Genomic DNA, 461373 nt, shown 5'->3' on the forward strand with positions numbered 1-461373 from the left:
TCGGAACCGCCTCGTCCGTGCCGCGATCCAAGGGTCCGCGCCCGACACCCCGGCGCAGCGGCATCCCACCCGGCGTGTCGGAAACGATCGCTTGCATCCCGACCCGCCCCGCGCGCCGCCGCACCGGGCCGGATCAGGTACCCGCGGCCACGGCGACGAGCATCACCGCCGCCGACGCGAGCATGAGGCCCGCATGCACCCGATGGCGGCGATGCGGCAGCCGACGCATGTGGCGAGCCGTCACGACGGCCCATCCGGCGACGAGGCCGCCCAGGACGACGAGCAGCCCCATCGGCGACGTGTGGTCGTGACCTCGGACACCGATGACGCCGTCCATAGCGCCGCCGACGACACCGGCCCCGCCGCCCGCGCCGCCCATCGTCGCCGCGCAGGCGGCCATGACCACGAGACCGAGCGCCGTGTGCACCGCGAGAGGGCAGACCGCGCCGCGAGCCGCGCGTCCGTCGGCGGCCGGCCGCGCGCCGGCGCACCGAGCGACGACCGCCAGCACGACGGCGAGGGCCAGCTGCGCGGCGACCCACCACACCGCGGGCACGGCACGCCAGAAGGTCAGGTCGGCCATCGCCGCGGCCATGACGACCGACGCCGCGACGGCCGCCGCCTGCGTCCCGCGGGGACGGACGAGCAGCACCGCCGTGCCGACGATCGCGGCCGCGAGCGCGCTCAGGTGCAGCGCAGCCGACACCGTGTCACACCGCCGTGAAGCGACGCCACGACAGGGATGCGATGTCAGCGGGCGCCCCGGCCGCGAACTCGAGTGCCCCGGATGCGACGTCGAGCGCGACGGTGAGCTTGGTCTCCCAGCGCAGGTGGTCGGGCTGCTCGGGGCGCGGCCGCACCGAGATGCCGTCGCCCGCCACCGCGCCGAACGCGAGGGCGCGCTCCTGGGCATCCGGGATGCCGGCGAGCTCGGCGTTGTCGACGAGGCAGGTGTAGCGCGGCACGCTCGTCGTCTCGTACGGCGAGTACTCCCCCGCGGCGAGGCCGGGGTCGAGGAAGTGGTTCGTGTGCGCGAACGTCTCGCCGCGCGACACGGGCAGCACGGCCACGCCCGCGGGGGCGACCTCGATCGCCGCCGCGGAGTCCCGGTCGACGACCGTGATCACGCTGGATGCTGCGAGCGGCACCGACCGCGCGATCGCGGTGGCCTCGTCGACGCTCGCGGCACGGTCGAGGATCATCCGCGACAGCACGTGCACCGGCACCCCGGCCTGCGAACCGTCGGAACGGTGGTGGAGGATGTTGAAGTGCACGCCGACCCCACGGTCGTTGACGCCGATCTTGGCGGGCTGCCCGAATTCCGCGAAGGCTGCGACGCGCGCCCCGGAGGCGCTCTGCCACCGGCGCACGAGGGTCTCGTTCGAGAGCGTCTGGTGCCAGTCCCAGGTCTGCAGTGTGCGAGGCGCACCGGCTTCGGGCACGTGGACGATCGTCGAGCATTCCATGGACGGGATCGAGGGGGTCATCCGGGCGAGGATCTCGGTGCGGGCCGTGAGCATCAGCACCTCGGCGACCTCGAGGCCGCTGCCGGCGGCGATGCCCCGGAACTCCGCGGCCACCTCCGGCGCATGCACGGCGACCGCTGCATCGCACGCGAGCGCGACGTCGACGGCATCCGCCGCCAGCACACCGGACTGGGCGAACAGCTCGAGGTACGACGCGTGCGCCGCGCGCAGCTGCGGCGCCCAAGCCTCCCCCAGGCGGCGCCCTTCTGCCTCGGGGTCCGTGGACTCGGCCGACCACTCGTGAACGATCATGACCCGGCTCCGATGCGCTCGATGAGGCCGCCCACGTCGCCGTGCGGGCACCCGCGAGCACGCGCGGCGGCGACGACCCGCTCGCGCACATCCGCCGGCTTGTCCTGGCTCAGCTTGAACACCGCGCGCTGGTCGGTCACGGTGAAGCGGAACGAGACGACGCCCCCGACGATGCGCTCGAACGTCGGCAGCGACCCGGTCGGATCCCAGGCGGAGGCCTCGAGGGCCTCGAGCTCGTGCACCGTGCGGGTGACGACGTGCATGCTCTCGGTCGGGTCGTCCAGCACCGTCACGCGGGCCGTCAGATGCACCGCTGCGTAGTCCCAGGTCGGGACGTTCGGATCGTCGGCATACGCCGTCGGCGAGACGTAGCCGTGCGGCCCCGAGAACACCAGCAGCACCGGCTGCCCGTCGCGCAACGAGCGCCACTGCGGGTTCTTTCGCGCGATGTGTCCGAGCATCTCGCCGCCGACGAGGCCGTCGTCGGCGGCGAGGTGCTCGATGATGACGGGCGTGTGGGTCGCGACCGGCGCCTCTTCGGCCGATCCGCCCGAGACGATCAGCGCGAAGGGGTTCGCACGCACGAGGTCGGTGACCTCGCGCTGCGACGGGGCGCGGTAGGCGGGGAACTCGTGCACGGCTCAGCCCGCCGCGCAGAGGATGGCGTCCCACGCGGTCTCGCCCGCGAGGGTCGCGACGGCGGTGGGGTTGAGCGACAGGCGTCCGTGCGCCGTGGCCGGGTCGACGGGCAGCTCGATCTCGTCGGTCGTCAGCGCGAACAACGTGTCACCGTCCATCGAGGTGTGGAACGGCTGGATGCCGCGATGCATCGAGCTGTGCACCTGCAGGGCGAACTGCTGCAGGTCCGTGTCGCTGAGGCGGACGTTCGTCACGACAGCGGTGATCGTGGTGTTGCCCGAGACGCCGGCCGTGAGCCGAGCGTCGGCGATCGCGGCCTCGTAGTCCTCGGCCGGATGCCGCCGTGCACCGCTCGTCTCGTCGTAGTTGCCACGGACGATACCGCCCGACCGGTCGAGGATGACCCCGTAGGGATTCAGGACCGTCACCACGAGCACCTTCACGTCGCCGACCTGGCGGAACGCCGCGCCCTGCCCCGTGAACTCCACGCGGGCGGGATCGACCTTGCCCGCCGACGCGGATGCGCCCCCGCCGACGCGCCCCACCTCGATGACGCCGTCACGCGCCGCGTCGTACGCCGCGCGCCCGAGGGCGGCATCCGGGAACACGCCGTTGTCGCGCACGGAGTAGTCGTAGATGATCGCGCCCGAGACGAGCTGCAGCTCGTCGAAGCCCGCCCGGTGCTCGACCGTGTCGAACAGAGCCTCCGAGACGCCGGCGACGGCGGACAGCCCGTAGACGGATCCGCCGGCGAGGCAGATCGCGTGGTTGAAGCTGTAGAGGCCGCTCGCCCCCACCGCTCCGCCGCGGCGGTCGACGTATGTGCGCGCACCCTGGGGAATCGACAGCACGGTGGCGCCGGTGGGCCCCTCGGCGTACTCCGCGGTGCCGACACGCACGCCCGGGAAGTCGTAGGCGACCTGTCCGCGATCGGTGCCGTGCGCGGGGAGCAGGGCGAAGTCGCCATTGGAGAGCCGGGGCCCCTGCGTGCGGACGGGGGCGAGACGGGGCGAAGGGGTCACGATGAGAGCTCCTGGAACAGTTGACGCGAGTAGGGGTGGGCGGGCGATTCGTAGAAGACGTCGGTGGAGGCGAGCTCGACGATCTCGCCCCGGCGCATGACGGCGACACGATGAGAGATGTAGCGGACGGCGGCGAGGTCGTGCGAGATGAACAGCGCCGCGAAGGCGTGCTCTCGCTGCAGATCCTGGATGAGGTTGAGGATCTGCGCCTGCACCGAGACGTCCAGCGCACTGACCGCCTCGTCGAACACGACGAACGCCGGGTGGGTCACGAGCGCGCGGGCGACGCTCACCCGTTGCAGCTGTCCGCCGGAGAGCTGATGCGGGCGCCGCTGCTCGAACGACACCGGAAGGCCGACGGAATCGAGCATCGCCCGCGCCCGCGCCTCGGCCGCGGCGCTGCGGCGCTCGTGCACGAGCAGCGGCTCGAGCACGGCGTCGAGCACGCTCGATCGCGGGTCGATCGCCCACCGCGGGTGCTGCAGCACGGCCTGGATGCGGCCGGCCCGCGACCGCAGACTCCGGGCGAGCGGGGCGCCCTCGAACCGGACGACGCCACTGTCGGGTCGTTGCAGCCCGAGCACGACGGCCCCGGTCGTCGATTTCCCCGATCCGGATTCGCCCACGAGTCCGAGCGTCTCGCCGGGTGCGATGTCGAACGAAATGCCCGCCATCGCCTGCACGGAACGCCGCGCGGGACCAAACCCCGACGTGAAGCGCACCGAGACGTCGTCGAGCTCGACGACGGGTCGCCGGTCATCGGTCATGCCGTCACCTCCTGGTCCTGGTCTCGCTGATCGCTGTCGCGGCGCAGCAGCTCGTCGGTGCGGATGCACAGACTCGAACGCGCGGAGGTCGGCTGCGGCCGGGTCGTCGCGCACGCCGCGACGCTGACGGGACAGCGCGCGCTGAAGGCGCATCCAGCCGACTCGCCGTGCAGCACCGGCGGCGAGCCGGGGATGCTGGCGAGCCGATCGCCTCGTCGCACGCGCGAGGGATCGGTCGCGGCGAGCGCTCGCGAGTATGGGTGCACGGGTGCGCCGAGCACGTCGCCGGCACGGCCGCGCTCGACCACCCGGCCGGCGTACATCACGGCGACCTCGTCGCACCATCGTGCGACGGCGGGCAGGTCGTGACTGAGCCACAGGATCGTCGTACCCAGCGCGCGCGCCTGCTCGAACATGAGTCGCACGACCTCCTCGCGCACCTGCGAGTCGAGGGCCGCGGTCGGCTCGTCGGCGATGAGGAGGCGGGGTTTGCGGCACATCGCGAGCGCGATCGCGACGCGCTGCGCCATCCCGCCCGAGACCTGGTGGGGGTACAGCTTCAGCACACGGTCGGGGTTCTCGATCTGCATGGCCTCGAGCAGTTCGAGCAGGCGCGGTGTCGACGCGTCCCGTCCCGTCGAGCGCAGCACGAGCTGCAGCTGACGTCCGATGCGCATCGTGGGGTCGAGCGATCCGATCGGGTCCTGTGCGATGTACGCGAGCTGGTCGCGACGGTACCGGCGCAACGCGCTGGTACCGAGCGCCAGCACGTCGATGCCGGCGACGCGGATGTCGCCGCGCACGACGGTCGCCGACCTCGGCTGCATCCGCCCGAGGACGGACGCGAGGGTCGATTTCCCCGACCCCGACTCGCCGACGAGGGCGAGCGACGAGCCGACGCCGATCTCGAGGTCGACGCCGTCGAGGGCGCGCACGGTGGTCGCGCCGACGAAGTCGAGGGCGAGGTCGCGGATGATGACGGCGCTCATGTCAGCGACCTCGTCTCTCGGGGTTCGAGTCGGTCTCGCAGGCTGTCGCCCACGATGTTGATGCAGAGGATCGACAACACCAGCACCGCTCCGGGGACGATGAGCAGGTGCGGGGCGAGGGTCATGTAGAGGGTGCCCTGCTGGATGAGCAGACCGAGCGAGGCCTCGGGTACCTGCACGCCGAAGCCGAGGAAGCTCAGCCCGCCCTCGACGAGGATGGCGACGGACAGGGCGTAGCTCGCTTGCACGATCACGGTGCCCGCGATGTTCGGAAGAAGGCGCCGCAGGAAGATGACCGGGGTGCGGACGCCGCTGATGCGCGCCGAGACGATGAAGTCGCGTTCGGCGACCGAACGCGTCGCCAGGCGCACGACACGGGTCATCAGCGGAATGGTGATCGCCACGATGCTGATGATGGCCGCGGGGCGCCCGGGGCCGATCAGTGCCGAGACGAGGATCGCGAGCACGAGGGCCGGGAACGCGTAGAGGATGTCGACGACGCGCATGACGACCTCGTTCGCGGCCCCACCGAGGTAGCCCGCCACCATGCCGAGGAGCACGCTCACCGCGGCCGAGCAGAGGACCGCGACGATCGAGACGACGAGCGTCGTGCCGATCCCCTCGAACAGCCGAGGCAGGAACGAACGCCCGAGGTTGTCGGTGCCGAGGGGTGCGTCGAACGCGGGCGGCTGGAAGCGTCCGCCGATCGTGGCGCTGGTCGACCCGGCGACGCCCGTGAGGGTCGCGACGACCGTGACGACGACGATCGCCGCGAGCACGAGCATCGCGGTACGCGTGAGCACGTCGATCTCGCTCCATGCGACGCGCGTGCGCCGACGCGCGCTCGACAGCCGCTGGGTGGTGGTCGGTGTGACGGTCATCGCCGGCTCCCTCCGGTCAGGCGCAGCCGTGGATCGAGCGCGTTCGAGACGAGGTCGACGACGAGGGCCGCGAGGATGAACACGGTCGCCGCGAGCAGCACCGCGGCCTGGATGATGGCGTAGTCGCGGCGCCCGAGAGCGGTCTGCAGGTACGACCCCATCCCCGGCACGTTGAACACGAACTCGACGATGACGGTGCCGCCGAGCAGCACGGCGACGAGGGCCCCGACGATCGTCAGGACGGGGGCGGCGACGTTGCGCACGACGTGATGACGGATGATGAACAGGGGCGTCTCTCCCCGGGCGACGGCCGCCTGGATGTGCGGCTCGACGAGGACGTTGAGGACGGCGTCGCGTGTGTTGCGCGCGACCACGGCGACGCACCCCACCGCCAGGACCGCGACGGGCAGCACGAGCGAGCCGAAGAAGCGAGCGGGATCGTCCGCGAAGGCGGCGTACTGGCCGACCGAGACACCGAGCCCGAGCGTCGAGACGGCGAACACCAGCAGGCCGGCGAGCAGGAACTCGGGGATGCTGATGCCGAGGGCGCTCAGCAGCTTGCCCGCCGCTCCCGCCGAGCCGTCCGCCCGGAGCGCGGCGACGAAGCCGAGGGGGATGCCGATGAGCAGCGTGACGATGATGGTGATGGCCGCGATCGTCGCGGTCACCGGAAGCCGGGCGGCGAACTCGTCCGTCACCGACACGTTCGAGACGAAGGAGTAGCCGAGGTCGCCGGTGAGCACGCCCCCCACCCAGCGGAAGTACTGCTCGACGACGGGCGCGTCGAGGCCGGACTCGCCCACGGCCTGGGCCCGCTGCGCCTCGGTGGCAAGCGGACCCAGGACGAGGTCGGTGTAGTCGCCGGGCATCAGTCGCACCGAGGCGAAGATGAGCACCGAGACTCCGGCGAGTGTGAGAAGGGCAGCCAGCACGCGCCGGATCGACCACAGGATGACGGTCATGTCAGCCGGCGCGGAACTCGGTGATGCGGCGGAGGAAGTCGCCGTAGCCCTCGTCGGCGCTCAGCGTGGGGCTGAGCGACGCGGTGTTCCACCCGATCGTCGACGGCCGCAGCACGAGCGGGACCATCTCGCTCTGCTCGTCGGCCAGCGAGCACAGATCGGTGAAGGTCGAGGCGCGTTCGCTGCCGGGCTCGGTCGAGGCACCGGCGGCGATCATCTCGCTGAGCTCGGGCGATCCCGACATGAAGACTGCCGAGAAGCCGGCGAGCTGTGGGTTCCACCAGGTCGTGACCATCGCCGGGTCGGCGTAACCCGCGAACCAGCTCAGCGCCAGGTCGAAGTCGGACGGGGCACCGTAGACGCGTCCCGAGTAGGTCGCGTAGTCGAGTTGCTCGATCGAGACGTCGACGCCGATCTCGGCCAGGTTCTGCTGGATGATCTGTGCGATCTGTGCCAGGACCGGCTCGTCGGTGTAGACGAGCAGATTCAGGTCGAGGCCGCCGGCGGCGTCGACGGCTGCCTTCGCCGCCGCGAGGTCGCGGGCTGCCGACGGCAGCGAGGCCGGATCGCACGAGTCGGGCAGCCCGACGGGCGTGACCCCCGTCGCCGCGGTCGCTCCGCCGAACACGAGCTCGTTGATCGCGTCGCGGTCGATCGCCGAGTTGATGGCGAACCGCACATCCTCGTCGGCCAGCGCAGGATCGCCCCCGAGCGAGTTGATCATCAGGTAGTGGAAGTCGGTGTTGCGCTGCGTGGCGACGCGGGCGTCGGCGGTTCCCGAGAGCAGCGAGGCCGAGTCGGTGGAGTTCAGGATGGCGAGGTCGGCCGATCCGTCTCGCAACGCAGCGGCGCGCGTCGCCTCGTCGCCGACGATGTCGATCGTCAGCGTCGAGAAGCCGAGGTCGGCGGCATCCGGGTGATTCTCGTTCGGCGCGAAGGTCCACTGCTCGTCCTGACGGTGCGCCGTCGCGACGAGCGGTCCGGTGCCGAGCATCTCCTGGGTGATGTCGACCTCCCCCGCCTCGATCTCGGCGATCGGCAGCACGGCGGCCGGGGTGTTCGCGAGCGCCGCGAGGAACGCGGTGTACGGCTCGGCGAGTGTGACGGTGACCTCGAGATCGCCGGTCGCCTCGATCGATGCGACGGGACCGAGCTGACCGGTCCACGTCACCGGGTTGTCGATCAGGCGCTGGAGGCTGCCGACGACATCCGCCGCCGTCATGGGACGGCCGTTGGAGAAGACGGCGTCGTCAGCCAGGGTGAAGACGTACTCGGTGTCGCTCGGGGTCTCCCACGAGGTGGCGAGACCGGGCGCGACGGCGAGGTTCTCGTCGATCGTGGTGAGGGTCTCGTAGACGAGCCCTTCGAGCATCCACGACCGTGCGGTCGCGGCGCCCTGCGGATCGAGGCCGCTGGCCTCGGCGGTGTCGTAGTCGACCTGGACGACGAGCTCGCCGCCCGCGGGGGCGTCGGCGTCGGCGACGGCGATGAAGCCGGGCGCGACCTCGTCGGACGTCGCGGCCGGATCGGGGGCGGATGCGGCGCTGCATCCGGTGAGGGTGAGGAGGGCGATGGTGCTGATCGCCACTCCCGTTCGGGTGCGTGTTCTCATGGCGGTTCCTCTCGAGGTGCCGGCCCGCGGGTCAGTGTGCGGGGCTCGACGGCGAAACGGGGAGGTGGTGCGAGTGGGGCATGTGGTGCGGGTCGCCTCCGTGCCCGGGCGCCTCGTGGGCGCACGAGCAGGAGGATGCGGACGCCGGGACGTCCAGGGTCGGGTTCCGGTCGAAGAAGTCGTGGGGTGTGAGGACGAACCCGCAGGTGTCGACCGGCATGATGGGCCAGTCCTCGAGTCGCGGGAAGTGCGTCAGGCCGAAGGTGTGCCAGAGCACGAGATCGGCCGACTCGAGCGACGCGTCGTCGGCGATGAACACGGGAAGGCCCTGCTCGCCGACGCTCTGGTTGACGATGGTGCCGGCGGGGTAGCGCTCCTCGGGGTCGTACTCGGTGACCCAGAGATCCGCCGTCGCGAAGCGGGCGCGCGAGGCGATGACCGATTCGGGATGGGCCTGGAGCACGGGCGTCCCCTCGGGGGTCAGCACGTACGAGACCGGGCGGCCGAAGCGATTCGTCGCGGTCGCGCTGCTCACCCGCCAGGTGCGTCCGATGGATGCGTTCGCGCGGCGCACCGCGCCGGACTCGCTGGTCAGGCGCGTGGCGGTGAACCCGATCGCGGTGCCATGCGGGTTGCCGTCATCGATCGGAACGGTCGTCACGTCGATCTCGTCGATGACGGCGGGGCCGTCGTCGACGGCCATGTCGAGCCGCGCGCAGAAGAGATGCTGGTGGTACGGTGCGGCCAGTCCGGGCGCGAGCTCGCTGGCGAAGCGGCTGGTGCGCTCGTCGTACGCGGCGGTGAAGACCAGGCCGGTCGCCTTCGCCTCGAACTCGATCTTGCCGTCGAGATAGAGGTACCAGTAGAAGCCGTAGTCGTAGTTGCCGACCGTGACGAAGAACGACACCACGAGGCGCCGCTGGCGTCGCACGTCGCTCGTCCCGGTGAACTGCTCGGTGTGCTTCCAGAGCACGCCGGCATCCTCCTCGTGGATGCAGATGGCGTTGGGCAGCACCTTGACGCCGCCGCGGGCGTCGGCGATCGGCACGTCGAGATAGGTGATGTCGCCCACGCAGTCGCAGCCGAGCTCGAGGCTGTTCACGAGCCGGCCCAGCAGGTATTCGCCGGTGTCGAAGTAGTTCTGCCAGAAACGCACGGGGCCCGGATCGCCGTACGGCACGAGCATCTCGGCGATGGAGGCGCGATGGACGATGGGCCGGACGCGGCCGGCATCCTCGAACCCGATCCCGTGCAGGACGAGCCCTTCGCGCATGTCGTATCCGATGCGCAGCGACCACTTCTCCCACGTCAGCACGTCGCCCTCGAACGAGAAGCTCGGCCCCTCGGGCTGCTGGATGACGATCGGCTTCTGCGTCGTGCGCTCGGGGCCGAAGGTTCCGGGCACGTGGTAGTCGGCCGTCTCCTGCGGGATGGGCATGACCCCGGTGTCGACGACCTGCGCGACGCTGCGCGAACCGAGGTCGACATAGGCCACGAGCCCGTCGATCGGATGCGCCCACGGCATCGTCTGGGGGGTCGGCTGGTGGTGGGCCAGCACCCGGGCGAGCCGGCGGCCCGCCTCACCCTCGATGGGGTAGCGCCCGGCTGAGAGCCCGGCGAGCGCGACGGTCGCGGGGTCGGTGATGCCTCGCAGACGCAACGCCGCGAGCCAGTCGTCGTCGACGGCCAGCAGGTCGCGGATGAGCGCGTGCTCCTCCTGCAGAAGCGGCACCTGGCCGCTGACGTCGTGCTCGATCGGCACGTCGAGCACGAGTTCGCCCTCGGTGAGGTCGACGGAGATGTCGCGGGCGAGCCCCGTGCCGACGTCGAGCAGCTGCACCCGGGCGCGCCGCGGAACGACCCGGCCCGCGGCGACCTCGCGGCGGTCGGGCTCGTCGAGCCCGATGTAGGCGATGCGGTGGTCGTCGTCGAGCGCACCGTGGGCCCGAAGGATCTCGGCGGCGCGCAGCAGCTCGGCCTCGGACAGCGTGGCGTAGGGCGCCCCGGACTCGTCGCCGAGGCGTCGCGAGCGCTGGGTGTGCGTGTTGGGGGTGCAGGAGCAGTTCATCGCATCTCCGATTCGGGGCACTGTCTTGTTCGGGCATTATCGGGTTCGATGCCGGAACGTTCCGGCAAAAGTATGCGAGAGCCCCATTACGGCGCAAGACCCGAATTGTTGCGAGCGCGTTACGGTCCGATCGGTGTGGTTAGACTCGCCGCATGCACGGGTCCGGCAGAGCACGCCTCATCGATGTCGCCCGTCGAGCGGGCGTGGCGAAGACCACGGCATCCGACGCGCTCAGCGGCAGCGGCCGGGTGTCGCCCGCCACGCGCGAGGCGGTCCTGGCCGCCGCGGCGGAGCTCGGCTACACCGTCAACGCGGCGGCACGCCACCTGCGGACGGGGTCGGTCGGCACGATCGGCATCGTGCTGCCCGAGGTGGTCTCGCGCTCGTCGTACTACATGGCGTTCACCTTCGGCATCGTCACCCACGCGGCCGCGCACGACGTCGACGTGACGATCGTCAGCCCCTCGGTGTCGTCCGGACGGTCACGTCCGCTGCGCGCCGACGGGCTGGTCATCGGCGACCCGCTCGCCGGCGACCCCGCCCTGCCTGCGCTGTTCGCCTCGGGCATCCCGATCGTGACGCAAGAGCACCTGCCGTCCGACGTCGACGGCGAGCCGGTGGGTGTCGTGTGGTCGTCGCACGCGTCGGGGATGCTGCGCCTGTTCGACGAGATCGACCGCACCGGCGCTCGCCATCCGGCCCTCATCGTCGCACCCGACTCGTCGGACTGGGGCCGTCAGCTCGTCTCGGGATACCGCCGGGCGTGCGACGCCCGCGGCTTGGAGCCGATCGTCGCACCCGTGTCGTTCGAGGCGCCCTGGGTCGAGGTGCGCAACCGCACCGAGCAGCTGCTCGCCGAGCGACCAGAGACCGATGTCATCATCTGCGGCCCCGATTCCAGCGCGATCGAGGTGACCGCGACACTCGAGCGTCTGGGACGCGTCATCGGCGACGACATCACGGTCGTGTCGTGCGTCGACCATCCCTCACTGCCGTACCTGCGCCCGTCCATCACCTCGATCGATCTGCGAGCGCGCGAATCGGGTGTTGCCTGCGCCACCCTGCTGCTCGATGTGCTCGAGGGTCGCAGCCCCCGCGGCACCGACGTCGAGTTCCCCATCGCGGTCGTCGCGCGCGACTCGACCGCTCATGCCCTCGAAGGGGTGCGGGCATGAGCGCGCCGCTCGCCGGGGTCGTCGTCGCCGATTTCTCGCGTGTGCTCGCCGGTCCCCTCGCCACGATGATGCTCGCCGACCTCGGCGCACGGGTCATCAAGATCGAGCGTCCCGGAGCGGGCGACGACACCCGCGCATGGGGCCCGCCCTATGCGCCGTCCGGCATGACGACGTATTTCGAGGCGGCGAACCGCGGCAAGTCCTCGATCGCGCTCGATCTCACCGACCCGACCGACCGCGAGCACGCCGAGGCGATCATCGCTCGCAGCGACGTCGTCATCGAGAACTTCCGCCCCGGGCAGTTCGCCCGGCTCGGCTTCGACTGGGAGACCCTGGCACAGCGACATCCCGGCCTGATCTACGCGTCGGTCAGTGGCTTCGGCAGTGCCGGCGGCGCCGACCTGCCGGGCTACGACTTCGTCGCTCAGGCCGTCGGCGGGCTCATGCACATCACCGGCGATCGCGACGGCGAGGCGATGAAGGCCGGCGTCGCCCTCGTCGACGTCCTCACCGGCAAGGACGCCGTCATCGCGATCCTCGCGGCGCTGCGGCGGCGCGAGCTCACGGGGCGCGGATCGCGCGTCGAGGTCAATCTGCTGTCGAGCCTGCAGGCGGGACTCGTGAACCAGATGTCCGCGCACCTCGGTGCCGCCACCGAACCGGGCCGCCTGGGCAACCGGCATCCCTCCATCGCCCCCTACGAGGTGCTGCGCTGCAGCGACGGCCCGCTCGCGGTCGCCTGCGGGAACGACGTGCAGTTCGCCCGCATGACCACCGCGCTCGGGGTACCCGAGCTCGCCGCCGATGAGCGTTTCGCGACGAACACGATGCGCGTGAGCAACCGAGACGAACTCGCGGCCTCGCTCGAGGCCGCCCTCGCCGCCGCCCCGGCCGCGACATGGGCGGAACGGCTCAACACCTTCGGCGTCGCCGCGGGCGTCGTCGCGACGATCGGCGAGGGCATCGCGCTAGCCGATCGTCTCGGACTCGATCCGGTCTACGACGCCGTCGGCGCCGACGGCCGGACCTCGCGCCAGGTGCGGTCTCCCATCACCTGGGCGCCGCCCGTCGAGAGCGCGCTCACCGCGCCGCCCCGGCTGGGCGAGCACACCGACGAGGTGCTGCGCTGGCTCGCGGCCCCGACCGGCGGCGTCAGCGACTGACGCGCAGCGCGAGCCACAGCTCCGCGCCCACGTCCGGATCGGTCAACGACACCCCCATGGCCCGCTCCGCGGCGGCGATGCGCTGACGCACGGTGTTGCGATGCACGCCGAGCATCCGAGCGGTCTGCTCCATGCGCTGGCTCGCCGCGAGGTGCGCCCGCACAGCATCCCGCAGCCCCGGTGTCTCGTCGAGCGCACCCAGCCATGACTCGACGCGGCGCGGCCGCTCGGTCACCGCGCCCGCGCCGTCCACCGACCGCCACAGCGCGATCGCCCGGGATGCTGCGGCCGGGGCCTCGTCGACCGGCACCGGGGCGCTGACCGCGCCGGCCTCGGAGATGTCGTCGACATCGAGCAGGGCCAGCCGCATCCCGTCCTCGACCGCCGACAGCGGATGGGGCTCGCCGTCGACGCCCGTGACCGCCACCCGCACCAAGCGGGGCAACGCGACCCCGCCCGCGCGCGCGAGCGAGCGGGCGGCCGCGGTCTCGCCGTCGAGCGCGAGGCGCGCGACCCACTCCCCCGGCGACGCCGCGCCCGCGGGAGCCGTGACCATCCGAAGCAGCGCCACCGCCGTGAGCGCGAGCTGACGGTCGGCACGGGAGAGCGGTCGCCCCGAGCCGATCACGAGGGCGCCGCCCATGCGTCCGCCCGTCGTCACCGGGAAGGCGACGGCGACCGAGCCGTGCGACGCGAAGGATGCCGCGGCGGCGCCCGAGCGTCGTAGCGAGGCCTCGACGTCGGCGATGACGGCGGGCAGCATCCCGGCAAGCGCCGGCGGATGCAGCAGCGCCGCGCCGTCGTGTCGCGACGCCGGCACCCAGGCCGCCCAGCCGCCGACGGCCTCCGCGATCGCCCGCGCGATGGCGGGGCGGGGCTCGTCGCCCGCAGCGGCTTCGGCCAGCCGGGTGTGCGCCGAGGCCGCGCGCAGGCCCGCGTCACGCTCGAGGCGGCGCTCGAGGGCCAGCAGCGCGCGCGAGACCGCGAGGAACGGCACGCCGTCGGGCACCACGAACAGCGCGACACCGGCCGCCGCGCAGCGTGCCGCGAACCCGGGCGGGGGTGCGTCCCACCCCTCGCCGAGCCCGAGCCCGAGCGCCCCGACGTCGTGCGCGGCCAACGACGCGACGTAGGCGGCATCACCGTCGTGCCCCGTCAGCGGGATGCCTGTGGTCAGCAGCAGCTCTCCGCCCGCGAGGTAACGTCCGGGCTCGGAGAGCTCCGAGACGTGCACGCCGCTGATGACCCGCGCGGGAGGGAAGGCCGTCACGGGAGCGAGGGCACCGTCGGCGGCATCGACCAGGGCGGCGAGAGTCGTCACGCCTCCATTGTGCAGCACGCCCAATTCCGCGACGCAGATGTGCGATGCGCCTCCTTTGTGAAGCGGATGAGCCCCTACAGTCGCCTCATGACCGTCCCCCACCTCGTGACCGAGATCCCCGGCCCGCGCTCCCGACGCCTCCACGACGAACGCGGTCAAGCCGTATCGGCGGGGTTCGGCGTGACCCTGCCCGTCTTCATCGCCGAAGCGACGGACTCGACCCTCATCGACGTCGACGGCAACGAGCTCATCGATCTCGCGTCCGGGATCGCCGTCACGAGCGTGGGTGCCGCCAACCCGCGAGTGCGGGAGCGGGTTGCGGCGCAGGTCGAGCGCTTCACCCACACCTGCTTCATGGTGACGGAGTACGAGGGATTCGTCCGGGTGGCCCAGTGGCTCAACGACCACACGCCCGGCATCCACGAGAAGCGCACGGGCCTGTTCACGACGGGCGCCGAAGCCGTCGAGAACGCCGTCAAGATCGCTCGCGCCCACACCGGTCGGGCGGGCGTCCTGGTCGTCGACGAGGCGTACCACGGCCGGTCGCTGCTGACGATGGCGATGACGGCGAAAGAGCACCCGTACAAGACCTCGTTCGGCCCGTTCCCCGCCGACGTCGTGCGCGTCCCGAATGCCAACCCCCTTCGCGGACGTCCGGTGGCCGACGTTCTGGCCGAGATCGAACAGACGATCCGCGAGCACGGCGCCGACGCCTTCTCGGCGCTCGTCGTCGAGCCGATCCAGGGCGAGGGCGGCTTCGTCGTCCCCGCCCCCGGCTTCCTGCCCGGGCTGCGCGAGATCGCCGACCGATGCGGCATCGTGCTGGTCATCGACGAGATCCAGAGCGGTCTCGGCCGCACCGGACAGCTCTTCGCGAGCGAGCACGAGGGGGTGGTGGCCGACCTCATCCTCACGGCGAAGGCGCTCGGCGGCGGACTCCCCCTCAGCGCCGTCACGGGTCGCGCCGAGATAATGGACGCCGTGCACCCGGGCGGTCTCGGCGGCACCTACGCCGGCAACCCGCTCGCCTGCGAGGCCGCCCTCGGCGTGTTCGAGGTGCTCGAAGACCCCGGTCTGCTCGCCCGCGTGGCGCGCATCGAGGGTGCGATCCGCGGCCGGCTCGAACCGCTCCTCGCCGAGTTCGACGTCGTCGCCGAGATCCGCGGACGGGGCGCGATGATGGCGGTCGAGTTCGCCGACCCCGGCACTCTTGCTCCCCGCAGCGACCTCGCCCAGGGGGTGTCGGCCGCGTGTCACGCCGCGGGGGTGCTGACGCTCACGTGCGGCACCTACGGCAACGTCATCCGACTCCTGCCACCGCTCGTGATCGACGAGGCGGTGCTCGCAGCCGGACTCGACATCCTCGTCGACGCCATCCGCTCCACCGTCGCAGGCGGGCCGGACAGCACCGTCGCCGACGCCACCGAGGAGGACGCCGCATGAGCGCCACGACAGATCTGCTCGACTTCGACGGCCAGCTGAGCGAGGCCGAGCGCGACGTGCGCGACCGCGTCCGCGCGTTCGTCAACACCCGGGTGAAGCCCGCGATCGCCGGCTGGTACGACGCCGCACGGTTCCCCGCGGAACTGATCCCCGAGCTCGCCGACCTGGGCGTGCTCGGCATGCACCTGACGGGCTACGGCTGCCCCGGTCGCAGCGCCGTCGAGTACGGTCTCGCCGCGATGGAGCTCGAAGCGGGCGATTCGGGCCTGCGCACCTTCGTCTCGGTGCAGGGCTCGCTCGCGATGAGCGCGATCCACAAGCACGGCAGCGAGGCGCAGAAGCAGAAGTGGCTGCCGCCGATGGCGCGCGGCGAGGTCATCGGCTGCTTCGGGCTGACCGAGCCCGATTCGGGCTCCGATCCCGGCAGCATGACGACGTTCGCGCGCCGCGACGGCGACGAGTGGGTCATCAACGGCGCCAAGCGCTGGATCGGCCTCGCCTCGATCGCGCATATCGCCGTGATCTGGGCCCAGACCGACGAGGGCGTCCGCGGGTTCGTCGTCCCCACCGACACCCCCGGGTTCACGGCGACGCCCATCGCACCCAAGATGTCGATGCGCGCCTCGATCCAGTGCGACATCGCCCTCGCCGACGTACGGCTGCCGCTCGATGCCCAGCTGCCCGAGGCGCGCGGACTGCGCGCTCCGTTCTCGTGCCTCAACGAGGCCCGCTACGGCATCGGCTGGGGCGTCATCGGCGCGGCACGCGACAGCTACGAGACCGCCCTCGACTATGCCGGCCGCCGGATGCAGTTCAATCAGCCGATCGCCTCGTTCCAGCTCACCCAGAGCAAACTCGTCGACATGGCGCTCGAGATCGAGAAGGCGCAGCTGGTGGCCCTGCGACTGGGCCGACTGAAGGACGCGGGGCGGCTCCAGCCCCACCAGATCTCCGTGGCGAAGCTCGCCAACACCCGTGCCGCCATCGCGGTGGCCCGCGAGGCGCGCACGATCCTCGGCGGCAACGGCGTCACCGCGGATTACTCGCCGATGCGTCACGCCGCGAACCTCGAGTCGGTGCGCACCTACGAGGGCACGGATGAGATCCACACCCTCGTGCTCGGAGCCCACCTCACCGGCATCCCCGCGTTCCGCACCGCCGCTGCCCAGGAGGACCGATGAGCACGCCCATCGAACTGCGACACCTCATCGACGGCCGATGGGTGACCGGCAGCGGCGACGAGCTCGTCGACCTCAACCCGAGCCGCCCGTCCGACATCGTCGCCTCGGGGCGGGGCGCGTCGGATACCGACGTCGCCCGCGCGTTCGTCGCAGCCCGGGCGGCCGCCGAGGGGTGGCGGCGGACGCCGGCCCGGTCGCGGGCGGCCGTGCTGCTGCGCGCGGCGGACTTCGTCGCGGCGCGCAGCGAGGAGTGGGGCACCGAGCTCGCCCGCGAGGAGGGGAAGACACGGGCCGAAGGCACCGCCGAGGTCGCCCACGGCGCCAACATCCTGCGGTACCACGCGCACGACGTCGAGCGGGCGTCGGGCGAGGTCTACGAGTCACCCAACCCAGGCGAGCGCATCCTCGTGGTGCGCCGACCGGTCGGGGTCATCGGCGCGATCACGCCGTTCAACTTCCCCTTCTCCATCCCGGCATGGAAGCTCGCCCCCGCCCTGGCGTGGGGCAACACGATCGTGTGGAAACCGGCGACCTTCGTGCCCGTCCTGGCGATGCGCTTCGCCGAGGCGCTGATGGAGGCCGGGCTACCCGACGGGGTGCTCAACCTCGTCAACGGAACCGCCGCGGTCGGCGAGGCGATCGTCGCTCATCCCGACGTCGACGCCGTGACCTTCACCGGCTCGACCCGGGTCGGACGCCAGATCGCGTCCCGACTCGCCGGCCGCGGCATCCCCTTCCAGGGCGAGCTGGGCGGCAAGAACGCCTCGCTGGTGCTCGAGGACGCCGACCTCGACCTCGCCGTCGAGCAGGTCGCGATCGGCGCGTTCCGCGCCGCGGGGCAGAAGTGCACCGCGACCTCGCGCGTCGTCGTGCACGAGGCGGTCGCCGACCGCTTCCTCGCGGCTCTGGCCGAACGCACGCGAGCCGCTGTCGTGGGCGACGCGCTCGGTGACGGCGTCGAGGTCGGCCCCGTGGTCGATGCGGGCGCCCGCGACCGCATCAACGCCGCGCTCGATCGCGCGAGCCGCTACGCGACGCCCGTCGTCGCGCCCGGACCCTACCGCGACGGCCCACTCGCCGAGGGGTTCTTCATCCCACCGTCGGTCTTCGAGTTGCCCGCGGCCGAACCCGGCGAGCTGTGGCACGACGAGCTGTTCGGCCCCGTCGTCGGCGTCCGGCGGACGCGCTCCGCGGCCGAGGGCTTCGCGCTCGTCAACGACAGCGAGTACGGGCTGTCGACCGCGGTCTTCACGACCGACCTCGGGCGCGCTCTCGCCGCGATCGACGACATCCGGGTCGGGGTCGTGCACATCAACTCCGCCTCGGCCGGAGCCGACCTGCACGTGCCCTTCGGCGGCACGCGCGGCAGCGCCCTCGGCCCGAAGGAGCAGGGAGCAGTCGCCCGCGACTTCTTCACCGAGACGGCGACCGTCTACCTCCGCGGCTGACCCTCCCGCCGTCCCGGGCGGGCGGGTCAGCCGGTTCCGCGATGCAAGAGATCCGCGGCGACACCCCGGGTTGCGGCATCCGCTCACGGGGTGTCGGCCACGATCCCTCGCATCCGGGCGCCGGCCAACGGGTGCCGCATCCGGGCACCGACAATCGGATGCCGCGGTGCGGCGTCACTCCTGCTCGGCGGCGACCCGTTCGTGCGTGCGCTGGGTGGCCGTGGCCATGTCGTGCGCGACGCCCAGCGACTCGAGGTAATCCGCAACGGCCGCCATCTCGTGCGCACGGCGCACCGCATGGGTGCGCGTGCCCCGCTCGAGGCGTTCCACCACCGCGTGCCCGTCGCCGGCGAGTTGGCGGGCGATCTGGTCGCGGATCCACTGCTCCGACCCCGCGGCTCGGCCGGCTGCGAGCGCCTCCGTGATGATCGCCCCCAACCCCTTCATCAGGATGCTGCGCAGGAGCTTGCGCGCCGACGCATCTCCCGCGATCTCGCCCCCATCCTCCACGGAGGCGCCGAACGAGCGCAGCGTCTCGATCGCGACGGCACGCCCCGATCCGGACACGATCGCGTCGGTCGCAGCTCCCCGGATGGGGACGGGCCCGAGGATCGCGACATCCGCGAACGCCACCCCCGGCCCCTCGACGACCTCGGCGACCCGCAGCAGCGCCTCCGGCGACGCGGTCGTGCAGTCGACGTAGGTCGCATCGGCCCGCAGGTGCGGTGCGGCCTCGGCTGCGATCTGCTCCGACAATGACGCGGTGGTGAGGGTGAGCACGATCTCGGCTGAGGCGACGGCCTCCGCGAGCGTCGCCGCACGCGTGACCCCTTCCGGCGTCTCGGGGGCGAACGGGTCGTACCCCGTCACGGCATATCCCGCGGCGACAGCACCCTGGGCGTAGAGACGCCCGGCCTCGCCGAGCCCGACGACGGTCAGAGGGGTCGCATTTCCGGCCTGCACCCGCGCGGCGTTCACAGCGGCCATCAGCTTTCCACCGGCTTCTCGCCGCGGATGTTGAACAGCACGTAGCCGAGCAGCGAGACGGTGACCGCGCCGACGATCGCCGGCCCCTTGAAGAGCGTCTCGGCGGTGACGACGAGGTCGGGCAGCACGAACACGATCCCGACGATCTGGGTGAGCACGAGCGCGCAGGCGAGCGCGAGGAACGCCATCATGGCGAGCGCGAAGACTCCCGTGACGGTTCGATCGAGCGTTTTCCGCATGAGGATGCCTCTCAGGTGATGGGGACGGGGACGATGCCGACGGCGATCAGCACGCCGAGGACGAAGAACGGCAGCACGTAGTACATGACGAGCGGGATGAAGGTCTGCTCGGGGCGCGCGCCGGTGATGCCGCTCGCGACGAAGATCGCACCCGATGCCGGCGGCGATGCGCCCTCGGTCGAGGCGAACACGAGGATCGCGATGACGGCGAGCAGGGGGTCGACCCCCGCGGCGACCAGGGTCACGAGCGAGACCTGACCGACGGCGCTGAGCGTCGCGGTCGACGACAGCGGGCCGGCGACGAGCACGACGAAGAATCCGACGAGAGCCACGAGCAGCCACACGGGGATGTCGAGGTTGCCGAGCAGCGCGTCGACGTCGTCGGCGAGGCCGAGCGAGGCGAGGACCTCGCTCGCCGCGATCGCGAAGAAGAGCAGGGCACCGATCGCGTAGTACTTCGACGCCGCGCCCCCGAAGAACTCCCACCACTCTCGCGCGGTGCGCGGGAGCTGACGCCAGCCGACGGCCGCGCTGATGAGGATGATGAGGACGGGGATCCAGGTGATCAACGACACCGAGCCCATCGCGTCCGACAGCGGTGAGGCGGCCAGGAAGTCGGCGAGCGGACCGATCGTGATCGAGACGGGGATGACCGCGCCGAGGAAGATCAGCATCGAGGTCCAGTTGCGGCGCACCGCCGGACCGACGGCGGGACGCTCTTCGCCGGCGACTTTGTGGATGCCGTCGCGGTGGACGAACCAGGCGATGAGCACCATCCGGATGAGGAACTGGTAGATGCCGGCGACGAACAGGGCGAGGTAGACGGAGCTCGTGGTGACGAGGCTGCCGGCGAATCCGATCATGATGACCATCGACGCGCTCGGCGGCAGCGCTGCGCCGAGCCCCGCGTTGCCGGCGATGACCGTCGCGGCCCGCGCCTTGCTCCACCCGGTGCGCGTCATCCACGGGCCGGTGATGACGCCGCTCGTGGCGGCGTTGCCGGTGTTCGAGCCGCCGGCGACGGCGCCCATGGCACCGGAGGCGACGGTGTCGACGATCGCCGGCCCGCCGCGGAGGCCGCCGAGCAGGCTCGTGAGGATCTCGATCAAGCGGGCGATGGTTCCTGTCCGCTCGACGAGGTAGGTCATGAAGATGAACGCGATCGCCGCGTACATGACCTCGTTCGAACTGGCGTCGACGATCGCGTCGCGCGCCACCTGGGGCGCTTGGAGGCCGGCGAACAGCACGGTCGCGACGAAGCCCAGGAGCATCGCCTCGGCCATGCTCCGCTTCACCACGACGTTCCACACCACGATGATCGCGAGGAAGACGAACAGGGCGATGACGGCTACGGGCACGAGGGCACCTCCGTCGAAGGGGTCGGATCGTCGTTGATCACTCGCAGCTCCTTTGCTTGCGATGGCTGCCACATGACGTGGCGGTATTTCGTCAGACACAGCTTGTTTGCGTCAAGTGAAACGTCATTTCACAGGATGCGCGATGTGCTTGTCAAGCCGACAGGCTGGATCGAAGACCTCGCAAGCCGACCCGGCACGACAACCGTCAGGGCGAGTCAGGGCGCGTGAGGGCGCGTCGGGGCGCCTCACGCAGCGCCGTGCCGACAACCGGAGGCAGAGCGCCGACAGCCGAGGCGTCAGAGGGAGAGAGCGATGGCGTGCGCCGCCCGGCGCAGCTCCGGCGCCCACCCGCGGAGCATCTCCGTGGTCGTGCTCTCGTCGGGGCCCAGGACCGAGACCGCGGCCACGACGCCGCGCTCGCGGTCGAGCACGGGCACGCTGACGGCCGCGACGCCGACGTCACGTTCGGACACCGAGATGTGGAAGCCCGCAGCTCGGATGCCGTCGACCGACGCGCGGAGCAATTCAGGGGTCACGACCTCTCCGCCGGCGGTGCGGAACTCGCTCGCGTGCTCGAGCACCCGTTCGCGCTCATCGTCCGGCAGGAAGGCCAGCATCGTCCGCCCCGCGCCGACCAGCAACGGCAGCCGCCGCCCGAGGGGCAGCTGATACCGCAGCGGGTCGCGCCCATCGACGCGTGCCGCGAGCACCCGCGACTCTCCCGATCGGGCATACAGCGAGGCGGTGAGGCCCGTGGTGCGGGCCAGTTCCTGCAGGTGCGGGCGCGACCGCACGACGAGCGGGTCGGACTGCAGGTAGCGGTGAGCCATGCCGAGCCCCGCGACGCCCAGGCGATACTCCCCGGTGTCGTCGTGCTGGACGAAGCCGCGGCGCTGCAGCACGCCGACGAGCCGGAGGACGGTCGCCGCGTGCAGCTCGGTGCCTCGGCTCAGATCGACCAGACGCAGCGGGCCGTCGGAGCGTTCGAGCATCTCGAGGATGTCCAACGCGCGTTCGACGCTGCGAACGGTCGGCTGATTCGCGGCATCCGGGGTATCGGGCATGACCTCATTCTCGCAAGGTCGGCACGATTCCCGGGGACCGGCTCAGCCCGCGACGATCGACGCCCTGATCTGCGTCTCGTCGGCATGTTTGGCCTCCGCCCGCGCGAGAACCTCCTCGGCCTCTGCGGCGGGCACGATCACCACGCCGTCCGCATCGCCGAGGACGATGTCGCCGGGGGCGACGACGACACCGCCGACGGCCACGGCGCGGTGATGGCGCCACGGGCCGTTCTTGTACGGCCCCGCCGGCGTGACCGATCGCGCGAAGGTCGGAAAGCCGAGCTCACCGAGCTCGTCGGCGTCGCGCACCGCGCCGTCGATGACGATCCCGACGCACCCGCGCACCCGCAGCCGCTCGGCGATGAGCTCGCCGATCAGCGCGCGGTTGCGGGCGCCATGACCGTTCACGACGAGGACGTCACCGGGGCCGATGTCGGGGAGCGTGCGATGGATACCGAGGTTGTCACCCTCGGCGACCTCGACGGTGACCGCGCGGCCGGCGACGCGGGCCCCGCGCCATACCGGGCGGATCTCGGCGTCGACGACACCCAACCGCTCCATCGCGTCTCCGACGTTGGCTGTGGGCAGTGCGCCCAGGCGCTCGATCAGGCTCGTGTCCTCGGTCATGTTCTCCTCCTTCGGCGCCGGGGTCCCAGCGCGCATCGTGGTGGTGGGCGGGTGGTCAGCGAGCGGGAGCGGCGAGCCCGAAACGGTCGGCGAGCGCGCCGAGGCGGTCGTGATCGACGTCGGTGAGCCGGATGCCGTCGCGCTCCGCGCGCTCACGCTGCTCGTGCTCGATGAGGCCCGGGTAGTAGACGCGCTCACCGTCGGCGGCATCCATATCCGCGACATCAGCGAGCGACTGCTCGACCAATCGGTCGAAGAGATCGGCCCCGCCGAAGGCCTCGGGATCGAGCGCGATGACCAGGTGGCCGGTGCCCGACACCGCCGATGAGTCGGGCAGGCCGACGACGGAGCCCACCGGCCCGGTACCCGACAGGCTCCCGGCGAGCAGGTCGATCACGAGCGAGAGACCCGCGCCTTTCGGCCCACCGAGGGGAGCGAGGTTGCCGGCGAGCGCAGCGGCAGGGTCGGTCGTGGGCGCGCCGGTCGCGTCGGTGGCCCAGCCGGCGGGGATCTCGGTCGCGCCATTGTCGAACGCGCGCCGGATCTTGCCGCGCGCGACCGTCGTCGACGACATGTCGAGGACCGCCAGGGGGCGGTGCCGCGAGGGGATCCCGATCGCGATGGGGTTGGTGCCGAGCAGCCGGCGCGTGCCGTTGAAGGGCGGCATGGCCGGCGAGGCGTTGGTCAGCGCTATGCCGACGAGCCCGCTCTCGGCGGCAGCGCGGACGTAGTGCCCCGCGATGCCGAAATGATTGGAGCGGGCGACCGACACGACGCCGGCGCCGTACGCGCGCGCCCGCTCGATCGCATCCACCATCGCGCGACTCGCGGCGAGCTGCCCGAAGCCGTTCGCCGCATCGAGCAGCGCAGTCGCACCGTGGTCGCGGACCAGCACCATCTCGGGATCGAGGGCCATCACTCCGGCGTCGACGCGGTCGAGGTAGGTCGCGAGACGCGTGGCGCCATGAGAGTGGACGCCGAGCAGATCGGCTCCCACCATGACACCGGCGACGACGTCGGCGTTGTGCCGCCGCATCCCGGCAGCCGCCAGCACATCGGTCGCGAACCGTCGCAGTTCGATGCCGGTCGTCGTCATAGCCGTCTCCCCGTCGAGATGGTCATTGTTTCACTAGTTGCAACGCAGGTGCGTCTAGTGAAACTAGCACGACGGGTGCCGTGGCTGCCAGGGCGGGGTTGGCAGCCCCGCGACACAAGGGTCCGAACGAGACACCCCGAGCCCGAGGCATCCTGACCGGGGTGTCGGATCAGATCCCTTGCATCCCGATCCAGGCGGGCGGATGCCGGCTCGCCGGCTCAGCGCTCGATGATGACCTGGTCACCCACCCGCACGACACCGCCGCCGTCGGCGGGGAGGAGCAGGATGCCGAGGGTCGGCTCGGCCTGATCGAACTCGGTCGTCAGCACGCGCAGAAGGCGCGCGTCGCGCTCGCCCGTGTCGGGATCGGCCATGATCGCGGCGCACCGGCCGATGGGGCGCTGCACCTCGAACGCGACCTCGCCGATGCGGATGCGGCCGCTCCAGCCGAGCTCGTCCCATGCCCCGGCACCCGAAACCACGATGTTCGAGCGGAACCGCCGACTGTCGACGGGCGCGGCCACGGCGGCGTCCACGTCCTCGACCGAGGCGGCACCGTGCAGCGAGACGTAGCCGCGCGCCCGGTCCTGGAAGCGCGAGGTCGCGCCGTCGCCGACGAGTCGCAGCGGCAGCACCCCCTCGCGGTCGAGTCGTCGCGCGTCGCCCGACGCCTGCACGAACGCGGTCACGGCTTCCTCGAGCTCGCGCCGGCCGGCGTCGTCGAGCCCCGCCTCGGCGAGCACCGCGCCATCGACGCTCAGCCGCAGCCGCCGCGCGTCGGCGTCGAAGTCCAGCGCCACGCGCGCGAGCGCCGGGAAGTCCATGAGCGCGAGGCCGCGGCTCTTCGGCCACGACTCGAGGCCGTCGGCATCCTCCGGCTCCACCGCGTCGGCGAAGCGGAACGCGAGCACCCGGTCACCGGCGATCCGGCCGTCGGGCTGGACGACGAGCTCGTCGCGCGCTTCGGGCGTGAACCCCTTGACGGGATAGCGGTACAGGGCGGAGACGACGGGCACACCGCTACTCTGCACCACCCCGCCCGAATCGCCACCAGAGCCGGCGATCTCACAACCGCCGACGGCCCGAAGAGAGAAAGAGGTAACGGAACGGACGATCAGCGAGACCGCCGGGGAAACACCCCGCCTCTAGCGTCGAGCACCATACCCACCGGCTCTCGACCGAAGGAGGACGCGATGTCCTACGTCAAGCCCACCGAGCTCGTTCAGACCGTCATCGACGCGGGCGCGTCGAAGGTCATGCTGTCGACCCGCGACACGCTCATCCGCTCCATCATGGGCGGCGCCGTCCTCACGATCGCCGCCGCCTTCGCCGTGACGATCACCGTGACGACGGGGATGCCGCTGCTCGGCGCCATGCTCTTCCCGATCGGCTTCATCATGCTGTACCTGCTCGGCTACGACCTGCTGACCGGCGTCTTCGTGCTCGCACCGCTCGCCTGGCTCGACCGGCGGCCGGGGGTGACGCTCGGCGGCATCCTGCGCAACTGGGGGCTGGTGTTCCTCGGCAACTTCATCGGCGCCTTCACCGTGGCCGTGCTGATGGCGATCGTCGTAACGTACGGGTTCTCGACCCCGCCGAACGAGGTGGGCCAGGCGATCGGCCACATCGGCGAGGGTCGCACCGTCGGCTACGCCGAGCACGGCGCGGCGGGCATGCTCACGCTCTTCGTCCGCGGCGTCCTGTGCAACTGGATGGTCGCGACGGGCGTCGTGCTGGCGATGATCTCGAAGGATGTCATCGGCAAGATCTTCGCGATGTGGATGCCGATCATGCTCTTCTTCTTCATGGGATTCGAGCACTCGATCGTGAACATGTTCCTGTTCCCCTCGGGGCTCCTCCTCGGCGGCGACTTCACGATCATGGACTACCTGATCTGGAACGAGATCCCCACCGTGCTCGGCAACCTCGTCGGCGGCCTCGTCTTCGTCGCGATCCCGCTCTACTTCACCTACGGCCGGCCGACCTCGCCGCGCCGCGTGCGCGCGCCGAAGCGAACCCGAGCGACCGGGGCCACCGAGCCGGCAGCCGTCGAGCCCGCGACCGCCCGGGTGTGACGCATGGTCCGCACCGTAAACAGCCGGAAACACGCCGCTGACGGCGCCGCAACCTCGCCCGCGTACGGTCACGACATGAGCTCCACCGGCCCCACCCGACACGTCGTCGTGGTGGGTGCCGGGATGGTCGCCCACCGTTTCGTCGAGAGCCTGCTGAGCCGTGCCGACGACACCTGGCGGGTGACGGTCGTCGGCGACGAGCCGCGACACCCCTACGACCGGGTCGGGCTGACGTCGTTCTTCGCCGGCGCGTCCACCGAAGACCTCGAGCTCGACCGGTCGCCGTTCGACGACGAGCGCGTGCGGTTCCTCCGCGGGCGCACCGTCACCGGCATCGATCGCGACGCCGGCGAGGTGCTCCTCGATTCCGGCGAGCGCATCGGCTACGACCGGCTCGTGCTCGCGACGGGCTCGTACGCGGCCCGGCTGGCGGTGGACGGATACGACCACGAGGGCTGCTTCGTCTACCGCACCCTCGACGACGTCGAAGCGCTCGAGGCGTTCGTGCAGCGTCGGTCGGCCGAGCTCGGCCGACCGCTCACCGGAACCGTCATCGGCGGCGGCCTGCTCGGCCTCGAGGCGGCGGGCGCCCTGCAGGGACTCGACGTCGACTGCACCGTCTTGCAGTCCTCCGACAGGCTGATGTCGGCTCAGCTCGACCTTCCGGCCGGAGATGCCCTGCGCCGCCTGATCACGGCACGGGGAATCGGGGTGCGCACCTCGGCGCTTACCACCCGGCTCGACGCCGATCGCACCGGCCAGGTGGTCGGGCTCGAGTTCCGCGACGGCACGTGGGAACGCACCGACGTCGTGGTCTTCACCGTCGGCGTCCGGCCCCGCGACGAGCTCGCGCGCGCCGCGGGCCTCGCCGTCGACCCGCGCGGCGGCGTCGTGATCGACGAGGGGTGCGACACCTCGGATGCCCGCATCCTGGCGATCGGCGAGGTCGCCAGCTTCGGCGGGCAGTGCGTCGGGCTCGTTGCTCCCGGCTACGCGATGGCCGAGGTGGCCGCGACGCGCCTGCTCGGGCTCGAGGCCAGCTTCGGCGGCTTCGACGTGTCGACGAAGCTGAAGCTGTCGGGCGTGGATGTCGCGAGCTTCGGCGACGCGTTCGCCGAGACGCCCGGAGCGCTCGACGTCGTGTACGCCGACCCGGTGGCCGGGGTCTACAAGAAGCTCGTGCTCTCCGACGACGCGAAGACACTGCTCGGCGGCATCCTCGTCGGAGACGCGTCGGCCTACGGGTCGCTGCGTCCGCTCGTGGGCGGCGCGCTCGGCGGCGACCCGGTCGCCTACCTGATGCCGGACGGCGGTGTCGCGGCCCCGACCGGCGAACTGCCCGATGCGGCCCTCGTCTGCTCGTGCAACAGCGTGACGGCGGGCGGCATCCGTTCGGCCGTCCACGACGAGGGATGCACGGATGTCGCCGCCGTCAAGGCCTGCACGAAGGCCGGAGCCGCGTGCGGCTCGTGCGTCCCGATGATCAAGAAGCTGGTCGGCGCCGAGCTCGCGAAGTCGGGGGCGACCGTCAGCAACGCCCTCTGCGAGCACTTCGACCTGTCGCGCCGGCAGCTCTTCGACGCCGTGCGGGTGTCGGGCCTGACGACGTTCAGCGGCGTGATCGAGCGCTTCGGCACCGGCCGCGGGTGCGACATCTGCAAGCCCGCGCTCGCCAGCATCCTGTCGACCCTCACCGGGCGCCATGTGCTCGACGGCGAGAACGCGACACTGCAGGACACGAACGACCACGTCATGGCGAACATGCAGAAGGACGGCAGCTACTCCGTCGTCCCGCGCATCCCGGGGGGCGAGATCACCCCGGCGAAACTGCTCGTGATCGCGCAGGTCGCCCAGGACTTCAACCTGTACACCAAGATCACCGGCGGCCAGCGGATCGACCTCTTCGGGGCCCGGCTCGAACAGCTGCCGGCGATCTGGGGGCGGCTCGTCGAGGCCGGCTTCGAGTCGGGCCACGCGTACGGCAAGTCGCTGCGCACCGTGAAGTCGTGCGTCGGGTCGACCTGGTGCCGGTACGGCGTGCAGGACTCCGTGGGCATGGCGGTGCGCCTCGAGCTGCGGTATCGCGGACTGCGCGCTCCCCACAAGTTCAAGCTCGGGGTCTCGGGATGCGCCCGCGAATGCGCCGAGGCCCGCGGCAAAGACGTGGGGGTCATCGCGACCGAGACCGGGTGGAACGTCTACGTCGGCGGAAACGGCGGGTTCACTCCGCGTCACGCGGTGCTGCTGGCCGAGAACCTCGACGACGACGCCCTCCTGAGGGCGATCGACCGCTTCCTGATGTACTACATCTCGACGGCCGACCGGCTGCAGCGGACGGCTCCGTGGTTCGAAGACCTCGAGGGCGGGATCGACGGTCTGCGCGCCGTCATCTTCGACGACGCGCTCGGGATCTGCGCCGATCTGGATGCCGCGATGGCGCGCCACATCGACGCGTACGAGGACGAGTGGGCGGCGACGCTCGCCGACCCCGAGAAGCTGCGGCGGTTCGCGTCGTTCGTCAACGCGCCGACGACTCCCGACCCGTCGCTGGCGTACACCGTCGAGCGAGGTCAGCCGCGGCCCGCGACCGCCGAGGAACGCACGGACGACCGCGTGCTCATCGCCGGCACGACCCTGGAGGTGCGGCGATGACCCTGGTGGACGACATGGCGACCGAGACCGGCAGCGCGCCCCGCGCGCGGAGCCGCAGCTCGGCGTGGACGGCGGTGTGCCGGCTCGACGACCTCGAGGTCGAGCGTGGCCGTGCGGCGCTGCTCGGAGACCGGCAGATCGCCCTGTTCCTCCTGCACGACGGTCGTGTCCACGCGACGGCCAACCTCGACCCGTACAGCGGCGCGAACGTCATGTCGCGCGGGATCGTCGGCACCCGCGGCGACGCCCCCACGGTCGCGTCGCCGATGTACAAGCAGGTCTTCGATCTGCGGACGGGCGCGTGCCTCGACACCCAGGGCAAGGAGCAGCGGATGCTGCCGGTCTGGCCGGTCACCGTCGACGGCGAAGGCACCGTCTTCATCCGCGACGGAGGTTCGGCATGACCACGATGCTCGGGCTCTCGCTCACCGGCCGCCGCGTCGTCTTCGTCGGCGGCGGCGCCGTCGCCGCGCGGCGGATCGGCCGTTTCCTCGACGAAGGAGCGGACGTCCGGGTCGTGTCCCCCGCCCTCGGCGACGCCATGCGGGGTGTCGTGACCGCGCACGGCGTCACCTGGCTGCCGCGCGACGTGCGGCGGGACGATATCGCCGACGCGTGGCTCGTGCACACGGCTACCGGCATCCCCCGGGTGGATGCCGCGGTCGCGGCGTGGTGCGAATCGGACCGCGTCTTCTGCGTGAACACCTCCGACGGGGCTCACGGCTCGGCGCGGCTGGCGGCCGAGACCCGCAGCGGCGACGTCATCGTGGGGGTCGCCTCGGACGCGGGCATCGACCCGCGGCGCGCCGTGCGCCTGCGCGACGCGATCGCCGCCGCGCTGCGTGCGGGGATGCTGCCGCTGCGCCGACGCCGCCGCGGCGGTGGCCGGGTCGATCTCGTCGGCGGCGGCCCGGGTCCGGCCGACCTCATGACCGTGCGGGGCCGGCGCCTCCTCGCCGAAGCGGATGTCGTCGTGGCCGACCGGCTCGGCCCCGTCGACGTTCTTCAGGAGCTCGAGCCCGGGGTCGAGGTCATCGACGTCGGCAAGCAGCCCGGCCACCACCCGGTGACGCAGGACGAGATCAACGCACTGCTGGTCGCTCACGCCCGCGCCGGCAAGCGCGTCGTTCGACTCAAGGGCGGCGACCCGTTCGTGTTCGGGCGGGGCGGCGAGGAGGTCGCCGCCTGCCACGCGGCCGGCATCCCGGTCGAAGTCGTGCCGGGGCTGACGAGCATCGTGTCGGTGCCGCAAGCCGCCGGCATCCCCGTCACGCACCGCGGCGTGTCGGGCGGGCTCCACGTCGCCAACGGCCAGGGGCCGATCACGACGTCGACACGGGCGGCGCTCGGCGACGACGCGATCACGACCGTCTTCCTGATGGGCGTCGCCGCACTGCCACGCATCGTCGAGGCCGCGCGGGCCGCGGGCGCTCCTCTCAAGCGCCCGGTCGCCATCGTCGAGCGGGGGCACACGCCGCAGCAGCGCACGACCCGATCGACGCTCGCGACGGTACTCGCGGATGCCGCAGCCGCCGGCGTCGCGAATCCCGCCGTCATCGTGATCGGCGAGGTCGCCCGAGCGGGCCTGCTGCTCGCGCCGGCCGAGGAGCGGGAGCGCGCCATCCGGTGAACCAGTCCGTCCGTCCCGCGCTCTCGGCCGCCCTCGGCGGCTGCACGATCGTCATCGCCGTCGATCGTCGATCGAACGAGCTCGCGACGGCGCTCGAGCGGCACGGAGCGACCGTGCGCCATGCCCCGGCGCTGAGCATCGTGCCGCACATCGATGACGAGGCTCTCATCTCGGCGACGCGCTCGCTGATCGCCGATCCGCCGGATGTCGTCGTCGTGACGACGGGCGTGGGATTCCGGGGCTGGATGGAGGCAGCCGACGAAGCCGGGCTCCTCGACGATCTGCACGACGCCTTCGCGGGCGCCCAGATCGTCGCCCGCGGGCCCAAGGCGCGCGGTGCGATCCAGCAAGCGGGCCTGCTGGCCGACTGGGTCGCCGAGTCGGAGACCTCTGGCGAGCTCGGCGAGTTCCTGCTCGCCGAAGGCGTGCGCGGTCGCCGCGTCGCGGTGCAGCATCACGGTTCCGGAGCCGACGGCCTCGACGAACTGTTCACGGGGGCGGGCGCGGATGTCGTCAGCCTCACGGTGTACCGGTGGGGGCCGCCGCCGGATCCGGCCGCCGTCGCGCGCTCGGTCGTCGCGACCGCGCAGGGTGAGGTCGACGCGGTCCTGTTCACGTCCGCTCCGGGCGCAGCGGAATGGATCGCGACGGCCCGGCGGGAGGGTGTCATCGACGAGATCGTCCGGCGGGCGCGGGGCCGGCGGCTGCTTCTCGCGGCCGTCGGGCCGATCACCGCGGCTCCCCTCCGCGGCGCCGGAGCGGAACCTCTCATCGCCGAGCGCGGGCGGCTGGGCTCGCTCGTCCGTGCCGTGGTCACCCACTTCGGCGGGGGGCACGCGCCTTCGCTCCCGACGCCGGCGGGACGGCTGGAGCTGCGCAGCGCGGCCGCCGTTCTCGATGGCCGCGTCATCCCGCTCTCACCGACCTCCACCCTCATCCTCGAAGCGCTGTTCACCGCGGCGGGCGGCGTCGTCAGCCGCGCCGACCTGCAGCGGTCGCTTCCGCGTTCGAGCGCCGGCGACCACGCCCTCGACGTCGCGATCGCCCGCACGCGCGAAGCGCTCGGGTGCTCCGGCCTCATCCGGACGGTCGTCAAGCGCGGCTACCGCCTCGACCTCACGACGACGGGAGCGACACCATGACGCCGGTCCTCATCGCCTGCTCCCACGGGACGAGCTCCCTCGAGGGGCGCGCCGCGATCGCCGGGGTGGTGTCCCGGGTCCGAGACATGCTCCCGGGGGTGCTGGTCGAGGAGGCGTTCGTCGACGTGCAGCAGCCCGAGATCGACGCCGTCGTGGCGGGCGTGCCCGCGGGGGCGGCATCCGTCGTGGTGCCTCTGCTGCTCTCCACCGGCTTCCACACGCGGGTCGACATCGCGCGCGCGGTCGCGGCGGCCCCCGGCCCGTGCGTCGCGACTCCCGCACTGGGACCGCACGACCTGCTGGCCGGTCTGCTCGCCGAGCGACTGCGCGCCGCCGGCCTGGGCGCGGGCGGCGCGCAGCCGGGCGCCGAGGCCGTCGTGCTCGCAGCGGCGGGATCGTCCGACCCGGCGGCCGAGGTCGACGTCGCGGCGATGGCCGAGCTGCTGGCCGCGCACCTGGGGATGCCGGTGTCGGTGGGCTTCGCCGCCGGAGCCGGCATCCGCATCGGCGCCGCGGTCGCGGCCGCGCGCTCCGCCGGGGCGAGGCGAATCTTCGCCGCGAGCTACGTCCTCGCGCCCGGGCACTTCGCGGGCGTGATCGCGGGCGCCGGCGCCGACGTCGTGACCGACCCTCTCGCCCCCGACGACGCGGTGGCGGCCGTCGTCGTCGAGCGGTACCGCGCTGCGCTGCGCTGACGCCTCAGAACGTCTCACGCGGGGGGCTCAGCTTCCCGCGACCGCCCAAGCCGCGAGAGCGGCGACGAGCGTGCGGTGGCCGGAGGCCTCGAAGGCGCGTGCGTCGTGCCCGAGCACGTCGACCGCGATGCGGCCGCCGCCGTACTCCCGCACCCACGCCGCGGCCTCCTTCGCACCGTCTCCCTCGTGCCATGCCACGACGGTGCGCTGCCCGAGCCGCTGCAGCGCGCAGTAGCGCTCGTCGTGGGTGTGGAAGGTCGTGGGAACCTCGACGGGCACGGCATCCGGTTCGACCTGGACCGTCATCTCGCCCGCCTCGGGGTGGAACGAGAGCTCGGGCAGCCAGATGGCGCCCAGCGCGGGCGCCCACTCCGGGTAATCGCGCAGCGACGAGACCGCCGAGTGCACCGCGAGCACGCCGATGCCGCGCTCGAGCGCAGCGGCGAAGCCCGCGACCGACGACGGCGGAGCGCCGCGCGTCAGGCTGCTGCCGCCGCGCCAGGGATCGCCCGCGCAGACCGCGACGAGGTCGTACCCGTCGAGGTTCGCCATGCCCTGATCGACGTCGTCCGACACGGCGACATCCCAGTCGCGGTGACGGAGGATGTCGGCGACCTCGGCCCCGACTTCCGCGAAGGGGTGCCACGGGTCGGCGTACCGCCCCGATCCGGTCAGGACGAGTGCTCGATGTGCCATGGCGGTGTCCCCCTCGCGTCTGTGCTCCCACCGTAGGGGCCCCGCGCCCCTCCCGCCGACGGGTTGAGAATCGACGCCGCCTGTGACACCGCGCGGTCAGGGCGCCGTGAGCTCACCCGGCCGGAGCCCGAGGAGAGCCTCGACGGCGGTGGACATGAGGCGGATGCGGGCATCGGCGTCACGCCACGACACGAGAGCGTGGGCGTTGAGCCCATCGATCATCCCGAGCACCTGGGCCGCGACGGCGACGGGGTCGTCGACCCGGAACGTGCCTGCGTTCACGCCGTCGCGGATGATGCCTTCGAGGAAGGCCGTCCAGGCATCCATCTGCGCGCGCACGCGCTCGGCGAGCGCTTCGTTGCGACGACCGAGCGCCCACGACTGCACCCACACGAGGGTGACATCGGAACGAGTGCCGTCGAGGAGCGTGCGCAGCAGCTCGCGCACCAGCAGCACGCTGTCGGGACTCCTCTCTCGCAGGCGCTCGAGGTCGCTCAGCTCGGCCGCGACGATCGTGTCGAACGCGCCGGCCACGACGTCGTCCATGCTCGGGGCATGATGCGCGACGAGCGCCGACCCGACGCCGACCGACGCCGCGACGGCACGCAGGGTCACCGCGCTCAGTCCCTGTTCGCGGGCGATGCGCTCGGCGGCGGCGGCGATCTGCGCGCGGCGCTGTTCTCCGCTCAGCCGCGCTCGCCCCGCGGAATCCTTTGACGCCATGCCCGCCAGTCTGTACGCTTCCCAGAAATTGATCAACTGATCAACTGGATCCGGAGGAACGCGATGCCCTGGAGGATGCCGGCCGAGACCGCGCCGCACGAGCGCACCTGGATGGCCTTCCCGCGCGTCGGGTTCACCCTCGGCGACACCGAGGCGGATCGCGCCGAGGGGTACGCCGCCTGGACGGCCGTCGCCCGCGCCGTGGCCGAGTTCGAGCCGGTCTCGATGCTCGTCGACCCGACCGAGACCGCGCGGGCGCGCGACCTTCTCGGCAGCGGGATCGACCAGCACGAGACGCCGGTCGACGAGTTCTGGATGCGCGACCACGGCCCGACCTTCGTCGTCGACGACGAGCGGCCCGGCGTCCTCGGGGCCGTCGACTGGATCTTCAACGGGTGGGGCGCCCCCGACTGGGCGGACTGGCGCCTCTCCGCCGAGCACGCCCGCATCATCGCGGCCCACGTCGGGGCGGAGCTCGTCAGCTCGATGCTGGTCAACGAGGGCGGCGGCATCCACGTCGACGGTGCGGGCACCGTGCTGCTGACCCAGACCGTCCAGCTCGACCCCCGCCGCAATCCCTTCGCCGATCGGACGCGCGTCGAGGCCGAGATGCTCCGCACGATCGGCGCCGACACGGCCATCTGGCTGCCGCGCGGACTCACGCGCGACTACGACGAGTTCGGCACGAACGGCCACGTCGACATCGTCGCGACCTTCGCCGCGCCCGGACGGGTGCTCCTGCACGCGCAGCCCGACCCCGCGCACCCCGACCACGCCGTCATGCCCGAGATCCGCGCCGCCCTCGAGGCGGCGACGGATGCCGCGGGCCGGCGCCTCGAGATCGTCGACCTGCCGGGCCCCGCGCAGCTGCGCGACGACGAGGGCTTCGTCGACTTCAGCTACGTCAACCACCTCGTCGTCAACGGCGGGGTCATCGCCTGCGGCTTCGGCGACCCCGCGGCCGACGACCGCGCCCGCGGCATCCTCGCCGACGCCTACCCCGGCCGCCGCGTCGTGACGGTCGACGCGCGCCCGCTCTTCGCCCGCGGCGGCGGCATCCACTGCATCACCCAGCAACAGCCCGCCCCCGCCCCCTCCCCCGTCGACTCGCCACACTCTGCGGATGCCGCCCCCGCCGCATCCGCACTTCCTGACGACTCGACGGTGGGCGCGACGGGGACAGACCGGTGATCGAGGTCTGGGAGGCCTCCATCAGCGAGCTGGGGGCGGCGCTCGCGCGCGGCGAGACCACCGCGGTCGGGCTCGTCGAGGCGTACCTCGCGCGCATCGACGCTTACGACGGCCCGGACACCGCCACCGCGCTCAACGCGATCGTGGTCCGAAACCCCGATGCCCTCGCCGAAGCCCGCGCATCCGATGAGCGTCGCGCGCGCGGTGAGAGCCACGGCCCGCTCGACGGCATCCCCTACACCGCGAAGGACAGCTACCTCGTGCGCGGCCTGACCGCGGCCGCCGGAAGCCCCGCGTTCGCCGACCTCGTCGCCCAGCGCGACGCCTTCACGATCGAGCGGCTGCGGGATGCCGGCGCCATCTGCCTCGGGCTGACCAACATGCCCCCGATGGCCAACGGCGGCATGCAGCGCGGTCTCTACGGGCGGGCGGAGAGCCCGTACAACGCCGACTATCTGACCGCCCCGTTCGCGTCGGGATCGTCGAACGGCTCGGGGACGGCCACCGCAGCGAGCTTCGCCGCGTTCGGGCTCGGCGAGGAGACGTGGTCGAGTGGGCGCGGACCGGCCTCGCACAACGCCCTCTGCGCCTACACCCCGTCGCGCGGCGTGATCTCGGTGCGCGGCAACTGGCCGCTCGTCCCGACGATGGATGTCGTCGTCCCCCACACCCGGACGATGGCCGATCTGCTCGCCGTGCTCGATGTCGTCGTCGCCGACGATCCCGACCCTCACGGCGACTTCTGGCGGGTGCAGCCCTGGGTCGAGATCCCGGCCGCCTCGGCCGTCCGCCCGCAGACCTACCGCGACCTCGCGGTCACGGGCCCCGCCGACGCCCGCGCGGTGCTGGCCGGCCGACGCATCGGCATTCCGCGCATGTACATCGGCACCGATCCGGATGCCGGCACCGCCGACTCCCCCGGCATCGGCGGGCCGACCGGGCGACGCATCGAGACGCGGCCGAGCGTGATCGCGCTGTGGCGGTCGCTTCGCGCTGAGCTCGAGGCAGCCGGAGCCGAGGTCGTCGAGACCGACTTCCCCGTCGTGTCGCGCTACGAGAACGACCGGCCCGGCGCGGGGTCCATCGCGACGAACGGTCGCGTGAGCCCCGAGTACCTGCGCCGCGAGATCGTCGATCTGTCGGCCTGGGCCTGGGACGACTTCCTCCGGGCCAACGGCGACCCCGCCTTCCCCGGCCTCGCGCGCGTCGACGGAGCACGGATCTTCCCGCATCCCGACGGCGCCCTGCCCGACCGCTACGACGGATTCGACGACGACATCGCCGGGTATCCCGACTGGGTCCGCGCGCACCCGCGCGTCGCGCTCACCGACATCCCGCATCTCGAGGCCGGGCTCCGCGGGCTCGAAGAGACCCGGGCGGTCGACTTCGAGGAGTGGATGGATGTCGCGGGCCTCGACGCCGTCGCCTTCCCCGCCGTCGCCGATGTCGCACCCGCCGACATGGACGTCAACTCCGCGTCGGCCGATCTCGGCTGGCGCAACGGCACGTGGATCGCCAACGGCAATCTCGCCATCCGCCACCTGGGCATCCCGACGGTGACGGTTCCGATGGGACTCCTCCCCGACATCGGGATGCCGGTCGGCCTGACGATCGCCGGGCGCGCGTACGACGACAGCGCGCTGCTGCGGCTCGGGGCGGCCGTCGAGGCGATCGCTCCGCGGCGGGTCGCACCGCCGCGGACTCCGCCGCTGACCTGATCCATCCGCCGGGCACCGACCTGTCCCGCACCGCCCCGACGGAACTACCCTCGACGCAAGGAGGACCCATGACCGAGCGCTTCCCCGCCCGCATGCACGACGTCACCGACGAGACCCGCGCGATCGTCGACCTCGTGCTGGAGTATTCGCGCGGCCGGCTCCTCGCCGAGGACACCCCGCTCGACAAGCCCCTGCCACCGTCCGAACTGCGGCGCCTGGCCGGCCGGACGATCGACGCGGACGGCATCGGCGCCCGCAAGGCCATCGGCGTCTTCGAGCACATCCTCGCGCCGTCGTGCATCTCGACCGACGACCCCCGCTACCTCTCCTTCATCCCGAGTGCGCCGTCGAAGGCCGCCGCGGCGTTCGATCTCGTCGTCTCGGCGAGCGCGCTCTACGGCGGGTCGTGGCTCGAGGGCGCCGGAGCGGTGCACGCCGAGAACGAGGTGCTGCGCTGGCTCGCCGACGAGTTCGGACTGCCCGCCGGCGCCGGTGGCGTGTTCGTGCAGGGCGGCACGCTCGGCAACCTCTCGGCGCTCGTCGCCGCACGCGAGACCGCCCGCGGGCGCGGCATCCGTCCCGACCGCTGGCGTGTGGTCTGCAGCGCCGAGGCGCATTCCTCGATCGCGTCGGCGGCCCGCGTCATGGACGTCGACGTCGTCGCGGTACCCGTGGCCGATGACGGCGTGCTGCGCGGCGACGCTGTGCGCGCCGCACTCGCGGAGCACGGCGAGAGCGTCTTCGCCGTCGTCGCGACCGCCGGGTCGACGAACTTCGGCATCGTCGACGACATCGCCTCCGTATCGGCTGTCACGCGCGAGCACGGCGTGTGGCTGCACGTCGACGGCGCCTACGGCCTCGCGGCGATGCTCTCCCCGATCGCGCGCCACCGCTTCGCCGGTGTGGAGAACGCCGACTCGGTCATCGTCGACCCCCACAAGTGGCTGTTCGCGCCGTTCGACGCGTGCGCGCTGATCTACCGCGACCCCGAGCTCGGGCGACGGGCGCACACGCAGCACGCCGAGTACCTCGACACGCTGACCGAGACCTCCGACTGGAGCCCGTCCGACTACGCCGTGCACCTCACGCGCCGGCCGCGCGGCCTTCCGCTGTGGTTCTCGCTCGCGACCTATGGCACCGACGTGTACCGCGACGCGATCACGCGGTCGATCGAGCTCGCCGAGCGCATCGCCGCCGAGATCGAACGCCGCCCGGAGCTCACACTGGTGCGCCGACCTCAGCTCGGTGTCGTCGTCTTCGAGCGGGTCGGGTGGGAGCGGTCCGACTATGCGCGCTGGTCGTCGGATCTGCTGGAGCGTCAGCACGCGTTCGTCACCCCGAGCAGTCACACGGGGCGGACGAACGCCCGGTTCGCGATCCTCAACCCCCGCACGACGTACGACGACCTGACCGGCATCCTCGACACGATGGCTTGATCGACGCGATGGGGCCTCATCACGTCGCGCAGGACGACGTGAGGCCGAGCGCGACGGAGAGGAAGCCGATCGTCGCGGTGTTGGTGGCGGCACGCTCCCACCCGCCGGGGCCAACGGCGTACAGGGTGAAGACCGACGAGCCGAGCTCGACGAGGCTCGGCGCGAGCGATACCGACGTGGCCGTGGCCGGAAGCGTGCCGGAGCGGTTGGAAGAGCCCACGAGCGTCCACCGGTACCCGGTGATATGGCCGCCCACCGGTGCCGTGTTCCACCCGACGACCGCGGGAACGAGCAGCCCGGATTGCACGCACCGCACCGCACCGGGCGATGTCACGGTCACGGCCGAGAGGCTCGTCGAGGCGGCGACCTCGGCGTCGACCCAGGCCGCATCCGTCTCCACCGGTGCGATCAGCCCGACGGCGACGCACCCGGCGAGCGCGAGCCCCGCGGCGACGAACCAGGCACGGCTCCGAGGCCGCGGGGAGCTCACGCGCGCCCCCTCGGCCCACGCCGCCGCGACCGGTCTCCCCGGTCTCGCCGCGGCCAGAAGATCGCCACGACGAGCACCGTCGCAGCCCCGGTCACCCCGGCCATGACGGGCGGCGTCCCCACGCCGGCGATGAGCGGCGCGATGCCCGGAACCGAGAACATCACGATCCGAACGCGCTCCACGTCGTAGGGGAACGGATCCTCGACGACATTCGCGTCGCCGCGCATCGTGATCCGACGCGCCTCGGGGTCACCGTCCGGAACCGCGACGACACTTGTCACCCGGTGCGTGATCGGCAGCTTGCCCGCGCGCTCGACGGTCACGACGTCACCCACGCGGACCTCGGACGCCGGGATGCCGCGAGCGACGGCCGCCGCACCGGCGGGGATCGTCGGCGACATCGAGCCGGTGCTGAACAGCGTCACCCGGACGTCGAACACGGCCGCCGCGATCGTCAGCGCGATGCAGAGCGCTCCTGTTGCCGCAGCGAGCACGAGCATCGCGTCACCGACGCGCGAGAGGGGCCGCCGTCGTGGGGTCACGACCCGCGACGTCCGGGCTTCGGCGCGGGTCGTCGGCTTCGTCGGCTTCGTCACCGTGGTCGGCGAGGTCATACGGATCTCAGCTCGCCGATGTTCCCGTGAACGTCCACGTCACCGTTCCGGAGGTTCCCTGGAAGGAGTTGGCCGCACCGGGCTGGATGCGCACTTCGACGCAGAAACCGAGCTGCGCCCCCGCGGCGTCGATCGGGTTCGCGACGATGGTGCCGGGAACCGTGGTCACCGGGATGTAGGTCGAGGCGCTGCCCGCGACGAAGACGGGGGTGCCCGACGTGAACGCTGCGGCATTGCAGGTCGCGGTGGGGACTGCGGCACTCAGCCGGACTGCGCGGTACTCGAGTGCCGGCGCCAGCCCGCCGGTCGCGGTCGCGGATGTCAGCGAGATCGTGCCCCCGACGGTCGAGGCGGGCGACGTGCGCACGTTGATCCAGGCCTGAGCGAGGGCACCCGGTGAGAGCGCACCACCCGAGAAGGTCAGGGTCGCCGCATTCGGCGCCGTCGCGTGACTCGCATAGGTCGGAGAGCCAGCCGTCTGCGACTGCGTGTCGAAGACGCTCGCGACAAACGACCCGGTGGCCACCTCGCTGTCGGTCCAGGCGGCGATCGTCGATGCCGTGCCCACCCCGAGCACGCTTCCCGCCGCGAGGACCGCCAGGACGCGTCGGCGCCGCCACCGGCGTCGCGCATCCCCTCTCGTCTGCATCCGCGGAATCAGGGCAGCGTGTCGCCCGAGGTACCCGCGAACTCCCACGTGATCGTCCCGGCTTCGCCCTGCTCGATCGCACCGGCAGTGACCACGAAGCAGAGGTTCACCGGGGTCCCGGCGGCGGTGAGGTCGAAGACGTCGACGGTTCCGGTCGCGTCGGCGGCACGGTCTGCGACGACCTCCGTGCCCGTGGGCGGGGTGGCTGCCGAACACGTCACGCCGAAGTCGTCCTCGACGAAAAGCGAGTACGTGAGGTCGTCGCCGATGGCTCCGCCGATGACGTTCTCGACAGAGACGGCGGCCTCGTTCGTCGAGGTGCCCGACAGCTGCACGGCGAACGGCGCGTAGACCACGTCATCGGGGGCGAGGGCGTCGGCGTCGGCGTCGAGCGTGAAGGTGAGGGTCTTACCCGGTGCGGCGGCATCGCTCGTGAACGTCGTCCCGTCGGTGCTGCCCTGGAGGTCGAACGACCCGGCGCCGAACGTTCCCGTGGCGAACTCCGAGTCGTTCCAGACAGCGAGCGTGACGATCGCACCGACCCCGAGGACCAGGCCGCCCGCGGCGAGCGCCAGCGCCATCCGCCGGCGGCGCTGCGGGTCGGGGGACGCATCCGCCCGGGATGGTTCTGCTGATGCGGGTGCGGATGTCATGGGCGGGGCTCCTCGGGCGCGACGCGGACGGTTCAGATCCTGAGGACTGTAGCCGCGGAATGTGCAGGTCCGAGAGGCTTCCGTGCCGAGACCAGTACACCGCGATTCATCCTCGGCATCCCTCAGTAGCCGGGTTCGCCGACTACTGAGACCCGCGCCCCGAACTCAGCGTCAGCCGATGACGGCGATGCGCTGCTCGTCGCCCGCGGGCGACACCAGCACGATCTCGCCCGGACGAGCGTCGTCCGAGACGCCGTCGACCCCGAGCACGCTCAGCCGGGGGGCGTAGTCCATCGTGCAGACCTGATCGGCCGCTCCGGCGGCCTCGGTGGCGCGCACCGCGTCACCGTCGAGCGCCACGGTCTCGAACACGGGCGGGCAGCTCGACGAACCCCAGGTGAGCAGCACGAGTCCCGCGTCATCGAACCAGCCGGCGCTCGGCACCATGTCGCCGGTCACCTCGCCCGTCGGCCCCTCGAGCCCGGCGACTCCGTCCAGATCGGCGTCGCCGGTGTATCCGCCGGTCACGACGATGTCGACGTCCTGGGTGGGGTCGACGCCCGCCGGCAGCCCGACGTACGACGCGCGCGGAACGTAGTCGCGCGTGCAGGCCGCGCCCTCGGGGTCGGTGAGCGCGACGGTGACCGTCTGTCCCGACGCCGTCACCTCGCCGACGACGGGCTGACACGAGGAGCTGCCGTACGTCACGAGGCCGACAGCACGGCCGCCGTCGAGCCACGCCGCCTCGACATCGGCGTCCTGCGACGGCGCCGCCGAGCCGGTATCCGATCCGCTGGCACCCGTGTCGCCGGGCGCGGCCCCGCCGGGGGTCGTGGCGCAGCCGGCGAGCGCGAGCGCCGAGAGGAGCAGCAGAGCGGATGCCGCGGTCGTGCGTGTCGTCGTCATGGTCTCATCCTTCCGTCATCCCGAAAGTGTCGCGTCACCGCGCATCGTCTCAGAACCCGATCACTGCAGCGCGGAGGTCAAGCGCGCGAGGTTGTCGAGCACCGTCGATCGGAGCGGCTGCTTCATCCACTCCTCGAGGGTGAGCTCACGTGAGAGCGACCGGTACTGGTCTTCAACCTGACGCAGCTGGGCGATGAACTCCTCGCCGCGCACGAGCATGGAGATCTCGAGGTTCAGACCGAACGACCGCATGTCCATGTTGCTCGAGCCGATGATGGCCACATCGTCGTCGATCGTCAGGCTCTTCGTATGCAGGATGTAGGGCTTGCGATACATCCAGATCTTCACACCCGCCCGCAGCAGCGCCTCGTAGTAGCTGCGCTGAGCGTGGTAGACCATCGCCTGGTCGCCCTCTTCCGAGACGAACAGCTCGACCTGCAGGCCGCGCTGGCAGGCCGTCTGCACCGCCAGCAGCAGCCCCTCGTCGGGCACGAAGTACGGGCTCACGATGATGACGCGCTTCTGCGCCGCGAACAGCAGGGCGGTGAACAGCTTGAGGTTGTTCTGGAACTCGAACCCGGGCCCGGACGGGACGATCTGGCAGTCCAGGTCGCCCGGCCCGCTCTCGAGCTCGAACAGACCCACGTCTTCGGAGGGCGCCGAGCCGGTCTCGCTGTACCAGTCCGAGAGGAACACCGCGTCGATGCTCGCCACCACGGGACCCTGCACCCGCACCATCAGGTCGACCCAGTGCAGGCCGCGCTTGATGTTCTTCTTCAGGTTGTAGGTCGAGTCGGTCATGTTCTGCGACCCGGTGAACGCCACCCGCCCGTCCACGACGATGAGCTTGCGGTGGTTGCGCAGGTCGGGCCGCTGGTATTTGCCGCGCAGCGGCTGCACCGGGAGCATGTGGTGCCAGTCCGCGCCCATCGCCGTGAGGCGCTTCACCGTGGCGCGATAGTTCGGCTTGCCGCGGTTGGCCCAGTAGTCCAGGAGCACGCGCACGGTCACACCGCGCGCGGCGACCTCTTCGAGCGCGGCGAAGAAGACGTCGGTCGTCTCGTCGGACTGGAGGATGTAGAACTCCACGTGCACGTATCGCTCGGCTTTGCGGACCTCCTCCGCCATGCGGCGGATGCTCTCCTCGTAGTCGGAGATGATCTCGGCGCCGTTGTCGCCCGCGAGCGGCATCGCGCCGAGGTTGCGGTTGAGCGTGACGACCGAGGTGAACCACGCGGGGGCGTCGGGACGCAGAGTGCCGAAGTCGAGCCCCTCACTGGTCTCGCGGATGTACTGGTTGATCTCGCGCTGCATCCGGCGCCGCTTTCGCGGCAGACGGGGATTGCCGATCAGAAGGAACAGCAGCACGCCGACGAACGGGATGAAGTAGATCGCGAGCAGCCACGCCATCGCGGCCGTGGGGCGCCGGTTGCGGGGCACGACGATGATCGCCGTGATGCGGATGACGAGGTCGGCGATGAAGACCAGGACGAGCCACCAACCGGGGAACTCGAACGCGGTGAACTCGATCGTCACGCCGCCCCTCCGATCTCCTCGGAATCAGCGTATCGGGCGCGACCGCTCATCCCACGGGTTCAGGGGGCCGGGCTGTCGGGCGCGGGAGCGGCGAGCCCACGGGCCGCACGCTCCTCCGCCTCGATCTTCGCGTACGCCCGGCGCTCGGTGCGATCCATGCGCAAGATGCCGCGGAGGACGAAGACGAAGAGAACCGAGACCACGAGGGTCGGCAGCAGCGACCAGATGACCGCGCTCACGTACTCGTCCATGCTCCCTATCGTACGTGTCCCCGCTGATGAAAGGCCCAGTCGGGCAGGTGGCCGATCTGCGCGAACGACATCAGGATCTCGGCGAGCCCGTGGTCGGGGTCGATCTCGAGCGCCCGCTCGGCGTACGACGCGGCGTGCGTGGATCGCCCCAGCGCCCAGGCGAGCCATGCGCACAGCGCGAGCGGTCCCGGCCGCAATCGACGCGGGGCCAGTGCGGCGACCTCTCGCACCACCGCGAGCGCGGCGAGCAGGCGGTCGGGGTCGGGTCTGTCGCTGTCGCCCCACATGATGCGCCCGAGCCGTTCCGGATACTCCTCACCTCGCTCCCACCGTCGCTGGGCTTCGAGGGCGTCCTCGCCGCGGTCGGCATCCGTCGCCCACTGCACGAGGGCGACATCGCGCAGCGACGGTCGTGACAGGCACCAGACCAGCAGCGCCACGACGAGAGGGTCGAGCTCGGTGGGATCGCCCCCGAGCACCCGCTCGAACAGTCGCGGCGGGGCGTCGAGCTCGCACGCCGCCTCGAGTGCGGCGGGGTCGACACCGCCGCCCTCCGCCCCCGACTCGCGCGTATGCCGGCGGCCACCGCCGACCCGCGGGATGCCGCACACCACCGCGAGCGCCGTCTCGAGCGAGCGGAGCGCGCCGCCCACCGCGCGTCGTTCTGCGGCGCTGCGACGCGGCAGAACGGCGCCCGATGCGTGATCGCTGTCGATCGCGGGATCGGGGCCCGGACCGGGGTGCCGCGCAGCGGCCCGCTCGATCTCGTCGAGAGACCGGCCGCCCGTCGGGCACGACGAATCGAGGTGTGACCCCCAGCCGTCGGTCGCGACGGTCAGCAGGTCGACGACCCGCACACCGCAGACGTCGGCCGCCCGGCTGACCGCCGCCAGGACGGGCACCCCCGGCAGCCCGTCAGCCGCCGACTCCGGGACGTACGCGATCGCTGTCAGGGCATCGGCGTCCGGAATGCGGCACACCATCCCGACGATCGTCGCAGCGGCACTGTCGAGGTCGCCGAGCGCGCCGGTCGGCAGGTCGACGCGCATCGCGCCGAGGCTCCGCGACCCCGCGAAAGGCACCACGATGAGGCTTCGGCTCGGGACGAAGCCGAGCAGATGAGGAACGAGGGAGAGGAAGTGCGCGGCATCCGCGGCGCGAACAGTCGTGGTCATGCAGACCAGGCTGGCGCCGGGCGAGGCGGTGCAGAGCGCAAGCGGGACGGGATGTGGAAACCCGGACGGACCTCGCGGCCTCGCAGGAATCGGCGGTTACTTGACCAGCGGGAAGAGGATCGTCTCGCGGATGCCGAGGCCCGTGATCGCCATGAGCAGGCGGTCGATGCCCATGCCCATGCCGCCGGTGGGCGGCATCCCGTGCTCGAGCGCCCGCAAGAACTCCTCGTCGACGCGCATCGCCTCGTCGTCGCCGCGAGCGGCGAGCTTGGCCTGCTCGACGAAACGCTCGCGCTGGATGACCGGGTCGACGAGCTCGGAGTAGCCGGTCGCCAGCTCGAAGCCGCGGACGTAGAGGTCCCACTTCTCCACGACGCCCGCGATCGTGCGGTGCTCGCGGACGAGCGGCGACGTGTCGACAGGGAAGTCCATCACGAAGGTGGGGCGCTCGAGCCCGCCCTTGACGAAGTGCTCCCAGAGCTCCTCGACGAGCTTGCCGTGCGTCGCGACCTTCTCGGGCACGACGACGCCCACCTCGGCGGCGAGCGTCTGGAGCTCCTCGAGTGAGGTGGCGGGCGTGATCTCGCGCCCCGCGGCGGCCGAGAGCGAGTCGTACATCGAGATGCGGTCCCATTCGCCGCCGAGATCGAACTCGGTGCCGTCGGCCCATGTGACGGTCGTCGATCCCGCGACGGCGATCGCCGCGTTCTGGATGAGCTCCTGCGTCAGATCGGCGATGCCGTTGTAGTCGCTGTACGCCTGGTAGGCCTCGAGCATCGCGAACTCGGGGCTGTGGGTCGAGTCGGCGCCCTCGTTGCGGAAGTTCCGGTTGATCTCGAACACGCGGTCGATCCCGCCCACGACGGCGCGCTTGAGGAACAGCTCGGGCGCGATGCGCAGGTACAGCTCCGTGTCGAAGGCGTTCGAGTGCGTGATGAACGGGCGCGCGGCGGCACCACCGTGCTGCACCTGCAGCATCGGGGTCTCGACTTCGAGGAAGCCGTGCTCGTCGAACGTGCGACGCAGCGAAGCGTTGACCTTCGCTCGGGCCACGACCGTCTCGCGCGCGGTGTCGCGCACGATGAGGTCGAGGAAGCGCGAGCGCACGCGGCTCTCCTCGCTCAGCTCGGAGTGCAGGTTCGGCAGCGGCAGCAGCGCCTTCGACGCGATCTGCCACGCGGACACCATGATCGACAGCTCGCCGCGGCGGCTGGAGATGACCTGGCCCGTGACCGAGACGTGGTCGCCCAGGTCGACGAGCTCCTTCCACGCCTGCAGCGACTCGTCGCCGACCTCGGCGAGCGAGACCATGGCCTGGATGCGGCTGCCGTCGCCCGACTGCAGCGACGCGAAGCAGAGCTTGCCGGTGTTGCGGCTGAACACGACGCGTCCCGCGACCGACGCGGTCACGCCGGTCTCGGCGCCCGCCTCGAGGTCGGCGAAGCGCTCGCGCAGCGCCGGGATGGTGTCGGTGACGGCCACGGCGACGGGATAGGCGCCGCCCGCGGCGTCCGCTCGTTCGCTCAGCAGCCGCTCGCGCTTGGCGAGGCGCACGGCCTTCTGCTCGATGACGTCGTCGGCGTCGTCGACGGGGGGCACGGGCGCGTCGCTCATGGCAGAAAAACTCCTCGGGATTCGACGTGCCAGTCTACCGAGCGCGCCACGGCTGCTCGGCGATACACCGGTGCTCGGCGATACACCCGTCGGACCACTGGTGCTGATGTCGCCTCGGCGGCGCCGCGGCACGACTCCAGCACCGCCGGTCCGACGAATGTGCACCCAGCACGCCGCCGGCAGCGCCGAGCCGGCCGGCTACGCGACGGGACCGCGGGCGACGCGCAGGCCGATGTCGTCGTGCGCGCTGTCGGGGCGGGCCCCGCGGCGCGTGCCCGCCCGCACGGATGTCGCGGCGTCGGCGAACCCACCGCCCCGGAACACCCGGTCGCGCGACCCGGTGTCGGGGGCGAAGAGGTCCCAGCACCACTCCGAGACGTTTCCGAGCATGTCGAACAGGCCGAAGAGGTTCGGATGCCGCCCGCCCACGTTCTGCGGCGACGAGAGGTTGTCGGCCGCGGTCCAGGCGATCTCGGCGAGCGGGCCGTAGTGCGCCGCCGCCGAACCCGCGCGGCAGGCGTACTCCCACTCGCGCTCCGTCGGCAGCCGGTACCCGTCGGCGTCGTCGTACCAGTGCACCTCGTCGCCGTCGACGGCGTAGGCGGAATCGAGCCCCTCCCACTCCGACAGCGCGTTGCAGAAGCGCACGGCCCGAAGCCACGACACCGCGACGGCCGGGCGACGGGGATGCGCGGCGGTGATCCCGAGCACCTCCCCGAGCTGCTCTTCGGTCACGGGATAGACGCCGATCTCGAAGGAGGCGACCCGCGGCCCCCGCCCTGCGCCGGCGACGGGCAGCTCTCCGGCCGGGATGCGGGCGAGCTCGACGTCGCTCACAGCAGTTCGTCGTCGGGGTCCGCGCCCCGGCCCGCGGCGGTGAGCGCACGGTCGACCGTCGAGTGCACGAGCGTCGAGAGGAAGCGCCCCGGGGCGTCGACTCCGGCGTCCTCGAGCAACGCGGCCGACTGCTGGACGATCGAGGCGGCGAACTGCGTCGCGGTCGCGATCGCCTCGCCGTAGGCCGGACGGTCGGCGTCGGCGACGACGACGGGCTCGCAGCCCAGCTCGACGGCGAGCGCCTGCCCGATCGGCAGGACGGCTGCCGGCGCGGTCACCGCGGCGTAGGCGCCCGTGAGCTGGCGGAGGTCGAGGGTCGACCCGGTGAACGCGATCGCCGGGTGCACCGCGAGCGGGATGGCGCCTCGCGCGGCCGCGGGCGCCAGCACGTCGAGCCCGTGCCCGGGATCGGTGTGCAGCACGAGCTGCCCGACCTGCCAGGCACCGAGCTCGGCGAGGCCGCTGACCAGCGGGCCGAGCTCGTCGTGCGGCACCGCGATGACGACGAGCTCGCTGCGGCGCACGACCTCGTCGGCGTCGAGCACCGGCACCCCCGGGATGACCGCGTCGACGCGTTCCCGATCGGAACCCGCGGTGACGCCGGTCAGCGCATGACCGGCACCCGCGAGCGCCGCGCCGATCACGGGCCCCACCCGGCCGGCGCCGATAATGCCGACCCCCAGGCGCGAGTTCGCGGTCATCGCCCACCCTCCGGAGGCGTCTGCCCCGCCGGCGGCGTCTGCCCCGCCGGCGGCGTCTGCTCCGCGGGAGGCGTCTGCTCCACGGGAGGCACGAACGGAGGCGCATAGGGCGGGGGCGGCACAGCGCCCGGCGGAAGCTCCGTCGCGCTCGGCGGGGGCGGCACGGGGCTCGGGCCGGCACTCGGGCTCTGCGCCGGAACGGGCGGCACCGGCTCGACGGCATCCATCAGCGCGACGGCATCCGACAGCGCGTCGGCATCCGTCGGTCCGTCGGCATCCGTCATCTCCGCCCAGCGGTGCGAGCGGTCGGATGCCGCCGCGGCGACGGCCACCCGGGCGACGCGCTCGAACGCCGCGATCGCGTCGTCGCGATCGATGCCCGCGACCGCGGTGAGCACCGGCCCCGAGACCGTGTGTGCGCGCAGCGTCGCGACCCGCAGCGCGCGTGAGACCGGCCCCTGGTGCAGCGCGACCGACTGCAGCCGCGCGAGCGGCAGCACCGCGAGCATGCGCCAGATGAGCCCGCGTCGCAGCATCAGCAGGTCGCCGTTGATCGCAAGACCGTTTCGGCGCCACGACAGCAGACGCACGATGCGTGCGCGCCGCGGCGTCGTGACGTATCCCCCGGCGGACGAACCGCCGAGCACACCGTCGCGGATGATCGCCGCGCGCTCCTCCTCGCCGACCGACGGCAGGATGAGGCCGAGCACCCGCTCGACGTCGGCGAGCGTGCCGACGGGAAGGACCGTGGTGAACTGATCGGTCGTCGTGTCGGAGGCGCTTCGGCCGGTCATGCGGTTGATCCGAACCGTCCACCAGCCGAACCCGCGCCAGAGGATGGACTGCGTGATCTCCACGGCGTGGATGCGTCCGGGAGGCAGGATCTCCGACACGGTCGTGAGCAGGCCGAACGTCACGCGCACGCCGTCACGCGTCGGCGCGATGGAGTAGCGCAACGACTTCACGATCGTCCGCACCCAGTACGCCCCGAAACCGAGCAGTGCCGGGAAGTAGGCGAAGAGCACCCAGAACACGCCCTGCGACAGGGCGATCGCGAGCGCGGTTGCGCCCGCGAGGATCACGACGGTGCCCCAGCTGGCGAGCTGCGACCCGATGAGTCGCCCGGGCGGGATGCGCACGACGGACTCGGGCTCGGCGGCATCCGCATCGTCGCCTTCGATGAGACCGGTGATGCCGCGTGCGACGGTGTCGGCGACGGCGACGCGTCCTCCCCCGGCGGCTGCCGCGGCCGCGCGCTGCTCGGCGAGGCGCTGCCCCGAGGCCAGCCGCAGGATGTCGGCGCGGATCGTCTCGGCATTACCGGTCGAGAGGTACTCGAGCTTGACGTTCGCGTCGGCGCCCGCACCCACGATCTCGAGCTTCGCCGCCCCCAGAAGCCGCGCGACCGCGGGGCGGGTGAGGTTGACGCCCTGCACCCGGTCGAGCGGTGCGCGGCGCTGCGTGCGCGAGAGGATGCCGCTGCGCACCTCGACGTCGTCGTCGGTGATGCGGAACGTGTGGAAGCGCCACGACAGATAGAACGCCCCGATGATGAGCGCGAGCACGCCGACGGTGACGAGCAGGGCGATCAGCAGGAGGTTGTTCGCCAGCACCCACCCGATGGGGTCGCCGGCGGCCTCGTACTCCTCCCACTCGTCGATGGGCGCATCGGGCGCGAGCGCCGGCACGAAGATGCTGATGAGCCGGTCGCGCATGTTCGCGACGACGATGCCGAGCACCACGAGCAGCGCCAGGCCGCCGCGCAGCAGCGGCGTCAGCGGATGCAGCCGATGCCACTCGCCGTCGCTCAGCGGCGAGCGGACGAGCTCGGACGGCGGCGCGGAGACGGTCGCGTCGGCCGGGGGCGGGCTCGGAACGGAGTCGCTCACAGCCCGGTCCGCCGCGATTCCGCCACCGACATGAGGTGGTCGCGCAGCGCCTCGGCGGCCTGCTGCGTGAGGCCCGGGATCACGACGCCCGTCGCTGCAGCGGCGGTGACGAACTTCAGCTGCGCGATGCCGAATCCGCGATCGAGGGGCCCGTGCGTGATGTCGACGAGCTGCATCCGCCCGTACGGCACGGCCACCATGCGCTGCCACAGGATGCCGCGACGGAAGACGAGGTCGTCCTCGCGGAGCTGGTAGCCGATCGAGCGCACCTGGCGCGGCAGGATCGCCATGCCCGCGACGGTGAGCACGATGAGGATGACGCCCGGGATGAGCGCCCACGACTGATCGGCCACCAGGAGCAGCACGAGCATCACGGCGACGATGATCGCCAGGATGAACCCGTTGCTGATGAGCTGGACGGCGAGGTACTTGCGCGAGATCTGGTGCCAGACGCCGTGCTCGAGGGCGAGCCTCCCGGCACCGCGCGGCTCGCGGATGCGGTCGTACGTGCCGGCGTCGAGGGTGGCGTCGATCGCACCCGGCTCCGCAGCGTCAGTGGTGGGAGGGAGTGGCGTCGGGCTCGGGTGGTCCGGGCTGGTCGTCATCGTCGTCCTTCCGAATGGTGCAGAGCTGTTCTGCGATCACACCGGCCGCCACGAGCACGACGGCTCCGACGATCGCGGCGACGACCGCTCCCGTCGAGCCTACTGACGGCGGCACCGGCCGTGTGAGAAGGAAGAGCAGGAGGCCGACGCCGACACCGCCGACGAGCGCCCCGACGATGCTCGACGCCTTCGCGAGCATCGCCACGCGCACCGCCCGGAACGGGTCGACCCGCGGAGCCTGGCCCCGGGTCGCCCGGCGGATCGGCAGCGCGAGGGCGATGACCGAGACTCCCAGCAGCACGAACAGGACGGGGAGCATGACCGACGGGGTGAAGGTCGCGCGGCCCGCGCCCGTGAGCACCTGGTCGATGACGAACCCCGCGGCGATGCCGAGCACCGCCGACACGATCAGGGTCGCGGGAGACGTGCGTCTCACGGCGTGCTCCCGGGCAGCGCCGCCAGCAGCGCGTCGACGCGCCCGCGTCCGGGGAGCACGGCGTCGGGGTCGACCGCGAGCCACGGCCGGAGCACGAAATCGCGCTCGTGCGCACGCGGATGCGGCAGGACGAGCGTCGGGGTCTCGCACACGACCTCGCCGTGCGCGATGAGGTCGAGATCGAGCGTGCGATCCTGCCACCGGGCCTGATCGGCCGAGCGCGGGGCCCGGCCGTGACGCTCCTCGATCGCGTGCAGGTAGCCGAGCAGCACGCTGGGGGCGAGCCTGGTCTCGACGAGGGCCACGGAGTTGAGATAGGCGGGGGCCGCGGCATCCGGGCCGTCGAGGGTCAGCGCGACCGTCTCGATCGGCTCGGCGGCGCGCACCACCTGCGTCAGCGGCAGCCGGTCGAGGTCCGCGATCGCGCGTGCGACGGTCTCGGCCCGGTCGCCGAGGTTCGCACCGATCGCGACGACGGCTCGTCGCGCGGCGGGGTTCTCGGCCGGACGGGGCTCGGGCGATTCCTGGGCGAGGCGGCGGCTCATCGGTTCTCCCGTCGTCGGGTGAGGGTCACGCTGACATCGCCGAACGCCACCGCGATGGGCGCCTGCGGCTTGTGCACGGTCACGGCGACGGCATCCACGCGGTCGAACGCGAGAGCCGCACGCGCGATGCGATCGGCGACCGTCTCGACGAGGTTCGCCGGCTCTCCCGACAGGATCGCGGCGACCTGCTCGGCCAGCTCCCCGTAGTGGACGGTGTCGGCGACGTCGTCGCTCGCCGCGGCGTCGCCGAGCGACAGGTCGAGCTCGACGTCGGCGATGAACTCCTGACCCTCGCGCCGTTCGTGCTCGTAGACGCCGTGATACCCGACGGCCCGGATGCCGCGCAGCGTGATCCGATCGCTCATGAGCCCTCCCGCCACCTCGAGCGCACCGCCAGCGCGTCTCGGGTCGTCGCGACGTCGTGCACCCGCACGCCCCACGCTCCCGCGTCGGCGGCCAGCGCGCTCGTCACGGCGGTCGCGAGGTCGCGACGGTCGATGTCGGTGCCGTCCGCGCCGGGGGTGTCCGCGCCGGGGGCGTCTCCGATCGCCTCGCGCAGGAAGCCCTTGCGGCTCGTGCCGACGAGCACACGCCTCCCGAGTCCGACGATGCGGTCGAGGCGGTGCAGCACCGCCCAGTTCTGTTCGCCGCGTTTACCGAAGCCGATGCCCGGGTCGAGGATGATGCGCGAGGGGGCGATACCGGCCGCGGCTGCCGCGCTCACGCGCTCCTGGAGCTCGGCGACCACTTCCGCGACGACGTCGTCGTAGCGGGCGGTGGCGTACATATCGGTCGAGTGTCCGCGCCAGTGTCCGATGACGACGTCCGCGTCGGATGCCGCGACCGCGGCGAACATGTCGGGATCGGCCAGGCCTCCCGAGACGTCGTTGACGATCCGGGCTCCGGCGGAGACGCCGGCTGCAGCGGTGCCGGCGTTCATGGTGTCGACGCTCGCGACGATCCCCCGCGCAGCGAGCGCCTCGATCACCGGGACGACACGACCGCGCTCGAGGTCGGGGTCGACGCGCTCGGCACCCGGGCGGGTCGACTCACCACCGACGTCGACGATGTGCGCGCCGGCTCGGCGCAGCGTCTCAGCGTGGCCGATCGCGGCGTCGAGATCGAGGTACCGCCCGCCGTCGCTGAACGAGTCGGGCGTGATGTTGAGGATGCCCATGATCGTCGTCATGCCGCGCCGCCCGAGATCAGGGCGATCAGCTCGGCCCGCTCGGCCGGCTCGGTGTAGACGCCGCGGGCGGCGACGGTCACGGTCGAGGCATCCGTCTGACGTCCGCCGCGCATCGTGACGCACTCGTGGGCGGCATCGAGCACGACCAGCACGCCGCGCGCGTCGAGCGCACCAGCGATCGTGTCGGCGATCTGCTCGCCCAGACGCTCCTGCACCTGCGGCCGCGCCGCGAGGGTGTCGACCACGCGCGGCAGCGCGCCGAGCCCGACGACCTGCTCGCCCGGCAGGTACGCGATGTGGGCGTGCCCCGCGAAGGGCAGCAGATGGTGCTCGCAGAACGAACGGAACCGGATGCCGCGCACCATGACCGCGCCCGACGGCAGCGTGTCGGGCGCCGGACCCCGCGCCACCGAGATCGTGTGCGCGAGCGGTTCGGCGGCGTCGGCACCGACTCCCGAGAAGAACTCGGCGTACGCGTCGGCGACCCGCTGCGGGGTCTGCTTCAGCCCGGGACGGTCGGGGTCCTCCCCGATCGCCTCGAGCAGGTCGCGCACGAGGGCGGCGACGCGTTCGCGATCGACGGCCACGCCCCGAGCCTACGCGGTCGCGGGTCGCGCCTGCCCCGAGGGGCGACGGTGCGGAGCCCGCTCGGCGGCGGTCTCGGCTTCGGTCTCGGCGACGGTGGATGCCGCCAGCCCGGCCTCTTCGCGACGCTTGGGGACGTCGATCGGGGGCAGGGACGACACCGGGCGGTCCTGGCTCGAGAGCCACTGCGGGCGCGGCGGGAGCTTCTTGATGTCCTTGAAGATCTCGGCGAGCTGCAGGTGGTCGAGGGTCTCCTCTTCGAGCAGCGCGAGCGCGAGCTTGTCGAGGATGTCGCGGTTGGCGTTGATGACCTCGTACGCCTCGTTGTGGGCCTGCTCGATCAGCAGCCGGACCTCGGCGTCGACGCGCTCGGCGATGCGCTCGGAGAAGTCGCGGCCGTGACCCATGTCGCGGCCCATGAACACCTCGCCCGACGACGACCCGAGCTTCACGGGGCCAACCTCGGTCGTCATCCCGTACTCGGTGACCATCTTGCGGGCGATGCCCGTCGCCTTCTCGATGTCGTTGGAGGCACCGGTCGTCGGGTCGTGGAACACGACCTCCTCGGCGACGCGTCCGCCCATCGCGTAGGTGAGCTGGTCCTGGAGCTCGTTGCGCGTGACGGAGTACTTGTCTTCGAGCGGCAGCACCATCGTGTACCCGAGCGCCTTGCCGCGCGGAAGGATCGTGACCTTCGTGACCGGGTCGGAGTGGTTCATCGCCGCAGCGGCGAGGGCGTGGCCGCCCTCGTGGTACGCCGTGATGAGCTTCTCCTTGTCCTTCATGACGCGGGTGCGGCGCTGCGGACCGGCGATCACGCGGTCGATCGCCTCGTCGAGCGCGCGCATGTCGATCAGCTGCGCGTTGGAGCGCGCGGTCAGCAGCGCGGCCTCGTTCAGTACGTTCGCCAGGTCGGCACCGGTGAAGCCCGGGGTCTTGCGAGCGATGACGGCGAGGTCGACCGAGGGCGAGAGCGGCTTGCCGCGTCCGTGCACTTCGAGGATCTTCTGACGGCCCTTCAGATCGGGGGCGTCGACGCCGATCTGCCGGTCGAAGCGGCCCGGACGCAGCAGCGCCGGGTCGAGGATGTCGGGACGGTTGGTCGCCGCGATGACGAGCACCGAGACCTTCGGATCGAAGCCGTCCATCTCCACCAGCATCTGGTTGAGCGTCTGCTCGCGCTCGTCGTGACCGCCGCCCATGCCGGCGCCGCGGTGGCGGCCGACGGCGTCGATCTCGTCGATGAAGATGATGGCGGGCGAGTTCTCCTTCGCCTCCTTGAAGAGGTCGCGAACGCGGCTCGCGCCGACGCCGACGAACATCTCGACGAAGTCCGAGCCCGAGATCGAGTAGAACGGGACGCCGGCCTCGCCCGCGACAGCGCGTGCGAGGAGCGTCTTACCGGTTCCCGGAGGGCCGTACAGCAGCACGCCCTTCGGGATGCGGGCGCCGACGGCCTGGAACTTGGTCGGGTCCTTCAGGAAGTCCTTGATCTCCTGCATCTCCTCGATGGCCTCGTCAGAGCCGGCCACGTCGCCGAAGGTGACCGTCGGGGTCTCCTTCGTGACGAGCTTGGCCTTCGACTTGCCGAACTGCATGACGCGGCTGCCGCCGCCCTGCGCGCTCGACATCAGGAACCAGAAGAGCAGGCCCAGCAGCACGAGCGGCAGCATGAGCGAGAGGAAGCCGTCGAACCACGTGGCCCGCGGCACGACGTCGTTGTACCCGTCGGCGGGGTTCGCCGCGTCGACGGCCGCGACGACCTCGTCGGCACGCGCGGAGGTGTAGTAGAACTGCACCTGCTTCGAGCCCTCGAAATCCTCCGAGAGCGTCAGATCCACGCGCTGATCGCCGTCCGTGGTCTGCACCTTCGTGACGGTGTCGCCCTTGAGCAGCTCGAAGCCCTGCTGGGTCGTGATCTGCTTCGCACCGGTGAGGCTGGAGATCAGCATGAAGCCGATCAGCAGCAGCGCGCCGATGAGCAACACGTACATCAGCGGGTTGCGCGTGACTTTCTTGACGTCCATGGTGCGATCAGGCTACCCCGCGCCGACTATGCGGGCTCTGTGCGTTCGTTTTGGGCGTACCGGGAGCCGGCTCGCCCGACGAGGGATCGACGCCCGCTCAGCTGTAGACGTGGGGCGCGAGGATCGCGACATCCCGGAGGTTGCGGTACTTCTCCGCGTAGTCGAGGCCGTAGCCCACGACGAAGTCGTTCGGGATGTCGAAGCCGACGTACCGGCAGTCGATCTCGACCTTCGCCGCCTCGGGCTTGCGCAGGAGCGCGAGCACTTCGAGCGACTCGGCACCACGCGACTGGAAGTTCTCGAGCAGCCAGCTGAGGGTGAGGCCCGAGTCGATGATGTCCTCGACGATCAGGACGTGCTTTCCGTGCAGGTCGGCGTCGAGGTCCTTGCGGATCTGGACGACACCGCTCGACTTCGTGCTCGCGCCGTAGGACGACACCGCCATCCAGTCCATCGTGATGTCGCGCTTGAGCGCGCGGGCGAAGTCGGCCATGACCATCACCGCGCCCTTGAGGACGCCGACGAGGATGAGCTCCTTGCCCTCGTAATCGGCCTCGACCCGGGCGGCGAGCTCGGCCAGCTTGGCCTGGATCTCCTCCTCCGTGACGAGGACGTCGGTGAGCTGGTCGGCGATCTCGGCGGCACGCATGCGACGAGTTTAGGCGCCGCTCCCGCCCGCCGAGAACTCGACGAGTCGGCCGACGCGGCGGGCGCGGCATCCGGGAAGGTCGATCGGTCCCTGGCCGGAGTAGTCGGTCACGAGCCGGGCGACCTCGAGGGTCTGGCTGCGCGACAGGCTCTCGTGGAACTCGCTCTGCACGACGTGACGGATGATGCGGTGGCGCAGCGCCGGCGGGTTCGCCGCGAGCGCCGCGACAGAGATCGCGATGCCCGCCTCGGCCGGCTCGACGATGTCTTCGATCGTCTCGGCGATCATGTCGTCGAAGGCCTGCGCATCCTCGCGCAGCTGCTCGGCGGTGCGGGCCAGCGCCTCGGCCACGCCCGGACCGAGCTCGGACTCGAGGAGGGGCAGCACACGCTCGCGGACCCGCACCCGCCGGAAGCGGTCGTCGCGGTTGTGCGGGTCGAGCCAGGGGTCGAGTCCGGCCGCCGCGCACGCCGCGACCGTGGTCTCTCGGCGGACCGCGAGCAGCGGGCGAAGCCAGCGCACGCCCGAATCGTCATCGGTGCGGTCGGGGGCCATGCCCGCGAGGCTCGTCGCGCCGGCCCCTCGAGCGAGCCCGAGCAGCACCGTCTCGGCCTGGTCGTCGAGCGTGTGGCCCAGCAGCACGGCGGCGGCGTTCGCGTCGCGCGCGGCATCCCTCAGCACGCCGTAGCGCGCCTCACGGGCCGCGGCCTCGGGCCCGCCCGCGGTGCCGACCTCGACGCTCACGACCAGCGGGTCGAGACCGAGCTCCGCGGCGGTGCGGGCGGCCGCGAGCGCGGCCTCGTCGGAGCCCGGCTGCAATCCGTGGTCGACCGTCACCGACGCGGCGCGCAGGCCGAGCTTCGGGGCCTCGAAGGCGGTCGCGGCGGCGAGGGCCAGCGAGTCGGGGCCGCCCGAGAGCGCGACGATCACGGTGCTGCCCGCGGGCAGTGCCGACAGCGACGCGCGCACGGCGCGACGGACCTCGGCGAGGGCGGGGTTCAGCGACGGCACGCCCCTACGGTAACCGGGCCCGTGCCGTCGGCGGGCTGAGAGCCTCGGCAGGCGCAGCCTCGGGCGGGAAACTCGGGCTGAGCCTGTATGCGGCACGGCGAGCGGCGCGAAGTAGGCTGGACGGCGGCATCCCACCGTCTTATCGAAGGAGCACACGTATGGGCGCGTACGACGCCGTCATCGAGATCCCCCGCGGCAGCCGCGTGAAGTACGAAGTCGACCACGGCACCGGCCGGGTCTTCCTCGACCGCGTGCTGTTCACGCCGATGGGATACCCCAGCAACTACGGCTTCTTCGAGAACACCCTCGGCGAAGACGGCGACCCGCTCGACGTGCTCGTGCTGCTCGACCGCGACATCTACCCCGGCGTGCTGGCGAAGGTCCGCCCCGTCGCCGTGCTGAAGATGAGCGACGAGGCCGGCGGCGACGACAAGGTCGTGGCCGTGCTGGCGAAGGACCCGCGCTGGGCCCACATCCAGGATGTCGACGACATCGACGACTGGACCAAGAGCGAGATCGGCCACTTCTTCGAGCACTACAAGGACCTCGAGCCCAACAAGTGGGTCAAGGTCGACGAGTGGGCCAACGCCGCCGAGGCCGAGCGTCTCGTCGCCGAGGCGTTCGAGCGCTTCGAGGAGCACGAGGGCCAGACCAAGACGCAGGGTGAGGGCGAAGCGCCCAACTCGCTCTGAGTCTCACCCGGACGCGAAGGAGGGGCGGATGCTGCGGCATCCGCCCCTCCTTCGTCGTTCCGGGCTCGTGAGCGTTGAGGCTCAGACCGAGATTCCGCGGTTGCGCAGGAACGGCGCCGGGTCGATGCGGACGCCGCCCTGGTAGATCTCGAAGTGCAGGTGGCAGCCCTGCGAGATGCCGGTGTTGCCGGCGTAGGCGATGACCTGTCCGGCTGAGACGCGCTGTCCGTATCCGACGTTGTAGCCGCCGTTCTGGATGTGCGCGTACCCCGAGATGATGCCGCCGCCGTGGTCGATCTTGATGTAGTTGCCCCAGTCGCCGGTGTAGGAGGCGTGGACGACCGTCCCGGATGCGGCGGCGTAGATCGGCGCGCCGCAACCGCCGGCGAAGTCGATGCCGCGGTGACCCGTGGTGCAGTACCCGTTCGAGCAGATCGTGCCGCGGTTGCCGAACCACGAGCTGATGTAACCGGGGCCGGGGCGCACCCATCCGGAGGGCTGGACCTGACCGGCACCACCGCCGCCGCCACCACCACTGTTACCGCCGCCTCCGCCGCCGCCACCACCACCGCTGTTGCCTGCCGCAGCGGCCGCCGCTGCAGCTTCCTGACGACGACGCTCTTCTTCCGCGGCACGGCGGGCTGCTTCTTCGCGCTCGCGCTGCTTGCGGGCCTCTTCGCGGCGACGCTCCTCCTCGACGCCCGCCTGGTAGCCGGCGACCGTGGCCGCCGTCTCGTCCTTGAGCGCCGCGAGCTGAGCCTGGAGGGTCGCCATGTTGGCGGTCTGCTCTTCGAGGGCGGCCTGGGCGACCGCTGCTGCTTCCTGGGCGGCGGCGAGCTTCTGCTCGGCCTCCTTCTGCAGGCGGTCGCGCTCGTCGCGGGCCACGCCGGCCTGGTCGCTCAGGCTCTGCGCGGTCTCGCGGGCGGCGACGGCATCCGTGTAGATGCCGCGGTTCGCCTGCAGCAGCTTGTCCATCGTGCCGAGTCGGGCGAGCAGGTCATCGGCGCTCGCAGCGGAGTCGGAGAAGAAGAGCTTGAGGCTCGTGTCGTCGCCGCCGTTGCGGTAGAGCTGCGCCGCGAGCTTTCCGGCTCGGCGGGCCGCCTCGAGGGCGGCTGCCGACTGGGCGTCGGCCTGCTCCTGAAGCGAGGTCGCGCGGTACGCGGCATCCTCGAAGTCGGCCTGCGCCTTGGCGTATTCGGCCCCCAGCCGTTCGGCCTCGGCCTGCTTGTAGGCGACGTCGGCGGTGAGGTCGGCGATCAGCTTCTCGATGCGCGCGATCTCGGCGGCTTTCGCGGACTCGTTGCCCTTGGCGCGCTGCACGTCATCCCACGACGGGTAGCCCTCGATACCGAAGGCGGACGGGATGCCGGGGGCGAGGAACGCCGTCGCTGCGACGAACCCGACGGCGCCGAGGCCGAGGGCGCCGCGGCGCGAGATCAGCTGCGAGAGCTTCTTGCTCTCTGCGGGCGTCGGGGCGCAGCCGCAGTCTTCCGGGGAGTCGAGGCTCTCGTATCGCACGCGGGTGATCCTCCATATCGCGTGGGCAACTTCGTTCACAGTAGCAACACACGTCACATCGCCGAAAGCGTCGGGGGCTGCGTCCGGCGCGCGCGAACCGGGCCATTGTGCCCCGCAGACACGCCCGGGCGGCGGACGCCACGCCCCCGATTCGCACATCGGCGCCGGATCGCATATGCTTGTCCCTCGGTAAGCGTGAACGTTTGACTCCCGGGTCTGGGTTCGCTCGGCCCCATCGTTTAGCGGCCTAGGACGCCGCCCTTTCACGGCGGTAGCACGGGTTCGAATCCCGTTGGGGTCACTCCCACAACTTAATAAGCATGGCCCTGTAGCGCAGTTGGTTAGCGTGCCGCCCTGTCACGGCGGAGGTCGCGGGTTCAAGTCCCGTCAGGGTCGCTCTAAAGCGACGGGCCCTTTGGTTTCCAGAGGGCCTTTCGTCTAGGACATGGCATCTCTGACGCCATGCGGCTCTGTAGCTCAGTTGGTAGAGCGCACGACTGAAAATCGTGAGGTCACGGGATCGACGCCCGTCGGAGCCACACGGACCGTCATTACAACGGCCCCAGAAACCCTCGCCTAGCTTCTACATGGCGGGGGTTTTGCTTTGCCCCGGCACCGCCGCGCGTCGCACCGGCCGCCCGGGCGAGGACCTATCGTCGAGGCATGAAGGCGTCGCTCCAGCCGCAGAGTCCCCGCACGCAGCGCCTGCGCCGGTGGGCGGTGGTGCTGGCCGCATTCAGTGGCGCCGCGTTCATCGCGTCGATCGTCTTCGCGGGCGTGCTTCCGGATGTCCCGGCACTGGTCTACCCGGCACTGCACTTCATCGGCCTCGCGACGGGGCTCAACGGGTATCTCCTGTGGCAGCGGTCGGACCCCGCGTACGACTACCGTCAGGAGCCAGCGGGAGACGGTGATCAGTCACACCCGCGAAGACACGACTGAGGCTGACCGGCGCGCGGTCACCGGCGCAACGGCGGCGCGGCCACCACGGCTTCGAGTGACAACGACTGCTCCGCCGACACTGATGCGAACCGCTGGATGCCTGCCGCGAGGAGCAACCCGGCCGCCGCGAGTGTCGACACCCCGATTCCGAGCTGCAACGTCGTGCCGAGGACCATGAGACAGGCTCCGACCGTGACCGCTACGAGCGACATCGCCGCCCGACCGCGACCCCGGCAGCGCCGACCACCAAACCGATGGCACAAAGACTCAGGCCCGGGACCAGCACCTCGGCCCATGATCCGAGTCCCGTCTCGCCGGCAGGGCGAGCCCCGGTGTAGACCGTGGCGGAATGAAACCCGCACCAGCTGATCCAGGCGACCGACCCCGACGCGAACACGATGAGCGTGACCGCGCGACGTCGCGACGGCCCTCCTGCCGCGACGACGAGGCCGACGAGCAGCAGCAATGCCGACATGCCGCCGAGCCCCACCGCGACACCGAAGTACCCGAGGCCGTCGCCGCAGACCCATTCGCCACTGTCTGCCAATGCCCCGCCGGCGCCCCACGAGCAGTTGTAGTGGAGGGTGTCGCGAAACAGAGGGAGCGTCGCACCAGAACTGAAGAACGCCGACAGTCCACCGACGATGACAGCGAGCGCTGCAAAGGTGCGAGGCGAGGTACCCACGATGAAGATCCAGGCGCCTATCGCTACGCCACCGGGTCGAGCAGCGTCGGGTCGGCGGGATCGACCGTGCGGGAGTTGCTGACCTTGCGGTCGACAACGTGCTCGTGGATCGTCGAGGCGACCTGACCGGACGTGTGCTCGAGCATCGCGAGGGTCTCCGCCTTGCGGTCGCCGGTGAGCTTCTCGGGCGTCAGCCAGGCATCCCACGTGTCCGGCGTCAGGAACGCCGGCATCCGGTCGTGCACCTGTCCGCTCGCATCGCGCGCCTCGCGGGTGATGACGACGAAGCAGCGCGTCTTCTCGCCGGTCGGGAGTTCCATCGACCAGGTGAGCCCGGCAGCCGAGAGCAAGCCGTCGCCGTGGAGGAAGTGCGGGGTCTTCGGGGTCTTGTCGCCGGTCCACTCGAAGTAGCCCCGCATCGGAACGATGCACCGAGCCGCGCTGAACGCCGGCGCCCAGAATCCCTGGCCGAGCTTCTCCATCCGCGCGTTGATGAGCGGACCGCCCCGCGGCCGATTCGCCGGCTTCTGCCAGTCCCAGCGGACGAGCTCCAGCACCCGCCCTTCGCCCCGGTCGCGGACGATCGGAGCATCCTCGGTCGGCGCGATCGAGTAGGCGCCAGCCCACGACTTCACCCAGTCCTCGGGGTCGCCGCCCTCGGCGACGTACTCCCGGATCAGCTCGTCCGTCTTGGCGTCGTTCGCGAATCGCCCGCACATGTCAGCGACCCTACGACCCGGGGCCGACGGCGTCGAGCAGATACCTCTGCACCTTGGCCGAGGTACGGAGGCACCCCGGGCTCACGCCGGCTCGGTAACCCGGACGAGTCCGCAGTTCAGGCACGACCACGCCACGAGGAACGCCTCGTCGTCGAGGATCTCGAAGCGCAGCGGATCGCCGCAGGTCGGGCAGACCCACGGTGCCGGCTGCGCGCTCACGCGCGATCCCGATCGGTCACCCGTCGAGCGTAAACGCCGTATCGCACCGTCGGGCGAGAGCGACGGCGTCGTGCGGCGCCCTCCCCCGCGCGTCGTTGTCGAAGTACACCCACACGTCGCGCGGACGACCGTCGGATGCCGCCGATCCGTCGGCCCATCCTCGGATGCGGTCCGCCCACTCGTCGAGCTCGGCATCGGTGTACCCGCTGGCGTACAAATCGGTCGCGCCGTGCAGCCGGACGTACACGTGCCCCGCTGTCGTGACCTCCTCGAACCGCGGGAAGCGTCCGGCGGTGTCGGCCACCACGAGAGCGGTGTCGTGCGAACGCAGCAGCGCGAGCGCGGCATCCGACCCGAACCCGGCCGACCGAGGCTCGAGAGCGTGTCGGATCGGACGGTCGTCCTCGATCTCGAGCCAGGCACGCCCGTCGAGGCGCTCGTCGTGCCGCTCGGCGAGCGCAAGCGCCTCGCCGGTCGTCCGCGGCAAGAGGGCGAGGAACTCTGCGAGCACGTCGGCGTCGAACTCCTCGCGTTCGGGCAGCTGCCAGAGCACGGGGCCGAGCTGCCGCCCGAGCGCGAGCACTCCCGAGGCGAGGAAGTTCGCCAGCGCCGTCTCGACACCCCGCAGGCGCAGCATGTGCGTGACATAGCGCGAGCCCTTCACCGCGAAGACGAACGACTCGGGCACCTCGCTCCGCCACCGTTGATAGCTCGACGGGCGCTGCAGCGAATAGAACGACCCGTTCAGCTCGGCCGTCGACATCCGCTCGCCCACGTATTCGAGCTCGCGCCGCTGAGCGAGGCCCGTGGGGTAGAAGTCACCCCGCCACCCGGCGTACCGCCACCCGGAGATGCCGACGCGCACCCGGCCCGAATCCGCGAGAGCTGCGTACGAGGTCATGCATCAGGCTTACCGGCCGCGCGGCAGCGGCATGAAGGGGGTTGCGAAGGGTCAGCCGTTCTTCGCATCGAGCGCGAGCCGGACGATATGCAGGGTGAGCAGAAGCACCTCTTCCTCGTCGATGTCCGGCTCGCCTGCCCGCGAGATCTCGGCCGCGACCTTCCGCGCACACGCGTACTCGCGGGGATGCTCAGCGGCGAAGGGGACGAGGAACGGCGCCAGTTCGTCGACGGGCCGCTTGCCCGCGCGCTGGCGTGCCAGCAGGTGGATCAGATGGCTGGCGAACCGCGCCGTGGCGTGATCGGATGCCGCGCCGTCGAGTCCCAGCTCACCGCGCACGAGCGCGATGCACGACGCGATCGTGCCGGTCATGTCCATGGTGTCCATGACCGAATCGGTTCCGAGCTCCGCGTTGACGACGTGCAGGGCGATGGGGACGGCCTCGATGTCGGGCAGACGCTCCCCCGTCTGCTCCTCGACGATGTCCACCGCCCGCCGTCCGAACTCGACCTGCCGGGGGTGGAACGCTCGCGTCTCCCATTGCAGCGGGTAGTCGATCCCGATGCCGGCCCGCTGTCGCTGCAACGCGGCGCCGAGATGGTCGGCGAGCGGGACGACGAGCCGGTCGACGATGTGCGCCCCGAACTCGCCGCCCGCGGCCTCGGCCACGACGATGGCGAGTTCGACGTCTGCCGGCGGAAGCGCGGCGATGCGCGACGCCAGACGCACACCGTGCTCGCTGTCGGTGCTGACGAAGAGGCGGTGGACCTTCGAGGGATCCACCACCCCTCCGACCGGCAGCAGGAACGCGATTCCGCGCCCCGTGGCGACGTACTCCTGACCGTGCTCATCCGCGCACAGGATGACGTTGTTGTTCAGCACCTTGTGAACAGTGAGCATGTCGGGTCTCGCTCGTCGTGGTGATCAGTCGTCGGAATCGAGTGCGGCGCCGTTGGTGGCGATCACCCGCTGGTACCAGGCGAAGGAGTCCTTCTTCGTCCGGGCGAGCGTACCGCGCCCGTAGTCGTCCTGGTCGACGTGGATGAAGCCGTACCGCTTGGTCATCTGCGAGGTGGAGCAGCTGACGAGATCGATGGGCCCCCACCAGGTGTAACCGCGCACATCGACGCCGTCGGCGATCGCCTCGCGCACCTGCAAGAGGTGCTTGCGCAGGTAGTCGATGCGGTAGTCGTCGTGGATCGCGCCGTCCTCGGCGACCGTGTCGACGGCACCCAGGCCGTTCTCTACGACGTACAGCGGCTTGCCGTACCGACCCCACAGCTTGTTCAGCGCGATGCGGAGCCCCACGGGGTCGACGGGCCAGCCCCAGGCGCTGAGCTCGAGGTACGGGTTCTTCAGCTTGCTCACGAGACTGCCCGAGATGTCATCGGCATCCGGGCGGTCCTCGGCGAGGTACGTCATGTAGTAGCTGATCGAGATGAAGTCCGCGGTGCCGGCACGCAGGATGTCGTCGTCACCGGGGTCGGTGTCGATCTCGATGCCCTTCTCGGCGAAGTAGCGGTTCATGTAGGTCGGGTACTCGCCGCGCACCTGCACGTCCGGGTAGAAGAGGTTGAGGTTGTCCTCGTGCGTCGCCCGCATGACGTCTTCGGGCTTGCAGGTGGCCGCGTACGTCTCGAGGCGGCAGATCATGCATCCGATCTGGGCGTCGGGCATCATCTCGTGTCCCATCGCGACGACCTTCGCCGCGGCGAGGAACTGGTGGTGGGTGGCCTGGTAGGCCGCCTGCAGTTCGCGCCCGGCGACGCGGTCGGGGAAGACGCCCGCTCCCGTGTAGACGCTCGTGAGGTTCATGTTCATCTCGTTGAACGTGATCCACATCTTCACCTTGTCGGCGTAGCGCTCGAACACCGTACGGGCGAAGCGCTCGAACAGCCCGATCGTCTCGCGGCTCAGCCAGCCGTCGAGCCGTCGCGAGATCTCGATGGGCATCTCGTAGTGCGACAGGGTGACCAGGGGCCGGATGCCGCGGGCGAGCAGCTCGTCGAACACCTGGTCGTAGAAGGCGAGGCCTTCCTCGTTCGGCTCCTCCTCGAAGCCGGTCGGGAAGATCCGCGCCCAGGAGATCGACATCCGGAACACTCCGAAGCCCAGCTCGCCGAACAGCGCGATGTCGTCGCGGAAGCGGTGGTAGAAGTCGATGCCGTGACGCTTCGGGTAGAGCGTCTGGGGGTCGTCCTCGCCGACGAGCGCGGCTTCGACCTGGTGCGAGGTCGCGTCGAACGTGAAGTCGATGACGCTGCCGTCCGCCATCGGCGGGACGAAGCGGGCGAAGTCGGAGGTCGACAGACCCTTGCCCCCTTCTTGAGCAGCGCCCTCGATCTGGTTCGCGGCGGTCGCGCCGCCCCAGAGGAAGTCGGCGGGGAATGCGGCTGAGGTTGTCATCTCAGTTCTCTCCTTGTTCTCGGGAATGGGTCTGGGTGGCCGGAAGATCACGCCGCGCGGGCGTGACGGCGAAGAGGGGCTCACCGGCGTCGACGTCGGTTCCGTTCGGCTCGACGAGGGGCGACATGTCGCCGGCCGATCCCGCGTTCGTCACGACGACGGGCGTGATGGGACTCAGCCCCGCGGCCTCGATGACGGCGGTGTCGAACGACAGGAGGCGATCACCGGCGAGCACGCGCTGCCCCTGCTCCACATGGACCGTGAAGGCTCCCTCGGGGAGCGTCACGGTGTCGATGCCGACATGGATGAGGATCTCGGTGCCGCGCTCGTCGCGCAGGCCGATGGCGTGCCGTGTCGCGGCGATCGCTTCGACCGTCCCGTCGAAGGGCGCGACGACCTCGGTGCCGCGGGGCGCGATGGCGACCCCGGGGCCCATCAGCCCGTCGGCGAACGTCGGATCGGGGACGGCCGACAGCGGCATGACGCGTCCGGCGAGCGGGGCGACCGCGATCGTGGCATCCCACGCTCCCCCGGATCGCGGCGACGAGTTCGGCGCGCGGCGAGACGACGCGGCACCGGCCTCCGCCCCGTCGGTGCGCGGGGTCCGGCGGCGCGGCTCGACGAAGAGAAGGGTGAGGACGAAGGCGACGGTGAACGACAGCGCGATCGCGATGCCGGCGTGCATCAGGTTGGCCGAGCCGTCGGGCGCGACGTACAGCGGCAGCGACGCGAGTCCGGGCACCGCGAAGCCGTACGTCTTCAGTGCGAACAGGCCAGCGTAGGCACCGCCCGCCGCGCCGCCGGCGAGGGTGAAGAAGAAGGGGCGCTTGAGGCGCAGCGTCACGCCGTAGATCGCGGGCTCGGTGATGCCGAGGAAGGCGGTGAGCCCCGTCGACAGCGCCAGAGCGCGCATCCTGCGCACCCGGATCGCGACGGCGATCGTCGCACCGGCCGTCGCCAAGTTGGCCACGAGGTTGAACGGCAGCAGGATGACGTCGTATCCGCGTGTCGCGAGCGACTGGAAGGTGGTCGGGAAGAAGGCGTAGTGCATCCCGGTGATCACGATGAGCGGCATGAGACCGCCGAGCAGCATCCCGGCGAAGACGCCGCCGTTCTGCATGAGCCACACCGCGGCGTCGCTGACGTACACGCCCGCGTAGTGCCCGAGCGGCGCGAGCGCGATGAGCGTGAGCGGGATGACGATGAGGAGCGTGAGCACGGGGGTGACGACGATCTTGAGCACCGCCGGCACGACCCGGTCGATCAGGCGGTGCACCGTCGACAGGGCGTAGACGCCGAGGATGGCAGGGATCACCGAGTTCGCGTAGTCGACGAACGGAATGGCGAGGCCGTAGAGGTCGAGTCCCGCGGGGCCCCCGTCCGCGATCGCGCCGGCGCCCGCGACGATCGTCGGATACATCAGCGCGGCGGGCACCGAGAGCGCGAGCGACAGGTCGGTGTCGAACCGGCGGGCGGCGGATGCCGCGACGAGGAAGGGCAGGAAGACGAAGGCGCCATCGGCGATGAGCGTGAACAGCTGGTGCGGATCGCTGCCCGCCGAGAGCCAGCCCGCCTGGGTGGCAATGGCGACGAGCCCCTTCAGCAGACCGGCACCGACGATCGCGGGAAGGATCGGGGTGAAGATCCCCGACAGCGTCTCGAAAAGCAGATTGACGAGGCGGCGCGGCGAGAATCGGGATGCGGCCGCGGCGGGCGCCTCGGCCGGGGCGGGTGCCGCGGCTGCGGACGCGCCCTCGAGCAGGCGCGACAGCGACGCGTACTGCGCCGCGACGTCGGTGCCGACGATCACCTGCAGCTGCTCCCCGCTGAACTGCGCACCGGCGACACCGGAACGGCGGATGGCGTCGAGGTCGGCGCGACCGTTGTCGACGAGGTCGAAGCGGAGCCGGGTGATGCAGTGCCAGGCGCGTCGCACATTGCCGGCGCCCCCGATCGCCTCGAGGATCTCGCTCGAGATCGCGTCGCGGTCGTGCGGCGGCGCGGGTGGTGTCGATGCGGTCATCAGTGACCTCCTGCTCGTTTTCGGGCAACAAAAAAACCTGAGGTCGTCGTCGGACTCACGAAGAATCCGGTGACGATCTCAGGTTCCGCCCGACTAGTCGGTTACGCCCTGTGGTCGTAGTGAGGTCACTGTAGCACCAGCCTGGAGCGCCCGCGCACCCGACTTCTCGGGCAGCGGGAGCGGGTGTCGCATCGGCCGCGCGTCCTCAGCCGCGCACCCTAGGATTCGACGGACGCACCGGGCACCACAGGGGGAGTAACGATGGCCGCAACGCGACGCTCGAACGCGCGGGGACGCCGCAAGCGCCGGGCGATCGGCATCGGCGCTGCGGTCGCCGGAGTCCTTCTCGCCGCCGCGGTCGGCGGGTGGTTCGCCGTCGATGCGATGCAGCGCGCGAGCACGACGCCCGACCCGGCGGCATCCGCGGGCAGCCCCACGCCCGATGCCGAGACGCCGACGCCCGAACCTCTGTCACCGGCGGAACAGCTCGTCGCCGACGCGAACGACCCGAACGCGTGCGCCGTGTCGTTCACGGGCGACGCGATCGACATCGCCCCCGTCCTCGAGACGCAGGGGAAGCCCTACGCCTCGCTTCCGATCCCCTCGCGCGAGGGCATGGTGTTCGCCGGCTGGTACGACACCGCCGAGGATGCCGCTGCGCTGTCCATCCCCGGCCGGCTCAACGGTGCGGATGCCGTCGCCTGCGACGCCCAGCAGCGCACGGTGCACGCCGCGTGGATGAGCGCCGCCGACAACACCGCCGCGAAGACGCGCATCCCGATCCTGATGTACCACCAGTTCACGACCAAGCCGGAAGGCGAGTCGGGGTGGCTGCGCGGCAACTACGCCTACGTCGGGGACTGGGAAGCCCACCTGCGGTACATCTCCGAGCAGCAGTTCTACCTGCCGACGTGGCCGGAGCTGAGCGCTTTCATCGACGGCAGGCTCTTCCTGCCCGACCACTCGGTGATCGTCACCGACGACGACGCCGATCCGTCGTGGCTCGAGCTCGCCGTGCCGCTGGTGGAGAAGTACCGCGTGATGACGACATCCTTCGTGATCACCGTCAACGGGTCCGGCCCCGAGCTCACGTCGTACGTGCTCAAGCGCTCGCACACCCACGACATGCACGCCGCAGGCGCCGACGGCAAGGGCCGCATCGTCACCTGGACGCATGACGAGATCGTCGCCGACCTCGACACCTCGGCGAGCGTGCTCGGCGGAACGAAGGAAGTCGTCGCCTACCCGTTCGGCCACTACAACGACGCCGCCAAGCAAGCGGTCGCCGACGCGGGCTTCGAGATGGCTCGCACCATCGAGCCCGGCTACGTCTCGATCGGAACCGACAAGCTGGCCCTGCCGGTGGTGCGGGTCAACTACGGGATGACCGTGGATGACATCAAGAAGGCCATCGGGTGAATCTCAGGCGATATCCAAAGAGTCAACCGCTTGTACGCATATGAATCCTCAGTACTGTGTGAATTCCCCCGTCCGTTTCGACTTGCGAGCGCTCCATGGATCTGACGATCGTCGTCCCGACCTTCAACGAGGGTCCGAACGTCGTGGAGCTGCTGCGGCGGATCGGTGACGCGGTCGATGACCGGATGATCGAGGTCGTCTTCGTCGACGACTCGACCGACGACACCCCCGCGATCATCGAGCGGGCGGCGAAGACCGCCGACTTCCCGGTGCGCCTGGTCCACCGCGACGAGCCGGTCGCGGGACTCGGCGGGGCCGTGGTCGAAGGCATCCGCACCGCGAACTCGTCGTGGTGTCTCGTGATGGACGGCGACCTGCAGCATCCGCCCGAGGACATCCCGCGGCTGCTCGCACGAGCCGACCGCGGCGACGTGGACATCGTCGTGGCCTCGCGCTACATCGCCGGCGGTGACTCCAAGGGGCTCGCCGACGCCACGCGAACGACCGTCTCGCGCGCGTCGACGCTGCTGACCAAGGCGATGTTCCCGCGGAAGCTCGGTGAGTGCAGCGACCCGATGACCGGGTTCTTCCTCGTCGACCGCGACACGATCGACATCGACGCGCTGCGTCCGCGAGGCTTCAAGATCCTGCTCGAGATCCTCGCGCGCCGCCACATGCGCGTCGCCGAAGTGCCGTTCGCCTTCGCGCCGCGATACGCCGGCTCGTCCAAGGCGACCTTCACGCAGGGCATCCGGTTCCTCACGCAGCTGCTCATGCTCCGCTTCGGACGGATGTCGGCGTTCGCCCTCGTCGGCGGTGTCGGCGCGATCGCGAACCTCGTGATCATGTGGGGTCTCATCCGACTGGGGATGGACTACCTGCCGGCATCCATCATCGCCAGTGAGATCACGATCATCGGCAACTTCCTGCTGCTGGAATACCTCGTCTTCTCCGACATGCGCTCGGAATCGGGCAGTATGACGCAGCGGTTCGTGAAATCGTTCGCGTTCAACAACGCCGAGGCGATCATCCGGATCCCGGTGCTGTGGGTGCTCGTCGAGAACGCGCACATCCCGAGCGTCATCGCCGCCGGACTGACCCTGATCGCGGCGTTCGTCGTGCGCTTCGTGTTCCATGCGCTCGTCGTCTACGCGCCCAAGAGCCAGCGGGTGCCGGCAGTGCTCGAGGCCGCCCCCGAGCGCGCCCGCGCCGCCGAGTACTGAGCGGACGTACCCTGGAGGCATGACCGCTTCCACCGACACGATCACGATGTTCGGCGCCGACTGGTGCCGCGACTGCCGCCGCACGAAGGCTCAGCTCGACGAGCTCGGTGTCGACTACACCTACATCGACCTCGAGGCGGAGCCCGCCGCAGCCGATGTCGCGCGTGAGATCTCGGGCCGCACGCAGATCCCCGTGGTGGTCTACCCCGACGCGACGCACCACGTCGAGCCGAGCAACGACGACGTCGCAGCCAAGCTGCGCGAGCTCTCGCTCATCTGACCCGCGCGCGGCGCTCTCTGCGCCGGGCGCGGATGCAAGACATCCGGGCCGACACCCCGCGGCGGATGCCGTTCGGCCGGGGTGTCGGGCCGAATCCCTTGCATCGCGGCACGCGGGCCTCAGCCCGGGGCCGGGGCCGGGCGGGGCCGGGCCGACGGACAGGCGAGCACTGATAGGCTGAGGGTTCTTGTGGCGCGCTCGCGCCGCACGCGTCGTAGAACGCCTTCCGCCCCACCGGGTCACGACCGGCATCCCGCGGACTCTTTCGTACGGCGACCCCGCATGCGCACCCGCATCCGGGCCACCGATCAGGGCGCCGACGTGCGCCCGGAGAAACGCTCCCTCATGACTGACACCACTTTCCGCACGCTCGGCGTGCCCGCTCCCCTCGTCGAAGCCCTCGCGAAGGACGGCAAGACCACCGCCTTCCCGATCCAGGTCGACACCCTGCCCGACACGCTCGCCGGACGCGACGTGCTCGGTCGCGGCAAGACCGGCTCGGGCAAGACGCTCGCCTTCTCGATCCCGATGGCCGCGCGCCTCGGCGGCGAGCTGGCCGGCGGCAGCCGCCGGGCGACCCGCATCCTGGGCCTCGTCCTCGCCCCCACCCGCGAGCTCGCGACGCAGATCAACGCGACCCTCGAGCCCCTCGCGGCGGCCTACGGCATGAAGACGACCACCATCTTCGGCGGCGTCAACCAGAACCGTCAGGTGCAGGCGCTCAACGCCGGCGTCGACATCGTCGTCGCCTGCCCGGGCCGCCTCGAAGACCTGCTGCAGCAGCGCCACCTGACCCTCGACTCGGTCGAGATCACGGTGATCGACGAGGCCGACCACATGGCCGACCTCGGCTTCCTCCCCGCCGTCACCCGCATCCTCGACAAGACGCCGCGCGACGGGCAGCGGATGCTGTTCAGCGCGACGCTGGACAACGGCGTGGACAAGCTCGTCAAGCGATTCCTGCAGAACGAGGTGCTGCACTCCGTCGACGAGGCGCACTCGCCCGTCGCGGCGATGACCCACCACGTGTTCCACCTCGCCGGGGCCGAGGAGAAGAAGGATGTCGTCAAGGCGCTCGCCTCGGGCATGGGCCGCCGCATCCTCTTCACCCGCACCAAGCACGCGGCGAAGAAGCTCGCCAAGCAGCTGACCTCGCAGGGAATCCCCTCGGTCGACCTGCACGGCAACCTCTCGCAGCCGCAGCGCGACCGCAACCTCGCGGCGTTCTCGTCGGGCACCGCGAAGGTGCTCGTCGCGACGGATGTCGCCGCGCGCGGTGTGCACGTCGACGACGTCGAGCTGGTCGTCCACGTCGACCCGCCCATGGAGCACAAGGCGTACCTGCATCGCTCGGGTCGCACCGCCCGCGCGGGCGCCGAGGGCGCCGTCGTCACCCTCGTGATGCCGGGCCAGGAGCGCGACGTCAAGGATCTGCTCCGCAAGGCCGCCATCGCCGTCACCCCGGTCACGGTCACGGCCGAGTCGCCCGAGGTCGTCGCCCTCGTCGGAAAGGTCGCGCCGTACGTGGCTCCGGCCCCCGTCGAGGTCGCACCCCGCGGCACGAGCCAGGGCGCCAACGCCCAGCGCAAGCGCGCCGCACGCGATGCTCGCGAGGGCGGTTCGTCGAACGGCGGTGGTCGCTCCGGCGGTGGCCGCGGTCGCGGCGGACGCGGTCAGGGTCAGGGCGCTGGTCAGGGCGCTGCCGGTGGTCGCGACGGCCAGGGCGCACGCTCGGGGGGTCAGCGCGACGCGCAGCAGAGCCGTGGTGGACAGCAGTCCGCGCGCGGCGGCCAGACCGCCGACCGAGCACCCCGCGAGACGCGCGATGCCGCTCCCGCGGGCAACCCGCGCCGCACCGGCCGTCGCGCCTCGTCGAACGGCGGCGCCGCGGGCGGCAAGCTCATGGTCGGCTCGGTCGTGCGCCAGAACAGCGCCGGCCGCCGCGGCGGTCGCTGACCCGCAGCATCCGGCTCACCCCGGCATCCGGCGCTGACCCGGCCCGGTCCGGCCGCCGAGAACGCACGCTCGCCGCGAGAACGCACCCTTGACCATGCTTTCTCGCGGCGACGGTGCGTTCTCGGCGGGCACAGAGCCCGAACTCAGCGTCGTGCGCGTCGATCTCGGCGGTGACCTCGGCGACGCGACGGTGCACACCGCCCGGCGCGGGCCACCCCGCCGAGAGCGCACGCTCGCCGCGAGAACGCACCCTTGACCATGCTTTCTCGCGGCGACGGTGCGTTCTCGGCGGGCTCGGCGGGCGCCGCGGCGCCGCGCGCGGGCTCAGACCGAGAGCGCGAACTCGGCGTCGAGGGCGTCGATCTCGCGGGTGATCTCGGCGACGCGACGGGCGCGCTGCTCGGCGGGGAGCCAGGATGCCTCGAACGACGAGATCGCCATGCGGCGGACCTGCTCGTGGGTGGCGCCGATCTGGTCCGCGACGATCCCGTACTCGGCGGCGAGAGTCGTGGGGAACATGCCCGGGTCGTCGGAGCACGGGATGACGTTGAGTCCGGCCTCCAGCATCGCGGCGATCGACGCGCGACGCCAGGGCCGCCACGAGCGACGCGACGTGGTCGAGGCCACGGTGAACGCGACCTGGTCCTCGCGCATCCGCTCGACGACGGCGTCGTCTTCGAGCACGTAGTAGCCGTGGTCGATACGGTCGCAGCCGAGCAGGTCGAGGCACGTGATCGTGTTGACGGCGGTCGGGGCGTGCTCCGACGAGTGCGCGGTACGGCCGAGCCCGGCCTCGCCGGCGAGGCGATAGGCGTCGACGAAACGCTCGGGCGGACCGGCGGTCTCGAGGTTGTCGAGGCCGATGCCCGCGACGTACGGATGCGGGTTGTCGACGACGCGCCGGACGACCGCGAGCGCCTCCTCGCCGCTGCGGCTGCGGTCGATGCCCTGGATCATCAGCCCGGTCATGCCGAAGTCGCGCTCGGCCATCCGGATGCCCTCGGCGTACGCCTCGACGGCCCCGAGATATCCGAGCGACTCGAGGTGCGGCGGCAGCGCGTCGAAGAAGAGCTCGAGGTGACGGGTGCCGCTGCGACGGTGGGCGTCCTCGAAGGCCTCGTACACGATGCGGGTCAGGTCGCCGGCATCCCGAAGCACCTCGACCACCCAGTTCGACACCTGGAAGAGCGAGTACGACACCTCGGGCTCGTCGGCGGCGCGCTGCTGCGGAACCGGGATGCGCGTGTCGCGGTACAGCGCCGGGTCGGGCGGCAGCGAGTTGATGTCGGCGAAGATGCGCTCGGGGTCGGCGGGCAGCTCGAGCGACTCCCGGCGGGCGAGCTCCGCGAACGTCGACGCGCGCACGGTGCCGATGAGGTGGCAGTGCAGGTCGGCCTTCGGCAGGCGCTGAAGGTACTCGGCGGGGAGGGATGCTGCGGAGGTCATGGTGCCGTTCGTGCGTCGTGAAGCGATGCGGTCGGAGAACCGCGGGAAGAAGCCCGGCCGCCGAGGATGGGGGGTGCTCGACGGCCGGGCGGTCTGGATCAGCGCGAGGCGACCTCGCGCGCGAACCGCTCGACCCACTGCGCACGGTTCGGGACGATCTCGGCCGGGTCGAGCGTGGCGTAGCCCGCCGCGATCGGGTCGGCGGCGATGTCGCCGACGACGGCGGTGATCTCGGCGGGGATCGTCGCGTCGAGGGCGACGGGCAGGTCGCCGACGATCTCGGCCGATGCCGTCTGCGCCTCGACCGAGAGCAGGTAGTCGATGAAGGCGTACGCGCCCTCGAGGTTCTTCGCGCCGCTGGGGATCATGGCGCGGTTGGTCGCCATGTAACGGCCCTCGGCGGGCGCGGTCCACGCGACGGGCTCGCCGGATGCGATGAGCGTCGTGGCGAAGCCGCTGAGGGCGTCGGCCGCGACGATCTCGCCCTGCGTGAGGAGGTTGGTGACCTCGGTCGACGACGAGTAGAACTGCAGGATGTTCGGAGCCCATCCGCCGATCGTCGTGTAGGCGCTGTCGATGTCGTAGGGGCCGTCGCCGAAGGTCGACGCGACGCCCGAGACCGCGAGCTGTCCGGCCGTCACCGCGATGTCGGGGAAGGCGAGGCGGCCGCTGTAGGCGGAGTCGGCGTAGAGCGACCAGTCCGCCGCCTGCGCGGCATCCAGTTCATCGGTGTTGTAGAGCGTGCCGTTGAGCTGGTAGCTGTAGGCCGGCCCGTCGTAGCCCTCCTCGACGGCGAAGTCGGCGATCTTCGCGAGGTTGGGGACGTCGGATTCGTCGAAGTCCTGGAACAGGTCCTGCTCCTGACCGGATGCCGCGAACGTGTCGGAGATCAGCATGACGTCGATACCGGCGTCACCACCGGCGAGCTGCAGCTGCGACAGGCGGTCGGCGTTCGAGCCGGTCTCGATCTCGACCGTGATGCCCGTCTTCTCGGTGAAGGGGTCGACGATCGCCTCCTGGAACTGCTCGACCCCGAACGGGAACGCGCTGACGACGATCGAGTCGCTCGAGGCGTCGTCACCGGAGTCTCCCGAGCCGCCGGAGCAGCCGGTGACGACGAGGGCCGTGGCGGCGACGGCGGCGGATGCCGCGAGGACGCGGCTGGTGCGGGTGCGGATCATGCGGGTTCCTCTCGGAGCTCTGCGGGCGGGCCGCAGGGGCGCGGGTGCTGGTGCTGGTGCGGGTGCGGGTGGAACGTGTGGAGCGGGATGTCTGCGGAGGTCAGGCCGCGAGACGGATGAGACGGGCGGTGGGAGCGGTGACGGTGACCCGGTCGCCCGGGCGGGCGGCAACGGCCTCGTCGCGAACGTCGGCGATGAGACGCACGGCCGCGCCGGTGGCGTCGGCGGTCTCGACCGTGACGAGACGGTCGACCCCGCGGTAGGCGACGTCGAGCACGACTCCGTCGAGCGCGAGCCCGGTGCCGTCGGCGGGGAGTCCGAGAGCGAGATGCTCGGGGCGCACGGTCGTGAGCGTCCCGTCCGCCGCGGCGAGGAAGTTCTCGTAGCCGAGGAACTCCGCGACGAAACGGTTCGCGGGGGCGGTGAACACCTCCGACGGTGCGCCCTCCTGCATGATGCGGCCGTCGCGCATGAGGACCATGCGGTCCGACATCTCCAGAGCCTCGTCCTGGTCGTGCGTGACGAGCACGACGGTCAGGCCGGTCTCGGACTGGATGCGGCGGATCTCGGCGCGCATCTGCACGCGCAGGCGCGCGTCGAGGTTCGACAGCGGCTCGTCGAGCAGCAGCAGGGTCGGGCGGATGGCGATGGCGCGGGCGAGAGCCACGCGCTGCTGCTGCCCGCCCGAGAGCTTCTTGGGCCGGCTGGCCGCGAGGTGGCCGAGGCCGACGAGGTCGAGCGACTCCTCGACCCGGCGGCGGCGCTCCGCTGCCGGGACCTTGCGCAGCTTCAGACCGTATCCGACGTTCTCGGCCACGCTCATGTGCGGGAACAGGGCGTACGACTGGAACACCATGCCGAGCCCGCGCCGCTCGGGCGGGGTGCGGGTCGCATCGGCGCCCGCGATCATGATGCGGCCCGAGGTGGGCTGCGTGTAGCCCGCGAGCATCCGCAACGAGGTGGTCTTGCCGCATCCGCTCGGCCCGAGCAGCGTCGTGAGCTGCCCCGAGGGGATGGCGAGGTCGATGTCGTCGACGGCGGTGAAGTCGCCGAAGCGCTGGGTCACCCCGACGAACTCTGCTGCGGTGGTCATCGGTTGATCCCTCCGAAGATGCGGGCGAAGCCGACAGTGCGCTCGGCGATGACGGCGATGACGACGGTGCCCGCGAGGATGATGGTGCTCGTGGCCGCGACCATCGGGTCGTAGCTCTGCTGGACGTAGTCGAGCATGGTGACGGGGAGCGTGCGGAAGTCACGGCTCTGCAGCAGCAGCGACAGCGGCACGTTGTTGAACGAGGTGACGAAGCTCAGCAGCCCCGCCGAGAAGATGCCGGGTCGCAGCAGCGGCAGGGTCACGGAGAAGAAGGCGCGAAGCGGCGAGGCGCCGAGGCCGCGGGCAGCCTCCTCGATGCCCGGGTCGGCGAGCGCGAGCGACGCCCCGGTGACGCGCACCGCATAGGGCAGCATCAGCACGGTGTGGCCGATGAGCAGCACCGGGAAGTTGTCGAGCCGCAGGCCGATCATCAGCTGCTGGTAGAGGGCGAGTCCGACGACGAGCTCGGGGACGATGAGCGGCGAGAGGAACAGGCCCTCGACGAGTCCCTTGCCGGGCAGCCGGCCGCGGTGGATCGCCAGCGTCACCGGAACGCCGATGAGCAGCGCGAGCACCGTCGCGATGAGGGCGAGCTGGAGGCTCGACAGCAGCGCGCTGATGAACGGGTCGTAGTTCAGCGCCGCCTCGAACCACTGCAGCGAGAAGCCCTCGGGCGGGAAGCGCAGGGTGCGTCCGCCCGTGAACGCCGTGGCGACCACGAACAGGATCGGCACGATCATGATGATGTAGCCGGCGACGGCGAGGGATGCCGCGACGGGACGACTCGTCTTCACGCGGTGGCCCCCCGTCGTCCGGCGACGGCCGACAAGCCCGACACGGCGAAGACGAGGACCGTCATGATGATGGCCGTCGCGCTGGCCGCCGCCCAGTCGATCGTCACGCTCGAGTACGAGTAGAGCTGGGTCGACAGCATCCGCTGGCTCGATCCGCCGAGCAGGTAGGGGGTCGTGTAGGCGGTGACGCTGCCCGCGAAGACGAGGGTCGACGCGACGACCATGCCCGGCGCCGAGAGCGGCACGACGATGCCCCAGAACGTGCGGGTGCGGCTCGCGCCGAGACCGCGCGCTGCGTCGTCGAGTCCGGGATCGACCTGCGCGACGGCGGAGTAGCAGGAGATGATGGCGAGCGGCAGGAAGAGCTGGGTGAGGCCCAGTACGATCGCGAGCTCGGTGTAGAGCAGCTGCGGCGCCCGGTCGACGAGCCCGAGTCCGGTGAGGAGCTGCCCGATCGCCCCGTTGGAGCCCAGCAGCACGAGCCAGCCGAAGGTGCGGACGACGTTGCTCAGCAGCAGCGGGAAGATCGCGAGGGCGAGCAGCACACCCGACCAGCGCGAGGTCGAGCGGGCGAGCAGATAGGCGATCGGGAACCCCAGCACGATGCAGATCACCGTGACGATGAGGCCGAGCCCGACGGTGCGCCCGATGATCGCGAGATCGAACGGGTCGGTCAGCATCCTGCCGAGACGCTCGAGGATGTCGACGGGGCTGACGCCGGGCGGGGCGAACAGCATCGCGATCGACGGGATGAGGAACCCCGCCAGCAGGAGCGCCAGCCCGGGGAGGGCCAGCAGTCCGGTGCGGCGTGAAACCACGAGCGAACTCCGTTCGTGCGAAGGGTGCGGGCGCAACCGGTTGCGCAACCGGTTGCTCCTACCGTAGAGCCCGAGCGGGGCGCGTCGCGACCATTCGTGTTAACACCGTGTAAAACCGCGGTTCGGCGGCGACGCAACCGGTTGCTTCCGCTCAGTAGGATGAGCGGACCGTCGCTCCCTGCGGCGGCGGGACGAAGGGGGCGCGGTGACGACACTCGCCGATGTCGCCGCGCATGCGGGTGTGTCGAAGTCGACGGCATCCCGGGCGCTCAGTCGCCCCGACCTCGTCGCGCCCGAGACGGTCGCGCGGGTGCGCGCCGCGGCCCAGACGCTCGGCTTCATCCCCAATCGAGCGGCGAGCCACCTCGCCCGAGGACGCAGCGGCATCGTCGCGCTCGTCGTCCCGACCCTCGACAACGCCTTCTTCACGCCGATCATCGCCGGGGCCCAGGAGCGCGCCCGCGAGTCGGACCTGCAGCTCACGGTCGCGGTGCACCGGCTCGACGACGTCGACGGGCTCGACGGATTCGAACGCCTCGCCCGGCAGGTCGACGGCTGCATCCTCGTCGCCCCGCGCGGTCCCGACGACATCGTCCGCGCCGCCGGCGCCTTCGGACCGACGGTCCTCGTCGACCGCGAGATCGAGGGCATGACCTCGATCGTGGCCGACACCGCGAGCGCCTTCGCCGAGCTCGCGACGCGCCTGGCCGGCGCCGGTCACCGCGGGATCGTGTACCTCGGCGGTCCGGACGGCTCGTGGCAGGACCGGCAGCGCTCGGCCGCGATCGAGGCGGCGGTCGGCGAGCGCGTCGAGCTGACTGCGCTCGGCCCCTTCCCGGCGACGTTCGCGGCGGGTGTCGCGACCGCCGACGCGGTCATCGACTCGGGCGCGACCGCTGTGGTGCCTTATGCGACATCCATCGGCCTCGGTCTCGTCTTCGCGCTTCGCGCCCGCGGCGTCGCCTCGCCCGGCGAGATCGTCGTCAGCGCGGAACGCCTGGTGGCCGAGGCGATCGGGGCCGACGACGTGCCCGCGATCGACGTCGACGGTGACGAGCTGGGCCGCGAGGCGATGGCCGCGCTCATCCCGATGCTCGCCGCGCCACCGACCGCCCCCGCCCGCCGACGCCTCGGCGTGTCGGTGCACTGGCCCCCGGCCCACCCCGCCGAGAACGCACTCTCGTCGCGATAACGCACCCTTCTCGGTACGTTCTCGCGGCGGCGGTGCGTTCTCGGCGCCGGCGCCGCCGGCGGGCGGCGCGTCAGCGGGCGAAGCGGTCGGTCGCGGCGACGAGGGCCGCGGCGATGCCGGGCTCGCCCGCCGAGTGGCCCGCGTCGTCGACCAGGACGAACTCGGCCTCGGGCCAGGCCCGGTGCAGGTCCCATGCGGTCATCGGGGGCGTGCACGCGTCGTAGCGACCCTGCACGATGACGCCCGGGATGCCGCGGAGGCGGCCCGACGCGGCATCCTCGATCAACTGCCCCTCGCGCAGCCATCCGCCGTGGAGGAAGTAGTGGTTCTCGATCCGCGCGAACGCGGTCGCCGACTCCGCCTCGGTCATCCCGGCCACCAGCTCCGGGTCGGGACGAAGGGTCACGGTCGAGGCCTCCCAGCGCGTCCAGGCCTGGGCGGCGGGAACGTGCACCGCCGGATCGGGGTCGGTCAGCAGCCGGTGGTACGCCTCGATCAGTCGGCTCCGCTCGATGACGGGCACCGGGGCGAGGTAGTCCTCCCACAGGTCGGGGAACAGCGCCGCCGCCCCGCCCTCGTAGAACCACTCGAGCTCGTGGCGCCGCAGCGTGAAGATCCCGCGCAGCACCAGCTCGGAGACGGCATCCGGGTGCGACTGCGCGTAGGCGAGCGCGAGCGTCGAGCCCCACGAGCCGCCGAAGACCTGCCACCGATCGATGCCGAGGTTGCGCCGCAGCAGCTCGATGTCGGCGACGAGGTGCCACGTGGTGTTGTAGCGCAGGTCGGCGGCCGGGTCGCTCGCGTGCGGCGTCGACTTCCCGCAGCCGCGCTGGTCGAACAGGATGATGCGGTAGGCCTCGGGGTCGAAGAAGCGGCGGTGCCACGGCGAGGTTCCGCCGCCGGGGCCGCCGTGCAGGAACACGACCGGCTTGCCCTCGGGATTGCCCGACTGCTCCCAATAGACGCGCTGGCCGTCGCCGGCGAGCAGGAAGCCCCTCTCGTAGGGCTCGATCTCGGGATACAGGATACCGGCCAGGGCGGCCGACACACTCACCGTGCGGCTCCGCGGTCGCGTTCGTTCATGCGCTTTACCGTACCTGCGGCGCGTCGCCCACCGCGTCGCCGCACGGAGACGAGCCGGGATGCGCCGCCTCAGGCCCTCCGCCCGAGACGCCGCTCGCGTCGACCAGCTCGCGGGGATCGCGGATCGACCGCAGCGGCGACAGCACGACCCAGACGACCGTGAGCATGACGCCCGCACCCGCGATGGCCATCCCGGCGCGGGTGCCCACCAGCTCGCCGAGCCCGCCGCCGAGCGCCGCGCCGATCGCGACCACCCCGTACGAGACCCAGCGCATCGTCGCGTTCACGCGCCCGAGGACCTCGTCCGGCGTCCGCAGCTGACGCAACGTCACGGCGACGACGCTCGACAGCGACGTGCCGGCTCCGTTCAGCGCGAACGCCGCGGCCAGCACCGCCACCAGCACCGCGGAGGACCACGATGCGGGCACGAGCGGCAGCATCGACAGCGCGATGCTCTCCGCGACTGCGCACGCGATCAAGACCACCCCCGCCCCGAAGCGGCGCACCGCCACCGGGGCACTCGCCGCGGCGGCCACGGCACCGACGGCACCGAGCCCGAAGATCAACCCGAGCTGCCCCGCATCCAGCCCGAGCTCGCGGACGGCGTGCACCGTGAACAGCACCGTGATCGCCTGGGCGAACAGGTTGTAGATGGCGGCGAACCCGACGAGGGCGACCAGGAAGCGATCTCGCCGCACGAAACGCAAGCCCTCGCGCAGCTCCGGCAGTGCACCGCGGCCGCTGGGGACGGGGCGGTGTTCCCGGGTGGAGATGCTCGTCAGGGCGAGTGCCGAGACAAGGTACGTGGCCGCGGGAGCGATGAGGGCCCAGGCGGCGGTCAGCGTCTGGACGAGCAGCCCCGCCATCCCGGGCCCGCCGATCTGAGCTACGGCGGCCGTCGCCTGCAGGCGGCCGTTCGCCCGCTCGAGGTGAGACCGGCCCGCGACGGTGGGCAGATAGGACTGGTAGCTCACGTCGAACGCCACGGTGAAGGCGCCCAAGAGCAGGACCAGCCCGACGAGGGCGGGCAACGTCAGCGCCCCGGCGACGGCGAGGCCGACGATCACGACCGTCAGGAGAGCTCGGGCGAGGTCCGCGACGATCAGGATGCGGCGGCGACGGGACCGATCGACGAGCACGCCGAGCGGCAGCGCGAGGAGCAGGAACGGCACCCATTTCGCCGCACCCAGCAGCCCCACCTCGCCGGCGCTCGCCCCGAGCACCACGACGGCGAGCAGCGGGAGAGCGAGGTCGCCGACCTGCGCCCCGACGGATGAGGCCCCCTGCGCGACCCAGAGACGACGGAAGTCCGCGCCGAGTCCACTCGAGGAGCGCCTAATGGGTGCACGCGCTTTCATGCGTTACACCCTGTCAGCCCCGAACTAATGGCACAAGCGGACGACGAGCGTTAGCATTCATTCGTGGCGCAGTCCGACGCAGTGGCGTTCCCCCGGGTCGCGGGGCACCCCGCTCTCGATCTGGTCGACACGGTGCACTGGCGGCTCGACCCGCAACGCGCGATCGACACCCTCCGCGACTTCGACGACGTCGTGTCGTGGTGCCACCAGATGGATGTCGGCGCCACACCCCCGTCGACGAGGGCTGCGCTCTCTGCCGCGGATGCGGTCACCGCAGCTCGGGAGCACCGCGCCGTCGTCGCACTGCGCGAGGCGGTCTACGAGGCGGTGTTCCAGCAATCCTCCGCAGCAGCCGATCTCATCGCCCGCGAGCACGTCGACGCCCTCGCCCGCTCGTCGCTGGGCTTCGACGAGACCGCCTCGGCGTGGGTGTGGGTGCCGCCTGCCGATCTCTCCGGACCGCGTGCGGCGATCGCCATGAGCGCCCACGACCTGCTGACATCCGATCTCACCACCGCGCGGCAGTGCGCCGACGACGCCTGCGGGTGGGTCTACCTCGACCGCTCGCCGCGACGCAATCGCATCTGGTGCACCGCCGCCGGGTGCGGCAACCGCAACCGCGTGGCGCGGCACCAGGCGAAGCGGAAGGCCTGACCAGGGCCGGACGCCCGCCCGGGTCACCACCCCGACCGGCACGCCGCCCGGCACGCCGCGATGCAAGGGATCGGACCCGACACCCCGGCCCTGCGGCATCCATCACGGGGTGTCGGCCCGAATCCCTTGCATCGGCGACCGCGCGCTCCACCACGCGCACCCCGCGACGGCAGGAATAGGCTCGGCACATGGACGCCACCACCGTCACCGTCACCGGCGCGGCCGGTCAGATCGGCTACGCCCTGCTGTTCCGCATCGCCGCCGGCGAGATGCTCGGCCCCGACCGGCCCGTGAACCTCCGCCTGCTCGAGATCCCCGACGGCGTCCGAGCCGCGGAAGGGACGGCGCTCGAGCTGCAGGACTGCGCCTTCCCGCTGCTGCGCTCGGTCGAGGTCACGGATGATGCGCGCACCGGATTCGCGGGCGCCAACATCGCGATGCTCGTGGGCGCCCGTCCCCGGACGGCCGGCATGGAGCGCGGCGACCTGCTCGCCGCCAACGCGGGCATCTTCGGTCCGCAGGGCGCGGCCATCGCCGCATCCGCGGCATCCGACGTCCGCGTGCTGGTGGTGGGCAATCCCGCCAACACGAACGCGCTGATCGCGGCATCGGCTGCCGAGGGCGTTCCGGCCGAGCGCTTCAGCGCCATGACCCGGCTCGACCACGAACGCGCCGTCGCTCAGCTCGCCGCGCGGCTCGAGGTGCCCGTCCACGACATCGAGGGCGTCGTGATCTGGGGCAACCACTCCGCCACGCAGTTCCCCGACATCGCCTCCGCGACCGTCGCCGGGCGCCCCGCGATCGACGCGCTCGCCGACCGGCTGGGCGGAACGGATGCCGCGCGGGCGTGGCTCGACGACGAGTTCGTGCCCCGCGTCGCGAAGCGCGGCGCCGAGATCATCTCGGTGCGCGGGGCGTCTTCGGCCGCATCGGCCGCCAACGCAGCGCTGCGCCACGTCCGCGACGACGTGCTCGGCACGGACGGCCGGCGCACCTCGGCCGCCGTCGTCTCGCGCGGCGAGTACGGCGTGCCCGAGGGCCTGGTGTGCTCCTTCCCCGTCACGAGCGACGGCTCGGGTTATCGCGTGGTCACCGGGCTCGAGCTCGACGAACGCGGCCGGACGCGGCTCGACGCCTCGGTCGCCGAACTCATCGACGAGCGCGACGCCGTCCGGGCTCTCGGCATCCTCTGACGGGCACCCGGACGCGTGGAACTGCTGCCCGGACTCATCCTCGGTGTCGTCGCGATCGCGCTCTCGACATCCCTGTCGAAGCGCCTCGGGGTCGCGGGTCCGCTCATCCTCGTCGCGGTCGGCCTCGCCGCGTCGTGGCTGCCGATCCTCGACGACTTCGAGGTCGACCCCGAGCTGATCCTGGTCGGCGTGCTGCCTCCCCTCCTCTACGCGGCGGCGGTGCGCCTGCCCGCCGTCGAGTTCCGGCGCGACCTGCCGTCGATCTCGGGCCTCGCCGTCGCGCTGGTCGTCATCAGCGCGCTCGCGATCGGCGGCTTCCTCACCCTCGTCCTGCCCCAGCTCGGGTTTCCGCTGGCCGTGGCGCTCGGAGCGGTGCTGAGCCCGAGCGACGCCGTCGCGACCTCGATCGTCAAGAGGCTCGGCATATCGCCGCGGGTCGTGACGATCCTCGAGGGCGAGAGCCTCATCAACGACGCCACCGCCCTCGTTCTGCTGCGCAGCGCGATCGCGGCGGTCGCGGGCGGGTTCGCCTTCGCCGACACGGTCGGAACCTTCGTCTGGGGAATCGTCGCCGCCGTGATCGTGGGGGTCGTCGTCGGCGGACTGAACCTGCGCGTCCGCGCGCGCATGAACACGGTCGCCGCGACCGCCCTCGGGTTCATCGTGCCCTTCGTGGCGTACCTGCCGACCGAGCACCTCGGCGGCTCGGGGCTCGTCGCCGCCGTCGCGGCGGGCATCACCACGGGTCAGGGTGCCGCACGGCGCTTCACCGCCGAGCAGCGGGTCTCGGACGAGATCAACTGGCGCACGGTCGAGCTCGTCCTCGAGGGCGGGGTGTTCCTCGTGATGGGGCTCGAGCTGCGCGGCATCCTCGACGACAACTTCCGGCAGCAGAGCGGTCCCGGAAAGGCGATCCTGCTCGCCCTCGGCTCGCTCGCGATCCTGCTCGCCATCCGCGCCGTCTACGTCGCGGGACTCATCTTCTTCCAGGGGCGTCGCGCGCGCCTGCGCCAGCGCGACCGCCTCGAGCAGATCTCGGAGCGCCTCGACAGCCTGCCGCCCGATTTCGCCGGGCGCGGCCGCAATCCCGGGGCCACGCGCCGGCGTCTGGAGAGCATGCGCAGCCGGGTGACCCGGGCGTTCAATGACCTCGACTACTACGAGGCGTCGCCGCTGGGCTGGAAGCACGGCACGATCATCGTGTGGGCCGGGATGCGCGGGGTCGTGACCCTCGCTGCGGCGCAGACCCTCCCCCGTGAGACGCCGGAACGCGAGCTGCTCATCCTCACGGCGTTCCTGGTCGCCGTCATCAGCCTGCTCCTCCAGGGCCTCACGCTGCCGGCACTGGTTCGGGCGCTGCGCATCCCGAGCACGGCCGCCGACACGTCACTGCTGCGCGAAGAGGAGGAAGCGCTCGACGCCGAACTGCGCACGGCGGCGATCGACCGCCTGGCCGACCCGACGCTCGCCGTCGAGGAGGGCGGCAGATGGGATGCCCGCACCCTGACGATCGCGCGTCGCCGACTCGAGCACGCCGCTGACGAGGATGCCGGTGCCCTCGCCCGCGAGCTGCAGCTGCTGCTCATCGGCGCGATGCGCTCGCGATTGCTCGAGCTGTCGCGAGAGGGTGCGTTCTCGTCCGAGGTGCTGCGCGAGTCGCAGCGGCGGCTCGACGCGCAGCAGGTGAGCCTCGAGATGCGTCAGAACGACGTCTGACGCGAACTCGTGGTGAAAACCGTTCTCGCGTCAGCGACAATGAGAGGGTGAGCACCCCGACCGACGACGACCGGACCACGCGCCCGGCGGCGGACTACGCCGAGACGCGTACGATCGCGCTGCCCGATTCCCCCGTCGACGAGCTGCCCGACAGCTTCGCGGCCCTGCAGCCGAGTCCGGAGTGGTGGGCCGCCCGCCCCGCGGGAGCTCGCCTCGTCGGCCTCGTCGTCTCGCGCGACGACATGCCGAGCATCGTGGCTCAGCGCGATGCGCTCGCCCAGTTCGGCGTCCCTATCGAGGGCTTCCGGCATCCGGCCCCCGAGACGGGCGAGAGCTGGCAGGAGCGCCTGTCGCGACTGTTCGGTCACCTGACGGCGGGTGACGTCGTCGTGGTCTCGGACGTGCACGCGCTCGGCCGCGACGCCGACGAGGAGACCCGGACGATCGCCGAGCTGCGCCGCCGCTCCGTCATCGTGAAGGTGCTCGGCTCGCGCCAGGCCTGAGGCCGGTCAGACGCTCGGCGCCGCCGTCGACTCGCCCGCGACGAGGTCGCCGGCGATCCGGTGCAGGCCCGGCTCGTACGGCTGACCGTCGATGACGTCGGCCAGATGCGCGGCCGCCCGGGCGCCCAGGTCGGCGAGGCGGAAGTCGATCGTCGTCAGGCTCTCGTCGTCCTGGCCCGTGAGGCCCGAGATGTTGTCCATCCCGGTGATGGCGACATCCTCCGGCACGCGGACACCGGCCTCGGCGAACGCGGCGATCACGGCGCGGGCGATCGTGTCGTTGCCGCAGCAGACGGCGTCGAACCTCTCACCCGACGCGATCAGTCGCTCGGCGGCCTCGCGACCCCAGCCCCGCGACCAGTCGCCGCGCAGCACGAGCTCGGGTGCGAGGTCGGTGCCGGCGGCCGCGAGGGCGGCGGCGAGGCCGTCCGCGCGCTCGCGCGCCGAGTGGTCGTCGGCCGACGCGGTGATGTGCGCGATGCGGCGGCGCCCCGACGCCAGGAGGTGCTCGCCGGCGCGCTTCCCGGCGGCGTAGCCGTCGTGGACGAACGAGGCGTCGGCGGCGTCGTCGGAGATGCCGTAGACGTAGACCACCGGCGCCGGGAACCCCGCGGTGACCGAGCGGATCTCCGACCCGGATCCGTCGCCGACGACGAGCAGCCCGTCGATGCTGCGGGCGCGGAGCTTGCGGACCGTCGCCGCCAGCACCGTGCGGTCGAGGTGCGAGTCGGTCACGAGGACCGACAGGTCGCGCGTGCCGAGGGTCGTCGTCGCGCCGGTGAGAACGGGCATCGTGAAGGCGCCCGGGGCGTTCATGGTGAGCACGCCCACGGTGGCGCTGCGCCCCTGGACGAGGAACTGACCCAGCGCGTTGGGCTGGAAGTCGAGTCGCTCGGCGGCCTCGAAGATGCGCTCGCGCGTGGCATCCGACGCCTTGCCCTGGCCCCGCAGGACCTTCGACACGGTCGACACCGAGACGCCGGCGACAGCCGCAACGTCACGGAGGGAAATCGCTTTTCTCGCCATCTCGCTCCGAGTCTATGACGTCGCCTCCGACGCCACATCGCTCAATTGATCGACGCGCACCGAGATGACGGACTCCCGGGTCTCGCCGGGAGCGAGACTCAGGGAGCCGAGCGCGTCGAGAGGCGTGCCGTAGGGGTCGGCGGCCGGCTCGAGCCCGACGGCGTCCATCGCACCCCACCACGGGAAACCGGCGCTCCCCCGCTGCTCCTGCCAGACGTAGAGCCGCGGCAGCAGCGACGCGTCCCAGCTCAGCGCGACCTCGACCCCGGCCTCGGGCGCGGTGATCGTCACGTCGCCGGTGGGCGCGGCGAGGTCGGCGAAGGATGCCGCGGGAGCCGGGTCGAGCCGCACGACGCGATCACCCGTGCGCACCGTGGAGGCCGGGCCGAACAGGTCGCCCGCGAACGCCGGGTGCTCGGCCCACCCGTGGTTCACCGGCTCGCTCCCCACGTTGCGGACCGCGGTCTCGATCACGAGCATGTTCGCGCGGACCGACATCCAGCGGTCGATCGCGAGCGGGAGGGTCCGCAGGACGACCGAAGCACGACAGGCGTTCCGGCTGCCCGTGAGCCGCCAGGTGCGCCACGCGGCCTCGCCGTGGAACGGCTGCGGCGGGGAAGCCGTGGCGGGGCTGTCGCCCGCGCGCGGCAGCAGCAGGTGCCACCCGCCGCGGTAGGCGCGATGCCACTGCGCGCTGGAGTCGGCCATGACGAAGGCATCGGCGGGGTCGTCGGCCCAGGGCGTCGAGGCCAGCAGCTCACGGCCGGTGGGCAGGTGGCGCAGTGACGAGATGCGGGCCCCGTCCGACTCGACGACCGCGACGAGGTCGTCCGACCCCATGCGCACGCGGGTCATGGCGTCCGCCGGAGCGATGCGACCAGCCCGCGCACGCGATCGACCGGCTCGCGGAAGAGCCCGCCGCCGATGCCCACGGCGATCGCGCCCGCAGCGATCCAGTCGGCGGCGTCGTCGATGCCGATGCCGCCGGTCGGCATGATGGCGACGTCGGGGAGGACGTCGCGTACGGCGCGCAGGTGCGCGAGACCCCCGCTCGCGGCGGGGAACAGCTTCGCCAGGCCGCTCGTCCCGGCTGCGGCACGCAGCTCGGTCGGGGTGAATCCGCCGGCGATGAAGGCCGCCTCGCCGGCCGCCGTGCGCACGGCATCCCCGACGACCGTGGGCGACACGAGGAAGCGTGCTCCGGCGTCCCGCGCCGCCTCGGCCTGGGCCGCCGTCGTGACGGTTCCCGCACCGAGCAGGATGCGATCGAACACGGTGTCGCCGGCGATCTCCGCCAGCACGCGGTCCCACCCCGGGGTCGTGGCCGTGATCTCGAGCACCGGCAGCTCCGCCTCGACGGCGAAGTCGATCTGCCGACGCAGCTCAGCCTCCGACGGAGCCCGCAGCACGGCGACGACGGCAGCGGCGGCGAGAGCAGCGCGCACGTTCGCGGTCATCGTCCCGCCTCCGCCACCTCGCGCTGCGCCGCTTCGAACGCGTCGAGCTCGGCGCGACGCGGGAAACCGTCATGATCTCCGGGATCGGCGACCACCCGGGCCGCGCACCACGCCGCGACCGGCAGCGCCGCGTCGACGGTGTAGCCCCGCAGGGTGCACGAGATCCACGCTGCCGCGAAGGCGTCGCCCGCTCCCACGGGATGCGTCGGCGCAGCGACCGCCGAGGCGGGCGTGAAGCGGCGGCCCTCGGCGTCTCCGGCCATCGCACCGCGACCGCCGAGCTTGACCACGACGACGCGGGGACCGCGCCGAGCGAGCGCGTCGACCGCGGCATCCGTCGACGTCGTCCCGGTGAGGATGCGCGCCTCGTCCTCGTTGCAGAAGAAGGTGTCGACGACGTCGAGCCAATCGTCGACGACCGCTCGGAGCTCGTCCTCCGTCATCAGCTGCCGCCGGTGGTTGGCGTCGAGCGAGATCGGGATGCCGCGCATCGACGCCTCGTGCAGGACGTTCTCGAACAGCCCTTTCGGGCCGGTGCCGAGGGCGGGGGTGATGCAGGTCGCGTGCAGCCAGTCGGCTCCGTCGAGCGCAGCCGCCGGCAGATCGTCCGAGCGCAGCCGGCTCGCGGCGCTCGTCGCGCGATAGTGCTCCGAACGGATGTCGCCGTCGCCCAGGCGCTGCTTGACGATCAGCCCCGTCTGCTCCCCCGGAGCCGCCACGACGAACCGATCTTCGATGCCCTCGGCGCGCAGGGTCTCGCGCACGAGCCCGGCGAAGACGTCGTCGCCGAGCCGTGAGGCCCACGCGACATCGTGCCCGAGACGGGCGAGGCCGACCGCGGTGTTCAGCTCTGCGCCCGCGACGGTCGCCGGCGTCAGGGTTCCCGCCTCGTCGACGGTGGCGGTGGCGAGCGCTTCGCCGAACGTCACGATCCGGCCGCTCATCGTTCGGCCCCGCTGCGAGCGGGGCGCAGCACGAACAGTGCGTCGCCGGTGAACTCGGGCTGCTCGAGCCGGATGCCGCCGTCCACCGCCGTCCACCGCGCGGCGTCCGGCCGCCGTGCGGCCAGATCATGGACGGTGACCTCGAGGCCGGCAGCCTCGGCGTCGTCGAGCGCGAGGGTGAGCACGAAGGGCGTGGGCGCGTAGACGGCGATCGTGCCGCCGGGAGTGCGTCCGGCGACGGCCCCGGAGGGCTCGGCGACGAGCAGATCGGGGGCCGCGTCGAGGCCCCGCAGCTGTTCCGCGTCGACGACCCGGCGGAGGTAGGCGACGTCGTCGGCGCCCGGGAACGCGGCGGCGACGGAGAACGGGAAGGGCGCGCCGTGCACGTCTTCGGCCGAGAAGCCCTCGCCGCGACGATGCCACGACCACACGCCGTGCGCGCCGTACCCGAGGCCTGCGGCCGCGCCGGAGACGACGCCCGTCCAGCTCGCACGACGGACGTCGGCGGCCGAATGCCGCGCGGCGCCGCGGAAGCGTCCGAGTCCCTCATAGCAGGGCTCGAGGTTGATGATCGGTCGTGCGACGTCGAGCGCCCGGTAGTAGTGGGTGAGGTCGGCGGGCAGGGTCTCCCACGCCTCGTTGTGCCCCGACTGCAGGGCGTGGAAGTCGACCAGTCCGCTGTCGGCCAGCGGCTGCGGCATCCGCGCCGTGGGGGTGTCGTGCCACGTGACGAGCTGGCCGGGTGCCACCTCGCGCAGCAGCGCCGCGACCGAGCTGTACCGCTTCAGCGCGACATCGTCGTCGAGGTCGTCGTCGCCCGACACGATCCAGATCGGATCGAAGCGGCGGAACCGCGCGACCATCTCGCGGACGTAGGTGTCGGTCTGCTCGGCGCTCAGGACGTGATCCGGAGTGAGGCGCGAGCCCCACGTGCCCGGCACGAAGTTGTTCCACAGCAGGACGAGCATCGGCGTGAAGCCGCTCTCGCGAGCCTGCTCGAGCATGCGCTCCGCGACAGTCCAGTAGTCGGGATCGCCGGCCGCGAAGTCGACGGCGCCGTCGCGCAGGGCGTACGGCGAACGCGTTCCCGTCGACCGGTCGTGCTCGATGGGCAGGACGCTGATCAGCAGCGCGTTGAAACCCTGGCGCCGCCGGAGCTCGAGATGGTCGAGCCATTCGTTCTCGGTGGGCCCGCCGAAGGCCGCCCAGACGGTGTCGGCCAGGAGGAACGTCGGTTCGCCGCGGTGCAGCAGCCAGCGCCCCGAGGGCGCGATCGACCACGTGGTCATGGATCTCTTTCGGGTTGGAGGAATGCGGAGTTCGGGATTCGGGAGTGCGAGCAGCGGCGATCAGGGCGCGATGAGGGCGCCGTCGGGGGCGCGAACGCCCGCCGCCCACGCGTCGTGGCCCGAGAGGCCGGCGGGGAAGCGTGCGGCGGCGGCCTCGTCCATCTCGATGCCCCAGCCGGGGGCGTCGTTGGGCGTCAGCCAGCCGTCGACGATGTCGATCATGCCGGGGAAGACCTCGTGGGTCTCGTCGTTGTAGACGTGCCCCTCCTGGATGCCGAACGCCGGCGAGGTCACGTCGAGTGCGACCGCCGCGGCGACGGCGAACGGCGAGGCGTCGCCGGGCGAGTGCCAGGCCGTCCTCACCCCCTCGATGTCGGCGAGGACGGCGAGCCGGCGCGCGGCGCTGACGCCCCCGACATCCGAGAGGTGACTGCGGATGTAGTCCACGTGATGCTCGCGGATGAGACGGGCGGCGTCGGTGAAGGATGTCGCGAGCTCGCCGACCGCGATCGGCACCGGTGACGCGGCCCGCACCTCGGCGAGGCGGTGCCAGTGCTCGGGGGCGAGCACGTCTTCGAGGAAGAAGGGCCGGTACGGCTCGAGCGAACGGGCGAGGGCGATCGCGGTCGCGGGAGTGAGCCGCGAGTGGACGTCGTGCAGCAGCTCGACGCCGTCGCCGAGGGCCTCGCGCACGTGGGCGAAGAGCTCCGGCGTGCGGACGAGATAGTCCTCGACCCGCCAGCCCGCGGGGTTCTTCGCCCACGCGAAGGACCCCGCGACGGGCGGGGCGCCGTAATGTCCGACGCCCTGCTGGCCGGTCTGGATGCGCACGTGGCGCTGGCCGGCGGCCATGAGCTCGCGCGCGTGCGCCGTGGTCTCGTCGAGATCGGCGCCCTCGGCGTGCAGGTAGGTGTCGGCCGCAGCGCGAACCCGCCCGCCGAACAGCTCGTACACCGGCATCCCGGCGCGCTTGCCGGCGATGTCCCACAACGCCATGTCGATGCCCGAGAGCGCGTTGTTGCCGACCGGCCCCTCGCGCCAGTAGCCGGTGAACCGCACCAGGCGCAGCAGGTCTTCGATGTCGCCGGGGTAGCGCCCGACGAGCAGGGGACGCAGGTGGTCGAGGAAGGCCACGACGGCCTGCCAGCGCTGCGTGAAGGTCGCGCAGCCGTATCCCCACAGTCCGTCCTGGTCGGTGTCGATGCGCACGACCACCAGCGGGATGCCCTCGGGCGCCGTCACGATCGCCCGCACATCCGTGATGCGGACGTTCTCGCGCGGCATCCAGGGCTGATCGAACGTCGTGGGCTCTGTCGTCATCGGTCGCTCCTCACGAGTGCCGGGTAGGGGGTGGCGGTGCCGTCGTGGATCGACTCGCGGGGCTCGAAGCCGAGCACCGTCCGCGCCGTCGTCAGGTCGACGAGCGCCTCGCGACCCGAGATGCGCGCGGGCGGCCGGGCACCCGGTGCGTAACGACGCAGCAGCTCGGCGGTCGGGACGTCGAGCAGGGTGTCGCGAGCGCTGAGCGGCACGACCACGGCGCCCGCGACATCAGCCCGCAGCGCCCGCTCGATCGCGCGCACGGCGTCGGACATCGTCAGGTACGCCCAGCCCTCGCGGGCCATGCGCGCGGGGTCGGCCCGCACCTCGTCGGCGACCTCGTGCAGGACGTGCGGCCACTTCACCAGCGGGAACCGCAGCGCGACGACGTCGATGCCGTAGCGCCGGTGCGCGTACCGGGCCGTGGCCTCGTCGGCGAGCTTCGACAGCGAGTAGGCGTCGGCGATGTCGGGCGGCGTCTCGGCATCCAGCGGAAACGCCGGCGGGAACGTGTCGTGCGGATTGTTCGGGTATCCGATGGCGTTGATGCTGCTGGCGATGACCGCCCGGCGCACACCCGCCTCGGCGGAGCGCGTGAGCACGTTGAACGTCGCCGACGTGTTGACGCGGAAGACGTCGTACGGGGTGCCGAGGCTCGGATGCGGGATGGCGGCGAAGTGCGCCACCGCGTCGGCGTCGCGCATCGCCTCCTCGACGTCGGCCCGCGAGGTCGCGTCGCCGGTGATCCGGCGGTCGGCGGGGTGGTCTCCGCTGAACGCGAGCGACAACGCGGTGACCTGGTGGCCGCTCGCGACGAGGTGGTCGCTGACCGCGCGACCGATCTCGCCGTCGGCGCCGGTGACGAGGATGCGGCTCATCCCTTCACCCCGCCCGCCATGCTCGCACCGCGCAGGAACTGCCGCTGGAAGATCAGGAACAGCGCCACCGGGATGATCAGCGAGAGGAACAGGGCGGCCATCTGCACGCTCAGCTCGGTCTGGTCGGCGAGGCGGGGCAGCGCCACCGACACGGGCTGCTTGTCGGGGTCGGGCAGCACGAGGAGGGGCCACAGGTAGTCCTTCCACGACGCCACGACCGTCAGGAGGCCCACGACCCCGAGGATCGGTCGCGACAGCGGAAGCACGATGCTCCACAGGATGCGGAGCGGGCCGGCGCCGTCGATGCGGGCCGCCTCGTAGAGGTCGGCGGGGATCGCCTCGAGGAACCGGGCGATGATGAGCACGTTGAACGCGGCGGCTCCCGCGGGCAGCCACACCGCCCACCAGGTGTTGATGAGCGAGACGCCCAGCACCGGCAGCTCGCGCACCGTGAGGTACAGCGGCACGAGCGAGACGATCGAGGGGATGAACAGGGTCGCGAGGATCGCTCCGGAGAGCAGCTTGCCCCAGCGCGGGCGGAGCACGGTGATGACGAAGGCGGCCGTCGTCGAGACGACGAGCGTGACAACGACCGAGCCCGCAGCGAGGATCGCGGTGTTGGTGAGGTAATGGCCGATGCGGCCGCGCTCCCACGCGATCGCGAGGTTCTCCCACTGCACGGTGCCGCTGGAGAAGAACGAGAACGGACCGCGGATGAGGTCCTGCGTCGGCGAGACCGCGGCGAGCGCGAGCCAGATGAGCGGGCCGAGTCCGGCGATCAGCAGCCCCGCCAGCACGACGGCCTGCCCGATGCCGAGCCACACGCGCACCGAGGGTCGCCGGCGGTCGCTGTCGGAGATGTTCGTGCGCGACAGCGGGTCCGGTGCGACGTCGCGACGCCGGGCGAGCCGCCGCGCGGGAAGAAGGGCGCTCATGCTCGGCTCCAGCGTCGGGTCAGTCGGAAGTAGAGGAGCGACAGCAGGCCGAGCGATGCGGCGAGCAGCACGCTCAGCGCGGTCGCTGCGCCGTAGTCGACGCGCACGAAGGCGTAGTCGTAGATCGTCATGAGCAGCGTCTTGGTGGCGCCCTGCGGCCCGCCGCCGGTGAAGAGGAACGGCTCGGTGAAGATCTGCATCGTGCCGATGACCTGCAGCAGCAGCATCGTCGCGATGATGCCGCGCATCTGCGGCAGAGTGACGTGCCAGACGCGGCGCCAGATGCCGGCGCCGTCGAGCTCGGCGGCTTCGTAGAGCTCGGAGGGGATGCTCGTGAGGGCCGCGATGTAGATGATGATCGCCGTGCCCGCGCCGGCCCACGTCGTCTCGAGGACGATCGAGGGCATCGCGGTCGCCGTCGAGTTGAGCCAGGGAAGGGGGCCGATGCCGACCCAGCCGAGCACGGTGTTGAAGAGGCCGTCGGCGTCGGGGGCGTAGAAGAACTTCCACAGCAGGATCGCGACGACCGGCGGCACCATCACCGGCAGGTACGCCAGCGCGCTGAAGTACCAGCTGCGCGAGCGCATCTCGGAGATGAAGACCGCGAGGGCCAGCGGCACCGGGAAGCCGAACAGCACGGCGAGGACCGTGTAGTAGATCGTGTTCAGGGTCGCCTGCGGAAGTCCGGGGTCGGACAGCACGTAGGCGAAGTTCTCCCACCCGACGAAGCTGCTCTCGCCGCCGATGACGACGCGCTGCACGCTCATGGCGAGCGAGCTGACGATCGGTCCCCACGAGAAGTACAGGAAGACGAGGATCGCGGGCGCCGCGATGGCGAGCGCCGTCAGGCTGGGACGCCACCGCCGGCGGCGCCGCGACGGCGCGGGCTCAGGGGATGCGGACGAGGGTGTCGCCATCCGGGTCCGCGGTCTCACGTCGGTCATGGGGGTCCTCCGGTCGGGGGCGGGCCGAGGTCATCGGCCCGCCCCGTCGGGTCAGCGGCTCAGGCGGGACTGGACGTCGCTCTGAGCGGTGGAGAGAAGAGCGGGGATGTCGGCGCCCTTGTCGGTGAGCACCGTCTGGACGACGGTGTCGAGTGCGCCGTACACCTCCTGCGCGTTGTTCACGGGCTCGGGCACGATCGGGATGTCGGCCGACGCCTCGAGGTAGGGGGTGAAGTTCGCGCTCGGGACGTTGATGTAGTCGGCGATCCAGGTGAAGTACTCGGAGTACTGATCGGCGTTGACGACCGGCAGACCCGGGAGACCCGTGACCGACCCGGCCTCGCTCGACGCGCGAGCGTCTTCGACGGCCGTGTCCTCGTCGAGGAAGCGCTGCAGGTAGAAGAACTCCACCCACTTCACGGCCGCGGTCTTCTCGGCGTCGCTCGCGTTCGGGTTGACGATCTGCACCGTGCCGCCGCTCAGCGTCCCCTGCGTGCCGCCGGACTGCGGCATGCCGCCGATGCCGAACTGCTCGGCGGGCAGCTTCAGGTTCTGCACGACGTTGTAGTACGAGTCGCTGGCGCCGAGGATCATGCCGATCTTGCCGGCGGCGAAGTCCTGCCCCTGCGACTGCACGTCGTAGAGGGTGTTCTCCGGCAGCGTGCCGTCGTCCCAGCGCATCGTCTGGAGCAGCTCGAGGGCGTCGCTCGACGGGGCGTCGTCGAAGGTGGCCTTCGAGCCGTCCTCGTTCTCGACCGTCCCCCCGAACGAGTAGGTCATGCCGGTGAACTGCCACCCGCCCGTGTTGGCGGTCGTCAGCACGGAGAAGCCGGCGGCGTCGGTGGCGTCGCTGATCTTCTTCGCCGCCTCGCGCACCTCGTCCCAGGTCTTCGGCGGGTTCTCGGGGTCGAGGCCCGCCTGGGCGAAGAGATCACGGTTGTAGACGAGCCCGAAGGAGTACGCGTTCGTCGGGATCGCGAAGACACGGTCGTCGCTGTTCTTCGTGAGGGCGAGGATGGTCGGGTTCAGCGAGTCGAGCAGCCCCTCGCTCTCGAGCGCGTCGGTGATGTCGGCTGCCTGGTTGCGCTTGATGAGCCCCTGCGGCTCGGTGAGCGGCACGCTCATGACGTCGGGCAGGCTGCCGCCGGCGGCGAGCGCCTGGAACGTCGAGGCGTCGTAGCCCGTCTCGACCGGCTGCAGGTCGATGTCGGGGTTCGCCTTCTCGAACGCGGCGACGCGTTCGTCGAAGTAGGCGCGGTCCTCCGGCCGGTCGGCGGTCGGGCGGTCGCCGATCTCGATCGTGACGGTGCCGTCGGCGGGCGCGGCCGCGTCGCTGCTGCAGCCGGCGAGGGCGGCGACGGACAGTCCGCCGATGGCGATCGCGGCCGCGACGGAACGGAAACGTTTCGTCATTGAAACTCCTAGGTGTGAGTGGCAAGCAGGAAAAACGATTGCTCTCCGATGTCTAGCACCTCTGGCCCCGACACGTCAAAACAAAAATCTCCCAGCGCGTGCTCGCCCTAAGAATCGGGCTTCGTGTCGAGCAGAGTGTTGACAGAGTGCACGCCTCCCGGCCAAACTGCCCGCTGGACAAACGATTTTCCTACGGGTCCACCATCCGCGAACACTCGATGAGGAGCACCGCGTGCCGAAGCATCCTTCCCCCCATCCCGTCCCGCGGCTCGTCGCCGCAACCGCCGCACTCGCGCTCGCCGCCACCGCGGGCGTCGCGTTCGCCGCGCCGGCCTCCGCAGACGCGCCCGCGGTGTCGATCCGGCCCGATGCCTGGGGCAATCTCTTCCACGCCGGCGACGCCGTGTCGTTCGGATACGACACGACCGCTCCGACGATCGCCTGGCGCGTCGTGGACGGCTGGGGCGAGGTCATCGACGACGGCACGGAGCCCGCCGACGGCGTCCTGGCCCCCGCTGTCACCGAGCGCGGCTGGTACCGCCTCGAGGTGACCGCGGCCGGCGACGGATCGACGAGCGCCGCGACGACGTTCGCGATCCTCCCCGACACCGATGCCGCCGCCTCGGCGACCGACCGGTTCGGCGCCGCCACCCATTACGGGCAGTCCTGGGACCCGGCGTCGATGCAGGCGCTGACCGCGGGCGGCTTCGCCCAGCTGCGCGACGAGGTCTACTGGAGCGAGGTCGAGACGCAGCCGGGCGTGTACGACTGGTCGCGCGCCCGCGCCGTGTTCCTCGACCCCGCCCGCGAGCAGGGGATCCGCCCGCTGCTGCTCGCCGGGTACGGAAATCCGCTCTACGACGCGGGAAACGGCCCTGTCAGCCCCGACGCGGTCGCCGCCTACGCCGCCTATGCCGCGGCGATGGCCGCGGAGTTCGGCGACATGTCCACCGGCATCGAGGTGTGGAACGAGTGGGATCTCGGGCTCGGCGGCAACACCAACGTCTCACCCGAGGACTACGTCGCCCTGCTCTCCGCCGCGGCTCCCGCGATCAAGACGGCGGCCCCCGATCTGCCGGTCATCGGCCCCGCCGTGGCCAACCTCAACACCGACTGGCTCGAGCGGACGTTCCAGCTCGGCGCGCTCGATCACCTCGACGGCATCGTCCTGCACCCCTACAGCTACCCCGTCGGAGCCGACGCCCTCGATGAGACCCTGACGCGCATCGACGCCCTGGTGCGCCGCTACAACGGCGGCGAGTCGAAGCCGCTGTGGATCACCGAGCACGGCTGGCCCACCGGAACCAACGCGCGGGCCGTGTCCGAGCGTCAGCAGGCGGCCGACATCGCGAAGTCGGCTGTGATCGCGGCAGCCCATGATGCCGCCCGGTACTACGTGTACGACCTCGTCAACGACGGTGTCGACGACGCCGAGACGGAAGAGAACTTCGGGCTCCTGCACCACCCCGACGACGCTCTGGGCGCTTTCACGCCGAAGCCCTCGTTCGCCGCCTACTCCGTGGCCGCCGACGCCCTCGCGACGGCGACGTTCGCCGAGCGCGACGAACCGCTGCCGGGCCTGCGCCACGTGCGATTCGACACCGCCGACGGGCCCCTGCACGTGCTGTGGTCCGACGCGCCGCAGACGGTGTCGCTCGAGGTCGCCGGGTCCGCCGACCTGACGACGATGTTCGGCGACACCGAGACCGTCACCGGCGGCGCCGGCGCCCCGGTGCTGGCACCGACCGGCACCGAACCGCTGTACGTCCGCGGTGACGTCACCGCCATCGCGCAGACCGATGCCGGCCTGACGCTCGATGCGGGTGTCGTCGGAGCCCCCGTGACGGGCTCGTGGACCGTGGCGGGCCGTGCGGATGCCGCATCGTCCTGGCGTCTCGTGCTGCCGGACGGGACCGAGGCGACGCAGACCACCGCCCCCGGCGCGACCGTGAGCACGACGGTCTCGTTCCCGGCTCCCGCGACCGTGGGGACGTACGAGACGAGCGCGCGCGTCTACGAGGGCGACCGCTACGCCGGCACGCTCCGCGCCGCCGCGGCGGTGAGCGAACCCGTGTCGCTGCAGGCCGCGCAGGCCGTCACGGCGGAGGGCGCCTCGGTGCTCCGCATCCGTGTCATCAACGCGTCCGCCACCGCCCGTGCCCTCGACGCGGTGTCGTACACGCTCGGCGATGCCGGTGGACAGCCGGAGGCTCCGGCGATCGTCGATGCCGGCTCGGATGTCGTCGTCGACATCCCGCTCGACACGCTGGCCGGACCCGCCGCCTTCACGGCGACGGCGGTCGTCGACGGGGTGACGCTGACGGCCTCGGGGCGCGTCGCCCCCGTCGATGCGGCATCCGCTCTGCCGGCCGCTCATCGCACGATCACCGTCGACGGCACGCTCGACGACCTCGACGGCGTCACGCCGATCGCCTTCACCGCCAACCCGGAGGCCGACGACGATTTCGACCAGTCCGCCGTCGCCTGGCTCACGTGGGACGAGGAGTATCTGTACTTCTCGGCCGATGTCACGGACGACGTGCACGACCAGCCCGCGCAGGGCGCGAACATCTGGCAGGGCGATTCCATCCAGTTCACCGTCGCCGGCGGCGCTCCGGGTGCCGCGACGACCTGGCACGAGTTCGGCATGGCGCTCACGAGCGCCGGCCCGCAGCTGTACCGCTGGCTCTCCGTCGACGCGGGCGCCGGTCCCGTCCCGGGGGCTCCCGTGGCCATCTCGCGCGATGACGCCGCCGGGCGCACCGTGTACGAGACCGCGATCCCGTGGCGTCTGCTGCGCGGCGTCGACAGGGCGACATCCCTGCTGAGCAGCGCCGCGATCGTCAACGAGGCAGACCGAGCCGGGCGCGCCGGCTTCCTCTCCTGGGGCGGCGGCATCGCGGGCGAGAAGGACTCGGGCGAGTTCACCGCCGTGCGGCTGCTCGCGCCGGCCCCGGTGGTCGAACCGCCCGTCGAACCGGGGCAGCCAGCGGCACCGGGCGACGGCGGCTCGGCGGCGCCCGGTGCCACCGGCGGGAACGCAACCACCGCCGGGGCCAACGGAGCCCGCGCGCTGGCGAGCACGGGCGGGGCGGCACCGCTCGCGTGGCTCGGCGCCGCAGTGGCCGCCGGGGCGGGCGGGATCGCGCTCCTGCTGACACGTCGCCGGGCTCCCCGGTCGTGAGCGTCGCGCGCGAGCCGCGCGTCGTCGCCCTGCGCGTGGGACGGCGACGGGACATCTCCGTCGCCGCCTCGCCGCGACCGCCCGTGTCGTGGCTGGTCGAAGCACCCGCCGAGTGGGTGGCGGTCCGTGCCGAGCTCCGGCTCGACGGCGCCGCCGTCGCGGTCGCGTCGCCCTACGGCATCCTCGAGGACTGGCCCTTCGCCCCGCTCCGCGCCGGTGGCACGCACGCCCTCGAGGCGCGCGTCGTCGGTGCCGATGGCATGGCGAGCCCGTGGTCGGAACCCTGCGAGGTCCGTGCCGGGTTTCCCGCCGGAGCCTGGTCCGCCCCCTTCCTGCGCCTCGCCGACCCCGGCCGTGCCGCCCAGCCGTTCCTCGCCCGGCGCGAGTTCACGGTCGCCGAGACGGTCGTCGCCGCCGAGCTCCAGGTGGCGGCGCACGGCGTGTACCACGCGCGCCTCAACGGCGCCGACGTCGACGACGCCGTGCTGAGCCCCGGCTGGACGGCGTACCAGCACCGCCTCCCCCTGCACCTGACCGATGTCACCTCCCTCGTCCGCCCCGGCGTGGCGAACGTCCTCGCGATGGAGGTCGCGGGCGGCTGGTACACCGAGTCGTACGGGTTCGGCGAGACGGCGGAGCGCTTCTACGGCGATCAGGCCGCCGTCGCACCCCTGCTGCGGCTCCGCCACCGCGACGGCCGGGTCGAGGAGATCCGGGCCGACGCGCGCTGGCGGCTGACCGGCGACGGCGACCTCGTCTCGAGCGGCATCTACGCCGGCGACGAGATCGACCTGCGGCGGCATCCGCGCGGGTGGGATGCCGCCGCATTCGACGATGCCACGTGGGCGACACCCGCACTGTCCGAACCCGACCGGCAGCCCGAGGTGATCGACGTCGAGCCCGTGCGCCGCATCCGCTCCCTGCCCGTCGTCGCGATGCCCGAGAGCGCCGATGCGGATCGCATCCTGCTCGATTTCGGCCAGAACATCGTCGGACGCGTGCGGCTGCGCGTCTCGGGCCCGGCCGGCACCCGGATCACACTGCGGCACGCCGAGGTGCTCGAGGGCGGGCGGCTGAGCACCCGGCCGCTCCGCGCCGCCGCGGCGACCGACACGTTCATCCTCGACGGCGCCGCCGACACCGTCTGCGAGCCGCGCTTCACCTTCCACGGGTTCCGCTACGTCGAAGTCACCGGCTACCCGGGCGCGCTCGACCCGGCAGACGTCACCGCCGTCGTGCTCCACACCGACATGACGCGGACGGGATGGTTCTCGTGCTCCGACGAGCGCCTCACCCGCCTGCACGAGAACATCGTGCGGAGCTTCGCGGGAAACGCCCTCTCGCTGCCGACCGACTGCCCGCAGCGCGACGAGCGACTCGGCTGGACGGGCGACGCCCAGGTGTTCGCCCCGACCGCGGCATCCCTCTTCGACGCGGACGCGTTCTTCGCGTCGTGGCTCGACGACGTCGCGGCCGAGCAGCGCGCGCGGGACGGGCGGGTGCCGACGGTCGTCCCGCAGACGCTCGGGCGGCTCGGCGAGACGATGGCCGCCGGCTGGGGCGACGCCGTCACTGTCATCCCGACCGTGCTGCACGAGCGGTTCGGCGACCGGTCTCTGCTCGAACGCATGACGGGTCCGATGCGGGCGTGGGTCGACACCGTCGCGGATGCCGCCGGGCCGGGCCGGCTGTGGGAGCGCGGGTTCCAGTACGGCGACTGGCTTGATCCCACCTCCGCCCGCCCCGACAAGGCGAAGACCGACCCCGGGCTCGTCGCCACGGCCTACCTCGCACGTTCTGTGCGGCTGACCGCCGACGCATTGACCCTCTCGGGCGAAGCGGAGACGTCTGCCCGCTACGCCGCCCTCGCCGACGACGTGCGCAATGCGTTCGTCGCGGCGTATGTCACGCCGCGCGGCCGCCTCGCCTCCGACGCCCCGACGGCGTACGCCCTCGCGCTCGAGTTCGAGCTGCTCCCGGCCGCGTTGCGCCGCGCGGCGGCGGAGCGTCTCGCCTTCCTTCTCCGCGCCGGCGGCTACCGCACGGCGACGGGATTCCTCGGGACGCCGCTGGTCCTCGACGCCCTGCTGTCGGAGGGGCAGGCCTGGGCCGCCGAACGGCTGCTGCTCCAGACCATGTGCCCCTCCTGGCTCTATCCGCTGTCGCAGGATGCGACGACGGTGTGGGAGCGATGGGATGCCGTCCGCCCCGACGGCTCGCTGCATCCCTCCGGCATGACCTCGCTCAACCACTACGCACTCGGTTCCGTCGGCGATGTGCTGCACCGACGCATCGGGGGGCTCGCGTGCGCCGAACCCGGCTGGGGGCGGCTGCGAATCCAGCCGTGGTTCGTCTCGTCACTGGAGCACGCGAGCGTCACGCACGACACCCCGCGGGGGCGCGCCTCGGTGGCGTGGGAGCGGGATGCCGCCCACCGCGAGCGGGTGCGCGTCCACGCGCGCGTCCCGCACGGGGTCACGGCACTCGTCGACCTCGGCGACCGCGCGCCCTTCGAGGCGGGCGCCGGGATCCACACCTGGAACGCGACCGCGGGCGTCCGGGCCCCCGCCGCGATCGGCGTCGACTCCGACCTCACCGCGATCGCGGACACCCCGGATGCCTGTGCCCTGGTGTCCCGGTCGATCGCCGAGCACTCCCCCGAGATGGCGACGGAGTTCGACGCCTACATCCGGTGGGTCCCGGGCAGCCGGTTGCGCGACGAGCTCGCCGCCGTCTCAGCACCGGACGCGGTCGTCACCCGCATCGATCGGGCGCTCACGACGCTCGTGCGCTGAGACGCGGCATCCGCCCCGCTCCGCCGTCCGGTGTCAAGACCCTGGCATGCGGCCGGACGGACTCTACCGTTGAGCGTGGCCGATCCGACCCGGGGATGCGGTCGCAGGGAGACGCCATGGTCACGAACGAACCTCCGCCCACGGAGGCGATGCTCGACGGTCGATACCTGCTGGGCGAATGCGTCGGCCACGGCGGCATGGCCCGGGTCCACCGGGCCGAGGACGTCCTCCTCGGACGCACCGTGGCGATCAAGCTGCTGCGACCCGAGATGGAGGGAGCGAGCACCTCGTCCCGCGCGCGCGGCGAGATGACCGTGCTCGCCTCGCTCAACCACCCCGCTCTCGTGACGCTCTACGACGCGCAGCTGGCGCCGGGCCGGGCCGAGTACCTCGTCATGGAGTTCGTCGAGGGCCCGACCCTCGCGGCGCGCATCGCCGAGGGGCCTCTCCCGGCCGGTGACGCGGCGGCTCTCGCGGCTGACCTCGCCGAGGCGCTCCACGTCGTGCACGACGCGGGCATCGTGCACCGCGACATCAAGCCGTCGAACGTCCTCTTGGCGCCGGTGCCGCCCCTCGGCAGCCGATCGGGCGCGAAGCTCGCCGACTTCGGGATCTCGGTTCTCGTGGATGCCGCTCGGCTCACCCAGCCGGGAACGGTCATCGGAACGGCCGCATACCTCTCCCCGGAACAGCTCACCGGGGCGCCGCCCGCTCCGCCCGCCGACATCTACGCGCTCGGCCTGGTCATGCTCGAAGCGCTGACCGGCCAGCGCGCTTTTCCGCGCGCCGAGGGATTCGGCGAAGCACTCGCACGGCTCACCGTCGCACCCGAGATTCCCGACACGCTCGACCCCGCGTGGGTCGCCCTGCTGCGCCGCATGACCGCTATGCGGCCGGAGGACCGCCCCAGCGCGGCCGAGGTCTTCGCGGCGGCATCCGATCTGGCCCGCGCACCCGCGACGCCGGCGCGTCCCGTCGTCCCTGCCGCGGTCGCGGCGGCTACGGTCCCGGCGACGGCTGTCACGGCTGGGACCAGCCCGACGCGGATCCTTCCCGACGCTGCAGCCGATCCGGCCCCGTCAGCGCGTCGTCGCCCCTCGCGAGCGCGGCTCGGCCTCATCGGCGGGCTCGCCGCAGCCGCTCTCGCGGCGGCCGCGATCACGGGCCTCGGGCTCGCGGGCGCGGCGCCCGAGACCCCGCCGACCACTCCCGCCGACACCGAGGAGTCTCCCGTCCCGGAGCCGGCGCCCACCGACGAGACCGAGCCCGCCACCGTCGTGACCGATCAATCGGACCAGTCCGGTGAGCAGCCCGCCGCGCCGGTGGAGGACACCACCGGCCCAGGACCGGGGTCGGAGGCAGACCGGAAGGCCGCCGAGGAAGCGGCGAAGAAGGCCGAGCAGGAGGCGAAGAAGGCCGAGCAGGAGGCGAAGAAGGACGCCGACGAGCAGAAGAAGGCCGAGGAGCGGGAGAGCAAGCGCGATCAGGACAAGCCCGGCCGCGGCTGACGCGGCGTCAGGGCGTGCATCCCCGCACGGCATCGCCCGCTCCGCCGTTCGCGCGCACGAGCTGCACCTCGATGCAGGTCCGGCCCGACGGGTCGGCCGGCACGGTGACGGTCTCGTCCTCGACGCGCTGCGGTGCGCTCGCGCCGTCGAGCGTGACCGGGTACCAGAGGTACGAGTCGCCCTCGGCGGGGTTCGGGTTGGTCCACGTGAACGTGACGTCGGCACCCGCCGCAGCACCCGCGAGGTCGCCCACACGCGGCACGAAACCGGCGAGCGGGTCCTGCGGGGCGCTGGAGGGCGACTCGCTCGCCTGCGGCTCGGCAGGGGCAGACGGCTGGAGCATGCTCGCCACCACGACGAGGGCGACGACCAGCGCCGCGGCGACGCCGCCGAGGGCGATCCACAGCCAGGAGCGCGAGCGCCCCGGTGCAACATCCTCGGCCGTCCCGGCGGGGGTTCCCTCCCCCGGCGCGACGGCGTCCGGGCTCGTCACGCTCGCGGCCGCCGCGGACGCCGTCGCCCCGCGCTGCACCGTGTGATCGGCGGCCGGCTCGACCGTGCGGGGACGGCGGACGGTGGCGTCCTGCCCGGCACGCGCAGAGGGGCGCAGCACGGTCTCGTCGGGGGCCGCCGGCGCGAACGGCGATCCCGAGGCGGCCGGCGCGAACGGCGACGTCGCGGCCGCCCCGTCCTTGCGTCGCGTGGACCCGGCGGGAGGCGCCGTCGTCGGCTCGATGCTCACGATGCCGCGAACGCGAGTCAGCTCGCCGTCGGCATCCTCTTCTTCCTCGGCGTCGGGGGAATCGTCGAGGATGTCGATCGGCGTCACCGAATGGGCGAGCTCGATCTGAACGCGCTGCAGCGCACGGGCGAACGCCACCGCGCTGTCGAAGCGCGCCGCGGGACTCTTCGCCATCGCACGAGCGAGCGCCTGCTGCAGCGACGGCGGCACGTCGGCGCGGTCGAGCGGTTCGAGCGGTGCGGTCTCGATGCGCTGGATGAGATCGGCGGCGCCGTTGCGTCCGCCGGGCTGCTCGAAGGGCGAACGGCCCGCCAGCAGCGTGTAGATCGTGGCGCCGAGTGCGTAGACGTCCGAGCGCACGCCCGAGTCCATGCCCTCGCCGAACGCCTCGGGCGGCGACCAGGGGATCGACATGCCCGCGGTCTCATCGGCGCTGTCGGTCGTCGTCGCGATGCCGAAGTCGGTCAGCGCGGGGCGGTTGTACTCCGTCACGAGGATGTTGGCCGGCTTGATGTCGCGATGCAGGATGCCGGCACGGTGCGCCGTCTCGACCGCCGCCGCGACCTGGATGCCCACGCGCAGCGCCTCGGCCACCGAGAACGCCGCGGTGCGGTAGCGCACCTGCAGGTTCGGCCGCGGGCAGTTCTCCATCACGAGATACGGCCGCTGGTCGTCGGCGAGACCGGCCTGGTAGATCGTCACGATCGCGGGATGCGTCGACAGCATCGCCATGACGTTCGCCTCGGCGGTGAACTGCTCGACCGAGCCGCCCGCCATCCGCTCCGGCAGCAGCACCTTCACCGCGACCTTGCGCCGAGGCAGGTGCTGCTCGTACAGGTAGACGTCGGCGAAGCCGCCCGAACCGAGCAGCTCGAGGTAGGTGAACCCGGGCAGCTCGGGCGGCGGCGCCGGGGGCCGCTTTGCGCTCACGGCAGATCCTCGAAGGCGATCGTGACGCCGTCACCGATGTCGAGCACGTCACCCGAGACGACCATCGTCGGCTCGTTCGGATGCAGCCGCACCGGGTCGTTGCCGCCGCGCAGCAGCACCGAGCCGTTCGTCGTGTCGAGGTCGACCACGAGAACGTGCTCGCCCTCCGCCCGGATCTCCACGTGATTGCGCGAGATGTCCTGCTCGGGGCTCTCGACGGCGACGAGCGTGGGGAGCATGTCGCCCGTGGATCGCGACGACCGCGGGCGCCGTCCGACGATGACGGTGTTGTCGAGCTCGACGACCTGCCCGTCCGAGACACGGATGCGGCCCCGCGCGAGGCGACGAGCCGGGACGATCTCGGTCGACTCGTAGACCGCCGGCTCGCCCCGTCGCGCGCCGCGGATGTCGGCGACGGCGACGGTCTCGCCGTCGTGGTCGCCGGCCGGGCCGGCGGGAGAGGACACGACGGTGGCGTCATCGGCGGGAAGGGGCGCGTCGGCCGCGTCGGGCTGCTCGGAGGGCAGCGTCGGCCGGACCACCGTCTCTCCCCAGATCATCGCGTGCTCGTCGGCGGCGGCCGTGTCGCCGAGCGGGACGAACGTCTGCGCGCCGGGCGACTCGTCGAACGGGATGTCATCGTCCACCGGCCCTGCCTCGGCCTCTGGCTCGGGCTCGGGCTCGGCGACGATAGGCGGCTCGGGCTGCGGCTCGGCGGCGGATGCCGGCGCAGCGACCGGTACCGGCGTGGACACCGGAGGCGACGCGGACGCGGGGGGCTCTGCCGCGGGCGGCGCCGGCGCGGTCGGCGCTGCGACGAAGGGGCTCGCGGAGCGGACGCCCGGCCGGGCATCCGTCAGGTCGACGGTGACGGAGTCTGCCGCGACGACGCCCTCGACGAAGGGCAGCGACGCGGCCTCGTCGGCCGCCTCGGCGAAGAGAGCCGACGCGCGCCGGACACCCGGGATGTGACGTTCGACCCACGTCGAGACTCCCTGGCCCGAGACGGACAGCGGCCCGGACTCGGTCTCGACGACGAGCTCGACCGGCCCGCGCACCGCGACGCGGAGCCCGTCGCCCTCGACGATGGCCAGGATGAAGTCGGGGATAGCCGCCAGCGAGGTGCCGAACGCGCCGGTGAGGGCCTCGATGACGGCGCCGATGCCGCGTTCCGCGAGTCGGCGCCACACGGCCTCGACCGTCGGGATCGACACGTTCGCGGGCAGGGCGACGGCCGCTGCGGGCGCGAGTGCGACGCGCCAGTGCTCCGCGCCCGTCGCCGGAACGTAGCGGACCTCGACCATCAGGCTCTCCCCCCTGCGGCCGCTGCGCGCGGCCGGGTGTCTATGTCTGCGTCATCCGGCTGAGCGGACGGCACGGTGTCGTACACATCGTCACCGCCGTCGCCCAGCGCGTCGATGACGATGACCGTGACGTTGTCGCGACCACCGTGCAGCAACGCTTCGTGGACCAGTCGCTGCGCGGCATCCTGCGGTTCCGTCTCCTCGTCGAGGATACGGGCGATCCGCTCGTCGTCCAGCTCGGTCGACAGACCGTCCGAACAGACGAGGATGCGGTCGCCGCTCTCCGCGGGCAGCATCCAGAAATCCGCCTGCCCGACGCTGCCGGCCCCGAGCGCTCGGGTGATCTCGTTGCGCCGTGCGTGGCGCGCGGCGGTTTCGGCGTCCATCTGCCCCGAGTCGACCAGTTCCTGGACGACGGAGTGGTCGACGCTGATCTGCTCGAGGCGGCCGCGCGCCCACCGGTACGTGCGCGAGTCGCCGATGTTCAGCGTCAGCCAGTAGCCGGCGTCTCCGACACGGGTCAGCACGACCCCGGTCAAGGTCGTCCCGGCCGCGCGCTGGCCGGTGGCGAGGGCGTCGATGTTCGCCCGCGCCCGCTCGATGGCCGCCCGCACGTCCTGGTTCGTCACCACGGCGACGCCCACCAGAGGCTCGAACTCGGCCACCGCGGCCGCGCTCGCGCGCGCACCGGCCTCGTGCCCGCCCATGCCGTCGGCGACGACGAAGACGGGCGCTGCCGCGAGGTAGGAGTCCTCGTTCGCGCGCCCCCGCAGCCCGGCGTGCGTCGCGGCACCGTGTCCGACCCGTACCGACATGGGAGTCACCGCACGACCTGGACGACGAGCCACCGATCACCGAGGTCGAGCCGGTCACCGCTGCGGAGCACCGTCTGCGTGCCCGGCACCACGGGAACGCCGTCGCTTCCGCGGGTGACGACCACCCCGTTCGTCGACGCGCGATCGATGACGGCGAGACCGCCGGGCTCGAGGGGAACGAGTTCGAAGTGGGTTCGGGACAACGTCAGCGTCTCGTCGCGGAGCACGATCGCATCGGCCCCGGTGCCGCGATGAGGGTCGCGGCCGAAGACCGTTCGGCCGTACACGGCGGTGCGGGTGCCGTCATCCCACGTCAGCAGCGCACGCGCGCCGCTCCGGATGTCGGGAACCCCCGCGAGCGGCTCGGTGTCGAAGATCATCGCGCTCATGCGCTGCCTCCCCGGGCGCGCCGCGTCCGGCCCCGCAGCAACGACCGCAGGCTGAGGCGAGCGCGCAGCCGGCGCCACACCGACGCGCGACCGCTCATGCCGACGACGATCGCGTCGACCTCGCGCCAGAAGGCGTCGACGTCTTCGGCGGAGGGCTCGCCCGGTCCGAACACGCGCGCATCGGCCGACGTCGCGAGGGCGGTCACGTCGGGCTGGTCCATGGTGGCGGCGACGACCCGTGCGCTCTCGGTGCGCGTCGCACCCGAGGCGACCGGCGCATTGAGGTCGACCGCACGGTCGATCAGCTCGTCCCAGCCGCCGGAGATGCGGTCGGCGGGCTTGTCGGCGTTTCGCCGCTTCGTGCGTCGGGCGGTCTTGACGGCGCCCATGATCACGAACGGCGCGAAGATGATCGCCAGGACGCCGATGCCGATGCCGACCGGGGCGAGGATCGCGCCGATCCAGTCGAAGCCGGGGTCGTCCTCCTCCTCCTGGTCACGATCGTTGGCGATCGCGGGCGGCAGCTCGGCCGGCTCCTGGGCGGGAGGCGGCGGCTGCAGCACCTGCGGCTTGGGGTTGGCCCGCGGAGTCGTCGTCTGCTCGTTCGGCTCGTTGTCCTCGTCGGGCGTCGGGTCGAAGGGGATCCACCCGTACCCCTCGAACGCGACCTCGACCCACGCGTGAACGTTGTCGCCGGTCGCGGTGAACTCCCCGGCGGTGTCGCCCTCGTCGGGGTGCCACCCCATGACGACGCGCGCCGGAATGCCCAGCTGAGCCGACAGCAGGGCCATCGCGACGGCGTACTGCTCGTCGTCGCCGATGATCTCATCGCCGCCGAAGAAGCTGGTGATGCGCGCTGCGCCGTGACCGGAGGGCGAGTACGGGTCGTCTTCGAGCCCGTGACTGAAGTAGCCGTCGGTCGAGAGCCAGTCCGTCAGCGCGCGGACCTGCTTGATCGGCGTATCCGCGTCGCCGACGGCATCCGTGGCGATCTGCGACAGCCCGTCGGGGATGCCCTCCTGCTTCGGCATCTTCACGGGCGCGAACGCGACGTCGGCGAGCGCCTCGTCCGTCGGCAGCACGGGGAACACCGTGTCGACCGTGTAGGTCGTGCCCGGAGCGAGCCCCGCGGTGACGGCCGCCGTCCCCGTGGCGTCGTTGTAGTGGGCGGTGCGGCGCAGTTCGTCGGCGCGTTCGCCCTCGAACTCGATCGACCGCACGGCACCGGCGTCGGGCAGCCACACGCCGCGCAGCTCGTCGATCTCGAACTGCAGCTGACCGGGCACGCCCTCGGCGTCGGGCGACATGTTCGAGCGGAGCGGCGTGAACGAGCTCGACGATCCGGCGCCCTCGTCCGAGACGTTGAAGACGATGCCGTTGTAGGCGTCCATCGTCGCCAGGCGGATACGGCCGTCGTCGGGGAGACCCTGCACCGTGAACAGCGGCGTGTCCGCGTCATCGCGCACGAGACCGCGGAAGCCCTGCAACGGGCTCGGGTACTGCTTGACGTCGAAGGGCGGGATGACGATGTCGCGCAGCACGTACCGCGTCGACGGCGGACTCGCCACGGCGGCGGTCGCGACGCCGGCACCCACGGCGACGGCGACGACGGCGGTTCCCGAGATCAGGCGACGCAGGCGCGTGTGCCGGAGGGTCGCGGCATCCGAGGTCGCCGTCGGCTCGATGCGGACGGCGGCGTTGTCGGGGTCCCAGGCCTGCCGCAGCGCGAGCCACACCGAGGCGACCACGGCGAAGACGACGCCCTGGAGGACCGGGACGGCGGGTTCGGTCATCCCGAGCAGGATCTGCGCGACCAGGAACGCGGTCACGGGGATCAGGGCCCACGCCGCCTGGCGCAGGCGCAGCGCGAGAGAGGCCGTGAGGACGGTCGCGACGAGAGTGAGCAGGAACGGAACGATCAGGTGCCCGTCGTACGGCGCCACGGGAGCCACCGTCGTGAGCAGGCGCTTCCACGACTGCACCGAGCCGAGGGCGAGCTGCGTCCACGTATCGAGGGTCGGGATGACGCCGAACAGCGCGGTGTGCGGCAGCGCGAGAGCCCCGCCGAAGATGAAGTAGGCCGCGACGGTCAGGCCCGCCGTGGGCAGCACGCCCCAGCGGCGTCGCGCACACAGCCAGGCGATGCCGACGCCGATGACCAGCGCGCCGAATCCCGCGACGAGGTACGCGCCCCCGTCGAACGTCGGCCCGAAGCCGACGATCGCCACGGACAGCAGCAGCGCGACGGCGACGAGGTCGAGCACGAGCCGGCGGCGGACGGGCGACATCACGAGAGCACCTTCCGCATCGCGGGCGCGAGCTGGTCGAGCGCGCTGATGGAGATGACATCGGCGTCGCCGACGCGACGCAGCAGCGGCACGTCGGCCGAGCGGTCGGCGACGACGGCGAGAACCCGGACGCCCTGGGGCAGTCGCGAGCAGGCGAGCTTGAGCTCGGCGGGGTCGGCACCCGAGCCGCAGAAGAGGACGACGATGGCGATGCCGTGGGAGTTCATCGCGATCGTCCCGGCGAGGGCCACGATGCCCCCGTCGCGCTGACGCGAATGCTCGAGAGCCGACAGGTTGTCGAGCAGGCGACGGGGCCCCTCCGTGCGAAGCGGACCGCGCTGCGTGCGCGCCTCGAGCATGCGGGAATCGCGCAGCGCGCGCAGTCCGATCGAGCCGGCCGCGGAGATCGCGAGCTCGAACTCGTCGGGGTCGGCGTAGTCGCCCGCGTACGTCGAGAGGCCCAGCACGAAGTGCGACCGGCGCGTCTCTTCGTACTGACGCATCATCAGATTGCCGACGCGTGCGGTGGACTTCCAGTGCACGTGACGCAGGTCGTCACCGGGCTGGTACTCGCGCAAGGCGTGGAACGACACGTCGTCGGGAGCCAGCTGCGTCGAGGGCAGCCCTTCGAGGTCGCGCAGGCGCCCGAGCGAGAGCCCCTCGAGGGGGACGGTGCGCGGGTGCACGTAGAGGTCGACGGCTTGGCGGCGGTCGCTGCTGCGCTCGAAGAGTCCGAGCGGGTCGCCGCGGAGCACGCTGACCGGGCCGACCGCGAGCACCCCGCGGGCGGTGGTGGGGATCGCGAACAGCTCTTCGTGGGCGGCCTGGGGCGCGAGCCGCGGCACGTCGAACTCGCCGCGCCCCGACCCGACGGGCAGGACGACCCGCGACGGCAGGATCGAGCGCGACGTGCCGTTGACGAGGGTCAGTCCACCGATCGCGCGCTCGCCCACGACCACGTGGGTGCGCGTGAGATCGAGGTCGACGTCGTACGCCGTGCCGCCGAAGAGGAACGGCACGCTGATGACGACGATGGCGGTGAGGATGACGGCGGCGATGACCATCTCCTGCCAGCCGAAGCTGAGTGCGACGACCCACAGCAGCACGGTCGCGAACAGCAGCACCCAGCCCAGCGGGCGGACGGTGCGGGTGACCAGACGGATACCGCGCCGCGCGACCGCCCACCACGACTCGAGACGCTCCAGCCAGAGGACCAGCCGCGACGGCGTCTCCGCGTTGACGGGGGCGGCGTCGGCCGACAGGGTCGTCGTGCCCACCCGCAGGGTCGCGTCGGCGTCTCGGGTCGTGTCGCCGACGGTGCGGGAGTCCGCGGCGCCACCCGACGTGAGGTCGGCCGCGCTCTCACCGCTGCCAGCGCCTCGGCCCCGGCGCGGTCGGCGCGTCGGGGTCGAGGCGGCAGGGGGTGTGGCCATCAAGCGTCCGCCCGCGCGAGGGGGGCCTCGACGTCGGCGAGGGCGTTGTTCATGACGGTCTCGGCGGTCGTGCCGGTGAACTCCGCCTCGGGGTCGAGCACGAGACGGTGGGCCCACACCGGCAGCGCGAGCAGCTTGATGTCGTCGGGCACGACGTAGTGGCGCCCCTGCGCGGCCGCGTACACCTTGGCGATACGGATCATCGCGATGGCGCCGCGCACCGAGACGCCGAGGCGCGTCGCCGACGCTTCGCGCGTGGCCTCGACGATCTGCGCGGCGTACCGTGCGACGACCGGGTCGATGTGGACGGTCGCGGCGAGGTCGGCCATCTCGCCCACTGCGCGCGTGGTGATGACAGGCTTGAGGCTGGCCGACGGGTTGCGGTCGACGGCGCCGACGAGGATGCGCTCCGAGACCGCCAGGGTCGGGTAGCCGATCGACGTCTTGATCATGAAGCGGTCGAGCTGGGCCTCCGGCAGCTTGTACGTACCCGCCTGCTCGATCGGGTTCTGCGTCGCGATGACGAGGAACGGGCGCCCGACCTCGTGCGCGACGCCGTCGACGGTCACCCGCGACTCCTCCATCACCTCGAGCAGCGCCGACTGCGTCTTCGGCGAGGCACGGTTGATCTCGTCGGCCAGGACGATCGAGGCGAAGACGGGTCCGCGGTGGAACTCGAAGCGCTTGTTCGCCTGGTCGTAGATCGTCACACCGGTGACGTCGGAGGGCAGCAGGTCGGGCGTGAACTGGATGCGCGTCGAGGTGCCCTGCACACTCGCCGCGATCGCCTTGGCCAGACTCGTCTTGCCCGTACCCGGTGCATCCTCCAGCAGCACGTGCCCCTCGGCGATCATCGCCGACAGCACGAGGGCGACGACCTCGCGCTTGCCGAGGAGGGCGGCGTCGACGTTGTCGATCAGGCGCGCGAAGGTGTCGCGGAACCACGCTGCCTGCTCGGGTGTCATGCTCATTCGTTCGTTCTCGTTCCTCGTGATGAGTGGATGCCGGGGGCGGATGCGGGCGCTACCAGCGCGTCGTACTGGTTCGACCCCAGCCGATGATCTCGGCGGAGATGTCGCGGCCGTCGGCGCCGATCCAGCAGTCGAGCTGGATCGAGCCGTTGGCCGGTACGTCGTACGACGACGGGTAGGTGTTGAACTTCCGGTTGCCGTCGTAGCAGTCGATGCGGTAGTTGCCCGCGGGGAAGTCCTGCGTGTTCACCTTCAGGTGGAAGCAGCCGTTGACGCAGCCGCCGACCGGTGAGCCCTTCTCGACCGACGCGCGTGGCTGCGGCGGGGGCGGCGGGTTGGGTGTCGTCACGCTCGCCGAGGCCTCGCGTGCCTCGCTGCCGGCGGCGCTCACGCGCACCCGGATGGTCTGCGTGCTGCTGTAGCCCGCATCCCGGCTGTTCGATCCGCTCGCGTCCACACGCTGCCAGCCGCCGCCGTTGATGCTGATCTCCGTGGTGATGTCGCGCCCGTTGCGTGCCGGCGAAGACCACGACAGCGTGACGCGGTTGCCGTCGCGGGTGGCGTTCGCCGACGGGTTGCCGATCTGGCCGTAGGGTGCGACCTGGTTGGATGCGGCCGAGGGCTCGCCCTCGTACCGCGATCCGTCGGCTGTGGCCACGGCACGGACGCGCACGGTGTAGGTGCCGTTGTTGTTGACCTGGCCGTTGCCGATCGTGCCCGATCCGCCGTTGCCGCCGCCGATCCAGTCGCTGCGCCAGCCGCCGTTGTTGACGGAGTACTGGTAGCTGACCTCACCCGGGTTCGCGCCGTTGAGCGGCCCGGCCGTCCACGACACGGTGACGCGGTTGTCGCCTTCGCTCGCGCTGATTCCGGTCGGGGCACCGGGAGGTGTGAAGGCGCGTCGAGGTGCGGATGCCGCGCTCCATTCGCCCCAGCCCGCCTTGTTCTGGGCGCGGACGACGAACGTGTAGTCGGTCGTCGAGGTGTCGACGGTCACGGCCTGGCTCGTCTGGCCGGCGGGCACGCTGATGGTGTCGACGGTCGCGCCGCCGCGGCGGACTTGCAGCTGGTACCCCGCGATCGCGTCGCCGTTGTTCGCCGGCTGGTTCCAGCTCACCTGCATCTGCGAGCGGTTGCCCACCGGGTTGAGGCGCTGGGTCGACGGCGCGCCGGGAGCATCCGGCTTGCCGGCGGGCACCATCGCCTGCGACCAGACGCTCCAGCTCGACGGCTCGGGCGCGCGGTTGTGGGCACGGACGCGCACCTGGTACTGCACACCGTTCTGCAGGCCGTCCCACGTGATCCGGGTTCCGGTCACGCCGGTCTTCTCGGCGACACCCGACGGCGGCGCCGGCGAGATCTGCAGGCTGTAGCTCTCGACGGGCGAGCCCTCCGTGCGAGGAACCGTCCACGACACGTCCAGACTGCGGTCGCCGAAGGCGAGACTCGGCGGGTTCGGGGTGTCGGGCCGCTGGTCGGGACGCGCGGTCTCGGACGGCAGCGACGGGTCGGACTCGCCGACGCGGTTGGTCGCGGTGACGACGAAGTTGTATTCGACGTTGTTGGTCAGCCCGTCGAGCGTGCACGTCGTCGAACGGCATTCGCGGGTGTACGAGCCGGCGGTCGAGCGTACGGTGTAGCCCGTGATCGAGGCGCCGTTGTCGACGGGCGGCGACCACGACATCACGACCGTGCGGCTCTCGACGCTCGTCACTGTCGGCTTGCCCGGGGCATCCGGTCGCCCCTGCACCGTGATGCGGATCTGGCCCTCGACCTCGCGGTCGGGGTCGCCGGTCGCATCCTGAATCCGGTAGCGCACGACGAGGGTTCCCACGAAGTCGGCGCGGCTGGTGACCTCGACGCGGTCGCCGGCGACGGTCGCCGAGGCTCCCGAGGTCTCGGTGAACGCGCCCACGATCTTCAGCGGCGTGCCGGGGAAGGGGTTCACGTCGTTGTCGAGCACGGCAACCGAGATGGTCTCGCCCTGGTCGGCCTGCTCGATGACGTCGGCGTTCGCCGTAGCGAGGGGGCGGGTCGAGGCGGTGACGGTGACCGTGATCGTCGCCGTCACCGGGTCGGACTCGCCGTCGGTGACGCTCACCTGCACGGGGAGGGACGTTCCCTTGGCGACGTCGGTGCTCGCCTCGACCGACAGCACGGACCCGTCGACGCGCGCCGTGAGCCCGTCGGGCGCACTGCCGACGACCGCGAATCGCAGCTTCTCGGCATCGCCCGGATCGGGGTCGGTCGCCAGCGCGGCCAGATCGAGGGTCCGGGCGTCCTCGCCCTGCGCGACCTCCATCTGCGCGCCGATCATGCTCGGCGGCCGGTTGTCGGGAGGCGTGACGGTGATGGGGATCATCAGGGTCGCCTTGCGGCCCTCGGGATCGTCGGGCCCCGAGCCGTCGGTGACCTCGAAGGTCAGGGCGTCCTGACCGAAGTAGTCGGCGGCGGAGGTGTACTGGAGAGTCCGCTCGTCCTTGACGAGGGATGCACCGTTCGAATGGGCCGCCGTGACCTTCTCGGCCTCGGTGATGACGACGTCGCGCCCGCCCGAGGCGCGCACGTACTCCGACAGCGGCAGGTCGACGGTCTCACCGCTCTGGACGACGAGCGCCTCGGTCGAGATCAGGCTCGGCGGAAGCTCGGCGAGCGAGGGCACGTGGATGAAGGCGGCCGCGGTGAGCTCGTCCTCGTCGGTGATGAAGTAGGTGATGAGCTGGCGCTCGTCGGTCAGCGGCACCGACACCGTGCCGTTCGGGCGCACGGTGGCGTTCTCGCCGCCGGCGCCGAGCGTCACGCGCAAGGCGCTGCGCGTGCCGTCGGGGTCGTCGTCGTTGTCGAGCACCGCGACCTCGGCCACGCCGTTCTCGTCGACGTCCTCGGCGCGCACGCGGTCGTCGCGGGCGATGGGGCGCTGCAGCGGCACGTCGGGGTCGACGGTGATCTGCACGGGGGCCGTCGCGGTCAGCCCGCGAGCGTCCTCGATCGTGTACTGGATGCTGGTGTTCATCGGCGCGTCGGGCGCGGTGATGACGATCTGCTCGCCCGACACCTCGGCCGAGAGACCGTCGACGTCCGGCACCTCGAGAGCGTCGGCGGCGAAGCCGAACTGGTCGCCGTCGGGATCGGAGTCGTTCTCGAGGACCGAGACCGCCACCTGACGCCCGGGCCGCATGATCACGGCATCCTTCACGGCGTACGGCGCCTGGTTGGTCGTCTCGGGAGGGGCGATGCCGACCTGGATGCGGGCGGTGCCCTCCTTGCCGAGGCGGTCACGCACTCGGTAGGTGAACGAGTCCGAGCCGACGCTCGTGTCGAACGCCTCGTAGACGAACGTGTTGGAGCCGGTCTCGACGATGCGGCCCTTGCTCGGCGAGCTCGCGATGCCGAGCAATTCGACCGAGTCGCCGTCCTCGTCGATGCCGTCGAGCGGCACCGGGATCGTGACCTCCGATCCGCTGAGCGTGCGTGCGGTGAGGTCGCGGGGACGCGGGGCGGCGTTAGCGTCATCCTGCCGCGGCAGGATCTGGATCGTCACGTACGCGCCGGCACGCTGACCCGAGCTGTCGACCGCCTCGTACGTGGCGTTGACGGTCTTGGGCTCGTCGCCGGCGCGGAACCGGAGCTTGTCCTCCGAGACGAACACCTGGCCGTCGGCCTCGTCGACGAGCGGCGGCACGAGCTCGGGAGACACGTGCAGAGTGTCGCCGTTGGGGTGGGTGTCGTTGGCGAGCACGTCGATCGTGACGACGTCGCCGACACGAACGACCGCCGTGTCGTTGTTCGCGACCGGTGGCCGCAGCCGGTCGGGTGCGGGGATCGGGATGACGACGATCTCACCCGTGGCGGACTGATCGCCGTTGGAGATCGTGTACGACACCCGGGTCTGCTCGCTGAGCGAGCCCTGATCGGTGATGCGGACGGTCTCGTGGCCGAGCACCGCTGCCGTGACGCCGCCGTCGGGGTCGGCCGTCACCGACTGGACGACGAGGATGCCGCCGGCCGGGTCGGTGTCGTTGCCCAGGACGTTGACGAGCACGTCGCCGCCGGTCGGCAGCAGCGCGACGTCTCGCACCGCGACGGGCGGGAGATTGGTGTCCGCCGCCGGCAGAACATCGACCCGCACGAGCCCTGGGACGCTGTTCGGGCCTGCCGACACGAGGTAGTCGACGTAGTAGGTGTTGACGGCGTCGGAGGTGAAGGTGAAGGTCTGCTCGGCGAAGTCAGGCTGGATCGTCGCACCCTCGACCTCGTCGACGCGCGTCAGACGCAGCGGCTCGCGGCCGGCGCTCGTGTCGTTCGAGAGAGGCGAAACGGTGACGGACTGGCCGACGCGGGTCACGACGTGATCGGCGTTGGTCACGGGGACCGTCGTCCCGGGAGGACGGACGTCGATGCGGAGCACCCCGGCGCCGTCGTCCGTTCCGTCGGACACGATGATGGGCACGTCCTTGCGGCCCTGCACCGCGCCGATGGCGCGGTAGGTGATCTGACCGTCGGACGTGAAGTCGGCCTCGTCGCCGCCGTCGGGCTGGACCGACTTGAGGAAGATGTCGTCGCCGTCCGGGTCGATCCACTCGCTCAGCACGTTGTACGACGTGGTGCCGCCGGCCTCGACGGTGACCGGCGTGACGCGCTGCTGGACCGGCGGTGAGTTCTCGTCGTCACCGCGCACCGAGAGCCGGACGGTGGCCGAGGCCTCGCCGCCCCGGCCGTCATCGGCGGTGTAGGTGAACGACGTCGACCCCGACGCGTCGTCGGGCACGGCGATCTGTAGGGCGCCGCCGTTCTGAATCTGCGAGATCTCACCGAACGCGGGATCGCTCGTGGCCTCGGCGACGAGCACGTCGCCGTCGGCATCGGTGTCGTTGAAGAGGACGGGGAGAACGGTCGTGCGACCGGGGCGCACACCGAACGAGTCGTCGACGGCGATCGGCGGCGTGTTCTCGTCGGTGCGCTCGGGCAGGGCGGTCTCGACCGTCTCCTCGGTCGTCTCCTGCTCCTCGTCACCGGTGCCTTCGGGCGGGGTGATGTCGGTCCAGTTGTCGACGCGCTGCATGTTCTCGCTCGCCAGCCAGGCCGCGCCGCCGAACACGTCGTTGAGCACGACGACATCGCGGTTCACGCGGAACTCCAGTTTCGCGGCGGGATCGATGCCCTCGATCTCCTGCACCACATCGTCGGCGTCGTTCGCGCAGTCGCGCACGAACACTCCCGATCCCGACCACGCCCCGTAGGCGCAGCCGCCGACGTACACGGGATCGGCGGGGGTGCCCTCGGCGCCGGCCTCGATCGTCGTCGTCTGTCCGCCGGGCTGCACGCGCAACAGCGCGCTGCGCGTGCTGACGGTGAGGGTCTCGGCGGAGTTGGACGGACGCTGCAGCAGCGCATCGGCGGGAAGATCGGTCTGCGATCCGTCGCCGCCATAGAGCACGTTCGTCTCCCGGTCGAGGACGAACGGGGTCTGCCCGAGCGACGTGATCGCGAGTTCGTGATCCTCGGCGATGCCCTCGAGGCTCCGCTCGGCGGTCTGCGCGACAGTGCCGTCGCCGATCGGCGCGTACGCGTAGAGCGAGGCGCCCGCCGCGGACGCCGCGTAGATCGTGCCATCGGTGCCGACGGTCGCCGTGGCGTTCTCACCGAGCTCGGCGATCGGCTCGTTGCCCTCGAAGCTGAAGCCGTTCACACCCGCGAACTGCACGGTGCGCAGGTCTCCGGCCGCGTCGAGCACCGAGACGGTGTCGGAGCCGAGCGCGATCTGCGCTCCCGGCTGCACCTCGGCGGTGCCCGACAGCACGACCTTCGCGGGATCCACGGCCGACATCGCCGACCCGTCGGCGTCGACCACGACGACGCGGGGGCCCGACTGGAGCACGTCGTACTCGGCGGAGGTCGTGCGCAGGCTGCCGTCGAGCACGCGGGACTCATTGTTGTAGTGCCCCACGAGCAGGCTCGACTGCTTGGTCACCCACACGCCGCCGTCGTGGAGGTCGACCTCGGTCGTGGGCTCGCCCTCGTACGCGACGGCGAGGGTTCCGATCGTCAGCGCCGCGACGGTGACGATACCGGCGGAGAGGAACGTCCGCGGGCGTGCGCGCAGCCACGAGGTCGACGTCATTGGGCTCGGCTCCCCCCGGGGCGACGGTGATGGGCCCGGCTTCCGGGCTCGCACTGGTTGAACTGCGGAACCACCCTATGTCAGGAGGGATGCGGGATTTGTCGGTTGACATGGGGAGTTCTCCCCATGTCGACCGTCTCTAAGGTGTGCATCATCGGTCCGACCCCGCGCTCGTCCCGACGTACCGGCGCAGATGCTCGGCCGTGAGGGTGTCGCCACCGGCGACGAGGTCGGCGGGCGACCCCTCGAACACGATCCGCCCGCCGTCGCGCCCGGCGCCGGGACCGATGTCGATGATGTGATCGGCGTGCGCCATGAGCGCCTGGTGGTGCTCGATGACGATGACGGAGTTCCCGGCGTCGACGAGGCGGTCAAGCAGCGCGAGAAGGTTGTCGACGTCTGCCAGGTGCAGGCCCGTCGTGGGCTCGTCGAGGATGTAGACCGAGCCGGACGTCGCCATCGAGATGGCGAGCTTCAACCGCTGCCGCTCGCCGCCGGAGAGCGTGCTGAGCGCCTGCCCCAGCGTGATGTACCCGAGGCCCACGTCAATGAGACGCGAGAGGATGCCGCCCGCCACGCGCGCCGGCAACGCCTCCGCGGCCTCCGCCGCGCTCAGCGCGAGCACGTCCGCGATGGTGCGCCCGTCGAGGGTGTACCGAAGCACCTCGGGGCTGAACCCCGATCCCCGGCAGACGTCGCACTCCGTCTCGACGGACGCGGTGATCCCGAGCTTCGTCACGATGACGCCGAGTCCCTTGCAGGCCGGGCACGCACCCTGCGAGTTGGCGCTGAAGAGAGCCGGCTTGACCCCGTTCGCCTTCGCGAACGCCGAGCGGATCGGATCGAGCAGTCCCGTGTAGGTCGCCGGGCTGCTGCGGCGATTGCCGCGAATGGGCGACTGATCGACGACGACGACCCCCTCCCGCCCCGCGAGGCTGCCGTGGATGAGCGACGACTTGCCCGAGCCGGCCACCCCGGTGACGACGGTGAGGGCCCCGAGGGGGATGTCGACGTCGACCGACCTGAGGTTGTTGGCGGTCGCGCCTCGGATCTCGAGGACGCCGGAGACCGAGCGCACCGCTGGCTTCAGCTGCGCCCGGTGATCGAGGTGCCGGCCGGTCAGCGTGTCGGAGGCCCGCAGCTCGGCGACCGTTCCCGTGAACTGGACCCGCCCGCCGTGGCGACCCGCGCCCGGCCCGAGGTCGATGACGTGATCGGCGATCTCGATGACCTCCGGCTTGTGCTCGACGACGAGCACCGTGTTGCCTTTGTCGCGCAGGCCGCGAAGCAGGTCGTTCATCCGCTGGATGTCGTGCGGGTGCAGTCCTGCCGTGGGCTCGTCGAACACGTAGGTGACGTCGGTCAGGCTCGATCCGAGATGCCGGATCATCTTCGTCCGTTGAGCCTCGCCGCCCGACAGGGTGCCCGACGACCGATCGAGCGAGAGGTATCCCAGCCCGATGTCGATGAAGGACTGCACGGTGCCGCGCAACCCCGCGAGCAGCGGCTCGACACCCGGCGCGTCGATCGATGCGAGCCACGCGGCGAGGTCGGTGATCTGCATGGCCGCGGCGTCGGCGATGCTCGCCCCGGCGATCTTCGCCGACCGCGCGCCGGCGTTGAGCCTCGTTCCATCGCATGCCGGACAGGGCATGAACTTCACCGCGCGCTCGACGAAGGCCCGCACATGCGGCTGCAACGCGTCGCGATCCTTCTGCAGCATCGACTTCGTGACGCGGGGCACGAGCCCCTCGTAGGTCATGTTGATGCTCTGGATCTTGATCTTGGTCGGCTCTTTGTAGAGGAAGTCCGCGAGTTCGGCATCCGTGTAGTCGGCGACGGGCTTGTCGGGGTCGAGCAGCCCCGACTCGCTGTACCCGCGCACCATCCAGCCGTCGGCGCTGTATCCGGGAACGCGGATGGCCCCTTCGTTGAGCGACTTCGACCGGTCGACCAGTTCGTCGATGTCGATGTCGCTGACCTCGCCGAGGCCCTCGCAGTCGGGACACATGCCGCCCGTCACCTGAAAGGAGCGTCGTTCCGCCCGGCCCGCGTCGCCTCCGACCGCGACCGTGATCTCGCCCGCCCCCGACACCGACGGGACATTGAACGAGAAGGCCTGCGGTGAGCCGACGAACGGTTCGCCGATGCGGCTGAACAGCACGCGCAGCATGGCGTGCACGTCGGTCGCCGTGCCCACGGTCGAGCGGGCGTTCGCTCCCATCCGCTCCTGGTCGACGATGATCGCGGGGCTGATGTTCTCGAGCGCGTCGACCTCGGGCCGTGCGATCTGCGCCATGAACTGCTGGACGAACGTCGGATAGGTCTCGTTGATCAGCCGCCGGGACTCGGCGGCGATCGTGCCGAACACGAGCGACGACTTGCCCGAGCCGCTCACCCCGGTGAAGACGGTGAGGCGTCGCTTCGGGACGTCGAGATCGACGCCGTCCAGGTTGTTCTCGCGGGCGCCGCGCACGCGGATGACCTCGTGCGAATCGGCGGCGTTCTCAGCGGATGCGGCGGCCATCGGACATCCTCTCGGTGCGGACCTCCCCATTGTGGGGCTCGACGGCGTGCGAGGCGAGAGCTCGATGGCATCCGACGACGTGGTCGTCGACCATGCCGGCCGACTGCATGAGCGCGTACATCGTCGTCGGCCCGACGAATCGGAAGCCGCGGCGGCGCAGGGCCTTGCTCATCGCCTCCGACTCGGCCGTCACCGCCGGCACCTCGGCGAGTGTCGCCGGACGGGGCCGCGGCACGGCGGGCGCGAAAGACCACATCAGCTCGTCGAACTCGCCGTCGGCGACGTCGAGCAGCAGCCTCGCGTTCGAGATGGTGGCCTCGATCTTCGCCCTATTGCGGATGATGCCGGCATCCGCCATCAGGGCTGCGATCTCGGTCGATCCGAATGCGGCGACCCGCGCCGGCTCGAACCCCGCGAACACCTCGCGGAAACGGGGGCGTTTGCGGAGGATCGTGATCCAGCTCAGTCCCGCTTGGAACCCCTCGAGGCTCAGCTTCTCGAACAGTGCGCGATCGCCGTGGAGCGGGCGCCCCCACTCCTCGTCGTGGTAGCGCCGGTACTCGGCGTCATCCCCCACCCAGCCGCAGCGAGCGAGGCCGTCGGGTCCGGTGATGAGGTCGTGCACCATCCCGTCAGGCTAGCGAGCCCCGCCGACATCCCTCGGGCGATCGGCGGGGCGGCATCCGATCAGGACCCTCGCTTGGCCGACTTCGCGAGCGTCTTCTCCGAGACCGGGGCGCTGCCCGACGCGGCGAGCTCTGCGAAGTACTCGCGCGCCTCACGCTGCCGCTCGGCCTCGGCGCCCGATGCGATGGGCGCCCGGACGTGCTCGGGGGCGAACCCGAAGGCGTCGACGAGGTCTTGGGCGTGCGGGCGGAGCCGAGCGCACAGCCGGTCGATGTAGCTCGTCACGGCGGCCGCGCGCTGGGTCGAGAGGCGACCGTGGATGAGGTACCAGGCGAGGTGCCGCTCGATCAGGGTCAGGCCGAAGAGGTCGCGCAGCCACACGAGCACCTGGCGCGTGCCCTCGTCGTCGACCCGCTCGACACCCTGCGCGAAGGCCTCCCACTGCAGCAGCTCGCCGTGGGCACGAGCCGCCTCGATCAGCTCCGACTGGTGCTGGTTGAAGACGGCGGCGGCATCCTGCTGCGACATCTTCGACGCGGGCCGGAGGGCGGCCGCGATATCGGCGATCATCTGCTCGACGCGGCCCGTCAGCAGCTCGTGCTGCTGTTCGGCCCGCAGCCCGAGCTCGACCGATCGCGCCGTCTGACCGAAGTCGGCGACCGACTGACCGAGCCGCCGGAGGCCGGCGCCGTGGAAGACGCGCTCGGCGGTCGAGACCGCGGCGAACTTCGCGAGGGCCTTCGCGTCGGCTCCCTTGAACTGCTTCGCGTAGTCGCTGAGCAGGCGCTTGCCCACCAGCTGGAGGAGCACGTTGTTGTCGCCCTCGAAGGTGGCGAAGACATCGAGGTCGTGGTGCAGGTCGACCATGCGGTTCTCGGCGAGAAAGCCTTGACCGCCGCATGCCTCGCGGCATTCCTGGATCGTGTCCAGAGCGTTCCACGTCGACAGCGGCTTGAGCGCCGCGGCGAGGGTCTCGAGGTTCTCGCGCCCCTCCGGGGTGTCGGTGCGGCCCGAGAACACGCCGTCGAATGCCTGCAGCAGCTCGTCGTGCGAGAAGTACTGCGCGTAGGTCTGCGCGATCCGCGGCAGCAGGCGCCGCTGGTGCCGGCCGTAATCGAGCAGGGTGACCTCTTCGGTGCCGGCACCCGAGTCGAACTGCCGGCGCTGGTTCGCGTACGTCACGGCGATGTACTCCGCCAGTGCCGAGGCCGTCGTGGCGGAGCCGTCGAGCGACACGCGACCCTGCACGAGTGCCCCGAGCATCGTGAAGAACCGGCGGCCGGGGCTGGGGATGTCGGAGCTGTAGGTGCCGTCGGGCGCGACGTCGCCGTAGCGATTGAGCAGGTTCGTGCGCGGGATGCGCACGTGGTCGAAGTGCAGCCGGCCGTTGTCGATGCCGTTGAGCCCGCCCTTGACGCCGTCGTCCTCACCACCGACCCCCGGCAGGAAGTTGCCCTCGTCGTCGCGGAGCGGCACGAAGAAGCAGTGGACGCCGTAGTTCACGCCACCCGTGATGAGCTGAGCGAACAGGGTCGCCGCCTTGCCGTGGACGGCGGCGTTGCCCAGGTAGTCCTTCCACGCGCCGCGGAACGGCGTGTGGATCACGAACTCCTCGGTCTCGGGGTCGTACGTGGCGGTCGTGCCGATGGCCGCGACATCCGATCCGTGCCCGGTCTCGGTCATCGCGAACGCGCCCGGCAGGCGCATCTCCATCGCATCGCGCAGCCACGCGTCGTGATGCGGCTTCGTGCCCAGCTGGTGGATGGCGGAGCCGAAGAGACCCCACTGGACACCCGACTTGATCTGCAGGCTGGGGTCGGCCAGGACGAGCTCCTGGAAACCGGCGAGGTTCGCGCCGTTGTCGCCGTCGCCGCCGTACTCCTTCGGGTAGCCACGGCCTGAGGCGCCGCGCTCGACGAGCAGGTGGAGCTGCTTGAGCACGCGTTCACGGTGCTCGGCCATCGGCTCGCCCGGGATCTGCCAGAACACCGGGTCCTTGATCATCTCGCGCGCCTCGCGACGCGTCGCCGCCCACGTTCCGAGCAGCATGTCGGTGACCGCGTCGATGTCGATGCGGGGCTCATGCGCCTCCGCCGCGGTGTGGGGCGCGGTCGGGGCGCCCCCGGCCGGGGTGCGGTCGGCGGTTGCGGGCTTGTGGGGACGAACAGCGGCGTCGGTCATCGCGTGCCTTTCGACGTCGGAAGGATCGGAGTCGATACTCACGGTAGGACTTCCACAACACCTCACCAAGCGGGTTGGTCGATCAGCACAACGGGATGCCGGTACGTCGGCGACCCGCATTGTGCGACCGCGACATCCGGTCGGTCGGTGGGATGTGCGTCAGTGGGATGCCACGACCGCGAGCACCGCGTCGCCGTAGGCCTCGCGCTTCTTCGCCCCGATGCCGGTGATGCCCTCGAGGTCGGCCGACGTGCGGGGGCGGCGATCGGCGAGAGCGCGCAACGTCGCGTCGCCGAAGACGATGTATGCCGGTACGCCCTGCTCGCGAGCCTGCTCGGCCCGCCACGCGCGCAGGGCCTCGAAGAGGTCGCGGTCGCCCTCGGCGACCTGCTCGGCCGCGGCCGCCTTGCGGACGCGAGAGCCGCCGCTGTTCTGCCCCCGTCCGAGCACGTCGCGCCGAAGGGGAACGCCGACCTCGCCCTTGAGCACCGGCGCGCCGGCGTCGCCGACCGCGAGCACGCCGTACTCACCGCGGGCGACGAGGATCCCGCGGGCGAGCAGCTGCCGGATGACACTGCGCCAGTCCTGGTCGGACAGGTCGGCCCCGAGGCCGTACGTCGCCAGCTCGTCATGACGCTGCTGGCGGATGCGCTCGGTGGAGGCCCCGCGCAGGATGTCGACGAGGTGGCCGGCGCCGAACGACTGGTTGCGCTCGCGCTGCAGCCGCACGATCGTCGAGAGCAGTTTCTGCGCCGGGATCAGTCCGTCCCAGGTGTCGGGCGGGGTGAGGCAGGTGTCGCAGTTGCCGCACGGCTCGGAGTCCTGGCCGAAGTAGCCGAGCAGGTTCTGGCGGCGGCAGGCGACCGTCTCGCACAGGGCGAGCATCGCGTCGAGGTGCTGCCCCATGCGCATCTTGAACGTGCGGTCGCCGGGGCTCTGATCGATGAGGCGCCGCTGCTGCACGACATCCCCCAGGCCGTAGGCCATCCAGGCGATCGACGCTTCGCCGTCGCGTCCCGCGCGTCCGGTCTCCTGGTAGTAGCCCTCGACGGACTTCGGCAGATCGATATGGGCGACGAATCGCACGTCGGGCTTGTCGATGCCCATCCCGAACGCGATCGTCGCGACCATGACGACACCGTCTTCGCGGAGGAACCGCGACTGGTGCTTCGCCCGCATCTCGGCCGGCAGCCCGGCGTGATACGGCAGCGCGTCGAGCCCCTGCGCGGCGAGGTAATCGGCGGTCTGCTCGACCGACTTGCGGCTGAGCGCGTACACGATGCCGGCCGACCCCTCGGGCATCGAGCGGATGAACGTGACGAGCTGCCGCCGCGGGTCGACCTTCGGCTCGATGCGGTACTGGATGTTGGGCCGGTCGAAGCTCGCGACGAAGTGACGCGCCTGCGGCAGGCGCAGCCGCTCGGTGAGTTCCTGGTGGGTCGCGCGGGTCGCGGTGGCGGTGAGCGCCATCCGCGGCACCCCGGGGAACCGCTCGTCGAGGTCGCCGAGGGCGAGGTAGTCGGGGCGGAAGTCATGGCCCCACTGCGAGACGCAGTGCGCTTCGTCGATCGCGATGACGCTCAGGGCGCCTCGCTGGAGCAGCTGCGTCGTCTGCGGCACGCTCAGCCGCTCGGGTGCGACGTAGAGCAGGTCGAGCTCGCCGGCGAGATAGGCCTGCTCGACGCCCGCGCGCTCGCCCGGAGACTGCGTGGAGTTCAGATAGGCCGCCCGCACGCCGTTGGCGATCAGGGCATCGACCTGATCGTGCATGAGCGCGATGAGCGGACTGACGACGAGTCCGGTTCCGGGACGCACGAGCGCGGGAACCTGGTAGGTGATCGACTTGCCGCCGCCGGTGGGCATGAGCACGACGGCATCCCCGCCGCCGATGACGTGCGAGACGATATCGCCCTGGTCGCCGCGGAAGTCGTCGTAGCCGAAGACCTCCTTGAGCACGGCGCGGGGGTCGGCGCCGGTGAAGTCGCGGCGCGCGAGGGAGAGGACCGCGGCGGGGGCCGCCGTCGGAGGCGCGGCTGCGGTGCGGGCCGGGCTCACGGTGCTGCGGGCCGAGGTCGCGAAGGCGCTCGACGCCGGGGCGGCGGCGCGGTCGCGGGTGGCGCGGGCGACGGCAGCGCCGTAACCGTCGAACTCGGGCGGCGGCGGTGCGTCGAAATCCTCGGGCGGAGCGAACTCGTCGGGGTTCCAGTCGAGGTCGGCGTAGGGATCGGCATCCCAGGACTGCTGCTCTCGACTCACCCGATTCACGATAGCCGCGGCATCCGACATCCTGCTCCGTGCGTTCACAGGCGCGGAGTCGTCGCGTCTGTCGTCAGCACCATCGTTCGGCGAGTGTCGCGACGACGTTGAGGTTGCGGTTGGTCGCGACGCCGAGGAGTTTCGCCGCGCCGAGCGGATCGACGGTGCCGTCCTGGTATCCGGGCTCGAGCAGCGCGTGGACGGCGCGGCCGCGCACGAGCATGCGCCCGGCGGCAGTCGCGAGGGACGCGACCCGGGCGGCGGTGTCGGGGTCGAGCTCGTCCTTGAGCAGGTACACGTAATGGCGGGCCAGGCCCGGGTTCGCCTCGCTCACGGCGAGCGCCTCGGCGGCGAGCGCGGCGAACTCGTCGGCTCGGAACGTGATCGTCGGGACGTCGAAGCCCCGATCGGCCGCGTAAGCCCGCTCGAGGGTCTGCTCGAGCTTCACGCGGGATCGCATGCGCGTGTCGAAGCGGATGTTGCCGGTGTTGATGTGCGTGACGACGTTCTCGAAGCCGGCGGCCTCGGTGACCCGGCGGATGTCGTCCTTCGGGAAGACGCGCGTCGCGCCGAGGTTGATCGCCCGCAGGAACCCGAGATGTGTGGCCACGCCCTCATCATGCCCGGGGCCCGCGACATCCGGTCACGGCGCGGCCGGGCCGAGGTCAGAGGCGGATGACCTCGGCCACGCGCACGACGGCCGTGCCGGCTTCGACGGACTGCTCGAGGTCGACCTCGGCCCGGATGCGCCAGTCGTGGTCTCCGGCGGGGTCGTCGATGATCTGCTCGACGCGCCAGATGCCGTCGCGGGCCGCGGACTCGTCGATGACGCAGAGCGACGGCGAGCGCGCGGCACCACCGGTGAGGATCTCCTCGTGCTCGTCGTAGTACCGGTCGAGCACCTCCGGCCAGTCGACTTCGGCGTCGAGGGCTTCGAGCGCTTCATCGTCCTGCAGCGCGGCGAGCTGAACCCGGCGGAACATCTCGTTGCGCACCAGCACCGTGAACGCGCGCCGGTTCGTCAGCACCGAGGGCGGCGCGGGCGGCACGACGGGAGCGTCGGGGTCGTCGGTCGGGTGCGCGAGCGACTCCCACTCGTCGACGAGGCTGGAGTCGACCTGCCGCACGAGCTCCCCCAGCCACTCGATGAGGTCCATCAGGTCGTCGGTCCGCGCCTCGGCCGGCACGGTCTGGCGGATCGCGCGGTACGCGTCGCTGAGGTAGCGCAGCACGAGGCCCTCGCTGCGCCCCAGTTGGTAGAACGACACGAACTCGCCGAACGACATCGCCCGCTCGAACATGTCGCGCACGACCGACTTCGGCGACAGCTCGAAGTCGCGCACCCACGGCTGGCTCGACGCAAAGGTCTCGAACGCCTGGGCGAGCAGGTCGGCGAGGGGCCTGGGCCAGGCGATCTCCTCGAGCAGCGCCATCCGCTCGTCGTACTCGATGCCGTCGCGCTTCATCGCGCCGACCGCCTCGCCGCGCGCCTTGTACTCCTGCTGCGACAGGATCGCGCGCGGGTCGTCGAGCGTCGCCTCGATCACGCTCACGACGTCGAGCGCATAGTGGCCGGTGCCGGTCTCGGCGTCATCCGGGGACAGCAGCTCGATCGCCGCGAGCGCGAATGGCGACAGCGGCTGGTTGAGCGCGAAGTTGGGCTGCAGATCGACGGTGAGTCTGATCGTCGACTCGCCAGAAACCGCGGATGCCGCACCCCTCGCATCCGCATTCTGTGGCGAGTCGACGGCAAGAGCCACCGACGCGGGGCGCACGACCTCGACGATGCCGGCGGCCACCAGGGTGCGGAAGATCGCCAGGGCCCGGCGGGCCAGGGCGTACTGCCGGGCGCGGGGTTCGTGGTTGTCGAAGACGAGCGAGCGGACGTTGCCGAACACGTCGCCCCCGCGACCGATGACGTTGAGCAGCATCGCGGCGGACAGCTGCAGCTGCGGCGTGAGCGGCTCGGGCTGCGCCTCGACGAGCCGCTCGAACGAGCCCTCGCCCCAGTTGACGACGCCGGTCGGAGCCTTCTTGCGCACGATCTTCTTGCGCTTGGCGGGGTCGTCTCCGGCCTTCGCGAGGGCGACGGCGTTCTCGATCTCCCACTCCGGCGCCATGACGACGACGTTCCCGTGCGGGTCGAAGCCGGCGCGTCCCGCACGCCCCGCGACCTGATGGAACTCGCGGGCGGTGAGCTGCCGCATCCGGGTCCCGTCGTACTTCGACAGCGCCGTGATCACGACGGTGCGGATCGGGACGTTGATGCCCACCCCGAGCGTGTCGGTGCCGCAGATGACCTTGAGCAGCCCGCGCTGGGCGAGCGTCTCGACGAGACGCCGGTACCGCGGCAGCATCCCGGCGTGGTGCACGCCGATTCCCGCCCGCACGAGGCGCGACAGGGTCTTGCCGAAGCCGGTCGTGAAGCGGAATCCGCCGATCGCCTCGGCGATGGCATCCCGCTGCTCGCGCGTCGTGATCTTCACGCTCGACAGCGCCTGCGCGCGCTCGAGCGCGGCGGCCTGCGAGAAGTGCACGATGTAGACCGGGGTCTCGCGCTCCTCCAGCAGCCGCTCGAGCACGTCGTGCACGGGGCGCCGCTCGTACGAGAAGTGCAGCGGCACCGGACGCTCGACACCGGTGACCAGGGCCGTCCGCCGGCCCGTGCGACGCGAGAGGTCGTCGGCGAGGTCGGTGACGTCGCCGAGCGTGGCCGACATGAGCAGGAACTGCGCGCGCGGCAGCGTGAGCAGCGGCACCTGCCACGCCCAGCCGCGATCGGGGTCGCCGTAGAAGTGGAACTCGTCCATGACGACCTGGTCGACGTCGGCGTCGGCACCCTCGCGCAGCGCGAGGTTGGCGAGGATCTCGGCCGTGCAGCAGATGATCGGCGCCTCGGGGTTGACCGACGAGTCGCCCGTCACCATGCCGACTCGCTCGGCCCCGAAGATCTCGACGAGGGCGAAGAACTTCTCGCTCACGAGCGCCTTGATCGGAGCCGTGTAGTACGTGCGCCCGCCGCGGGAGACGGATGCCGCGTGCGCGGCCACCGCGACGAGCGACTTGCCCGTGCCGGTGGGCGTGGCCAGCACCACGTTGGCCCCCGAGACGAGCTCGATGACCGCCTCGTCCTGTGCCGGATAGAGCGTGAGCCCACGTCCCTCCGCCCAGGAGGTGAAGGCGTCGTAGATCGCGTCGTCGGAGGGATCCGGGCCGATGAGGTCGAGCAGCGGCGCGGAGGTCATCCCTCGAGTCTGCCCTACACCCGCGGAACGGCGGCCGCCGCGTCGACCTCTCGCACGGATGCCCGGACACGCAGCGGCATCGGCAGAAGCGACGGCGCGACCGCCGCGTCGCCCGCACCGGTGTCATCCTTCGCCGCCTCGACCCGGTCGATGAGAAGCTCGACGGCTCGCTTGCCCATCGCACGGTGGGGCAGCGCGAAGGTCGTGAGCCCCGGACGCAGCCACTGGGCGAACGAGACGTCGTCGAACGAGACGACCGACACGTCGTCGGGCACCGCAAGGCCTCGCTCGCCGAGCGCCTGATACGCGCCCATCGCCAGGCGGTCGTTGAAGCAGATCAGCGCCTGCGGCACGACTCCCCCGTCGAGCAGCTGCGAGGTCAGCCGGAAGCCCTCGGGCGGCAGCCACTGGATGACGGGACTTCCGGATGCCGGCTCGAGTCCGGCATCCCGCAGCGCGTCGAGGATGCCGTGCAGTCGCTGCTGCGCGCCGAGTGAGAACGGCGGCGCGTCGTCTTCTGTCGGCCCGGCACCGATCAGGTGGATGTCGCGGAGCCCGCGCTCGAGCAGGTGACCGACCGCCTCGCGACCGGCGGCATACTCGTCGGGAAGCACCCGCGGAACATCCGTCGCGCCGTCGACCTCGAGGTTGAGCAGAACGGCGGGAGTGCGTGTCGCCTCGGGAGGCAGCGCCCGGCGGTGGGTGATCATCGAAGCCAGGACCAGGCCGTCGACCTGCCGGTCGAACATGGCGTTGAGCAGCTGCCGCTCGAGCTGGACATCGCCGCCGGTCTCGCCGACGAACACGAGGAAACCGCGCGCACGGGCGGCGTCGATGGCGCCCTTGATCATCTCTCCGGCCAGTCGCGACGAGGCGACCGAGTCGGAGATGAAGGCGAGGGTTCGGGTGCTGCCCGTGCGGAGCCCGACCGAGACGGCGTTGGGACGGTACCCCAGCCGCTCGGCGGCCGCGCGCACCCGCTCCTGGAGCGCCTGCGAGAGGCGCAGCTCGCTGCCGCGTCCGGCGAGGACGAGGGATGCCGTCGATGCCGCGACCCCGGCCTCCGCGGCGACCTGTGCCAGCGTGACGCGCTTGCGGTTCATCTCTCCCCCTCTCGCTCCGGTGCAGCTTCAGTATGCCGCGATTGCGAAGAACCGCCACTGGCTAGTACGTTTTAGCCCGGGTGCTATTTCGTGTTAGCAGCACCTGCCCCTCCACCACCCACAGAAGGTAGACGATGATGTCGACACGAATGCGACGACGTGTTCTCACCACCGCGGCGACCGGCTTCGCCGTCGCGGTCACCCTTTCGGCCTGTGCTCCGCCGAGCGCCGCCCCCGCCGGCGAAGGCGCGGCATCCGGCGGTCCGATCCAGACGACCTGCGGAACGGAGGACGTCACCCTCGACGCTTACGTCGAGACGGGCTTCCCGGTCTTCAGCGACCTCGCCACCGAGTTCGAGAAGCAGTTCCCGAACGTCACGGTGAACCTGCGCGAAGACCAGTTCGCCGTCATCACCCAGAACGCGCCCCGTGTGCTGGTCGACTCCCCGCCGGACATCATGCGTCTCCCCACGATCGTCGACCTGGTCGACAGCGACCTGCTCTACGACCTCGATCCCTACGCCGAGGCCTACGGCTGGGACCAGTGGCCCTCCTCGCAGCTCGAGCAGCTGCGCGTCGACGAGAACGGACAGCGCGGCGACGGGCCGCTGTACGGCATGGGCATCAACTACTCGGTGACGGGTGTCTTCTACAACAAGACCCTCGCTGCGCAGGCCGGCATGACCGAGCCGCCCGCGACCCTCGCCGAGCTCGACGGCTACCTGCAGGCGGCCAAGGACGCCGGGCTCACGCCCGTCGCGCAGTTCAACGGCGGCGCGACCGGCGGCCTCGCCTTCCCGCTGCAGGCGCTCATGGCCTCGTACGGTGAGCCCAGCAAGATCAACGACTGGATCTTCCTCAAGGACGACGCCACGATCGACACCCCCGAGAACCTCGAGGCGGCCGAGCACCTGAAGGGCTGGATCGACGCCGGCTACTTCGCTCCCGACATCAACTCGATGGACTACTCGCAGATGATGAGCCGCTTCATCGGCGGCGAGAGCGTCTTCATCTTCAACGGCGACTGGGAGTCGGGCAACCTCGACGCGCAGATGCCCGACAACGTCGGCTTCTTCCTCATGCCCCCGGTCGAGGCCGGCGGCCAGGTCGGCGCGATGTCGGCGCCGACGACGTACGGCGTCTCGGCCTACGCCGACGAGCCCGACTGCGCGGCCTTCTTCTTCGACTGGGTCGCGACCAACGAGACGGCACGCACCATCGCCGTCGAGTCCGGCGGTTCGCACCCCATGGGCCCGGCCGACGCCTTCATGCCCGAGATCGCCGAGGGCAGCGTCACCGCCGAGACCCTCGCCGCCGGCGCCGACCTCTCGGCGAACAACGGCTCGATGGACTTCATCGCCAACGCGACCGGGTCGATCTACGCCAAGACGCTGACGCCGAACCTCCAGGAGCTGTTCGCCGGAAAGCAGACCGCCGACGGCCTGCTGACCAAGGTGCAGTCCGACTACCTCAGCCAGAAGAAGGAGTAGGCCGTCCCGATGACCGTCACCGGACAGCTCGGCGATCGCCGGGCAAACCGGGACTCGTCGGCCTCTCGGCCGCGCAGGCGCCGCGTCACCACGCGGCGCCTGCGCGAGAGGTCGATCGGTCTCGCTCTGATCGCCCCCGCGCTCATCGCCTACGCGATGTTCGTGCTCATCCCCCTCGGCTCGACCGTCCAGTACTCGTTCTACGACTGGGACGGCATCACCACCGCGACGTGGGCGGGCTTCGACAACTACATCCGGATCTTCACCGATTCGACGCTGCTCGTCCCGATCGTCAACGCGCTGAAGCTCATCCTGTACTTCTCGATCGTGCCGGTCATTCTCGGACTCGTCTCGGCCGCTCTGATCCGCAAGCTCGGCGGCAGCCGTCTGGCCGGCATCTCGCGCACCGTCCTGTTCCTGCCGCAGGTGATCCCCCTCGTCGCGGCCGGCATCATGTGGACGTGGCTGCTCGCCGCCGACGGCCTGGTCAACCAAGCCCTGCGCCTGGTGGGACTGGGCGGCGTCACGCGCGCGTGGCTCGGCGACTTCGACACCGCTCTCCCCGCCGTCGGCGTCATCGGAGCGTGGGTCTCGCTCGGGCTCTGCATGCTTCTCATGCTGTCGGGCATGACCAAGATCGACCCGGCGCTCTACGAAGCCGTCCGCATCGACGGTGCGGGCCCGATCCGCGAGTTCTTCACCGTGACGCTGCCCGCGGTGCGCCAGGAGCTCGGCGTCGCCATCCTCATCACGGTGATCAACGCCCTCCGCAGCTTCGACATCATCTACATCTCCACGCAGGGCGGTCCCGGCGGCTCGACCACCGTGCCCGGTCTCGAGATCTACTACCTCGCGTTCTTCCAGCGCGAGGTCGGACAGGCGTCGGCCCTCGCCGTGGTGCTGACGGTGCTCGTCCTGGTGATCGTCCTGCCCCTGAACCGCATCACGCGCGGAAGCGAGAAAGACGCATGAGAACCTCCGCCGTCGAGGCCTGGACGGGCCGCGTCGTCCTCATCGTGGTGATGGCGTTCACGATCATCCCGTTCATCACGCTCTTCGTCACCGCGCTCCACGAGCCCGGCACCTACCCCAAGGGCCTGTCGTGGCCCGAGACCCCGCACTGGGACAACTTCGCGCTCGCGTTCCAGTCGGCCGACATGCTCAAGATGCTCGGGTCGAGCGCCCTCATCGAGCTCGGCGTCGTGCCGATCTCGCTCGTCATCGCGACGCTCGCCGGTTTCGCCCTCGGGCACCTGCGCGTGCCGTTCGCCCGTGCGATCTTCGTGCTGTTCGTCCTCGGCCTGACGCTGCCCTTCGAGGGCATCATCGTGCCGATCTACTACCAGATGAAGGGATACGGCCTCCTCAACACCCAGCTGGCGATCGTGCTGCCGCTCATCGGCCTGTTCATGCCGTTCGCCGTGATGTGGATGCGGGCTCACTTCGTGAACATGCCGCACGAGCTCACCGAGGCGGCGCGCATCGACGGCGCCACGACGTGGCAGCTGTTCTGGCGCATCCACGTCCCCCTGTCGGGACCGGCGATCTCATCGCTGGCGATCCTGCTGTTCTTGTGGACCTGGAACCAGTTCCTGCTCGCGATCGTCCTCGTCGACGACCCGACCAAGCGCACGATGGCCGGCGCGCTCGGCGCGTTCCAGGGTCAGTGGGGCACCGACATCCCGCTGCTGTGCGCCGGGTCGATCCTGATCCTGCTGCCGACGCTCCTGGTGTTCCTCATCTTCCAGCGCCAGTTCGTGGCGGCGCTGCTGCAGGGGGCGGTGAAGGGATGACGGATGTCGCACGGCCGCCCTTCGACGACGCCGTCGCCCGCGCTCTCGCCGAGTTCGACGACCTCGTGGTCGTGTCGATGAGCAGCGACGAGATCCCGCGCGTGCGCGCGTCCGGGGTCGCGGCTCCGCTCGCCGAGCTCACCGCGCACGGCGCCTTCGAGCGCGACGAGCTGCTCGTCCCCGGGTGGCGTGAGGACGACCCGCCGGTGGGCGTCGTCGTCTACACGCCCGCCGTCGTGCGCCGTCCGGCGCCCGTCATCCTGCACCTGCACGGAGGCGGGCTGATCGCGGGGAACGCCGACTCGGACATGCCGGCCACGGCCGAGCTCGCCGAGCGCACCGGCTGCGCGATCGTCTCGGTGGAGTACCGGCTCGCCCCCGAGCACCCGTACCCCGCAGCGCTCGAGGATGCCGCTGCCGCTCTCCGCTGGCTGGCCGGGCCAGACGCCCCCGCCGCCCTGGACGGCGACCGCATCATCGTCGCGGGGGTCAGCGCGGGGGGCGGCCTCGCCGCGGCGACGGCCCTGTTCGCTCGCGATCACGGCGGTCCGCGCATCGCGGGGCTCGTGCTGCTGTGCCCCATGCTCGACCACCGCTCCGACTCGGAATCGGCACGGCAGATGGCGGGCCACGGTTCGTGGGACCGCGACGCCAACGCGACCGCCTGGGCCGCCTATCTGGCCGATGTCGAGGGCGGCGTCCCGCCGTACGCGTCGCCGGCCGTGGCCGACTCGCTCGCGGGGCTGCCGCCGACCTTCATCGACGTCGGCTCGGCAGAGACGTTCCGCGACGAGTGCGTCGCCTTCGCGCGACGGATGTGGGCCGACGGCGGCGACGCCGAGCTGCACGTCTGGCCCGGCGGAGCGCACGCGTTCGACTTCCTCGCGCCGTGGACCGTCCTCGCGCGCGACGCGCGACGTGCCCGCGAAGAGTGGCTGCGCCGCCTGCTCCACCGCATCTGACCCCTCGGAAGAACCCCCAGAACCCATGAACCCCGATTCCCCCCAGCTCATCACCTACGTCGACCGTCTCGGCGGCACCGTCACCGGCATCCGCGATCTGCTCGCGACCCGGCTGTCCGGCGCCTTCGGCGGCGTGCACCTGCTGCCCTACTTCACCCCGTTCGACGGTGCGGACGCCGGCTTTGATCCGGTCGACCACGCCTCCATCGATCCGCGTCTGGGCACGTGGGACGACGTCCGCGCGCTGAGCGAGACCCACACGGTCATGAGCGACCTCATCGTCAACCACGTCTCGGCCGACTCGGCGGCCTTCGCCGACGTCCGCCGACGCGGCGACGCATCGCCGTTCGCGCCGATGTTCCTCACGCTCGACTCCGTCTTCCCGGACGGCGTCACCGAGGCCGACCTCACCCGCATCTACCGCCCCCGCCCGGGGCTCCCCTTCACCGCCATCGTCCTCGGCGACCGCTTGCGGCTGGTGTGGACGACGTTCACGTCGGAGCAGATCGACATCGATCTCCGCACCGACGCCGCCTGGGAGTACCTGACGGCGGTCATCGACGCGCTCGTCGCGGGCGGCACCTCGATGCTCCGGCTCGACGCCGTCGGCTACACGGGCAAGGAGGCCGGCACCAGCTGCTTCATGACGGCGGCGACCGAGCGCTACACGCAGCGCATCCTCGAGCTCGCCCACGATCGGGGCGCCCAGGTGCTGCTCGAGATCCACGGCCACCACACGCAGCAGATCGCGATCGCGCGGACGGTCGACTACGTCTACGACTTCGCGCTGCCGCCCCTCGTGCTGCACGCGCTCCACGCGCACGACGCGCGCCCGCTCGCGCGCTGGCTCGAGATCCGTCCCGCGAACTCGATCACGGTCCTCGACACCCACGACGGCATCGGCATCATCGACGTCGGTGTGAGCGACCTCGCCCCCGGCGAACCCGGCCTGCTCGAGCCCGAGCAGATCGACGCCCTCGTCGAGGCGATCCACGACGCGAGCGGCGGCACCAGTCGGCAGGCGACCGGGGCGGCGGCATCGAACCTGGATCTGTACCAGGTCAACTGCACGTTCTACGATGCTCTCGGGCGCGACGACCGGCGCTACGCGCTCGCGCGGCTGCTGCAGATCATGACCCCGGGCATCCCGCAGGTGTATTACGTCGGGCTCCTCGCCGGCGAGAACGACATGGATCTGCTGAAGGCGACCGGCGTCGGCCGCGACGTCAACCGGCACCACTACACCCCCGACGAGATCGATGCCGCGCTCGCGCGACCGGTCGTCGGACTCCAGCTCGACGCGCTTCGCCTGCGCGCGACCCACCCCGCCTTCGCCGGGACGTTCTCGCACGACCTGCGAGACACGCGCGGTGAGCTGCGGTGGGATGCCGCCGACGCGTCGGTCACGCTCGGCTTCGACCTGGGCGACGCGTCGTTCCAGCTGACGGCGACCGACGGCTCGGCGACGAGCACCTGGTCGCACGCGCGTCTCACCGGGAACTGAGCCGAGGCGGGTGGGGCGGGCGACCGCCTCACCCGCAGCATCAGCCGGCCGTGCCGGCATCCTTCGCGGCCAGCACTCGGCCGCACGACTCGTCGACGCGCTCGGCGAAGGCCGCGTCGGACTCGGCCCGCGAGAGCACCGCGTCGTACATCGCGGGGAGCACCGTCGGATCGGCCGACGCGAGCACGATGTCGACCCCCGCCGACAGCGCCTCGACGGCCCGATCGCCGGGGGCGACGATCTCCGCGGCGGCCGCGGCCGACAGATCGTCGGTGATGACGACACCGTCGAAGCCGACCCGATCGCGCAGCAGGTCGAGCACCGCCGAAGAGAACGCGGCCGGGTGGTCGGGATCGATGTTCTGGTACCGCGCGGTGCCGACCATCACGAGCGACGGACCGGATGCCGTGAGCGCCCGGTACACGTCGACATCCGGCGATTCCGCCGAGACCACCGTGTCGAGAACCTCGGCGGTGTAATCGGTGTTGGCATCCACCCGCCCGAGCCCCGGGAAGTGCTTGAAGGTCGGCAGCACGCCCGATGCGCGCATCCCGTCGGCGAATGCCCCGGCGCCCGCGGCGACGGTCTGCTCGTCGTAGCCGTACTGCCGTCCGAGCGCTCCGATGGGCGGGTTGTTCGATCGGGTGTCGGCGCTCGTGACGATGTCGGCGACGGGGGCGAGATTGACGTCGATGCCCGCTGCCGCCAGCTGAGCGCCCCACGTGGTGGCCGCGGCGCGGAGCGCGTCGGGGCCGAGATCGGCCTGCCGGATGGCGTAGGGCATCTCGTCGAATCCGGGTCCGCTCAGCACCTGCACCTCGCCGCCCTCCTGATCGGTCGCGACCCAGAGCTTCGGCGAGCCCTCCGGCGCAAGGTCGCGGAACTGCGCGACGAGAGCCGCCGTGGCCTCGACGCCCGAGCTCGAGCGGCCATGGAGGAACAGTCCGCCGACGCCGCGGTCGCGGATCGCCGCCGCGGCATCCGGCGAGACCGTGTCGACCGGCGTCCCGACCATGAGCACCTGCCCGACGCAGCCCTCCAGCCCGAGGGCCGCCGCCCGGCCAGGCGAGGCTGTGGGTGTCGGGGGTGCCGGACCCGTTGCGGTCGGGCTCGGGGCGGACGCCGTCGGGTCGGCCGGTCCGGGCTCGGGGGCGCAGCCGGCGGCGAACGCCAGCACCCCGACCAGGGCGGCGGCGAACGCAGAACGGGCGGCGCGCGAGGAGGAGGGAGTGCGGGTCACCCTTCCATGGTCACCCGGTCAGCAGCAGCGCGCACCGGGGTTGCGGTCCTGGTCGTCCATGCGCTGGCGCCAGAACTGCCGCTCGGTGAGGGGTTGGGTGTCGGGGTGCGTCCGGCGCTGGTGCGCCAGGTACGTCGCGTAGGCGTTGTCGCCCATGAGCGAGGTGACGTACCAGTGCACCGCGCGGGCGACGCGGAGGACGGCCCGACCGGCGCTCTGCACCATCGGTCAGTGCCCCCGGCGCGCCGTCTCGGCCCGCTCCTCGGCGAGCAGCGGCTCCCACTCCTTCTCGAGCTCGCGCTCGGGGCCGGTGGGGATGAAGCCGGCAGGCGCGAAGCGGCGGGACGGGACGGCGGGGTCCTCGGTCTCGTCTCCCCCACCCCGCACGATCGCCCGGACGGCGACGACGACGGCCGAGACGATCACGATGATCGCGAGGACCACGAAGATGATCGACAGCGTGCCCTGCACACCGGTGTTGCGGATGACCGCCTCCACCGTCGCCACCGGCCCCAGGCTCTCGTCTCCCGAGGCGAGGGCGTCGCGGTAGCGGAAGTGGTTCGCCCAGTAGCCGATCGCGGGCACCGGCGAGAAGATCTTGTACGCCGAAGCGGTGATCGTCACGACCGCGGTGAAGGCGAGCGGCACGGCGATGATCCAGATCCACTTCACGTACGAGCGTCCGCGCTTCGCGACGATCGCGAGCACGACGGCGAGCGCGATCGCCGCGAGCAGCTGGTTGGCGATGCCGAACAGCGGGAAGAAGGTGTTGATGCCGCCGAGCGGGTCGGTGACGCCGAGGATCAGGATGGCGCCCCACCCGGCGACCATGATCGCCGTCGTGATCCACACGCCCGGACGCCACGACACGTCGCGGAATCGCGGGATCCAGGCGCCGATGGAGTCCTGCAGCATGAAGCGGGCGACGCGGGTTCCGGCATCCACCGCGGTGAGGATGAACAGCGCTTCGAACATGATCGCGAAGTGGTACCAGAACGACATCATGGCCTGGCCGCCGAGGGCCTGCTGCATGATGTGCGCGAGCCCGAGGGCGAGGGTCGGCGCGCCGCCGGTGCGCGAGACGATCGACTCCTCGCCGACGTCGGCCGCGGTCGAGATCAGCAGATCGGGCGTGATCTCGACCCCGGTGAGACCGAGCGAGTTGACGAAGGCGACCGCGCCCTCGACGGTGCCCCCGGTCGCCGCCGAGGGCGCGTTCATCGCGAAGTAGATGCCCTGGTCGATCGAGATCGCGGCAACGAGCGCCATGATCGCGACGAACGACTCCATGAGCATGCCGCCGTATCCGATGAAGCGCGTCTGGCGCTCCTTCTCGACGAGCTTCGGTGTCGTACCCGAAGCGATGAGCGCGTGGAAGCCCGAGAGCGCGCCGCAGGCGATCGTGACGAACAGGAACGGGAAGAGCGGGCCGGCGAACACCGGGCCGAGTCCGTTCTCACCGAAGATCGTGACCGCCGGCACCGAGATCTCGGGGCGGACGAGCACGATCGCCCCGGCGAGCATGACGATGACGCCGATCTTCATGAAGGTCGAGAGGTAGTCGCGAGGAGCGAGCAGCAGCCACACCGGCAGCACCGCGGCGATGAAGCCGTAGATGATGATGCCCCACGCGATGACGGTGCGGTCGAGGTGGAAGATCTCCTGACCCCAGGCCGTGTCGGCGACCCAGCCTCCGGCGATGATCGCGCCCATCAGCAGCACGAACCCGATGATCGAGACCTCGGTGACCTTGCCGGGCCGGAGGTAGCGCAGATAGACGCCCATGAAGAGGGCGATCGGGATCGTCATCGACACCGAGAAGACGCCCCACGGGCTCTCGCCGAGCGCGTTCACGACGACGAGCGCGAGGATCGCGACGATGATCAGCATGATGAGCAGGGATGCCACGATCGCGGCGGTGCCGCCGATGCGCCCGAGCTCCTGCCGGGCCATCTGACCGATCGTCCGGCCACCGCGGCGCATCGAGAAGAAGAGCACGGTGTAGTCCTGCACGGCGCCCGCGACGACGACGCCGACGATGATCCAGATCGTCCCGGGGAGGAACCCCATCTGTGCTGCGAGCACCGGGCCGACGAGCGGACCGGCCCCGGCGATGGCCGCGAAGTGGTGGCCGTAGAGCACACGGCGGTCGGTGGGGACGTAGTCCTTGCCGTCCTGCTTGACCTCGGCCGGGGTCGCGCGCCGGTCGTCGGGGCGCAGCAGGTAGCGCTCGATCACCTTGGAGTAGAAGCGGTACCCGATGAGGTAGGTGCAGACGGCGGCGAACACGAACCAGATCGCATTGACCGTCTCGCCGCGGACGACGGCGAGCATGACCCAGGCGAGTCCGCCGAGCAGGGCGATCGCGATCCAGATCACGACCTTCAACGGCGTCCAGCGCGCGGCGGCGCGGTGCTGCTCGTCGGAGACGGCGACCGGCGGCAGTTTCGGATCGGTGACGATGTCGGACGAGGATCGAGGCATCGGTTCTCCTGGGGGAAGGCGCTTCATTGCGTTTTCCCAGCTTAGGCGGATGCTCCGAGGCATTCCCGGTATTCGGTCGTAATGGTCTCGACCGGCCTTACCGTGGAGGTGATCGAGAGGAGATCACCATGACCGACGAGACCCCCACCGTGATCCGCAACGACGAGCAGGACCGCTACGACCTCCACGTCGGCGACGTGGCCGCCGGTTTCGCCGCTTTCCGGCGCGACGACGAGGGACGCCTGGTGTTCGATCACACCGAGGTCGACAAGGCCTTCGGCGGGCGCGGCCTCGGCAAGGCGCTGGCCGCCGATGCGCTCGCCGACGTCGCGCGACGTGGCGAGACCGTCGTTCCCGAGTGCCCGTTCATCGTGAAGTTCCTTCGTGAGAACGAGGTTCCCGGCCTGAAGATCGCGTGGCGCGACGAGGATGCCGTCGACGCCGCTGCCCCGGCGGAACCGTCGGCGTGACCCGCTTCGACGCCGAGACGGCGCCCGTCGACGAAGACCCGGGGGCGGGATCGCCGGGTCCCCGGCGCGCGCTGCTCGAGGCGCGCGAGGTTCCGCTCGGAGGCGTGCGCGCGATGTCGGTGCACCGCTTCCTGCCGCAGCGCGATCTGCCGCTCGTCGGCGCCTGGTGCTTTCTCGACCGGTTCGGCCCGCAGCGCACGCGCATGCGCGTCGAGCCGCATCCGCACATCGGACTGCAGACCGTCACCTGGCCGCTCGCCGGTGAGGTGCACCACCGCGACACCCTCGGCAGCGACGTCGTCATCGAGCGCGGCGCGCTGAACATCATGACCAGCGGTGCCGGCATCGCCCACTCCGAGTACTCGGTCGGCGACGAGCCGATCCCGCTCGACGCGCTGCAGCTGTGGGTGGCCCTCCCCGAGGAGCGCCGCCACGGCGCTCCCGACTTCGAGCGTCACGACGACCTGCCCGAGCTCGACCTCGGCGGCGGGGCCACGGCGACCGTCGTCGTGGGTGAGCTCGCCGGCGCCGTCTCGCCCGCGACGATGCATACGCCGATCGTCGGCGCGGAGCTCCGACTGCCCGCCGGGGCGATCGTCGACCTGCCCCTCGAGACCGCGTGGGAGTACGCCGTCGTGCCGGTCTTCGGATCGGTTCGTGTGGAGGGGACGGATGAGGCGGCCGAGGCAGGCGCGGACGCCGAGACGCAGGATGCCGTCGCACCCGGCGCCCTGCTCTACCTCGGTGACGGTCGTCGCGGCACCCGCCTGACCGCCGGCGACGAGGATGCGACGGTCTTCCTCCTGGGCGGCGAGCCCTTCGGCGACGAGATCGTCATGTGGTGGAACTTCGTCGGCCGCAGCCACGACGAGATCGAGGCCGCCCGCGAGGAGTGGGAAGCGGCATCCGATCGATTCGGCCACGTCGTCGGTCACGGCGACGAGCGCATCCCCGCGCCGCCGCTCCCGCACGTGCGGCTGACGCCCCGCCGCCGCCGGCTCTGACCCATCCGCTGATGGAGGCGTGGCCCGGTTCGAGCCACGCCCCCGACCCGACGTGGCCCGTCAGACGCGTTCGGTGTGAAGGAGCGTCTGCAGCAGCGACCTCGCTCTCGCGTGTCGACTGCGAACCGTGGCGGCATTCATTCCCAGGTGCCGCGCGGCCTCCACCAGCGTGAATCCATCCCAGTAGACGAGGCGGATGATCTCCTGATCGATCACCTGGAGCTGGGTGATCGCAGCGCGCACATCGGCGGCATGATCCTGCTCCTCGGTCCGGGGCAACTCCGCGAGGTGTCGTGCGAGCTTGTTCGCGAGCGCATGCCGACGTGCATGCGACCGCCGGCCTTGAGAAAGAACGCGGCGAGCGATACCGAACATCCACATCCGGGCTTCGACGGCCTCGGAGGGGACCGACCGCGCCTTACGCCACACGACGACGAGGGTTTCTCCCAAGAGGTCTGCGGCATCTTCGCGATCGGGCACACGCCGGACGAAGTAGTCCAGGAGCGCACCGGCGTGATCCTTCACGAGCTGGGCGACGCGCTGGTCGTTCGTCGGCGCGGGCTCAGATGCGCCCGTCAATGCAGCTGTCCCGTGCAGTCGGTGTCTCGGCCGAGCCCGCCGTCGCCCGGAAGGATGTAGTCGTCAACCCCGGCGAAGATCACATCGTCCGCCGCTCCGAACCACGGCGAGAAAAGACCAGCGGCCTCGCGCTCCAAAGCCCTCTCGTAGATCTTCTGTCCGACACCATCCCAGTTCTGAGCCGCGATGTACTCGACGGCCTCGGTGTTCGTTTCGACGTAGTCGAGTTCGCCGTTGAAGAGCTCGATCGAGCAAGAGATCTCACGACCGGTGTCGGTGACGTACGAGACGGGAATCTCGAAGTCGGGAATCATTCGCGGATCGGTGCCGGCTGTGGACGCGAGTGCGATTCCCGGCAAGGCGAGCACCGGCAAAGCGACCCACGACAGCCGGCGGACACGCCGCCGGCGCGCCGCATGAACGCGCGCTGCGATCCCGACGCGATCTACTTCAGCTGCAACCATTCCGTCCGTTGATACGCGGCGCGGGGCACTTGCCCGCAACAGGTCATCAATCGATGTGTCCATGGAGTCCTCCTCGGTGCTCACCACGTACATGGCCGGACCTCGGCCGAACGTTGCACGACAGCGAGAGGTCGTGAAGGAGCCGCGTGGTCAGCCTCGCTCATCACCCCGTCCGCGGAACATCGCGATAGGCGCGACCTGAGACCATCCGAGGCTCTCGTAAAGCTTGCGTCCGTCGGCGCTCGCCACGAGGATTCCCGTCGTCGCCCGCTGCTCGGCCGCCCAGGCGGCGAGGCCGGTCATGATCAGGCGCCCGAGCCCTCGGCGTTGGAATGCCGACATCGTCCTGATGCGATCGAACACCGCGTCGCTGGCAGCCACGGCGACCTGCCCGTGAGCGGCCAGCTCGCCGTCCATATGGATCCGGGCGTAAGCCACCGGCCCGTCCTGCTCGATTTCGACCTCGGTCGGCACGATGCCCGGCTGGATACGCGCGCTCATCATGCATTCGCTCGTGTTCGCGGGATCGAGAACAGCGACAGCGTCATGCATCGACGCGTCGACTTCGCCGATGAGAGTCAACCTCACATCGGGCTCGCTCGTCACGGCGACCAGGCGGTCGATTTCTGTCAGCGACGCCGTCGACGCGACGCGTTCCTGGGAACGGCCGTCTGCCCCGACCTCCACGAGCCAGCTGTCGCCATCGCGGCATCGTTGCATCTGCCGCGAATTGCACCACCCCGTGACCCATCGGTCTACCCAGGCACTCGTCATGATCGTCCTCACTGGCCGCCGTACCCGCCGGCCGCTCACCCTCGAGACACTGACACGAATCCGCCTCTCGTCGCAGGCTACCGATGTCGATGCTCCAGCCCGGGCTCATTCCTCGGGCGACCGACGGACGGAGGCGAGGACCGACCAGCCTCGGTGGGAGGATGAAGAGCATGACGCACCCGCCGAGCACCGATGTCGATTCCACAGCGCCCGCCAACCGCTATGCGTCCGCCCCGGCCTGGCGGGCCGTAGACGATTACTTCACCGACGCGCTCGTCCGCGAGGACGACGCACTGGCATCCGCGCGCGAGTCCGGCGAACGCACGACGATGCCGAACGCCGAGGTCGCCGCCAACCAGGGCGCGCTCCTCGGGCTCATCACCCAGCTCTCCGGCGCTCGACGAGTCCTCGAATTCGGCACCCTCGCCGGCTACTCGACGATCTGGTTCGCCCGTGCTGTCGGCCCGGAAGGGAAGGTCGTCACCTTCGAGCTCGAGCCGGCCAACGCGGAGGTTGCACGAGAGAACTTCGAGCGAGCGGGCCTCGCCGACCGGATCGAGCTCGTCGAGGGCTCGGCCGCGGATTCCGCCGAACGACTCATCAGTGAAGGCACCGAACCATTCGACCTGGTGTTCATCGATGCGGATAAGCCCAGCAACCCTCTGTACTTGCAGGCTGCTCTCGAGCTCACGGGTCCCGGCGCGGTCATCATCATCGACAACGTCGTGCGCGACGGTGCCGTCGCTGACGCGGGCTCGGACGATCCCCGCGTGATCGGTGTGCGAGACGTCGTCGACGCCATCGCCGCACGAGACGATCTGACAGCCACGGCGCTGCAAACCGTCGGCGTGAAAGGCTGGGACGGGCTGATCATCGCCCGTCGGACCTGATCCCTGTCCCGCAGCCGCGGAGCTGGGCGACTAGCGGACCGCGGCGAGGACCTCCTGCTCCTCGTCCCTTGTCAGCCCGGAGCGCCGGGGCCGGTCGAAGCCGCGCGAGATCTCGTCCGTGAGCACACGGGTCAGGGTGTCAGCGAGCGGTCGCGACCGACCTCCTGTGGCAACGAAGGCGCTTCCCGCTCGCTGGGCAAAGCCCGCGGCCTCGATCGGCAGCCATAACGGGAGAGACCGGGGGCCGGCCCAATAATGCACGTCGAGAGCGAGGAGCTCTTCGTCGTCAACCGTGATGAGTTCGCCGTCGAACCCGGCGACCGACCGGGCGGCACGAAAGAAGTCCGCCATGGTGTGAGCCTCACCGACGGCATTGACGACGCCGGCGATCCCGGCCGCACCCGCTCTGACGATCCAGTCCGCGAGGTCATCGACGTCGATGAACTGGACGAATCGCTGGCTCATCGTCGGAGCAAGCACGTTGCCGCCGCGATGCAGCCGAGCCGGCCAGTAGCCGAGGCGGTCGCTCGGATCACCCGGACCCGCGATCAAACCGGGTCGGGCGATGAGCAGGCGATCACCGAGCGCTGCCGCGGAGGCTCGTTCGGCGGCCACTTTCGCGTCGGGATACTCGGCGAGGTTCTGCGGTTCGACCAGCTGCGCCGTTTCGTCGGCGCCGGGCGTGCTGTTGTCCGCGTATACCGACACAGTCGAGACGAGAGTCCAGTGCGCCGCTCGGGCCGCGAGCGCCTTCAGAGCGGACTCGACGAGCTGCGGCTCGGAGGCGAGCTCGACAACGTCATCCCATTCACCCCCGAGACCCTCGTAAGCCCCGGCGAGCGATCGGTCGGCGCGCACGAGTCGCACACCATCCGGCGCCGGTCCCGACTCGCCGCGCGCCAGGCAGACCACCTCGGCTCCGCTCTCGTGCGCCCGTCGCGCAACCTCGCACCCCAGCCATCCGGTTCCGCCCAGCACGAGGATCCGTCTCATGCCCGCCAGTCAACAGGCACCGACTGACGCGGAGGAGTCACCTTCGCTGCGGGCGCAAACTGCGCCCACAGCGAAGCGCGGTTGTTGAATGGTGCGATGAGCGCTCTCACCGACTACATCGCAGCCTGGAAGACGAACGACACGAAGCGGATCGTCGAGACCGTCGCCGAGGATGTCGTGATCACCGAGAGCTTCGGGCCTGTCTATCACGGCCGGGAACGCGTGCGGCAGTGGTGCGAGAAGTGGAACGAACAGGGGTCGCGCGTGCTCGACTGGACGATCACGAACGAGTTCCGGGCCGGAGATCTCCTCGTGGCCGAGTGGCGGTTCGAGTACCACCAGGACGGCGAGGACCGGACGCTCCTGGGAGCGACGATCGCGACCCAGCGCGACGGCAAGATCGCCGCGCTTCGGGAGTACGCCGTCACCGACGATCTCTACACCTGGGAAGGCGAGTGGAAATGACCGCCGCCGCGACCGGAGGCCTCGCCCGGATTCGTCGCGCAGGCCGACGTGGTCGACGGCTTGCCGGCAAGGCCCGGGGCGGGGCACGACGCCGCGATGACCGCAGCCGGCGTGCCCCGCATCCGCTGCACAGCACGAGCGAGCAGAGGCACTGCCCAGAACACGGCGAGCGGCACGACGACCGTGATCACCAGAGCTGTCCTCGCGACATCGGGCCAGCCAGCGGTCATCGGAGCGGTGAGAGCCGCTACTCCGAGTGAGAGCGGCAGGATCACCGCCCACGTCACGAGTGCCTGAAGGGGGCGCGGAAGCGGTCGCATGAAAACTCCAAACGTTCGGTTGGATTAACGCTAGCAGAATCCAACTGAACGGTTGGCATCTGTCGACATCGGCGGGGACGGCTGCGACATCATCCGCGAGGCTGATGTCGCTCATCCACGCGAGCGACGACGCAGACAGCGGGTCTTCGTAGCGTCGATGGCATGACGAAGCCCCGCCTCCCCCGCGACATCCCACCCGGCGCCGCCGCCCTCGGCATGGCAGCCATCCTGCTGACGTTGTCGGGCTGCGCCGCCATCGACTCGGTCGCCTACGGTCGAGCGGAGAGCTCTTACGCGACGGCCCAGGAGTTCGCGCAGGCGCGCGGCGAAGCACCCGCGTGGCTGCCGCCCGACGCGCGTGAGATCACGCGGGTCGTGTCGACCCGGGCCGAGGCCGAGTCACTCCTGTTCTCGAGCGAGGACGGACTTGCAGCGTGCGAGGACGTCGAGCGGGTCTCGGCGCCGACCATGGAGATCGCCTCGGCTCCCGATGTCTACGCGATCGACCGTGTCGCCGTCTGCGGCGAGTGGGCAGTGGCGGAGAGCGACGGGACGTTCTACGCATGGACGCCAGCGCAGGAGGCCCAGTGATCCGGATCCGGCCGGTCTTTAGACTCGGTGGGATGGACGTCACTCTGCGCCCCGCGGTCCGAGCCGACATCGAGTGGCTCGTCGACCTGCGCGCCGACGTGCTGCGCGTCGACCTCGAGCGCCTCGGCCGCTTCGACGAGCACCGCGTGCGCGAGCGGATGCGCGCGGGCTTCCGACCCGAGTGGACCCGCATCATCGTCGTCGAGGGAACGGATGCCGGCTGCATCACGACCCGCCCAGACGGCGCCACCCGCTGGATCGAGCACTTCTACCTACCCGTCTCCGTGCAGGGGCGAGGCATCGGCAGCACCGTTCTACGGTCGGTGATCTCCCAGCCGCACGACGGACCGACGCGCCTGAACGTCCTGCAGGGCAGCGCCGCGCGGCGCTTGTACGAGCGGCACGGCTTCACCCTCGACAGCGAGGACGACGTCGACGTGTGGCTGACCCTGCGGGCAGAGGCCTGATCCCGAACGCCGATATCGTCGCCGTGTGCAGCGATTCGTCCGATTCCAGAGCGCGGTTCCCAACCGGAACGGACGCTTTCCCGGCGTCTTCGCCCTAGCGAACGGCCTGGCGCACGACGGCATGCTCCAACCCGAGGACGAAGTCTGGTGGCGGGCGGCGAACGATCGCGCCAACAGCCTCTACGACGCACCGGCTGAGGCCTATGGCCCGTATGCGCCTCCCGGCGGGCGCTCGTGGTTCAAGACTGAAGCGCACGACATTCTCGCGCTGACGGCGGGATACCTCGACCTGCTCGACCGCTACGACGTTCCCTGGCACGAGGTCCGGACGACTTATCCGGGAACGATCCTCTACGAGGACCCCGTGCAGGTGGTCGCTCTCCCCTTCACGCACGCACAGAGTTGGCCGTTCACCAGACAGAGCTCGTGACGAATCTCCGTCATCGGGCGCTGGTCGTTGCCGAGGGCACGGCGTACTTGAACCCGACGTGCGAGTCGGCGAACCCGAGCCTGCGGTAGAAGCGGTGCGCGTCGACGCGCGCGGCATCCGATGTGAGCTGCACGAGAGAGGCGCCGAGCTCGACCGCCGCGGCATCCATCACCCACCGCATGAGCGCCGTGCCGATGCCGGATGAGCGTTCGGTGCTCGCGACGCGTACGGCCTCGACGAGGAGACGGGTGCTCCCCCGCCGCGCCATCCCGGGGATGAGGGTCAGCTGCAGGGTCGCCACGACCTGCCCCGTCTCGTCGACCGCGACCAGCAGCTCGTTGGCGGGGTTCGCGACGATCCGTTCGAGCGCGTCTGCGTACGCGCCGCGGTCCTCGTCGCGGGCAAGGTCGCCACGCCCCGCGCTGATCGGGTCGTCCGACAGCAGTAGCACGATCGCATCGAGATCATCCGACGTCGCGCGACGGATGACGACATCCGCCGAGCGGGCGCGGACGGTTGCTGGGAGGTTCAAGCCGTTGATCACGGTCTCTATTCTCGGGCTGTCTCCGGTACGCGCTCAGCGCCGCGTGAGGTTGCCGTCGGCCCATTCGCCCAGCTGACTGAGGATCGGCACCAGGCGCGAGCCGGCCTCGGTCAGCGCGTAGGTGACCGCGACGGGCGGTCCCGACTCGACCCGCCGGACGACGAGTCCGACATCCGAGAGCTCGGTGAGCCGGTCGGAGAGCACCGCGTCGCTGATACCGGCGACGGCGCGACGCAGGCCGACGAACGAGAGCTCGCCCTGCCCGAGCACGTCGACGATCATGCCGTTCCACCGCTTGCCGAGCACCGAGAACGCATGCGACACCGCGGCGTCGCACTGTCGCGCGTCGTGGGGCTCGGTCATCCCTCCATCGTACGTGTGCTAGCGTTCCCGAAGTCGCTTTATTTTTCATAGCCCCTCTGATCGGAGAAGCGCATGACCCTCTTCCGCCTGGATGCCAGCATCCTGCCCGCCACCTCTGCCAGCCGCGAGCTGGGCGACCTCGTCGAGGCCGAATGGCTCGCCGCCCACCCCTCGAGCGATGTCATGCGCCGCGACATCGCCGCCGACCCGGTCCCCGCGACCGCATGGCGGGATGCCGTGACGGCCGGATTCACGCCCGCCGAGCAGCAGACCGATGGCCAGCGCGACGCGATCGCCCTGCGCGAGCAGCTGGCCGACGAGCTGATCGGTGCCGACGCCCTGCTGTTCACCGTGCCGCTGTACAACTACGGCGTCTCGCAGCACGTGAAGACGTGGTTCGACCTGGCCTACACCGACCCGCGCATCGACCCGCAGGGAACCGCTCTGCGCGGCAAGCCGGCGACGCTCGTCACCGTGCTGGGCGGCAACTACGAGCCCGGCAGCCCGAAGGAGGGTTGGGACCACTCCACCGGGTGGCTCCGGCGCGTGTTCGCAGACGTGTGGGGCCTCGACCTCACGGTCGTCCACCGTCCCTTCACGCTCGTCGGCGTGAACCCTGCGCTCGACGCCTTCACCGAAGCCGCGGCCGAGCTGCGCGCCAACGCCGAACGGGATGCCGTCAGCGCCGGGCGTGCGCTCGCAGCATCCCGCACCGCCTGAAACACGACGACGGGGCGCCCGGACCGAAGTCCGAGCGCCCCGCGCATCCGCACAGAAGTGCGTCAGCCGGTCATCACCACAGCACGAGGAAACCGCTGAGCCCCAGCGATCCCTCGACCGTGTCGCTGCCGTTGTAGGTGGCGACGACGACCTTCAGCCCGCGCGACTGCCGGGGCAGTTCGAACCGCGCCGTGCCGTCGACGACATCCGCGCTGTACCGGGTCGAGTTCACCCAGATGTCGACGGTGCCCGTCGCGGGGGCGCCACCGGTCGGAGTGACCTTCACCGAGACGACGTAGGGCTGCGAGGCCGTTCCGACGTAACGGTTGAGAGACACGGTCGTCGCCGAGGCGAATTTGACGAACACCTCGTTCGACACCGCGGTTCCGGTCTGGGGGTTGCCCTCCGCCGTCGCGGTGACCCGCACCGACAGCGCCGTGCCGACATCGGCGCGCGTCACCTTGTACGACGCCGAGGTGGCACCCTCGATGGGCTCGCCGCCGCGAAGCCATTGGTACGCGACGCTGACCTCTGCGGGGTCCCACTCGCCAGCGGTCGCCTTCAGCGTGCCGCCGACCTTCGCCGACCCCGACACCTCGGGAGCGACGACCGCGACCGGCGCACCCTGGCCCGACTCGACCTCGACGATCGTCCGGATCGAGGAGTCGCCGTAGCGAACGACGCCGAGGTACGACGTCTCGGGCTCGAGGCCCGCCCACGACAGGGTGTAGGTCGCCTTCTCGCCCTGCACCGTCGGCAGCGGGTCGGGGGTCGCGGTGAACTCGCCGCCCGTCGCTCCCGCCGCCACGACCGCAGTGGTGAGGTCGTAGGTGAAGGGCTCGCTGAACGAGTACCGGTTGACCTTGACCAGGTAGGTGCCCGCGGTGGGGGCCGTGAGCGAGACGGCCTCGTTGGCCGATGCCGTCGCCGACGACCACTGCTCGTAGTAGCGCAGGTCGTCGGGACTGACCACGCGGTACACCGTCATGTCGAGGTCGGTCGTCTCCGTCGCCTCGGTCTCGACGGCGAAGCGCGCGAACTCGGTGCCCTCGGGGACGTCGACGATCTCGTAGGTGTTGAAGCCGGCCTCGCCCTCGTCGTAGAACGAGTCCTGGTCACCGGAGTGGCCGGGCACCTCGGGGAAGTCCGGGTTCACGCGCAGCTCCTGCGGCACGAGACCCGACAGGCCGAGGTCGATCTCACCCGTCAGCGACGGCGCGACCGTGACGTCGACCGAGCCGGTCGTGCCGGCGCCCGACACCGACTCGGGAGCGTCGACCGGCACCGGGAACACCGCGATCGGCGAGCGCACGTCGTTCGCCCCGCCCGTCCAGGTGAGGAAGCCGGTGGCCCACTCGCCCATCGCAGCATCGACGCGCGACAGCGTGATCTCGACCGTGGCCGACTCGCCGGCGCCGAGGGTCACCGACGACGGCGAGACCTGCACGTCGATGCCGGGAACGGATGCCTGCGCCTCGTACGTCCCGGCCTCGGTGGCCGTGATCGTACGGGTCACCGTCTGCGGCGCGCCGAGCGCGCCGACGCCGATGGAGGGCAGGTTGAGGTCGCTCGGGTCGATCGGGTCGACACCGAAGTCTCGCAGCCCCAGGCCCTGCAGGTAGGCGGCCCAGTCGGCCGGACCGTTCAGGTAGAGCAGGCCCGGCTCGAAGTACTTCGTCGGGTCGGTCTGACCGGCACCCTGCGTGAACGGGTCGGTGACGGCGTCGCCGGCCGCGTCCACGGTGTCGTAGGCGGTCGTCATCATCGCCGACTTCACCTCGGCGGGCGTCGCCTGCGGGTGCTCGCCGAAGTAGAGCGCGGCGAGTCCGGCGACGTGCGGCGACGACATCGAGGTGCCGGAGAGGATGCCGAAGGTCGGGTCCTCGCCGATGCCGTTCTCGGTGGCCGCGAGGATCGCGACGCCGGGAGCGGTGATGTCGGGCTTGATGACGTCGCTGCCGTCGGCGAGCATCGGTCCGCGGCTCGAGAAGCCCGCCACCTGGGGAACCGGGGTCTCGGTGCCGGTGACGTTCTCGCCGATCAGGGTGACGACGCGGTCGGCGCCTCCCTGGACGTACTCGAGCACAGCCGGGCGGGCGGTGTCGGCGACGTGCACGGTGGGAACCGAGTGGAAGTCGTTGTCGAGCGAGGCGGGCGTGACGTTGGTCAGGATCATGCCGATTCCGCCGGCCTCTTCGACCGCCTGCGACTTCTCGACACGAGCGTTCGATCCGCGGTCGCAGACGACGATCTTGCCGGTGACCTTCGCCGGGTCGAGCGAGCCGAGCAGGCAGAGCTCGGGCGTCGTGGCGCCGGCCAGGCCGGCATCGCCGGCGAACACGGACGGGCCCGAGATCGTGTCGCCGAATCCGACCGACACCGACGCGCCGGGGAACTGCGCGGCGGACGTGTCGCCCTCCTCGCCGAGGCGGACGGTGCCCTCCCAGGTCGGAATCGTGGATGCCGCGACCGTGGCGTACCACGGCGACGCGTGGTCGGCCGTGACCGGGTCGGGTCCGGAGTTGCCGGCGCTCGTCGCGACGAAGACACCGGCCGCTGCCGCGTTGAAGAACGAGATGTCTTCCGGCGCGAGCACGGTCGTGGCCGAGCCGCCGCCGATCGAGTAGTTGATCACGTCGACGCCGTCGGCGACGGCCTGGTCGATCGCGGCCAGCAGGTCGCTCAGGGCGCAGATGTCGTCGGTCGTCACGAGCGGGTCGGGACCGACGTAGCAGGCCTTGTACGACGCGACCTTAGCCGCCGGTGCGACGCCGGAGATCGAGCCGAAGTCGATTCCCTCGACGGTGGCCTCGACGCCGTTGTTGCCCGCGGCGGTGCTCGCCGTGTGCGATCCGTGCCCGTCGCCGTCGCGCGGCGACAGGTGGTCGTCGGCGAACGAGAACCCGTTGGCCGCGGCGCCGTCGCCGAAGTAGTGCGCAGCGATGAGCTTGGTGTTCAGGAGCGACGGGTCCCAGGCATCCTTCGTGCCGGCATCCTGATCGACGATCGTGCTGCGGAACTCGCCGCCGTCGGCCTTCGTGAACACGACCTCGTCACCGTCGCGGTAGGGCTGATCGCCCGGCGAGGTGCCGAGCGCGTCGCCGGCGAACGCGGGGTTCTCGGGCGCAATGCCCGTGTCGACGACGCCGACGACGACGCCCTCGCCCGCCGCATCGATGCCGCCGACCTTCTCCCAGACACCGCCGGTGCCTTCGAGCCCGAGGAACTCGGTCGACGGCACGGCGTCGACGTGGCGGATCTCGTCGGGGAAGACGCCGAGCACGCCCTTCTTGGCAGCCAGCTTGCCCGCCTGGTCGGCCGTCAACTGAGCCGCGAACCCGTTGAGGGTGGTCTGGTAGGTCGCGTCGGGAGTCGCGCCGACTTCGCTCGCGACCTCTTCTTGACGCTGCTCGAGGAAGCCCGAGTAGTCGGTCACGGCGCGGGACTGGGCGTCGAGACGCTCGCCCTCGTCAGGCTTGGTCGGCGCGAGGCCGGCCTCGCCGCCCTCGTAGGTCGCGACAGGAGCCTCATCGAGCAGGACGATGTATCGCCCGCTCTCGCTCTCGATCGGAACCGGGATGTTCACCCCCTCTCCCGTTGCAGCGAAGGATGCCGTTGCGGCAGAGCTCGTGAACAGTGCAGCCAGGGATACAGCCGCGACTGTTCGCAGGGTGGTGCGAACCATGTGCGCTCCAGTGGGGGGATGGATGAGCAGTCCGCGCGGCGTCGGCGGCGCGCGGTGAAGTCAACCTAGCTCACAGTTCCGACACAAGGAACCCTCGGCTTTCATTCAGGTCACGGAAGCGCCACCCCGACCGAGGCATTTCTCACGGCCCACGAGGGAACCGCCCTGCGCGCGTCCCATAGGCTGGGCGGGTGGCCCCGGCATCCCGCCTTTCGACGCGCGTTCTGCTCGTCTGCGCTGCCATCGGCGTCGCCACAGGTCTGCTCGGCGGCATCGAGGGATGGCTCGCCGTCCCCGTCATCACGGGTCTGCCGATCGTCTACGGCTTCCTCCTCGGCATCCACGTGCTGCCCGGAATCGTCGCGCAGGAGACCCTGCGGCTGCCCTGGGTCGCGCTCATCACGCACCTGATCGCGGCGCTCGCATCGTCGGCCGTCGCGCCGCCCTACACGTTCCAGTTCCTGGGGACCGCCGTGCTTTTCGGCGGCCTGCAGGAGGGCGTCGCCGCTCTCGTCCGCTATCGCTCGTGGGCGCCCTGGCGGTTCTTCGTCTCGGGTCTCGTCATCGGCGTCGTCGTCGCCCTCGCGGTGTTCTTCGCCGCTCATCTCAGCGCCCTCCCGCTGTGGGCTCAGATCACCTACCTGATCCTGGCCGTGCTCGGCCCCGTCGTCTGGACGGCGATCGGCCTGTGGATCGGCGTCGGCCTCCGCCGCGCCGGCGTCGCCCGGCGCTGAGCCCCTGCCGGCCTTCCGAGCCCAAGTTAGGGTCGGCTAAGCTAAGCGCAACCGATCCGATCCGAGGACGCCCGTGACATCCGCCGCATCCGGTGCCGCCACGGCGGGGACGCCGGTCGCCGCGACCGCATCCGCGCCGCTGCTCGCCGTGCGCGATCTCGCCGTGACCTACGAGGGATCGGATGCCGCGGCGACGCGCGGCGCGTCGTTCACCGTCACTCCCGGCGAGGTCGTGCTGCTGCTGGGGCCGAGCGGTTCGGGCAAGTCGACGGTCGCGCTGACGCTCAACGGGCTCATCCCCCAGTCGATCCCGGCGACGACCGAGGGCACGGTGCTCGTGTCGGGCGAGGATGCCGCGACCACCCCGATTCCGCGCCTGAGCACCCGTGTCGGCATGGTGTTCCAGGACCCCGACGCGCAGCTCGTCACCGGCACCCTGCTCGACGAGGTCGCCTTCGGCCCCGAGAACCTGCGGCTTCCCGTCGACGACGTCCTCGACCGCAGCGAGCGGGCGCTGCGCCGGATGGGTCTCTGGGAGCGGCGGCACGAGAACCCCGACCGCCTCTCCGGCGGGGGACGCCAGCGCCTTGCGATCGCGTGCGCGCTGGCGATGGACTCCCCCCTGCTCGTGCTCGACGAGCCCACCGCGAACCTCGACCCCGAGGGCATCGAAGACGTCTACGCCGCTCTGGGCGAGATCGCCGCCGCCGGCGACCGGGCGATCCTGCTCGTCGAGCACAATCTCGACGCGGCGATCGGCTTCACCGACCGCGTCGTCGTCCTCGATCACGGCGGCCGTACGATCGCCGACGGCCCGATCGACGCGGTGCTGCGCGAACGGGCGGCCGAGCTGCACGAGATCGGCGTGTGGCTGCCGATCTCGACCCTCGCGGCCCTGCACCTCCGCGAGGCCGGCTACCCGCTCGACCCGCTCCCCCTGACGCCCGAAGAGCTGCGCGCGGGGCTCGAGGCCGCGGCATCCGGGCGCGAGAATCGGACGATTGCACCGTCGTCGGAGACATCCCCCGGTCCGCTCCGAGTTTCGCGCGACTCTCCGAGGCTCGCGACCGCACCCGCCGTCTCGGCGCGCGGTCTGACGCTGCGTCGAGGCCGGACGACGGTGCTGCACGACGTGGACCTCGAGGTCGCGACCGGCGAGTTCGTCGCGATCGTCGGCGCGAACGGGGCGGGGAAGACGAGCCTCGTCCAGGCGATCGCGGGCGTCGTCCGGGGACCGCGCGGGCGCATCGACGTCGGCGGTATCGACCCGAGCCGGGCGGACCCGCGCGCGGTGGCAGAGCGCATCGGGTTCGTCTTCCAGAACCCCGAGCACCAGTTCGTCGCGCACACCGTGTTCGACGAGCTCGCCCACGGCCTGCGGCGCCAGCGGGTGCCCGCCGAGGAGATCCGCGAGCGCGTCGATCGGATGCTGCGCCGCTTCGGCCTCGAGGCGCACGCCGACCGGCATCCGTTCCTGCTGTCCGGCGGTCAGAAGCGTCGGCTCTCGGTCGGCACAGCGCTCATCGCCGGCGCTCCCGTGCTGGCGCTCGACGAGCCGACGTTCGGCCAGGACCGCGCGCGCGCCGATGAGCTGCTGCACCTGCTGCGCGACCTCAACCGCGATGGCACGACGATCCTCGTCGTCACGCACGACATGCAGCTGGTGAGCGAGTACGCCGAGCGCTGCGTCGTCGTCGGAGACGGCCGCATCGTCGCCGACGGTCCGACCGCAGACATCCTCGGCGACGACGAGCTGCTGCGTTCCGCGGCGCTTCGGATGCCGCCGCTGCGGCGCGCCCTGCACGGACTCGACGTGTTCCCGGAGCTGGCGGGCGTCGCGCGTCTCCGCGATCTGCCGCGAGGCCCTCGAGACCCGCGAGGCCGGCGATGAGCGCGACGGCGACCACCGCGATCGATCCCTACGCGGCCGCGCCGGCATCGCGTCGGCTGCTGTTCCGGCTCAACCCGCTGGCCAAGCTCGCTGCGCCCGTCCCCGCGATGGTCGCGCTGATCTTCACGCGCGATCTCGTCACGCCGCTCGCGATCCTCGCGCTCGCTTACGCGGTGCTGATCGTCGGCGCGCGCTGGACGCTCCGCACCGTTCTGCTGATCGCGGTCGCCGTGCCGGTCGGCATCCTGCTCGTGGGCGCGGGGATGTCGCTGTGGGTCGACGCTGCGCGGGTGGCCGACACCCCCGTGCTGCTCCAGCTCGGCACGTGGAGCCTGCACGCCGGGGCGCTGCAGATCGGGATGGCGACCGGGTTGCGGCTCGGAGCGATCGCCGCGCTGGCGTTCATCGCCGGACTCACCACGACGGGGCCGGACCTCGTGCGGGCGACCGTCCAGCAGCTGCGGGTGCCCTACCGCGTCGGCTACACGGCGCTCGCGGCGTTCCGGTTCGTGCCGCGCTTCGGCTACGAGCTGGACCTCATCAGGCAGGCGCACCGGGTGCGCGGTGCCCACGGTGGGCGGGGGCCGTTTGCGGCGATCGCACGGTGGGGAGGTTACGTCGTCCCCCTGCTCGCAGGAGCCATCCGCCACGCCGAACGCGTCGCGCTCGCGATGGACTCGCGCGCTTTCGGCGCACACCGCGATCGCACCGAGCGCCACCTCGTACCGTTCCGGCGGCGTGACGTCGTCTTCATCGTGGTCTTCTGGATGGCCTCGGCCGCGATCCTCATTCCCCTTTTCCCCTGGACCCCCTGATGCCGGCCACACCCCATCGAGTCGCCACGTATCGCGGATGCGGGGGCACCCGCATCCGCATTTGCTGGCGAGTCGACGGGTTGTGGCGAGCCCGGAAAGGATGCTGCGCATGACCCGCAACCTCGTCAAGCCCACGACGCCCGGCCTGGTGCGTCTGGAGGTGCTACGCGCCGAGCGGCTCGCTCCGCACTGGATGCGGGTGACGTTCGGCCGCGGCGACATCGACCGGTTCGTGCCGCTCGGCTACGACCAGTGGTTCCGCCTCTTCCTGCCGCTCGGCGGCGATGAGGCCCTCGATCGCATCCCCGCGAAGGCCAACAAGCTGTTCGGGTACCTCAAGTACCTCCGCATCCCCGAGGGCGAGCGGCCGGTCATGCGCAACTACTCGGTGCGTGCGTACCGGCCGTCGGGACCGTCGGGCGGCGCCGAGATCGACGTCGACTTCGTGCTGCACGGCTCGGGACCGACCGCCGGCCCCGCCTCGCGCTGGGCCTCGCAGGCCCACGCGGGAGAGAGCGTCGTCATCATCGACGAGGGACTGCGCTTCAACCCCGAGCGAGGTGTCGACCGGGTGCTGCTCGTCGCAGACGAGACGGGTGCACCGGCCGTGGCCTCCATCTGCGCATCGTTGCCGGGAACGGCATCCGGGATGGCGCTCATCGAGGCTCCGTCGAGCGACGACGTGCTCGAGATCGAAGCGCCTCCGGAGGTCGATGTCCGGTGGCTCGTCCGGGCGCCCGACGCGAAGCCGGGGTCAGCCGCCCTCGCAGCGCTGAGCGCGTTGGCGCCGGGCGCCGTGCCTGCGCAGCCGCTCCATGCCTTCGTCGTCGGTGAGCAGTCGCTGCCGACCACCGCTCGACGGATGCTCATCGCCGACCACGGCATCCCGAAGGAGCAGATCAGTTTCGTCGGCTACTGGCGCGAGGGCGCGGGATCGCCGGCTCCGAGGTCGCGGGCGAGGGAACAGCACGCGCCCTCCGACGCGGCTCCGAGGTCGGCGGAATCGGAGGCAACGGCATGAGCACCTCGGCCCGATCTCGCGCCGCACGCGTCTCGACGGCGTACCTGCTGACCTGCGCAGCGATCGGCGTCGCGGCGAGCGCGTTGCTCGCGCCTGCGTGGGTCGCATCGACGACCCTGTTCCTCACGGTGCCGTTCGCGACGGTGGCGATCGCCGGGCTGTGGGTTCTCCCCGCCGTCATCGCTCTCAGGCTGCTGCAACGCCCGGGAGCGGGGCTGCTCGTGGGGCTGATCTCGGGGCTCGTGCTCGCGCCGTTCTTCACGATCGGATCGGTCGCGACCATGTTGTACTGGTCGTTCTTCCCCGAGCTGCCGTTCCTCGCGACGCTTTACCGGCGCTGGAACACGTGGCTGCACTACGCGGGTGCCGCGATCATCGGTGCGACCTACCCGGTCTTCGCGGCGCAGTCGTTCGACCTGTGGAGCATGGCCACGCCCGTGCTCGTCGGGTTCATCGCCCTGTGCATCGGGAGCTGCCTCGTGGCCACGTGGCTCGGCATCCTGATCGGCGACCGCCTGCGCGCCGCCGGCGTCGCGACCCTCGCCCGCCGCCGGACGCCCGCCTGACCCCCTCTTCCCCTTCCCCTTCCCTCCTCCGTCGACTCGCCGAAAAAGGCGGATGCGGGGGGTGCAGCATCCGCAGAACCTGGCGAGTCGACGGCCCGGCGAGCGCCGCGGCAGGTCAGTCGGCGTAGGTCGGGGCCGGGGGCATCCCGAAGAAGTCTTCGAGGGTGCGGTAGCCGCCGTCGGCGTAGAGCGCCGCCAGCTCGGGGCCGATGTAGCGCAGGTGCCAGGGCTCGTACTCGTAGCCGGTCGTGTCAGTGCGGCCGTCGGGGTAACGGATGATGAAGCCGAAGCGATGCGCGTTGGCGGCCACCCAGTCGGACTGCGCCGTGCCGCCGAACTGCTCGATGGCTCCGCATCCCCCGTCGCACGCGACGACATCGACGGCGAGGCCGGTCTGATGCTCGCTGTGGCCGGGGCGGGCGCTGGTGAGGTCGGCGTTGCTCTGTCCGAGCTGACCGACGTAGTTGCGGTACGTCGACACCTGGAAGTCGTACGAGCGGAACCCGCTGTTGACCCCGATCGTGCCCGCACCCTCGTCTCTCGCGGCTGCCGCGAGCTGCGAGAGGGCTGCTGCGACGTCCGCACGCATGTGCCCCCCGCTGGTCCGCTCGACGCCCTCGGCGCGCGCTTGCGGCTCGGGCCAGTAGTCGATCGGATCGAGCGCGTTGAGCTTGTTGACCACGACCCAGGTGCGCCCGGCCTCGTGCAGGTCGATGCACGGGGCCGCCCCGGTGGTGATCGCGGCGCGGAAGGGCTCGGCTCCCCCTGCCGCGGCGATGACGTCGGCGTCCGAGCCGGACGAGAGCGCCTCCGCGAAGCCCGGAGCTGAGCAGATGTCGCCCGCGGCGGCGGCATCCGTCGCGGCATCGTCGACCGGCTGCGCAGCGGAGTCCGCGTCACCGGACTGCGCGGGCGCGGGGAGGCTCGACGCGGTGGGCGCGTTGCCCGCCGTGTCGCCGAGGAGCGCGGCGACGGGGTCGGCGGCAGCGGCATCCGATCCGCTCAGCGCCGACGTGGTGCCGATGGCACCCGCGACGACGAGCCCGACGAGCGCGAGGGCCGCAGCGCCGGCGACGGCGCGGCGGCGGACATAGACGGATGCCGGCAAACGGACGGACGCCGTCAGGACGCCGGGCTCGGACGAGCCACCACCCTCGCGCGCCGGCGCGGATGCGGCATCCTCCGGCGGACGCGACACGGCAGACCCGGAACCGGCGGCGCGCTCGCGCAGCTCACGGCGCGTCGGAAGGGGTCGCGTCTCCGGCGACCGCTCGCGTCGCGAGCGACGCGTCTCCGGCTCGGTCGGGTGCGCCACGACCCCCATTCTGCCCTGCGAGCCCGCCGGCCGCCGGTTACGCCTCCTTCGTGATTGACATCGCTTCGAATTTCTGTTCGAATCTTCTCATGCGATGGCAGGGGCAGCAGGTGGGCGTGGCGGATGCCGCTGCTCTGCCCGGCCTCGAAACGCTCAATGGCCTCGTGCGCTCGGTGACGACGCCCGAGTTCGCGGGAGTGACCTTCCACGAGGTCATGTCACGCTCGGCGCTCAACCGGGTTCCGGGCCCGTCGGCGATGCCGTTCGACTGGACGGTCAATCCGTACCGGGGATGCACGCATGCCTGCGTCTACTGCTTCGCCCGTGGCACGCACGAGTATCTCGACATGGACGCGGGGGCCGACTTCGACTCGCAGATCGTCGTCAAGCTGAACGTCGCCGACGTGCTGCGTCGGGAGCTCTCAAAGCCGAGCTGGGCACGCGAGCAGGTCGCCCTCGGCACGAACACCGATCCCTACCAGCGCGCCGAGGGCCGCTACCGGTTGATGCCCGGCATCATCACGGCACTCGTCGACAGCGGCACGCCGTTCTCGGTGCTGACGAAAGGCACGCTGCTGCGACGCGATCTGCCGCTGTTGGCCGAGGCGGCGCGTTCCGTGCCGGTCGATCTCGCGATGTCGATCGCGGTGCTCGACGAGCCGTTGCGCCAATTGCTCGAACCCGGCGCGCCGACGTTCGCCGCGCGCCTCGACACGGTGCGAGCGGCCAGCGCCGCGGGGTTTCGGGTGACGGTGTTCCTCATGCCGATCGTGCCGCACCTCACCGATTCGACCGAGGTACTCGACGATGCCCTGAGCCGGATCGCAGATGCCGGCGCCGCCCGCGTCGTCTACGGCGCGATGCACCTGCGACCGGGCGTCAAACCATGGTTCCAGCAGTGGCTCGCGCGTGAACGCCCCGACCTCTTGCCGGTGTACCGCGGCCTGTACCCCGGGGCCGCGGTGCAGGCACCTCAGGGCTACCGGCGCATGCTCGCAGCGCGCGTTCGACCCCTGCTCGCGCGGCATCGACTGCGCGGCGGTCTCGAAGAGGAAGAGGCGCAGCCGAGCACCCGACGGTTCCGTCCGGGACCGGTCGTCACGACCTCGCGCGGCCGCGCCGCTGCAACGGCATCCGTTCCCACCCTGTTCTGAGCCGGCGGGAGGGCGGCGATGCCGTCAGCGCGGGAGCGCGGAGTGGACCGCAAGGGCGACGTCGCGGGTCGTGTCGGGCGTCGCGAGCTCTCCACCGCCGACGGTGATCCATGCGGCACCGTCGAACACGTAGGTCACGGCCGTGCTCACATCGCCCGCCTCGATGGCGTCGCCGGTGAAGACGGTCGCGGTGCCCGAGCGTTCCTCCGTGAAGGTGTCGGACGCGTCGCGGAGTGTCGCGATCAGGCGGGGAGCCGCCTCCGAGGCACTGACGACCGCTATCGACACCGCTCGTCCTGATCTGGGCACACCCCACAGGCAGGCCGTCGCATCATCGGACGCGGCGAGCGCGTCTTGGGCCGCGGGTCCGACCGGCTTCCACGTGTCCGTCGTGTCGGCGATCAGCACGACGTCGGCGCCAAAGGCGGCCTGGACGATCGCATCATCGACCTGAGCCGCGCACTCCGGGATGGCGAAGTGCGCCGGTATGCCGGTCCGCTGCGGCTCAGCTGTCGCGGTCGGCGTCGGGGACGAGTGCGCGGCCGACGAGGGCGGAGACGCCGCCGACGAGCCCGGCTCGGTCGCAGCGGGCGCGATCTCCGAGCCGGGAACTGTGCATCCCGACAGCAATAGAACCGCGGCGGCGCAGGCGGTCCCGATCGAGAGTGCTCGTGTGCGATGCATGCTCCTCAGCTCAGCGGCATCCGCCGTGCAGGGGAACCCGGTCGCGCCTTCATGAGAATGTCGCTAATGCGCACCCGCCCCCGCGCACGCGCGCGAGGGCAGGGCGTCGGGTCAGGCGTCGACGTTCGCGAGCTGTCGGCCCGAGACCTCCTCGAGGATGTCGTCGCCGGGGCGCACATCGTCGAAGGGGGCGTCGATCTCGGCACGCTCGAGCATCTCGGTCATGCGGCGGCGGCGCTGACGCGTGATGAGGGTGACGACCGCGCCCGAGCGACCGGCACGGCCGGTGCGGCCCGCACGGTGCAGGTACGTCTTGTACTCATCGGGGGCGTCGGCCTGGATCACCAGATCGATGTCGTCGACGTGGATGCCGCGGGCAGCGACATCCGTTGCGACGAGCACCCGCACCTTGCCGTCGGTCAGACGCTGCAGGTTGCGCGTGCGCTTGCCCTGGTTGAGGTCGCCGTGGAGCGCGACCGCCGCGATCCCGGCATCCTCGAACTGCTCGGCGAGCATCTCGGTGTAGGCACGGGTGCGGGCGAAGACGAGGGTCTTACCGTCGCGATCGACGAGGGAGTTGAGGATCTCGGCCTTGTCGCGGTGGTCGAGGACGAGCACGCGGTGGTCGATGGTCGAGGTGTCCTGGCTCTCGCCCGCGACCTCGTAGACGGCGGGCTCGACGAGGAACTCGTCGACCAGCGCCGCGACCTCGCGGTCGAGCGTCGCGGAGAAGAGCAGTTTCTGCGCGCCGTCCTGCACGAGGCGGAGGATGCGCTGCATCGGCTCGAGGAAGCCGAGCTCGCTCATGTGGTCGGCCTCGTCGAGCACGACGATTGCTACCTCGGAGAGGTCGAGCTTGCCCTGGTTCTGCAGGTCCTCGATGCGCCCCGGGGTGCCGATGATGATGTCGACGCCCTTCTTGAGCGCACCGACCTGACGCGCCTGCGGCACTCCGCCGTAGATCTGCGTCGTGAACAGGCCGACGCTGCGCGCGATCGCCTGCACGGTGCGGTCGATCTGCAGCGCGAGCTCGCGTGTCGGTGCGAGGATCAGGGCCTTCGGCGAACGCCCGAACTCGCGGCGCTTGCCGGCCTGGCTGCGCAGGATCGACTCGACGAGCGGAGCGCCGAACGCGATGGTCTTGCCCGAGCCGGTGCGGCCGCGGGCGAGCACATCCTTGCCCTCGAGGATCGGCGGGATGGTGGCCGCCTGGATCGGGAACGGGGATGCTGCGCCGAGAGCCTCGAGCTGACGGACGATGTTGTCGCCGAGGCCGAGGTCGGCGAACGACGACTGGGCGACGGATGCCGCATCCACGGCCTCCGCCTGCAGGCGCTCGTGGACGGTGTCGACGTGGTCCTGGTGGGCCTTCGACTTGGTCTCGGCGTTCCAGTCCGAACGGTTCGGGCGGTCGCCGAAGTCGCGGCGGGGACGGTCGTCGAACGAACGCGCGGGGCGGTCGTCGCGGCGCGGGCGGTCCGAGAAGTCACGACGCGGACGGTCGTCGAACGAACGCGCCGGTCGGTCGTCGCGACGCGGACGGTCGGCGAAGTCACGACGGGGACGGTCATCCCGGTTCGGGCGGTCACCAACGTCACGACGCGGACGGTCGTCGAACGAACGCGCAGGGCGGTCGTCGCGGCGCGGGCGGTCGCCGAAGTCACGACGCGGACGGTCATCCCGGTTCGGGCGGTCGCCGAAATCACGACGGGGGCGATCATCGAACGAACGCGCGGGACGGTCGTCGCGGCGTGGGCGGTCACCGAAGTCACGACGCGGACGGTCATCGCGATTCGGACGGTCCGAGAAGTCGCGACGGGGGCGGTCATCGAACGAACGCGCAGGGCGGTCACCGAAGTCACGACGCGGACGGTCGTCGCGGAACGAGGGACGCGCGTCGCCGAAGGTCCGGCGGTCGTCGCGAGGCTGCGCTTCGTAGGGGCGTCGGCCACCGGCATCCGATCGGCGGTCGTTTCCGTAGCCGCGCTGCTCGCGAGGCGCTCGGTCATCGCGACCACCCCGGTCGTCACGGAAGGAGCGATCGCCACGTCCGCCGCGGTCGTCGCGGGCCTGCGAACGGATGCCGCGGGCTTCGTCACGACCCGCACGGTCCTGTGAAGACCAGCGGTTCTTGCGGCCGGTGTCTTCGCTCTCGGCACGGTAGCCGCGGTGACCGGGGCTCTTGCTGCCGGGGGTTCCGGCCGACGACTGGCCGGGGCGACGCTTCGCGTCCTGGTACGAGGTCTTCTTGCCGTAGCGGGGCTCGAAGTTCTGCGCGCGGCCGCCGGCCGGCTTCTTGTTCTTGGGCATGGGTGTGTCCTTCTGGGTTCTCTGCACGAGAACAGCGCCCGCGCGCACGCGGGCAAACCCGGACATCCGTCGGCCGGGGGCCATTCACATGATGGTCATGCGCGCCGATCGGCGCTCACCATCGGCCCCATGGACTCACAAAACCTGTCGCGATCACGCGCTGCCCAGAGCCGACCCGCCCACCATACGGCATCCGCCTGGGAATCCGCCCGCCGCGGCGTCGGGGCCGACAGCAAGGGCCGGGGTCGGGGGCCGGGGCAATGGATGCTGCGATGCAAGGGTTTCGGCGCAACACCCCGGCGCTCGCTCCCGGCCACGGCGCGCCGCGGGCGATTTCTTGCATCGCGGCAAGCCGGCAAGCCGACGGCCCGGTGCGAGCCCGGAGCGTGCCGCGATCAGACCAGGCGGCGGCGACGGGGTCCGCGAGACGGTCCGGGGATGCGCTGAGCCTGCCGACGGGACGACCCAGCACCCGGCTCGCCGGAATCCGCCGGCCGTCCACCAGCACCAGCACCAGCACCACCGGCACCGGCACCAGCACCACCGGCACCAGCGTGGTCGTGGTCATCCGGCGCGACGGGGATGACGAGATGCGTGGGCGCATCCGGCGAACCGTCGACCGGAACGACGAGGTGGGTCGGCTCGGCCGTCGCCGCCTCCGCGAGGCGCCGCTCGCGCCGGGTCATCGGCGCCGCAGACGCCCCGTCCCCCGCCGAACCAGCACCCGAAACAGAACCAGCACCCGCACCGACGTCACCCCGGCGCCGCGCCGCCCGGCGCTCGCGCGCCCCCTCGACGAGGTTGTAGAGGGTCGGCAGCACGAGCAGGGTCAGCAGGGTCGACGAGATGAGCCCGCCGATGACGACGATCGCCAGCGGCTGCGAGATGAAGCCGCCGTGGCCGGTGATCCCGAGGCCCATGGGCGTCAGCGCGAAGATGGTCGCGAGCGCGGTCATGAGGATCGGTCGCAGACGCCGCGACCCTCCCGCGATCGTCGCGTCGTGGGCCGACAGCCCCTTCTCGCGGTACTGGTTCACGAGGTCGATCAGCACGATCGCGTTCGTCACGACGATGCCGATGAGCATCAGCACACCGATGAGCGAGGCGACGCCGAGCGGCACGCCCGTCGCGATCTGCAGCAGGATCGCTCCCGTCGCCGCGAACGGCACCGAGATGAGGAGCAGCAGGGGCTGCCGCAGCGACTTGAAGGTCGCGACCATCACGATGTAGACGATGAGGATGGCGGCGAGCGCGGCGAGCCCGAGCTGTCCGAAGGCGTCCTGCTGCTGCGTGAGCACGCCGCCGATCTCGGCGTCCGCGCCCTGCGGCAGCTCGACGGTGTCGAGCGCGTCCGAGACGATGACGGATGCCGCGTTGAGATCGTCGCCCGAGGGGGTCACGGTGACCGTCGCGGTGCGCTGACCGCGCTGCGTCGTGATCGAGGTCGGTCCCTCGCTCTGCTCGACGGTCGCGACGTCCTGCAGCGGAATGGGACCGCCGGCCGTCGGGATCGTCAGCTGACGCAGCTCGTCGATCGACGCGGGCGCCTGCGACGCCGCGAGGTAGACGGTGAGCGAGGTGTCGTCGATCTCGACGGTGCCGATCGACTGCGGCTGCATCGTGCCCGAGACGATGCCGCCGACCGCGACCTCCGACAGGCCACGGGATGCCGCCGCGTCGCGGTCGACGGTCACGGCGATGTACGGCAGCGAGGCCGAGAGGTTCGATGTGACCTGGCTGACGCCGTCGGCATCCTGCAGCGAGGCGACGACCGCGTCGGTCGCTTCGCGCAGCGCCGTCTGGTCAGGCGCGGTGACGTCGATCTCGATGTCGCTCGAGCCGAATCCGCCGCCGCCCGCGGCGATCTGGATGTCGCCGACGCCTTCGAGGTCGGCGACGGCGCGCTGCACGCGGTCGCGGACGTCGAGCTGGTCGGCCGAGCTGTCGGTCGTGATGGAGTAGGTGACTCCGCCGCCTCCACCCGAGAAGGCGTCGCGCAGCTGAGATCCGGACGAGCCGATCGACACCTGCACGGCGTCGATCCCCTCGAGGCCGGTGATCGCGTCCTCGACGCGCTGGGCGGCGGCATCCTCCGCTTCGAGGGATGCCGCGGGCCCGAGCGTCTGCGTCATCGTGAAGGTGTTCTGACCGGAGTCGCCGAGGAAGTTCGTCTTCATCAGCGGCACGGCGGCGAGCGTGCCACCAAGCACGAGAACCGCGAGCACGAGGGTGACGGCCGAGTGACGCAGGGTCCAGCGGAGGATCGGCAGGTACGCCTTCTGCAGTCGCGACGGCGGCGCTTCGGGGTCTTCGGGGTCGATGCGCCGGCCGTCGGGGGTGACGACGGGCTTGCCGGGGCGCAGGAACCAGTACGCCAGCACCGGCACGATCGTCAGCGAGACGAACAGCGACGCCGACATCGCGATGGTGACGGTCAGCGCGAAGGGCCGGAACAGCTCGCCGGTCAGGTCGCCGACGAAGGCGATCGGCAGGAACACCGCGACGGTCGTGATCGTCGACGCCGTGATGGCGGCGGCCACCTCGCGAACGGCCAGGGTGATGGCCGCGAGCTTGTCGGCTCCCTCGACGTAGTGCCGCTTGATGTTCTCGATGACGACGATCGAGTCGTCGACGACGCGGCCGATCGCGATCGTGAGGGCGCCGAGGGTCAGGATGTTCAGCGAGTAGCCGAATGCCTGGATGCCGACGAAGGTGATGAGCACGCTCGTGGGGATCGAGATCGCGGTGACGATCGTCGAGCGCACCGACAGCAGGAACACGAGGATCACGAGCACCGCGAACACGAGCCCCAGCAGGCCCTCCTGCGCGAGGGCCTCGATCGACTGCTCGATGAACGGCGCCTGATCGAATACGACGGTGAACTGCGCGTCGCCGCCGAGGTCGTCCTCGAGCGCGGGCAGCGCGTCGAGGACGCCGCGGGAGACGTCGACGGTGTTCGCGGCGGGCAGCTTCGTGACCGCGATGGTGAGGGCGGGCTCGCCGTCGACGCGCGAGATCGAGGTGATCGGCGACGGCTCCTGCGCGACGGTCGCGACATCGCCGATCGTCGTCGTGCCGCCGGCGAGCTGCGCGGCATCCGTCGGCACGAGCGGCAGCGCCGACAGCTCGTCGACCGAGGCGATCTTCGCGCCGGTCTGCACGGTCAGCGACTGGTCGCCCTCGGTGATCTCGCCGCCGGGGAACAGCACGCCGTTCTGGTCGAGGGCGTCGCGGATGGCCTGCTGCGTGAAGCCGGCCTCGGCGAGCGCCGCCTGGTCGGGGGTGATCGTGATGCGCTCGACGCGGCCGCCGACGACCTGGGCCGCGTTGACGCCGTCGACGTCTTCGAGATCGGGGATGACGGTGCTCTCGAGCCGGGCCTGCACCGATTCGGCGTCGTCGTAGCCGGTGACGGCCAACTGGATCACGGGCAGGTCATCCAGCGAGAAGCTCAGCACGCTCGGGGTGACCCCGTCGGGCAGCTGGCTGTCGATCCGGTTGATGGCCTGCAGGATCTTCTGCTCGGCCGTCGCCAGGTCGGTGCCGTAGGTGAACGAGGCCTGGATGATCGAGGCGTTCGTCGAGCTGGTCGCCGTCGTCGATTCGAGCCCGGGAACACCCTGGATCGCGGTCTCGATGGGGGTCGAGACATCCGTGTTGACGACTTCGGGCGAGGCGCCGGGGTAGGTCGTGACCACGGAGAGCTGGGGCAGCTCGATCGAGGGGATGAGCTCCTGCTTGAGGTTGGTGAGCGCTAGGCCTCCGAACACCGCGGCGACGATCGTGATGAGTGCGATGAGCGCGCGATTCTTCAGGCTCAGGACGGCGAGTTTCGACACAGGTTTCCTCGGGCGCACCGGACCGGCGCTGTAGGTGTGATGCAGGCGAGCGCGATGCGCTCGTCGATACATGGATGTATCGACTTCAGTATCCCACGCGGTCGCCGACGCAGCGTGGGCTCAGCCTGGGAGCAATCCCCCGATGACGATGCCGATCGCCGCGGCGACGACGGCCACGGCGAAGGTGCCGACCAGGTTCACGATCGCCCAATCGCGCCGGCCGCGCCGCGCGAGCTGGATCGTCTCGACCGACACCGTGCTGAACGTCGTGTATCCGCCGAGCAGCCCGACCCCGAGCACGGCCAGCCAGTCGGGCGCGACGAGCGCGCCGAGTCCCGTCAGCAGCCCCAGGAGTCCCGAGCCGGTGACGTTGACGATCAGGATGCCGACGGGAAAGGCGTCGCGCCGCCCCCGCGTGACCACGACGTCGAGCACGTAGCGGATGCCGGCTCCCGCACCGCCCGCGACGACGAGGGCCACGAGCATCCCGCCGCTGACGCCGTTCATGCGGCATCCCTCTCGCGACGGGTGCCGAGGGCCAGCCCGAGTGCCGCGGCGACGAGTCCTCCCACGAGGCTCACCACGACGAGGGCCAGGCCGACGACGGGGGCGGCGGTGGCGACCTGTATCGACTGCACGGCGAAGGCACTGTAGGTCGTGAAGCCGCCGAGCACGCCGGTGCCGGCGAACGCCCGGAGCCGCGGCCGGCTCACCGCCCACCGCCCGACGACGACGCCGAGCAGGAACGATCCGAGCAGATTGCAGCCGAGCGTGAGCGCGGGCACCGCGAGCGGGTGAGCCCATCCCGTGAAGGGCAGGGTGATCGCGGCGCGCACGGCGACTCCGGCCGCACCGCCGATCACGACGAGGACCAGCGTGAGCGGCGAGATGCGCGCCCGCTCGATCACGTCGCCACCGTAGACCCCGGCATGCGCCGACGGATGCCGCCACTCCGGGTCACACCTCGACTCATTTCCTATAGGATCGACGAAAGGTTCGCTCCCCCATCGCAGAGGAGAACGCAATGACGCGTCTGTTCAACGACCCCGACGAGTTCGTCGAGGATTCCGTCGCCGGCTTCGTCGCGGCATCCGCCCGATGGGTCCGCCCCGTCACGGGAGGCGTCGTCCGCTCGACCCGCGGCGCGGAGCCGACGGTCGCTGTCGTCGTGGGGGGCGGCAGCGGCCACTACCCCGCGTTCGCGGGCCTCGTCGGCCCCGGTCTGGCGCACGGCGCGGTCATGGGCAACGTGTTCGCGTCGCCGTCGGCCCACCAGGTGCGCTCGGTCGCGAAGGCCGCTCATGAGGGCCGCGGCGTGCTGCTCAGCTACGGCAACTACGCCGGCGACGTCCTGCACTTCACCCAGGCCCAAGACCGCCTTCGCGAGGCGGGGGTCGACTGCCGCACCGTGACGGTCACCGACGACATCTCCAGCGCACCCGCGCACGAGCGCGAGAAGCGCCGGGGCATCGCGGGCGATCTCGTCGTCTTCAAGATCGCCGGCGCGGCCGCGGAGGAGGGCCTCGATCTCGACGACGTCGAGCGCCTCGCCCGGCACGCCAACGACCGCACCCGCTCACTGGGGGTCGCCTTCGGCGGCTGCACCCTTCCGGGCGCGACCGAGCCGCTCTTCACGGTGCCCGAGGGACGCATGGCGGTCGGTCTCGGCATCCACGGCGAACCCGGCATCGACGAGGTCGACATCCCCACCGCCGCCGAGCTCGCGAAGCTGCTCGTCGAGCGCCTGCTCGAAGAACGACCGGACGGCGCCGCCCCGACCGGTCGCGTCGTGCCGATCCTCAACGGTCTCGGCTCGGTGAAGTACGAGGAGCTCTACGTCGTGTACGCGGCGGTCGACCGCCTGCTGACCGAAGCCGGGGTCGAGGTCACCTCGCCCGAGGTCGGCGAGTTCTGCACGAGCTTCGACATGGCCGGCGTCTCGCTCACCCTCCTCTGGCTCGACGACGAGCTCCATCGGCTGTGGCATGCCTCATGCGACACCCCCGCGTTCCGCCGCGGTTCGGTCGCGGGCCGCGTCGCGGTGGCCGCTGCCGCCGATGACGACGACGATGAGACCGAGGCGATCGGGCCCGCATCCGAGGCGTCGCGCCGCGCGTCCGCCGTCGCCGCCCGCGCCCTCGACGCCGTCGCCGCGATGCTCGACGAGCAGGCCGAGGAGCTCGGGCGCATCGACCGCATCGCGGGCGACGGCGACCACGGCATCGGCATGCAGCGCGGCAGTCGCGCGGCCGCGGCCGCCGCCTCGCGCGCCGTCGCGGCCGGCGCGGGCGCACGGACGGCGCTGCAGCACGCCGGCGACGCCTGGGCCGACAAGGGCGGGGGCACCTCGGGTGCGATCTGGGGAGAGATGCTCCTCGACCTCGGTGCGGCCCTCGGCGACGACGATGCGGTCGACGCCGCCCTGCTGTCCGCGGGCGTCGGGCGCATGAAGGATGCCGTGATGTCGTTCGGCAAGGCCACGGTCGGCGACAAGACGATGATCGACGCGATCGTGCCGTTCGCCGACACGCTCCGCGACCGGCTCGCCCAGGGAGATGACCTGCTCGACGCGTGGGCCACCGCCGCCGACGCCGCACAGGCCGCCGCCGAGGCGACCGCCCAGCTCACCGCCCGGCTCGGTCGTGCCCGTACGCACGGCGACCGCAGCCTCGGCACCCCCGACCCCGGCGCGGTCTCGTTCGCGCTGGTGACCCGCACGGTTCTCGATGTCCTGAAGGAGGACGCCTGACATGGCACTGCGACTGATCGTCGGCTCGGATGACGCCGGCTACGAGTACAAGGAACGCATCAAGGCCGACCTGGAGGCGAACCCCCTGGTCGCCGAGGTCATCGACGTCGGCGTCGACGCCGACAGCCACACCAACTACCCCGCGGTCGCGACGGCCGCCGCCGAGCGCGTGCGCGACGGCGAGGCCGACCGCGCGATCCTCATCTGCGGCACGGGGCTCGGCGTCGCGATCGCGGCGAACAAGGTCACCGGCATCCGCGCCGTCACGGCGCACGACTCGTACTCGGTCGAGCGGTCGATCCTGTCGAACGACGCCCAGGTGCTCTGCATGGGCCAGCGCGTCGTGGGGATCGAGCTGGCACGGCGCCTCGCGGCGGAATGGCTCACCTACACCTTCGACACCTCGAGCGCCTCGGCCGAGAAGGTGCGCGAGATCTGCGCGTACGAAGAGGGGTGAGGTCCGCCCGATGATCATCGGCGCGAGCCTGAAGACCTACTTCTCGCACGCCCGCACGCTGAGCTGGGTATCGGAGGTGGCGGCGATCCTCGACGAGCACCCCGCACGCGACCGGGTCACGGCGTTCGTGGCGCCCCAGTTCCCCTCGATCCCCGGCGCGCTCGAGCGCGCGGGGCGGCTCGCGGTCGGGGCACAGGACCTCGCCGTGCACGACACCGGCGCCTACACCGGCGAGGTCTCGGGCGCGGTCCTGGCCGAGGTCGGATGCCGCTACGCCGAGGTCGGCCATGCCGAGCGGCGCCGCCTGTTCGGCGAGACCGAGAGCGTGGTGTCGGCGAAGACCCACGCCGCGCTGCGGAACGGCCTCGTCCCGGTCATCTGCGTCGGCGAGGAGGACGAGGCGGGGCTCGACGCCGCGATCGCGACCTGCGCGCAGCAGGTGCGCAGCGCCCTCGCCGATGCCGACGAGGCGGCCGCGACCGGCGCGGTGGTCATCGCCTACGAACCGCTGTGGGCGATCGGTGCGCCGGCACCCGCGACATCCGATCACATCCGCTCGATCTGCTCGGGATTGCGATCCCGGATCGGCGCCGTCGATCGCGAGATCTCGATCATCTACGGCGGCAGTGCGGGGCCGGGGCTGCTGTCGACGATCTCAGACGCCGTCGACGGCCTGTTCCTCGGCCGGTTCGCGCACGACCCGCGCGCAGTTCGTGACATCCTCGATGAGGTGGACGCCCTCTCGGGGTGAGGTGCGCTCCGTGCGAACCGGAAGAGGGACGATGACCGCATCACGGGACGGCAACCTGCGGGGACTCGACGCCACGATCGAGCGGCGCGGCCTGCGCGATCACGTCTACGAGCGGATCCTCCAGCTGCTTCTCAGCGGCGAGGCGGTTCCCGGCCGCCGCTTGTCGATCGACACGATCGCGCGTCAGCTGGACGTGTCGCAGACCCCGGTGCGCGAAGCGCTCGTGCAGCTCGAACGCACCGGGCTCGTCACGCGCGAGGCGCTGCGCGGCTACCGCGTCGCCCCGCCCCTCGGACTCGATCAGCTGCGCGAGCTCTTCGACGCCCGCATCATGCTCGAGACGCATGCCACGCGCCTCGCGACGCCCGCCTCGCCCGAGATGATCGACGAGCTCCGCGCGGCGGAGGAGGAGCACCGCGGCATCGGCAAGCGCGTCATCGAGGCCCTCAACGCGGGGGCCGCCGACCTGGAGCTGACCGCCGCATACTTCGTCGCGGACGCCGCGTTCCACCGCGTCGTGTTCGATCACTGCGGCAACCGGTATCTCACCGAGATGTCCGAGACCCTCGGCGCGCAGCTGCACCGGATGCGGCAGTCGGTGCGGCACGGCGTGACCGACGTGCGCGAGGCGATCGCCGAGCACGAGGCCCTCGTCGACGCGTTCGCCACGGGCGACCCCGACGCTCCCGAGCGCTCGATGCTCCATCACCTCGAGCAGGTGCGCCAGCGATCGCTCGGGCTCGAGCAGGCCTGAGCCCGTCGCCGCGAACTCCCTCTTGCAGCGTTCTCTATTTCCTATAGGATCTACGGGAGTCCTCAGCCGGACCCGCTCGCCAATGGAGTCGCCATGAATGCACCGTCGCACCCGTCCGCCCCCACGCCCGGCCCGATCGCGGTCTGCATGCACGGCTTCGCCCCGGTCGCCGCAGACGGAACGCGTCTGCACGACGCACCCGCCGAGACCTGGGACGACGTGTTCGCGCAGGTCGAGCGGCTCGGCTTCACCGCGATCGAGATCGCGGACAGCCACATCCGTCCGTCCGAGCTGACCGCGTCCCGTCGCGCCGAGCTGAAGTCCGTCGCGACGAGTCACGGGATCGAGCTCGTCTCGGTGCACGTGCAGCGCCAGAGCGTCATCCAGCCCGGCAAGGGCGAAGAGAACCTCGCGTACGCGCACCGCGCCATCGACGCGGCGGCCGAGCTCGGCATGCGCGTCTTCTCGACCGGCCTCCACCAGCCCTTCAGCGAGGCGCAGCGCGCGGCCCTGTGGTTCTGGACCGCGCCGGGCCCGGTCGACCCCGATGACACCGACACCCGCGCGCTCGCGGTCCGCCGCCTGCGCGAACTCGGCGAGCACGCGGCATCCGTCGGCTTGCCGATGTCGCTCGAGATGTACGAGGACACCTACCTCGGCACCGCCGACAGCGCGGTGCGCCTCATCGAGGAGATCGGGCTCGACAACGTCGGCCTCAACCCCGACATCGGCAACCTCGTGCGCCTGCACCGCCCCATCGAGGACTGGCGCGAGATGCACGAGAAGACCCTCCCCTACGCCAACTACTGGCACATGAAGAACTACGCGCGCGACGAGGCGGCCGACGGCAGCTGGCAGACCTCGACGCCGACGAGCATGGAGCTCGGCCTCATCAACTACCGGGCGATGGTCGCCCGCGCGCTCGAGCTCGGATTCCGCGGCCCGTTCCTCATGGAGCAGTACGGCGGCGACAGCCTCGGCGTCTGCGCCCGCAACCGCGACTACCTGACCTCCCTGCTTCCGGCGACCGCCGGAGCCTGACCGACACCGACGAGGAGAACGTCATGACCGAGAACGAACGCCCCGTGTACGCGGTGGTGGGCAGCGGCTACATGGGCGGCGGCATCACGCAGTCGCTCGCCCTGTCCGGCGCCGACGTGCGCATCGCCGATGTCGACATCGAAGTCGCCCGCGGCAACCGCGACCGCCTCATCGCCGAGGCAGCGCAGTTCACCGCCGACGGCCTGTTCCCCGCCGACGCCAGCGCCGTCATCGCGGAGCGCATCACGGCGATGACGATCGAGGATGCCGTCGCCGGCGCCTCCTTCATCGAGGAGGCGGTGCCCGAGAAGATCGATATCAAGCACGCGACCCTCCGCCGCATCTCGGCTGCGGCCGCGCCCGACGCGATCATCGGCAGCAACACCTCGACGATCCTCATCGGCCGCCTCGCCGAAGCCGTGACGAACCCCGGCCGGTTTCTCGGCGTGCACTTCTCCAACCCCGCTCCCTTCATCCCCGGCGTCGAGCTGATCCCGCACGCCGGCACCGACGAGGCGGTCCTCCCCGTCGTCGAGGCCATCGTCGCCGCGACGGGCAAGGAGACCGCCCGGGTGAAGGATGCGACCGGGTTCGTGCTCAATCGCCTGCAGTACGCGCTCTTCCACGAGGCGACGCAGCTGGTGGAGGAGGGCGTCGCCACGCCGGAGGACATCGACACCATCGTGCGCACGACCTTCGGCTTCCGGCTGCCGTTCTTCGGGCCGTTCGCGATCGCCGACATGGCCGGCCTCGACGTGTACGCGTTCTGCTACGCCTCACTGCAGACCGAGTTCCCCGAGCGGTTCGCGACGCCGCCCATCCTCGACCAGCTCGTCTCGGCCGGGAAGCTCGGCACGAAGTCCGGCGCCGGGTTCCTCGACGTCCCCGCCGAGCGCACGCCCGAGCTCATCGCCTACCGCAACAAGGCGTACGTCGCGATGAAGAAGCTCATCGACGAGCTCGGCCCCGCCCCCATCCACCCCGCACAGGACTGAGAGAACACGCCATGGCATCCGTCTTCCCCGCTGAGCGCACCGTCATCCTGACCGGCGCCGCGAGCCCCCGGGGCATCGGCCGCACGACCGCCTTCCACCTGGCAGAGCGCGGCTGGCATGTCGGCATCGTCGACGTCGACGCCGCGGCCGCCGAGCGCACCGCCGCCGAGGTCGCCGAGGCTCACGGTGTGCGGGCCGTCGGCGTCGGCGCGAACGTGGCCGACCGCCAGCAGGCCGTCGCCGCGATCGACACGCTCGAGGCGTCGCTGCCGCAGATCGTCGCCCTCGTGAATTTCGCCGGGGTCTCGTCCCCGATCCCCTACCTCGAGGTCACCCCCGAGGAATGGCACCGCGTCGAGTCGATCAACCTCGACGGCGTGCACTGGGTCACCCAGCGCGTCGCCCGGACGCTCGTCGCGAACGGCGTGGGGCGCCTCGTGGGCATCTCGTCGGTGTCGGCGCAGCGCGGCGGCGGCACCTTCTCGAAGACGCCCTACTCGGCGGCGAAGGCGGGTGTGATCGGCCTGATGCGCTCGGTCGCGCGAGAGCTCGGTCCGCTCGGCATCACGGCGAACGTCATCTCGCCAGGCCCGATCGACACCGACATCATGGGCGGGACGCTGACGGAGGAGCGCAAGGAGGCGATGGCCGCCGACGGCGTGCTGCCGCGCATCGGCACTCCCACCGACATCGCCGCGGCGGTGGCCTACCTGATCAGCGAGGACGCCGGATTCGTGACGGGCCAGACCCTGAACGTCGACGGTGGCCTCTACATGCACTGAGGCTCCCGTGAACCGCAACTGGTCCCGCGGACGCCTCGGGTTCCTGGCCATCGGGGTGATCTGCGTGGTCGTCGGCCTCGTCCTGATCATCCCCTCACTCGGCGGCTGAACCGCCGCCTCGTCACTCCGTCACACCCACACGAACTCGAAGGAGAGTCACTGTGTCCTCATCGGACTACGGTCCCGCCACGCGGGCCAACGTCACGGTCGCGAATGAGCTGCTGAGCAGCCCGCACCTGGCGAGCGGCATCAAGAAGGCCACCTACCGGCTCATGCCGATGCTCATCATCCTGTACTTCGTCGCGTTCCTCGATCGCACGAATGTCGGGTTCGCCGAGTCCGCTCTCGAAGTCGACCGGGGCATCTCGGCCGGGGCCTATGCCCTCGGTGCCGGCATCTTCTTCATCGGCTACGCCCTCTTCGAGATACCCTCGAACCTGCTGCTCGACAAGTTCGGCGCGCGCTTCTGGCTCGCCCGCATCGCGGTCACCTGGGGAATCGTCGCGTCGCTCTTCGCCTTCGTCAACGGCGAGACGATGTTCATCGTGCTGCGCTTCCTCCTGGGCGTCACGGAGGCCGGCCTCTTCCCCGGCGTCATCATGTTCCTCGCGCAGTGGTTCCCCAACAAGCGCCGCGTGCAGATGTTCGCGCTGTTCTACCTCGCGCAGCCCTTCTCGCAGATGCTGGGAGCCCCGCTGTCGGGCGGCCTGATCAGCATCGGCGACCAGGTCACCCCGTGGGCCGGCTGGCAGGTGATGTTCTTCGTCGAGGGCATGATGGCGGTCGTCGCCGGCATCGCAGCCCTGTTCTTCCTCGTCGACTCGCCGCAGAAGGCGAAGTTCCTCGATGACGACGAGAAGGCCGCGCTGAAGGCGGTGATGGAGCACGAAGACACCGTGAAGGAATCCGATGGGCCCCGCGGCATCGGCGCGGCGCTCATCAGCTGGAAGGTCTGGTACTTCACCGTCATCTACTTCTGCCTGCAGATCGCCGTCTACGGCACGACGTTCTACCTGCCGCAGCAGGTGTCGAACCTCATCGGAGAGTCGGTCGGCTGGCAGGTCGGCCTCGTGTCCGCCATCCCGTGGGCCGTCGGCCTGTTCGCCTGCTACTACGTCGGCAAGCACGCCGACACCGTGCGCCGGCGCCGCGTGTGGGGTGCCCTGTTCTTCCTCGTGACGGGTTCGGCCATCCTCGTGTCGGCGTGGGCCGGAGCCAACGGGCAGGGCCTGCTCGGCATCATCGCGATCACCGTCGCGGTCGCGGCGTTCCTCTCGACGGGCCCCATCACCTGGTCGTTCCCGACCTCGTTCCTCACGGGGGCCGCGGCCGCGGCCGGCATCGGCCTCATCAACTCCCTCGGCAACCTGGGCGGCTTCGTCGCCCCGATCATGCGCACGGGGATCAACGAGGCCGTCCCGACCGAGAGCGGAGCCTGGGGCGTGGTGTCGCTGGGTCTGTTCGCGTTCCTCGCCGCCGTCATGATGTGGGCGACCCGGTTCTTCAGCTCGAAGGCCGACGCCCTCCTGACCTCGGGAGAGCCCCAGCGCCGCTGACGCGTCGCGCGTTTCGAACGGCCCGGTGTCGCCTCGTGCGGCCCGGGCCGTTTCGGCGTCGCGCCGAAGCTGCCCGGTGAGTGCTCGGGCGCTGCGCCGTCGGCGTCAACCGAGGACGAGGGAACGGATGGCGGACTCGGGCGAGACGGTCGTGTCGAGCAGCATCCCCGAGCGATAACGCTCGAACACGCGCGGATCGATGTACGAGCTGCGCGCGACCGCCGGGGTGTTGCCCAGCGCCGTCGCCGCGGCGCGCACCGCTTCGACCTCGGCCTGATGCACGGCCCGGGCGGTCTCGGCGATGCCGATGCGGGCGAGGGCATCCGCCGCGACGACGGTGCCTCGGAGCGTGCGGAAGTCCTTCGCGGTGAACGGGCCGCCGGTCAGCGCACGGACGTACGCGTTGACGTCGTTCGGGGTGAGCGGCACCCGCCGGCGCTGCCGCTGCCACGCGAGCAACGGCGACGAGGGCCGCCCCTCGATCAGCAGCATGATCGCCGTCGCGAGATCGGGGTCGGGGATCTCGAGCGCCTGCCGCTGCCCGCTCTTGCCCGAGAAAGCCAGGCTCACGACGGCGTCGGCCACCGAGGCGTCGCGCCGCCGGAGCGTCGTCAGCCCCCGGCTGCCGTGCTGCAGCAGGTAGCGCTGCGACCCGATGCGCAGCGCCGAGCGGTCGAGCAGCCGGAATGCCGCCGCGAGGACGCGTTCGCGGTCGAGGTCGGCGCGACGCAACGACGCGGTCGCCCGGGACCGGGCGCGCGGCAGGGACTCGGCGAGCTGCAGCGCCCTCGCGTACTTGCCCTTGTCGCGGCTGCGCGTCCAGTCGGGATGGTAGATGTACTGTCGGCGGCCCGCATCGTCGGTTCCGACGACCTGGATGTGCCCCTGGGGATCCGCGCAGATCCAGACGTCCTGCCACGCCGGCGGGATGACGATCGTGCGGATGCGGGCGAGATCGCGCCGCCCGACCACGCCGCCGTCGGCGTCCGTGTACCGGAAGCCCTTGCCCGAGCGGATGCGCCGGATGCCGGCATCCACATCGGGTCGGACCCGGACGAGTCGGGCCACCTCAGTGGTTGCGCAGCATCGAGATGATCTGCGCCTTCTTCTTGCCGGAGTACCCGGAGATGCCGAGTTCCTTGGCGCGCTTCTTCAGCTCGTCGACGGTCCAGTCCTCGTAGTCGCCGGACTGCCCGCCCCGGCTGCCGACCTTCTTGCGGCCGTCACGGGCGGCGGCGTTCGAGATGCGAGCGGCCTTCTCCTTCGAGGCGCCGTCCTCGCGCAGCTCCTCGTAGAGCTCGGGGTCTTTGAGACTGTTCGATCCGCGTCCCTGTGGCATGGCGGTCTCCCCTCTTCGTCAGGCCGAGATTACGACCGCCACGACGGCCGTCGCAGGTGCTTGACAGGCATTCGCGCAAGGGCGTAACCCCACCCGCCGCCCGCCGCCCGCCGGCCGCCGCCCGCCCGCGACCCGACACAAAGGGCGCCATCCTCGCCGCCGACACGACCATGCGCGTCGGGTCGGCGCGTGATGGGTTACCACCACGGGGAATCGATCGTCAAGGCCTCGGCACTTACGCTCGGCATTCTCTAACGTTGCGGTCAGCCCTTTACGGGGTCGGAACGTCTCGCAGTGGGACGGACATTGGGAGACAGACAAGGAGCCCCCATGAACATCTTCCTCATCATCATCATCGTCGTTGCGATCGTGCTCGCGATCGTCAGTGGCCTGAACAGCGCCCTGAGCTGGCTGCTCTGGGTTGCTCTGATCGTCGGTGTGATCGCGCTCATCGCGTTCCTCTTCCGAGTGATCAGCGGCAACAAGCGCGTCTGACCGCCGCGCTGCGCGAACGCCTCCGCCTCCGGGCGGGGGCGTTCTGCATTTCCGGAGCCGCGAGGCGACCTGCTCCGAGGACCTCTGGACGAGTCGCGATATATCGTGTTACCGTCAGCACACGCGATATATCGCGAATAGTTCGCGGCAACCGTCGCCTGAGAGAGGGAAGCGCCATGACACTGCAGAAATGGATCGTCCACCCCGACGAGACGCGGGTGATCGACGTCGATGACATCCGCAAGCTCAAGGTGAGCATGGTCGGGGGTCAGATCGACATCGTCGCCCACGACGAACCGGGCGTCCGCATCGAGGTGCACGCCGTCACGGGCAAGGATCTTCGTATCGAAGCGACCGGCGACGTCGTCGAGATCGACCACCCGCAGCTGCGCTGGGACAACTTCACGCAGGTCTTCCGCAACTTCGGGTCGTCCGGGCCGAAGGCCGAGATCAGCGTCGCCGTCCCGCGAGGCACCGACCTCACGCTCGGCGTCGTCAGCGCGAGCGCGCTCGTGTCGGGTCTCACGGCCGATGCGCGGGTCAATACCGTCTCGGGCGACATCATCATCGACGGGATCACGGGCGACGTGAACGCCAACGCCGTCTCGGGCGACGTACAGGCTCGCGAGCTGACCGGAGCGCTCACTGCGAAGTCCGTGTCGGGCGACGTGTCGGCGATCGGCACCCTGCGCGCGGCCGACATCGACACCGTGTCGGGCGCCATGCTCGTCGACTCGTCCGGTCCGATCCAGTCGATCACGCTCCACACCGTGGGCGGCGACGCGACGGTGCGCCTCGACGAGAGCCTGCCCGCGAACTATCAGGTGCGAAGCGTCAGCGGACGCGTGCTCATCGACGGGGTCGTGCGATCCGGTCAGGGTGCCGGGCCGCTGACGAGCTTCGCCGGCTCGACCGGTGAACTCAGCGGATCGTTCGTCGATGTCCGCACCAACTCGGTCTCGGGCGACCTGACCGTTCTGCGGCGCTCCGCCCCCGCGGCCACCGACGTCGCCGGCACGAGCACTCCCGAGGTCGCCGGCGAGGCAGCACCCGACGCCGCCCCGGGCGAAGCGGCGCCCACCACCCCGGCCGAGGACACCGCCGACCGTCGCGAGGAGCACTGACGATGCCGCCCGTCTTCTCCCACGGTGATCTGCGGCTCTACCTGCTGTCGCTGCTCGACGAGTCGCCGCGTCATGGGTACGACCTCATGCAGGCCCTGACGGAGCGCACCGGCGGCACGTACTCACCGAGCGCCGGCACCATCTATCCGCGGTTGGCCAAGCTCGAGGACGAAGGACTCGTGACCAAGACCGTCGACGGTCGCAAGACGATCTACGAGATCACGGATGCCGGCCGTGACGAGCTCTCGGCCCGCCGCCATGACCTCGACGGCATCCAGGCCGGCCTGGCCGACAGCATCCGCCTCATCGCCGACGAGGTCCGGGGCAGCGTGCGCGCCGCGATGAAGAGCCTCCAGGCCGATCTCGCAGCGGCCGCGAACCTCGATCACGAGACGGCCACGCGTCCGACACCACCCGAGAACCCGCGCGCCGAAGCCCGCGCGCAGGCGCAGCGAGCGGATGCCGCGATCGCCGAGTTCCGGGCGAACGTGAAGGCCGACCTGCGGTCGCACATCGCGCGCGACGGCGACGTCACGGCTTCCACCGTCGACGACCTCGTCGCTGCACTCACCCGGGCCCGCGATGAGGTGCTGCGGGCCCTACGGGGCTGACGACGCGCGGTGCCACGCCGCACCGATGACCTCTGCTCCGGGCCGCTCAGGGCTCGGGCCAGAGGTCTTCGTCGTCCGCGGCGGTCTCACCCTGCGGTACGACGAGGATGGGTCGCCGCTGCCGATGCGCCAGCCGCGCCGCCACCGAGCCCGTGAAGAACTCGCGGATCGACTCGCCGATGCCGCGCCGGCGCGTACCGACCACGAGCAGCTTGGCGTCGAGCCGGTCGGCGAGGTGCTTGATCGCGAGCGCCGGATCTCCGACGAGCTGATGCACGGTCCACTCCACGGGGGACGACCGGAGCGCCTCCGCCGCGGCCGCTCGGATCTGCTCGAGCTGCGCCGCGCTCGAGACCGCCCCGAGGTCGATGGGAGCCGTGTGGACGTAGCCGTCGGGGTCTTCGTAGGTCACGAACCGGGTGACGTCGACGTGCACGATGATGAGCCCGACGCCGAGCATCGACGCGTATCGGGCCGCTTCGACGACGACGCGAGGCGACTGCCCGGGGATGACTCCCGCGATGACGGGCGTCGACGGGAGGCGGCTCTCGTCGCCTGCGGAGTGCTGATCGGCCATGGTCGCCCCCTGTCTCAGCGGCGGCACCGGCGATGGCTCGGGGCCCCCGTGTTATTCTTGATGCTACTCTTCCCCGGCGCAGCGCCGGATCGTGAAATGCTCCGGGCACCGCTGAACAGCCCGTGACTCAGAAATGAGGGGGTCTCGCATGGGGCGTGGCCGTCAAAAGGCGAAGCACACCAAGATCGCGCGTGAGCTGAAGTACGACACCTACAATGTCAACTTCTCCTCGCTCGAGAAGGAGCTCGCTCATTCCGACGACGATCAGTACGTCGACAAGTGGGCTGACCAGTACTCCGACGAGTACGAGGACGAGAAGGCCTGACCGGGCTCATCACCATGCGCCGTGGCGCTGCTCCCACTCGTCCTCGATCGTGTGGGGACGCGTGACGACGATCCCCGCGGGGATCGCAGCGAGCATCAGCACACCGACCATGATGAGCGGGGCCGTCCAGTCGCCCGTCACTTCGTGCAGGAGCGCGAACGAGATGGGGAACACCGCGGCCACGGCATAGCCGATGCTCTGCGCGAATCCGCTCAGAGCGACAGTGCCCTCGTGCGTCCTCGTCTTGCGCTGGATGAACACCAGCGCAGCCGGGAACAGCATCTGCGGCGTGCCCAGCAGCACGACCCACAGCACGACCGCTGATCCCGGCGCGATGAGCAGCCCCGCGACGGCGACGAGCCCGGCCGACGCAGCGACGGCGTAGATCGGGCCGAGCCGCTGCCACCGCGTGATGACCAGCGGCACGAGGATCGACCACGGCAGCCCCATCGCACCGAACAGCGCGAGGAGCGACCCCGCGGCGGCGTGCGATACGCCCGCGAGGTCGACGAGGATGATCGGCAGCCACGCGAAAGACGCGTAGACGCTGGATGCCGACACCGCGAAGGTGACCGCGACGGCCCACGCCATCGGCAGGCGCACGAGCCGGCTGAGCACGTTCGGCGACGGAGTCGGGGCGATCACGGCATCCGCCGACGCTGCCGCGATGCGCGACCGGCGCAGCGTCACGAGCCAGGGGATCACCGCGAGCACGGCGAACACCGACCATAGCCCGAGGGAGAACCGCCAACCCGCCGTGTCGGCGATCGGCACCGCCACCAGCGGCGGCACGAAGGCCGCGACGGCGAGCATCGTCGAGTAGACCGCGGTCATCGTCCCGACCCGGTCGGGGAAGTACGTCTTGATCAGCGGCGGCAGCACGACGTTGCCGATGCTGATCGCGGCGAACAGCACGGTCGTGGCAATGAGCAGGATGCCGGCATCCGGCGCGAGCGCTCGACCCAGCAGCGCGGCCCCGGCGACGACCATCGCGGCGACCGCGAGGCGCTGTAGCCCGAACCGTCGCTCCAGGATCGGAGTGATGACGCCGAAGACGGCGAAGCACACCGGCGGCGCCGCGCCGATGAGGCCGGCCACCCACGACGGCACGCCGAGGTCCGCGTCGATCTCGGTGAGGATCGGCGACAGCGACGCGACGGCCGAACGCAGCGAGAAGGCGACGAGGATGACGCCGAGGAACGCGAGGACGCGTCCCCGCCAGAGCGAAGTCACGACTGCTGGGTGCCCTCGACCCAGCTCAGATACTCCTCGCTGACCGTTCCGGTGACGTAGCGCCCGTCGAAGCAGCTCATGTCAAGGTCGACGATGTCGGTGCCCTCGACGATCGCCGCTTTCAGGTCGTCGATCTCCTGATAGACGAGGTAGTCGCAGCCGAGCTCCTCGGCGATCTCGGGGATGGTCCGGTCGTGGGCGATGAGCTCGTGACGCGAGGGCATGTTGATGCCGTACACGTGCGGGTAGCGCACCGGCGGCGCGGCCGACGCGAACGTGACGCTCTTGGCACCGGCATCCCGGGCCATCTGGATGATCTCCTTCGACGTCGTGCCGCGCACGATCGAGTCGTCGATGAGCAGGACGTTCTTGCCCTTGAACTCGCTCGACATCGCGTTGAGCTTCTGGCGCACGCTCTTCTTGCGCACGGCCTGGCCCGGCATGATGAAGGTCCGGCCGACGTAGCGGTTCTTGTAGAAGCCCTCGCGGTACTCGATGCCGAGCTTGCGCGCGACCTGCATCGCCGCCGGACGCGATGAATCGGGGATCGGCATGACGACGTCGATCGCACCCTGAGGGGTGTACTTGGCGATCGTGTCGGCGAGACGCTCGCCCATGCGCAGGCGAGCCTCGTAGACCGAGATGCCGTTCATGATCGAGTCGGGGCGGGCGAGGTAGACGTACTCGAACGAGCACGGCGCGAGCTGCGTCTGCTGCGCACACTGACGCGTGTGCAGCGTGCCCTCGGCGTCGATGAACACCGCTTCGCCGGGCTCGACGTCGCGCACGACCTCGAAGCCGCCGTTCTCGAGCACGAGCGACTCCGATGCGACGGTCCACTCGTCGCGGCCGTTCTCGGCCCGGCGGGTGCCGAGGATGAGCGGACGGATGCCGAACGGATCGCGGAAGGCCAGCAGGCCGTGGCCGGCGATCAGGGCGATCGCGGCGTACGAGCCCTCGACACGCTCGTGAACGCGCTCGACAGCCTGGAAGACCTGGTCGGGGTCGAGGTCGAGGCCCGAGATGGTGGCCTGCAGCTCGTTGGCGAGCACGTTGACCAGAAGCTCGGTGTCGGAGCTGGTGTTGAGGTGACGGCGATCCTTGCGGAACAGCTCGTCGGTCAGCTCGCGGGTGTTGGTCAGGTTGCCGTTGTGCACCAGCACGATGCCGTACGGCGCGTTGACGTAGAAGGGCTGCGCCTCTTCTTCGCTCGACGCGGTGCCCTTGGTGGCGTAGCGGACGTGGCCGAGCCCGATGTTGCCGAGCAGCGACCGCATGTCACGCGTGCGGACCGCCTCGCGCACCTGCCCGTTGGCCTTGAAAATGTGGAAGACGCCGCTGTTCTCAGCGGTCGCGATGCCCGTCGAGTCCTGGCCGCGGTGCTGCAGCAGCAGCAGGGCGTCGTAGATCTCCTGGTTCGCCGGGGACTGCCCGACGATTCCGACGATTCCGCACATAGGGGGTCAGTTAACTCCTGCTTCGCGGTACCCGCCGACGAGGCGCACGGCCCCGCCGTCGACGCCCTTGGCGCCCTGCTCGTAGTCGCCCGCGGGACGCGGGCCCGTCGAGACGACACCGACCTGCCAGGTGTCGATGCCGTCCGCGCGAAGCGCCGCGATCGCGGCATCCGCTGCGGCCGGCGACACGACGGCGAAGAAGCCGATGCCGAGGTTCCAGGTGCCCTCGGTGCGCTCGAGCTCGAGGCCCCCGAGGTCGGCGAGCACGCGGAAGACCGGCGACGGCGACCAGGTCGCACGATCGACGTCGACCCAGGTGTCCTTCGGCAGGACGCGCGCGAGGTTCGCCGCGATACCGCCGCCCGTGACGTGGCTGAGGGAGTGGATGCCGTCGCCGAGCTCGGCGATCAGGCGCAGCAGCGGCGAGGTGTAGAGGCGCGTGGGCTCGAGCAGCTGCTCACCCCAGGTGCGGCCGAAGTCCGCCGCCTGGTCGCCGTAGCCGATGCCCGCACCCGTGATGATGTGGCGGATCAGCGAGTAGCCGTTGGAATGCGGGCCGCTCGAAGCGAGCGCGAGCACGACGTCGCCGTCCCGCACCCGGTCGGCGCCCAGCACCTGCTCGGACTCCACGACACCCGTCGCCGCACCCGCGACGTCGTAGTCGTTCACGCCCAGAAGACCGGGGTGCTCGGCCGTCTCGCCGCCGACGAGCGCGGTGCCCGTCGCAGAGCAGCCGTCGGCGATGCCGCGGACGATGTCGGCGATGCGCTCGGGCACGACCTTGCCGCACGCGATGTAGTCGGTCATGAAGAGCGGCTTCGCGCCGACCACGACGATGTCGTCGACGACCATGCCGACCAGGTCCTGCCCGATCGTGTCGTGCTTGTCGATGGCCTGCGCGATCGCGACCTTCGTGCCGACGCCGTCGGTCGAGGTCGCCAGCAGCGGCTTCGTGTAGCCGAGCAGCGCGCTCGCATCGAAGAGGCCGGCGAAGCCGCCGACACCCCCGAGGACTTCGTCGCCGTGGGTTCGCCGGACCGCCGACTTCATCAGTTCGACGGCGAGGTCTCCCGCCGCGGTGTCGACGCCGGCTTGGGTATAGGGATCAGTGGGACTCGAGGCCACGGCATCCAGAGTACCGGCCCGTGGAGCGGCCGAGCGCCGGGCGTGTCTCGGCGGCCCGAATCGGTGGTGATTCCATCGCGACACGGACCGGGGTCAGATGCCCTGCCAGGCGGGCTTGTTCGCCCACGCGTGCCGGTAGTACGGCGTCTGGTTCAGGGCGCTTGCGGCGGCCTCGTCGACGACGACGGTGACATGCGGATGCAGCTGCACGGCCGAGCCGGGCGCCGAGGTGCTGACCGGGCCCTCGACGGCCGCGGCGACGGCATCCGCCTTAGCTTCGCCGAACGCCAGCAGCACGAGGTGGCGGGCGCGCAGGATGGTGCCGATGCCCTGGGTGATGCAGTGCATCGGCACATCGTCGGGCGAGTCGAAGAAGCGGGCGTTGTCGGCCCGCGTCTCCTCCGTGAGCGTCTTGACCCGCGTCAGCGAGGCGAGCGAGCTGCCCGGCTCGTTGAAGCCGATGTGCCCGGTGCGGCCGATGCCGAGGATCTGCAGGTCGACCCCACCGGCGGCGCGGATCGCGGCCTCGTACTGCTCCCCCGCGGTCTCGATTCCGTCGAGGTCGCCGTGCGGCACCTCGATGCGGGCCGGGTCGAACCCGACGGGCTCGACGACCTCGCGCTCGATGACGCTGCGGTAGCTCTCCGGGTGGCCGGCGGGCAGCCCGACGTACTCGTCGAGCGCGAAGCCGCGCACGCGCGACACGTCGATGTCCTCGCCGCGCACGCGCTCGGCGAGGTGCTGGTAGACCGCGAGCGGGGTCGACCCGGTCGCCAGTCCGAGCACGGCATCGGGGCGCCGCTGGATGAGGTCGACGATCGCGTCGCCGACGAGACGGCCCGCCTCCTGCTCGCTGGGGACGATGACGACTTCGGCCATGACTCTTCCTTCTTTCGGTTCGGTCGGGAGGGCGGATGCCGGGGCTCGGCTCAGGCGAGCCCGAGGGTCTCCGACAGCACGAGGGCTGCGGCTCCCCGCAGTCGGAGGTCGCCGTGGGTCTCGGCGAGGCGCACGGTCAGGTCGTCGAAGAGGATCGGCAGCACGCGAGCTGCGATGGCTTCGCTCGCGGCGTCGATGAGCGCCCCCTCGATCAGCTCGGCCGGTCCGCTCAGCACGACATCCGTCAGCCCGAGCGTCGCGACGAGCGGTGACAGCGCGATGCCGAGGCACCGCCCCGCCTCGCGGCGAACGTGCAGAGCGGCCTCGGCGTCGGGCGCCGCTGCGAGCCGAGCCTCGAGCTTCGGCACCGACAGCCAGGCCTCGAGGCATCCGGTGCGGCCGCACGCGCAGACGGGCCCCTCGCCCTCCGTCACGACGACGTGGCCGATCTCGCCCGCGGCCCAGTTGCGTCCGTGGACGACCGCGCCGTTCACGATCGCGGCGGCTCCGACGCCGGCGCCGATCCGGACGAGCAACAGGTCGTGGTCGACCTTGCCGAAGCTCAGCTCGCCCATGCCCGCGGCGTTGAGCCCGTTGGTGACCGAGACCGGCAGACCGGTGCGGTCGAACAGGATGCCGCGGAGCGCGACGTCGTGCCAGTCCAGATGCGACGACTCGCGGACGACGCCCGCGCCGTCGACGACGCCCGGTGTCGAGACGCCGATCCCGAGGATCGGGGCCTCAGCCGTGCGGACCAGCCGGTCGATGAGGTCACCGAGCACGGCGAGCGCCTCGGCGCCGGTCGACCCGCCGCGCTCGACGACCTCGCGCGCGATGACGGTTCCCCCGAGGTCGACGACGGCGCCCTCGATCGTGTCGCCGCTCGAGATCGACACGGCGACCACGTCGCGCGACGACCTCGCCAGCGCGAGGGCCCGGGAGGGCGCGCCAGGCCCCGACCGGTGTCCGCGGCCGCTCTCGACGACGAGCTGCTCGTCGACGAGCTCACCGACCAGATCGGAGATCGTCACGCGCGAGAGTCCGGTCGCACGCGCGATGTCGGCGCGCGACAGCCCTTCCTCGCGGTGGAGCGCCTGCAGGACGAGGCGACGGTTGTTGCTGCGCGCGTCCTCGGGACGGATGCGGCGGCCGCGCGCCCTCGGCGAAGCAGCGCCTTCCGCTGACGTCGTAGTCATACGTTCCCCGATCGAGTACAGTTCCCGAGAAATAATTCGGAAACGTTCTTAACCAATACTGCCAGAACCCCGTTCCCCCGCGCACATCGGAGTGACCCGTGAAATTCTTCCAACGACTCGGCCGGTCGATCATGCTGCCGGTCGCCGTGCTACCCGTCGCCGCCATCCTCGTCGGGATCAGCTACTGGATCGCCTCTGCCGCAGGCCCCAACATCATCGCGACGTTCCTCGCCGCCGCAGGCGGTGCACTGATCGACAACATGGCCCTGCTGTTCGCGATCGGCATCTCGATCGGCATGGCCAACAAGTCTGACGGGACCTCAGCGCTGGCCGGGCTCGTGTCGTGGCTCACGATCACGACCCTCCTGAGCCCCGCAACCGTCGCCGGCTTCCTCGGCATCGAGGATGTCGCCGAGGTCGACCCCGCCTTCGGCAAGGTGCAGAACGTCTTCATCGGCATCATCTGCGGCCTCATCGGCGCCTGGGCCTACAACCGGTTCAAGGACGTCAGGCTACCGGACGCGCTGTCCTTCTTCTCGGGCAAGCGCTCCGTGGCGATCGTCACGGCCGGGATCTCGCTCGTCGTCGCCGCGGTGCTGTTCTTCGTCTGGCCCATCGTCTACGCGGGCCTGGTCATCTTTGGCGAGTGGATCTCGACCCTCGGCCCCGTCGGCGCAGGGCTCTACGGCTTCTTCAACCGCCTCCTGATCCCACTCGGGCTGCACCACGCTCTGAACTCGGTCTTCTGGTTCGACGTCGCCGGCATCAACGACCTCAACAACTTCCTCGCCGGCTCCAACGGCGAAGGCGTCTTCGGGGTGACGGGTCAGTACATGACCGGTTTCTTCCCGATCATGATGTTCGGCCTGCCCGGCGCCGCCCTGGCGATGTACGTCACCGCCAAGACCAAGCGCAAGAAGATGGTGTCGGGCATCCTCCTCTCGGCCGCCGTCGCCTCGTTCTTCGTCGGCGTCACCGAACCGCTCGAGTTCACCTTCATGTTCCTCGCGCCGTGGCTGTACCTCGTCCACGCCGTCTTCACGGGCATCTCGGTCTTCATCGCCGCGCTGCTCCCGACCCGCATGGGCTTCGGTTTCTCGGCGGGCTTCATCGACCTGGTGCTCGGCTGGATGAACCCGCTGGCTCAGAACCCCTGGATGATCCCGATCATGGGCGTGTTCTGGTTCGCGGTCTACTTCGTGGTGTTCCGGTTCCTCATCCTGAAGTTCCGACTGAAGACGCCGGGCCGTGAAGACGACGACGAGCTCGCAGCCGACATCGGCCCGGCGATCAACCGCGACGCGGGCTACGGCCCCACCGCGGAGAAGATGATCGCGGGCCTCGGCGGCAAGGACAACATCGTTCAGCTCGACAACTGCGCCACCCGCCTGCGGCTCGAGGTCGCCGACACGTCGCGTGTCGACAGCGACGCGCTCAAGCGCGCCGGCGCGGCGGGCACCATGGTCTCCGGGCCCAAGTCGGTGCAGGTGGTCTACGGGCTCAACGTGCAGTTCGTGAAGGACGCGATGGACGACGTCCTCGCGGGCCGCGAGGTCGAGCCGCCCGCGGCATCGTCGGCACCGCAGGGTGCGGGCACGGTGACGACCACCGCCCCCGCCGTGGTGCGGCTGCGTCAGCCCATCGCCGGCACGGTCGTGCCGCTCGCGCAGGTTCCCGACCCGATGTTCTCGCAGGGGACGATGGGTCCCGGCCTCGCGATCGACCCGTACGGAGACACGGTCGTCGCGCCCGCGGACGGCACCGTGACCACGGTGTTCCCGACCGGTCACGCCGTGGGCATGACCCTCGACGACGGCACCGAGCTGCTGATCCACGTGGGCATCGACACCGTCGACCTCAAGGGCCGTGGGTTCCAGGCGCTCGTCCAGCAGGGTGAGGGCGTGCACGCGGGGCATCCGTTGCTCCGCATCGACACGGGCGTCATCCGCGGCGCGGGCTACTCCCCCATCACGCCGGTCATCGTGCTGAACAACGAACACGCGTCTATCGAGTTCGAGTGACGCCTCGGCCGGTGCCGAGCGTCATCTCCTCGGCACCGGCCGCACCCCACCACCCCCGCTCTAAACTGGCGCCATGAGCGCGGCGAAGACTCCCGAGTGGGTGGTGCGGGAGGATGCCGCGCCCTCGGTCGTCGTCGCGCTGTACCTGCGCCAGGTGCTCGGCATCCGCACTCCGGATGAGCTGCCCCACCTGCGTGGGATAGAGCCGACACCCGTCGAGCGCGACCCCGAGACGCAGGCCGAGCTCGAGCGGCAGTGGCGCGCGTACTGGGAGATGACGGTCGAGCCGCTCGCGCATCCCTCCCCCGTGCCGCTCGATCTCGTCGACGGCTTCGACACCCTCGTGGCACTGCCGACCGAGGGGTTCGAGCGGCTCGAGCGCGAGATCCGCCCGCACGCGGCCGAAGCGGTGGCTTTCGCGCGTGACGTGCACGCCCGGTACACCTCGCGCTCGTCGGGCGCCGGCGCCGTCGCCTACCGCGCGTATGCCGGGGCGCTCGCGCAGCACGAGCGCCGCATCGGGCGGCGGGCGCACTCGTTCGAGCTGAACGTGCAGGTGCTGCCGCTGAGTCAGCGCGGCGTGTGGTGGATCGGCGCGCTCACGATCGCCGTCACCGACGGACTGCGCAGCGACGTCGTGGCCTTCGACGCAGCGATCGCACCGATCATCGCCGAGATCGCCTGACCCGCGAGAACCGGGCCCGCGTCAGGCGTCGTCGACGGCGCGCACGCGCTCGTGGAGGATGCGCACCTCGCGCGTGCGGCGGCGTGCGGCGCGGTCGAGCACGAGGGCGATGACGCCCGCGATCGCCATGCAGACCGGGATGGCGCCGAGCGCGATGAACCCGAACACCTGACCCGCGGAGTACTGCAGGCCGGTGTTGGTGCTGACTCCCTCGTCCGGGATGCCGAACGTCAGGGCCAGCGCGACGATGATGCCCGCCGCGGCGCCGAGCAGGAGGAACACGCTGTACTTGGGCACGCGACGCACGCGCGCCGACTCGACCCGTTCGGTGATCTCCTCAGCCATGACTCCATTGTCGCACCGCCCGAGCAATGCCCGGGCGGTGCGACGAGAGGGCTCAGCGAGTCGTCAGAGCGCGCTGCGGCGACGACGCGTGAACGACACGGCGAGCGCGCCGATCAGCAGCATGCCGGCACCCAGCCAGAGAGTGTCGACGGGAGCCTGTCCACCGGTCGCGGCGAGGGTCGCGTCGGTCGAGGCGTCGCACGGCACCTCGGCGCCGAGCGGGAACGTGATGCTCACCGGGTCGAGCGCCTCGCCGGCCGAGTAGAAGCCGGCGAAGGCCTCGGCGCCCGCTGCCGTCAGCGTGGCCGATGCACCCGTCCAGCTGATCCGATTCGCCGTCGTCGTGGCGGCGGGCAGCGAGAGCGTCGCGAAGACGACGCCGTTCGCGTTCACGTCGGGCGAGCCGTTGTATCCCTTGGACTGCACGTTCACGATCAGCGAGGCGGTGTTCGCGCCGGTGATCTGCACGCGCGGGTTCGACAGGGTCATGTCGAGCAGACCGCTGTGGCCGGTGTAGTGCACCGAGCCGCCGAAGCTGACGCGGCCGCGGTCGTTCTCGGGGCTGTACGCTCCCGAACCGCTGCCCCAGCCGCCGGAGATCTCTCCCTTGGCGATCGGGCCCGTGATGTACGAGCGGTACGACTCCTTCACACCCCACTCGATCGTCGCTCCCGAGACCGACCGGGCGACGCACGACGGTGCGGCCGGCGACTCGACGGCTGCGGCGACAGCGGCAGGGGTGACCCGGAAGGGGGCGGATGCCGCGACGACGCCGCCGACGCTGAGCTCGAGCGTGTGGTCGCCCGTCGCGAACCCGGCGGGAACCGCCCACGAGAACGACACGCGTCCGCCGGCATCCGCCGTCGCCGTGCCGATGGTGACCGGCTCGGAGTGCGCGACGGCCGTCACGACGTCACCGGGTGCGAAACCGCCGCCGGTGAACTCGAGCACGCCGCCCTGGGCGACGGTCGCCGAGCCCGCGAACGCGACGAACGGAGCCGTCGGCTGAGCGACGGTGACGTCGGCGAAGGCGTCGAGCGTCCGGTCGGTGATCGACAGCGCGTGCGCCGCGGAGGTGGCGACGTGGTAGCTCTTCGTCGGGTCGAGCGAGCCGGCGGGGACGGTCAGGTCGACGGTGAACGCGCCGCCGATGATCGAGCCCGGGCGCACCCAGGCAAGCTGCACCCAGCCCTCGGCGGGGAGCGGTCCGGCCCCGGCCCAGACCGACTTCTCACCGAAGAGGACGTACGCGCCGTTGGCGGCGCTGTCGCCGACGAAACCGGTGCCCGAGACCGTGAGCGTGTGGGCCACGGCCGGGTCGAGGTCGGCGTTCGGTGTCACCGTGATTCTCGGGCTCTTCGTCGGCTCGGGCTGCGGCGCGACCGCGGCCCACGTCACAGGCACGAAGAGCTCGTTGTCGGGCTGCAGGCCCTGCGACGCCTTGTTGCCGAAGGTGAAGACGCCGAGGCGGTAGTCGTCACCGGGGCGCTTCTCGTTCGCGGACTTCTCATCGACCTGGACTGTCCACGTGAAGTCGACCGTGCCGTCGGCGTTCTCGGTCCACGGGAGGTTGGCGTCGCCGGTCGGCTCGCCCGAGACGCGGACGTACGAGACCGAGGGGCGAGCGGAGTTCGCGGCGCCCTCGGAGGGCTTCCAGGTCTCGGCGACCCAGCCGAAGCGCAGCGCGAAGCCGGCGCCGACCTCGCTCTGGCGGTAGTTGCGTCCCTCGACGGTGAGCGTGGCACCGCTCGGGTCGACATCCGTGTTCGGGGTGACCGTGAGCGTCGGCGCGGGAAGCGGCTCGGTCGGCGTCGTGGCCGCGAACGACACCACGGCCTTCGCGTCCTGCGTGCGGTTGGTCATGCCGGTGTGATCGGCGATCGTGTAGACCGCCGTCGTCTCGCCCTTCGGCGCGACCGTCAGCGTGGTCTCGAACGATCCGTCCTCCGCGAACTTCACCATCGTCGCCGTGGTGGGGTTCGAGGTGACGAGCTTCGCGCCTCTCGTGCATCCCGCCGCGATGAAGGCGAAGTCGACCTCAGCGAGCGGGCGGTCGGTGCACGTCGTGAGGTAGATCGGCTGAGCCGGGTCGTAGCCCGTGCCCGTGACGGTGATCTCCTCGCCCGCGGGGTCGAGCCCCGTCGACTTCGAGAGCGTGAGCGTGGGCACCCGCGCCGGAGTCTCGGGCTCGCTCGCCTTCGCGGTGACCGTGTAGCTCAGCGCCGGTGCGGTCGAGGCGGAATAGGCCGTGGCGTCGGCCGGGGTGAACGCGGCCGCGATGCTGTGCGCGCCGACGGCGAGCGACGAGGTGACGATGCTCGCGACGCCCCCGTCGACCGGAGCCGAGCCGAGCGACGCGTCGCCGGCCGTGAACGAGACCGCCCCGGATGCCGCCGGCGAGACCGTCGCCGTCAGGGTGACGTCGGCGCCCTCGACGGCCGTTCCATCGGGTGAGGCCGACAGGGTCGTCGTGGTCGACTCGGCGACGACCGGGAAGAGCGCGGCCCAGTCGATCGAGACGTCGGCGCGGGCGAGGAGGTTCGCCTCGGTGGGGAACGAACGAGACGGCCACGAGATGACCTCGTAGGCCTTCGTGCGATCGAGCTCGCTCGCGATCTGCTCGAGGCTTCCGGTGATCTCGCCCGCGGTGGAGACGTCGAGCGAGGCGTTGGGCGTGGTCGCCTGGTCGACCGTCAGGTCGCCCTTCTCGACGAGGGCGACGTAGGCGTGCCGGCTCGGCTGACCCGGGTACTGGGGAGCGACCTCGAAGCCGGTGCCGGTGATGGCGACCGTGATCTTCTCGTTCGCGACGACGGTGGTCGACGTCGTCAGGGTGGGGCCGGCGGCCGTTGCCGGCGCGGCGACGCCGACGACGGCGGCCATGGCGACGAGCGCGCCGGTCAGCACGCTCGCGAGCGGACGCTGCAGCGCCGCCCTCCTGGTTCTCAGCATGGGAACCCTCCGAATCTCGATGCAGGTGAAGCTCGCGCGTCGGGCACGCGACGATAGTTAGCTTAGCCTTACCTAATCGAAGTTTGTGAAGTTCCTGACAGTCATCGCTCGGCGTGACGGCGCGGCAGGATGACCGGACGGCCGGTGTCGGGGTCGTCGAGCACGCGCACCGGGGTGCCGTAGACGGCCTCGACCCACTCCGCGGTCAACACGTCGCGCGGGTTCCCCCGAGCGACGAGCCGGCCGCCGTCGATCATCGCGACCTCGTCGGCGTATGCCGCGGCGAGCGACAGGTCGTGCAGCACCACGACCACCGCGCGCCCATCCCGCGCGAGCCGCCGCGCGACGCGGAGGACCTCTTCCTGGTGCCGGAGGTCGAGGGCTGCGGTCGGCTCATCGAGCAGCACGACGGGGGTGTCCTGCGCGAGTACTCGAGCCAGCGAGACACGCGCCTTCTCGCCACCCGAGAGCGACGGGTAGGCGCGATGGAGCAGGTGTGCGACATCCGCTCGCTCGACGGCTTCGGCGATACGAGCGTCGTCGAGGCGGGCGCGCTCGGTTCCGATCCAAGGAGTGCGCCCCATCGCGACCACCTGGCCCGCGGTGAACGAGAAGGCGACCTGGTTCGACTGCAGCAGCACCGACCGTCGCCGCGACAGCTCGCGGGCCGACCACTCGCCCGCCGGACGCCCGTCGAGATGCACCGCGCCCGAGGTGGGCGCGCGGTCGCCTGTCAGCAGGGAGAGCAGGCTCGACTTTCCGGCGCCGTTGGGCCCGACGAGAGCGAGCAGCCGGCCGTAGCCGACATCCGTCGTCACGTCGTCGAGGATCGTCGCCTCACCCGATCGCAAGCTCGCGTGCCGCACCTCGACGGCCACGCCCGTCACGACCAGCCCCCGGCGGTGCGGCGGGTGCGGCGGATGAGCCAGAAGAAGAACGGTCCGCCCACGAGCGACGTGAGGATGCCGATCGGCAGGTCTGCCGCGACGACGATGGTCCGCGCGAGGAGATCGGCGTAGACGAGCACGACGCCGCCGCCGAGCGCCGAGAGGGCGATGAGCCCCCGGTGCGCGGGCCCGACCAGCATGCGGATGATGTGGGGCACGACGAGGCCGACGAACGCGATGATGCCGACGAACGCGACGGCGACGCCGGTCAGCAGGGCGACGAGGACGATCGACCCGACCCGCAGCGCCTCGACGCGCACACCGAGGTGGGCGGCGGTGCGATCGCCGAGCGCCAGAAGGTCGTAGCGGCGCGCGAGAGCGAGGGATGCCGCGGTGCCGAGCGCTCCGACGAGGGCGACGACCGCGACCTCCGTCCAGCGCGAGCCGTTCATCGAGCCCAGCTGCCAGAACACGATCTGCTCGCGCGACGCCGTGTCTCCCGCGAACATCAGGAGCGCCAGCGCGGCCCCCGCGAACGCATTGACGGCGATGCCCGTCAGGATGAGCGTGATCGACTCGGTCCGGCCCTGCGCGCGGGCAGCGGCATACACGACCAAGGTCGCGACGAGACCGCCCGCGAAGGCGCAGACCGCGATCGACCACGGACCGAGGAACGAGAAGCCGAGCGTGATCGCTGCGGCAGCGCCGACGGCCGCGCCCGACGAGACGCCGACGACGCCCGGCTCGGCGAGCGGGTTCGCGAAGATCGCCTGCATGACGGCACCGGCGACCGCGAGCAGCGCACCGACCAGAAGCGACATCGCGACGCGCGGGAAACGGATCTGCCACAGCGTCTGCTCGATGAGCGGCTCGGTCGGCGCCCACGAGCCGGGCATGCCGAGGGCGCGGAGGACGGAGCCCACGACCTCGGCGGGACCGACCGGCAGCTGACCGAGCCCGGCCGAGAGCACGACGCCCACGACGAGCAGCACCGCGCTCACGATCGCGACGAGAACTCCGCGGCGCCCAGCGGCACGCCCGCTCACGACGCGGGATCGGGCGCGTAGACAGCGCGTGCCAGCGCGTCGAGCACCCCCGCGCTGCGCGGCCCGAACGACAGGATCTGCCCGTCCGCCATGTCGACGAAGCGGCGATGCTGGCCGGCTGCGGTCAGCGCGATCGCGGGCTTGTCGGAGAGCAGACCGTCGACGCCGCCGACCGATTCGAGCCCGGCGGTCATCACGAGGATGAGGTCGGGGTCGGCGGCGACCATGGCTTCGTCGGTGAGCGGCTGCATGCCGTTCCAGCCGAGCTCGCCGGCGACGTCGACGCCGCCGAGCGCGGCGATGAGCTGGTCGGCGCCCGATTCGGAGCCGAAGAGGTAGTACACCCCCGCCGTGCCGCGCAGGTAGAGGAAGACCATGCGCAGCCGGTCCGCCGCGGCCGCCGGCGCAAGCGCGGCGATCTGGGCACGCGTCTGGTCGACCTCGCTCGCGATGCGCTGGGCGAGCTGCTCGCCCGCGTCGGGTACGCCGAGCACCTCGCCCACCGTCCGCGCGAGATCGGCGGCACCGTCGAACGAGGCGGAGCGCTCGACGAAGACCACCGTGATGCCGACATCCCGCAGTTGCTGCACGACGTCGACCGGTCCGATGCTGCCGTCGGTGATGACGAGGGTGGGGGCGAGGCCGATGATCGACTCGGCGTTGACCGTGTGTCCGCTGCCCGTGACGACCGGCAGGTCCGCCGCGCCGGGGAACGTCGTCGAGACGTCGCGGCCGACGAGCTCGCCGCCGAGGCCCAGGCCCCAGACGGTCGCGGCCAGCGAACCGGAGAGGTCCATCGCGATGATGCGCGAGGTGTCCGTCACCGTCACCTCGACGTCGCCGGTGAGATCGTGCGAGCTCACGGTGACGGGCAGGCTCTGGGTGGGATCCGTCACGACCGGCTCGACCGCGGCGTCGGCGAGGACGGCGGTCGAGGGGCCCTCGAGCGAGCGCGGGTCGGTCACCGGCGCCAATTCGCTCAGCGGGGGTCGGTCGATCACGACCTGGCCCGCCGCCTCGCCGTGAGACGTCGCAGCCGGAGCGCAGGCGCTGAGCGACAGGGCAGCAGCGGCGAGCGCCGCGACGAGGAGTCGCCGCATCTTCACGCGGCCGGCCCTTCGTCGGCGTGATCGGCGGGCCCACCGCCGGCACGCGCCTTCCGCTGCTTGCGACGCGAGGCGACGATCGCTGCGGTCGACCCGCCGATCGTCGCGACGAGCGCGCCGCCGATAGCGGCGAAGAGCGCGACCGGCAGCGCGCCGCTCGATCCGCTCTCGTCATCGCCCGCCTCCGCGGCATCCGCGGCGGGTGATGCATCGACGACGGGCGATGGGTCTGCCGTCGGGGTGGCAGCCGCGCACACACCGCTCGCGGTGAACGACAGGGGGTCGAAGGCGGTGCCGGTCTCGTAGTTGCCGAAGGCGGCGAACCCCTCCTCGGTGATCGCGGTGGCGGCATCCGCGGCGGCGAGAGTGAGGGCCTCTCCCGAGACCGTGTTCTCCAGACCCGCCAGGTCGACGGTCACGAACGGCACCTGGGGTGTCGTGACGACGGTGTCGTCGCCGGCGAGCGCGCTCTCCATCGAGACTCCGGCGAGGTCGACGAGAACACGCCCCGCCGCCGGCGCGATCTCGAGCGTGACGTTCTGCACCGTCGAGTCGAGCAGGCCGCCGTGCCCGGTGAACCGGATGCCGCCGGGGAAGGCGATCGAGCCGGCGCCGGTCGCGGGGTCGTAGCTGCCCGTGCCACCGGTCCAGGTGAACGCGGGCGTCTCGTAACCCACGCCGCCGAACGGCTCCCACGCACCCTTCGCGATGGAGCCGGAGATGTACGAGCGGAACGACTCCTTGAAGCCCCACGTGATGGTCGCGTCGGTGATGTCGCAGACGGGCGGCGAGGTCGCGGCGGTCCGCTGCTCGACGGGCGCGGCGTCGCCGATCGCGAGGGCGGGGCTCGCGACACCGAGGACGATCGACGCAGCGGCGAGCACCCCGAGGGGCGCGCGGGACAGAAGGGAAGAGCGCACAGCAGACTCCAGAGATAAGGTCAGGCTTGCCTAACCTTATCGGAGCCGGTGTCAGGGTCGCAGTGGCAGCAGCGCCCCGAGATCGGCGCGGGTGCCCGACGCGCGCAGCCGGCCCGCGGCGGCGGCATCCGCCCAGGCGAGGTCGCCGAGGGCGAGGGCGATCCAGGTCGCGGCATCCGTCTCGACGACGTTCGGCGGGGTGCCGCGCGTGTGCCGCGGCCCCTCGACGACCTGGACGGCACCGAACGGCGGCACGCGCATCTCGACCGAGTTGCCGGGCGCCTTCTCGACGAGCAGCTGCAACAGGTAGCGCACGGCGGTCGCCAGGTCGGTTCGAGCGGGCTTCTCGCCGGACGCATCGGCGGCGGCGACGGCGGCGAGCGCGGCGCGGCCATCGGCGGTGAGGATGCTGCGGGCCATGGGTTCCACGCTAGCCCGGTCGGTAGGCTGGCCGGGTGAAGATCCTGGTCCTCGGCTCGGGCGCGCGCGAGCACGCCATCATCCTCGCTCTCGCCGCGGAAGGCGCAGGTCACGACCTGCTCGCGGCCCCCGGCAACGCCGGCATCGCCCGCGATGCCGAGATCGTGCCGGGCCTCGACCAGAACGACCCGGTCGCCGTGACGGAGTTCGCCGGCAGCGCCAACGTCGATCTCGTCATCGTCGGGCCGGAGGCCCCGCTCATCGCCGGTGTCGCCGATGCGCTGCGCGAGCGCGGCATCCCCGTCTTCGGCCCCGGCAAGGTCGCCGCGCAGCTCGAAGGGTCGAAGGCGTTCGCCAAGCGCGTCATGGACGAGGCCGGCGTGCCCACCGGGCGCGCCGTGCGGGCGCGGAGCCGTGCCGAGGTCGAGACGGCGCTCGACGAGCTCGGCGCTCCCCACGTGGTCAAAGCCGACGGCCTCGCCGCCGGCAAGGGCGTCATCGTCACCGACGACCGTGAGGCGGCGCTCGCCCACGCCGACACCTACCTCTCGAGCGGCCCGGTGCTGATCGAGGAGTTCCTCGCCGGCCCCGAGGTGTCGCTCTTCTTCGTCTCGGACGGCGACACCGTCCGAGCCCTGAGCCCGGCGCAGGACTACAAGCGCGCCTACGACGGCGACGCCGGCCCGAACACCGGGGGCATGGGCGCCTACTCGCCGCTCCCCTGGCTCGCCGACCGGTTCGGCAGCGAGGCCGGATTCGTCGCCGAGGTCACGCGCGACGTGGCCGAGCCCGTCATCCGCCACCTCGACGCCGAGGGCACACCGTTCATCGGCCTGCTCTACGCGGGCCTCATCCTCACCGAGTCGGGCATCAAGGTGATCGAGTTCAACGCGCGGTTCGGCGACCCCGAGACGCAGGTGGTGCTCGCGCGGCTGACCTCGCCGCTCTCGGAGCTGCTGATGGCCGCGGCGAGCGGGCGACTGGAGTCCGAGCCCGATCCGACGTTCTCGGACGATGCCGCCGTCACCGTCGTGCTCGCGAGCGAGGGCTACCCCGACAACCCGGTGACCGGCCGGGCGCTGACGGGGCTCGACGCCGCGGCATCCGTCGAAAGCGTGCACCTCGCGCACGCTGCGACCGCCGAGTCGGTCGACGGGCTCGTCGCCACGGGTGGACGCGTGCTCAACGTCGTCGCACGCGGCGCCGACTTCACCGAGGCTCGCGACCGCGCCTACCGCGCCCTCGCGGAGATCAGCCTCGAAGGCTCGCACCACCGCACCGACATCGCCGCCCGCGTCGCGGACTGAATCCACGGCACGGGCGGCCCGACGGAGCGCGACGGGGTCAGCGCTTGGCGAGGTGCGCGGGGCGCTTGAGGAAGATCACGACGATCACGGCGACCCCGATGACGATCGCCGGCAGGAGCATGGCCTGCGCCATCGCGGCGGAGAAGCCCTCGGCGATCGCGGGAGGCATCGCGCCGCCGCCACCGCCAAAGTCGCCGCTCGCGGCATCCCCGGCACCCGGCAGGTTCGCCGTCAGCCGCGACTGCATGTAGGCCGCGATGGCCGCCGAGCCGATCACCGAGCCGACCGTTCGGGTCGTGTTGTAGATGCCCGAGCCGGCACCCGCCTGACGCGGCGGCAGGTTGCGGGTCGCGGTCGTGGCGAGCGGCCCCCACATGCCGGCGTTGGCGACACCGATGATCGCGGCAGGGATGAGCAGCAGCAGCACCGGGGCCTCGGTGTTCATGAGCAGCGCGTAGCCGACGAGGCCCACGACCATCAGCGTCAGGCCGGGGACGAGCAGCAGACGCGGGTCGACCCGGTCGAGGATGCGGCCCGCCAACGGTGCGAGCGCGCCCGACAGCACCGCCATGGGGACGAGCAGCAGCGCCGACTGCGTCGGCGTCAGGCCCCGCGCGAGCTGCGTGAAGAACGCCATCGGCAGCGCCATGCTCGTCACCGTGAAGCCCACCGCGGCGATCGCGAGGTTCGAGATCGCGAAGTTGCGGTCGCGGAAGAGCTCGAGCGGAACGAGGGGCTCGCTCTTGGTCCGGCCCTGTGTCCAGACGAACACCGCCATCACGACGACACCCGCGGCGATCATCGCCCAGATGCCGGCGGCCCACTCGTAGTGCTCGCCCTCCTGCAGACCGAAGACGATGAGGAAGAGCCCGATCGCGCTGAGCACGACCCCCACGACGTCGAAGCGGTGCGGGTGGGTCTCGAGCTGCGGCACCAGGCGCCACGCCAGCACGAACGCCACGACGCCGACGGGGATGTTGACGAAGAAGATCCACTCCCACCCGAAGCCGTCGACGAGCAGGCCGCCCGCGAGCGGTCCGACGAGCGTCGCGACACCGGCGGTCGCACCCCACAGCCCCATGGCCGCGCCGCGGCGCTCGGCGGGGAAGGTGCGGGTGATGACGGCCATCGTCTGCGGGGTCATGAGCGCGGCGCCGAGACCCTGCACGGCTCGCGCGATCACGAGCACGGCGAGCGAGCCCGAGAGCCCGCAGGCGAGCGAGGCGATCGTGAAGATCGCGAGCCCGATCAGGTAGATGTTCTTCGGTCCGAACCGGTCGCCCAGGCGGCCGGTGACCAGCAGCGGCACGGCGTACGCGAGCAGGTACGACGAGGTGACCCACACGACGTTGTCGAGGTTGCCGGTCGACGGGTCGAGCGCGGCCTTGATCGCGGGGTTCGCGACCGAGACGATCGTCGTGTCGACGAGGATCATGAAGAATCCGATGACCATCGCCCACAGGGCGGGCCACGGGTTGACGGCGGGTGCGGCGCCTTCGGGGGCGCGGACGGTGCTGGTTCTCTCGCTCATGCGCGGGCGGCTTCTCTCTGTGCCAGGTAGCGGTCGGTCGGGGCGAGGTCGGTGACCCCCCACACGGTGTCGGGACGACGGATGTACTCGACCGCTTCGTCGAGCCAGGCGACATCCGCCGACAGCAGAGCCGTCTCGCGGTGCACCTCGATCCAGAACTGGGGATACGAGCCGCGCTCGATCGCGTGATCGCGCGCCTGACGGTGCGCACCGAGGGATGCCGCCAGGGCGTCCCTCCGCTCGCTCAGAAGCGCGACGACTTCGCCACGGTCGAGGTTGTGCGACTCGGCCAGCGCGACGCGGAAACGGTCGGGGCGGTCGATGGCGGGGAGCTCGCGCCGCACCCACGCGATCATCATGTCGGCGCCGGCCTCCGTGAGCGTGTAGGTCGTCCGTTCCGGACGGTTGCCGTCACGGTCGGTACCGACCTCGGCGATGAGCCCCTGCCGCTCGAGGCGAGCGACCGTGTGATAGATCGTGCCGTGGGTCGGGGCGACGAGCCGGTCGGCCTTGCGCTCGCGCAGCAGACGGACCATCTCGTAGGCGTGCATGTCGTCCTCGTGCAGCAGCGCGAGCAGCATCAGCCCGAGCGGCGTGAGTCGGTCGACGGCATCCGGCATGGCACCCCCCTCTCGATTAGTCCATGTGGACTATACGCCCTTTTTCACGGGTCGTCGCGGCGTTCCCCGCTCCGGGATAATGGCCGGGTGAGCGCCCTCGATCTGCCCGGCTGGAAGCACGTCTACTCCGGCAAGGTCCGCGACCTCTATCGCCCCGCCGACGGCCCGGCCGACCGGATGCTGGTGGTCGCCAGCGACCGCGTCAGCGCGTTCGACCAGGTGCTCGAACCCGGAATCCCGGGCAAGGGCGAACTGCTGACGCGCCTCAGCCTGTGGTGGTTCGCGCAGCTCGCGGGCGCCGACGGCGGACGCCCGATCCCCAACCACGTCCTCGGGCTCCAGCCCCCGGCAGAGGTCGCGGGCCGGGCGATGGTCGTGCGCGAGCTCGACATGCAGCCGATCGAGTGCGTCGTGCGCGGCTACCTCACCGGCTCCGGCTGGGCGGAGTATCAAGACAGCGGCACGGTGTGCGGCATCCCGCTTCCCGCCGGCCTGCAGAATGGCGACCGGCTGCCCGAACCGATCTACACCCCCGCCTACAAGGCGCCCCTCGGCGAGCACGACGAGAACATCTCGTTCGAGCGTTCCGTCGAGCTCGTCGGTGCCGAGACCGCGGCCGCGCTGCGCGACGCATCGCTCGAGATCTACCGGCGTGCCGCGACCCTCGCCGAGAGCAAGGGACTCATCCTCGCCGACACGAAGTTCGAGTTCGGCCTCGACGCCGACGGGGTGCTGACCCTCGCCGACGAGGTGCTCACGAGCGACTCGTCGCGCTACTGGGATGCCGAGGCCTGGCGCACCGGCACGACGCCCGCCGAGCGCATGGCGAGCTACGACAAGCAGATCGTGCGCGACTGGCTCGCGGGCGCCTGGGACAAGACCGGCACTCCCCCGGCCCTCCCCGACGACATCGTCGAGCGCACCGCGGCGAAGTACCGCGAGCTGCTCGAGACGCTCGCCGGCTGACTTCGGTACCGTCCTTCGCGGCGCGGGTCGCGCGGCTCCGCGGAGCGCCGACCGGACATCCAGGGATCTCACAGATAGGGTGGGGCCGCTCTCGCGCTCCATCCCGAATCCCTCATCCTTCCCGAGGAGTCCCATGCCCATCTGGTCCCTCCACGGCGACGGCCGCACCGTCGCGCGCGGCGCCGTCGTCAAGCCCGGCGAGCGCCTGAACTGGCCCGGCACCATCGCCATCGGCGCGCAGCACGTCGTCGCCATGTTCGGTGCGACGTTCCTCGTTCCGATCATCACCGGCTTCCCGGTCTCGACGACCCTGCTCTTCTCGGGTCTCGGCACCCTCGTCTTCCTGCTCATCACGCGCAACAAGCTGCCCAGCTACCTCGGCTCGTCGTTCGCGTTCATTGCCCCCATCACGGCACTCAACGGCGGCAACCGCCTCGAGACCGCCGAGCAGATCACGCAGGCGCTCCTCGGCGTCGTCGTCGCGGGCCTCCTGCTCGCGGCGGTCGGCTTCATCGTGCAGGCCTTCGGCACCGGATGGATCGAGAAGCTCATGCCGCCCGTGGTCGCCGGAGCGATCGTCGCGCTGATCGGCTTCAACCTCGCCCCCGCGGCGTGGAACAACTTCCAGCTGCAGCCCGAGATCGCGACGGTGACCCTGTGCGCCGTCATCCTGTTCAGCGTGCTGTTCCGCGGGTTCCTCGGACGCATCTCGATCTTCCTCGGCGTGATCGTCGGCTACGTCGTGGCCGCCGTCACCGGGCAGGTCGAGTTCGAGGCCGTCGAGGCCGCCGCGTGGTTCGGTCTGCCCGACTTCCACCTCGTGGCGATCGGGGATGCCGCGGCCTGGTCCATCGTGCCGATGTTCCTGCCGGTCGTGCTCGTGCTGATCGCCGAGAACGTCGGCCACGTGCGCGGCGTCGCGACCATGACCGACGACCCGTCGATCAACAAGCACACCGGTCGCGCCCTCATCGCCGACGGTGTCGCGACGACCCTCGCGGGCGGCTTCGGCGGCTCGGGCACCACGACCTACGGCGAGAACATCGGCGTCATGGCCGCGACCCGCGTCTACTCGACCGCCGCGTACTGGGTGGCCGGCATCGTGGCGATCCTCCTCGCCTTCTCGCCCAAGGTCGGGGCGGTGTTCAACACCATCCCGGCGGGCGTGCTCGGCGGCGTCACGACGGCCCTCTACGGCCTGATCGGCGTGATCGGCATCAAGATCTGGGTCGACAACCGCGTCGACTTCTCGCGCCCCGTCAACCAGTACACCGTCGCGGCGTCGTTCGTCATCGCGATCGCCGGGTTCGCGATGAACTTCGGCTCGCTGCAGTTCGGCGCGATCGTCCTCGGCACCATCGCCGCCCTCGTGATCTATCACGCGGGCAACGCGATCGCCCGCTGGCGCAAGACCGGCGCCGACGACGGCGGCCCCATCCCCGCGGTAGGCCCGCTGGGCGGCGACCCCCAGTAGCGACAATTCGAGTGCACGGCATCCCGTCGAAAGGACGACTTTCACACGCGAGGATGCCGTGCACTCGGCATTTTGCCGTGCACTCGGCGCCACCCGGGGGGGGAATGACATGGGGGGTGTGGGGGTTGTGTATGTGTGTGAATGAGAAATTGGCGGATGCCACCAGGATGGGCGCCGTCACCCTGCTGGTCGGCGACCTCGACGCGATGACGCGTTACTACCGCGACGTTGTGACCCTGCAGGTGCTTGCCGCCGAGGGCGACACCGTCACGCTCGGGCGTTCCGGTCGACCGATCGTGATCCTGCGCCACGAGCCCTCGCTCCGCCACGCGGCTTCCGGGTCGGCGGGCCTGTTCCACACGGCGATCCTCTTCGAGACGCAGGCAGCCCTCGCGGCCGCGCTCTACAGCGTCGCCCGTCACGCGCCTTCGACTTTCAGCGGCAGCGCCGACCACCTCGTCAGCCAGGCGTTCTACTTCACCGACCCCGAGGGCAACGGCATCGAGCTCTACTGGGACCGAGACCGCAGCACCTGGTCGTGGACCCACGGACAGGTCGAGATGGACACCCTCTTCCTCGATCCCAACGCCTTCCTGCGCGAACACCTCGACCCTGCGACGCTCGACGGCGCGGGCAGCGCCGCCTTCACACCGTCCGATCCCGCCCGCGTCGGACACGTGCACCTCTCGGTCGGCGACGTGGCGACCGCACGGGCGTTCTATGTCGACGCCCTGGGGTTCGACACGACCGCGGCGCTCGGCGATCAGGCCCTCTTCGTCAGCGCGGGCGGCTACCACCACCACATGGCGATGAACGTGTGGAACTCCCGAGGGGCGGGGCCGCGCATGCCGGCGCTCGGGCTCGGCCGCGTCGACCTCGCGCTGCCGACATCCGACGATCTCGGGGCCCTCACCGAGCGTCTGCGTCATCACGGCATCGCGGTGCGCGACGACGGGCGGACGGTCGCGTTCGACGACCCCTGGAACAACACGCTCCACGCCGCCCTGGCCTGAGCGTCAGGCCGAGCCGCGGACGATGAGCTCGGTGTCGAGGATCGTCACCTCGGGCGGAGACATCCCCGCGAGCCGGGCGAGCAGGACGTCGGCCATGCACTCGCCCTGCGTGAACGACGGCTGCCGCATCGTGGTCAGCTGCGGCTCGGTCGTCAGTGCGACGGGCGAATCGTCGAAGCCCACGACGGCGACCTCGTCGGGGATCCGGATGCCTTCGGCCGCGAGCACCTGCATCGCGCCGCGCGCCATGAGGTCGCTGGCGACGAAGAGGCCGTCGAGCGGCTCACCCGCCGCGAGGATGGCTCGCATGGCGACGGCACCGGACTCGGTCGTGAAGTCGCCCTGCACGACGGGAGCCGGAGTGAGTCCCGACTCCGCGAGCGCCACGCGGTAGCCCTCGGCGCGGTCGACGCCGGCGGGCATGGAGGGCGGACCCGTGATCGCGCCGATGTGCCGGCATCCGCGGCCGATGAGGTAGGCCGTGGCATCGCGCGCACCGGCGACGTTGTCGACGTCGATGTAATAGTCGCCGGCCCGCGACCGCACCGGACGGCCGCCGTAGACCACGGGGATCGCGGCTGCGATGCGCTCGATGAACGTGTCGCTCGTGTGGTGCGACACGATGATCGCCCCATCGACGGCGCCGCTGCGCACGTACTGAGCGGTCTTGTCGCCGGGGTCGGCACTGGCCATGATCAGGTTCAGCACGTAATCGCTGCGGCTGATGCGCGAGTTGATGCCCGAGACGACCGACGCGAAGAACGGATCGCCGAACACGCGGCTGGTGTCTTCTGGGACGACCAGGGCGATCGCCATCGTCGACCGGCTCGCGAGCGAACGCGCCGCGCGGTTGGGAACGTAGTTGAGCTCGGCAATCGCACGGCGCACCGACTCGAGCGCGGCCGGGCTGACGGCGGTCGAGCCGTTGACGACGCGCGACACGGTCGAGCGCGATACACCGGCGACGGCCGCGACCTCTTCGATGGTCGCGGCCGTCCGGTTCTGGTCGGAGATCACAGGTGGGCTACCTCGGGACGGCGGTCCGGGCGGCGTCCGCCGCGGCGGGAACGTCGATCGCACGATCTGCGATGACCCGACGATACTCCTTCGCGCTGTCCTTCAGCGTCCGCTCCTGAGTGTGGTAATCCACGTGCACGATCCCGAAGCGCTTCTCGTAGCCCCACGCCCATTCGAAGTTGTCGAGCAGCGACCAGTAGAAGTAGCCGCGCACATCGACACCGGCCTCCTGCGCATCGAGGATCGCACCGAGATGAACCCGGAGGAACTCGGTGCGCTCGGCGTCGGGAACTATCTTCTCGCCGTCCACCTCGACGAGCTCGTCGTCGTAGGCGGCGCCGTTCTCGGTGACGTAGAGGATCGTGCCCACGGGCTGGGCGTACTCGGTCCACACGCGCTCGAGCAGCTGGGTCAGCCCCGCGGGCTGCACCTCCCAGTGCATCGACGTCCGCGGCAGGCCCCGCTCGTGCCAGTAGATGTCGTGACCGGCGGGCCAGGGCGACCCGGTCTTGCGATCGGTCGGTGCATCGCCCGGGGTCGGCGGGTGGGGGTCGGGACGACCGCCCACGAACTCGCCGTGGTAGTAGTTCACTCCGAGGGCGTCGAGCGGCTGCGCGATGATCGCCTCGTCGCCCGGGCGCACGGCATTCCGCCAACGCTCGACCGCCGCGGCATCCACCTTCTCGATGTCGGCGACGATGTCGCCCGGGTACGCGGTCCGGAAGATCGGGTCGAGGAACCAGCGGTTGAACTGTCCGTCGATACGTCGCGCGGCGTCGACGTCGGCGGCGTCGGCCGGGTCGGCGGGCTCGGCGACCGTGAGGTTCAGCGTGATGCCGAGCGACAGCGACTCGTCCCGCTCGCGCAGCGCGGCGACGGTCTGCCCGTGGCCGAGCAGCAGGTGGTGCGCCGCGAGCATGCCGTCGCCGATGTCGAACCGTCCGGGAGCGTGGATGCCCGCGGTGTAGCTGAGGAACGACGAGCACCACGGCTCGTTGAGCGTCGTCCAGTGGTGCACACGGTCGCCGAGGGCGTCGTGCATGTCGAGGGCGTACTCCGTGAAGCGGTCGGCCGTCTCGCGCAGGGTCCAGCCGCCCCGCTCCTCGATGGCCTGCGGCAGATCCCAGTGGTAGAGCGTCAGCCACGGGATGATGCCGGCGCCGAGCAGTTCGTCGACGAGCCGCTCGTAGAAGTCGACGCCCTGCGGGTTGAGCGGGCCGCCGTCGGGACGCACGCGCGACCACGAGGTCGAGAACCGGTACGTGTCGAGGCCGAGCTCCTTCATGAGCGCGACGTCGTCACGGTAGCGGTGGTAGTGGTCGCACGCGACGTCGCCGTTGTCGGCGTTGATCACGGCACCGGGAACACGGGCGAACGCATCCCAGATCGACGCGGTACGGCCGTCTTCGAAGGCCGCGCCCTCGATCTGGTACGCCGCGGTGGCTGCTCCGAAGAGGAAGCCGGTCGGGAAGCTGCGCGAAGCGTTCATGTTCTCCTGCTGAGTGCGGTCGAGGTTCAGGGTCATCCCTTCACCGCCCCGGCCATGATGCCACTGACGAGCTGCTTGCCCGCGAAGATGAACAGCAGCAGCAGCGGGATGGTGGCGAGGATGACGCCCGCGAGCACGACCGAGTAGTCGACGAAGTAGTTCGACTGCAGCAGCGACAGCGCCACGGGAAGCGTCGGGTTCTGCCGGTCGAGCACGATGAACGGCCAGAAGAAGTTGTTCCAGGCTCCGACGAAGGTGAAGAGGAACAGCATCGCCGCGGCCGGACGCGCCGCGGTCATGCCGACGGTCCAGAACGTGCGGATCATCGACGCGCCGTCGACGCGCGCGGCCTCGATGAGCTCGTCGGGCACCGCCTGGCGCAGGTACTGCGTCATCCAGAACACCCCGAAGGCGCTCGTGAGGGCGGGGATGATGATCGCGCCGATCTGCCCCGTCCACCCGAGCTCGGAGAACAGGATGTAGAGCGGCACGACGCCGAGCTGCTGCGGCACGGCCATCGTGGCGATGACGAAGACGAGCAGCGCCGGACCGCCGTGGAAGCGCAGCTTCGCGAAGGCCCAGCCGGCGAGTGTCGAGGTGATCACGACGGCGGCGGCGATGAGGAACGAGCTGTAGATCGAGTTCCACAGCGCCGGCCAGAAGTTGACCGCCGGGTTGGAGATGACCGACAGCGCGTTCTCGATGAAGTTGCCGCCGGGGATCCACGGGAAGGGCTTGCGGAGGGTGGTGGAGTCGCCCGAACCGATCACGAAGGACCAGTACAGGGGGAACACCGCCGAGAGGAAGACGGCCCCGAGGATGCCGTAGGTCCAGATCCCGGGCCGGCTGCCGCGGATGCGGCGGGCGCGGGCTCCGCGACGCTGCTCGCGAGCGGTCGGGATCCCTTCTTCCACCGTGGCGAGAGGGGCGGGAGTGCCGATGGTGCTCATGCCTGGTTCTCCTTCAGCGCGCGCTGCGCCTGCTTGGCCTGCTGCTTCTGCTGCCGTTTGCTGAGCTCGCGCCTCAGCCCCTCGTCTCGGACCAGGGTCCGGGTGACCACGAGGTTGACCAGGCCGATCAGCACGATGATGAGGAAGAGGATCCACGCCATGGCGGCGGCGCGACCGAAGTTCCACTGTCCCCAGCCGACGTCGTAGAGGTAGAGCGTGATGGTCAGCCACTGCTGGGCCGAGCCACCGCGGCCCGCCTGATCGAACACGCGCGGCTCGTCGAAGATCTGCAGACCGCCGATCGTGGCGGTGATGATGACGAAGATGAGCGTGGGCTTGAGCGAGGGCAGGGTGATCGAGAAGAACTGGCGCACGGGGCCCGCGCCGTCGACGGTGGCGGCCTCGTAGAAGTCGCGGTTCACCGCCTGCATGGCTGCGAGCAGGATGAGGGTGTTGTAGCCCATCCAGCGGTAGTTCACCATCGTCGCGATGGCGATGTGGCTCCAGAACGGCTCGACGTGCCAGGGGATGGCGCCGATGCCGATCGACTGGAGGATGCCGTTGATGAAGCCCGACTGGTCGGCGAACATCGCGTTGAAGATGAGGCCGACGGCGATGGGAGCGACGACGTAGGGGACGAGCACCGCCATGCGCCAGAAGGTCTTGGCGCGGATGTTGCGGTCGAGCACGGCCGCGATGAAGATCGCGAGCACGAGCTGCGGAACGCTCGAGAGCAGGAAGATGCTGAAGGTGTTGCGCAGGGCCGTCCAGAAGTGGGGCTGCGTCAGGATCCAGATGTACTGGTCGAATCCGATGAACTCGCCCTCACCGCGGATGAGGTCCCAGTCCATGAACGAGATCACCGCGGTGTACGCGATGGGGAAGAGCCCCACGATCGCGAACATGATGAAGAAGGGCGAGATGTAGAGGTACGGCGAGAAGCGGATGTCCCACTTGCTGAGCTTCTGCGAGAAAGAGATGACCCGCGGGGGACGACCGCCGTCGTCGGTTCGGGGGGAGCGCGTCGCCGGGCGCTGCTGTGTCGTGGTCACGATCGTCCTTCGGGTGCGTGGGCGGGGAACGCCGGGGCGCACCGGCGATGCGGTGCGCCCCGGCGGGGCGGGTCAGAAGCTTCCGACCTCGTTCACCCAGGTCTTCCAGGAGGTCTCCTTGTCCTCGATGCCGTCGAAGACACGCGTGATGGCGTTGCCGAGGGCGTCGTGGAACTGGAAGTACTTCGGACCCTTGAAGGTCGTCACGGTGATCGCGTTGGCGCGGTCGATGCCGATCTCACCCGTGGGCGCGTTGTTGAAGTACTCGCTGACGAACCCGGTCAGGTCGGGGCTCGACTGCGCCTCGGGCTGGCTCGGGAAGGTGCCGGCGTTGTTGAAGGCCTTGATCTGCGTCTCGGGCGACGTCAGCCAGTCGGCGAGCTTCTGCGCGTTGGTGAGGTTCTTGCCGTTCGCGGGGACCACGAGGTACGAACCGCCCCAGTTGCCGCCGCCCTCGGGGAACGCGTTGGCGATGTCCCAGCCGGCGATGTCGGGCGCTTCGCCCTCGATGATGCCGTGCATCCACGGCGGGCACAGCATGGCGGCGAACTTGCCGCTCGCCATGGCGGCGTACCAGTCGTCGGTCCACTGTCCCGGGTAGGCGGAGATCGGGATCGCCTTGTCGACGACGGTGTCGTAGGCCTCGCGGATGTCGGGGTTCTCGGTCGCGATGACCGTGCCGTCCGGCTCCTCGTAGGCGACCTCGAGCTGGTTCACGACCCCCTGCAGGACGGAGTTGGCCGAGTCGATGAAGGGCTGGCCGGTCTTGGCGACGTAGTCGCTGCCGATCTGGAAGAAGGCGTCCCACGTCGGGAAGAGCTTCGCGACCTCTTCGCGGTCGGTGGGCAGGCCGGCGGCCTCGAACAGGTCGGCGCGGTAGCAGATGGCCTGCGGTCCCACGTCGGTGCCGTAGGCGACGAGGTTGCCCTCGGCATCGGTCGCCGCCTTCTCCTTCCAGTCGAGCCAGCGGCCGGCGAGCTCGTCGGGAACCGGCGCGATCAGGTCGGAGTACTGCATCATCTCGGGGAACCAGTCGACCTCGACGCCCTCGACGTCGGCGAGGCCGGTCTTGCCGAGCTTCTGGAAGAAGTTGGTGCGGGCGTCGTTCGAGGTCGCCGCCTTGGTGTGGACGACCTTGATGCCGGTCTCCTCGGTGAACTCCGCGAGCAGCTCGTCGGTGTAGCCGAAGTCGTTGAACGTCGCGAGGGTCACGGTGTCGGAGTCGCCACCGGATGCGGCCTGGTCACCTCCGCCCGAACATCCGGCGAGGACGATGGCCGAGGTGGTTGCGACGCCGGCCACGAGGCCGATCCGCCGCAGTGCGCGTGAATTCACGTGTCACTCCTTCGTGATTGCGGGTATCTGGTGCGCGGCGGTTCGCACCCGACTTTGGGAGCGCTCTCACCGATTGACCATGACCATACGGGAGCGCTCCCAGGATCACAAGAGAGCGCTCCCAAAGACGATGGTCACGATCCGGTCACGAGACCGGCCGGATGCGGCGAACGAGGCGCGCATCCCACCCGTAGACTGGTCGCGCACCCATCCCGCGACCTCCGGAGCGAGCAATGCCCACCATCGTCGTCGACGTCATGCCCAAGGCCGAGCTGCTGGATCCGCAGGGCAAGGCGGTATCGGGGGCCCTCACCCGCCTCGGCGTCGCCGGTTTCTCCGACGTCCGCATCGGCAAGCGCTTCGAGCTCACCGTCGACCGCGCCGACGACGCGACCCTCGAGACCGCTCGCCGCATCGCCGACGAGATCCTCTCGAACTCGGTCATCGAGGACGTCGTGAACATCGAGGTCGTGGAGTGACCGCGCGCATCGGTGTCATCACCTTCCCGGGCTCGCTCGACGACCGCGACGCGCAGCGCGCCGTCCGGCTCGCCGGCGCCGAGCCCGTCGCGCTCTGGCACGGCTCGCACGACCTCGACGGCGTCGACGCGCTCGTCCTGCCCGGCGGCTTCAGCTACGGCGACTACCTCCGCGCCGGCGCGATCGCGGCGCACGCGCCGATCATGGCCGAGGTGAAGGATGCCGCAGACAAGGGCATGCCGATCCTCGGCATCTGCAACGGATTCCAGATGCTCGTCGAGGCGCACCTGCTGCCCGGCGGCCTGATCCGCAACGCCCACCAGCAGTTCATCCGCCGCGACCAGCGCCTGGTCGTCGAGAACGCCGACACCGCGTGGACGAGCGGCTTCGAGACCGGCCAGGAGATCGTCATCCCGCTGAAGAACGCCGACGGCGGCTTCACCTGCTCGGCCGAGACGCTGAAGCGGATCGAGGACGATGGTCTCGTGGCCTTCCGCTACCGCGGCGTGAACCCCAACGGCTCGCTCGACGACATCGCCGGCCTCACGAACGAGCGCGGGAACGTCGTCGGACTCATGCCGCATCCCGAGCACGCCGTCGAGCCGGGCTTCGGCCCGAACACCACCGAGGCGATGCGCTCGGGCACCGACGGACTCACGTTCTTCACGTCGGCCGTCGCCGCGGTGCTCGCCCGCGTCTGAGCGCCGGGTCGGTAGCGTTGGGGGCATGAGCGAATCCCCCGGCACCGTCATCGTCAGCGTTCCCACCGATGAGCTGGCGGCCGACATCGGCCCTCTTCCCGACGGAGTCGAACTGGTCGTCTGGGACCTCCGCTCTCCGGCGCCCCGCGGTGCGTTCGACATGGTGGTCCCGCCCTACATGTCGGGCAAGCGACTGCTCAGTGCACTGGGCGACGTGAAGGTCGGGCTTCTCCAGAGCCAGTCGATCGGCTACGAGGGCATGGGCGCTTACCTGCCCGAGGGCACGAGGCTCGCGAACGCAACGAGTGTCCACGAGACGGCGACCGCCGAGATCGCGGTCGGTCTCACCATCGCCGCGCAGCGCGACCTCGCGGATTACGTCCGCAACCAGGAGTCGGCGCGGTGGGCCCCGCAGTTCAGCCGCAGCGTCGCCGACCGCACCGTGCTGGTGCTCGGCTACGGCGGCGTGGGCAAGGCCGTGGCATCCCGCCTGCTCCCCTTCGAGACCACGATCATCCCGGTCGCGTCCCGCGCGCGCGACGAGGACGGGGTCCACGTCCACGGCATCGACGAGCTCGACGAGCTGCTGCCGCACACCGACATCCTCATGATCACGCTCCCCGGCGGCGAGCCGACAAAGGGGCTCATCGGCGCCCGCGAGCTGGCGCTGCTTCCCGACGGCGCACTCGTCGTCAACGTCGGGCGCGGCACCGTGCTCGACACCGACGCCCTCGTGGCCGAGCTGCAGGCGGAACGTCTGCGCGCCGCGCTCGATGTCGTCGACCCCGAGCCGCTGCCGGAGGACCACCCGCTGTGGCGCGCCCCCGGGGTGATCGTCGTGCCGCACGTGGGCGGGGCGGCCGACGCCATGCGTCCGCGCATCGCGAAGCTCGTCCGGACCCAGATCGAGCGCCTCGCCGCCGGCGAGGAGCCGGTCAACGTCGTCGACGCCTGACGACGCCCGGCGTCAGGCGCCGGGTGCCCGGCCGTCAGGCGCCGGGCGCCCGGCCGTCAGGCGCCCGTCCGTCATCCGGCGGATGGTCGATGTCGCGGCCGTGCCACAGGTCGGAGCACTCCACGCCTACAGCACCGATGCGCCTGAGGTAGGCACCCGCCCCCTCATCGCCGGAGACCGCGCGCGCGGCGGCGTCCCAGTGCGCTCGCCCGAGGACGACGGGATGGCCGGGACGCCCGCCGAAGACGGCGCGATGACGCGCGCGAGCGTCACCGGCGGCGGCGGTCAGCAGCCGGGCCACCGCTCGGGCTGGCAGCTCGGGGACGTCGACCGGCACGATGACCGCGACGGCGGCGTCGGTGCCGGATGCCGCCGCGAGCGCCGCGCGCACGGTCGCCGACAGACCCTCGCGCCAGTCCTCGACCACGCGCGCGCGTGCCCCCGCGGGGACAGGCGCCTCCGGCGCGGCACCGAGCATCACGAGGATCGGCTCGCACCCGGCCGCAGCGAGCGCCGCCACCACCCCGTCCAGCCAGGCGCGTCCCCCGGGCGCGACCGCCAGCGCCTTCGGCATGCCGTAGCGCGTGCCGGCTCCGGCGGCGAGCACGATTCCGACGGGGGGAGTACGACGCGGCGCGACGTCGTCCGTCACGTGACCAGGTGGTCGACGCGGCATCCCTCCGACGCCGTGTCTCGATGGATCGGGCCCGATCCGGCGCGCAGCGGCGCACCCGTTCCACCGCGCCGCGCGGCCACGACCTCGGCCAGGATCGACAGCGCCACCTCGGCGGCGCTCGTACCGCCCAGGTCGAGCCCGATCGGCGAACGCAGCCGGTCGACGAGCGCTGTCGGCACCCCGGCTTCGACGAGCCGACGGACGCGGTCCGCGCACGTCGCGCGGCTGCCCATCGCACCGACGTACGCGGCCGGCGACATGAGCGCGGCGGCGAGCGCGGGAACGTCGAACTTCGGGTCGTGGGTGAGCACGCAGACGGCGGTGTGCACGTCGAGGCCGGCGGCTGCGAGATAGCGACCGGGCTGGTCGACCACGACCTCCGCGGCCGGGAAGCGGTCGGGGCGAGCGAAGACGTCGCGCGGGTCGACGACGACGACGTGGAACCCTGCTGCGGTCCCGAGCGCGACCAGGGCAACCGCGACCTCGACGGCGCCCACCACGATGAGCCGCGGCGGTGCGCCGAACTGCAGGTCGACGCTCCCAGCGGGCGCGGGGGTGGGGGCCGTGCCCGCGTCGATGATCGACGCCGACCCCATCCCATCGCCGGCCGTCCGCAGCCGGAGCACCGTGGCGACGCCGTCGCGGTCACGCGCGGCGAGAAGAGCGAGCGTCGCAGCCTCGGGCGACCCGGGTACGAGCGCGCGCACCAGCACCTCGATCGTCCCGCCGCACGAGAGCCCGACCGCGACGGCGTCGTCATCGGCGATGCCGAAGCGGTCGACCACCGCGTCGTCTCCGGCGAGCACCTCGACGCACCGCTCGTAGACGGCTCCGTCGACGCATCCCCCCGACACGTTGCCGAACGCCCGCCCGTCGGCCGCGACCAGCATCGAGGCGCCGATCTCGCGCGGCGAACTGCCGGCTGCGGCCACCACGGTCGCCACGGCGACGGCGCGGCCCGCGGCCAGCTCATCGCGGGCGACGGCGAGGATCTCGCGCATGGGACCTCCTCGGGGCGGCGACGGGACTGCTCCGCACGTTAGGCCTCACGTGTTGCCGGTTCGTTGCGGCTCGTTGCGGCGACGTGAAACACGAGCGAAATGCGGGGCTGATTCACTCATGCGACGTCCGAGCCGAGAGGAGCCCCATGGACATCACGACCGTCACCGGCTTCCGCGCCGCCCGGACACGCGACGATCTCGTGCTCGCGCCGGGCGAGAGGTTCATCGCCGGAGGCACCTGGCTGATGTCGGAGCCGCAGCCGGGGACGACCGGCTTCGTCGACCTCACGACGATGGGCTGGCCCGAGCTCGAGGTCGATGAGAACGGCCTGCGCATCGCCGCGACGTGCACCATCGCGCGACTCGTCGCCTTCGCAGCCGGGCGCCTCGAGGTGGCCCCCCGCACCGACTGGACCGCGCTCGACCTCGTGCCGGCCGCGGCGAACGCCCTGCTCGCGAGCTTCAAGATCTGGAACACCGCCACGGTCGGCGGCAACCTCTGCCGCGCCTTCGCCGCGGGGGCCATGATCAGCCTGTGCGCTGCGCTCGACGGCGTCGCGGTGATCTGGCACGCCGACGGCGGGGAGACGCGGATGCCGGTGGCCGAGCTCGTCGTCGACGACGGCGCGACCTGCCTCGCGCCGGGCGACCTGCTGCGGGCGATCGAGCTGCCCGCCGCGACGCTGCGCTCGCGCGCGGTGCTCCACAAGATCGCCCTCGCCGAGCTCGGCCGGTCGGGAGCCGTCGTCACCGGGCGCCTCGACGACGACGGGTCGGCCACATTCACGATCACAGCCGCCGTCCGGCGCCCGGTCGTGCTGCGCTTCTCGGGGATCCCGTCCGACGCGGCGCTGGTCGCGGCCGCCGAGGCGGCACCCGGCTATTACAGCGACCCGCTCGGTGCCGCGGACTGGCGCCGCGGAATCAGCTCCGTGCTCGCTCGCCGAGCCGCCGCCGACCTGCGGCGCGAGAGGGACCGGATGGAGCCCGCATGACCGCCGACGCCGTCAGGTTCGAGGTCGACGGGGTGGCGGTCGAGGCCGCGCCCCGCGCCGGGCAGTGCTTGCGCACGATGCTCCGCGAGACGGGCCGCCTCGAGGTCAAGAAGGGCTGCGACGCGGGCGACTGCGGCGCCTGCTCGGTGCTGCTCGACGGCGAGGCGGTGCATTCCTGCCTCATCCCGGCGGCGCGGCTCGACGGTCGCAGCGTGACGACTGCGGCCGGTCTCGCACCCGGCGACGAGCTGCATCCGGTGCAGGAGGCCCTCGTCGAGCATTTCGGCTTCCAATGCGGGTTCTGCTCGCCGGGTCTGAGCGTGACGGCTTCGACCCTGTGCGCCGACGACCTCGACGACCTCGACCGTCGGCTCAAGGGCAACCTGTGCCGGTGCACCGGCTACCGCCCGATCCGCGAGGCCGTCCGCGCCTCGGTGCTCGGCCCCGTGCGCGAGACGGGTGCGCCCGCCTCGGCCGAGGGAGCTCCCGCGGCCCCGCGCGGAGTCGGCCGTTCGGTGTCGCCCGAGGCCGCGCGACGCGTGGTGCAGGGCCGTGAGCCGTACACGTTCGACATCGCCGACACCCCGGCCGGTCCGCCGCTCGTGCTGCGCGTGGTCGGATCGCCGCACGCGCACGCCCGCATCCTCGCGATCGACACGGATGCGGCGCGGGCCGTGCCCGGCGTCGTCGCGGTGCTCACCCCGGCCGACGTCCCCCGCATCCGCTATTCGACGGGCCGGCACGAGCACCGCGAGGACGACCCCGACGACACCCTCATGCTCGACGAGGTCGTGCGCCACGTCGGACAGCGGGTCGTCGCGGTGGTCGCCGAGACCGCCGAGGCCGCCGACGCCGCCCGGCGTCTCGTGCGCGTGGAGTACGAGGTGCTGCCGGCGGTCTTCGACCCCGAGGAGGCACGGAGCGCCGGCGCCCCGCTGCTGCATCCCGACCGCACGCCCGCCGACCGCGTCGACGACGCCGGCCGCAACGTGATCGCGGGACTCCACCGCGAGACGGGCGACACCGCGGCCGCTCTGGCGGCGAGCGCCGCCGTCGTCAGCGGCACCTGGTCGACGCAGCGCGTCTCGCACGCGCAGCTCGAGACGCACGGCTCCGTGGGATGGCTCGACGACGCGGGACGCCTCGTCATCCGCTCCTCCACCCAGGTGCCGTTCCTCGCCCGCGACGAGATCGCCCGGCTGTTCGACCTGCCCACCGACCGGGTGCGGGTGTTCACGGCGCGCGTGGGCGGCGGCTTCGGGGGCAAGCAGGAGATCTTCACCGAGGACCTGGTCGCGCTGGCGGTACTGCGCACGGGCCGACCGGTGGCCTACGAGTTCTCGCGGACAGAGCAGTTCCAGCGCGCGTCGCTGCGGCATCCGATGCGCGTGTCGGTGACCCTCGGCGCCGACACCGACGGCCGGCTGACCGCGATGACGGTGGATCTGCTGAGCGACACCGGAGCCTACGGCAACCACTCGCGCGGGGTCATGTTCCACTCGCTCGCCGAGTCGGTCGCGCTGTACCGCTGCGATGCCGTGCGCCTCGACGCCGAGGTCGTCTACACGAACAACGTCCCCTCGGGCGCCTTCCGCGGATACGGGCTCGGCCAGGTCATCCTCGGCGTCGAGTCGGCGATGGACATGCTCGCCGAGCAGCTCGGCATCGACCCGTTCGAGCTGCGCCGTCGCAACGCGGTCGGACCGGCGGATGCGACGCACGAGCACGACCTCGTCTGGGGCAGCTACGGCTTCGACCAGTGCCTCGACCTCGCCGAGGCCGCGCTGCGACGCGGCAACGGCTCCACCGCACCCGACGGCTGGCTCGTCGGCGAAGGCATGGCGGCGGCCATGATCGCGACGATGGCACCGTTCGGCCACATCGCCCACACGACCGCGACGCTGCGTCCCGACGGCTCGTACCTCCTGCGCACCGGCACGGTCGAGTTCGGCAACGGCACGAGCACGGTGCACCGCCAGATCGCGTCGTCGGTGCTGGGCAGCGAGCACCTCGAGGTGCGCAGCGCCGACACCGACGCCGTGCATCACGACACGGGCGCGTTCGCCTCGGCCGGCATCACCGTCGCCGGGAAGGCCCTGCACGCCGCCTGCCTCACCCTGGCCGATCGGATGCGACAGGCCGCGGCCGCGCTCACGGAGACCTCCCCGGCCGACGCGGTGCTGCAGCCCGACGGCTCGGTGCGCACCCCGGTGCGGCTCGTCGGCCCCGCTGAGCTGATCGCCGCCGCCGATCCGGCGCACCGCGACGAGCACGGGCTCACCGCCGACGGCAGCGAGCTCGGCGAACAGCGATCGCTCGCCTTCAACGTCCACGCCGTCCGCGTCGCGGTCGACCCCGAGACCGGATCGGTGCGCATCCTCCAGTCCGTCCAGTCGGCGGACGCGGGGGTCGTGCTCAACCCGGCCCAGTGCCGCGGACAGGTCGAGGGCGGAGTCGCGCAGGGCATCGGCAGCGCCCTGTACGAAGAGGTGATGATCGACGACGGCGGGCGGGTGAGGAACCCGGTGTTCCGCACCTACCGCGTGCCGCAGTCGGCTGACATCCCCGACACCGAGGTCTTCTTCGCCGAGACCGACGACGCGCTCGGACCGTTCGGCGCGAAGTCGATGAGCGAGTCGCCCTACAACCCCGTCGCGCCCGCGATCGGCAACGCGATCGCCCGCGCCCTCGGGCGACGACCCTACGAGCAGCCCTTCAGCCGCGACCGGATCTGGCGGCTGGCTCAGCACGACCCCCGCTGAGCCGCGACGCGCCGGAAGCCGTCACAGCATCGAAACACGAGCGCGACGGTGACCGAAATATTCAAGCAATAGCTTCAAGCCAGCACCTCCCCGCAGCGGCATCCGTGCACCCGCGCTGCGTTCCTGCACCCGCACACCCGAAGGAGAACCGATGCCCGCACCGCGCATCCGGAAACACCGCCTCGTCGCGACCCTGGCCACCGCCGCCGTCGCCGCCCTCGCCCTCTCGGCCTGCTCGTCGAGCTCCGCCGAGCCCGGCGCATCGGGCTCCGACGACTCCGCGTCATTCGGCGAGATCAGCGTGCAGTACTCGTGGATCAAGAACGAGGAGTTCGCCGGCGAGTTCTACGCCTACGAGAACGGCTACTACGACGAGGCCGGCTTCGACGAGGTCATCGGCATCTCCGGGCCCGACACGGGCGTGGCGAAGCTGCTCTCGGGCACCGTGCAGGTCGCGCTCTCGGACGCCGCCTCGGTAGGCGCCGCCGTCGCCGAGGAGGATGCGCCGCTGAAGATCATCGGCGCGACCTTCCAGAAGAATCCGTTCACGATCCTCTCGCTCGCGGACGGCGGCAACATCGCGACCCCGCAGGACCTCATCGGCAAGACGATCGGCGTCCAGGACTCCAACGCCTCAGTGTTCGCGGCCCTGCTGAACGCCAACGGCATCGACCCGAGCGAGGTCACCGTCGTTCCCGTCGACTTCGACCCGACCCCGCTCATGGACGGCCAAGTCGACGGCTTCATGGCCTACCTCACCAACGAGGCGCTGACCGTCGAGCTCGCGGGCTACGACATCACCAACCTCTCGTACGCCGAGAACGGCGTGCCCTACGTGGCCGAGACGTTCACCGTCACCGACCAGTACCTCGCCGAGAACAAGGAGCTCCTCAAGGAGTTCCTCATCGCCGAGATCAAGGGCTGGACCCAGGTGTTCCAGCAGCCCGTCGACGACACCGTCAGCCTGGTGCAGAAGTACTACAACCAGGCCGCGGAGGAGTCGGAGGACGGCCTCGAGGCCGTGTTCGGCGCCCTCGACCCCGCGAAGACGACCGCCGGCATCGCCGCTCAGAACCTGCTCATCTCGACCGAGGAGACCGAGGCCAACGGCCTCTTCACGATCTCGGATGACCTGAAGCAGCAGACGGTCGACTCGCTCGCCGCCGCAGGCTGGAAGGTCTCGGTCGACGACCTGTTCGACACCACCATCATCGACGAGATCTACGACGAGAACCCGGAGCTGCTGGACTACCTTCCGTAGGTTCGGACGCTTCCCTCCATCACATGACACACGACGACACCCAGGATGCCGGTGCCCCTCGCGGCACCGGCATCCTGATCGACGGCCTCAGCAAGACCTTCCACACCGGCCGCGGCCGGACCGTGACGGCCCTGCAGGACACCCACCTCCACACCGACAAGGGCTCGTTCCTCGCCCTGCTCGGCCCCTCGGGGTGCGGCAAGTCCACCATCCTGCGCATCCTCGCCGACCTCGAGAACCCGACCGCGGGCGAGGTCCGCGTCGACGGCAAGACCCCCCACGAGCTGCGTCGCGACCACGAGCTGGGCATCGCCTTCCAGGACCACGCCCTGCTCCCCTGGCGCAGCGTGCTGGCCAATATCCGCCTGCCCTTCGAGATCGCGGGTCGCACGCCCGACAAGGCGTACATCGACGAGCTCATCAAGCTCGTCGGGCTCACCGGCTTCGAGAAGTCCAAGCCCGCCCAGCTGTCCGGCGGGATGCGGCAGCGCGTGTCGATCGCCCGCGCGCTCGCGCTCAAGCCGTCGGTGCTGCTGCTCGACGAGCCGTTCGGCGCGCTCGACGACATGACCCGGCAGAACCTCAACCTCGAACTGCTGCGCATCTGGACCGAGAAGCCCGCGACGACGCTGCTCGTCACCCACGGCATCTCCGAGGCGATCTTCCTCTCCGACCGCGTGGCGGTCATGTCGCCGCGCCCCGGCCGCGTGGTCGAGATCATCGACGTCGACCTGCCGCGCCCGCGGACTCCCGAGATGATGCGGACTCCCGAGTTCCACGCGCTGGTCGACCGCGCGTCCGAGCTGCTCTTCGGCAGCGACGGCCGCGCCGACGCGGAGTCGTGATGCGCCGCGCCGGAATGCCGACCTGGCTCGCGGGCGTCATCGGGGCCGTCGTGCTGATCGCGGCGTGGTGGCTGCTATCGGTCACGGCGTTCTCGCCGCCCGAGGGCACGACCTTCACCCCCGTCCCCTCGCCGTTCACCGTGTTCGAGACCATCGTCCGCGACGGTCTGGCGCCGTACTGGACGGTGTTCCAGGTCACGATCGGCGAAGCGATGATCGGCTACGTCTGGGGCAACGCGATCGCGCTCCTCCTCGCGTCGACGGTGCTGCTCCTCCCCCGCCTCGAGGTCGTCGTCACCCAGATCGCCGTCGTCAGCTACTGCCTACCCGTCGTCGCCGTCGGCGGCATCGCGATCGTCGTGCTGGGCGGGGCCAAGCGCGCGGGCGATCCGAGCGCGACCGCGATCTTCCTCGCGGCGCTCGCGGTCTTCTTCACCACTGTCGTCGGCGCGCTGCTCGGGTTCAAGGCGGCCGACAAGGCGGCGCTCGACGTCGTGCGCGTCTACGGCGGGTCGCGGTGGACGCAGCTGCGCAAAGTGCGCCTGATCGCCGCCACCCCCGCCATCCTGAACGCACTGCAGATCGCCGTGCCGAGCGCCTTCCTCGGTGCCATCCTCGGCGAGTACATGGGCGCGATCGACCGGGGCGTGGGCATCACCCTCATCAAGCTGCAGGGCGACCTCGACTCGCCGCGCGTCTGGGCGGTGTTCCTGCTGTCGGCGATCGTCGCCCTCATCGGATACGCGGCCCTCGGCCTCGTCGCGCGTCTCGTCACGCCGTGGGTCTCGGGGAGGTCGGCCGCATGATCGTCGCCCTCCGCCGCTCCGTCGGCCGCTCGCTGATCAACGCCCTCGCGACCGTGCTCATCGTGCTCGCGCTGTGGTGGGCCGTCGTCAACCTCACGGGCATCTCGACCTACGTCGCCAAGGGCCCCGGCGAAGTGTGGGAATTCTTGTTCACCGCCGACGACGCCGCCGAGAACCGCATGGGCCTGTGGCCGCTCATCGGCCAGACCGTGCAGGACGCCGCCCTCGGGTTCGGCGTCGGCATGCTCGTCGCGCTCCTGCTCGCCGTGGCGTTCTCGCTGTCGAAGGCGATCGAGGCGGGCGTCATGCCGCTCGCGCTGCTGCTGCGCTCGGTGCCGCTCGTGGCCATCGCGCCGGTCATCATCCTGATCACGGGCCGCGGCACCGCGGCATCCGTCGCCGTCATCGGCTCGATCGTCGTGCTCTTCCCCGCCCTCGCCTCGATCCTGTTCGGCCTGAGCCGCGCGACGAAGGAGAGCCTCGACCTCGTGCACGTCTACGGCGGCGGACGCCTCGCGCAGCTGCGCAAGGTCAGCGTGCCGGGCGCGCTGCCCTCGCTCTTCGCCGCCGCCCGCGTCTCGGTGCCGGGCGCCGTCACCGGCGCCCTCCTCGCCGAGTGGCTGTCGACGGGGCAGGGCATCGGCGGCATGATCGTGAAGTTCACCGCGACCGCCCGCTTCGACGACCTGTGGGCGTCGGTGGCGATCATCACGCTGCTGACCCTCGTGCTCTACAACCTCGTGCAGATCGCCGAGACCCTCGTCCTCACCCGCATGGGCATGACGACCTCGGTGGCCTGACGGGTCTGCCGAACCAAACCGCGAGACGACACACGCGCAGCTGTCGTCTCGCGGTCCGGAGGGACGGGCGGGCCGAGGGTCAGTGAGGGTGCGTGGGGCGGCGACGCGCGACCTCGGCGAGGCTCTCGTGCAGACGCGCAGACGCCTCGGCGGCCAGGGGGTTCGTCGACGTGCCGCGATCGTCGACCAGGACGCCGCCGACGTACACGCGCGTCAGGTTGCGGGGACTCATCGCGAGCACGTAGCTGCGCACCGGATGCCACAGCGGACCCACATCGGGACGCCGGGGGTCGACCACCACGAAATCGGCCAGCTTGCCCACCTCGAGCGAACCGACCCGGTCGGCGACGCCCATGATCTCAGCCGCACCGAGGGTGTGCAGCCGCAGCACCTGCTCGGGCATCATCGCGAGCGGATCCTGCAGGCGCGCCCGCTGCTGGTAGATGCCCATGCGCATGTTCTGCCAGGGATCCGAGACATCCGTGCACGCCTGGTCGTCGAGTCCGATGCCGACCTTCATGCCCTTCGCGAGCATCTCGGGAACCTGCGCGGTCCCCGACGCGAGCCGCCCGTTCGAGGCGGGCTGCCATGACATCGCGGCACCGCCCGCGACGGCTTCGTCGATGATCTCCGGGGTCGTCTGGATGAAGTGGCCGAAGACGAGACCGAGACCGAGGGCCCCGGCATCCCGATACTGCGCGAACTTCGACCGCTGGTGCTCCACCGCCTCGGGCGATTCCAGGAAGTGCGCCTGATTGGTCACGCCGTATCGGCGCATCGCCTCGACCTCGAGCCAGGCGGCCTCCTCACGCGGCGACCACTGCACCTGGCCCATGATCGACGCGCCGAGCGCGAAATCGGGGTCCATTGCGCGGGTGTGCGCGACCGACGCGGCGAACCGGGCGAAGATCTCGTCGTCGGAGCCGACGGTGACATCCATGCCGATCGAATCGACGAACCGGATGCCGGCGTCGCGCGTCGCGTCGGCCTGACGCGTGTGGTACTCGAGCTCGCGCATGCGGGCGTCGCCCACGCGCTTGCCGTCGACCATAGACTCCCAGGACTGCAGCGGGTCGGTGAAGTTGTAGGCGGTGGTCACGCCGTTCGAGAGGAAGTCGAGGGCGCCGTGGAGCGTCGACCAGTAGACGTCGTCGGCGGTCATGTGGGCGGTGGTCCCGAGCATCGCGTCGCACCAGCCGTAGAGCGTCTCGGCGACCCCGAGTCCGCGCAGACCCGAGGTGAACAGGTGCGAGTGGCTCGAGACGAACCCGGGGGCGACGAACGAGCCTCCGGCGTCGAGGATCTCGTCGGCGGTGGTGCCCACGGGCGGATCCCCGGCGCCGATGGCGGCGATGCGCCCGTCGTCGCCGACGAGCATCCATCCCTCCTCGATGTAGCCGGGGTCGTCGATGCCGGCGGGCACCGTGATGAGGCGGGCGTGGGTCACGAGCAGGCGCATACCCGCACGCTACCGAGCCCATGTTTCGCCCTCGGGTCAGGGGTATTGCGCCCGCGCGGTGCGGATCTGGCGGACCGCCGGCCGGGTCAGGCGGCGGCGCGGCGGTCGGCGGCGAGGTGCAGGACGGATTCGGCGAGGGCGCGGATGCCGCGGGCGACGTCAGCGGTGGAGACGTCCTCGTCGGGGTGGTGGCTGATGCCGTCGGGGTTGCGCAGGAACAGCATCCCGATACCGGTGAGACCGCCGAGAGCCATGCCGTCGTGCCCCGCCCGGCTGAAGATCGCGGGCGGCTCCTCGGTCACCTCGCCCGCCGCCGCGCGGATTCCCTCGCGGACGACGTCCTGCAGCAGCGGCGCGCAGGCGACCGCCGCCGCGTTGTGGATCTCGCGGTGCTGCCAGCGCAGTCCGCGACGGCCCACGATCTCGTCGAGCTCGGCGGTGAGCCGCTGCCAGACGCGGTCGCGCTCACCGTCGAACTCGCCCCGCAGGTCGAGGGAGAACTGCACCTCGCCGGGCACGATGTTCACGCCGCCCGGGAACGCCTCGAACTGGCCGACCGTCCCGATGATGTGATGCTCGGCCCGGCAGATCCGCTCGACCGCGAGAGCCGCCTCGGATGCGCCCAGCAACGCGTCGCGCCGCATGTCGTAGGGCGTGCCTCCGGCGTGCCGCGCCTCGCCCTCGACCGACAGCAGGAAGCGTCGGGCCGAGGCGATCGACGAGACGACGGCGAGCGATTCGCCGCTCCGGTGCAGTTCCGGACCCTGCTCGATGTGCGCCTCGAGGTAGCCGACGAGCTCGTCCGACCGGCGAGCCGCCTCGCCGACCCGCCCGGGGTCCAGGCCGAACTCCCGGAAGGCCTGGGCCAGGGTCGTCCCCTCGGCGTCGGCGAGGTCCCACCATCCGTCGTCCCAGACGCCGCCGACGGCCGACGACCCGAGCAGCGCCTTGCCGAACCGCGTGCCCTCCTCGTCCCAGAACGCGGCGACCTCGAGGGCGAACGGCAGGGGCGACCGCCACGACGAGCCGTCGTCGTCGGCGGGCTCGCGCAGCATCCGCACGACCTCGATCCCCATCAGGACACCCACGATGCCGTCGTAGCGCCCGGCGTCGGCCACCGTGTCGAGATGCGAGCCGATCATGAGCGCGGGCTCGTCGCCGGCGGTGTCGAGTCGGCCGATCTGATTGCCGGCGGCATCCTGGCGCGTGGTCATGCCGACCTCCCGCATCCATTCGGCGGCGAGACGGTTGACACGGGCGTGCTCGGGCGAGAGGTAGACGCGCTCGATCCGGTCGGGGGCCGCGCTGATGCGCGCGAGATCGTCGCAGCGCGACATCACCCGTCGTGCCGCGTCGGCGATGCGTTCGGGCGATACGGGGAGCAGAGCGGATGCCACGGCTCAATGTCCCCGGTAGACGTCCGCTGCCGCCTCGACCCCTCCGGCGACCGGCACGGCGGCGCCGTAGCGGCGCAGCACCGCCTCGAGCGCCGAGAGGGTGGTGAGCACGGCGTCCTGCCGGGCGTTGTAGCCCATCGTCCCGATGCGCCACACGCGTCCGTGGAGCGGACCGAACGACGTGCCGATCTCGATGCCGAAGTCGGTCAGCAGCGCTGCGCGCGCCTCGTCGCCGGGCACTCCGTCGGGGATCTCGACGGCCACGACGTTGTTCATCTTGTGCGCGATGTCGCCGAAGACGGTGAGGCCGAGCGCCTGCACGCCGGCGAGCATCGCGGCGCCCGCGAGACGGTGGCGCGCGATCACCTCGTCGCGCCCCTCGAGCAGCAGCACGCGGGCGCATTCGCGCGCCCCGTAGAGCATCGACGTCGCCTCGGTGTGGTGGTTGAGACGGCGCGGCCCCCAGTAGTCGAGGATCATGCCGAGGTCGAAGTAGTTCGACCGCACGAAGTCACTCGCGTCCGGATCGCCGGGCTCGCGGATGCCGGCTTCGATGCGCGCCCGCGACCGCACGACCTCGACGGCGCGCTCGCTGAGGGTGATGGGCGCCGATCCGCTCGGTCCGCCGAGGCACTTCTGCAGCCCGGCGGTGGCGGCATCCAGGCCCCAGTCGTCGGCGTCGAACTCGTTGCCGCCGAGCGAGGCGGTCGCGTCGGAGTAGAACAGCACCCCGTGCTTCGCGCAGATCGCGCCGATCTCGTCGAGCGGCTGGTACATGGTCGTCGACGTGTCGCCCTGCACGAGCGCGAGCAGCGTGGGCTTGACCCGCACGACGGCCTCTTCGATCGCGGCGGGCGTGAAGACCTGCCCCCACTCGGTCTCGATCGTGTGCACCTCGGCGAGCGCGCGCTCCGCGATCTCGGCGAGCAGGTGCCCGAAGCGTCCGAAGATCGGCACGAGCACACGGTCGCCGGGCCGGACGAGCGAGACGATCGCCGCCTCGATGCCGGCGCGGCTCGTGCCGTCGACGAGCATCGTGGCGTCGTTGCGCGTGTTCCAGACCGCACGGTAGAGCTCCTGCGTCTCGGTCATCGTCCGCGTCATGAACGGGTCGTACTGGCCGACGAGCGCGGCCGACATCGCGGTGAGCACGCTGGGGTACGCCGAGATCGGCCCGGGGCCCATGAGCAGGCGAGCGGGCGGGTCGATGGGTCCGGGGATCTGAACGGTCGGGTTCGTCATGGCGTGTCCATCCGGGGGTCGAGGAGCGAGAACAGGCGGCGGGCGAGCCGCACGAGGGCGAGGTCGGTGCCGGCGCGCGAGACGAGGCAGACGCCGACGGGCGCCGGTCCCAGCGGCGACGGCACGGTGAGCAGGGGCACCGAGATCGCGGGGAGCCCGGCGACGGCGGCCGGCGTCGTCATCCGCAGTGTGTCACGGCGCAGCAGGTCGAGCGCCTCGCCGCCGGCGGTGCGCGCAGGTGCGGCTCCGGGGACGGTCGGCAGCAGCAGCACCGCGTCGTCGACGACGGCACGCAGGCGGTCGGCGAGAGGGGCGAGGGCGGCGCGCGCCCGCTTCTCGTCGTCGGGTGTCACGGCGGCGGCGGTGCGGAAGCGGTCGGCGACGGCGGCTCCCACCGCGCCGGGATGCTGCACGAGCCAGTCGCCGTTGTTGCGCCAGGCCTCCGCGCCCTGCACGGTGCGGAACGCGTCGAGGTAGGCGTCCAGGTCGCCGATCGACACGCGGCCGACCGAGACCGCGGCTCCCGTGGCCGTGACGCGGTCGAGCAGCTCGGCGAACGCGCGCCGGGTGGCGGGCTCGGCGGCCGCGAGGATCTCGTCGGGCACGAGGAGGCGCGTCGGCAGCTCGTCGTCCGGCTCGCCGTGCACGCTCTCGGTCGACTCCGAGCCGGCGTACCCGAGGCACCACTCGGCGACGCGCTCGAGCGTCGATCCGTCGCGGGTCAGCCATCCGACGGTGTCGAAGCTCTGCGCGAGGGGCAGCATGCCCTGCCGGGGCACGAGGTCGTGGGTGGTCCGCAAGCCCCAGAGCCCCTGGTACGAGGCGGGTACCCGCACCGATCCGGCGGTGTCGGTGGCGAGGGCGACATCGGCATGCCCGGCCGCGACGGCGGATGCCGGCCCGCTCGACGAGCCGCCCGGGAGCGCTCCGGGCAGCGCGGCGTTCGGCGGCGTGCCGTAGTGGGTGTTGTCTCCGGCGACGGAGTAGGCGAACTCGTCGGTGCGCGCGATGCCGCGCAGCGACGCTCCGCCGCGCAACAGGTCGCCGACCGCGGGCGCCGTGGTCGTCTCGGCGCGGGCCGAGGCGAGGAACGTCGGGTTGCCCGCCCCGATGCGGTAGCCGCGGATCGCGAAGAGGTCTTTGACGGCGACGGTCAGCCCGGCCAGCGGACCTTCCCAGGCGCCCTGGTAGAGCGGGTCGCCCACGGTGCGCCAGATCGACCGGTCGAACGCCTGCGGCCGCGGGGTCACGTGTGCGGCGGTGATGAGCCAGCGACCGTCGATGCGCTGCCAGAGCTGGGTCTGCAGGCCGGTGCCACCTGCGGCGTAGCGGGAGACCGAGATCAGCAGAGCGACGTCAGGGGCGAGCGGCCGGTACTCGATCCGTTCGATCTCGCGCGCCGCGACCCCGCCGCGCGCCCCGCGGAATGCGCTGATCGCATCGTGGCCGACGAGCAGGCCCCCGGCATCCGCCCGCATCGTGCCGGCTCCGGGGGCGAACGCGGCGTCGAGCGCCGCGAGGTCGTTCTCGACGATGGCGCGCTCGTAGTCGGCGAACGCCGCCGCGAGATCGGCGGGCATGCCGCCGGCCGGGGCGCCGTCGTTCGGCGCATCGCCGTGGGCGCGACCGGTCACGACGCGTCCTCGCCGACGGCGACGAGAGTGCCGCCGCGCGAGAGCAGCCGCCCGCCCGGAACGCCCGCGGCATCCATGGCATCGGCAACATCGACGCCGGCCTCGAACACGACCTCGCCTCGGAGCCAGGTGCGGCGCACCCGTCCCGTCAGCACGCGGCCGTCGTAGGCCGAGATCGGGTTGCGGTGACGCAGCTCGCGCGCGTCGACGCGGACGACGTCGTCGGGGGCGAAGACGGCGAGGTGCGCGGGCGCGCCCACGGCGATGCGCCCGACGGCGAGGCCCGCGACGACAGCGGGTCCTGTCGTGAACAGCGGCAGGATCGTCTCGAGCGGGATGCCGCGCTCGCGCGCCTCGGTCCAGACCGCCGACAGCCCGACCTGCAGTCCGGAGATGCCGCCCCAGGCGAGCCCGAAGTCGCCGTCGCCTGCGCGCTTGAGGTCGACGGTCGAGGGCGAGTGGTCGCTGACGATCGCGTCGATCGTGCCATCGACGATGCCCTCCCACAGGAGGTCGCGGTTCGAGGCCTCGCGGATGGGCGGGCAGCACTTGAACTCGGACGCGCCGTCGGGGATCTCCTCGGCGATGATCGTGAGGTAGTGCGGGCAGGTCTCGACCGTGAGGTCGATTCCGTCCGCGCGGGCCGCACGGATGGCGGGCAGTGACCGGGCGTCGCTCAGGTGCAGGATATGCGCCCGGCCGCCGGTCGCGCGCGCGGCCTCGATGACGGCGTCGATCGCCGACGCCTCGCTCGTCGCCGGGCGCGACGCGAGAAAGGCGTCGTATCCGCGGCCGATCGCGCCGTCGGCACCGAGCAGCTCGGGGTCCTCGGCGTGCACGATGAGCCGCGAGCCGAGCGCCGCGATCTCGCCCATGGCCTGGCGCAGCTGAGCACGGTCGAGGTGTCCGAACTCGTCGACGCCCGACGGCGCGAGGAAGCACTTGAACCCGTAGACGCCGGCCTCGTGCAGGGGGCCGAGCTCCCCCAGGTTCTCGGGCACCGCCCCGCCCCAGAACCCGACGTCGACGTGCGCGGATGCCGCGGCGGCGGCACGCTTGACCTCCAGTGCGCCGGCGGTCGTGGTCGGCGGGATGGAGTTCAGCGGCATGTCGACGATCGTCGTGACACCGCCCGCCGCCGCGGCCCGCGTCGCCGAGCCGAAGCCCTCCCACTCGGTGCGTCCGGGCTCGTTGACGTGCACGTGCGAGTCGACGAGCCCGGGCAGCAGCACAGCGTCGGCGGCGACGCGCACCTCGGCGGCGTCGGCGACGGCGGCGTCCTCGTCGAGCATCGCGACGACGAGGCCGTTCTCGACGACGACGGCTGCGGGGACGAAGGCCGTGCCGTCGAAGACGCGGCCGGCGCGCACGACGAAGCGGGACGGGGACGATGCGGTCACGAGATCTCCGGGCGGGGTCGGGGGCGAGGAACGACGGCGGGCGCGCGATGCGCAGAGCCCGATGTCAATATAAAGCTATGGGTTAACGCAGCCGCGGCGGTTACCCCGATGTAACGCTCTCGTGACGACGCGGCGGGGCGGCGTACTCCTCGCGCTTGCTCGTCCCCACCCGCATCCGCACCATCGCCGACGCGAGCCCGACCGCCGCGCCGACCCCATCGACCACGGGAACGCCGACGCGCTCCGTCAGGGCGTGGCAGAGATCGGCCATCCCGGCGCAGCCGAGCACGATGACGTCGGCCCCGCCCGCCACCTCGGCGGCGCACAGCGCCGCGATGCGCTCGAAGGCATCCGACCCGGTGTCCTCGAGATCGAGCACCGGGATGCCGGAGGCGACCAGCGAGGCGCAAGCCGACGTCATCCCGTAGCGGGCGAGCAGATCGCGCGCCCGGCCGAGCGTCCGGCCGAGCGTCGTGACCACGGCGAACCGACGACCGGACAGGGTCGCGACGTGCATCGCAGCCTCGGCGATGCCGATGACGGGAACGTCGACGAGCTCGCGCGCGGCGTCGAGTCCCGGGTCGCCGAAGCACGCGATGACGTACGCGTCGCTTCCGCCGACGGCGAGGTCGGCCTCGATGATGTCGACGACCGAGCGGGCGGCGGTGATCTCGTCGAGATGGCTCTCGATCGCGGCCGCGCCGTCGGTCGGATGCGCGGCGACCACCTCGACCCCGGGCCCGGCGACCTCCCGGGCGGCGACGGCGATCTTGTCCGTCATCGCCCGGGAGGTGTTGGGGTTGATCAGCGTGATCCTCACGCGGCGCCCTCCGGCGCGGACTCGGGCAGGGTGCCGTCCGAGATGCCCTCGGTCTCGCCCGCGAACGTCGGGACCTGCGGGTCGAGCCGCTCGAACACCACGAACGCGGCGAACGCGAGGCCGCATCCGATGAACCAGGTGAAGTTCCCGATCCACGAGACGTCGAACAGCCCCATGTCGGCGAACGTCTTGGGCAGGATCGCGAGCAGGATCGTCGGGATGCCGGCCACGAGGAGCGTCTTCATCGCGTTCGGGTTGTACCCCTTGCGGTACCAGTACGCCCCGCTCTCGCTCATCGTGAACATGTCATCGGTGCGGATCCGCTGCTTGGCCGCGATGTAGTACCCCGCGACCAGCAGGCCGAACAGCGGGCCGATGAGGGCCGCGAGGATGCCGAGGGAGTAGTGGATGGCGGTGGCGTCGGAGTACCAGTTCCAGGGCGTGAGGAACACCGATCCGACCGCGGCGATCATGCCGCCCATGCGCCACGAGATCTTCTGGGGCGCGACGTTGGAGAAGTCGAAGGCGGGCGCGATGAAGTTGGCGACGATGTTGATGCCGACCGTCGCGGTGACGAAGGTCAGCCCGCCGAGCAGGATCGCGAAGGGGGTGTCGATCGCCTCGACGGTGTGGATGGGGTCGAGGAGCAGCTCGCCGAACACCGGCACGGTCGCGGCGGCGGTGAGCACGGTCAGGATCGAGAAGAACAGGAAGTTCACCGGAAGGCCCCAGAAGTTGCCCTTCTTGACCTGGCTGAACGAACGGCCGTACCGCGCGAAGTCGCCGAAGTTGAGCATCGGGCCGGCGAAGTATGCCACCACGATGCCGACCGCCATGGCCATGAGGCCGAGGGTGCCCCAGAGGTCGTGCGGCGCCGCCGCCGGGTCGGAGAGGTTCAGGTCGATGTTCTCCCAGCCGGCCTGGCTCACGAGGTACACCGCGAGCACGATCATCACGACGTAGACGGCGGGGCCGGCCCAGTCGATGAAGCGGCGGATGACCTCCATGCCGTTCCAGAACAGCGCGACCTGGGCGACCCAGAGGATCGAGAAGGAGATCCACCCGAGCGCCGAGAGCCCGAGGAAGCTCACGTCGAGCAGCGCCGCGGAGCCGGGGATGAACTTCAGGAAGATGATGTTCAGCGACTGCGCCGCCAGGAAGGTCTGCACGCCGTACCAGGCGATCGCGATGATGCCCCGGATGATCGCGGGGATGTTCGCGCCGCGCACCCCGAAGATGGCGCGGTTCACCACGGGATAGGGCACGCCCGTCTTCTGACTGGGCTTGGCGACCATGTTCGCGAAGACCTGCACGATCACGATGCCGACGACGAGAGCCACGAGCACCTGCCACGCGGCGATGCCGAGCGCGAAGAGCGACCCCGCCGTGACGTAGCCGCCGACCGAGTGCACGTCCGACATCCAGAAGGCGAAGATGTTGTACCAGGTCCACCTCTGCTTGCGGAGCGGGGCGAGGTCCTCGTTCGACAGTCGGGGGTCGTAGCCCCGATCGGGAACCGTCGTCTCGGCGGGCAGGATGTTCGGAGGAGCGGTCATGGCGTCGGAACCTTCCAGGAGGGGATCTGGAAAGTGAAGCTATGGGTTAATCGATCCCGGCGGGTTTCGCTGATGTAACGACGGTGTGAAGTTGGAGCTTCACAGCGGTCGCGATCGGACGCCGCCGCAGCCCGTTTAGACTCGGCGGCATGTCAGAGCTCGCGCTGGGGACCGGGACCGAGGTGGGCGTCCGGCTGCGCGAGCTTCGGCGGCAGCGAGGGATGTCGGCACGTGCCGTCGCCGCCGCGCTGGGCATCAGCCCCAGCGCGGTGTCGCAGATCGAGCGCGGCGTGCTGCAGCCGAGCGTCTCGCGGCTGCTCGCCATCACCGACGCCCTCGGCGTGCCCCTCGCCGCCGTCTTCGAGAGCGGTGGCGAGGCCCCCGCCGCTGCGCTCGCGGCGGAGATCGACGGATTCTCGCTGGTCCGCGCCGCCCAGGCCACGACGGTCGAGCTCGGCGACGGAGTGACCTTCCGCCGCCTGTCCCCCGGACCGAGCCCGGGAATCGACTACTTCCAGTCGACCTATCCGCCCGGGTCGTCGGCCCACCGCGACACCGACCTCTTCCGGCACGACGGGTACGAGGTCGGCACCATGCTCTCGGGCGAGCTGACGATCGATTTCACCGATGAGCGGGTCGTGCTGCGTCCCGGCGACACGATCAGCTACCCGTGCTCGCGACCGCACCGCATCCACAACGACGGCGACGAGACCGCCGTCGCGACCTGGCTGATCGTCCACGGGCCCGCGTGAGCTCGGTCGGACGCCGGCGCGCGCGAGGCGCCGGGGACTCAGCGCCCCGTCGCGCCGTCGACCGGCCCCGTCGACCCGACGACCGTGAGCCACGTCGCGACCGCGACGCTGTCGGTGCGGTTCGCGACGCGGTGCGGTCGGGATGCCGCGAACGAGAGCGACTCGCCCGGGCCGAGCTCGACCTCGCCGTCGGCGAACTCGAAGGTGAGCGTCCCTGTCACGACGAGCCCGCTCTCGTAGCCTGCGTGAACGAGGAGGCCGCCGTCGGCGCTCGAGCTCGCGCCCGGCGGGTAGGTCGACTCGAAGTGCTCCACGCCACTGATGGGCACGGGCGTCAGCCGCCGGTAGGTGACGCCGCCGCCGAGGTGCGCCGTGGTCTCGGTGCCGACGCGGGCGACGAAGACGCCGGGGACGGGCTCGTTCAGCTCGCCGGGGGCATCGGCATCGGGGATCACCGCGACGGCGTGATCGTCGAAGATGACCGACACCGGAGCGCCCAGCACCCCGACGAGCTCGACGAGCCGGTGAACCGACGGCTGCATCGCACCCGTCTCGATCTGCGACAGGGCGCTCGCCGAGATGCCCATCTCCTGCGCGACCGAGGCGAGCGAGCGCCCCGTCCGGGTGCGCAGCGCCCGCAGGCGGCGCCCGATCGACGCGGGAAGGTCGGGCTCGGCGCGCTGCGGTTCCACGGCACGATGATATGTAACGCGGGAGAAACGCGGTGACAGTACCGTGACGCGCATGCACCTCGACGAGTTCCACGCCCTCAGCGCGGACGATGCCCGACGCGTCGTCGCCGTCTGGGCCCCCATCCCCCGCTGGGTCGAGACCCTGGTCGCCGGGCGGCCTTACCGCGACGTCGCGGAGCTGGGCGCCCGGGCGCGGGCCGAGGCGGCGCACTGGAACGAGGACGACCTCGATGCCGCGCTCGCGCATCATCCGCGCATCGGCGCCCGCGTCGACCAGCCGGGTGCCGAGGGCGACGCGTCGCGATCCGAGCAGGCCGCGATGCGGTCGGCATCCGATGACGACGCCGCCGCGATCGCGGCGGGCAATCGGCGCTACGAGGAGCGGTTCGACCGTGTCTTCCTCATCCGGGCGGCCGGCCGGACCCCGGGCGAGATGCGCGCCGAGCTCGAGCGGCGCCTCGGCAACGACGACCGCACCGAGACGGCCGAGGCCCTCGGCCAGCTGGCCGAGATCGCGCTGCTCCGCCTGTCGCAGACCGTCACCACGGAGGCGCCGGCATGACCCACCTGACCACTCATGTGCTGGACGCGGCGACCGGCACTCCCGCTGTCGACGTGGCGATCGAGCTCGCCGACGCCCGCGGAACCGTCATCGCGACGGGCTCGACCGATGCCGACGGACGGCTCGCGCTCGGGCCCGACCGGCTCGAGCCGGGAATCTACGCGCTGACGTTCGACACGGGCGGGCACTTCGCCCGGGCCGGCACCGCGACCTTCTACCCGTCGGCGACCGTCAGCTTCACCGTCGGCGACGAGCCCCACCTGCACGTGCCGCTGCTGCTGAGCCCGTTCGCGTACTCGACCTACCGCGGCAGCTGAACCCCGCGCTCACGCACCTTAAGCGCTGGCTTAACAAGGTCGTTACACGGCCTTCACCTCGCGAGCGATCGGAAACCGTTGAATGACGGCAGTCCTCTGCACCGCCGTCCTCCTCCGATCGGAACCCCATGCGCGCACGTTCACCCCGCGTCGTCCTCCTGGCCGCCGTCTCCCTCGCCGCCCTCGTCCTCGCCGGCTGCAGCTCCGCCGGCGACGACGCCGCGGGCGATGACGGCGTCGAGACCGTCAAGGTCGGCACCCTGCGCGGCCAGCCGCACTTCTACCAGCCGTTCCTCTACGCCGACCACGCCGTCGACGGCGTCGAGTTCGAGGTCGTGACGCTCGACACCACCCCGGCACTCTCCGACGCGCTCGTCTCGGGCAGCATCGACTTCGCGATCACCGGCGTCACCCCGACCATCTCGTCGATCTCGCAGAACCGCGACCTGCGCATCGTCGCGAGCGCCGCCGACGGCGGGTCGGGCTTCATCGGCAACGGCGAGACCTCCCTCGCCGAGCTCGCGGGCTCGCAGATCGGCATCGTCCAGGGCTCGGCGCAGGAGGTCGCGCTGCGACTGCTCATCGACGAGGCCGGCATGTCACCCGACGACTTCGAGCTCACCCCGATCCCCGTCCCCGAGATGGCTTCGGCCTTCGCGAGCGGCGACATCGACGCCTTCATGGGAGTCGAGATCGGCGTCTCGATCGCGAAGGCCGCCGGCGGCACCGAGGTCGTCGACCCCTACTCCACCCCCATCGGGCGCGTGAACATCGGACTCGTCACGACCGGCGAGCTGATCGAGGAGAACCCCGAGCTGGTGCAGCGAGTCGTCGACACCCACGCCGCGACGACGGCCTACATGGCCGACAACATCGAGGAGTGGCTGCCCAGCATGGTCGAGGAGTTCGGCGGCGACGAGGAGGTCCTCACCTCGGCGCTCGAGAACTTCTGGCTGCGGTCGGACCTCTCGGACGAGTACGTCGGCCAGCTCGAGGCCCTCGCCGGAGCCATGGCCTCGATCGGCCTGATCACCTCGACGCCGACCGCCGACACGATCGTCGACACGAGCTTCGCCGACTGACCCGCGGGGAGAAGCACCATGACCGACACCGTCCCGTCCGGGCGCACCGACGACGCAGCCGTCGTCGCCGGTGCGCCGGCGAGCGCGCCCGTCCGGCGCCGCCCGCCGGCACGCCGACCCAACCAGCGGGCAGCTCTCTACCGGTTCCTGCTCGGCCTGCCGGTGCCGTTCCTCTTCGTCGTCCTGTGGCAGATCGGCCGCGACCAGGAGTGGGAGATCCCGCTCATCGGCATCCGGATGGCGTTCCTGCCGACGCCCGCCGAGGTCGTGACGTCGCTGTGGGACTACGGGTTCGGCGGCGTGAACGACGACGCCTTCTCGGGGGACCTCTGGGTCAACCTCGGCACGTCGGCGCTGCGCGTGCTGGTCGGCTTCGCGATCGCCGCGGCCATCGCGATCCCCCTCGGGATCGTCATGGGCCGCTCGTACACGATGGACGGCCTCTTCGACCCCTTCATCAACCTCTTCCGTCCCATCCCGGCGACGGCGTGGGTCCCGCTGGTCGGGCTGCTGATCGGCTGGGGCGACCAGGCGACGATCTTCCTCATCGCCCTCTCGGCGTTCTTCCCGATCGTGCTGGGAGCCATCAGCGGGTCGAAGGAGGTGCCGCAGCGGCTGGTCGAAGCCGGTCGGATGCTGGGCGCCCGGCGCAGCGAGATCCTGACGCAGGTGGTCGTCCCCGCATCGGCGCCGTCGATCATGAACGGCCTGCGGGTCGGCCTCGGCATCGCCTGGGTCGTGCTCGTGCTCGGCGAGTCGGTGGGGGTGAACGTCGGCCTCGGGTCGGCCATCATCCTCGCCCGCGACGTCGTGCGCACCGACATGGTCGTCGTGGGGATGGTGACGATCGGCGCCGCCGGCTTCCTCTCCGACCGCATCCTCGTCGGGGTCTTCCGTCTCGCGACGCGCGGCCGACCCCTCATCAAGTGACTGGAGCGACGATGACCGACATCATCTCCCCCGCGGCGGATCTCGCCGCCGACACCTCGGCCTCCGTCGAGATCGTGGGTCTGGGCAAGCGCTACGGTCCCGAATGGGCGGGCACCCAGGCCGTCGCCGGCGTCGACCTGAGCATCGCCTCGGGCGAGTTCGTCGCGATCGTCGGGGCCTCCGGATGCGGCAAGAGCACGGTGCTGCGCATCCTCGCCGGCTTCGAGGAAGCAAGCAGCGGCTCGGTCTCGGTCGGCGGCGCCCCGGTCACGCGTCCCGGGCCGGATCGCGGAGTGGTCTTCCAGGACTACGGGCTGTTCCCGTGGCTCACCGTGCGCGAGAACATCGCGTACGGCCCCCGGCGCCGGCGCCTCCCCCGTGCGCGGGTGAACGAGCTGGTCGACCGCTTCCTCGCAGCCGTCGGGCTGACCCGGTTCGCGGCCACGTACCCGGGGCAGTTGTCGGGCGGGATGCAGCAGCGCGTCGCGATCGCACGCGTGCTGGCCAACGAGCCCCGCGTGCTGCTCATGGATGAGCCGTTCGGCGCCCTCGACGCGCTGACGCGTTCCGACCTGCAGGCCGAGCTCAAGCGCATCCACCTCGAGACGCGCACGACCGTCGTCTTCATCACCCACTCGATCGAGGAGGCCGTCTTCCTCGCCGACCGGGTCGTCGTGATGACCGGTGGCGCGTCGCACGGGGTGCCGGGGCACATCAGTCGCATCGTCGAGATCGACCTGCCCCCGCAGCGCGACATCCTCTCGCCGGCGTTCGCCGAGTACAAGCGCACCATCTCCGACCTCGTGCACGAGCCGGTGGCGGCGGCATGAAGGTCATCGTGATCGGCGCCGGCGTCGGCGGCACGAGCGCCGGCATCGCCCTGCAGCGGCTCGGCCACGACGTCGTCGTCTACGACCGGATGCGCGAGAACCGGCCGGTCGGCGCGGCGCTGTCGCTCTGGTCGAACGGCGTGAAGGTGCTCAACTGGCTGGGAGTGGGGCCGGAGGTCGCGGCGCTCGGCGGTGCGCTCGACCACATGGCCTACCGCGACGGCATCACGGGCGAGGAGCTGTGCCAGTTCTCGCTCGCGCCGGTCGAACAGCAGACCGGGCAGCGCGCGTACCCCGTCGCACGCGCAGACCTGCAGAACCTGCTGATGGAGCGGTTCGGCACCGACCGGATCCGGCTCGGCATGCAGCTCGTCGGCATCGACGACGACGGCACGACCGTCACCGCGACGTTCGCCGACGGCACCACCGATACCGCCGACATGCTCATCGGCGCCGACGGCGCCCGGTCGTTCACGCGCGACTACGTCACCGGCGCCGACGAGCCGCCGATCGAGCGGACGTACGCCGGGTACACGAACTACAACGGACTCGTCGCGTTCGACGGACGCATCGGGCCCGACGACCAGTGGACCACCTACGTCGCCGAGGGCAAGCGCGCGGCCGTCATGCCGATCGCCGGCGGACGTTTCTACTACTGGTTCGACATCCCGCGCCCCTCCGGCGAGGACGGCGACGCCCTCGCCGAGCTGCACGAGGCGTTCGCGCACTGGGCCCCCGGCACGCGGGCGCTGATCGAGGCGATCGAACGCGAGGGCTCGCTGAACCGCGTCGAGATCTGGGACATCGACCCCTTCGACACCTGGACCCGCGGACGCGTCGCGATCCTCGGAGACGCGGCGCACAACACGACGCCCGACATCGGACAGGGCGCATGCTCGGCGCTGGAGGACGCCTTCGCCCTCGGCATCGCGGTCGCGACCGACACCGTGTCGGTCGAAGACACGCTGCGGCGCTATGCCGCGTCGCGCGTCGAGCGGGCCGGTGACCTCGTGCTGCGGGCCCGCGCCCGCGCGGCCGAGACGCACGGCGCCGACCCGGAGGTCACCGCGAATTGGTATCGGGGCCTGCGCGGCACCGACGGGGCCGGCATCATCCGCGGCATCGTGGGCAACATCGCGGGCAGCCCGATCAACCTGGGGGCCGGCGTGCTCTGACGGCGCCCCGCCCGCGAGGGCGCGAGCGAGGTCAGACGCGGAAGATCGTGTGCACCGGACCGCAGACGTCCTGCCCGCCGAGCTCGGTGAGCTCCATCAGCACGGCCGTCCCGACGGTCCGGTGGCCGAGGCCTTCGAGCAGGCGCTGGGCGGCACGCAGGGTTCCCCCCGTGGCCAGCACGTCGTCGACGAGCAGCACGCGGGTGCCGCGGGGCAGGTCGTCCGCCATCTCGATCGTCGCCTGACCGTACTCGAGGTCGTACGAGACGGATGCCGCCGGGCGCGGCAGCTTGCCCGCCTTGCGGATCGGCACCATGCCGACGCCGCTCGCGGCGGCCACCGCACCGGCGATGAGGAATCCGCGTGCCTCGACGCCGGCGACGACGTCGAACTCGCGGGCGAAGGGCGTGATGATCGCGTCGATGACGGTGCGCAACGCGGTCGCGTCGGCGAGCAGCGGCGAGATGTCGCGGAAGAGGATGCCCGGTTCGGGGAAGTCCGGGATGAGCGCGATGAGCGACTCGGCGTGCTCGAGGGGGTCGGAAGTCACCGAACCACCCTAGGCCTGTTTCGAGAGGCCTCCGACGGTGACGACACGACTGCAAGCGCTTGCACTAGAGTGAGCGCCATGACCTCCTCCTCCGTGGACACGGCGGCATCGACCCTCGCCCCGATCGGGATCTCCCGGCCCGGCGCCGAGTGGTGGCGCACCGCCGTCATCTATCAGATCTACCCCCGCTCGTTCGCCGACGCGTCGGGTGACGGCATCGGCGACCTCGCCGGCATCACCTCGCGCCTGGGCGACCTCGCCGACCTCGGCGTCGACGCCGTCTGGCTCAGTCCCTTCTTCCGGTCGCCGCAGAAGGATGCCGGGTACGACGTCTCCGACTACTGCGACGTCGACCCGCTCTTCGGCACGCTCGCCGACTTCGACACCATGCTCGCGGAGGCGCACGACAGCGGCATCCGGGTCATCGTCGACCTCGTCCCCAACCACTCGTCCGACCAGCACGCGTGGTTCCAGCAGGCCCTCGCCGCCGAACCCGGCAGCCCCGAGCGCGCGCGCTACATCTTCCGCGACGGCAAGGGCGAGAACGGCGACGAGGCTCCCAACAACTGGGAATCGGTCTTCGGCGGCCCCGCCTGGACCCGCACGACGAACCCCGACGGCACGCCGGGCCAGTGGTACCTGCACCTCTTCGACTCGACCCAGCCCGACTTCGATTGGTCCAACCCCGAGGTGGGCGACGAGTTCGAGCGCATCCTCCGCTTCTGGCTCGACCGCGGGGTCGACGGTTTCCGCGTCGACGTGGCCCACGGACTGGTCAAGTCCGACGGTCTGCCCGACTTCGTGCCCGCCGAAGACGCCGGATCGATGGGCGGCGACAGCCTCGATGTCCCCTACTGGGGCCAGGAGGGCGTCCACGACATCTACCGCCGATGGAACCGCATCCTCGCCGAGTACGAGGGCGACCGGGCCCTCTGCGCCGAGGCGTGGCTGCCCACGGTCGACGAGACCGCTCTGTGGGTGCGCCAGGACGAGATGCACCAGGCGTTCAACTTCCCGTACCTGCAGACCGAGTGGGATGCCGACCACCTCACCGAGGTGATCTCCGAGTCGCTGCGCGCCTTCCCCGCCGTCGGCGCGCCGGCCACCTGGGTGCTGTCGAACCACGACGTCGTCCGCCACGCCTCGCGCCTGGCGCTGACGGCCGAGAACCCCCAGGGCCACGGCCTCGGACCCGACTCACCCGGCCAGCCGGACCCTGTCGTGGGCCTCGCCCGCGCCCGCGCCGCGACCACGCTCATGCTGGCCCTCCCCGGCTCGGCGTACCTGTACCAGGGCGAGGAGCTCGGGCTTCCCGAGGTCGTGCACCTGCCCGACGACGCCCGTCAGGACCCGACCTGGTTCCGCACCGACGGCGAGCGCTACGGCCGCGACGGATGCCGCGTCCCGATCCCGTGGGAGGCCGACGCCCCCGGCTACGGGTTCAGCCCCACCGGCGCCTCGTGGCTGCCGCAGCCCGAGGAGTGGCACGGCCTCGCACGTTCGGCGCAGGACGGCGACCCCGCCTCGACTCTGACGCTCTATCGCGAGCTCCTGGCGGCGCGCCGCCGGCACGACCTGGGAACCGGATCGCTCGAGTGGGTCGATCTGCAGCTCGGCGACGACGTCGTAGCGTTCCGCAACGGTGACGTGCTCGTCGTCGCCAACACCGGGACGGATGCGGTCGCACTGCCCGCCGGTGAGATCCTGGTCTCGAGCGTCGCCGGCCTCGCTGAGCGCGCTGGAGGCGGCTCCGAGCTGCCCGTCGACGCGGCGGTCTGGATCCGCGCGAGCTGACGAGAGGAGCGGGGGATGGTCGGCATCGACGACGTCGCGCGACGCGCCGAGGTCTCGACGGCGACCGTCTCCCGCACCCTCAGCGGCCGTGGTCCGGTGTCGCCCGCGACGCGCGAGCGCGTGCTGCGTGCGGCATCCGACCTCGGCTACGTCGTCTCGTCGGCGGCCTCGAGCCTCGCGTCCGGACGCACGCGCAACATCGGTGTGCTCGTTCCGATCCTGGACCGCTGGTTCTTCTCGCGCGTGCTGACGGGCATCGCCGCGACACTCCAGCGCGACGGCTACGACGTCGCGCTGTACGCCCTCACCGCCGAGGCCGACGAGCGCCGCCGGGTGTTCGCGACGTCGCTCCGGCGTCAGCGGGTCGACGGGGTGATCGTCGTGTCGATGGCGCTCGCACACGACGAGATCGCGCAGCTGGGCGACCTCGGCCTTCCGGTCATCGCGATGGGCGGGCAGCTGGCCGGCCTGCGATCGCTCACCGTCGACGAGATCGAGGTGGCCCGGACCGCGACCGAGCACCTGCTCGGCCTCGGGCACCGCGACATCGCCCATATCGGTCTGCATCCGCAATTCGAGGGCGACTTCCACATCCCGTCGCAGCGTCGCCGCGGCTTCGAGGCGGCCTTGGCCGAGGCCGGTCTCGCACCGCGGGCCGATCGCTTCGCCGCCGCGGACTTCACGATGGCCGGCGGGCACGACGCTGCGACGCGGCTGCTCCGCGACGCGGAGGCACGACCGACGGCGATTTTCGCGGCCTCGGACGAGATGGCGATCGGCGCGATGCTCGCGGCGCGCGAGCTCGGGCTGCGCGTGCCGGAGGACGTGTCGGTCATCGGGGTCGACGGCCACGACCTCGGCGGGTTCTTCGGGCTCACGACGGTCGACCAGTTCCCGGGGCGGCAGGGCGAGCGCGTGGCCTCGGCGATGATCGCCGCCCTGCGCGGGGCGGCGTCCGAGCCCCCGGCCGACCTCGACTTCGCCCTCTTGGAGCGGTCGAGCACGGCCCCACCCGCCTGAGTCGGGGCCCGAGGCGGCCGGGGCCGCGCCCACGCCGGGGCCGCGCCGGCGCCGATACATTCGCCGGACCCGCGGGGCCGGTGGGGTCCGGACGCCGCGTGCACACGACACCAGCACCGCGCATCCGACAGCTGTATCGCCCCGGGCTCTGCAACGGCCCCTAGGCGGCGCGCAGGCGGCCTCCCGTAGGCTCGAAGCATGGCCTTGGACCTCGACGCCCTCTACACCGACCTGCACCGGCACCCGGAACTGTCGTTCCAGGAGACGCGGACGGCCGCTGTCATCGCGGCTCGGCTCAGCGAGCTCGGTCTCCCGTACGAGGAGGGCGTCGGCCGCACCGGTGTCGTGACCGCGATCCGCAACGGAGACGGTCCCGTCGTGTGGCTCCGCGCCGACATGGACGGCCTGCCCGTTCCCGAGCAGACCGGCCTCGATTACGCCTCCACGGCGCGCGGCGTCGACCCTGCCGGCAACGACGTGCCCGTCATGCACGCGTGCGGCCATGACATGCACGTCACGGCACTGCTCGGCGCCCTCGAGCAGCTCGTCGGGACGCGCGACGAGTGGTCGGGAACCGTCGTCGCCGTCTTCCAGCCCGCCGAGGAGTACGGCGCCGGCTCGCAGGCGATGATCGCCGACGGCGTGCTCGACCGCTTCCCGAAGCCCGACATCGTGCTGGGCCAGCACGTCACCCCGCTGCCCGCGGGTGTCATCGGTGTGCGACCCGGCACGCAGATGGCGGCGTCCGACGGCCTGACCGTCGTGCTGCACGGCCGCGGCGGACACGGCTCGCGCCCGCATTCCACGATCGACCCGGTCGTGATGGCGGCGGCGACCGTCATGCGGCTGCAGACGATCGTCTCGCGTGAGGTCGACCCCCGCGACGTGGCTGTCGTGACGGTCGGCTCGATCCACGCCGGCCTGAAGAACAACATCATCCCCGCCGAGGCCAAGCTCGAGCTCAGTCTGCGATACCCCGACGACGAGGCCCGCGAGCGCGTCCTGGCGAAGGTCGAACGCATCGTGCGCGCCGAGGCCGCGGCATCCGGCGCCGAGACCGAGCCGACCATCACGACCGATCACACCCTGCCGCCCACGATCAACGACCACACGGCGACCGCACGCCTGACCGCCGCCTTCGAGCGCGCGTTCGGCGAGGGCAGCGTCGTCGACCCCGGCATGTTCACCGGAAGCGAGGACGTCTCGTGGTTCGCGCGCGAGGCCGGCGTTCCGCTCGTGTTCTGGTTCTGGGGCGGCGTCGACCCGCAGAAGTTCGCGGATGCCGTCGCGGCGGGCACCGTCGAGCGCGACATCCCCACCAACCACTCCCCGTTCTTCGCGCCGGTCATGCACCCGACGATCGAGCGCGGCGTCGAGAACCTCGTCGTGGCAGCCAAGGAGTTCCTCGCATGAGCGACCCCAACGACCCGTTCGCCGATTTCGAGCCCTACGAGCCGCCGGCCAAGCCCGAGCGCGCGAAGCGCGAGAAAGCACCCCGGGAGCCCCGCGAGCCCCGGGAGCCCCGCGCGAAGAAGCCCCGCGCATCGCGCGAGCCCGGTCCCAAGCGCGAGAAGGGGGCGGGGACGCCCTCCGTCATGGCGGGCTGGCCCGACGAGCCCCTCGCGCCGCGTCCGGCCGAGCCGAGCGACGGCGGCGGCGGCGGCGATCGTCGTCTGCTCGTCATCCTCTCCAGCATCGCCGGACTGCTGGTCGTCGCAGTCGTCGTGGTGTTCGCGATCTACCTGACGCAGCAGTCCCAGCGTCAGGAGCCCGCGGCCGACCCGGTGCCCACGGCTCCGGCGACGCAGTCGATCCCGCAGCCGTCGGCGACCCCGCAGCCGTCGGAGAGCCCGAGCGCCCCAGCAGCGACCTCCGGCGTCGCGGTGACCGCCGACGGATTCACCATCAGCGACGCGAGCGGTTCGATGGTCTTCACGCACGCGTGGGCGGATGACGCGGCCCCGGCCGTGGCGGCGCTCACCGAGCTCTTCGGCGCGGCGCCGACGGAGGACTTCCAGAACGGCGACGCGGAGAACTACGCGTATCGGATCTACGCGTGGGAGGGCTTCCGGCTCTACGACGTCTACCTCAACGAGAGCAACCGTCCGCGATCCGAGGTCCCGGCACCGACGTTCATCTCCTACGACTCGGACATCGACGTGCCGGTAACCGACGACTTCGGCGTCGGGCTCGACATGTCGGCCGACGAGGTCGCGGCGCTCGGTCCCGACTCCGGTCAGGGCGGATCGTTCGTGTTCGGCTCGGATCGCAACACCTTCTACCAGGACGGGCAGCGCCGCTTCGGGGCAGCCGTCACGGTCGAGGGCAGCAAGGTCACCGTCACCTACACCTTCCGCGCCGGCCGCTGAGTCTGCCGCGGGTCGGCCGCGGGGCGGGCCCGTGCCGCGATCCAACGGATCGTCACCGACGCGCCGCGGCGCGGCATCCGTTCCCGGCGCGCCGTGACCGATTCGTTGCATCCGCGCACGCGGGCACGGCGAGAAAACGGCGGTTCGACAACGCTCTGGTGACGCTCGGCGCGGCGAGATTGCGCAGGATGCCGCGCCAGGCGTAATGTCGCCCGCCGTGACCACTGACAGTCGCGAACCGGGCGAGGAAACCACGCCTATCGCGAAGCGCATCCTCATCGGCGACCCGCTCGATTCCGAGAAGCTCGACGACCAGCTCCTGCCCAAGCGCCGGGCGCTTCCGATCTTCGCCTCCGACGCCCTGTCGTCGGTCGCCTACGCGCCCCAGGAACTGCTGATGATCCTGGCGATCGGCGGCACGGCGATGCTCGCCTTCAGCCCGTGGGTCGCGCTCGCGGTCGTGGCCCTGCTCATCGTCGTCGTGCTGAGCTACCGTCAGCTCATCAAGGCATACCCGTCGGGCGGCGGCGACTACGAGGTCGCGCGCACGAACCTCGGCGAGAAGGCCGGAGTCGTCGTCGCGGCCGCGCTGCTGGTCGACTACATCCTGACGGTCGCGGTGTCGGTGGCATCCGGTGTCGACAACATCATCTCGGCGTTGCCCGGTCTCGCCCCCTGGCGAGTCGAGTTGGCGGTCGGGTTCGTCGTCCTCATCATCATCGTCAACCTGCGCGGCGTGCGCGAGGCGTCGTCGGCGTTCGCCGTGCCGACGTACATCTTCATCGGCTCGGTCGGCGTCATGGTGGCGACCGGGCTCATCCGCACGCTGCTCGGCGACGCCCCCGTCGCCTCGAGCGCGCAGTTCGCGATGGAGGCCGAGAGCCTCAGCCAGGTCGCGCTCATCCTCCTGATCCTGCGGGCGTTCTCGAGCGGCTGCTCGGCCTTGACCGGTGTCGAGGCGGTCTCGAACGGAGTGCCGGCCTTCCGCGCGCCGAAGATCGCGAACGCGCAGAAGACCCTCGTCATGATGGGCACGATCGCCATCCTGCTGTTCTCGGGCCTGACGGCGCTCGGCCTCATCGCCGGCGTCCACTACGCGGAGGACCCCTGCGCCCTCGTCGGCTTCGACTGCGTCAACCAGCCGCAGCCGAGCCTCATGGCCCAGATCGCGGCTGCCACCTTCGGCATGGGGTCGATCCCGTTCTTCATCATCCAGGCGGCGACGGCGTGCGTGCTGCTGCTCGCCGCGAACACGGCGTTCAACGGATTCCCGCTGCTGGGCGCCGTGCTCGCCCGCGACGGGTACGCGCCGAAGTCGCTGAACACCCGCGGCGACCGGCTCGTCTTCTCCAACGGCATGATCATCCTGGGGCTCGCCGCGATCCTCGTGCTCGTGGTGTTCCAGGCCGACCTCACGACGCTCATCCAGCTGTACATCATCGGCGTGTTCGTGTCGTTCTCGCTGGGCCAGGTCGGCATGGTCAAGCACTGGCGGCGCGAGCTGCGGCTGCTGCATCCGTCGGCGTCGGCCGACCGCGCGGAGGCCCGCCGGGGACTGGTCATCAACGGCATCGGCGCGACCTTCACCGTCGCGGTGCTCGTCATCGTCACCGTGACGAAGTTCACCCACGGCGCCTGGCTGGTGTTCATCGCGATCCCGATCCTGGCGTTCCTCATGGTCGGCGTCAGCCGCTACTACCGCGACGTCGAGCACGAGATCGCGATGGACGACGACGTGCATTACGGCTCGACCGGTGACGTCGCCCTCGTCCTGGTGAACCGCCTGCAGAAGCCGGTCGCGAAGGCCGTCGACTACGCCCTCTCGGCCAAGCACGACAAGACGATCGCCGTGCACGTGGCGGTGTCGAAGGAATCGGCGCAAGAGATCCAGACCGACTGGGAAGTGCACGGGATGCCGGTGCCGCTGGTGATCATCGAGTCGCCCTACCGTCAGTACGCGGCCCCGCTCGCCGCCTTCATCCGCAAGTACCGCGAGAAGCACGGCTCATCCGTCGTCACGGTCTACCTGCCGCAGTACATCGTCGGGCACTGGTGGGAGACCTTCCTGCACAACCGACGCGCCCGGCGCATCGCCCAGCAGCTCATGATGGTGCACGGCGTGCAGATCACCCTCGTTCCCTGGCTGCTCGACTCGTCGGAGATCGTCTACGGCCGCCGCTCGCGCCCGATGCCCGGCGACGACCGCGCCGGCCGCGCCTCCGCGACCTACGGCCTGGTGGCCCACACCGAATCCCCCGACGAGCGCTGAGCCCGCGCCCGGCGCCCGGCGCGCGCGAGAGCGCTCCCTCTCGGCGAGGGCGCACCTTTCACGGTGCCTTCTCGCGGCAGCGGTACGCGCTCGCGCGGCGGATCAGGGGGTCAGGGGGCGAGGAGGAGGCGCTCGCGGCGGGAGAGGAGATCGGCGGTGCGCGCGGATACGGCATCCGCTCGCTGGGCGAGATAGTCCTTCAGCCCGCGCAGGCGCAGATCGAGGTCGGATGCCGCGGCCTGCGCGTCGGCGATGCGCTGACGCACCATGAAGTCGGAGATCACGTTGTCGAACAGCACGTCGAAGACGGCGAGCGACTCCGAGATCTGCACACCCGCGACCGGCGGCGCGTCGATGTCGGCGAGCTCGGTGGCGAGCGTCTCGAGGGCGCGGTTGACGGCCGCGAAAGCACGCGCGGAGCGTCCGATCCGGTCGTGCTTCATCCAGTCGGCGATCATGCCGCCGCCGAAGAACGTGTCGTAGGTCGACCAGCCTCCCGCGGCATCGAGGTCGCGCTGGGCGACGGCGAGCGCCTCCTGCGCCTGGCCGAGAGCGACCTGCGCCTCGGTGATCTCATGCGACTCGGCGCTGAGCTCGCCGGCCTCGGCGTCGAGTCGGGTGAGCTCGGCCGCGGCCTCCCGGCCGGCCACGCGCAGCTCTTCCTCACGCCGTCCGAGAGCAGCGGAGTAGGCGGCGTCCACGTCTCCCAGCGCGGCGATCTCGCCCTCGATGCGGGCGAGGTCGGCCCGGGCGTGCGCGAGTCGCTCGGTCGCGCCGTCGACGGCGTGCTCGGCCGCCTGCTGCTCCGCGCGTTCGACGGCGAGCTTGTCGTCGATGTCACCGCGGAGGAGGCCCCACACCTGCGCGGGCGAGAAGCGCTCGAGTCGACGGACGTCCGCTGTCTCGACCCGCAGCTTCTGCTGCATCTCGGTGAGCTCGCTCTCGCGTTGCTCGACGAGGCGGCGCGCGGCGTCGGCGTGCACGGCCAGCTGGTCTCGCCGGGTGCGGTCGCGCGCCGCATCGTGCAGTCCGCTCGGGTCGGGAGTCGTGTCGCTCATGCCCCCATCGTGCCAGCGCTCCCCGTCCGGCGCCCCGGCCCTGCCGATGCCCCGGCTCGAGTGCGCACCGGCGCGGCGAGCGCGTACCCCGCACGGTGCATTCTGGTGGCGGCGGTACGTTCTCGCCGCCAGCCGGCCACCCGCGCCCGAGCTCGGGTCGGTGGGCGGGCGTAGCCTAGAGGGGTGAGTTCTTCCGCCGTTCCCGCCGCGTCGCCGCGCGTCAGCCCGCTCGACGCGGTGTCGTTGCGCGCCGACTTCCCGATCCTCTCGGAGCAGGTCAACGGGCACCGGCTCGTGTACCTCGACTCCGCCGCGACGAGCCAGAAGCCCACCGCGGTCCTCGACGCCGAACGCGCCTTCCTCACGCACGCCAACTCCGCCGTTCACCGCGGCGCGCACACGCTCGCCGCAGAGGCGACCGATCTCTTCGAGGACGCCCGTGCCGCCGTGGCCGGGTTCGTCGGCGCCCAGCCCGAGCAGCTCGTCTGGACCAGCGGCGCGACGGCCGGCCTCAACCTCGTCGCCTACGCGATCGGCAACGCCACGCTCGGCCGCGGCGCGCCCGCATCCGCACCGTACGCGCTGGCACCCGGCGACGAGATCGTCACGACGGCGATCGAGCACCACGCCAACCTCATCCCCTGGCAGGAGCTCGCCGCCCGCACCGGCGCCGTGCTCCGCCACATCCCGGCGCGTGCGGACGGCACGCTCGACCTGGATGCCGCGGCATCCATCATCGGCGAACGCACCCGGATCGTCGCCTTCACCCACGTCTCGAACGTGCTCGGCATCGTCAACCCGGTCGCCGAGATCGTGGCCCTCGCGCAGGCGGTCGGGGCGACGACCGTGCTCGACGCGTGCCAGTCGGCCCCGCACCTGCCGCTCGACCTCCCCGCGCTCGGCGTCGACCTCGCCGTCTTCAGCGGCCACAAGATGCTCGGCCCCTACGCGATCGGCGGACTCTACGGCCGCGCCGACGTGCTCGACGCGCTGCCGCCGTTCCTCACCGGCGGGTCGATGATCACGACCGTGACGCTCGACCACGCCGAGTACCTGCCGGCTCCCCAGAAGTTCGAGGCCGGAACGCAGGCCGTCGGACCGGCGATCGGTCTCGCCGCGGCTGTCCGCTACCTGCAGGATGTCGGGCCGGCGAACATCCACGCGCACGAGGTCGCCCTCGCCGAGCGCATGGGTGCGGGCCTCCGCGAGATCCCCGGCGTCCGCCTGCTCGGCGACGCACCGGGAGCCGATCGCGTCGGCCTGTGGTCGTTCGACGTCGCCGGGGTGCACGCCCACGACGCGGGGCAGTTCCTCGACGCGCAGGGCATCGCGGTGCGCGTCGGACACCACTGCGCAGCTCCGCTGCACCGGCAGTTCGGGATGACGGCATCCGTCCGCGCCTCGACGGCGCTGTACAACACAGAGGACGACGTCGACCTGTTCCTCGACGCGGTGCGCGGCATCCGCGGCTTCTTCGGCGTCACCGACCAGGCCGAAGGGGCACACGCATGACCGGGCTCGACTCGCTGTACCAGGAGCTCATCCTCGACCACTCCAAGCACCCGGTCGGCAACCCGCTGCACGACGTCGGCGACGCCGCCCACGCCGACTCGCACCAGAAGAACCCCGTCTGCGGCGACGAGATCACGCTGCGCGTCGCCGTCGACGGCGACCGCATCACCGAGGTCTCGTGGGAGGGCACCGGATGCTCGATCTCGCAGGCCTCGGCGTCGATGCTCGCCTCGCTGGTCGAGGAAGAGGTCGAGGGCGACGGGATGACGCGCGCCGACGCGGCCGCCCTCATCGAGCGCTTCCGCGAGGCGCTGCGCTCGCGCGGCAGCATCCCCCTCGACGAGGAGACCTTCGGCGACGCCGCGGCCCTGTCGGGCGTCTCGAAGTTCTCGGCGCGCGTCAAGTGCGCGATGCTCGCCTGGGTCGCCCTCGAAGACGGTCTCGGGCGGGCCTGAACCCCGGCCGTCCGGGCAGGCCGCGGGCCGGGCGCCGGTCAGGCCGACGGCCAGGCGACGGATGCCGCGGGCCAGTCCGACCGCTGCAGCTCGGCGAGCGTCTCGCGCTGACGCTGCACCGACTCGAGCGAGTCCGTGCGGAACGCCGTCGCGATGACGACCTCGCGCCAATAGTCGTCGCGACCCTGGTACGTGGTGAACGCGCGCGTCGCGAGGGGCTCGAGCAGCGTCCACGCCTCGTCGGCGGTCAGGTAGCCGGCGACGTAGGCGTATCGGACACCGCCGATCGCGCGCTCGATGTCGGCGGCCAGCAGCAGCCGCGGCGGACGTCCCTCGTCGCCACGCGCGAGGTCGTGGATGTCGAAGACCGGCAGATCCGTGAGGGCCGCGATGCGCGACATCATGTGCTCGGCTGCATCGCTCCGCGCGACCTCGGCGAACCGTGTCGAGAGCACGCCGCGGGCGAGCGTGTCGGCGACGAGAAGCTCGGCGTCCGAGCGCGACACGATCTTGAACTGCTCGTCGAGAGCCGCGCGGAGCTGCTGCATGCCCGGCAGCGGCATCGCGAACCACGGCGATCCGTCGACCCCGTCACGGTGCTTGGCGCGCAGCTCCTGCGGCAGCTCCGCGAAGGTCGGCGTGAAGGCGAGCGACGAGTTCCAGCCGCGCATCGCGAAGTCGCTCGCGGCGTCGAGCGCCAGGATCTGCTGCCGCCGCGGCGTCAGCGGGCTGCGCGCCGCAAGGGCGAGGTACTGCCGCTGCGCGTCGCACGGTGCGCGGGCATCGCGCACCGCGAGGACGATCGAGGCGACGAGCAGGCCCGCGCACATCCCGAGGAAGAGACCGAACAGGTTGTTGCCGAAATCCTCGCTGCCCACCCACACGTACGACAGCACGAAGCCCAGGATGCCGATCGGCACCGCGATCGCCGTCACGGGGAGGGCCCGCTTGCGCATGGCCGTGGGGTCGGCCTTGCGCCGCGCGTCCAGCATCCGCGTGTACCGCCGCCGCGGGCGGACGGGGAACTCCACGTCGCCGGGATGATTCTGCAGGGCGATCACGGGTTCGGTCACCTCATCATTTTGACAGCACCTCCGCCTCGAGGCGGGCGTAGGAGTCCTCCATGCCGTCGGCCATGCCGGTGGCGAGCACCGTGTCGCGCGTCTCCTTGTCGGGATACTCGATGAGGAGCGTGAGCAGGGTCGCGCCGTCCTCCTCGTACAGCTGCAGGTCGTTGACGGTACCGGGCCCCTCGACTCCCGACATCCGCTCGGTCGTGACCTCGCGGCGCGGTGCGTCGAGCTGCAGCAGCTCGCCCTCGAAACCGAACGCCGTCTCGGGCGCGCCCTCCTGCTCCCACGCGTAGCGGAACGTCCCGCCAACGTCGGTGGCGGGCTCGGCGACCGTCATGGTCCAGCCGTCGGGGCCCAGCATCCACTTCTTCAGTAGCTCGGTCTCGTGGTGCGCGCGCCAGACGAGCTCGCGCGGGCCGTCGATGAACCGCGTGATGCGCACGTGCGTGTCGTCGAGCAGTTCGACGCGCGTGCCCTGCCCCTGCGCGTACGCGCGGAGGTCTTGGACGACCGCGTCGAGCTGACCCATGGCGAGGCGCGAGCCCTCGATGGCGCCCATCGCGATGACCTGCTCGAGGCCTTCGGCCGAGGTGAAGTAGGTGACGTTCGTCAGGCGCGAACCGTTCTCGGTCGTCTCGAACGAGAACAGCATGCGCATCGCAGGGAACTGCTCCATCGGCTCGCCGTTCTCGTCGGCGAACGCGTCGAGCACCTCGAAGCTGCGGCCCTCGTCGATCGCGATGAACTCCCAGGTTCCTCGCGACTTCTCGCCCTGCGGGCTCGACATGGCGTACTGCGCGCGTCCGCCCGGCGTGAAGTCGAACCGCGTGAAGGTCGCGGGCCAGCCGGGAGGGCCCCAGAAGCGCTCGAGCTGCGCGGGCTGCGTGAACGCGCGCCAGAGGCGGTCGACGGGCGCGGCGACATCCGCCACGAGCGTCATCGTGAGGTTCTCGGCATCGGTGGTGATGTCGGTGACGGGCATCGGATTCTCCTTCGAACGGATGGTGCGCGTGGGGTGGGTGCGGTCTGCGGGCTGCGGGCTTGCGGTCTGCGGGGTCAGTCTTCGGGCTCGGCGAGCAGCGCGTCGAGCCGGTCGACGCGGGCACGCCAGAGGTCTTCGTAGCGGGCGAGGAAGGCCCGGGCGCGGGCGATCATGGCGGGGTCGGCGCGGACGAGGCGCTCGCGCCCCTCGGCCCGCTTGACGATGAGGCCGGCCGTCTCGAGGACGCCGATGTGCTTCTGCACCGCGGCGAACGACATGTCGTAGTCGGCAGCGAGCGCCGACACCGACTGCTCGTGCTCGATCGTGCGGCGGAGGATGTCGCGACGCGTCGCCGTCGCGAGCGCGTGGAAGAGGCGGTCGATGTCGTCATCGCTCAGCTCGCTCCGCTCACTCGGTAGGGGTTCGTTTCGTACAACCATTTGGTTGTACGTTAGGACTCGGCGTGGGTGGTGTCAATGCCCTCGGCGTCGAGAACGCGTTCCGGTGACACAACCGGCTCTTGGATGACACAACACTCCAATGGAGTGACACCATGTGTCACGAAACGCCGATGCCTTGCAGAAGTTGCGCCCCTCGCGGGAGGAATATCAGCGGCAGATACAGGAGCGATGGGGCTCCGGTCGCCCCTTCGTCTTCGCATCCGAACGCGGATACACATGCGAGAGGGGCTGCGATGCGGCCAGTAGATGAGGCAAAGCCGATCAACCCCCGACGGCGCACGTCGTCCACCGAACTGCACTGGATCCCTCGTGCGGGCTCCAGCCCTACGACCGCCGGGCTCCACGAGTGGGCCGTTGTCGATCGAGATCTCGGCGACAGAGACTGGGCGTCGATTGATCCTACGAGGGTTCGGAAGTCGAAAGGCGTCGTCCGGCATCAATTCACACCGGCAATGTACTACTGGCAGCGCACTCGATCTCATGTGTGGTGCGAGTCGCAGCAGGAGCGCTGGGAAGTCCTGTGGCTGGACTACGGCGGGCAGGTAGAACTGCTGTGGGCGCAGCCGCTGGCAATCGCCTTCGGGCACGGTTCCCGGCTATTGGGAGAATCACACGTCCCTGACTTCCTCGCCCAGTTCACAGACGGAAGCCTTGGGCTTCTCGATGTACGACCCGCAGAGCTCGTTACTTGTAGCGCCAGCCCAGCGCGTCGCAGATCGTTGCCGTTTCCTCAAACTGGACACGCGCATGGTCAGCGATTCCGCCTCGCTCCCCATGGCATCTCCGTCAACGGCACGTTTGGGAGGACGTGATGCCCGATCGACGCCGACGTCGGAGCCCTGCAGCATATTCAGATACCATCCACGGCCGGGCTCGCGTTAGACGAGAGCCCGAGTACAAAGCCGGAGACGTCGAAAACGTTACAGGCGCCGGGCTGCGGTGGTGAAGGCATCTGCGGCCGCACGATTCCTCATCACCCGACGTCAGGTTCGCATGCCAGATCTGCTCCGCGCCAAGGCATCAGTTCCAGCCGCGCAGGTGGCAACGGAGAAGCTCGTCGCCCACGCGCCTATGGCATGCAACGAAGTTGTCGCCCGGGTCGTTCAGTAATCGCGACGTGCGTCGAGACACCGCGCGGGTGTCGCAAGAAATCGTGCGGATCCATTGCCTGCGCTGACGTGCCCGGCGAGCTACTCTGAAGTGACCCCGTTCCGCACTGAAGGGACCCCGCATGGACCGGATTCATCGGCGCGATGACAGCCTTGTCATGCCCGCGAACTTCATCCGCGCCGTCCGAGAATCAGGCTACCTGAACGTGTCGAGCGCTCTTGCCGAACTCGTCGACAACTCCCTCCAGGCTGGCGCGACGCTCGTCGACATCCGGGTCGATCGAGACGCCGATCGCAACCTGCCCCGGATCAGCATCGAAGACAACGGCGGCGGCATGGATACTGCAGAACTGGCAGCGTGTCTGCGCTTCGGAGGCTCATCGCGGTTCGATGCACGCGATTCCTTCGGCAGGTTCGGGATGGGACTTCCCGCCGCGTCCCTCAGCCAGGCGCGACGAATCGAGGTCACCGCATGGCGGCCGGGATCTACCGCGCAGTCCGTGACGCTCGACGTCGACGCCGTCGCGACTGGCCACCCCGCCGATCTCGCCCCGTCGCCAGGCACAGCCGGCGAGTCCCCTTCGGGCTGCCGGGTGGTCTGGCACGACTGCGACCGCATCGAGTACCAGCGCCTGGCGTGGCTGGAACGCGCTCTCCACAAAGACCTTGGACGGATGTTCCGCCGCTTCCTCACCGGCGCGTTCACGCTGCGCATCAACGGCAGCATCGTCGAGGCGTTCGACCCGACAATGCTGTCGACGACGCTCCACGGGCACACCGCGCGGCTTGCGTTCGAACCACTCCACTACGAGATCGCGACCGTCACCGGATCGACCAGCCATGTCACGGTCACCTTCACCATGCTGCCGGTCGCGCAATGGCACAACCTCGACAACACCACAAAACGTCGCCGCGGCATCATCGGAGGCAGCGGCGGCGTATCGATCCTCCGCGCGGGACGAGAGATCGCGAACGGTTGGCACCTGATGGGCGGTAAACGCAAGGAGAACTACGACGACTGGTGGCGATGCGAGATCGAGTTCCATCCGGCGCTTGATGAGCACTTCGGCATCACCGTCAACAAGCAGGGGATCCGCCCCAGCGCCACGCTCCGAGAAGCCCTCGAGCCGGAGCTCGAGTCTGTCGCTCGGATCCTGAACGCCCGGGTGAGGCAGGCGTTCGAAGAGGTAAAATTTGAGGCCGCGGTCCAAGGCTCCTGCCGAATCGCCGGTGCTGCGGATGCGGATCTGCCCGTGATCCGCTCCCGCGGGCGTGCTCACGGCGCGCTGAGCTACCGCCTGGGCGCCAACCAATTGACCGGAGATTCCTTGTTCGACCTGACGCTGCGGCAACGCCTCCTCGACGTCACAATGAACACCGATCACCCGGGCTACACCGCGCTGTACCGGCCCCTGCAGGAGATGGGCGATGCCGCCGCGCCAGTACGCACCGCCCTCGACCTGCTTCTGTTGTCCTTCGCACGATCCATCGCCGCCGCCGGCGCCCACGAGGAGTACTACCGAACCCTGCTGCTGGAATGGGGCACCACATACGGGCGGATGCTGGAGAAGTCGTGACTGACGAAGACGAGACGGAGTACGTCAACATCTCCCTCCCGGCCGGAACATCACGGACTGAACGCGAGGGATTCCTCCGTCTCTGCAAGGTTCTCTCCACCGCGCCCCTCGATCCCCGGCGGCGCGTGGTCCGAGAGCGCGTGTTCGCGGAGGCAGAGATCGCTGATCTCTACAATCGCCCCACGCTCGGCGCGGCCGCGCACACCCTCATCGACCTCGCCGAACAAGGGTGGACACTCAAGCTGTACAGGCACGGCCCACTGCTCATGCCCCCTCCATCGCACCCCGATCCCGAGACGGAGAAGGCCCGCATCCGGCGGCAGGAGCACCTTCGACGTGACCCCCAGCTCCGCCAACCGAGCGTGCGCCGATTCATCGAACGCATGGAGAAGCCTCGCGAGCATGCGGGCGGGCTGGTGTCGATCGTCAACTTGATGCGTGATGGTCGAGAGCTTGCCGACGCACTAGAGAGCGCGGATAACCCGAGCGCCGTGATCCAGCCATACGTGCAGATCGTCGACAGCGGGAAATGCGAGCACACCGGACTCGCCCTCCACGACATCTGGCGGTACTTCCGGCACACCTGGTCGAACGCGTATTTCACCGTGCCGGGACGGTCCATGCCGATCCTGGTCCGCGACGCCGCCACCCCGCACCATGCGGTCGTCGGACTCGCCGCCATCTCCAGCCCCGTCGTTCAGATCGCCGAACGCGACCAGTGGATGGGATGGGACACCGACACCTTCCTCGAATCGATCCGCGAGACGCCGACACGGAAGGTGGCGCAATGGCTGTCCGCGCGCATCGACGCACAACTCCACGAGATCTATGTCGAGGACCTGCTCAATGACGACGTCCTCCAGCCCGCGGCACTGCAGCAGCCCACCCTCGAGGCGGTCGCGCTCCTACGCGCCGACGCCGAGCGACACCGGCAGAAGCACCACCGCACACCATTGCGGGAGGTTCGGCAAATCGAACGAGACGACTGGGCTCAACGGGCCCGAACTCCCCTGTTCCGCAGCAAGCGGGCAACGGCACTCGCGGACACGCTCGAGACTGCTCTCGTCCTGAATCCCTATCTGCAGCCCACGCCGACCGCCGAGGGTCTCGCTGCGGCGTTGAAGGACAGTAAGGCGAGGACGCAGGTACGTCGGCTTGTGCGTCGCGCGCGCGGCGAAAGGGTGGGGACGGTCATCGCGGACTTGACGGTGTGCGGGGCGGTGGCACCGTACAACGCCCTGGCTGCCGGCAAGCTCGTCGGCGCGCTAGCTGTCTCCCCGAAAGTGATATCCGCCTACCGCGCCAAGTACGCGCGGCCCAGTGAGATCGCGTCCGCGATGGCCGGACGAGGCATCGAACGCGAGTCGCGTCTCTCCTTCATCAGCACTACCTCGCTATACGGAAGCGGATCCAGTCAATACAACCGGCTGCGGTGGCCGGCGGAGGTCATGGGTGGATCGGGCGACCAGCAGATCAGCTTCCATCAACTCGGACGCTCTCGGTCTTTCGGTACGTCGCAGTTCACGGACGACACCGTCGACGCGCTCGTCCGTCTGTCCCGATTGAAGGGCGCGACCGTCCGTGTCAACAGCCTGTTCGGTGAGGGCGTCAGCCCGCGACTCCGGAAGGTTCGGCTCGGCCTTGCCGCGCTCGGGTGGTCAAGCAACGAACTGCTCAAGCACGGCCGAGAAAGAATCGTGTACGGGGTGAAGCTCGTGGAGAATCTCCGCGACTACTCGCTCGGCATCGACCCGGACCCTCGTTATCTCGTCGATCCCGAGCAGGTCGACGGGGAAGCCGCGGTCGCTCAGTGGTGGTTTGAACGTTGGGGGCATCGCCGTGCCCGTCAAGCCACTGTCGCCGAGTCGGTGCGCACCCACCGGTTGGTGCGCCCCCTCCGGCACGGGGCACGCGTGTCACTTCCCGACGTCGAGGATGTGCCGTCCGAGCAGACTCCGCCGGCGACCGCCCAGCAGGCTTGACTATCGGGACACCACTGACAGGATCTCGGAGCTGCTGGTTACTGAGGCGATCAGAGCATCCGCCCCGTCAGGGTCGATAGTGCGTTTCACACCCAGGATCCGCACCTGCTCACCGACCGGCAAGGTGAACGACGGGCGGGGGGTACGCACGAGTAGGTCGCTGCCGGTACGCCTCTCCCGCAGCACCCAACTCTTCACGCCGTGCTCCCGCAGCACCGTCCCCTCCACGTCGTACCAGCCGCCGTCGACGACATCCACGGTGTTCGACGCGCCCCCTTCCCAGTACGCGTCGCACAGGCCGCGCACGTCACACGCGCCGCACTGCTCCCCCACGACGGCTGCCGGACGGTCCGCGGCAACCATAGCGTCGGCGCGACCGACCCTGGCGGTCACGTCCGCGCGGAGCTCCGCGAGTTCCGCCTCCGTCGGGACAGTCACCACCACATCCCGGTGCGGGTAAGCGACAACCAGCGCGGTCACGGGGAGAGCGTCGGGGTTGCTCTCACTGTCATCGGTCCACAACAGCGTACAGACGGAGCTGATCGAGGCGCGTCGGGTCCTCGGCGCCAGTCTTCGTGTCCGTGATCTCCGCGCCGTCGGCGTCAACGCTCAGCACGTCGACGCGACCTTTCACGCGCAGGTGCGCGGCCACCAGTTCGCGTTCGGAATAGGTACCTCCCCGGATCGGGTACCGCTTCGCAGGCAGCTCGGTCTGCGCACCGACCGGCGCGGGACGCGGGCGCAGCGTCATGCGGTTTAGGTAGCTCTGAATCTGTTCGCGCGCTTCCGGCAGCCAGTCCGAGAGGGCACGGCCGACCTGCTCCCGCCGGTCCGCGCTGATCCGAGGGTTGCCATCGAGTCGTCCCAACTGTTCGTCGAGGGTGCACTGCGCGACGGCCGTGTAGCCTCCGAGATCCCGCAGCACCGTGACGGCGTCGGCGGACCTCGGCGAGACGCAGCCCGCCGTGACTAGTGCGGTGACGATGACCTGCAGCGCCCCGTGCACCACGTCACCTTTCATCGCGGCCAGATTGGGCACCCGCGGGTACCCGCGCTGCGCCCACAGCTCCGGGTAATCCGCTCGTGCCAGGGCGAATCGGCGCGGGCAAGTCTCGGCTTCCTTCAGGGAGGAGTAGCTCCACATCGCCGGCACGGCCGGCAAGACCGCCAAACTGTAGCTGATGCCGGTGTCGTAGAGTCTCGTCTCGTTCAGTTGAGCCACCGCAGCACCTGCTGGCTCGCGACGGGCAGGTTTCGGGTGACGACGATGTCGTCGATCGGGTGGATCGGTACACCACCCAGTTCTTTCGCATCCCAGAGTTCCTGCGTGGGCGGGGTGTCCCGGGTCAGCGGACTCTGGATGTAGAAGATGCGATCAGCGCCATTGCCGCGAGCGAGGATCGGGGCAGTGACAGACCCAATTCCCGGGATGAGCACCGGTTCGTTCTTCAGGAACTCGATGCCCACGATGTCACGGCTCTGCAGGTCGGCGAGGAGCTTGTCGATCGACTGGTTCATCCGCGCCTCGTTCAGCACCGGGCTGGTGCCGTCCAGGACATACCGCAACAGGGCGGCACCGATCTGACGGTCGAGCAGGCTGTGTTCGAACCGGTTGCGGAAGCTGCGCAGGCACCGGTAGCAGGACGCGTCGCAGTCGGCCGGGCAGTGCTCCAAGCGGTCCAGCGCCTTCCGAAAGATCGATTCCCCGTACCCGTGTACCCGCCGTGTGAACCCGGCACCGCCGGCGAGCGTATCGTACAGGTAGATCTCCGCCTCCTGCCCGTGGTTACCGCCCGGTGTCAGTGCGGGGCGGTACTCGGCCTGCAACTCGCTCGCGTCCACGTCGAGTTCACCTGTCGCGGCGATCGTGAGCGCTTCCGCGACGGTCCGCAGCGCCACCTGTGTGGACAGCAGCTCCGGGCGCAGGGTGAGTGGCTTCTCGACGCTCAACCGCACGAGCAGCACATCGGAGATGAAGTCGGTGCCCAGCACGAGACCCTTCGTCGAGCCTGATCCTTGACACTCTTGCTCGCGCTCGTCGGGGAACGGCTTGGTGTGGGGGCCGGCGACGGTGCCCGTGGCACCATGCGTCGGTTCGATCAGGCCACATTTCGTGCAGTATGTGTATCCCTCGCCGCGCGGACCGGTGTTGGTGACCAGCAGTGTGTCCCGCCGGTAGGTCTGCTCGAGGCGGGGTGTGACGTGATCCCAGGCTTCTTCGCGCTCCGGGCCCTCAGCGACCAGTTTGGCGCGCGTGGCGTAACTGTTCGCCGGTGCGTCGTCCGGGCTGGTGCCGGGATCGTCATTAGCGCGGTGGGCGAAGCCGGGCGGTCGCATCCAGTTCATCGCCTTGCCGAACTTGCCGGGCGCGCCGCAAGCGTCGCAGTCACGCTCCTCGCCGCGCTGGGCCTGGTCTGCCGGGACGTGCTTGGCGTAGTGGCACACCTGGCATTCGAAGTAGAGCATCTTGTCGCGCCACGCTTGAGCTCGTTCTTTGTGCATCGGCGCGTAAATGGCGCCGGAGGTCCATTCCTTGTTGTCGATCCACACCACCTTGCCGGGTGCGTACTGGGTCAACGCGACCGGCAGGCCCTGGCTCGGCGCATACCGGAACTCGGTGTGGAACCGTTCCGACTTGGCACGGTCGAAGACGTGGAACGCCACCACATCGGTCGGGAACGCGTACCTCGGCAGCACCCCCTTGTAGAGGAGGCGATCGAGCAGATTCGACTGGCTGCGCTGCTCGGTGGGCACCTCGGCGCCGTCCTCGCCGGCATCGCCGTCCTCGACCACGACCTCTTGTGGCGCGGCGTCGCCATCTTCCGGTTCAGGCAGCTTCCCATCGGCTTGCAGGTCGAGCGCGTCATCGATCGCGTCGAGGGTCGCTGTGACCAGGCCGTCGAGGAGACGCGATCGGTCCGTTGCGGTCAGCTCCGCCGGCAGCCACGACGCGATGTCGTTTCTCAGCACGGTCTCATGCTCGGTCAGCCACCCTTCGAAGTCGGTGCGGTTCAACGGTGACGTGGTGCCCACGAACCCGCGGACGGTGCCGAGCACTTCGAACAGTTGCGGCTGATCCTCCGGGTCGATCTCGGGCAACCTGTCCTGGTTGTACCGCTGCAGCAGGTAGGCGATGACATGACGCCGGGCGATCTCGTCGTTGTCCAACGTCAGCACCGGGTCGTCCACGTCACCGCGGATCATCAGGTGCGGGTTGCGGAAGTAGTGGTCGTCGTGCGTGTCGGCGCTGCCGAATGCGACGACCGTGGCAACCGCGTTGCCACGACGACCCGCCCGGCCCGCCCGTTGTTGGTAGTTGGCACGCGATGGCGGCATGTTGCGCAGGGCGACACCCGACAGGCTGCCGATGTCGATGCCGACCTCCATCGTGGTGGTGCACGAGAGCACGTCGATCGCGGCGCGTTCCTGTTCCCCCGGCCGGGGCAGTCCGACATCGATGTCCTGGAACAGCAGTTCGTACTCCTCGGCACGTGAGAAGACCGCGTCGGATTGGGCCGCGTTCAACTGGGCGGTGTGCTCCGCGGCGATGATGCTGAGGATGGGTCTGTGGGGAGACCGCAGGGCACGTTCGGCGCTCTGCCTGTAGTAGCCCTTGCGCGCCTGGAAGACCTCGTCGGTCGTGGGGTCGAGGGTTCGCACCTGGTTCTGGTTGCAGTTGACGCAACGGGTTGATCCCGGGAAAGGCCGCTGGGTGAACCGGCACCGCTCGCAGTATCCCCACAACCCGCCCGACTCCAGCGCGACCGTGCCGGCGAGCAGCCGATACTTCGCGCCCTCCAACTCGCAGAACGCGGGAAGCAGCACCGGAAGCCACTCCTCCTTGAACCTCTTCTTCGCCGCCGGCGTTCCCAGCCAGCGGTCGACGGCCTGGAATCTGCCGGTGTGGGGCTTCACGCCGCCCTTCTGCCGCCACCACTCCGAGGTCATCGTCGGGAACCAGATGCCGCGCGTGGGCGTCGCCCACTGCGCGAGCCACAGCCGGACCAGGGCGAGGCGCTGCTCGTCGGTCGTGGCGACACCATCGATGGCTGGCAGGTCCGCGAGGAGATCGTCCCGCAGGCTGGCCTTCTCCCGGATCGACGCGAGTCCCAGAGACACCAGACCGTAGTGTTTGTCGGTCAGGGCCAGGTAGATCGCGCGCAACAGGGCCTGTGGGGGCGGGGAGGTGAGCATCAGCAGTTCCCCGCGCGCCTCCTCGTTTCCCGTCAACGCCCCGTTGTCGAGTGCCTTGCCGACCGCTTTCAGAACGTGCAGGGACTCTGCTTCCCGCAGTTCCGGACGCAGCCGCACCTCAAGTTGCTTGGCTCCCACCATTACCGCCAAGTACAGACGCTCCAGGCTCAGATGCTTGCCAATGCCCGGCTGGGCGGACAGTTCTTCCCACCCCTTCAGGATCAGCGGCCGGATCACGTCTCGCATCGAATACGCCTGCAGGTTGGGCGCCAGACGTGCGGCGACCTGTCGCGAGTCGGAGAACGCCAACACCTTGCGGCCGCGCAGCGGCGCGAACGTGGAGTACGGGGCGCTGGGCGGCTGCACCTCGATCTGTCGGGTTACCAGTGCCTGGAACGGCTGGTCACCCTTGGTCTGGTGGTCCTGCACAGAGGAGCGGCCGAAGAAACCCGCCAACTGTCCGCAGACACCGCACGGTTTGAATTCGCCGTCCGCTTCGGCGTGGTCGTCGCCGTCATCGCCATCGTCGTCGCTGGTCACCTTCTCACCGCTGCGCAGCTTCGGGAGAAAAACGACGCGGCCGCGGACCGGCGGCTTGTCCGGATCGAGCCGGCCGGTCACCAGGTCAATCTCGGCGACCTGAACCTCCCCAGCCTGCGGTTCTTCCAGTAACAGATCGAGGGGAAACAGCTCGGGGACCGCGCCAGCGGTGGTCTGGAACGCGCCGCCGCTCTCATGCCACAAGAACGTCGGATGCTGCAGATCATCGGTGTAGCCGCGCGCGTAGGCCGAACCGCAGTGACGGCAAGTGTAGAACTCGAACACCCGCGCCCCGCAGTCGCAGGTGGCCTGCGGTTGCGGGTATAGCTTGCCGATCGGTCCGACGCCCGCCGGCAGATCGTCACGGTCGACGGCTCCGCACTCGGGGTCGATACATGCCCACAGTCCGGGAAGCCCTCGGAAGAACGCATGCACCCGGCAAGGCAGCAGGCCCGCTTCCTCGGGGGTACAGCGTGCGGCGCTGCCCAGCGCGACGAGGGCGGTAACCGCCTTGTCCGCCACCTCGGTGGCAACTCCGGGGAACACCGCGGTGCCAAGCTCATGCAACGGTTGCGCCTTCTGCATCGTCTCGTTGATGAGCAGGTTCATCGGCTCGTAGCCGGTCAGGGCGTCGTACAGCAACGCCGCGACGGGACGGTCCCGATCGTCCACACCGCGGTCGATAAGCAGGTCGGCGACCGCGACCGTGCGTGCCGGTTCCGTCTCCGCGTTGTAGAAGTCTGTGAGCGGAAGGCCTGCGAGCAGCGTCGCCGCAGCCGGGGTGCCCTGTGCGGCATTGGATCGCAACGCCGGTTTGCTGGTGACCGTCCGGAAGTCGGCTTCGTCCTTTCCGGTCAGTTGCGCGGCAAACGCGCGAGCATACTCGGGGGTGCTGAAACTCGCGCTCGTTGTGATCACCTGGACACGATCCGGTGTGATCCCCAGCCGGGATCGCAACCGGCGCAGCAACAGTGCGACCTCGGCGCCCGCGGCTCCCCGGTACAGGTGCGCCTCGTCGACGATCAGTAGGAACTTCTCCTCCGGGTTTTCCGCCAGCCACTGCCGGGTGTGGTCGAACACCGGCCGCTCGAGCGGCCTCATCAGCATGTACTCGAGCATCGAGTAGTTGGTGATGAGCACGTCCGGGGGTGCGGCGAGGACCTCGTGGCGCGTGAGGAGTTCCGGGTCATCCCGTCCCATCACGGCCCGCACGAACCGCCCGCTCTTCGCGTCCTTCCACTTCGAGCCCTTGGGTCCGAACCATGCCTTCAGGTCGGGTTTCGCGGGCCACTTGCCCCGCGCCTCCAACTTCTCCTTGAGCTTCTTCGCCTGTGCGTGCCCGGGCGCTTTCGGATCGGCAGCTTTGTCGATCAGCAGCAGGTAGAAGTCCTCGATCGATCCGAGCCGCTTCTGGTCCTTCTTCGCCGTCCGCACACCCGGGTACAGGGTGCGGCTGGTGTAGCGGGCAAAACGGGCGGGGCGCCCCGCCCAGGCATGGAACTGCGTCGTCAGCCGCGGGTCGCCCAGCAGCAACCGCAGACGCCCCAACTGGTCGTTGACCAGCGCGTTCATCGGGTAGAGGATCAGCGCGCGCACGGCGGGGGCAGCGAACGACTCCGGCCGGTGCTTGGCTTCGGTGGCCAGCTTGGCGAGCATCGGCAGCAGGAACGACTCGGTCTTCCCGGAGCCGGTGCCGGTCGTGATGGCGAGGCTGTTGCCGTCGCGGGCCGCCCACTCGATGGCTTCTGCCTGATGGGTGTAGGGCGGATCGTGCAGCAATCGGTCGAGTGCGCCGACCTTCTGAGTGAGCGGGGTGAACAGGTCGTGGACGGCGCCGTCGACGTCGAGCTCCGCGAACGTGCGGTTCGTCTGATACCGCGGGGTGCTCTCGATGAAGGGAGCTTTGAACAGAACCCCCTCAGTCAGCAGCAATTGGCGGCGCTGCTCGATGATCGTGGGGTGACCGACGTGGTAGGTGGCCTCGATGTACTCACGTAGAGCCGACTGGATATCGTCGATCGTCTCGGCGATCGTGGGAGCGTCAGACGCCATGTGGTGCCTCCTCTTGTGTCATCCACAACATGTCAATCAGAAAGGTTTCGACGCCGTCGGCCGCAGCGGCGGGCACACGGAACGAGAACAGCGCACCCGTCGTCTTCCCGAGCGGCAGCCCGACGAACTGCAGGTAACGTTCCGCGAAACCCGGCAGCGGCGAGAAGAAGTCGAAGACGACGTCACCGCCGGCTACGTCGCCCGCGCGGCGCCGGAATCGTTGCGGCACGCCACGGGCAGCGTCGACGGCCGCCTGGTAGCGCCATGCCTCGTCGCGACCGGGCAGGACCGGGTTATCGACCGGCCACTCCAGCAGACGCGACGGCACGCCGCGCTCACACCGAGCCAGACACCACAAGTCGGCGCCATAAGCCTGCGGCCGGCGGGCGATGAAGTCTCCGGTGTCGGAGGCCGCCGGCGGCCGCCAACGGCCCGCATAGTACCGGACCGAGGATGCCGGGTCGAGGATCTGGATGTCCTCGAGGTGGCCGGCCAGGGCGGCGGTATCGAGGCGCGCCCGAAAGTGATCGAGAAATGCGGTCGGAGTTTCGATGGCCGGTCGGGCGAGCCAACGTTCTCTAGCAACGCAACGCAGCCCCCGGTCGCGGAGTTGCGTCGGCCCGTCCTCCGCATCGAGGCTGATCGACCGTGTCGGGCCTTCATAGTCGATCGTCTGGGCGAGATCGTCCAGTATCAACGGCACACCGAACGGTCGAATGCCGGTGAGCAGGTAGCGGCCCGGGTGTCGTTCGATGAACGACGGCGGCGCCAAGTACAGCAGCCGCGCCGACTGGCCGTTGTCACGGCGAAGTTCCAGCAAGTCCCCGGAAGCGACCAGTTCATCCAGGATCTCCCCGATGCCCGACCGGGTGACCGCACCGGCACCGGCGAGGGGCTGCACGGCGCCGTACACGGCATCGGCGAGTCGTCCCGGACTCGTCGGGCACAGGAACGACGCAGCCCGGCGCAGCGCGGCGGCCAGCGCCTCGAACGAGGTGAGGTCAATGATGTCGGAGTCCAGGCCGAGAGTTCGTATCGCCGCGACGGCGGCCGTCTCGGCCGTGAGCTGGCTGATCTGCATCAGAAGCTCCGTTCCACGCCGTCGGCGTCGTTGAGGGCCCGGGTGCCGAGAACCGCGAACCGTGCGGCGCGGTAGAGCACCGGGGTCTGCATTACCTGCTCGAGCAGGAACGTGACTTCGTCCTTGGGCCACTGGAGAAGATGCCCGGGACGGCCGGCGAGCATCAGTAGGAAGCGGGACACCGCCGGGTGATCGCCCAGCCCGCTGCTGGCGAGGTGCGGTGCGATGACGGCGTCGAACCCGCGCAGCAGACTCCCGGCCGACAGCCACTGGTACAGGCTGTACGCGATCGCGGTCGCGAGATCCTTGTGGGATGTCGAGATCCCGACAGCCTCCTGCATCTCGGCGAGCAGGTCCGCGACGTCCTGCGCGCGAGCGACCTTGCGTTCGATGGCGACCCAGTGGCTCCCTCCGATGATGGTCCCGATCGCGCCGGCGATGGCGTCACCGATCACCTGCTGCTGATACACGACGAACGCGTCCGCGGGCAGTTCCGCGTTCAGCCACCGCGCGTGTGCGTCGACCAGTTGGCGGACGTCGGTCGAGGTGCGGCCGGCGGTCGGCACCGCGGGGCGCAGGGCGGGTTGCTGGAGGAGCGCGTTCGGTTCGGTGGGGAGGATGAGAGACGCCGACGCGTCACCGGCGCGGGCGACGACAAGTCCCCCGCGCGGCGGGGCGCTAATGTCGGCGCCGACCGGCCGCGGCACGGCGGCGGTCGGCGACTGCACATCGTAGAACTCGACGGTCGTGGCGTCGCCGTCGGTGCGGTCCACCAGGCGAGCGTGGACGTGTCCCTCGTGGCTGCGCGCGAATCGCCACCGCAGCGGCTGGAAGCCGCGCTCACAGGTCAGGGTCGCGAAACCGACACCGGCGCGAGCGACGGTGATCACGCAAGACTCTGCCTCATCGTAAGCGTCGCTGAAGCGGTGATCCCTACGGATCGCTTTGGCGAGCGTAGTCCACGCTTCCTCGTCGAGGGGCAGGTCGATGGACCGCCTCAGGTCCGCGATCGACTGTCCATGCTCGCCACGCAGGCTCACCTCGATGTCCGCCTCGGCACCGGCGGGCCCATCGATCACGAGCTGTGCGCGCTCGTCCCACAGTTCGCTGAGGGTCGGACGGGCGGGGGTGGCGAGCAGACGGATCCCCTCGCCGACGGAGGCGCCCTCGGGGCGGATCTGTGGGTCTCGAATCGTGATCACGAGGGAGCCGACGGTCATCGGGCGGTCATCGTCTCCCAGCAGACTGACACTCGCGACGTGGGTGCCGACGCTCAGGCCCTGCAGGGAGAAGAGCAGTTCGGCCTGCCCGGCTGGCCAATCAAGGAAGTACACGTCCCCGCCAATCGTCAGCCGACACCGTTGCGGGGCCAGTTCGGATCGGATCCCGAGGATTGCCGGTTCCCCCGCAACCCATTCGGCTTCGCCCTCACCGTCCCATGCGCTGGCGACGATGCCGACCGGGCGGATGGCGACGTGAGTGAGCACAGCGATGCCGCCGGCGGTCAGCGCGGCGGCATCCTTCTCGCTGACCTGCTCGGGGACCGTGAGCTCGTAGCCGCGCACCCCCTCAACGTTGATTCCCACCTCGGCAATCCACGGCACCGTCGGCGGGGTCAGCGCACTCGCCCCGATCAGCAGGTAGCGGTGCCCGGGGCGAACCAACTTGCCCTTCACTTCGGTCGCCAGGCCCGCGCCTTGGCGGCGAAACAGCCACCACGGCCCCGGGGTGATGACGCACTGGTCTGCCAGGATCCGGTTGGTCTCCGCCTGCGCCCGGTCCAGCCGCAGGAAGGCTTGATCGGTACGCGGCCACGTCGCGAACTGCACCGATTGGCCGGGGTAAAGCAGTCCGCTCGGCGGCACGTGCCGGTCGGCGCCATTAACGAAACCCCGCGACACCCGCAACTGCCGGAACACGTCGGGCAACCCCGCCCCCAGCGGCGTCAAGTCGGGGAGCTCCGCATGGGCGTTCCACTGGTCCCCCAGACGCAGATACAACCGCGGATCGGTCGCGCGTGGCTGCGTGTGCGGCACCGATGCTGTCTGCCCCTGAGTCGCGGTCGGGCGAAAACCACACGCCCGATGCGCGGACCGCTGGGCCGTTCGCAGCCAGTGATGCGCCTGCTGCTCCTTGGACAGATCAGTCACGATCCGCTCGAGTGTTGAGTTGAGAAGGTACGGGCTGGGTGAATCGTGCCCGGACAACAGCGCGGCGGCGACCTGCCCGACGAGGGTGGTGTTCTCGCAGAAGATGCGGAACCGCTCGGTGTACGACGTTGCTCGTTGCGCCAGCCTCAGGCCGAGGGCGGGTGGGTTTTCGAGCAGGTCCGAGGTGAGGGCGGCGCTGAACTCGTACAACAATTGGGCCAGTTGTCGCTGCAGGTAAGTCGGCAGCACGCCGTGCGTGATCGGCCAGGCGATGATCGTGAACGCCGTAGCGAAGGCGCCCGTCGGCACGGCCCCGCCATATGCCGCCGCGAACTTCGTGAACCACGACTTAATCAAAGCGCGGTGCTCAGAGCGCCAGCCGGGCGTGCGCTGCTCGAAGCTTCGCCAGTACTCATCCCCGACATAGTCGTAGCCGGCCTCCGCGGCGTATACGACGAACGGCAACCACCACCGACGATGGCGAGAGCCGAGACCTTCGGCCACCACTGTCCGCACCGTCGCGATCAGCAGATCAAGGTCTTCGGCAGAAAGCTCATGTTCAAGGGCGAAAACGGGCGCAGCGACTTCTAGGAGCGCGCGCTCATCCCGCATCCCGCTGAAATGGGTGTCAAGGCGCGCGTGAAGATACTCCAACAACTCGTCGGCCGTGCTCGACGCCACCTCAGACATGGATGCCCCCTCCCACATGTCTTACTCCGCTGTATCCATATCAGTGTGGTCGAAACCTCCGACGTTGCCCCAGCTTTCGCCACTCCGACACGAATTTCTGCGCTGCCAGGCGCCCGGCGCCGAGGAACCGCGCCCATCGATGCCAGCGCGCATCGCCGGTTCCGACGATCCTCACCAATCGATCTGCTTGGTCGGCATCCGAACGGTGCGATTGATGGCGTCGCGCGTCGGATACTTCGCGCGGACCCGCTCGGGGATCGGGGTCCGCTCAACGGGCTGATCACGCAACCCCAGTGCCACGCCGAGCTCAGTGACGCGGGCTGCGGTGTCACGTGAGATGGGGTGCTGGGGCAGGTCTACCCGTCGCCGCTTGTTCGGCCACAGCGCCACCAATGAGCCGCCGGCCGCCCGCTTCACCTCGCGCACCGCGTGGTTCACAACAGCTCCCAGCTCGGGCTCGCTGACGATAACGACGACGAAAAGGTGGCCGAGACCGCCAAAAGCGAAACTGCGAACCGCAGTCTCCCGGGATCCGTCGACCGTGAGCGCGCTGTAGTTCCCGCCGGCGTAGAGGAAACCCTCGTCGTTGTGCCCGATAAGAACATGGGCGTCACGAGGAGGCCGTCGAAGCTCGTACAGTTCGGAGAAGCGTGTCGATGGCAGCCCGTACCCATCCCGCTGACCCCACATCCCGATCAGCGCGGCCCGGTATAGCGATGTCGCCAAAGGCAACACCTCGGGAGCTGACACATAGGTCCGTCGCCGGAGCGCGAGATCGATCGCCACCTGTTTGGCGGCAATGTCGATCTCCCGTAACCAGCCGCTGTTGCAGTCCCGACAGATGCCGTCGAACTGCTTGTCGAACTGGCTGAGGTTTTCGACCCGGCTTGTGCTTTCGCCGTCATAGTCGTGTCGCGCCGAGATCAGATTCGGGAGCCGCGGGAAGTACTCGCCCCAATCTGCAGGCAGCCAGTGCTCCTTGCTGAACTTGACGCCGGACTCACCGCAGAAGGGACACCGTCGCTGTCGCTCCGTCGCACCGTCACCGTTCTGTCTTCCCACGGCTCCAGACTAAGCGCGAGCACCGACAGCGAGATCGCTGACGTCCTAGCGCCGCGCGGCAGCGCGCGCCTCGGTAGAGACGTTGACAACGAACTGCCACGCTTCCTTGCGGAGCACGGTCTGAAAACCGGGGTCGCGCCAAACGCGCAGGGCGCACGCGCCGATAGTAGCGGCGAGGTTCGCGTGCCTGGCGGGCTGGGGTGAACTCTGCAGAGTCATGATTCACCTCCTTCTCCGGTCGGATGCCCGATCGCACAGCACCCTCCAGCACTGCGCGCTCTGCACTCCCCAGACGCTCGCCCAGCCAGCGAGGTCGAAGTTGCAAAGTCGACCAGCATGCGGCGACGTCATCGAGCACCGCAAGTGGCGGGGAATCGCGACCAGTCTTGGCGGGCGGCTTGACAACACGAACGCGATCCTCATAACCCGATCAACTTTGCTTCGGGCGACCGAGAGTGGAGACAACGCGAGAACCGCACGGTCTCGACGGGCAACTCGAATACCCGAGAGGGGTGAACATCATGGGGAAGAACTTCCGCGATCAGAACTGCTGGTCACGCGGGGAGGTGAGTGATGCCCGTCTGCACCAGCACTCCGGCTCCCAGCACGCTTTCGGCGGCTGGGAGAAGGTAAGCAACGGCGACGGCTCGTTCTGGATGCGCGCAACGCGTCGCTGACTCCCGTCGACGCTCCGCCCGGCCTCAGGGCAACCTGCCGGGCGGAGCGTCTTCTCGACCGTGGACGCCCGTCCACGGTTCAATGACATTGACGAGAGAAGCAGCAGAGAGGGGCCGGGATGCCGGATCCAGTAGGCGCGACACCCGAGTCGGGGAGCCCAGATGCACCGCGCCGCAACGTCGAGTACGGCGCAGACTGGGTCGGAATCGACACCAGGTCGATGGAGGCCAAGCGCGACGTACAGCGTCAGCGTGAGCGCGAAGCCGTCGCTGCAGAACGAGCGCGGCTGAAGCGAGAGGAAGAGGAGATTTTCTCCTCCTTCGCGAACGATGAGGCAGACGCGGCGCCGCCCCGGGTCGCCCGCACCACCCACGATGAAACCGCCTCACCGCGGATCTCGGAACCGAGCCCCTTGGTCGAGCGGCTCCACATCGAGAACCTGCGGTCGTTCGCGGGCGCCCACGACATCGCCCTTGCTCCGATCACCTTGATCTACGGACCGAACTCCGCGGGCAAGTCGACGGTGATCAAAGCCCTGCGACTCCTCATGCAAGTCGTCGACTCAGGGCGTTACGACGCGCTTCGCCCGTGGGACGCTGCGTTCAGCGAGTCGAGCGCACGCAGCCTTATGACGTACGCAGAACCGGACCCCGACGATCCGAGCGGCTATCAATGGCGGTCGCCGCTCGTGCTCGGCGTCGACTTCAAGGCTCAGGATGGCCGACGTGCACGTGCCGCACTTGACTACGACCTCAACCCGGTGGGTTCGATCGATGTCCACTCCACATCGTTCGGGTCGCTCAATGCGGGACCAGTGATCCGCAAGCGGTTCACACCGGAGAACTTCGACGACGACCACGACCCCTTTCACCCCTCAGACTTCGGCGAGTCGCAGCTCGCGACCTTCATCGTCGAGGAGAGCGAGGATGACGAGACGTGGTCTCAGGAGACGAAGCTCATCGATGCCGAGCTTTTCGGACACGCCGACCGGAAGCTGCAAGCCGAACTCTTCGAGATGGCCTTCCTGCTCCGCTACCTGGGTCCTCATCGCGGCGCCCCGGGCAAGGCCTATGACCCCGTCAGTGGCGCCTTCAACTCCGGCTGGTTCGATGGGTACCGGAAGCCGCGACGGCCGGGATTCGGCGAGTTCGACCTGTTGAATCAGATGCTGGCTCAGCTCGAGATTCCATACGTGTTCGAGGAGGATCCGATCTGGAAGCTCAGCAATCCGCACCAGCAGAAGTGGACGCTGAAAGACGTCCGCTCGGGCGCACCTGTCGACCTCGACCAGGTTGGTTACGGCGTGAGCCAGCTTCTGCCAGTAATTGACGTGTGCGTCCATGCCGAGCGGCAGATCATCTGCATCGAGGAACCGGAGTTGCACCTCCACCCACGCTTGCAGGCACGTCTCGGCAACTTGTTCGCGACTGCTGCAGTGATGGGCCGAAACCAGGTCATCGTCGAGACTCACTCCGAGGCGATCCTTCTTCGCCTGCGGCGTCTGATCCGCGGCGGGAAACTCCGCCCGGATGACGTCGCGGTCATCTACGTCGACAACACGGCGGCCGAAGGCGCCTCCCTGCGCCGCCTTCGACTCGGCGCCCGCGGCGAACTCCTCGATCCATGGCCAACCGGGTTCTTCGACGATGGGCTGGCCGACATCCTCGGGATCACCGCATGAGCCAGCCGCAGGTGCTGTTCCCGATCGCGGTGGATCCGGACGCGCTGACTGATCATCCAGCCGATCGTGACCAGCTGATCCATCGCGAGGTTGTCACGACCCTGGGCGCCCACGGGATCCTGGCACTTCCCGAAGCCGATCGTGAAGCACTATTCCGGGCCATCGGGAACCTCGGCGACCTGTCAAAGACTCTGTGGATCAAGCAACTGGCCAGTCTCAACGATCTAAACCGTCTCGATCAGCTCCCAGGCGCCATGGGTGTGGGCGAGCGCCTGCGACACAAGAGCGAAGAAGGGGACGGCCAGACCGACGCGCGCGTGTTCGTCGCCAGCCGCGCGCTTGCCGAGGAGTTCGGAGTCGACGACACCTCGGGATCAAACACCGTCGACGACTCGGATGTTGTCCTCGCGAGCACGATCCACCGGTCGCCTGCCGTGGTTGCTGCGAAGGAAGCCGGCCTCTTCCCGACAGGCAGGACACGCCGCCCCGCCGTCGCGAGTACCTTCATACGTCCGCTCGCAGCACGTTCATCCACAGTGAAGATCCTCGATCCGCACATTCTCGAAGGTCTCATCAGCGGTAACAGCACCACGTCACATGCCGAGTGGCTCATTCAGACGCTCGCCGACTCGATGCCGGCGAACGCGACCTTGTCCATCCTGGGGAAGCTCCAGCGCGACTGGCAGACGGCTGACCGCCCACGCCATGAGGCACGCATCGAAGACTTCTTGAGCAAAGCGCTCCATAGGCGGACTCTGCCGATAGCCGTCGAGGTGCGCCTCTTGAAGTCCACTACGCTCCGAGATCGCTTCATCTGGTTCAGTTCAGGATCTTCGTTCGACGTCCTGCACAACTTCACGGCCCTATCGAGCGAGGTGCTGAACGACAATCTCCGCTTCATCCGGCACGACGACAGAATCGCGCGGCAGACGCTCCAGGCGGCCGAGGCAATGGAGAGTAATACCCAGCCGACGATGGTGAGCATCACGAAGTTCATCGCGTGAGCACGCTTGCGCGCTGGGCGTTCACGTCAGCGGTAACACGCGTCCGATATTGGTCGCCTTCACCGCAGTCTCGACCCGGGCTGACCGCAAGAACTCGCGCAACGCACCTGACCCCATCGGTCCGTGCCCGCAAGCCGGTCGATCAGCGTACCCGACCAGCTCCGGGCCACGTCCCGGCGGTTGCCAGCGACCACAGGTGCGTATACCCCGCACGATCAAATGCACGCTGACGGACCATGTCCGTTCCAAGTCTCTATGACTGGAACAAGCGCAGGAACGCTCATACCGAGGTTCCCCTTGCGAGGGAGCTTGTTGTCGACGATCGGTCAGTGAACGCGGTTATGGATGCGGGAGGGCTGCTGCCTGAGGCGCGCTCCGCTGACCACCACCCGTCGGGAAAGTGTCACGGCAAAGACGACTTGCAGGCCAACGAGTGGTCCGAAATGCATGACACCCCGTGTCATCTCGCCCCGTTTCCGACACTCGGCGGAACAAATTTCGGAGATCGGCGCAAAACTCGGACCGGGACGCCGCATACCTCCGAATTTCGCGTCATTCTCCGACGTTCGGCCGGATGCGGACGCGGTGGCGCCTACGCGCTCGGCTAGCGCGAAGCACAGGCGACGCACATCGTCGCGTGAGGGCGCACCTCGAGGCGCTCGACCGGGATGTCGCGGCCGCAGCTCGCGCACACGCCATAGGTGCCCGCGGCGACGCGGGCGAGGGAAGCCTCGACCTCGACGAGCTCGGCCCGTGCAGCGCGGCGTAGAGCCTCGACGCGCTGCCACTCCCCCGACAGCGTCGAGCCCTCGGGGTCGTGCTCATCGTCGGCAGTGGCGTCGGCGCGGTCGTGACGGAGGCTGTCGTCGTCGGCATCGAGCCGGTCGAGCTGCACGGTGAGCTCGCGCTTGCGCTCGTGCAGCCGCGCTTCCGGGTCCATCCCGCGACCCTACGCCCGCAGGAGGTCGTCGCAGCGACGCGGCTCGCGCCACCTGTCTTTCACGACGACACCGGCCAGGATGACGGTGACGGCGAGCGCATGGAGGGCGATGATCGACGGCCCGTAACTCGGCCCGACGAACACCGACTCCCCGGTGGGGGCCGTGTAGCGGCATCCGACGCCGAGGGGGAAGAGCTGCCAGGCGCCGTGGGCCGCGACGGATTCGGGCACCACGGATAGGTCGAACACCGGGCGGTTGCCCACGGCGTGCGCGCAGGCGCCGCTCGGCCCGTCGTTGATGCCGGCGGGCATCGCTGCCAGCAGGGCTCCAGCCCACAGCACCGCGGCGACGAAGGCGAACGACAGCTTCAGCGCGCGGGTGCCGGTCCGTGACGTCATCCGCGAACCTTACCGAGGGGCCCGCCCGGTGCGCTTCGGCCACGCGAGTCGCTACGTCAAGCCGGTGACATCGGCGGCCGGATCGGCGCACGCTGGGGGTGGAAGGGAGTAACGACATGACCGATCACCACGACAACGAGGCCGAGCACGCCGACGAGGGCGCCCAGCACGCCCCCGACGAGAACCCCTCGACGGAGGAGCTCGAAGAGCCCAGCGTCGCGAAGGAGCCGGGCGAAGAGCCCAAGGCGCCGGAGCAGAAGGACGAGGAGCCGAGCCACCACGCCGTCGGCATCGGGGTCATCGACGACGAGTCCTCGCCCCTCGCGCCCTGACCCCGCCCCCTGACCCGGCCGTGAGGCGGGGCATGGCGATACATCCGCAGGACCGGTGGTGCGGGTGTCGTCTCGGCGCAGGTGCGAGGCGACACCAGCACCGGACATCCGACGGATGTATCGCCACGCAGACCGTGAGGGCGGCGTGAGGAGCGGGCGCGAGGCCGTATGGATTCCGTGAGGACCGCGGGAGCGGCATCCGGCGGGGTGTTGCATCGGATCTCGTGCTCGACCTCATCTATCTCGCCGCGATCCTCGCGCTCTTCGCCGTCGCCGCCCTCATCGCCCGGGGGGTCGAGAAGCTGTGATGGTCTTCTCGCTCCTCGCGGCGGTGCTGGCCGTCGCCGCCATCGTCTACCTCGTCGTCGCCCTCGTGCGGCCCGAACGGTTCTGACGTGGATGCCGCGCAGATCGGGTTCGCGTCGCTGCAGATCGCGACCCTCGTCCTCATCCTCGTCCTGCTGTACCGGCCCGTCGGCGACTACATCGCCCGCGTCTACACCTCGCCGCGCGACCTCGCCGCCGAACGGGGCGTCTACCGCCTGATCGGCGTCGACCCGCGCGCCGAGCAGACATGGCCGGCCTACGCCCGCGGTGTGCTGCTGTTCTCGCTCGTCGGCGTCGTGATCGTCTACGGGCTGCAGCGCCTCCAGCCGCTCCTCCCGTTCAGCCTGGGCCTTCCCGCACCGAGCGAGCACCTCGCGTTCAACACCGCCATCTCGTTCGTGGCCAACACGAACTGGCAGTCGTACTCGCCCGACACGACGCTCGGCTACACCGTGCAGTTCGCGGGCCTGGCCGTGCAGAACTTCGTCTCGGCTGCGGTCGGCATGGCCGTGGCCATCGCCCTCGTCCGCGGCTTCGCGTATCGCCGCTCCGGCACGATCGGCAACTTCTGGGTCGACCTCGTGCGCGGGCTCGGCCGCATCCTCCTCCCGATGGCGATCGTCGCTGCCGTCGTGCTGCTCGCGGGCGGCGTGATCCAGAACTTCGCCGGCTTCACCGACGTGCAGACGATCGCCGGCGGGGCGCAGTCGATCCCGGGCGGACCTGTCGCCAGCCAGGAGGCCATCAAGCTGCTCGGCACGAACGGCGGCGGGTTCTTCAACGCGAACTCCGCCCACCCGTTCGAGAACCCGACGCCGTGGACCAACCTGTTCGAGATCCTGCTGCTCCTCGTCATCCCGTTCGCCATGCCGCGCGCCTTCGGCCGCATCGTCGGCGACGACCGTCAGGGCTACGCGATCGTCGCCGTCATGGGCGGGATCTTCCTCACCTCGATCGCCCTCGGCTCGTGGGCCGAGGCATCGGGCGGCGGCACGGCGACGCAGCTCGCGGGCGCCGCGATGGAGGGCAAGGAGACGCGCTTCGGCGTCGCCGCGTCGGCTCTGTTCGGCGGCGCGTCGACCCTCACCTCGACCGGCGCGGTCAACGCGATGCACGACAGCTTCACACCGCTCGGCGGCATGATGCCGATGCTCAACATGATGCTCGGCGAGATCGCCCCCGGCGGTGTCGGCTCAGGGCTGTACGGGATGCTGGTGCTCGCGATCCTCGCCGTCTTCGTCGGCGGCCTGCTGATCGGACGCACGCCCGAATACCTCGGCAAGAAGATCGGGCCCCGCGAGATCAAGCTCGCGAGTCTGTACATCCTCGTGACGCCGACGCTCGTGCTCGCCGGAACGGCGCTGAGCTTCGCGATCCCGGCCGTCCGCGCCGACGTCGAGAGCACCTCGATCTGGAACCCGGGCGTCCACGGCCTGAGCGAAGTGCTCTACGCGTTCACCTCCGCGGCGAACAACAACGGCTCGGCCTTCGCCGGCCTCACCGCCAACACCCCGTGGCTCAACACGGCGCTCGGCGTCGCGATGCTGCTCGGCCGGTTCATCCCGATCGTGCTCGTGCTCGCCCTCGCCGGATCGCTCGCCGCACAAGACACGGTGCCGTCGAGCGCCGGCACGCTCCCGACACACCGCCCGCAGTTCGCGGGCCTGCTCGCCGGCGTCGTCGTGATCATCACCGCGCTCACCTACTTCCCGGTCCTCACCCTGGGCCCCCTCGCCGAAGGACTCTCCTGATGTCTGCCCCTCTGACCGAAACCCGGCCCTCATCCGGCCCGTCGTCCGCCGAGCCGGCCGCCGGCCCGGCACGGCGCCGCCGCAGCGCGTTCAGCCTCGAGCAGGTCGGCGCCGCCCTCCCCGGCGCGCTGCGCAAGCTCAACCCCGCCGCCCAGTGGCGGAACCCCGTCATGTTCCTCGTGTGGGTCGGCGCCGCCCTCACGACGGCGATCGCGATCGCGGAGCCGTTCCTCGGCGGACCCGAATCCTCGGGCGGCACGACCGTCCCGGCCGGGTTCACGTGGGGCATCGCGGTGTGGCTCTGGCTCACCGTGTTCTTCGCGAACGTGGCGGAGTCCGTCGCCGAGGGCCGCGGCAAGGCGCAGGCGCAGGCGCTGCGCAAGACCCGCACGACGACGACCGCGCGCCGCGTCGTCTCGTACGACGAGCGGACGGATGCCGCGGCCCGCGGCGCCGCGACCGAGGAGGTGCCCTCGGCCGACCTGCGGCTCGGGGATGTCGTGCTCGTCGAGGCGGGCGAACTGATCCCCGGCGACGGCGACATCGTCGACGGCATCGCGACGGTCGACGAGTCGGCGATCACCGGCGAATCGGCTCCCGTCGTCCGCGAGTCGGGCGGCGACCGGAGCGCCGTTACCGGCGGCACCCGGGTGCTCTCCGACCGCATCGTCGTGCGGATCACCTCGAAGCCCGGCGAGACCTTCGTCGACCGGATGATCGCCCTCGTCGAGGGCGCCGCGCGGCAGCGCACACCGAACGAGATCGCCCTCAACATTCTGCTCGCGAGCCTGTCGATCGTCTTCGTCGTGGTCGTGCTGGCGATGAACCCGATCGCGTCGTACAGCGCCTCGCCCGTCAGCATCCCGGTGCTCGTCGCGCTGCTCGTCTGCCTGATCCCGACCACGATCGGCGCTCTGCTGTCTGCCATCGGCATCGCGGGGATGGACCGCCTCGTGCAGCGGAACGTCCTGGCGATGTCGGGACGCGCGGTCGAGGCGGCCGGGGATGTGACGACGCTCCTGCTCGACAAGACCGGCACGATCACCTACGGCAACCGTCGCGCATCGGAGTTCGTCGCGATGACCGGCGTCGACGGCGCCGAGCTCGCCCGCGCGGCATCCCTCTCGTCGCTGTCGGACCCGACGCCCGAGGGCACCTCGGTGGTCGAGCTCGCGGCCTCGCAGCACGTGGTGGCCGAGCTGCCGCGCGATGCGGTGGCCGTGGCCTTCACGGCGCAGACCCGCATGAGCGGCGTCGACCTGCCGGGCGGCACGCAGGTGCGCAAGGGCGCGTCGGGGTCGGTGCTCGCCTGGCTCGACGCCTCGGCGCGGCCGGTCTCGCCCGAGGCCCGCGCAGAGCTGCTCCACCACGCCGACGCGATCGCGCAGTCCGGCGGCACGCCGCTCGCCGTCGCGACCCTCGACCCATCCGGCACCGGAACACTGCTCGGCGTCATCCACCTGAAGGACGTCGTCAAGGACGGGCTGCGCGAGCGCTTCGACGAGCTGCGCTCGATGGGCATCCGCACCGTCATGATCACGGGCGACAACCCGCTGACCGCCGCCGCGATCGCGAGAGAGGCGGGCGTGGACGACTTCCTCGCCGAGGCGACGCCCGAAGACAAGCTCGCCCTGATCCGCAAGGAGCAGGAGGGCGGTCACCTCGTCGCGATGACCGGCGACGGCACGAACGATGCGCCCGCGCTCGCGCAGGCCGATGTCGGTGTCGCGATGAACACGGGCACGTCGGCGGCGAAGGAGGCCGGCAACATGGTCGACCTCGACTCGGATCCGACGAAGCTCATCGATATCGTCCGCATCGGCAAGCAGCTGCTCATCACGCGCGGCGCCCTCACGACGTTCTCGCTCGCGAACGACATAGCCAAGTACTTCGCGATCATCCCGGCGATGTTCATGGGCGTCTTCCCGGGGCTCGCCGCGCTCAACATCATGCAGCTGTCGTCGCCGGCATCCGCCGTCACGAGCGCGATCGTGTTCAACGCGATCGTCATCATCGTGCTCATCCCGCTGGCGCTGCGCGGCGTGAAGTACCGCGCGGCCAGCGCCTCGTCGATCCTCAGCCGCAACCTCGTCGTGTACGGGCTCGGCGGCGTCATCGCCCCGTTCGTCGGCATCAAGCTGATCGACCTCGTCGTCAGCCTCATCCCGGGCTTCTGAGCCCCCTCCTGGAGACCTGTCATGTCCACCGCCCGCGCCTCGCTGCGCACCTCCGCCGTCGCCGTCCGCGCGATGGTCGTCCTCACCCTCGTCCTCGGGGTCGGCTACACCCTGCTCATCTCGCTGATCGGCCTCGCGCTGCCGGCGCAGGCGAACGGATCGCTGCTGCGCGACGCCGAGGGCCAGGTCGTCGGCTCGTCGCTCATCGGCCAGTCGTTCACGGATGCCGACGGCGAAGCGCTGCCGCAGTACTTCCAGTCACGCCCCTCGGCGGCCGGCGACGGCTACGACGCGGCCGCCTCGAGCGGTTCGAATCTCGGCCCGAACAACGCCGACCTCGTCGCAGCCATCGAGGAGCGGCGCACGGCGATCGCCGACCGCGAGGGCGTGGCCGTCTCGGACGTGCCGCCGGATGCCGTCACCGCCTCGGCGTCGGGCCTCGACCCGCACATCTCGCCGGCGTACGCCGAGCTGCAGGTCGCCCGCGTCGCGGCCGAGCGCGGGCTGTCGGATGCCGAGGTGCGCGACCTCGTTGCGGAGCACACGGCCGGCCGTGATCTCGGGTTCCTCGGCGAGCCGCGGGTGAACGTCGTCGAGCTGAACGCGGCGCTGGACGGCCTCGCGCGATGAGCTTCCTCCCGGGCACGGGTGCAAGGGATGCGGGGCGGCGCGCCGGGCAACAGCGCCCTTCGGCGGGGTGTCGGGCCGGATCCCTTGCATCGCGGCCCGCAGGAGCGGGTCGAGCCGGGCGCGGGGAGAACTAGGGTGATGCCGTGAAGCGGGGACGGCTGCGGGTGCTGCTGGGAGCGGCGCCGGGCGTGGGCAAGACCTACGAGATGCTCGAGGAGGGCCGCCGGCTGCAGGATGCCGGGGTCGACGTCGTCGTCGCGATCGTCGAGACCCACGGACGCGCCGCGACCGCCGCGATGACCGCGGGCCTGCCGATCGTTGCGCGCCGCCGCATCGAGCACCGGGGCGTCACGCTCGACGAGATGGACCTCGACGCCGTGCTCGCTCGGGCCCCGCGCGTCGCGCTCGTCGATGAGCTCGCCCATACCAACGTCGGCGGATCGCGCAACGAGAAGCGCTGGCAGGATGTCGAGGAGCTCCGGGATGCCGGCATCGACGTCATCACGACCGTCAACGTCCAGCACATCGAGTCGCTGGGCGACGTCGTCGAGCAGATCACCGGCGTCGCGCAGCGCGAGACGGTGCCGGATGCCGTCGTGCGCTCGGCCGACCCGATCGAGCTCGTCGACCTCGCGCCGCCGTCACTGCGCGACCGCCTCGCCGCCGGCCTCGTCTACCCCGCCGAGCGCATCGACGCCGCCCTGTCGAACTACTTCCGGCTCGGCAATCTGACGGCGCTGCGGGAGCTCGCGCTGCTGTGGCTCGCCGACGAGGTCGACAGCGCTCTGCAGGACTACCGGGCCGAGCACGGCATCCGGGGCACCTGGCAGGCGCGCGAGCGCGTCGTGGTCGCGCTGACCGGCGGCCCCGAGGGCGAGACACTGATCCGCCGCGGGGCCCGCATCGTCGACCGGTCGGCCGGCGGCGAGCTCCTGGCCGTCCACGTGTCGGGTCAGGACGGCTTGCGCACCGCCGACCCCGCCGCCCTCGCCGCCCAGCGGGCCCTCGTCGAGTCGCTCGGTGGCAGCTATCACCAGGTCGTCGGTGACGACATCCCCGCCGCCCTCGTCGAGTTCGCGCGGTCGGTCAACGCGTCGCAGCTCGTCGTCGGCGTCAGCCGTCGCGGCCGGCTCGCTGCGGCCCTCAGCGGCCCGGGCATCGGCGCCACCGTCATCCGCGAGTCGGGCGATATCGACGTGCACGTCGTGACGCATGCGGCCGCCGGCGGCCGCTTTACCCTGCCCCGTGTCGCCGGCGGAGCGCTCAGCGTGCGGCGCCGGATCCTCGGTTTCGTCGTGGCGCTCACCGGCGGGCCGCTGCTCACCTGGCTGCTCGTCGCACTGCGGAGCCCCGAGTCGATCACGAGCGATGTGCTCGCGTATCAGCTGCTCGTGGTGGTGGTCGCGCTCGTCGGCGGCCTGTGGCCGGCGGTCTTCGCGGCGGTGATGTCGGGGGTGACGCTCGACTTCTTCTTCGTGGCGCCGCTGTACACAGTGACGGTCTCCGATCCGCTGCACGCCTGGGCGCTCATCCTGTACGTCGTCATCGCGCTCCTCGTGAGCGTCATCGTCGACCGCGCGGCCCGGGGCACGCGCGCGGCCCGGCGGGCGGCGGCCGAGGCCGAGCTGCTCGCGGCGGTCGCGGGCAGCGTGCTGCGGGGCGACGGCTCGATCCCGGCTCTCGTCGCGCGGGCGCGCGAGGCCTTCGGGATGTCGGGCGCCCGCCTGGTCGCGTCGGACGGAACCGTGATCGCCGCCGACGGCGAGCCCGTGCGCGACGACCGCCATCTGCGCGTCGACGTCGGCCCCCAGGCCGTGCTCGAACTCCACGGCAGCGAGTCGGAGCAGCTCGACGGCTCGGAACGCCGACTGCTGGATGTCGTCGTCGCGCAGCTCGCCGCGGCCCTCGAGCAGGCCGACCTGCAGCGGGCGGCGAGCTCGGCGTCGGTGCTCGCCGAGACCGACCGGGTGCGCAGCGCCCTGCTCTCGGCGGCGAGCCATGACCTGCGGCGCCCTCTGGCCGCTGCCGTCGCGGCGCTCGGGGGGCTCCGCGCAGCCGGCCCCGCACTCGACGACGCCGACCGCGACGAGCTGCTCGCGACCGCCGACGAGAGCCTCGGCACGCTGACCTCGCTCGTAACCGACCTGCTCGACGTGAGCCGCATCGAGGCGGGTGCTCTCGCGGTCGCCCTGCGGCCGGTCGACACCGCCGAGGCCGTGCTCGCCGCCGTCGACGAACTCGGCCTGGGGCCCGGCGCGGTCGAGCTGGCGATGGATGAGGCGATCGAGCCCGTGCTGGCCGACCCTGTGCTGTTGCAGCGCGTGCTGGTGAACGTGCTCGCCAACGCCCACCGCCACTCGCCGCCCGGAACGCCGGTGCGCATCAGCACGAGCTCACTGGGCGAGCGGGCGCAGATCCGCGTGATCGACCACGGACCCGGGATCCCGGCCGAACGCCACGGCGACGTGTTCGCGCCCTTCCAGCGGCTGGGCGACACCGACAACACGACCGGGCTCGGATTGGGGCTCGCGCTGTCGAAGGGCTTCACCGAGGGAATGCAGGGTCAGCTCGTCCCCGAGCAGACCCCCGGTGGCGGCCTCACCATGGTGATCGAACTGCCCCTGGCATCGTCGGCGGCACCAGAGGGCAGGATCGAGGGGTGAAAGTCCTTCTCGCCGACGACGACCCGCAGCTCGTGCGGGCGCTGCGCATCACGCTCGCGGCCCACGGGTACGACGTCGTCGCGGCGGGTGACGGGGCCGCCGCGATCGCCGCGGCCGCGGCCGAGCACCCCGATGTGATCGTGCTCGACCTGGGGATGCCGCGCCTCGACGGCGTCGCCGTCATCGAGGCCGTGAGGGGATGGAGCGCCGTGCCGATCATCGTCGTCTCGGGGCGCACCGGGTCGGCCGACAAGGTGGCGGCGCTCGACGCCGGCGCTGACGACTACGTCACCAAGCCGTTCCAGATCGACGAGCTGCTCGCGAGGCTGCGCGCGCTGACCCGGCGGGCCGGCGGTGCGGCATCCGTCGCCGTCGTGCGGTTCGCCGATGTCGAGATCGACCGGGCCGCCAAGACCGTCACCCGCGGCGGCGAGCGCGTGCACCTCACCCCGACCGAGTGGCGGATGCTCGACTTCCTCGCGCGGAGCCCCGGGGCGCTCGTGACCCGGCAGGACCTGCTGAAGGAGCTGTGGGGCACCGAGCAGGTCAACGACACCGGGTACCTGCGTCTCTACGTCTCGCAGCTGCGGAAGAAGCTCGAGGCCGATCCCGCGCATCCCGAGCACCTGCTGACGGAGTCGGGCATGGGGTACCGGCTCATCGTCGACTGACCGCCGCTCGCTACGATCTGGTCGTGCCCATCGACATCCGACCGCCGAGGCCTGACGAGCTGAGCCTTCTCGAAGACATCGAGAATGACGCCGACGCACTGCTCCGCGATCGGCTCGACCCGCCGACCTGGTGGCCGGCGCCGACCGGCGCGTCGCGCGCTGCGGAACCGGGATTCCTGCTCGTCGCCGACGTCGGTGACGGGGTGATCGCCGGGTTCGTCCATGTGCTCGAGCTCGACGGTCATGCTCACCTCGAACAGCTGTCGGTGTCGCCCGAGCACGCTCGCCGCGGGTACGGCCGCATGCTCGTCGAGGCGGCGATGGCCTACGCCGGCGACCGCGGCCACGATCGGATGTCGCTCCGCACCTTCGCCGACGTGCCCTGGAACGCCCCGTTCTACGCGCGCCTCGGCTTCGCGGTGACCGAACCGCGTTCGGAGTTCGAGCTCATGCTCGTCGAGACCGAGGAGCGCATGGGACTCGACGCCCTCGGCCCGCGCGTGCAGATGACCGCGGATCTGCGGTCGTAGCGAGCCGCGCCACGACCGGCGGATTTCGACCACCAACCCTGTAGATTAAATATAAGAATTCCAGCCGGAGGAGGATCGGGATGCTGTACAAGCGGGTGTACGAATCGTTGCGTCTGGCGATCACCAACGGCACCTACCCGGTCGGCGAGCGCCTGCCCTCCGAGGCCGAGCTGTCCAAGCAGTTCGACGTGAGCGCCATCACGGTCAAGCGGGCACTCGAGCTGCTGCGCAGCGAGGGGATGATCATGCGTCGTCCGCGCATCGGCACGGTGGTGACGAGCGCGACCGCGACGACCGTCCCGGCCGCGGGGTCGGAGGTCTCGACCCGCCTGCTGGGCTGCGTCCTCACGAGCTTCGACGACACGTTCGGCAACAAGATCATCGAGGGGATGCTCGCCGCGGCGGGCGCCGACACCCACGTCATCTTCAAACGGTCAGGCGGCGACCTGGCCGAGGAGGACGCGTGCATCCGATCCCTCGTCGACGCCGGCGTCGAGGGGCTCGTGCTGCTCCCGAGCTCGTCGGAGTACATCCCGCCCGCCGCCCTCGAGCTCGTCGCGCGCCGGTTCCCGCTCGTCATCCTCGACCGCCTCTTCGACGGCATCCCCGTCTCGGCCGTCTGCTCCGACAACCTCGGCGGAGGACGCGCGGCGACCGAGCACCTGCTCGAGCTCGGGCACCGCACCGTCGGGTTCGTGGGACCGTCGAGCCACGTGTCATCGAGCGACGACCGTCGCAACGGGTACATCCATGCCCACGCCATGAACCACCTGCCCCTGGAGAACCGTGCGGAGCTGCAGACGCTCGAGTCGACGGTGCCCGGCAGCACCGACACCGTCGAGGACGACATCGAGCGGCTCATCGCGTTCGTCGGCGAGCATCCCGACATCACCGGCTACGTCGCGGCCGAGTACAACATCGCGCTCATGCTGCGCGAGGCTTGCTCGCGGCTCGGGCTCAGCATCCCGCGCGACGTGTCGGTCGTCTGCTTCGACCATCCCGACGCGTTCTTCGACACGGGCCTGTTCCGCTTCACCCACATCCGGCAGGCGCAGACCGAGCTCGGCGGCCGTGGCATCGCGTCGTTGCAGCAGCAGATCGCCCACCCGCTCACGGTCGACAAGGTCGTGCTGCCCACCGAGCTCATGCCGGGCGCGTCGACGGCGCCCCCTCGCAGCTGAGGAGGCGCCGTCGTGCGCGGAGCAGAACGAGGCGGCGCGGCCTAGGCGCCGACGACCGTACCGGCTGCCGCGGCGGAACCCGCGCCCACCGTCTCACCCGCGGACTCGGCGCTCTCCCGTCGCGCGCGCTGCTCGATCGCGAAGATCGCGCTGACAGCGGTGGAGTACGGAATCCACTCCCCCGCCGGCTCCGACCAGTCGTTGCCGGGACGCAGCCGACCGTCGACGACGCCGGTTCGCCAGAGCTCGTCGGTGCTCGCCCGCAGGAACGCCTCGAGCAGCGCCCGCTCGTCGGCGAAGCCCGGCTCATCGGCGAGGACCGCGAGCACCTCCCCCAGGTAGCGGTAGTAGACGCCCTTGAACAGGCCCTCGTCGCCGCCGTCGCCCTCGTCGCGGAACACCGAACCGTCGCTCAGCTCTCGGACGGCGGTGACGGCCGTCTGCACGGCACGCTCGAGGAACGCGCGGTCGCCCGTCAGCCGGAACAGCTCGACCGCCGCTCCCGCGTAGAGCCCCTGGTTGTAGGTGAAGCGCCACTGCGTGTCGACGGCGCCGTCATCGTTGCGATTGACACCGTCCTCGACGAACCCGTCGGGTCCGACGAGGTTCGCCGTCAGCCAGTCGAACGCCCGATGGGCGTAGTCGAGGTGGTCACCGGACGCGTTGAGCGCGCTCAGCCGCGCGCCGAGGATCACGAGCGGCCCGTTGGCGGGCGTGTTCTTGTAGGCCAGCTGCTGCTTCCGCCACGCGAGGCTCCACCCGAGGGTCTCGTTCCAGCCGTGCTCGACGACGTGGTCCCAGATCGCGCGGGCGTCGTCGAGGTGACGCTGATCGCCGGTCGCGGCGTGGAGCCGCTCGAGTGCGAGCGCGAACCAGAGCATGTCGTCGAAGTAGTCGTTGAACAGCGAGCCGCCGTTGCGTTCGACGATGTTGTCGCGGGCGGCGACGGCCGCTTCGAGCCAGCGGGCCTCCCCCGTCCGCAGCCACGCGTCGATGCGGGCGTCGACGACATGCGCCAGCCACCAGTAGTTGAACACCGCGGTGTCGCCGCGGTCGTGCGGGTGGCTGTTCGCGAGGAACTGGATGCCGGGGACGCCGAAGAAGTGGTCGAGGCTCTCCTGGGCGACATCTGCTCGGGACGACCAGACGATCGCTGCGGGACGGGTCATGCGTGCTCTTCTCTCTGGATGGGGAGGTCGGCGGCCTCGCGGGCCGAGACGGGGGTCGGTCGCGTCATCGGTTCTTCGCGAGGATCTGATCGCCCTGCTCCTGCGCGTCCTTGAGGGCCTGCTCGGCGGAGATCTCGCCGGACATGAACCGCTCGAGAGCGGGCACCAGCGCCTTGCCCTCGACGTCCGAGAAGCCCTGCACGTTCGGCCGGGCCCCGGCGTAGTTCATGGTCTCGATGAAGGCCGCGTAGTGCTCGTCGTCGGTGAAGTAGGGGTCGTTCGCGGCCTCGATGTTCGCGGGGATCCAGCCGGAGATCTCGCCGAAAGCGACGCCGTTCTCCGCCTCGGTCGTCCACCACTTCATGAACTCCCAGGCACCCTCCGCGTTCTTGGCGCCCTCGGGGATGACGAGCCCGAAGCCGCCCATGTACGCGCCGGAGTCGCCGTCGGGACCGGCGGGCGGCTGCGCGACGCCGTAGGTCAGACCGTCGACCTTGTCGAGCGTCGAGAGCGCCCAGGGGCCGTCGAGCTTCATCGCGGTGCGCCCCTCGGCGAACGCGTCGCCCGTGTCACCGAAGCCCTGCGAGTACACGCCGTCATCAAGCAGGCTCTGCCAGAACTCGAGCACCTCGAGGCCCTCCGGGCTGTTGAAGGCGGTCTTCGTCTCGTCGTCGTTGAGCAGCTCACCCCCCGCCTGCGCGAGGTACATGCTGAACAGGCCGGGGTCGCTCAGGTCGAAGCCCGACTGCACGAGCTTGCTGCCGTCGCGCCTGGTCAGCGCCTGGGCGGCCGCCTGGAGCTCGTCCCAGTTCGTCGGCGCCGCGACGCCGGCTTCGTCGAGCAGCGCCCGGTTGTAGACGAGCGAACGGTTGTCGACGAGCAGGGGAAGGCCGTAGAGCTTGTCGTCGACCTCCATCTCGCCGAGAGCCGGCTCGTAGAAGACGCTGGTGTCGACAGAATCCTCGGCGATGAAGTCGTCGATCGGAGCGAGCGCTCCCTTCGGGGCGTAGAGCGAGGTCTGATAGCGGTCCCACAGCACGATGTCCGGCACCTGGCCCCCGGCGAGGGCCGTGAGGAGCTTCTCCTCGACGAGCTCCTGCGGCACGTAACTGACCTCGTAGTCGTCCTGCGCCTCGTTGAAGCGGGCGGCCTGAGCCTCGAGCTGGGCGACCTGATCGCCCGACCACGAGCCCCACATGACGACGGGCTCGGGTCCGTCGCCGCCGTTGCCGGCATCGGAGCCGCCGCAGCCGGCGAGGGTGACGGTCAGGGTCGCGACGCCCAGCAGGGCGAGCGAGCGCACGGTGTTCTTCATCGGAATCTCCTGTGATCGGATGGTGTGGTTGCGGGTGGGAGTGTCGTCTACTTGGTGCCGACGTGCGCGACGCCCTCGATGATGTATCGCTGGGCGAAGAGGAACACGAGCAGCACGGGGAGGCTCGCGACCACGGTCCCGGCCATGAGCGGGCCGAATGCCGTCTCGTAGTTGTTGACGAACGACGCGAGCCCGACCTGGACCGTCATCATGTCCTGGCTGTTCAGGACGATGAGCGGCCACAGGAAGTTGTTCCATCCGGCCTGGAAGCTGATGATGCCGAGCACGGCGAGCCCGGCCTTCGCGAGCGGGAAGTAGATGAGCGCGAAGATGCGGAACTCGCCGGCGCCGTCGATGCGCGCCGCCTCGCCGAGCTCGTCGGGCAGAGTCTCGAAGAACTGCTTCATAAAGAAGACCGCGAATGCACCGGCGGCGCCCGGGATGATGACGGCCCAGTAGGTGTTGATCAGGCCGAGGCCGCCCTGCCCCAGAATGTCGTTGCCGCCCGCGAACGGGATCGACCGCAGGATCAGGAACGACGGGATCATCGTGATGATGCCGGGGATCATGAGCGACGACAGGAAGACCGCGAACACCGCCGTGCGGCCGCGGAACCGCAGCTTGGCGAGGGCGTAGCCGCCCAGCGCGCCGAAGAAGATGTTCGTCGCCGCGCCGCCGATGCCGAGCACGAGCGAGTTCACGAAGTACCGCCCGAACGGCACCTCGTCGAACACCCGGACGTAGTTCTCGATCGTGGGGTTGTCGGGGATGAGCGAAAGGGCGCCGGAGAGGATCTCGGTGGCCGGCTTGATCGACGTCGAGATCGTCCAGACGAGCGGCGCGACCGTGACGATGCTGACGAGGATCACTCCGACGTACCAGGCGATCGTTCCCGCGCGCTGCCGCGGCGTCCGCGGACGAGCGGTCGGAGCCGCCGCGACCGGCGTCCGGGCCGCGAGGGCGGTCTGGACGGCGCTGCCGCCGTCCACGGAGCCGTTGAGCGTGTTCGTCATCGGACGCCTCCGCGATTCGTGAGTCGTGCGTTCACGAGCGAGAACACGAGGATGATGAGGAAGAGGATGAACGACAGCGCCGAGGCATAGCCCATCTCGAGGGCCCCGAACCCCTTGTTGTAGATGTAATAGACCATCGTCACGGTGGAGTTGCCCGGCCCGCCCTTGGTGAGGACGTAGGCCTGGTCGAAGACCTGGAACGCGCCGATGATCAGCAGCGTCGATACGAGGAACGTCGTGCGCGTGAGAGACGGCAGAGTGACGTACCGGAACTGCTGCCAGGCGTTCGCGCCGTCGAGACGAGCGGCCTCGTAGAGCTCGCCGGGAACGCCCTGCAGTCCGCCGAGGAAGATGATCATGTTGGCGCCGAAGCCGGCCCAGACGCTCATCATGACGATCGCGATCATCGCCCACTGCGATTCGTACAGCCACGCGGGGCCGTCGATGCCGAACCAGCTCAGCACGACGTTGAGCAGGCCGTTCTGCGGGTTCAGCATCCAGAACCAGATCGTCGCCGTCGCCACCGTCGAAGCCACGACGGGGATGTAGAAGAGCGTGCGGAAGATACGGACGGCCCGTTGCCGACGATTGAGGAGCAGCGCCGTGCCGAGCGCGACGACGAGTCCGGCCGGGACGTAGAGCACCGTGTAGTAGGCGGTGTTGCGCAGCGCGATCCAGAAGAACGGGTCGACGGCGATCTCGGCGTAGTTCTGCAGCCCGAGCCAGTCGAAGTCTCCGACGATGGCGTAGTCCGTCAGGCTCAGCACGAGCGCGATCGCGATCGGTAGCGCCATGAAGACGAGGAACAGCACGCCCGGCACCAGCAGGAACAGCCAGGCACTCCGGGTCATCTGCCGGGCCGAGGGGTTCCCCGGCCGATGCGTCCGCTGCGCACGCGGCGTCTGCTCGGCCGAGCCCGGACGCACCACGGTCGACGCGCTCATGACGGCCGCGCCTCGGTGACCGCGTCGCGGACGAGCACGCGGAGGCCCGCGAGGTCGAGCACGAACTCGCAGAACATGGCGTTCGCCCACGAGAACCATTCGCGCGTGAACGTCTCGGGGTCGGTCGCGAGGAACGACTCGTGCATGAGCCCGGTGCCGGCGTCGGTGTCGAGGAGCAGACGCAGGATGCGGCGCCGCTCGTCCTCGTCCGAGGTCGTGAGACCCTCGATGCACAGGCCGATGGGCCAGATGTGACCGGCAGGGGTGTGAGGGCTGCCGAGGCCGCGCACGTCGCCGCCGTCCGGCAGAACGCCACGGACGAAGGTCGGGTTCGCGTCGCTGAGGATGAAGCGTCGGGTCGCGAGGTACCGGTCGTCGTCCGTTCCGCACCACCCGATGAGCGGCAGGGAGAGCAGACTCGGCACGTTGGCGTCGTCGAGGAGCAGGACACCGCCGCGACCGTCGACCTCGTAGGCGTACAGCTCGCCGTGATCGGAGTCGACGACGAGACCGTGCTCGGCGACCCCGCGCTCGATATCGTCCCTCAGGTCGCGCGCGGTGCGGGCGAGCTCGGGATCGCCGAGCACGGTCTCGGCGATGTCGGCGATGTGGCCGAGCTCGACGGCGGCGAACATGTTGCCGGGCACGTTGTAGCCGTATGCGCACGCGTCGTCGCTCGGGCGGAAGGCCGACCACGTCATGCCGGTCGGCGCGGTCTCGGGACCACGGCCGTCGCGAACGAGCGTGTCGCTCGGGGGGCAGTCGAAGCGCTGGAACCGGTAGGGCGAGGACGCCTCGTGATCCTGCTCGACGCGCCACAGCGCGATGATCCGACGTGCGGCCTCGGCGAAGTCGGGCCCGAGGTGATCCGTCCGACCGGTCACCGTCCACAGGTCATGGGCGAGCTGGATCGGGTAGCAGAGCGAGTCGACCTCGTACTTGCGCTCCCAGACCCACGGTGAGCCGTCGGTGAGGTCGTCCTGGTGGCCCTTGCCGTCGGGAGCGGCGTTGAAGGCGTTGGCGTAAGCGTCGATGAGGACGAAGGCGACCTGTCTCCGCGAGACGGCGGCGATCATGTCGGAGATCGCCTGATCCTCGGCGGCGAAATGCAGGTAGGGCGCGAGCTGCGCTGTGGAGTCGCGCAGCCACATGGCGGGGATGTCGCCGGTGAGCATGAAGAGCGTCCCGTCGGGCATCGCCGTGAGCGTCGTGCCGAGGGTGTTCTCGAAGCAGCGCTCGAAGATGTCGGCGACCTCGTCGTCGAGACGTTCCCGCACACGATCGGAGACGGAACGGATGAAGGCCGAATGCACGTGAGCCACGTTGCTCCTCGGGTGGTGTCGGACCCGCCCAGCGGTGGACGGTAGGCCCGAGTATAGGACGGATCTAGCAATCCGTCTATTAAAACGTATAAATATGTGCAACGCTGTATCTCGCGCAGCCCAAGACGCTGAAGCCACTGAAAGGCGGCGTCTACCGGTCGGCAATCAATATGTTTTTTCACTGAGGAGAGAACGATGAAGAGATCCCTGCCCATCCTCGGGGCCACGCTGCTCGCGGCGGCCCTCCTGGCCCCGCAACCGGCGCACGCGCTGACCGCGGCCGAGCCCGAGACGGCCTTCGACGACTTCGTCGACGTCTTCTGGGACGACTCCGCGAACTACTTCTTCACGTACAGCGACCATCAGATCCACCCCGAACACGCGCACGGCCCCCAGGGCGGCCTCTACACGGACTACTGGTGGGAGGCGCAGCTGTGGGAGACGGTCATGGATGTCTACGAGCGCACCGGCAGCACCGACGCCCGCCAGATGATCGATGACATCTACGACGGCTTTCAGACGCAGTATCCCGACTTCCGCGACAACGACTGGAACGACGACATCGGATGGTGGGCCCGCGGCGCCATCCGCGCGTACGAGCTCACCGGCGACGTCGAGTACCGCGACGACGCGATCGAGATGTTCGATTTCATCGCCCAGTACGCCGACACGACCTACGGCGGCGGCATCTGGTGGAAGAACGTCGACATCGGCGACGGCGAGCGCAACGAGAAGAACGTCGCCACGAACGCGACGGCCGTCTACACGGCGATGCGCATCTATGCCGCGACGGGCGACGTCTCGTACCGCGACCAGGCGCGGACCATCTTCTCCTGGCTCGACGCAAACTTCTACGTCGGCGGCAAACTGCGCGACCACATCGAGGGCACCGGCCAGTTCGTCGACTGGGACTGGACCTACAACCAGGGCAACTACGCCGGCGCCGCCCTCGAGATGTATCTCGACTCGGGCGATCCCGCTGAGCTTTCGCGCGCGGTTGCGGCGGTCGACTGGGCCGTGGCGAACCTGACCTCATCGGGCACCTTCCTCTTCGAGGGCGTCGACGACACGGGCGGGTTCAAGGCCATCCTCACGCGCAACATCCGCGCGCTCATCGACGAGGCCGGGCAGACGCAGTACGAGCAGCTGCTCACCGACAACGCGACCCAGGCGGCCAACCACCTCAACTCCGCAGGCATCGGGGCATACGACTGGACCGCCCCGGCACCCGAGCTCGGCACGACCGCCATTCAGAGTCTCGCCGCAGCGGCCAGCGTTGCCGTCATGAGCCAGGCGACGCCCGACGGCTACACGGGGCCAGTCGAGGGAACCCGGGTCTACGAGGCCGAGAACACCGAGCGCTCGGGAGTGATCTCCGAGAGCGGGCAGTCGGGATACAGCGGGCGCGGATACATCGGCGGTTGGATCGGCGACGGCACCGGGGCGACCTTCCACGTCAACGTCGCGTCCGCCGGCACCTACGAGCTGCAGTTCCACTACGCCGCCGCGGCTGGTGTCGCCTCACGGGCTCTGACCGTCAACGGTGCGACGACCCCGCTGTCGTTCCCCGCGACGTCCGGCTGGGGTGACTGGCAGACGCGTACGGTGACCGTTTCGCTCGATGAGGGGTACAACCGCGTGGACCTGCGCGTCGACAGCGCGGCGGGCGGCGCGAACTATGTCAACCTCGATCGGATGACAGTCGCGGATTGACCAGCGGCCGGCGACTCGGGTCATCACGTCCCGGGCCGCCGGCGTCGACGGCGGGGCTGGACAACGAGGCGAAACGAGTCACTCACTCCACGCGCGAGACTGGAGCCATGGCAGGTTTCCATCACGTCGAGCTCTGGGTCAGCGACATCGAGAGCGCACGCTCCGACTGGGGCTGGCTGCTTCGGCGGGTCGGCTTCGACCTCGAGAGCACGTGGGCGCAGGGCGAGTCGTGGGCGGCGGGCGAGGCCTACCTGACGCTCACCACCTCACCGAACACGGTCGGCGCCGAGCACGACCGTCGGCGGCCGGGCCTGAATCATCTGGCCTTCCACGGCGGCTCCCCCGCCGAGGTCGATGCGATCATGGCCGACGCCCCGGCCGCGGGCTGGATGCCGCTCTACCAGGAGCGGTACCCGCACGCCGGCGGCCCGCAGCACTACGCCGGCTGGCTCGAGAATGCGGCGGGCTTCAAGGTCGAGGTCGTCGCGACGGGGACCAGCTTCGTCGCGGAGATGAACCAGCACGCAGGCATCTCCTCGTCGCTGTGACCACGTCAGCCTGATCGGGACTGTCCGGCGAGCACTGCCCGAGGGATGCCGCCGTGTCAAGCCACTGGGGAAGCGGTTCTCCCGGCTCCTAGCTTCGGCCTCACAGGACGGCATCCACCAGGTCCTGCGGGTATGACGGCATCCGGAGGACGACATAAGCATCACCGCTCGCGCGCGACCGACGGCGGTCCGCGCCACACGGCCGAGCCGCATCCGGCAGAAGTACAACAAGCGCGAGGCGCTGGCGGGCTACCTCTTCCTGACGCCGTGGATCATCGGCTTCCTGGTCTTCACCGTCGGGGCGATGGTCTACAGCCTGTACATCTCGTTCAGCAGCTACAACCTCGCGACGAACTCCTCGCGGCCCATCGGCTTCGACAACTACGCCCGGCTCTTCGACGACCCCCGCGTGGCGGTGTCGCTGGGCAACACGCTGTTCTACGCAGTCATGGCCGTGCCGCTGGAGATCATGTTCGCCCTCGTGCTCGCGCTGCTGCTGAACCGGATGGGACGCGGCGCGGGCGTCTTCCGCACGCTCTACTATCTGCCGAAGATGACCCCGGCGGTCGCGACGGCGGCGGTGTTCTTCCTTCTGCTCAACGGCAACTCCGGCGCGATCAACCAGGGGCTCGCGGCCATCGGCATCCAGGGTCCGCAGTGGCTCGTCGACCCGGCCTGGGTGAAGCCCAGCATCGTGATCATGGCGCTGTGGACCGTCAGCGGCACGATGGTCATCTTCCTCGCCGCGCTGAAGAACGTTCCCGTCGAGCTGTACGAGGTGGCATCCCTCGACGGCGCCGGGCCGGTGCGGAAGTTCTTCTCGATCACGCTGCCGATGATCTCGGGCGCGATGTTCTTCAACGTCATCGTGCTGTCGATCGCAGCCTTCCAGGTCTTCGACCAGGCCTATCTGCTGTTCTGGCGGGATCAGAGCAACGCATCACCCGAGGCGTCGCTGTTCTATGCGATCTATCTCTTCCAGCAGGCGTTCCGGCAGTTCAACTTCGGGTTCGCCGCCGCAATGGCCTGGCTGCTGTTCGTCATCATCATGGCCGTCACGGTCATCCAGGTGAAGTTCGGCAACCGCTTCGTCTACTACGAGGGCGACCGCTGATGGCGACGAGGTTCCGCACCCCGAAGACCGTCGCCGGCCGCGTCACGCTCGCCGCGATCTCGACGGGCTTCGCCCTGCTGTTCCTGTACCCGTTCGCCTGGCTGCTCGCGGCGAGCTTCAAGCCCCGCGGCGAGGTGTTCGACAACCGCCTCATCCCGCAGACCTTCGTGCCCGAGAACTACGCCGAGGTGTGGAACCAGCTCCCGCTGCTCAGCTGGATGTTCAACAGCGTCGCGATCGCGCTGCTGGCGGCGACGGCGGTGTCGATCTCGAGCTCGATCGTCGCGTTCGGGTTCGCCTACTTCTCGTTCCCCGGTCGCAAGCTCCTGTTCGGACTGGTGCTCGCGACGATGATGCTGCCCGGCGCCGTGACGATGATCCCCGTCTACCTGATCTGGAAGGAGACCGGCCTGCTCGGAACGTGGGTCCCGCTGTGGGGCGCCAACCTCTTCGGGTCGGCGTTCTACATCTTCCTGCAGCGCCAGTTCTTCCTCGGCCTGCCGCGCGAGCTCTTCGAGGCGGCGCGCATCGACGGCGCGAGCTACTGGGGACTCTTCTGGCGTATCGCGATGCCGCTGTCGGTGCCCTCGTTCGTGATCGTGTTCCTGTTCGAGTTCCAGGCGAGCTGGAACAACCTGCAGTCCGCGCTCATCTACCTCAACGCCGGGTCGGTCGACGAGTTCACCGCACCTCTCGGCATCGCCTACGCGATGACCAAGTACAGCCCCACGGCCGGCGGCCAGGGCGACTACCAGTACGTGATGGTGGCATCGCTCATCGTCACGCTGCCCATGCTCATCCTCTTCGCCTTCGGACAGCGCTACTTCATCGAGGGCGTCGCGACCCAGGGCCGCAAGGGATGACCCGCGTGCTCGCGCGGAACCACGACAGGAGGAATCACATGCGCAATCGACTGATCGGGACGACCGCGGTGGCCGCGGCATCCGTCATCGTGCTGGCGGGATGCAGCAACGACGCCGGCACCGCGGAAGACGTCGACTTCTCGGCGACGCCCACCGGAACCCTCGCGGCGTGGGGCTTCGAGAACGCCGACGACGTCGGCACCGCGCGACTCGACTACGCGGCGGAGCAGCTGTCGGATGTCGACGTGCAACTGGATGCCACGGCCTTCGACTCGCAGAAGTTCACGACCCGCATCGCGAGCGGCGACGTGCCCGACGTCGTGCAGATGGACCGCCGCTACGTCACTCAGTACGCGGCCCAGGGCCTCATCATGCCGCTCGACAGCTGCTTCGAGGCACAGGATGTCGACGCGGACGACCGGTGGTACGAGTCGGTCGTCGACGACGTGCGCTACGAGGATCAGGTGTGGGGAGCGCCGCAGTTCTACCAGCCGCCGGCCATCATCCTGAACAAGCGGGTGATGGATGCCGCGGGCGTGACGGCCGACGAGATCGACACCTCGCAGCCCGACGTCCTGCTGGCCGCCGTCGAGAAGATGTATCAGGAGTCCGGCGGTGTTCCGACGCGCCTGGGCTTCGACCCCGTCTCGACCGGTCAGTCCGCGCTGTGGATCCTCGGGGCGGGCGGCCAGCTCACCGATGACGACGGCGTGCCGACCCTCGACGACCCGAGCAACCTCGCCGGCATGGAGCTGCTGCAGCGCATCAACGACGCGCAGGGCGGTTTCGCGCAGGTGAAGAGCTTCACCGACGCCTTCGACACGTTCGGCGACGCCAATCAGTACGTCACCGACCAGGTCGGCGCACAGGTCAACGCGCAGTGGTACCCGAACGTGCTCTCGCCCTACCTCGAGCAGATCGACATCGAGGCGGTGCCGTTCCGCGACAGCGACGGCGAACCGTTCTCGGTCTCCGGCGGCCAGGCCTTCGTCATCCCGGCCGGAGCGAAGAACCCCGCGGCGGCCTGCGCGTGGGTCTCGGCTCTGACCAGCGACGAGGCGTGGAACGCGGCGGGCGAAGCGCGCGCCGAGACGCGCGCCGCTGACGGCGGTGCCAACACCGGCCTGTTCACGGGATCGCCGCAGCCCGACCAGGCGATCCGCGAGAAGTGGGTCACTCCATCGGGCGACGAGGGATTCGACCAGGTCGTCGCCACCTACTACGACGTGGTCGACTACGGCACGTCGTTCGGTTCCTCCCCCGCCGGACAGGACATCCAGAACGAGCTGAACAACGCCGTGACGGCGGCACTTCTCGGCGACAAGACCGCCGAGGAAGCGCTCGCGGACGCACAGGATGCCGCGATGCGGGCCTACGAGAACGCCACCGCGATTCGCTGAGGGCGGGGTACCCCGTCGCACCCGCCGATAATGGGCGGATGGAGCCGTGGGAGATGCACGCCTGGTACGCCGAGTACCTCGACGCCTGCAATCGTCATGACCTCGACGCCATCCGCTCGTTCATCGACCCGAACGTGCGGCGAGCCCACCTGCCCGGCGGAGCCGACGCGTGGATGGCCGACGCCGTCGAGGTGCTCGACGCCTTTCCCGACTGGCAGGTGCGCCGCATCCAGCTCGTCGTCGAGGATGACCGCATCGCGGCGCACGTGCGCGCGAGCGGCACGCACACCGGCCCGTTCCGCGGCATCCGGCCCACCCGCCGACACGTCAACGTGGCGGAGTTCGGGTTCCTGCGCGTGGCGGGAGGCCGCATCGTCGAGTTCGCCGGCACCACCGACCACGCCGCGCTGCTGGCCCAGCTGCGCGCCTGACCCGAGAGGAATCACATGACCGACATCGCCTGGTCCACCGGATCGTGGACCAACGAGCCCGCGGCGACCGCGCTCGACGGCCACGACCTGCTCGTCACGGCGCGCGAGGGAAGCGACGCGTGGCGCGTGACGTCGTACGGGTTCGTACACGACGACGAGCACGGGCTGCTCGCGCCGATGGCACCCGGCACAGCGGTCGAGGTGGCGTTCGTGCTCGACTTCTCGGCGCAGTTCGATCAGGCGGGTGTCTTCCTGCGCGTCGACGACGAGACCTGGATCAAAGCCGGAATCGAGCACAGCGACGGCGCCGACAGCCTGGGCGCGGTGGTGACGCGCGGGATGTCGGACTGGTCGCTCTCTCCCGTCGCCGACTGGGCTGGACGCGTCGTCACGGTTCGCGCGAGCCGGTCGGGCGAAGCCGTCACGATCCGCGCCCGCGTCGACGACGAGGACTGGCGGCTCGTCCGGGTGGCCCCCCTCGACCCGGAGGCGGAGGTGGCGGCCGGGCCGTTCTGCTGCGCGCCCACGCGCGCCGGGCTCACGGTTCGTTTCGTGTCGTGGCGGAGCGTGCCGGCCGACGCGTCGCTGCATCCCGACCACTGATTCGCCGGCGCAGCAACCGATCGATCCCGACAGCGGCCCACGTCGCGACGAGCCCGCCGACGATCACGATGCCCTGCATCGCCAGCGCGTAGCCGCCGCTTGTGACGTTGGCCTCGACCAGTCGGGGGCCGACGATCGGCGGGACGAGCGCGACGATCACGACGACCCACGACAGCGGATGCCGGCCGCGCGCGACCACCCAGCCGCCCACCCCGGCCAGCAACGCGATGAAGCCCTGATTGAGCACGACCTCCCACAGAGGGTCGAGGTGGGCGAGATGACCGGCTCCGCGCAGCAGCCCGAACGTCGCCCAGAGGAACAGCGCGACGCACGCGAGGGTCACACCTCCCACGCGGCGCATGGGCGACGTCGGGAGCACGGCGAACGCGGCGACGGGGGTCGCCACGACGAGCACGAACTGGAGCGTGTCGACGTACGGCATGTCGTTCGTGATGGTGCCGGCGTACATCTGCGCCTGCACAATTGCGGAGAAGTCGGACGCGACGGCGAGATAGGTGCCGAACATCGCCGCGACGATCGCCGCACCGTATCGGGCTCCCCGATCGAAACGCAGGCCGTCCTCCATGGTGTGAGGGTAGCCTGATCGCCGAGCACCCAGGGAGGGAGGGGACCCGTGACCGACGACGATCGCGACGAGACGGACGCCTCCTGGGCCAGCCGACGCCCGTCGCGCCGCGACTTCCTGCGCCGCGCGGGCCTCGGAGCCGCAGGCCTCGCGGTCGGAGGCTCGGCCGGCGCGGCCGTGACGGCGGCGATGACCGCGCATCCGCCCGAGTTCGCGCCCCTCGCGGCGCGGAGCGTCGCCGGGTTCGACCACGTCGTGGTGCTCATGTTCGAGAACCGCAGCTTCGACAACCTGCTCGGCCACCTCTACACGGCCGACGAGAAGAGCGCGGCCGACTTCGACGGCATCCTGCAGGGCGACTACGCCAACACCGCCCCCGACGGAACCGTCGTGCCCGCGCACGTCTACACGGGCGCGACCGACCACATCATGCAGCAGCCGCAGCCCGACCCCGGCGAGACCTACCCGCACGTCAACACGCAGCTGTTCGGGACGATCGACCCGCCCGCCAACGCCGACATCGCCCGCAACGGGCTGCAGCCGCCCTACAACGCTCCCGCCGCGGGGAGCGCGCCCCGCAACGACGGGTTCGTGCACGACTACATCGTCAACTACCGCCTCGCGAAGAAGCGCGAGCCGACCGCCGACGAGTACGCCACGGCGATGGGCGGCTTCTCGCCCGAGATGCTGCCGGTGATCTCGACCCTCGCCCGTGAGTTCGGCGTCTACGACCGCTGGTTCGCCGGCGTGCCGTCCCAGACCTTCTGCAACCGCAGCTTCTTCCACGCCTCGACCTCGCACGGCTACGTCGTCAACCACACCGGCGACAACTACGACAAGTGGATCGACGCACCCGCAGCACCCACGATCTTCAACCGCCTCGAAGACGCCGGCCTGTCGTGGCGCGTCTACTACGACGCGACGCAGCTCGTCTCGCTCACCGGCATGCTCCACGCGCCCGTGCTCGAGCGGTACTGGAAGACGAACTTCCGCGTCATGGAGCAGTTCTACGAGGATGCCGCGAACGGCGAGCTGCCCGATTACGCGTTCATCGAGCCGCGCATGGTCTTCAATCACAACGACATGCATCCGCCCTGGGGCGCGACTCGCGAGGGCGAACTCGAGCTGCCCGACGGCAGTCGCATCCGCATCACCAACAGCGCTGACAGCGACGTCCGCGCCGGCGACAAACTCGCGCAGGACGTGTACGACGCGATCCGCACGAGTGCGTCGACCTCCGGCTCGAACGCCATGAACACGGCGCTCGTCATCACCTTCGACGAGCACGGCGGCACCTTCGACCACGTCGCGCCGCCGGCCGCGCCGCCGCCGGATGCGAGCGGACCCGGCGAGATGGGCTTCACGTTCGACCGCCTCGGTCTGCGGGTGCCGGCGATCGTCGTGAGCGCGTACACCGCCGCCGGGACAGTCATCCACGACGAGATGCACCACGGATCGGTGATCAACACGCTCTGCCGGCTGCACGGGCTGCGGCCGCTCAACGTCCGCGACGAGACCGCGAACCCGATCTTCAACGCCGTCAACCTCACGACGCCGCGCCAGCCCTACACCTGGCCGCAGCCGCAGTCGCTGTACGTGCCGCCCAATCCCGAGAAGGGCGCGACCAAGGCCCCCGACGAGAAGCACCACAAGCGCCCACTCACCCCGCCCGCTCGCGGACTGCTCGGGCTCCTGACGTCGCGCTTCGACCCCGGCAGCACGCTGCCCGCGACCTACGGCGAGGCGTACGACGCCCTCGTCGAGCACGGCACCGGTCTCTTCGGCGCATACAACGCGCCCTCCTGAGCGTCGACTCGCCAGAAGGCGCGGGTACCGGACCGCCCGCATCCGCATTTCCTGGCGACTCGACGGTTCGTCCCGCCAACTAGACTGATCGCGTCCGGCATCCCGAGTCCTGGAGTCCAGCCGCGTGAGCACCCCTGTCGCAGATACCGTCGAGAACGCCACCGCCACTCCGGAGCGTGATCAGCCCTACGGAGCCCTGGGCCTCAAGCCCGACGAGTACGCGAAGATCCGCGAGATCCTCGGCCGCCGCCCCACCTCGGGTGAGCTGGCGATGTACTCGGTCATGTGGAGTGAGCACTGCTCCTACAAGTCGAGCAAGAACTACCTGCGCCGGTTCGGCCAGAAGGTCTCCGACGAGATGAAGACCCGCCTCATGGTCGGCATGGGCCAGAACGCGGGCGTCGTCGACGTCGGTGAGGGCTGGGCGGTCACCTTCAAGGTCGAGTCGCACAACCACCCGAGCTACATCGAGCCGTTCCAGGGCGCCGCGACGGGTGTCGGCGGCATCGTCCGCGACATCATCTCGATGGGCGCGCGGCCCGTCGCCGTCATGGACCAGCTGCGCTTCGGCGCCATCGACCACCCCGACACCGCCCGCGTCGTGCACGGCGTCGTCAGCGGCATCTCGTTCTACGGCAACTGCCTGGGCCTGCCGAACATCGGCGGCGAGACGGTCTTCGACTCGGTCTACCAGGGCAACCCGCTCGTCAACGCCCTCGCGGTGGGCGTCATGCGCCACGAGGACATCAAGCTGGCCAACGCCACCGGCGCCGGCAACAAGGTCGTGCTGTTCGGAGCCCGCACGGGCGGCGACGGCATCGGCGGCGCGTCGATCCTCGCGTCCGACACCTTCGCCGACGGCGGACCCACCAAGCGCCCCGCCGTGCAGGTCGGCGACCCGTTCGCCGAGAAGGTGCTCATCGAGTGCTGCCTCGAGCTGTACGCGGGCGAGCTCGTCGAGGCCATCCAGGACCTTGGCGCGGCCGGCATCTCGTGCGCCACGAGCGAGCTCGCCGCCAACGGCGGATCGGGCATGCGCGTCGACCTCGAGAACGTGCTGCTGCGTGACCCCTCGCTCACGCCCGAGGAGATCCTCATGAGCGAGAGCCAGGAGCGCATGATGGCGATCGTCGCTCCCGAGAAGCTCGACGCGTTCCTCGCCGTCGTCGGCAAGTGGGATGTCGAGACGAGCGTGCTCGGCGAGGTGACCGGCGACGGCCGCCTGCAGATCTTCTGGCACGGCGAGAAGATCGTCGACGTCGACCCCTCGACCGTCGCGGTCGATGGTCCCGTCTACGACCGCCCGGTCGCCTACCCGACCTGGATCGACGGCCTGCAGGCCGACTCGGCGGCATCCTTCCCCCGCGCCACCGACGGCGAGGAGCTCCGCGACCAGTTCCTGCAGCTCGTCGGCAGCCCGAACCTCGCTGACACGAGCTGGATCACCAACCAGTACGACTACTACGTGCTCGGCAACACCGCGCTCAGCTTCCCCGACGACGCCGGCATGATCCGCGTCGACGAGGAGTCGGGCCTCGGCTTCGCGATCGCGACGGACTGCAACGGCCGCTACTGCCAGCTCGACCCGTACGCGGGCGCGCAGCTCGCCCTCGCCGAGGCGTACCGCAACGTCGCCGTCACGGGCGCCGTGCCCACCGCCGTGACCGACTGCCTCAACTTCGGAAGCCCCGAGAACCCCGAGGTCATGTGGCAGTTCGGCCAGGCCGTCGACGGGCTCTCCGACGCGTGTCTCGAGCTCGGCGTGCCGGTGACGGGCGGCAACGTCTCGTTCTACAACCAGACCGGCGACCAGCCGATCTTCCCGACCCCCGTCGTGGGCGTGCTCGGGATCGTCGACGACGTCGCCCGCCGCATCCCGTCGGGCTGGCAGGATGCCGGCGAGAACATCTACCTGCTCGGCACGACCGCCGAGGAGCTCGACGGCTCGGCCTGGGCCGACACGATCCACGGCCACCTCGGCGGACGACCCCCGAAGGTCGACCTCGCCGCCGAGAAGCGTCTGGCCGGCCTCATCCAGGCCGCGTCGCAGCAGGGACTCATCTCGGCCGCGCACGACCTGTCGACCGGCGGCCTCGGCCAGGCCCTCGCCGAGGCGACGACCCGCTTCGGCGTCGGCGCCCGCGTCTGGCTCAGCGAGATCGTCGAGCGCGACGGCGTCGATGTCGCGACCGCGCTGTTCAGCGAGTCGACCGGCCGCGTCATCGTCTCGGTGCCGCGCGAGGAGGACGTGAAGTTCCGCGGCCTGTGCGAGGGCCGCGACTACCCCGTCATCCGCATCGGCGTGACGGATGCCGCCGAGGGCGTCGAGTCGGTGCTCGACATCCAGGGCCTGTTCTCGGTGCCCGTCGCCGAGATCCGCGCCACGTCGCGCGCGACCCTGCCCGCCGCCTTCGGCGACATCGTCGACGAGGTGCCGACGTCATGAGCGCGGCATGAGCGGGCGCGACCTGACACCGCAGGGCGAGGACGACGAGTACGCCGGCTTCGCGCGCGGGCGCTCGCGTCGCCTGCGCGTGACCGCGTGGGTCGCGATCGTCTCGCTCATCCTCGTGGGCGGCGGCTCGACGGTCTTCGCGCTGCTCTTCGGCTGATACATCCGTAGGACCCGTGGGGCTGGTGTGGCCTCACGGCGGGTTCGACCGTACACCAGCACCACCAGTCCGACAGGTGTATCCCCAGCTGGCTCGAAGACGCGGCGCGTCGAGGTGCGTAGGCTGAAGAAGTGGATCCGATCCTCGCACTCGCGGCCGAGTGGTGGTGGATCGCGCCGGCGGGAGCCAGCGCGGGCGCCCTCGGCTGGGCCGGCCTGCGCCGGGGACGGCCGTCGCAGCGTCGCCTCGAGCTCGATGCCGCCCAGCTGGACCTCCGCCGCGCGCAGCAGGGCGTCACCCATGCCCGCGCGCAGCTGAAGGTCGCGCGCGCCGAGCTGATGCGCGCGCAGGCCGAGAAGGCGACGCCCCGGGCGACCGCGGGTGCGGTGCCCGAGGCCCGTCGTCGCCTGCAGATCGCCGAGCGCCAGGCACGGGCCGCCGTCGCCGAGCTGAAGGCGCGGCGCGCAGGCGTACAGGCCGCGCGCGCGATGATGCCCGCGTCGCGCAAGGAGGTCGACCGGATGCCGCTGGCCCGGCTGATGGCCGAGCACGACGCACTGCTGGCGCGGTGGATGGACTACGAGACCGATGCCGCGAAGGCCATCGGATTCCCGATGATGCTCGACGCCCGCTGGCCGCCGATGGACCTCTTCCTGCGCGAGCACCAGCAGGCGTCGTGGCTGCGCCCGGCCTCGCGCGAGGTTCGCATGGCCCCGGCCGACTACAGCGCCTATCGCGAAGCCGTCCGGCGCGCTACCCATGCCTTCGACGCCGCGGAGCGCGCCGCGCGGCAGGGCACGCCTCGCGAGCTTCCCGAGCCCGACGACCGTTCGCCCGATTGGGCCGAGGTCGCGCAAGACCTCCTCGACAACGCGCAACGCGCCATCACCCGGTCGACCGAGATGTGGAACCGGATGCGGCGCGACCGCCCGTCGCGCGGCGACCGGCCGGAGTGACGAAACCCCCGGGAGCAGCTCCCGGGGGTTTCGTCGTCACTCAGACGAGGTCAGCTGGTCTGCAGACCGTCGACCTGGCTGCCGTACTCCTCGAGCCAGGCTGTGATCGCCTCGGCTTCCTTGCCCTCGCCGTACTGATTCACGACCATGTCCTCGAGCGCGGCGTACTGCTCGTCGTCGAGCTTGATCTTGCCGATCAGCTCGGCGGCCTCGGGGTGCTCGTCGGCGAAGCCGGACGTCGCGAGGAAGTGCAGCGCCTCGGTGTCGCCCATCGCGCCGCGCGGGTCTTCGAGGTCCTTGAGACCGTAGCGCTCGTTGGCCCAGAACGGACGCCACGAGGTCACGACGATGTCGCGCTGCGCAGCGATCGCGGTGTCGAGCTCGGTGAGCATCGCCGCGGTCGACGAGGTGACGAGCTCGTACGTGCCGTCGAGGCCGTACTCGGGGATCATCGACTCCTGGGTCTGCTTGGTCAGCCCGGCGCCCGGCTCGATGCCGTAGATCTGCCCGCCGAAGCGGTCGGCGTTCGCAGCCAGGTCCTCGATCGAGGTGATGTCGACGTACTCGGGCACGGCGATCGTGAGCTTGGCGTTGTCGTAGTACGCGCCGAGGTCGTCGATCTGGTCGCCGTAGCGCTCCATGTACGAGGCGTGGGTGAGCTCGGGCCAGGCCGACGGGTAGATGTCGACGTCGCCCTGCGCGAGACCGGCGTAGAGCGGGCCCGCCTCGGTGAGCTCCTGCATCTCGACGGTGTAGCCGAGCTGCTCGAGCTGGTTCTCGAGCAGGTACGCCGTGCTGAGGCCGTCGGTCCACGAGGGCAGGTAGCCCAGCGTGATGGTGCCCTTGCTGTCGCCGCTCTCGCCAGAGCCGCCTTCGGCCTGGTTACCGCTCGCGCAGCCGGCGAGGGCCAGGGATGCCGCGGCGCCGAGCGCCACGATCCCGGTGAGGTGTCGCTTGTTCATCGTGTGCCTTCCGTATGGATTCATTCGTTCCGTATGGGTGGTGCAGGGAGGATACGTTCGGGATGCCGCGGCTCACGCAGCCGGGGCGAGCTCGCGCTTCTCCGCGGCGGTCGCGGCGGCGGCCGCGGTGCGACGGCGGCCGATCACGCCGAGGATCGAGCCCTTCTGGCCCTTCATGTCACCGAGGGCCGAGGTCAGGCGGTCGAGGTAGATCGCGAGAATGACGACGCTGAGGCCCGCCTCGACACCCGTGCCGATGTTGACGGTCGACATCGCCTGGACGATCTCCTTGCCGAGGCCGGGAGCACCGGCGATACCGGCGATGACGGCCATCGAGAGCGCGAGCATGATGACCTGGTTGACGCCCGTCATGATCGTCGGCATCGCGAGGGGCAGCTGCACGCCCCGCAGGATCTGCCCCGGCGTCGCGCCGAACGCGTGCCCGGCCTCGACGGTCTCGGAGTCGACGCTGCGGATGCCGAGCTCGGTCAGACGCACGCCCGGCGGCAGCGCGAAGATGACGGTCGCGACCAGACCCGGCACGAAGCCGATGCTGAAGAACACGATCGCGGGGATGAGGTAGACGAACCCCGGCATCGCCTGCATCAGGTCGAGGACGGGCTTGATGATCGCGCTGAAGCGGTCGCTGCGCGCGGCGAGGATGCCGAGCGGAACGGCGATGACGACGGCGATGAGCGTCGCGATGACGACGAGTGCGAGCGTCTGCATCGCGGTGACCCACTGGCCGACGCCGAGAATGATCGCGAACGAGATCGCGGTGCCGATCGCGAACTTCCACGAGCGCAGGAACCAGCCCAGCAGCGCCGCGATGACGATGACGACGACGATCGGTGCGCTCAGCAGCAGGTCGGCGAGCGAGCCGACCAGCCAGCCGACCGCGGTCGAGACCGCGCCGAGCAGCCAGGAGAGGTTGTCGCGGATCCAGTCGACCGCGACCTCGGCCCACTGGCCGAGCGGAATGCGGAACCCATCCATCAGCGCACCTCCCCGTTCTGGAGAGCGGCGCCGTCGACGGCGGTCGCCTCCGCGAGCACCTCATCGATCGCGGCCTGCGGCATCGGCTGCAGCGGGATCGTGATCTCCTCCGTCGCGCCGGGCCCGGGGCCGAGGGCGGCGAGCAGGGTGATGCGGGGGATGACGCCGACGAGGCGCCCCTCCGCGTCGGTCACGGCGAGCGGCAGCGGCGACTCGACGGCCGGGACGAAGAGGTTCATGAGCACCTCGTCCTGGCCGACGGTCTGCGGCGCGGGCTTGATGACCGAAGACAGCGCCGACTCGCCGCGGCGGACGAGCTTGACGGCGTCGCGGTCGGTGACGACACCGAGCAGTTTGCGGTCGCGCCCGACGACGTAGGCCGCCGACATGAAGGCATCCCGCATCTGTTTGAGGGCCACGCGAGGACCGGCGGATTCGGCGACGACGGGGCGCGGCCGCTCCATGACGTTCGCGGCCGTGAGGACGCGGGCGCGGTCGACGTCCTGCACGAACTGCTCGACGTAGTCGTTCGCCGGGTCGGTGAGGATGTCTTCGGGCGTGCCGATCTGCACGATGCGGCCGTCGCGCATGACCGCGATGCGGTCGCCGAGGAACATGGCCTCGTTGAGGTCGTGCGTGATGAAGATGATCGTCTTCTGCAGCTTCTGCTGCAGTTCGAGCAGCTGCTCCTGCATCTCGCGCCGGATGAGCGGGTCGAGCGCGCTGAAGGCCTCGTCCATGAGCAGGATGTCGCTGTCGGCGGCGAGCGCGCGGGCGATGCCGACGCGCTGCTGCATTCCGCCGGAGAGCGCCGACGGCAGCTTGTCGCCCCAGCCTTCGAGCCCGACGAGGGCGAGGATCTCCTCGGCCTTCGCGAGGCGCTCGACCTTGCCGACGCCGCGAAGCTCGAGCGGGTAGGCGACGTTGGCGGCGACGGTCCGGTGCGGGAGCAGGGCGAAGTGCTGGAAGACCATCGCGATGCGCTCGCGACGGATGCTGCGCAACCGGGCGGGCGCGACATCGGTGATCGAGTCGCCCTTCACGGTGATCGTTCCTGCGGTGGCGTCGTGCAGGCCGTTGAGCATGCGGATGAGGGTCGACTTCCCCGAGCCGGACAGGCCCATGATGACGAAGATCTCGCCGGGCTGGACGGTGAAGGAGGCGTCGATGACGGCGGCGGTCCCGGCGTCGGAGATCTCGTTGCGCTGGGCGCCGGCCCGCAGCTTCTCGACGATGGTCTTCGGGTTGCGCCCGAAGACCTTGTACAGATTCTTGGCTTCGAGAGCGGGGGACGTCTTTTCCCCCGAAGAAGACGGACTGGTCACAGGTCACCTCGGCAGCCGGTGCAGGCTGCATCGGTTACGCCCGGGTGGCGACCTCTCGGCGCGTCTCGCGACGGCGTCTCGGCTGCGGATGTCGGACCCACGAGCACAGGCCGCCGACCATACGCTCGCCGGTCTGGAACCTCAGGAGATTGCCACCAGCGACCGCGGACTGGTCGGGTAGTGGCCCGCGGAGGGCCTCATCCAACGTTTCACGTTCACAGGGAGGTCGCAAATCGAACCGAGGATTTGACCGCTGACCGGCCATTCGGATAAACGCGCGCGCACGCGCCCGAATGGACAGTCGACTCACAGACAACTGTATGTGCAGTGCACGTACAGTTACGGCATGACCCGTACGACGTCCCGCACCGTCACCCCTGTCACCCGCGGAGAGATCGACGTGGCGGCGGACCTGCTGACCCGCGCGTTCGCGAACGATGCCCCCACGCGCGCGCTGCTGCAGGAGCGCGCGCACGACGAGCGAGCGCGCCACCGCCTGTTCCGCGCCATCCTGCTGGGCGGCCCGTTGCAGAACGGCACCGTGGACGGCGTTCGCGATCCCGATACCGGGACGCTCATCGGGGTGGCCGTGTGGTCGCGTCCGGGCGACACCGGCATGCGCACGGCCGCCCTGCCCGAGTACGCCCGTGCGATCGGGATCGGGGGCCTCGCGCGCGCCCTCCGCGTGTCCGACGCGATCGACTCCCACCGGCCCGCCGTCCCGCACTGGTACCTCAAGGCGGTCGGCGTCGCGCCCGACGCGGTCGGCGGCGGCATCGGGGGAACCCTGCTGGCAGCTCGGCTCGAGCTGATCGACACCCAGGGCTCTCCCTCCTACCTCGAGTCGTCGAACGACCGCACGACCGCGCTGTACCGCCGGCACGGCTTCGTTCCGCTCACGCGGCTGCCCTGGCCCGACGGCGCCGGCCCGCTCGCGATGTGGCGAGCCGGTGACACCGCGGCGAGTGGAGCACCCCGTGCGGCCGAGTAACCGCGAGCTCATCATCGACGCGGCCGTCGAGCTGTTCGCGACCTCCGGGGCCGAATCGGTCACCTACGACGACCTGGCGGCGCAGACCGGTCTCACCAAGAGCGGCATCGTCTATCACTTCGCGACGCGGCAGCTGATCCTCGAGGCTGTCGCGGGCCGGCTGATCGACGGCTGGGCCGAGGCGGCGGCATCCCATGCGGCCGACGAACCCGACGATCCCCCGCACAGATTCGCCGCGTTCGTGGCCGGCATGCTCGAAGGAGACGCCACACCGGCCGAGCTGCGCCTCGCGGTCGAGACCATCGGCGGGCGGCGGATGCACGACGAATGGCATCGCATCCGGGCGCACTGGCTGCAGCCGGACGACGCCACACCCGCGCAGCTGACCGCCGTGGCAGCGGCACTGGGGCTGTGGGTGAGCCGGGCGACGGGGTTCCTCGACTTCGACGCGGTTCAGCGCGCGGCGATCGAGCAATCGATCCGGCAGCTCGCGGCTCCCGGCGACTGAGACTCAGTCGGCGATGTCCTCGGCCGCGATGCGGTGGTGGCGGATCACCTCGGCGACCACGAACCCGAACCACTTCTGAGCGAACTCGGGGTCGAGATCCGCCTCCTCGGCGAGACGACGCAGCCGGGCGATCTGCCGCTCCTCCCGACCAGGATCGGAGGCCGGCATGCCGTGCGTCGCCTTGAGCTCGCCGACCTGCTTCGTGCAGCGGAACCGTTCGGCCAGCATGAAGACGAGCGCGGCGTCGATGTTGTCGATGCTCGCGCGCAGGCGATGGAGTTCGGTCGTGGCGTCGGTCATGGTGGCTCCTCCCCCGCCGACCCTATCTGCTCGACGGCCTCCGCCCCGCCCCTCACGGAGCGCCGACCCCGCCTCTAGAGTGTGACCATGACGAAGCCTCGCTCGACCGGCCCCGCGCCCGCGGACCCCACCGTGCCCGTCTCCGAGCAGGCCACACGCGACCAGCCCATCTGGGGCGCGCTCTCCCGCCCGTTCGCCGCGGGCTTCTTCCTGGCGCTCGGCGCTCTCGCCGCGATCGTGCTCGGCCTCGCGATCTCGAGCCTGTCGACGGTCCTCATCTACGTCGCAATCGCCCTGTTCGTCGCCCTCGCGCTCGACCCGGTCGTGCGATTCCTCGTGCGCCGCGGCATCCCGCGAGCGTGGGGCATCGTGATCACGTTCGCCGCGCTCGCGCTCATCATCGCCGGCATCCTGTGGGTCGTCCTGCCGCCGGTCGTGCGCCAGGTCGAGCAGTTCGCGAAGGACGTGCCGAACATCGTCAACGATGTGCTGAAGAGCGAGACGGTCCGATGGGCCGAAGACACCTTCGGCGACAGCCTGAGCGACGTGATCAATGAGGTGCAGAGCTTCGTCACCAACCCCTCCAACATCGCCGCGATCGGCGGCGGCCTGCTGCAGGTCGGCGTCAACGTGGTGACCGCTATCTCGGGCTCGATCATCGTGCTCGTGCTGAGCCTGTACTTCCTCGCGTCGCTGCCCCGCATGAAGAACGCGCTCGTGCGCATCTCGCCGGCCCGGTCACGGGCCACGGTCGCCGACATGACCCGCCAGATCACCGAGTCGATCGGCGGTTACCTGTCGGGCATGGTCGTGCTCGCGCTCATGAACGCGACGTTCGCCTTCATCGTGCTCACCATCCTCGGCGTCCCGTTCGCGGCCCTCATGGCCGTGCTCGCTTTCGCGATCACCCTGATCCCCCTCGTCGGAACGGTGATCTTCTGGGTGGGCGCCTCCGTCATCACCCTGTTGACGAACCCGACTGCGCCGGTGCAGGCGATCATCTTCGCAGCCGTGTATCTCCTCTACATGCAGGTCGAGGCATACGTCCTGACGCCGCGGGTCATGAACCGCACGGTCTCGGTGCCCGGCTCACTCGTCGTCATCGGCGCGCTGGTCGGCGGCACGCTGCTCGGCCTGCTCGGCGCCCTCGTCGCGATCCCCGTCACCGCGTCGATCCTGCTGATCATCAACCAGATCGTCATCCCGCGTCAGGACGCCAAGAAGCTGCCCCACTGAGCCCCGCGGCGGGGCACGCGATCACGCGACCGGCAGGATGCAGGTCGGGCTCGGCGCTGTCACGCGGTGGCGCACGCGACCGGGCACGCCGGTCCGGGGGTCACGTGTCATCGACACGACCTCGCTCGAGAGCTGCCCGGCGACGAGCAGGGTGTCGCGCACGACGACGTGGTGGCGCGGCCAGTCGACGCCCGCATCGACGAGGGCGAGCTGCTCGAGCCGGTCGCCGGCGTCGCGCACGCGCAGCACACCGAGGGTGTTGCTGCCACGGACACCGGCATAGATGGCCTCGCCGTCCGGCGTCATGGCGATCTCAGCGGCGGTGTCGTCGTCGAGAGCGCCGAGAAGACCGGTCGCCGATAGCATCCGCCATCGCCCCTCACGGTCGGCACCGAGCACGAACACCTCGCGCGAGAGTTCCGTGAGCACGTACAGGTGGCCGCTCGGGTGCCAGAGCGTGTGGCGCGGCCCGCTGCCCAGCGGCAGGGCGACCTGCTCGACGAGCCGGAGCCCGCGCGGGCTGTCACGCCAGAAACGTACGAGGTCGAGGCCCATGTCGGTCGTGACGATGAGGCCGCCCGGCAGGTACCGCGCCTGGTGGGATCGCGACGGACGCGGGGCTTCGGCATCCTGATCGGGACCGGGATGCGGCGCGGCGGGCGCGTCGGAGCCGGGCACCAGATGGTCGAACTCGGGACCGGCCGCCTCTCGGAGCGCCCGCGCAGCGGCGGCCAGGTCGATGTCGTCCACCGTGGGCTCGGCCGGTGCGTCGGGCCCATACGGGTCGACGGCGGCGGGCGCGATCACGGGCGCTGACGGGATGCCGGCGGCGTCGACGCTCATGCGGACGACGCGGCCGTCGCTCCAGCAGCTCGCGACGAGCGATGCTCCGTCGGGGGCGACGGCGACGTGGCACACCGCCTCGCCCGCCGCGACGGGGCGGCCGAGCGGCGTCCACGCGTCGAGGCCGGTGCGCCGGTAGGCCTGCACCTCGCCACGGAACTCGAGAGCCGCATAGACGACGTCGAGGCGCGGGTGGCGGGCCACCCACGACGGCGACGACGCGGCGACGAACTCGGGCCGCAGCGAGAGCTGACCGTCCGCGGTGGCACCTTCGGGATCGCCGGCGTGCAGCAGCCCGATGCCGGCGGCTTCGCCGCCCATGTCGGCGGTGTAGCCGCCGAGCAGCAGCCGCACGTCAGTCGACGAGGTCGTGGCGGACGATGACGGCGTCGCGGGCGGGCCCGACACCGATCACCGAGATGCGGGTGCCGCTCATCTTCTCGAGGGCCAGCACGTACTCCTGGGCCGCGGTGGGGAGGTCGTCGAACGTGCGTGCCGTCGAGATGTCCTCCTTCCAGCCGGGGAAGTACTCGAGGATCGGCTTGGCGTGGTGGAAGTCGGACTGGTTGACCGGAACCTCGTCGAACCGCTCGCCGTCGACGTCGTACGCGACGCAGACCGGGATGCGGTCGAGCCCCGTGAGGATGTCGAGCTTGGTGAGCACGAGGTCGGTGATGCCGTTGATCCGCGTGGCGTAGCGGGTGATCGGGGCGTCGTACCAGCCGACCCGGCGGGGACGGCCGGTCGTCGTGCCGAACTCGAACCCGCGCGAGCGGAGGAAGTCGCCGTTCTCGTCGAACAGCTCGGTCGGGAACGGACCCGAGCCGACGCGCGTCGTGTATGCCTTGACGATGCCGACGATACGGTCGAGGCGGTTGGGGCCGACGCCCGATCCGGTCGCGGCGCCACCGGCGGTGGCCGACGACGACGTGACGAAGGGGTACGTGCCGTGGTCGACGTCGAGCATCGTGGCCTGGCCGCCCTCGAAGACGACCACGTCGCCGTTGTCGAGCGCCTCACTCAGCAGCAGGCCCGTGTCGCAGACCATCGGACGCAGGCGATCGGCGTACGAGAGCAGGTCTTCGACGATCTCATCGGCGGTGATCGCGCGACGGTTGAAGACCTTGACCAGCAGGTGGTTCTTCTGGTCGAGGGCGCCCTCGACCTTCTGCCGCAGGATGTTCTCGTCGAAGAGGTCCTGCACGCGGATGCCGACGCGGTTGATCTTGTCGGCGTAGGCCGGCCCGATGCCGCGGCCGGTGGTGCCGATCTGACGCTTGCCGAGGAAGCGCTCGGTCACCTTGTCGAGCGTGCGGTGATACTGAGTGATCAGGTGCGCGTTGGCGCTGACCTTGAGGCGCGAGATGTCGAGCCCGCGCGCCGACAGCGCCTCGAGCTCGGCGAACAGCACCTCGAGGTCGACGACGACGCCGTTGCCGATGACGGCGTTGACGCCCGGCGAGAGGATGCCGCTCGGCAGCAGGTGCAGGGCGTACTTCTCGTCACCGATGACGACGGTGTGCCCGGCGTTGTTGCCGCCGTTGAACTTGACGACCCAGTCGGTGCGGTCGCCCAACAGGTCGGTGGCCTTGCCCTTGCCCTCGTCGCCCCACTGGACGCCGACGATGACGATTCCCGGCATGCGGATCTCCCTTTCTGTCGAGGAGGGATTGCACCCCATCCTATCGACACGGACGCAACCCCCTTACGGAGATCGCGGCGCGCGCGCCAGGGTGATGGCGCAGATCGGATGTATCGATCAGACACGCAAGGAGGAAGGTCTCATGCACCACCGGCTCGCCGCAGCGGTCGGCGCGGTCCTGTTGCTGCTGACATCGTCGTTCGCGCTCACGGGGTGCGGGCTATCGATCCCCACCGACCCGTCGGGCACGCTCGCCTCGGTCGAGGGCGGCACATTGCGGGCCGGGGTCTCCCCCGACGATGAGTGGGTGCAGGTCGACGGCGACGAGCCGCGGGGCAGCGAGCCGGACGCGATCCGAGCCTTTGCCGAGTCACTCGACGCCGACGTGGAATGGACCGTCGGGTCGGAGGAGGCGCTGGTGCGCGAGCTCGAGAACGGCGGGCTCGACCTCATCGCCGGCGGCATCACCGACCAGACGCCGTGGACCGACAAGGCGGGGGTCACCCGCCCCTACGCCGAAGCGACGGCGAAGGACGGCAGCACGCTCAAGGTCGTCATGCTCGTGCCGCTCGGCGAGAACGCGTTCCTCTCGCGCCTCGAGACGTTCCTCTCGGAGCGGGCGAAGGCGGGCGAGCTGTGAACCGGTCGGAGGTGCGGTTCGGGCAGACCGAGCTGCCGGAACGTCAGGTCGAGGTGCTGCGCCGCGCGGTGCGGCTCGAGTGGATCACCATCGGGTTCCTCGCGGTGACGGTGACCCTCGTCTTCCTCGTGCTCGGCAATTCGCAGGCGATGAAGGCGGCGTGGATCGAGGACCTGCTGTCGTTCATCCCGCCGCTGGCGTTCCTCATCGCTATCCGGGTCAACCGTCGGCGGCCGACGCTCCAGCATCCGTACGGCTATCACCGCTCGGTCGGGGTCGGCCACCTGGTCGCGGCCGTGGCCCTGACCACGATGGGCACCTACCTGATCGTCGAGTCGGGGATCGGGCTGCTGAGCGGCGAACACCCGACGATCGGGACGGTCGAGCTGTTCGGCGCGTCGATCTGGCTCGGGTGGCTCATGATCGGCGTCATGGCGATGACCGCCGTGCCGCCCGTCCTCCTCGGGCGCGCGAAGCTCAAGCTGGCGCGCGAGCTGCACAACAAGGTGCTCTACGCGGATGCCGACATGAACAAAGCCGACTGGATGACGGCCGTCGGCTCGATCGTCGGCGTCACCGGCATCGGGCTCGGGTTGTGGTGGCTCGACGCGGCGGCGGCGCTGTTCATCGCGTCGGGCATCCTGCGCGACGGACTGAAGAACCTGCGGGCCGCGATCGTCGATCTCATGGACGCGCGCGCCACGACGTTCGACGAGGCCGAGCCCCATCCGCTCGCAGGCGAGATCGACGCGTACCTCGCAGGTCTGCCCTGGGTGTCGGCTGTCGGCAGCCGGGTGCGCGACGAGGGGCACGTGTTCCACGTCGAGTCGTTCGTCGTGCCGCGCGACGGGCGCATGCCGAGCCTCGACGAGCTGGAGGCTGCCCGCGAAGGCTGCGTCGAGCTCGACTGGAAGGTGCAGGACATCGTGCTCGTGCCCGTCCGCGAACTGCCGATCGTCGTGCCGGTCAGCGAGTGACGAGCTCGCGCAGCGCTGTGACGACATCCGGCCGGCCGACGATGACCAGGTCGCCGTCTGCGGAGGTCCAGGATGCCGCTCCCGCCTCGGTCGCGATGAGCGCGCCGCCGACGAGGTCCCAGATCTCGTTGCGGTAGGCCACGAGGGCGCCGAGCCCGCCCGTCACGAGCAGCGCCCAGTCGGACGACGGAGCCCAGCTGCGCAGCACCCGCTTCGCGCGGCGCTCGAGGCGGTCGAACAGCTGGTTGCGGCGCGGGTCGTCATGACCGACGCCGTAACCCTGCGTGAACGCGACGGTCGCGTGCGAGAGCTCTCCTGCTCCGTCGATGGCGAGGCGGGACGCCGCGACTCCGGCTTCCGGGGAAGCGCCGGCGGAGAACGCCCCGCGGCCCTCGATAGCCCAGAAGGTGCGGTGGCGCGGTGAATCGTGCACGACAGCCATGACCGGTCGCTCGTGGTGGCAGAGCGTGATGCAGACGCCGTACACGTCGAGTCCCAGCACGTAGTTGTGCGTGCCGTCGAGCGGGTCGATCAGCCAGCGCCACTCGCTGCCTTCCGCGCCCTGCTCGCCGCCTTCCTCGCCGCGGATCGCATGGTCCGGGTACTCGCGACGGAGGGCCGCGACGATCCGGCGCTCGGCCTCGCGATCGACGTGCGTCACCAGGTCGGCGCGGTCGCCCTTCGCGTGGACGCGGGCGGTCGCCCGCTCTGCGACGGCGAAGTCACCGACCTCCCGTGCGAGGGCGATGGCGAGGTCTACGGCGCGCTGGAGATCCACCCATCTGACGCTAGCGGGCGCCACCGACAATGAAAACCCGCCAAAAGTGGCCGAGAACACCAGCGGCCCATTGAGGGCATATCCCGACGCCGGTAAATTCCCGCACCACGGGGCGCAAAATGTGCGTCTTATTCCGAAAACTCCGAGGCCGGATATCGGCAGAAAGGAGCGAGCATGGATGCCATCGCTGACCTCATCGAAGCGCGACACCTGGATCAGCTGAAGCAGGTCCACATGGACTGCTGCGCAGTGATCGACGAACCGAAGTGATCACACCGGGCGGCGGGGCGGACCGAGAGCGCACCCGCCGCCCTCCGTGCCGCAAATGAAGGAGAGGCGACTCATGCTCACGAGGAACTACGTCGAGACGGTTCGCAGCCGTGTCGACGAAAAAGGACTGGCCTGCACCGACCGACATATCATCGAGTGCCTGAAATACCTCGCGATCATGTCGGGCACCAGCGGGCGACGAATAGTCGTCACTCCGGAAGTCGACGAGGTCTGGCACGAGCTCATCGTGCAGACAGGCCCATATTTCGCCCTGTGCGAAGCCCTGCCGGGTGGCAGGTACGTTCACCACGCCTCGATCACGCCGGACGCATACGCCGCGCGGACGGGAGAGCGGGAGTTCGTCGCCGAGTTCCTCCGCTGGGTCCCGGACTACGTGCACAGCTTCGGGCCTTTCGATCCGGAGCGTGCGGAGCACTGGACAGTGGTCGGGTTCCTGCGTTCCGAGCTCGGAATGACGCTCGACGAGATCAACGCAGTCGCGGCATCCGCTCAGCCCGAGGCAGCACTGCCGCCGGACTCACCATGGCGCATCCTCGCGCACGACGATCTCGAGATGCTCCTGGCCGCGTGAATCCGGACTACGCGCTGAGCCCGCCCTCGCGGGTGTCGTTCGCAACGCACGACCGTGATGTCGATGTCGCCTGGAAAGCCGAGGTCCTCGAGCGGGTGCGCCTCTCGCGCTGGAACACCTACGTCGGCCTCGACGGACGGCAAGCAGCCCGAGACTTCGCGGAGCGTCTCAGGCTCGACCCCGGGGGCGACCGGCGCGGGTCGCTCCACCGCGGCGCGGAAGCCGCGCTGAAATGCCTGATCGAGCACCGGGCGCCCGAACGACTGTGGGTCCCGGCGCACGGGTACCCCGGATTCGCTCGCGTCGCGTCATCCTGCCGCATCCCGCTCCTCACGTACGCCGACCTCGACGATCTCGCGGGGTCGCGCCGCGGCGACCTCGTCGTCATCACGACGCCGTCGTCGCCTATCGCGACGGCGGATGCCGGCGATCTCCTCCGGGCGCTGGCGGGAAGGGGCGCCCAAGCCGTTGTCGACGCGACATTCTCGCTTCTCGACCCCGACGGCGTCGCCGGGCTCGCACCCCTGCTGCGCCTGACCGACGCGCCGGTGATCGTCAGCGCGTCGAAATCGCTGGGCCTGGCCGGCATCCGTCTCGGCGTTCTGCTCGATGGCGGACCCGGACCGCACGTCATGCCGAACCCGATGGAGCTCGATGTGTTCCAGTGCGCCGTCTGGGACGCATTCATCGATGGCGACAACCTTCGCCGTCGCGCCCACGACGTGGGTACACGCCAGCGGAAGCTGCACCATCGGCTGCGACGCGCACTCGAGCGTCTCGAGGCGGAGGTGATGTACGCGTCGAACAGTTTCGCGATCACAGTCCGGCGGGGCTCCGTCCCCGAGCCCGCGCTGGGGGACCACGGCTGGAAGGAGTACCCACTCCTCAACGCCCTGCGTCTCGATGCCTCGGATCGGGTGGCCGCCTCGATCGAGGCGTGGACAGGAGCCCCATCATGAGGCGCGACTATCTGGGGCGGGCCGCTCTGGCGGCATCCGCGATGTTCCTGCCGGGGATCGGCAGCGTCGTCATCCTGCTGATCATGGCGACGGCCTACTCCGACGACGTGCAGGCGGCGATCGGGCTGGGCGGCTCGACCGCCGCGATCGTGACGGTCGTGGCATCCGGTTTCGTGGTCACCACCATTCGTGCACGCACGGCGGGACGCTCCCTCCAGGGCGAGCTGACGGGTTCCGTCAGGGCAGCGATGCTCCTGCTGCTCGCATCGATCGCGATCGCCTTGCTCAGCCCGGTGCTCTCCCGCTCGGACGCGGGCGGGTTCTTCGCCGCGTACTGGATCGCCACCATCCCGGCGACGGTGCTCACGCCGATCGGCTTCGTCTTCAACGGCGCGTTCCAGGCGCTGCACCGCGATGGCACGAACCTGATCACCGCGGTCACCGGGACGCTCGTGAAAGCGGCCGTCGCGGCGGTCGTCGTCGTGCTCGGCGCCTCACCGCTTGCTGCCGTCGCGGCGGTGGGGGCCACGACGTCGGTCGCGTCGATCCTGGGAGCGCTGGTACGAGGATCCCAGCTCGCGCGGGCGGACATGATCTCGTGGCCCATGTTCGCGGCGGCGACGCGAGACGCTCTCGCGCACCCCGTCGCGGTGGTCCGCTCGCTCGGCGAGCGTGCTGCTGCGTCGGTCGACGGGTTGGTCTTCCTGGTCGCCTTCACCGCGGCGATCCTGGTGGCCACAGCGCACTCCCCCGCAGACGGCGCTGTCGTCGCGCTCTCGGTGGCGGTGATGCGCTCGGTCATCGTCCCGTTGAAGCAGTTCGGCGTGGTCGGGGCGCGATTCGTCATCGCCGAGCGCGGGCGCGAGCGCGAGGACGCCATGCGTCTGTCGACGGTCCAGACGAACTGCTTCGTCCTGCTCGCGGCGATCGCGGTGGCGCTCGCGATCTCGCGCCTCGCCCTACCGGTCTTCGACCAGCTCGGCTGGCTGCTCATAGCGATGATGGCCGTGCAGCTGCTCATCGAACCGTGGGCAGGCGTTCTCTACTCCTACCGGAAGATCGCGCTGTCGACGGCGGCCGGGCTGCCCGCCCTCGGGATCGCTTACGGGGCGGTGGCCGGCCCTGGGTTGACGCTGCTCGCCGTCACGCGTTCCGGCTCGGCGGAGGCCATCTGGGCGGTCCTGCTCGCGACGCGCGTCGTCTTCGCCGTGCTTTTGGCCTGGACTCCTCGCATATCGATGCCCGCAGGTCCAGACTGGCGTCGCGGCGTCATCCGCCGCAGGCGGGATGCGACATGAGACCTCTCCGGTATTCGATCAATGTGACGCTCGACGGCTGCTGCCACCACGAGGCGGGCCTGCCGCCCGACGAGGAATCGATGGATTTCTGGACAGCGCAGATGGCCGGCGTCGACGCGCTGCTGCTCGGGCGGGTGACGTACGCGATGATGGCGGCGGCCTGGCGGCGGCCGCCTTCGGGCGAGTGGCCCGCCTGGATGGATGACGCCGAGGTCAGGTTCGCCGAGGCCATCGACGGCGCGCGGAAGTTCGTCGTGTCGTCGACTCTCGCGGACCCCGACTGGAACGCCGAGCTGATCTCGGGCGACCTCGAGACAGCCGTCCGCGCGTTGAAGGCCGAGCCGGGCACCGGGCTCTGGGTCGGCGGCGTGACCCTGCCGACCGCCCTGGCGAACCTCGGCCTCATCGACGAGTTCGAGTTCCTCGTGCAGCCGGTCGTCGCGGGGCGCGGACCGACCCTGCTCGCGGGCATGGAACGGCAGATCGAACTCGACCCCGTGGACCGCACGGCGTTCCGCTCCGGGGCCGTCGCGACGCGATATCGGCTCCGCAGCGCCTGACCCGGGCTCCCGCCGCGAACTCCGGTTACGACAGGTGTCGCCGGATGACGCGCGCCCTTGGCAGCGCCGAGGGCGAGGTCGACAGTGGGCTCATGTCTCACCGCATCCATCTCGCCGTCGCTCTCGAGCGGGCCGGCTGGCACCCCGCCGCGTGGCGCGCCGCGGGCCTCTCGCCACGCGCGCTCACCACACCGCGTCACTGGGCCGAGCAGGTACGCGTCCTCGACCGGGCGGGCGTCACCTTCGCGACCATCGAAGACGCGCTCACCCTGACCGATCGCTCCGAGAACGCCGACGCCCCCGACCCGCAGCGCCTGCACGGCCGCGTCGATGCGGTGCTGCTCGCCGCTGCGCTCGCGCCGCTCACCCACCGGATCGGCCTGATCCCGACGGTCACGACGACGCACACCGAGCCGTTCCATGTGGCCACCGGCATCCAGACGCTCGACTTCGCCAGCCGCGGCCGCGCGGGCGTCCGCCTCGTCGTCGGCGGGTCGGCAGCCGAGCGGGCGAATTTCGGGCGCCGCGACGAGATCGACCTCGAGACCGGGTTCCGCGAGGCGGGCGAGGTCGCCGACGCGATCGGACGCCTGTGGGACTCCTGGCAGGACGACGCGATCATCCGGGATGCCGCGAGCGGCCGATTCGTCGACGCCGACCGCATCCACAACATCGAGTTCACGGGCGAGTTCTTCTCGATCACCGGCGCGTCGATCGTGCCCCGGTCACCCCAGGGCCGCCCGATCATCTCGGTGCTCGCGCATCAGACGGTGCCGTTCCGACTGGCTGCCGAGCACGCCGATGTCGTGTTCGTCACGCCCCACGACGAGGCCGCGGCCACCGGGATCCTCGCCGAGCTCGACGGCGCCGCCGCCGAGCTGCGCCGCTCTCCCGAGCGGCTGCGCGTGTTCGCCGACGTGATCGTGCTGATCGAGGAGACATCGTCCGCCGCACGCGAAGCGCTCGCGCGGCTCGACGACCTCGCCGGAGCCGAGTTCCGCTCCGACGCGCGGATCATCGCCGGAACGCCGACCGAGGTCGCCGAGCACCTCCGTGCCCTCGCCGAGACCGGCGTCGACGGCGTGCGGCTGCGTCCCGCACGTCAGCCCGACGACGTCGTCGCGATCGCGGAGCGGCTCGCTCCGCTGCTGCGCGCGACCCGCGTGCTGCGCGACGACGACGCGGCCACCCTGCGCGGCCGCCTCGGCCTGCCGCGGCCCGCCAGCCGGTACGCCACCACGTCGCACGATTCCGCCCCGGCACGAGAGAAGGTCGCCCTGTGAGCCGTTCGCCCCGCCAGATCCACCTGGCCGCACACTTCCCCGGCGTCAACAGCACGACCGTCTGGACCGATCCCACGTCGGGCAGCCAGATCGACTTCGCGGCGTTCGAGTACTTCGCCCGCACCGCCGAGCGCGGGTTCTTCGACTACGTGTTCCTCGCCGAAGGGCTGCGGCTGCGCGAACACAAGGGCCACGTGCACGAGCTCGACGTGCTCGGCCGCCCCAACACGCTTGCCATCCTCGCGGCGCTCACGGCGGTCACCGACCACGTGGGTCTCGTCGGCACCCTGAGCACGACGTTCAACGAGCCGTACGAGCTCGCCCGCCAGCTCGCGACGCTCGACCACCTGTCCGGCGGCCGCGCCGGATGGAACGCCGTGACGAGCTCCGACGCCTTCCACGGCGCGAACTTCCGCCGCGGCGGGTTTCTCGACCACGCCGATCGGTACGAGCGCGCGAAGGAGTTCGCCGCGCTGTCGAAGAAGCTCTGGGACTCGTGGGACGAGGGCGAGGCGCTGCCGCGCCGCATCCGCCACTCCGGCCCGCAGTTCGATGTCGACGCCCTCTTCGACGTGCCCCGCTCGCCGCAGGGGCGCCCGGTGATCGTGCAGGCCGGCGACTCCGCCGACGGGCGCGACTTCGGAGCTGAGCACGCCGAGGTGATCTTCTCGCTGCATCAGGACTTCGACGCGGCCCGCGTGTTCTACGACGACGTCAAGGGCCGCCTGGCCGCCTGGGGTCGTGACGAGGACTCGCTGAAGATCCTGCCCGCCGCGACGTTCGTCATCGGCGACACGGATGCCGAGGCGCGCGAGCGGTCGCGCGAGATCGCGCTTCAGCAGGTGCGGCCCGAGCAGGCACTGACCTACCTCGAGCAGGTCTGGGGTCGCGACCTCAGCGGCTACGACCCCGACGGCCCGCTGCCCGACGTCGAACCCGACACCGGATCGGAGACGGCACGCGGCTGGGCCAACCGCCACAAGGCCGTGCAAGCGCGCATCGCCTCGTTGCGCGACCTGTCCGCGGCGGAGGGTCTGAGCGTGCGCGAGCTCGTCATCCGGCTGACGGCGAAGCACACGTTCGTCGGCACGCCCGAGCACATCGCGGGCGAGATCGACCGCTACGTGCAGGAGCGGGCGACCGACGGCTTCACCGTCGTCGGCCATCTGACGCCGAACGGGCTCGACGAGTTCGCCACCCGCATCGTCCCCCTCCTGCAGGAGCGCGGGTCGTACCGCGACTCGTACGACGAGAGTGCGACGCTGCGCGACCTGCTCGGGCTGCCGGCCGCGGTTCCGGCCCCCGCATCCGTACCGGCGTGAGCGTCCACCGGCTCGTCTTCGTGGGCGCCGGCCCGCGCGCGATCATGCTCCTCGAGCGGATCGTCGCGCGGTTCGGCGCCGCGGCGGGCACGGCGGACGCTCGTACCGTCGGTGCACCGCGGCTGCACGTCGAGCTGATCGACCCGCATCCCCCCGGTGCCGGCCGGATCTGGCGGCGAGCGCAATCGCCGCTGCTGAAGCTCAATTCGATGGCGCGCGACGTGACGGTCTTCACCGACGACAGCTGCACGATCGACGGCCCGATCCGCCCGGGGCCCTCGCTCATCGAGTGGGCCGAGCTCTGGCGCAGCGGCGAGCTGACCGCGACCGGCCGAGGCATCGAGATCGACGACGAGGTCGCCGCGGCCGAGGCACGCGGGCTGCGCGGCGACAGCTTTCCCACGCGGCGGCTGCACAGCTACTACCTGGAGTGGTTCTACCGACGCACGGTCGCCGAGGCGCCGACCGGCGTCACGGTGCGCTGGCGGCCCGACACCGTCGCGAGCGTGAGCCCGGAGAATCGCGTGACCCTGTCGAGCGGCCTCGAGCTCGAGGCCGACGGCGTCGTGTTCGCGCTGGGTCACACCGGTCGCGAACCGGACGCCATCACCGCCGACCTCATCGCGGGAGCCCGCCGCGGACGGCTGCAGTACGTGCCGCCGGCTTTCACCGCCGATGCCGACCTCTCCCATCTCGGAGCCGGCGACGACGTCATCGTGCGGGGCATGGGGCTGGCCGCGGTCGACCTCGTCGTGCTGCTCACTCAGGGCCGTGGCGGACGCTTCGTCGACGACGGCGGCGCCCTGCGGTACGTCGCCTCGGGGCGTGAGCCCCGCCTGCATCTCGGGTCGCGCCGGGGTGTGCCCTACCGTTCCAAGGTGTCGTCGGCGATACAGGGCGACGCGCCGCAGCGCGAGGTGCTGACGCCCGCGGCGATCGCCGAGCTGGTGGCCCGCCCCGGTCTCATCGACTTCGAGGCCGATGTCTGGCCGCTCATCGCGGGCGAGCTGCTGCACGGCCACTACCGCGAGCTGTTCACGGGCCACCCCGACCGTGTCGTAGGCGACTGGCCGACCTTCCGTGCGGTGCTGCAGTCGCACGCGTGGGACGACCCGGCGCTTCTGGAGGCGATCGCGGCGGCGGTGCCCGACCCGCTCGACCGGTTCGACGTCGCGTCGCTCGACCGCCCGCTGGCCGCGAAGACCTTCACCGATCGCGAGGACGCGCACGACCGCGTGCGCGCCCACATCGTCACCGACCTGCATCTGCGCACGTCGCCGAAGCGCAGTGCCGCGCAGGGCGTCTTCCTGGCCGCCTTGCTGTCGTTCCTCGCGCTTGCCGAGATCCCCGCGGTGCGGTGGAACGAGCGCTCGCGCACGCAGTCGCTGCCGGGGCGGTGGCACACCTTCTTCAGCTATGTCGCGAGCGGCCCGCCCGCACATCGCCTCGAGGAGCTCCTCGCCCTCGCGGATGCCGGGGTCGTCCGCTTCCTCGGACCCGAGATCGGTGTCCGCATCGATCCGCAGCGCGGCTTCGTCGCCTCGAGCCCGCGGGTCCCGGGCGAGACGGTCGCCCGCAGCCTCGTCGACGCGTGGGTCCCCGGACCCGGCGCCGCCCTCAGCGAGAACCCCGTGCTGCGCGCGCTCGCCCGGCAGCAGGGCTCGGTGGCGCGGGTGCTGACCGACGCCGACGGCCGCGTGCTGACGGCGGACGGCGTGCCGACGGCATCAGTCTTCGCGCTCGGACCGTTCACGTCGCTGCCCGAGAGCGGCGCCTTCACCCGCCCGGGGTCGAACGCGCTCTCGATCCGCCAGACGGATCGCACCGCCGGCGCCATCGTCGCCACCGTTCTCGACGCAGCCGCGCCGCTGGTTAGGGTAACCTAACGTGCGGCCGGATCACCGGTCGCACAACCCTCTCCAGCCAGGATCCCCATGCACACCGCTCTCTCACGTCCGGGGGGCCGCGCCGCCGCGGCCGTCACCGCCCTCATCATCACCGGAGCCGGCCTCGTCGCCTGCTCCGCCCCCACGGACCAGAACGCGAGCACAGCACCCGCCGCGGACGGCTCCGACGCTGCCGGCTTCCCCGTCACCGTCACGTCCGCCCTGGGCGACGCGGTGATCCCCGAGAAGCCCGAGCGCATCGCGACATGGGGCTGGTCGGCGCAGGACGCGGTGCTCGCGCTCGGCGTCGTCCCGGTCGCCATGCCCGCGTTCGCCTACGGCGGCGTCGACGGCGTGCTCCCGTGGGATGCCGATGCGATCGAGGACCTCGGCGGCGAGACCCCCACGCTCCTGACGGGCGGCGACACGGGCGAGCCGAACATCGAAGAGTTCGTCGAAGCCCGCCCCGACGTCATCCTCGCGCCCTACTCGGGGCTGACACAGGAGCAGTACGACGCTCTCAGCAAGGTGGCGCCCGTCGTCGCATACCCCGACCAGCGCTGGGCGACCTCGTGGGAGGACCAGACCGCTATCGTCGGCCAGGCGCTGGGCCTGACGGATGCGGCCGCCGACCTGGTCGCTCAGGTCGACGCCGACATCGCCGACCTCGCCGCCGAGTATCCGGCGCTCGCAGGCACGTCCTTCGCCTACGGAGCGAACAACCAGCCCGAGATCTTCAACGTCTTCCGCGATGACGACCCGCGCGTACAGCTGCTCACCCAGCTGGGCATGACGGTCGCCCCCTCGGTCGAGACGCTCGCCCCCGACGACGACAGCTACTTCTACCAGCTCGGCTTCGAGAACCTGAACGCCCTCGAGTCCGACGTGCTCGTGGCCTACTTCGGCACACAGGCAGACGTGGACGCGTTCGTCGCCGACCCGCTCGTCGCCGCCATGCCGCAGGTGAAGGAGGACCGCTTCGCCCCGATCGTCGGCGAGTCGTTCGTCATGGCCTCGAGCGCGCCCACGGTGCTGTCGATCCCGTGGATGCTCGACCAGTACGTTCCGCAGCTCGCCGCCGTCGCCGAGCGTGTCGGCTGACACCCTCGCGCTTCCCCGGGGCAGGGGCCGCTCTCCGCGGTCGCTGCCCCGTCGGCGCGTCTGGGCGGGGGCGGCAGTCGCGCTCGCGCTCGGGGGCGTCGTCGTCGCGAGCCTCGCGGTCGGGACGTCCGAGATTCCTCTCGGCACCGTCTGGCATGCGCTGACGGCCTACGACCCCGCCGATCCGGAGCACATCGCGATCGTCGAGAAACGTCTGCCGCGCACGGTCGTCGGCATCATCGTCGGCGCCGCGCTCGGGCTGTCGGGCACCCTCGCCCAGGGGGTGACCCGGAACCCGCTCGCCGACCCCGGCATCCTCGGCGTCAATCAGGGAGCCGCCCTCGCGGTGGTCGCAGCCATCACGGTCTTCGGTGCGACCGGGCCGAGCTCGTATCTCTGGTTCGCGATCGTCGGCGCGGCGATCGCCGCCGCCATCGTCTGGGTGCTGTCGTCGCGAGGTCGCGACGGGGCCACCCCGGGCAAGCTGGCCCTCGCGGGAGCGGCCGTGTCCGCCGCGCTGTTCTCGCTCGTCTCGGCGGTGCTCATCGTCAGCCGCGAGGCGCTCGATGCCATGCGCTTCTGGCAGGTCGGCGCCCTGGCCGGACGTGGTCTCGACGTCCTCGTTCCGGTGCTGCCGGTGCTGATCGTCGCGGCCGCCGTCGCGCTGGCGTCGGGTCGGACGCTGAACCTCTTCGCCCTCGGCGATGAGACCGCCGCGGCCCTCGGCTTGCGGGTGAACCGCGCGCGCCTGCTTCTGGCGATCGCGCTGGTCGTGCTCGCAGCCGGCGCGACGGCGGTCGCGGGTCCCATCGCCTTCGTCGGTCTGATCGTGCCGCACGCCGTGCGCAGCATCGCGGGCCCGGATTACCGATGGATCCTGCTCTTCGCAGCGCCGACCGCCGCCGTCCTCCTCGTCACGGCGGACGTCGTCGCCCGGATCGTCGCGCGACCGGGCGAGCTGCAGGTCGGCATCGTGGTCGCGGCGGTCGGCGCACCGTTCTTCATCGCGCTCGTGCGGCGGGGTCGGATGGCGGGGCTGTGACGGGCGCGGTTCCCGCAGCTCTCGCTCAGCCGCTCCGCCGAGCAGCTGCCCGCCGGGTCGTGATCGTCTCGGCGAGCGCCGCCGTCGCGGTCGCCGCCCTGTTCGCCGTTGCGCTGCTGCTGGGACCGGCGGCGCTCTCGCCGGCTGAGGTCGTCGAGGCGATCACGGGCCGCGCCCAGCCGGTCGTCTCGCTCGTCGTCTGGGAGCTCCGGATGCCGCGCGCCCTCGCTGCCGTCGTCGTCGGCGCCTGCCTCGGCGCCGCGGGGGCCGTCTTCCAGTCGGTGCTGCGCAACCCGCTTGCGAGCCCCGATGTGCTGGGGGTGACGGCGTCCGCCGGAACCGTCGGCGTGGCCGCCGTGCTCGGTTTCGGTGTCAGCGGCATCGCACTGACCTGCCTCGTCGCCGGCGGGTCGGTCGTCGCCGCGGCGCTCATCGGCGTCCTGGCCTGGAACCGCGGGCTGCACGGCATGAGGCTCATCCTCGTCGGCGTCGGGTTCTCCGCCTTCGCGACGGCGCTGACCGGAACCGTGCTGACCCGTGCGGAGATCCGCGATGTGAGCGTCGCGTACACGTGGCTCGTCGGCAGCCTGGGCGGCTCGTCGTGGGCCGTCGTCGGAACGAGCGGGGCCGTCGCGGTCATCGTGTTCGCCCTGCTGGTCCTGCAGGTGCGGGGTCTGCGTGGGCTCGAGCTCGACGACGCGACCGCCGCCGCCCTGGGCGTGCGCGTGCAGCGGGTCCGGATCGGTGTGCTGCTCACCGCCGTCGTCCTCGCCGCGATCGCCGTCGGAGCGAGCGGACCGATCGGCTTCGTCGCCCTGATGGCGCCGCAGATCGCGCGACGCCTCGTGGGCCCGGGGTCGATCTCGCTCGTGGCCTCGGCCGCCGTCGGCGCCGCCCTCGTCAGCGCGGCGGATCTCATCGCGCAGTACGCGGTACCCGGCATCCCCTTTCCCGTCGGGGTCGTGACGGGCGCGATCGGCGCGCCCTACCTCGCCTGGCTGCTGACACGTTCCGACCCCACCCGACCGGGAGGCACCCGATGACCACCGCCGATCACCGACTCAGCGCCGAGGCGATCACGCTCGGCTACGACGGAGTCCCGATCGTCGACGGCCTGTCGCTCGCCGTGCCACCCGGGCGGATCACCGTGATAGTCGGGGCGAACGCGTGCGGGAAGTCGACGCTGCTGCGGGCTCTCGCCCGGCTGCTCACGCCCACCACGGGCGCGGTGCTGCTGGACGGCGCCGACATCCGTTCGCGGCCGACCGCGGAGGTCGCGCGTGTGCTGGGGCTGCTGCCGCAATCGCCGGTCGCGCCGGAGTCGATCCTCGTGGCCGACCTCATCGCCCGCGGACGGTATCCGCATCAGAGCTGGCTGCGGCGACGCGCATCCGAGGACGACGCGATCGTCGACGCTGCGATGCGCACGGCGGGGGTCGCCGAGCTCGCCGACCGCTCCGTCGACACCCTCTCGGGCGGTCAGCGCCAGCGCGTCTGGATCGCGATGGCCCTCGCGCAGCAGACCGATGTCATGCTGCTCGACGAACCGACGACCTACCTCGACATCAGCCACCAGATCGACGTGCTGGACCTGCTCGTCGACCTCAACCACCAGCGCGGCACCACGATCGTGATGGTGCTGCACGAGCTGTCGCTCGCGTGCCGTTACGCCGACCATCTCGTCGCGATGTCGGGCGGGCGCATCGTCGCGGAGGGCGCCCCAGCCGAAGTCGTCACCGCCGACCTCGTGCGCGAGGTCTTCGGCATCGACGCGATCGTCATCCCCGACCCCGCTTCCGGGGCGCCCCTCGTCTCTCCCCTCGGCCGCCACCACCGCGCCTGAGGTGTCCCCCCGGCGGATGACGCTGCGTGTCGGGGTCTTCCGCTGTGTGACGGGGCCGCGCGCCGGCCGCGACGATGGTCGCGAGCCTGGGACGCATGCCTCTCCTCCGCACACCTTCCCCTATCCGCACCCGTTCGCGCGCGCTGCGCGGCGCCGCGCAAACCGTGCTCCTCGTCGGCGCGGCCGCCGGCGCCCTCCTCCTGTCCGCCTGCAGCTCGACGACCGCCGGAGCGAGCCCGTCGCCGTCCGGCGAGCCCGTCTCGGGAGGCACGCTGACCTTCGCGATCTCCGTCGACAGCCAGTGCATCGACCCCCAGCAGGTCGGCAACAACGACGCGATCGCGATCGCCCGCCAGACCGTCGCCTCGCTGACGACGCAGGATGCCGAGACGGGCGAGATCCTGCCCTGGCTCGCCGAGCACTACGAGGTCAACGCCGACGCGACGAGCTTCACGTTCACGCTGCGCGACGGAGCGACCTACGCCGACGGCGCGCCGATCGACGCCGCCTCGGTGAAGACGAACTTCGAGGCGATCCGAGCGCTCGGGGCGAAGGCACCCCTCGGCTCGTCGTACCTCGCCGACCTCGAGAGCATCGACGTCGTCGACGACAGCACCGTGACGATCGCCTTCTCGCGTCCGAGCGCGCAGTTCCTGCAGGCGACCTCGACGTTCAGCCTCGGCCTGCTCTCCCCAGCGACCGCCGCGGTGAGCCAGGCCGACCGCTGCCTCGGCGAATATGTCGGCTCGGGTCCGTTCTCGGTCGAGAGCTACACGCCCAACCAGGGCGCGACGCTCGTACGCCGCGAGGGCTACGACTGGGGTCCCTCGACCAACGACCACACGGGCGAGGCCTACCTCGACGCGATCGAGTACGTCGTGGTGCCCGAGGCCGGCAACCGCACCGGCAGCCTGCAGTCGGGACAGATCGATGCGACCACCGGCATCTCGGCGACCGACGCCGTGCTGTTCGAGGGCGACGGATTCTGGAGCGAGAACCGCGCGAACCCCGGCGTCGTCTACAACCTCTACGCGAACCAGTCGACGCCCAAGCTCGCCGACGCCGACGTACGCCTGGCGATCCAGAAGGGCATCGACCGCGACGAGATCACCGCGACCCTGCTCGGGCCCGACGACAAGCCGGCGCTGTCGCCGCTCGCCTCGTCGACGCCGTACTTCAGCGACCTGAGCGATGTGCTGGAGTACGACCCGGATGCCGCGGGCGAGCTGCTCGACGACGCCGGATGGACGGTCGGGGCCGACGGCATCCGCGAGAAGGACGGCGAGAAGCTCAGCTTCCTCGTCACGTACTGGCAGTCGCCCAAGGAGGTGCTCGAGCTCGTCCAGCAGCAGCTGCGCGAGATCGGCGTCGACCTGCAGCTGAAGTTCGCCAGCATCGCCGATTCGCAGGCGGCATCCGCCGACGGCACCTACGACTTCGTCTACGGCAACCTGACCCGGTCCGACCCCGACGTGCTGCGCACCGTCTTCACGGCCGACAACCCGACCGGCAACACCCGGCGCACGACGCGCACCGCCGTCGACGACCTGCTGGATGAGCAGTCGGCGATCACGGATGCCGCACAGCGCCAGGCCGTCGTCGACGAGGCGGCGCGCGCGCTCGTCACCGAGGGGATCACCATCCCGATCTACGAGCTGTCGACCACCATCACCGCGGCCTCGAAGGTGCGGGGACTGAAGTTCGAGGCGTCGAGCCGGCTCGACTTCTACGACGCCTGGATCGCCGAGTGATCATGTGGCTCACCTATATCGCGCGTCGGGTCGGGCAGGGACTGGTCGTGCTCTGGGCGGCGTACACGATCTCGTTCCTCGTCCTGTATCTGCTGCCCGGTGACGCCGCGGCCCTGTTCGCTGGCGGCGCCGACCAGGAAGCGGTCGACCCGGAGCTCGTGGCGCGGCTGCGCGCCGAGCTCGGGCTCGACCGCCCCCTGTGGGAGCAGTACCTCACGGCACTCGGGCGGGCGCTCGTCGGCGACTTCGGCACCTCGACGCAGACCGGGCGCCCCGCCGCCGATCTGCTCGGCGAGGCGCTGCCTCCGACTCTCGCCCTCACCGGCTTCGCGTTCGTGCTGTCCGTCGCGCTGGGTGCGGTGCTCGCGCTCGCGGCTTCGCTCACCCGCATCGCGTGGCTGCGGAACCTGCTGTTCTCCCTTCCGCCGATCGGCGTCTCCATTCCGGTGTTCTGGATCGGTCTCCTGCTGCTGCAGGCGTTCTCGTTCCAGCTGCGCCTGTTCCCGGCGATGGGCGACGACGGCTTCGTGAGTCTCGTCCTGCCCGCCGTGACGATCGCGATCCCCTCGGGCGCGTTCATCGCGCAGCTGCTCTCGCGGAGCCTGCGCTCGACCCTCGCGCAGCCCTACGTCGAAGTCGTCCGCGCGAAGGGTGCCGGCGAGACCCGCGTGCAGTTCGGGCATGCGCTGCGCAACGCCGTCATCCCGACCCTCACGATGGGCGGCGTGCTCGTGGGCGGCCTGCTGTCGGGGGCCGTCGTGACCGAGACCGTGTTCTCGCGGCTGGGCATCGGACGCCTGGTGGTGACCGCCGTCAACAACCGCGACGTTCCGGTCGTGCAGATCGTCGTGGTGTTCGCCGCCCTCGTCTTCGTCGTCGCCAACCTGATCGTCGATCTCGTCTACCCGCTCGTCGACCGCCGCATCACGCTCGCACGCACGGCGTTCGTCGCCGCCTGAGCCGGAGGAATCATGGCCATCACCCTCGACGCCCCCATCCGCCCCGCTGAACCCGCCGATCCCGCCGAATCCGCCGGCCGGGGGCCGAGCGGCGGCCGTCGGTCGACCCGCACCGGAGCGGATCGGGCACGCGCCGCGCGCGGCATCCGATCGTTCCTGCGCCAACCGACGCTCGTGCTCGCCGTCGCGGTGCTCGCCCTGGTCGTGCTGTGGGCGGTCGCGCCGACCTGGTTCACGTCATGGGACCCGATCGAGGGGGTGGCGCGCGACCGGCTGCAGCCGCCGTCGGCCGAGCACCTGTTCGGCACCGACAACCTCGGCCGCGATCTGTTCGCCCGGGTCGTGCACGGATCGGCCACGTCGCTCGCCGCGACGAGCGTCGCCGTCGTCGTGGGGCTCACGGTGGGATCGGTGTTCGGGCTGCTCGCCGGCTTTCTGCGCGGATTCGTCGACGACGTGATCATGCGCTTCATGGACGTGCTCCTCGCGGTCCCGAGCCTGCTGCTTTCGCTGGCCCTCATCACGGCTCTGGGCTTCGGGACGATCAACGTCGCGATCGCGGTCGGACTCGCGAGCGTCGCATCGTTCTCGCGCGTCATGCGCGCGGAGGTGCTGCAGGTCGCAACGTCCGTCTACGTCGAGGCCGCCCGGGTCTCGGGCGTGCGGTGGTACACGATCCTCGCCCGCCACGTCCTGCCGAACGCGTCGGGACCGGTCGTCGCCCTCGCCGCCCTCGAGTTCGGCGTCATGGTGCTGGCCATCTCATCGCTGTCGTTCCTCGGCTTCGGCGCACCGCCGCCGACGCCCGAGTGGGGATCGCTCGTGTCGGGCGGGCGTGACTACCTCGCCGTCGCCTGGTGGCTGACAACGCTCCCGGGACTCGTGATCGTCGCCGTCGTGCTCTCTGCCAACCGCATCTCACGCGCTCTCGAACGCAACGGAGGAACCCGATGACCGCCCCGCTCACACCCCTGCTCGAGGTCGACGGCCTGAGCGTGTCGTACACGGTGGACGGCGAGACGCGCGCGGCGGTGACGGATGTCTCGTTCTCGGTCGACCGCGGAGAAGTCGTCGCCATCGTCGGCGAGTCCGGATCGGGAAAGAGCACGACCGCGCACGCCGTCATCCACCTGCTGGCGCGCAACGCGCGTGTCGACGCCGGTGCCATCCGATTCGACGGCGAAGACCTCACCGGCCTCTCGTCCCGGGCCTGGCGCGAGGTGCGCGGCCGGAGGATCGGCCTGATCCCGCAGGACCCGGGGACGAGCCTCAACCCCGTCAAACGCGTCGGGCGGCAGGTCGGCGAGCCGCTCGTGATCCACGGGCTCGCCTCGCGCCGTGCCGCCGATCGGCAGGCGGTGCAGCTGCTCGGGCTCGCCGGCATCCCCGAGCCCGAGGCCCGGGCGCAGCAGTTCCCGCACCAGTTCTCGGGCGGGATGCGGCAGCGCGCACTCATCGCCGCGGCGCTCGCAGCCGAGCCGCAGCTCGTGATCGCCGATGAGCCGACGAGCGCGCTCGACGTCACGGTGCAGAAGCAGATCCTCGACCACATCGACACGCTCGCCGACACCCTCGGCACCGCGGTGCTGCTCATCACGCACGATCTCGGAGTCGCCGCCGACCGCGCCGACCGCATCGTCGTGATGCAGAACGGTGGGATCGTCGAGCAGGGACCGACCGGCGCCGTGCTCGCGGATCCGCAGCATCCCTATACCCGCGCACTCATCGCGGCGGCACCGGGACTGCGGGCGGCGGGTCTGCGAACGGCGGATGTGCGGCCTGCAGCGGATGTGCAGCCCGCGCCGCTTCTCGAGGTCACGGGTCTGCGCAAGGAGTTCGCGCTTCCCGGCCGCCGGCGTCTCGTCGCGGTCGACGACGTGTCGTTTACGGTCGGGCGGGGCGAGACCCTCGCCGTCGTGGGCGAGTCGGGGTCGGGCAAGAGCACGACCGCGCGGCTCGCGCTGCGGCTCGAGCAGCCCACGGCCGGCGGCATCCGCTTCGACGGCGTCGATCTCGTGACCGCTGGGCGCGAGCAGCTGCGGTCGCTCCGTCGCCGGTTCCAGCTCGTCTACCAGAGCCCGTACGCCTCGCTCGACCCGCGGTTCACGATCGCGGACGTCGTCGACGAGCCGCTGCGCGCGTTCGGCATCGGCGATCGGACACGACGCGCGGCGCGCGTGCGAGAGCTGCTCGACCGCGTCGCGCTCCCCGCCGACACCGCCGGGCGCCGGCCCGCCGAGCTGTCGGGAGGGCAGCGCCAGCGCGTCGCGATCGCGCGCGCTCTGGCAACCGACCCCGACCTGGTGGTTCTGGACGAGGCGGTCTCGGCCCTCGACGTGTCGGTGCAGGCACAGATCCTCGACCTTCTCGTCGAGCTGCAACAGCAGCTCGGGGTGTCGTACCTCTTCATCAGCCACGACCTCGCCGTCGTGCGCGAGATCTCGGACCGCGTCGCGGTGATGCGGCAGGGACGCATCGTCGAGCAGGGGGCGACCACCACGGTGCTGACGTACCCGCGCGAGGAGTACACGCGCCGTCTGATCAACGCCATCCCCGGACGCGCACGAGAGGCCGTCGCATGAGCGGCACTCCGGGGCTCGCCGAGCAGACGACCGAGCTGTTGCAGCAGCTGATCCGGAACGCCGCGGTCAACGACGGTACCCCCGACTCGGGGCAGGAGTGGCGCCAGGTGCGCACGCTGCAGGAGTTCTTCGCCGGCTCCGGCGTCGAAGGCGTCGTCGTCGAACCGCATCCGGGGCGCGAGTCGTTGATCGTGCGGATCGAGGGCACCGACCGCAGCGCGCCCTCGCTCGCGCTCGTCGGCCACACGGATGTCGTGCCCGTCGAGCCGGCCGGCTGGGAGCGCGATCCGTTCGGCGCCGAGATCGTCGACGACGTGCTGTGGGGACGCGGGGCGATCGACATGCTGAATCTCACCGCGGCCTACGCCGTCGTCACGCGGGCTATCGCGACGAGCGGCTTCCGTCCGCGCGGCGACCTCGTGTTCGCGGCCGTGGCCGACGAGGAGAGCGGCAGCAGGTTCGGTGTCGGCTGGCTCACCGAACACCGACTCGACCTCATCGACGCCGACTACGTCCTGACCGAGTCGGGCGGCGCGCACGCCGGCTCCACGCCGGCGCTCGGCGTCATGATCGGCGAGAAGGGCGGAGCCGGCCGACTGCTGCGGGTGCGCGGCGTGCCGGGCCACGGCTCCGCGCCGTGGGGGACCCGCAACGCCGGCGTGATCGCAGCCGAGGCGATGACGCGGCTCGCGCGATTCCGCGGCCCCACGGTCATCACGCCGCAGTGGCGCGCCTACGCGGAGGCGCTCGAGCTCGAGCCCGACGTGAGTGCGGCGGTCACCGATCCTGCCCGGTTCTTCGAGGGCGTCGACGCGCTCGGAGACCTCAACGGCTTCGCGCACGCCTCGACGCACACGACCATCTCGCCCAACGTGGTGCGCGCGGGCGAGAAGGCCAACGTCATCCCCGGCGAGGCGACCGTGCAGCTCGACATCCGGATCTTGCCGGGTGTGACGCGCGACGACGTCCACGGCTACCTGCGCGAGGCGCTCGGCGATCTGCTCGAGCACATCGAGATCGAGGGCGACTGGTTCGGCGAGTCGACGATCTCGCCGACGGACACGCCGTTGTTCGCGGCGCTCGGAAGCGCCGTGCGCCGGGCCTACCCCGGCGCGGAGCTGCTTCCGATGCTCGGCATCGGCGGCACCGACGGCCGGTTCTACCGGCGCCGCGGCATCCCGGCCTACGGGTTCGGCGTGCTCAGCGAACGCTGGGACTACGGCACCTTCCGCCGGCTCTTCCACGGCCACAACGAGCGCATCGACCTCGCCTCGCTCGACCTCACCGTCCACGCGCTCGACCACGTCGTGCGTACCTTCCACGATCAGGAGAACACATGAGCACGACGACCGACGACCGCATCCCCGGCGGCACGATCGACCGCGCGGCCTTCGGTCGCGACTGGGAGACCTGGCACCGCGAGCACGAGGCGCGGCGGGCCGACCCCCACGGCTTCCTCGCGGTGACGGGGCTGCACTGGCTCGGCGATGCCGCCGTCACGCTGCCCGACGCACCCGGCACGTGGACGCTCGGGCCCGACGGGCCGGTCGTGAGACTGGCCGACGGCGAGACGCTCGACCTCGACGGCGAGACGCTGCGCGGCGAGCACGCCTTCGGCGACATCCCCGAGCGCGGCGGCGTGAACCTCGGCTTCGTCGACGGCGACGTCACCGGGGTGATCGAGCTCGCACAGCGGGGCGGTCACACGATCGTGCGTCCGCGGCGCCCCGACCATCCCTTCCTGGCGTCGTACACCGGCACACCCACGTACGTTCCCAATCCGCGCTGGCGGGTCGCGGCGCGGTTCCGGGCGTTCGACGAGCCCCGTCCGACCACGGTGGGCGCGGCCGTCGACGGGCTCACCCACGTGTACGACGCTCCGGGCGTGCTGGAGTTCGAGTGGCGCGGTGAGACGTTCTCGCTGACCGCTTTCCCGGGGCATGCCGAGCCGGGAAGCCTGCTCGTCCTCTTCACCGACGCGACGAGCGGACTCACGACGTACGCCGCGAACCGGTCGGTCTCGGTCGCGGCGCCCGACGCCGACGGCTGGACGGTCATCGACTTCAACCGCGCCGTGAACCTGCCGTGCGCCTACACCGACCACGCGACGTGTCCCCTGCCCCCGGCGGAGAACCGGCTGCCGATCGGCATCGAGGCGGGCGAGAAGACTCCGCTCGCCCGCGTCAGCGCCGACACGGAGGTGTCACGATGAGGTTCCAGCTGCTCGACATCGTGCCCTACCGCCCCGATCCCGTCACCGGCCGCCAGGTGTCACCGGCCGATCGGTTCGCCGAGACCCTCGAGCAGGCGGTCCGGGCCGAGGAGTGGGGGCTGGATGCCGTCGCCGTGGGCGAACGCCACGCGGGCCACTTCATCTCGTCGTCGCCGACCGTGCTGCTCGCGGCGATCGCGGCGCGCACCAGCCGCATCCGCCTCAACTCAGGCGTCACCGTGCTGTCGGTCCTCGATCCCGTTCGGGTCGCCGAGGATTACGCGACGATCGATCAGCTCTCGCGCGGCCGCCTGGACATCACGATCGGAAAGGGGAACGAGGTCGCGCAGTTCCCGCTGTTCGGACTCGACATCGACGATCAGTGGGAGCTGCTGGCCGACAAGTACGCGCTCCTGCGCACCCTCTGGCGCCACGAGGGCGTGTCGTGGGCGGGCTCGCCCTACACGCGACCGCTGACGGATGTCACGACACTCCCCCGCCCGTTCGCCGGTGCGCCGCGGGTCTGGCACGGCTCGGCGACCACCCTGTTCTCGGCGGCGCTGGCCGCGCAGTACGGCGATCCGCTGTTCAGCGCGAACGCCATCCAACCGCTCGAGAACTACGGCGTGCTCGTCGACCACTACCGCGCCGAGTTCGCCCGGCACGGGCACGATCCCCGCGGCGCCTTCGTCGGCGCCGGGTCGGGCGCGCTCTTCATCGCCGACACCACCCAGGAGGCCGTCGCGGCCTACGGCCCGGTGTACAACGCGCTCGTCGCCGCGACGAATGTGCCGGGCAACAACACCCCGTTCCGCGACATCGAGCACGCCGTCGCCGACGGGCCGGCCCTCGTCGGCACGCCGCAGCAGGTGATCGACAAGATCGCACGTTTCCACGGTCGGCTGGGGCACGACCTGCAGTCGATCAGCCTGCCTACGACGGTGCCCTTCCCGCGCCAGCTGGAGATCCTGCATCGCTTCGCCACAGAGGTCGCCCCGGTGCTTCGGCGCGAGCTGCCGACAGACCTGTGGACCGAGCGCGACCCCGCCGCAGGTCGGGCGCAGACCGCCGCCGCCGACCAGGTGGCCGTGCCCGCGTGAGTTCCCGGGCGGCGCTGTGGGCGTGCGTGGCGGCCGGCTTCGCGACGCTGTTCGACGCGACCGTCATCACGTACGCGGCGCCGGATGTCGCGGCATCCCTCGACGCGTCGACCGCCGGCGTGCAGTGGCTGCTCGCGTCGTTCTCCCTCACCTTCGGCCTGGGGCTGATCCCCTCGGGCCGACTGGGCGACGTGTACGGGCGGCGGCGGCTGTTCGTGCTCGGCCTGGCGGTCTTCCTGGTCGGCGGGCTCGTGGCGGTGACGGCTCCATCGATCGGGCTGTTGGTGGCGGCCCGCTTCGTCCAGGGCCTGGGTGCGGGTGTCATCAGTGCGCAGGTGCTGGGCACGATCCAGGACCTGTTCACCGGGGCAGCCCGCTTGCGGGCGCTCGGCGCCTACACGGCGACGGGAGCCCTCGCGGGGCTGCTCGGGCCGGTGGCAGCGGCCCTCGTGTCGACCGCCGCACGGGCGGACGGAGCCTGGCCAGACGGAGGGTGGACGGACGGGGCCTGGCGCATCGTGCTGCTGATGCCGCTGCCGTTCGTGCTCGCGGCGCTCGCGCTCGGGGCTCGCGGACTGCCGGGTCCCGTCCGCCGTGGTCCGTCGGACGGGCGCCGCGTCGCCCTCGACCTGCCCGGCATCGTGCTGCTCTGCGCGATCGTCGTGGCGGCCACCCTGCCGGTCGTCGAACCCGGCCTCTCGGGAGTCGCCGGGATCATCGTTGCGGCCGCCGCCGGCGTGCTGATCGTGGCCCTCGTCGCGTGGGAGCGTCACTACGGCCAGCAGGGACGGCTTCCGCTGTTCGCGCCGGCCCTCGTGCGCTCGCGCGGCTTCGTCGCGGGCAACGTCTCGGCGCTGCTGTGGTTCGGCAGCGGCATGGCCTTCGCCTCGGCGGCGACCCTGTACTTCCTGCAGCGTCCCGGGCTGACGCCGTTCGCGATCGCCCTGCTCTTCGCCCCGGAAGCGGTGGCCAGACTGGTGGCCTCTCTGCTGAGCCAGCGGGTGTTCGCGAGGATCGGCACGGCGACCGTGTCGCTCGGGCTGACGATCCAGCTCCTGCTGCTCGCGACGATCGCGGTCAGCGCACCGCTCGTCGACGACGGCCCGCTGCTCGTGATCGCGGCCGCGGCGCAGATCGGTCTCGGGTTCGCCGGCGGGCTGGTCGAGCCGCCGATCCGCGCGGTCACGCTGTCGTTCGCGTCGACGCGACTACACGGTGTCGCCGCATCCTTCCTGCAGCTGACGCAGCGGCTGGCGGCGACGTTCCTGGTGGCGCTGACGACCGGCATCCTGCTGACCGCCGGCGGCCAGGCGACGGCCGGTTCGCTGCAGGCCGCGGTCACGGTCTGCGCGTTCGCGAGCGCCCTGTCGCTCGCGGCCGCGCTGCATCCCGCGCTTCGCGGCACCCCCGTCGAGTCGCCAGGAATTGCGGATACGGCGGGGCCAGGACCCGCAGTTCGTGGCGAGTCGACCGGGGGTGTCGCAGGGTCAGAGGGGATCAGGCTGAGACGGTGACCAGCACGCGCTGCCAGCCGCTCGAGCCGTCGGGGGCGATGGGGGCGCGCTCCTCGATCTGCGTGTCGCCGTTCTTGTTGACCGCGCGCACCTCGACGTAGTGGGTGCCCGCTTCGGCCTGCCACTCGAGCATCCACTGCACCCAGGTGTCGGCATTGATCGGGGTCGAGAGCGTCGCGGCCTGCCAGTCGCCATCGTCGATGCGCACTTCGACGCGCTCGATGCCGACGGTCTGCGCCCACGCCATCCCGGCGATCGCGACGGTTCCCGCGGCGACCGGGGTACCCGTGCGCGGAGTGTCGATGCGGGAGGAGAACTTGATCGGAGCTTCGGCCGCGTATCCGCGCGGAGTCCAGTACGCCTCGTCGGCCTCGAACGTCGTGACCTTGAGCTCGGTGACCCACTTCGTCGCCGAGACGTAGCCGTACAGCCCGGGAACGACCATGCGCACCGGGAAACCGTGCTCGAGCGGAAGCGGCTCGCCGTTCATCTTCACGGCGAAGATCGCGTCGCGCGCATCGTCGGTCAGAGCTTCGAGCGGGGTGGACGCCGTGTAGCCGTCGACGCTCTTCGAGAGCACCATGTCGGCGCCGGACTGCGGGCCGGCCATGCGCAGGATGTCGCGGATCGGGACGCCCTGCCAGATCGCGTTACCCACCAGCCCGCCACCGACCTCGTTCGAGACGCAGGTGAGCGTCACGGCGTACTCGTCGAGGCCCATGCCGACGAGGTCGTCGAAGCTCAGCTCGACGCGTTGGTCGACCATGCCGTCGATGACGAGACGCCACGTCGTGGGGTCGACCGAGGGCACGGTGAGCGCCGTGTCGACGCGGTAGAAGTCGGCGTTCGGGGTGATGAGCGGCGAGATGCCCTCGACCTCGAGCTCGGCGCCGTCGGGAATCGTGACGGTCGACCGCGGCTCGGGGATGCGCAGCTCGCGGCGCAGGGCATCGACCGACGCGGACGTCGCGTTGAGCAGACGTGCGCCGACGCCGACGATGACCGCAGCGATGCCGACGCCTCCCGTCGCGACGAGGAACGAACGGCGACCGAGGCCGCGCTGCTCGGCGGCCGGTGCCGCGGGGGTGTCGGCATCAGCGGCATCCGCGGCGCCCGCCCAGCGCCGGAGGCGCGTGATGACGAACACCAGGACGAGCACTCCGACGAGCGTCCCGACCACGGGCGGCACGAACGCGAGGGGACTGGCGCCGGTTCGGGTGATGATCGCCGCGGTCGAGATCACCCCGGCGAGGGCGATGACGATGACTCCGAAGGGCCGGACGAAGAACTGCAGGATGCCGGCGATCGCCGCGGCGATGACGACGGCGAGCGCGAGGCTGCCCAGCAGGACGATCTTGTCGGCCGAGCCGAAGGTCGCGATCGCGAACTCCTTGAGGGGTTGCGGCACGATGTCGATGACGAAGGCGCCCACCGCGAGGATCGGGCTGCTCTCGCGCGCGACGAGCAGCGCGATCAGCTCGGCGACCGCGAGGAAGGCGGCCGCGCTGACGATGCCGGCGAGTGCGCTCCAGAGGCCCCAGACCCAGCGACGGGTCTTCGCCTCGTTCGCGGATGCGGTCGATTTCGCCATCGCTGTCGCCTCTCGATCGGCAGATCACTCCTACCGTGCATAGTGTCTTCGTCGCCGAGCCCGCAACGGATGGAAATTCGGCGGTGTCGATGCCGCGAGAACGCACCGCCATCACGAGGACGCACCCTGCACCGTGCGTCTTCGCCGGGAGGGTGCGTTCTCGGCGATCGTGCCAGGGGGCTCGGGGCTACAGGGGCTTGGCGAAGCAGCGGGAGAAGGCGTACTCGGTGTACGGGGCGTAGATCGGGATCGGGGTGTAGCCGAGGCGCTCGTACAGGACGACGGCGTCGTGCTGGCGGTCGCCGGTCTGCAGGATGACGCGCGCCGCGCCCCGGTCGCGGGCGATGCGTTCGAGCTCGGCGAGCAGTGCCCGGCTCGCGCCGAGACCGCGGGCCCGAGGGTGGACGTACACGCGCTTGATCTCGAGATCGCGGATGCCGTCGTGCTCGAGATCGCGCAGCGCGCCGTGGCCGATTGCTTCGCCCGCGGCATCCGTCACGAGCACCGTCGCCACGATCGTCGCGGGATCGAGGGCGAACGCTCGTGCCGACCGAGCGGCGGCCTCGGGGTCGGTCTCGTCGAAGCGGTCGGCGTAGCGCGGGCCGACCTCGCGGTCCATCTCGGCGCGCAGGGCCCCGGCACGCGGGTCGTCGTAGTCGATGTGCTCGAACAGCCACGTCGTGGCCGAGGCGCCTGCAGGAGCGCGGGTTGCGGCGGCAGGCTCGGGCGCGAGGTCGTATCCGAACGCGAGCAGCTCGATGAAACGGCCCGGCTCGACCTCGATCCGACCCTCGCGCTCGGGCAGACGTGCGAAGCCGAGCTTGGCGTACAGGGCATGCGCCGCGGTCATCTCGGGCCCGCTGTTCATGACCACACGGTGGGATCCGCGCTGCCGGGCCAGCTCGATGACGTGCCGGGTGAGTGCTTCGCCGACCCCGCGCCCCCGCGCCTCGGGGGCGACGGCGAGCTGACGGAAGTCGGTCTCGCCGGGCTGCGCGACCCCGGCGAGCGGGCGGTTGGGCCGAGCGACCCACACGGTCCCGAGGATCTCGGGCTCGGCAGCGGCATCCTCACTCCCGCCGGCGTCCACCGCCACCCACACATCTCCGCTCCGGACGCGCGCGGCGACGTCGCGCAACGAGGCGAGGTAGTGCTCCGAGAGTTCGCCGTAGCTGTGCTGGTAGGCGCGAGCGGTCAGCTCGCCCGCCCGAGCGAACTCCTCGGTGCGGACGAGCCGGATGGTGAGCGCTGTCGCGGTCGATGTCACGAGGTGACGCTACCTCTCACCGAGACCCGATCGCGACGCGGGCCATTCATGACGCGGGGAGTCCGGGCGGGTTGATCTCGCTCGTCTCGATGCGCTCCGACTCGAGCCCCCAGGTCTCGAGGACCTCGTCGTACTGGCCGCCGGCGATGAGGGCGTTGAGCGCGATCGACACGGGCTCGATCAGGCCGTTGCCCTTCGCGGTGGCCGCGGCGATGTTCGCGGTCTGCGGCCAGCCGCCGGGCACGAGCCCGACGAGCTTGGTGTCGCCCGTCTCCCGCGCCGACCAGGCCGACGTCGCGTTGGGGCCGAAGGTGGCGTCGACGCGGCCGGACTGCAGCGCGAGCACGGCCGCGGCGTTGTCGTCGTAATACTGCAACTCGGCAGGCGCCTCGCCTGCGGCTTCGAGCTCGTCGTTCCAGGCGAGCAGCACCTGCTCCTGGTTGGTGCCCGAGCCGACGACGATCTTCAGGCCCGAGATGTCGGCGGCTTCCTCGATCTTGTCGATGTCGCTGTCGGAGCGGACGTAGAAGCCGAGCAGGTCTTCGCGGTAGCTCGCGAAGTCGTAGAGCTCCTTGCGCTCCTCCGTGACCGTGACGTTCGAGGTGATGAGGTCGTACTTGCCCGACTGGATGCCGAGGGGCCAGTCGGCCCATGCGACGACCACGGGGTTGTACTCGAGGCCCAGCGCCTCGGCGACGAGCGAGCCGATGTTCGGCTCGGTGCCGGCGGCCTCGGTCTCGCCCTCGGGGATGTAGCCGAGGGGCGGCAGATAGGCGGAGTGCGCGACGGTCAGCTTGCCCTCCTCGACGGGGGTGAACCCGCTCGCCTCGAGAGCGGCGACGGCCTCGGCGACGGGCTCGTCGAGGTGCACCCAATGGATGTCGTCGGTCGCGACGTTCGCGGTCGTCGCCGCCGGGGCGGCGGCTTCGGCCTCGGCGGGCCGGTTGAGGTTGACCGCGGTGACGATGCCGCCGACGATCGCGGCGACCGCGACGACGCCGAGTCCGGCGGCGATGCCCTGCTTCTTGCTGATGGCCATGCTGTGGATCTCTCTCGAAAGGGTGGGGTGCGGATGGAGCGGGATGGAGGGGAGCTCAGGCGAGGACCTTGGCGAGGAACTCCTGCACGCGGGGGTGCTTCGGCGCGACGAGTACCTCGGCGGGCGGGCCCTGCTCGATGATCCGGCCGCCATCGAGGAAGACGACGCGGTCGGCGACCTCGCGGGCGAAGCCGATCTCGTGGGTGACGATGATGAGCGTCGTGCCGAGCTGTGCGAGGTCGCGGATGACGTCGAGCACCTCGCCGACGAGCTCGGGGTCGAGCGCGCTCGTCGGCTCATCGAACAGGATCACCTTGGGCTTCAGAGCCAGCGCTCGCGCGATCGCGACGCGCTGCTGCTGCCCGCCGGAGAGCTGGCGCGGGTAGTGACCGGCCTTGTCGCCGAGTCCTACGCGGTCGAGCAGCCCGAGGGCGAGTTCGCGGGCGTCGTCCTTCGACAGCCGCCCGAGGGCGACGGGCGCCTCAGTGACGTTCTCGAGGGCGGTGAGGTGCGGGAAGAGGTTGAAGTTCTGGAAGACGATCCCGATCTGGGTGCGACGCTCGAGCACGGCCTTCTCGCGCAGCTCGTAGAGCTTGCCGTTGCGCTGCTCGTACCCGATGAACTCGCCGTCGACCGTGACCGATCCGCGGTCGACCGTCTCGAGGTGGTTGATGGTGCGCAGCAGCGTCGACTTGCCCGAGCCGCTCGCGCCGAGGATAGCGACGACCTCGCCCGGCTCGATGGTGAGGTCGATGCCGCCGAGCACCTCGACTCCGGCGTAGCTCTTGTGGACGTTGTGGATCTCGACGAGACCGCGGGTCATGACTCTCCTCCGGAAGTGGCGCGGCTGGTCGCGAGTGGGCGGGGTGCCGGCGCGTCGTCGCCGAGGCGGGCCCACTGCACGGCGATCCAGCGGCGCGCACGCTGAACGGGCGTGGGCGGCAGAACCCGCACGGATCCCCGCGCGTAGTGACGCTCGATGTAGTACTGCAGGATGCTGAGCACCGTGGTGATGATCGTGTACCAGACCACCGCGACGAGCAGGAGCGGGATGACGCGACTGTTGCGGTTGTAGATCACCTGCACCGCGTAGAACAGCTCGGGGATCGCGATCACGAACAGGACCGAGGTGCCCTTGACGAGCCCGATCACCTCATTGGTGGCGTTGGGGACGATCGATCGCATGGCCTGCGGCAGCACGATGCGGCTGAGCCGCCGACGCGGCGGGATGCCGAGGGCGGCGGCCGCCTCGAGCTGGCCTTGGTCGACCGAGAGCAGGCCGCCGCGGATGATCTCGGCGGAGTAGGCCGCCTGGTGCAGGCTCAGGCCGAGCACGCCCGCCGCGAACGCGCTGATCAGCTGCACCGTCGGGAACTCGACGATCCAGAAGTCGGTTGTGAAGGGGGTGCCCAGTCCGAGCGTCGGATACAGGTAGCCGAGGTTGTACCAGACGACCAGCTGCACGACGAGGGGGACCGAGCGGAAGAACCAGATGAAGCTCCACGCCGCGGCGTTGAGCAGCGGCGACTTGGCGAGCCGAGCCAGCGCGAGCACCGTCCCGAGCAGGAATCCGATCGTCGCCGACACCGCCGTGTAGACGAGGGTGAGGCCGAGTCCCTGCAGCACCGGGTCGGAGAAGAAGTACTGCGCGAAGTAGTCCCACTCGTAGTTCTCGTTCGTCACGAGCGACCACAGGAACTGCGCGACGACGAACACGACGATCGCCGCGATCGCCCAGCGGAACCAGTGCCGTGTGCGGACGACGGGGATGTCGCCGAGGTCGACGCGCGGCGCGGTCGGCGCGGGGTCGCCGACGGCGCGCTCGACGCGCGAGACGGTGTCGGTCATGCGGATCTCCTCGGAACGGCGTGGATGCAGCGGAGGCTGCGGATCGCACGACAGTAGGACTCGGAGGAGCCCGGTGTCGCGGCATCCGCTCACACGACGACACGAAGAGAGATACGGCGTAATACGAGGAACCGGCCCCCAGCGAGAGAGCTTGGGGGCCGGTTCCGAGAGCGGTTCGGGCTACTGCGCCGCCTGCACGATCTCGAGGAGGCTCGGGACGTTGGCGTACGCCTCGGCCGCGTTCTCCTTCGTGACGATCACGGGCTCGAGCAGATAGGCCGGAACGACCTTCACGCCGTTGTCGTACTGCTCGGTGTCGTTGACCTCGGCATCCTCGCCCTGCTGCAGCTCGCCGATCATCTTGACCGTCTGCTCGACCAGCAGCGTCGTGTCCTTGTTGATGGTCGAGTACTGCTCACCGGCCATGATCGACTTCACCGACTCGACCTCGGAGTCCTGACCGGTGACGGTGAAGGTCGCGACATCCTTGCCCGCCTGCTTCACCGAGGTGAGGATGGCACGGGCCAGGGTGTCGTTGGGCGAGAGCACGCCGTCGAGCGTGTCGCTGCTGTAGGTCGACGTCAGGATCGAGTCCATACGGCTCTGGGCGTTCTCGGCCTTCCAGCCCTGGGTCGCCGTCTGCGCGATCTCGTCCTGACCCGACTTCACGACGAGGGTGCCGTCGTCGATCTTCGGCTGGAGCACGTCGAGCGCGCCGTTGAAGAACACCGCGGAGTTCGCGTCGTCGGGCGAGCCGGAGAACAGCTCGATGTTCCACGGCGCGCCGTGGCCCGACCGCGCCTCGAGCCCGTCGAGCAGCGCCTGCCCCTGCAGCTGACCGACCTTGAAGTTGTCGAACGCGACGTAGTAGTCGACGTTCTCGCTGTTCTCCAGCAGCCGGTCGTAGGCGATGATCTTCACGCCCGCGTCGGCGGCCTGCTGCAGCTGGGTACCCAGCTGCTTGCCGTCCTTCGCGCCGATGACGATGACCTTCGCACCGTTCGTGATCATCGCGGAGATCTGGTTCTGCTGCTCGGCGACTGTGTTCGATGCCGGTGCGTACTGCACGTCGGCCTTGAAGCCGGCGGCCTCGAGGTCCTTCGTGAACAGGTCGCCCGCGAGCACCCAGTTCTCGCTGGTCTTGTCGGGCAAGGCGACGCCGATCGTCGCGTCGGCCGCGAAGCCCGCCGCAGCGGAGGCGTCGCCGCCGGCGCCCGCGTCGGTGCGCGCGTTGGAGCACGCCGACAGGGCCAGCGCCGTGACCGCGAGCGCGGTGACGGCGAGAGCGATCTTCTTCATTGCATTCATCTCTTTTCTTCGGTGCGGAGAGCCATCAGCGAGCGGTGTCGTCATCGACGACCGGCATCGACGGGCTGACTGGTCTCATTGGTTCCGGCGGTCGGCAAGACAGTCGGAGGTGTGGGGACGTCGGCGCGAGCTCGGCGTCGCGCCGACCAGAGGCCGATGATCGACGGGCGCCCGGTCGCCTTGCTGAGCACGTCGATGCCGACGGCGAGCAGCAGCACGAGGCCCTTGATGACCGATACGAGGTCGGCGCCGGTGCCCACGAGCTGCAGCCCGTTGTTGAGGAAGGCCATCACGAGTCCACCGATGATCGCGCCGATGACGGTGCCGATGCCGCCCGAGACCGCCGCGCCGCCGATGAACACCGCCGCGATGGCGTCGAGCTCCCATCCGTTGCCGTCCTGCGGTCCGGAGGCACCCGAGCGGGCGACGAAGATCATGCCGGCGAGCGAGGCCAGTACCGACATGTTCATCATCACGAAGAAGTCGACGCGCCGATCCTTCACCCCCGACAGCGTCGCGGCGAGACGGTTGCCGCCGACGGCGTAGATGCGCCGGCCGAACGTCGTGTTGTTGGTGATGAACGAGTACAGGATGACGAGGGCGACGAGGATGACGCCCGAGATCGGGAACCCGGTTCCCGGCCGCCCGGTCGCGAACAGGTAGGCGGCGATGAGGATGACGCCGCCCACGACGACGACCTTGAGGATCGAGACCCACAGCGGGGCCGACTCGGCTCCGGTCTTGGCCTGACGCCGGCGCAGGCGGATCTCGTTGACGACGATCCAGAGCGCACCGAGGATGCCGAGCGCGAGGGTCAGCACGTTGAACGGCAACGGGATGAAGGGGAGCTCGGGCAGGTACCCGGCACCGATCACCTGGAAGTCGGCGGGCACGGCGAGGGTCGTCGACTGCCCGACGATCTGGTTCAAGCCTCGGAAGATCAGCATCCCGGCGAGCGTGACGATGAACGCCGGCACGCCGACGTAGGCGACCCAGAACCCCTGCCAGGCGCCGATGAGCACGCCGACGACGAGCCCGAGCACGATCGCGAGGTACGACGGCAGGTTCCAGTCGGCCATCGACTTGGCGACGACGATGCCGGTGAAGGCGGCGACCGACCCGACCGAGAGGTCGATGTGGCCCATGATGATGACCATCACCATGCCGATCGCGAGGATCAGGATGTAGGAGTTCTGATTGATCGCGTTGATGAGGTTGCCCGACGACAGCGTCAGGCCATTGGTCCAGATCTGGAAGACGAGGATGATCAGCACGAGCGATCCGAGGATGCCGAACTGCCGCAGCGTGGATTGTCCGCCGCCGAACGCTTTGCGGATGTCGGCCAGCCCGCCGGTGCGGACGGGGGCGGTGTCGGGCTGAGTCATGCGGTCACTTTCTTTCCACGGTCTGCGGTCATGCTCCGCATCAGTTCCTCGGGTGTGGCTCTGCGTGCGTCGATCTCGTCGGTGATGCGCCCCTCGAAGACCGTGTAGATGCGGTCTGCCATGCCCAGCAGCTCCGGCAGCTCGCTCGAGATGAGGAGCACGCCCTTCCCCTGAGCGGCGAGGTCGTTGATGATCGAGTAGATCTCGTACTTCGCCCCGACGTCGATGCCGCGGGTGGGCTCGTCGAGGATGAGCAGGTCGGGATCGGTGAACATCCATTTGGCCAGGACGACCTTCTGCTGGTTGCCGCCCGAGAGCTTCGAGACGCCGTTGTCGACGTTCGACGTCTTGATGCGCAGCCTCCCCCGGTAGTCGTCGGCGACGGCGCGCTCTTCGTCCTTATGCAGCACGCCGTGCGGCGCGATCTTGCGGAGCTTCGCGGACACCACCGATCGCCGGATCGGGTCGAGCAGGTTGAGCCCGAGCACCTTGCGGTCCTCGCTCACGTAGGCGAGCCCGTGCGAGATCGCCGCCGGCACGTCCTTGAGCGTCACGGGCTCGCCGTCGATGAGGATCTGACCGCCCTCGTAGAGGCCGTACGAGCGGCCGAACAGGCTCATCGCGAGCTCGGTGCGGCCGGCTCCCATCAGGCCCGCGAGACCGACGACCTCGCCGCGGCGGACGGTGAGGTGCGACGACTTCGCGACGAGTCGGTCGGCGTTCAGCGGATGCCGCACCGTCCAGTCGCGCACCTCGAAGAAGACCTCTCCGATCTTCGCGTCGCGCGGCGGGAACCGGTTCTCGAGCGAGCGGCCGACCATGCCGCGGATGATGCGGTCCTCGTCGACGTCGCCGGCGTGGACGTCGAGCGTCTCGATCGTCCGACCGTCGCGGATGATCGTGATCGAGTCGGCGATCTGGGCGATCTCGTTGAGCTTGTGGCTGATGATGATCGAGGTCACGCCGCGGTCTCGCAGATCGGTGATGAGGCCGAGCAGGTGCTGCGAGTCGTTCTCGTTCAGCGCGGCGGTCGGCTCATCGAGAATCAGCAGCTTGACGTTCTTCGACAGGGCCTTGGCGATCTCGACCAGCTGCTGCTTGCCGACGCCGAGCTGCTTGATGGGGGTGGCCGGGTCATCGCGCAGGCCGACCCGTTCGAGCAGCTCACGCGCCCGGGCTCGCGAGGCGTCCCAGTCGATGCGGCCGAACCGCGAGATCTCGTTGCCGATGAAGATGTTCTCCGCGATCGACAGCTCGGGGATGAGGGCGAGCTCCTGATGGATGATCGCGATGCCGGCATCCTCGCTCGCCCGGATGTCGCGGAACTGGGCCGCCTGCCCGTCGAAGACGATGTCGCCCTCATAGGTCCCGTACGGGTAGACCCCCGAGAGCACCTTCATGAGCGTCGACTTGCCGGCGCCGTTCTCGCCGCAGATCGCGTGGATCTCTCCGACCTGCACCGTGAGCGACACGTCGGCGAGGGCGATGACGCCGGGGAAGCGCTTCGTGATGGAGCGCATCTCGAGCAAGGGTCGGCCGGTCGAACTCCGGTCAGGCCGTTCGCGGCCGTGTCCGGGCACGCCGGATTCTGAATCGGTCACCAAAGCTCCTCTGCCCCAGCTCATCGGATGTCAACGTTGTCATCGAGCGACGTCACTCTACGCTCCGCCTTGCGATGTGTGAAGCATCGCCGCACAGATAGAATGTCCACCGTTGTCATCGGAGGGAGCAGGGATGCCGAATCCGACGCGGGCGACGATTCAGGATGTCGCCCGGCTCGCAGGGGTGAGCGCGAAAACCGTCTCGCGTGTCTTCCACGGTTCGGACCAGGTGCGTCCGGACACGCGCGAGCGGGTGATGGCCGCCGCGGAACGTCTGCGATTCCGTCCGAACCGCGTCGCGCGCGATCTGCGCCGCGGCGGGGTGACCAGCACCGTGGGCTTCGTGATCGGCGACATCCAGAACCCGTTCTACTTCACCGTCGCCGGGGGCATCGAGTACGAGCTGGCGCAGCACGGGTACACGATGCTGCTGGCCACGACGGACGACTCGGCCGAGACCGAGCGCCGCGTGGTCGACGCGGTCCTGTCACAGGGCGTGCGGGCACTGCTGCTGATCCCCGTCGCGGACGATCAGTCGTACCTCGAGGGCGAGCGCCATTTCGGCACGCCGATCGTCGGGGTCGACAGGCCTCTCGAGAACCTGCTGTCCGACACGGTGCTGCTCACCAATCGCGCCGGGATGGCTGAGGCGGTGCGATCGCTGACCGCCCTCGGACACCGCCGGATCGCGTTCGTCGCGAATCCCGCGTCGGTGCACACAGTGCGGGAGCGATTGGCGGGGTACCGCGACGCGCTCGCGGAGGTGGGGGTGAGCCCGACCGATCGCTGGCTGAGCCTCGGCGACGACCCGGCGGCGAGCACGCGCGACGCCGTCGTCGAGCTGATGCGTTCGAGTGAGCCGCCGACCGCGATCGTGACGGGCAACAACCGGGCGACGACGGCGACCCTGCAGGCGCTGCGCGATCTCGATTCGCCGTGCGCGCTGATCGGCTTCGATGATTTCGAGCTGGCGGAGATGCTGGGGATCTCTGTCGTCGCGCACGATGCGCACGCGCTCGGCCGAGCCGCAGCGCTGCTCGCGATCGATCGGATCGACCGCCCGACGGCGCCGCCGCGACGCGTCGAGATCGCGACTTCGCTGGTGCAGCGCGGGTCGGGCGAGCGTCCGCCGCACGGCTGAAACATCGACGGAGTAGCTTTCGCTCGTGATCCCGTTCGAGAATGTGCTGGCGTTCCTGCTCGCCGCGGTCGTCATCATCGTGATCCCCGGGCCGAGCGTGCTGTTCGTCATCGGGCGGTCGATCGCGTTGGGGCGCCGGGCCGGGGTGCTGAGCGTCATCGGCAATGCCCTCGGCACCGTGCCCGCTGTGATCGCGGTGGCGTTCGGCGTCGGTGCGATCGTCGCGTCATCGGTCGCGGCGTTCACCGTGATCAAACTCGTGGGCGCCGCCTACCTGGTGTGGTTGGGCGTGCAGGCGATCCGCCATCGCCACGTGCGGGTCGACGCTCCGGGAGGCGAACGGACCTCGTCGACGCGTCTGCTCACCCAAGGGTTCGTCGTCGGCATGACCAACCCGAAGACGATCGCGTTCTTCGTAGCGGTGCTGCCGCAGTTCGTCGCCCCCGAAGCTGGTCCGATCTGGATGCAGCTCCTCGCGCTCGGCCTCCTCTTCCAGGTGCTCGCCGTCGTCTGCGACAGTTTGTGGGCGCTGGCTGCGGGAACGGCCCGCGCCTGGTTCGCCGACTCGCCGCGGCGCATGTCGACGCTCGCGGGAACGGGCGGCGTGATGATGATCGGCCTCGGCGGCACCCTTGCGTTCGCCGGCTCGAAGAGCTGACCGCATGTCGCACAGGCTGACCGCGGGGGAATTGTCGGTGTCGAACGCGACCGGCGTCAGAAAGCTGGCGTCAAAAGGGTGGTGATTCGGGTGGCGCTACCCGCTCGGTTCGGCCACCCGGTGGCGCGTCGCCGATAGCGGCCGTGTCACCCGTGTCGATCGTGAAGCACACCGCCGGTGTCGGTACGTCTTCGCGGTAGACCCGCCCGAGGGGTGAGGTCCATTCGAGGACTCCGCCGCCGAGTTGTCTGACTTCCCATTTCGTGAATTGCTTCATCGAATGATGTCGCTGACAGAGGTGGGCAAGGTTGTTGATATGGGTGTGCCCGCCGAGGGCGTAGTCGATGGTGTGATCCAGTTCGCAGCGGATCGCTGCCCGTCGGCATCCGGGGAACCGGCAATGCTGGTCCCGTGCCATCAGCAGTTTCTTCATCGCCGCGGTGGGCCGGTAGGTGTCGATCTCGACCGGGGTGCGGGTGACCGGGTCGATGAACAGCCGGTCCCACTCCGATCCCTGCCCGGCGACCTCGCGTGCCGTTTCGGCGTCGATCAGCCCGGCCCCGACGGCCTCGGCGGGCCGCTCATCCCGACCTGTCAGGGTCTCGGCGGTCACGGCGACCTGCACCCGCGCGCGGATCGCGCCGAGCCCACCGGCCCGGTCGGTCCCGTAGGTCGGATCGACCACGGGCGCCCCGCCGAGGACGAGATCGCCGAGGACGTCCGCGCGCAGTTGGTCCATCGTCCGGACATCCGGTGCGGCATCCGCATCGACACTCGCGCCCGCGCCATCCGCATCGACACTCGCGCCCGCGGCATCCAGCCCCTCAGCGCTCGGCCCTGCCACGGCGCCGGCCGCCTCCACTCGGGCGTCCTTCACGGACTGTCCCATCTGCGTGAGCCGGTCGAGGATTCCGGCGGCGATGACGGTGGGGAGGGTGGCGATGAGGTCCGACATCCCGTCCGCACCGTGCGATACCCGCACGCACCTGCTCGCGGCGGCTTCTCGGTGCCGGTCGGTGAAGGTGCGTTCGTGCAGTTGCTCGGCCAGGGCCCGCAGGGCCGGTTTCACCCGCGTCGCGATATCCCGCTCACAGACCGCTATCGCGGCGACCTCGAACTCGGCCCGCACCTCATCGGGCAGCCCGGTTCCCGCTTTGACGACCACCTCGATATGGTCGCGGGTGATCCGCCGCTGCTCCCACGCCTCGAACACGGCCGGGTAGTCATCGACGATCGTCAACGCATGGTCGATGTCGGCCTGCAGGCGCCGGTCGCTGCGCCGGGCCAGCCCGGCCGCTTCGGCCGCGACCGAGCGCAGCTCCATGTCCGACGCCATCCCGCGAACCCCATCACGCTGGGCCTCACGAAGCGCCGACCGCCCGAGCTCGGCCAGCGCGCGCACCGACGCGACCTCCGCGTAATGCACCAGCGCCAACGTCTCGCCGTAAGCGGCGATCGCGTGGGCGTGCGGCGAGACCTCCACCCCGTCCGAGCCACCACCCGTGTTCGCTGCCATGTTCCCATTGTGGCAGCAGGGTCAGACATTAGTATCGAACATAGCGACGAACTAAGAAGCCCGTCAGAGCGCGCCCCCTGGGGAGGAATCGCCGCTGGAGAATCGCGCAGCGAACGCCCCGCTCAGGGAACTCGCACGCCGGTGAAGTTCGTCCGCTGCCGCAGCTCGAATCCGAGCTTCTCGTACCCGGCGATCGCATTCACGTTCGACGCCGCGGCGTGCATCATCGCGCGGCCGCCCCGCTGCCGGATGTGGAAAGCGACATCCAGCACCAGCCGAGACGCCAGCCCCTGCCGCCGGTACGCCTCGTCGGTAGCGACAGCGCTGATCTCGGTCCACTCGCCCGGCTGCAGCCGCTCCCCGGCCATCGCGATCAGCCGGCCGTCACGCCGGATGCCGATGTACCGGCCGAGCAGGTAGGTGCGCGGGCGGAAGGGGCCGGGCCGATTGCGCTCGACGAGCGCGAGCATGTCGGCGACATCCGCCTCACCGAGCTCGACCGCCTCGTCGTCCGGCCTCGGGCGGAGGCGATCCGTCTCGACGAGCTGCACGCCTGCGCCGCCGAACGTACGGACCCAGCCCTCCGGCAGTTCCGGCGCAGAGGCAGCGACGCCCGCGGCATCCGCACGGTCGGGCGTGCTGATGCTGAACTCGTTGCCCGACCCCACCACGGTCGCGAGCGAGTCCCACACCGCGGGGTCGTCCCACGTGCGCACGCCCACGAAGCCGGCCACGTCGTCGGGGTACCGGCGGACGAGGTCGTCGCCGATGGCGAAATGCGCATGCACCCCGGTCAGCGAGTGCCACGCGGCGTTGTCGCGGACGTCGGAGACTCCCAGAGCAGGAGGGGTGGTGATGGTCATCGGATTCGTCCTCTCGCGCGCGCCGCGTGGTGCCTTCGTCGCGGTCGCCGAGGAACGCAACGCACGGGAGCGCAGATCCATGCCCGAGGATGCCGCACCGCGACGCTAGCCGTGACCGGACGCGACATCCCGGACCGCCGCCACATACGTTCACGAACGGCGGGCGAGCGATAGTGTGCCCTCGTGCAGAGCTCGAGGCAGGCGACGGTGTGGTCCGTTCTGCGGCTGGCGATGGCCGTCGTCATCCTGGCCGCCGTCATCACCCAGCTGACCGTGTCGCTGACCCGAACCGCCGAGACCGGCGGCGACGTCGCGACAGTGTTCGCGAACTTCTTCAGCTTCTTCACGATCCTCTCGAACGTCATCGCGGCGGTGGTCCTTGCGACGGCGGGCGCCCGAGCGCTGATGCGGCCCGCCGAAGCCGCCGGCTCACTCGGGCTCTCCGCCGCGCTCACCTGCGCCACGGCGTACATGGTCATCACCGGAATCGTCTACAACGCACTCCTGCGCGGGATCACGCTCCCGCAGGGATCCGAGCCGGTGCCGTGGTCGAACGAGGTGCTGCACCTGATCGGCCCGATCTTCCTCGTGCTCGACCTGCTGATCGGAACCCGGCGCCGCGCCCTCCGCTGGCAGGTCGTCTGGGTCGTAGTCGCGTTCCCGCTGCTGTGGGTGGCCTACACGCTCGTCCGAGGCCCGCTCGTCACGAACCCCACGACGGGCGAGCCGTACTGGTACCCGTACCCGTTCCTGAATCCGAATGGGCCCGGCGGATGGGGGTCGGTCGCGGCGTACGTCGTCGTCATCGCGATCGGCTTCGTCGCCGTCGGCTTCGGAGCGGTGTGGGTCACCCGCCGCCGCGGCCGCGCCGTGCCGACGAAGGCCACCACGGCAGAGGCCACCGCGACGGAAATCACCGCGACAGAGTGAGGATCTCGGCCGCTCCGTCGGTGATGGCGATCGTGTGCTCGGTGTGCGCGGTGAGGCATCCGGTCGAGCTGCGGAGCGTCCACCCGTCCGCGTCGGTCACGAGCACATTCGTGTCTTCCATGACCCACGGCTCGATCGCGATGAGCAGCCCGGGCCGCAGGATGTAGCCGCGCCCCGGCCGCCCGGTATTCGGGATGTGGAGGTCGCCGTGCATCACCGTCCCGATGCTGTGACCACCGAACTCGGTGTTGATGGAGTATCCGGCACCGGAGAGCACATTGCCGATCGCGCGCGAGATATCGCCCACCCGGTTGCCCGCGCGTGCGACCTCGATGCCCGCCGCCAGGGCACGCTCGGTCGCGTCGATGAGGGCCGCCGCCCCCTCGGGACGTTTGCGCCCGACGATGAAGCTGATCGCGGCGTCGGCAGCGAGGCCGTCTTTGATGACCGCGAGATCGAGCGTCAGGAGGTCGCCATCGGCGAGACGGTAGTCATGCGGCATCCCGTGCAGCACCGCGTCATTGACGGCGGTGCAGATGTAGTGCCCGAAGGGTCCCCGCCCGAACGACGGCGCATAGTCGACGTAACAGGACGTCGCTCCGTTGTCGGCGATGAGCTCGCGCGTCCACTCGTCGATCTCGAGCAGGTTCGTGCCCACCTGCACCCGCGAGCGCAGGTCGCGAAGGATGCCGCCGACGATGGCTCCCGTCTCGCGGGCGCGGTCGACCTCGGGCGGTGTGAAGATCTCGATCATGATGCGCTCCTCCGGTATAAAAATACCGGTCAAACTATACCGATACGATGAGCGCATGATGGTTCGTCGAGCTCTCACCCCCGAAGCCGTCGAGCGCGGCCGGCGTCTGGGCGCCCACCTCCGGCGAGCGCGCGGCGACCGGTCGATCGCCGAGGTCGCGGCAGCCGCGGGGGTGTCTCCCGAGACGCTGCGCAAGATCGAGACGGGGCGGCTGGCGACCCCGTCGTTCGCGACCGTCGCCGCCGTCGCCGCGAGCCTCGGCCTATCGCTCGACGCGCTGGCCGCCGAGGCGCTGCTCGCAGACACCGCCCCTGCCACGATCTGATCGGTGACCGCCGGGCGTCCGGCCCCGCCTCGTCGAGGAGAAGCCGGACGCACGGGCGGGGTTGGCTCAGGCGCCGTCGCGCAGGTCGCGGAAGAAGGCGTCGACGTTGTTCCGGAGCGTCGCGATGCGACGATCGCGCGCCGCTGCGGCGTCGAACCCGAGGTAGGGCGGCGGGTCGAGCCGCCGGACGTTCCGCGAGCACTCGAATCCCGAGCACAGGAGCGTCCCGACGGTGTTTCCGGCACGACCGGCCTTGCCCGCCCGCTTCGCGGCGAAGAAGACGACCTCGTTGGGGAGGGTGACGTCGCAGCACCACGAGCACTGCGGACGCGTACGCGTGGCCTGGTCGGCCTGACGCAGCTGCAGGCCGACGGCCTCGCCGTCGACCTCGGCGACGATGAACCCGAGCAGCGGAGTCTTGGGGTCGCGCCATCCGTAGTAGTCACGGGTGGACCAGTCGACGTCGCCGAGATCGGCGGGGATGACGAGCGAATTGCGCTCGCGGAGCGAGACGTTGATGAACGAGGAGCGGATGGCTTTGGCCGTGAGGGCGAACATGGAAGGGTCCTGTCTGAGTACGCGTTCGCGCACCACCGTCGCGCCGGCGCCCGGAACGGGCTGCGAGCGGACGGTCGTGAGCGGATCATCCCGGAACGACGGAGTCGTCGCCCGGGACCGGGAGAGCGCATCGCGGACGAGAGTCGACGCGACGCGCGCCGGATCAACCGGCGAGGAGGACGAAGGATGCCGCGCCTGTGCCACCGGCGCTGAGCGCGCCGGAGACCCCCTCACGCCCAGAGGGCATCGGCAGGCGGGCGGTACTCACGCGTCCAGGCTACTCCCTGCCCGCCCGGCCGTCACCGGCGATAGCATCCCCCCGTGACGACGAACGATCGGGGACGGCGCCTCGTCGAACGAGCCGGGGCCCGCCTGGAGGAGCATCATCCGTCGTTCGTGACCTCCCACCCCACGGCCCTCGGGCTGCTGTGGATGGTCGCCGTGGTCGCACTGCTCGTGATCTGCGATCTGCTGGGCGGCCCGCACTGGCTGCGCGCGACCCTGACCCTCACCGCAGCACTGCCCCCGCTCGTGGCGACGCTCATCGTCCTGTCGCAGACACCGAGGTCGCACCTGGAGTACGAGCCGTCGATCCTGACCCACTTCTTCGCGCGGTTCCTCGCGCTCTTCAGCGCCTTCGTGTTCTGGCTGGGCTCGGTCGTGATCGGCGGAGCGATCGCCGTGCAGCTCGCCGACGAGAGCGGCACGAACATCGAGACCGCCTGGCTCGTCGCCGGCGACCTCTTCGCCCGCATCGTGCCTCCGGTGACCGTGCTGCTCTACTGCGTGCTGATCATCCGCTACGCGAGCTACCTCGTGCGTTTGCGCGGCTGGTCGGCTGTGCCCACGCGTCACCGCATCCCGGAGCATTTCCTGGCCGAGGCGCCGCGCACCCGGCAGATCGTGATCGGTCTCGCCCATCCGGGCCTCCTGCTGGCCTCGGGCCTGCTGTCGACGCTCGTCGCGACCGCGCTCACGCTGCGTGCGGAGGCGCTGCTCTCCTGAGGCGGAAATACACCGCGCGGACGATGCGACTCAGCCTGCGAGCGGATGCCGCGCCGCGGCGCGCTTCCTAGCGTTGCTGAAGTGAGCACCGTCATCCCTCGATCGTCGATACTCCCCCTGTCCGCTGTCGCGGTCATCGCCGCGGCGGCGCTGCTCATCCCGTGGTGGGGCGTGAGCCTGAGTGTCCAGGTCACGCGCCGGGCGATGAACGCGGGACTCGCGCTTCCGGCGACCGCGTACCTTTCGGACGTGTTCCTGTCTCTTCTCGCCGTCGGAACGGTCGTCGCGTTGGCCGTCGCGCTCCGCCGCGGCCCGCGGCGCCGCATCCTCTCGATCGCCGCAGCGGGCGGAGTGGTCATCGCCTACGCAACGAGCGAGATGGTCAAGGTGGCTCTGATGCAGGCCCGTCCGTGCACCCGCTGGACCGCGCTGACCGCGTGTGACGCGACGGGCTACTCCTTTCCCTCGAACCACTCGGTTCTGGCGATGGGCGCGGTCTGGGTCATCGCCGTCGCGCTGCACCGGGCGTGGGCGACCTGGACGGCTGTCGCAGCGGCGCTCATCGTGCTGTCGGGCCGGCTGTTCGAAGGTGCGCACTACCTGCACGATGTCGCGGCCGGGACTCTGCTCGGTCTCGCCGTGCCCGCGCTGCTGACGGCGATCGCGGTCGCCGCGACGCGAGAACCGCGGTCGGCGGGGGTCTCGCCGGCCTCGGCGCTCAGTCGATCGCCGCGCGGACCAGATCCCGCACGCGACGCTCGACCTCGGGAGTGACCTCGACTATCGCGAACGACGTCGGCCACATCGACCCGTCGTCGAGCGTCGCCGTCTCGTCGAAGTTGAGGGTCGGGTAGCGGGTGTCGAACTTCGACTTGGGCTGGACGAAGATGACGACCTTGCCCGCCCGCGCGTATGCGGGGAACCCGTAGAACGTCTTCGGATCGAGGTCGGATGCCTCCTCCGACACGATCCGGTGGACCATGCGGGCGACCTCGCCGTCGATCCCCTCGAGCGCGTCGATCGCCTCCATGCAGGCCTCGAGCTCCTTCGCGAGCTTCGCGGCACCCTTGAGACCCTTCGTCGAGCGGAGCTCTTCGGCCCGCTGCTTCATCGCGGCCTTCTCCTCGTCGGAGAACCCGGCCCCGCCCGCCGTGCTGTCAGCCATCGCCACCCCTTCCGCGGCCCGCGGCGCGGGCGTCACGGTCCGATCGTGCCACTCGCGCCGCGTGCGGGAAAGATCCGACATCCGGGCGTCTGCCGCGGAGACCGAACGACGTCGCGAGGACTACCCGGGAGGCGGCATCCAAGACCGTAGGCTCGGACCATGCGTGCTCGCCTCGGTTCCGCCCTCCTCGTCCTGTCGGCTCTCGCTCTCGCCGGATGCTCGTCGTCGCCGGCGCCGGCCGAACCCGACACGATGCCGACGGCGGAGACCGTCCCGGAGGGCTCGTGCGCCTACGTCGAGGCAGCCGGCGGCGTGCGCGATGTGACGCCGCCGCCCGCTGAGGCCGAGGTGTCGGGGCAGGTCTCGGCCGTCCTGCAGACGTCGGCGGGCGACATTCCGATGACCCTCGACGCCGACCGCACGCCGTGCACGGTGGGGAGCTTCGTCTCACTCGCCGAGCAGGGCTACTACAACGACTCGCCGTGCCACCGCCTCACGACCTCGGGCATCTTCGTGCTCCAGTGCGGCGACCCGTCGGGCACTGGACGCGGCGGCCCCGGCTACAACTACGCCGACGAGCTCGACGGCAGCGAGACCTACCCGGCCGGAACGGTCGCTATGGCCAACGCCGGCCCGAACACCAACGGCTCGCAGTTCTTCCTCGTGTACGAGGACACCCCGCTGCCCGCGAAGTACACCGTCTTCGGCACGCTCGACGAAGCGGGCCTCGCCGTCGTGCGCGAGGTCGCCGCAGCCGGCGCCGAGGGCGGCGCCGCCGACGGCGCCCCCGCAACCCCCGTGACGATCACCGGCGTCTCACTGGGCTGAGCCGCCCGCGGCTGGGACGAGCCCGCCGAGAACGCACCCTTGCCGCGAGCACGCACCGAACGGGGTGCGTGCTCGCCCCGACGGTACGTTCTCCCGTGGGCGTAGGCGTGCGCGGCGGAATGAGGCCGCTCGGCACGGCGTTGGGGACAGCGTGATCGCGCTCGAACAGGCTCTGGCATCCCTCGAGATCCGGCCGCGTATGGCCCATCGGGCAGACCTCGCCCCGGGTGGATCGCTGCCGCTCGGCACAGGCGACGCAACGCTGGTGTACGTGCGATCGGGCGAGATCACCGGCGATCCGGCATCCGGCACCAGCTGCACGGTCGTCGGACCCTCCGGCGACGCCGCGACCCCGACAGGCGCGCGCACGCTCCTCGCCGGTGACGCCTTCCTGAGCCTGGGATGCCGTCCGATCTCCCTGACCTCGCAGTCGGGCGCAGAGCTGACGGTCGTCCCCGCCGACGTCTCCCTCGCCGCGGTGACCCCGCTGCCGCCGTTCGTCTTCGTCGACGGCTTCGTCGAGCTCGAGCCCGCGGCCGCCGCCCTCGTCTCCCACCTCGGAACCGGCACCGCGTCCGGGCGGTCGGGAGACGCGGTCATCTGCCAGATGATGGTCAAGACCGTGCTGCTCTCGGCCATCCGCGCGTGGGCCGCGCACACCGCCGGCGCCTCCGCGTGGCCCGCGCCGGCCGTCGACCCCTTCCTCAGCCGCGCCGCGGAGGCCGTCGCCGCCGACCCCGGTCGCGACTGGACCATCGACCAGCTGGCGAGCCTCAGCGCCATGTCGCGGACGGTCTTCGCCGCACGCTTCCGGCGCGCGTACGGGCGTTCGCCCGCGAGCTACGTCACCGAGATCCGGATGCAGCACGCCAAGGACATGCTCGAGTCGGGAGCATCCGTCTCGGAGACCTCCCGCACCCTGGGCTACGGATCCGACGAAGGCTTCAGCCGGGCGTTCCGCCGCCATACCGGGATGCCGCCGTCGCTGTGGCGTGCGCGGGCGGCGGCGCCGTCGTTGTACTGACGGTACCGCCGCCCGAGAGCCGCCCTCGGCGGCGGGGCGGTCGTCCGGGCGCCTCGTCAGGGGCGCGGCATCCGGTCGGCCTCGTGCGTCCGCACGACCCAACCGAACAGCACCGCGCCGGCCGCGAGGAGGGTAACGGCGACGACGTCGATCGCGACGACGCCGACGAGATCGACCAGCAGCCCGCCGAGTCCGGCCGCGAGCACGATCGCGAGCTGGAACCCGACGACCGTCAGGCTTCCACCGGCCTCGAGCCGGTCCGGCATCCGGTGTCCCACCCACGTGTTGACGATGATGAGCCACGAGGCGAAGAAGAAGCCCCAGGCGAAGACCGCCAGGACGACGACAGGGATCGATCCGGGCAGCAGCACGAGAAGCGCGAGCGCCGCGGCGATGACGACCGGCGCCGTGACGGCGAGGACGCGGAACGCCCGGTCGACGAGCAGTCCGATGACGAGGTTTCCGACGAGCCCGCCCGCCCCGAACACCGCGAGCAGCAGCACGATCGTCTCGGCCCCGACATCCGGTACCCGCTCCAGCGCCAGCCGAATGTAGGTGTACGCGAGGAAGTGCCCGAGCACGACGAGCACATGGCCGATCATGCCCGCCGCGACGCCGGTGCGCCGGAGCGAGTCGACGAGCAGCCGCAGACTGGATGCCGCCGCGGCCGGCACCGTGGGCAGGGTGAGGCGCACGGCGAGCGCGACGGCAGCGGTCGCGGCTCCGACGACGGCGAACGCGATGCGCCAGTCGAGCATCTCGCTGAGAAGGACGCCGAGGGGCACGCCGGCCACGGTTGCGAGCGACACCCCGGCCGAGGTGAACATCATCGCCCGGCCGATGCGTTCCGGCCCGGCGAGCCGGGCCGCCACCGTGATCGACATCGACCAGAACGCGCTGATCGAGGCGCCGAGGAAGAAGCGGGCGATGAGGATCGCGACCAGGTGCGGTGAGAGCGCGACGACGATGCTCGAGACGGATGCCGCCGCCGCGGCCCCCACGAGCAGCGCGCGCCGATCGAGGCGCGGGAAGATGAGGCCGATCGTCGGGGCCGCGATGAGTCCGGCGAGCGCCGTGATCGTCACCGTCTGGCCCGCCTGACCGGGTGTCACCCCGAGGCCCGCGGCCATCTCGGTCAGCACGCCGTTGGGCAGGAACTCCGCGGTGACCACGAGGAACCCCATGAGCATGACGACGATGAGTCCGCCGTATCTCATGGGCGCGGCGTTCTCGTGGGCGAGGGGGATGGCTGCGGTCGAGGTCATGCTTCCGATGTTGTCGCCTCGGCCGAACGTGCGCCCGACCGAACGTCCGCGGCATCCGACCGTCTGGCCGCGGCCCGGGCACGCGGCATCCGCCGGGAACGCACCCTCTCGGCGAGAACGCGCCGTGCGGGGTACGCGCTCGCGGCGACGGTGCGTGCTCGCGCGTCGGCAAGCGACGGCGACATTTGGGGTAACGAGAATTCGGCGCGGCGCGTGAACACCGGGAAACTCGGGGTGACGCCGGCGACCCGACGGCGCACACCTCCGAAAGGCCCGACCGTGATCGCGCTCGAGCACGTATCGAAGACCTACGGCGGCTTGACCGCCGTCGACGACGTCTCGCTGCAGATCCCCTCCGGGGAGATCTACGGCATCGTCGGCCAGTCCGGCGCCGGCAAGAGCACGCTCGCCCGTATGGTCAACCTCATCGAGCGGCCGGATACAGGCCGAGTGGTCGTCGACGGGGTGGATCTGACCGCCCTCGACGCGAACAGCCTGCGCGCGGCACGGCGCCGCATCGGCATGGTGTTCCAGCGGTTCAACCTCCTCGGCAGCCGCTCCGTGCGCGGCAACGTCGAGCTCGCCCTCGAACTCGACGGCAGCCCCCGGACCCGGCGGCGCGACCGCGCGCAGGAGATGCTCGACCTCGTCGGCCTCGGTCACCGCGGCGACGCCGCCGTGCACGAGCTGTCGGGCGGGCAGCAGCAGCGCGTCGGCATCGCCCGCGCCCTCGCGAGCGGCCCGAGCGTGCTGCTCTCCGACGAGGCGACGAGCGCCCTCGACCCCGAGACCACGACCTCGATCCTCGACCTCTACAGGCGCATCAACGCCGAGCTCGGACTCACTGTGCTCCTCATCACGCACGAGATGGATGTCGTGAAGTCGACGTGCGACTCGGCGGCGCTCATCGAGCACGGCCGCGTCATCGAGAGCGGACGCCTGACCGACGTCATCCGCACGCCGGGCTCGCGCCTCACGTCGCAGCTCTTCCCGCTGGGGCCGATTCCTGCGGGAGCCGATCCGAGCGCGACGGTCATCGACATCACGTTCGCGGGCGGCACAGCCGACCGTCCCGTCATCGCACGCATCGCCCGCGACCACGACGTCGACGTGTCGCTGCTCGGCGCTCTCGTCGAGCAGATCGCAGGGACGCAGGCCGGCCGCACCCGTCTCGAGGTGCCCGCGTCCGCGGCATCCGCCGTCATCGCCGACCTGCGCAGTCAGGGTCTCATCGTCGATGTCCTGCGAGGAGGGGATGCCGCGTGAACGAGCAACTGCTCAATCTGCTGCTGGTCGCCACGGGCCAGACGCTCTACATGGTGGGCGTCGCGTTGCTGGCGACGATCGTCATCGGCCTGCCGCTCGGCGTCGTGCTCGTCGGCACGGAGCAGGGGCGTTTTCTCGCGACGCCCTTCGGCTCGCGCCGCGTCGGCATCGTCATCAACCGCGTGCTCGACTTCATCGTCAACCTCGGCCGCTCGGTGCCGTTCATCATCCTGATGGTCGCGCTGATCCCCTTCACCCGGCTCATCGTCGGCACCTTCATCGGACCGACCGCGGCGATCGTGCCCCTGTCGGTCGTCGCCATCCCGTTCTTCGCCCGCATGGTCGAGATCGCGATCAAGGAAGTGGATGACGGCCTGCTCGAGGTCGCCGCATCGCTGGGAGCGAGCCGCTGGCAGCTCGTGACGAAGGTGCTGCTGCCCGAGGCCGCGCCCGCGATGCTGCTCGGCCTCTCGACGACCGTCACCTCGATCATCAACTTCTCGGCGATGGTCGGCACCGTCGCCGGCGGCGGTCTCGGCGACGTCGCGATCCGGTACGGCTACCAGCAGTACAGCTGGATCCACATCGTCAGCGTCATCGTCGTGATCTTCGCGATCGTCATGGTGCTGCAGGGCCTCGCGAGCTGGGGCGCCCGGCGCCTCGCCCGCCGCTCGCCCCGCGGCCGCACCGCCTCCCCGAGCGCACGGATGCAGCGGGCCGATGCCCGCGGCGCCGCCTGAACACCCGTCCGTCCCCGACCCGCACCCCACGCACCGCACCGCACCGCACCGCACCGTCATCCCGAGAGGAACCCTTCATGTCCCGCACGGCTCGCACCGCCCGCACCCCGCTCCTCATCGCCGCCGTCGCCTCGGCCGCGCTCCTGCTCGCCGGGTGCGCCGGCTCGCCGGCGTCCGAGTCGGGTGACGCCGACGGAGACGGCCTCGGCACGCTCAAGGTCGGCGCCCTGCAGACCCCGGCCGGCGACATCCTCAACCACATCGCCGAGAACGGCGCGGCCGAACTCGGGCTGACGATCGAGTTCGTCCCCTTCACCGACTACAACACCCCCAACACGGCGCTCGTCGACGGCTCGATCGACGCGAACCTGTTCCAGAACTCGACCTTCCTCGAGAACTTCAACACCAACACCGGGTCGGACCTCATCAGCGTCGGCGAGGCCTACCTGCCCTCGGCCGCGTTCTACTCGAGCAAGGTCGACAGCCTCGACGACCTGGACGACGGCGCGACGATCGCCATCCCGAACGACCCGACGAACGAGGGACGAGCACTGAAGCTGCTCGCGCAGGAGGGCCTGATCGAGGTCTCCGACGACGTCGCCGACCTCACCGGCATCACCGACAACCCGCGCGACTTCCGGTTCCAGGAGATCGAGAACGCGACGCTGCCGCAGGCCGTGCCCGACGTCGACGCGGCGTTCGTGACGATCAGCTTCGCGCTGCCCGCCGGCCTCACCGCCGATCAGGCGATCCTCACCGAGGGCGAGGGCAGCCCGTACTACAACGTCCTCGCGACGCGCCCCGACCTGAAGGACGACCCCCGCATCGTCGCTCTCTACGACCTGCTGACCTCCACCGAGGTCGCCGACTTCGAGAACGAGACCTGGGGCGGCCTCGTCGTCCCCGTCACGAAGGACTGACGCCTGCTCAGTAGGATTGTCCCCATGTCGAAGGTCCTCCAGTCCCTGCCCGTCGGCGAACGCGTCGGCATCGCCTTCTCGGGGGGTCTCGACACCTCCGTCGCGGTCGCGTGGATGCGCGACAAGGGCGCCGTCCCCTTCACCTACACCGGCGACCTCGGTCAGTACGACGAGGATGACATCGCGTCGATCCCCGGTCGCGCGCTGCAGTACGGCGCCGAGGGCTCGCGCCTGATCGACTGCAAGCCGATGATGGTCGAGGAGGGCCTCGTCGCCCTGTCGTGCGGTGCCTTCCACATCCGCTCGGCCGGACGCACCTACTTCAACACCACGCCGATCGGCCGCGCCGTCACCGGAACGATGCTCGTGCGCGCCATGAAGGAGGACGGCGTCGACATCTGGGGCGACGGCTCCACCTACAAGGGCAACGACATCGAGCGGTTCTACCGCTACGGCCTGCTCGCCAACCCCGCGCTGCGCATCTACAAGCCGTGGCTCGACGCCGACTTCGTTACCGAGCTGGGCGGCCGCACAGAGATGAGCGAGTGGCTCGTCGCGCACGGCTTCCCCTACCGCGACTCGGTCGAGAAGGCCTACTCGACCGACGCCAACATCTGGGGCGCGACGCACGAGGCAAAGACCCTCGAGCACCTCGACGTCTCGCTCGAGATCGTCGAGCCGATCATGGGTGTGCGCTTCTGGGATCCGGCCGTCGAGATCGAGACCGAGGACGTCTCGGTCACGTTCGAGGCCGGCCGCCCCGTCGCCGTCAACGGCGTCGAGTACTCCGACATCGTCCAGCTCGTGATGGAGGCGAACGCGATCGGCGGCCGCCACGGTCTCGGCATGAGCGACCAGATCGAGAACCGCATCATCGAGGCCAAGAGCCGCGGCATCTACGAGGCCCCGGGCATGGCGCTGCTGTTCATCGCGTACGAGCGCCTGGTGAACGGCATCCTGAACGAGGACACCCTCGCGACCTACCACGAGCAGGGTCGCCGCCTCGGCCGCCTGATGTACGAGGGTCGTTGGCTCGAGCCGCAGTCGTTCATGCTGCGCGAGTCGATCCAGCGCTGGGTGGGCTCCGCCATCAGCGGCACCGTGACGCTGCGCCTGCGCCGCGGCGAGGACTACACGATCCTGAACACCGAGAGCCGCAACCTGTCGTACTCGCCCGAGAAGCTCTCTATGGAGCGCGTCGGCGACTCGGCCTTCGGTCCGACCGACCGCATCGGCCAGCTCACCATGCGCAACCTCGACATCGCCGACTCGCGCTCGCGCCTCGAGCACTACGCCGGCATCGGCCTCATCGGCGGTCCGACGGCCGAGCTCGTCGGCGACCTCGAGCGGGGCGGTGCGGCCGAGATCACCGGAAACGTCGAACCGACCGACCAGGATCTGGCCGAGCGAGTGGATGCCGCGGGCGAGTCCGCGTCGTTCGACTTCGGCGCCGACTGACCCGCAGCACGCGCTGCAGCGAGGTAACTTGCACACGCATGTGCAGGTTCGTATCATCGACGGGTGACCGACACCGTCTCCCCCCGTCGTCCGCGGAAGGATGCCGCCGCGAACCGCGCCGGCCTGCTCTCCGCCGCCGCGCGCACGCTCGCGCTCGACCCGAGCGCTTCCGTCGACGCGATCGCCCGCGCCGCCGGGCTCAGCCGCCGCGCGCTCTACGGCCACTTCGACGACCGTGACGCCCTCGTGCGCGAGCTCGTGGCCTCGGGCGCGCAGCGGTTCAACGCCATCGCGACCGACCCCGCGCTGCGACTCGACACCGAGCCCGTCCCCGTCGCCCTCGCCCGGTTGACGGGCCGGCTCTGGGGCGAGGCGTCCCACGTGCAGGTCGCGGCGGCCGTCGCCCTCGACGAGCGCCACGTCGAAGACTCCGCCGCGGCCCTCGCCCCGCTCCGCCGAGCGCTGATGGCGCTCGTGCGCCGCGGTCAGGACGAGGGCACGCTCCGCACGGACGTCGCGGCGCCGACGCTCGCCCGCCTCATCGAAGAGACCGCCCGAACGGTCATCGTGCGCCTCGACGCCTCGTCGCCCGAGGCGCGTTCGCTCGTCGTCCGAGCGGTGCTGTCGATCGCGGGGCTCTCGTGGCGCGACGCCGCCGCCATCATCGACGCACACGCCGACGTGGTCGGAACGGTGTCCTGATGCGCGTCGAACTGCGCGAGGTGGCGAAGGGCCGCAAGGATCTCGCTCTGCCGCCCACGAGCCTGTCGTTCCGCACCGGCCGCGCCACCCTCGCGATCGCCGAGACCGAGCAGCGCCCGACGGTCCTGGGCCTCATCGCGAGCGGACGCATGCGGCCCGACGGCGGCACCGTTCTGCTCGACGGCGCCCGGGCGGCGCGTACCCTTCGGCACAAGACCGCACTGATCGACGCTCCCGACGTCAGCGATCCGCCACCGAACATCTCCACGGTCGGCATGGTCAGCGAGGAGCTGATGTTCGCGGGCCGGCTCGCCGACCCGATCTCCGCTCGGCGCTGGCTCGACGAGCACGACCTGCGCTCGTATTCGCGCGTTCCCATCGGCGACGTTCCCGCGACCGATCGCATCCGGATGCTGCTCGAGCTCGCGGCCCTGCGCCCGGGCGTCGAGGGCATCGTGCTCGTCTCGCCCGACCGCCACGGCGGCGATCCCCATGCCTGGTGGACGCTCGCGCGCGAATTCGCCGGACGTGGCCTCGCGGTGCTCGTCATCGCCGGCGAGGCCGCCGCGACGCTCCTCACTGAAACCGATCCCCTCGCGCCGCATCGACGCCTGGTGCCCAGCGGCATCCGGTTGCGCGGCACCCGTCCGAAGGCCTCCCGATGAAGATCCCCGCCCTGATCAGCGCCGAGCTGCGACGGCTGACGGCCACCCGGATGTCGGTGGTGGCCCTCATCGCGCTCATGCTCGTTCCCGTCCTCTATGGCGGCCTGTACCTGTGGGCCAACCAGGACCCGTACGGCAAGTTCGCCGACATCCCGGTGGCCCTGGTCGACCTCGACGCGGGTGCGCCCGCGAGCGAGGGCGACGGCACGGTCAACTACGGGTCGGAGGTCGCCGACAAGCTCGTCGAGGGCAAGGATTTCGGCTGGAAGCAGATGGATGCCGCCGAGGCGCAGGAGGCGCTGCGCACCGGCGAGGTCGACTTCTCCGTCACCCTTCCCGAGGACTTCTCGCTCGCTCTGACGAGCGCCGCCGGCGATACGCCCCGGCAGGCGACGCTGGTCCTCGCCACCAACGACGCGAACAACTACCTCGCTTCATCGATCGGCTCGCAGGCGGTCGAACGCATCCGCTCGTCCGTCGCCGAGCTCGTCGGCCGCGAGGCCGCGTCGCGTCTGCTCACCGGCATCGCCGACATCCGCGTGCAGCTGCAGAACGCCACCGACGGTGCGAACCAGCTCGTCGACGGTGCCGGCCAGGCCCTCGACGGCGCGAACCAGCTCGCCGACGGCACCGGGCGGCTCTCGAGCGGCGCCGTGCAGCTGCGCGACGGCGCGAACCAGCTCGCCGACGGTGCGTCGCAGCTCGCCGACGGCACCCGCACCCTGGCTCAGGGCTCGTCCGATCTGGCGTCGGGCGCGGCCCAGGTCTCCGACGGCACGGCCGAGCTCGCCGGCTACGCCGACCGCGTTCGCGCGGCCGTCGATGACGCTGCGGGGCAGCTCCCGCAGGTGCGGACGGACATCGCCGCCCTGCTCGCCAACGGGGGACTCGACGAGGGGCAGATCGCGGCGGTCCTCGCGCGCCTCGATCCGATCGGCGAGCGCCTGCAGTCGGGCGCGACGCGCGTCGACGAGGCGACGGGGCAGATCGACCGTCTCGCCGCGGGGGCCGCTCAGGTCAGTTCGGGTGCCGCCCAGCTCGCGAGCGGCGCCGCACAGGCCGCCGACGGTGCGGCATCCGTGTCGTCGGGTGCCGGCCAGCTCGCGTCGGCGACGGACGAGGCCGCGACCGGCGCCGCTCAGCTCGACGAGGGCGCGCGGCAGCTGGCGTCGGGTCTCGGAACCCTCGACGGCGGGCTCGTCACCCTGCGTGACGGGCTGAGCTCGGGCGTGGCCCAGCTGCCCGATTCGACTCCCGAGCTGCGCGACCAGCAGGCGCAGACGATCGCCGACCCGGTGGCGGTCGACTCCGGCAACCTCGCGAAGGCCGGCGATTACGGCGCGGGCCTCGCGCCCTTCTTCGCCGCCCTGGCCGGATGGATCGGCATCTACGCCCTGTTCCTCATCGTCAAGCCGGTCTCGCGCCGCGCCGTGACCGCGCTGCGCTCACCCCTGCGCGTGACCCTCGCCGGCTGGCTGACACCCGCGATGCTGGGCGGGATCGGCATGATCGTCCTCTTCGGGGTGCTCTCTATCGCGCTCGGGTTCAACTTCTCGAGCCCCGTCGGCACGCTCGGGATGCTGATCACGGCGTCGTTCACGTACGCCGCGATCATCCTCGCGCTCAACGTGTGGCTGGGGTCGGTCGGTCAGTTCATCGGCCTCGTGCTGATGGTCCTCCAGCTCGTCACGGCGGGCGGAACCTTCCCCTGGCAGACCCTGCCGGCACCGCTCGCCGCCCTGCACCATGTTCTGCCGATGGGTTACGTCGTCGACGGCATGCGCCAGTGGATGTACGGGGGCGACCTCAGTCGGGTCAGTCTCGATCTCGCGGTGCTCTTCGCGTGGATGGCCGGCGCTCTCGTGCTCGCCGCGGTCGGCGTGGCCCGGATGACGCACGGTCGCACGCTGCGCGACCTACAGCCGAGCCTCATCGGCTGATTCACTCCGGGCCAGTCCCGCTAGAATGTCGACAATCGACACGAGAGCGAGGAGTGGCGGAATGGTGGACGTGGACGCCGACGGAGCACGTGACCCGATGGCCCCCGAGCGGACCCGCGTCGACGACGTCGGCACTGCCGTGATCGATCTCGTCCGACGGCAGGACATCGACGCGGTGATGTTCGACTGCGACGGCACCCTCGTCGACTCCGAGCCCATCGGCCACCGCGTCTGGAGCGCTCTCGCCGGCGACCTGGGCGTGGTGGCGGCCCCGGGAGCCGACGCGGAGGGCCTCAGCTTCGAGCAGCGCCTCGAGGCGCTGCGGACCACGAATCCCGCGCTTCCCCCGACCGAGGTCGTCTATGCCGAGTACTGGCGGCGCCTGCGCACAGCCTTCGACGAGAGCCTGCAGCCCATCGAGGCGACCTACCGCCTCGCCCGCGAGCTCGTCCGCGCGAGCATTCCCGTCGCGATCGTCAGCAACAGCGCGCAGGAACGGCTGCAGTACACCGTCTCCTGCGCGCTGCCCCTGCTGGCGGGAGTGACGCTGGTGGGATGGACGCCACGCGACCGCCCCAAGCCTCACCCCGACCTCTACCGTCGAGCCGCGTCGCTCGTCGCGGCTCCAGCCGACCGGTGTCTCGCGATCGAAGACAGCGCCGTCGGCGCGCTGGCCGCCTCGCGCGCGGGCATGCGCACTCTCATCCTCGACACGGTCGTTCACTGACCCGCGGCGCTCACCGGCTCACGCTCGGCCGAAGCAGATCGGGCCGCGTGCCCCATCGGTCGAGGGCTTCCTGCGAGAGCCGGATGCCGAGGCCCGGCCCCTCGGGCACGGCGAGCATGCCGTCGGCGTCGAGCTCGGGAGGCGTCTCCAGCAGCCCGTCGATGTAGGCCGAGCCCGTGCGGTACTCCACGAGGTCGGTGCCGGCGACAGCGGACGCGAGATGCAGATCCGCGCTCAGCCCGACCGCCGTGTTCCACCCGTGCGGGATGAGCTGCACCCCGAACTCCTCGGCCAGCCAGGCCACACGGCGTGATTCGCTGAGCCCGCCGCTCTTCGTCGTGTCGGGCTGCACGATGTCGAAGGCCCCGGCGCGCATGCATCTCGCGAAGTCCTGGCGCCGCGTCAGCACCTCGCCGCCGGCGATGGGCACGCCGGCTCGAGCACGCAGAGCCGTGTAGCCCTCGATGTCATCGGGCGCCAATGCCTCCTCGAACCATGCGACGTCGTAGTCGGCGAGCATCGCCGAGGTGCGGATCGCCCACGCCGATCGGCCCGCCCAGAATCCATCCGACCCGCCGGCGTCGACGGCGAGCAGGGCATCCGGCCCGATCGCGTCGCGCGCCGCGGCGACGACATCCTCGTCGTATCGGCTGTCGCGGCGTCCGAAACCGCCCCACCCGATCTTGAACGCGTGGAAACCGTCGGCCGCGATCTCGTGGAGCGTGTCGCGCAGCGGGGCAGGGTCGTCGACCAGCAGCGACGCATACGGTCGTACACGCGACCGGTAGACGCCCCCGAGCAGCATCCCCACGGAAAGTCCCGCCGTCTGCCCCAGGATGTCCCACAGGGCGATGTCGATCCCGCTGATGGCGTGCGCGACCGCGCCCCCTCTTCCCATCCAGAAGGTATGGGCTGCCAGCGTCTGACTCACCCGCTCGGGCTCGCGCGGGTCTGCCCCGACGACCAGCGGTGTCAGGAGCTCGAGCGCGGCGCGGACGAGCGCCTCGCTCGAGTAGCAGCTGCCGACGCCGATGACGCCCTCGTCGGTGTGCACCGCGATAAGGGTGTGGATGACGTCGTCGGGGCCGTGCTCGTGCGTCCATCCGCCCTCCGGGGTCGCGCCGCGCAGCCCGCACGTCTTGATCTCGCTGATCTTCATCTGATCCGCCTTCCTCACCACGGAATCCGTTCTGTCGATTGTCGACAATAACCGTACCGGCCTCTTCCGGCCATTGTCGACAACGACCACCGGATTGCTACGGTGGCGGAGTGAGCTCCTCTCCGCTTCCGCCGATCCCGACCGCTTCTCGCCGCCAGCAGGTCGCCGACGTGCTGCGAGAGGCCATCACGTCCGGGGACCTTGAACCCGGACACAAGCTCACCGAGCTCGAGCTCGCGAGTCAGCTCGGGACCAGTCGTGCGCCGATCCGCGAGGCGCTCCGACAGCTGGAGCAGGAGGGGCTCGTGGTCTCCTACCCGTACCGCGGCACCGAGGTGCTCGGCGTCTCGCAGGAGGAGATCGAGAACGTCCTCGTTCCCGTCCGCCTCGCCCTCGAGCGCTTCGCCTTCGCGAAGGCGATGGAGGCGTGCACGGATGAGGATGCCGCAGGACTGGCAGCCATCATCGAGCGCATGGACGATGCGGCGTCGGCCGGCGACCTGGGTCGGCTCGCCGACGAGGACGCCCGGTTCCACGAGGCCATCGTGATCCTCTCCGGCCAGCAGCACTGCCTGCAGATCTGGCGGACGATCCAGCCCCGCGTACGCGCGTACTTCCGGCGCGATGCGTCGTTCTACAGCGACCCGCACGCCGTGGGGGCGCAGCACCGAACACTGCTCGACGCCCTGCGCGCGGGCGACCAGGACGAGGGCCGGCGCGTCATCAGCGAGCACATCCGCACGCACTTCGGCGACCCCGCGGACTCACTCCGTTCGTGACCCGCCGACGGGCCGCGCGTGGTCCGGCGGCCGCCCGACCTCGGCGACGGTGTGCCCCTCGCACTCCGCCGCCGTCACGTGCGCCCGCTCGACGCGATCCATCGCGAACCAACGCATCCCGTCGCGCAGGCGACACCATCCGATGAGATACCAGCGGCCGCCATTCGACGCGAAAAGCACCGGCTCGACGTCGCGCGTCGTGGTGGCGCCGCTTTCAGCGGTGTAGCGGATGCGGACGACGCGCTGCTCGGCCATCGCCTGTTCGAGGGCTGATCTGACCGCACGCGAGGCGCCGGGCGCGCCGTCGACCCAGACCCGTCCGGCGAGGTCGGCCGCGTGCTTCCGGGTGCGTGGGTCGAGCACGTCCACGATCTTGCGCACGGCGGCCGATGCGAGGTCGGCGTACGGCGCGTCCGTCGCGGCCGCGATCGCGGCCATGAGCGCCACCGCCTGAGACGGCGACAGGCTGATCGGCGGGAGGGAGGACCCGGCGGCGAGCCCGTAGCCACCGCCCGGGCCGGGCCGCGACCAGATCGGCGCACCGCTGCGTTCGAGCGCATCGAGATCACGCTTGACCGTCCGAACCGACACCTCGAACTCCTGCGCCAGACGCTCGGCCGAGACACCGCGCGCCCCGCTGCGGCGCAGCGTCTCGGACAGGGCGTGCAAGCGCTCCGCGCGCTTCATCGTCGCAATCGCGATGAATTCATGACATAGATGATGACACACTGCTGTCCAACACCCGGCGGATGCTGGTGTCATGACCGATCAGCTCACCTCTCCCCCGCTCCTCCTCGTCCCCGGCCACTGGCTGGGCGGATGGGCCTGGGACGACGTCCTGGCCCACCTCTCCCCCGCCGATGCTCGAACGAAGGCGCTCACCCTGCCGGGCCTCGACGGCGACGACCCCGCGCACGCGACGCGCACACTCGAAGACCAGGTCGACGCGATTCTCGAGACGCTGGACTCGCTCGGTGCGTCACCCGCCGACCCGGCGGTCGTCGTCGCCCACAGCGGCGCCAACGGGCCGGTGAGCATCGTCGTCGACCGGCATCCCGAACTCGTCCGGCGCATCGTATGGGTCGATTCCGGCCCGATGGCGAGCGGCTCCGCGTTCGCGCCAGGACTGCCCGAGACCGTCTCCGAACTTCCCCTGCCCCCCTTCGACGAACTCGGGCAGCAGGCGAGCCTCGCAGGGCTCGACGCCGACCACCTCGACCGCTTCCGCGACCGCGCCATGGCCGAGCCCGCGCCGGTGGTGCGCGAACCGGTGCGCCTCACGAACGATGCGCGCCATGCCGTGCCGACCACGCTGGTGTGCTGCTCGATCTCGGGCGCGCAGGTCATTCGGATGGCCGAGAGCGGTCATCCCATGTTCGCCGAGGTCACGCGGCTTCGGCACGTCGACGTCGTCGACCTGCCCACGGGCCACTGGCCGATGTGGAGCAGGCCGCGCGAGCTCGCCGACATCATCCGGGGGGAGGTCGCGCGGGGCCGCTGACGAGCGCGCGGCATCCCGATAGTCTCGGGACATCGTTCTTGGAGGGTGGTCGATCATGCGAAGCGTTCTGCGGATCTTCTCGGCCATCACGGCGGTGCTCGCTCTCGCGGTGACCGTCGGGATCGCCCACGCCGCGCCGGCGAGCGCACACGAGCAGACCCGGCGGGGCGCGGGCCCGTCGGCCGGCGCGAGCTCCGGCCCGAACCCACTCGCGCGCGGAGCCGCGCTGCCGACGTATTCGGCCGCGGCCCAAGCGGTGTCGGACGCGCGAGCTCAGGGCCGGACGGCCGAGGCCGACGCTTTCGAGGTGATCGCGAGCCGACCCACCGCGACCTGGCTCGGGGAGTGGTACAGCGACGCCGAGCTCGTACGGGTGCTCCAGGCGGAGACCGCGGCGGCGGCGGCGCAGAACAAGGTCGCGACGTTCGTCATGTACGCGATCCCCGCCCGCGACTGCTCCGCCTACTCGCAGGGTGGGCTCCCGGTCGACCGCTACGGCGCGTGGGCACGGCTCATCGCGCAGACGCTGCGCGGCACGGCATCCGCCGTCATCGTCGAGCCCGACGCCCTGGCGATGCTCGGCGACTGCGAGGGCCAGGGTCCGCGGGCGACGCTGATCGGCGACGCCGTCCGTGCCCTCACCGCGGCCGGCGTCGCCGCGTACGTCGACGCGGGAAACGCGAACTGGGTGCCGCCCGAGACGATGGCCCAGCGGTTGCGCGACGCCGGGGTGCTCGAGGGCCGGGGGTTCTCCACCAACGTGTCGAACTTCTCGCCGACGGTCGACGAGCAGCGCTACGCGGAGCGCCTGCGCGCCCTTCTGGGCGGTGCCCCGCGGTACGTCATCGACACCTCGCGCAACGGCCGCGGATGGCAGGGAACGTGGTGCAACCCGACCGGGGTGGGCCTCGGTACCCCGCCGAGCATCGGCACGGACGGCTCCGGGCTCGACGCCCTGCTCTGGGTCAAGCGTCCCGGAGAGAGCGACGGGACCTGCAACGGCGGGCCCGCCGCGGGCAGCTGGTACGAGAAAGCCGCCCTCGAGCTGGTGCGCAACCGCGCGTTCTGAGCGCCGTCGGCAAGCTCAGGCGATGCCCCAGGTGACCGCGATCACCGTGACGTCGTCCTCCTGCTCGCTCTGTGCGGCACGAGCGGCGAGTTCGCTGACGACGGCGTCGATGTCGTCCCGACCGGTGACGAAGTCGCGGTAGCGGTCGATCGAGTCCAGCGATCCGCCGAAGAGGTCGAGGACGCCGTCGCTGACGCTGATGACACTGTCACCGGGCCGCAGTGCGACCTCGTCACTGGTCCAGCCGGTGCCGACACCGATGGGGAGCTGTCCCGAACGCAGGAAGAAGCTCGTGCCGTCGGCGCTCCGGACGATCGTGAGGCCATGCCCGGCATCGGCCCAGCGCAGCATCCCATCCGGGCTGATCCGCGCATGGAAGCACGTCGTGAACTGGGTGCCGATCGTGTCGGTGGGACCCGTGTTCAGGCCGACGGCGGCGCGCCGCAGAGCCGCGGCGGGGTCGGGATCGTCGACGTTGCTGCGGATGACCGTGCGGACGGCTGCGGCGATCATCCCGGGGCCGACACCCTTGCCCATGACGTCGCCAAGAGTGAAGGCTGTGCCGCCGTCGGGCGTGGCGTACCAGTCGTAGAAATCGCCGCCGACCGTCCGGGCCGGCACGCAGACCCCCGCGACGCGGAAGCGCGGCGGGAGGTCCGAGCCGTCGACCGGCTGCAACGACCGCTGCACCACGGCGGCCTGCGAAACCTCGGCCTCGGCCAGGCGCCGGTGCCATTGCGACGCCGTGAGCTTCTGCAGCGAGCGGCGCGACAGCTCGTTGACGACGGCGCCCGCTGCCGCGTAGACGAGCACGGCGATGATCAGCCGGACGAACTCGCTCACCGTGAGTACCTGACCGGGCGCCAGCACGAGCGGCAGCAGCAGCGTGACGCAGACGCCGACGAGGGGGACGAGGATGCGCCAGCGCCCGGGCCCGGCGGCGATCCAGATCACCGGGAGCACGACGATCGCAAGGAACACGGACTGCGTGTCGCCCGTGCCGAAGCGCAGCAAGCCGATCGCGACGAAGTCGCCGATCGGGATGATCAGCTCCGCGCGCCGCAGCACCGGCCACCGCGCCATCAGAGCGCCCAGGACCAGCAGCACCACCGCGAGAGCGGCTCCCTGCCACATCCTCGTCGCGTCCGTCACGGGGAGCCAGGGCACGGCCGCACTCGCGATGGCCGCTCCGACGACGACGGTGGCGACGATCGCCTGCCGCGCGAGGTTCTCCCATGATCGGTGTCCTGTCGCCACGACCACGGGCGTCGTCTCCGCCGGGGAGACCCGGGTGTCAGGCGGGGCGTGCGTCATGCCTCCAGTCAATACGACTCCCGCCCGCTTCGGGGCGCGGAGCCATGCCTTTTTGATAGCACACGCGTGCTAACATCGGCGCATTCGTCGACTCGAGAGGACTCGATCATGATTCTGGCCGCGATCATCGCCTGCGAGGTGGGGTTCTGGGTCGCGATCGTCGCCGGCCTCGTCGCCCGCTACGCCCTCAACCGCCCCCGACTCGGTGCGATGCTGCTCCTCGCAGCGCCGCTGATCGACCTGCTCCTGCTCCTGCTCGTCGCAGCGGACCTGATCGGCGGCGGGACGGCCTCCTGGCACCACGGCCTCGCCGCGCTCTACATCGGCATCTCCGTCGCGTACGGGCACCGGATGATCGCCTGGGCCGACGCGAAGGTCGCCACACATTTCCGGGGCGCGGCCCCACGCCCCGCGCTGTACGGCGCGGCGTATGCCGTCGCCTGCTGGAAGGACGTCCCGCGCACACTGCTCGCGGCGGCGATCGCTGCCTCGATCCTGGGCGGGCTCATCGTCGTCGTCGGCGACGCGGACCGCACCTCGGAGCTGCTCGGGTTCTTCCCCATTCTCGGGGTGATCGTCGGGATCGACCTGCTCTGGGCGATCAGCTACTCCCTCTGGCCCAAGCGGGCTCCCGTCGCTGCGGGATGATGTTGGCATGCCCCGCCTGATCGACCACGACCACCGCAACGACGAGATCGCTGCGGCCGCGTTCCGAGTGCTCGCCCGCGACGGGGTCGCGGCACTGTCGGTACGGCGGGTGGCGGACGAGGCGGGGATCGCGACCGCATCCCTTCGTCGCGCGTTCTCCACGCAGGATGAGCTGCGCCGATTCTGCTTGGAGCGACTGCAACAGGACGTCACGACCCGCCTGCTCGCCGTGACCGGCCAGGGCCGCGAACGCGCGATGCGCTGGATGCGTGAGCTGCTGCCGCTCGACGATTCCCGGCGTACCGAGCTCCTCGTTCAGCTCCAACTGACCCGGCTCGCACTCACCGATGACGGCTTACGAGGCCACGCCCGCGACCTGCACGACGGCGTCCATCGGGTCTGTGCCGCCGCCGTGGAGGAGCTCGCGGCCGCGGGAGAGCTCGCGTCTCACCTCGACCCGGTCCTCGAGACGGAGCGACTGCACGCGCTCCTCGACGGGCTGGCGCTGCACCTCATCTGGACCTCGTCGATCGACACCGTCGTCAACGCCGATGAGGTGCTCGCGCGCCACCTCGACTCGCTCGCCGGCTAGCGCTTCTTCGCGCCTCAGTCGCGGGTGTCGCTCGGCGCAGGAGCGTCGGCGAACTCGTCGACGAAGAGCGAATCGCGGTCGAGGGTCTTGTTCCGGTATGCCTGCCGCCCCACCATGTGCGCCGACAGAGGAGCCGTCGCCAGCTGGATGAGCGCGACGGGGACGAGGAAGGCGACGACCGGCCACGAGTGCAGCGAGACGCCGACCGCGATGCAGATCAGGATGAAGCCGAGCACCTGCGGCTTCGTGGCGGCGTGAAGGCGGGTCGGCACGTCGCGGAAACGCAGCAAGCCGATCGCCGCCGTGAGGCACAGCAGCGCCCCGATGAGGACGAGCACGAGGGCGATGACGTCGGTGATGGTCATGATGCGTCCGTGTTGTCCTTCCGCGCGACGAAGCGCGCGATCGAGATCGAACCGAACACGCCGACCGCGGCGACGATCAGCAGCACGGGCAAGGTGCGGGTGTGATGGTTGATCGCCATCTCGGCGCCGAGCGCGCAGATGACGAGCGTCAGCAGCACGTCGGAGGCGACGGCGCGGTCGAGGATCGACGGGCCGACGATGATGCGCCACAGCGTGAGCAGCGCCGAGACGGCGAAGACGACCGAGATGACGACGATGAGCCAGGTCATGAGCGCTCCCTCCGCAGGTCCGAGAGCTGGTGCGCCTGCTCCTTCGAGCCGACTGCACGCACGATGCGCTCCTCCCAGTGCTGGATCTCGCGCCGCTGGTGCTCGAGCTGCTCCTGCGTGCGGATGCCGATGGCGTGCACGTACAGGATGCGGCGATCGCGGTCGATGTCGATGATCAGCGAGCCGGGGATGAGGGATGCCGTCACCGCGACGTGCGTCATGATCAGGTCGTCGTCGGTACGCAGCGGCACAGCGATGATCGCAGCGCCCGGCTGACGGCGCGGATCGATGACCTGCCAGGCGACCAGCAGCGATCCCTTGACGAGCGAGAGGAGGAACTCGAGGAAGAAGACGACGCCCCACCAGATGTTGACCCGACCCGACAGCTCGACCGGCGGCAGCCGGAATACGCGCGTCACGAAGAGGGCCACCACGATCCCCGTCAGCGCCGCGAGCACGGTGAACTGACCCCACAGCAGCATCCACAGCGCGACCAGCCAGACGAAGAACGGCAGCTGTCGCCAGAGCGCGGTCGCGGCATTGCGCTTCGCCTCGCCCATCATCACTGCACCTCCTGCTCGAGCTGACTGATCGTGACCGGCTGCAGGAGCGATTCTCCGATGGCGGCGCACAGGTCGTACAGGGGCCCGGCGAAGACGGTCAGCGCCACGGTCACCGCGACCATTCCGGCCGTCGCGGTCGTCATGATGCGCGGGATGACGCGCTTCTCGGTCTGGACGTCGGCCCCCTCGGCATCCCCGAGGTAGGCGATGCGCGAGTCGGTCTCGCTCTCACCCTCGCCGACCTCGTCCTTCTCCCGCCAGAACGAGAGGTTCCACGCGCGCATCAGGGCGTAGAGGGTGAGGAGCGAGGTGATGATGCCCGCGACGATCAGCACGTACATCAGCGGGGTGCCCTCGTCGGCGGCCGCGTCGAAGAGCGCGTATTTGCCGATGAAGCCCGAGAAGGGCGGGAGCCCCCCGAGGTTGATCGCCGGGATGAAGTAGAGCACGGCCAGCAGCGGTGCGGCCCGCATGAGGCCCTTGACCTTCAGGATGGAGGTCGACCCCGCGCGTCGCTCCACGAGCCCCACCGCGAGGAAGAGGGTCGTCTGAACGACGATGTGGTGGACGATGTAGTAGATCGTGGCCCCGACGGCCGCCGGCGTCGCGATCGCGAGGCCGAAGATCATGTAGCCGATATGGCTCACCAGCGTGAACGACAGGATGCGTTTGAGCTCGGCCTGCGCCACGGCGCCGAGCACCCCGACGATCATCGTCGCCAGCGCCACGATCAGCAGCAGCGTATTGACATCGTTGTCCTGGAAGATCTCCGTCTCGGTGCGGATGATCGCGTACACGCCGACCTTCGTCAGCAGACCCGCGAACACCGCGGTGACAGGAGCGGGGGCCGTCGGATACGAATCGGGCAGCCAGAACGACAGCGGGAAGACGGCGGCCTTGATGCTGAACGCGAGCAGCAGCAGCAGGTGCAGGACGAGCTGCGTCTCCTGGGGCAGCTCCGTCATCCGCTGCGAGAGCTGCACCATGTTGACGGTGCCGAGCGCGCCGTAGATCGCCGCGATCGCCGACAGGAACAGAATCGACGACACGAGCGAGACGACGATGTAGACGACGCCCGTGCGGATGCGCGACTCGGTCGAGCCGAGGGTGATGAGCACGTACGACGCAACGAGCAGGATCTCGAACCCGACGTACAGGTTGAACAGGTCGCCCGCGATGAAGGCGTTGAAGATGCCCGCCGAGAGGATGAGGTACGACGGGTGGAAGATCGAGACCGGCGTCTCGTCGTCACCGTCGGCGGCGCCCTGGCCGACCGAGAAGAGCAGAACCGCGAGCAGGACGACGCTCGAGACGACGACCAGCAGCGCGGCCAGCCGGTCGACGTAGAGCACGATGCCGAAGGGGATCGGCCAGCCGCCGACCGAGACCGCGATCGGCACGCCGGTGGCGTTGATGGCGTTCAGGAGCACCGCCGCGATCACGAGCGTCGCGGTGAGCGTGACGATCGAGACCCCGACCTGGATGCGGCGGCGGCGACCGAAGATGAGGGCGATCGCGGCCCCCAGCAGGGGCAGCGTCACGAGGAGGGGAACCAGGGCGCTCATCGGTCTCCTCCGGGGCGATCGGTGGGCGCGTCGTCGCGCAGCGCGTCGAAGTCGCGCGAGTGCAGCACGGTGATGGGCGAGGTCTGATCGCCGACGAAGTCGGTCGTGGCGTCGTCGTCCTCGTCGGTGATCTCCTGCTCCATCGCCTCGTCGTCTTCGGCGACACGATCACGCACGGCGAGGTCGGCCTCGTCGTCCTCGACCGTGTCGGCCTGACCGAGCTGCCAGGAACGGTAGATCAGGGCCAGCAGGAACGCCGACACCGCGAAGGTGATGACGATCGCCGTGAGCGTCAGGGCCTGCGGCAGCGGGTCGCTGAACTCCGAAGGGTCGTCGGCGGAGCCGTAGAACGGCGCGACGCCGGGCGCCCCCATGACGACGAGGAGGAACAGGTTGGCCGCGTTGCCGAGCAGCAGGAACCCGATGAGCACGCGCGTCAGGCTGCGCTCGAGCATCGCGTAGACGCCGGCGGCGAACAGGACACCCATGACGATGATGAGGATCAGCGAGACGTTCATCGGGCGAGCTCCTCTCGCTCCTTGCGCTGGCGGTCGACTTCAGCGCCCAGCGAGCGGAGCACGTCGAGGACGAGACCGATCACCACGAGATACACGCCGACGTCGAAGATCGTCGAGGTGACGAACTCGACATGGCCGAGGACCGGCAGTTCCGCTTCCCAGAACGTGCTGGTGAGAGCTGGTGCCCCGAAGAAGAGGGGGACGACCGCCGTGCCGACGGCGAGCGCCATCCCGACGCCCAGCAGCCGCCCGGCATCCGCGGGAGCCGCCGCACCGAGCTCGTACGGGCCGCCCGCGACGTAGCGCATGACGAGCGCCATGCCCGCGACGAGTCCGCCGGCGAAGCCGCCGCCCGGCAGGTTGTGGCCGGCGAACAGCAGGTAGAGCGAGACGACGATGATCGTGTGGAACAGGATGCGGACGATCACCTCGAGCATGATCGAGCGCGTCTCGGGCCGGAGCTTCTGCCCGCCCACGAGCCAGGCCTGCCGAGACGAGCCCGAGCCGGCACGCGGACGCGGGCCCTCCGCCGTCTCGACGAGCGGGCGCCGGGTGCGGAGCGCGCCGGTCGGCAGCGACGAGATCGCCCGCGAGAGCGTGTCGGAACGGTGGGTGACGAAGACGAGCGAGGCCACGCCCGTCGCCGCGAGGATGAGCACCGACAGCTCGCCCATCGTGTCCCAGCCGCGCAGGTCGACGAGGGTCACGTTGACGACGTTCTTGCCGTGGCCGATCTCGTAGGCGAGGTCGGGGAACGCGGTCGAGATCGGCTCGGCGACGCGGGCGCTGGTCGCGACGATCGCCACGAGCGCCATCGTCGCGCCGACGCCGATTCCGAGCAGCGCGCGCCCGATCGGCCAGACCGAGGCATTGTGGTCGCCCATCCGCGACGGGATGCGGCGCAGCACCAGCGCGAAGGCGATGAGCGTCACGGTCTCGACGAGGATCTGCGTCAGGGCGAGATCGGGCGCACCTGCCGAGGCGAAGAGCGCGACCATGCCGAGCCCGGTCACCGACACGAGCACGACGCCCGTGTAACGCTTCCGCGCGCGCACCGCGATGATGCCCGCGATGATCATGATCGGTGCGACGAAGACCTGCATCGGCGAGTGCCACGCGGCCAGGTCTGCCTGCCAGCCTCCGTGCGCGATGAGTGCAGTGCCCTCGGCCGCGACGAAGACGACGAAGATCGTTCCGACGTAGACCGGGAGCGACCCGCGCTGGGTCAGCGACGTCGTCCAGACCGAGGTCCGCACGATCGCACGGACCGTCCCGTTGTAGGCGTCGACCGCTGTGAAGGGAAGCCAGCGACGCTGCGTGCCGTCGCGCCGGCCGACGAACCAGAACAGCACCAGACCGGCGAGGATGCTGCCGATCGAGAGGAACAGCGCCGGCTCGAGACCGTGCCACAGAGCCAGGTGGTACTCGTAGCCGTCGGCGCCGGCCACCTCGGGCATCGTGTCGGCGTAACCCGAGAATGCGACGTCGAGCAGGGGTGCCGCGACACCGCCGACGATGGTCAGGCCGCTCAGCAGCACCGGGGCCGCGAGGAAACCGATGGGCGGGTCGGGCCACTCGGTACGGGGCAGAGTCTCGCCCGCGGCATCCTTTTTCGTGAAGAACGCCCCCCACACGAAGCGGGCGCCGTAGGCGGTGGTCAGGAGCGACCCGAGCACGATTCCGATGAGAGGCGCGAGGGCTTCGGGATCGGTGCCTCCCTCGAGCAACGACGAGAGCGCCGCCTCTTTCGCGACGAAGCCGACGGTGGGCGCGAGGCCCACCATCGAACCGATCGCGATGATCGAGAAGACCGCGAGCGTCGGCGCCTGCCGGCCCACCCCGGAGAGCTCACGGATGTCGCGAGTGGACAGCTGTCGGTCGATGACGCCGACCACGAGGAAGAGCGATGACTTGAAGAGCGCGTGGCCGACGAGCAGGGCCAGACCCGCGAGAGCGGAGTTGCGCTCTCCGTAGCCCAGCACGACCGTCAGCATGCCGAGCTGGCTGACGGTGCCGAAGGCGAGGATGCGCTTGAGGTCGGATTCGCGCAGCGCCTGCAATCCGCCGAGCAGCATCGTGAAGACGCCGAGTCCGATGACCATCGGGCGCCACGGATCCTCGTGGGCGAAAGCGGGGGCGAGGCGGGCGATCAGGTAGATGCCCGCCTTCACCATCGCGGCCGCGTGCAGGTACGCGCTCACCGGTGTGGGTGCGGCCATCGCGCCCGGAAGCCAGAAGTGGAAGGGGAAGATCGCCGACTTGCTCAGGGCGCCGACGAGGGTCAGCGCGATGGCGACGTTCAGCAGCGCGCCGTCGGGGGCCGGTGATGCGACGATCGTGCTCAGGCTCGTCGTGCCGTACAGCACGACCAGCATGACGACGCCGATGAGCATCACGAGCCCGCCGAGGGTCGTGACGAGCAGAGCCTGCAGAGCCGCGCGCCGGCTCGCACCGCGGGCGTTGTAGAACCCGATCAGGAGATACGACAGGACGCTCGTGATCTCCCAGAACATCACCAGCACGACGATGTCGTCGGTCAGGACGAGGCCGTACATGGCACCGGCGAAGGCCAGCAGCACGGCAGCGAACTGCCCGACGCCGACCTTCTTGCCGTCGAAGTACCAGCGGCAGTAGATCATCACGAGCGCACCGACGCCCGTGACGATGAGCGTCATGATCCACGCGAGGGTGTCCATCCGCATCGACAGCGCGATGTCGAGCTGGGGGATCCAGGCGTATGACTCGAACGGAATGCCACCGCTCAGAACCTCAGGAGCGCGGCGGGCCGCATCGACGAACGCGGCGATGGGCAGCAGGGCTGCGACGAAGAATGCGCGGGCGCCGATCCGCTTGATCAACCACGGCAGAACCAACGGAAGAACCGCGAACGCACCGAGGAAGATCAGCAACAGGCCTCCTCTGGGCGTGGGGGGTCGTGTCATCCATCTTACCGACAGGATGACGGTCCTGCGCCCCGGGATCTAAGATTCGGCGGCGACGGGCCCCGTCGTGTTCCCGATGCGGAACGTACTGGTGAACCACTGCGAGTCGGGCGTGTCGCCGCCGAGCAGCGCAGCGACCGCCTCGCCGGCGGCGCGCCCCTTCTGCCACGCGGGCTGCACCAGAGTGGTCAGCTCGTAGGGCGCCAGGCCGTCGACGACGATGCCGTCGAAGCCGGTGATGCTCACATCGTCGGGCACCCGCAGTCCGGCTTCCTCCGCCGCGCGCAGCACGCCGACGGCGAGCAGGTCGCTCTGCGCGACGATCGCGGTCGGCCGAGGGCCGTCACCCGCGAACAGGGCGCGGCCGACCGCGGCGCCGGCGTCGATCGAGCTGTCGACAGCGGCGTAGGCCGCGGCATCCGGGAACACGTCGCGGAATCCGGCGAGCCGGTCGGCCACCACGTCGACCGAGGTGGTGCTCTCGTCGTCGCGCGACAGCCAGCCCGACTCCGACCCCCACCGCACCGGCATCGTCACCGCGACGACGTTCGTGTGCCCGAGATCGCGGACGTGCTCGGCGGCCAGACGCTGCGCCTCGCGGTTGTCGAGCGCGATGCGGGGCACCCCCTCTCCCCCGTCGCCCTCGATGACGACGACCGGGATGCCGCGGGCGCGCACGCTTGCGAGGTGATCGCGCAGCAGCGCGCTGCATCCGATCAGCACGGCGGCGTCGATGGGAGCCGTCATGAGGGTCGGCTCGCCCGCGACGACGCTGCCTTCGCGCAGCAGCAGCAGGCCCGCACCGATGGGAGCGACCGCATCGGCGAGCGCATCCATCGTCGTGCGCATGACGGGGTCGCCGAAGACGCTGCCGAGTCGCCCTCCGCTGACGACGCCGATGATGCCGCTGCGTCCGCGTCGGAGCGACGCCGCGCGCGGGTCCGGCCCAAGGTATCCGAGCTCGGCTGCGGCCGCGAGGACCTTCGCCCGGGTCGCCTCGCTCACGGGCGTCTTGCCACTGAAGACGACGGATGCCGTCGACGGCGAGACCCCGGCCGCGTGTGCGACATCCGAGATGGTGGGCCGACGAGCATTCACGCCCCGATCGTACCTGGCTGTCGTGCGACGTCGAATCGATTCGGTACGCTGACCCGGTGACCGATGTGCTCTCCCGTTCCGTCTACCTGCGCTGGCGCAACGCCGTCTTCGCGATCTTCGCCGCGAGCGGCCTGAGCATCGCCACCTGGGCGGCGCGCGTTCCCACGATCAAAGAAGACCTCGGCATCGAGAACCGCGAGATCGGACTGGCGTTGCTCGCGATGGGGATCGCCTCGATCCTCGGGCTCTCCGCGAGCTCCGTCATCATCGCCCGGCTCGGCACCCGCACCGGCATGTTCGGGGTGCTGATCACGCTGTCGATCGGCCTCGCGATCCTCGGGCTCGGCAGCGGTTTCTTCCACTCGTACGCGATGCTCATCGTCGGGCTCGCGCTGTTCGGATTCGGCAACGGATGCCTCGACGTCATGATGAACGTCGACGGTGCCGCCATCGAGACGCAGTCGGGTAAGACGATCCTGCCCCTGTTCCACGCCTTCTTCAGCTTCGGAACCGTGATCGGCGCGGGGCTCGGCGCCATCGCCGCGGGCCTGCGGATCGGCGTCGCGATCCACGCCGTCACCATCGCCGCCCTCATCGTGGTGCTTGCGATCGTCGCGATCGCGAACGTCCCCCGCCGGGCGGTCACCGACGCCGTCGCCGCCGATTCCGCGGCCCCCGAGGCGACGCCCGCCGACGGTCCCGCGCCCGGCTGGCGTCAGCGCCTTGCCGTGTCGCTTTCGGCCTGGCGCGAGCCGCGGACCTACACGCTCGGCATCATCATGCTCGGCATGGCCTTCGCCGAAGGCGGTGCGAACGACTGGCTCGCGCTCGGCGTGGTCGAGCACGAGGGCGGAACCGCCGCCATCGGCGCTGCGGCCCTCACCGTCTTCAGCGTGTCGATGACCGTGGTGCGCGTCTTCGGCGGACCCCTCGTCGACCGCTTCGGCCGCGTCGCGACGCTGCGCGTGCTCGCCGTCGCCGCGACAGCTGGCATCCTGCTGTTCATCCTCGCCCCGAACCTGCCGCTCGTCTTCGTCGGCGCGGCGCTGTGGGGCATCGGGGCGTCGCTCGGCTTCCCGCTCGGGATGTCGGCCGCCGCCGACGACCCCGCCCGCGCGGCCGCGCGCGTCAGTGCCGCCGCGACGATCGGCTACGTCGCGTTCCTGTGCGGGCCGCCGGTCCTCGGCTTCATCAGCGACCACATCGGCCTGCTGCCGACGCTGTTCATCCTGGTGGTGCTCGTTGCGGCATCCGGTCTCGCCTCGTCCGCCGCGAAGCCGCTGCCCGGGGCCAAGGTCGGCGCGGGGCGCCACTGACCCGTCGCGCGAGGTCCGCGCCGCTTCACCGCGCCGCGAGGTCCCAGTTTGGCCGGGTATCCCGCCGCCATTCCCCGCCCAACTGGGACCTCGGCGGAGCGGTGAAGCGGGCGGGGGCAGATGGCCTGGCGGACGAGTCGGGGTCGTGTGAGCCGAGCCGATCCCGTCCGGTCGACAGGCTCAACCGTGCTCGCTGACGGCCCGCGGGGCTTCAACGGCAGGTGAGCCTGACGACCGGACAACCGGCAGATGCCGGCGCGGTAGCTCAGAACCGCGGCAGCGGCACCCCCATGCCGCGAAGCAGGGCGCGGACCGCGTCGACGAGAGATCCGGCCGGGACCGGCGCTGCGACCGCGTCGGCTGCGGCTCCGTCGAAGAGCCAGCGGATCGCGCGAGCCTGGCCGGTGCACCTCGCCGGGTCTGCATCGAGAGCCTGCGCGAGGTGTTGCGTGAGGAAGTCGTCGATCGCCGCGGTCTCGGCGGCGAGCGCTTCGCGGACGGGCTCGAGCCGTTCGACGTCGCCGATCGCCCGGACGAGACCGGGGTACAGCTCGTCGGCGAGCTCGGTCTCGACGTGGGCGGCATAGGCCAGAACGGCATCCATACCCGCTGCCCGCTCAGTGATCTCGGCCAGCGCCCGTTCCGTCTCGGAGCGCCCGGCCTCGAGCACTCCGACCAGGAGGTCGAGCTTCGTCGGGAAGTAGTGGAACAGCGTGCCCGACGACACGCCCGCGCGACGGTGGATCGACGCAGTGGTGGCGGCCGCGTATCCGGATGCGGCGAACTCGGCCGCCGCGGCATCCAAGATCGCCGAACGTCGCTCTTCGAAGCGTTCTGGATCGCGTCGGCGTGGCACGGGAGCCACGATAACCCGCCGATCGTTACTAGAGTGCCCACTCTAGAGCAGCTAATCTGCTTTCGTGGAACCTGAATCGAACCCCGTCGCGGCACCGCAATCGCCCCGCCCCCGCGCGCTCGCCTGGACGACCGCGCTCGTGGGCATCGGTCTCGCGTGGTCACCGATGTGGCTACCGGAGGTGCTTCGCGCCGCGGGAGCCGACCCGCGCCCCCCGCTCGCGGCGATCGGGCTCGCGGGACCGGCGGCCTCGATCTTCTGGAACTGGCTCGCGACGGCGCTCGTCCTCGCGTGGGTGTTCGGTGTCGAGCGGCGCGGGCTGTCGTCTCTGCGCTTCGTGCGGCCGACCGGCAAAGACCTCGAGTGGGCGCTCATCTTCTTCGGTGGCGCCATGGCCTGGAGCTGGCTCGCGCAGCTCATCCGTCCGCAGAACGCACCCGGCACCGGCTCCGCCACCATCGCGGCGCTCCCGATCCTGGTGGTCGTCGCGATGATCCTCAGTGCCGCGATCTGCGAAGAGATCCTGTTCCGCGGCTATCCCCTCGAACGATTGACCGAGCTCACCGGGCGACGCTGGGTCGCGGTCGCCACGACGCTTCCGTTCTTCGTCGTGCCACATCTGTTCACCTTCGGACCCGAGTGGCTGCTCTACCACGCGAGCGGAACCGTGGCGATCTACGTGCTGTACCTCTGGCGCCGCAATCTCGTCGCCTGCATGGTGCTTCACGCAGCCGTGAACGCGCCGATTCTCATCCCGACCGTCGCCGCGCATATCGGCTGAACACGCGGGCGCGCGCCCGCGCCCGCACTCTGCCAGGATCATCCGCGATGACGATCTCCACACAGCCCTGGCATCTCCCGGCATCCGACACCGGCGTCCACCTCGACATGATCCCCGAGCAGGTTCTCCATGCCCTCGGGGCAGGGGACACGGCGAACCTCGACCCGATCTACGCCAACCCGTTCCTCACAGGCCCGGAATGTGACTGGCTCTGGCGGCACCGCAGCGCACAGGTCGGGAACGCGCCTGGTGACGCTCCGTGGATCACCCGGCTCATCATCGATCCCCAGCGCTACGTCGCCGTCGGAGTGGCCGGCTTCCACGGCCCGCCTGATGAGGGCGGAATGGTCGAGGTCGGCTACCGCGTAGACCCCGAGCTGCGACGCCGGGGATATGCGCGGCAGGCTCTCGAGATACTCCTGGACGTCGCCCGCACCCACCCCGATGTGCGCACGGTGCGCGCGACGATCAGCCCTGACAACGTCGCGTCACGAGCGCTCATCGACGGTTACGGGTTCGTCGAGCGCGGCGAGCAGTGGGATGACGAGGACGGCCGGGAGATCATCTACGAGCTCTCCGTCGCCGATGCCGACACCGACGCCGAGGCCGACGCCGCCCAGCGATAGCGCTTAGGCTCGACGGGTGCGTCTGGTCATCGCCCGCTGCTCCGTTCAGTACACGGGGCGCCTCAATGCTCACCTTCCGCTGGCTACTCGGCTGCTGGTGCACAAAGGCGACGGCAGCCTGCTCGTGCACTCCGACGGCGGGTCGTACAAGCCACTCAACTGGATGAGTCCGCCGTGCACGCTCACGGTCGAGACGCCCGAGGACGACCCGGATGTCGAGGAGCAGGTCGTCGAGCAGTGGCGGGTGACCCACGCGAAGTCGGGCGACACCCTCGTCGTGCGCATCTACGAGATGATCCACGACTCGTCGCACGAGCTCGGCGTCGACCCCGGTCTCATCAAGGACGGCGTCGAAGCCGACCTGCAGCGGCTGCTCGCCGAGCAGGTCGAGGTCATCGGCGAGGACCTGACGCTCGTCCGACGCGAGTTCCCGACCGCGATCGGCCCGGTCGACCTGCTGCTGCGCGATCCCGCGGGCGGCACGATCGCCGTCGAGGTCAAGCGCCGCGGCGACATCGACGGCGTCGAGCAGCTCACGCGCTACCTCAAGCTGCTCGGCCGTGACCCGCACCTCGCGCCCGTGTCGGGTGTGTTCGCCGCACAGGAGATCAAGCCGCAGGCGAAAGTGCTCGCTACAGACCGCGGCATCCGCTGTGTCACGCTCGACTACGACGCCATGAAGGGCATCGAGTCGGGCGCACCGCGCCTGTTCTGACGCGGCGCGCCCGCGACCACGAACCCGTCAGGAACCGAGCTTCGACAGCTCCTCGAACTCGTCGTCGGTCAGCTCGATCTCGGCGCCGCGGAGGTTGTCCTCGAGGTGCGCGACGCTCGAGGTGCCGGGGATCGGCAGCATGACCGGCGAGCGCTTGAGCAGCCACGCGAGGGCGATCTGGGCGGGGGATGCCTGCTTGCGCTCAGCGAGCTCGCTGAGCGGCGAGTCGGCACCGGTCAGGCCGCCGGTCGCGAGCGGGAACCACGGGATGAAGCCGATGCCCTGCTCCGTCGACCAGTCGAGGAGCTCCTCGGCATCCCGCTTCTGCAGGTTGTAGAGATTCTGCACCGAGACGATCGTCGCGATCTGCTGCGCGGCCTTCACCTCATCGACGGTGACCTCGGAGAGTCCGATGTGGCGGATCTTGCCCTCGTCCTGCAGCTTCTTCAGCTCGCCGACCTGGTCTTCGAGGGGAACCTGCGGGTCGATGCGGTGGAGCTGAAAGAGGTCGATGCGGTCGAGTCCGAGACGGCGGAGGCTCATCTCGGCTTCCTGGCGCAGGTACTCGGGGCGCCCGAGCGGCGGCCACTCGTTGGGCCCAGTGCGCGTGAGTCCGGCCTTCGTCGCGATCACGACGTCGTCGCCGTAGGGGTGCAGCGCCTCCTTGAGGAGCTCCTCGGCGACGTAGGGTCCGTACGAGTCGGCGGTGTCGAAGAAGTTCACGCCGAGCTCGACGGCGCGCTTGAGCACGCGGATCGCCTCGTCGTGATCCTTCGGCGGACCCCAGACGCCGGGGCCGGTGAGCTGCATCGTGCCGTAGCCGAGGCGGTTGACCTCGAGGTCGCCGCCGATGCGGAAGGTGCCGGAAGCGTGGGCTGAGGACGTGCTGGATGTCGTCATGAGGATGTCAGCGCGCGGGAGCCGCGAGACATTCCCGCCACCCGCATAGCCACCCCGGCGGGCCTCATGAGCGAGACCCATAATGGGGCGGTGCCGAAGATCACCGCTGCGACCGTCGCAGAACACCGCGTCGCTCAACACGGAACCCTCCTCGCCTCGGCGAAGGCGATCATCGCCGAGGCCGGCGTCGCCGCCATCACCCCGCGTTCCGTGTGCGAAAGGGCCGGCCTCTCCCGGTCGAGCTTCTACGAGTACTTCCCATCGAAGGACGACCTCCTCGCCGCGATCGCGATGCAGGCGTTCGAGGAGTGGGGTGCGGAGCTCGAGGCCGCGATGGATGCCGCCGGGCCGGGGCGTGATCGCTTGCACGCCTACGTCACCGCGACGATCCGGATGACGGCCGACGGCAAGCACACGCTCGCAACGGGGCTTCAGCAGACCGACATCTCGCCGAGGAACGTCGAGGCGATCATGGCGATGCACGACGCACTCACGGCGCCGTTGCGTCACCTCCTCGAGGAGCTGGGAATCCCGGATGCCGCAACCCGTGCGGCCCTCGTTCAGGGCGTCATCACCGCCGGCATGCAGCTCGTGGAGCACGGGGTCGACGCCGACGACGTGATCGCCAGCGTCATCGGGGTTCTCGATGGAAGCGTGCACGGCGCATGTGAACTTGTCCCTCGTAGGTGACAGCCTGTCGGCACGACACTGCGACCGCGTGCTGGAGATGGCCGACGGCGCCCTCACGCCGTACTCCGTGTCATCGCGCACATAGGGTGGGACCTATGACCCGATCGCCGTTCTCCTGCGTGCTGTGGGACATCGACGGCACAGTCGTCGATGCGTCCGAAGGCATCCTCCGCCGCCTCACCATCACGCTCGAGCACTTCGGCCACCCCGCGCCGACGCGTGAGGAGCTCATCCACTGGATCGGTCCGCCGATGCACGAGTCGTTCCAGACGAACCTCGGGATGACGCCCGAGAAGGCGACCGAGGCGGTGTCGTTCTACCGCGTGCTCGGCAAGGCCGACGGTTACACGACCGGTGCTCGCCTCTATCCCGGCGTCGCCGACCTCATGGTCGAGCTGGATGAGGCCGGCGTGCCGCAGTCGACGGCGAGCTCGAAGCCCGAGATCCAGGTGCGGGCGCTCATGGAGCACTTCGGCCTCGCTCCGCGGCTGCGCGAGATCGTCGGGGCCACGAGCGACGAGAAGACGCTCAGCTCGAAGTCGGACATCGTGGCGGAGGCTCTCCGACGCCTGGCGGCCGACGGCATCGACGTGTCGCGACCCGTTCTCATCGGAGATCGCCACCACGACGTCGAGGGCGGCGCCGCGAACGACGTGCCCGTCATCTTCGTGTCGTGGGGCTTCAGCACCCCCGACGAGGCGAACGGCGCGATCGCCGTGGCGGCCGACATCGACGAGCTGCGTAGGCAGCTGCTCCCTGCCGGCTGAGCGTCGGGGCACTCCCCCATTCGACGCCCGGGCTGCGTGCCAGAAATGCAGCGCCCGGGCGTCGACGGATCCCCCCGGATACGTCACGCGATGCGTGACGGGATAAGCGTACTGATCTTCGCCGCGCACCGATACCCATAAATGAGACGGATTTCATCCGCGTAGCGTGCCGGTGTGACTCATGTGGATCTCCGCCCCTTCGACGATGACGACGCGGATGCCGTCTTCGAGATGATGCGCGACCCGGATGCCGTCGCCCAGGCCGCGTTCACCGCCGACGACCCCTCGGACCGGGCAGCGTTCGACGCCTGGCTCGAGCGCCACCGCGCCGACGACCGGGTCTCGATGTTCGTCGTGACCGATGACGGCGGCTTCGCCGGCACCGCCGCGGCCTTCACCGTGGACGGAGACCGCGAGGTCACTTTCTGGATCACCCGAAACGCGCGGGGCCGCGGTGTCGCGTCCGCCGCCCTGCGCCTGCTTGTCGCCCGTGAGGCCGAGCGTCCGCTCTACGCGCGGGTCGCCGCCGACAACGCGGCATCCATCGCCGTCCTCACCAAGAACGGCTTCAGCGAGATCCGGCGGCAGCGCGCCTACGCCCCCGCGCGTGGCGCCGAGATCGACGAACTCGTGTTCGCCCTCCCGCCCACGCTCGACGGGATCTGACCGAACTTCGCTACAGGCCACCAGCCCGGCTGGACTTCGAGAAGGACGCTGAAGTTCTCGCCTGCTGCTCTCGTGTTGTGGGCAGCGAGTCGGCGGCGGCAGCTTCGAAGAGCAGCTTCGAGAAGCTTGTGTGACCCGACATGATCTCGTTGGCCTGCGCTTGTAGGAGGCCTGCAGTCTCGGCTATCTCGTCGGCTGATGCGCCATCCAGAACCGCCTGAGCAAGAACGGCGCGGATGAGACCACGAAGGCGAACCGTGCGGGCAATACTTGTGGCCCCGGGTGATACTCACGCCGGGGCCACAAGTGATACGGGTCCCGGAAGTCAGAACTCGAAGACCTTCGTCAGCTCGTCCGATATGAGCACGGTGTGGGGGAGGTCCTTCAGTTCGTCTGGACCCACCTCGATACCGCGCACTCGCGCGGCTTCCGCGTACTCCTCCCACGGAAATGACTCGCCGTCCACTCCGTCAGCCCGAACGAGGTCGAGAACTTCATCGATTACGTCCTGCGCGGCGCTCTTCCAGCTCACGGGCCTCTCCCACCCGTGTTTGAACGAGCTCACCCCGCGATCCATGTCGAGGCGCACCATCGAGTCGTCCGACATCCGCAAGTACTGCGTGATCTTCATGCTCATGGTGGGCCGAGATCTACCGGTAAGGGGCTGGTCGAGTTCGCAGATGATGACCAGTCGCGTGACAGAAAGCTCTGACAACACGAAGGCTCGGCGTTGAGGTGCGCGATGGTACTCGTCGGCTGGGCGCAGAGGGACGTACCGGATCTGCTCGTCGTCCTCACTCATGCCGGCGAGCAGCTCAGATCCTTGGCCGGCCCATCGTCCCAACCAAACGGATCGTAGAAATCAGTGAGCGCCGTGTCGACACGGCCGCGCCAACCGGTGAGGTTGTTGTTCGCGCACGCCTTGTGCGGAGTGGCCCACCGCCCCGTTCCCGATCCTGGCTTCACACCCGGGGCGACGTCTGTCGCCTGGGTGATCCATGTACAACCGAACTGGCTGCAGCCCAGAGCTTGCAGTTCGACAGTGACCGTTCCCGTCGCTGGGCAGTCGCCACCATCCTTGACCCAGTACCCATGTACAGAGGCTTCGTTTTTCGTCACGTGCGGGTAATCGGCTTTTCCGCGCCAGTCGCAGCCCCACCAAGACCACAGAGGGGTGACGACGGGCTCGGTTGCGGCTGGCTCCGGGACATCTTCAGCATCAGCGTCGAAACCATAAAGTGCTTCCGCTTCCGCTACCGTGACGTACCGCAGCTCGGGATCGCTCGCGATCTGAGCCGCCACATCAGCCGGTGGTGCCGGTTCAACCTGCGCCGCGCTAGCAGCCCCCGGGACCGCCAGCATCATGGCAAGCGCCGACGCGACGACGAGGCCGAGCATTTTCGCGTTCCGCATCTTCTGTCCGTTCTTTAGGTGGAGCCCCCCTGCCGCATAGGACTCTGCCATCAGCCGGGTTCCACCGAAACCCCCCTCGAGCCGGTGCCGCCGTCGCGGGCTACTAACGGCAGCTCAGAAGCTCGGGGTCTTTCATTCATCTGGACGATGACCGCCGGGGACTGCGGGTCAATGGCCCCAGGGCGCGAGGATCGCTTCTTCGATGAGATCGAGCCTCAGCGTGTCGCGCAGCTGCTCATTGATGCCGACGAGCCCCCCGCAAACGATCGTTATGGCCGGCCATCGCCAGGTACTTGGTTCGCGCTGTGGAGCCCGCTGACCCGGTCGGCATCCCGGCCGCTACGCGCCCAGGGGTAGACGCCTATCGAGAAACGATCTATCGTTTCTCGATACCTAGTGAAGGAGCGCGATATGAACCGGACCCTGATCGCCACCGCCAAGATCGTGTTCGCCGTACTTGCCCTCACCGGGCTCGCGCTCCAGCTCTTCATCATCCCCGCGAACGTCGCCGGCCTCGCCAGCGCCTACGCGGAGGTCGCCAGCATCGAGCCCGTCATCATCGGGTGGGGAGCCTTCGTCATCGCCTGCGGTCAGGTAGCGGTCATCGTCACGTGGCGCTTGCTCGATCTTGTGCGCGACGACAGCATCTTCACGACCGACGCCTTCACGTGGGTGCGCGCGCTGACGTGGTGCCCCGCCGCGATTGGGCTCAGCACCCTCGCGATGTTCGTGGTGCTCAACGCCGCGCACGTCACGCCGCCAGCGCTCATGCTCGGCATGCTCGCCGCGATCGGAGTCAGTGCCGCGGCGACGTTGATTCTGGCCGTGCTGTTCACGCTGCTTCGGCAGTCCGCCTCCATGCGATACGACCTTGCGGAGGTCATCTGATGCCGATCGTCGTCGACATCGACCGGCTCATGGACGAACGCGGCATGACCGTCGCTGAGTTGTCCGCGGCGATAGGAATCACGCCAGCGAACCTTGCCGTGCTCAAGAACGGTCGCGCGAAGGCCGTCCGCTTCTCCACGCTCTCTGCGCTCTGCGAGGCGCTCTGCTGCCAGCCCGGCGACATACTTCGATACGACAACGCCCCAGCCGTCACGTAGGCTCGGGCACCCACCAGTGTTGTGCGTCCGGTCGCCGAACGCGCGGATGGCGAGATTCACCGGCGCTCGACGGGATCTGACGCGACAGTTCGGTGTCGGCGCGCCGGATACTGTTGCATGGATGGGAAGTACTCGGGCTGAGGCCGCATATCTGCGTGCGTTGTCGGCGTTCCGTACCCCCACGCTCGATCTGCTCCACGGCCGCTATGCGCCGTTCGTGGTCGCGACGCTCTCGCTCGTCTTCTCGGTCGACCGGCCGTCGGTCGAGATCTCGGACGCGCATGCCGAGGTCGCCGAGATCCTCGACGAGCTGCGGGGGGCCGGATACGACGAGGACGACCGCGCGCTCCCGGCCGGCACAGCCCGTGAGATCTGTCGCTACTGGGTGCGGGTGGGATGGCTCGTCCCCCAGATCGACGGCGACGTCGAGGTCTACCGGCTGACGGCCCACGCGGTGGGCGCGCTGGAGATCACCGGACGCACCACCGGCGGACGCACCCGGGTCTCGAACTCTCGTGTCCGCACCCTCCTCGAAGCGGTCGAACGACTCTCCGACCACGCCGAGACCGACCCGGAGGTGCGGTTGGCTCGCCTCATCCGCGAACGCGACGCGCTCGACGCCGAGATCGCGCGCCTCCAGGTCGGTGAGTCCGAGCCGATCGATGACGAGCAGCTCCTCGAAGAGGCCGAGAACGTGCTGCACCTGGCGCGTGAGCTGCCCGCCGACTTCACGCGCGTCGCGGAGTCGATCAAGGCCATGCAGCGCGATGTCGTCGCCGACCTCCGGCGCGATGTTCGGCCCACCGGAGAGGTGCTGCGCGAGTACCTGCAGCGCGGGCAGCACGTCATGCAGTCGACCCCCGAGGGCCGGGCGTTCGCCGGCGCGCTGCGGCTGATCGGCGACCCCGAGCGGATCGACAGCCTCACCGATCAGCTGCACGCCCTGGTCGCGCAGCCCTTCGCGCGCCTGATGGACGCCGAGCAGCGCGCCGAGCTCGATGCGATCGGACGACGCGTCGAGCTGGGCGTCGAAGAGGTGCTGACCGCGCAGCGCCGTGCGTCGCGGGTCATCACCGCGCAGGTGCGCACGCACGACCCCATCCGCGATCGCCACGTCGACGATCTGCTGCGCGATGTCATGGCCGGCCTCCAGGCCTGGACGCACAGCACGTCATCCGAGGCTACCGTCGAGATGATCCGCAGCCTGCCGACGGCCGACATCCGCCACCTGCGGCAGTCGACGACCGACATCCGCCCGCCGCGTGCGCCGGCACCGCTGACGGCATCCGACGAAAACCCGGAGATGCTGGATGCCGATACGCGGGCCTGGGGCGGTCCGCGCTATGCGGAGCTCGAGGCTCTCGTCGCCGGACTCGGCGAGGAGTTCGACTTGGGTGAGGCCTTCCTCGCCGCGGACGACGATGTCCGCCGCCCGGTCGACCTGGTGGGCCTTCTCGAGATCGCCCACCGCAACGGCATGCGCGAGGGCGAAGACCTTTCGGTGGTCGAGGCGCGTCGCCCCGACGGAACCACCCGGCGCTTCGCCTTCGGATCCGTGACCGCCCGCACCTCGAAGGAGTCCGACGATGACTGACACCGCCACCCTCGGCGCAGCCCAAGACGAGGCCCCGGGCGACGGCGCATTCGTCGAGCCCGCCGCGATGGAGGACGATCTCGGCGAGCTCTTCCCCGGCGATCGCGGAGTTCTCGATCCCGCGGTGCGCCGCGTGCTCGTCCACCTGCTGCAGCGGCGGTTCGTGCTCGCCGACCGCAACCGCGAGGAGTGGACAGCCCTCCTCGACAATCAGCAGCTCGTCGAATCGCGCCTCAACGACCTTTTCGTGCGGCTCGTGATCGACCACGACCGCGGGGTCGCGTACAAGCAGCAGGTGCGCTCGGACGAGCTCGATGTTCCGATCCTGCTTCGGGATGCCGCATACACGCGCTCCGAGACCCTCGTCCTCGTGCACCTGCGCACGGTGTACCAGCGGGAATCGGCGGCCGGTGAGCCGGCTGCCCGGGTCGACATCGAAGACGTCGAGCAGACCGTGATGAGCTACTTCGCGGATGCCGACGGCGACACCGCGAAGCGGCAGCGCCTCATCCGCAAAGCGATGGACCGGCTCGCCCGCGACGGCATCGTCGACGAGGAGACGACAGGCCGCTTCCGCATCAGTCCGCTCGTCGAGATCGTCCTCAGCGCCGAGAAGCTGCGGGAACTGCGCGATTGGCTACGCGACCGGTCGGGGGCGGACGACACGGGTGGCATCGCGGCCGGCGAAGACGAAGACGAAGAAGGCGACGACGAGCCTCAGGAGGAGGAGCTGTGACGATGCTCGAGACGCTGTTCGGGCTCATCCCGGCGGCATCCCGCGGCCAGCAGTGGCTCGCCGAAGACCTTCAGCTCATCAACTGGGGCGGCTACGAGGGCGCCCATCGCGTGCGCTTCTCCCCCGGTGCCACTCTTCTGTGCGGCGGCTCGGGGTCGGGCAAGTCGACGCTGATGGACGCCTACATCGCGCTCATGATGCCCCACACCACTCCCTTCAACGGCGCCTCGAACGGTGGCGTCACCGGGCGTCCTCGCGGCTCCGAGCAGCGCAACATCCTCTCCTACGGTCGCGGCAAGATCGACGAGTCGCGCACCGAGGACGGCACGAAGATGACCGTCCTCCGAGGCGACGGCGAAGACACCTGGACCGCCGTCTCGATGACGTGGATCGATCACGACGGGTCGCAGTTCACAGCGGTGCGAGCCTGGTACATCCCGGCCAGCGCGCGCGTGCTCGAAGACACCGTGCGCGTGCGGGCGACGACCGATCGGGCCTTCGACCTCCGCTCGCTCGAACCGGCCGCCGCGCAGCGGCTTTCCGATTCCGCCGTGCGCGACGCCGGTCTGGAGCCCGTCGGAACGGACCGCGAGTTCTCGGCCCGCCTGCACGCCGTCCTGGGCATCGGGGCAGCAGGGGCCGGGGCCAAGGCGATGAGCCTGCTCGCGCGCATCCAGGCGGGCCAGCAGATCACGACCGTCGACGACCTCTACAAGCGTCTCGTGCTCGAAGAGCCCGAGACGATGGAGACCGCCGACGCCGTCGTCGCGCACTTCGACGGACTCGAGAGCACGCGCATGCGCATGCTGACGGCTCGGCAGCAGGTCACCGCGCTCACGCCTATCCCGCAGCTGCGCGCCAAGATGGCCGCCGCCGCCGAGCGGGTGAACCTGATCGACGAGGTCGGCTCCTTCTCGGATACCGGGTCGCTCGCCACGCTCTGGCGAGCGGACAGACGCCTCGGGATGCTGCGCGACGTCGAGACCGAGCTGCGCGAGCGCAAGACCGCGGCCGAGGTCACGCTGCGCGAGAAGCGTGCCCTCGCAGATGGCGCCGAGGCGGAGCGCGATGGCCTGATCGACGTGCTCCGGCTCTCCGGCGGGGATCGGCTGGCCACGGCGCAGCGCGAACTGCGCGAGGTGGAGCGGCGCCTCACCGACGTCCGGCGACACCGCGAGGTGCTCGACGCCGCCCTCCGCGGTCTGGGCGTCGAGATCTCGAACCGCGACGAGTTCACAGCGTTCATCTCCCGCGCGCGGGCCGAACTCGCCGACTCCGATGCGAAAGCGCGTGCTCGCTCCGCCTTCGCTGAAGCCGCGTCGGCGGCGAAAGCCGCGCGGATCGACGTCGCAGAACTGGAGGCGGAGGCTCAGCGCGTGGCCTCTCGCCACGGCAACATCCCACCCGCTCTGCACGAGTCGCGCGAGCGGCTCGCGGAGGCCGCCGGGCTCACGACAGCCGACCTTCCCTTCGTCGGCGAGCTCGTCGAAGTGCGCACCGAGTTCGAGCCGTGGCGAGAGGCGTTCAACCTCGCGCTCGGCGGCTTCGCGACCACGGTGCTGATCGACACCGCTCACCTGGGGCGCTTCCGGGCGGCGATCGAATCGGTCCACACCCCCGTGCGGTTGCGCTTCGAGGGCGTGCACGCAGGCATGGAGCCGGTCGCCAACCTCGACCCGCAGACCCTGCCCGGGCGCCTCGACTACCAGAGCTCGCCGTTCACCGGTTGGCTGCAGGAGCGGCTCGAAACCCGTCACGGATACGTCTGCGTCGATTCCAGCGCCGAGCTGCCGAAGCATCGCATGGCGCTCACGATCACCGGACAGGTCGCGCAGGGCAACCGCGGCGCGCACGGTGGCCACGGTCGCGAGAACGTCCTCGGGTTCTCGAACGAGCGACGCCGGCACGACGTGGCGCGTCTCATCGACGACGCTCGCCGCCGTCTCGACGACGCCCTGCGGGAGCGGAAGGTCGCCGAGACCGAGCTCGACACGGTCGACTCGCGCCTTGCTGTGTACGCCAAGATCACTGACCTGACCTGGGAAGAGGTCGACGTCGAGGCGGTCACCGCGGAACGAGAGCGCTGGATCGGCGTGCAGAGCGACGTCACGGCCGCCAACCCCGAGATCGCCGATGTGCAGCGACGGATCTCCGACATCAAGGACCGGATCTCACACCTGCGCGACGAGATCGCCCGCGTGTCGATCGAGCGTGATCAGATCGAGGCGCAGTGGGCCGAGGTGATCGACGACGTCGATTCGGATCAGTCCGTGCTGGACGACGCCGAGCGGGCGGAGCGCACTCTCACCGCCGCACAGTCCGCGTTCCTCGACGAGCGATTCCATCTCGATGGGCCGACCTCGGACGCCAGCCCGTCCGAGGCGCTGAACCGCTTCTCCGCCGCCCTCGCGACGGCTGCGCAGCGCCTCGCAGAGGACCGGCGGGCGGCCGTCGATGCCCTCGACGAGAGCCGTGAGGGCCTGCGACGCATCATGGCGAGCTTCCTCGAGCGGTGGCCGAATCCGAACCTGCTGCCCGACCCCGACACCTCGATCGACGACTTCGAACGCGCTCTCCAGGCCCTCGAGACCAGTGGGCTGCATGAGCTGGAGGCGGAGTGGCGCGACAGCCTGCTCAAGCTGTCGGGCAACGACCTCACGAACCTCGACTCGACGCTCAGCCGGTCGATCCGCGAGATCCGTGATCGCATCGACCCGATCAACCGCATCATGCAGGACCTCCCGTTCTACGACGACGACCACCGCCTGCAGATCACCACGCGCGAGAACCAGTCCGAGCCTCGCCGGCGCTTCCGGCGCGAGCTGCGCGAGGTGCGCGGGCTGATCGAGAACGCCACGACGGATGATGAGCGCGAGCACGCCTACCGCCGGATGTCGCGCCTCATCGGGCACATGCGGCGGTCGGCACCCGATTTCGGCGACCTCATCGACGTCCGCAACCACGTTCGCGTGAGCGCCGAGCGGGTGGATGCCGTGACGAAGCAGCACGTCGCGCTGTACGACCACATCGGCGAGAAGTCCGGCGGCGAGTCGCAGGAGCTCATCGCGTTCATCGTCGGCGCGGCCCTGCGCTACCAGCTCGGCGACGCCAGCGCCGAACGACCTCGCTACGCGCCCGTGTTCATGGACGAAGCCCTCATCAAGGCCGATGCGCACTTCACCAAGCGTGCGATCGGAGCATGGCGCGGACTCGGCTTCCAGCTCGTGATCGGCGCCCCGAACGACAAGTACAGCGCCATCGAGCCGCACGTCGACGTCGAGTACGACATCCTCAAAGACACGCGCGGTCGATCGTGGGCCAAGCCGAAGGTCGCCCTGGAGGCCCCGGCATCCTGACGGCGCGCGGCATCACCTTCTCGAACCGGAACATCAACTCCGGCACGTCCTCGTCGACCTCGGGCGAGTGATCCTCGTCCGCCTGCGCCTCGCCGGGGTGTTCGAGCGGATGGCCGGGGTGGAAGAACTCGACGATGTGGAAGCCGCACACGTTGACGTAAAAGTGGATGTTGCGCACTTCGAAGTGGGGTGTGTGGGTCTCCCAGATCCCGGTGTCCGGGTAGCGCGCCTCGACTGCGTGCCAGGCCGTCCGCCCGAGCCCGCGCCCGTGAGCGCCGGCATCGATGAAGAAGAGCTCGAGGGATCGACGATCGTCGTCGCCCGCGACGACCGCTCCGCCCACGACCTCACCCTTCGCCACGACGTCGAGAACCTCTGATGCGGCGTCATCGAACGAGGCGAACACCTCACGGTCGGACGGCGTCGGGACGTCCGACCTCGGACCGTGATCGGTCACGGCGAGCGCGAACGCCGCTTGGAGACGGCGGGCGAACGACATCCGGTCGCTCGGGTCGGTGGGTCTGAGATCGACCCGTCGGACGATGTTGTTCATACGGAGCCCTTCGCCAACTAACTTGCGAAGGTATGGGCTCGGGATGTGACTCGAATATGGAGCACCCCACGAACGCCGAAGGCCCCCGCCGGTTTCCCGGTCGGAGGCCTTCGTCTCACTGTGCGCGAGGGGGGACTTGAACCCCCACGCCCTTGCGGGCACTGGCACCTGAAGCCAGCGCGTCTACCTATTCCGCCACTCGCGCGAGAACGTGTTTCCACGAACTCAACTTCCCGAGGATATCACGCCGACGGCGGCTCCTGAGCCGCGATCCGAGGCCCAATGCATGGTCCGTTCAGCCTCGCTGACTACGATGAAGCAACCATCCGCCTGCCTGAGGAGCCCAGTGGGACTACTTGACAGCTTCGAGAAGGGTCTCGAGCGTGCCGTCAACGGCGCCTTCGCCAAGACCTTCCGCAGCGGCGTCCAGCCGGTGGAGATCGCCTCGGCCCTCCGCAGCGAACTCGACAAGAAGGCCGCGGTCGTCAGCCGCGACCGCATCCTCGTTCCGAACGCCTTCACGGTGCGCCTGTCCGACAACGACGCCGAGCGCATGAACGCGATCGGACCCGCTCTCCTCGACGAGCTGCGCGGAATGGTCGAGAAGCACGCGAAGGCGCAGGGCTACTCGTTCTCGGGCGCCGTGACCGTGACGCTCCAGGCCGACCCGCAGCTGTCGACCGGCACCGTCCGCGTCGACTCCACCTCTGACGCGGGCGCCCGTGTGTCGTGGCAGGCCGTGCTCGACATCGACGGGACGCGGCATCCGATCGTCGCGGCCCGCACCGTCATCGGGCGCGGCAGCGACGCCGACATCACGATCCCGGATGCCGGAACCAGCCGGAAGCACGTCGAGATCCTCTGGGACGGCGAGCGCGCCATGGTGCGCGACCTCGGTTCCACCAACGGCACCCAGCTCAACGGCTCGCGCGTCAGCGAGGCCGCCCTGCCGTCGGACGGCGTCGTGCGGATCGGTCGCACCGACATCGTCTTCCGCGTCGTCCCGCAGGCTCAGGCTCCCGCACGTCCGCGGATGTCGGCGGCCGACGCGACCCGCATGTACGACACCCGAGGTGACGTCCGATGAGTCCGCTGACCCTCCTGCTGCTGCAGATCGGCTTCCTGGTCCTGCTGTGGTTCTTCGTCTTCGCCGTCGTGTACTCGCTGCGCGCCGACCTGTTCGGCGTCAAGGTGCGCAAGCTCCCCGAGCCGGCCGCCGCCGGTGCCGCGCCCGCGGCGAGCCCCGCGGTCACCCGTCCACCCACGTCGTCTCCGGATGCCGCCACCGCCGCCGTCGGCGCGGTCGGCACCGCGGCCCCGGCAGGCAAGGGCGGAAAGGCGACGACCGACGCCGTGTCGCGCATCGTCATCACCAGCGGTCCCAAGGCCGGTCTCGAGCTTCCGCTCGGCTCCGAGCCGCTGACCATCGGTCGCTCGAGCGAGTCGGGTCTCGTCATCCGCGACGACTACACGTCGAGCCACCACGCGCGTCTGGTGCTGTGGGGCAACCAGTGGATGATCCAGGATCTCGACTCGACCAACGGCACGTGGCACGACGGCGAGCGCGTCGCTTCTCCGGTTCCGGTCGTCGTGGGAGCGCCGATCAAGGTCGGCGCGACGACGTTCGAACTGCGGAAGTAGCCCGCACGCATGGTTTTCCAGGGCTCCAGCGCCGCCATCTCGCATACCGGGAAGGTGCGCTCGAACAACCAGGACTCGGGCTTCTGCGGCTCGAACCTGTTCGTCGTTGCCGACGGCATGGGCGGGCACGCCGGCGGTGACGTCGCGTCGAGCCTGGCGGTCCGACGGCTCGAGAGTCTCGACCACGCCTTCTCGTCGACGACCGAGGCAGAGGCCGCGCTGCGCGAGGCGCTGGCCGACACGGCCGCGGAGCTGATCAGCACCGTCAAGGTGCGCCCCGAGCTCGCCGGCATGGGAACCACCGTCAGCGCGCTCGTCATGGTCGACGAATACGCCGTGATCGCCCACATCGGCGATTCGCGCCTCTACCTCTTCCGCGACGGGACGCTCACCCAGATCACGACGGACCACACCTTCGTGCAGCGCCTGGTCGACTCGGGTCGCATCACCCCGGAGGAGGCCCGGTATCACCCGCGCCGTTCGGTGCTCATGCGCGTGCTGGGCGACATGGATCCCGATCCCGAGATCGACACGTTCATCATGCCCACGCAGCCCGGCGACCGGTGGCTGCTGTGCTCCGACGGACTGTCGGGCGTCGTCGACGACGCGCACACCGCGAAGGCGCTCGGGCAGGGCTGGGCCCCCGGTCGCACTGCCGACAGCCTCCTCAAGCAGGCCCTCGACGGCGGAGCGCCCGACAACGTCACGATCGTCATCGTCGACGTCGGAGGTCAGCACCCGCTGTTCAGCGGACCGCCGACGGTCGTGGGGTCGGCGTCGCACCCGCTCGGCATCGAGGTGCCCGCCGCTCGCCCGCAGCGCAGCAGCTGGCTGCATCCTGCTCGGCAGGCCGCGAACGAACCGACGCACTTCGAACCGGCCGCAGAGTTCCTCGAGGAACTGATCGAGGAGGACCGCCGCCGCGCACGCCGGCGCCGGCTCACCTGGTTCGCGGGCTTCATAGTCATCCTCGCGGCGATCGGCGTCGTGCTGTTCGGCGCCTACAGCTGGACGCAGACCCGCTTCTTCGTGGGCGTCGACGAGGACACGGTCGTGATCTACCGCGGCATCCCGCCGAGCATCGGACCGATCTCGCTCTCCTCGCCCGAAGAGGACACCGGGATCGCCCTCGCCGACCTGGCTCCGTACCAGTTGGACCTGGTCAAGCAGACGATCACGGCCGACTCGCTCGCCGAGGCGCGAGCCATCGTCGAGAACCTGCGCGTGGACGGAGGATCATCGTGACCGGCACCGCCGTCTCGGCCGACACCTCGGTCATCAAGGCGCTGCGCAAACTGCGGATGCCGCAGACGCAGCGCAACCGCGAGCTCGGCTTGCTGCTCTTCGCGTTCATCATCAACGCCGCCGCGCTCGCGCTCGTGCAGCTCGGCAAGAACGACGCGATCGACTCCTCGTTCCTGATCTACTGCGCCGTGCTCGACGCGCTCGCGCTGGCGATCCACGTGGTGCTGCGCCTGCGGGCACGCGACGCCGATCCCTTCGTCGTCCCGATCGCGACGCTGCTGTCGGGCATCGGCATCGCCATGATCTACCGGATCGACCTCGAGGGCACGTCCGAAGGCTGGGACATGCTGGCCGTGCGTCAGATCGTCTGGTGCGCGATCGCCCTCGTGGCAGCGCTCATCGTGGTCATCGCCCTGCGCAACTACCGGGTGCTGTTCCGGTACACCTACGTCTTCGGGTTCGCCGGCATCGCCCTGCTGCTCCTGCCGTTCATCCCCGGCCTGGGTGTCGAGGCCGGCGCCGACGTCTGGGTGTCCATCGGCGGAATCGTCTCGTTCCAGCCGGGAGAGCTGGCGAAGATCGCCCTGGCGATCTTCTTCGCGGGTTACCTCGTGCGCACGCGCGAATCGCTCACATCGGTCGGCACCCGTTTCCTCGGCATCACGTGGCCACGCGCCCGCGAGCTCGGCCCGGTGCTGGTCATCTGGGTGATCTCGCTCGGGATCATCGTGCTCCAGCGCGACCTCGGTACCGGAACCCTGATCTTCGGCATGTTCATCGCGATGCTGTACGTCGCGACCGGCAAGACGAGCTGGGTGATGATCGGCCTGAGCCTCGTGGTTGCCGGCGGTGCGATCGCCTCGCAGGTGCTCCCCTATGTCAAGGGACGATTCCAGAACTGGCTGAACCCGTTCGACCCGGCGAACATCGACGCCGCCGGAGGCAGCTTCCAGCTCGTCAACGGCCTCTATGGTCTCGCGAAGGGCGGCTTCATCGGCACGGGACTCGGCCAGGGCCGCCCGTGGATGACGCCACTCTCGCAGAGCGACTACATCTTCCCCAGCCTCGGTGAGGAGCTGGGCCTCATCGGCCTCTTCGCCCTGCTGTGCCTCTACATGGTCTTCACGAGCCGCGGCGTGCGCATCGGCCTGGCCGGTCAGGACGACTTCGGCAAGCTGCTCGCGACCGGCCTGTCGTTCACGATCGCGCTGCAGGTTTTCATCATGGTCGGCGGTGTGACGCGCGTCATCCCCCTCACGGGCCTGACCACGCCGTTCCTGGCTGCCGGCGGCTCGTCCCTCGTGGCCAACTGGATCATCGTGGCCCTCCTCCTCCGCATCTCGGATGCGGTTCGCTCTCGACCCCGGGTGGTGATCGGATGACCAAGGAACTGCGGCGACTCAGCTTCGTGATGCTGGCGATGTTCCTCGCGCTGTTCATCTCGACCAGCTGGATCCAGGTGATCCAGGCCCAGGCGCTGAACGAGAACCCGGGCAACCGGCGAACGCTGTACGACTCGTTCGAGGTTCAGCGCGGCTCGATCATCGCGGGCGGATCGGTCGTGGCGGCATCCGTGCCGAGCGGCGACCTCTACACATGGCAGCGGCAGTACACGGATGCCGCCATGTGGGCGCCCATCACGGGATGGATCAACCCGGTCCTGGGGTCTTCGTCGGGCATTGAGCAGATCATGAACCAGTCGCTCTCGGGCACCGATGACACGCAGTTCCTCGCCCGCCTCGAGCAGATCATCTCGGGTGCACCCGCGCGCGGGTCGAACGTGCTGCTCACGATCGACCCCCAGTTCCAGCAGGCCGCGTTCGACGCCCTGCAGGGGTACGAAGGCGCCGTCATCGCGAGCGACCCGTCCACCGGACGCATCCTCGCGATGGTGACGAGCCCGAGCTTCGACACCAACCTTCTCGCGTCGCACGACTCGGCCGGCGTCAACGCCGCGTACGACGAGCTCGCGGCGGACCCGCTGAAGCCGCTGTTCAATCGCGCCATCGGCGGCGACCTCAACCCGCCTGGGTCGACGTTCAAGCTCGTCGTGACCTCCGCCGCGCTGTCGTCGGGAAAGTACACGCCCGAGTCGACGTTCCCGAATCCCGCGACCTGGACCATTCCGGGAACGAGCAACACGCTCCACAACTTCGACCTGGGCACGTGCGGTCCGGGCGAGACCGTGACGCTCGCAACCGCGCTGCGGCTCAGCTGCAACATCCCGATGGCCGAGCTCGCCGTCGAGCTCGGAGACGACGCCATCCGCGAAGAGGCCGAGAAGTTCGGCTTCAACAGCGAGATGGAGATCCCGCTCCCGGCCGCCGCATCCGAGTACCCCCGCGGACTGAACGACGCCCGCACGGCGCTCTCCGGCTTCGGGCAGGGCGACGTCACCGCGACACCGCTGCAAATCAACCAGGTCTCGGCAGGCATCGCGAACGGCGGGATGGTGATGAAACCGCAGTTGCTCGACTCCGTCGTCGCACCCGATCTGACCGTGCAGGAGAAGTTCGAGCCGAGCGAGTTCCAACGCGCTCTCAGCACGGATGTCGCTGAGCAGATGCGCACGCTCATGGTCGCCAATGTCCGTGACGGTGCGGCGAGCGGTGCAAGAATAGACGGCGTCGATGTCGCCGGAAAAACGGGCACTGCGGAGCACGGTCCAGGCGATCCGTACACGTTGTGGTTCACCGGCTTCGCGCCGGCGGACAACCCCCAGGTGGCCGTCACAGTGATGGTCGAGAACGGGGGCGGCCAGGGGCAGGCCGGGACGAGCAGCGGGATCGCAGCCCCCATTGCGAAGAAGGTTATCGAGGCGGTGCTGAACAGATGAGACCCATGCAAGGCGTGAGCTTCGGCGGGCGTTACGAACTGGATTCGCGGATCGCGATCGGCGGTATGGGCGAGGTGTGGGAAGCCACTGACCACGTCATCGGCCGCACCGTCGCGATCAAGATCCTCAAAGACGAGTACATGGGCGACCCCGGGTTCCTCGAGCGCTTCCGCGCCGAGGCCCGCCACGCCGCACTCGTGAACCACGAGGGCATCGCGAGCGTCTTCGACTACGGCGAGGAGAACGGCAGCGCGTTCCTCGTGATGGAGCTCGTTCCCGGTGAGGCACTGTCCACGATCCTCGAGCGTGAAGGCTCGCTGTCGTCGGACAAGACGCTCGACATCGTCGCCCAGACCGCGTCGGCCCTGCAGGCCGCTCACGCGGCGGGCCTCGTGCACCGCGATATCAAGCCGGGCAACCTGCTCATCACGCCCGACGGTCGCGTGAAGATCACCGACTTCGGCATCGCGCGTATCGCCGACCAGGTGCCGCTGACTGCGACCGGTCAGGTCATGGGCACGGTGCAGTACCTCTCCCCCGAGCAGGCCTCGGGGCACCCGGCATCCCCGGCGACCGACATCTACTCGCTCGGCATCGTCGCGTACGAGTCCGTCGCGGGCAGGCGCCCGTTCACGGGCGAGTCGCAGGTCGCGATCGCCATGGCGCAGATCAACGAGCAGCCCCCGCCGCTTCCCGCCACCGTCTCCGACCCGGTGCAGAGGCTCATCCTCGCGATGATCGCCAAGAAGCCCGACGACCGTCCGGCCTCCGCGTCGGCCGTCGCGCGCGCGGCATCCGCTCTCCGCCGCGGCGATCTGGCGGCCGCCCACGCCGCCGTCCCGGCGATCGTGGCCGGTGCCGGCACGAGCGACGTGACGCAGCTGCTCCCCGCCGAAGGAGGCGACACCGCGACGCTGCTGCTCCCGGCCGGGGCCGCCGCGGCCGGTGCCGGGCTCGCGGCCGCGGGTTCGGCGGGCGCCGCGTCCGAAGCGGCCGCCGTGGACGACAACCTGACCGAGACCCCCAAGCGCAAGCGCAGCCGGTGGACGTGGCCCCTCGTCGCTCTCATCGCCCTGCTCGTCATCGTGCTCGGCGGCACCCTGTTCGCCCTGCTGTCCGGCAACGGCGACCCCGAGCCCGCTCCCACGACGCCGACCGAGTCGGCGCCCTCGACCCCGGCCAACACGCCGTCGACCCCGGCGAGTCCGAGCGCGGCAACGACGATCAACGTCGACGGGCTGGGGCTGACGGGGCGTTCGTGCGAGGACGCCCTCGCGGTCGCCGCTCGCGCGGGCCTCGAGAACGTCACCTGCGCACCCGGGAACCCCGCTCCGAGCGAGGACCAGGTCGGACAGGTCTACGACGTCGTCCCGCTCGGCAACGTCAAGGCCACCGATTCGGTGACCCTGACCTCGTACGCGGAGCAGAGCCCGCTCGGCGCACCCTCCGCTCCGACGATCCAGTCCAACGGTCAGACCGCCACCAGCGTCACCGCCGGCTCCACCGTGCAGGTGATGTGGTCGAGCTACTCCTGCCCGGCAGGTCTCACGCCTTCGGAGTACCGCTTCACGGTCTCGGGCGGCACGTTCGGCAACGGCCAGACCACCTCGAGCTTCAGCCTGAACCAGCGTCCCGAGCCGGTCACGGTCGGAGACTCCGGCGCGCTCTCCGTCACCTACACCGTGACCTGTGCGGGTGAGAGCGGCGACCGCACGTCGCCCGCCTCCCCCGAGGCGGCCGCCACGATTCAAACGGCGCCTTCTCCGACCCCCAGCCAGAACGGCAACGGCGGCAACAACGGTGGCGGAAACGGCAACGGCGGAAACGACGACTGACCCGGTTCGACCATGAGTCCCACATCCGAGTACGAGTCGAACGCAGGGAGTGACGTGTCGGCAGAGCAACGTGTGCTGTCAGGACGCTACCGCATCGACGAGCCCATCGGGCGCGGCGGAATGGCGAGCGTGTTTCGGGGATACGACGTGACCCTCGGGCGCGACGTGGCCATCAAGGTGCTCAAGCGCGAGCTGGCGGACGACCCCGGTTTCCGCATGCGGTTCCGTCTGGAGGCCCAGGCGGCATCGCGGATGGCCCACCCGTCGATCGTGCGCGTGTTCGACGCCGGGGAGGATACCGAGATCGACCCAGACGGCAGCGAGCACTCCGTGCCGTACATCGTCATGGAGCTCGTGACGGGCCGCCTGCTCAAGGACATGGTCGAAGCCGGACCGCTCTCCGAGGAGGATGCCGTGCGCTACGTCGACGGCATCCTCGAGGCCCTCGAGTACTCGCACCGCGCCGGGGTCGTGCACCGCGACATCAAGCCCGGGAACGTCATGATCACCGACGCCGGGAACGTCAAGGTGATGGACTTCGGCATCGCCCGTGCAGTTTCGGACTCGTCGTCCACGGTTGCCGAGACGACCGCGATCATCGGCACGGCCGCCTACTTCTCCCCCGAGCAGGCCAAGGGCGAGCCCGTCGACGCGCGCGCCGACCTCTACTCGACGGGTGTCGTGCTCTACGAGCTGCTCACCGGCCGCGCGCCCTTCCGGGGCGAGACGCCGGTGGCGGTCGCCTACCAGCACGTCAGCGAGGCGCCGCTGCCGCCGTCGGAGATCGTCGACGAGGTACCGCGGGCGCTCGATGCGGTCGTGCTGCGTGCCCTCGCGAAGAGTCCGTTCCAGCGATTCCAGGACGCCACGGAGTTCCGGGCCGCGCTCGACCAGGCGGTCGGCGGCAAGCAGCCGACGAAGCGTCAGATGGGCGCTCTTGCGAGCGAGCTGTACGGACCGGATCCGCGTCACGCGGCCGAGACGGCGCGGTCGCTGCGTCAGCTCAGCACCGACAACACCATGCGCCGTACGCAGTCCGGCCCGCCCGTGAGCTGGATCTGGGCCGGCGTTGCAGTACTGGCGGCGCTGCTGATCGCGGTGCTCATCTGGGTGCTCGCCTTCCGCGACACCGGGACGACCGTTCCCAGCACCTCGCGCACCGTCCCCGAGGTCTCCGGGAAGTCCTGGGACCTCGCGGAGAACCTGATCGAAGAGGCGGAGCTCGATCCCGTCCGCTCCGACCGCAGCGACGACGCGGTGCCGGCAGGCGACGTCATCGGCACCGAACCGGCCGCGGGTATCACCCTGTCCCCCGGACAGCGCGTCACCGTCTACGTCTCGACCGGCCAGGAGATGGCCACCGTCCCGACGCTGCAGAACCTCTCACGCACCGAAGCGACCGAGGCGCTGCAGCGCGCCGGACTGCAACTGGGAACCGTGCGATCCCGCAACGATCCGACCCTGCCCGCCGGCACGGTCATCGAGGCCTCCGCTCCCGAGGGCTCAGCGCTCGCGATGGGATCGTCGGTGAACCTCGTGGTCGCGAGCGGCACCGTGACCCTGGTCGACCTCACCGGGTACACCGTCGAGGCAGCCGAGCGCGAGCTCCAGCAGGAGTCGCGTCAGCTGATCCCCGAGGTGGTCGAGGATCCGGGCTGTGCCGCGGATGCCGGCGGACGCACGGTCTCGTCGCAGTCGCTTGCACCGGGCGAGGTGCCGATCGGATCGACGGTCACCCTCCGGGTCTGCACCGGCAGCTGAGAGCAGCGCCTCGTCCGATCAGGCAGCGCCGACATCCCGTCGATGCGGATGCAGCCGGGCGCCACGCTCCCGCGCGGTGATCAGCCCGAGCGAGCCCAGCCAGTTTCCCAGCATCCGGTATCCGCCCTGAGTCAGCACGGACTCAGGGTGGAACTGGACGCCGACGATGGGTGCGACTCGGTGGGCGATCGCCATGACGGTGCCGCCCGGGGCCAGCGCGGTCACCCGCAGCTCGGCCGGCAGCGTCGCTGGGTCGACGGCGAGGGAGTGGTACCTGCCCGCCGTGAAGGTGTCGGGCAGTCCGTCGAAGAGGAACGACCCGTCGTGCCGCACGTCCGAGGTCATCCCGTGCATGAGCTCCGGCGCCTCGCCCACGGTGGCACCGAAGGCGACGGCGATCGCCTGATGACCGAGACACACCCCGAGCAGGGGAACCGCGGATGCCGCGGCCGCCCGTACGACGGCGATCGATGCACCCGCGTCCTCGGGAGTCCCGGGCCCGGGCGAGACGAGGACGCCGTCGTAGCCTGTCAGGACGCGTGAGGGGTCGAGGACGGCATCCGACTCCACCATCTCGGTCTCGGCGCCGAGTTCACGCAGATAGCCGACGAGGGTGTGGATGAAGCTGTCGTGATTGTCGATCACGAGGACGGCGGTCACCCTACCGTCGACTCCTCGCCGGGGGCGAAGAACGGCGCGACGGCGGGGAACACCCAGAAGAAGAGTGCGTAGACGGCCGCGGCCGCGAGGATGAGCAGGAAGACCACCCGGAGCCACCACGGCCCGGGGAGAACTCGCCACAGCGCTCCGTACATCAGGCGGAGACTCCCTCTGTCAGCGACGCCGGCGGTCCCGCCGAGGTCGGGGTGAACTCTTCGAAGACCGCATACGAGATGATGCGCTCGAGCATGTTGAGCTTCGGCGCGCAGCTCGTGAGGGTGAGGTACTTGCCGTTGGCGCTGACATCCACCTGCTGCGGAACCGGGTTGAGCACCTCGATGGCGGTGTCCTGCACGTACTCGACGTTCCGGAAGCGGTAGGTGTACCAGCCGTCCTGGGTCTGAATGACGATCGCGTCGCCGACGACGAGCCGGTCGACCGGGTCGAAGGGCGCACCGGAAGTCCAGCGGTGCGCGGCGACCGCCATGTTGCCGTCGGCGCCCGGCATCGCCGATCCCTCGTAGTGACCGATGCGCCCCTGGTCGAGGATCGCCTTCTTGCCCGTGCCGTTGGCGATCGTGAACTGCCAGTCGGAACCGAAGCGCGGGACATACATGATGCCGAACTCGGCGCCCTGTTCGGGCTCGGCCATCACGGGAATCGCCGCAGGGTCTGCCGGCCCGGATTCTCCGGTGGGCGTCGGAGCCTCTTGCGCCTGCGTCTGCCACTGCTGCGCCAGCGCGGCGGCCTCGGCTTGCTTCTGCGATCCGATGATCATGTCGCCGAACCACATCTGCCAGCTCACGAAGAGCAGCATCACGACACCGGCGGTGAGGAGGAGCTCGCCGAACACGCTGATCACACTCGCGCGTCGCCGCGGACGCACCTGCGACCGAGGTGAGCGTCGGGTCGGCGTACGGGTGCTCTGCACAGTCGCAGAGTTTATCCCTCGGCCCTGGAAGATCTCACTGTGGCGACGAGCCCACGGACCGAACCGGGCGTCGGCACGTCGATCCAGAGCCGGATGCTGCCGGTTCTGGCACCTGCGCCGTTCACGACGGCGGCTCCTCCGAGGTCATCGAGCAGCGGATGCATTTCGGCCGCGATCGACTGCGGCAGGTATCCGACGCCACGGCCGTTCGAGAAGGCGGCGACGTTGCCGCTGCCCCGGGATGCGTCCACCTCGGTACGCAGGACATAGGCACGCGGATGACGGCTCTGTCGCTCGCGGTCGTTGACCAGATAGTGGGTACGTTCCAGTCTCACCGCCCGCGACGGCAGTCGCCGAAGATCCGGCAGGTCATCGTGCCGGCTGACGCGACCGGTTACTGCGTGGACGATCTGTTCCCACCATGCGGGCATATCGGCCCCTCTCGATTCGGCATGCCGTCACCGAGGCGGAGCACTCCCCCACTTTCTCACGGCGGGCCTGTGGGAGTCCTGACGGGTGAGCCCGGGCGCTTCGAGGTCCGACGGCTAGGATTCTCCCATGGCATCTTCGAGCGACCACGACGACCCGACCGTGGAGCGACGCCCCGCAGATGACGCACCTAACCCGGTCTGGTTCAAGCCGATCATGCTGGGACTGATGCTCATCGGACTCGTGTGGGTGCTCGTCTTCTACCTGAGCAACTCCACCCTCCCCGTTCCCGGCATCGGCGGCTGGAACCTGGTGATCGGTTTCGGAATCGCCTTCGTGGGCTTCCTCATGACCACGCGGTGGCGCTGACCAGTTCTCCACATCGGGTGAATCACACCGGTGTGATTCCATCCCCACCTGGGGATAGACCTGTGGATAACTTTCGTCAGTACAGCGCGAGGGGCACGGCGAGCAGGGCGACCAAGGCCGCCGCGGTGGCGCCGAGCAACCAGATCTGGAGCTTCCGGCGCCGGATCGTCCGGGTGCGCGCGTAGATCAGTCCGACCAGAGCGCCCGCAGCCAGTCCGCCCACATGCGCCTGCCACGAGATCTGGACGCCGCCCCCGCCGCCGAGCCCGCTCGTGAGCAGGGGCAGGAACGTGATGACGAGGTTGATCCCGAGGACGACGGCGATGCCTGTGATGTTCGCGCCGATGTGACGGCCGATCACGAGCAAGGCGCCGAAGAGTCCGAAGATCGCGCCCGATGCTCCGACGACCGCGGACGTGAAGCCGAACAGGACGACCGCGACGGATCCCCCGAGGCCACTGAGCACGTAGAGCCACAGGAAACGACTGCGTCCGAGCATCGGTTCGAGGCTGCGCCCCAGCATCCACAGCGCGAGCATGTTGAGCCCGACGTGCCAGAAGCCGCTGTGCACGAACAGCACCGTGAACAGCCGCCATGGCTGGAAGGTCCCGCTGAACTGCGGGTAGAGCAGCGGCGGGTACAGCGCCAGAAGCGACTGCACCGCCGCGCCCGCGCCGGGAATGAGTCCCACGACGAAGGCGAAGAACGTCACGCCGATGATCCCGTACGTGACCAACGGCCGGGAATCGTCGGAGCGCACCGCACGCAGGATGCGCGGTGCACGGCGGGGACGCGGCGCGCCCGAGCTCTTCTGCTGATCACGCAGACATTCGGGGCAGATCACACCGACGGGCATCTGCGTCTGGCATTCCGCGCAGATGGTGCGCAGGCACCGCTGGCAGAGCACGAAGCTCTGTCGATCGGGATGCCGGTAACAGAAGTTGTCGGGGTTGCTCCGCAGCTCGGACGCGCTCACGTACCGCCTCAGACCGTGACGACGTCGATCGACGAGATGACCACCGGGTCGACCGGACGGTCCTGCGCGCCGGTCTTCACCGAGGCGATCGTGTCGACGACCTGACGCGACGCGTCATCCGCGACCTCGCCGAAGATGGTGTGCTTGCCCTGCAGCCAGGGGGTCGGGTCGGTGGTGATGAAGAACTGCGAGCCGTTCGTGCCCTCGGCCTTGCCGGTGATCGCGTTGCGGCGCAGTCCGGCGTTGGCCATGGCGAGGATGTAGGGCTTCTGGAAGTCCAGCTCGGGGCTGATCTCATCGTCGAAGTTGTAGCCGGGGCCGCCGATGCCCTGGCCGAGCGGGTCGCCGCCCTGGATCATGAAGTTCGGGATGATGCGGTGGAAGATGACGTCGGTGTAGAGCGCGCCCTCGCCGGGCTTGCCCGTGGCGGGGTCGGTCCACTCCTGCGAACCGTCGGCGAGGCCGATGAAGTTCTTCACCGTACGGGGGGCCTGGTCGCCGAAAAGGTTGACGACGATGTCGCCGTGGTTGGTGTGGATCGTCGCTACTGCGGTGTGCTGAGGCATGTGTGCCATTCTCGCACCTGTCAATGCCCTGCTGGCTGGAGCGCTCTCTGGCAAGATGAGGGAAAACGTCCCACGATGCAGGGAGGGCCCACGTGAGCCTCAGCCGCAAGCGCAAGAAGCAACTCCGCAAGCTCCAGAAGCAGGCGAACACCCTGTGGGAGTCGCAGCAGGTCCTGATGGGAGAGGCCGCCAAAGTCGCACGCGACGCCGGCCACCAGCTGGGCAACTACAACCGCGAGCACGTCAAGCCCGCCGTTCAGAACACCTACGAGCAGTACGCGGCGCCGTACGTCGACAAGAGCGTCCGCGCCACCCGCAAGGTGTACAACGGCGCCCTCATCCCCGCCGCTGGTGCCGTCGTGGGCGGCGCCCTCTCGGTGTGGGATGCCGCGAACGACACGCGTGAGCGCCTCGCCCACGGCCGCGGCGTCGACCTCGACCTGACGTCGGTCAAGAAGAAGGCCGCCAAGTACGGCAAGAAGGCGACGAAGAAGTTCCAGTCGCGTGCCGCACTGCCCGAGCCGAAGAAGAAGCGTGGCGCCGGTGGCGTCATCGCCCTGGTCCTCGGTGTCGCTGCCGCCGCCGGCGTGCTCTACGCCGCATGGCAGACGCTCCGCGCCGACGACGAGCTGTGGGTTGCCGACGACCCGCTGCGCGCTCCCGACGCCTGAATCGGATGACCGACGACATCGAGCCCACGTCTCGGGTCCGCCTCGCTGCGGCCGAGCGTGGGCTCGATGTCGTCGTGCGACCGCGTCCGGACGCTTCCAGCCTCGATGAGGCCGCAGCGCTCCTCGGACTCGAGCCCGACGACATCGTGAAGACTCTCGTGGTCAAGCGCAGCGACGACACCTACCTGTTCGCGCTCGTCCCGGGCGACCGGGTGATCTCTTGGCCGAAGCTCCGGGCGCTCGTGGGAGTCAACAAGCTGCGCCTGCCCGAGCCTGAGCTCGCCCTCGCGGCCACCGGTTACGAACGCGGCACGATCGTGCCCATCGGCAGCACTCACGACTGGCCGGTCTTCGCCGATTCGTCCATCGCGGGCCGACGCATCGCGATGGGTGCCGGCGCGCACGGGTACAGCCTGTTCGTCGACGCCGATGCTCTCATCGCCGCCTACGGCGCGACTGTCGCCGACATCACCGAGCAGCGTTCGCGCTGACTGTGTCGGATCGCCCCGCCGCAGATCGCAGTCGCCCCGACAGTGCGAGCGCGAGTGCAGCGAGCGCGGCGGTCACGGCGAAGACGGTCGCGATCGCTGCGTGAAGGCTCTCGGCCGCGCCGGCCGCTGACGCGACGATCGCTCCGCCCACGCCCGCGATGACAGCGGTGGCGAGCGTCTGAGCCAGTTGCAGCGCACTGCTGACCTGGCCCTGCTGTCCGTCGGGGGCCTGTTCCATCGTGTCCGTGGTCGACGCATTGAAGGCGATGCCCATGCCCAGTCCCCCGATGGCCCAGCCACCGATCGCGCACCACCCGGGAACCGCGTCCACCAGAGCGGTGACGGCGATAGCGACTGTGCCGAGGAGGAGAACAGCCGCTCCCCCGGCAACCGCGCGCGAACGGCGCCCGTGATGGCGACGGTCCCACCGGGCCTGGAGCAGCGAACCGGCCACCCAGGTCAGGGCGCCCGCTGAGAGCGCCAGGCCCGCCGCTGCCGGAGTCTGCCCGCGCAGTTCCTGGAACGCGAGCGGGAGGAACGCCTCGCTGCCGAAGTAGGCGCCACTGAGGAGCAGGCGAACGATCACGCCGGCTCCGAGACCGGCGCGGGCGGACAGCGTTCCCTCCGGCGTCACCCGGCGGAACGCGACGAGCGCGACGCCGAGCCCCAGGATCGCACCGACCGCCATCAGCACGAGGTCTGCGAGCAACAGAGCCTGGAGCAGCAGCGCCGTTCCGAGGGTGAGCAGGAGCGAGCTGGCGAGGGGCCCACGCCACCACCGCGCTCCACGGGCGGTCGTCTTCTGCGCGTGAGCCGGGCCGGCGTCCGCCACCCGGCGCAGTCGCGGGAGCGTGAGCGCCATGGCCGCGATGATCAACGGGACCATCGCGACGAACACCCACCGCCAGCCCACGAGGTCGGCGGCTATCCCCGCCAGGAGCGGCCCGACGAGTGAGGGAATGGTCCACGCCGACGACAGCAACGCGAACATCTGCGCTCGGAGCGACTCCGGATATGCGCGCCCGATCGCGGTGTAGCTCGCAGCCATCACCGCCCCGACGCCGATTCCCTGGACCACCCGCCCGAGCAGGAAGAGCGACCACGAGCCCGAGACACCGGCGATCATGCACCCCACGAGGAAGACCAGCATGCCGAGCGCCAGCGGACGCGCCGCTCCCCGCCGATCGGCCATGTAGCCCGCGGTCACGGTTCCCACGATGTTCGCGAGCATCAGCGCCGACAGCCCCCACCCGTAGGCGCCGAGCCCGTCGAGGTCGCGGGCGATCACGGGCAGCACGGTCGCGACACCGAGCGACTCGAAAGCGACCATTCCCACGGAGAGCAGGATGCCCGCGGTGAGCCCGCGGTGGCGGGCATCGAAGACCCCGCTCCGCGCAGTGGACGACGGCGACGACGCGCTCCCCCGATGTTCCGGCATCTCTGAAACCCTCCACTGATTTACGTTTGATGTTAGAACACAATATAAACGACTATCGTGTGACCGTGGCACCCTCCGCTTCCGATGCTCGCGACGCCCGCCCCAGCCGCGGCCGGCCTCGAGATCCGCGCATCGACGAGGCGATCCGGCGTGCGACGCTCGAGGTTCTCGCCGAGCGCGGTTACAGCGGCCTGACGCTCGAAGACGTCGCCGCGCGGGCGGGAACGAACACCCCGGCGCTTCGCCGCCGGTGGCGATCGCGACAGCACCTCATCGTCAGCGCGCTCTTGGACCGGTTGGGCGCGGCACCGACACCCGACACGGGATGCACCCGGTGCGACCTCATCGAGGGAATCGGCTCTCTCAGCCCGTCCTTCGACGCGGAGATGGGTCGCTCGGTCCTTCCGGCGCTCGTAGCGGACCTCGCGCACGACCCGGAGCTCGAGACGCAGTTCTTCGACCGACTGTTCCATCCCCGCCGCGCCTCCAGCGAAGCGGCGCTGCGACGAGGCATCGAGCGCGGCGACATCCGCCCCGATGTCGACATCCCGCTGATCCTCGACATGCTCGCCGCGCCCGTCTACTACCGGATGCTGTTCGGGCACCTGCCGGTGACGCCGACGCTGGCCGAAGAGGTGGTGGCCGTGGTCATGGACGGGATCGCCATCAGCACGGGCGCGGAGAACCACGCGCACTCCTGACTTTCCGCGATTGTTGCGCGGGTTGTTACATTCCGTCCAAGTTTCCGAGCGGGCCCTTCGCAAAACGCTCTCAGGATGCTTTGATGCCAGTGGGTACCCACCATTCATTCCCCCCGATGGAAGGACATCCCGTGAAATCAACGACCCGTTCGGCTCTGGGGATCGCCGCCCTGAGCCTGGCATTCACGAGCATCATGACGGCTCCGGCGTCGGCTCAGACACCCGGGCCCGACGATGGTTCTGGCGGCGTCGATCCTGGCCTGCTCTCCGCGATGGCAGAAGAACTCGGCACGGACACCGCTGGCGCCCTCGACGTCCTCGCGTTTCAGGACACCGCGAACGCAACGACCGCCACACTCGCCGATGAGACGGGGGCCGCGTATGCGGGCTCGTGGCTCGACGAGTCGACCCGCACCGTCTATACGGCGGTGACGACCGCTGACGCGCGGCAGGCAGCCGAGAATGCGGGCGCCGTCCCCGTCGAGGTCACATACTCGATCGACGATCTCGAAGCGATCTCCGCCCGCCTGTCAGAAGGCGGACCCGTCGGCGACGTGACGTCGTGGTGGATCGACGTGACCACCAATCAGGTGGTCGTCGAGACTCTCGGGGATGCGGCGGCATCCGAGGTCGCGGCGCAGATCGGAGCCCCCGCGGACGCGGTGCGCGTGGAGACCACGGCCGAGGCGCCCGAGACGTTCGCGACCATCCAGGGCGGGATCGCCTACACGATCAACGGCACCTCGCGCTGCTCGGTCGGCTTCGCCGTCGAGGGCGGGTTCGTGACCGCCGGCCATTGCGGCCGGGCGGGGGCGTCGACGAACTACGGGACTTTCCGCGGCTCGAGCTTCCCGGGCGATGACTACGCCTGGGTCGCGACGCCGTCGCACACCCCCGTCGCGACCGTCTCCGACTACGCGGGCGGCGCCGTCGCCGTCGCCGGATCGACGCCCGCAGCCGTCGGCGCGACCGTATGCCGCTCCGGATCCACGACCGGCTGGCACTGCGGTCAGGTGCAGGCCTACAACAGCAGCGTCCGCTACGCGGAGGGCACCGTCTCGGGCCTCATCCGCACGTCGGTCTGCGCCGAGCGCGGAGACTCCGGCGGTTCGCTGCTCGCCGGGAACCAGGCGCAGGGCGTCACCTCCGGTGGATCGGGCAACTGCAGCACCGGCGGCACGACGTACTTCCAGCCGGTGAACGAGATCCTGCAGGCGTACGGTCTGAGGCTGCTCACGCGCTGACGTACGCGCCGGCGAAACAGTGACGCCGGGTATCCGTTGGAACGGATACCCGGCGTCTTATCTGTGGAGCCTAGGAGATTCGAACTCCTGACATCCTGCTTGCAAAGCAGGCGCTCTACCAGCTGAGCTAAGGCCCCGAGGGGGTTCGGGGTGGGGCTACCAGGACTTGAACCTGGGACCTCTTCATTATCAGTGAAGCGCTCTAACCGCCTGAGCTATAGCCCCGTACCGACGCGCTTCACGCGCCGGCAACCTCCAAGACTTTACCCGATGATCCGGGAATCTACTAATTGGAGGTGAAGCCGACGAGCAGGCCGCCGGTGACCTTGACCATCACGTTGTAGATGCCCGCGACGACAGCGCCGAGCACGGTGATGACGATGAGGTTGAGGATGGCCACGACCGCCGCGAACGCCATGACCTGCGGCAGGTTCAGGAACTGCTTGATCGAGAAGTCGCCGTTCGAGAACGCCACGAAGAGCTCGTCCACCCGGTCGATGAGACCGGTGGTGCTGAGCACCATGAAGACGAGGAAGGTCGCGACGACCGTGACGATCGCCAGGGCCACGGCCGCCAGGAACGACAGCTTCACGGCAGACCAGAAATCGACGTAGACGAGGCGCAGGCGGACCTGCTTGGCGCTGGTCTTGCTCGTGGATTTCTTGGCGAGTTTGTCGGCGACCGTGCTCATGCGTCAGAACCACTCTCTTCGGTATCCGCGGACGGGGGTGCATCCGGGGCGGTGGCATCCTCGGATGCCGCGTCTTCGGTCAGTCCACGCTCGCCGTTCCGGGCGATGGCGAGGATGCGGTCGTCGTCACCGAACCGGGCGAAGACGACGCCCATGGTGTCGCGACCCTTGGCCGGGACCTCGGCCACGGAGGAGCGTACCACCTTGCCGCTGGCAAGAACCACGAGGACCTCGTCGGTCTCCGACACGATGAGACCGCCCGCCAGCACGCCTCGATCGTCGTTCAGCTTGGCCACCTTGATACCCAGGCCGCCTCGGCTCTGGGTGCGGTACTGGTCGACCGAGGTGCGCTTGGCATAGCCACCGTCGGTGACGACGAACACGTAGCCCTCGTCGCGCACGACCGATGCCGACAGCAGGCTGTCGTCCTCGCGGAACGAGATGCCCTTCACACCCTCGGTCGATCGGCCCATTGGACGCAGCGCGTCGTCAGTGGCCGCGAAGCGCAGCGACATCCCCTTGCGTGTGATGAGCAGGATGTCGTCGCCTTCGTCGACGAGCAGAGCGCTGACGAGCTCGTCGCCGCCGGTCTCGTCGTCCTGACCGCGCAGGCGGATCGCGATGACACCGCCCTGGCGGTTGGTGTCGTACTCGGTCAGCGCGGTCTTCTTGACCTTGCCGTCACGGGTCGCGAGCACCAGGTACTGCGCAGCGGCGTAGTCGCGGATGTCGAGGATCTGCGCGATCTCCTCACCGGGCTGGAGGGCGAGGAGGTTCGCGACATGCTGGCCCTTCGCATCGCGACCGGCCTCGGGAAGCTCGTACGCCTTGGTGCGATAGACGCGGCCCTTCGTCGTGAAGAACAGCAGCCAGTGGTGCGTCGTCGTGACGAAGAAGTGCTCGACGACGTCATCCGCGCGCAGCTGGGCACCCTTGACGCCCTTGCCGCCGCGGTGCTGCGAACGGTAGTTGTCGCTCCGCGTGCGCTTGATGTAGCCGTCACGTGTCACCGTGACCACCATCTCCTCTTCGGGGATGAGGTCTTCCATCGACATGTCGCCGTCGAACCCGTGGAGGATGTGCGTGCGCCGCTCGTCGCCGTACTTGTCGACGATCGCGGTCAGCTCCTCGCCGATGATCGAGCGCTGGCGTGCGGGGGTGGCGAGGATGTCGTTGAGGTCGGCGATCTTCAGCTCGAGCTCGGTCGCCTCGTCGATGATCTTCTGACGCTCGAGCGCGGCGAGGCGGCGCAGCTGCATCGACAGGATCGCGTCGGCCTGCAGGTCGTCGATGTCGAGAAGGGTCTTCAGTCCCTCTCGCGCCTCCTCGACCGTGGGGGAGCGGCGGATGAGCGCGATGACCTCGTCGAGTGCGTCGAGCGCCTTGAGGTATCCGCGCAGGATGTGCATGCGCTTCTCGGCCTCGTTGAGGCGGTAGCGCGTGCGACGGACGATGACCTCGATCTGGTGGGTGATCCAGTGCGAGATGAAGCCGTCGAGCGGGAGGGTGCGGGGCACGCCGTCGACGATCGCCAGCATGTTGGCGCCGAAGTTCTCCTGCAGCTGCGTGTGCTTGTACAGGTTGTTCAGCACGACCTTCGCGACGGCGTCGCGCTTGAGCACGACCACGAGACGCTGGCCCGTGCGGTCGCTGGTCTCGTCGCGGATGTCGGCGATGCCGGTGATCTTCCCGTCACGCGCGAGGTCGCGGATCTTCAGCGCGACGTTGTCGGGGTTCACCTGGTACGGCAGCTCGGTGATCACGAGGCACGTGCGACCCTGGATCTCTTCGACCTCGATGACGGCGCGCATCGTGATCGAGCCTCGACCGGTCCGGTACGCCTCGCGGATCCCCTTCGTGCCGAGGATCTGTGCCCCGGTGGGGAAGTCGGGACCGTGGATCCGCGACATCAGCGCTTCGAGGAGCTCCTCACGCGACGCGTCCGGGTTCTCGAGCGACCACAGCGCGCCCTCGGCGACCTCGCGCAGGTTGTGGGGCGGGATGTTCGTGGCCATGCCGACGGCGATACCGACCGAACCGTTGACGAGCAGGTTCGGGAAGCGCGAGGGCAGGACGACAGGCTCCTGCGTCTTGCCGTCGTAGTTGTCCTCGAAGTCGACGGTGTCCTCGTCGATGTCGCGGACCATCTCCATGGCGAGAGCCGCCATCTTGGTCTCGGTGTACCGGGGGGCCGCGGCGCCCTGGTTGCCCGGCGACCCGAAGTTGCCCTGCCCGTCTGCAAGCGGGTAGCGCAGCGACCACGGCTGCACGAGGCGGACGAGCGCGTCGTAGATCGCGCTGTCGCCGTGCGGGTGGTACTGACCCATGACCTCGCCGACGACGCGGGCGCACTTCGAGTAGCTCTTGTCGGGGCGGTATCCGCCGTCGTACATGCCGTAGATGACACGTCGGTGCACGGGCTTGAGGCCGTCCTCGACGCGGGGGAGCGCTCGTCCCACGATGACGCTCATCGCGTAGTCGAGGTAGCTCCGCTGCATCTCGACCTGGAGGTCGACCTGGTCGATGTTGCCGTGGTTGTGGGCAGGAGTGAGGTCGGGACGTTCTTCGTCAGACATACGTTCTCAGTTTCTCGATGTCGCTCGGCTCGATCAGATGTCGAGGAAGCGGACGTCCTTGGCGTTGCGCTGGATGAAGGTGCGGCGGGACTCGACGTCCTCGCCCATGAGCACCGAGAAGATCTCGTCGGCGGCAGCCGCGTCGTCGATCGTCACCTGGCGCAGGGTGCGCGTGCTGTGGTCCATCGTGGTCTCCCACAGCTCCTTCGGGTTCATCTCGCCGAGACCCTTGTAGCGCTGGATGCCCGACTCCTTCGGGATGCGCTTGCCGTTGGCGAGCCCGTCGGCCAGGAGCGCGTCGCGCTCCTTGTCGCTGAACACGTACTCGTGATCGGCGTTGGTCCACTTGAGCCGGTACAGCGGCGGCATCGCGAGGTAGACGTAGCCCGCTTCGATGAGCCCGCGCATGTAACGGAACAGGAGCGTCAGGAGCAGCGTCGTGATGTGCTGCCCGTCGACGTCGGCATCGGCCATCAGCACGATCTTGTGATAGCGCGCCTTCTCGACGGCGAAGTCCTCGCCGATGCCGGTGCCGAACGCCGAGATGATCGCCTGGATCTCGTTGTTGCCGAGGGCGCGGTCGAGCCGCGCCTTCTCGACGTTGAGCACCTTGCCGCGGAGCGACAGGATCGCCTGGGTCTCGGGATCGCGGCCGCGCACGGCCGAACCGCCGGCCGAGTCGCCCTCGACGAGGAAGATCTCGGAGATCGACGGGTCCTTGCTCGTGCAGTCCTTGAGCTTGTCGGGCATCGACGCCGACTCGAAGACGCTCTTGCGGCGGGCGGTCTCACGCGCCTTGCGAGCCGCGAGGCGCGCGGTCGCGGCATCCACGGCCTTCATGATGACGCGCTTGGCCTGAGCGGGGTTCCGGTCGAGCCAGTCGGTGAGCTGGTCGCCGACGATCTTCTGGACGAATGCCTTCGCCTCGGTGTTGCCGAGCTTCGTCTTGGTCTGGCCCTCGAACTGCGGCTCGGAGAGCTTGACGGAGATGACGGCGGTCAGACCCTCGCGGATGTCGTCACCCGTGAGGTTGTCGTCCTTCTCCTTGAGCAGGCCCTTCTCGCGGGCGTAGGCGTTGACGCGCGTGGTCAGCGCGGCCCGGAAACCCTCTTCGTGCGTGCCGCCCTCGTGGGTGTTGATCGTGTTCGCAAAGGTGAACACGTTCTCGGTGTAGCTCGTGGTCCACTGCATCGCGAGCTCGAGCGAGATGTGACGCACCGTGTCCTCGGACTCGATCTCGATGATCTCGTCGTTGACGACCTCGCTCTTGCGCAGCTTGTTGAGGTACTCGACGTAGTCGACGAGGCCCCGCTCGTAGTGGAAGTCGTCGTGACGCTGCTGCGACTCGGATCCGCCTTCCTCGAGGTCGACGACGACGGCCGCCTCGGGGCGCTCGTCGGTCAGCGTGATGCGCAGCCCCTTGTTCAGGAACGCCGTCTGCTGGAAGCGCGTGCGAAGCGTGTCGTAGTCGAAGGCGATCGTCTCGAAGATGTCACCGTCGGGCCAGAAGGTGACCGTCGTTCCGGTCTCTTCGCTGTCCTCGCCCTTGGCGAGGGGAGCCTGCGGCTTGCCGCCGTCGGCGAAGGTCTGACGCCACACCGAGCCCTGACGCTTGATCTCGACCTCGAAGCGCGTCGAAAGCGCGTTGACGACCGACGATCCGACGCCGTGGAGCCCACCGGAGACGGCGTACCCGCCGCCGCCGAACTTTCCACCGGCGTGCAGCACGGTCAGCACGACCTCGACGGTCGACTTCGTCGGGTCGGAGGCGTGCGGATCGACCGGGATGCCGCGGCCGTTGTCGACGACGCGAAGACCACCGTCTTCGAGGATCGTCACGTGGATCGTGTCGCAGTAGCCGGCCAGCGCCTCATCGACGGCGTTGTCGACGATCTCGTAGACGAGGTGGTGCAGGCCACGCTCACCGGTGGATCCGATGTACATTCCCGGACGCTTCCGGACCGCCTCGAGGCCCTCGAGCACCTGGATCGCGTCAGCGCCGTACTCGTTCGGGACCTTGGCCGAGGTCGCCTCGGCCGCGTCGGGGGTTTCGGGGTCTTCGGGAACGCTGTCGGGATTCTGAGACGTCATAGGTTTCGAGCGCTCCACATCGGTTCGGTCAGTCCCGTCCAGTCTACCCTTTCAGGCGCTCTCACGCGGCGCTCAGCGCCCGTATGGCGAACGAAAGTCGGATTCGACGACTGGGGACGTGGCTCAACCGTAGGTATCGCGAGGGCCACGGCCTGGAACGGCTCTGGGGCCCCATTTCCAGGAGGGGACGTCCGGGCCTACGAAACGCACCGACTGCACGCCCGACTGTGGGAACGCTTTCACGAGCTGCGTCGTGATGACGGTCCGCATGAGGTGAAGGTTCTTCGCCCACGCCGTCGAGTCGCACTGCACGGTCAGAACGCCGTCGGAGAGCGCAACCGGCGAGGCGTGCCGCGCGGTCTCCTCGCCGGCGACCTCCGCCCACCGCAGCACGAGGTCTTCGCGCGAGAGCTGCGCGTCCCATCCGGCCTGACGAGTGAGGTCGGCGATCACGTCACCGAGCCCCTTCGGATCGCGCCCGGAGGTGAAGGGCTGGTTCTCGTCGTCGTCGGTCCGCTGCCGCCTGCGTTTCTTCCACCGCCCCGACGGTTCGAGCCCGCGGAGGCGGAGATAGGTGGAGATGGTCTCGGGAGCCTCGTCAGACGGCAGCATCGGAATCCTCATGCAGCGTGCCCGCCTCGACCCGGACGGTGCGGGCCCGCAGACCGAGGGGAACGTCTTCGGCGACCGCCGCCGTGACGATGACCTGCTCGTAGTCGGCCACGATGCCCGCCAGCCGCGAGCGACGATCGGCGTCGAGCTCGGCGAAGACGTCGTCGAGGATGACGATCGGATCACCCAGCGTGGACTCGGCGCGCAGCAGCTCGGCCGATGCGAGCCGCAGCGACAGCGCGACGGACCACGATTCGCCGTGTGACGCGTAGCCCTTCACCGGCAGATCGCGGATGCGCAGGATCAGATCGTCGCGATGCGGGCCGACGAGCGTGATGCCGCGCTCGAGCTCGGTGCTGCGACGATCGGCGAGGGCGGCACGGAAGAGCTGCTCGATCGCCGCGGCGTCGGCGACACCGGATTCGGCGGGGGAGTCGTCCTCTTCCGGGTCGGCGCCGCCCACCGACAGTGCCCACTGCAGCTGGGGGCGGTGATCGGCACCGGCGATGGCGGCGTAGGCGCGAGCGACGGGGCCGGTGAGTTCGGCCGCCAGCCGCAGGCGGGCGCGGATGACGTCGGTGCCGAGGGTGACGAGCTTGTCGTCCCACACCTCGAGCGTCGAGAGGCCGTCGCCCCGGATGCCGCGCGCGCGGGCCGACTTCAGCAGTGCGTTGCGCTGTTTCAGGACCCGGTCGTAGTCGGCGAGCACACCCGCCAGACGCGGTGCGCGCTGGATGAGGAGCTGATCGGCGAAGCGACGACGAGCCGAGGGATCGCCTCGGACGATCTGCAGGTCTTCGGGCGCGAAGAGCACGACCTGCGCGTATCGGGGGAGCTCAGCGGTGCGCACTGGTGATCCGTTGACGCGGGCCTTGTTCGACCCGGCGCGATTGAGCTGCGCTTCGAGCTGCACCCGACGCTGTCCGTGGGCGAGCCGGGCCCGGACGAAGGCGGCATCCGCGCCGTCGCGCACCATCGGCGCGTCCTGCGAGACCCGGTGCGAACCGAGCGTCGCGAAATACCCGATCGCCTCGGCGAGGTTGGTCTTGCCCTGACCGTTACGGCCGACGAACACGTTCGCCCCGGGAGCGAGAGAGAGCTCGGCGGCCGCGTAGTTGCGGAAGTCCACCAGGCTCAACTGCTCCACGATCATCAGATCACCCTAGTTCGCGTCTCCGACAGCCCACCGCGGTGGGCCCTGCCCCGGACGATCAGCGCAGGAGCAGGTTGGGCTGCAGGAGGTACTTGAACGACTCGACGCCGCCCGACGTCTGGGGCGTGATGAGGATCGGGCTGAGCTTGTTCGCGTTCTCGCTCGACGTGAACGTGACACGCGTGAACTCGCTCTTGACCGCCGCGAGCGCCTCGAGCAGGTACTGCGGGTTGAGGCCGATCACGACCTCCTCGCCGGTCAGCGTCGCGTCGACCGATTCGGTCGCGCGCGCCTGCTCGGTACCGGATGCATCCATCGATACCCCGTCGGCACCGAACGTGAAACGCAGCGGAGCGGAGCGATCGAGCACCAGGGCCACGCGGCGCACGGCCTCGATGAGCTCACCCGTGTTGACGACCGCGTGGTGATCGGTCGCCTCAGGGAACAGGCGCCGAACCGGCGGGAAGTTGCCCTTGATCAGCAGCGACGTGACCGTCTTGTTGCCGGCCGTGAAGGCGATGATCTCGCGGTCTCCCGATCCCGAGAACGAGACGGTGATGTCACCCGAGTGGGCGAACGTCTTGCCCACCTCGGTCAGGGTGCGCGCCGGGACGAGAGCCGTGGTCGTGTTCTCGTCGGCGACGATCCCGCTGTCGAACGGGATGTCGCGGAGCGCGACGCGGTAGCGGTCGGTGGCGACGAGGCTGAGCTGCGTTCCGGTCACCTCGAGCTGGACACCGGTCAGAACGGGAGTCACGTCGTCGCGCGATGCCGCGAAGGCGACCTGCGAGATCGCCGTGGCGAAGTCCTCGGCGGGCACGACACCGGATTCGCCCGAGACCTCGGGGATCGCGGGATATTCCTGCACCGGCATCGACGCGAGCGTGAAGCGCGCCGAGCCGCATGTGAGCAGGATCCCGTCGTCGTCGACGGCGATCTGGATCGGCGCGTTCGGCAGACGGCTGGCGATCTCCGACAGCAGACGGCCGTGCACGAGGATCGTGCCGGGTTCGTCGACCGTGGCCTCGATGGTCGTGCGTGCGGACGCCTCGTAGTCGAAAGCCGACAGCGAGAGACCGGTGTCGGTGGCTTCGATGAGCACACCCGCGAGGATCGGCTGCGGGTTGCGCTGGGGGAGGAGCTTCACGACGAACGACACAGCCTCGCTGAAGACGTCGCGATTGACCTGGAACTTCACTGGCGCTCCCTTGTCGTGGACGAAAGCTCTCCCATGCTAGTGCCCATCCCGAGCGGTTCCTGAAGCACCGTTGCGACCGGCCTCACCGCCGTCGAGGTGATCGAATCGCAAAATCTCTAGATGTAACTGTCTTCTTCATCTCCGCTGTGGAAACTGTGGACAACTCGCTCGATCCCAGTCGAGAGAGGGGAACCACACGTTTGTAACTTGTGAGCCGGCTGCGGATGAGCGTGGGATGACGTCGAGCGCCGACGGATGCGGCTCGAGCGGCGATCCACAGGAGATGTGTGATTCGTTCACAACTCTTCGACGACGAATCGAAGTTATCCACAGGTTTTCCACACTGTGCAGAACCGCATGATGGGCCGTCGTGCGACCCCTGTCAAGCTGAGCTCAGCGACGGCCGAGCTGCGAGGTGATCTCGGAGACCTGGTTGTATATCGAGCGGCGCTCCTTCATGAGCTCGCTGATCTTCTTGTAGGCGTACATCACGGTCGTGTGGTCGCGGTTGCCGAAGAGCTGACCGATCTTCGGCAGCGACAGGCTCGTGCGCTCGCGGCAGAGGTACATCGCGATCTGCCGGGCGGTCGCCACGGCCTGCGATCGGCTCGAGCCGTAGAGGTCGTCGACGGAAAGGCGGAAGTACTGCGCGGTCGCGTTGATGATGTCGGTGGGGGAGATGACGTTCGCGTCATCCTGATCCACGATGTCGCGCAGCACGGTCTGCGCGAGGGAGATGTCGAGGTTCGAGCGGTTGAGGCTCGCGAACGCCGACACCCGGATGAGGGCGCCCTCGAGCTCGCGGATGTTCGACGAGACCTTCGTGGCGATGTATTCCAGGACGTCGTCGGGGACGAGGAGACGCTCGGACTGCGCCTTCTTCCGCAGGATCGCGATACGGGTCTCGAGGTCGGGCGCCTGGACATCGGTGATCAGGCCCCACTCGAAGCGGCTGCGCATGCGGTCTTCGAAGCCGGTCAGGTGGCGAGGGGGCACGTCGCTCGTGATCACGACCTGCTTGTCGTGGTCGTGGAGCGTGTTGAAGGTGTGGAAGAACGCTTCCTGGGTCTCGGCGCGACCCTGCAGGAACTGGATGTCGTCAATGAGCAGGATGTCGACCTCGCGGTAGCGCGCCTGGAAGGCCGATCCGCGGTTGTTGGCGATCGAGTTGATGAAGTCGTTGGTGAACTCTTCGCTCGAGACGTACCGCACGCGGATGCCGGTGTACAGGTTGAGCGCGTAGTCGCCGATCGCGTGGAGCAGGTGCGTCTTGCCGAGCCCCGAGTCGCCGTAGATGAACAGCGGGTTGTACGCCTTGGCCGGAGCCTCGGCGACGGCGACGGCGGCCGCGTGGGCGAAGCGGTTGGACTGGCCGATGACGAAGTTGTCGAACGTGTACTTCGGGTTGAGCCGGGTGTCGTGGCGGGAGGTCGAGACGGGGGCCTCGACGTACTCTTCGCCGGCCGGCCGCAGCGGCGCGGGCGCGGCCGCGGACTGGACCGGGATCGGGGCCGTCAGGTGGGCGTCGGCGAGCTCGGGATTCACGACGACGCGGTAGCTCGAGGCGCCCGGCTCGACGTGCACGTGCGCGAGGGCCTCCATGATGGGCTGACGCAGTCGCTTGTTGAGCTGAGCGGCGGTGAGGTCGTTCGGAACGTCGAGGTAGAGCGTTCCTCCCATGACACCCTGTGCGACGGCGAGACTCAGGAACCCCTGCATCTGGGGGGTCACCCGGTCATCGTCGGCGAGCAGGTCGAGGACCGCGTTCCACACCGGGACGTCCGGGAGATCGTGCTGAGCCAAGAGTTCCCCCGCGGATGATCGATGCTTGTCCACACAGCTACGCGCCAAACTGGGGATAGCTGTGGATAACTGCCCGTGACACGCTAGTCATGCGGTGTCGGGAGCGCCAAATCCACTGTAGTTCCGGCCCGCGTGTCGCCGCCAGGGCCTGTGCACAGCGGTGGATAATTGCGGGTTCCCATCGCTCCGGTTTGAGTTACAGGAGAACGCGACGTACCCTTAGTCGGTTGACTTATGCCCGCGAGGGCAGTCCTGTACCCCCGTGTCCCCGGTCTGAAGCGTTCCGGTGACCGCCGATCCGGAGTGATCCCTATGAGCAAGCGCACGTTCCAGCCCAACAACCGCCGCCGCGCCAAGAAGCACGGCTTCCGCGCCCGCATGCGCACCCGCGCCGGTCGCGCCATCCTGTCGGCTCGCCGCGGCAAGGGCCGCACCGAGCTGTCGGCCTGACACAGCCTCTTCTGTGCTGGCGCGCGGAAACCGGATCACGCGCGGGGCGGATTACAAGGCCGTCGTCCGCGGGGGTGCTCGCTGTGCCGGTGCGCACACCGTGACCTACGTGGTGTCCACCGGTGCGAGCCGAGCTCCCCGCTTCGGTTTCATCGTCAGCAAGCAAGTCGGATCAGCCGTCGTGCGCAATACAGTGCGCCGACGGCTGAAGGCCGTTTGCGCGCAGGCCCTTCCCGACGTCCGCGAGGGCGCCGACATCGTCATCCGAGCGCTCCCCTCTGCGGCGCGCTCGGATTTCGCGGATCTGAGAGACGAGGTGGAGCGGTGTCTGCGACGACGTGCGGCGGTATGAGCTGGTCGACGCTCCCGACGGCCTCCGTCGGCGATGGACACCTGACCGCGGCATCCGTTCTCCGCGCCATCCCCCTCGCTCCTCGCAACGCGGGGATCGCGCTGCTCCACGCATACCGGTCCGTCGTATCGCCGCTGTACGGCGACGTCTGCAAGTACTACCCGAGCTGTTCCGCGTATGCGGTGGGAGCCGTGCAGCAGCACGGTCTCGCGAAGGGCTCCGCCCTCGCCGCCGCTCGGCTCGCCCGATGCCACCCGTGGGCAGCGGGGGGCGTCGACGACGTTCCCACCCACCGGGACTTCCGCCACACCCTGACCAGGCACGGCTTCGTCGTGCCGCCGAGAAAGGACTGATCCCGTGCTGGATCTCTTCCTCGCCACGCCGACTCCCGTCGTGCCGACCCCGACGACTCCTCCTCCCGGCGGTGCTGACTTCTTCAGCACGATCATGTGGCCGTTCAAGTTCCTGGTCGAGGCGATCCTGGTGTTCTGGCACTGGGTCCTGACGGCTCTCGGGATGCCGGCCGCGGCAGGCGCCACCTGGGTCATGTCGATCATCGGCCTGGTCATCGTCGTGCGCTCGGCGCTGATCCCGCTGTTCGTGCGGCAGATCAAGAGCCAGCGGAAGATGATGGAGCTCGCGCCCGAGATGCGCAAGATCCAGGAGAAGTACCGCGGCAAGCGCGACCAGCTGTCTCGAGAGGCCATGAGCCGCGAGACGATGGCGCTGTACAAGAAGCACGGAACGACGCCGGTGTCGAGCTGTCTGCCGCTCCTCGTGCAGATGCCCATCCTCCTGGGCATGTTCTACACGCTCAGCGACGTCAAGAAGCACGCGGAGTGGGGCGTGGGCGGCGTGGGTCTGCTCAACGTCGACCTGACGAAGCAGTTCTACGATGCGCAGCTGTTCGATGTGGCGCCGCTTCACACGAACATGATCGAGGCGATCAACCTCGGGCAGACGGCCACCGTGACGATCCTCGTGATCCTGGTCGTGCTGATGATCGCGTCGCAGTTCATCACCCAGCTGCAGATCATCTCGAAGAACCTGTCGCCCGAGGCCAAGACCGGTCAGGCGTACCAGATGCAGAAGATCATGCTCTACGTCCTTCCGCTGGCGTTCATCTTCTCGGGCGTCTTCTTCCCGCTCGGCGTCGTCATGTACTGGTTCACCTCGAACATCTGGACCATGGCCCAGCAGTTCATCGTCATCCGCAACCTTCCGACCCCCGGTTCGGAGGCGGCGAAGGCCCGCGAGGAGCGGCTCGCGCGCAAGGGCAAGGCCCTCGATTCCAAGGGCCGCGTCGTGTCGATGGAGAAGTACGAAGCCGAGCAGCAGCGGCTCCTCGAAGAGGCCGAGCGTGCCCGCGCGGCTCAGCCGAAGCGTCAGCAGCCGCTGAGCAAGCAGCGCGCGAAGAAGCAGTCGAACAAGGACGGCTCGCAGGGCTGACCCTGCCGGCATCCGCATCGCACAGATCCAACCACGCGAGGAATCATGACGAACCCCACCGAGTCCCCGACGACCGAACGCCCCGACGCCACGGTCGAAGAGCTCGAGCGCGAAGGCGACATCGCTGCTGACTACCTCGAGGGTCTGCTCGACATCGCCGACATCGATGGTGACCTCGATCTCGATGTGCGAGCCGGCCGTGCCTACGTGTCGGTGGAAGCCGACGACCCGAACTCGCTCCGCGTGCTGTCGGATCCGGATGTCGTGCAAGCGGTGCAGGAGCTGACTCGGATCGCCGTTCAAACGAAGACAGGACGCTTCTCGCGCCTCATCCTCGATATCGGAGGGTCGCGCGACGCCCGCCGGCGCGAACTCGAGCGTCTGGTCGACCGTGCGGTCGAGCGTCTCAACGATGGCGCATCGCAGGCGTCGCTGCCCGCGATGTCGAGCTACGAGCGCAAGCTGGTGCACGACATCGCCTCCGAGCGTGGGGTCGTCTCCGAGTCGTACGGCGAGGGCGCGGATCGCCACACCGTCATCCGTCATGGCTGATGTTTCACGTGAAACACCCGTGATCGAGCAAGAGCCCACCGCTGCGGTCGAGGTGCTCTTCGGGTCGCACGCCGACCTCGCGCGACGCTACACCGCATCTCTTGCGGAGCACGGTGAGGAGCGCGGGCTCATCGGTCCACTCGAGCTCCCGCGACTCTGGACGCGGCACGTTCTGAACTGCGCGGCCGCAGCGCCCCTCTTCAGCGGACGCGTCGGAGATGTCGGCTCGGGCGCCGGTCTTCCGGGCCTCGTCCTGGCCATCGCAAGACCGGACGTCGAATGGGTTCTCATCGAGACCATGGAGCGTCGCGTCGCGTGGCTTACGGAGCAGGTTTCCGCCCTCGGACTGAAGAACGTCGAGATCGTTCGCACGCGAGCCGAGGAATGGAGCGGCGCCGGCACCCTGGACGCTGTGACCGCGCGCGCGGTCAGTGCGCTGCGCACGCTCGTTCCGATCACCGCTCCGCTTGTGCGTGACGGTGGCGAGCTCATCCTGTTGAAGGGTGCCAATGCCGAGGCGGAGATCGCTGCCGCCGAGAAGGCGATTCGTCGGTTCCGGCTCCAGGACGTTCGGGTCGAGACCGTGGGGGAGTCGGTACTCACGGAACCCACGCGCGTCATTCGCGCGACCGTGAGGTGATGTTTCACGTGAAACGTCGGCCAGACCGTCCCACGTTTCACGTGAAACATCACCGCCCGCGTTTCACCTGAAACGTCGCAGCCCCCGTTTCACGTGAAACGTCGCAGGGCATCCGTAGAGTGAGATCAGGAACTGAGGAGTTGAACGAATGGCAGAACCGGAATCGGGCCGCGCGTCGCTGACGTTCGATTCTCCGCTGGCGCGCGAATTGGCCGATCTGTCGTCGCGCCGACGCGCGTTGGATGCCGTATCGATCGATTTTTCCGGCGATACGCGTGTGATCACCGTGTCGAATCAGAAGGGTGGCGTGGGCAAGACGACGACGGCAGTCAATCTCTCGGCTTCTCTCGCTTCGCTCGGCGCTCGCGTCCTCGTTATCGATCTCGATCCCCAGGGGAATGCTTCGACGGCACTCGGGGTCCCGCACAGTGCCGATATCCCCAGCGTGTATGACGTGTTGATCGATCAGTTCCCCCTGTCGGACATCGTCCAGGTGAGTCCGGAGTCACCCAATCTCCTCTGCGCGCCGAGCACGATCCATCTGGCCGGCGCCGAGATCGAACTGGTCTCGCAGGTTGCGCGGGAGCATCGCCTCCGCACGGCCGTCGAGGACTATCTCGCGTCGACCGAGGAGCGCATCGACTTCGTCATCATCGACTGCCCACCTTCTCTCGGGCTTCTGACCATCAACGCTTTCACCGCCGCGCACGAACTGCTGATCCCGATCCAGTGCGAGTACTACGCGCTGGAAGGCCTGAGCCAGCTCCTCGGCAGTGTCTCGATGATTCAGAAGCATCTGAACAGCCGGCTTCACCTCTCGACGATCCTCCTGACGATGTACGACGGGCGCACGCGTCTGGCGCAGCAGGTGGCGGAGGAGGTGCGCTCGCACTTCCCGAAGGAGGTGCTTCGTACGGTGATCCCGCGATCGGTGCGCGTCTCGGAAGCACCGAGCTTCGGGCAGACCGTGATCGCTTACGATGGGCAGTCGGCCGGCGCGGTGGCGTATCGCGAGGCAGCCGTCGAGATCGCTCAGCGAGCGACTGCCGCAGCACGAGGAAACAAGGGAGAAGCCTGATGGCCAAGCGCACCGGATTGGGCCGAGGAATCGGCGCACTCATCCCCACGTCGGAGGCGACGGAGGCGCGCCCCGTCGACGTCTTCTTCCCCGGTGCCAAGGGTGCGACGACCACCGTCGAGCCCCCGGCATCCCCTGACGCGGCGAAAGACGATGCTCCCGAGCTCGTCTCGATCCCCGGAACCGCCCTCATCCAGGTCGATCCGAACGAGATCGTGCCCAACCCGCGGCAGCCGCGCACCCACTTCGACAGTGACGACCTCGCCGAACTGGTCCACAGTGTGCGAGAGTTCGGCGTGCTCCAGCCGGTCGTCGTCCGCACGAACGAGGACGGCAAGTACGAACTGATCATGGGTGAGCGCCGCACCCGCGCCGCTCGCGAGGCCGGTCTGACGGCGATCCCGGCCGTGTTGCGCGACACGTCGGACGAGAATCTCCTCCGCGACGCGCTGCTCGAGAACCTGCACCGCTCCCAGCTGAACCCGTTGGAAGAGGCATCTGCGTACCAGCAGCTGCTCGAGGACTTCGGGATCACGCAGGAGGAGCTCGCGACCCGGATCGGACGGTCGCGCCCGCAGATCAGCAACACCATTCGCCTGCTGCGGCTGCCGGTGCCGGTTCAGCAACGTGTCGCGGCGGGTGTTCTCAGTGCGGGTCACGCCCGCGCGATCCTCTCTGTCGACGGCGCCGATGCGATGCAGCGCCTGGCGGACAAGATCGTCAACGAAGACCTCTCGGTTCGGGCCGCCGAGGCCGCCGCCAAGACCATCGAGGCAGCCGGCACCCGACGCCCCACCCCCAAGGCGGGGGGAGTTCGGGCGCACCTCGACGAAGTGGCGGGACGCCTCGGCGATCGTCTCGACACCAAGGTGAAGATCTCGCTCGGTGCGCGGAAGGGCCAGATCGTCGTCGACTTCGCGACGATCCAGGACCTGAACCGGATCCTCGCGGAGCTGGGCGAGGACGCGTACGGCGCACGCTGACGCCGGTGTCGGTGGCGCGACGTAGGCTTGTTCGGTGAACGACGAGCAGAACCCCAAGCGAGCGAGCGTCGAGCTGCTGCGCGCTGAGGCCGCCGACGAGTTGTCGGTGCTCGTGGAGGAGCGTCTTCGTGCGGGTGAAGACCCGTGGGAGTTCATGGAGGAGCTGCCGTCGGTCGACGAGCTCGTCGTCCTCATGCTGCGGGCCGAGAACATCGCCGCCTACGGCGGTGGGCGTCCCAGCGCGGCTCGCAACTACCGCGTGCTGCGACAGATCGCGATGGATCACCCGGAGCTGACCCGTGCCGTGTGGCGTCTGCTCGGCAGCGAACCGCACCGCCGGTGGGATGCTGCGACGACAGCCGACGCATCCTGAGCCGCACAGCGAACTTGCGCTGATAGAAAAAGCCCCGGTCAGATCGATGATCTGACCGGGGCTTGTTTCGTCTGGATGTCAGCCGATGTACGAAGCGAGGTCCTGCTCGAGAGCGAACTTCGGCTTGGCACCGATGATCGTCTTCTCGACCTCGCCCTTGTTGAAGACCTTCATCGCGGGGATGGAGGTGATCTGGTACTGCATGGCGAGGTTGGGGTTCTCGTCGACGTTCAGCTTGAGCACGGTGATCTTCTCGGGGTGCTCGGTAGCGATCTCGTCGAGGATGGGTCCGACCATGCGGCAGGGACCGCACCACGCGGCCCAGAAGTCGACGAGGACGGGTCCATCGGCGTCGAGGACGTCCTGCTGCCAGGTGCTCTCGGTCGTGGCCTTGGCGGTCATGGTGATCTCCTTCGAAAGGGTGTCGCCTACGTCAACGACGAGGGCGTGGGAATTGTTCCGTCAGGCCGTCTCGGTCTCGGCGACGAGCGACTCGAGTCCTTCGTCGGGGCGGCCGCGCAGCGGCGAGCTGTCGGCTGCGGGCTCGGATGCCTCACCCAGGGCGGCGAGGTAGTGCTCGACGTCGAGGGCTGCGACCGTGCCGCTTCCGGCAGCGGTGACCGCCTGACGGTAGGTCGGGTCGATGACGTCGCCGGCCGCGAAGACACCGGGGACCGACGTGCGCGACGAACGACCGTCGACCCACACGGTGCCGTGCTCGGTCAGGTCGAGCGAACCGTGCACGAGGTGCGTGCGCGGGTCGTACCCGATGGCGACGAAGATGCCGTCGAGCGCGAGCTCGCGGGTCGAGCCGTCGACCGTGTCGCGGAGGACGACGCCCGTGACGGCATCCTCACCCAGGATGTCGGCGACCTCGCTGTTCCAGATGAACTCGATCTTGTCGTTGTTCATCGCGCGGTTCTGCATGATCTTCGAGGCGCGCAGCTCGTCCCGGCGGTGGATGACATACACCTTCGAGGCGAACTTCGTCAGGAAGGTCGCCTCCTCCATGGCCGAGTCGCCACCGCCGACGACGGCGATCGTGCGCTCGCGGAAGAAGAAGCCGTCGCAGGTGGCGCAGTACGACACCCCGCGTCCGGAGAGGCGGCTCTCGCCCTCGATGCCGATCTTGCGCGGGGCCGAACCGGTCGCGAAGACCAGGCTGTCAGCTTCGTGGGTGGCGCCGCTGCCGAGGGTGACCTTCTTGACGGGGCCGTCGATGTCGAGCTCGACGACGTCGTCGTAGAGGACCTCGGTTCCGAACTTCTCGGCCTGCTCCTGCATCTTGGACATGAGGTCGGGCCCCATGATGCCCTCGGGGAAGCCGGGGAAGTTCTCGACCTCGGTGGTGTTCATCAGCTCGCCGCCCGCTTCGACCGAGCTCGCGATCAGCAGCGGCTTCAGGTTCGCGCGTGCCGCGTAGATCGCAGCCGTGTAGCCGGCCGGGCCGGATCCGATGATGATGACCTGTCGCACGTCGACATCCCTTTCTGGGGTCTGGAATCCGCGTCGCGGATACCCCGACACGTCCAACCCATGGTAGCCGCGGGGCATTCCCCGGCGGCCGTGAGGGATAGGTGTCAGCGGCCGAGGATGCGGCGCACCGTGCGAACGGCGGTGCCGAGCTCCGGCGCGCGGAGGAGCGCGAGGAGGATGACGTAGACGGCGAGGGTCGCCAGGCCGATGACGGCGCCGCCGACGAGCGCTGCGGCGACCGTCTCGATCGTCCACCCCCACACACGTGCCAGGAGCAGCGAGACGGCCCAGCCGACGGCGCAGGCGGGGATGCCGGCCGCGACGAAGCGCAGAACGCCGCGTACCGCACCGCCCAGGCCGAGCGGGCCGATCTTCCGGCGCAGGAGGATGACCGCGAGCACCAGCTGCACGATGTTGGCGAGCGACTGCCCCAGCGCGATGCCGACGGCGAGATACTCGACGGGCAGCAGGAGGTAGGCCGCGACGGCGGTCGCGGCGACGAGGATCGCCTGCACCAACGTGAACACGAATGGTGTCCGCGTGTCCTGGTGGGCGTAGAAGGTGCGCTGCAGCACGAACTGGAACGACAGCGGCAGCAGAGCGACAAGATACGCGGCGAGGACCCAGGCGAACGTCGCCGCCGTCTGCGGACCGGTCGTGAAGACGCGCGAGATGGGCAGAATCGCTGCCACAATCGCGGCCAGCGCACCGACCATGAAGATCCCGATGGTTCGGGTGGCGGCGTCCAGATCGGAGCGGAGCGCATCGGGTCGCCCCGTGGCGACATGCGCGCTCAGACGGGTGAAGTAGGGCGTTCCGATCGACAGTACGATCACCGAGAACGGCAGCATGAACACCAGCCACGCGTAGGACATCGCCGCCACCGAGGCACCGGCGTTGGATGCCGCGCTCACGAGAGTCGACTGGACGAGGCCGGCGAGCTGGCCGACCAGGACCATCAAGAATGTCCAGCCTGCGAGGCGGCCGATGTGCCGCAGCCCGATACCTCGCCACCGGAAGTCGGGACGGATGTGCAGGCCAGCGCGGCGCCAGAACAGCAGGAGCACGCCCGCCTGTGCGACGATGCCCGCCGTCGCGGTGCCGGCGATGACGGCCACCATCGTCGGAGTCCAGCCGACCACGTCCTCTTGGACGCCGAAGAGCCAGATGAAGACGAGGAAGCCGATGATCGACACGATGTTGTTGACGATCGGCGACCAGGCGAAGGGGCCGAACACTCCGCGCGCGTTGAGGATTTCGCCGAGAAGGGCGTAGATGCCGTAGAAGAGCAGCTGCGGCAGGCACCAGTAGGCGAATGCCAGCGTCAGCGCCGAGGCCTCGGGACTCAGCCGGGAGCCGAACGCCACGACCAGCAGCGGCGCCGCGACGACGGCGATGACCGTCGTGATGAACAAGGCGGTGGTTCCGAGTGTCAGGAGCTTGGAGACGAAGGCGCTGCCGCCGTCGCGATGCTTCGCCGCCTGGATGATCTGCGGGACGATGACGCCGGCCAGAAGGCCGGACGAGATGATCGCATAGATGTTGTTCGGCAGCTGATTGGCGATCGCGAACGCATTGGCTGCCCCGCCGGTGGCGCTGGTGGCAATCACCGGCAGCGCTGCGGCGAGCACGATGTTGCGCACGAGGCCCGTGACCCGGGAGACGAGTGTTCCCGCGGCGACGACCGCTCCTGCCCGGCCGATTCCGCTCACTCGATGCTCTCCTGCTGTTCGGGGGTGTCTTGCTGCTGAACAGCGGCCTCATCGCGTCGACGTCGCAACTTCAGCACCGTTCGGATCACGCCGCCCGCGATGAGGACGACGACGATCACGATGATCGCTGTGATCCCGACCGACTCCCACTCCGCGCGCACCGTGAGGCCGATGGCCTCGGGTGCGCCGATCGGCACTGCCGAGGTGCTCCGCAACTGCAGGCTGAGTGTCGTCTCGCCGCTTCCGACGCGTGCCTCGACCGGCACGTCGACACGCGTGTTCTGCTGCGCGCCCGCTTCGACGACCGTCGCCTTCTGCACGATCAGGCGGGGGTCCCCGGTCTCGGCGAACAGCACGAGGGAGACCGGCCAGGGCAGGTCGTTGCGGACCGTGACGGGAATCGGGGCGCTCGTGGCGAGGAAGTTGATGGTGCCGGGGTTCGCGATGCCGACGGCATCCAGCGTGCTCTCGGTGTTCTCCTCGTGCTGCGCGACGGCAGCTGCCCACGCGGTCGGCTCGGTCAGCCACGCGTCGCCGATCAGCTGCAGGATGGCGGTGCGTTCGCGTGCCGTCAGCTGGGTGGGTTCGACCAGGGCGGTCGCGAAGGTCGCCAGGCGCTCTTCGTCGGCGAGGAAACGCTGCAGGGCCGCGACGCGGTCGGCATCGGCGGGGATGTCGGCGACGGCGACCTGCCCGGGCGCGGCGGCACGCAGATCCTGCAGCGACGTCGGCGCGGCGCCCGCAGCGCCCGTGATCGCGGTGATGGCCGTCCTCACACCGGCGCGCGAGGTCGTCGCGGGACGATCGATCGTTGCGACGAGGGGGCCCTCGCCGCTCAGGGCGACCTGCGCCGTGGCGGCGGCGAGTTCCGCGCTGCGGACCGGCGCGTCGTCGGAGGCGGCCGCAACGCGTGCGAGCTCGGCGGAGACCAGGTCGTCGTACACGAGGAGATCCGCGTCGCCCGTGGCGGCGCGGACGCCGCCGTCACCGCCGGAGACGGTGTCGGACGGGACGAGGGTGAGCGCATCGGCGTCCGCCCCGGCCTGCGCGTCGATGGCCGCGACGACGTCGGGTCCCGCGGTGCCGCCGGCGGGCCAGAAGATGTCGCGGACGGTGTTCGCCGCCGTGCCCACGGCCAGCAGCTGCCGCAGATCGGGTACGCCCTCGGCAGTGGTGGAACCGGCGGCGCTGAAGTTCGCCGGATCGGCGTACGGGGCGAGGGTCGTGGGCTCGAGCGGCGCCATCAGACCGGCGTGCACCTGCGTCGCGAGGTCGGCGTCGCCGAACTGCAGGGCGAAGCGCTCATTGGGCAGAGCCATGAGGCTCGCGAGCCAGCCCGTGGCGGTGGCCGGTGCGCTCGAGCCCAGGACGCGGATCGAGGCGACGATCGCGGGGTCGACCGCGAGCACCGCCGGGGTGCCCGTGACAGCGTTGAGCGTCGCGCTGAGGGCTCCGTTCTCGGCCGTGAGCTCCGTGAGCTCCGTCGCCGTGAGCAGTCCCGAGGTGCGGGCTCCCGCGGTGATCGGGACGATGACGGTGGTCGAGCGCGGCGGGGCGTCGGTACGGGGCACCGTGATGACCGTCCGCGATGAACCACCCGGACCGGACACGGCGACCGGGTAGACCCCGGGGGCGAGGCCGACGAGGTCCTTCTCCGTCGCGGAGATCGACACGTCCGTGGCGCGTTCGTCACCTGCCGCGAGCTCGGCGACATCGGCGCGCGCGACCTCCTCGAAGACCGGAAGCGCCTCTTCCGCGTCGTCGCCGGGGCGGAGCCAGTCGACGACCGCCTGCTGCGACGCCAGGGCTGACCGTGACAGCGAGACCGAGACGGTGCCGGCGGGAAGGGGGCGCGGCGACCCGTTCCGCTGATCCACCGAGATGAGCGCGTCGGTGCCGGTCGCGACGGTTCCGCCGTTGGCCGGCGCGGCGATGAGCGAGGCGATCCCCGGGGTCCCCGGCGTCGGGCTGACGTCCGGCGTCGAGCTGGAGCTCGGCGACGTCTCGGCGAGAGCGGACGCGGGAGACGCCAGCGGTGCCACGACGATCGCTGCGGCCGCGAGCCAGCTCAGCACGCGGGCACCGCGACGGCCGCGACGGGCGCGGGCGGTGGCAGGGGAAATGTCGGTCATGGCGGTTCTCGACCCGCTGCGATACCCGACCGCAGGGTCGCACAGAGTCTAGGGCGGGCCCGCTGTGCGTCATCCGAGGCGGGCCGGGCCATGCGGCTATTCGGTGGCCCGCACGGTTGAATGGGGGAGTGACCCTGCATCCCGACGCCGGCCGCTGCGCGGCGCTCCGTACCGATCTGGATGCCGCGGGCTACCGCGCCGACGCCGTGCGTGCGCTCTGGGGCGGGATGGTCGACACCGCGGTGGGTCACGGCCTCATCGAACCCGCGCGGCGCGTGCTGGCCGGACGCACCGACGCGCTGGCCGTGCTGGCGGGCCTGCTGTTCCTGGGAGGGCCGGCTCCCCGCGCCTCGGTGGACGCCGCGCTTCCCTCGCTCGGCGCTGCGGGCCTCACGGAGCTGGGGCTGGCCCACCTCGACGGCGACCTCGTCGTGCCCGACGCCCTCGTGCGACCGCAGGACATCTCGGATGCCGCAGGCGAGGGCCACTGGTGGATCGCGAGCGACCTCGACGAGGCCGCGGTGGGCGGACCACTGCCCACAGGGCATGTCCTGGGGGTCGGCGGCGCGTCGCTGACGCTCGCGGGGCTGCAGTTGACGTCGCAGGTGGGACGCGTTCTCGACATCGGCACGGGATGCGGCATCCAGGCTCTCCGTGCGCGGCGCGCGGGGGACCGCGTCGTGGCGACGGACGTCTCGGAACGCGCCCTCGCTTTCACGCGCCTGAATGCCTTTTTCAACGACGTCGATGGAATCGAGACACGGTTCGGCAGCCTGTTCGAGCCGGTCGCCGGCGAGCAGTTCGAGCGGGTCGTGTCCAACCCGCCGTTCGTGATCACTCCCCGGGTCCAGGGCGTACCGGCATACGAATACCGCGACGGTGGCATGTCGGGCGACGACCTCGTCGCCGCCTTCGTGCGCGAGGTCGGCTCGGTGCTGGCTCCGGGAGGCGTCGCCCAGCTGCTCGGCAACTGGGAGTACCGCGCCGGCGAGGACGGGCTGGACCGGGTGCGCTCGTGGGTATCGGAGTCGTCCGTCGCCCTCGATGCGTGGGTCGTGGAGCGCGAGCAGCTCGATCCGCTCGCCTACGCCGAGCTGTGGGTCCGCGACGGCGGCACCGCGCCCGGCTCGCCCGCCTACGCGCCGCTCGTGCAGGCGTGGCTCGACGACTTCGCCGCTCGCGGGGTCACCGCGGTCGGATTCGGCTACATCACGCTGCACCGCCCGGCCGTCATCCCGACGCTCGCCCGCTACGAACGCATCGTCGGAAGCATTCCCGGCGCCCTCGGCCCCCACATCGGCGAGTCGCTCGACGCCTGGCAGCGGCTCTCGAGCATGACCGACGCCGACCTGGATGCCGCGGTGCTGCGGGTCGCCCCCGATGTGACCGAGGCGCGCCATCACACTCCGGGCGTGGAGGACCCCCAGGTCATCGAGCTGCGTCAGGGCGCGGGATTCGGGCGCGTGCTCGATGTCGATCCGGCCCTCGCCGCGCTCGTCGGGGCCAGTGACGGCGACCTGCCCGTCGGCGTGCTCGTCGCCGCGATCGCCGACCTGCTCGAGGTGGATGCGGCAGCGCTCCGCGCCGACCTGCTGCCGCGCGTGCGCGAGCTGCTGTTCACGGGCTTCCTGCACTTCGCCGGCTGATCCCGCGCTGGGGGAGGGGCGGACGAGCCCGGTAGGCTCGGACGCATGCTGAACATGGCCGAGGGTGTCGCGCGCCTGGGCGCCCTGGCAGCATCTCCGGTCGTCTCGACACTCGCCGGCGCTTTCGAGCGTGCGGGCTTCGAGCTGGCGATCGTCGGCGGTCCCGTACGAGATGCGTTGCTGGGGCGCGCGACCAACGACCTCGACTTCACGACGAACGCCCGACCCGACGACATCCTGCGCATCGTCGAGCCCCTGGCGACCGCGACGTGGGACATCGGCCGCGCCTTCGGCACGATCGGTGCGAAGGTGCGCGGCGAGCAGATCGAGATCACGACCTACCGAGCGGACAGCTACGACGGCGTGACCCGAAAGCCGACCGTCGAGTTCGGTGACACGCTCGATCAGGATCTCGCGCGCCGGGATTTCACCGTCAACGCCATGGCGCTGCGTGTTCCGGGACCCTCGCTCGTCGACCCGACGGGCGGGGTCGAGGATCTCGTCGCGACGACGCTGCGGACGCCGAGCGATCCCGCCGTGAGCTTCGGCGACGACCCGCTGCGGATGCTGCGTGCCGCCCGCTTCGCTTCTCAGCTCGGCTTCTCGCTCGATCCCGCCACAGAGCAGGCGATGACCGAGCTGCGTGAGACGCTCTCGATCGTGAGCCCCGAGCGGGTGCAGGGCGAGCTGGTGAAGCTGCTGCGCACCGACGACCCCGCACGCGGCATCCGGCTGCTCGTCGACACCGGCCTCATGCAGCTCGTGCTGCCCGAGGTGCCGGCGCTGCGCCTCGAGATCGACGAGCACCATCACCACAAGGACGTCTACGAGCACTCGCTGACGGTGCTGCGCCAGGCGATCGAGCTCGAGCACGAGCGTAACCCCGGCGCAGAGCCCGACGTGGTGCTGCGCCTCGCGGCGCTCCTCCACGACATCGGCAAGCCCGCGACGCGCAAGCTCGAGCCCGGCGGGGGAGTGAGCTTCCACCACCACGACATCAAGGGGTCCCGGATGGCGCGCAAGCGCCTGCAGGCCCTGCGCTTCGACTCCGACACGATCTCGTCGGTGAGTCGCCTCGTCGAACTGCACCTGCGGTTCTTCGGTTACTCGGAAGGCGCCTGGACGGATTCGGCCGTCAGGCGCTACGTCCGCGACGCGGGTGACGAACTCGAGCGACTGCACATCCTCACGCGCGCCGACGTCACGACGCGGAACAAGCGCAAGGCCGCTCGCCTGAAGTCGGCGTACGACGACATCGAGCGACGCATCGACGAGCTGGCGGCCGCGGAAGAGCTCGGCGCCATGCGCCCGGAACTCGACGGCAACCGCATCCAGGCGATCCTCGGCATCGGCCCCGGCCGCGAGGTGGGCGAGGCGTACCGGTTCCTGCTCGACATCCGGCTCGACGAGGGCATGATCGGTGAGGATGCCGCGGAGCGTCGCCTGCGGGAGTGGTGGACCGTGCGCTCCGACGCGTGACGAGTCGACGAGCCCTACCGCGACGAGCCCGTCCGGCTTAGGCTGAGGGCGCTCCTTCACCGCCGATCGGAGTCGCCCGTGTCCTCGTCGTGGTCCGCGCAGTGGGATGTCGCACCCGAGTCGTCCCGTCTGCTGATCGAGCGCGCGCACGACGAGCTGTTGGCCGGAACCGATGCCGAGCGCCGTCTGCAGGACGTGCGGTCGCTCGTCCGCGATTCGTGGCGCCGGTCGATGGCGAACCTCGTCGGTGCCGAGGCGCTGCCCCCGGTCGAGTTCGACCAGCGCGCCCTCGCCGCCTACCGCAGCGCCCACCCGCTCGCCGGTGTCATGGACATGGTCCGTGCGCTGCTCGTCCCGAGCCCGGACTCCGGGGTCGTCGTCGCCGTCGGGGATGCCGCCGGCCGACTGCTCTGGGTCGAGGGCGATACGAGCGTCCGAACCCTGACGGGCGACATGGGCTTCGTCGCGGGGGCCAACTGGTCGGAGTCCGCCGTGGGCACCTCGGCACCGGGGACGGCCCTGCAGCTCGACCGATCGGTGCAGATCCGGGGCGCCGAGCACTTCAACCGTCTCGTGCATCCCTGGTCCTGCACGGCCGCTCCCGTGCACGACCCGGAGACCCGCCGACTGCTCGGGGTCATCGACGTGACCGGCCGTGCAGAGGCCGCGAGTCCGCAGGCACGGCTGCTCGTCGACGCGACGGCACGTGCGATCGAGAGCGAGGTTCTCGTCGCCCGGCTGCGCTCTCGTGCAGAGCGTCCGCGCGGCTTCACGCGATCCCGGAGTCGCGTGGGTTCGGTGCCGACGGCGTCGACTCTCCGCGTTCTCGGCAGGGACCGTGCGCTCCTCGAGATCGCCGGCGTCGGCGGTGAGCGGGCCGTCGAGGTGTCGTCCCGGCACGCCGACATCCTGCTCATGCTCGCGACGCACCGGCAGGGCCTGTCCGCGGAGCGGCTCGCCGAGCTCGTCTACGGTCCCGACGCCACCGACACCCTCCGCCCTGAGATGGTGCGGCTGCGGCGGGTGCTCGAACGAGCTGCGCCGCATCTCGTACCGCTGTCGCGGCCCTACCGTCTGCCCGCTGACCTCGAGACCGATGCGCAGCAGGTGGCGTCGCTGCTCGACCGTGGTGCGCACCGCGTCGCGCTCGCGGCGTATCCGGGCCCCGTCCTGCCCGACTCGTGCGCTCCCGGAACCGAGGAGGTGCGCAACCGCCTCCGGGCGTCGCTCCGCGAAGCGCTGATGGCCGAAGCATCGGTGGACGTCCTCCTGGCATACCTCGAGACGGACGAGGCCACCGATGACGCGGAGATTCTGCAGCTATGCCTGCGACTGCTGCCGGCGCGGTCGCCGAAGCGGGCGGGCATCGTCGCACGGCTGACCGCGCTCGGCAACCCCGACGAGTGACCGTTCCGTCGCCGCCGAGCCGCTGACAGGATGGCGACGCGATGTTGCACGTGAAACATCGGGAGGAGGCACGCGTGAGGACGACACGGATCTCATGGACCGGCATCGGGTCCGTCGAGACGATCGAGCGATGCGCCACGGAATATTCCGATGACGGCATCCGCATCGTCGGGGAGGTCGACGGCGGTGACGAGCCGTGTCGGTATGCCGTCAGTCTCGCGCCCGACGGCACCCTCCGCCACGCGACGATCGCATCGGGCGACCGCACGACGCAGATCGAGCATGTCGACGGCGCTTGGACGGTCGACGGTGAGGAGCGACCCGACCTCGCCGGCGCGACCGACGTCGACATCACCGCGACCCCCGCCACCAATGCGCTCCCGATCCGGCGCCTCGGACTCGCCGTCGGGAGCCGCGCCGACATCGAGGTGGCCTGGGTGCAGGTTCCGTCGCTCGAGGTGCGGCTCGGGCGGCAGCGCTACACCCGCGTCGGCCCGCGCGCATACTGCTTCGAGTCTCGCGACCGCGAGTTCCGACGCACGCTCACTGTCGACGCGGACGGATTCGTGCTCAGCTACCCCGGCCTGTTCGAGCGGGTGACGGGTTCGTGAGAGCCGCACAGAGCGAGGAGACGAGGACATGACGATGAGCGACGCGCCCACTGCCGACGACGCCCCCGGCGAGGCGCTCGTCTCACTGGCCGAGGCCTACGGGATCGCGACGGAGTACTGGTCGTTCTCCGGCGAGCAGGTCCACGTGCCCGGCACGACCCTGCGCGCGGTGCTCGCCGCGATGGGCGTCGTGGCGGACGACGACGAGGCCGTCGAGCGCGCCCTCGCCGAGCGCGCTGCGGAACCATGGCGACGACTCGTGGCGGCGTCGACGGTCGTGCGTCAGGGCACCGGGTCGATCGAGCTGCACGTCGCCGACGGCTCCGACGTCGAGGTCGTGCTCGTGCTGGAGGACGGTTCGATCCGTCCCCTGCCGATAGCCGAGCAGCAACCGGTCGCCCGCAGCGTCGACGGCCGGACGCGCTGGCGGGTGCGGGTCGCCGTGCCCACCGACGTCCCGCTGGGGTGGCACACGGTGCAGGCGCGGCAGTACGGCGGAGCAGATGAGCTCCTCGCGAGCGGCACGCTCGTCGTCACGCCGCCGCGATTGACACCGCCCCCGGGCGAGTCGGGACGCCGCTCGTGGGGCCTGATGGCTCAGCTCTACTCGGTGCGATCGCATCGGTCGTGGGGGATGGGGGACCTCGCCGACCTGGCCGACCTCGCCGCTGTCGCAGGGGAGTCCGGAGCCGACTACCTCCTGATCAACCCGGTGCACGCCGCGGAGGTGACCACACCGATCGAGCCGTCACCGTACCTGCCGTCGTCGCGGCGGTTCCTCGCTCCGCTCTACATCCGCCCCGAGCTCATTCCCGAATCGGCATACCTCTCGAGTCGGGCACGGGAACGGTTCATGCAGCTGAACCGGAGCGCCAGCTCGACCGACGGAGATCCCGAGCGCATCGACCGCGACCTCGTCTGGACCGCCAAGCGCGAGGCGCTCGCGCTCATCCACGACGTACCCCTCTCGCCGGCGCGACGCGCTCGACACGATGCTTTCGCTCGCTCCCAGGGCGCCGCCCTCGCCGACTTCGCGCTGTGGTGCGCGGTCCGCGAGCACGAGGCGGCGACCGGCGACCGGCTGCCGGAGGGCATCGCGATCGACGATCCCGCGGTGCTGGAGCTGCGTGACAGACTGTCGGACCGCATCGCGTTCCACGTGTGGCTGCAATGGGTCGTCGACGAGCAGCTCTCGGATGCCGCCGCGGCGGCATCAGCATCCGGAATGCGGATCGGGATCATGCACGACCTCGCGGTGGGCGTCTCGACGGCCGGGTCCGACGCATGGTCGCTGCGCGACCTCTACGCCCCGGGCGTCGTCGTGGGCGCACCCCCCGACATGTACAACCAGCAGGGTCAAAACTGGAATCAGCCGCCGTGGCTGCCGCAAGCCCTCGCCGAGCACGCCTACGCGCCCCTGCGCGACATGCTCCGGTCGCTTCTGCGCCATGCGGGCGCCCTGCGCATCGACCACATCCTCGGCTTCTTCCGCCTGTGGTGGATCCCCGAGGGGCTCGGCCCGGGGGAGGGCACCTACGTCCGATACGACCACGAGGCGATGATCGGCGTTCTCGCTCTCGAAGCGCACCGGGCCGGAGCACTCGTCATCGGCGAGGACCTCGGTCTCGTGGAGCCGTGGGTGCGCGACTATCTCGCGGAGCGCGGCATCCTCGGAACGTCGGTCCTGTGGTTCGAGACCGATGACGACGGCGGGCCACTCGCTCCCGAGCGGTACCGCACCGACGTGCTCGCCACCGTCAACACGCATGATCTGCCGCCCACGGCCGGATATCTCGACGGCGAACATGTCGCGCTGCGCGCACGGCTCGGTCTGCTCACGCGGTCGGTCGACGACGAGCTCGCGGATTTCGAGCGCGACCGCGACCGGATGCTGGCGGAGCTGCGCTCGCGCGGACTGATCTCCGATGGCGCGAGCGAGCAGGAGGTCGTCGAGGCGCTCCACGTCTTCCTCGCCGCATCGCCCTCGCGGCTGCTCGGCGTCTCGCTCGTCGACGCCGTCGGCGAGAAGCGCGTGCAGAATCAGCCGGGAACCGACGACGAGTATCCCAACTGGCAGGTGCCATTGGCGGATGCTGCCGGGCGGGCCGTGATGCTCGACGAGCTCGCGTCGCTTCCGCGATATCGCTCGTTGGTCGACGCCGTGGAGCGGGCGCTGCGCTCCGTCTCGTAGAGGTCGTGCGCCGGGCTTGTCAACCCGGTACGTGCGACACCGGGCATCGCCCGTACGGTCAGGGCGTCGAACGAGAGGAGACGCCATGGTCGACACCGCACCCCTCACGCGGGCGAAGTACCCGCGGTCGCTCATCGCGGGGCCCTACGGGCACCCGTTCCATGCGATCGCGATCATCCTGCCGATCGGCGCCTGGGTGTCGGCATCCGTCTTCGACGTCATCGCGGTCGCGAGTCCGGATGCCGCCGTCTTCGCCCTCGGCGCCCGCATCCTCATCGCGATCGGTCTTCTGGGTGCCGTCGTGGCCGCTGTGCTGGGGCTGATCGACTGGAGCAGCATCCCCAGAGACACCCCCGCGCGGGCCACGGGGCTGACCCACATGATCCTGAACCTCATCGCGATGGCGGTGTTCGCCGGCAGCCTCGCCCTGCGCGTCGACGAAGAGACGGTTCCGACCCTCGCGATGATCGCGAGCTTCGCCGGACTCGCCCTGCTGTCGGTGTCGGGGTGGCTCGGCGGCAAGCTCGCCCACACCTTCGGCGTCCGCGTCGCGACCGAGACGACCCAGGCCGAGGGCCTGGAACCGCTGCCCTGACCGAGGAGAGATGATGACCGACCTGGACACCCGTCCCGACAAGCGGCCTGCGAACCCCCTGGCAGGTCCCTACGGACACCCGTTCCACCCGATCGCCGTCACGATTCCGATCGGGGCGTGGATCGCGAGCTTCGTCTTCGACATCATCGGCCTCATCGTCGCCGACCCCACCCCGTACGCCGTGGGTTCGCGCGTCCTCATCGGGATCGGTCTCGTCGGCAGCCTCGTCGCCATCGTGCTCGGCATCTTCGACTACCTCCGCATCCCCGATCGGACGCGCTCGTCGAGCACCGCCACGATCCACATGGGGCTCAACTTCGTGGTGTGCGGTGCGTATCTGTTCCAGCTCTTCCTGCGGACCTCCACCGACGACATCCCCATCGCCGGGGTGATCTTCAGCGCCGTGAGCCTGCTGATCCTCAGCGCGTCGGGATGGCTCGGCGGCAAGCTCGCCTACCGCTACGGCGTGCGCGTGGCTCACGAGTCGAAGCAGGCGGAGGGCTTCGTCACGCGACGCAGCCGGCGCTGAGCGCTGGTGAAACGGGCGGCGACCTTCGGGAGAGAAGGCCGCCGCCCGTTCACGGCGGCGTGCGCCGGTGTCAGGCGGTGCCGGCCCGGCGTGCGGGTCGGATCGACCACAGGACGCCTCCCGCGACGAGCATGAGCGCAGCCAGCAACGCGGCGCCGAGCGGCGCCTGAGCGCCGGTGACGGCCAGCTGCCCGGAGGCGGTCACGGTGATCGGCACGCTGCCGATCACCTGACCGTCGGCGCCGAAGACCACGATCGTGTGATTGCCCGTAGCCAGATCGGCAGGGATGCGGACGTCGAACGCGACGCGCCCGTTCGCATCGGCGGTGGGGATGCCGGTGACCCGGATCGGGTCGCTCCGCAGTTCGGCGGCCACCTGTTCGCCGGAGTTGAGTCCGGTCACCGTCACCCGCACGGACTGCCCGCGCTCGACCGTCGTGGCCGAGACTGAGACGACCGGCGCGGTGGTGCCGGGCTCGATCGGGTTGGGCTCGGTCGGGTTGGGCTCGGTCGTGCCGGGCACCTCGCGCGGGTCGACGCTCGCGAGCGTCGGCGTCACCGTCTGGAACAGTCCGTCCTCGCCGATCTCGAGGCGGTCTATCGTCGTCTCGCGGTTGGTGCCGTTGCCGCCGGGGATCGCGAACCGGTGGTAGGCGATGTACCACTCGTCCGTTCCCGGGACGTTGACGATCGAGCTGTGGCCGGTGCCGAGGATGCCCTGCGACGGGTTCTTCTGCAAGAGGATGCCGCGGTAGGTCCACGGCCCGTCGATACTCGTCGACGTCGCGTAGCCGACGCGGTAGTTCTCCGAACCGGTGTCGTCGATCGAGTACGTCAGGTGGTACGTCCCGTCGCGGTAGTTCAGGAAGAGTCCCTCGCGGAAGTCGGGCAATCCGTCGATGGGCCGGATCGTCCCCTCCTCGACGCTCAGCATGTCGTCGGACAGCTCGCCGTAGACGGGTCGTCCGTTGCCCCAGAAGAGGTACGACTTGCCGGTCTCGGGGTCGGTGAACGCGGCCGGATCGATCGCCTGACCGCTGTTGACGGCCTCGGCGTTGGTGATCATCGGCTCCGCCCGCGCGGTAAACGGTCCTTCGGGACTGTCGGCGACGGCGACGCCGATCATCTTGCGGTTCGCGTTCGGCTCATGCCCGCTGAAGTAGAAGTAGTACTTTCCGCCCTTCTCGATGATCGTCGGAGCCCACGCATTCCCAGTGGCCCACGGAACGTTCCCGTTCGCGCCGTCGAGCGTCAGGATGGGCTCGTCCGACCGTGTCCAGTCGATCAGGTTCTTCGACGTCCAGACGTAGAACGTGTTGCCGCCCCACCCAGGGGTGCCGTCGGTGGTCGCGTAGATGTAATAGGTGTCAGCGAACACGGCGATGTTCGGATCGGCGTACAGCCCCGGCAGCACCGGGCTCTTCATCTCCACGGCCTCGAGCGTCCAGACGACGTCGGGCTGTCCCGGTGTGGTGAGCGTGACCGTGGCGGGCGTGCTCAGGTCGTGCACGGTGCCCGACGCGGGTGTGGCGGTGGTGCCGGATGCTGTGGCGAACACGGGGCGCAGCTGCGTGAGATCCGTGCCGCGGTTCACCGGGAACACGACCGTGCGGGCGTCGGTGTCGACCAGCGGTGCGACCTTGAGGGCACCGGCATCCTGCAGGCTGACGGCCCCGAGCGCTGAGGTGTTGCCGGAGTTCTGCACGATCTCTTCGGCGCTCCGAGCGCGGTTGTACAGCGCGAACTCGCGCATCTGCCCGCGGAAGAGGTTGTCAGCGTCGTAGACCGACTTGCCCAGGTAGTTCGCGAGCGTGCTGCCGCCGCCGATGTCCCCGGGGCGCACCGTCACGTCGGTCTTCTCGGCGACCGGCTGACCGTCGAGGTACAGCCGTGCCGTGTTCCCGCTCAGCGTGTAGGTGAGGTGCACCCAGCGGTCGCGCGGAAGGGCCGCGCCTGACGTGACGTTCTGCTCGCCGCTCCAGTTGCCGGTGGTCAGTGCCGCGCGGTACTGGTCGCCGGTCGAGAACAGGTAGCCGTTGCCGGCACCGTCGCCGCCGGTGTTGCCGAAACCGTAGAGGAAGTACGGAGTGCGCTGGGCCGGGTCGATCCGCAGTTCGGCCTCGACCGTGATGTCGTCGACGCCGACGAGGACGTTGTCGGGCAGGTCGACGTAGTCGTCGGTGCCGTCGAAGGCGAGCGCGCCGTCGGCGAACGTCGCTCCGCCGCGCACCTCGGCGTCACGCCCGGCGCCGGAACGGTCGTGCAGCACGGCGCCTGCGGCATCCGTGAAGTCGTAGCGCAGCAGCTCGCCCTTCTCGTTGGCCGCGAGGGGCTGCGGCAGGTCGGCACGCAGCGCCTCGAGCTCGGCCGCGGTCACGGGCATGACCGTGCCGTGGCGCGGGCTCGCCGGAAGGCGGTAGCTCGCCGGCACCTGCCAGTCCGGCGCGTCGAGGTCGTCGGTTCCCAGGGGGATGTAGCCGCGTCCGCCGTACTCGTCGACGAAGAGGTAGTAGTTAGAGCCCGACGTGTCGCCGGGGTTGGCCGCGAAGATGGTCGGGCCTTCGACGGCACCGAGGCCCGCATCGCGACCGATGCAGCTGTCGATCAGCTTCCAGGCGGGGTCGCCGGGGTTCCAGCCGGGAGCGTTGCGATCGTCGACGGCGGTCAGGCTGGACGAGGACTCCTGGATGATGTCGCGGCATCCCGTCGTGCTGGCCTCATCCTTCGTGAACCGGTAGTACGTGCCGTTGTCCTCGAGCACCGTGGAGTCGATGCGCGATGCTCCGAAGTCCTGCCAGACCTTCGGCTCGCTGAACGTCGTGAAGTCGCGCGTGGTCGCGTACATCATGGTCTGGTAGAAGCTGCCCGTGTGGTTCGGGTCGTCCTCGCCGAAGAGCGACGATGCCCAGAACACGACGTACTCGCCGAGTGCCTCGTCGTAGTACGCCTCGGGCGCCCAGGTGTTGCCCGCGTTGTCGGGGGCGACGCGGACGTGGCGCTGCTCGCTCCAGGTGACGAGGTCGTGCGACTCCCACACCTCGAGGTACTTCGAACCCTGCGTCTGCGCTCGGCCCCAGTCGCCGTTCCGCCCGATGGAGAGGTCGGTGGCGATGAGGTAGAACGTGTCGCCCTCGGGCGAGCGGATGAGGAACGGGTCGCGCAGGCCCCGCTCGCCCTCCGTGGAGGTGAGCGTCGGCTGGCCACCGTTGAGCTCGGTCCACGACAGCGCGTCGTTGCCGTTGCTGGCGGCGAAGTAGATGTTCTCGCCCGCCACGGAGTTTCCCGTGAAGTAGGCGAAGGTGTAGCCCTCGAAGGCTCCGATGTTCGCGGCCTTGCGCACCGCGGCCGGGAAGGAGCGGGTGAGCGTCGACGCGCCCTTCGTCACGGATGCCGTCAGCGCGACGGTGGTGTCTTCCCCGGGACGCGTGACGATGCCGTCAGCGGTGATGACACTCGTGTCGGCCGACGACCAGGTCACGTCGAGTCCCCGCGACGTCGTCGGCAGCGTGAGGTTGCCGCGCACGTCGTCGATGTTCGTGACGGTGAGGGCGTCGAGGGCGGCCTGCGCGACCTGATCGTCGGGGGTATCGACGAGCGCGACCTGCCCGGAATGCTGAAGTGGTCCGGCAGCCTGAGCTACGGCGGGAACGACGAGCGGCGCGGCTACGAGTGCAGCGACGAGCGGGACGGCGAGCGTCCAGGGATGGTGTCGGCGCCAGGGCGCCGGGCGAGCGGATGCGGGCACGGGGGAACCTCTCGTATGCGACGTTGCACGGCCGTCAGCACTGACGACGCTGAAATGTTAGCGCTCACAATTGGCGCAGCGCCAGTGCGCGGCATCCGGCCCTGCCGACGCCGAGGACGCGCATCTGCAGGGTGTTGACCCCCCAGAACCGTGCGGATGCGCCTCCTCGCCGTTGCCGGACGAGCCGTGCAACGCGTTGCAACGTGGCGCGGCGTAGCGTGCCCGACACCACCGCAGCACCGGCGCTGCGGGGAGTCGAGGAGATGACATGACCATCGTCGAAGAGGGCGTCTCGAGCGTCTACGCCGCTCCCGGTCAGCGTGGAGCCGTCGCAGAGTATCGAGCCCGCTACGGGCACTACATCGGCGGCGAGTTCGTCGAACCCGTCAAGGGGCAGTACTTCGAGAACATCACGCCCGTCACCGGAAAACCGTTCTGCGAGGTGGGTCGCGGCACCGTCGAAGACATCGACCGCGCCGTCGATGTCGCCTGGCAGGCGTTCGCGTCGTGGAAGAAGACCACGCCGGCCGAGCGCGCCGTCATCCTGAACAAGATCGCCGACCGCATGGAGCAGCACCTCGAGAAGATCGCGGTGGCCGAGACATGGGAGAACGGCAAGCCCGTCCGCGAGACGCTCGCCGCCGACATCCCCCTCGCGATCGACCACTTCCGCTACTTCGCGGGGGTTCTGCGCGCCCAGGAGGGCTCGCTCAGCCAGATCGACGAAGACACCGTCGCCTATCACTTCCACGAGCCGCTCGGCGTGGTGGGGCAGATCATCCCGTGGAACTTCCCGATCCTCATGGCGACGTGGAAGCTCGCGCCCGCGCTCGCCGCCGGCAACTGCGTCGTGCTGAAGCCCGCCGAGCAGACGCCCGCGTCGATCCTGTTCCTCTTCGAACTGATCGGCGACCTGCTGCCCGCCGGCGTCGTGAACATCGTCAACGGTTTCGGCATCGAGGCGGGCGCGCCGCTCGCGCAGCACCGCCGCATCCGCAAGGTCGCGTTCACGGGCGAGACGACGACGGGGCGATTGATCATGCAGTACGCCTCGCAGAACCTCATCCCCGTCACGCTCGAACTCGGTGGCAAGAGCGCCAACGTGTTCTTCGAGGATGTCGCGCGCGAGCGCGACGACTACTACGACAAGGCCCTCGAGGGGTTCACGTTCTTCGCGCTCAACCAGGGCGAGGTGTGCACGTGCCCGTCGCGGGCGCTCATCCAGCGGTCGGTGTACGACTCGTTCCTCGGCGACGGCCTCGACCGCGTCGGCAAGATCGTGCAGGGCAACCCGCTCGACCCGGCGACGATGATCGGTGCGCAGGCATCCAATGATCAGCTCGAGAAGATCCTGTCGTACATCGACATCGGCAAGGCCGGGGGAGCGAAGCTGCTCGCCGGCGGCGATCGGGTCGACCTCGGCGGCGAGCTGAGCGGCGGGTACTACGTCGCCCCGACGGTCTTCGAGGGCACGAACGACATGCGCATCTTCCAGGAGGAGATCTTCGGCCCGGTCGTCTCGGTGACGAGCTTCGACGACTTCGACGACGCGATCGGCATCGCGAACGACACCCTCTACGGGCTCGGCGCGGGCGTCTGGAGCCGCTCGGGCGACACCGCCTACCGGGCAGGCCGTGCGATCGAGGCCGGTCGAGTGTGGACGAACACCTATCACCAGTACCCCGCCCACGCCGCCTTCGGCGGCTACAAGCAGTCGGGCATCGGCCGCGAGAACCACCTCAAGATGCTCGACCACTACCAGCAGACGAAGAACCTCCTCGTGTCGTACGCCGAAGGCGCGATGGGCTTCTTCTGAGCCGCATCCACTCATCGACATGTCGAACGACACGTACAGCAGGGTCGCGGTGACCGACGCCGCCGCGGCCCTGCTGCGCGACCTCACCGCCCAGCACGGGCCGCTGATGTTCCATCAGTCGGGCGGATGCTGCGACGGCTCCGCCCCCATGTGCTATCCGGTCGGGATGTTCATCACGGGCCCCGCCGACGTGAAGCTCGGTGAGCTCGATGTCGGCCTCGACGACCCGATCGAGGTGTTCATCTCGCTCGCCCAGTTCGAGTACTGGAAGTACACGCACATCACGATCGACGCCGTGCCTGGTCGCGGTGCCGGATTCAGCGTCGAGGGACCGACGGGAATGCGGTTCATCATCCGGTCGCGCATGCTCGACGACGCCGAGCTGGTGGCCCTCGGACTGGCGCCGGCGTTGCCGTCGTCGTAGGGTCGGATGTTCCCCATGTGCGTCGCGGCACAGCGGGTTCGGTGCGCCATGGCCTCGGCAGGGGGGAGGGCGGCTCAGCGCCGGCGCCGCTCGATGAGTATGGTGTCGCGCCAGGTGCCCGCCCAGGGGCCGTGAGACATGTAGGCGATACGTTCGCGCTGGCCGATGCGGCGGAAGCCGACGCGTTCGTGCAGGGCGAGGCTGGCGGTGTTCTCGGGGAAGATGCTGGCTTGCACTGTCCAGATGCCCGCAGCGTCAGCTGCGCGCAGGAAGGAGGTGAGGAGTGTCGTGCCGATGCCGCGCCCGCGGGCGTGGTCGGCAATATAGACGGAGTGCTCTACGACTCCTCGGTAGACCTCGCGTGCGGAAACGCGGGATGCGGAAACCCAGCCGAGGACGGAGCCGGCGGGATCCGCGGCGACGAGTCGGCCGACCTGGAGCTTTGCCCGGTCGAAGTCAGCCCAGGACGGGGGTTCGCGCTCGAACGTCGCGTTTCCTGCCGCGATTCCTTCGCGGTAGATCATCTCGACCTCGGGCCAGTCCTTCTCGCCCATGGCCCGGACGGCGGTGTCGCTCATGCGCGGAGAGCGCGCGATGCGGCGTCGAGAGCATCGGTGACGACGCGGTAGTAGGCCCATCGGCCGCGCTGCTCGCGGGTGACAAGACCGACTTCGACGAGCTGCTTCATGTGGTGCGAGACGGTCGGCTGCGAGAGGCCGACGGGCTCGGTGAGGTCGCAGATGCACGCCTCCCCATCGGCGGATGCGGCGATCAGAGACAGCAGGCGTACGCGCGTGGGGTCGCCGAGCGCTTTGAATGTCCGGGCGGTGCGCTCAGCATCTTCGAGCGAGATCACGGCTCCGGTCACCGCAGCGCAGCAGGTGTCGCCCTCCGCGGAGGAGAGAAGCGGGAGCTGTGCAGTCATCGTGCAATCCTCTCATGACAGATTGACAATCATCGATGTACAGATGATGCTCTATCCATCGATGTTCGTCAATGAATGGATGAGGGTGCTGTGGAGAACGTCTTGCCGGTGGCTGTGATCGGTGCGGGCCCCCAGGGTCTCGCCGCGGCTGCGCACCTGATGGAGCGAGGGGTGCCTGTCGTGGTGCTCGAGGCTGGCGCTTCTCCGGCGGCTGCGGTCGCGGAGTGGGGGCATGTGCGACTGTTCTCCGAATGGCCCGAGTTGATCGACGCGGCGAGCTCTCATCTTCTCGCAGGCTCGGGGTGGCAAGCCCCGACGACGGGATACCCCACGGGGGAGCAGTGGATCGAGGAGTATCTCGCGCCCCTGGCTGTCGCCCTGGGTGATCGCGTCCGCTACGACGCTCGGGTGACGGGAGTTTCTCGGCTCGGCCGAGACCGCCTTGTCGATGCGGGCCGGGGAGATCAGCCCTTCACTGTTCACGTCTCATCCGCTCAGGGGGAGGAGTATCGGCTGCAAGCGCGAGCTGTGATCGACGCATCCGGCACCTGGTCGACGCCCAACCCTGCGGGAGCTGACGGGCTCCCCGCCATCGGTGAGGCGGCATCCGCGGACCTGCTCTCGTACCGCATCCCCGACTTTCGTGACCGTGCTGGTTTCGCCGGCAAGCACACCGTCGTCATCGGTTCGGGGCACTCCGCAGTGACGGCTGTGCTGGCCCTCGCGCGAATGGCTCGCCGTGACCCCGCGACGACGGTGACTTGGGCGCTGCGCCGAGCGACCGCCGGGAACGCCTTCGGCGGGGGCGAGGCGGACGAGCTTCCCGCGCGCGGTGCGTTGGTGATCAAAGCCAAGGAGTATGTCGACGCCGGTCTGGTGTCCCTCGTCACGGGATTCCGGGTCGAACGCGTGACCCGTGACCGTACGCGCCCCATTCTGGTCGCGGAGGACGGCCGCACTCTCACCGCTGACCGGGTGGTGGTCCTCACCGGCTTCCGTCCCGATCTGTCTCTCCTCTCCGAGCTGCGGTTGGAGCTGGACCCGACGCTCCAGGCGCCGGTTCGGATCGCCGCGGAGGTCGATCCGAACGTACACTCCTGCGGTTCCGTCGCCGCGACCGGCGCCGCTGACCTCGCGCAGCCCGAACCGGACTTCTACCTCGTCGGGGCGAAGTCCTACGGCCGTGCGCCGACATTCCTCGCGCTCACCGGGTACGAGCAGGTGCGCAGCGTTGCAGCCGAGATCGCGGGCGATCGCGAAGCCGCCCGCCGCGTCGAGCTCGTCCTCCCGGACACCGGTGTCTGCGGCGGCGCAGGGCTGTTCGACGCATCCGGCGCGTCGCTGGGTGGGGCGTGCTGCGCGCCTCCGGTGCTGCAGATCGGGCGGTAGCCGGCGCCCTCACGGCCGGCTCAGCGGCGGAGGAGAGCTGTCCAGGTCGGTTTTGCGGGTTGTATTGGTTTCTGTCAATATAGACACATGTCGATTCAAGAGGTTGAGCTGGTCATCGTCGGGTCAGGCCCCTCGGGCTACACGGCGGCGGTGTACGCGGCCCGGGCCGGGCTCGCCCCCGCCGTCATCGCGGGTTCGGTCACCGCGGGCGGTGCCCTCATGACAACGACGGAGGTGGAGAACTTCCCCGGTTTCGTCGATGGCATCCAGGGGCCGGAACTGATGGACACGATGCGCCGGCAGGCCGAACGCTTCGGCGCGCGCATCCTCCTCGACGACGCTGTGCGCGTCGATCTCGAATCCGACACGAAGATCATCCAGACGGGCGCCGGACTGACCTTCCACGCCCGCGCGGTCATCCTCGCCATGGGCTCCGCGTACCGGAAGCTGGGGCTTCCCGGAGAGGAGCGCCTGTCGGGTCACGGCGTCTCGTGGTGTGCGACGTGCGATGGGTTCTTCTTCCGGGACCAGGACATCGTCGTGGTCGGTGGCGGGGACTCGGCCATGGAGGAAGCCCTGTTCCTCACGCGGTTCGCGCGGAAGGTGACCGTCGTCCACCGCCGCAGCTCGTTCCGGGCATCCAAGATCATGGCGAAGCGTGTGCTCGAGCACCCGAAGATCGACGTCGCGTGGAACAACGAGGTCGCAGCCCTGCAGGGCGACGAAAAGGTGCAGGGCGTTCGCCTCCGCGACACCGTCACCGGGGCCGAGCGTGACCTTCCGGTGACGGGCGTGTTCGTCGCGATCGGCCACGACCCCCGCTCCGAGTTGGTCACCGGACAGGTCGCGACGGACGCCGATGGATACGTGCTGGTCGAGCACCCTTCCACGCGCACCTCACTCACCGGGGTGTTCGCGGCCGGCGACCTCGTCGACCACACCTACCGGCAGGCGATCACGGCCGCCGGCACGGGATGCGCGGCAGCACAGGACGCGCAGCACTACATCGCTGCGCTCGAGGTCCCCGAACTGGCGGAGGCTCTCGCGTGACCGACGCAGCTCCCGTCACGCGCCGCCTCTCGACCCTCGACCGGTGGCTGCCGTTGTGGATCGGAGTGGCGATGGCCGGCGGCATCCTTCTCGGCCGATTCGTCCCGGGGCTGTCCGACATGCTCGCCCGCCTCGAGGTCGGCGGGATCTCTCTTCCGATCGCGCTCGGGCTGCTGATCATGATGTACCCGGTGCTCGCGAAGGTCCGCTACGACAAGGTCGCCGCCGTCACCGGCGACACGAAGCTCCTCGTCTCGTCGCTGGCCCTGAACTGGATCGCTGGGCCGGCGTTGATGTTCGCCCTCGCGTGGGTGTTCCTGCCGGACCTGCCCGAGTACCGTACGGGGCTGATCATCGTCGGCCTCGCGCGATGCATCGCCATGGTCGTGATCTGGAACGACCTCGCCTGCGGGGACCGGGAAGCGGCGGCGGTGCTCGTCGCGATCAACTCGGTGTTCCAGGTCATCGCGTTCTCGGTCCTCGGCTGGTTCTACCTCACCGTTCTTCCCGGCTGGCTCGGCCTCGACAGTCACGGCCTGGACGTCTCGGTCTGGCAGATCGCGCTCAATGTGCTCATCTTCCTCGGCGTGCCCCTCGTCGCCGGGTTCGCCTCCCGTCTCATCGGGGAAGGTCGCAAGGGCCGCGTCTGGTACGAGGACTCGTTCCTCCCCCAGATCGGACCATGGGCGCTCTACGGGCTGCTGTTCACGATCGTGCTGCTGTTCGCGCTCCAGGGGGAACAGGTCACCTCCCGGCCGTTGGACGTCGTCCGGATCGCGCTGCCGCTGCTGGTCTATTTCGCCGTCATGTGGTTCGCCGGCTTCGTCACCGGGAAGAGCCTCGGGCTGGGCTATGCGCGCTCGTCGACGCTCGCATTCACCGCGGCGGGCAACAACTTCGAACTCGCCATCGCCGTCGCGATCGGCACCTTCGGCGCCACTTCCGGGCAGGCGCTCGCCGGTGTCGTCGGCCCCTTGATCGAGGTTCCCGTGCTGGTCGGCCTGGTCTACGTCTCGCTGTGGGCTGCGCGAGCATGGTTCCGCGTCGACCCTTACGCGATGCCCGAACCCGCCCTCGAAAGGACTCGATGATGAGCGCCCCCACAGCCACCGAAGCCGACACCTGCGCCCCGTCGCCCACGCACGCGATCGGAGACGAGGCGGCCGCGGCGATCGCCACCACACTGAAGGCGCTGTCCGATCCGCTGCGGTTGCGGATGCTGTCGGCGATCGCGACCGACGCACGGGGAGAATCGTGCGTGTGCGACCTCGCGGAACTGGCCGAGGTGTCGCAGCCCACGGTGTCGCACCACCTGAAGGTGCTCCGCGACACCGGAGTGCTCACCTCCGAGCGGCGCGGCACCTGGGTCTGGTATCGGATCGACCCGGCGCTCCGTCCGGCGGTGACGACGCTGCTCGACTCGTTCGCCCCCGCCGCCATCGCCCCTGTCCGCCCCGAGCATGCGGGGCTCGAGAACGTCGACGCCGCCCTCACCCGCCTGGCGGAAGCGCTCCATCAGGACTACCGCCAGCTCGACGGCGGCCTGGTGGCGACGATCGTCCGCGAGTCGTACACGGCCTTGGCCAAGAGCGCTCGGGTGAAGAACCACCTGCTGTCGCTCACCGACCGGTTCGCGCGCCAACGCCTCACCGACATCACCCGTGACCGTACGCAAGGAAAGCCGCAGGTGCTGTTCGTCTGCGTCGCGAACGCAGGGAGATCGCAGCTCGCCGCCGCACTGGTGAATCAACGCTCGGCCGGCGCCGTCGTGGCACGCTCGGCCGGATCGACCCCGGCTGCCGAGATCCACCCTCACGTGCAACCCCTCATCGACGAGCTGACCCCGGCCGACGACGAAGCGCGGTTCCCCAAACCGCTGACCGATGACGCCGTCCGCGCAGCTGACGTCGTCGTCACCATGGGCTGCGGCGACGTCTGCCCCATCATCCCCGGCGTCCGCTACGAGGACTGGACCGTGGGCGACCCCGCCCTCGCCTCCGCAGAAGGCGTCGCCGCGATCTGCGACGACATCGCCCGACGCGTCGACGCTCTTCTCGCCACACTCACCCCCACCCGCTGACCGGAGCCACCATGACCGACACCAAGCCTTCCGTCCTCTTCGTCTGCGTGCACAACGCCGGTCGCTCGCAGATGGCCGCGGGGTTCCTCCGCGACATCGCCGGCGACCGCATCGAGGTCCGCTCCGCCGGGTCCATGCCCGCCGATCGGATCAACCCGGTCGCGGTCGAGGCGATGGCCGAGCTCGGCATCGACATCACCGCCGAGCAGCCGAAGGTGCTCACGACCGAGGCCGTGCAGGCATCCGACGTCGTCATCACGATGGGATGCGGTGACGCTTGCCCGTTCTTCCCCGGCAAGCGCTACGAGGACTGGAAGCTCGACGACCCCGCGGGTCAGGGCATCGACGCCGTCCGGCCGATCCGCGACGACATCCACGCACGGATCCGGCAGCTCGTCAGCGAACTCATCTGACGGGGTGCGGCCCGCTCGCGCATGAGCGCCCCTCGGGACCGTGGGGTGTCGGCGGATCACAGGGTCGCGAGGATCTCCTTCATCGTGGCGATCTCTTCCGTCTGCGCCTCGATGATCGTCTCAGCGAGTGCGACGGCGTCGCGGTTCTGGCCGTTGTCTACCTCGTCCTGGGCCATGTCGACGGCGCCCTCGTGATGCCGGATCATCTGCTGGAGGAACAGGCGTCCGGCGTCCGCACCGCTGGCCTCGTCGAGGGCCCGCATGTCCTCGTCGGACATCATCCCGCTGCCGTGATCCATGCCGTCCATGCTGTGCGGATCGGTCCCCCATCGTCGGAGCCATTGATCCATCGTCCGCATCTCGGGCTCCTGTGCAGCCTTGATGTCCTCAGCGAGCGACACGACGCGGTCGTCGACACCGTCCTTGCTGAGGAGGACGTCGGACATCTCGACGGCCTGCGCGTGATGCTCCTTCATCATGCGTGCGAACATGATGTCGGCGTCGTTCGCATCCGCTGTCATTGCAGGTGCTGACGAGCGGTCGTGGTCCATGCCTACCATCCCGTTGTCGGTACCGGTGTCGCCGGCACAGCCCGACAGGGCGAGCAGTGCAGTGAGTGCGAGTGCGGCGATGGCCGCGGGTCGAATCGTCATGAGTCTCCTCCCAGGATGATGATGGGGCGCGACATCGCCGGTCTGTCTTCGCCGCCTAGCTCGTTGTCGCAGCGTCCGGTCGGAGGTCCAGCCGGCGCAGCAGCTGCGCGTTGAGCGCGACGACGACCGTGGAGAGAGACATCAGCACGGCCCCGACGGACATCGGCAGCACGAACCCGAGAGGGGCGAGCACGCCGGCCGCGAGCGGGACGGAGAGCAGGTTGTAACCGGCGGCCCACCAGAGGTTCTGCTTCATCTTCCGGTAGCTCGCCCGCGACAGTGCGATCACCGCCAGCACCGACCGCGGGTCATCGCTGGCGAGGATGACACCTGCCGACGCGATCGCCACATCGGTGCCCGCGCCGATCGCGATGCCGACGTCGGCCTGCGCGAGTGCAGGCGCATCGTTCACTCCGTCTCCGACCATCGCGACCTTACGGCCCTCGCTCTGCAGCTCCCTGACCTTCGAGGCCTTGTCCTCGGGGCGCACCCCGGCGAAGTACCTGTCGATGTCGAGCTCGCGCGCGACGGAGGCGGCGACCGCGTCGGCGTCGCCGGTGATCATGACGACCTGCACGCCACGCTCATGGAGAGCAGCGACCGCACGACGCGACTCCGCGCGGATCTCATCTGCCAGGCGAATCGCGCCCGCGACCTGCCCGTCGATGAGCACGTGCAGGATGATCGCACCCTCGTTGCGCCAGTCGTCGGCGACCGGTAGCTCGTGGGCGTCTTCCTGCTCGAGCATGTACGGTCCGCCGACCTGCACGATGTGGCCGTCGACACGCGCGCGTACCCCGACCGCCGGAGAGGACTCGAAGTCGGTCGAAGACGGAACCGGGCGAGTCTTCTCGTCCGCCGCGTTCACGATCGCCCGCGCCAACGGATGTTCGGAGTCCGTCTCCGCTGCCGCCGCCAACGCCAACAGCTGCTCAGCATCCACTCCCGAGACCGGAGCGATCGCGGTCACGGCGGGCATGCCCTTGGTGAGCGTGCCGGTCTTGTCGAACAGAACGGTGTCGACAGAGCGCATCCTCTCCAGCGCGAGGCGATCCTTGACCAGTACGCCGCCACGGGCGGCCCGTTCCGTCGCGATCGACACGACCAGCGGAATGGCCAGGCCGAGAGCATGCGGGCAGGCGATCACCAGCACGGTGATGGTGCGGACGACCGCGGCATCCGGCATACCGACAGCCGTCCACACGATCGCGGTGATCGCCGCCGCGCCAAGCGCGAACCAGAACAACCACCCCGCAGCTTTGTCGGCGAGTCGTTGCGCCCGAGACGAAGAGCTCTGCGCCTCGGTGACGAGTCTCCGGATGCCGGCGAGAGCAGTGTCCTCGCCGATCGCGGCGATCTCCACCCGGACCCCGGAATCGGTCGCGACGGTGCCGGCGATCACCGGGTCGCCGTCGCTGCGACGTACCGGTCGGGACTCCCCGGTGATCATCGACTCGTCCATGCTGGCCGAGCCCTGCACGATGCGACCATCCGCGGGAACGCGTCCGCCGGGGCGCACCACCACGACATCGCCCACCTGCAGGTCGGCAGGCGCGACGGTGACGGTCGTGTCGCCCTCCACCTTCTCCGCCTCGTCGGGCAGCAATGCGGCCAGGGAATCCAGCGCCGAGGTCGTCTGAGCGAGGGAGCGCATCTCGATCCAATGGCCCAGCAGCATGATCACGATCAGCAGCGCCAGCTCCCACCAGAAGTCCAGCTCATGGTGCAGCAGGCCCAGGCCGGCGCCCCAGGACGCGACGAACGCGACCGTGATCGCCAGGGCGATCAGCAGCATCATCCCGGGCCTGCGAGCTCGGATCTCGCTCACTGCACCGGTGAGGAACGGCGCACCTCCCCACACGTACATGACGGTTCCGAGAACCGGGGATACCCACCCGACCCACGCGGCATCCGGCAACGGGTACCCGAGCAGCATCGAGAACATCATCGAGAACCCCACGACAGGCACCGCGAGGATCAGCATGATCCAGAACAACCGCCGGAACTGGCCCACATGATCGCCGTGTCCGCCGTGTCCGCCGTGTTCCGGCGAGGCGCCGTGATCGTGGCTCATCGCCGTGTGGTCATGTGTCGTCGTGGGCGCATCGCCGTGGTTCTCGTGCGCGGCGTGAGGGCTGTGTTCGTCGTGCTGTCCCATCGGAACCTCCTGGCCGGATGCGCCCCAGCGTTCGCGTCACTCGGGCCGCGGTCAGTGCGACCGGGCGTCGCGTGCCCCTCGAGTTACGGAGGACGTGTCGTCAAGGTCACCATATACCCCCCAGGGGTATAGGTCTCCGGGCTGTTCGCATTCCCGTGCCCCCGTTCTGCCCCGCGATCCGAGCCCGCCGCGACCTCAGGCTCGGATCCCGGGGGTCTGATGGTCCGGGTGACCCCCCCGCCGGTCGCGAGGAGGCGCATCCGCACGGTGCGGACCACCTCCGACCGTGCAAATGCGCGCTCTCGCGGCCGCGAGACGAGGGGGTGAAGCGGAGAGCAGGGGTTGACAGGGGCGGGCGGGGGTGAGAACGTTTACAACGTCCAGCGTTGGAAACGTTTACAACCGCTCGAGGGAGAGCTATGGTCCGCGTCACGATCACGCAGGTCGCCGCCCGCGCCGGCGTCTCCGTCGCGAGTGCGTCGCGAGCGCTGAACGGACTCGTCGCGAGTCCCGAGACCGCGGCGAAGGTCCGGAATGCTGCGCGTGAACTCGGCTACGTCGCCGATGCCACGGCGCAATCGCTGAAGCGGGGCCGCACGTTGCAGCTGGGCTTCGCCGTCGCCGACATCGGCAACCCGGTCTACGTCGAGATGATGGCCGCGGTCGAACAGGTGGTCTCCGCATCCGGATACCGCCTGCTGCTGTCGTCGACCGGCACGTCGTCGTCTTCGGTGGATGTCGTCCGCGACCTCGGTCGCGGCTATGTCGACGGGCTGATCCTGTCGCCCCTGCGCGTCACCGACGAGCTGCTCACCGCGCTCGCCGCCGCTCCGATCCCGTTCGTCGTCCTCGGCCGGCTGCCCGCCTCGGCCGACTTCGACACCGTGCGCGCCGACTCTCCGACGGCGATGCGGCTCGTCGTCGACCACCTCGTCGCCCAGGGGCGTCGCGACATCGCGTTCATCAACGGCCCGACCGACACCACCCCGGGCGTCATGCGCCGCGACGGTTTCATCGCGGCGGTGGACCGGTACGACGACCTGCGGACGCGGCACGTCGACGCCGCCGACTTCACGATCGCCGCGGGCTACGACGCGGCGCTCCCGCTTCTCGACCGGCCCGACCGGCCGACAGCGGTGGTCGCGGCGAACGACCTGATCGGCGTCGGAGTCCTGCGTGCCGCCGAAGACCTCGGCCTGCGGGTCCCGGCCGATCTCGCCGTCACCGGCCTCGACAACACCGAGCTCGCCGAGGTCGTCCGCCCCGGGCTCACGAGCGTCGACCTCGGCGCCAAGGAGCGCGGTCGCGCCGCTGCCGAGATGCTCCTCGCCCGGATCGCCGACGACACCCGGCCGGCCCGCACCGTCACGGTTCCGCCCGCGCTGGTCGTGCGCGGGTCGACGTCGGCGTCCGTCCCCGCGGCGCTCCAGCGCCCCGAGCCCATCGATGAGGAGAGGGCACACGGATGACCACGCTCGCAGAGACGAAGACGTCCTCGCGCCCACCCCGCGTCCGGCAGATCGGACCGCGCGCCCGCGCGCAGCGCAAAGAGGCGATCGCCCTCGTCGCCCCCGCGCTCCTGCCGATCATCATCTTCTCGGTCATCCCGCTCGTCAGCGGAGTGCTCCTCGGATTCACGGATGCCACGCTCGCGCGCAACGCCGAGATCTCGTTCATCGGGCTCGACAACTTCATCGAGCTCGCCGGCGACCGTCGGTTCTGGCAGTCGTTCGGCATCGGCATCGTGTGGGCGGGGTCGGTCGCCCTCCTCACCCTGGTGAGCGCGATGGGCCTTGCTCTGCTGCTCAACAGCAACCTGCGGCTGAAGGGCCTGACCCGCGTTCTCGCACTCATCCCCTGGGCGATGCCGCCGGTGGTCATCGCGATCGTCTGGCGGATGATCTACAACCCCAACTCGGGCCCGCTCAACGGCGTGCTCGGCTGGCTCGGCATTCCGGGAGTGAACTGGCTCGGCGACTTCTCGACCGCTCTCCCGGCCGTGATCGTCGTCGGCGTCTGGGCCGGCATCCCGCAGACGACCGTGCTGCTCCTCGCGGGCATGCAGTCGATCGCCCCCGAGCAGCACGAGGCTGCGGCCGTCGACGGCGCGGGAGCCGTCCGCCGGTTCTGGCACGTCACGCTGCCCGCCTTGCGGCCCGTCATCATCGCGGTCACCGCGCTCGACTTCATCTGGCAGTTCAACTCGTTCGGGCTGATCTACGTGCTGACCGAGGGCGGCCCGGGCGGCCGCACGATGATCCCGCCGCTGTTCACCTACCTCGAGGCGTTCCGCAACCGCGAGATCGGGTACGCGTCGGCGATGGGCAACGTCCTCGTCGTCGCGATCCTGGTGATCCTCTCGCTGTACCTGATCAACCAGTTCCGGCAGAACAAGGGGGCCCGCAAGTGACCACCAAGCGCCCCCTGTACGCGACCGTCCTGATGTACCTGGCGCTCGCGGGCTACCTGATCTTCCTGGGCTTTCCGCTGCTGTGGCTGCTGTCGGCGTCGTTCAAGTCGACACGCGAGCTGAACTCGCTCGCGGTGAACCTCATCCCGCAGCAGTGGGACTTCGGCAACTACATCGCCGCGCTCGAGCGGCAGAACCTGATCACCGCGGCCGGCAACTCGGTGCTCGTCTCGATCGTCACGATGATCGTCGCGGTGCTCCTGTCGATGCCGATGGCGTACGCCCTCGCCCGGCTGAAGGGCCGGCTGCGCGCGGCCGGCACGGTGTGGATCCTCGTGAGCCAGGTGTTCCCGACGATCCTCATCATCATCCCGCTGTTCCTCGTGCTGCGGAGCCTGCAGCTGAACGACACCCTCTTCGGCCTCATCCTCGTCTACGTCACCTTCACGATGCCGTTCACGCTCTGGATGCTGCAGGGGTACGTCGCGGCGATCCCGCCGGAGCTCGAGGAAGCGGCCGAGATGGACGGCGCCGGCCGGTTCACGATCCTTCGCACCGTGATCCTGCCGCTGCTGATGCCGGGCCTGGTCGCCACGGCGATGTTCACCTTCGTCTCGGCCTGGAACGAGTTCTTCCTCGCGCTCGTGCTCATCCAGAGCCCGGAGCTGTACACGCTGCCCATCGCGCTGCGCTCGTTCCTCGGCGCCGAGGGGCAGACCCAGCTGGGGCCGCTGGCCGCCGGCGCCATCCTCGCCACGATCCCGTCGCTCATCATCTTCGGGATCCTGCAGAAGAAGCTCACCGGCGGCATGCTCGCCGGTGCTGTCAAGGGCTGACCTCCCCGTGACGACGAAACCCGAAAACCAGAAAGGCCACACCATGAGAAGAATCCGCGGCATCGGCGCCGTCGCATTCGTGGGCATCGCAGCCGTCGCGCTGGCAGGATGCCAGCAGGGCAGCGCGAACGACAGCGGGGGAGACGGCGACGTCGTCACCCTCCAGTTCCAGTCGCTCTCGGACCAGCCCGCGACCCAGGCGGCCATCAGCGAGATCGTCGACGCCTGGAACGCCGAGCACGACGACGTCCAGGTCAAGATCATCCAAGCCGGCTGGGACGGCACCTACGACAAGCTGATCACGCAGTTCTCGGGCGGCACTGCGCCCGACATCATCCACTTCGAGGCGAGCTCGATCGTGTCGTTCGCGGCCGACGGCTACCTCGCCGACCTGACCGACCTCATCGACCCCGAGCTGAAGTCGGACATCTCCGACGGCATCTGGGAGTCGGTGACCCACGACGGTCAGATCGTCGCGTATCCCTCGACCCTGCAGTCGTACATGGCGTTCGCGAACGCCGACCTGCTGGCCGAGGCGGGCGTCGAGGTGCCCACGGGCGACACGATGACCTGGGATCAGCTGCAGGAGATCGCGAGGGCGACGACGACGGCAGATCACTACGGTCTCGGCTGGGGTCTCGGTTCTCCCACCGCCACGATGATGAGCCTGTCGATGGGCTTCGACGGCGGCTACTTCGACGGCGAGGGCGACGACGTGACGATCGAGGTCGGCGACGACGAGCTCGCCGTGCCCGAGCGCATCCACGAGATGGCCTACACCGACCGGTCGATCGACCCGACCTCGCTCACGCAGTCGGGCTCGGACGTGCTCCCGTCGTTCTACGGCGGCAAGGTCGCGTTGACGGTGCAGGGCTCGTTCCAGGCGACGAACATCGCAGCGGACGCTCCCGAGGGCCTCAACTGGGTCGCGCTTCCCCCGCTCGAAGGATCGGCCGGTGCCATCCAGGCCGCGAACCCGCAGACGTACTCGGTGAACATCGACTCGGAGCACGTGGAGCAGTCGGCGGAGTTCCTGAACTTCTTCATGGACGGCGAGAACCTCGCGAAGATCGCCTACGCCGATGCGCTCATCCCCTCGTCGGGTGCCGCGCGCACGCAGGTCGCCGAGCTCGCCGGCGACGACGCTGCCTGGAAGCAGGTGCTGGCGTCGGGCGAGGGCCTGGAAGGTCCGCCGTTCCTGAAGGTGTCGAAGTACACCGAGTGGAAGGACACGATCGCGACGCCGGCGTTCCAGCAGTACCTGGCGAACCAGATCGACCGCGACCAGCTCGCCGCGCAGCTCAGCGACGGCTGGGCCGACGTCGCCGGATGACGATCCGCGGGGGCGGGTCGATCCGATCCGCCCCCGCCTCACACGCTCGAACGAAGAGAGGGACGTAATGGACGTGTTGCACGATCGGGTGGCAGCAGTACTGGCGGGAGCCGCCGTGGGCGATGCGCTCGGCGGTGCGACGGAGGGCTGGACCCCGGAGCAGATCGAGGAGCGGCACGGCGGACGTGTCGAGGGGATCGTCGGTCCCTTCCTGCCCGACTGGCGCACGGCTCGCCCCATCGCGCCGTACCACAAGGGCGACGGACACGTCACAGACGACACCCTCATGACCCACGCGCTCATCGAGGTGTACGCCAAGCAGCGCCGGCACCTCGACGCGTACGACGTCGCGAGCGATCTCGTGCCCCTCATGATGGGCGAGCGGCGCTGGATCCCCGAGCTCGAAGACGAAGCGCTCATCCTGCAACGCGTGTTCCTCGCCGAGAAGTGGCTCGTCATGAAGCTGCACTACGGCCACGCCGACCCCCGTGAGGCGGGCGTCGGCAACGTCGTCAACTGCGGCGCGACGATGTACATGGCCCCCGTCGGCCTCGTGCACATCGGCGACCCGCGCGGCGCGTATGCCGAGGCCATCGACATCACCGGCGCGCACCAATGGTCGTACGGTCGCGAGGCCGCTGGCGTGTTCGCGGCCGCCGTCGCCGCATCCGCCACTCCGGGAGCAACGGTCGACGATGTTCGACGGGCGGTGATGGATGTCGCGCACGACGGCACCGCCGCCGCCATCCGCGCCGTGTTCGAGGCCGTCGACGCCTTCCGCGCCGCCGGCGGATCCGACGATCCGCGTGAGCTCGGTCGCATCATCCGCGACGCGGTGCGGCCCTTCGACACCGTGGGCGAGGCCTACCGGTCACCGGCCATGGACGCGCGTCTTCCCTCGCGGACGAAGGCCATCGAGGAGCTCCCCGTCGCGCTCGGCTTCGTCGTCGCCCACGACGGCGACCTGCGTGCCGCCGTGCTGGACGCGGTGAACTACGGCCGAGACGCCGACTCGATCGCCACGATGGCGGGCGCGATCTGCGGTGGGCTCCACGGCAGCGCCGCCGTTCCCGAGGAGTGGGTGCGCGAGGTCGTGACCGCGAGCCGCCTCGACCTCGATGGCGTCGTCACCACGATGGTCGAGGTCGTGCGCGACGTCGCCCGTGCCGATGCCGAGCGGGCTGCCGCGCGTGCAGAGTCGCTGATGTCTTTGCTGTCGGTGGGGGCAGAGGCGTGAGACTGACGTGGGCTCAGCCCGAAGACCTGGTGCCGGCGGAACTCGCGGCGCTGCGCGAGCAGGGGGTGCCCGACGACGAGCTGTCGGCGATCGAACGGCGCTGGGCGGATGCCGGCGGAGCGACGGTCCTCGCTCCCTCCGGAGCCAGCGCGACACCGGCATCCGCCGAACTGCGCGCGACGGCCCGTCGCGTGCTCGATGAGTTGCAGGGACTGCAGCGCCCGAGTGCTGACGAACCCGATGAGTGGGAAGCGATCGAAGCACTGCTTCCCGCGCAACCCGAGCCGAGCGCTGACCGCGGCGCCGCGTTCGATCGCGTACACGGCGCGTGGCTGGGCCGGTCGGCGGGGTGCCTGCTCGGCAAGCCGGTCGAGAAGATCCCGCGCGAAGGCATCGAGCAGATCGCACGTGCCACGGGGAACTGGCCGATCAGCGGCTACTTCACCGCGCGCGGCCTGCCCGCCGACGTCGCGGAGCGCTGGCCCTGGAACCGCCGCTCCGCCCCGACCTCGCTCGTCGAGAA

General features: G+C 70.2%; 420 protein-coding genes and 6 tRNA genes (1 of these 426 only partly in view). 214 read left to right on the forward strand and 212 right to left on the reverse strand.

Features of this window, described 5'->3' with window-relative positions:
* Window positions 1–133: 133 nt before the first annotated feature.
* Genes MTS1_RS16040 through MTS1_RS07745 form a run of 10 tightly spaced genes read right to left on the reverse strand, consistent with a single transcriptional unit; the run spans window position 134 to window position 10718 of the window.
* On the reverse strand, window positions 134–706 hold the full coding sequence (locus tag MTS1_RS16040; protein WP_023952848.1) for a hypothetical protein: 573 nt from the start codon (window positions 704–706) through the stop codon (window positions 134–136).
* 4 nt (window positions 707–710) lie between these two features.
* On the reverse strand, window positions 711–1778 hold the full coding sequence (locus MTS1_RS07705; protein WP_023952850.1) for a C45 family peptidase: 1068 nt from the start codon (window positions 1776–1778) through the stop codon (window positions 711–713).
* Window positions 1775–2416, reverse strand: a complete 642-nt coding sequence (locus MTS1_RS07710; protein ID WP_023952852.1) for an FMN-binding negative transcriptional regulator — start codon at window positions 2414–2416, stop codon at window positions 1775–1777. Before MTS1_RS07710 ends, MTS1_RS07705 begins: the two co-directional genes overlap by 4 nt.
* A gap of 3 nt (window positions 2417–2419) precedes the next feature.
* Window positions 2420–3439, reverse strand: coding sequence for a P1 family peptidase (locus tag MTS1_RS07715; protein ID WP_023952853.1), 1020 nt, complete (start codon window positions 3437–3439; stop codon window positions 2420–2422).
* A complete protein-coding gene (locus MTS1_RS07720; protein ID WP_023952855.1) occupies window positions 3436–4206 on the reverse strand; it encodes an ATP-binding cassette domain-containing protein in 771 nt (256 codons plus the stop codon). The genes MTS1_RS07715 and MTS1_RS07720 overlap by 4 nt, the downstream gene beginning before the upstream one ends.
* Window positions 4203–5195: an ABC transporter ATP-binding protein gene (locus MTS1_RS07725; protein WP_023952857.1), complete on the reverse strand. Its 993-nt coding sequence runs from the start codon at window positions 5193–5195 to the stop codon at window positions 4203–4205. The genes MTS1_RS07720 and MTS1_RS07725 overlap by 4 nt, the downstream gene beginning before the upstream one ends.
* Window positions 5192–6076: an ABC transporter permease gene (locus MTS1_RS07730; RefSeq protein WP_023952859.1), complete on the reverse strand. Its 885-nt coding sequence runs from the start codon at window positions 6074–6076 to the stop codon at window positions 5192–5194. Before MTS1_RS07730 ends, MTS1_RS07725 begins: the two co-directional genes overlap by 4 nt.
* Window positions 6073–7038 (reverse strand): ABC transporter permease, encoded by a 966-nt coding sequence (locus tag MTS1_RS07735; protein WP_023952861.1) that lies wholly within the window; start codon window positions 7036–7038, stop codon window positions 6073–6075. The genes MTS1_RS07730 and MTS1_RS07735 overlap by 4 nt, the downstream gene beginning before the upstream one ends.
* A 1-nt stretch (window position 7039) precedes the next feature.
* Window positions 7040–8650, reverse strand: coding sequence for an ABC transporter substrate-binding protein (locus MTS1_RS07740; RefSeq protein WP_023952863.1), 1611 nt, complete (start codon window positions 8648–8650; stop codon window positions 7040–7042).
* Window positions 8651–8681: 31 nt separating this feature from the next.
* Entirely contained in the window at window positions 8682–10718 is a 2037-nt protein-coding gene (locus MTS1_RS07745) for a primary-amine oxidase (protein WP_023952864.1), read from the reverse strand.
* A 152-nt stretch (window positions 10719–10870) separates the two neighbouring features.
* On the opposite strand from MTS1_RS07745, the gene MTS1_RS07750 reads away from it, so the two are divergent.
* Together MTS1_RS07750 and MTS1_RS07755 are read left to right on the forward strand one after the other, a co-directional pair.
* Window positions 10871–11893 carry a LacI family DNA-binding transcriptional regulator gene (locus tag MTS1_RS07750; protein WP_023952865.1) on the forward strand — a complete coding sequence of 341 codons (1023 nt, stop codon included), beginning with the start codon at window positions 10871–10873 and terminating at the stop codon, window positions 11891–11893.
* The gene (locus tag MTS1_RS07755) at window positions 11890–13056 is read left to right on the forward strand and encodes a CaiB/BaiF CoA-transferase family protein (protein ID WP_023952866.1); all 1167 of its coding nucleotides are present in this window, start codon (window positions 11890–11892) and stop codon (window positions 13054–13056) included. The genes MTS1_RS07750 and MTS1_RS07755 overlap by 4 nt, the downstream gene beginning before the upstream one ends.
* Here the strand turns inward: MTS1_RS07755 and MTS1_RS07760 are convergent.
* On the reverse strand, window positions 13046–14377 hold the full coding sequence (locus MTS1_RS07760; RefSeq protein WP_023952867.1) for a PucR family transcriptional regulator: 1332 nt from the start codon (window positions 14375–14377) through the stop codon (window positions 13046–13048). The two genes, MTS1_RS07755 and MTS1_RS07760, sit on opposite strands and share 11 nt — an antisense overlap.
* 87 nt (window positions 14378–14464) lie before the next feature.
* Between MTS1_RS07760 and MTS1_RS07765 the strand changes: the two genes are divergently transcribed.
* From MTS1_RS07765 to MTS1_RS07775, 3 genes are read left to right on the forward strand one after another with little or no spacing between them, the layout of a single operon-like run.
* A complete protein-coding gene (locus MTS1_RS07765; protein WP_199484997.1) occupies window positions 14465–15820 on the forward strand; it encodes an aminotransferase class III-fold pyridoxal phosphate-dependent enzyme in 1356 nt (451 codons plus the stop codon).
* Window positions 15817–17001 (forward strand): acyl-CoA dehydrogenase family protein, encoded by a 1185-nt coding sequence (locus MTS1_RS07770; RefSeq protein WP_023952869.1) that lies wholly within the window; start codon window positions 15817–15819, stop codon window positions 16999–17001. The genes MTS1_RS07765 and MTS1_RS07770 overlap by 4 nt, the downstream gene beginning before the upstream one ends.
* The gene (locus MTS1_RS07775; RefSeq protein WP_023952870.1) at window positions 16998–18449 is read left to right on the forward strand and encodes an aldehyde dehydrogenase family protein; all 1452 of its coding nucleotides are present in this window, start codon (window positions 16998–17000) and stop codon (window positions 18447–18449) included. Before MTS1_RS07770 ends, MTS1_RS07775 begins: the two co-directional genes overlap by 4 nt.
* Before the next feature lie 174 nt (window positions 18450–18623).
* On the opposite strand, the gene MTS1_RS07780 is transcribed toward MTS1_RS07775, so the two are convergent.
* The 7 genes from MTS1_RS07780 to MTS1_RS07810 all read right to left on the reverse strand — a co-directional run bounded on the left by MTS1_RS07780 (window position 18624) and on the right by MTS1_RS07810 (window position 24836).
* Complete coding sequence (locus MTS1_RS07780; protein ID WP_023952872.1) at window positions 18624–19436, reverse strand: NAD(P)-dependent oxidoreductase; 813 nt, start codon at window positions 19434–19436, stop codon at window positions 18624–18626.
* The gene (locus tag MTS1_RS07785; protein ID WP_023952874.1) at window positions 19436–19675 is read right to left on the reverse strand and encodes a hypothetical protein; all 240 of its coding nucleotides are present in this window, start codon (window positions 19673–19675) and stop codon (window positions 19436–19438) included. The genes MTS1_RS07780 and MTS1_RS07785 overlap by 1 nt, the downstream gene beginning before the upstream one ends.
* An 11-nt stretch (window positions 19676–19686) precedes the next feature.
* Complete coding sequence (locus MTS1_RS07790) at window positions 19687–21033, reverse strand: TRAP transporter large permease subunit (RefSeq protein WP_023952876.1); 1347 nt, start codon at window positions 21031–21033, stop codon at window positions 19687–19689.
* Between the two features lie 296 nt (window positions 21034–21329).
* The gene (locus tag MTS1_RS07795) at window positions 21330–22097 is read right to left on the reverse strand and encodes an IclR family transcriptional regulator (RefSeq protein WP_023952878.1); all 768 of its coding nucleotides are present in this window, start codon (window positions 22095–22097) and stop codon (window positions 21330–21332) included.
* Window positions 22098–22139: 42 nt separating this feature from the next.
* Window positions 22140–22724, reverse strand: coding sequence for a dimethylmenaquinone methyltransferase (locus tag MTS1_RS07800; protein ID WP_023952880.1), 585 nt, complete (start codon window positions 22722–22724; stop codon window positions 22140–22142).
* Between the two features lie 55 nt (window positions 22725–22779).
* Window positions 22780–23820 carry an Ldh family oxidoreductase gene (locus MTS1_RS07805; protein WP_023952882.1) on the reverse strand — a complete coding sequence of 347 codons (1041 nt, stop codon included), beginning with the start codon at window positions 23818–23820 and terminating at the stop codon, window positions 22780–22782.
* 218 nt (window positions 23821–24038) lie between these two features.
* A complete protein-coding gene (locus MTS1_RS07810; RefSeq protein WP_036304701.1) occupies window positions 24039–24836 on the reverse strand; it encodes an MOSC domain-containing protein in 798 nt (265 codons plus the stop codon).
* A 177-nt stretch (window positions 24837–25013) separates the two neighbouring features.
* Between MTS1_RS07810 and MTS1_RS07815 the strand changes: the two genes are divergently transcribed.
* The 6 genes from MTS1_RS07815 (at window position 25014) to MTS1_RS07840 (ending at window position 32014) form a co-directional block, all read left to right on the forward strand.
* Window positions 25014–25895 carry a formate/nitrite transporter family protein gene (locus tag MTS1_RS07815; RefSeq protein ID WP_023952886.1) on the forward strand — a complete coding sequence of 294 codons (882 nt, stop codon included), beginning with the start codon at window positions 25014–25016 and terminating at the stop codon, window positions 25893–25895.
* 75 nt (window positions 25896–25970) lie between these two features.
* On the forward strand, window positions 25971–28547 hold the full coding sequence (gene nirB, locus MTS1_RS07820; RefSeq protein WP_036305224.1) for a nitrite reductase large subunit NirB: 2577 nt from the start codon (window positions 25971–25973) through the stop codon (window positions 28545–28547).
* Window positions 28544–28951, forward strand: coding sequence for a nitrite reductase small subunit NirD (gene nirD, locus MTS1_RS07825; RefSeq protein ID WP_023952890.1), 408 nt, complete (start codon window positions 28544–28546; stop codon window positions 28949–28951). The genes nirB and nirD overlap by 4 nt, the downstream gene beginning before the upstream one ends.
* Entirely contained in the window at window positions 28948–30177 is a 1230-nt protein-coding gene (gene cobA / locus MTS1_RS07830) for a uroporphyrinogen-III C-methyltransferase (protein ID WP_023952892.1), read from the forward strand. Before nirD ends, cobA begins: the two co-directional genes overlap by 4 nt.
* Window positions 30174–31319 (forward strand): uroporphyrinogen-III synthase, encoded by a 1146-nt coding sequence (locus MTS1_RS07835; RefSeq protein ID WP_023952894.1) that lies wholly within the window; start codon window positions 30174–30176, stop codon window positions 31317–31319. Before cobA ends, MTS1_RS07835 begins: the two co-directional genes overlap by 4 nt.
* A complete protein-coding gene (locus MTS1_RS07840) occupies window positions 31316–32014 on the forward strand; it encodes a sirohydrochlorin chelatase (RefSeq protein ID WP_023952896.1) in 699 nt (232 codons plus the stop codon). The genes MTS1_RS07835 and MTS1_RS07840 overlap by 4 nt, the downstream gene beginning before the upstream one ends.
* A gap of 27 nt (window positions 32015–32041) precedes the next feature.
* Here MTS1_RS07840 and MTS1_RS07845 read toward each other — a convergent pair whose 3' ends face one another.
* Window positions 32042–32710, reverse strand: a complete 669-nt coding sequence (locus tag MTS1_RS07845) for a ThuA domain-containing protein (RefSeq protein WP_023952898.1) — start codon at window positions 32708–32710, stop codon at window positions 32042–32044.
* A gap of 96 nt (window positions 32711–32806) precedes the next feature.
* Window positions 32807–33433, reverse strand: a complete 627-nt coding sequence (locus MTS1_RS07850) for a TetR/AcrR family transcriptional regulator (RefSeq protein ID WP_036304702.1) — start codon at window positions 33431–33433, stop codon at window positions 32807–32809.
* 63 nt (window positions 33434–33496) lie between these two features.
* Here MTS1_RS07850 and MTS1_RS07855 point away from each other — a divergent pair, with 63 nt between their 5' ends.
* The 3 genes from MTS1_RS07855 to MTS1_RS07865 all read left to right on the forward strand — a co-directional run bounded on the left by MTS1_RS07855 (window position 33497) and on the right by MTS1_RS07865 (window position 37778).
* On the forward strand, window positions 33497–34624 hold the full coding sequence (locus tag MTS1_RS07855) for an agmatine/peptidylarginine deiminase (protein WP_023952903.1): 1128 nt from the start codon (window positions 33497–33499) through the stop codon (window positions 34622–34624).
* Entirely contained in the window at window positions 34621–36342 is a 1722-nt protein-coding gene (locus MTS1_RS07860; RefSeq protein WP_023952905.1) for an amidase, read from the forward strand. Before MTS1_RS07855 ends, MTS1_RS07860 begins: the two co-directional genes overlap by 4 nt.
* Before the next feature lie 68 nt (window positions 36343–36410).
* The gene (locus MTS1_RS07865) at window positions 36411–37778 is read left to right on the forward strand and encodes an aminotransferase class V-fold PLP-dependent enzyme (RefSeq protein ID WP_023952907.1); all 1368 of its coding nucleotides are present in this window, start codon (window positions 36411–36413) and stop codon (window positions 37776–37778) included.
* Between the two features lie 19 nt (window positions 37779–37797).
* On the opposite strand, the gene MTS1_RS07870 is transcribed toward MTS1_RS07865, so the two are convergent.
* The 21 genes from MTS1_RS07870 to tilS form a co-directional block, all read right to left on the reverse strand.
* Complete coding sequence (locus MTS1_RS07870) at window positions 37798–38268, reverse strand: hypothetical protein (RefSeq protein WP_023952908.1); 471 nt, start codon at window positions 38266–38268, stop codon at window positions 37798–37800.
* Window positions 38265–38882, reverse strand: a complete 618-nt coding sequence (locus MTS1_RS07875; RefSeq protein WP_023952909.1) for a S26 family signal peptidase — start codon at window positions 38880–38882, stop codon at window positions 38265–38267. The genes MTS1_RS07870 and MTS1_RS07875 overlap by 4 nt, the downstream gene beginning before the upstream one ends.
* 7 nt (window positions 38883–38889) lie before the next feature.
* Entirely contained in the window at window positions 38890–39531 is a 642-nt protein-coding gene (locus MTS1_RS07880; protein WP_036304703.1) for a SipW-dependent-type signal peptide-containing protein, read from the reverse strand.
* 8 nt (window positions 39532–39539) lie between these two features.
* Complete coding sequence (locus MTS1_RS07885) at window positions 39540–40184, reverse strand: SipW-dependent-type signal peptide-containing protein (RefSeq protein WP_233494908.1); 645 nt, start codon at window positions 40182–40184, stop codon at window positions 39540–39542.
* A 171-nt stretch (window positions 40185–40355) separates the two neighbouring features.
* Window positions 40356–41090 carry a hypothetical protein gene (locus MTS1_RS07890; protein WP_023952912.1) on the reverse strand — a complete coding sequence of 245 codons (735 nt, stop codon included), beginning with the start codon at window positions 41088–41090 and terminating at the stop codon, window positions 40356–40358.
* A 60-nt stretch (window positions 41091–41150) separates the two neighbouring features.
* Entirely contained in the window at window positions 41151–42620 is a 1470-nt protein-coding gene (cls, locus tag MTS1_RS07895) for a cardiolipin synthase (RefSeq protein WP_233494941.1), read from the reverse strand.
* A gap of 65 nt (window positions 42621–42685) precedes the next feature.
* Window positions 42686–42877, reverse strand: coding sequence for a hypothetical protein (locus MTS1_RS07900; protein ID WP_023952915.1), 192 nt, complete (start codon window positions 42875–42877; stop codon window positions 42686–42688).
* Between the two features lie 5 nt (window positions 42878–42882).
* Window positions 42883–44052 carry a DUF4192 family protein gene (locus MTS1_RS07905; RefSeq protein ID WP_023952917.1) on the reverse strand — a complete coding sequence of 390 codons (1170 nt, stop codon included), beginning with the start codon at window positions 44050–44052 and terminating at the stop codon, window positions 42883–42885.
* 96 nt (window positions 44053–44148) lie between these two features.
* Window positions 44149–45666 (reverse strand): lysine--tRNA ligase, encoded by a 1518-nt coding sequence (gene lysS, locus MTS1_RS07910; RefSeq protein ID WP_023952918.1) that lies wholly within the window; start codon window positions 45664–45666, stop codon window positions 44149–44151.
* Between the two features lie 198 nt (window positions 45667–45864).
* The gene (locus MTS1_RS07915; RefSeq protein ID WP_023952920.1) at window positions 45865–46503 is read right to left on the reverse strand and encodes an SUMF1/EgtB/PvdO family nonheme iron enzyme; all 639 of its coding nucleotides are present in this window, start codon (window positions 46501–46503) and stop codon (window positions 45865–45867) included.
* On the reverse strand, window positions 46500–47204 hold the full coding sequence (locus MTS1_RS07920; protein WP_023952922.1) for a DUF2520 domain-containing protein: 705 nt from the start codon (window positions 47202–47204) through the stop codon (window positions 46500–46502). The genes MTS1_RS07915 and MTS1_RS07920 overlap by 4 nt, the downstream gene beginning before the upstream one ends.
* Window positions 47201–49093 (reverse strand): PH domain-containing protein, encoded by a 1893-nt coding sequence (locus tag MTS1_RS07925; RefSeq protein ID WP_267879190.1) that lies wholly within the window; start codon window positions 49091–49093, stop codon window positions 47201–47203. Before MTS1_RS07925 ends, MTS1_RS07920 begins: the two co-directional genes overlap by 4 nt.
* Window positions 49090–49698, reverse strand: a complete 609-nt coding sequence (locus MTS1_RS07930) for a PH domain-containing protein (protein ID WP_023952926.1) — start codon at window positions 49696–49698, stop codon at window positions 49090–49092. Before MTS1_RS07930 ends, MTS1_RS07925 begins: the two co-directional genes overlap by 4 nt.
* Window positions 49646–50134, reverse strand: a complete 489-nt coding sequence (locus MTS1_RS07935; RefSeq protein WP_023952928.1) for a DUF3180 family protein — start codon at window positions 50132–50134, stop codon at window positions 49646–49648. The genes MTS1_RS07930 and MTS1_RS07935 overlap by 53 nt, the downstream gene beginning before the upstream one ends.
* On the reverse strand, window positions 50131–50679 hold the full coding sequence (gene folK, locus MTS1_RS07940; protein ID WP_023952930.1) for a 2-amino-4-hydroxy-6-hydroxymethyldihydropteridine diphosphokinase: 549 nt from the start codon (window positions 50677–50679) through the stop codon (window positions 50131–50133). Before folK ends, MTS1_RS07935 begins: the two co-directional genes overlap by 4 nt.
* Window positions 50676–51044 (reverse strand): dihydroneopterin aldolase, encoded by a 369-nt coding sequence (gene folB, locus MTS1_RS07945; protein WP_023952931.1) that lies wholly within the window; start codon window positions 51042–51044, stop codon window positions 50676–50678. Before folB ends, folK begins: the two co-directional genes overlap by 4 nt.
* Window positions 51041–51868, reverse strand: coding sequence for a dihydropteroate synthase (gene folP, locus MTS1_RS07950; protein WP_036304704.1), 828 nt, complete (start codon window positions 51866–51868; stop codon window positions 51041–51043). Before folP ends, folB begins: the two co-directional genes overlap by 4 nt.
* Window positions 51865–52455, reverse strand: coding sequence for a GTP cyclohydrolase I (gene folE / locus MTS1_RS07955; RefSeq protein WP_023952933.1), 591 nt, complete (start codon window positions 52453–52455; stop codon window positions 51865–51867). Before folE ends, folP begins: the two co-directional genes overlap by 4 nt.
* 9 nt (window positions 52456–52464) lie before the next feature.
* Window positions 52465–54480 carry an ATP-dependent zinc metalloprotease FtsH gene (gene ftsH, locus MTS1_RS07960; RefSeq protein WP_023952934.1) on the reverse strand — a complete coding sequence of 672 codons (2016 nt, stop codon included), beginning with the start codon at window positions 54478–54480 and terminating at the stop codon, window positions 52465–52467.
* A gap of 97 nt (window positions 54481–54577) precedes the next feature.
* Window positions 54578–55129, reverse strand: a complete 552-nt coding sequence (gene hpt / locus MTS1_RS07965) for a hypoxanthine phosphoribosyltransferase (protein ID WP_023952935.1) — start codon at window positions 55127–55129, stop codon at window positions 54578–54580.
* Between the two features lie 9 nt (window positions 55130–55138).
* Window positions 55139–56140, reverse strand: a complete 1002-nt coding sequence (tilS, locus tag MTS1_RS07970) for a tRNA lysidine(34) synthetase TilS (protein WP_023952936.1) — start codon at window positions 56138–56140, stop codon at window positions 55139–55141.
* 158 nt (window positions 56141–56298) lie between these two features.
* On the opposite strand from tilS, the gene MTS1_RS07975 reads away from it, so the two are divergent.
* The gene (locus MTS1_RS07975) at window positions 56299–56832 is read left to right on the forward strand and encodes an inorganic diphosphatase (RefSeq protein ID WP_023952937.1); all 534 of its coding nucleotides are present in this window, start codon (window positions 56299–56301) and stop codon (window positions 56830–56832) included.
* Between the two features lie 81 nt (window positions 56833–56913).
* Here MTS1_RS07975 and MTS1_RS07980 read toward each other — a convergent pair whose 3' ends face one another.
* Window positions 56914–58350, reverse strand: a complete 1437-nt coding sequence (locus tag MTS1_RS07980; RefSeq protein ID WP_023952938.1) for a M23 family metallopeptidase — start codon at window positions 58348–58350, stop codon at window positions 56914–56916.
* Window positions 58351–58578: 228 nt separating this feature from the next.
* On the opposite strand from MTS1_RS07980, the gene MTS1_RS07985 reads away from it, so the two are divergent.
* The 4 genes from MTS1_RS07985 (at window position 58579) to MTS1_RS08000 (ending at window position 59292) form a co-directional block, all read left to right on the forward strand.
* Window positions 58579–58651, forward strand: a tRNA-Glu gene (locus MTS1_RS07985).
* Window positions 58652–58672: 21 nt separating this feature from the next.
* A tRNA-Asp gene (locus MTS1_RS07990) sits at window positions 58673–58746 on the forward strand.
* A 70-nt stretch (window positions 58747–58816) separates the two neighbouring features.
* Window positions 58817–58889 (forward strand) — tRNA-Phe (locus MTS1_RS07995).
* A gap of 124 nt (window positions 58890–59013) precedes the next feature.
* Window positions 59014–59292 carry a hypothetical protein gene (locus MTS1_RS08000; protein ID WP_023952940.1) on the forward strand — a complete coding sequence of 93 codons (279 nt, stop codon included), beginning with the start codon at window positions 59014–59016 and terminating at the stop codon, window positions 59290–59292.
* Window positions 59293–59309: 17 nt separating this feature from the next.
* On the opposite strand, the gene MTS1_RS16605 is transcribed toward MTS1_RS08000, so the two are convergent.
* The 8 genes from MTS1_RS16605 to MTS1_RS08030 form a co-directional block, all read right to left on the reverse strand.
* Window positions 59310–59468 carry a hypothetical protein gene (locus MTS1_RS16605; RefSeq protein WP_158497461.1) on the reverse strand — a complete coding sequence of 53 codons (159 nt, stop codon included), beginning with the start codon at window positions 59466–59468 and terminating at the stop codon, window positions 59310–59312.
* A 23-nt stretch (window positions 59469–59491) separates the two neighbouring features.
* Window positions 59492–59977 (reverse strand): hypothetical protein, encoded by a 486-nt coding sequence (locus MTS1_RS08005; protein WP_023952944.1) that lies wholly within the window; start codon window positions 59975–59977, stop codon window positions 59492–59494.
* 23 nt (window positions 59978–60000) lie between these two features.
* The gene (locus MTS1_RS08010) at window positions 60001–60696 is read right to left on the reverse strand and encodes an SOS response-associated peptidase (protein WP_023952946.1); all 696 of its coding nucleotides are present in this window, start codon (window positions 60694–60696) and stop codon (window positions 60001–60003) included.
* A gap of 81 nt (window positions 60697–60777) precedes the next feature.
* Window positions 60778–60915 carry a hypothetical protein gene (locus MTS1_RS16690; protein ID WP_199484999.1) on the reverse strand — a complete coding sequence of 46 codons (138 nt, stop codon included), beginning with the start codon at window positions 60913–60915 and terminating at the stop codon, window positions 60778–60780.
* A 16-nt stretch (window positions 60916–60931) separates the two neighbouring features.
* Window positions 60932–61816: a DUF72 domain-containing protein gene (locus MTS1_RS08015; RefSeq protein ID WP_023952948.1), complete on the reverse strand. Its 885-nt coding sequence runs from the start codon at window positions 61814–61816 to the stop codon at window positions 60932–60934.
* A gap of 51 nt (window positions 61817–61867) precedes the next feature.
* Window positions 61868–62716 (reverse strand): PRD domain-containing protein, encoded by an 849-nt coding sequence (locus tag MTS1_RS08020; RefSeq protein ID WP_023952949.1) that lies wholly within the window; start codon window positions 62714–62716, stop codon window positions 61868–61870.
* 24 nt (window positions 62717–62740) lie between these two features.
* The gene (locus tag MTS1_RS08025) at window positions 62741–64222 is read right to left on the reverse strand and encodes a glycoside hydrolase family 1 protein (RefSeq protein ID WP_023952950.1); all 1482 of its coding nucleotides are present in this window, start codon (window positions 64220–64222) and stop codon (window positions 62741–62743) included.
* Between the two features lies 1 nt (window position 64223).
* Window positions 64224–66245 carry a glucose PTS transporter subunit IIA gene (locus tag MTS1_RS08030; protein ID WP_023952951.1) on the reverse strand — a complete coding sequence of 674 codons (2022 nt, stop codon included), beginning with the start codon at window positions 66243–66245 and terminating at the stop codon, window positions 64224–64226.
* 261 nt (window positions 66246–66506) lie between these two features.
* Between MTS1_RS08030 and MTS1_RS08035 the strand changes: the two genes are divergently transcribed.
* The 5 genes from MTS1_RS08035 to MTS1_RS16610 all read left to right on the forward strand — a co-directional run bounded on the left by MTS1_RS08035 (window position 66507) and on the right by MTS1_RS16610 (window position 71379).
* A complete protein-coding gene (locus MTS1_RS08035) occupies window positions 66507–67664 on the forward strand; it encodes a polysaccharide deacetylase family protein (protein ID WP_023952952.1) in 1158 nt (385 codons plus the stop codon).
* A gap of 95 nt (window positions 67665–67759) precedes the next feature.
* Window positions 67760–68887 (forward strand): glycosyltransferase family 2 protein, encoded by a 1128-nt coding sequence (locus MTS1_RS08040; RefSeq protein ID WP_023952953.1) that lies wholly within the window; start codon window positions 67760–67762, stop codon window positions 68885–68887.
* A 19-nt stretch (window positions 68888–68906) separates the two neighbouring features.
* Window positions 68907–69167 (forward strand): glutaredoxin domain-containing protein, encoded by a 261-nt coding sequence (locus MTS1_RS08045; RefSeq protein WP_023952954.1) that lies wholly within the window; start codon window positions 68907–68909, stop codon window positions 69165–69167.
* A 345-nt stretch (window positions 69168–69512) separates the two neighbouring features.
* Window positions 69513–71123: a DEAD/DEAH box helicase gene (locus MTS1_RS08050; protein ID WP_036305249.1), complete on the forward strand. Its 1611-nt coding sequence runs from the start codon at window positions 69513–69515 to the stop codon at window positions 71121–71123.
* Between the two features lie 88 nt (window positions 71124–71211).
* Window positions 71212–71379 (forward strand): hypothetical protein, encoded by a 168-nt coding sequence (locus MTS1_RS16610; RefSeq protein WP_158497462.1) that lies wholly within the window; start codon window positions 71212–71214, stop codon window positions 71377–71379.
* Between the two features lie 68 nt (window positions 71380–71447).
* Here the strand turns inward: MTS1_RS16610 and MTS1_RS08055 are convergent, their stop codons facing one another.
* The 5 genes from MTS1_RS08055 to MTS1_RS08075 all read right to left on the reverse strand — a co-directional run bounded on the left by MTS1_RS08055 (window position 71448) and on the right by MTS1_RS08075 (window position 76455).
* Window positions 71448–72569 (reverse strand): adenosine deaminase, encoded by a 1122-nt coding sequence (locus tag MTS1_RS08055; protein ID WP_023952958.1) that lies wholly within the window; start codon window positions 72567–72569, stop codon window positions 71448–71450.
* 98 nt (window positions 72570–72667) lie between these two features.
* Window positions 72668–73750: an extracellular solute-binding protein gene (locus MTS1_RS08060; RefSeq protein WP_023952960.1), complete on the reverse strand. Its 1083-nt coding sequence runs from the start codon at window positions 73748–73750 to the stop codon at window positions 72668–72670.
* 100 nt (window positions 73751–73850) lie between these two features.
* Window positions 73851–74843, reverse strand: a complete 993-nt coding sequence (locus tag MTS1_RS08065; protein WP_023952962.1) for an ABC transporter ATP-binding protein — start codon at window positions 74841–74843, stop codon at window positions 73851–73853.
* Window positions 74840–75637 carry an ABC transporter permease gene (locus MTS1_RS08070; RefSeq protein WP_023952964.1) on the reverse strand — a complete coding sequence of 266 codons (798 nt, stop codon included), beginning with the start codon at window positions 75635–75637 and terminating at the stop codon, window positions 74840–74842. Before MTS1_RS08070 ends, MTS1_RS08065 begins: the two co-directional genes overlap by 4 nt.
* Entirely contained in the window at window positions 75634–76455 is an 822-nt protein-coding gene (locus tag MTS1_RS08075; RefSeq protein WP_036304705.1) for an ABC transporter permease, read from the reverse strand. The genes MTS1_RS08070 and MTS1_RS08075 overlap by 4 nt, the downstream gene beginning before the upstream one ends.
* Before the next feature lie 205 nt (window positions 76456–76660).
* Here MTS1_RS08075 and MTS1_RS08080 point away from each other — a divergent pair, with 205 nt between their 5' ends.
* Window positions 76661–77647 carry a LacI family DNA-binding transcriptional regulator gene (locus tag MTS1_RS08080; RefSeq protein ID WP_023952967.1) on the forward strand — a complete coding sequence of 329 codons (987 nt, stop codon included), beginning with the start codon at window positions 76661–76663 and terminating at the stop codon, window positions 77645–77647.
* A gap of 70 nt (window positions 77648–77717) precedes the next feature.
* Here MTS1_RS08080 and pip read toward each other — a convergent pair whose 3' ends face one another.
* Together pip and MTS1_RS08090 are read right to left on the reverse strand one after the other, a co-directional pair.
* Window positions 77718–78695, reverse strand: a complete 978-nt coding sequence (gene pip / locus MTS1_RS08085; RefSeq protein WP_052007632.1) for a prolyl aminopeptidase — start codon at window positions 78693–78695, stop codon at window positions 77718–77720.
* Window positions 78696–78735: 40 nt separating this feature from the next.
* Window positions 78736–80088, reverse strand: coding sequence for an MFS transporter (locus MTS1_RS08090; protein ID WP_023952969.1), 1353 nt, complete (start codon window positions 80086–80088; stop codon window positions 78736–78738).
* Window positions 80089–80151: 63 nt separating this feature from the next.
* Here MTS1_RS08090 and MTS1_RS08095 point away from each other — a divergent pair, with 63 nt between their 5' ends.
* The 4 genes from MTS1_RS08095 (at window position 80152) to MTS1_RS08110 (ending at window position 84154) form a co-directional block, all read left to right on the forward strand.
* Window positions 80152–80742 carry a CGNR zinc finger domain-containing protein gene (locus MTS1_RS08095; protein ID WP_023952970.1) on the forward strand — a complete coding sequence of 197 codons (591 nt, stop codon included), beginning with the start codon at window positions 80152–80154 and terminating at the stop codon, window positions 80740–80742.
* A 188-nt stretch (window positions 80743–80930) separates the two neighbouring features.
* Window positions 80931–81935: a malate dehydrogenase gene (locus tag MTS1_RS08100; RefSeq protein ID WP_023952971.1), complete on the forward strand. Its 1005-nt coding sequence runs from the start codon at window positions 80931–80933 to the stop codon at window positions 81933–81935.
* A gap of 15 nt (window positions 81936–81950) precedes the next feature.
* On the forward strand, window positions 81951–83651 hold the full coding sequence (locus MTS1_RS08105; protein ID WP_023952972.1) for a sodium:proton antiporter: 1701 nt from the start codon (window positions 81951–81953) through the stop codon (window positions 83649–83651).
* A 47-nt stretch (window positions 83652–83698) separates the two neighbouring features.
* Window positions 83699–84154, forward strand: a complete 456-nt coding sequence (locus tag MTS1_RS08110) for a recombinase family protein (protein ID WP_023952973.1) — start codon at window positions 83699–83701, stop codon at window positions 84152–84154.
* A gap of 6 nt (window positions 84155–84160) precedes the next feature.
* Here the strand turns inward: MTS1_RS08110 and MTS1_RS08115 are convergent, their stop codons facing one another.
* Genes MTS1_RS08115 through MTS1_RS08160 form a run of 10 tightly spaced genes read right to left on the reverse strand, consistent with a single transcriptional unit; the run spans window position 84161 to window position 94360 of the window.
* The gene (locus MTS1_RS08115) at window positions 84161–85180 is read right to left on the reverse strand and encodes a LacI family DNA-binding transcriptional regulator (protein WP_023952974.1); all 1020 of its coding nucleotides are present in this window, start codon (window positions 85178–85180) and stop codon (window positions 84161–84163) included.
* Between the two features lie 12 nt (window positions 85181–85192).
* Window positions 85193–86035, reverse strand: coding sequence for an acyl dehydratase (locus MTS1_RS08120; protein WP_023952975.1), 843 nt, complete (start codon window positions 86033–86035; stop codon window positions 85193–85195).
* Window positions 86032–86637, reverse strand: coding sequence for a bifunctional 4-hydroxy-2-oxoglutarate aldolase/2-dehydro-3-deoxy-phosphogluconate aldolase (locus tag MTS1_RS08125; protein WP_023952976.1), 606 nt, complete (start codon window positions 86635–86637; stop codon window positions 86032–86034). Before MTS1_RS08125 ends, MTS1_RS08120 begins: the two co-directional genes overlap by 4 nt.
* Complete coding sequence (locus MTS1_RS08130) at window positions 86634–87581, reverse strand: sugar kinase (protein WP_023952977.1); 948 nt, start codon at window positions 87579–87581, stop codon at window positions 86634–86636. Before MTS1_RS08130 ends, MTS1_RS08125 begins: the two co-directional genes overlap by 4 nt.
* A complete protein-coding gene (locus tag MTS1_RS08135; protein WP_023952979.1) occupies window positions 87578–88870 on the reverse strand; it encodes a DUF4038 domain-containing protein in 1293 nt (430 codons plus the stop codon). The genes MTS1_RS08130 and MTS1_RS08135 overlap by 4 nt, the downstream gene beginning before the upstream one ends.
* Before the next feature lie 60 nt (window positions 88871–88930).
* On the reverse strand, window positions 88931–90190 hold the full coding sequence (locus MTS1_RS08140) for an enolase C-terminal domain-like protein (protein ID WP_023952981.1): 1260 nt from the start codon (window positions 90188–90190) through the stop codon (window positions 88931–88933).
* Window positions 90187–91068 carry an NAD(P)-dependent oxidoreductase gene (locus MTS1_RS08145; RefSeq protein ID WP_023952983.1) on the reverse strand — a complete coding sequence of 294 codons (882 nt, stop codon included), beginning with the start codon at window positions 91066–91068 and terminating at the stop codon, window positions 90187–90189. Before MTS1_RS08145 ends, MTS1_RS08140 begins: the two co-directional genes overlap by 4 nt.
* Entirely contained in the window at window positions 91065–92003 is a 939-nt protein-coding gene (locus MTS1_RS08150) for a carbohydrate ABC transporter permease (RefSeq protein ID WP_023952985.1), read from the reverse strand. The genes MTS1_RS08145 and MTS1_RS08150 overlap by 4 nt, the downstream gene beginning before the upstream one ends.
* Window positions 92000–92947 (reverse strand): carbohydrate ABC transporter permease, encoded by a 948-nt coding sequence (locus MTS1_RS08155; RefSeq protein ID WP_023952987.1) that lies wholly within the window; start codon window positions 92945–92947, stop codon window positions 92000–92002. Before MTS1_RS08155 ends, MTS1_RS08150 begins: the two co-directional genes overlap by 4 nt.
* 51 nt (window positions 92948–92998) lie before the next feature.
* Complete coding sequence (locus MTS1_RS08160) at window positions 92999–94360, reverse strand: extracellular solute-binding protein (RefSeq protein ID WP_023952988.1); 1362 nt, start codon at window positions 94358–94360, stop codon at window positions 92999–93001.
* Between the two features lie 232 nt (window positions 94361–94592).
* On the opposite strand from MTS1_RS08160, the gene MTS1_RS08165 reads away from it, so the two are divergent.
* The 3 genes from MTS1_RS08165 to MTS1_RS08175 all read left to right on the forward strand — a co-directional run bounded on the left by MTS1_RS08165 (window position 94593) and on the right by MTS1_RS08175 (window position 101847).
* On the forward strand, window positions 94593–97544 hold the full coding sequence (locus tag MTS1_RS08165; RefSeq protein ID WP_023952989.1) for a sugar-binding protein: 2952 nt from the start codon (window positions 94593–94595) through the stop codon (window positions 97542–97544).
* Window positions 97541–100339 carry an alpha-L-rhamnosidase gene (locus MTS1_RS08170; protein WP_023952990.1) on the forward strand — a complete coding sequence of 933 codons (2799 nt, stop codon included), beginning with the start codon at window positions 97541–97543 and terminating at the stop codon, window positions 100337–100339. Before MTS1_RS08165 ends, MTS1_RS08170 begins: the two co-directional genes overlap by 4 nt.
* Before the next feature lie 116 nt (window positions 100340–100455).
* Window positions 100456–101847, forward strand: coding sequence for a serine/threonine-protein kinase (locus tag MTS1_RS08175; protein WP_023952991.1), 1392 nt, complete (start codon window positions 100456–100458; stop codon window positions 101845–101847).
* A 7-nt stretch (window positions 101848–101854) separates the two neighbouring features.
* On the opposite strand, the gene MTS1_RS08180 is transcribed toward MTS1_RS08175, so the two are convergent.
* From MTS1_RS08180 to MTS1_RS08250, 15 genes are all read right to left on the reverse strand, one after another.
* Window positions 101855–103519: a serine/threonine-protein kinase gene (locus MTS1_RS08180; RefSeq protein ID WP_023952992.1), complete on the reverse strand. Its 1665-nt coding sequence runs from the start codon at window positions 103517–103519 to the stop codon at window positions 101855–101857.
* Window positions 103516–104823, reverse strand: coding sequence for an FHA domain-containing protein (locus tag MTS1_RS08185; RefSeq protein WP_023952993.1), 1308 nt, complete (start codon window positions 104821–104823; stop codon window positions 103516–103518). The genes MTS1_RS08180 and MTS1_RS08185 overlap by 4 nt, the downstream gene beginning before the upstream one ends.
* On the reverse strand, window positions 104823–105638 hold the full coding sequence (locus MTS1_RS08190; protein ID WP_023952994.1) for a PP2C family serine/threonine-protein phosphatase: 816 nt from the start codon (window positions 105636–105638) through the stop codon (window positions 104823–104825). Before MTS1_RS08190 ends, MTS1_RS08185 begins: the two co-directional genes overlap by 1 nt.
* A gap of 5 nt (window positions 105639–105643) precedes the next feature.
* Complete coding sequence (locus MTS1_RS08195; RefSeq protein ID WP_023952996.1) at window positions 105644–106027, reverse strand: FHA domain-containing protein; 384 nt, start codon at window positions 106025–106027, stop codon at window positions 105644–105646.
* Window positions 106024–108315 (reverse strand): transglutaminase-like domain-containing protein, encoded by a 2292-nt coding sequence (locus MTS1_RS08200; protein ID WP_023952998.1) that lies wholly within the window; start codon window positions 108313–108315, stop codon window positions 106024–106026. The genes MTS1_RS08195 and MTS1_RS08200 overlap by 4 nt, the downstream gene beginning before the upstream one ends.
* A complete protein-coding gene (locus MTS1_RS08205; RefSeq protein ID WP_023953000.1) occupies window positions 108315–109748 on the reverse strand; it encodes a DUF58 domain-containing protein in 1434 nt (477 codons plus the stop codon). The genes MTS1_RS08200 and MTS1_RS08205 overlap by 1 nt, the downstream gene beginning before the upstream one ends.
* A complete protein-coding gene (locus MTS1_RS08210; RefSeq protein ID WP_023953002.1) occupies window positions 109748–110719 on the reverse strand; it encodes a MoxR family ATPase in 972 nt (323 codons plus the stop codon). The genes MTS1_RS08205 and MTS1_RS08210 overlap by 1 nt, the downstream gene beginning before the upstream one ends.
* A gap of 52 nt (window positions 110720–110771) precedes the next feature.
* A complete protein-coding gene (locus MTS1_RS08215) occupies window positions 110772–116840 on the reverse strand; it encodes an Ig-like domain-containing protein (protein WP_023953004.1) in 6069 nt (2022 codons plus the stop codon).
* A gap of 151 nt (window positions 116841–116991) precedes the next feature.
* The gene (locus MTS1_RS08220) at window positions 116992–119367 is read right to left on the reverse strand and encodes an excinuclease ABC subunit UvrA (RefSeq protein WP_023953006.1); all 2376 of its coding nucleotides are present in this window, start codon (window positions 119365–119367) and stop codon (window positions 116992–116994) included.
* Window positions 119348–119995 carry a DNA-3-methyladenine glycosylase I gene (locus MTS1_RS08225; protein ID WP_023953008.1) on the reverse strand — a complete coding sequence of 216 codons (648 nt, stop codon included), beginning with the start codon at window positions 119993–119995 and terminating at the stop codon, window positions 119348–119350. Before MTS1_RS08225 ends, MTS1_RS08220 begins: the two co-directional genes overlap by 20 nt.
* A 59-nt stretch (window positions 119996–120054) precedes the next feature.
* Window positions 120055–122175 carry an acyl-CoA dehydrogenase gene (locus MTS1_RS08230; protein ID WP_023953010.1) on the reverse strand — a complete coding sequence of 707 codons (2121 nt, stop codon included), beginning with the start codon at window positions 122173–122175 and terminating at the stop codon, window positions 120055–120057.
* Between the two features lie 159 nt (window positions 122176–122334).
* Window positions 122335–124461 carry a DNA helicase RecQ gene (recQ, locus tag MTS1_RS08235; protein WP_023953012.1) on the reverse strand — a complete coding sequence of 709 codons (2127 nt, stop codon included), beginning with the start codon at window positions 124459–124461 and terminating at the stop codon, window positions 122335–122337.
* A gap of 43 nt (window positions 124462–124504) precedes the next feature.
* Window positions 124505–125041 (reverse strand): DUF1697 domain-containing protein, encoded by a 537-nt coding sequence (locus MTS1_RS08240; protein ID WP_023953014.1) that lies wholly within the window; start codon window positions 125039–125041, stop codon window positions 124505–124507.
* A 55-nt stretch (window positions 125042–125096) separates the two neighbouring features.
* A complete protein-coding gene (locus MTS1_RS08245; RefSeq protein ID WP_023953016.1) occupies window positions 125097–127676 on the reverse strand; it encodes an RNA helicase in 2580 nt (859 codons plus the stop codon).
* Window positions 127677–127690: 14 nt separating this feature from the next.
* Window positions 127691–128779, reverse strand: coding sequence for a LacI family DNA-binding transcriptional regulator (locus MTS1_RS08250; RefSeq protein ID WP_023953018.1), 1089 nt, complete (start codon window positions 128777–128779; stop codon window positions 127691–127693).
* A 134-nt stretch (window positions 128780–128913) separates the two neighbouring features.
* Between MTS1_RS08250 and MTS1_RS08255 the strand changes: the two genes are divergently transcribed.
* The 5 genes from MTS1_RS08255 to gtfA are packed head-to-tail and all read left to right on the forward strand — an operon-like array spanning window position 128914 to window position 134528.
* Window positions 128914–130269, forward strand: a complete 1356-nt coding sequence (locus MTS1_RS08255; protein ID WP_088379628.1) for an ABC transporter substrate-binding protein — start codon at window positions 128914–128916, stop codon at window positions 130267–130269.
* Window positions 130270–130278: 9 nt separating this feature from the next.
* The gene (locus MTS1_RS08260) at window positions 130279–131241 is read left to right on the forward strand and encodes a carbohydrate ABC transporter permease (protein ID WP_023953020.1); all 963 of its coding nucleotides are present in this window, start codon (window positions 130279–130281) and stop codon (window positions 131239–131241) included.
* Window positions 131238–132062: a carbohydrate ABC transporter permease gene (locus MTS1_RS08265; RefSeq protein ID WP_023953021.1), complete on the forward strand. Its 825-nt coding sequence runs from the start codon at window positions 131238–131240 to the stop codon at window positions 132060–132062. The genes MTS1_RS08260 and MTS1_RS08265 overlap by 4 nt, the downstream gene beginning before the upstream one ends.
* The gene (locus MTS1_RS08270; RefSeq protein ID WP_023953022.1) at window positions 132059–133024 is read left to right on the forward strand and encodes an alpha/beta hydrolase fold domain-containing protein; all 966 of its coding nucleotides are present in this window, start codon (window positions 132059–132061) and stop codon (window positions 133022–133024) included. Before MTS1_RS08265 ends, MTS1_RS08270 begins: the two co-directional genes overlap by 4 nt.
* 25 nt (window positions 133025–133049) lie before the next feature.
* On the forward strand, window positions 133050–134528 hold the full coding sequence (gtfA, locus tag MTS1_RS08275; RefSeq protein ID WP_023953023.1) for a sucrose phosphorylase: 1479 nt from the start codon (window positions 133050–133052) through the stop codon (window positions 134526–134528).
* 40 nt (window positions 134529–134568) lie between these two features.
* Here gtfA and MTS1_RS08280 read toward each other — a convergent pair whose 3' ends face one another.
* The 3 genes from MTS1_RS08280 to MTS1_RS08290 are packed head-to-tail and all read right to left on the reverse strand — an operon-like array spanning window position 134569 to window position 138252.
* Window positions 134569–135768, reverse strand: a complete 1200-nt coding sequence (locus MTS1_RS08280; RefSeq protein ID WP_023953024.1) for a glycoside hydrolase family 3 N-terminal domain-containing protein — start codon at window positions 135766–135768, stop codon at window positions 134569–134571.
* Between the two features lie 18 nt (window positions 135769–135786).
* Window positions 135787–135993: a YbdD/YjiX family protein gene (locus MTS1_RS08285; RefSeq protein ID WP_023953025.1), complete on the reverse strand. Its 207-nt coding sequence runs from the start codon at window positions 135991–135993 to the stop codon at window positions 135787–135789.
* Window positions 135994–135996: 3 nt separating this feature from the next.
* Complete coding sequence (locus MTS1_RS08290; protein ID WP_023953026.1) at window positions 135997–138252, reverse strand: carbon starvation CstA family protein; 2256 nt, start codon at window positions 138250–138252, stop codon at window positions 135997–135999.
* A 128-nt stretch (window positions 138253–138380) separates the two neighbouring features.
* Between MTS1_RS08290 and MTS1_RS08295 the strand changes: the two genes are divergently transcribed.
* Both MTS1_RS08295 and MTS1_RS08300 read left to right on the forward strand, forming a co-directional pair.
* A complete protein-coding gene (locus tag MTS1_RS08295) occupies window positions 138381–138722 on the forward strand; it encodes a GNAT family N-acetyltransferase (RefSeq protein WP_023953027.1) in 342 nt (113 codons plus the stop codon).
* Entirely contained in the window at window positions 138719–139726 is a 1008-nt protein-coding gene (locus MTS1_RS08300; protein WP_023953029.1) for a pirin family protein, read from the forward strand. The genes MTS1_RS08295 and MTS1_RS08300 overlap by 4 nt, the downstream gene beginning before the upstream one ends.
* Before the next feature lie 60 nt (window positions 139727–139786).
* On the opposite strand, the gene MTS1_RS08305 is transcribed toward MTS1_RS08300, so the two are convergent.
* The 3 genes from MTS1_RS08305 to MTS1_RS16045 form a co-directional block, all read right to left on the reverse strand.
* Window positions 139787–140305, reverse strand: coding sequence for an RNA polymerase sigma factor (locus MTS1_RS08305; protein WP_023953031.1), 519 nt, complete (start codon window positions 140303–140305; stop codon window positions 139787–139789).
* Window positions 140302–140832 carry a hypothetical protein gene (locus MTS1_RS16435; protein ID WP_137749795.1) on the reverse strand — a complete coding sequence of 177 codons (531 nt, stop codon included), beginning with the start codon at window positions 140830–140832 and terminating at the stop codon, window positions 140302–140304. The genes MTS1_RS08305 and MTS1_RS16435 overlap by 4 nt, the downstream gene beginning before the upstream one ends.
* Before the next feature lie 87 nt (window positions 140833–140919).
* Complete coding sequence (locus tag MTS1_RS16045; protein ID WP_233494909.1) at window positions 140920–141489, reverse strand: GNAT family N-acetyltransferase; 570 nt, start codon at window positions 141487–141489, stop codon at window positions 140920–140922.
* Between the two features lie 224 nt (window positions 141490–141713).
* Here MTS1_RS16045 and MTS1_RS08320 point away from each other — a divergent pair, with 224 nt between their 5' ends.
* A complete protein-coding gene (locus MTS1_RS08320) occupies window positions 141714–142433 on the forward strand; it encodes an O-methyltransferase (RefSeq protein WP_023953036.1) in 720 nt (239 codons plus the stop codon).
* A gap of 30 nt (window positions 142434–142463) precedes the next feature.
* Here the strand turns inward: MTS1_RS08320 and MTS1_RS08325 are convergent, their stop codons facing one another.
* Window positions 142464–143426: an NAD-dependent epimerase/dehydratase family protein gene (locus MTS1_RS08325; RefSeq protein WP_036304709.1), complete on the reverse strand. Its 963-nt coding sequence runs from the start codon at window positions 143424–143426 to the stop codon at window positions 142464–142466.
* A gap of 96 nt (window positions 143427–143522) precedes the next feature.
* On the opposite strand from MTS1_RS08325, the gene MTS1_RS16050 reads away from it, so the two are divergent.
* Entirely contained in the window at window positions 143523–143891 is a 369-nt protein-coding gene (locus MTS1_RS16050) for a nuclear transport factor 2 family protein (RefSeq protein WP_023953040.1), read from the forward strand.
* Here the strand turns inward: MTS1_RS16050 and MTS1_RS16440 are convergent.
* Window positions 143864–144211: a hypothetical protein gene (locus MTS1_RS16440; protein WP_023953041.1), complete on the reverse strand. Its 348-nt coding sequence runs from the start codon at window positions 144209–144211 to the stop codon at window positions 143864–143866. The two genes, MTS1_RS16050 and MTS1_RS16440, sit on opposite strands and share 28 nt — an antisense overlap.
* A 162-nt stretch (window positions 144212–144373) precedes the next feature.
* Between MTS1_RS16440 and MTS1_RS08335 the strand changes: the two genes are divergently transcribed.
* From MTS1_RS08335 to MTS1_RS08345, 3 genes are read left to right on the forward strand one after another with little or no spacing between them, the layout of a single operon-like run.
* A complete protein-coding gene (locus tag MTS1_RS08335) occupies window positions 144374–144802 on the forward strand; it encodes a hypothetical protein (protein ID WP_023953042.1) in 429 nt (142 codons plus the stop codon).
* Between the two features lie 32 nt (window positions 144803–144834).
* Window positions 144835–145269 carry a GNAT family N-acetyltransferase gene (locus MTS1_RS08340; RefSeq protein WP_036304710.1) on the forward strand — a complete coding sequence of 145 codons (435 nt, stop codon included), beginning with the start codon at window positions 144835–144837 and terminating at the stop codon, window positions 145267–145269.
* Between the two features lie 25 nt (window positions 145270–145294).
* A complete protein-coding gene (locus MTS1_RS08345) occupies window positions 145295–145699 on the forward strand; it encodes a hypothetical protein (RefSeq protein WP_023953044.1) in 405 nt (134 codons plus the stop codon).
* Window positions 145700–145709: 10 nt separating this feature from the next.
* Here MTS1_RS08345 and MTS1_RS08350 read toward each other — a convergent pair whose 3' ends face one another.
* Together MTS1_RS08350 and MTS1_RS08355 are read right to left on the reverse strand one after the other, a co-directional pair.
* Window positions 145710–146243 carry a GNAT family N-acetyltransferase gene (locus tag MTS1_RS08350; RefSeq protein ID WP_023953045.1) on the reverse strand — a complete coding sequence of 178 codons (534 nt, stop codon included), beginning with the start codon at window positions 146241–146243 and terminating at the stop codon, window positions 145710–145712.
* 33 nt (window positions 146244–146276) lie between these two features.
* Complete coding sequence (locus MTS1_RS08355) at window positions 146277–146606, reverse strand: helix-turn-helix domain-containing protein (protein ID WP_023953046.1); 330 nt, start codon at window positions 146604–146606, stop codon at window positions 146277–146279.
* Between the two features lie 72 nt (window positions 146607–146678).
* Between MTS1_RS08355 and MTS1_RS08360 the strand changes: the two genes are divergently transcribed.
* Window positions 146679–147326 (forward strand): FMN-dependent NADH-azoreductase, encoded by a 648-nt coding sequence (locus tag MTS1_RS08360; RefSeq protein WP_023953047.1) that lies wholly within the window; start codon window positions 146679–146681, stop codon window positions 147324–147326.
* Window positions 147327–147399: 73 nt separating this feature from the next.
* On the opposite strand, the gene MTS1_RS08365 is transcribed toward MTS1_RS08360, so the two are convergent.
* The gene (locus MTS1_RS08365) at window positions 147400–151011 is read right to left on the reverse strand and encodes a S8 family serine peptidase (protein WP_023953048.1); all 3612 of its coding nucleotides are present in this window, start codon (window positions 151009–151011) and stop codon (window positions 147400–147402) included.
* A gap of 191 nt (window positions 151012–151202) precedes the next feature.
* Here MTS1_RS08365 and MTS1_RS08370 point away from each other — a divergent pair, with 191 nt between their 5' ends.
* The 5 genes from MTS1_RS08370 to MTS1_RS08390 all read left to right on the forward strand — a co-directional run bounded on the left by MTS1_RS08370 (window position 151203) and on the right by MTS1_RS08390 (window position 156038).
* Complete coding sequence (locus MTS1_RS08370) at window positions 151203–151745, forward strand: ECF transporter S component (RefSeq protein WP_023953049.1); 543 nt, start codon at window positions 151203–151205, stop codon at window positions 151743–151745.
* A 73-nt stretch (window positions 151746–151818) separates the two neighbouring features.
* Window positions 151819–153636 carry an ABC transporter ATP-binding protein gene (locus tag MTS1_RS08375; protein WP_023953051.1) on the forward strand — a complete coding sequence of 606 codons (1818 nt, stop codon included), beginning with the start codon at window positions 151819–151821 and terminating at the stop codon, window positions 153634–153636.
* Window positions 153633–154451 carry an energy-coupling factor transporter transmembrane component T gene (locus MTS1_RS08380; protein ID WP_023953053.1) on the forward strand — a complete coding sequence of 273 codons (819 nt, stop codon included), beginning with the start codon at window positions 153633–153635 and terminating at the stop codon, window positions 154449–154451. Before MTS1_RS08375 ends, MTS1_RS08380 begins: the two co-directional genes overlap by 4 nt.
* Window positions 154452–154560: 109 nt before the next feature.
* Entirely contained in the window at window positions 154561–155472 is a 912-nt protein-coding gene (locus MTS1_RS08385; protein WP_233494910.1) for a siderophore-interacting protein, read from the forward strand.
* The gene (locus MTS1_RS08390) at window positions 155469–156038 is read left to right on the forward strand and encodes an ECF transporter S component (RefSeq protein ID WP_023953057.1); all 570 of its coding nucleotides are present in this window, start codon (window positions 155469–155471) and stop codon (window positions 156036–156038) included. The genes MTS1_RS08385 and MTS1_RS08390 overlap by 4 nt, the downstream gene beginning before the upstream one ends.
* A 115-nt stretch (window positions 156039–156153) precedes the next feature.
* Here the strand turns inward: MTS1_RS08390 and MTS1_RS08395 are convergent, their stop codons facing one another.
* On the reverse strand, window positions 156154–157353 hold the full coding sequence (locus tag MTS1_RS08395; RefSeq protein WP_233494911.1) for a M15 family metallopeptidase: 1200 nt from the start codon (window positions 157351–157353) through the stop codon (window positions 156154–156156).
* An 89-nt stretch (window positions 157354–157442) separates the two neighbouring features.
* On the opposite strand from MTS1_RS08395, the gene MTS1_RS08400 reads away from it, so the two are divergent.
* Window positions 157443–158507, forward strand: coding sequence for an Rv2578c family radical SAM protein (locus MTS1_RS08400; protein ID WP_023953059.1), 1065 nt, complete (start codon window positions 157443–157445; stop codon window positions 158505–158507).
* A 24-nt stretch (window positions 158508–158531) separates the two neighbouring features.
* Here the strand turns inward: MTS1_RS08400 and MTS1_RS08405 are convergent, their stop codons facing one another.
* From MTS1_RS08405 to MTS1_RS08430, 5 genes are all read right to left on the reverse strand, one after another.
* Window positions 158532–159191: a hypothetical protein gene (locus MTS1_RS08405; protein WP_023953060.1), complete on the reverse strand. Its 660-nt coding sequence runs from the start codon at window positions 159189–159191 to the stop codon at window positions 158532–158534.
* Between the two features lie 111 nt (window positions 159192–159302).
* Window positions 159303–161501 carry a DEAD/DEAH box helicase gene (locus tag MTS1_RS08410; RefSeq protein ID WP_036304712.1) on the reverse strand — a complete coding sequence of 733 codons (2199 nt, stop codon included), beginning with the start codon at window positions 161499–161501 and terminating at the stop codon, window positions 159303–159305.
* A 395-nt stretch (window positions 161502–161896) separates the two neighbouring features.
* The gene (locus MTS1_RS08420) at window positions 161897–165340 is read right to left on the reverse strand and encodes an efflux RND transporter permease subunit (protein ID WP_023953063.1); all 3444 of its coding nucleotides are present in this window, start codon (window positions 165338–165340) and stop codon (window positions 161897–161899) included.
* Window positions 165341–165460: 120 nt separating this feature from the next.
* The gene (locus MTS1_RS08425; RefSeq protein WP_023953064.1) at window positions 165461–165847 is read right to left on the reverse strand and encodes a CrcB family protein; all 387 of its coding nucleotides are present in this window, start codon (window positions 165845–165847) and stop codon (window positions 165461–165463) included.
* Window positions 165844–166248, reverse strand: coding sequence for a CrcB family protein (locus tag MTS1_RS08430; RefSeq protein ID WP_023953065.1), 405 nt, complete (start codon window positions 166246–166248; stop codon window positions 165844–165846). Before MTS1_RS08430 ends, MTS1_RS08425 begins: the two co-directional genes overlap by 4 nt.
* A 116-nt stretch (window positions 166249–166364) precedes the next feature.
* Between MTS1_RS08430 and MTS1_RS08435 the strand changes: the two genes are divergently transcribed.
* The 8 genes from MTS1_RS08435 (at window position 166365) to MTS1_RS08470 (ending at window position 174425) form a co-directional block, all read left to right on the forward strand.
* A complete protein-coding gene (locus MTS1_RS08435; RefSeq protein WP_023953067.1) occupies window positions 166365–168089 on the forward strand; it encodes a dihydroxyacetone kinase family protein in 1725 nt (574 codons plus the stop codon).
* A gap of 1 nt (window position 168090) precedes the next feature.
* Entirely contained in the window at window positions 168091–168546 is a 456-nt protein-coding gene (locus MTS1_RS08440; RefSeq protein ID WP_023953069.1) for a ribose-5-phosphate isomerase, read from the forward strand.
* 10 nt (window positions 168547–168556) lie between these two features.
* Window positions 168557–169297, forward strand: coding sequence for a triose-phosphate isomerase family protein (locus MTS1_RS08445; RefSeq protein WP_023953071.1), 741 nt, complete (start codon window positions 168557–168559; stop codon window positions 169295–169297).
* A gap of 31 nt (window positions 169298–169328) precedes the next feature.
* The gene (locus tag MTS1_RS08450) at window positions 169329–170051 is read left to right on the forward strand and encodes a GntR family transcriptional regulator (protein WP_023953073.1); all 723 of its coding nucleotides are present in this window, start codon (window positions 169329–169331) and stop codon (window positions 170049–170051) included.
* A 93-nt stretch (window positions 170052–170144) separates the two neighbouring features.
* Window positions 170145–171092 carry a sugar phosphate isomerase/epimerase gene (locus MTS1_RS08455; protein WP_023953075.1) on the forward strand — a complete coding sequence of 316 codons (948 nt, stop codon included), beginning with the start codon at window positions 170145–170147 and terminating at the stop codon, window positions 171090–171092.
* Window positions 171093–171115: 23 nt separating this feature from the next.
* Window positions 171116–172087, forward strand: a complete 972-nt coding sequence (locus tag MTS1_RS08460; RefSeq protein WP_023953076.1) for a 3-hydroxyacyl-CoA dehydrogenase family protein — start codon at window positions 171116–171118, stop codon at window positions 172085–172087.
* Between the two features lie 11 nt (window positions 172088–172098).
* Window positions 172099–172869 carry an SDR family NAD(P)-dependent oxidoreductase gene (locus tag MTS1_RS08465; protein WP_023953078.1) on the forward strand — a complete coding sequence of 257 codons (771 nt, stop codon included), beginning with the start codon at window positions 172099–172101 and terminating at the stop codon, window positions 172867–172869.
* A 161-nt stretch (window positions 172870–173030) separates the two neighbouring features.
* Complete coding sequence (locus MTS1_RS08470) at window positions 173031–174425, forward strand: MFS transporter (RefSeq protein WP_023953080.1); 1395 nt, start codon at window positions 173031–173033, stop codon at window positions 174423–174425.
* A 105-nt stretch (window positions 174426–174530) separates the two neighbouring features.
* Here the strand turns inward: MTS1_RS08470 and MTS1_RS08475 are convergent, their stop codons facing one another.
* Window positions 174531–175493, reverse strand: a complete 963-nt coding sequence (locus tag MTS1_RS08475) for a DNA topoisomerase IB (protein ID WP_023953082.1) — start codon at window positions 175491–175493, stop codon at window positions 174531–174533.
* A 1-nt stretch (window position 175494) separates the two neighbouring features.
* The gene (locus tag MTS1_RS08480; protein WP_023953083.1) at window positions 175495–175764 is read right to left on the reverse strand and encodes a Rho termination factor N-terminal domain-containing protein; all 270 of its coding nucleotides are present in this window, start codon (window positions 175762–175764) and stop codon (window positions 175495–175497) included.
* Window positions 175765–176094: 330 nt separating this feature from the next.
* Between MTS1_RS08480 and MTS1_RS16695 the strand changes: the two genes are divergently transcribed.
* The 3 genes from MTS1_RS16695 to MTS1_RS08490 all read left to right on the forward strand — a co-directional run bounded on the left by MTS1_RS16695 (window position 176095) and on the right by MTS1_RS08490 (window position 177994).
* A complete protein-coding gene (locus tag MTS1_RS16695; RefSeq protein WP_023953086.1) occupies window positions 176095–176259 on the forward strand; it encodes a hypothetical protein in 165 nt (54 codons plus the stop codon).
* 176 nt (window positions 176260–176435) lie between these two features.
* Complete coding sequence (locus MTS1_RS08485) at window positions 176436–177383, forward strand: DUF4097 family beta strand repeat-containing protein (RefSeq protein WP_023953088.1); 948 nt, start codon at window positions 176436–176438, stop codon at window positions 177381–177383.
* A gap of 2 nt (window positions 177384–177385) precedes the next feature.
* Window positions 177386–177994 (forward strand): PadR family transcriptional regulator, encoded by a 609-nt coding sequence (locus tag MTS1_RS08490; protein WP_023953089.1) that lies wholly within the window; start codon window positions 177386–177388, stop codon window positions 177992–177994.
* A 46-nt stretch (window positions 177995–178040) separates the two neighbouring features.
* On the opposite strand, the gene MTS1_RS08495 is transcribed toward MTS1_RS08490, so the two are convergent.
* The gene (locus MTS1_RS08495; protein WP_023953091.1) at window positions 178041–178571 is read right to left on the reverse strand and encodes a universal stress protein; all 531 of its coding nucleotides are present in this window, start codon (window positions 178569–178571) and stop codon (window positions 178041–178043) included.
* A gap of 148 nt (window positions 178572–178719) precedes the next feature.
* Here MTS1_RS08495 and MTS1_RS16280 point away from each other — a divergent pair, with 148 nt between their 5' ends.
* A complete protein-coding gene (locus MTS1_RS16280; protein ID WP_023953093.1) occupies window positions 178720–178896 on the forward strand; it encodes a DUF3073 family protein in 177 nt (58 codons plus the stop codon).
* A 9-nt stretch (window positions 178897–178905) separates the two neighbouring features.
* Here the strand turns inward: MTS1_RS16280 and MTS1_RS08500 are convergent, their stop codons facing one another.
* The 5 genes from MTS1_RS08500 to MTS1_RS08520 all read right to left on the reverse strand — a co-directional run bounded on the left by MTS1_RS08500 (window position 178906) and on the right by MTS1_RS08520 (window position 184786).
* Window positions 178906–180129, reverse strand: coding sequence for a CynX/NimT family MFS transporter (locus tag MTS1_RS08500; protein WP_023953095.1), 1224 nt, complete (start codon window positions 180127–180129; stop codon window positions 178906–178908).
* A complete protein-coding gene (gene purF / locus MTS1_RS08505; protein ID WP_023953097.1) occupies window positions 180126–181586 on the reverse strand; it encodes an amidophosphoribosyltransferase in 1461 nt (486 codons plus the stop codon). Before purF ends, MTS1_RS08500 begins: the two co-directional genes overlap by 4 nt.
* A gap of 6 nt (window positions 181587–181592) precedes the next feature.
* A complete protein-coding gene (gene purM, locus MTS1_RS08510; RefSeq protein ID WP_023953099.1) occupies window positions 181593–182711 on the reverse strand; it encodes a phosphoribosylformylglycinamidine cyclo-ligase in 1119 nt (372 codons plus the stop codon).
* 93 nt (window positions 182712–182804) lie between these two features.
* The gene (gene nagB, locus MTS1_RS08515; RefSeq protein WP_023953101.1) at window positions 182805–183590 is read right to left on the reverse strand and encodes a glucosamine-6-phosphate deaminase; all 786 of its coding nucleotides are present in this window, start codon (window positions 183588–183590) and stop codon (window positions 182805–182807) included.
* Window positions 183591–183640: 50 nt separating this feature from the next.
* Window positions 183641–184786 (reverse strand): ROK family transcriptional regulator, encoded by a 1146-nt coding sequence (locus tag MTS1_RS08520; RefSeq protein WP_023953103.1) that lies wholly within the window; start codon window positions 184784–184786, stop codon window positions 183641–183643.
* A 98-nt stretch (window positions 184787–184884) separates the two neighbouring features.
* On the opposite strand from MTS1_RS08520, the gene nagE reads away from it, so the two are divergent.
* Both nagE and MTS1_RS08530 read left to right on the forward strand, forming a co-directional pair.
* Entirely contained in the window at window positions 184885–186807 is a 1923-nt protein-coding gene (gene nagE, locus MTS1_RS08525; RefSeq protein ID WP_023953104.1) for an N-acetylglucosamine-specific PTS transporter subunit IIBC, read from the forward strand.
* Between the two features lie 73 nt (window positions 186808–186880).
* Window positions 186881–187492, forward strand: a complete 612-nt coding sequence (locus tag MTS1_RS08530; RefSeq protein ID WP_023953105.1) for a hypothetical protein — start codon at window positions 186881–186883, stop codon at window positions 187490–187492.
* Between the two features lie 21 nt (window positions 187493–187513).
* Here the strand turns inward: MTS1_RS08530 and MTS1_RS08535 are convergent, their stop codons facing one another.
* From MTS1_RS08535 to MTS1_RS08565, 7 genes are all read right to left on the reverse strand, one after another.
* Window positions 187514–187837 (reverse strand): hypothetical protein, encoded by a 324-nt coding sequence (locus tag MTS1_RS08535; protein ID WP_023953106.1) that lies wholly within the window; start codon window positions 187835–187837, stop codon window positions 187514–187516.
* A 63-nt stretch (window positions 187838–187900) separates the two neighbouring features.
* Window positions 187901–190789 (reverse strand): HtaA domain-containing protein, encoded by a 2889-nt coding sequence (locus MTS1_RS08540; RefSeq protein WP_023953107.1) that lies wholly within the window; start codon window positions 190787–190789, stop codon window positions 187901–187903.
* Window positions 190790–190890: 101 nt separating this feature from the next.
* Window positions 190891–191682, reverse strand: a complete 792-nt coding sequence (locus MTS1_RS08545; RefSeq protein WP_370576220.1) for a heme ABC transporter ATP-binding protein — start codon at window positions 191680–191682, stop codon at window positions 190891–190893.
* Window positions 191673–192677, reverse strand: a complete 1005-nt coding sequence (locus MTS1_RS16820) for an iron ABC transporter permease (protein WP_023953109.1) — start codon at window positions 192675–192677, stop codon at window positions 191673–191675. Before MTS1_RS16820 ends, MTS1_RS08545 begins: the two co-directional genes overlap by 10 nt.
* Before the next feature lie 41 nt (window positions 192678–192718).
* Window positions 192719–193822, reverse strand: a complete 1104-nt coding sequence (locus MTS1_RS16825) for a hemin ABC transporter substrate-binding protein (protein WP_036305308.1) — start codon at window positions 193820–193822, stop codon at window positions 192719–192721.
* 2 nt (window positions 193823–193824) lie between these two features.
* Window positions 193825–194748: an HtaA domain-containing protein gene (locus MTS1_RS16830; RefSeq protein WP_023953113.1), complete on the reverse strand. Its 924-nt coding sequence runs from the start codon at window positions 194746–194748 to the stop codon at window positions 193825–193827.
* A gap of 51 nt (window positions 194749–194799) precedes the next feature.
* Window positions 194800–195168, reverse strand: coding sequence for a sterol carrier family protein (locus MTS1_RS08565; protein ID WP_023953115.1), 369 nt, complete (start codon window positions 195166–195168; stop codon window positions 194800–194802).
* A gap of 35 nt (window positions 195169–195203) precedes the next feature.
* On the opposite strand from MTS1_RS08565, the gene purD reads away from it, so the two are divergent.
* On the forward strand, window positions 195204–196475 hold the full coding sequence (gene purD, locus MTS1_RS08570; protein WP_023953117.1) for a phosphoribosylamine--glycine ligase: 1272 nt from the start codon (window positions 195204–195206) through the stop codon (window positions 196473–196475).
* Window positions 196476–196512: 37 nt separating this feature from the next.
* Here purD and MTS1_RS08575 read toward each other — a convergent pair whose 3' ends face one another.
* The gene (locus MTS1_RS08575) at window positions 196513–198006 is read right to left on the reverse strand and encodes a DHA2 family efflux MFS transporter permease subunit (protein WP_036304715.1); all 1494 of its coding nucleotides are present in this window, start codon (window positions 198004–198006) and stop codon (window positions 196513–196515) included.
* A complete protein-coding gene (locus MTS1_RS08580; protein ID WP_023953121.1) occupies window positions 198003–198626 on the reverse strand; it encodes a PadR family transcriptional regulator in 624 nt (207 codons plus the stop codon). The genes MTS1_RS08575 and MTS1_RS08580 overlap by 4 nt, the downstream gene beginning before the upstream one ends.
* 87 nt (window positions 198627–198713) lie before the next feature.
* On the opposite strand from MTS1_RS08580, the gene MTS1_RS08585 reads away from it, so the two are divergent.
* The 3 genes from MTS1_RS08585 (at window position 198714) to MTS1_RS08595 (ending at window position 202079) form a co-directional block, all read left to right on the forward strand.
* Complete coding sequence (locus MTS1_RS08585) at window positions 198714–199592, forward strand: phosphoribosylaminoimidazolesuccinocarboxamide synthase (protein ID WP_023953123.1); 879 nt, start codon at window positions 198714–198716, stop codon at window positions 199590–199592.
* Between the two features lie 133 nt (window positions 199593–199725).
* Complete coding sequence (locus tag MTS1_RS08590) at window positions 199726–201066, forward strand: uracil-xanthine permease family protein (protein WP_023953125.1); 1341 nt, start codon at window positions 199726–199728, stop codon at window positions 201064–201066.
* Between the two features lie 167 nt (window positions 201067–201233).
* Window positions 201234–202079 carry a VOC family protein gene (locus tag MTS1_RS08595; RefSeq protein ID WP_023953126.1) on the forward strand — a complete coding sequence of 282 codons (846 nt, stop codon included), beginning with the start codon at window positions 201234–201236 and terminating at the stop codon, window positions 202077–202079.
* A gap of 3 nt (window positions 202080–202082) precedes the next feature.
* Here MTS1_RS08595 and MTS1_RS08600 read toward each other — a convergent pair whose 3' ends face one another.
* From MTS1_RS08600 to MTS1_RS08620, 5 genes are all read right to left on the reverse strand, one after another.
* Window positions 202083–203096 (reverse strand): LacI family DNA-binding transcriptional regulator, encoded by a 1014-nt coding sequence (locus MTS1_RS08600; protein WP_023953127.1) that lies wholly within the window; start codon window positions 203094–203096, stop codon window positions 202083–202085.
* Between the two features lie 7 nt (window positions 203097–203103).
* Entirely contained in the window at window positions 203104–204621 is a 1518-nt protein-coding gene (locus MTS1_RS08605; protein ID WP_023953128.1) for a GH1 family beta-glucosidase, read from the reverse strand.
* Window positions 204618–205535, reverse strand: a complete 918-nt coding sequence (locus MTS1_RS08610; RefSeq protein ID WP_023953129.1) for a carbohydrate ABC transporter permease — start codon at window positions 205533–205535, stop codon at window positions 204618–204620. Before MTS1_RS08610 ends, MTS1_RS08605 begins: the two co-directional genes overlap by 4 nt.
* The gene (locus tag MTS1_RS08615; protein ID WP_023953130.1) at window positions 205532–206587 is read right to left on the reverse strand and encodes a carbohydrate ABC transporter permease; all 1056 of its coding nucleotides are present in this window, start codon (window positions 206585–206587) and stop codon (window positions 205532–205534) included. Before MTS1_RS08615 ends, MTS1_RS08610 begins: the two co-directional genes overlap by 4 nt.
* A 72-nt stretch (window positions 206588–206659) precedes the next feature.
* The gene (locus tag MTS1_RS08620; RefSeq protein ID WP_023953131.1) at window positions 206660–207922 is read right to left on the reverse strand and encodes an ABC transporter substrate-binding protein; all 1263 of its coding nucleotides are present in this window, start codon (window positions 207920–207922) and stop codon (window positions 206660–206662) included.
* Window positions 207923–208155: 233 nt separating this feature from the next.
* On the opposite strand from MTS1_RS08620, the gene purS reads away from it, so the two are divergent.
* From purS to MTS1_RS08635, 3 genes are read left to right on the forward strand one after another with little or no spacing between them, the layout of a single operon-like run.
* Entirely contained in the window at window positions 208156–208401 is a 246-nt protein-coding gene (purS, locus tag MTS1_RS08625; protein WP_023953132.1) for a phosphoribosylformylglycinamidine synthase subunit PurS, read from the forward strand.
* Window positions 208398–209102: a phosphoribosylformylglycinamidine synthase subunit PurQ gene (purQ, locus tag MTS1_RS08630; protein ID WP_023953134.1), complete on the forward strand. Its 705-nt coding sequence runs from the start codon at window positions 208398–208400 to the stop codon at window positions 209100–209102. Before purS ends, purQ begins: the two co-directional genes overlap by 4 nt.
* A 25-nt stretch (window positions 209103–209127) precedes the next feature.
* The gene (locus tag MTS1_RS08635; RefSeq protein ID WP_023953136.1) at window positions 209128–210057 is read left to right on the forward strand and encodes a 2-hydroxyacid dehydrogenase; all 930 of its coding nucleotides are present in this window, start codon (window positions 209128–209130) and stop codon (window positions 210055–210057) included.
* A 34-nt stretch (window positions 210058–210091) separates the two neighbouring features.
* On the opposite strand, the gene MTS1_RS08640 is transcribed toward MTS1_RS08635, so the two are convergent.
* Together MTS1_RS08640 and MTS1_RS08645 are read right to left on the reverse strand one after the other, a co-directional pair.
* Window positions 210092–210709, reverse strand: a complete 618-nt coding sequence (locus MTS1_RS08640; RefSeq protein WP_071918733.1) for an NTP transferase domain-containing protein — start codon at window positions 210707–210709, stop codon at window positions 210092–210094.
* A complete protein-coding gene (locus MTS1_RS08645) occupies window positions 210706–211734 on the reverse strand; it encodes an XdhC family protein (protein WP_023953140.1) in 1029 nt (342 codons plus the stop codon). The genes MTS1_RS08640 and MTS1_RS08645 overlap by 4 nt, the downstream gene beginning before the upstream one ends.
* 146 nt (window positions 211735–211880) lie before the next feature.
* On the opposite strand from MTS1_RS08645, the gene MTS1_RS08650 reads away from it, so the two are divergent.
* The 6 genes from MTS1_RS08650 to MTS1_RS08675 all read left to right on the forward strand — a co-directional run bounded on the left by MTS1_RS08650 (window position 211881) and on the right by MTS1_RS08675 (window position 219203).
* The gene (locus MTS1_RS08650) at window positions 211881–212729 is read left to right on the forward strand and encodes an FAD binding domain-containing protein (protein ID WP_023953142.1); all 849 of its coding nucleotides are present in this window, start codon (window positions 211881–211883) and stop codon (window positions 212727–212729) included.
* A complete protein-coding gene (locus MTS1_RS08655) occupies window positions 212726–215491 on the forward strand; it encodes a molybdopterin-dependent oxidoreductase (protein WP_023953144.1) in 2766 nt (921 codons plus the stop codon). The genes MTS1_RS08650 and MTS1_RS08655 overlap by 4 nt, the downstream gene beginning before the upstream one ends.
* Window positions 215492–215642: 151 nt before the next feature.
* Window positions 215643–216752 carry an ABC transporter substrate-binding protein gene (locus MTS1_RS08660; RefSeq protein ID WP_023953145.1) on the forward strand — a complete coding sequence of 370 codons (1110 nt, stop codon included), beginning with the start codon at window positions 215643–215645 and terminating at the stop codon, window positions 216750–216752.
* Between the two features lie 23 nt (window positions 216753–216775).
* Window positions 216776–217597, forward strand: a complete 822-nt coding sequence (locus MTS1_RS08665) for an ABC transporter ATP-binding protein (RefSeq protein ID WP_023953147.1) — start codon at window positions 216776–216778, stop codon at window positions 217595–217597.
* Window positions 217597–218403, forward strand: coding sequence for an ABC transporter permease (locus MTS1_RS08670; RefSeq protein WP_023953149.1), 807 nt, complete (start codon window positions 217597–217599; stop codon window positions 218401–218403). The genes MTS1_RS08665 and MTS1_RS08670 overlap by 1 nt, the downstream gene beginning before the upstream one ends.
* Entirely contained in the window at window positions 218400–219203 is an 804-nt protein-coding gene (locus MTS1_RS08675) for an ABC transporter permease (RefSeq protein ID WP_023953151.1), read from the forward strand. Before MTS1_RS08670 ends, MTS1_RS08675 begins: the two co-directional genes overlap by 4 nt.
* A 79-nt stretch (window positions 219204–219282) precedes the next feature.
* Here MTS1_RS08675 and MTS1_RS08680 read toward each other — a convergent pair whose 3' ends face one another.
* From MTS1_RS08680 to MTS1_RS08710, 7 genes are all read right to left on the reverse strand, one after another.
* The gene (locus tag MTS1_RS08680) at window positions 219283–220662 is read right to left on the reverse strand and encodes an amidohydrolase family protein (protein ID WP_023953153.1); all 1380 of its coding nucleotides are present in this window, start codon (window positions 220660–220662) and stop codon (window positions 219283–219285) included.
* An 86-nt stretch (window positions 220663–220748) separates the two neighbouring features.
* Entirely contained in the window at window positions 220749–222059 is a 1311-nt protein-coding gene (locus tag MTS1_RS08685) for a Zn-dependent hydrolase (RefSeq protein WP_023953155.1), read from the reverse strand.
* 3 nt (window positions 222060–222062) lie between these two features.
* Window positions 222063–223301, reverse strand: a complete 1239-nt coding sequence (locus MTS1_RS08690; protein ID WP_023953157.1) for an alanine--glyoxylate aminotransferase family protein — start codon at window positions 223299–223301, stop codon at window positions 222063–222065.
* The gene (locus MTS1_RS08695) at window positions 223298–224935 is read right to left on the reverse strand and encodes an AtzH-like domain-containing protein (protein WP_023953159.1); all 1638 of its coding nucleotides are present in this window, start codon (window positions 224933–224935) and stop codon (window positions 223298–223300) included. Before MTS1_RS08695 ends, MTS1_RS08690 begins: the two co-directional genes overlap by 4 nt.
* Window positions 224932–226335, reverse strand: coding sequence for an allantoinase AllB (allB, locus tag MTS1_RS08700; protein WP_023953161.1), 1404 nt, complete (start codon window positions 226333–226335; stop codon window positions 224932–224934). The genes MTS1_RS08695 and allB overlap by 4 nt, the downstream gene beginning before the upstream one ends.
* Window positions 226336–226435: 100 nt before the next feature.
* Window positions 226436–227155 (reverse strand): aspartate/glutamate racemase family protein, encoded by a 720-nt coding sequence (locus MTS1_RS08705; protein ID WP_023953163.1) that lies wholly within the window; start codon window positions 227153–227155, stop codon window positions 226436–226438.
* The gene (locus MTS1_RS08710) at window positions 227152–228711 is read right to left on the reverse strand and encodes an NCS1 family nucleobase:cation symporter-1 (RefSeq protein ID WP_023953165.1); all 1560 of its coding nucleotides are present in this window, start codon (window positions 228709–228711) and stop codon (window positions 227152–227154) included. The genes MTS1_RS08705 and MTS1_RS08710 overlap by 4 nt, the downstream gene beginning before the upstream one ends.
* A gap of 149 nt (window positions 228712–228860) precedes the next feature.
* Between MTS1_RS08710 and MTS1_RS08715 the strand changes: the two genes are divergently transcribed.
* A complete protein-coding gene (locus MTS1_RS08715; protein ID WP_023953167.1) occupies window positions 228861–229463 on the forward strand; it encodes a helix-turn-helix domain-containing protein in 603 nt (200 codons plus the stop codon).
* 38 nt (window positions 229464–229501) lie between these two features.
* Here the strand turns inward: MTS1_RS08715 and MTS1_RS16445 are convergent, their stop codons facing one another.
* Window positions 229502–230155 (reverse strand): helix-turn-helix domain-containing protein, encoded by a 654-nt coding sequence (locus MTS1_RS16445; protein ID WP_023953168.1) that lies wholly within the window; start codon window positions 230153–230155, stop codon window positions 229502–229504.
* A gap of 52 nt (window positions 230156–230207) precedes the next feature.
* Between MTS1_RS16445 and uraD the strand changes: the two genes are divergently transcribed.
* From uraD to hpxO, 6 genes are all read left to right on the forward strand, one after another.
* Window positions 230208–230717, forward strand: a complete 510-nt coding sequence (gene uraD / locus MTS1_RS08725) for a 2-oxo-4-hydroxy-4-carboxy-5-ureidoimidazoline decarboxylase (RefSeq protein WP_036305327.1) — start codon at window positions 230208–230210, stop codon at window positions 230715–230717.
* A complete protein-coding gene (gene uraH, locus MTS1_RS08730; RefSeq protein ID WP_023953170.1) occupies window positions 230714–231034 on the forward strand; it encodes a hydroxyisourate hydrolase in 321 nt (106 codons plus the stop codon). Before uraD ends, uraH begins: the two co-directional genes overlap by 4 nt.
* A 128-nt stretch (window positions 231035–231162) precedes the next feature.
* Window positions 231163–232116, forward strand: coding sequence for an ABC transporter substrate-binding protein (locus tag MTS1_RS08735; RefSeq protein WP_023953171.1), 954 nt, complete (start codon window positions 231163–231165; stop codon window positions 232114–232116).
* Between the two features lie 18 nt (window positions 232117–232134).
* On the forward strand, window positions 232135–233046 hold the full coding sequence (locus tag MTS1_RS08740; protein WP_023953172.1) for an ABC transporter permease: 912 nt from the start codon (window positions 232135–232137) through the stop codon (window positions 233044–233046).
* A gap of 11 nt (window positions 233047–233057) precedes the next feature.
* Entirely contained in the window at window positions 233058–233876 is an 819-nt protein-coding gene (locus MTS1_RS08745; protein ID WP_023953173.1) for an ABC transporter ATP-binding protein, read from the forward strand.
* Window positions 233873–235051 carry an FAD-dependent urate hydroxylase HpxO gene (gene hpxO / locus MTS1_RS08750; protein ID WP_023953174.1) on the forward strand — a complete coding sequence of 393 codons (1179 nt, stop codon included), beginning with the start codon at window positions 233873–233875 and terminating at the stop codon, window positions 235049–235051. Before MTS1_RS08745 ends, hpxO begins: the two co-directional genes overlap by 4 nt.
* A gap of 31 nt (window positions 235052–235082) precedes the next feature.
* Here hpxO and MTS1_RS08755 read toward each other — a convergent pair whose 3' ends face one another.
* Window positions 235083–235601, reverse strand: coding sequence for an adenine phosphoribosyltransferase (locus tag MTS1_RS08755; RefSeq protein ID WP_023953175.1), 519 nt, complete (start codon window positions 235599–235601; stop codon window positions 235083–235085).
* 78 nt (window positions 235602–235679) lie between these two features.
* Here MTS1_RS08755 and MTS1_RS08760 point away from each other — a divergent pair, with 78 nt between their 5' ends.
* The 5 genes from MTS1_RS08760 (at window position 235680) to MTS1_RS08780 (ending at window position 243053) form a co-directional block, all read left to right on the forward strand.
* Window positions 235680–237395 carry a glycoside hydrolase family 13 protein gene (locus tag MTS1_RS08760; protein ID WP_023953176.1) on the forward strand — a complete coding sequence of 572 codons (1716 nt, stop codon included), beginning with the start codon at window positions 235680–235682 and terminating at the stop codon, window positions 237393–237395.
* A gap of 15 nt (window positions 237396–237410) precedes the next feature.
* Entirely contained in the window at window positions 237411–238415 is a 1005-nt protein-coding gene (locus tag MTS1_RS08765) for a LacI family DNA-binding transcriptional regulator (protein ID WP_023953177.1), read from the forward strand.
* A 198-nt stretch (window positions 238416–238613) separates the two neighbouring features.
* The gene (locus MTS1_RS08770; RefSeq protein WP_023953179.1) at window positions 238614–239828 is read left to right on the forward strand and encodes an amidohydrolase; all 1215 of its coding nucleotides are present in this window, start codon (window positions 238614–238616) and stop codon (window positions 239826–239828) included.
* Window positions 239825–240784, forward strand: a complete 960-nt coding sequence (locus MTS1_RS08775) for a hypothetical protein (RefSeq protein ID WP_023953181.1) — start codon at window positions 239825–239827, stop codon at window positions 240782–240784. The genes MTS1_RS08770 and MTS1_RS08775 overlap by 4 nt, the downstream gene beginning before the upstream one ends.
* Before the next feature lie 205 nt (window positions 240785–240989).
* The gene (locus tag MTS1_RS08780) at window positions 240990–243053 is read left to right on the forward strand and encodes an APC family permease (RefSeq protein WP_023953183.1); all 2064 of its coding nucleotides are present in this window, start codon (window positions 240990–240992) and stop codon (window positions 243051–243053) included.
* A 110-nt stretch (window positions 243054–243163) separates the two neighbouring features.
* On the opposite strand, the gene MTS1_RS16060 is transcribed toward MTS1_RS08780, so the two are convergent.
* Window positions 243164–244111, reverse strand: a complete 948-nt coding sequence (locus tag MTS1_RS16060) for a hypothetical protein (RefSeq protein WP_023953185.1) — start codon at window positions 244109–244111, stop codon at window positions 243164–243166.
* Window positions 244112–244294: 183 nt separating this feature from the next.
* On the opposite strand from MTS1_RS16060, the gene MTS1_RS08790 reads away from it, so the two are divergent.
* The gene (locus MTS1_RS08790; RefSeq protein WP_023953187.1) at window positions 244295–245623 is read left to right on the forward strand and encodes a SufS family cysteine desulfurase; all 1329 of its coding nucleotides are present in this window, start codon (window positions 244295–244297) and stop codon (window positions 245621–245623) included.
* Window positions 245620–246078, forward strand: coding sequence for a Fe-S cluster assembly sulfur transfer protein SufU (gene sufU / locus MTS1_RS08795; RefSeq protein WP_023953189.1), 459 nt, complete (start codon window positions 245620–245622; stop codon window positions 246076–246078). The genes MTS1_RS08790 and sufU overlap by 4 nt, the downstream gene beginning before the upstream one ends.
* Before the next feature lie 38 nt (window positions 246079–246116).
* Here the strand turns inward: sufU and MTS1_RS08800 are convergent, their stop codons facing one another.
* The 3 genes from MTS1_RS08800 to MTS1_RS08810 form a co-directional block, all read right to left on the reverse strand.
* Window positions 246117–247151 (reverse strand): DUF1266 domain-containing protein, encoded by a 1035-nt coding sequence (locus MTS1_RS08800; protein ID WP_023953191.1) that lies wholly within the window; start codon window positions 247149–247151, stop codon window positions 246117–246119.
* A gap of 4 nt (window positions 247152–247155) precedes the next feature.
* A complete protein-coding gene (locus MTS1_RS08805) occupies window positions 247156–248133 on the reverse strand; it encodes an SRPBCC family protein (RefSeq protein WP_023953193.1) in 978 nt (325 codons plus the stop codon).
* A 74-nt stretch (window positions 248134–248207) separates the two neighbouring features.
* Window positions 248208–248573, reverse strand: coding sequence for a helix-turn-helix transcriptional regulator (locus MTS1_RS08810; RefSeq protein ID WP_023953195.1), 366 nt, complete (start codon window positions 248571–248573; stop codon window positions 248208–248210).
* A 1252-nt stretch (window positions 248574–249825) separates the two neighbouring features.
* On the opposite strand from MTS1_RS08810, the gene MTS1_RS08815 reads away from it, so the two are divergent.
* Both MTS1_RS08815 and MTS1_RS08820 read left to right on the forward strand, forming a co-directional pair.
* Entirely contained in the window at window positions 249826–251280 is a 1455-nt protein-coding gene (locus MTS1_RS08815) for an ATP-binding protein (RefSeq protein ID WP_023953199.1), read from the forward strand.
* Window positions 251277–253262 (forward strand): Druantia anti-phage system protein DruA, encoded by a 1986-nt coding sequence (locus MTS1_RS08820; RefSeq protein ID WP_023953201.1) that lies wholly within the window; start codon window positions 251277–251279, stop codon window positions 253260–253262. The genes MTS1_RS08815 and MTS1_RS08820 overlap by 4 nt, the downstream gene beginning before the upstream one ends.
* Here MTS1_RS08820 and MTS1_RS08825 read toward each other — a convergent pair whose 3' ends face one another.
* The 6 genes from MTS1_RS08825 to MTS1_RS08850 form a co-directional block, all read right to left on the reverse strand.
* On the reverse strand, window positions 253263–253742 hold the full coding sequence (locus tag MTS1_RS08825) for a hypothetical protein (RefSeq protein WP_036304717.1): 480 nt from the start codon (window positions 253740–253742) through the stop codon (window positions 253263–253265).
* 28 nt (window positions 253743–253770) lie between these two features.
* Window positions 253771–254484, reverse strand: a complete 714-nt coding sequence (locus tag MTS1_RS08830; RefSeq protein ID WP_023953203.1) for a PD-(D/E)XK nuclease family protein — start codon at window positions 254482–254484, stop codon at window positions 253771–253773.
* A complete protein-coding gene (locus tag MTS1_RS08835) occupies window positions 254472–260048 on the reverse strand; it encodes a DEAD/DEAH box helicase (RefSeq protein ID WP_023953204.1) in 5577 nt (1858 codons plus the stop codon). The genes MTS1_RS08830 and MTS1_RS08835 overlap by 13 nt, the downstream gene beginning before the upstream one ends.
* Window positions 260038–261129 (reverse strand): hypothetical protein, encoded by a 1092-nt coding sequence (locus tag MTS1_RS08840; RefSeq protein WP_023953205.1) that lies wholly within the window; start codon window positions 261127–261129, stop codon window positions 260038–260040. The genes MTS1_RS08835 and MTS1_RS08840 overlap by 11 nt, the downstream gene beginning before the upstream one ends.
* Complete coding sequence (locus MTS1_RS08845; RefSeq protein WP_144083379.1) at window positions 261129–263969, reverse strand: hypothetical protein; 2841 nt, start codon at window positions 263967–263969, stop codon at window positions 261129–261131. The genes MTS1_RS08840 and MTS1_RS08845 overlap by 1 nt, the downstream gene beginning before the upstream one ends.
* 171 nt (window positions 263970–264140) lie before the next feature.
* On the reverse strand, window positions 264141–265031 hold the full coding sequence (locus MTS1_RS08850) for a hypothetical protein (RefSeq protein ID WP_023953207.1): 891 nt from the start codon (window positions 265029–265031) through the stop codon (window positions 264141–264143).
* Between the two features lie 898 nt (window positions 265032–265929).
* Between MTS1_RS08850 and MTS1_RS08855 the strand changes: the two genes are divergently transcribed.
* Together MTS1_RS08855 and MTS1_RS08860 are read left to right on the forward strand one after the other, a co-directional pair.
* Entirely contained in the window at window positions 265930–267390 is a 1461-nt protein-coding gene (locus MTS1_RS08855) for an AAA family ATPase (protein ID WP_036304718.1), read from the forward strand.
* Window positions 267387–268394, forward strand: coding sequence for a hypothetical protein (locus MTS1_RS08860; RefSeq protein ID WP_023953211.1), 1008 nt, complete (start codon window positions 267387–267389; stop codon window positions 268392–268394). The genes MTS1_RS08855 and MTS1_RS08860 overlap by 4 nt, the downstream gene beginning before the upstream one ends.
* A 604-nt stretch (window positions 268395–268998) precedes the next feature.
* On the opposite strand, the gene MTS1_RS08865 is transcribed toward MTS1_RS08860, so the two are convergent.
* Both MTS1_RS08865 and MTS1_RS08870 read right to left on the reverse strand, forming a co-directional pair.
* Window positions 268999–269334 (reverse strand): TraR/DksA C4-type zinc finger protein, encoded by a 336-nt coding sequence (locus MTS1_RS08865; RefSeq protein ID WP_023953213.1) that lies wholly within the window; start codon window positions 269332–269334, stop codon window positions 268999–269001.
* 9 nt (window positions 269335–269343) lie between these two features.
* Window positions 269344–269733, reverse strand: a complete 390-nt coding sequence (locus MTS1_RS08870) for a hypothetical protein (protein WP_023953214.1) — start codon at window positions 269731–269733, stop codon at window positions 269344–269346.
* Window positions 269734–269849: 116 nt separating this feature from the next.
* On the opposite strand from MTS1_RS08870, the gene MTS1_RS08875 reads away from it, so the two are divergent.
* From MTS1_RS08875 to MTS1_RS08910, 9 genes are all read left to right on the forward strand, one after another.
* Complete coding sequence (locus MTS1_RS08875) at window positions 269850–270065, forward strand: hypothetical protein (RefSeq protein WP_023953215.1); 216 nt, start codon at window positions 269850–269852, stop codon at window positions 270063–270065.
* 307 nt (window positions 270066–270372) lie between these two features.
* Complete coding sequence (gene kdpF / locus MTS1_RS16300; RefSeq protein ID WP_064955215.1) at window positions 270373–270459, forward strand: K(+)-transporting ATPase subunit F; 87 nt, start codon at window positions 270373–270375, stop codon at window positions 270457–270459.
* A 1-nt stretch (window position 270460) separates the two neighbouring features.
* Window positions 270461–272143 (forward strand): potassium-transporting ATPase subunit KdpA, encoded by a 1683-nt coding sequence (kdpA, locus tag MTS1_RS08880; protein ID WP_023953218.1) that lies wholly within the window; start codon window positions 270461–270463, stop codon window positions 272141–272143.
* On the forward strand, window positions 272143–274320 hold the full coding sequence (gene kdpB, locus MTS1_RS08885) for a potassium-transporting ATPase subunit KdpB (RefSeq protein WP_023953220.1): 2178 nt from the start codon (window positions 272143–272145) through the stop codon (window positions 274318–274320). Before kdpA ends, kdpB begins: the two co-directional genes overlap by 1 nt.
* A gap of 21 nt (window positions 274321–274341) precedes the next feature.
* On the forward strand, window positions 274342–274950 hold the full coding sequence (kdpC, locus tag MTS1_RS08890) for a potassium-transporting ATPase subunit KdpC (RefSeq protein WP_023953222.1): 609 nt from the start codon (window positions 274342–274344) through the stop codon (window positions 274948–274950).
* 143 nt (window positions 274951–275093) lie between these two features.
* Window positions 275094–277613 carry an ATP-binding protein gene (locus MTS1_RS08895; protein WP_023953224.1) on the forward strand — a complete coding sequence of 840 codons (2520 nt, stop codon included), beginning with the start codon at window positions 275094–275096 and terminating at the stop codon, window positions 277611–277613.
* Window positions 277610–278284 (forward strand): response regulator, encoded by a 675-nt coding sequence (locus MTS1_RS08900; protein WP_023953226.1) that lies wholly within the window; start codon window positions 277610–277612, stop codon window positions 278282–278284. Before MTS1_RS08895 ends, MTS1_RS08900 begins: the two co-directional genes overlap by 4 nt.
* Window positions 278285–278307: 23 nt before the next feature.
* Complete coding sequence (locus MTS1_RS08905) at window positions 278308–278814, forward strand: GNAT family N-acetyltransferase (RefSeq protein WP_023953228.1); 507 nt, start codon at window positions 278308–278310, stop codon at window positions 278812–278814.
* 80 nt (window positions 278815–278894) lie between these two features.
* Entirely contained in the window at window positions 278895–279995 is a 1101-nt protein-coding gene (locus MTS1_RS08910) for a GntR family transcriptional regulator (RefSeq protein WP_023953230.1), read from the forward strand.
* A 41-nt stretch (window positions 279996–280036) separates the two neighbouring features.
* On the opposite strand, the gene MTS1_RS08915 is transcribed toward MTS1_RS08910, so the two are convergent.
* The 5 genes from MTS1_RS08915 to MTS1_RS08935 all read right to left on the reverse strand — a co-directional run bounded on the left by MTS1_RS08915 (window position 280037) and on the right by MTS1_RS08935 (window position 285758).
* A complete protein-coding gene (locus tag MTS1_RS08915) occupies window positions 280037–281164 on the reverse strand; it encodes a glycoside hydrolase family 76 protein (protein WP_023953232.1) in 1128 nt (375 codons plus the stop codon).
* A gap of 64 nt (window positions 281165–281228) precedes the next feature.
* Entirely contained in the window at window positions 281229–282479 is a 1251-nt protein-coding gene (locus MTS1_RS08920; RefSeq protein ID WP_023953234.1) for an ABC transporter substrate-binding protein, read from the reverse strand.
* A gap of 47 nt (window positions 282480–282526) precedes the next feature.
* A complete protein-coding gene (locus MTS1_RS08925; RefSeq protein WP_023953236.1) occupies window positions 282527–283492 on the reverse strand; it encodes a carbohydrate ABC transporter permease in 966 nt (321 codons plus the stop codon).
* On the reverse strand, window positions 283489–284436 hold the full coding sequence (locus MTS1_RS08930; RefSeq protein WP_023953237.1) for a carbohydrate ABC transporter permease: 948 nt from the start codon (window positions 284434–284436) through the stop codon (window positions 283489–283491). Before MTS1_RS08930 ends, MTS1_RS08925 begins: the two co-directional genes overlap by 4 nt.
* Window positions 284433–285758 carry a glycoside hydrolase family 125 protein gene (locus MTS1_RS08935; protein ID WP_023953238.1) on the reverse strand — a complete coding sequence of 442 codons (1326 nt, stop codon included), beginning with the start codon at window positions 285756–285758 and terminating at the stop codon, window positions 284433–284435. The genes MTS1_RS08930 and MTS1_RS08935 overlap by 4 nt, the downstream gene beginning before the upstream one ends.
* Window positions 285759–285953: 195 nt before the next feature.
* On the opposite strand from MTS1_RS08935, the gene MTS1_RS08940 reads away from it, so the two are divergent.
* From MTS1_RS08940 to MTS1_RS08970, 7 genes are all read left to right on the forward strand, one after another.
* A complete protein-coding gene (locus MTS1_RS08940) occupies window positions 285954–287471 on the forward strand; it encodes a glycoside hydrolase family 76 protein (RefSeq protein WP_023953239.1) in 1518 nt (505 codons plus the stop codon).
* 107 nt (window positions 287472–287578) lie between these two features.
* Window positions 287579–288019, forward strand: a complete 441-nt coding sequence (locus tag MTS1_RS08945) for a VOC family protein (protein ID WP_023953240.1) — start codon at window positions 287579–287581, stop codon at window positions 288017–288019.
* Window positions 288020–288179: 160 nt separating this feature from the next.
* Entirely contained in the window at window positions 288180–289133 is a 954-nt protein-coding gene (locus tag MTS1_RS08950; protein WP_036304719.1) for a carbohydrate ABC transporter permease, read from the forward strand.
* A complete protein-coding gene (locus tag MTS1_RS08955; protein WP_023953243.1) occupies window positions 289133–289996 on the forward strand; it encodes a carbohydrate ABC transporter permease in 864 nt (287 codons plus the stop codon). The genes MTS1_RS08950 and MTS1_RS08955 overlap by 1 nt, the downstream gene beginning before the upstream one ends.
* A gap of 38 nt (window positions 289997–290034) precedes the next feature.
* Window positions 290035–291396 carry an ABC transporter substrate-binding protein gene (locus tag MTS1_RS08960; protein WP_023953245.1) on the forward strand — a complete coding sequence of 454 codons (1362 nt, stop codon included), beginning with the start codon at window positions 290035–290037 and terminating at the stop codon, window positions 291394–291396.
* A 38-nt stretch (window positions 291397–291434) separates the two neighbouring features.
* The gene (locus MTS1_RS08965) at window positions 291435–291827 is read left to right on the forward strand and encodes an ester cyclase (RefSeq protein WP_023953247.1); all 393 of its coding nucleotides are present in this window, start codon (window positions 291435–291437) and stop codon (window positions 291825–291827) included.
* Between the two features lie 15 nt (window positions 291828–291842).
* Entirely contained in the window at window positions 291843–292430 is a 588-nt protein-coding gene (locus MTS1_RS08970; RefSeq protein ID WP_023953248.1) for a DUF1349 domain-containing protein, read from the forward strand.
* On the opposite strand, the gene MTS1_RS08975 is transcribed toward MTS1_RS08970, so the two are convergent.
* Window positions 292366–293016, reverse strand: a complete 651-nt coding sequence (locus MTS1_RS08975; RefSeq protein WP_023953249.1) for a hypothetical protein — start codon at window positions 293014–293016, stop codon at window positions 292366–292368. The genes MTS1_RS08970 and MTS1_RS08975 overlap by 65 nt on opposite strands.
* Before the next feature lie 48 nt (window positions 293017–293064).
* Here MTS1_RS08975 and MTS1_RS08980 point away from each other — a divergent pair, with 48 nt between their 5' ends.
* The 4 genes from MTS1_RS08980 (at window position 293065) to MTS1_RS08990 (ending at window position 298390) form a co-directional block, all read left to right on the forward strand.
* Window positions 293065–294822, forward strand: a complete 1758-nt coding sequence (locus MTS1_RS08980; RefSeq protein ID WP_023953250.1) for an alkaline phosphatase family protein — start codon at window positions 293065–293067, stop codon at window positions 294820–294822.
* 124 nt (window positions 294823–294946) lie between these two features.
* A complete protein-coding gene (gene purL, locus MTS1_RS08985; protein WP_023953251.1) occupies window positions 294947–297268 on the forward strand; it encodes a phosphoribosylformylglycinamidine synthase subunit PurL in 2322 nt (773 codons plus the stop codon).
* 7 nt (window positions 297269–297275) lie between these two features.
* On the forward strand, window positions 297276–297434 hold the full coding sequence (locus tag MTS1_RS16620) for a hypothetical protein (RefSeq protein WP_023953252.1): 159 nt from the start codon (window positions 297276–297278) through the stop codon (window positions 297432–297434).
* Window positions 297435–297565: 131 nt separating this feature from the next.
* The gene (locus MTS1_RS08990) at window positions 297566–298390 is read left to right on the forward strand and encodes a hypothetical protein (RefSeq protein WP_023953253.1); all 825 of its coding nucleotides are present in this window, start codon (window positions 297566–297568) and stop codon (window positions 298388–298390) included.
* 50 nt (window positions 298391–298440) lie between these two features.
* Here MTS1_RS08990 and MTS1_RS08995 read toward each other — a convergent pair whose 3' ends face one another.
* The 3 genes from MTS1_RS08995 to MTS1_RS09005 all read right to left on the reverse strand — a co-directional run bounded on the left by MTS1_RS08995 (window position 298441) and on the right by MTS1_RS09005 (window position 301673).
* Window positions 298441–299352, reverse strand: a complete 912-nt coding sequence (locus tag MTS1_RS08995; protein WP_023953254.1) for a glycine betaine ABC transporter substrate-binding protein — start codon at window positions 299350–299352, stop codon at window positions 298441–298443.
* Window positions 299353–299424: 72 nt separating this feature from the next.
* A complete protein-coding gene (locus tag MTS1_RS09000) occupies window positions 299425–300348 on the reverse strand; it encodes a proline/glycine betaine ABC transporter permease (protein ID WP_023953255.1) in 924 nt (307 codons plus the stop codon).
* On the reverse strand, window positions 300348–301673 hold the full coding sequence (locus MTS1_RS09005) for a glycine betaine/L-proline ABC transporter ATP-binding protein (RefSeq protein WP_023953257.1): 1326 nt from the start codon (window positions 301671–301673) through the stop codon (window positions 300348–300350). The genes MTS1_RS09000 and MTS1_RS09005 overlap by 1 nt, the downstream gene beginning before the upstream one ends.
* 346 nt (window positions 301674–302019) lie before the next feature.
* Here MTS1_RS09005 and MTS1_RS09010 point away from each other — a divergent pair, with 346 nt between their 5' ends.
* Entirely contained in the window at window positions 302020–302664 is a 645-nt protein-coding gene (locus MTS1_RS09010; protein WP_052007642.1) for an N-acetyltransferase, read from the forward strand.
* Entirely contained in the window at window positions 302651–303172 is a 522-nt protein-coding gene (locus MTS1_RS16065; RefSeq protein ID WP_023953261.1) for a TetR/AcrR family transcriptional regulator, read from the forward strand. The genes MTS1_RS09010 and MTS1_RS16065 overlap by 14 nt, the downstream gene beginning before the upstream one ends.
* A 3-nt stretch (window positions 303173–303175) precedes the next feature.
* Here MTS1_RS16065 and MTS1_RS09020 read toward each other — a convergent pair whose 3' ends face one another.
* On the reverse strand, window positions 303176–303472 hold the full coding sequence (locus MTS1_RS09020) for a chorismate mutase (RefSeq protein ID WP_023953263.1): 297 nt from the start codon (window positions 303470–303472) through the stop codon (window positions 303176–303178).
* 87 nt (window positions 303473–303559) lie between these two features.
* Here MTS1_RS09020 and MTS1_RS09025 point away from each other — a divergent pair, with 87 nt between their 5' ends.
* Complete coding sequence (locus MTS1_RS09025) at window positions 303560–304708, forward strand: AI-2E family transporter (protein WP_023953265.1); 1149 nt, start codon at window positions 303560–303562, stop codon at window positions 304706–304708.
* Window positions 304709–304729: 21 nt separating this feature from the next.
* Here MTS1_RS09025 and MTS1_RS09030 read toward each other — a convergent pair whose 3' ends face one another.
* On the reverse strand, window positions 304730–305959 hold the full coding sequence (locus MTS1_RS09030) for a lactonase family protein (protein WP_370576214.1): 1230 nt from the start codon (window positions 305957–305959) through the stop codon (window positions 304730–304732).
* Window positions 305907–307193: an adenylosuccinate synthase gene (locus tag MTS1_RS09035; RefSeq protein WP_023953269.1), complete on the reverse strand. Its 1287-nt coding sequence runs from the start codon at window positions 307191–307193 to the stop codon at window positions 305907–305909. Before MTS1_RS09035 ends, MTS1_RS09030 begins: the two co-directional genes overlap by 53 nt.
* A 142-nt stretch (window positions 307194–307335) precedes the next feature.
* On the opposite strand from MTS1_RS09035, the gene MTS1_RS16835 reads away from it, so the two are divergent.
* Both MTS1_RS16835 and MTS1_RS09045 read left to right on the forward strand, forming a co-directional pair.
* The gene (locus MTS1_RS16835; protein WP_023953270.1) at window positions 307336–307833 is read left to right on the forward strand and encodes a transporter substrate-binding domain-containing protein; all 498 of its coding nucleotides are present in this window, start codon (window positions 307336–307338) and stop codon (window positions 307831–307833) included.
* Complete coding sequence (locus MTS1_RS09045; RefSeq protein WP_036304720.1) at window positions 307830–308810, forward strand: cation diffusion facilitator family transporter; 981 nt, start codon at window positions 307830–307832, stop codon at window positions 308808–308810. Before MTS1_RS16835 ends, MTS1_RS09045 begins: the two co-directional genes overlap by 4 nt.
* Here the strand turns inward: MTS1_RS09045 and MTS1_RS09050 are convergent.
* Window positions 308800–309588, reverse strand: a complete 789-nt coding sequence (locus MTS1_RS09050) for an inositol monophosphatase family protein (protein WP_023953274.1) — start codon at window positions 309586–309588, stop codon at window positions 308800–308802. The two genes, MTS1_RS09045 and MTS1_RS09050, sit on opposite strands and share 11 nt — an antisense overlap.
* Before the next feature lie 343 nt (window positions 309589–309931).
* Here MTS1_RS09050 and MTS1_RS09055 point away from each other — a divergent pair, with 343 nt between their 5' ends.
* From MTS1_RS09055 to MTS1_RS09145, 19 genes are all read left to right on the forward strand, one after another.
* A complete protein-coding gene (locus tag MTS1_RS09055; protein ID WP_023953276.1) occupies window positions 309932–310450 on the forward strand; it encodes a hypothetical protein in 519 nt (172 codons plus the stop codon).
* On the forward strand, window positions 310447–311409 hold the full coding sequence (locus MTS1_RS09060; RefSeq protein ID WP_023953278.1) for an aminotransferase class I/II-fold pyridoxal phosphate-dependent enzyme: 963 nt from the start codon (window positions 310447–310449) through the stop codon (window positions 311407–311409). Before MTS1_RS09055 ends, MTS1_RS09060 begins: the two co-directional genes overlap by 4 nt.
* Window positions 311406–312707, forward strand: a complete 1302-nt coding sequence (locus tag MTS1_RS09065) for a hypothetical protein (protein WP_023953280.1) — start codon at window positions 311406–311408, stop codon at window positions 312705–312707. Before MTS1_RS09060 ends, MTS1_RS09065 begins: the two co-directional genes overlap by 4 nt.
* Window positions 312704–313267, forward strand: coding sequence for a dihydrofolate reductase family protein (locus tag MTS1_RS09070; protein WP_023953281.1), 564 nt, complete (start codon window positions 312704–312706; stop codon window positions 313265–313267). The genes MTS1_RS09065 and MTS1_RS09070 overlap by 4 nt, the downstream gene beginning before the upstream one ends.
* A gap of 44 nt (window positions 313268–313311) precedes the next feature.
* Window positions 313312–314550: an LLM class flavin-dependent oxidoreductase gene (locus MTS1_RS09075; RefSeq protein WP_023953282.1), complete on the forward strand. Its 1239-nt coding sequence runs from the start codon at window positions 313312–313314 to the stop codon at window positions 314548–314550.
* Window positions 314547–315872, forward strand: coding sequence for an NtaA/DmoA family FMN-dependent monooxygenase (locus tag MTS1_RS09080; RefSeq protein ID WP_023953283.1), 1326 nt, complete (start codon window positions 314547–314549; stop codon window positions 315870–315872). The genes MTS1_RS09075 and MTS1_RS09080 overlap by 4 nt, the downstream gene beginning before the upstream one ends.
* Window positions 315869–317758, forward strand: coding sequence for an FAD/NAD(P)-binding domain-containing protein (locus MTS1_RS09085; protein WP_023953284.1), 1890 nt, complete (start codon window positions 315869–315871; stop codon window positions 317756–317758). Before MTS1_RS09080 ends, MTS1_RS09085 begins: the two co-directional genes overlap by 4 nt.
* A 48-nt stretch (window positions 317759–317806) precedes the next feature.
* On the forward strand, window positions 317807–318859 hold the full coding sequence (locus MTS1_RS09090) for an iron-siderophore ABC transporter substrate-binding protein (protein ID WP_023953285.1): 1053 nt from the start codon (window positions 317807–317809) through the stop codon (window positions 318857–318859).
* On the forward strand, window positions 318849–319901 hold the full coding sequence (locus MTS1_RS09095) for an iron ABC transporter permease (RefSeq protein WP_023953286.1): 1053 nt from the start codon (window positions 318849–318851) through the stop codon (window positions 319899–319901). Before MTS1_RS09090 ends, MTS1_RS09095 begins: the two co-directional genes overlap by 11 nt.
* On the forward strand, window positions 319898–320944 hold the full coding sequence (locus tag MTS1_RS09100; RefSeq protein WP_023953287.1) for an iron chelate uptake ABC transporter family permease subunit: 1047 nt from the start codon (window positions 319898–319900) through the stop codon (window positions 320942–320944). The genes MTS1_RS09095 and MTS1_RS09100 overlap by 4 nt, the downstream gene beginning before the upstream one ends.
* Window positions 320941–321744 (forward strand): ABC transporter ATP-binding protein, encoded by an 804-nt coding sequence (locus MTS1_RS09105; protein ID WP_023953288.1) that lies wholly within the window; start codon window positions 320941–320943, stop codon window positions 321742–321744. Before MTS1_RS09100 ends, MTS1_RS09105 begins: the two co-directional genes overlap by 4 nt.
* Window positions 321745–321839: 95 nt before the next feature.
* Window positions 321840–323495, forward strand: coding sequence for an ABC transporter substrate-binding protein (locus tag MTS1_RS09110; protein WP_233494913.1), 1656 nt, complete (start codon window positions 321840–321842; stop codon window positions 323493–323495).
* A gap of 2 nt (window positions 323496–323497) precedes the next feature.
* Window positions 323498–324454: an ABC transporter permease gene (locus MTS1_RS09115; protein ID WP_036305367.1), complete on the forward strand. Its 957-nt coding sequence runs from the start codon at window positions 323498–323500 to the stop codon at window positions 324452–324454.
* Window positions 324455–324466: 12 nt separating this feature from the next.
* Entirely contained in the window at window positions 324467–325408 is a 942-nt protein-coding gene (locus MTS1_RS09120; protein WP_023953291.1) for an ABC transporter permease, read from the forward strand.
* Window positions 325405–327036: an ABC transporter ATP-binding protein gene (locus MTS1_RS09125; protein WP_023953293.1), complete on the forward strand. Its 1632-nt coding sequence runs from the start codon at window positions 325405–325407 to the stop codon at window positions 327034–327036. The genes MTS1_RS09120 and MTS1_RS09125 overlap by 4 nt, the downstream gene beginning before the upstream one ends.
* Complete coding sequence (locus tag MTS1_RS09130; RefSeq protein WP_023953295.1) at window positions 327033–328376, forward strand: M20/M25/M40 family metallo-hydrolase; 1344 nt, start codon at window positions 327033–327035, stop codon at window positions 328374–328376. Before MTS1_RS09125 ends, MTS1_RS09130 begins: the two co-directional genes overlap by 4 nt.
* Window positions 328373–329248, forward strand: coding sequence for a DUF1684 domain-containing protein (locus MTS1_RS09135; RefSeq protein ID WP_023953296.1), 876 nt, complete (start codon window positions 328373–328375; stop codon window positions 329246–329248). The genes MTS1_RS09130 and MTS1_RS09135 overlap by 4 nt, the downstream gene beginning before the upstream one ends.
* Window positions 329245–330348: an LLM class flavin-dependent oxidoreductase gene (locus MTS1_RS09140; RefSeq protein WP_023953297.1), complete on the forward strand. Its 1104-nt coding sequence runs from the start codon at window positions 329245–329247 to the stop codon at window positions 330346–330348. Before MTS1_RS09135 ends, MTS1_RS09140 begins: the two co-directional genes overlap by 4 nt.
* Window positions 330345–331862 (forward strand): MFS transporter, encoded by a 1518-nt coding sequence (locus MTS1_RS09145; RefSeq protein ID WP_023953298.1) that lies wholly within the window; start codon window positions 330345–330347, stop codon window positions 331860–331862. The genes MTS1_RS09140 and MTS1_RS09145 overlap by 4 nt, the downstream gene beginning before the upstream one ends.
* Here MTS1_RS09145 and MTS1_RS09150 read toward each other — a convergent pair.
* The 8 genes from MTS1_RS09150 to mmsA form a co-directional block, all read right to left on the reverse strand.
* Complete coding sequence (locus MTS1_RS09150; protein ID WP_023953299.1) at window positions 331846–333453, reverse strand: molybdopterin-dependent oxidoreductase; 1608 nt, start codon at window positions 333451–333453, stop codon at window positions 331846–331848. The genes MTS1_RS09145 and MTS1_RS09150 overlap by 17 nt on opposite strands.
* A gap of 187 nt (window positions 333454–333640) precedes the next feature.
* The gene (locus MTS1_RS16700; protein WP_023953300.1) at window positions 333641–334720 is read right to left on the reverse strand and encodes a GNAT family N-acetyltransferase; all 1080 of its coding nucleotides are present in this window, start codon (window positions 334718–334720) and stop codon (window positions 333641–333643) included.
* 46 nt (window positions 334721–334766) lie between these two features.
* On the reverse strand, window positions 334767–335759 hold the full coding sequence (locus MTS1_RS09165; RefSeq protein WP_023953302.1) for an ABC transporter substrate-binding protein: 993 nt from the start codon (window positions 335757–335759) through the stop codon (window positions 334767–334769).
* A gap of 55 nt (window positions 335760–335814) precedes the next feature.
* A complete protein-coding gene (locus MTS1_RS09170; protein ID WP_023953304.1) occupies window positions 335815–336582 on the reverse strand; it encodes an amino acid ABC transporter ATP-binding protein in 768 nt (255 codons plus the stop codon).
* Window positions 336579–337607 (reverse strand): amino acid ABC transporter permease, encoded by a 1029-nt coding sequence (locus MTS1_RS09175; RefSeq protein WP_023953306.1) that lies wholly within the window; start codon window positions 337605–337607, stop codon window positions 336579–336581. The genes MTS1_RS09170 and MTS1_RS09175 overlap by 4 nt, the downstream gene beginning before the upstream one ends.
* Before the next feature lie 180 nt (window positions 337608–337787).
* Window positions 337788–338906 (reverse strand): sugar-binding protein, encoded by a 1119-nt coding sequence (locus MTS1_RS09180; protein WP_023953308.1) that lies wholly within the window; start codon window positions 338904–338906, stop codon window positions 337788–337790.
* 50 nt (window positions 338907–338956) lie between these two features.
* The gene (mmsB, locus tag MTS1_RS09185) at window positions 338957–340300 is read right to left on the reverse strand and encodes a multiple monosaccharide ABC transporter permease (protein WP_023953310.1); all 1344 of its coding nucleotides are present in this window, start codon (window positions 340298–340300) and stop codon (window positions 338957–338959) included.
* On the reverse strand, window positions 340297–341820 hold the full coding sequence (gene mmsA / locus MTS1_RS09190) for a multiple monosaccharide ABC transporter ATP-binding protein (RefSeq protein WP_023953312.1): 1524 nt from the start codon (window positions 341818–341820) through the stop codon (window positions 340297–340299). Before mmsA ends, mmsB begins: the two co-directional genes overlap by 4 nt.
* A 214-nt stretch (window positions 341821–342034) precedes the next feature.
* Here mmsA and MTS1_RS09195 point away from each other — a divergent pair, with 214 nt between their 5' ends.
* Both MTS1_RS09195 and MTS1_RS09200 read left to right on the forward strand, forming a co-directional pair.
* On the forward strand, window positions 342035–343042 hold the full coding sequence (locus tag MTS1_RS09195; RefSeq protein ID WP_023953314.1) for a LacI family DNA-binding transcriptional regulator: 1008 nt from the start codon (window positions 342035–342037) through the stop codon (window positions 343040–343042).
* Between the two features lie 25 nt (window positions 343043–343067).
* Window positions 343068–343700, forward strand: a complete 633-nt coding sequence (locus MTS1_RS09200; protein ID WP_023953316.1) for a LysE family translocator — start codon at window positions 343068–343070, stop codon at window positions 343698–343700.
* Between the two features lie 70 nt (window positions 343701–343770).
* On the opposite strand, the gene MTS1_RS09205 is transcribed toward MTS1_RS09200, so the two are convergent.
* Window positions 343771–345183 carry an HNH endonuclease signature motif containing protein gene (locus MTS1_RS09205; protein WP_233494914.1) on the reverse strand — a complete coding sequence of 471 codons (1413 nt, stop codon included), beginning with the start codon at window positions 345181–345183 and terminating at the stop codon, window positions 343771–343773.
* Between the two features lie 155 nt (window positions 345184–345338).
* Window positions 345339–346079, reverse strand: coding sequence for a GNAT family N-acetyltransferase (locus MTS1_RS09210; protein WP_023953320.1), 741 nt, complete (start codon window positions 346077–346079; stop codon window positions 345339–345341).
* A gap of 183 nt (window positions 346080–346262) precedes the next feature.
* On the opposite strand from MTS1_RS09210, the gene MTS1_RS09215 reads away from it, so the two are divergent.
* On the forward strand, window positions 346263–347009 hold the full coding sequence (locus MTS1_RS09215) for a Pr6Pr family membrane protein (protein ID WP_023953322.1): 747 nt from the start codon (window positions 346263–346265) through the stop codon (window positions 347007–347009).
* Here MTS1_RS09215 and map read toward each other — a convergent pair.
* Entirely contained in the window at window positions 346993–347763 is a 771-nt protein-coding gene (gene map, locus MTS1_RS09220; protein WP_023953324.1) for a type I methionyl aminopeptidase, read from the reverse strand. The genes MTS1_RS09215 and map overlap by 17 nt on opposite strands.
* Before the next feature lie 58 nt (window positions 347764–347821).
* On the opposite strand from map, the gene MTS1_RS09225 reads away from it, so the two are divergent.
* A complete protein-coding gene (locus tag MTS1_RS09225) occupies window positions 347822–348088 on the forward strand; it encodes a helix-turn-helix domain-containing protein (protein ID WP_036305390.1) in 267 nt (88 codons plus the stop codon).
* A gap of 66 nt (window positions 348089–348154) precedes the next feature.
* Here MTS1_RS09225 and MTS1_RS09230 read toward each other — a convergent pair whose 3' ends face one another.
* Window positions 348155–348646 (reverse strand): FBP domain-containing protein, encoded by a 492-nt coding sequence (locus MTS1_RS09230; protein WP_023953326.1) that lies wholly within the window; start codon window positions 348644–348646, stop codon window positions 348155–348157.
* 321 nt (window positions 348647–348967) lie between these two features.
* Between MTS1_RS09230 and MTS1_RS09235 the strand changes: the two genes are divergently transcribed.
* A complete protein-coding gene (locus MTS1_RS09235; RefSeq protein ID WP_023953328.1) occupies window positions 348968–349651 on the forward strand; it encodes a hypothetical protein in 684 nt (227 codons plus the stop codon).
* 81 nt (window positions 349652–349732) lie between these two features.
* Window positions 349733–350425, forward strand: coding sequence for a phosphatase PAP2 family protein (locus MTS1_RS16070; protein WP_023953329.1), 693 nt, complete (start codon window positions 349733–349735; stop codon window positions 350423–350425).
* On the opposite strand, the gene MTS1_RS09245 is transcribed toward MTS1_RS16070, so the two are convergent.
* Entirely contained in the window at window positions 350370–350816 is a 447-nt protein-coding gene (locus MTS1_RS09245; RefSeq protein WP_036304721.1) for a hypothetical protein, read from the reverse strand. The genes MTS1_RS16070 and MTS1_RS09245 overlap by 56 nt on opposite strands.
* Window positions 350817–350975: 159 nt before the next feature.
* On the opposite strand from MTS1_RS09245, the gene MTS1_RS09250 reads away from it, so the two are divergent.
* Window positions 350976–351644, forward strand: a complete 669-nt coding sequence (locus MTS1_RS09250; RefSeq protein WP_023953331.1) for a peptidylprolyl isomerase — start codon at window positions 350976–350978, stop codon at window positions 351642–351644.
* Window positions 351645–351795: 151 nt separating this feature from the next.
* Entirely contained in the window at window positions 351796–352668 is an 873-nt protein-coding gene (locus MTS1_RS09255) for a helix-turn-helix transcriptional regulator (protein ID WP_023953332.1), read from the forward strand.
* A gap of 56 nt (window positions 352669–352724) precedes the next feature.
* On the opposite strand, the gene MTS1_RS09260 is transcribed toward MTS1_RS09255, so the two are convergent.
* Window positions 352725–353933, reverse strand: coding sequence for an MFS transporter (locus MTS1_RS09260; RefSeq protein WP_023953333.1), 1209 nt, complete (start codon window positions 353931–353933; stop codon window positions 352725–352727).
* Window positions 353934–354146: 213 nt separating this feature from the next.
* Here MTS1_RS09260 and MTS1_RS09265 point away from each other — a divergent pair, with 213 nt between their 5' ends.
* From MTS1_RS09265 to MTS1_RS16075, 8 genes are all read left to right on the forward strand, one after another.
* The gene (locus MTS1_RS09265; protein ID WP_233494915.1) at window positions 354147–355199 is read left to right on the forward strand and encodes a methionine ABC transporter ATP-binding protein; all 1053 of its coding nucleotides are present in this window, start codon (window positions 354147–354149) and stop codon (window positions 355197–355199) included.
* Window positions 355196–355939, forward strand: a complete 744-nt coding sequence (locus MTS1_RS09270) for a methionine ABC transporter permease (protein WP_023953337.1) — start codon at window positions 355196–355198, stop codon at window positions 355937–355939. Before MTS1_RS09265 ends, MTS1_RS09270 begins: the two co-directional genes overlap by 4 nt.
* 77 nt (window positions 355940–356016) lie before the next feature.
* Window positions 356017–356859: a MetQ/NlpA family ABC transporter substrate-binding protein gene (locus MTS1_RS09275; protein WP_023953339.1), complete on the forward strand. Its 843-nt coding sequence runs from the start codon at window positions 356017–356019 to the stop codon at window positions 356857–356859.
* Window positions 356860–356883: 24 nt separating this feature from the next.
* Window positions 356884–358317: an argininosuccinate synthase gene (gene argG / locus MTS1_RS09280; protein WP_023953341.1), complete on the forward strand. Its 1434-nt coding sequence runs from the start codon at window positions 356884–356886 to the stop codon at window positions 358315–358317.
* A gap of 63 nt (window positions 358318–358380) precedes the next feature.
* On the forward strand, window positions 358381–359019 hold the full coding sequence (locus MTS1_RS09285) for a TetR/AcrR family transcriptional regulator (protein WP_023953343.1): 639 nt from the start codon (window positions 358381–358383) through the stop codon (window positions 359017–359019).
* Window positions 359019–359684 (forward strand): hypothetical protein, encoded by a 666-nt coding sequence (locus MTS1_RS09290; RefSeq protein ID WP_023953345.1) that lies wholly within the window; start codon window positions 359019–359021, stop codon window positions 359682–359684. The genes MTS1_RS09285 and MTS1_RS09290 overlap by 1 nt, the downstream gene beginning before the upstream one ends.
* Complete coding sequence (locus MTS1_RS09295; protein WP_023953346.1) at window positions 359681–361624, forward strand: YhgE/Pip domain-containing protein; 1944 nt, start codon at window positions 359681–359683, stop codon at window positions 361622–361624. Before MTS1_RS09290 ends, MTS1_RS09295 begins: the two co-directional genes overlap by 4 nt.
* 61 nt (window positions 361625–361685) lie before the next feature.
* Window positions 361686–362351 carry an HAD family phosphatase gene (locus MTS1_RS16075; RefSeq protein WP_023953348.1) on the forward strand — a complete coding sequence of 222 codons (666 nt, stop codon included), beginning with the start codon at window positions 361686–361688 and terminating at the stop codon, window positions 362349–362351.
* 10 nt (window positions 362352–362361) lie between these two features.
* On the opposite strand, the gene MTS1_RS09305 is transcribed toward MTS1_RS16075, so the two are convergent.
* Window positions 362362–363510, reverse strand: coding sequence for a mandelate racemase/muconate lactonizing enzyme family protein (locus MTS1_RS09305; RefSeq protein WP_023953350.1), 1149 nt, complete (start codon window positions 363508–363510; stop codon window positions 362362–362364).
* A gap of 110 nt (window positions 363511–363620) precedes the next feature.
* Between MTS1_RS09305 and MTS1_RS09310 the strand changes: the two genes are divergently transcribed.
* Window positions 363621–364289 (forward strand): GntR family transcriptional regulator, encoded by a 669-nt coding sequence (locus MTS1_RS09310; protein ID WP_052007649.1) that lies wholly within the window; start codon window positions 363621–363623, stop codon window positions 364287–364289.
* Here MTS1_RS09310 and MTS1_RS09315 read toward each other — a convergent pair.
* A complete protein-coding gene (locus tag MTS1_RS09315; protein WP_023953355.1) occupies window positions 364275–364976 on the reverse strand; it encodes a YafY family protein in 702 nt (233 codons plus the stop codon). The genes MTS1_RS09310 and MTS1_RS09315 overlap by 15 nt on opposite strands.
* A gap of 73 nt (window positions 364977–365049) precedes the next feature.
* Between MTS1_RS09315 and MTS1_RS09320 the strand changes: the two genes are divergently transcribed.
* Both MTS1_RS09320 and MTS1_RS09325 read left to right on the forward strand, forming a co-directional pair.
* A complete protein-coding gene (locus tag MTS1_RS09320) occupies window positions 365050–365790 on the forward strand; it encodes an alpha/beta fold hydrolase (protein ID WP_023953357.1) in 741 nt (246 codons plus the stop codon).
* 55 nt (window positions 365791–365845) lie between these two features.
* The gene (locus MTS1_RS09325; protein WP_023953359.1) at window positions 365846–366859 is read left to right on the forward strand and encodes a glycoside hydrolase family 6 protein; all 1014 of its coding nucleotides are present in this window, start codon (window positions 365846–365848) and stop codon (window positions 366857–366859) included.
* Between the two features lie 15 nt (window positions 366860–366874).
* On the opposite strand, the gene MTS1_RS09330 is transcribed toward MTS1_RS09325, so the two are convergent.
* Window positions 366875–368173 (reverse strand): PP2C family protein-serine/threonine phosphatase, encoded by a 1299-nt coding sequence (locus MTS1_RS09330; protein ID WP_023953360.1) that lies wholly within the window; start codon window positions 368171–368173, stop codon window positions 366875–366877.
* A 108-nt stretch (window positions 368174–368281) separates the two neighbouring features.
* On the opposite strand from MTS1_RS09330, the gene MTS1_RS09335 reads away from it, so the two are divergent.
* Together MTS1_RS09335 and MTS1_RS09340 are read left to right on the forward strand one after the other, a co-directional pair.
* Window positions 368282–368821 carry a hypothetical protein gene (locus MTS1_RS09335; RefSeq protein ID WP_023953362.1) on the forward strand — a complete coding sequence of 180 codons (540 nt, stop codon included), beginning with the start codon at window positions 368282–368284 and terminating at the stop codon, window positions 368819–368821.
* A gap of 7 nt (window positions 368822–368828) precedes the next feature.
* Window positions 368829–369413, forward strand: coding sequence for a TetR/AcrR family transcriptional regulator (locus MTS1_RS09340; protein WP_023953364.1), 585 nt, complete (start codon window positions 368829–368831; stop codon window positions 369411–369413).
* 14 nt (window positions 369414–369427) lie between these two features.
* On the opposite strand, the gene mnhG is transcribed toward MTS1_RS09340, so the two are convergent.
* From mnhG to MTS1_RS09375, 7 genes are all read right to left on the reverse strand, one after another.
* Window positions 369428–369778, reverse strand: a complete 351-nt coding sequence (mnhG, locus tag MTS1_RS09345; RefSeq protein ID WP_023953366.1) for a monovalent cation/H(+) antiporter subunit G — start codon at window positions 369776–369778, stop codon at window positions 369428–369430.
* Entirely contained in the window at window positions 369775–370047 is a 273-nt protein-coding gene (locus MTS1_RS09350; RefSeq protein WP_023953368.1) for a monovalent cation/H+ antiporter complex subunit F, read from the reverse strand. Before MTS1_RS09350 ends, mnhG begins: the two co-directional genes overlap by 4 nt.
* Window positions 370044–370607, reverse strand: coding sequence for a Na+/H+ antiporter subunit E (locus MTS1_RS09355; RefSeq protein WP_052007652.1), 564 nt, complete (start codon window positions 370605–370607; stop codon window positions 370044–370046). Before MTS1_RS09355 ends, MTS1_RS09350 begins: the two co-directional genes overlap by 4 nt.
* 2 nt (window positions 370608–370609) lie before the next feature.
* A complete protein-coding gene (locus MTS1_RS09360) occupies window positions 370610–372175 on the reverse strand; it encodes a Na+/H+ antiporter subunit D (protein WP_023953372.1) in 1566 nt (521 codons plus the stop codon).
* Window positions 372172–372693 (reverse strand): Na(+)/H(+) antiporter subunit C, encoded by a 522-nt coding sequence (locus MTS1_RS09365; protein ID WP_023953374.1) that lies wholly within the window; start codon window positions 372691–372693, stop codon window positions 372172–372174. The genes MTS1_RS09360 and MTS1_RS09365 overlap by 4 nt, the downstream gene beginning before the upstream one ends.
* Window positions 372690–375602, reverse strand: coding sequence for a Na+/H+ antiporter subunit A (locus MTS1_RS09370; RefSeq protein WP_023953376.1), 2913 nt, complete (start codon window positions 375600–375602; stop codon window positions 372690–372692). Before MTS1_RS09370 ends, MTS1_RS09365 begins: the two co-directional genes overlap by 4 nt.
* Before the next feature lie 72 nt (window positions 375603–375674).
* Window positions 375675–376733, reverse strand: coding sequence for a LacI family DNA-binding transcriptional regulator (locus MTS1_RS09375; RefSeq protein ID WP_023953377.1), 1059 nt, complete (start codon window positions 376731–376733; stop codon window positions 375675–375677).
* Between the two features lie 56 nt (window positions 376734–376789).
* Between MTS1_RS09375 and MTS1_RS09380 the strand changes: the two genes are divergently transcribed.
* Window positions 376790–378049 (forward strand): MFS transporter, encoded by a 1260-nt coding sequence (locus tag MTS1_RS09380; protein WP_052007655.1) that lies wholly within the window; start codon window positions 376790–376792, stop codon window positions 378047–378049.
* 265 nt (window positions 378050–378314) lie between these two features.
* On the opposite strand, the gene MTS1_RS16080 is transcribed toward MTS1_RS09380, so the two are convergent.
* Window positions 378315–378905, reverse strand: coding sequence for a TetR/AcrR family transcriptional regulator (locus tag MTS1_RS16080; RefSeq protein ID WP_144083383.1), 591 nt, complete (start codon window positions 378903–378905; stop codon window positions 378315–378317).
* Between the two features lie 64 nt (window positions 378906–378969).
* Between MTS1_RS16080 and MTS1_RS09390 the strand changes: the two genes are divergently transcribed.
* Genes MTS1_RS09390 through nucS form a run of 3 tightly spaced genes read left to right on the forward strand, consistent with a single transcriptional unit; the run spans window position 378970 to window position 381027 of the window.
* Complete coding sequence (locus MTS1_RS09390) at window positions 378970–379686, forward strand: CPBP family intramembrane glutamic endopeptidase (RefSeq protein ID WP_023953379.1); 717 nt, start codon at window positions 378970–378972, stop codon at window positions 379684–379686.
* A gap of 47 nt (window positions 379687–379733) precedes the next feature.
* Window positions 379734–380312 (forward strand): GNAT family N-acetyltransferase, encoded by a 579-nt coding sequence (locus tag MTS1_RS09395; protein ID WP_036304723.1) that lies wholly within the window; start codon window positions 379734–379736, stop codon window positions 380310–380312.
* A gap of 16 nt (window positions 380313–380328) precedes the next feature.
* Window positions 380329–381027, forward strand: a complete 699-nt coding sequence (nucS, locus tag MTS1_RS09400) for an endonuclease NucS (RefSeq protein WP_023953380.1) — start codon at window positions 380329–380331, stop codon at window positions 381025–381027.
* 27 nt (window positions 381028–381054) lie between these two features.
* Here nucS and MTS1_RS09405 read toward each other — a convergent pair whose 3' ends face one another.
* The gene (locus MTS1_RS09405; RefSeq protein WP_023953381.1) at window positions 381055–381927 is read right to left on the reverse strand and encodes an aldo/keto reductase; all 873 of its coding nucleotides are present in this window, start codon (window positions 381925–381927) and stop codon (window positions 381055–381057) included.
* 90 nt (window positions 381928–382017) lie between these two features.
* Here MTS1_RS09405 and MTS1_RS09410 point away from each other — a divergent pair, with 90 nt between their 5' ends.
* The 3 genes from MTS1_RS09410 (at window position 382018) to MTS1_RS09420 (ending at window position 384050) form a co-directional block, all read left to right on the forward strand.
* Window positions 382018–382617, forward strand: coding sequence for a TetR/AcrR family transcriptional regulator (locus MTS1_RS09410; RefSeq protein ID WP_052007659.1), 600 nt, complete (start codon window positions 382018–382020; stop codon window positions 382615–382617).
* A gap of 95 nt (window positions 382618–382712) precedes the next feature.
* Window positions 382713–383384: an HAD hydrolase-like protein gene (locus MTS1_RS09415; protein WP_023953384.1), complete on the forward strand. Its 672-nt coding sequence runs from the start codon at window positions 382713–382715 to the stop codon at window positions 383382–383384.
* A gap of 174 nt (window positions 383385–383558) precedes the next feature.
* Window positions 383559–384050 (forward strand): GNAT family N-acetyltransferase, encoded by a 492-nt coding sequence (locus tag MTS1_RS09420; protein WP_023953386.1) that lies wholly within the window; start codon window positions 383559–383561, stop codon window positions 384048–384050.
* A gap of 325 nt (window positions 384051–384375) precedes the next feature.
* On the opposite strand, the gene MTS1_RS09425 is transcribed toward MTS1_RS09420, so the two are convergent.
* Complete coding sequence (locus MTS1_RS09425) at window positions 384376–384852, reverse strand: peptide ABC transporter permease (protein WP_023953388.1); 477 nt, start codon at window positions 384850–384852, stop codon at window positions 384376–384378.
* Window positions 384849–385514: a hypothetical protein gene (locus MTS1_RS16465; RefSeq protein ID WP_023953390.1), complete on the reverse strand. Its 666-nt coding sequence runs from the start codon at window positions 385512–385514 to the stop codon at window positions 384849–384851. The genes MTS1_RS09425 and MTS1_RS16465 overlap by 4 nt, the downstream gene beginning before the upstream one ends.
* A gap of 360 nt (window positions 385515–385874) precedes the next feature.
* On the opposite strand from MTS1_RS16465, the gene MTS1_RS16085 reads away from it, so the two are divergent.
* The 5 genes from MTS1_RS16085 (at window position 385875) to MTS1_RS09450 (ending at window position 392255) form a co-directional block, all read left to right on the forward strand.
* Window positions 385875–386351, forward strand: a complete 477-nt coding sequence (locus tag MTS1_RS16085; protein ID WP_023953392.1) for a DUF2975 domain-containing protein — start codon at window positions 385875–385877, stop codon at window positions 386349–386351.
* A complete protein-coding gene (locus tag MTS1_RS09435) occupies window positions 386351–386569 on the forward strand; it encodes a helix-turn-helix transcriptional regulator (RefSeq protein ID WP_023953394.1) in 219 nt (72 codons plus the stop codon). Before MTS1_RS16085 ends, MTS1_RS09435 begins: the two co-directional genes overlap by 1 nt.
* A 121-nt stretch (window positions 386570–386690) precedes the next feature.
* Window positions 386691–388163 carry a DUF3375 domain-containing protein gene (locus MTS1_RS09440; RefSeq protein ID WP_036304724.1) on the forward strand — a complete coding sequence of 491 codons (1473 nt, stop codon included), beginning with the start codon at window positions 386691–386693 and terminating at the stop codon, window positions 388161–388163.
* Entirely contained in the window at window positions 388156–388899 is a 744-nt protein-coding gene (locus tag MTS1_RS09445; RefSeq protein ID WP_023953396.1) for a DUF4194 domain-containing protein, read from the forward strand. The genes MTS1_RS09440 and MTS1_RS09445 overlap by 8 nt, the downstream gene beginning before the upstream one ends.
* A complete protein-coding gene (locus MTS1_RS09450) occupies window positions 388896–392255 on the forward strand; it encodes an ATP-binding protein (RefSeq protein ID WP_036304725.1) in 3360 nt (1119 codons plus the stop codon). The genes MTS1_RS09445 and MTS1_RS09450 overlap by 4 nt, the downstream gene beginning before the upstream one ends.
* On the opposite strand, the gene MTS1_RS09455 is transcribed toward MTS1_RS09450, so the two are convergent.
* Together MTS1_RS09455 and MTS1_RS09460 are read right to left on the reverse strand one after the other, a co-directional pair.
* Window positions 392191–392808, reverse strand: a complete 618-nt coding sequence (locus MTS1_RS09455) for a GNAT family N-acetyltransferase (protein WP_023953397.1) — start codon at window positions 392806–392808, stop codon at window positions 392191–392193. The two genes, MTS1_RS09450 and MTS1_RS09455, sit on opposite strands and share 65 nt — an antisense overlap.
* 121 nt (window positions 392809–392929) lie before the next feature.
* A tRNA-Leu gene (locus MTS1_RS09460) sits at window positions 392930–393013 on the reverse strand.
* A gap of 141 nt (window positions 393014–393154) precedes the next feature.
* On the opposite strand from MTS1_RS09460, the gene MTS1_RS09465 reads away from it, so the two are divergent.
* The 7 genes from MTS1_RS09465 to pknB are packed head-to-tail and all read left to right on the forward strand — an operon-like array spanning window position 393155 to window position 402126.
* Window positions 393155–393895: a DUF3662 and FHA domain-containing protein gene (locus MTS1_RS09465; protein WP_023953398.1), complete on the forward strand. Its 741-nt coding sequence runs from the start codon at window positions 393155–393157 to the stop codon at window positions 393893–393895.
* Entirely contained in the window at window positions 393892–394449 is a 558-nt protein-coding gene (locus MTS1_RS09470) for an FHA domain-containing protein (RefSeq protein WP_023953399.1), read from the forward strand. The genes MTS1_RS09465 and MTS1_RS09470 overlap by 4 nt, the downstream gene beginning before the upstream one ends.
* A 9-nt stretch (window positions 394450–394458) precedes the next feature.
* Window positions 394459–395694 carry a PP2C family serine/threonine-protein phosphatase gene (locus tag MTS1_RS09475; RefSeq protein ID WP_023953400.1) on the forward strand — a complete coding sequence of 412 codons (1236 nt, stop codon included), beginning with the start codon at window positions 394459–394461 and terminating at the stop codon, window positions 395692–395694.
* Between the two features lie 56 nt (window positions 395695–395750).
* Window positions 395751–397076 (forward strand): FtsW/RodA/SpoVE family cell cycle protein, encoded by a 1326-nt coding sequence (locus MTS1_RS09480; RefSeq protein ID WP_081731842.1) that lies wholly within the window; start codon window positions 395751–395753, stop codon window positions 397074–397076.
* Window positions 397073–398530, forward strand: coding sequence for a penicillin-binding protein 2 (locus tag MTS1_RS09485; protein ID WP_023953402.1), 1458 nt, complete (start codon window positions 397073–397075; stop codon window positions 398528–398530). Before MTS1_RS09480 ends, MTS1_RS09485 begins: the two co-directional genes overlap by 4 nt.
* Window positions 398527–400365, forward strand: a complete 1839-nt coding sequence (locus MTS1_RS09490; protein WP_036304726.1) for a serine/threonine-protein kinase — start codon at window positions 398527–398529, stop codon at window positions 400363–400365. Before MTS1_RS09485 ends, MTS1_RS09490 begins: the two co-directional genes overlap by 4 nt.
* Before the next feature lie 12 nt (window positions 400366–400377).
* Window positions 400378–402126 (forward strand): Stk1 family PASTA domain-containing Ser/Thr kinase, encoded by a 1749-nt coding sequence (gene pknB / locus MTS1_RS09495; RefSeq protein WP_181021902.1) that lies wholly within the window; start codon window positions 400378–400380, stop codon window positions 402124–402126.
* Window positions 402127–402144: 18 nt separating this feature from the next.
* Here the strand turns inward: pknB and MTS1_RS09500 are convergent, their stop codons facing one another.
* The 4 genes from MTS1_RS09500 to MTS1_RS09515 form a co-directional block, all read right to left on the reverse strand.
* Window positions 402145–402786, reverse strand: a complete 642-nt coding sequence (locus MTS1_RS09500; RefSeq protein ID WP_023953406.1) for an aminodeoxychorismate/anthranilate synthase component II — start codon at window positions 402784–402786, stop codon at window positions 402145–402147.
* Complete coding sequence (locus tag MTS1_RS16705; RefSeq protein WP_023953408.1) at window positions 402783–402941, reverse strand: hypothetical protein; 159 nt, start codon at window positions 402939–402941, stop codon at window positions 402783–402785. The genes MTS1_RS09500 and MTS1_RS16705 overlap by 4 nt, the downstream gene beginning before the upstream one ends.
* Complete coding sequence (locus MTS1_RS09510; protein WP_309666709.1) at window positions 402941–403648, reverse strand: class E sortase; 708 nt, start codon at window positions 403646–403648, stop codon at window positions 402941–402943. Before MTS1_RS09510 ends, MTS1_RS16705 begins: the two co-directional genes overlap by 1 nt.
* Window positions 403649–403728: 80 nt before the next feature.
* The gene (locus MTS1_RS09515; protein WP_023953412.1) at window positions 403729–404148 is read right to left on the reverse strand and encodes a hypothetical protein; all 420 of its coding nucleotides are present in this window, start codon (window positions 404146–404148) and stop codon (window positions 403729–403731) included.
* A gap of 127 nt (window positions 404149–404275) precedes the next feature.
* Between MTS1_RS09515 and MTS1_RS09520 the strand changes: the two genes are divergently transcribed.
* Entirely contained in the window at window positions 404276–404515 is a 240-nt protein-coding gene (locus MTS1_RS09520) for a cell division protein CrgA (protein WP_023953414.1), read from the forward strand.
* 76 nt (window positions 404516–404591) lie between these two features.
* On the opposite strand, the gene MTS1_RS09525 is transcribed toward MTS1_RS09520, so the two are convergent.
* The gene (locus MTS1_RS09525) at window positions 404592–405491 is read right to left on the reverse strand and encodes a rhomboid family intramembrane serine protease (RefSeq protein ID WP_023953416.1); all 900 of its coding nucleotides are present in this window, start codon (window positions 405489–405491) and stop codon (window positions 404592–404594) included.
* An 8-nt stretch (window positions 405492–405499) separates the two neighbouring features.
* A complete protein-coding gene (locus tag MTS1_RS09530) occupies window positions 405500–406057 on the reverse strand; it encodes a peptidylprolyl isomerase (protein ID WP_036304728.1) in 558 nt (185 codons plus the stop codon).
* A 92-nt stretch (window positions 406058–406149) separates the two neighbouring features.
* Between MTS1_RS09530 and MTS1_RS09535 the strand changes: the two genes are divergently transcribed.
* Both MTS1_RS09535 and MTS1_RS09540 read left to right on the forward strand, forming a co-directional pair.
* Window positions 406150–406728, forward strand: a complete 579-nt coding sequence (locus tag MTS1_RS09535) for a hypothetical protein (protein WP_023953420.1) — start codon at window positions 406150–406152, stop codon at window positions 406726–406728.
* A 5-nt stretch (window positions 406729–406733) separates the two neighbouring features.
* A complete protein-coding gene (locus MTS1_RS09540; protein ID WP_023953421.1) occupies window positions 406734–407219 on the forward strand; it encodes an aminoacyl-tRNA deacylase in 486 nt (161 codons plus the stop codon).
* Here MTS1_RS09540 and MTS1_RS09545 read toward each other — a convergent pair.
* Window positions 407197–408657, reverse strand: coding sequence for an MFS transporter (locus tag MTS1_RS09545; protein ID WP_052007660.1), 1461 nt, complete (start codon window positions 408655–408657; stop codon window positions 407197–407199). The genes MTS1_RS09540 and MTS1_RS09545 overlap by 23 nt on opposite strands.
* Window positions 408658–408722: 65 nt before the next feature.
* On the opposite strand from MTS1_RS09545, the gene MTS1_RS09550 reads away from it, so the two are divergent.
* On the forward strand, window positions 408723–409358 hold the full coding sequence (locus MTS1_RS09550; RefSeq protein WP_036305429.1) for a TetR/AcrR family transcriptional regulator: 636 nt from the start codon (window positions 408723–408725) through the stop codon (window positions 409356–409358).
* A 131-nt stretch (window positions 409359–409489) separates the two neighbouring features.
* Window positions 409490–410602: a S1 family peptidase gene (locus tag MTS1_RS09555; RefSeq protein ID WP_233494916.1), complete on the forward strand. Its 1113-nt coding sequence runs from the start codon at window positions 409490–409492 to the stop codon at window positions 410600–410602.
* A gap of 64 nt (window positions 410603–410666) precedes the next feature.
* Here the strand turns inward: MTS1_RS09555 and MTS1_RS09560 are convergent.
* From MTS1_RS09560 to dnaA, 9 genes are all read right to left on the reverse strand, one after another.
* Window positions 410667–410739, reverse strand: a tRNA-Ala gene (locus MTS1_RS09560).
* 14 nt (window positions 410740–410753) lie between these two features.
* Window positions 410754–410827: transfer RNA gene (locus MTS1_RS09565), tRNA-Ile, on the reverse strand.
* Between the two features lie 61 nt (window positions 410828–410888).
* Complete coding sequence (locus MTS1_RS09570) at window positions 410889–411293, reverse strand: DUF3566 domain-containing protein (protein ID WP_023953427.1); 405 nt, start codon at window positions 411291–411293, stop codon at window positions 410889–410891.
* The gene (gyrA, locus tag MTS1_RS09575) at window positions 411290–413869 is read right to left on the reverse strand and encodes a DNA gyrase subunit A (RefSeq protein ID WP_023953428.1); all 2580 of its coding nucleotides are present in this window, start codon (window positions 413867–413869) and stop codon (window positions 411290–411292) included. The genes MTS1_RS09570 and gyrA overlap by 4 nt, the downstream gene beginning before the upstream one ends.
* Before the next feature lie 33 nt (window positions 413870–413902).
* On the reverse strand, window positions 413903–415960 hold the full coding sequence (gene gyrB, locus MTS1_RS09580) for a DNA topoisomerase (ATP-hydrolyzing) subunit B (protein ID WP_023953429.1): 2058 nt from the start codon (window positions 415958–415960) through the stop codon (window positions 413903–413905).
* A 123-nt stretch (window positions 415961–416083) separates the two neighbouring features.
* A complete protein-coding gene (locus MTS1_RS09585; RefSeq protein ID WP_023953430.1) occupies window positions 416084–416572 on the reverse strand; it encodes a DUF721 domain-containing protein in 489 nt (162 codons plus the stop codon).
* Entirely contained in the window at window positions 416559–417725 is a 1167-nt protein-coding gene (gene recF / locus MTS1_RS09590) for a DNA replication/repair protein RecF (protein WP_023953431.1), read from the reverse strand. The genes MTS1_RS09585 and recF overlap by 14 nt, the downstream gene beginning before the upstream one ends.
* Window positions 417726–417783: 58 nt before the next feature.
* On the reverse strand, window positions 417784–418923 hold the full coding sequence (gene dnaN, locus MTS1_RS09595; RefSeq protein WP_023953432.1) for a DNA polymerase III subunit beta: 1140 nt from the start codon (window positions 418921–418923) through the stop codon (window positions 417784–417786).
* Between the two features lie 393 nt (window positions 418924–419316).
* The gene (dnaA, locus tag MTS1_RS09600; RefSeq protein WP_233494942.1) at window positions 419317–420642 is read right to left on the reverse strand and encodes a chromosomal replication initiator protein DnaA; all 1326 of its coding nucleotides are present in this window, start codon (window positions 420640–420642) and stop codon (window positions 419317–419319) included.
* Between the two features lie 396 nt (window positions 420643–421038).
* Between dnaA and rpmH the strand changes: the two genes are divergently transcribed.
* The 9 genes from rpmH to MTS1_RS09645 all read left to right on the forward strand — a co-directional run bounded on the left by rpmH (window position 421039) and on the right by MTS1_RS09645 (window position 426603).
* Complete coding sequence (gene rpmH / locus MTS1_RS09605; protein ID WP_036304730.1) at window positions 421039–421176, forward strand: 50S ribosomal protein L34; 138 nt, start codon at window positions 421039–421041, stop codon at window positions 421174–421176.
* A 13-nt stretch (window positions 421177–421189) separates the two neighbouring features.
* Window positions 421190–421528 (forward strand): ribonuclease P protein component, encoded by a 339-nt coding sequence (rnpA, locus tag MTS1_RS09610; protein WP_023953438.1) that lies wholly within the window; start codon window positions 421190–421192, stop codon window positions 421526–421528.
* Complete coding sequence (gene yidD / locus MTS1_RS09615; protein ID WP_023953440.1) at window positions 421525–421881, forward strand: membrane protein insertion efficiency factor YidD; 357 nt, start codon at window positions 421525–421527, stop codon at window positions 421879–421881. The genes rnpA and yidD overlap by 4 nt, the downstream gene beginning before the upstream one ends.
* Window positions 421882–421888: 7 nt before the next feature.
* The gene (gene yidC, locus MTS1_RS09620) at window positions 421889–422977 is read left to right on the forward strand and encodes a membrane protein insertase YidC (RefSeq protein WP_036305434.1); all 1089 of its coding nucleotides are present in this window, start codon (window positions 421889–421891) and stop codon (window positions 422975–422977) included.
* A gap of 45 nt (window positions 422978–423022) precedes the next feature.
* Complete coding sequence (locus MTS1_RS09625) at window positions 423023–423529, forward strand: R3H domain-containing nucleic acid-binding protein (protein ID WP_023953444.1); 507 nt, start codon at window positions 423023–423025, stop codon at window positions 423527–423529.
* Window positions 423522–424169, forward strand: coding sequence for a 16S rRNA (guanine(527)-N(7))-methyltransferase RsmG (rsmG, locus tag MTS1_RS09630; RefSeq protein WP_023953446.1), 648 nt, complete (start codon window positions 423522–423524; stop codon window positions 424167–424169). Before MTS1_RS09625 ends, rsmG begins: the two co-directional genes overlap by 8 nt.
* A 148-nt stretch (window positions 424170–424317) precedes the next feature.
* The gene (locus MTS1_RS09635) at window positions 424318–425247 is read left to right on the forward strand and encodes a ParA family protein (RefSeq protein WP_023953447.1); all 930 of its coding nucleotides are present in this window, start codon (window positions 424318–424320) and stop codon (window positions 425245–425247) included.
* Window positions 425247–426230, forward strand: coding sequence for a ParB/RepB/Spo0J family partition protein (locus MTS1_RS09640; RefSeq protein ID WP_036304731.1), 984 nt, complete (start codon window positions 425247–425249; stop codon window positions 426228–426230). Before MTS1_RS09635 ends, MTS1_RS09640 begins: the two co-directional genes overlap by 1 nt.
* A gap of 34 nt (window positions 426231–426264) precedes the next feature.
* A complete protein-coding gene (locus tag MTS1_RS09645) occupies window positions 426265–426603 on the forward strand; it encodes a hypothetical protein (RefSeq protein ID WP_023953449.1) in 339 nt (112 codons plus the stop codon).
* A 78-nt stretch (window positions 426604–426681) separates the two neighbouring features.
* On the opposite strand, the gene trxA is transcribed toward MTS1_RS09645, so the two are convergent.
* The 4 genes from trxA to MTS1_RS09665 all read right to left on the reverse strand — a co-directional run bounded on the left by trxA (window position 426682) and on the right by MTS1_RS09665 (window position 431923).
* Window positions 426682–427005, reverse strand: a complete 324-nt coding sequence (trxA, locus tag MTS1_RS09650; protein ID WP_023953450.1) for a thioredoxin — start codon at window positions 427003–427005, stop codon at window positions 426682–426684.
* A gap of 60 nt (window positions 427006–427065) precedes the next feature.
* On the reverse strand, window positions 427066–428079 hold the full coding sequence (gene trxB, locus MTS1_RS09655; protein WP_023953451.1) for a thioredoxin-disulfide reductase: 1014 nt from the start codon (window positions 428077–428079) through the stop codon (window positions 427066–427068).
* A gap of 104 nt (window positions 428080–428183) precedes the next feature.
* A complete protein-coding gene (gene murJ / locus MTS1_RS09660; protein WP_023953453.1) occupies window positions 428184–429791 on the reverse strand; it encodes a murein biosynthesis integral membrane protein MurJ in 1608 nt (535 codons plus the stop codon).
* Window positions 429788–431923, reverse strand: coding sequence for a DUF6049 family protein (locus MTS1_RS09665; protein WP_023953455.1), 2136 nt, complete (start codon window positions 431921–431923; stop codon window positions 429788–429790). Before MTS1_RS09665 ends, murJ begins: the two co-directional genes overlap by 4 nt.
* 128 nt (window positions 431924–432051) lie before the next feature.
* Between MTS1_RS09665 and MTS1_RS09670 the strand changes: the two genes are divergently transcribed.
* From MTS1_RS09670 to MTS1_RS09700, 7 genes are all read left to right on the forward strand, one after another.
* Complete coding sequence (locus MTS1_RS09670) at window positions 432052–433569, forward strand: methyltransferase (protein WP_023953456.1); 1518 nt, start codon at window positions 432052–432054, stop codon at window positions 433567–433569.
* Between the two features lie 45 nt (window positions 433570–433614).
* A complete protein-coding gene (locus MTS1_RS09675) occupies window positions 433615–435048 on the forward strand; it encodes a CCA tRNA nucleotidyltransferase (protein ID WP_023953457.1) in 1434 nt (477 codons plus the stop codon).
* A gap of 78 nt (window positions 435049–435126) precedes the next feature.
* The gene (locus MTS1_RS09680) at window positions 435127–436455 is read left to right on the forward strand and encodes a GAF domain-containing protein (RefSeq protein WP_023953458.1); all 1329 of its coding nucleotides are present in this window, start codon (window positions 435127–435129) and stop codon (window positions 436453–436455) included.
* A 74-nt stretch (window positions 436456–436529) separates the two neighbouring features.
* Window positions 436530–437066, forward strand: a complete 537-nt coding sequence (locus tag MTS1_RS09685) for a putative glycolipid-binding domain-containing protein (protein WP_036304732.1) — start codon at window positions 436530–436532, stop codon at window positions 437064–437066.
* Window positions 437067–437094: 28 nt separating this feature from the next.
* Window positions 437095–439257 carry a 4-alpha-glucanotransferase gene (malQ, locus tag MTS1_RS09690; protein WP_023953460.1) on the forward strand — a complete coding sequence of 721 codons (2163 nt, stop codon included), beginning with the start codon at window positions 437095–437097 and terminating at the stop codon, window positions 439255–439257.
* A gap of 85 nt (window positions 439258–439342) precedes the next feature.
* Entirely contained in the window at window positions 439343–439852 is a 510-nt protein-coding gene (locus tag MTS1_RS09695) for a DUF2231 domain-containing protein (RefSeq protein WP_023953462.1), read from the forward strand.
* A 13-nt stretch (window positions 439853–439865) separates the two neighbouring features.
* Window positions 439866–440381, forward strand: a complete 516-nt coding sequence (locus MTS1_RS09700) for a DUF2231 domain-containing protein (RefSeq protein WP_023953464.1) — start codon at window positions 439866–439868, stop codon at window positions 440379–440381.
* Window positions 440382–440451: 70 nt separating this feature from the next.
* Here MTS1_RS09700 and MTS1_RS09705 read toward each other — a convergent pair whose 3' ends face one another.
* A complete protein-coding gene (locus MTS1_RS09705) occupies window positions 440452–444126 on the reverse strand; it encodes a family 43 glycosylhydrolase (protein ID WP_023953466.1) in 3675 nt (1224 codons plus the stop codon).
* A gap of 268 nt (window positions 444127–444394) precedes the next feature.
* On the opposite strand from MTS1_RS09705, the gene MTS1_RS09710 reads away from it, so the two are divergent.
* Both MTS1_RS09710 and MTS1_RS09715 read left to right on the forward strand, forming a co-directional pair.
* Window positions 444395–445942, forward strand: coding sequence for an aldehyde dehydrogenase family protein (locus tag MTS1_RS09710; protein WP_023953468.1), 1548 nt, complete (start codon window positions 444395–444397; stop codon window positions 445940–445942).
* 19 nt (window positions 445943–445961) lie between these two features.
* On the forward strand, window positions 445962–446366 hold the full coding sequence (locus tag MTS1_RS09715) for a DUF779 domain-containing protein (protein ID WP_036304733.1): 405 nt from the start codon (window positions 445962–445964) through the stop codon (window positions 446364–446366).
* Window positions 446367–446440: 74 nt separating this feature from the next.
* Here MTS1_RS09715 and MTS1_RS09720 read toward each other — a convergent pair whose 3' ends face one another.
* Both MTS1_RS09720 and MTS1_RS09725 read right to left on the reverse strand, forming a co-directional pair.
* Entirely contained in the window at window positions 446441–446944 is a 504-nt protein-coding gene (locus tag MTS1_RS09720) for a GNAT family N-acetyltransferase (protein ID WP_023953471.1), read from the reverse strand.
* Window positions 446941–447291 carry a helix-turn-helix transcriptional regulator gene (locus MTS1_RS09725; RefSeq protein ID WP_023953472.1) on the reverse strand — a complete coding sequence of 117 codons (351 nt, stop codon included), beginning with the start codon at window positions 447289–447291 and terminating at the stop codon, window positions 446941–446943. The genes MTS1_RS09720 and MTS1_RS09725 overlap by 4 nt, the downstream gene beginning before the upstream one ends.
* A gap of 90 nt (window positions 447292–447381) precedes the next feature.
* Between MTS1_RS09725 and MTS1_RS09730 the strand changes: the two genes are divergently transcribed.
* The 5 genes from MTS1_RS09730 (at window position 447382) to MTS1_RS09750 (ending at window position 452223) form a co-directional block, all read left to right on the forward strand.
* Window positions 447382–448680 (forward strand): FAD-dependent oxidoreductase, encoded by a 1299-nt coding sequence (locus MTS1_RS09730; protein ID WP_023953473.1) that lies wholly within the window; start codon window positions 447382–447384, stop codon window positions 448678–448680.
* Window positions 448681–448767: 87 nt separating this feature from the next.
* Window positions 448768–449730, forward strand: coding sequence for a thioredoxin-disulfide reductase (trxB, locus tag MTS1_RS09735; protein ID WP_023953474.1), 963 nt, complete (start codon window positions 448768–448770; stop codon window positions 449728–449730).
* Window positions 449727–450821, forward strand: coding sequence for an ACR3 family arsenite efflux transporter (gene arsB / locus MTS1_RS09740; RefSeq protein WP_023953475.1), 1095 nt, complete (start codon window positions 449727–449729; stop codon window positions 450819–450821). Before trxB (MTS1_RS09735) ends, arsB begins: the two co-directional genes overlap by 4 nt.
* Window positions 450818–451810: a metalloregulator ArsR/SmtB family transcription factor gene (locus MTS1_RS09745; protein ID WP_036304734.1), complete on the forward strand. Its 993-nt coding sequence runs from the start codon at window positions 450818–450820 to the stop codon at window positions 451808–451810. The genes arsB and MTS1_RS09745 overlap by 4 nt, the downstream gene beginning before the upstream one ends.
* 11 nt (window positions 451811–451821) lie before the next feature.
* The gene (locus MTS1_RS09750; RefSeq protein ID WP_023953479.1) at window positions 451822–452223 is read left to right on the forward strand and encodes an arsenate reductase ArsC; all 402 of its coding nucleotides are present in this window, start codon (window positions 451822–451824) and stop codon (window positions 452221–452223) included.
* 56 nt (window positions 452224–452279) lie between these two features.
* Here the strand turns inward: MTS1_RS09750 and MTS1_RS09755 are convergent, their stop codons facing one another.
* Together MTS1_RS09755 and MTS1_RS09760 are read right to left on the reverse strand one after the other, a co-directional pair.
* Window positions 452280–452876, reverse strand: a complete 597-nt coding sequence (locus MTS1_RS09755; RefSeq protein WP_023953481.1) for a DUF305 domain-containing protein — start codon at window positions 452874–452876, stop codon at window positions 452280–452282.
* 55 nt (window positions 452877–452931) lie between these two features.
* A complete protein-coding gene (locus MTS1_RS09760) occupies window positions 452932–455034 on the reverse strand; it encodes a heavy metal translocating P-type ATPase (RefSeq protein WP_023953483.1) in 2103 nt (700 codons plus the stop codon).
* Between the two features lie 419 nt (window positions 455035–455453).
* On the opposite strand from MTS1_RS09760, the gene MTS1_RS09765 reads away from it, so the two are divergent.
* From MTS1_RS09765 to MTS1_RS09790, 6 genes are all read left to right on the forward strand, one after another.
* Window positions 455454–456503, forward strand: coding sequence for a LacI family DNA-binding transcriptional regulator (locus tag MTS1_RS09765; RefSeq protein WP_023953485.1), 1050 nt, complete (start codon window positions 455454–455456; stop codon window positions 456501–456503).
* Window positions 456500–457444: a carbohydrate ABC transporter permease gene (locus MTS1_RS09770; RefSeq protein WP_023953486.1), complete on the forward strand. Its 945-nt coding sequence runs from the start codon at window positions 456500–456502 to the stop codon at window positions 457442–457444. The genes MTS1_RS09765 and MTS1_RS09770 overlap by 4 nt, the downstream gene beginning before the upstream one ends.
* Window positions 457441–458280, forward strand: a complete 840-nt coding sequence (locus tag MTS1_RS09775) for a carbohydrate ABC transporter permease (RefSeq protein WP_023953487.1) — start codon at window positions 457441–457443, stop codon at window positions 458278–458280. Before MTS1_RS09770 ends, MTS1_RS09775 begins: the two co-directional genes overlap by 4 nt.
* A 43-nt stretch (window positions 458281–458323) precedes the next feature.
* Complete coding sequence (locus tag MTS1_RS09780; RefSeq protein WP_023953488.1) at window positions 458324–459613, forward strand: ABC transporter substrate-binding protein; 1290 nt, start codon at window positions 458324–458326, stop codon at window positions 459611–459613.
* A gap of 67 nt (window positions 459614–459680) precedes the next feature.
* Window positions 459681–460850 (forward strand): ADP-ribosylglycohydrolase family protein, encoded by a 1170-nt coding sequence (locus MTS1_RS09785; RefSeq protein WP_023953489.1) that lies wholly within the window; start codon window positions 459681–459683, stop codon window positions 460848–460850.
* On the forward strand, window positions 460847–461373 hold the 5' portion of the coding sequence (locus tag MTS1_RS09790; protein WP_023953490.1) for an ADP-ribosylglycohydrolase family protein. 844 nt of this gene lie beyond the right edge of the window; only the first 527 of its 1371 coding nucleotides appear in the window; it begins with the start codon at window positions 460847–460849; its stop codon lies beyond the right edge, outside the window. The genes MTS1_RS09785 and MTS1_RS09790 overlap by 4 nt, the downstream gene beginning before the upstream one ends.

It is taken from the genome of Microbacterium sp. TS-1 (assembly GCF_000509385.1).
In the GTDB taxonomy this organism is placed as follows: Bacteria; Actinomycetota; Actinomycetes; order Actinomycetales; family Microbacteriaceae; genus Microbacterium; species Microbacterium arborescens.

Coding starts and splice junctions, on each gene's coding strand:
- MTS1_RS08975 (WP_023953249.1), bottom strand. CDS start 293,016: ATGGAGGACGGCCTGCGTTTCGATCGGGGAGCCCGATACGGTGCGGCG.
- MTS1_RS08520 (WP_023953103.1), bottom strand. CDS start 184,786: ATGACTACGACGTCAGCGGAAGGCGCTGCTTCGCCGAGGGCGCGCGGC.
- MTS1_RS08930 (WP_023953237.1), bottom strand. CDS start 284,436: ATGAGCGCGTCGACCGTGGTGCGTCCGGGCTCGGCCGAGCAGACGCCG.
- MTS1_RS08855 (WP_036304718.1), top strand. CDS start 265,930: ATGGAGGCCAAGCGCGACGTACAGCGTCAGCGTGAGCGCGAAGCCGTC.
- folP (WP_036304704.1), bottom strand. CDS start 51,868: ATGACGACGATCATGGGCATCCTCAACATCACGCCCGACTCGTTCAGC.
- MTS1_RS16280 (WP_023953093.1), top strand. CDS start 178,720: ATGGGGCGTGGCCGTCAAAAGGCGAAGCACACCAAGATCGCGCGTGAG.
- MTS1_RS09245 (WP_036304721.1), bottom strand. CDS start 350,816: ATGGCTGACAGCACGGCGGGCGGGGCCGGGTTCTCCGACGAGGAGAAG.
- MTS1_RS08225 (WP_023953008.1), bottom strand. CDS start 119,995: ATGGTGCACGACCTCATCACCGGACCCGACGGCCTCGCTCGCTGCGGC.
- rpmH (WP_036304730.1), top strand. CDS start 421,039: ATGAGCAAGCGCACGTTCCAGCCCAACAACCGCCGCCGCGCCAAGAAG.
- MTS1_RS08155 (WP_023952987.1), bottom strand. CDS start 92,947: ATGACCGACGTGAGACCGCGGACCCGGATGGCGACACCCTCGTCCGCA.
- MTS1_RS08355 (WP_023953046.1), bottom strand. CDS start 146,606: ATGACCGAGCCCCACGACGCGCGACAGTGCGACGCCGCGGTGTCGCAT.
- MTS1_RS08490 (WP_023953089.1), top strand. CDS start 177,386: ATGCCGCCCGTCTTCTCCCACGGTGATCTGCGGCTCTACCTGCTGTCG.
- MTS1_RS08065 (WP_023952962.1), bottom strand. CDS start 74,843: ATGACCACCGCAGCAGAGTTCGTCGGGGTGACCCAGCGCTTCGGCGAC.
- MTS1_RS08740 (WP_023953172.1), top strand. CDS start 232,135: ATGACCGACACCGTCCCGTCCGGGCGCACCGACGACGCAGCCGTCGTC.
- MTS1_RS07900 (WP_023952915.1), bottom strand. CDS start 42,877: ATGGACGAGTACGTGAGCGCGGTCATCTGGTCGCTGCTGCCGACCCTC.
- MTS1_RS08690 (WP_023953157.1), bottom strand. CDS start 223,301: ATGACGAACCCGACCGTTCAGATCCCCGGACCCATCGACCCGCCCGCT.
- MTS1_RS08915 (WP_023953232.1), bottom strand. CDS start 281,164: ATGACCCGTCCCGCAGCGATCGTCTGGTCGTCCCGAGCAGATGTCGCC.
- sufU (WP_023953189.1), top strand. CDS start 245,620: ATGACCGGGCTCGACTCGCTGTACCAGGAGCTCATCCTCGACCACTCC.
- MTS1_RS08495 (WP_023953091.1), bottom strand. CDS start 178,571: ATGGCCGATCAGCACTCCGCAGGCGACGAGAGCCGCCTCCCGTCGACG.
- MTS1_RS09180 (WP_023953308.1), bottom strand. CDS start 338,906: ATGAAGAAGATCGCTCTCGCCGTCACCGCGCTCGCGGTCACGGCGCTG.
- MTS1_RS08260 (WP_023953020.1), top strand. CDS start 130,279: ATGACCGTCACCGGACAGCTCGGCGATCGCCGGGCAAACCGGGACTCG.
- MTS1_RS08255 (WP_088379628.1), top strand. CDS start 128,914: ATGATGTCGACACGAATGCGACGACGTGTTCTCACCACCGCGGCGACC.
- MTS1_RS09455 (WP_023953397.1), bottom strand. CDS start 392,808: ATGAACAACATCGTCCGACGGGTCGATCTCAGACCCACCGACCCGAGC.
- MTS1_RS08465 (WP_023953078.1), top strand. CDS start 172,099: ATGGCATCCGTCTTCCCCGCTGAGCGCACCGTCATCCTGACCGGCGCC.
- MTS1_RS08605 (WP_023953128.1), bottom strand. CDS start 204,621: ATGACCCTGAACCTCGACCGCACTCAGCAGGAGAACATGAACGCTTCG.
- MTS1_RS08535 (WP_023953106.1), bottom strand. CDS start 187,837: ATGGCTGAGGAGATCACCGAACGGGTCGAGTCGGCGCGCGTGCGTCGC.
- MTS1_RS07975 (WP_023952937.1), top strand. CDS start 56,299: ATGGGCGCGTACGACGCCGTCATCGAGATCCCCCGCGGCAGCCGCGTG.
- MTS1_RS16620 (WP_023953252.1), top strand. CDS start 297,276: ATGAGCGGGCGCGACCTGACACCGCAGGGCGAGGACGACGAGTACGCC.
- MTS1_RS08835 (WP_023953204.1), bottom strand. CDS start 260,048: ATGGCGTCTGACGCTCCCACGATCGCCGAGACGATCGACGATATCCAG.
- MTS1_RS08045 (WP_023952954.1), top strand. CDS start 68,907: ATGACCGCTTCCACCGACACGATCACGATGTTCGGCGCCGACTGGTGC.
- MTS1_RS07780 (WP_023952872.1), bottom strand. CDS start 19,436: ATGGCCGCTGTGAACGCCGCGCGGGTGCAGGCCGGAAATGCGACCCCT.
- trxB (WP_023953474.1), top strand. CDS start 448,768: ATGTCGATTCAAGAGGTTGAGCTGGTCATCGTCGGGTCAGGCCCCTCG.
- MTS1_RS09640 (WP_036304731.1), top strand. CDS start 425,247: ATGGCCAAGCGCACCGGATTGGGCCGAGGAATCGGCGCACTCATCCCC.
- MTS1_RS09440 (WP_036304724.1), top strand. CDS start 386,691: ATGGGAAGTACTCGGGCTGAGGCCGCATATCTGCGTGCGTTGTCGGCG.
- MTS1_RS08910 (WP_023953230.1), top strand. CDS start 278,895: ATGCTGTACAAGCGGGTGTACGAATCGTTGCGTCTGGCGATCACCAAC.
- MTS1_RS09120 (WP_023953291.1), top strand. CDS start 324,467: ATGGCCATCACCCTCGACGCCCCCATCCGCCCCGCTGAACCCGCCGAT.
- MTS1_RS08775 (WP_023953181.1), top strand. CDS start 239,825: ATGAGCGACCCCAACGACCCGTTCGCCGATTTCGAGCCCTACGAGCCG.
- MTS1_RS09075 (WP_023953282.1), top strand. CDS start 313,312: ATGACGCGCGCCCTTGGCAGCGCCGAGGGCGAGGTCGACAGTGGGCTC.
- MTS1_RS09570 (WP_023953427.1), bottom strand. CDS start 411,293: ATGAGCACGGTCGCCGACAAACTCGCCAAGAAATCCACGAGCAAGACC.
- MTS1_RS08060 (WP_023952960.1), bottom strand. CDS start 73,750: ATGATCCGCACCCGCACCAGCCGCGTCCTCGCGGCATCCGCCGCCGTC.
- MTS1_RS08150 (WP_023952985.1), bottom strand. CDS start 92,003: ATGAGCGCCCTTCTTCCCGCGCGGCGGCTCGCCCGGCGTCGCGACGTC.
- MTS1_RS08200 (WP_023952998.1), bottom strand. CDS start 108,315: ATGTCGCCCGTCCGCCGCCGGCTCGTGCTCGACCTCGTCGCCGTCGCG.
- MTS1_RS09340 (WP_023953364.1), top strand. CDS start 368,829: ATGCCCCGCCTGATCGACCACGACCACCGCAACGACGAGATCGCTGCG.
- MTS1_RS07770 (WP_023952869.1), top strand. CDS start 15,817: ATGAGCGCCACGACAGATCTGCTCGACTTCGACGGCCAGCTGAGCGAG.
- MTS1_RS08100 (WP_023952971.1), top strand. CDS start 80,931: ATGGACGCCACCACCGTCACCGTCACCGGCGCGGCCGGTCAGATCGGC.
- MTS1_RS08025 (WP_023952950.1), bottom strand. CDS start 64,222: ATGACAACCTCAGCCGCATTCCCCGCCGACTTCCTCTGGGGCGGCGCG.
- MTS1_RS07795 (WP_023952878.1), bottom strand. CDS start 22,097: ATGCCCGATACCCCGGATGCCGCGAATCAGCCGACCGTTCGCAGCGTC.
- MTS1_RS09540 (WP_023953421.1), top strand. CDS start 406,734: ATGACCGACGACATCGAGCCCACGTCTCGGGTCCGCCTCGCTGCGGCC.
- MTS1_RS08215 (WP_023953004.1), bottom strand. CDS start 116,840: ATGACGTCGACCTCGTGGCTGCGCGCACGCCCGCGGACGTTCCTCTCC.
- MTS1_RS09745 (WP_036304734.1), top strand. CDS start 450,818: ATGATGAGCGCCCCCACAGCCACCGAAGCCGACACCTGCGCCCCGTCG.
- MTS1_RS09150 (WP_023953299.1), bottom strand. CDS start 333,453: ATGGCGAAATCGACCGCATCCGCGAACGAGGCGAAGACCCGTCGCTGG.
- MTS1_RS09485 (WP_023953402.1), top strand. CDS start 397,073: ATGACCAAGGAACTGCGGCGACTCAGCTTCGTGATGCTGGCGATGTTC.
- MTS1_RS08380 (WP_023953053.1), top strand. CDS start 153,633: ATGAGCGCGACGGCGACCACCGCGATCGATCCCTACGCGGCCGCGCCG.
- mmsA (WP_023953312.1), bottom strand. CDS start 341,820: ATGCGCTCCATCACGAAGCGCTTCCCCGGCGTCATCGCCCTCGCCGAC.
- MTS1_RS08245 (WP_023953016.1), bottom strand. CDS start 127,676: ATGACCTCCGCGCCGCTGCTCGACCTCATCGGCCCGGATCCCTCCGAC.
- MTS1_RS07755 (WP_023952866.1), top strand. CDS start 11,890: ATGAGCGCGCCGCTCGCCGGGGTCGTCGTCGCCGATTTCTCGCGTGTG.
- purS (WP_023953132.1), top strand. CDS start 208,156: ATGCCCACCATCGTCGTCGACGTCATGCCCAAGGCCGAGCTGCTGGAT.
- MTS1_RS08650 (WP_023953142.1), top strand. CDS start 211,881: ATGGACATCACGACCGTCACCGGCTTCCGCGCCGCCCGGACACGCGAC.
- MTS1_RS08945 (WP_023953240.1), top strand. CDS start 287,579: ATGGCAGGTTTCCATCACGTCGAGCTCTGGGTCAGCGACATCGAGAGC.
- MTS1_RS08020 (WP_023952949.1), bottom strand. CDS start 62,716: ATGCTCACTGTTCACAAGGTGCTGAACAACAACGTCATCCTGTGCGCG.
- MTS1_RS08115 (WP_023952974.1), bottom strand. CDS start 85,180: ATGGCGAGAAAAGCGATTTCCCTCCGTGACGTTGCGGCTGTCGCCGGC.
- MTS1_RS08460 (WP_023953076.1), top strand. CDS start 171,116: ATGACCGAGAACGAACGCCCCGTGTACGCGGTGGTGGGCAGCGGCTAC.
- MTS1_RS08635 (WP_023953136.1), top strand. CDS start 209,128: ATGAGCGAATCCCCCGGCACCGTCATCGTCAGCGTTCCCACCGATGAG.
- MTS1_RS08120 (WP_023952975.1), bottom strand. CDS start 86,035: ATGACCCGCGTGCGCATGGGGTCGGACGACCTCGTCGCGGTCGTCGAG.
- MTS1_RS08860 (WP_023953211.1), top strand. CDS start 267,387: ATGAGCCAGCCGCAGGTGCTGTTCCCGATCGCGGTGGATCCGGACGCG.
- MTS1_RS09320 (WP_023953357.1), top strand. CDS start 365,050: ATGACCGATCAGCTCACCTCTCCCCCGCTCCTCCTCGTCCCCGGCCAC.
- MTS1_RS08955 (WP_023953243.1), top strand. CDS start 289,133: ATGGCGACGAGGTTCCGCACCCCGAAGACCGTCGCCGGCCGCGTCACG.
- nirB (WP_036305224.1), top strand. CDS start 25,971: ATGAGCTCCACCGGCCCCACCCGACACGTCGTCGTGGTGGGTGCCGGG.
- MTS1_RS09175 (WP_023953306.1), bottom strand. CDS start 337,607: ATGACCGACACCGTCTCGCGCGTCGAGCGCGCCGTCGGCGACCCCGCG.
- MTS1_RS09360 (WP_023953372.1), bottom strand. CDS start 372,175: ATGAGCGCCCTGGTTCCCCTCCTCGTGACGCTGCCCCTGCTGGGGGCC.
- MTS1_RS08290 (WP_023953026.1), bottom strand. CDS start 138,252: ATGCCTCGATCCTCGTCCGACATCGTCACCGATCCGAAACTGCCGCCG.
- MTS1_RS09225 (WP_036305390.1), top strand. CDS start 347,822: ATGGTTCGTCGAGCTCTCACCCCCGAAGCCGTCGAGCGCGGCCGGCGT.
- MTS1_RS16060 (WP_023953185.1), bottom strand. CDS start 244,111: ATGAGCGACACGACTCCCGACCCGAGCGGACTGCACGATGCGGCGCGC.
- MTS1_RS08125 (WP_023952976.1), bottom strand. CDS start 86,637: ATGACCGCGAACGTGCGCGCTGCTCTCGCCGCCGCTGCCGTCGTCGCC.
- MTS1_RS08160 (WP_023952988.1), bottom strand. CDS start 94,360: ATGACGAAACGTTTCCGTTCCGTCGCGGCCGCGATCGCCATCGGCGGA.
- MTS1_RS09520 (WP_023953414.1), top strand. CDS start 404,276: ATGGCATCTTCGAGCGACCACGACGACCCGACCGTGGAGCGACGCCCC.
- MTS1_RS09515 (WP_023953412.1), bottom strand. CDS start 404,148: ATGCCCGCATGGTGGGAACAGATCGTCCACGCAGTAACCGGTCGCGTC.
- MTS1_RS07840 (WP_023952896.1), top strand. CDS start 31,316: ATGACGCCGGTCCTCATCGCCTGCTCCCACGGGACGAGCTCCCTCGAG.
- MTS1_RS09625 (WP_023953444.1), top strand. CDS start 423,023: ATGACGAACCCCACCGAGTCCCCGACGACCGAACGCCCCGACGCCACG.
- MTS1_RS08665 (WP_023953147.1), top strand. CDS start 216,776: ATGACACACGACGACACCCAGGATGCCGGTGCCCCTCGCGGCACCGGC.
- kdpB (WP_023953220.1), top strand. CDS start 272,143: ATGTCTGCCCCTCTGACCGAAACCCGGCCCTCATCCGGCCCGTCGTCC.
- MTS1_RS07775 (WP_023952870.1), top strand. CDS start 16,998: ATGAGCACGCCCATCGAACTGCGACACCTCATCGACGGCCGATGGGTG.
- MTS1_RS09710 (WP_023953468.1), top strand. CDS start 444,395: ATGACCATCGTCGAAGAGGGCGTCTCGAGCGTCTACGCCGCTCCCGGT.
- MTS1_RS08710 (WP_023953165.1), bottom strand. CDS start 228,711: ATGACCGCTCCTCCGAACATCCTGCCCGCCGAGACGACGGTTCCCGAT.
- gyrB (WP_023953429.1), bottom strand. CDS start 415,960: ATGACGTCTCAGAATCCCGACAGCGTTCCCGAAGACCCCGAAACCCCC.
- MTS1_RS07875 (WP_023952909.1), bottom strand. CDS start 38,882: ATGACCTCGCCGACCACGGTGACGAAGCCGACGAAGCCGACGACCCGC.
- MTS1_RS08590 (WP_023953125.1), top strand. CDS start 199,726: ATGCCCATCTGGTCCCTCCACGGCGACGGCCGCACCGTCGCGCGCGGC.
- MTS1_RS16465 (WP_023953390.1), bottom strand. CDS start 385,514: ATGGCAGAGTCCTATGCGGCAGGGGGGCTCCACCTAAAGAACGGACAG.
- MTS1_RS08780 (WP_023953183.1), top strand. CDS start 240,990: ATGTCGCCCGCCGTGACCACTGACAGTCGCGAACCGGGCGAGGAAACC.
- MTS1_RS08530 (WP_023953105.1), top strand. CDS start 186,881: ATGAGCGCGGCGAAGACTCCCGAGTGGGTGGTGCGGGAGGATGCCGCG.
- MTS1_RS07805 (WP_023952882.1), bottom strand. CDS start 23,820: ATGACGACGACCGGCATCGAACTGCGACGGTTCGCGACCGATGTGCTG.
- folB (WP_023952931.1), bottom strand. CDS start 51,044: ATGAGCGATCGGATCACGCTGCGCGGCATCCGGGCCGTCGGGTATCAC.
- MTS1_RS08000 (WP_023952940.1), top strand. CDS start 59,014: ATGAAGGCGTCGCTCCAGCCGCAGAGTCCCCGCACGCAGCGCCTGCGC.
- MTS1_RS09125 (WP_023953293.1), top strand. CDS start 325,405: ATGACCGCCCCGCTCACACCCCTGCTCGAGGTCGACGGCCTGAGCGTG.
- MTS1_RS09475 (WP_023953400.1), top strand. CDS start 394,459: ATGGTTTTCCAGGGCTCCAGCGCCGCCATCTCGCATACCGGGAAGGTG.
- MTS1_RS08185 (WP_023952993.1), bottom strand. CDS start 104,823: ATGGTCGAGGTCCGCTACGTTCCGGCGACGGGCGCGGAGCACTGGCGC.
- MTS1_RS16050 (WP_023953040.1), top strand. CDS start 143,523: ATGAGCGCTCTCACCGACTACATCGCAGCCTGGAAGACGAACGACACG.
- MTS1_RS08250 (WP_023953018.1), bottom strand. CDS start 128,779: ATGAACCGCAAGCGCGTCACGCTGGCACAGGTCGCCGCGGAGGCCGGG.
- MTS1_RS09750 (WP_023953479.1), top strand. CDS start 451,822: ATGACCGACACCAAGCCTTCCGTCCTCTTCGTCTGCGTGCACAACGCC.
- MTS1_RS09090 (WP_023953285.1), top strand. CDS start 317,807: ATGCACACCGCTCTCTCACGTCCGGGGGGCCGCGCCGCCGCGGCCGTC.
- MTS1_RS09435 (WP_023953394.1), top strand. CDS start 386,351: ATGCCGATCGTCGTCGACATCGACCGGCTCATGGACGAACGCGGCATG.
- MTS1_RS08450 (WP_023953073.1), top strand. CDS start 169,329: ATGACCGCATCACGGGACGGCAACCTGCGGGGACTCGACGCCACGATC.
- MTS1_RS08220 (WP_023953006.1), bottom strand. CDS start 119,367: ATGGCCGCCGCATCCGCTGAGAACGCCGCCGATTCGCACGAGGTCATC.
- MTS1_RS16695 (WP_023953086.1), top strand. CDS start 176,095: ATGAACATCTTCCTCATCATCATCATCGTCGTTGCGATCGTGCTCGCG.
- nirD (WP_023952890.1), top strand. CDS start 28,544: ATGACCCTGGTGGACGACATGGCGACCGAGACCGGCAGCGCGCCCCGC.
- MTS1_RS07920 (WP_023952922.1), bottom strand. CDS start 47,204: ATGACCGCGAACTCGCGCCTGGGGGTCGGCATTATCGGCGCCGGCCGG.
- MTS1_RS09135 (WP_023953296.1), top strand. CDS start 328,373: ATGAGCACGACGACCGACGACCGCATCCCCGGCGGCACGATCGACCGC.
- MTS1_RS09755 (WP_023953481.1), bottom strand. CDS start 452,876: ATGACGATTCGACCCGCGGCCATCGCCGCACTCGCACTCACTGCACTG.
- MTS1_RS07890 (WP_023952912.1), bottom strand. CDS start 41,090: ATGACGACGACACGCACGACCGCGGCATCCGCTCTGCTGCTCCTCTCG.
- kdpC (WP_023953222.1), top strand. CDS start 274,342: ATGTCCACCGCCCGCGCCTCGCTGCGCACCTCCGCCGTCGCCGTCCGC.
- MTS1_RS08715 (WP_023953167.1), top strand. CDS start 228,861: ATGTCAGAGCTCGCGCTGGGGACCGGGACCGAGGTGGGCGTCCGGCTG.
- MTS1_RS08485 (WP_023953088.1), top strand. CDS start 176,436: ATGACACTGCAGAAATGGATCGTCCACCCCGACGAGACGCGGGTGATC.
- MTS1_RS16440 (WP_023953041.1), bottom strand. CDS start 144,211: ATGCGACCGCTTCCGCGCCCCCTTCAGGCACTCGTGACGTGGGCGGTG.
- ftsH (WP_023952934.1), bottom strand. CDS start 54,480: ATGGACGTCAAGAAAGTCACGCGCAACCCGCTGATGTACGTGTTGCTC.
- MTS1_RS09115 (WP_036305367.1), top strand. CDS start 323,498: ATGTGGCTCACCTATATCGCGCGTCGGGTCGGGCAGGGACTGGTCGTG.
- nagB (WP_023953101.1), bottom strand. CDS start 183,590: ATGGCCGAAGTCGTCATCGTCCCCAGCGAGCAGGAGGCGGGCCGTCTC.
- MTS1_RS09425 (WP_023953388.1), bottom strand. CDS start 384,852: ATGAGTGAGGACGACGAGCAGATCCGGTACGTCCCTCTGCGCCCAGCC.
- MTS1_RS09530 (WP_036304728.1), bottom strand. CDS start 406,057: ATGCCTCAGCACACCGCAGTAGCGACGATCCACACCAACCACGGCGAC.
- MTS1_RS09105 (WP_023953288.1), top strand. CDS start 320,941: ATGACCACCGCCGATCACCGACTCAGCGCCGAGGCGATCACGCTCGGC.
- MTS1_RS09700 (WP_023953464.1), top strand. CDS start 439,866: ATGACCGACCTGGACACCCGTCCCGACAAGCGGCCTGCGAACCCCCTG.
- hpxO (WP_023953174.1), top strand. CDS start 233,873: ATGAAGGTCATCGTGATCGGCGCCGGCGTCGGCGGCACGAGCGCCGGC.
- MTS1_RS08815 (WP_023953199.1), top strand. CDS start 249,826: ATGGACCGGATTCATCGGCGCGATGACAGCCTTGTCATGCCCGCGAAC.
- MTS1_RS09415 (WP_023953384.1), top strand. CDS start 382,713: ATGACCCGATCGCCGTTCTCCTGCGTGCTGTGGGACATCGACGGCACA.
- MTS1_RS08340 (WP_036304710.1), top strand. CDS start 144,835: ATGGACGTCACTCTGCGCCCCGCGGTCCGAGCCGACATCGAGTGGCTC.
- MTS1_RS08655 (WP_023953144.1), top strand. CDS start 212,726: ATGACCGCCGACGCCGTCAGGTTCGAGGTCGACGGGGTGGCGGTCGAG.
- MTS1_RS09695 (WP_023953462.1), top strand. CDS start 439,343: ATGGTCGACACCGCACCCCTCACGCGGGCGAAGTACCCGCGGTCGCTC.
- MTS1_RS08565 (WP_023953115.1), bottom strand. CDS start 195,168: ATGGCCCGCAGCATCCTCACCGCCGATGGCCGCGCCGCGCTCGCCGCC.
- MTS1_RS08205 (WP_023953000.1), bottom strand. CDS start 109,748: ATGGCCACACCCCCTGCCGCCTCGACCCCGACGCGCCGACCGCGCCGG.
- MTS1_RS09675 (WP_023953457.1), top strand. CDS start 433,615: ATGCTGAACATGGCCGAGGGTGTCGCGCGCCTGGGCGCCCTGGCAGCA.
- MTS1_RS08770 (WP_023953179.1), top strand. CDS start 238,614: ATGGCCTTGGACCTCGACGCCCTCTACACCGACCTGCACCGGCACCCG.
- MTS1_RS08265 (WP_023953021.1), top strand. CDS start 131,238: ATGAGAACCTCCGCCGTCGAGGCCTGGACGGGCCGCGTCGTCCTCATC.
- MTS1_RS08175 (WP_023952991.1), top strand. CDS start 100,456: ATGGTCACGAACGAACCTCCGCCCACGGAGGCGATGCTCGACGGTCGA.
- MTS1_RS08995 (WP_023953254.1), bottom strand. CDS start 299,352: ATGAACAAGCGACACCTCACCGGGATCGTGGCGCTCGGCGCCGCGGCA.
- MTS1_RS08840 (WP_023953205.1), bottom strand. CDS start 261,129: ATGCAGATCAGCCAGCTCACGGCCGAGACGGCCGCCGTCGCGGCGATA.
- MTS1_RS09065 (WP_023953280.1), top strand. CDS start 311,406: ATGAGGCGCGACTATCTGGGGCGGGCCGCTCTGGCGGCATCCGCGATG.
- MTS1_RS09195 (WP_023953314.1), top strand. CDS start 342,035: ATGCCGAATCCGACGCGGGCGACGATTCAGGATGTCGCCCGGCTCGCA.
- MTS1_RS07815 (WP_023952886.1), top strand. CDS start 25,014: ATGTCCTACGTCAAGCCCACCGAGCTCGTTCAGACCGTCATCGACGCG.
- MTS1_RS08390 (WP_023953057.1), top strand. CDS start 155,469: ATGAGCACCTCGGCCCGATCTCGCGCCGCACGCGTCTCGACGGCGTAC.
- MTS1_RS08195 (WP_023952996.1), bottom strand. CDS start 106,027: ATGAGCGCGATGATCTTCGACACCGAGCCGCTCGCGGGGGTTCCCGAC.
- gyrA (WP_023953428.1), bottom strand. CDS start 413,869: ATGTCTGACGAAGAACGTCCCGACCTCACTCCTGCCCACAACCACGGC.
- MTS1_RS08445 (WP_023953071.1), top strand. CDS start 168,557: ATGATCATCGGCGCGAGCCTGAAGACCTACTTCTCGCACGCCCGCACG.
- MTS1_RS09330 (WP_023953360.1), bottom strand. CDS start 368,173: ATGACGCACGCCCCGCCTGACACCCGGGTCTCCCCGGCGGAGACGACG.
- MTS1_RS09720 (WP_023953471.1), bottom strand. CDS start 446,944: ATGAGCGACACCGCCGTCCGGGCCATGGGCGAGAAGGACTGGCCCGAG.
- MTS1_RS08805 (WP_023953193.1), bottom strand. CDS start 248,133: ATGCCCGTCACCGACATCACCACCGATGCCGAGAACCTCACGATGACG.
- MTS1_RS08335 (WP_023953042.1), top strand. CDS start 144,374: ATGACGAAGCCCCGCCTCCCCCGCGACATCCCACCCGGCGCCGCCGCC.
- MTS1_RS08920 (WP_023953234.1), bottom strand. CDS start 282,479: ATGAAGAACACCGTGCGCTCGCTCGCCCTGCTGGGCGTCGCGACCCTG.
- MTS1_RS09585 (WP_023953430.1), bottom strand. CDS start 416,572: ATGCTGCCGTCTGACGAGGCTCCCGAGACCATCTCCACCTATCTCCGC.
- MTS1_RS08480 (WP_023953083.1), bottom strand. CDS start 175,764: ATGCCACAGGGACGCGGATCGAACAGTCTCAAAGACCCCGAGCTCTAC.
- uraH (WP_023953170.1), top strand. CDS start 230,714: ATGACCCACCTGACCACTCATGTGCTGGACGCGGCGACCGGCACTCCC.
- MTS1_RS16605 (WP_158497461.1), bottom strand. CDS start 59,468: ATGGTCCTCGGCACGACGTTGCAGCTCGGAATCGGGGTGTCGACACTC.
- MTS1_RS09665 (WP_023953455.1), bottom strand. CDS start 431,923: ATGACCGACATTTCCCCTGCCACCGCCCGCGCCCGTCGCGGCCGTCGC.
- MTS1_RS08875 (WP_023953215.1), top strand. CDS start 269,850: ATGACCGATCACCACGACAACGAGGCCGAGCACGCCGACGAGGGCGCC.
- cobA (WP_023952892.1), top strand. CDS start 28,948: ATGACCACGATGCTCGGGCTCTCGCTCACCGGCCGCCGCGTCGTCTTC.
- MTS1_RS09170 (WP_023953304.1), bottom strand. CDS start 336,582: ATGACCCGCGGTCTCGTCGAGATCCACAACGTCCACAAGAGCTACGCC.
- MTS1_RS08035 (WP_023952952.1), top strand. CDS start 66,507: ATGGCCGCAACGCGACGCTCGAACGCGCGGGGACGCCGCAAGCGCCGG.
- purF (WP_023953097.1), bottom strand. CDS start 181,586: ATGTGCGGAATCGTCGGAATCGTCGGGCAGTCCCCGGCGAACCAGGAG.
- MTS1_RS09765 (WP_023953485.1), top strand. CDS start 455,454: ATGGTCCGCGTCACGATCACGCAGGTCGCCGCCCGCGCCGGCGTCTCC.
- MTS1_RS09395 (WP_036304723.1), top strand. CDS start 379,734: ATGACGATCTCCACACAGCCCTGGCATCTCCCGGCATCCGACACCGGC.
- MTS1_RS09035 (WP_023953269.1), bottom strand. CDS start 307,193: ATGCCGGGAATCGTCATCGTCGGCGTCCAGTGGGGCGACGAGGGCAAG.
- MTS1_RS09635 (WP_023953447.1), top strand. CDS start 424,318: ATGGCAGAACCGGAATCGGGCCGCGCGTCGCTGACGTTCGATTCTCCG.
- MTS1_RS09055 (WP_023953276.1), top strand. CDS start 309,932: ATGCTCACGAGGAACTACGTCGAGACGGTTCGCAGCCGTGTCGACGAA.
- MTS1_RS08030 (WP_023952951.1), bottom strand. CDS start 66,245: ATGACCGCATCGACACCACCCGCGCCGCCGCACGACCGCGACGCGATC.
- MTS1_RS08285 (WP_023953025.1), bottom strand. CDS start 135,993: ATGGTGCAGAGCGCCGGTCGGGCCGTCCTCCGCGTCGCCCGCGCGGTG.
- MTS1_RS09010 (WP_052007642.1), top strand. CDS start 302,020: ATGACCCGTACGACGTCCCGCACCGTCACCCCTGTCACCCGCGGAGAG.
- MTS1_RS07845 (WP_023952898.1), bottom strand. CDS start 32,710: ATGGCACATCGAGCACTCGTCCTGACCGGATCGGGGCGGTACGCCGAC.
- MTS1_RS08925 (WP_023953236.1), bottom strand. CDS start 283,492: ATGACGAACACGCTCAACGGCTCCGTGGACGGCGGCAGCGCCGTCCAG.
- rsmG (WP_023953446.1), top strand. CDS start 423,522: ATGGCTGATGTTTCACGTGAAACACCCGTGATCGAGCAAGAGCCCACC.
- MTS1_RS09770 (WP_023953486.1), top strand. CDS start 456,500: ATGACCACGCTCGCAGAGACGAAGACGTCCTCGCGCCCACCCCGCGTC.
- MTS1_RS07905 (WP_023952917.1), bottom strand. CDS start 44,052: ATGACCACGACTGTTCGCGCCGCGGATGCCGCGCACTTCCTCTCCCTC.
- MTS1_RS07730 (WP_023952859.1), bottom strand. CDS start 6,076: ATGACCGTCACACCGACCACCACCCAGCGGCTGTCGAGCGCGCGTCGG.
- MTS1_RS08595 (WP_023953126.1), top strand. CDS start 201,234: ATGGGCGCCGTCACCCTGCTGGTCGGCGACCTCGACGCGATGACGCGT.
- trxA (WP_023953450.1), bottom strand. CDS start 427,005: ATGACCGCCAAGGCCACGACCGAGAGCACCTGGCAGCAGGACGTCCTC.
- MTS1_RS09025 (WP_023953265.1), top strand. CDS start 303,560: ATGACGAAGCCTCGCTCGACCGGCCCCGCGCCCGCGGACCCCACCGTG.
- MTS1_RS07720 (WP_023952855.1), bottom strand. CDS start 4,206: ATGACCGATGACCGGCGACCCGTCGTCGAGCTCGACGACGTCTCGGTG.
- MTS1_RS09130 (WP_023953295.1), top strand. CDS start 327,033: ATGAGCGGCACTCCGGGGCTCGCCGAGCAGACGACCGAGCTGTTGCAG.
- MTS1_RS07865 (WP_023952907.1), top strand. CDS start 36,411: ATGACCGAGCGCTTCCCCGCCCGCATGCACGACGTCACCGACGAGACC.
- MTS1_RS09335 (WP_023953362.1), top strand. CDS start 368,282: ATGATTCTGGCCGCGATCATCGCCTGCGAGGTGGGGTTCTGGGTCGCG.
- MTS1_RS08190 (WP_023952994.1), bottom strand. CDS start 105,638: ATGTCGGTACGGGTCGGACACGGTGCCGCGACGCACGCCGGGCTGCGG.
- MTS1_RS08270 (WP_023953022.1), top strand. CDS start 132,059: ATGACGGATGTCGCACGGCCGCCCTTCGACGACGCCGTCGCCCGCGCT.
- MTS1_RS16435 (WP_137749795.1), bottom strand. CDS start 140,832: ATGGACACATCGATTGATGACCTGTTGCGGGCAAGTGCCCCGCGCCGC.
- MTS1_RS08965 (WP_023953247.1), top strand. CDS start 291,435: ATGGAGCCGTGGGAGATGCACGCCTGGTACGCCGAGTACCTCGACGCC.
- MTS1_RS09070 (WP_023953281.1), top strand. CDS start 312,704: ATGAGACCTCTCCGGTATTCGATCAATGTGACGCTCGACGGCTGCTGC.
- MTS1_RS08385 (WP_233494910.1), top strand. CDS start 154,561: ATGACCCGCAACCTCGTCAAGCCCACGACGCCCGGCCTGGTGCGTCTG.
- MTS1_RS08810 (WP_023953195.1), bottom strand. CDS start 248,573: ATGGTTGTACGAAACGAACCCCTACCGAGTGAGCGGAGCGAGCTGAGC.
- MTS1_RS08425 (WP_023953064.1), bottom strand. CDS start 165,847: ATGAACGGCGTCAGCGGCGGGATGCTCGTGGCCCTCGTCGTCGCGGGC.
- MTS1_RS08675 (WP_023953151.1), top strand. CDS start 218,400: ATGATCGTCGCCCTCCGCCGCTCCGTCGGCCGCTCGCTGATCAACGCC.
- MTS1_RS16825 (WP_036305308.1), bottom strand. CDS start 193,822: ATGCGGCGACTCCTCGTCGCGGCGCTCGCCGCTGCTGCCCTGTCGCTC.
- mnhG (WP_023953366.1), bottom strand. CDS start 369,778: ATGACCATCACCGACGTCATCGCCCTCGTGCTCGTCCTCATCGGGGCG.
- malQ (WP_023953460.1), top strand. CDS start 437,095: ATGACGATGAGCGACGCGCCCACTGCCGACGACGCCCCCGGCGAGGCG.
- MTS1_RS09405 (WP_023953381.1), bottom strand. CDS start 381,927: ATGACGACATCCAGCACGTCCTCAGCCCACGCTTCCGGCACCTTCCGC.
- MTS1_RS07705 (WP_023952850.1), bottom strand. CDS start 1,778: ATGATCGTTCACGAGTGGTCGGCCGAGTCCACGGACCCCGAGGCAGAA.
- MTS1_RS09470 (WP_023953399.1), top strand. CDS start 393,892: ATGAGTCCGCTGACCCTCCTGCTGCTGCAGATCGGCTTCCTGGTCCTG.
- MTS1_RS09230 (WP_023953326.1), bottom strand. CDS start 348,646: ATGTTCGCCCTCACGGCCAAAGCCATCCGCTCCTCGTTCATCAACGTC.
- MTS1_RS09260 (WP_023953333.1), bottom strand. CDS start 353,933: ATGACCTCGACCGCAGCCATCCCCCTCGCCCACGAGAACGCCGCGCCC.
- MTS1_RS09725 (WP_023953472.1), bottom strand. CDS start 447,291: ATGACTGCACAGCTCCCGCTTCTCTCCTCCGCGGAGGGCGACACCTGC.
- MTS1_RS16085 (WP_023953392.1), top strand. CDS start 385,875: ATGAACCGGACCCTGATCGCCACCGCCAAGATCGTGTTCGCCGTACTT.
- MTS1_RS08745 (WP_023953173.1), top strand. CDS start 233,058: ATGACCGACATCATCTCCCCCGCGGCGGATCTCGCCGCCGACACCTCG.
- MTS1_RS09110 (WP_233494913.1), top strand. CDS start 321,840: ATGCCTCTCCTCCGCACACCTTCCCCTATCCGCACCCGTTCGCGCGCG.
- MTS1_RS08320 (WP_023953036.1), top strand. CDS start 141,714: ATGACGCACCCGCCGAGCACCGATGTCGATTCCACAGCGCCCGCCAAC.
- MTS1_RS08140 (WP_023952981.1), bottom strand. CDS start 90,190: ATGACGACAGAGCCCACGACGTTCGATCAGCCCTGGATGCCGCGCGAG.
- recQ (WP_023953012.1), bottom strand. CDS start 124,461: ATGTCGGATGCCGCGGCTATCGTGAATCGGGTGAGTCGAGAGCAGCAG.
- MTS1_RS08325 (WP_036304709.1), bottom strand. CDS start 143,426: ATGAGACGGATCCTCGTGCTGGGCGGAACCGGATGGCTGGGGTGCGAG.
- MTS1_RS08845 (WP_144083379.1), bottom strand. CDS start 263,969: ATGTCTGAGGTGGCGTCGAGCACGGCCGACGAGTTGTTGGAGTATCTT.
- MTS1_RS07785 (WP_023952874.1), bottom strand. CDS start 19,675: ATGCGGAAAACGCTCGATCGAACCGTCACGGGAGTCTTCGCGCTCGCC.
- MTS1_RS16045 (WP_233494909.1), bottom strand. CDS start 141,489: ATGCAACGATGCCGCGATGGCGACAGCTGGCTCGTGGAGGTCGGGGCA.
- MTS1_RS09165 (WP_023953302.1), bottom strand. CDS start 335,759: ATGGCCATCAGCAAGAAGCAGGGCATCGCCGCCGGACTCGGCGTCGTC.
- MTS1_RS07850 (WP_036304702.1), bottom strand. CDS start 33,433: ATGGCGTCAAAGGATTCCGCGGGGCGAGCGCGGCTGAGCGGAGAACAG.
- MTS1_RS09780 (WP_023953488.1), top strand. CDS start 458,324: ATGAGAAGAATCCGCGGCATCGGCGCCGTCGCATTCGTGGGCATCGCA.
- MTS1_RS16835 (WP_023953270.1), top strand. CDS start 307,336: ATGCACCACCGGCTCGCCGCAGCGGTCGGCGCGGTCCTGTTGCTGCTG.
- MTS1_RS09250 (WP_023953331.1), top strand. CDS start 350,976: ATGCGTGCTCGCCTCGGTTCCGCCCTCCTCGTCCTGTCGGCTCTCGCT.
- MTS1_RS08015 (WP_023952948.1), bottom strand. CDS start 61,816: ATGACCTCGTACGCAGCTCTCGCGGATTCGGGCCGGGTGCGCGTCGGC.
- lysS (WP_023952918.1), bottom strand. CDS start 45,666: ATGAGCGACGCGCCCGTGCCCCCCGTCGACGACGCCGACGACGTCATC.
- MTS1_RS09355 (WP_052007652.1), bottom strand. CDS start 370,607: ATGGGCGAGGCGAAGCGCAATGCCGCGACCGCGCTCTGGCGACAGCTG.
- MTS1_RS16075 (WP_023953348.1), top strand. CDS start 361,686: ATGGTGGACGTGGACGCCGACGGAGCACGTGACCCGATGGCCCCCGAG.
- argG (WP_023953341.1), top strand. CDS start 356,884: ATGTCGAAGGTCCTCCAGTCCCTGCCCGTCGGCGAACGCGTCGGCATC.
- MTS1_RS09305 (WP_023953350.1), bottom strand. CDS start 363,510: ATGAAGATCAGCGAGATCAAGACGTGCGGGCTGCGCGGCGCGACCCCG.
- MTS1_RS08405 (WP_023953060.1), bottom strand. CDS start 159,191: ATGCATCGCACACGAGCACTCTCGATCGGGACCGCCTGCGCCGCCGCG.
- MTS1_RS09715 (WP_036304733.1), top strand. CDS start 445,962: ATGTCGAACGACACGTACAGCAGGGTCGCGGTGACCGACGCCGCCGCG.
- MTS1_RS09290 (WP_023953345.1), top strand. CDS start 359,019: ATGCGCGTCGAACTGCGCGAGGTGGCGAAGGGCCGCAAGGATCTCGCT.
- MTS1_RS09000 (WP_023953255.1), bottom strand. CDS start 300,348: ATGGATGGGTTCCGCATTCCGCTCGGCCAGTGGGCCGAGGTCGCGGTC.
- MTS1_RS07800 (WP_023952880.1), bottom strand. CDS start 22,724: ATGACCGAGGACACGAGCCTGATCGAGCGCCTGGGCGCACTGCCCACA.
- MTS1_RS07930 (WP_023952926.1), bottom strand. CDS start 49,698: ATGACGACCAGCCCGGACCACCCGAGCCCGACGCCACTCCCTCCCACC.
- yidD (WP_023953440.1), top strand. CDS start 421,525: ATGAGCTGGTCGACGCTCCCGACGGCCTCCGTCGGCGATGGACACCTG.
- MTS1_RS08145 (WP_023952983.1), bottom strand. CDS start 91,068: ATGAGCCGCATCCTCGTCACCGGCGCCGACGGCGAGATCGGTCGCGCG.
- MTS1_RS09325 (WP_023953359.1), top strand. CDS start 365,846: ATGCGAAGCGTTCTGCGGATCTTCTCGGCCATCACGGCGGTGCTCGCT.
- MTS1_RS08580 (WP_023953121.1), bottom strand. CDS start 198,626: ATGCCGGATGCCGTCGACCGACTCACGCCGCTCGGGCTGATGCTGCTC.
- map (WP_023953324.1), bottom strand. CDS start 347,763: ATGATCGAGATCTTCACACCGCCCGAGGTCGACCGCGCCCGCGAGACG.
- MTS1_RS07765 (WP_199484997.1), top strand. CDS start 14,465: ATGACCGTCCCCCACCTCGTGACCGAGATCCCCGGCCCGCGCTCCCGA.
- MTS1_RS07885 (WP_233494908.1), bottom strand. CDS start 40,184: ATGACATCCGCACCCGCATCAGCAGAACCATCCCGGGCGGATGCGTCC.
- MTS1_RS07855 (WP_023952903.1), top strand. CDS start 33,497: ATGCCCTGGAGGATGCCGGCCGAGACCGCGCCGCACGAGCGCACCTGG.
- MTS1_RS08230 (WP_023953010.1), bottom strand. CDS start 122,175: ATGACCGACGCCGCTGTTCGTCCCCACAAGCCCGCAACCGCCGACCGC.
- MTS1_RS08010 (WP_023952946.1), bottom strand. CDS start 60,696: ATGTGCGGGCGATTCGCGAACGACGCCAAGACGGACGAGCTGATCCGG.
- MTS1_RS08765 (WP_023953177.1), top strand. CDS start 237,411: ATGGTCGGCATCGACGACGTCGCGCGACGCGCCGAGGTCTCGACGGCG.
- MTS1_RS16705 (WP_023953408.1), bottom strand. CDS start 402,941: ATGTACGGAGCGCTGTGGCGAGTTCTCCCCGGGCCGTGGTGGCTCCGG.
- MTS1_RS09295 (WP_023953346.1), top strand. CDS start 359,681: ATGAAGATCCCCGCCCTGATCAGCGCCGAGCTGCGACGGCTGACGGCC.
- MTS1_RS08680 (WP_023953153.1), bottom strand. CDS start 220,662: ATGCGCCTGCTCGTGACCCACGCCCGCCTCATCACGGTGCCCGCCGGC.
- hpt (WP_023952935.1), bottom strand. CDS start 55,129: ATGCGTGCCGCCGAGATCGCCGACCAGCTCACCGACGTCCTCGTCACG.
- MTS1_RS08435 (WP_023953067.1), top strand. CDS start 166,365: ATGACGCGTCTGTTCAACGACCCCGACGAGTTCGTCGAGGATTCCGTC.
- MTS1_RS08210 (WP_023953002.1), bottom strand. CDS start 110,719: ATGAGCATGACACCCGAGCAGGCAGCGTGGTTCCGCGACACCTTCGCG.
- MTS1_RS09490 (WP_036304726.1), top strand. CDS start 398,527: ATGAGACCCATGCAAGGCGTGAGCTTCGGCGGGCGTTACGAACTGGAT.
- MTS1_RS07750 (WP_023952865.1), top strand. CDS start 10,871: ATGCACGGGTCCGGCAGAGCACGCCTCATCGATGTCGCCCGTCGAGCG.
- MTS1_RS08960 (WP_023953245.1), top strand. CDS start 290,035: ATGCGCAATCGACTGATCGGGACGACCGCGGTGGCCGCGGCATCCGTC.
- MTS1_RS08410 (WP_036304712.1), bottom strand. CDS start 161,501: ATGCCCAAGAACAAGAAGCCGGCCGGCGGCCGCGCGCAGAACTTCGAG.
- MTS1_RS08575 (WP_036304715.1), bottom strand. CDS start 198,006: ATGAGCGAGAGAACCAGCACCGTCCGCGCCCCCGAAGGCGCCGCACCC.
- kdpF (WP_064955215.1), top strand. CDS start 270,373: ATGGTCTTCTCGCTCCTCGCGGCGGTGCTGGCCGTCGCCGCCATCGTC.
- MTS1_RS08610 (WP_023953129.1), bottom strand. CDS start 205,535: ATGAGCACCATCGGCACTCCCGCCCCTCTCGCCACGGTGGAAGAAGGG.
- MTS1_RS08040 (WP_023952953.1), top strand. CDS start 67,760: ATGGATCTGACGATCGTCGTCCCGACCTTCAACGAGGGTCCGAACGTC.
- MTS1_RS08735 (WP_023953171.1), top strand. CDS start 231,163: ATGCGCGCACGTTCACCCCGCGTCGTCCTCCTGGCCGCCGTCTCCCTC.
- uraD (WP_036305327.1), top strand. CDS start 230,208: ATGCACCTCGACGAGTTCCACGCCCTCAGCGCGGACGATGCCCGACGC.
- MTS1_RS08295 (WP_023953027.1), top strand. CDS start 138,381: ATGACCGACGAGACCCCCACCGTGATCCGCAACGACGAGCAGGACCGC.
- MTS1_RS09480 (WP_081731842.1), top strand. CDS start 395,751: ATGCCGCAGACGCAGCGCAACCGCGAGCTCGGCTTGCTGCTCTTCGCG.
- MTS1_RS08400 (WP_023953059.1), top strand. CDS start 157,443: ATGCGATGGCAGGGGCAGCAGGTGGGCGTGGCGGATGCCGCTGCTCTG.
- MTS1_RS08090 (WP_023952969.1), bottom strand. CDS start 80,088: ATGAAAGCGCGTGCACCCATTAGGCGCTCCTCGAGTGGACTCGGCGCG.
- MTS1_RS08440 (WP_023953069.1), top strand. CDS start 168,091: ATGGCACTGCGACTGATCGTCGGCTCGGATGACGCCGGCTACGAGTAC.
- MTS1_RS08940 (WP_023953239.1), top strand. CDS start 285,954: ATGAAGAGATCCCTGCCCATCCTCGGGGCCACGCTGCTCGCGGCGGCC.
- MTS1_RS07880 (WP_036304703.1), bottom strand. CDS start 39,531: ATGCAGACGAGAGGGGATGCGCGACGCCGGTGGCGGCGCCGACGCGTC.
- MTS1_RS09020 (WP_023953263.1), bottom strand. CDS start 303,472: ATGACCGACGCCACGACCGAACTCCATCGCCTGCGCGCGAGCATCGAC.
- pknB (WP_181021902.1), top strand. CDS start 400,378: ATGAGTCCCACATCCGAGTACGAGTCGAACGCAGGGAGTGACGTGTCG.
- MTS1_RS09365 (WP_023953374.1), bottom strand. CDS start 372,693: ATGAACGTCTCGCTGATCCTCATCATCGTCATGGGTGTCCTGTTCGCC.
- MTS1_RS08130 (WP_023952977.1), bottom strand. CDS start 87,581: ATGAGCGGCCGGATCGTGACGTTCGGCGAAGCGCTCGCCACCGCCACC.
- MTS1_RS09315 (WP_023953355.1), bottom strand. CDS start 364,976: ATGAAGCGCGCGGAGCGCTTGCACGCCCTGTCCGAGACGCTGCGCCGC.
- MTS1_RS07745 (WP_023952864.1), bottom strand. CDS start 10,718: ATGAACTGCTCCTGCACCCCCAACACGCACACCCAGCGCTCGCGACGC.
- MTS1_RS08455 (WP_023953075.1), top strand. CDS start 170,145: ATGAATGCACCGTCGCACCCGTCCGCCCCCACGCCCGGCCCGATCGCG.
- MTS1_RS08865 (WP_023953213.1), bottom strand. CDS start 269,334: ATGGACCCGGAAGCGCGGCTGCACGAGCGCAAGCGCGAGCTCACCGTG.
- MTS1_RS09760 (WP_023953483.1), bottom strand. CDS start 455,034: ATGGGACAGCACGACGAACACAGCCCTCACGCCGCGCACGAGAACCAC.
- MTS1_RS07735 (WP_023952861.1), bottom strand. CDS start 7,038: ATGACCGTCATCCTGTGGTCGATCCGGCGCGTGCTGGCTGCCCTTCTC.
- MTS1_RS08540 (WP_023953107.1), bottom strand. CDS start 190,789: ATGCTGAGAACCAGGAGGGCGGCGCTGCAGCGTCCGCTCGCGAGCGTG.
- MTS1_RS09275 (WP_023953339.1), top strand. CDS start 356,017: ATGTCCCGCACGGCTCGCACCGCCCGCACCCCGCTCCTCATCGCCGCC.
- mmsB (WP_023953310.1), bottom strand. CDS start 340,300: ATGACTCAGCCCGACACCGCCCCCGTCCGCACCGGCGGGCTGGCCGAC.
- MTS1_RS08670 (WP_023953149.1), top strand. CDS start 217,597: ATGCGCCGCGCCGGAATGCCGACCTGGCTCGCGGGCGTCATCGGGGCC.
- MTS1_RS08360 (WP_023953047.1), top strand. CDS start 146,679: ATGACCCTCTTCCGCCTGGATGCCAGCATCCTGCCCGCCACCTCTGCC.
- folK (WP_023952930.1), bottom strand. CDS start 50,679: ATGAGCCGCCGCCTCGCCCAGGAATCGCCCGAGCCCCGTCCGGCCGAG.
- MTS1_RS08970 (WP_023953248.1), top strand. CDS start 291,843: ATGACCGACATCGCCTGGTCCACCGGATCGTGGACCAACGAGCCCGCG.
- MTS1_RS09140 (WP_023953297.1), top strand. CDS start 329,245: ATGAGGTTCCAGCTGCTCGACATCGTGCCCTACCGCCCCGATCCCGTC.
- MTS1_RS09210 (WP_023953320.1), bottom strand. CDS start 346,079: ATGACCATCACCACCCCTCCTGCTCTGGGAGTCTCCGACGTCCGCGAC.
- recF (WP_023953431.1), bottom strand. CDS start 417,725: ATGATCGTGGAGCAGTTGAGCCTGGTGGACTTCCGCAACTACGCGGCC.
- MTS1_RS07725 (WP_023952857.1), bottom strand. CDS start 5,195: ATGAGCGCCGTCATCATCCGCGACCTCGCCCTCGACTTCGTCGGCGCG.
- dnaA (WP_233494942.1), bottom strand. CDS start 420,642: ATGCAGGGGTTCCTGAGTCTCGCCGTCGCACAGGGTGTCATGGGAGGA.
- MTS1_RS08660 (WP_023953145.1), top strand. CDS start 215,643: ATGCCCGCACCGCGCATCCGGAAACACCGCCTCGTCGCGACCCTGGCC.
- MTS1_RS09545 (WP_052007660.1), bottom strand. CDS start 408,657: ATGCCGGAACATCGGGGGAGCGCGTCGTCGCCGTCGTCCACTGCGCGG.
- MTS1_RS08050 (WP_036305249.1), top strand. CDS start 69,513: ATGACTGACACCACTTTCCGCACGCTCGGCGTGCCCGCTCCCCTCGTC.
- MTS1_RS08645 (WP_023953140.1), bottom strand. CDS start 211,734: ATGCGCGAGATCCTCGCCGTCGCCCGCGATGAGCTGGCCGCGGGCCGC.
- MTS1_RS08135 (WP_023952979.1), bottom strand. CDS start 88,870: ATGACCACGTGGTCGATCGCGCCCTCGGGGCGCTGGCTGCTGCACCGC.
- MTS1_RS08055 (WP_023952958.1), bottom strand. CDS start 72,569: ATGACCTCCGCAGCATCCCTCCCCGCCGAGTACCTTCAGCGCCTGCCG.
- MTS1_RS07740 (WP_023952863.1), bottom strand. CDS start 8,650: ATGAGAACACGCACCCGAACGGGAGTGGCGATCAGCACCATCGCCCTC.
- gtfA (WP_023953023.1), top strand. CDS start 133,050: ATGAACCCCGATTCCCCCCAGCTCATCACCTACGTCGACCGTCTCGGC.
- MTS1_RS09350 (WP_023953368.1), bottom strand. CDS start 370,047: ATGACCTGGCTCATCGTCGTCATCTCGGTCGTCTTCGCCGTCTCGGCG.
- MTS1_RS09445 (WP_023953396.1), top strand. CDS start 388,156: ATGACTGACACCGCCACCCTCGGCGCAGCCCAAGACGAGGCCCCGGGC.
- MTS1_RS09785 (WP_023953489.1), top strand. CDS start 459,681: ATGGACGTGTTGCACGATCGGGTGGCAGCAGTACTGGCGGGAGCCGCC.
- MTS1_RS08870 (WP_023953214.1), bottom strand. CDS start 269,733: ATGACGTCACGGACCGGCACCCGCGCGCTGAAGCTGTCGTTCGCCTTC.
- MTS1_RS08365 (WP_023953048.1), bottom strand. CDS start 151,011: ATGGTTCGCACCACCCTGCGAACAGTCGCGGCTGTATCCCTGGCTGCA.
- MTS1_RS08760 (WP_023953176.1), top strand. CDS start 235,680: ATGACCTCCTCCTCCGTGGACACGGCGGCATCGACCCTCGCCCCGATC.